The sequence below is a fragment of the Arthrobacter luteolus NBRC 107841 genome, assembly GCF_001552075.1.
GTDB lineage: Bacteria > Actinomycetota > Actinomycetes > Actinomycetales > Micrococcaceae > Arthrobacter_B > Arthrobacter_B luteolus.
In genome coordinates this window covers 516,773-875,221 of the sequence record NZ_BCQM01000001.1, presented here as the reverse complement: position 1 = coordinate 875,221, position 358,449 = coordinate 516,773, and the positions used below count along the sequence as shown (strand labels likewise).

Genomic DNA, 358,449 nt, shown 5'->3' with positions numbered 1-358,449 from the left:
CCGCGGAATCAAAGTAATTAGCTGAAAACTGAGAGAACACAGGAAAACCACATGAGCGCTACCGTTGTCACTTTTGAAGAACTCGCCGGACTTGTTGGCAAGGACCTGGGCTACACCGACTACATCGAAATCACCCAGGACCAGATCAATACCTTCGCGGATGCCACCGATGACCACCAGTGGATCCACACCGATCCGGAGAAGGCCAAGGACGGACCGTTCGGCGCGCCGATCGCCCACGGGTTCCTGACCCTCTCCCTGATCATTCCCCTCTGGAGCCAGCTCTTCGACGTCGAAGGCGTCAAGACCAAGGTCAACTACGGCCTGGACCGGGTGCGTTTCACCAACCCCGTCAAGGTTGGCGCCAAGGTCCGCCTGCACTCGGTGATTGCCGAGGTCACCGAGGTTAAAGGCGGGGTGCAGATCAAGACCTCCAACAAAATCGAGATCGAAGGCGAAGAACGGCCCGCCGTGATCGCCGAGTTCCTCGCCAGGTTCTACGCCTAGTCTCCGGCGTAACAAGGCTCCCGTCCCTGGCCCCCTCCGCGGACCGGGGACCGGGCAGCACAGCAGTACCAGCACCACACCTGCAGTATCCATTTCTCCCCTCAAGGAAGAGGAAAGTCATGAGGCACTTCATTACCAGCAAGGTCGCCAAGGCCTTCGCACTCGGCGCTGTGGCGTCACTGGCGCTGGCCGGCTGCGGCGGCGGCAGTCTGTCCGGCAGCGCTTCCAGCTCTCCGACTGCGTCGCCGTCGGAGTCTGCAGGCAGCGGCGAGCTCGAGAAGATCGTGGTCGGCGTCCTGGCGATCGCGCCCTCCGCAGCCATGCACTACGGCATTGAGGAAGGCATCTTCGAGAAGCACGGACTCGACGTCGAACTCCAGACCGGGCAGGGCGGCGCCGCCATGCTCCCGGCCGTTTCCACCGGAGACATGAACTTCGCCGTGGGCAACCCGCTGACCGTGATGGTGGCCAAGGACAAGGGCCTGGACATGAAGATTGTCACGGGTTATTCCAACTCCTACGCGGAGGGTGAGGACATCAACGGTGTGGTCGCCCGCGCGGACTCCGGCATCACCAGCTTCGCCGATCTGGCAGGAAAAACGGCGAGCGTCAACGCCATCAACACCCAGGGCGACCTGACCATCATGGAAGCAGCGTCCATCGCCGGAGCCGATCCCAGTGCGATCAGCTTCTCCGAGATGCCGTTCCCGGACATGGAAGCACAGCTGGAGCTGGGCAACACGGACGCCATCTGGATTCCGGAGCCCTTCCTCAGCAAGGCCCTCGCCAACCCGGACAACGTTCTGGTGGGCTACTCCAACCAGGAAGTCATCCCGGGCATGCCCACCATGGTCTCCTTCACCTCCGGCAACTACGCCGAGCAGAACCCGGAAACCGTCCAGAAGTTCAAGGACGCCATGGAAGAGCTGCTCGTGGAGGCCGAAGCAAACATCGACGACGTCAAGGCAACCCTGCCGGACTTCATGACGATGCCGGCAGAGGTCGCGGCGAAGCTCAAGATGGAGCAGTACGACGCCGAACTGCGCACCGAGCAGCTCACCAGCCTCGGCGAGCTGATGCTCAAGTACAAGTTCGTGGAGAAGGCACCCGACCTGGCTGCCATGACCGTCCAGTAGCAGCACCTCCCAGCAACACCCCCGGTGGCCTGCCCGCCCTGCCATATGCAGGCAGGCCACCGGCTCCGCAATGACTTTAGGTATGACAAAGAAGGATGTCTGAGGAAATGCAGAACCAGGGCCTGGGTTCATGGATCCACCGTCAGCGCGTCAAATCCGGTTCGAAGACCGCACTGATCTTCCGGGACGAACGGACCAGCTACGCCGAACTCGACGAGCGGATCAACCGGCTGGCGGCCGTGCTGCGCGCCAACGGGGTGGAGCACGGTACGCGGGTGGCCTTCCTCGGGGACAATCACCCCGCCTTCCTGGAGACCTTCTTTGCCGCCGGATCCCTCGGCGCAGTTTTTGTTCCGCTCAACACCCGGCTGGCTCCGCCGGAAATCCAGTTCGCCCTGCAGGATTCGGGCAGCCTCATCCTGGTGAACACCTTGGCCCTCGATGAACTGGCCGTCCGCGGTTCGCAGGGGACCGCCGTCGAACTCCGCCTGCTGGTTGACGACGGAACCGCAGCCCCTCTATCCGACGCCGGCGCGGTGCCGGTTCAGCCGTACGAGGCCTCCCTGGCCGCAGGTTCCGGCGGCTTTCCGGACGCAGCAGTCACCCTGGAGGACGGGGCGATCATCCTGTACACGTCCGGGACCACCGGGCAGCCCAAGGGTGCGCTGCTCACCCACGCCAACCTGGCCTGGAACTGCTTCAACGTGCTGGTGGACTACGACGTCGCGGGAGATGACGTCGCCCTGATGATTTCCCCGTTGTTCCACGTGGCCTCGCTGGATATGGGCGTGCTGCCCAACCTGCTCAAGGGAGCCGCCGTCATCCTGGAAACCCGTTTTGAACCGGGACGGACGCTGGAACTGATCGAAAAGTACCAGGCGACGTTCATCAGCGGAGTCCCCACCACCTACCAGCTGCTCTGCGAGCACCCCGACTGGGCTAAACGGGACATCAGTTCGCTGCGCAAGCTCACCTGCGGCGGCTCGGCCGTTCCGCTGCGGGTCATTGACGCGTACGAGGAACGCGGCCTCGGCTTCTCCAACGGCTACGGCATGACCGAAACCGCGCCCGGCGCCACTGCACTGCCGCCCAAGTGGTCCCGGGAGAAGGCCGGTTCGGCCGGACTTCCGCACTTCTTCACATCCGTCCGCGTGGCGAACCCGGACGGGTCACCCGCCGCTCCGGGAGAAGTGGGCGAGGTCCAGATCAGCGGACCCAACGTCATCACGTCCTACTGGAACCGGCCGGACGCCACCGAATCCTCCTTTACCGGCGGGACCTGGTTCCGGTCCGGGGACATGGGCTATTTCGACGGCGAGGGTTTCCTGTTCATTTCCGACCGGTTGAAGGACATGATCATTTCCGGCGGCGAGAACATCTACCCCGCCGAAGTGGAGCAGATTATCAGTGAACTCGACGCCGTCAGCGGTGTCGCCGTGATCGGGGTGCCCGACGAGAAATGGGGCGAGGTTCCTAAGGCGGTCATCACCCTGCGCGGGGGCTTCACCCTTGACCCGGCGGAGGTGCACGCCCACCTCGACGGGCGCCTGGCACGCTACAAGATTCCGAAGTCTGTAGTGGTGGTGGAGGATCTGCCCCGCACGGCCAGCGGCAAGATCCGCAAGAAGGACCTGCGCCGGGACTACACCGCCTGATCCGGCCGGGGCCCCCGCCGGGCCCCGGCCGGCGGCCTGGCCCGCTGCCCGCCCCGCAGATGCAAAGATGAGCGGATGGACTTGAACCTGCTGCGCACCTTCGTCTCCGTGTATGAGACGGGCAGCCTGACGACGACGGCGCGTGCCCTGTTCGTCACGCAGCCTTCGGTCAGCCATTCCCTGGCCCGGCTGCGCACCGAGTTCGCGGATGATTTATTCGTCAGGTCCGGCGGACGGATGCGGCCCACGGCGCTGGCCGATGAGATCTTTCCCGACTGCCGGGAGGCGCTGGAGCGCCTCGAGTCGCTTACCGAACGCTCCCGCAGCTTCGACCCGGCCACGTCCACCCGCCGGTTCCGGCTCTGCCTCTCCGACTTGGGGGAGCTGGGCTTCCTGCCCGCTGTGCTCCGGCACCTGGCGGAGGCGGCCCCGGGGGTGGACCTCGACGTCGTTCCCATGGACATTGCCGCGGTGGCCGAATGGCTGGAACGCGGCACAGTGGACGCCGCGATCGCGTCCTGGCCGCTGGCCGGCGGATTCGAGAGCCTGCTGCTGAAGCGCGAACGCTACGTTGGCCTGCTGCGCCGGGACTTTCCGCTGGCTGGTACGGGCACGCTGTCCATGGAGGAGTTCCTGGCTGCCGGCCATGTGGAGGTTGCCCGCAGCACCGGACACCAGGCCGCCGAGGAACGGATGGAAGAACTAGGCATCTCGCGGCGCACCCGGGTCCGGGTCCGGCACTTTTCCGTGCTGCCGCAGATCATCTCTGAATCCGGGCTGATGGCGATCGTGCCGGAAAGCATGGCTGCAGGCTGGATCGGCAGCTGGCCGCTGCAGCTGGTTGACCTTCCCTTCGACGTCGAACCCATCGAGGTGCGGCTGCACCTGCCGCAGCAGGGACGCCGCACGCCGGCCCTGGACTGGTTCGGGTCGATGCTCCGGAACGCCCTGATCACCGAGCCGCTCGGCAAGCTATAGACACCATTTATAGTATCTAGTCATAAAATTCAGTCGTTTTATGTTTAGGGTCCTCCTACACTCGCTAGTGAGACGCAGGACACAGAGCGAATGAAGGAAGACCCATGAAGGTAGCTGAAGCAGTAGGACGGACCCTGGCCGAGCTGGGCGTGCGGCAGGTATTCGGAGTGACCGGCAGCGGAAACTTCCACTTCACCAACGCCCTGGTCAACGGCGGCGCCAGCTTCACCGCCACCCGGCATGAGATGGGGGCGGCCTGCATGGCGGACGCCTACTCACGCGCCACCGGAGAGGTCTCCGTGGTCAGCGTGCACCAGGGCTGCGGCCTGACCAACGCCATGACCGGCATCGGTGAAGCTGCCAAGAGCCGCACCCCGGTGATCGTGCTCTCCGGCGACACCCCGCCCACCCAGAAGACCTCGAACTTCTGGATCGACCAGGACGCCGCGGCCGAGTCTGTCGGGGCAGTCGCCGAGCGTGTCCACTCAGCCGTAACCGCCGTCGCCGACGTCGTCCGAGCCTTCCGGTTGGCCCGCGACGAACGGCGCACCGTCCTGCTGAGTATTGCCCTCGACGTGCAGGAGGAGGAACTCGAGTTCTCCCTGGCGGACGTCCCGGCGGTTGCACCCACCCTGGTTCCCGGCCCCTCGCCCGAAAGCGTTCAGCAGCTGGCGGACCTGCTCGCCTCGGCAGAGCGTCCCGTGCTGGTGGCCGGCCGCGGAGCCATGGCCGCCCGCGCCGAAATCGAGGCACTGGCAGAGCAGACCGGCGCGCTGCTGACGACTTCCGCCGTCGGGCGCGGCATTTTCGCGGGCAACGCCTGGTACCTGGACGTGATGGGCGGCTTCTCCACACCGGTGACCGCCGAACTGATCCAGGGCGCCGACGTCGTGGTGGCCTTTGGTGCCAGCCTCAACCGCTGGACCTCGCGCAGCGGCTCGCTCCTGGCCGGCAGCCGGGTAGTGCAGGTGGACCTGAGCCCGGAGGCGATCGGCTTCCACCGTCCCGTCGAGTTCGGCGTCCTGGGCGACTCGGCGCTGGTAGCGCAGGCCGTAACCCGCGAGCTGGCTTCGCGGGGTGCGGCTTCGGCCGGATACCGCAGCGACGCGGTGCTGGAGCAGATCAAGTCCGGCAGCGAATGGGTCAACGTGGACTTCGACCCGATCGACTCCGCGGACACGATCGATCCGCGCACCCTGACCATCGCGCTGAATGACCTGGTGCCGATGGAACGCGTGGTGGTGACCGACGGCGGCAACTTCAACGGCTACCCGGCCATGTTCTTCCAGGTTCCGGACGCCCGCGCCTACTGCCTGCCGCTGGCCTTCCAGTCGATCGGGCTGGCGCTGTCCTCCGCGATTGGCGCCGGAATTGCCAATCCGGACCGGATTGCCATCGCAGGGGTGGGCGACGGCGGTTTTATGATGAGCCTGGCCGAGCTGGACACTGCAGTCCGGCTGAAGCTGCCGATGATCGTGGTGGTCTACAACGACAACGCGTACGGCGCCGAGGTGCACCATTTTGTGCACGAAACCGACCAGCTGGACATCGTGGAGTTCCCGGACACCGACATCGCAGCCATCGCCCGCGGTTTCGGCTGCACCGGAGTCACGGTCCGGAACGAGGCAGACCTGGCCGGTGTGCAGGGCTGGCTCGACGGGGACCGCAGCACTCCGCTGGTCATTGACGCGAAGATCAGCTCCTTCCCGTCCTGGGTGCTCGCGCATACTTTCGACGACGAATAGGGTTTCGGGATCGGCGTCTGCTGCGGTCCAGTCTGGAGAAGATGTACCTAGACTGGCAGCATCAGACGCCACACCCATCCATTCTGAGGATTGCCATGACCCAGCTTTCCCCGGGCGACACCGCCCCCGCCTTCTCCCTTCCCGATGCCAGCGGCAAGCAGGTGTCCCTCGCGGACTATGCCGGCCGCCGGGTAGTGGTCTACTTCTATCCGCAGGCCGGAACGCCCGGCTGCACCACCGAGGCCTGCGACTTCCGCGACAACCTGGCTGCGCTGCAGCAGGACGGATACGACGTCGTCGGCATCTCACCTGACGGTCCCGAGGCGATCCAGGAGTTCATCCGCGACCAGGCGCTGACCTTTCCGCTGCTCTCCGATCCGGACCTTGCCGTGGTCCAGGCCTACGGCGCCTACGGGGAGCGGAACTTCGGCGGCAACAAGTCCATGGGCATCCTCCGCTCCACCGTGACCGTGGACCGGGATGGGAAGGTTCTCACGGCCGAATACGGTGTGAGTCCCTCCGGCCACGTGGCCCGGCTGCGCGGGGAGTTGGCTGCACTGCAGGCCTGACCGCCGGTTTCCGGCGGCGGGTTTTCCGGGTGGCCGGATAATTCTTGGTGCTGCCGTGAAACACTGCACCCGCTTCCGGACAGGTACAGGGTATGACCCACTTTTCAGGCCCTCCCGGCCGGGACCAGACTCCCGACCGGGAGCAGACCTTCAGGGCGCTGTACGCGTCGGTGTATCCGGAGCTGATCCGGTTTGTGCAGCGCCGTACCTCTCCCGACCGGGCGGAAGACATTGCTGCCGACACCTTCCTTGTGGTGTGGCGGCGGCTGGATGATCTGCCCGCAGCTGCTGGAGACGCACGGGCATGGATCTTCGGCATCAGCCGCAACATCCTGCTGAACACCCGGCGCGGTGAGCAGCGCCGGGAAGCGCTCGGCCTGCGCCTCGTCGATGCTTTTGACGTGGCTGCCTCCAGTGTGGACATTGATCTGGCGACGAGCCGGATCGATCTGGCGCGGGCCTGGCGCCGCCTGTCCGAAGTGCACCAGGAGGTCCTGGGACTGGCCGTTTTCGAAGTCCTCACCGGCCCGCAGGCCGCAGCCGTTCTTGGGATTTCCCCGGTCGCCTACCGAATCCGGCTCACCCGCGCCCGCCGGGCGCTGAGGCTCCTGCTCGACCACCTCCCGGCGTCGTCAGGTGCGCCGCAGCCCGTTTCTGGAAGGACACGAACACCATGATCCGAGACGACCAGACCGACATGCTGCTGCGGACCCTTGATCCAGCTGACGCCGCTGCCTCCGGCGGCACCGCGCGGGCCCGCACCGACCTCGAGCGCATTCTTGCGGCTGATCCGGCTGGCCAGGCGTTCCCGGATGGCCCGGCTGCTGCTCCGGCACCCAGGGACGCGCAGAACCTCCGCCCACTGCCCCCGCGGAAGGTACACCGGAAAGTCCGCCGCGGTGTACTGATCGGTGCGGCCGCGGCAGTCACCGCAGGCCTGATCGCGCTTCCCGCTCTCAGCGGCGGCGACCCGGCCTACGCCACCTGGACCGCCGTTCCAACGACCCTCTCCCCGGCCGCCAGCGCGAAGGCCGGGGATGACTGCCGGTCCTGGGAGGGGCACGGAGAGACGTCCGGAGCCGCAAAGCCTGAAGTGGCCATTGCCGAGCGGCGCGGCGACTGGACCACAGTGATGCTGACCGGCGACGACGGATTCTCGGCCATGTGCGTCACCGACGGGTGGCTCTCTGGTGGCGCTTTCGGATATTCCGGAAGAGCATTAGGAGCTGCTGCGTTGGATCCACGCGGCCTGCTGGCAATGGGGATGGGAACGGGGACGACCCCTGCGGGCAGCCTCTCCATGGTGGCCGGTGCTGCAGGCTCCGACGTCGTCGGCGTTTCCTACCTGAGCCAGGCCGAGGGAGAAGTCATCGGGAGCGTCTCCAAGGGGCAGTTTGTGCTCTGGTTCCCCGGAGATGAGCTGCAGGACTACGACACCGACCATGATGGTGAAGGCGTCGAATTGATGGTGACCTACGCCGACGGATCGTCCGCTCCGGTCCGGGTGGGACTCTGAGGCGGGACGGATGAGCGAAAGCATGGTTGAGGCTGCATACTCACTGCGGGCAGCCGAGTATGCCGAGGCTTTCGGGTCCGTCGATGCCACCCATCCCGCCGACCGGAAATTCGTGGCAGGTTGGGCCGCCTCACTGGCAGGGCCCGTGATCGACGCTGGCTGCGGACCTGGGCACTGGACGAAATACCTCGCCGACCAGGGTCTCGATGTCGAAGGGATCGATCTGGTGCCTTCCTTTATCGGCCATGCGAGGGCGCACTTCCCGGAGATACCCTTCCGGGTCGCCTCGGCACGGGATATCGGGGTGGCTGACGAAGGCCTTGGGGGAATCCTCGCCTGGTATTCGCTGATCCATGTGGTGCCCGACGACGTTCCCGGGGTCTTGGCGGAAATGGCGCGCTGCATCCGCCCGGGTGGAAGTCTCCTGGCCGGCTTTTTCGAAAGCCCTGCAATCCAAGAGTTCCCGCACCAGGTCACCCCTGCCTATTCATGGCCCGTCCAAGAGTTCACGCGGCTGCTCGAAGCGGCCGGTTTTACCGCCGTCGCCGGTGAGACCCGCACTGGCCCCGGACACCGGCCGCATGCTGCTGTCATTGCCCGCCGCGGCGCTTAGCTGCCCGCCGCGGCACCTAGACCCCGAAGGCTGCCGGGTACTCGATCATTCCGGAGGGGAGCGGCCCGCCGGGGTTTAGCTGCAGGGCCATCAGGGCCTCGTCCGGGACCTCGAACGGTGCTTCGATGCCCAGCCGGGACGCCGGTGTAAACCCGAACCGCGGGTAATACCCGGCATGACCGAGGACCACCACCAGGTTCTCGCCCAGTTCCCGGGCGGCATCCAGCGCTCCCCGGATTGCGGCGCCTCCGGCCCCCTGCCGCTGGTAATCCGGGAGGACCGCACAGGGGGCCAGCGCAAGCGCGGGTTTGCCGCCGACCCGGCAGCGGGTGAGCAGCGCGTGGGCAACCACGGTCCCGTCGGGCGCAGCTGCCACGTAGGAGAGCCCGTCGATCCACGCACTGGGATCGGCGCGCAGGGCGTCGACCAGATCGGCTTCCGCCGGGGTGGGGAAAGCTGCTTCGTTGACGGTGCGGACGGCAGCGGTGTCGGCTGGGGTCTCGGGACGGGCCGTCCAGGTGGTGGTCATGAGGTTCTCCCTGTGCGGTGTGAATCGGCGTTGCTTCCTGAAATACCGTATCCCGCCGAGGCCTGCGGAGGCTTGGCGCACCACACGGGAGCTGCGGCACGGGCTAGCCTCGGGGAAGAGGGTGCAGAGGGACGCACCAGAATAAGAGGAACCGGATGAAGGGACCCCCGATGACGACGCGCCTGGTGCTGCTGGCTGATACCCACCTGCCGCTGCGGGCGAAGGCCCTGCCGCAGGACGTCTGGGACGCCGTCGAGGCCGCCGACCTGGTGGTCCACGCCGGCGACTGGGTCAGCGAAGAACTGCTCGACGAACTGCAGGCGCGCTCCGAAGCGCTGCTGGCCTGCTGGGGCAACAACGACGGACCGGCACTGCGGGCCAGGCTGCCGGAGATTGCGCGGGCCACGGTCGAGCAGGTGCGCCTCGCCGTCGTGCATGAAACCGGCACGGCCAAAGGCCGGGAAGCCCGGATGGAACAAGCCTTTCCGGAGACCGATCTGCTGGTCTTTGGCCACAGCCACATCCCCTGGGACAGTACTTCCCCCGGCGGCCTGCGGCTGCTGAATCCGGGCTCGCCCACCGACCGCCGCCGCCAGCCGTTCTGTACCTACATGACCGCGGAGATTTCGGGACAAAACGTCGACGTCGAGCTGCGGCGGCTTCCGCTGCGGACCCGGTCTCGATAGGCCGGGTTACCCGCGGCAGTTCGGTCTATGGCTCATACGGGGTGGGGCTGGTGTTCCCCACCCGACCCAGCCCCGCCCCGAACCTGTCACCCCCGCCGCAGCAGCCTGCCGGTCGGTTCAACCCCAGCCACTTCAGCACCCCGCAGGAAGGTCCGCCGGACGGAACCGGTCAGTTCCTTGCCGGCATACGGAGTGATGGGGTTCTTGTGATGCAGCTTGGCTGTTTCGACCACAAACGTGTCCTCGGGAGCGAACACGGAGAAGTCAGCGTCTGCACCCACCTCCAGCCGGCCCTTCTGCTCCAGCCCGGCCAGTTCGGCAGGCCGGCGGGACATCCAGTCCAGCACCGTTTCCAGGGGGATCCCCCGGCGGCGGGCCTCGGTCCAGATCAGGGACAGTCCCAGCTGCAGGGAGGAGACTCCGCCCCAGGCGACGCCGAAGTCGCCGTGTTCCAGATCTTTCAGGTCCAGGGTGCTGGGGGAGTGGTCCGAAACGATGAAGTCGATCGTCCCGTCCTGCAGTCCCTGCCAGAGAAGCTCGCGGTTGGAGGCTTCCCGGATCGGCGGGCAGCACTTGAACGCCGTCGCTCCGTCGGGGATTTCCTCCGCCAGCAGTGTCAGATAGTGCGGGCAGGTCTCCACCGTCAGCCGGATCCCTTCCCGTTTGGCAGCAGAAATCAGCGGCAGTGCATCGGCAGAGGAGAGGTGCAGGATGTGTGCCCGCCCCCGGGTCCGCCGGGCAGCATCAATCACCTGGGCAATGGCTTTGTTCTCCGCTGAACGCGGCCGCGATGCGAGGAATCCGGCGTATTCCGGACCCGTGGGCTCCGGCGCGTCAGCAATCACCTGCGAATCCTCGGCATGAACAATCAGCAGCGAATCAAAGGACGCCAGCTCGGCCAGGTCCTTTTCCATCTCCTCCGGCTCCAGCTGAGGAAACTCATCAACCCCGGAATGCAGCAGAAAGCACTTGAAGCCAAAAACTCCGGCTTCATGCAGCGGGCGAAGGTCTCCGGTGTTGCCGGGCACAGCTCCACCCCAGAACCCGACGTCCACAAACGCCTGGCCCGCAGCAGCTTGCTGCTTAACCTCGAGGGCCTCCACGGACACAGTCGGCGGGATCGAGTTCAGGGGCATATCGATAATCGTCGTGACGCCGCCGGCAGCCGCCGCACGGGTGGCTGAGGCAAAACCTTCCCACTCAGTGCGGCCGGGCTCGTTGACGTGGACGTGCGAGTCCACCAGACCCGGGATCAGCGCCTCGTCGTCGGCGAGTTCAATCACCCGGTCCCCGGTCAGGCCGGTGCCCAGGGGCACGACGGCGGCAACACTGCCGCCGCGGACCCCCACTTCCCAGGCTCCTGTTCCGGCGCCGGCGTAAACCCGATTCCCACGCAGAACCAGGTCAAAATCGGAATCAGTCATGCGATGTGCTCCTTTAAATCGGTCCAGTCGGAGGCAGGCAGCTGCAGCCAGGCAAAGGCCTCCGCACTGGGACTTTGGTATTCGAGTCCGATGTGGCCGGTATAGCCGGCCATCCGGGCGGCAAGGATCCAGCGGGCGATCGGCAGTCCGCCGGTTCCGGGCACGCCGCGTCCCGGGGCATCGGCAACCTGGATATGGCCGAAGGCGGTGGCATGTTCGGCGATCAGCGCCGGAACGTCCTCACCGTTGACCGCCAGATGATAGAAGTCGGCGAGGAGCGCGATGTTCGGCATACCACCCTCCCGCACCCGGTCGACGACGGCGAAGGCGTCCGCCGCTGTCCGCAGCGGATAGCCCGGAATCCCGCTGAGCGGTTCCACCAGCACCGTTCCGCCCAGGTGGGCAACGGCGTCGGCCGCTATCATCAGGTTTTCCACGGCCGTGGAATCCTGTTCAGCCTCGGAAATGCCGGTCTGGCGGATCCCGTAGAGCGCGTTGAATCCAGTGCAGCCGGTCAGACGCGCGATGCCCACGGCGGTATCCAGACTGGCCCGGAATTCCTTGGTGCGCGACGGCGAAGACAGCACCCCGCGCTCGCCCGCGGACATGTCTCCGGCATAGAAATTAAGCGCGGTCAGCTTCACCCCGGCATCTGAGATGGACCGCAGGAAGGCATCCACTGCCACATCATCCGGTACCGCCGAATCGAACGGCCACCAGAACTCCACCGCCCCAAAACCGGCTTCCGCCGCGGCGGCAGGCCGCTCCAGCAGAGGCAGATCAGTCAGCAGGATCGAGCAGTTCACGCTCCAGCCGTCTTCCGCTGGAACAGGGGAAGCCGCCGGAGCTGCAGGCTGGCTGGTCACAGCAGGATCTGGCGGTTGACGTCCTTGTACAGCAGGTATCTGAAGTTGGACGGACCTCCGGCATAACAGGCCTGCGGACAGAAGGCCCGCAGGGACATGTAGTCCCCCTCCTGGACCTCCACCCAGTCCTCGTTCAGGCGGTAGACGGCCTTCCCCTCCAGGACGTACAGGCCGTGTTCCATCACATGCGTTTCGGCGAAGGGAATGGAGGCTCCGGGCTCGAACGTGACCACATTGATGTGCATGTCATAGGCCAGATCGTCCACAGGCAGCATCCGGGTGGTCCGCCACTTGTTGTCCGTACCGGCCATGCCCGCCGGCTCAATGTCACTTTCATGGCCGACGACGACCTTCGGCAGGTGCCCGGCCAACGGTTCGTAGGCCTTCCGGATCCACTGGAAGCGGGCAGGCTCGGTGCCGTTGTTGGCGGCTTCCCAGACAATAGCCGGAGGCAGATAGGCGAAGCCCCCGGGAGCGAGCTCATGCCGTTCGCCGTCGATGGTCACGGCCAGGGAACCGCCGTCGAGCACAAACACGAAGGACTCCACCGTGGACTGCGGTTCCGGATTCCGGGAGCCGCCGCCGGGAGCCACCTCCATCAGGTACTGCGCGAATGTTGTGGCTCCTCCGGCGACCGGCCGGTTCAGGATCCAGGCGCGGGTGCCGCTCCAGTCCGGCAGGACGCTCGTGACGATGTCCCGCAGCACACCGCGGGGAATCACGGTGTACGCCTCGGTCACCACTGCGCGGTCTGAGAGCAGGGCGGTCTGGGGCGGCAGCCCCGCTTCGGGAGAGTAGTACCTGGGGTTCACTGATTGCTTCCGCTTCTGTTGGGGGCCTGGGGGTGGGCAAGCCGGGCCAGCTCCTCTGGGGTGACTCCGGCGGCATCCGTGACTTCGGCTTCGGTGAGGGCGCCACAGGCTAGCCCGCGGTGGATGAACCGGGCCAGGGCCCGGGCGGTCGCGGGCTCATCGAGGATGGTGCTCTCGAGCTTGTGCACGTAGTTCTTTAAGCGCAGGGCGGCCGCATCGAAGCCGCTTCGGTAGAAGCCGTAGGTGGCCAGGAACCGGGTGGGCAGCTGCGCAGCGTGCAGGTCCCAGCCCTGGTAGTAGCCGGCCGCCAAGGACCGGGCAACCAGCCTCGCGTGCAGCGCCCAGGCGCGGTGGATGTTTTCCGGGTCACCGATCGGAAGGACGTTCGTGGAACCATCGGAGAGGCGTACACCGGTGCCCGCAGCGGCCACCAGCATTACGGCCTTGGCATAGTCCGCCGCTGGGTGCTCCATGGACTGGTGCGCAGCGGCGATGCCGAGGGCCGCACTGTAGTCATACGTGCCATAGTGCAGGGCGCTGACGCGGCCGCCGCCGGCATGAAGCAGCTGGGCCACCGGAACCGTGCCGTCCGCGCCCAGGATCAGCTGCGGGGTTTCCATCTGGACCTCAAAGCGCAGGCGTCCGCCCGGCAGTCCGTGGGCTTCCTCCAACCGGCCGCAGGCATACGCCATGGCCTCGACCTGCGCCACGGTGCTGACCTTAGGCAGAGTGAGGATCAAGCCGTCCGGCAGGACCGGGCCCGGCAGGGCGGAAGCGTGCGGGCTGGAACCGGCAGCGGCGCCTTCCAACAGGGAGGAAAGAAAGAGGTCCAGGGTCCGCAGCCCGCGGTCCCGCGTGGCTGCTTCGAGGGATTTGAACCGGATCCCAATAAAAGGGGGAGTGGTTCCGGCTGCGGCAGCCTGGGCGATGTTCCTGCCGGCTGCGATGGCGTGAGCGTCCTCTTCGGCGTCCGGACGGGCGCCGTAACCGTCCTCGAAATCGAGGCGCAGGTCTTCGATCGGTTCTGCGGAAAGTTTGGCTGCCACCAGCGCGGCGAGGGTCGCCGGGTTATCCAGGCCAAGGCGTTCGGCCAGCTGCTCCAGCCCGCCCTGGGCCGCTGCCGCTGCCAGTGCCAGCCGGCCCCATTCGGCGCCCAGATCCGGCGTGAACGTGTCCGCGGGGACGTAGACCGTGTGTACCGGCTGGCGGGATCCGTCGTCCCCGGGGTAACCGGCAGCCAGCAGCTCATCCGTGGACCGCAGCGACTCGGCGATCCGGGTGTAGTCCTCAGCTTGGAAAGCTGACCGGGTTCCTGTTTTGGGCTGGCTCATGCTGCCGGTTCCTCCTGATTGGCGGTAGCCTCCAGGGCTGCGCCGATGTGCGTGGCGGAATCGGCAGCGGGGGAGATGCGGGTATGCTCAACCTTCATATCGTTCCCTTCCCGCCGCCAGATGATTTCCTGGCAGTATCACTTCCGGTATCACATCCGGCACCGCTTGTATTCCGTATTATGGATATTATTGTTTGCAATGTGGAATGGCAAGGGTTGAGCCCAATTCTCCGATTCAGTCCTAAAAGGCTGGCCATCCGATCCCGGGTGGCGCTACGGTGTGGATACCGGAAGCAGGCTTCCGCGATGCGATATTCCAGCGATATTCCACTGTTGAACTACTGCGGGAGGGCCAATTGATGGCCGAGCGAACTGCCGGAAGCGGCGTCCAATCCGTCGAGCGTGTTTTCGAGTTGTTGGAACTCATTACCGACGCCGGGGGATCGGCGACGCTCAGTGAACTGGCGGGAAGCGCCGAACTGCCGCTTCCCACCATCCACCGGCTGCTGCGCACGCTGGTGGGACTGGGGTATGCCCGGCAGCTGCCCAACCGCCGCTACGCCCTGGGACCACGCCTGATCAGGCTCGGCGAGGGAGCAAGCAAGCAGCTCGGTGCCCTGGCGACACCGGTCCTTAAACAGTTGGTGGATGAGCTCGGCGAGACCGCAAACATGGCGGTCCTGGATTCAGACCGGGTCCTCTACATTGCCCAGGCGCCGTCCAGGCATTCCATGCGCACTTTCACGGAAGTCGGACGCCGGGCGCACAGCCATGCCACCGGCGTCGGAAAGGCCATCCTGGCCCAGCTGCCGGACGATCAGGTCCGCGGAATCGCTGCCCGCTCGGGGCTTCCCCCGGCTACACCGGCGAGCCTGGGCACCATTGAGGAGCTCCTCGCGGACCTGGCCGCCATCCGCAGCCGCGGCTTCTCGATCGATGAAGAGGAGCAGGAACTGGGCGTCCGCTGCTTCGCCGTGGCCGTTCCCGGTGCGCCTACTCCGACGGCCGTCTCCGTCTCCGGACCCATCTCCCGCGTGGACGACGCCTTCGGGCGGCGGGCGGTGCCGCTGCTCAAAGCTGCAGCGCGGACCATTTCCGAGGACCTGGCTGCGGCCCGCTGAGATTTTCACAGCAGGGCACCTACGGCAGAAGGGCCGGACGCCTCGCGGTGTCCGGCCCTTCTCTCGTTTACAGGTAATGCTAGGCGTCGCCGCCGGTGTTGCCGCTGGTGCCTGCATTGACGTTCAGCAGATCGTACTTCTTCATGGCCAGGCGGGGAGCCTCGGCATCCACCTCGCCGCGGGCTGCGAGCAGCTGCAGGGTGCGGACCACCATGGAGTGGCTGTCGATCTTGAAGTACCGGCGGGCCGCGGCACGGGTGTCGGCAAAACCGAAGTCATCGGCACCCAGGGTCGCAAACTCGTTCGGCACGAACTGCCGGATCTGGTCCGGAACAGCCTTCATGTAATCGGTCGATGCCACGATCGGCCCTTCAGCGCCAGCGAGCTGCTGGGTCACGAACGGCACGCGCGGCTCGGCATCCGGGTTGAGGAAGGCTTCTTCCTCGGCGGCCAGGCCGTCCCGGCGCAGCTCGTTCCAGGAGGTCACGGACCAGACATCGGCGGAAACTCCCCAGTCCTCGGCGAGCAGCTTCTGGGCTTCCACGGCCCAGGGAACAGCCACACCGGAGGCCAGAAGCTGGGCCTTGGGGCCCTGCGCCTCGGAAGCTGAAACCCGGTAGATGCCCTTGATGACACCTTCCACGTCCAGGTTCTCCGGTGCCTTGGGCTGAAGGATCGGCTCGTTGTAGACCATGATGTTGTAAATCAGGTTCGGATCCTTGGAATCCGGTCCATACATCTCTTCGAGGCCGTGGCGCATGATGTGCCCGATCTCGTATCCGTAGGCCGGATCGTAGGTCTTCACCGCGGGGTTGGTGGAGGCCAGGATCGGAGAGTGGCCGTCGGCGTGCTGCAGGCCCTCACCGGTCAGGGTGGTGCGGCCTGCGGTCGCGGAGATCAGGAAGCCGCGGGCCATCTGGTCAGCTGCTGCCCAGATGGCGTCGCCGGTGCGCTGGAAACCGAACATCGAGTAGAACACGTAGACCGGAATAAGCGGTTCACCGTGGGTGGCGTACGCACTGCCGGCAGCGGTGAACGCCGCGATGGAACCGGCTTCGTTGATGCCCACGTGCACAATCTGGCCCTGCGGGGACTCCTTGTAGGCCAGGACGAGGTCCCGGTCCACGGAGAGGTAGTTCTGTCCCTTGGGGTTGTAGATCTTCGCGGTGGGGAAGAAGGAGTCCATGCCGAAGGTCCGGGCCTCATCGGGAATGATCGGCACAATGCGCTTGCCGAATTCCTTGTCCCGCATCAGGTCCTTGAGCAGCCGGACGAAGGCCATGGTGGTGGCCGCCATCTGCTTGCCGGAGCCGCGGTTGGCTACCTCGTAGGCGGAGGCATCCGGCAGCTTCACCGGGGCGTGCTGCTCACGGCGTTCGGGGACGTTGCCGCCGAGCTCGCGGCGGCGCTCGAGCAGGTACTTGATCTCGGGGGAATCAGCACCGGGGTGGAAGTACGGGGGCTGGTACGGATCGGCTTCGAGCTGCTCATCGCTGATCGGGATCCGCAGGTGGTCCCGGAAGGCCTTGAGGTCATCCAGGGTCAGCTTCTTCATCTGGTGCGTCGCGTTACGGCCCTCGAAATGCGTGCCCAGGCCGTAGCCCTTGACCGTGTGCGCCAGGATCACGGTGGGCTTGCCCTTGAACTCGGTGGCAGCCTTGTACGCGGCGTAGACCTTGCGGTAATCGTGCCCGCCGCGCTTGAGGTTCCAGATGTCCTGGTCCGAGAGGTCAGCGACCATGTCCTTGGTCTGCGGGGTCTTGCCGAAGAAGTGCTCCCGCACGAACCCGCCGGACTCGGCCTTGTACGTCTGGTAATCGCCGTCGAGGGTGGAGTTCATGATGTCCACCAGCGCGCCGTCGTTGTCCTTCTCCAGCAGGGAGTCCCACTCCCGGCCCCAGACAACCTTGATGACATTCCAGCCGGCACCGCGGAAGAACGCTTCGAGTTCCTGCATGATCTTGCCGTTGCCGCGCACCGGACCGTCCAGGCGCTGCAGGTTGCAGTTCACCACGAACGTGAGGTTATCGAGCTTGTCATTCGCCGCGAGCTGGAGCAGGCCGCGCGATTCCGGCTCGTCCATTTCGCCGTCGCCCAGGAACGCCCAGACATGCTGGTCGGAGGTGTCCTTGAGCCCGCGGTTCTGCAAGTAGCGGTTGGACTGCGCCTGGTAGATCGCGTTCATCGGGCCGATGCCCATGGACACGGTCGGGAATTCCCAGAAATCGGGCATGTTCCGCGGGTGCGGGTAGGAGGACAGGGCGTGTCCCTCGCGGGACTTCTCCTGCCGGAACCCGTCCATGTCCTCTTCGGACAGCCGGCCCTCGAGGAAGGCCCGGGCGTAGACGCCGGGGGAGGCATGGCCCTGGAAGTAGACCTGGTCGCCGCCGCCGGGGTGGTCCTTGCCGCGGAAGAAGTGGTTCATGCCCACTTCGTACAGGGTCGCGGCTCCTGCGTAGGTGGAGATGTGGCCGCCGACGCCGATGCCGGGGCGCTGGGCGCGGTGGACCATGATCGCAGCGTTCCAGCGCAGCCAGGCACGGTAGCGGCGTTCAACTTCCTCATCGCCGGGGAACTCGGGTTCCTGGTCCACCGGGATGGTGTTGACGTAGTCGGTGGTGGTCACCATGGGGACGCCGACGGAGCGGGAGCCTGCCCGCTGGAGCAGGGAACGCATGATGAACTGCGCCCGCTCGGTACCCTGCGAGCGGATCAGCTCATCCAGGGATTCAATCCATTCTGCGGTTTCTTCCGGGTCACGGTCCGGCAGCTGGCTTGTCAGCCCGCTGAGGATATCCGTTCGGTCTTCACTGACGCTCATTTATGCAGCCTCTCAGTTGAGGGCGGGGTCCCCTCAAGGTAATTCGGTGACTCACCGACCATTCCGTTATGCGGAATGCTCATTTCAATCTATACGACAGCGAGATTTCGTGCCGCTTCGGCTAACCATTATTGCGAACATCGTAAGGGTTCTCACAGCCGCTCAGGAGAGGTCGATGGTAACGATGGCGGGGCCCCGGCGCGGGTCTGCATCCCCGTGCTTCCCCGTCGGCGCTGTCACTGCGCGGGAGACGCAGCAGCACATCTTCTCCCGGGCCCGCTGCTGGCGTTCGCTGTAGAAAACGTCCCGGTGGTCCACTGCGCCGTCGAGACCCAGGATCCGGACCTCGCACAGCCCGCACTCGCCCTTCCGGCAGTCGAACATCATGTCCGCGCCGGCTTCCTCGAGCGCCTCCAGCATGGACCGGCCCTGCCCCACCCGGGTTTCCAGGCCCAGCCGGGGCACCCGGACAATGAATTCTTCCGGGTCGTACCAGCCCGAGTTGCCGAAGGTCTCATAGCGCAGGCTGGAGGCATCCAGTTCGCGTTCCCGCCAGCTGCGGCGCACCGCGTCCATCAGCCGGATGGGCCCGCACATGTAGAGTTCCGTGCCGTCCCCGATACCCCCAACCAGGTCCGGCACGGAGAGCGCTGTGCCTTCGGAATCGACATGGACCTGCAGCGCGTCGCCGTGCTCGGCCTGCAGCTCAGCGAGGTAGGCCATGGCACTGCGCTGGCGTCCGGCGTAGACCAGGCGGTAGTCCGCCTTCACGTTTTTCAGCGTCCGCGCCATGTTCAGGATCGCCGTGATCCCGACGCCGCCGGCCAGCAGGAGATAGCTTGGCGCCCCGACCCGCAGCGGAAAATTCTGCAGCGGCTGGGTGATTTCAAGTTCATCTCCCGGGACGAGCCCGTGCATAAACACGGAACCTCCCCGGGAGGTGGGGGTGCGGAAGACGGAGATGGCCAGGGACGCGCCGTCGTCGCCGGACTCCACCACCGAATAGGAGCGCCGCTGGCGCTCCTCGTCGATGGTGACCATCAGGTCAATATGGGAACCCGGCTCCGCCTGGCGGGGCAGGGACGGGGCAAGGACCACGCGGCGGATCCCGTCCGCTGCGTCACGGGTTTCGGTAACGACGGCGCGCTGCCAAACCTCGGTGTTCGTAGCTGCCATGGCCTTAGCGTTCCGCCGGAGCGGGGGTGTCCGCTGAAGGCAGGCGGCCCTCGGCAGCCAGGCGGCGTTCGATCAGCCGCCGGACCCACATACCGCCGGCATCGATGTTCAGGTTGTAGAACTCGTAGTCCGGGTTGGCGTCGATCGCGGCCTGCTGGGCGGAGAGCATCTCCTCATCCTCGCCGAAGACCCCGTGGACGCCGTCCCGCAGCTGGGTGGTGATGAGCTGGCTGTCCAGCCGGTAATTGCGCATAAAGGCCCAGAAATAGTGGCAGGTCTTGGCGGTTTCCGGAGAAATGGTGTTCATCACGAAGCCGTTCACTCCCTGGCTGCGGTCACCCTCCGGAGCGCCGGTGCCGGCTTTGGCGACACCGACGTCAATATTGATGGTCGACGGCGCGCGGAAGGTGATGATCTGCCAGCGGTCCACCTTGCCCTCGAAATCGGGGAACTTGTCCCGCATGTTCTTCAGCCAGAAGGGCGGTGGATCGATGTTCAGCATCCAGCGCGAGACCGTCACCGTGTCATCGTCATGTGAAACGACAAATTCGGATTCGCTGAGTTCCTCCTGGCCGATCGAGGAGGAATGGACGAACTCCTCATGGGTGAGGTCCATCAGGTTATCGAGCACCAGCTGGTAGTTGCACGGGGCGAAGATGGTCTGCCCGTCGCCGGCCCACTCGGGCGAGGACAGCTGGTGCATGTCCGGGACAAGGTCCGGATCGGCGAGCGTGGGGTCGCCGAGCCAGACCCACACATAGCGGTAGCGCTCAACGACAGGGAAGGACGGTACCGTGGCGCTGGGGTTGATTGTTTCCTGGGCGGGCATCGAAACGCAGCGTCCCGCGGAGTTGTAGACGATCCCGTGGTACGGGCACTGAATGCCGTCCCGGCCCATGGTTTTACCCATGGACAGCGGCGCCAGGCGGTGCCAGCAGGCATCCGCGAGGGCTACGGCCTTGCCGTCCTCCGTCCGGTAGAGCGCCAGCGGGCGGTCGGCGATGCGCCGGGCCATCGGCTTGCGGGTCACCTCGTGGTCCCAGGCTGCCACGTACCAGGCATTGAGCGGATAGCCCAGCACCTTATTGGTGGTGGAACTGGTGGTGGAGACGGCGGTCATGGCTTTCCTTCCTCGCGGCATCATCCTCGGTGCCGCTCCAAACTAACTATCTCCATAGATAGTTAGTGACGTAAGGCACATTACCTATGCCTATAGTGGTTAGGCAAGGGTCCGCTTCTCCAGAAAGGCCACAGTGAGCCTTCGTTACGCGCTGCTGGCACTGCTGAACGTCGAACCCATGACCGGGTACGACCTGTACAAGCAGTTCGAGTCCTCCGTGGGCTACGTCTGGCATGCCCCGGACTCCCAGATTTACCCGGAGCTGCGGCGGATGGAACGGGACGGCCTGCTCGAAGGTGAGGAAGTCCCGTGGGGAACCAAGGGACGCAAACGCCAGTACCACGTCACGGATTCCGGCCGCGAAGCCTTCCGCACCTGGGTCAACACCCAGCTGGACTATCCCCGCGAGCGGGATCCCATGCACCTGAAAGCGGCGTACCTTGAATGGGCCGACCCGGACGCCGCCCGGAGCCAGCTCCACGCCCACATTGAGCATTACGGTGCCCGGCTGCTGCAGTGGCAGCAAAAGATCGAGGAGATCGACGGCGGCACCTCGGACATGCTCAACCGGCGCCTGTCCACCGTCCCGTCCACGGACCATCAGCGCGTTGCCGCCTTCAAACGGTTCACCTATGAGGGCCTCACCGCCCGGGCGGAGCAGGAAATCGCCTGGGCCAAGCGCGGACTGGCGCTGGTTGATTCGCTCTATCCGTAGCCGCCCCAGGCGCCTGCCGGACGGGCAAACCTCCACGGTTGGCACAGCTTCGGTATAGAAAGCGGGCCTACCCTCGACTTGGCGAAACGCTGCCAAGCCAAGGAGGAAACATGCGTCACCGCGAAGCTGAACAGAGTCCGACTACCGAACAGACCCACCTTTATCAGGGCCGTGCGCTGCCCCGTCCGGACGAAGACCTTGAGGACCAGGGGCTGGGGTTCGACGTCGGGACCCTGCTGCAGCGCCGCGGTGTGCTGAAGGCGTTCGGAATCGGCGCCGTCACCCTGGGCCTGGCCGCCTGCGGTGCATCCGAGCCGGGAACCGGAACCAGCGATGGCGAGATCCCCGATGAAACAGCCGGACCGTATCCCGGCGACGGGTCCAACGGGCCGGACGTCCTGGAAGAAAGCGGAATCGTCCGCAGTGACATCCGGTCGAGTTTCGGTGAGTCCGAAGGCACGGCGGAGGGCATCCCCATGGACCTGGAGCTGACCATCACCGATCTGGCCAACGGCGGGGCGCCTTTCGCCGGCGTCGCAGTCTACGTCTGGCACTGCACCCGCGAGGGCCTCTACTCGATGTATTCCGAGGGGGTCGAGGACCAGAACTACCTGCGGGGCGTCCAGATCGCCGATACAGACGGCAAGGTCCGCTTCACCAGCATCTTCCCGGCCTGCTACAGCGGGCGCTGGCCGCACATCCACTTTGAGGTCTACCCTGACGAGGCCTCCATCACGGACTCCACAAACGCGGTTGCCACCTCCCAGGTCGCGCTGCCACAGGACGTGTGCGACACAGTGTATGCCACCGCCGGCTACGAGGCGTCAGTCCGGAACCTCGCTCAGATCACGCTGGACAGCGACAACGTCTTCGGTGACGACGGCGGCGCCAGCCAGCTTGCCTCCGTCACCGGCAGCGTGGCGAAGGGATACTCCGTGTCCCTGACCGCAGGCGTTGATACCCGGACCGAGCCGACCGGAGGCAGCGCTCCGGACGGCGGCTCCGGTGGGGGTCCGGGCGGCGGCGGGCCGGACGCGGGCGGCGAGCCTGGCGGAGAACCTCCGGCCGGTGAGCCTCCGGCAGGTGGAACAGGTGGAACAGGTGGAACAGGCGAACCGCCGGCGAAGCCGTAAAAAGCCAGTGAAGCCGTAGAAAGCCAGTGAAGCCGTAGAAGCCGGCGGAGCCGTAAGGGCCGGGCGCTGCCGTAGAGACCCGGCGACTTTTCGGCTGGACAGCCTTCATCGGCCGGGGGTGCCGGTCAGACCGTGATGGCGAGCTTGCCGCGGACCTTCCCGGCGGCCAGCCAGCGGAGGGCCTCCGCTGCCTGATCCAGCGGAAAGGTCCGTTCCAAAGGGGGCGTGATGCTGCCGGCTTCAAGGAGCCCGGTCAGGTCCTCGAGTTCCGCCGTGCGGACCGCACCGATGAACATCGTCAGCCGCTGCGGGATGAAGGGGGAGAGCGCCAGGGCCCCCAGCTGGCGGTTCATACCGCCTGTGAGGTTCCCGCCCGCTTCGCCTCCGGTGATCACGGCTGTTCCCTTGGGCGTGAGGGCACTGCGCAGACGGGCAATCGACGGGTTGCCGGCAATATCCAGGATGAGGTCCCAATGGGACCGGCCGTCCGCGTAGTCCTGCGCGGTGTAGTCGATGACCTCGTCCGCTCCCAGTGATCGGACGAAATCCATCTTGCCCGTGCTGCACACCCCCGTGACTTCGGCGCCGAAGGCTTTGGCCAGCTGGACGGCGTAACTCCCAACCCCGCCTGCGGCGCCGATGACCAGCACCCTCTGTCCCGGTTGAACGCGCCCGGTTTTGCCCAGTCCCTGCAGCGCTGTGACGGCTGAGACAGGTACCGCGGCGGCCTGGGCAAAACTCAGTCCTTCCGGTTTGGCCGCCAGCCGTGCCTCCGGGGCCACGGCATATTCGGCATAGGTGCTTCGGCCGCTGCCGTACACCTGGTCGCCCACGGCGAAACGCGTCACTGAGGAGCCCACCGCTGAGACCGTTCCGGCCAGATCCATACCGGGAACGGGGTTTCTCGGCTTCTGGAGACCGAAGGCCAGCCGGCCCAGGTAGGGCAGCCCGGTCATGATGTGCCAGACTCCCCGGTCCACGCCGGCCGCCCCGACCTGGACCAGAACTTCATTGTCCTTGGGTTCGGGGACGGGGACATTCCCCAGGTGCAGAACCTCAGCGGAACCGTAGCGTTCCTGGACGATTGCCCGCATTCTGTGCCCTCTCGTAACTTCTTCCGCGGACCCGACCGGCATCCGGACTTGGATGCTACAGAGGGCGGAGGGTCTTAGCCATCAGTAGTTCGGGAGCGAGCTCCAAGTTGACGGGGGAGCTCTGCTGCCGGTTTGGGACATCGCTCCGGTCCGCGGCGTCAGCGATATCCCAAACCGGCAGTCTTCCCTTCACCGTCGTCTGCAAAGACACATTTGCAGCTCCTCCGGCTCCCTAAATATGCTTCCCGTATGGACCCGATGAGCAACCTGGGCTGCAGTGCCCGCAGAGGACCGTCCGCGCGCCCCTGACGGGCACCGCGGATTCTCCCTTTCATTTCCTGAGCGGCTGCCTGTCGTCTGACGTCCCCGTCAACGACCGGTCCTTCGGTCTGCCCAGAAATGGTCCCTCATGTTCCAGAATCCCTCTCCCCGTCTGCGCGCCCTGCTGGGTGCAGTATTTGTCCTGATCGGCTCCATCAGCATCCAGATATCGTCCGTGCTGGCGAGCAGTGTCTTCCCCGTCGCCGGCTCGCTCGGCACCAGCGGCCTGCGGATGTTCCTTGCCGCCGTCGTGCTGCTTTGCATTGCCCGTCCCGGAATCCGGGAGCTGAGCTCACGGGCCTGGGTGGGCATTGTGTTCTACGGAGCGGCGATGGCCGCCATGAATGTGCTGCTGTACAGCGCCATTGAGCGGATTCCGCTTGGCCTGGCGGTCACGCTCGAATTCCTTGGCCCGCTGGCGGTCGCCGGCCTCGGAGCCAGGGGACGCATTGAACGGTTCCTGCCCGTCCTGACGCTGGTGGGGGTGGCTGCAGCCGCGGGGGTCGACTCCGGGTTCGACGTGGCTGGAGTCCTTTTCGGCCTGGGCGCCGCGGCCGCGTTCGGCACGTACACGCTGATGGCAGGGCGGGTGGGCGAGGACAGCCCGGGCATTCAGGGCCTGGCCCTCTCGGTCGCCGTTGCAGCCGTCCTGCTCTTGCCGTTTGCCGGCACGGCGGCGCCGCGGCTGGGCGCCTCAGACTGGACGACGGTGCTGGTCTCTGCCCTGCTGGGAGTCGCCCTCGCCTACACCTTGGACTTCCTGGCCACCAAACTCACCTCCCCGCGGATTGTTGGGACGCTGTTCGCCATTGATCCGGCGGCAGCAGCCGTCGTCGGCGCCCTGGCGCTGGGCCAGCCGCTGAGCCTGACCGCGGCCGCAGGCATCGGCCTGGTCATCGCGTCGGGTGCGGCCATTATCTGGCGGAGCGGGACCCCGGGCAGGGACTTCGCCGCAGCCCGGGCATAAATGCAGCCGGTGCCGGTTCGGAATTCGAACCGGCACCGGCTGTATTTTTTTGACCTGCCAGAAGGGGTTACTGCTCCAGCTTCATCGCCTTGCGAAGGGTCAGCGCGCCGCCGCTCTGCATCACGGCCCGGCGGTAGATCTTCTCACCGAAGCGCAGCAGGGCGTACGCGGCGGCCAGGGCGAGCGCCAGGGAAACGAACGTTTCCCACAGCGGGACCTCGCCGCCCAGCATCCGCACCGGCATCGCCACGGAGGAAACCACCGGGACGAAGGACGCGATCACCAGCAGCTGGCCCTTGGCGAACAGGCCGCCGAACAGGGCCACGATGATCACCGTCAGCACCGGACCGGAGCTGTTGTTCAGGTCCTCGGTGCGGGAAGCCATGGAGCCGAGCATGGCCCAGGCTGAAGCCAGGATCAGGAAACCGGCCAGGAAGAACACCAGGAACCAGCCCGACGCCGGAATCAGGGTTCCAACGCTGTCCGCGGTGCCGGTGAAGGTGAGTGCCAGCAGGGCGGCACTGGCGTAGAGGGCCAGCTGGACCATCGCCAGGATCGTGTTGCCGGCGACCTTTCCGTAGAGCAGCTGGCGGATCGGAATGGCGGTAGCCAGGATCTCCACCACCCGGTTCTGTTTCTCCTCGAGCACGGAGGTGGCGATCGCCATGCCGAACACAATTGCCGCCATGTAGAAGAGGAAGGCAAACACGAACCCGGCGAACTGGGCCATGAACTGGTTCTCGGCATTGCCATCCAGCAGCGCTGTGCCGAACTCACTGCCTTCCAGCAGCGCTTCCGGCGTGGTTCCCGCATCGGCGGCGTTGACCTCCAGGGCGTAGGCATGCAAGGCCTCTGCCAGGCCCTGCTGCAGGCCGCCGGACAGCTCTTCGTTGCCGGTCAGGGTCCATGTCCCGTCGGCGTCCTGGGTGAGGGCTGCGTCCGCATCATCCGAACGGACCAGTTCCAGGGCTTCGTCGGCGGACCCGGCGTTCACCGCCTCAAAGGTGGAGTTCCCGCCGTCGGCCTGCCCGGTGGCGTGGGCAATATCGACGACGGCGGTGCCTGCGGTGTCCGAAACGGCCACGGTGTATTCATCTGCCCGGGTGCTCATGTAGGCGTTGAAAACCACCACGCCGACAATCAGCACCAGGGTGACGAGGGTGGAGATGAGGTAGCTGCGGTCGCGGGCCTTGACCATGACTTCGCGCAGGGTAACGATGGCCCACGGCGGGGTGGGGCGGGCTGTGCTGGTGCTCATGCTGCGGTGACCTCACGGTAGATTTCGCTCAGGGACGGCCGGATCGGCGCGAACTCCTCCACGGAGCCGCGGGTGAGTGCCGTTGCCAGCAGCCGCTGGCTGGCGGCGGCGTCGTCGAACTGCAGGATCGCAGTGGGGCCGGCGACGTCGAGGACGCGCACCCCGGGTTCGTCCCGGACCCAGCCGGCGTCCGGGGACACCGTGATGCGGTGCCGGTTCACGGCCTTGGCCCGCAGGTCGTCACCGGTGCCGGAGGCAATGACGCGGCCCTGCTGCAGGACCACCATGTTGTCGCAGAGCCGGTCGACCAGGTCCAGCTGGTGGCTGGAGAAGAGCACCGGCACTCCGGCCGCGGTGCGTTCGCGCAGCAGTTCCACCATGGAATCCACGGCCACCGGATCCAGGCCGGAGAAGGGCTCGTCCAGGATCAGCACGCTGGGACGGTGCAGCAGTGCTGCCGCGATCTGGACCCGCTGCTGGTTGCCCAGGGAGAGGGATTCCAGCTTGTCTTTGGTGCGCCCGGCCAGGCCGAAGCGGTCCAGCAGGTCCAGGGCTCCCTTGCGGGCCGCGGACTGGCTCATCCGGTGCAGCTGGCCCAGGTAGACCAGCTGGTCCAGGATCGGCTGCTTGGGGTAGAGACCGCGTTCTTCGGGCATGTAGCCGAAGCTGGAGCGGGCATCGGCGGTGAGCGGGGCGCCGTCCAGCAGGACCTCACCGGAACTGGCCGTGAGCACCCCCATGATCATGCGCATGGTGGTGGTTTTGCCGGCGCCGTTGGCGCCGACAAACCCGGTCATCTGGCCGGATGGAACATCGAAGCTCACCGCATCGACGGCGGTTTTCTCACCGAACCGGCGGGTGAGGTTTTGGACCTGCAGCATGGGGGACTGCTCCTTCCCCGGGGATTCCGGGAGGTTGTGGACGTACTACTGCCTCAACCTTAGGAACAAGCCGGGATCAGCGGATCGGCCGTCCGGGTGAATCCCGCCGGTTAGGCTTCGCGGCCGCCCTCACCCGGAAGAATGAGTCCGGATTCGTAGGCGAACACCACGGCCTGGACCCTGTCCCGCACCTGGACCTTGGCCAGCAGGTTGGACACATGGGTTTTGACGGTCGCCTCGGCGACGAACATCCTTGCCGCGATTTCCGCGTTGCTCAGGCCGGTGGCCACGAGCTCCAGGACTTCGCGCTCGCGGGTGGTCAGGGAGTGCAGGAGCTTCTGCTGCGCCGGATCGGGCTGTGGCCCGGCCGGGGCCGGGGCACCCGCGGAGGCCTTCTCGGCGTCCAGCTGGCGGGCGAAGCGTTCGATCACCCGCACGGTCACTTCGGGTGCCAGCAGGGCGTGGCCGCCGGCGACGGCATGCACCGCACTGACCAGGTCGTCCGGATCGGCATTCTTCAGCAGGAAACCGCTGGCTCCGGCGCGGATGGCGTCGAACAGGTAGTCGTCGCGTTCGAAGGTGGTCAGAATGATGACTTTCGCCCAGCCGGCATCCACAATCTGTTCGGTGGCCCGGATCCCGTCCAGCACCGGCATCTGGACATCCATCAGGATCACGTCCACCGGGTTCGCGGCGGCGAAGTCCACGGCTTCCTGGCCGTTGGTCACCTGCCCCACCACCTCAATGTCCTCTTCGACGGAGAGCATCATGGCGAATCCTGCGCGTACCAGCGCCTGGTCATCGGCCAGCAGCAGGCGGATCGGTTGCATTTGAGTCCTTCAGTTTTTGGCAGCCCGGTGCCACCCCCGCCTTAAACCTAGCGGCAGGGAGCGCAGGGGAGGTAACCGGTCTAACGCAGTGGGATGCGGACCCGAACCCGCCATCCGCCGCCGTCGCGCGGGCCGATTTCCGTGGTGCCGCCGTGCAGGGCAGCCCGCTCGCGGACCCCCCGGAGCCCGTAGCCGGTGCCGGCGGTGCCGGGGCGGGGGTGGCCGCCGTCGACCGTTTCCACTTCCACCCAGCGCTGCCCGCCGGTCTCCCCGGAGCGCAGGGCGACGACGGCGGAACCGGCGGTTGAGTGCCGGCGGACGTTGGCCAGCGATTCCTGCACCGTCCGGTAGACGGACAGGGCCAGCGGGGCGGAGAGTTCGGCAAGTGCTCCCGGGCGGTCCTCCACCTGGTTGAAGGTCACGGCCAGCCCGTTGCTGCGGTATTCCTCGACGAGCGCGGGAAGGTCTTCGAGACCCGGTTCGGGACGGCGCTGGGCGTCAGCATCCGGCTCCGCGTTCTCGGAGTCCGTTGACCGCAGGACTCCCAGCAGGGAACGCATTTCGGCGACAGCGTCGCGTGAGGAAGCTTCAATGGTCTGGAGTGCCCCGGCAGCGGCGGCAGGCTTTTTCTCCATGACCCGGCGGGCAGCACCGGCCTGCACCCCGATCACGGCAATATGGTGTGCGACGACGTCGTGCAGTTCCCGGGCGATCCGCAGGCGTTCCTCCACCACGGCCTTGCGCGCCAGGTCCGCGCTCTGGGCTTCCAGCTGCTCCGCCTGCTCGGCGAGCTGCTCCCGCTGATGGGCGCTGCGCCAGGAATTCATACCGAACATGATGGCCCCGCCAAAGTATGCCGCGTTGAGCATAAACGTGTACAGCGCGTAGGAGGTCAGCGGCGGCAGCAGACCCTGAGCCTCGCCGTCCTCCACCCCTAGAGCCGCAATCAGCTCGTCGTAGCTGCTGGACACAGTCATGCTGAGGATGATCCAGAGGAACATTGCCGCCACGACCACGGTGACACCCAGCCAGAGCACCCGCCGGTTCCGTGCCCAGGCGACGGCACTGTACAGGGACGCGAAGTAGGCGGCCTGGAAGCCCAGCTGCCCGGAAATCGCGGTTCCCGTCAGACCCACCCCCAGGAAGGTCGCGGAGCTGAGGACCATCACGGCGACGGGAAAGCGCCGGCGCAGGATCAGCGGCAGGAACATCACCGCCTGCGCCAGATGCTGCAGCCACGGGTTCCCGCTGTCGCCGTCTCCGAAGGCCCAGCCCCGCATGAGTTCCAGCATCAGGCCACTGAGCGCAAACGCGACGGCGACCCCAATCATGTCGCGGCGTATTCCCTCCGGTCCGGGGCCTGGCCGCTCCCAGTCGGACTCCGCATGCCAGGGCAGGTTGCCGCGCAGGCTGCGGAGCCTCGCGGCCAGGCTCTGGCGTGCCCGGAGCACATCGGTGCCGGTATGCCCTTCGGCTGCTGGGCCGGCCACGGGGGAATCGATCATGGCCCCAAGTTTATGGCCGGCGTCCGCGCTGCGGATCCGCCGTCCGGCTGAGACTCTGCGGGGGAGACACCGGGGGTTGGAGGCAGCCCAACCCCTGGTTGCTTTGGTTACGGATTGGGTACACCGGGTCAGCTCCGCCGCGCCCGGTGCCCTTCGGAGCGCCGGGATGATTTACTTCGACCGGGGCATCATGTGCCGAATGCTGCTCGAATGACCGTGAGGATGGACATGTTTGCTTCCGAAGGACAGGCTTTGCTGCCGGAGCTGGTAGCGCTGCGCCGTGCGCTGCACCGCGAACCGGAAGTTGGGCTGCATCTGCCCAAAACCCAGGAACGCATCCTGGATGCCCTGGACGGGCTGGGCCTGGAAATCACCACAGGCAGCTCCCTCAGTTCGGTAACCGCCGTGCTGCGCGGGGGCGAGGACGGCCCGGCGGTGCTGCTGCGCGGAGACATGGATGCCCTGCCCGTTGAGGAACTCACGGACCTGAAATATGCCTCGACCAACGGTGCGATGCACGCGTGCGGCCATGACATGCACGTAGCGGGCCTGGTTGGCGCGGCCCGCCTCCTCGCAGCACAGCAGCGGGACCTCTCCGGCAGCGTGGTGTTTATGTTCCAGCCCGGGGAAGAGGGCGACGGCGGTGCCGGCCTGATGATCGACGAAGGCGTGCTGGAAGCGGCGGGGGAACGGCCGGTGGCTGCGTACGGCATCCATGTGCGCCCGGGTCCGCTCGGTGTCTTCCGCACCAAACCCGGAACGCTGATGGCCGGCGCCAACGAACTGCGCATCACCGTCCACGGCTCCGGCGGGCATGGTTCCCAGCCGCACAATGCGCTGGACCCGGTTCCGGCGCTGGTGGAGATCGCTGCAGCGCTGCAGGTGATGGCCACCCGGAAATTCTCGGTGTTTGATCCGATCGTCCTGACCGTCACGCAGCTTGAGGCGGGCCGTGCGATCAACGTCATTCCGGATTCCGCCCGGCTCGGGGCCAGCGTCCGCACCCTGTCAGCCGAATCAGTGGACCGGCTGATCGTGGAGACTAAGGCGCTCGCCGACGGAATCGCCGCGGCACACGGCTGCACCGCCGAGGTCAGCTTTGAGATCCTCTATCCGATGACGGAGAACGATCCGTCGCGGACCTTCGAAGCCATGCGGGAACTGCGCGAGCTCTTCGGCGAGGACCGCGTTATCCAGTCGCGGGACCCGCTGATGGGATCGGAGGACTTCTCCCTGGTGCTGCAGAAGATCCCCGGTGCGTTCCTGTTCCTGGGGGCCACCCCGCCGGATATGGATCCGGCCACTGCCGCGTGGAACCACTCTCCGCGGGTGCTCTTCGACGATTCGGTGCTGGCGGACCAAGCTGCGGCGCTGGCCCAGCTGGCGTTTAACCGGCTGACGTAGCCCGGCCGTTTCTCCTTAACTGCCGTCCGGGACTGCGTACAGCGGCTCCGGCTCGTAAGAGGCCACGTGCTGCTGCGCCAGTTCGACGAAACGCCGGGCCTTGCCGGAAAGGGTGCGTCCAGCCGGCCAGACCACGGAAACCCGTTCCAGGTGTGGCTGCGGGTCCAGGGCCCGGGCAAGGACCGGAAGCCCTTCGTAACTGGACGGGTTCCGCGGCCGCTGGATGAAGAGTGAGTAACCCAGTCCCTGGGCCACGAGGGAACGCGCCAGTTCAAAGTGCCGGGTGCGGTGCCGGACGGTGGGGGAAAGCCCCTGCGCCGTGAAGTAGGCCATGATGTCGTCCACGCTGGGCGGGGCATCGAGCAGGATCATCGGCTCGTTCTCAAGATCCCTGGCCCGTACTACACCGGATTCGGCCAGCGGATGTCCGGCGGCCAGAATCACGTGCATGGCTGTGTCATACAGCCGTGCTGTTTCCACCCTCCGGTCCAGATGCATGTTGTACATGATTGCCAGTTCCAGGTCCCCGGATTTCAGCTGCTGCAGGAGGGTGGCTTGATCGGCCGGGTGGATGCTCAGCTCCACATCCGGGTGCAGCCGGTCGAAGAGCTTGACCATTTGCGGCAGGATGGTCGGCGCCAGCGAGGGATAGCAGCCGATGGCGAGAGGACCGGACAGTTCGCGCAGACCGGCGGATGCCGCCAGGTTCTCAGCGGATCTCAGCAGGGACAATGCCTGGTCGAAAATGTGCTGGCCGCTGGCGGTGAGGACGATTCCGTGGGATTTGTGCCGGGTGCAGAGCTGGGATTTCAGCGATCGTTCCAGCTCATCCAGTGCTGCGGCGACAGCCGAACGGGAGACGTGTTCCTGGGCGGCAGCCGCGCTGATGCTTCCGGTCGAGGCGATCGCACAGAAGTAGCGCAGCTGCCGCAGGGTGAATTGGCTCATTAGTTCCGCCTCGGTGCAGGGGCCGGGCGGTATCGCCGAAGGGTGGGGGCTAGTCCAGGCGCCGGTTCCGGGTCTCGGGCATGGTCAGGATGACTGCAGTGCTGACCGCGCAGAGGACCATGATGTAGATAACAAATACCACATGCATCCCAATGCTGGAGAGCCACGTATTCAGGTACGGAGCCGTGCCTCCGAAGATGGCCGCGGACGTCGCATAGGCAATTCCGATCAGGGTTGCCCGCAGCCGGGTGGGCACCAGTTCGGCGAATACCGCTCCCAGCGGAGCGCAGTTCGCGGCCAGCAGGATGGAGGCCAGGGCAACGGTTACGAACAGGGACACCGGGCTGGAGCCCAGGCCGAATTCCAAGGGGATGGCGGCGATGATGAATCCGATGCTGAAGACCAGCAGTACCGGCCGGCGTCCCCAACGGTCCGAGGCCGCACCCATCAGCGGGATGGCAAGGAGGAAGACCGCCTGGCCGCAGAGTCCGGCCACGAGAGCCGCCGTCGGGTCCATTCCGTGCACCGAGACGGCGTAGCCGGGAGCGAAGATGAACCAGGTGTAGAACGCGACGACGCCGCTGATAGTCAGGCCCACGATCTGCAGGGTGCCGCGGCGGTTGGCCGCAAGCTGACGCAGCGTCCAGCGCAGCCCGGATTCCCGTGTCGTGTCAGTGTCAGCGGCCACGCTTGATTCGTAGACGGAGGATTCGGTCATGGTGCGCCGGATATAGATTGCGTAGAGACCCAGCAGTGCACCGATGGCAAAGGGAATCCGCCAGCCGTAGCTGGCCATGTCCTCGGCGGAGAGCACCGCTGTCAGGATTGCGCCCAAGCCGGTGGCCAGCATGGAGCCGATTCCAACACCGATCCACGGGCTGGAGGCCCAAAGCCCGCGCCGGCCTTCCGGAGCAACTTCGGCCAGGTAGGTGAACGCCGAGCCGGTCTCCCCACCGTGCGAAAGCCCCTGGATGAGGCGCGCCGCCAGCAGAAGAATGGAAGCGAAGACCCCGATCGAGTCAAAGTTCGGTGCCACCGCAATGATCAGGCTGCCCAGCGCGGCAAGGGCGATCGCCAAGGTCAGGCTGAAACGCCGGCCCTTCTCATCAGCTATTCGGCCGAACAACCAGCCGCCCACCGGACGCATCAGGAAGCCGACGGCGAAGATCGCCAGGGTGGAGAGCAGGGCGGACACGGGGTTGTCCGTCTTGAAGAACTGAGCGGCGAAGAACGGTGCGAAGATCGCGTAGATATTCCAGTCGAACCATTCCAGGGTGTTGCCGATATTGACGGCAACCAGGTCGCGTCGCCGCTTGGCGGTGCTGACACCGCTGGGCGTTCCGGTATTCGTGGCCGTGGTACTCATAGCTCCTCCATTGCAGCGCGGGCTCTGCCTGCCGGTGAGCAGGCAGGATGTTCCAACTATCGAAGCAATAGTTGAGAAGGTCAACGGAATTAATCCGGCCTCAGATGCCGGAAAAATTGCCATCGCGCGGAAGGTGATGCAACCGCTAGCGTCGTCTCTATGACCTTCTCCGCGCCTTCGCTGACGTTCCTGGCCACCATCTCCGTCCAGGTGGGCGAGCCGATCGAAATCGGCCGCACCTCCGCCGGTGTCCGCCGGATCATTCCGATCCTGGGCGGCAAGGTCGAAGGTCCCGGGCTGCGCGGAACTGTGCTGCCGGCAGGTGCCGACTTCCAGCTCCTGCGCACTGCCACCCTCACGGAGCTGGAGGCTAAATACGCGATCGAAACCGACGACGGCGAGCGGCTCTACGTGAACAACTTCGGCCTTCGCTCGGGCAGCGAGGCGGACATCGCTGCGCTGCTGCGCGGCGAGCCGGTGGATCCGGAGCGGATCTACTTCCGCTGCACGCCCCGCATCGAAGCGCCCGAGGACGGCGCCTGGGCCTGGCTGTCCAGCCGGATCCTCATCGGCACCGGCATCCGGCTTCCGGATGAGGTGCGGCTGGAGATCAGCGTCGTGGAGTAGGCCGGCAGGTCGGCCAGCAGGATTCCTGGAGCAGGCCCCCGCCGGACCCCTTGCCCAAATACCGTACGTGGCCTGACCACATGCCGGCCCAACTAGGCTGCGGCGGCCTGCGGCGTGTAGCGTAAACGGGCTATCTTCCCCGTGTGCGGATTCACAAGCCTGTGCGGGGCCCAAACACGTCCGTATCCGGGCAGCCCATTCGGGCAGATTAGACAGAAAGGGGGTGTCGGCGTGTCCGCAGTTCAGACAGAAACCGAACCCTCGCTCAAAAAGGTCCTCGGACGCATCGACGTCCTGGCCCTCGGTTTCGGCGCCATGATCGGCTTTGGCTGGGTTGTCCTCACCGGCGACTGGCTGTCCTCAGCCGGCACCATGGGCGCAGTTCTTGCCATCGTTACCGGCGGCGTCATCATGGCAATCGTCGGACTGACCTACGCCGAACTGTGTGCCGCCATGCCCAAGGCCGGCGGCGAGCACAACTACATCATGCGGGCCATGGGGCCGCGACCGTCCTTCATCGGCTCCTGGGCGATCATCGGCGGTTACGTGACCATCGTGGCGTTCGAAGCCGTTGCTTTGCCCAAAACCGTGCAGTACATCTTCCCCGACCTGAGCCACATCCCGCTCTGGACCGTTGCCGGCTTCGAGGTCCACCTCACGTGGGCCCTCGTCGGAGCCGTCGCCGCCGTCGTGATTACCGCGATTAACATCCGCGGCGTCAAGGAAGCCGGCGTCGTGCAGACCTTCGTGGTGATTTTCCTGCTGGCCATCGGACTGGTGATGATCGCCGGAGCGTTCACCGGCGGCAGCACCTCGAACATGGAGCCGTGGTTCCACGGCGGCATGAACGGCTTCTTCGCAGTGCTGGTTGTGGTGCCCTTCCTGTTCATCGGGTTTGACGTCATTCCGCAGTCCGCCGAGGAAGTCAACATCCCGGCGAAGCAGATCGGCAAGCTGGTTGTGGTTGCCGTGGTCATGGCAACCATTTGGTACATCATGGTGGTGCTGACCACCTCCTCGGCCATGCCGGCAGCAGCTCTCGTCGGCACCGACATCGCCACTGCGGACGCTGTCGGCGCCATGTTCAACTCGGACCTGATGGCCAAAATCCTCATCGCCGGCGGTATTGCGGGCATCCTGACCTCCTGGAACTCGCTGCTGATGGGGGCGTCGCGCCTGATGTACTCGCTGGCCCGTTCCGGCATGCTCCCCGCGTGGTTCGGCCGCCTGCACCCGAAGTACGGTACGCCGCACAACGCGCTCCTGTTCATCGGTGCGCTGAGCTTCCTGGCCCCGTTCGGCGGAGCGGAGATGCTCGGCTGGCTGGTCGACTCCGGCGCACCGAGCATCGTGCTCGCCTACACGCTGGTGGCCATTTCCTTCCTGATCCTGCGCCGCCGGGAACCGGAGATGGACCGTCCCCTGCGCGTCGGAGGCAAGGGCAAGGGCGGCATCGCCATCGGCATCGCGGCCACGATCTTCGGTGCCGCACTGTTCAGCCTCTACATGCCGGGTATGCCGGCGGCCCTGGGGATTCAGCCCTGGCTGCTGTTCGGTGCCTGGTGGGTCATTGGCCTGATCTTCTTCCTCCGGGTTCCCGGCGGAATCAAGGCAGGCCCCGACGCCGAGGAGCACCTTCTCGCCAAGCTGCGCGCCAAGGTGCGCGCTTAGCACCCGGCAGCGGGACAACGACGGCGGTTTCCTCACGGGGGAGCCGCCGTTACCGTTTTCGGAAGGATGGCCATCGGCTGCAGATCACCCGGGACGCTAAACCCGCCCTTAGGAAACCCGGTGCAGTGCATCTGCCCGGTGCACGGCGTGCAGCTGGGTCGCATCGCTGCGGACCTTGTACTGCGGCTCGGCCTCGGAGCACAGCCGGCGCCTGCCCATGAACTCGAAGTCGGCAGTATGGACTTCAGTGATTTCCCCTGTGGCCGCACCCGTCCGCGAGTTCCACCGCACCCGGTCCCCCACCCTCAACTGATCACTCATGGCGACCGTCCTAACACCGTTCGGCTCTCCGTGTAACGAGTAGTGGAAAGAACATTCGGCACCGATGCGGAAAATGCGGCGGTCTGCTTCCGGACAGATAAGTTACCCGCGGGTAATATGGGCGCCATGCACCTGATCTTCCGCACCCTGCTGCTGCTGCTGACTGCCCGCCGGCGCAGGCCGAAACTCAACATTTTCGATACCTCCTCCCTGCCGATGCGGGTCCTGCCGACCGACCTCGATATCGCCAACCATGTCAACAACGGCATGTACCTCTCGCTGATGGACCTGGGCCGGTTTGACCTGATGATCCGCAGCGGTTTCTGGGCGAAAATGCGGCACAACGGATGGAGCCCGGTGGTCAGCAACGAGACCATCAGCTTCCGGAAATCGCTCGCACCCTGGCAGCGGTACACCATTGAGACCCGGATCATCGGCTTCGATGAACGGGCCATCTACTTCGAGCAGCGGATGGTGGCCGACGGCGAGATTTACGCCGGCGCCTTCATTGCCACCCGGATGGTGTCAAAGCAGGGACCGGTCACCAACGAGGAGATCTTCGAGGCCGCAGGGCAGCGCCCGCCGGTGGACATGGTTCTTCCGGAATGGATTGCGCAGTGGCGCGGGAACGTCGCCCTGCCCGGAGCCCGGCGCCCGGCACCCCACGCCTGGGCAGCGTAGCTCCGCACCGTCCCCCGGGGGCGCCCGCTCTTGACGGGGTTCCGGCACTGAACCAGTCTGGATGAACGCCGCGGAACGCGGCACCAGACCGGCGAGACTGCGGAGGTCCGCTATGCGGCTGACCGTCAACACCTTCCTCAGCCTGGACGGCGTGATGCAGGGGCCCGGCGGTGCGGATGAGGACCCGTCCAACGGGTTCGCCCGCGGCGGCTGGCTGGTCCCGCTGGCGGACGACGGGATGGAAGAGGTCGTCGCCGGCTGGTTCAGGCAGGCCGATGCGTTTCTCCTGGGCCGTTCGACTTACCAGATGATGCAGCCGTACTGGGAGCCGGTGCCGGACAGCTCGGACGTTGTGGCCAGGTCGCTGAACCAGCTGCCCAAATACCTGGTCTCCAACACACTGACCAACCCCACCTGGCACAACACGTCAGTCATTTCGGGCGACGTACTGGCCGCCGTCGAGCAGCTCAAGGACCGGCCGCAGGGCGAACTCCAGGTGCATGGCAGCCACCAGCTGGCCCGGGCCCTGCACGATGCCGGCCTGGTGGACGAATACCGGCTCCTGATCTTCCCCATTGTTGTCGGGGAAGGGAAACGGCTGTTCGCCGAAGATGCGGCGCCGTCGTCGTTTTTGGTGACGGGCTCACACGTGACCAAGTCCGGAACCGTGTCCCTCTCCCTGCTGCCGCGGCCGTTCAGCGCCGACGAGATGTAGCGGCCCGCACAGTGCCGGGAGTTTAAACTCCGCGGCGGGCCCGCAGCACGTTGTCGTTGAGGACCACGCGCTGACCCTCCGGGCCTTCGACTGTCCGCGGCACCGCTGCGGCTGTCTCCACCATCCAGCCGAGTGCTTCGAGCTTCAGCTCCTCGGCAAGTTCGCCGGCGGTGGGCAGCGGGGGAACCGGCGCCGGGTGGCTGGACCAGGGCGGGAAATCCTGGTGCCCGACGACGAGCAGCCGCCCGCGCGGGGCAACAGCGGCCATGGCCCGGTGCAGGATGGCATCCCGGGGAAGATCGGTGGGGGAGTGCAGGAACTGTGCGCAGACCAGGTCATATCCCGGGTTGGTGCCGGGACCGGTGCGTGCCCATTCGGCAAGATCGGCCTGCACCCACGTCACCAGGCCCTCAACGCCGGCGTCCAGGGCATGGGCGGCTGCCCTCTCCAGGGCGACGGCGGAAATATCGATTCCCGTGACCTGCCATCCCTGCCGTGCCAGCCATACGGCGTCGGCACCTTCGCCGCAGCCAAGGTCAAGGGCTGTGCCGGGCGCCAGGCCGGTGACTTCGCGGACCAGCAGCGCATTGGGATTGCCGCTCCAGACCTGGCTGCGCTCGCGGTAGAAACCGTCCCAGAACTGGTCCGGTGGCTGAGATGCTGTGGGGTGGTCATGCATGACATGAACTTTACGTCCGGATGATTGCGGACGAAAGAAAGGCCGGATGCCGCTCCCAACAGGGGTAACTGGCATCCGGCCCTCCACCGTCGGTGGTGCGCTGATCCGCGCGCCGCTCCTAGTGCTGAGAGCGGCGGCTGCGGGCCGAGATCAGCAGGGCCAGCGGGATCAGCAGCAGAGCCACCGGAATCAGGACCGCCAGGATCGCCGGGGACGTCAGAAGCTGTCCCGGGGTCATGGCGGAGGTGCGTTCCATCATGGTGTCCGCACCAGCGGAGATTTCGCCGTTGCCTCCGGCCAGAGTGGCCGTGCCGTCAGCGAGCTTTCCGTTGCCCTCGGCCAGGTCGGAAGCGCCTGTCTTCAGCGTGGTGGTCCCGTCGCTGAGGGTCTGCGCACCGGCGTCGAGCTTGCCCATGCCTTCGTTCAGCGAATCCGAGCCGGAGAGCAGGCGGCCCGTGCCGTCGGCGAGCTTCGTATTGCCGTCGGCCAGTGTGTAAGCACCGGTTTCGAGCGTGCCCAGGCCTGCAGTCAGGGTTCCCGCACCATTGGCGAGTTTGGCGTTGCCGTCGGCCAGCGTGTACGCGCCGTCCTCGAGAGTGGTCAGCCCCTGGTTGAGAGTCTGCGCTCCGGCGGACAGCTGCCCGGCACCGGCGTAAAGCTGTTCGACGCCGTTGGCTGCTGCATGCGCTCCCTCTGCGAGGGCGGGAGCTTTGGTGTTCAGCTGGGCAAGACCGCCGGCTACGGCGTCTGCACCGTGGACCAGCCCGCCCTGGTTGACGACTGTGCCGAAGACGGTGGTGTGTGCAGGTGCTCCGGGGTTGCCCTTGAGTCCGAGGTCGATGCCGACAACCAGCTGTTCCAGACCCTGGAGCTTGGCTGCTGCCTCTCGGATTGACGGCGCTGACGCTTTGGCAATGGGGTCCAAACTCACAAATTCGAAGTAATCGGCCAAAGTGTTGAGGCGCTGAGCACCCGTCGACGTTCCCGTCGTGGAGTACGGGACCAGGTCAGCCTCAATCTTTTGGTACGGGGTCAGCCCCTCAGCATCCGGCTGGAGGTTGATGGCGGCGTAGACCCGCTCGACGCCGGCGCTGAGGCTCTCCGCGCCCGGGGCAAGCTGCCCGATCCCGGCAACCGCAGCATCTGCCCCTGCGGCCAGTTCCTTCGAGCCGCCAACCAGCGGTTCCATCTTGGTGTGCAGCTCGGATGCACCGGCGGACAGCGTGCCGGAACCTTCGCGGGCGGCGGTTGCGCCGGAGGCCAGCTTGTTGGCACCTTCCGAAGCGCTGAATGCTCCGTTGGCCAGGGTCGATGCCCCGGTGTAGGCGTTCGTCGCGCCGTTGGCGAGTTTGCTGGCGCCGGCGGATGCCGCTGCGGCGCCGTCGTTCAGCGTCGCGGCGCCTTCGTTGAGGGAGTCCGCTCCGGTTTTGGCGGTCCCGATGCCCTGGGCCAGGGTCTGGGCGCCGTCGTCGACCTTCGCACTGCCGGCCGCAACCTTATCCGCCCCCTCCTTTGCTTTCACGGCGCCGTCGTTCAGATCGGAGGCGCCGGTGGAGGCGCGTTTCGCGCCGTCGGAAAGCTGCGTTGCACCGCTGGCGACCTGGCTCGTAAAGAGCACAAAGAAGGCCAGCAGGAGGACCAGGAACAGGGCCAGGAGGCCGGTCAGAATGAGGTGCGGCCGGTTAGTGGGCCGGCCGGACGTGGAACTCGTCATTGAATATCCCTTTTCTGGTTCAAACAGCGGCCTGCTTCGACCGCACGGACTGCGGGTGTATCGCCTGTGAGCCCCGCATAAGGGTGGTGCACCGGCCGGGTTGCCCCGTGTCATGCGGTGTCATACACGGGGGTTACCGGCCGGTAGGAATGTGATGTCGGTTACATCTAACTTACTCATCGGTAACAAAGCAAGGGTTTCGGGAAATTTGTTACCGGCGGGTAGGTTGCGGACGGGTTTGGGGTGTGCGCAGGGGCCCCAGCGGCGTGTCGGGGCGCACGAAGAAACGAAATGGACCATGCTGGGGCGCATGCCGGCGCCGCCCTGGCGGCGCCGGCAACCAAAACCGCTGGAAGAACATTGGAGTTCGGATGAGCTGGCTGGACCGTGAACGCACCATTGCCCCGCCGGGATTCAACCGGTGGCTCATCCCTCCGGCGGCACTCGCCGTCCACCTCTGCATCGGCCAGGCCTACGCCACCAGCGTGTACAAGACCGCGCTGGTCGAGTATTTCGATGCGAGCCTGACCCAAATCGGTGTGATCTTCTCCGTGGCGATCGTGATGCTCGGTCTCTCAGCGGCGGTCATGGGCACCTGGGTGGACCGCAACGGTCCCCGCAAAGCGATGTTCGTCTCCGCCCTGTTCTGGTCAGGCGGCTTTATGGTGGGTGCGCTCGGCATCTTCACCGGCCAGCTCTGGCTGGTTTACCTTGGCTACGGATTCCTCGGCGGCATCGGCCTGGGGATCGGTTACATTTCCCCCGTCTCCACCCTCATCAAATGGTTTCCGGACCGCCCCGGACTCGCCACCGGCATGGCCATCATGGGCTTCGGAGGCGGTGCGCTGATCGCCAGCCCGCTTTCCTCCGCATTGCTGGCGTTCTACGATCCGGAGTCGGGAACCGAGGGCTGGGTTGCCAGCGGCGACGCTGTGGGCAAGCTGTTCATCACCTTCGGAGTCGTCTACCTGCTGTATATGCTCTACGGGGCATGGACCATCCGGGTGCCGGCTGAAGGATGGAAGCCGGACGGATTCGACCCCGCAAGCGTGGCTAAAAAACCGCTGGTCACCACGGCGAACGTCTCCGCCGCGAACGCGATCAAGAGCCGCCAGTTCTGGCTGGTGTGGATCGTCCTGTTCTGCAACGTCACCGCCGGTATCGGCATCCTGGAACAGGCAGCGCCCATGATCCAGGACTTCTTCCGCCAGCCCGACGGCGCTTCCCTGGTTACTGCCGCCGTCGCCGGAGGGTTCGTTGGCCTGCTTTCGATCGGCAACATGGGCGGGCGGTTCGTCTGGTCCGCCACCTCCGATGCGATCGGACGGAAGCGGATCTACATGGTCTATCTCGGAGTCGGGGCGGCCTGCTACGTGCTGCTGGCGATGTTCGGGTCCTCCTCGACCATCCTCTATGTGCTGCTGGCCTTCGTGATCCTCTCCTTCTACGGCGGCGGATTCGCCACCGTGCCCGCCTACCTGCGGGACCTCTTCGGAACGTTCCAGGTTGGCGCCATCCACGGCCGGCTGCTCACCGCCTGGTCCGCGGCCGGTATTGCCGGACCGCTGATCGTGAACTCGTTCCTGGACGCGCAGGGCACGCCCGGGGAACTCACTGCGCAGGCCTACCAGCCGGCCCTGCTGACCATGGTGGGGCTGCTGATCGTAGGGTTCATTGCCAACCTGCTGGTCCAGCCGGTGGCCGATAAGTTCCACGAACCCGCCAAGCCCCCGGCCCGGAGCGCAAACCCCCCGGCCGCCGACGACGGCACCAGGCTGGATCTCAACCTCGATGGAGGACACCGATGAGCAACATGAAACTCGTCATCAGCTGGCTGCTGGTGGGAATCCCGCTGGCCTACGGGGTTTTCCAGACGCTGACCAAAGCCGCCGCACTGTTTAGTTGATTCACTGTTCAGCTGATCGAGTATTCAGCTGAACGGCCGCCGGCGGATCCCGCCAGCCGCTTTCGAAGGGCTGGAGCGCCTGCCGGGGCTGTGCATTTGACTGATCGGTGCCACGCTTAAGGGGCAAATCCATCCACCCGTGCTGGCGGGATCTGCCGGTGCGGAGACAGGAGCATGCCATGAAGGCTCTTCAGTACCGCAGCCTGGGCGCCGCCCCCGAAGTCGTCGAGATCGAAACCCCCGAGCCTGGGCCAGGGCAGATCCGGCTGAAAATCACCGCCGCAGGTGTGTGCCATTCGGACGAATTCATCATGTCGCTGCCCAAGGACCAGTACAGCTACGGGCTGCCGCTGACCCTTGGCCATGAAGCAGCCGGGGTGGTGGACAAGATCGGCGCCGGAGTGAAGCACATCGACGAGGGACAGTCCATGGCCGTGTACGGTCCCTGGGGCTGCGGCCTCTGTTACGAGTGTTCGTCCGGGCGGGAGAACTACTGCCGCAATGCGGTCCAGTACGGCATCGCGCCTCCCGGTCTTGGTGCGCCGGGAGCCATGGCGGAATACCTCATTGTGGACAGCGCCCGTCACCTCGTGCCGCTCGGCGATCTGGACCCGGTGAAGAATGTCTCGCTGACCGACGCTGGGCTGACCCCGTACCATGCGATCAAGGGATCGCTGGAGAAACTGCACTCCGGTTCGACTGCCGTTGTAATCGGCGTCGGAGGGCTCGGCCACATAGCCATCCAGATCCTGCGTGCGCTGACCCCAGCCACCGTCGTCGCGCTGGATGTGGACAAGGCGAAGCTGGACCTCGCGGCCTCCGTCGGCGCCCAGTATTCCTTCCCCTCCGAGGCCGGAGCCGTGGACATGATCAAGGACCTCACCAATGGCCTGGGTGTCGACGCCGTCTTCGACTTCGTGACAGTCCAGTCCACCCTGGACCTGGGCCAGGCGATGGTCCGGTCCCAGGGCGACCAGGTGCTGGTGGGTGTCGGCTCCGGCACGCTCCCGGTGGGACTCGCCGCGACGTCGTCCTGGGAAACCACCATCCGCGCCCCCTACTGGGGATCGCGCACCGAGCTGTTCGAAGTGCTGGAGCTGGCCCGGGACGGAGCCATCAACGTGCACACCGAAACCTTTTCCCTGGAGAAGGCTCCGGAAGCCTACGAAAAGCTGAAGAACAACGAGCTGGTCGGCCGGGCCGTCGTCGTTCCCTAATTCAGGCGGCAGAATCCGGCTCCCGGGGGCCGGCGGAGTCCGGCGGGTTCAGCAGGGTTCGGCGGGTTCAGCCGGCAGCCGTCACTCCGCCGCCGGCACCCAGCCGGCGCCGCGGAGGAGGCTCCGGCCCTCCTCCACATAACGGTCCATTTCAGGAGCAGGAACCATTCCTCCTCCCGTCGACCACACGATGTGGTTCGCGGCGGCCAGCCGGGCCTCGTCCAAGCCGAACGCTGTGAGGTAGGCGTCGTCGGACAGGATCCGCCAGGGGTTGGTGAATCCCGCTGCAGCCGATGGCTCCACTGCGATGCCCTCGGCGTCCTGCAGCAGGCCGACGAGTGATTTCATCCGTTCATCGCTGACCGTCACGTACCCGTCCACGAGGTCCTGCATGCGCTGTCCCACCAGCCGTGACGGCCGGCCGACGGCGAGCCCGTCTGCCGCGGTGCGGCCGTCGAGCCCAATGTCCGCCACACAGATTTGGTCGTGCAGCCCGGACCGGACTCCCAACGACATTGCCGGCGACCGCGTGGGTTCGGCAAAGACGCAGTGGACGGCATCTCCGAAGGCCAGCTTGAGTCCGAAGGTTACCCCGCCCGGGCCACCTCCGACGCCGCACGGCAAATGCACGAACAGGGGGTTGTCCGCGTCAACGGGCACCTCCAGGGCGGCCAACTGGCCCGCGAGCCGGGCCCCGGCCACGGCATATCCTGCGAACAGCCCCAGGGAGTCCTCGTCGTCGATAAAGTGGGTGTCCGGTGTGCTAAGCGCGGTCCCGCGTGCTGCCCGCAGGGCGGCAGAGAAATCGGCGTTGTGCTCGATGACCTCCACTCCACGGCTCCGGAGGAGTTCTTTCTTCCATGCGCGGGCGTCCACGGACATATGCACTGTCGTGCGGAACCCCAGCTCCGAGGCGACAATCCCGATGGACAGTCCCAGATTGCCCGTGGAGGCAACGGTTATCCCGCGTGACCCCAGAATTTTCCGGGCACCCGGTGAGGCGAACACCTGGGCGTATCCGTATCGGTCCAAGTCAATGGTGTCGGCCAGGAGCTGTTCAGCGAGCTGAAGCACTTCATGGATGCCCCCACGGGCCTTGATTGAGCCGCTCACCGGAAGGACGTCGTCACGCTTGATCCAGAGCCGTCCCGGAAGTTCCCTCCCGAGTAATGCACCAAGGTCCCGCTGCATGGCGGGCGCCCCGAGCAAAGGCGACTCGATAATGCCATACGCAGGACGGGTATCCGGAAACCGGTCCGCAAACCAGGGTGCGAAGCGCCCGAAGCGTGCCCGGGCGTCGGCGACGATGGCCGGGGAGATCCCGGAACGCTCAATTCCCTCGGCGGCCGGTACCGGCCGGTCGCGGAACCAGGCGGTTTCTTCGCCCCGGGCCAGGGCAGCCACCAGGGGATCATTCAGGAGTTGTTCGAAGGCGGGCAGCCGGTTCACGGTGATTGTTTCTCCAGGATCTGTGGCTCGAGCGGCTTGATCGGGTTGACGGCAAGCTATCCCAAGCACATCACACAGACCTGGGTTCCGGCCCGCCGCCGGGGCCGGCAGCTGCCGGGGTGGTGAAGGCCGGACCCAGGGCGCCCAGGCGAATGCCCGGCCGCAGATTGCGCCACGGCAGCACGGCGGGGTCTGCCGGGAACGGGCCGGGGGCCAGCGCAACGATGATCCGGCCTGCCAATCCGGCGTAGTCGGCACGGAAGTGGACGGAACTCTTCACCACGAGGACCTGCTGCCCCTCCGGGACCACCCCGGCTGCACGGAACTGGTTGCGGTCCATGATCTGGGCCTTGTGGCTGTTGACGACAACCCGCACATTGCCGCACCGCAGAAGAACTGATGGCCCCACGGACAGCTCGTTGCCGTGCATCATGGGGCCGTCAAAGTGGACTTTTCCATCGGTGATCTCCTCGACCTGGAATGTCCCGCTGAACGGGCCGTCGCCGTCCGTTTCCGACCCGGCAAACGTGACGGTCACGGTTTCTCCCCGCCCGGCCGCGACCGCCGTTTGGACGATCTCCGGAGACCACATTGCCGCCAAGGCGCTGGAGGCTATGTTCCGCTGGACGAGTTCCCGCAGCAGCCCTGTGGTCGTCGCGTCTCCGCCGGCCCCGGGATTATCCTGCGTATCTGCGATAACAACAGGCACCTGCCCGTCGGCGATGGCCTGGACCGCCTCGTCCAGCGCCTGGTCAGCCGGGAGTGCCGTCAAACGGAACTCGGGTTCAAGGTCATGGATGGCCGCGGCAATGCCATCAACGGCGTGGGCGAGCTGTGCTTCGTCCACGCCGTACCCAAAAACGCAGGGCTGGCACTCTTCGACGTCGGCGGCAGGAAAAGCCATGGCAATGGACACGACGGCATCCTGGTCCGCGGAGTCCAGCAGCCCGTACGCCGCCCGCGCAGGTCCCTCAAGGGTGCTTCCCGAAATTGTTGGGATGAGGAAACCGATGCGCTGCGCGCTCACCGTCATCCGCTCACCGGAGAGGATGCGGTGCAGCAGCGCCGCCGCTGATCTGCCGGTATCAGCCATGTCGACGTGGGGGTAGGTCCGGTAGGCCACCATGGCATCGGCTGTTTCCAGCATCAGGTCACTCACATTGGCATGGAGGTCCAAGCTCACGACGATGGGCGTTTCGGCACCAACCACATTCCGCACCCTGCGAAGGATTTCGCCGTCGCCGTCCGGATAGTCCTCCGAGACCATTGCCCCGTGCAGGTCAAGGTAGACGGCATCGGGGGTTTCCTCGGTGCACGCGTCCTCGATCATGCGGATGATGCGTTCAAAGGCGGAGGACTCGACCGGGCCCGAGGGGGAAGCCGCACACCAGACCACCGGCAGCATTTCCCAGGCCGGATCCGCAGCCAGGACAAACCCGCCGAGCGGTATGTTGACGGAGGCGAGCGTCAGTACCTCATCGCCGAGGTGCATCCGGGGAAACCCCTCGCCGTTCTGGAAGTTCTCCCAGCGCGCCGGAGTTGGAGCAAAGGTGTTGGTCTCGTGCAGGAACCCTGCGATCAATACGCGCGTCACAGGCTGACCTCAAGCTTTCTGCGGCGGAGCGCTGCGGGCAAAAGCAGCAGGGTGAAGGCTGACAGGACCAGGAGGCCGACCATGGTCAGCAGGCCGCCCTGGGTGCTCCCGGTGGCTTCCCGCACAAACCCCATGAGGGTAGGGGCAACGAATCCGCCCAGAATTCCAATCGTGTTGATGAACGCGATGCCGCCTGCAGCGGCCGTACCTCCAAAGTGCTGGCTGGGGACGGCCCAGAAGACTGTGTACGCGGCCCAGACAGCGCAGACTGCGATGCACAGGGCAATGAAGGAGACCAGGAAGTTCGTGGCGGTAAAAGCGGCTACCGTCAGCCCGGCGGCCGCAATGAGGGCAGGAATAACCGCATGCCATTTGCGCTCCTGAAGGCGGTCTGAGCTCCGGGAGAGAAGGATCATGGTGGGTATGGTCAGCGCATACGGCACCGCTGTCAGCAGGCCGATGGAGAACGTACCCTGGACGCCGTTGTCCTTCAAGATAGTGGGCAGCCAGAAACTGACGGCATAGATCCCGCACATGATGCCGAAGTAGGCCACCGCCATGACATAGACGCTTGGCTCTTTCAGGGCGTCGATGAACCGGTGGGTGCCTTGTCCGGCTTTTGTCTGGCCGATGGCTTTCGCAACGACTGCTTTCTCTGCGTCGTTCAGCCATCCCGCCTGTTCGGGACGGTCCGCCACCGTCTTCCAGAAGAGGTATCCCAGCAGCACACAGGGCAGGCCCTGGATGAGGAACATCCACTGCCAGCCGGCCAATCCACCGATGTTGTCCATGGCAGCGATAATGGCGGCCGAGACACCGGAGCCGAGAATGGAGCCGATGGGCCCGGCCAGCATATAGATGCCCATAACAGCAGCCATCCGCCGGGCGGGGAACCAATAGGTCAGGTAGAGGATGATGCCGGGCGCGAAGCCGGCCTCGAAGATGCCCAGCAGAATCCGCAGGATGTAGAAGCTTGTCTCATCCCGGACGAACATCATGGACGCTGAGGTGATGCCCCACAGCACCATGATGCGCGTGATCGTCCGCCGCGCACCAACCTTGTGCATCAGCATGTTGCTGGGGATTTCCAGGCAGGCATAGGCCAGGAAGAACAAACCTGCACCGATACCGAAAACCACTTCGGTTAGCGCCGGAATGTCCTCCTGCATGTGGAGCTTCGCGAAACCAATGTTCACGCGGTCCAGGTACGCGAAGGTGTAACAGAGCAGGAGCAGCGGCAACAGGCGCCTGTTGATCTTGCGGTAAACGGATTCCTCTGTGATGGCGGGCTGGCTGCCGTTGAGGCGTCCCTGGTGTGTGACTGGCATATTGCCTCCTGTGTAAGGTGCTGCACAGTCTAGGATCCAGAAGTATCAGGCAGTCAAAATGAAGGAATCTTCCAAATACAGACTCAAACTGTTGGAATATGCTTCCAGAAAGAGAGTAGGTGAAGATGGCGGCGCTCGAAGTCCATGCAACGGATCTGGAGATTGTGGATGCCCTGCAGATCGCGCCCAGGGCCAGCTGGGCGATGGTGGCCCGCGCGTTGGACGTATCCGAAGTGACCGTTGCGCGCCGCTGGAAAAGCCTGGAGGACCGCGGGCTCGCCTGGACCAGTGTTGCCCTGCATCCCTCGACGTCTCAGGGAGCCTTCATCGAGGTGCGCTGCGACGCGAAGTACCTGGACCGGCTGCTGGCGTCCCTGGGCCGGCACCCTGACGTCATCACCGTCGGGCAGACCACCGGCGACTACAACCTGTTTTGCATCACGATCGCCACAGTCCTGGAGGAAGTCCTGCGCTGTGTCCATGGGGGACTTCCGGAACTGCTGGATGCCGTCCAGATGCGGATCAGCCTCTTCCGGCAGATGACCGGGGGAGTGGATTGGCGCCAGGGCATTTTGTCTGCCTCCAATGAGAAACAGCTGCAGGAAGAACACCATTCGAAGCGCCCGGAATCAATCTCCCCTCTTTCAATCAGCGATCGGCAGCTGTTTCTCCAACTGGGAAGGGACGGCAGGCGGTCGCCCGCGGAGCTGGGCCGGAACCTCGGGCGTTCCCCAGGCTCGGTGCGCCGGCGGCTGGCGGAGCTCGAAGCACAAAACCAGGTCGTTTTCCGGTGCGACGTCGCCCGGCCGGCCTTCGACCTGCCCCTGGGAATGCTGGTCCTGATGAAGGCGCCTCCGCTCGAGGCGGAAGGCACGGCACGCCTGCTGGGTCGACGGCGGGAGACCCGGTTTTGCGCGTCAGTCATCGGTACAGCCAACATCATCCTGGTTGTCGGGCTGCATGATCTTGCCGACGCTGAGCGCGTCCTCGGCGAACTGTCCCAGGACTATCCCTCCGCCGAGGTGCTTGATCGAAGGGTCATCACCAGGATGGCGAAAATCTACGGGCGCATCCTCGACCCGGCCGGCCGATCCGTTGGCGTAGTGCCGGTGGATCCCTGGATCCGCAGCATCCGGAACGGAGGTTCGGCAGAAGGCAGCACCGCACCGGCCGGGTTAGGCTGACCCGCCCGCGAGCAGGAGACCGCCGTCGAGCGTCAGGACCTGCCCGGTGATCCAGGCGGCGTCGTTGGAGGCCAGGAAAGCCGCGCCCGCCGCCACATCGCCGGGACTGCCGAGTCTGCCCAGCGGATAAGCGCCGGCCACCTTCTCTTCCCGGCCCTCGTACAGCGCGCGGGAGAAGGCCGTCCTGACCACGGCCGGAGCCAGTGCGTTCACCCGGAGATCCGGCGCCAGTTCGACGGCGAGGGAGCGGGTGAGCTGTTCCAGGGCGGCCTTGCTGATGCCGTAGAACGCGATGCCTTTGGCCGGGGTTTGCGCGCTGACGGAGGACATGTTGATCACCGACCCTCCGCCGCGTCTGAAGTCGGCTTTCGGATGCCGGCAGGCGGCCTGGACCCACGCCAGGGAACCCAGGACATTTACGTCCATGATCTTCCGGGCGGCATCCAGATCCAGGTCGAGCAGCGATCCGTAGACTGGGTTGGTGCCGGCGTTGTTGACCAGCACATCCAACGGGCCGAACTCCGCGGTTACGGCGTCCAGCGCCTCGCGGTGATGAGCGGGGTCGGTGGAATTCCCGGCAACCGCGATGGCTGTCCCGGGCGGAAAGCCGGCGGCTGCCTCTTTCAGCGGTCCCTTGTTCCGGGCCGTGATCAGCACCCGGGCTCCCTCAGCCACGAACCGGCGGGCAACCGCCAGGCCAATCCCGCGGCTGGCCCCGGTAACGAGTGCTGTTTTACCTTCCAGCCGCCGTACGCTGCCGGAATGCTGACCGGGTGCTGAGCTCATCTGGGGTCCTTTCGTCCGCGGGAATCTCCGTCGCTGGGGTGTGTCCGGACGGGCCGAGTCTGTGCGAGGGGACGGGTCCGCGTCAAGGCATGCTGCTGGGGCAGCTCGTTTTCTTTGGCGAAGGGTGTGCAATGTGATTGACGAGTACCGGAAAGCTCCATAAGCTGACGTCTTACCTAGGTAATGGCCCCCATACTTTCCTACCGGAACTGCTGCGGCCACAGAACCCACCGATGGATTTCTATTTGCAATGGAGCAAATATGGCCAGTGTTGGTTTGCTTTATGTTGGTGCTGTCCTGCTGATAAACGGACTCCTGCTCCTAGGGAAAATCCCGGGAAAATCGGCAGCAATGCTTAACTTTTTTGTGGGTGGAATGCAGGTTATTTTTCCCACTATCATCCTCATCCAGGCGGCCGGAGACCAGGCCGTGACCTTCGCAGCCGCCGGGCTGTATCTCTTCGGTTTTACCTACCTCTATGTTGGGCTGGTGCAGGTCACCGCTGTAGGCCCCGAGGGCCTGGGCTGGTTCTCCCTGTTCGTGGCCGTCTGCGCCGTCGTTATTGGAACACTGCAGTTCACCATGGTCCTGGACCCGGTGTTTGGGGTGATCTGGTATCTATGGGCGGTCCTCTGGTTGCTGTTCTTCCTGGTGCTGGGCCTGGCCCGGGACTCGCTGACCCGAACCACGGGGTGGTTCGCGGCGCTTGGGGGCCAGCTCACCGCCACCCTGCCGGCGTTCCTGCTGCTGACCGGCAGTTATGTCTCCAATGGCGCAACAGCTGCGGCCATGGCAGTGGCCGGCGCCGCCGTCCTGGCCGTGTCCTTCTACCTCGGCCGCGCGCGGATGGCTGACCCGGGGAAAGACCAGGCCCGCCGGGAGCCGGGATCCGGTGCCACTCCCGCCGTCACTTAGCAAAGGAAAACCATGCCGCTGTACGTCTACCGCTGCCCGGACTGCCGGGACTTCGAGGTCCAGTCCGCCATGGGCCAGATCCGTGAGTCGATGACCTGCCCGGAATGCGGCACCCAGGCGTTCCGCAAATTCACCGCCCCGCATCTTTCCCGTTCCTCCTCCAATGCGTACAAACTCATCGAAAGCACGGCCCGTTCCGCCTCCGAGCCGGCAGTCGTCTCATCTCCGGGCGGAGCGGCACGTGTTTCCCGGGGCGGCGGAATCACAATGAATCCTCTCCACCAAAAGCTCCCAAGACCCGACTAAGCGCCACAATTTCAAAGGAGAAGTTATGCCTCAAGTCGTCTTTCCCCTCGATTCCTCGAAGAAGTTCGAGGACCAGGAAAAAATTGGCCATAACCGGTGGCATCCGGAAATTCCTCCCGTAGCCGTCGTAAAACCGGGGGAGTCCTTCCGGGTGGACTGCCGGGAATGGTTCGACGGCGCGATCGTAAATGATGACTCAGCGGAGGACATCCTCAATGCTCCGCTGCTGACTGTGCACAAGCTCAGCGGACCGTTCGGCGTGGAGGGCGCAAAACCCGGCGACCTGCTGGTGGTGGACATCCTCGACGTCGGGCCGATCCCGCAGGAGGACTCCGGTCCGCTCGCAGGCCAGGGCTGGGGCTACACCGGCATCTTCGCCACGGAAAACGGCGGCGGGTTCCTGACCGAGCAGTTCCCCGACGCCTACAAGGCCATCTGGGATTTCAACGGCCAGACGGCGACCTCCCGCCACGTTCCCGGTGTCTCCTTCAACGGACTGATCCATCCCGGGCTGATGGGGACCGCGCCGTCGGCCGCCCTGCTCGCCAAGTGGAACAAGCGTGAAGGCGACCTGATCGCCACCGACCCGCACCGGGTCCCGCCGCTGGCGCTGCCGCCGGAAGGTGCGCATGCTGTCCTCGGCGGGCTGCCGCGGGAAGACTGGGAGCGGGTCGGCAATGAAGCTGCACGGACGGCGCCGCCCCGCGAAAACGGCGGCAACCAGGACATCAAGAACCTCTCCAAGGGCTCGCGGATCTTCTATCCGGTGTTTGTGGACGGGGCCAACCTCTCCGTGGGTGATCTGCACTTCTCCCAGGGCGACGGCGAAATCACCTTCTGCGGCGCCATTGAGATGGGTGGCTTCATCGACCTGCGGGTGGACATCATCAAGGGTGGAATGGACACCTACGGTGTTCATGAGAACGCGATCTTTATGCCGGGCAACGTCGATCCGCAGTTCAGCGAGTGGATTGCGTTCTCCGGCACGTCGGTGACACTCGGCGGCGAGCAGCGCTACCTCGACTCGCACCTGTCCTACCAGCGGGCCTGCCTGCATGCGATCGACTACCTGACAAAGTTCGGCTACAGCCCGGAGCAGGCCTATCTGCTGCTCGGTGCCGCCCCCATTGAGGGCCGGCTGTCCGGGGTTGTGGACATTCCGAACTCCTGTTCCACGGTGTACATCCCGACGTCGATCTTCGACTTCGACGTGCGGCCCTCCAGCTCCGGGCCGTTCCAGATCGATCCCGGAATCGGCGCTCCACGGGCCAGCAACCGCTGACCCACCGGCCCAGGCTGGTGCAAGCCAGCCTGGGCCGGGGGCTCAGGGTTCTTGGCTCTGCCCGCGCAGTTTCCCAGCGGGCGTTGCTGGCGTGGCTGTTGTCCCGCCAGTCGCAGGGGTAACGACGGCTGAAGCTGCGTTAGCTGTCGGCCTCCACCGACACGGGTTCCCACTGTAAGGAGCCTCCTGTGGCTGGTGTGGTCACTTCAGCCACAGGAGTTCACAAAGAGTGGGAACGCGTGTCGCGGAAGGTCATCTACACCCAGCTGCTTCACCAGCCGGGGCCCATTACGGCCCCGGCACCCGGTCAATCCTTCAGCCCCAGCGCGCCAGCCACGGCCCCCGCCCGCAACCAACCACTCCGGACTACCGGTACTTCCGATGCAGGTTCTCCTTCGGTGTGCCGTCGGTAGCCCAGGGGGAGATCCAAGGGCCGGTGCCCTCGGACTGGTCCAGGATCCCGTCTTCGAGCCAGGTGTAACGCCCGTCGAGCACCTTTTTGGAAAGCTTGCGGTCCTCCGGGTCGGAGTTGTTCCACAGCTCGGTGAACAGCGCGTCCACCCGGACCCGGGACTGGGCGCAGAAGGCATCCGCAAGTTCGTAGGCGGTGGCACCTTCCGCGGGGTCCTGAAGCCGGATCGTCTCCGCCTTCATGCAGACCGCGGACATCGCGAACAATTCCGCGCCGATATCCACGATCCGGCCGAGGAACGCCTGATGGTGTTCCAGCGCAGCCTGCCAGCGGGCCATGCCGTAGAAGGTGGAGCGTGCCAGCTTCCGGGAGGCGCGCTCCGCATAGCGCAGGTGCCGGGCCAGCGGTCCGAATTCGGCGTACGACGTCGGCACGTTGCCCCGTCCGACGGCGAGGGTGGGCAGCCACTTGCCGTAGAACCCGCTGGCCTTGGCCCCAGCCTTCACCTTGTTGCCCAGCGGGGCGTCCGCAACAGCAAGGTCGCCGGCCGCCCGCAGATGCGCGTCAACTGCCTCGCGGGCAATCAGCAGGTGCATGATCTCCGTGGAACCCTCGAAGACCCGGTTGATCCGCAGATCGCGGAGCTGCTGCTCCGCCGCCACCGCGCGCTCGCCGCGGGCAGCCAGGGAGGCGGCGGTTTCGAAGCCGCGCCCGCCGCGCACCTGCACCAGCTCATCGGCAATGTTGTAGGCCATCTCGCTGGCCCAGAGCTTGGCCAGAGCTGCCTCGATCCGGATGTCCTTGGTGCCGGCGTCGGCCATCTCCGCGGAAAGCTCAAAAACCGATTCCAGGGCGAACGTGGTGGCCGCAATAAAGGCGAGCTTCTTACCCACCGCTTCGTGGCGGCCGATCGGCCGGCCCCACTGCTCACGTGCCCCGGACCAGCCGCGGGCGATCTTCAGTGACCATTTCCCGCCCGCAGCGCACATTGCAGGAATGGACAGCCTGCCGGTGTTCAGCGTGGTCAGCGCGATCTTCAGGCCCTGGCCTTCGCGGCCCACCATGTTCCGGGCCGGAACCCGGACACCGCGGAGCCGGGTCACACCGTTCTCGATGCCGCGCAGACCCATAAAATTGTTGCGGTTCTCCACGGTGATGCCGGGCGCGTCCATCTCCACGATGAAGGCACTGATCCCGCCCTTCTGGCCGTCGTGCGGCGGGACTGCGGCCATCACGACGACGAGTTCGGCGATCACGCCGTTGGTGGTCCAGAGCTTCACGCCGTCGAGCACATATTCACTGCCGTCCTCCGACGGCACCGCGGTGGTGCGCATCCGGGCGGGGTCGGAACCGACATCCGGTTCGGTGAGCAGGAACGCGGTGATGGCACCCGCGGCACAGCGGGGCAGATACTCCTGGCGCTGTTCCTCGGTGCCGAACACCTTCACCGGCTCCGGCACACCGATGGACAAATCAGCGGACACCAGGGCTCCCAAGCTGGGATGAACGGTGCCCAGGATCATCAGGGCACGCCCGTAGTAAAGCAGGGACAGCCCCAGCCCACCGTATGTCCGGGGGATCTTGATGCCGAAGACACCCAGCTCCGCCAGCCCCCTGAGGTACTCATCCGGGATGACGCCGGTGCGTTCGATGAGCTGGCCGTCCAGGGTGGCGCAGAAGCTGGTGAGGTCGGCCAGGAACTTCTCAGAACGTTCGATCTCCACCTGAGGGAGGGACGGGTGCGGGCGGATCAGGGAGAGATCGAAGTCGCCCAGATAAATCCCCTTGGCGAAACTCGGCCGCTGTTCATCAGTGATCCGCGATGCTTCGGCGACGTCGCGGGCGTCCTTCTCGCTGACCTTGCGTTCCCGGAGCCTCCGGGCTGAATCGTCCCCGCCGGTGTTCCGGGCATCCTGCAGATTAGTGGAACTCATGTTTTCCCCTATGGCCTGATTGATCAGGGCCGCTCCCCATGCAGCCCCGGCTCGCTGTGCCGACCATGCTACGCGTTACTACTGGCCGGTAAAGGGGTAACGGGCAACCCGGCGGCAGCTCTGGGTGATCCCGCAGGGCTGGACCTCGGATTGGCCTTTTTGCGGCCGCAAAAGCGGAGTGAGCTTGACAGCGACCCCTGCCCTGAGGTTTGGATAGTAAGTACACTGAGGATTTGGAACACCAGTCACAGCTATTTCAGGGGGACCCAGGGAATGCAAAATGATGCTGATTGGGAGGCCATCCGGCTGCTGTCCACCGCTGCGCGGATGCTTCGCCGTGAAATGGACAACCGGCTCCGCGCGATGGGATTGACCCAGGAGCGGGTAACGGCCTTGAAGGTTCTGCGCGACGCCGGTCCGATGCGCCGGGCGGAACTCGCCCGCCGGCTGCGGGTTACCGCGCAGACGCTCGGGACCACGCTGGTCAGCATGCAGGCGCAGGGCCTGGTCAACGAACTCGGCGACGATGCCGGGGGCGCCCCCCGCCGTGCCGTAGGCATTTCTGACCATGGGCGGACAGCCCTGGATGATGCGATCCGCCTGGAAGGCCAGAATCTCACCGCGGAACTGCGCCCGGCCCTCCGCCGTGAATTGATCTCACTCATCACTGAGCTGGAAAGCACCCGCCAATACGGCACCGCCCGCTCGGCCGGTGCCTGAAGCCGGTCGAGGCAACCGGCAGCCCGCCCCTGCCGCGCGGTAACGTGGAAGCATGACTGAAGGTATCCGCGTAGCCGCAGCAGATGAGATCGACGAGGGTGAGGCTGTCACCGTAGATTCACAGACCGCTGGAACAGGAGACGATATTGCTGTTTTCCACAGCGATGACGGCAACTTTTACGCCCTGAATGACACCTGCACGCATGAAGAGGCTTCCCTGGCTGAGGGCTGGATCGAAGACGGTGAAGTTGAATGCCCCGTCCACTCCGCCCGCTTCTGCCTCAAGACCGGAGCCGCGATGTGCCTTCCCGCCACGGTCGACGCCGTCGCCCACCGCGTGGAGGTCATTGACGGTGACATCATCCTCTACCCGGGCGTTGCCCCCACCGCTTCCTAACCATGGCTGACACCGCACCCGGCCCGGATGCCGCACCCGGCCCGGATTCCGTCGCCATTATCGGTGCCGGTCCGGCCGGGTTCAGTGCCGCAGCCGAGCTGCGGCGGCGCGGATTTGCCGGCAGCATCCAGCTCGTGGATCCGAGCGGGCAACCACACGACCGGCCGCCGCTGAGCAAGGCCTATCTGGCAGGAACGCTGGAGGAGTCCGGTCTCGCGCTCGCCGCCCCGGGGTGGTTCAGCGAAAACGCCGTGGAACTCGTGGCCGATGCAGCTGTTTCCCTGGACCCTGACGCCGGAACGGCCACCCTCGCCGGCGGTGGGGAACTTCAGGCCGATATCCTGCTGCTCGCCACCGGGGGCGCGGCCCGCGCGCTCAGTTTTCCCGGAACCGCCTTCGTCCACACGCTCCGCAGCAAAGCGGACGCCGATGCCCTGCGTCCGGTGCTGGGTCCGGGCAAGCGGCTGGCCATCATTGGAGCCGGTTTGATTGGCGCCGAAGTGGCCTCGACCGCCGCAGCACTGGGAACCGCCGTCGTGCTCATAGATCCCGTACCCGTGCCGCTGGTTCCCGCGGTGGGGGTGGAGCTGGCCGCATACCTGCACTCGATGCACGCCGAAGCAGGTATCAAGACCATCACCGGACTGCCGGTGGATGTACTCCAGGGGCCGGGAGGGAACTCGGTCCTTCTGGACGACGGCTCACTGATTGACGCGGACGCCGTGCTGGCAGCGGTTGGTATGGTGCCCAACACCTTCCTGGCCCAGTCAGCCGGGATTGCAGTGGACGACGGCGTGCTGGTGGACGCTTCCGGACGCACCAGCCATCCGCGCGTCTTCGCGGCCGGCGACTCCGTGCGCCGGCAAACCGGCGGCGTCCTTGAACGCCGCCCTGAACACTGGGATTCGGCCGTGCGTTCGGGCCGGGCCGCCGCGGCGGGGATCCTCGGCGGGGAACCTGAGCCGGAGGCTGTGCCGTGGTTCTGGACGGACCGGCACGGCGTTCATGCTGAAGCCGTGGGAAACATGGCGGCTGACGGAAAGTCTGTGGAGCGCGGCGTGCCCGGGCCGGGCTACGTGGTGTTCCGGACCGCTCCGGACGGTACTCTGGCCGGCGCGGCCGGAGTAGACGCCGGCAACACCCTGCGCGCTGCCCGCCGGCTAATCGCGCTCAAAAAACCGATCCCGGCAGAGCAGCTCGCCGATCCCGGCGCCGACCTGCGCCGTCTTGCCCGGTCCCGTCCCTGACCGGCCACCAGGACGCCCATTAGGGCACATGCGCGTTGCGTATTTCGCCGATCGGTAGGTTAGCCTTACCTTGCCGGACAAAATCCGGCATCCCCGTCCACAAAGTAAAAATCTAGGAGCCCCCATGGCCCTGTCCCGCATGCGCAGTCTTGCGGCCGTCGCTGCCGTCGCCGTGCTGTCCCTGTCCGCCTGCTCCACCGGTTCGACGTCGTCGGACTCGGGCTCCGGCAGTACCGCCGCCTCCAGCGACCAGTTCCCGGTCACCATCGAACACGCCTTCGGTGAGACCACCATCGACGCCGTCCCCGAGCGTGTCGCGACGGTCTCCTGGGTCAACACGGACACCGCGCTGGCCCTGGGCGTTGTACCGGTGGGCATGCCCCTCTACGAGTGGGGCGGCAACGAAAACGGCACGACGCCGTGGATCGACGAGGCACTCGAAGAACTCGGTGCACCCATCGGCTCGGAGAACGCCCCGGTCCAGTACCCGGAAACCGACGGCATTAACTTCGACGAAATCGCAGCGACCGATCCGGACGTCATCCTGGCTGCGTACTCCGGCATCACGCAGGAGGACTACGACAAGCTCAGCTCGATCGCGCCCGTGGTTGCCTACCCCGACGTCCCGTACTACACGTCCTGGCAGGACTCCGCCACCATGATCGGTGAAGCCCTGGGCAAGAGCGGCGAAGCGGCCCAGCTGGTGGAAGACACCGAGAAGGCTATTGCCGACAAGGCTGCCGAGTACCCCGAACTGGCCGGAACCAGCTTCATCTACGGCAACCTCGACACAGCTGCCGGCGCCGACCAGATCTCGATCTACACCTCGGGAGACAACCGTCCCAAATTCCTGAAGGAACTGGGGATGGTCCAGGCGCCGATCGTCGACGAGAACGCACCGTCTGACGCGTTTTACCTGACCTGGTCGCCGGAACGTGCCAACGAGCTTGAGGCGGACCTGTTCGTCAGCTGGGTAGCCGACGACGCCGCCAAGGAAGCGATCGTTGCCGATCCGCTGCTGAGCCAGATCCCGGCCGTCAAGAACGGTGGACTCGTGGCCGATTCGGACAACACGCTGACACTGTCCATCTCTGCCGCGAATGTCCTGAGCATCCCGTACGCGCTGGACAACTTTGTCCCGCTGCTCGGTGAAGCCGCAGCACAGTTGAAGTAGTCCCGGCAAAACCCCTCAGAATGCCCCTTCAGCTTCGGCTGAAGGGGCATTCTCCGTGTCTGCCCCGCATAACGGACGCAAATCACATAATTGGACAGGCCCCCCGGTGGGTTTGCAATCATCAGCAGGATGCAGGAATTCCTCGATGCCATCGACCCGCTCAAACCCCTGATCGCTGTTGCGGCGGCCGTCGCGGCAGCCCTCATCGCAGCGCGGATTGTCCGCGGATCCGTCACACGCATCTTCCGGAAGGTGCCGCGGATCCGGGAGGTGACGGCGCTGGGCCGGAACCCGCTGCGCCTGGTCCTGGCCCTGATCGGAACCCGAATCGCGCTCGGTACCACTGCCCGCTCCGAGGCCTGGTTTGGGGCGGTTGACTACGTCCTGGTGATCGGCTTGATCGCAGCGATCGGCTGGCTCGCCGTCGTCGGCCTGCTGATCGTCGAGGCCGTGGTGCTGACGAAGTACGACACCGATACCAAGGACAACCGGCGGCTGCGCCGGCTCAAGACACAGATCATCCTGGGCCGCCGCGTCGCCGTGGCCCTGGTCGTCACCGTGGCCGTGGCGTGCGTGCTGCTGACCATCGACGAAGTCAGGGCCCTGGGCGCCGGTCTCCTTGCCTCGGCCGGCCTGCTTTCCATCGTCGCCGGCCTGGCCGTCCAGAGCACCTTGGGCAACGTTTTCGCAGGCCTGCAGCTGGCCTTCACCGATGCGATCCGTGTGGACGACGTAGTGGTGGTCGAAGGCCAATGGGGCAAAATCGAGGAAATCACCATGACCTACGTGGTGGTCCACATCTGGGATGACCGCCGGATGATCCTGCCCTCCACCTACTTCACGTCAACGCCGTTCGAGAACTGGACCCGGAAGCACTCCGACATCCTGGGCACCGTGGAACTCGACCTGGACTGGGAGGCACCGGTTGCTGAACTGCGGGTTGAACTAAAGCGGATCCTTGCCGATACGGATCTCTGGGACGGGCGGACCAGCGTCCTGCAGGTGACCGACGCCATCCAGGGCCTGATCCGGATCCGTGTCCTGGTCTCCGCTCCGGACAGCGGAACCCTTTTCGACCTGCGCTGCCTGGTGAGGGAATCGATGGTCTCCTTCCTGCAGGAGAACCACCCAACCGCCCTTCCGCGGCAGCGCATCGAACAGCTGCGCGCCCCCCTCGCTGAAACTCCGCGGCGCCGCACGGAAGCCCCGCACCTGCACGGCGGTGATCCGGAGGACACCCGTACGTCCCAGCTGTTCACCGGGAGCATCGACGCGGTGGAGCGCAACCGCAGTTTCGCCGGTCCCGGAGCGGATGTCTGGGAGGACCGGGACGAGCGGGTCGACCGCTAGGTGTTGACAAGCCGGGGGTGGGGAGGGCTGGAATGATACCCACGGCGCAGCATGCGGTGGACTGCGGAAAACAAACGGATAGGAAACCCGAGCCATGGTTGACCAGTACGTGATCCACGAATTGCAGGGCTGCACAGTCTGGGCCAAGGACGGTGAACGGCTGGGCCTGGTGGGCAACGTCCATCTGGACCGGGCCACCGGAGAACCCGCCTGGATCACGGTGGCGCTGGGCCTGTTCGAAGGCCGGCAGTACTTTGTTCCGCTGGCCGGCGCCCGCCGCGAGGATGACGACCTGTATGTGAACTACTCCCGGAAGGCGATCGAGGACTCCCCGGACATGGACCACGAGGGTGCCCTGACGCCGGACGAGGAAGCGGCGCTGGAGGACTATTACAAAGGCTGGTGAGCGCGGCGGGCCTGCTTGGACCTAAGTCTGCTTAGCAATACGATGGGTATCCCGGATTCAAACAGCCAGGAGGGCCCAATGGCTCAGCAGGACAGTGCCCAGAAGGATGGCGCTTCGCTCGGAACGGCCACGAAGCCGGATTCCCCGACGGAAGTCACCAAACCCAGCTGGATGTACATTTTCCGCAAGACCATCCGCGAGTTCTCCAAGGATCAGTGCACCGATCTGGCTGCCTCGCTGACGTACTACACCGTGCTGGCGCTGTTCCCGGCACTGCTGGCGCTGGTCTCGATCCTCGGCCTGGTGGGCCAGGCGGAGAGCACCACCGACGCGCTGATGGAATACGTCCGGTCCTTCGCACCTGCTGAAGCCGTCACGGTTCTCCAAGGCCCGATCGACCAGCTCACCTCCTCAACCGCTGCCGGTTGGGCACTCTTTGTGGGCCTCGCCGGTGCCCTGTGGTCAGCATCCGGTTACACCGGTGCCTTTGGCCGGGCCATGAACCGGATCTACGAAGTGGAGGAAGGCCGGCCCATCTGGAAGCTGCGTCCGCTCCAGCTGCTGGTCACCCTGATCATGATCCTGCTGGTCGCCTGCCTGCTGATCATGCTGGTGATCAGCGGACCGATTGCGGAGAGCATCGGCAACTGGATCGGCATGGGCGGTGAGGCCCTGATGGTCTGGAACATCGCCAAGTGGCCGGTCATGCTGATCTTCGCCGTCATCCTGATCGCCGTCCTGTACTACGCCACCCCCAACGTGAAGCAGCCCAAATTCCGTTGGATGAGCATGGGCGCCTTCCTGGCTCTGATTGTCATGGCCATCGCCACCGCCGGGTTCGCCTTCTACGTCGGCAACTTCGGCAGCTACAACGCCACCTACGGCGCCATCGGCGGCGTGATCGTGCTGCTGCTGTGGATCTGGCTGGTCAACATCTCGCTGCTGTTCGGTGCTGAGTTCGACGCCGAGGTGGAACGCGGCCGCGAACTGCAGGCCGGCATCCAGGCCGAGCACTCGATCCAGCTTCCGCCGCGGGACACCACACAGATGGACAAGCGGGCTGAGCAGGAAGCTAAGGATGTGGAGCAGGGGCGGGCCTTGCGCCAGCAGCACGCCGGTAAGGACTACGACGACGACTTGTAAGAGATCAGCCAGCGGCCCGGCCACGCAGATGCGTGGCCGGGCCGCTGGTTTTAAGCTTCGTCCGGCTGACCCGGCTGGACTAGGGGGCCGGGCTAAGGGGTGGGTGCGGCTGCCGTGCCTCGAGGCTGGCGGAACCACAGGAGCAGCACCACGCCGGCCCCTGCCAGACACGCGGCCAGGGGCCACATCCAGGCATCGTCTGGAGGGAGCAGGGAGCTGTTTTCCTGCCAGGGCCACAGAGCGCGGAGGGAGCCCAGGATCAACCCGGTCGCTGCCAGCAGGACGGCCCGCCGCCGGACGCGGAGGAGATATCCCAGCAAACGGACAATGGAAGCCAGGCCGATAATGGCTCCCGTGACGAAGAGTGCCAGATAGCCAACGTCCCGGTTACTGACCGCCGCGAGGGTGGGTTCATACATACCAAAGGTCAGCAGCAGGAAAGATCCTGAAAGGCCGGGCAATGCCAGCGCGCACACGGCCACGGCGCCGCTGAGGACCAGGACCCACCACGGCGGATCCTCAATCTGCAGGGCCGGAATCCCCAGCAGCGTAAAGGCTGCCGCGGCAATCAGCAGCACTGCCACCGGGCCGAGGAACCGGCCGGCCGGCGTCGTTGGACCCGCTTCCCGGGCCATGCTGAGGGGAACAAGCAGGCTCGCCGATACCATGCCGAAAAACAATGCACTGGCAATTGTGGCCTGGTTCTCGACAAAGGAATGCAGTGGTCCGGACAAAACGAGCAGGGCGAGGAACATGCCGGCGGCCAGCGGAAGCACCAGGTTCCACTCGACGGGTGCCAGTTTGCGGGCGGCAGCGGCCCGATCCCGTCGAACGGCAAGATGCGCAACACCGCTGATGAAGTGGTTCGCCGAGGCGATCAGTCGGTCGAAGACGCCGAGGACGAGTGCCACGGTGCCGCCGGAAACACCGGGTACGAGTTCCACCAGGCCGATGAGGGCTCCGCGGCCCGCATGGGCAACGCTGGAGCGGACAGTGGGCTGCGCCGGGGGCGGAGGGGACAATTGGGAGGGGGAGAGTGAGGCCATCAAGTCCACGCTACTAGCGGCCGGGCCCCAGCAGCGGCGACGACGGCAGGCCCGCCTGCTCGCTGAGCCCGTCGAGGACGTCCTGGAAGGCGCGGAGTGAAGACCGCTGCGGCTCCCAGCCCAGCACCTCCCGGGCACGCGAGGTGTCCATGAGCGGAGCGCCGGCGGCCATATCAATCCAGCCCGGATCCGTCGCCTGGAGCCGTGCCGCCCAGGTGAGCGCTACGACGGCCCGGATCAGGCCAACGGGAACGTTCAGGATTCTGCGGGCACCCAGCAATCCGGCCAGCAGTTCGGGGGTGATCACCGGATCAGCGGCAATGTTGTAGGCGCCCTCGGCCCGCTGGTCTATCACCCGCCAGTAGGCGTCGGCCATGTCATCGGCGTGGACCACCTGGAACGAAAACTCGGCGGGCAGCGGAATCAGCGGCAGGCTCAGTCGGTTCAGGATGAACCTGGGCACCAGCGGACCCAGGAAGTACCGCCCGATCTCGCTGCCGGCGTCGGACTGGAAAATCAGCCCCGGACGCAGCCTGGCCACGGGAATCTCCGGGTAACGCCGTTCGAAGTCGTCCAGCAATTCCTCCTGCTCGCCCTTGTGCCGGCTGTAGTGGGACGTGGCGATACCGCGCGCCGGCCAGGATTCGTCCGTCAGGGAATCCTTGGGCGCGGGGGAGTAGGCGCCCACCGAGGACGCGCACACCACCTGGCGCACACCGGCCTCGGCGGCAGCAGAGAGCATGTTTTCGGTTCCGTGCACGTTGATCCGGTGCAGTTCGGCCTCGTCGCGGTTTGGCTGGATAGCCCAGACCAGGTGGACCACCGCATCAACGCCGTCGAGCACCTCCGCCAGCTCGTCCCGGCCGGTCTTGGACGCGACGTCGATGCTGTGCCACTGGACACCCTCGTAGGGGCCGGTTGGCTGGGCCGGAATCCGGCGGGCGACGCCGATGATCTCCAGGCCGTCCGGGCGTTCGGCCCGGGCGGCCTGAAGCCGGCGAAGGACGGCGGTCCCCACATTTCCTGTGGCTCCGATGACGGCTACACGCATCACAATGTCCCTTCAGTAACGAGAAAAACCAGCACCTCGCAGGCGGCGCTGCTGGTCCACGACTCTACAGCGGGAGCAGCACCCCCGGGCAAGGGCGTTACCGTGGAAGGAGACGGAACAATTCGGCTGATGGATGGAGCGGATATGACAGGCACATCAAAGCAGGAAACGGACACCGGGGCAGCCAGCGGGGACTACAGCACCCGCGGCTCCTACGTATCCGGCGGGCAGGAATACACCCGGGACACCAACTACATCGAAACGCGCATCACCCGCGACGCACGTGACGGCTACCCGGTGGAGCCGGGCCGGTACCGGCTGATCGCCGCCCGCGCCTGCCCCTGGGCCAACCGCACCATCATCGTCCGGCGCCTGCTGGGTCTCGAGGATGCCATCTCCCTTGGAATGCCCGGCCCCACCCACGATTCGCGCAGCTGGACCTTTGACCTTGACCCGGACGGAAAGGACCCGGTGCTCGGCATCGAACGCCTGCAGGAAGCATTCTTCCGCCGCGTGCCCGGCTACACGCGCGGGATCACCGTCCCGGCGGTCGTGGATATCCCCTCCGGTGCCGTGGTGACGAACAACTTCCCGCAGATCACCGAGGATTTCTCCACTGAGTGGACCGAATTCCACCGCGAGGGCGCCCCCAACCTGCTCCCGGCTGAGCATCTGGAGGAGATGCGCGAGGTCAACAAACGCATCTTCACCGAAGTGAACAACGGCGTCTACCGCTGCGGCTTCGCCGGATCGCAGGAAGCCTACGACGCCGCGTACGAACGGCTCTGGACGGCCATGGACTGGCTGGAGGACCGGCTCTCCAAACAGCGCTACCTGATCGGTGACACCATCACCGAAGCCGACGTCCGGCTGTTCACCACCCTGGTCCGCTTCGACGCCGTCTACCACGGCCACTTCAAGTGCAACCGGAACAAGCTCACCGAGATGCCCGCCCTCTGGGGGTACGCCCGGGACCTCTTCCAGAAACCCGGTTTCGGGGACACCGTGGACTTTGTGCAGATCAAGCAGCACTACTACATCGTGCACGAGGACCTGAACCCCACACAGATCGTCCCCGACGGACCGGACACCTCCGGGTGGCTGACCCCGCACGGCCGGGAAGCCCTCGGCGGACGTCCCTTCGGCGACGGGACCCCTCCCGGCCCGGTCCGCCCGGGCGAGGAAGTCACCCCGGGGCACGGAGCCTAGGTCCCAGCCAGCCAGCCAGCCGGTCCGGCAGCACCAGCGCCGGACCGGCGGTCCCGTAACACCGATGGTGGACGGTCTGAAGGCGGGACAGTCTAATACGGCATGGAACTGTTTCTTAATTTGACTCGCCGTAGGTTAGCCTTACTTAAGTTCAATTCCGCTGGCTTCAGGAGGTGCTGCCGTGACCTCAACGGCCGTTAATCACACCCCTGTTTCCGGCGTCCACGCGCCTCACGGCAAGCGTTCGCGCAAACTGCCGCCCGTCTGGCTGTTGATCGCCGGAGTGCTGGCCCTGGCCTTGGCTGCCTTCGCCTCCGTAGCGCTCGGGGCCCGGCCGCTGTCCCTGGAAACCGTGCTGCAGGCACTCACCAGCCCGGACCCTGCCAACGGCGACCACGCGGTGGTACTGAGCCGGGTTCCGCGTACCGTCGCGGCCCTGCTTATCGGCGCAGCGCTCGGCCTGGCAGGAACCGCGCTGCAGGGTATGACCCGCAACCCGCTGGCAGACCCGGGGATCATGGGTCTCAACGCGGGAGCGGCCTTCGCCGTCGTCACCGCCATCTACGTCTTCGGAATCACCTCCTTCACCGGCTACGTCTGGTTTGCCCTGGCCGGCACCGCGGTGGCCGCACTGATTGTCTATTCCGTGGCGTCGCTGGGCAGGGAGGGTGCCACTCCGGTCAAGCTGGCGCTGGCCGGTGCCGGACTAACCGCCGGGCTGACCTCACTGCTCTCCGCCATCCTGGTCAGCAGCCGGCAGACGCTGGATACCTTCCGCTTCTGGCAGGTCGGCACCGTCTCCGGCCGCGGCTGGGACGTCCTCCTTCCCCTGATTCCCTTCCTCGCCGTGGGCGCAGCGATCCTCCTGGCATCGGGCCGGCTGCTGAACGGCCTGAGCCTGGGCGACGACGTCGCCCGCGGGCTGGGGCAGAACGTCAACCTCTCCCGCGGCATCATGGCGGTCGGCGTGGTGCTGCTCTGCGGTGCCGCGACGGCTGCCGCAGGGCCCATCGCGTTCCTCGGCCTGGTCATCCCGCACCTGGTGCGCGGACTGACCGGCCCCGACTACCGCTGGATCCTGGTGCTTTCCGCCGTGCTCGCACCCGTGCTGCTGCTGGTGTCCGACGTCGTCGGCCGGCTGATCCTGCCCCCGGGCGAGGTGCCGGTCGGCATCATGACCGCCGTAATCGGCGCGCCCGTCTTCATCGCCATCATCCGCCGGCGGAAGCTGGCAGAACTGTGAGCGCCGCTCCCGTGCTGCGCCAGGACCGTACCACCGGCTCAGCCGCCCTCATCCGTGATGTCAGGCGCCGCAGCGGCCGCCGCCGCAGGGCGGTGCTGGCCTCCCTGGCCGCCGCCGTCGTGGTCCTCTTTTTCGTCTACGTCCTGCTGGGGAACTACACCGTCACCATCCCCGACTTTTTCCGGATCCTGGGCGGGGAAAAGATCCCCGGCGCCAGCTTCATCGTGATGGAGAGCAAGCTGCCGCGCGCCGTGACGGCCGTCCTGATCGGTATCGCGTTCGGTGTCTCGGGGCATCTTTTCCAGACCATGCTGCGGAACCCGCTGGCCAGCCCGGACATCATCGGCATCAGCTATGGTGCGAGCGCCGCAGCCGTGGCCGCCATGGTTGTCTTCGGTGCCACCGGGGGAGCGGTCTCCGCCGCGGCGCTGCTGGGAGCCACCGCCGTCGCCGTCGCCCTCTTCCTGCTCAGCCGCAAGGGCGGTGCGGCCGGAGCCCGGCTGGTCCTGATCGGCGTCGGGTTCGCCGCTGTACTGCAGGCCGTGGTCAATTTCCTGCTCACCCGCACCGATGTGCGGACAGCCGCCGATTCGCTGGTCTGGCTCACCGGTTCCCTGAACTCCGCCTCCTGGGAACGCGCCGGGATTGTGGCCGCGGCGCTGGTGGTCCTGCTGCCCGCCGCGGTGCTGCTGGGCCGCCGGCTCCGGGTTCTCGAGCTGGGGGACGACTTCGCCGCCGGGCTCGGGCTGCCCGTGGAAGCTACCCGCGCCGGCCTGCTCTTCACCGGCGTCGGCCTCGCTGCGGTGGCTACCGCCGCTGCCGGACCGGTGGCCTTCGTAGCCTTCCTCGCCGGGCCGATTTCCCGCCGGCTGCTGGGCGGGCGGGCTTCGCTGCCGGCCGCCGGCCTGACCGGCGCTGTCATCCTGCTCGCGGCCGACTTCGTAGGCCACAACCTGGTGCCCGGCACCTCCCTGCCGGTGGGGGTCGTCACCGGTGCGCTGGGCGCACCCTTCCTGCTGTGGCTGCTGGTCAGCTCCAACCGTGTTGGCCGAGGAGGCTAAAGCATGCAGAACAAACTGGGAGCACAGGACCTGGTCCTGTCCTATGAAGACCGGAAGGTGGTCGACGGGCTCAGCGTCGAGCTGCCTCCCGGGCGGATCACCGTCATCGTCGGCGCCAACGCCTGCGGTAAATCCACCCTGCTCCGCGGCCTGGCCCGCCTGCTCAAGCCGGCCGCCGGCGTCGTGCAGCTGAACGGCCGGGACATCAACGCGCTGCCCAGCCGCGAGGTGGCCCGCACGCTCGGCCTGCTCCCGCAGACTCCCAACGCGCCGGACGGTATTACGGTCGCCGATCTGGTGGGCCGTGGACGCTACCCGCACCAGGGCTGGTTCCGGCAGTGGAACAGCCGCGATGATGAAGCCGTGGCAGCCGCTTTGGAAGCCACCGGCACGCTGGAGCTCGCGGGGCGTGACGTCGATGAGCTCTCCGGCGGGCAGCGCCAGCGGGTCTGGATCGCCATGGCGCTGGCCCAGGAAACGGACATCCTGCTGCTGGATGAACCCACTACCTTCCTGGACGTCACCCACCAGGTGGAGGTCCTTGACCTGCTGACTGACCTCAACCGGCGGTCCGGAACCACCGTGGTGATTGTGCTGCACGACCTGAACCTGGCAGCCCGCTACGCCGACCACCTGATCGCGATGAAAGCCGGCGCGATCGCCGCGCAGGGGGATCCCGCAACGATCGTCACCGCGGCACTGGTCCGCGACGTTTTTGGCCTGGATGCCTCGGTGATCCCGGATCCGGTCTCCGGGACACCCATGGTGGTTCCGGTTGGCCGGCACCACTCCCGCAGACACCGCGAACCGGTGCCGCCGGCCACCGGCTACCTGCCCAACCCGCACGACACACGCACGGACAACCGCAATCCTCTGGAGGCAGCTTCATGACCGGCACACGCACCCGCACCTCAGCAGCTGCAGTAAAACCCCGCCGCCAGGGTGCCAACGCCGCGGTGACCGCCTTCGATGTCGAAGTCCGTTCCGTCCGCCGGCTCAGCGCCAACTTCCAGCGGATCACGTTTGGCGGAGAGTGCCTGCGCAGCTTCGGTGTGCAGGGACCAGCTGATGACCTGCGGATCAAGGTCGTCATCCCGCCGACCGCCGAGGATGGCACCCGGCAGGCGCTCCCCGAACTTAACTGCGACGACGCCGGCTGGTACCAGAACTGGCTCGCCATGGATGCGCAGCAGCGCGGCTCCATGCGGACCTACACCGTCCGCGCCTCACGCTGCACGGCCCCACAGCCGGAAATCGACGTCGACTTTGTCCTTCACTTCGATGCGGACGGTGTGGGCGGACCTGCGTCCCAGTGGGCTGCCGAGGCGCAGCCGGGCGATAGGGTCACCGTCATCGGCCCCAATGCGGTGCACTGCGTCACGGCGGAATCCTACGGCGGCATCGAGTGGCGGCCCGGGCTGGCCCAGCACGTGCTGCTGGCAGGCGACGAAACCGCCGTGCCTGCGGTCGCGTCCATCCTGGAGAACCTGCCGGCAGGCATCACCGGCTCCGCGCTGCTGGAAATCCCGGACGAGGCCGACGCCCAGCCGATCAGCACCGCCTCCAGCGTCACCGTCACCTGGCTGCCGCGCGGAAGCCGTCCCCACGGAGAGCTCCTGGAGGCCGCTGTCCGGGAAGCCGTTGCTGTCCCGGGCTACGCGAGCCTCGGCACCGCCGACGGTGTTCCGCCGGCGACCGTAGCCCCCGGCCGCGGCCAGGAGCCCGAAGAAGTGGACATCGATTCGGCGATCCTGTGGGAAACCCCGGCCCGCCTGACCCCGGAGGTCGTGGAGAACTCACCGAGCCCGAACACCCCGGCCGGCGCCCTGCCGTTCTACGCGTGGATTGCCGGTGAGGCCGCAGTGGTCCGCGGGCTGCGGCGCTACCTGGTCCGTGACGCCGGGATTGACCGCAAGCAGGTCGCCTTCATGGGTTATTGGCGCCACGGCCGCGCAGAACTGTCCTGACGGCTATTTCCTTTCCAGCCCTTCCTGACGTGTGCCTGGGCAGGCCACCGTCCGGTTCCCTTTAGCCGCCCAGATGCCGCCGGCGAAGCTCTCCGATTTCCGACTCCAGGCCGCCGGCACCCGACGGGTGCACAAACTCCGGTGCATTCCGGGCTGTCGCGGGGTCCAGGAGAACCCCGAGCCGCGCCAACTCCACCATCAGCGGGATCGTCTGCAGGCCCAACTCGGTCAACGAGTACTGGCCCTGCTTCCCGGGTGAGGTATCGGCCTTAGTAAGGAAACCGGCCCTCGTCAGGTCGGCAAGCCGCCTCGATAATACCGGGGCGCTGATCCCTTCTTCATTCGCGGTGCACAGCTCACGGAAGCTTCGCCGATCGTAGGCCGCGATATCCCGCAGGATCACCAGGCTCCATTGGTCACCGATCATCTCAAGGGCACGGTTGACCGGGCAGTCGGACCGAGGCGACGTGATCATGTGGCCCCCTTCTAAGTGGTTGCATTTCGTTACTGGATTCTATACGGTCAAACCGGTAACACAATGCAACCACCAAGGTAGCCGCCGATCAGAGTCATCCAGGTCCGCGGAATGACAGGAGCAGGAATGAAGGCGTTTGTCCTCCAGAAATACGGAGCACCCATTACCCAGGTGAGCATGCCTGAACCGGTGCTGGGGGACCACGAGGTACTGGTGCGGATGCGCGCCGCGGGCATTAATCACGGTGATGAGCGGCTCCGCTCTGGTGAATTTAGACAGATCTTCCCGTTCAAGCTGCCCATGGTCCTAGGCAGCGAGTTTGCCGGGGAAGTTGTGGCTCTTGGCTCGAAAGCCTCCAAATTCACACCCGGCATGCAGGTATTCGCCTATCCGGATCAGGCCCGCATGGGAGCCTTTGCAGAATTCGTCGCCGTACAGGAGGACGATCTGGCCCTGATTCCGCAATCCACGGACGTGGTGGAAGCAGCAGCACTGCCGGTGGTCGCTCTGACGGCTTGGCAAGGCCTGGTAGAGATGGGCAAGCTGCAGTCTGGGCAGAACGTTCTTATCCACGGAGGCTCCGGCGGAGTCGGATCGGTGGCGATCCAGCTGGCAAAGCATCTGGGAGCTGTTGTTGCCACTACCGTCAACAGCGCCAACGCAGAGTTCGTGCGGGAACTTGGTGCAGACATCGTCATCGACTACCGCACCGAAGACTTCACTGAGAAGCTGTCGAACATTGACCTCGTGCTGGATACGCAGGGCGGCGAAACCTTGAAGCGGTCGCTCTGCGTCCTCCGCCCTGGAGGTACCGTCATCGGCATTACCGGGCCTCCGGATCCCGCCTTCGCAACCCAGGCCGGAGCCAACCCGCTGGTGAAGCTGGCAATCCGGGGTTTGAGTGCCGCCACCCGCCGGCGGGCCCGCCGGCTCGGCGTCACCTACCGTTTCCTGTTCATCCGGCCCAACGGTGAGAACCTGCGCAAGATCGCCGAGCTTGTCGACAGCGGCGTTATCCGGCCGGTCGTGGACCGGGTTCTGCCTTTCGAACAAACCCCGCAGGCTTTCGAATCGCTCCTGTCACACGGTGCACGTGGCAAGGTACTGGTCAGTGTGAACCCCAGCGATGTCACGGCGGGCAGAAACCATGATGCCTAATACCCGCAGCCAGCCAGTGGCCTCGACCTGGAGCGAAGCGCCGACCCTGCGCGTTGAGGCGGGAGGGGAGATGCTGGCTTACCGCGAATTGGGATCACCCGGTGGCCCGCCTGTGCTGATGCTGGCCCATTTGGGGGCAACCTTGGACGAATGGGATCCACGGGTCATCGATGCTCTGGCCCGGAAACACCATGTCGTTGCCGTGGATCTGCCCGGCGTTGGAGCCTCTACTGGAAGCGTCCGCGGGACGATCAAGGCTATGGCAGACGCCGCGGTCGGGTTCATGGAGGCGATGGGTTTCACGAGCGTGGATATCGCAGGATTTTCCATGGGCGGCTTCATCGCACAGCAGATTGCGTTGGATCGGCCAGACCTGGTGCGGCGTCTGGTGCTGGCCGGAACCGGCCCCGCTGGTGGCCACGGCATTAACAGGACCACAGGCCCGGCCTATGTGTACTGGGACATGGTCCGCGGTGCACTGGCCCGGACCGACGCCAAGGAGTTCCTGTTCTTCAACCGCGGCGCTGAAGGCAAGACCGCGGCCAAGGCCTACCTGGGACGTCTCCGCGAACGGATCATGGACCGCGATACTCCCATCACGGTCCGTGCCTTCCGAACACAACTGAAAGCCATCCAGGCATGGGGCCGGGCAGAGCCCCAAAACCTCTCGCTCATCACCGCACCCACGTTGATTGCGAACGGCGACAACGACCGGATGGTGCCCTCGGACCTGTCCGCCGGCCTTAACCGCCGCATCCCCAACAGCAGACTCACGATCTACCCGAATTCCGGTCACGGTGGAGTGTTCCAGCACCACGAACAATTCAGCAGCATCGTCCTGGAACATCTGGGGGCGTAGTAGGAGGCACTCCCCAGTACGCGGGCGGGGGGAGAGCGGTGTGTTCCCACCCACCCGACCCCTGTGTTCCCACCCACCCGACCCCTGTGTTCCCACCCACCCGACCCCTGTGTTCCCACCCACCCGACGCTCTGTGTTCCCACCCACCCAGCCCTGTTTCCTTCCACACAAACCACTCCACTGTCAACACGGCGTCGCCTAGCCTTGAAGTATCACTAGGAATTATCTGATTCCGCGCACCCTCCAGAGGCAAAGCAGTACCGACCGAACTTTTGTCTATTCAGTGGAGTGATGAATGACCGTAAACGTCAACGAGACCGTCAGGAACCTCGCTGACTCTGTCCGCCGGTACATGACTGACACCGCGGCCCGGTATCGGGCAGATGAGCAAACTGAGCAAACCAAGAACATCAAGAACAAGGCCGGAAACACGGCCGGACACCAGACTTTTGATGCACAGGACCGGACTCGGGGGAAGCATTCCGGTCCCCGATGGGACAGCCGCAGCACCGAATTCTCCCGGCGGCTGGAGGAACTCCGGAGCCGGGCCGCAACGCTGGGTACACCTGCCCGCAAAACAGCTGCGCTCGGTGCCGGGGCCTCCCTGGTGCTGTCCGGGATGGTCTTTGGCGTCGCGGAAGCGGCACCCCGGACCCTGGCCGACCGCCAGCTGCTGGATGCCCAGCCCTTCGCAGCGTCCCCGGGGCAGGAAGATCCAGTGGTGGAAACTGCGGCTGCCGAGCCCCCTGCCGCAGAAGCGCCCGCCGACCCGGCGGCCGTAGACGGCGTCGGTTCCACCGCGCCCGCCGTGGAGGCGGGGCCGGTGACCCCCGTGGACAACGTTTATGTGACCTCGCCGTTCGGCTGGCGGATCAACCCGATGACCGGCAGCGGCCAGGAATGGCACACCGGGACGGACTTCCGCGGTGCCACCGGCACCCATGTGAAGTCCACCCTGGGTGGCACTGTCACCGAGGCAGGCTGGCATACCAACGGCGGCGGCGGACTGCGCATCGTGGTTGACCACGGTAACGGCACCAAGTCCACCTACAACCACCTCAACGACATCTGGGTGGAGCCGGGCCAGTGGGTCGACGGCGGCCAGGTGATCGGCGCTGTGGGCAGCACCGGCAACTCGACCGGACCACACCTGCACTTTGAAGTGCTGATCAACGGCGAGTACGTGGACCCGATGGAATGGCTCTAGCCTTTCCCCGGCGAGCCACCGTCCGGACCACCCGCTGAACCCGCTGAACCACCCGCCGAACCCGGCTGGCCGGGTGCGCGGTACGCCGCGCACCCGGTGCTGGGGCTACGGCTCCGGGTTCGTCAGGATAGCGGGGTCCTTTTTGCCGTAAGGCATCCGGATCCGCAGCGCCTGCGGGTCCACGCGCATGGAGATGTGGGATGCGGTGCCCAAATGGTCGCCGTCCATCTCGAATTCCTGCGGCACGTCCGCCCAGATTTCGGCGCTCCGGCACTGGAAGTATTCCACTGCGGTGCCGCGGCCCTTGCCGCGGCGCAGCAGTCCTGCGGCGACCGACAGCCAGCCAAGGCCCCCTTTGGGGGCCATTGTCATGATGTCCAGCAGCCCATCGTCGATTTTCGCGCCCGGGAAGACTTCCAGCCCGCCGATGATCTTGCCGCAGTTTCCACCCATAACGCTGCGCAGGCGGCGCTGGAAGGGGGTGCCGCCGTCGATCGAAATCATGGTCTTGACGGGTTTCCCGGGGAGGTTCCGGATGCCTGCATCCACGTAGGCCAGCCACCCGACCCGGTCCTTGAGCGCGGTGTTGGTGTCGCCCATCATCACGGCGTCGTAGCCCAGCCCCGCCATGACCAGGAAGATATCGCTGTCCACGGCCTCGTCCACCTTGACGTGGACCACGTCTATCCGGCGCTCGGTGCCCGTGAGCGCGGTGCGGATCGCGCCGGCCGGGTCATCGACCGGGACGTCCAGGTTGCGCGCCAGCAGGTTGCCGGTGCCGAGGGGGAGCAGCCCCAGCGGGGTGTCCGTGCCGGCGAGTTCGGCGGCCACACACCGGACAGTGCCGTCACCTCCGGCGGCAATAACGACGTCGACCCCCTCCTTGAGTGCCTGCCGCGCCATTCCGTGGCCGGGATCTTCCTTTTCGGTTTCCAGCCACAGAGGTTCCGCCCAGCCCTCTTCGCGGCAGACACCTTCCACCAACGCACGGATATCCGTGTCTGTTTTCTTGGTGGGATTGATAACGACGGCGGCGCGGCGGGGAGCCGGAGCGGCGTCTGCTGGGAGGCCCTGAGCCTGTGGCTGGCTGGACATGGTGCCCTTCGCTGGATGGGAGTGTTCCGGCTCTGAGTCTAGACTGCCGCCGGCAGCCGGCGTCTTGGTTTGCTCAGGCAACTTGTAGGCTGTGGAGGTGACTGTGACGCAGCGATATGTAGCACTTGGCGATTCCTTTACCGAAGGCGTGGGGGACTGGGATCCGTCCCGGCCCAACGGTGTCCGGGGGTGGGCGGACCGGGTGGCGGAGCAGCTGAGCCTGGCGGACTCCTCCTGGGAGTACGCCAACCTGGCTATCCGGGGGAAGAAGCTGCGCCAGGTCATTGATGAGCAGATCGAGCCTGCCCTGGCCCTGGAACCTACGCTGGTGAGCATCTACGCCGGTGGAAATGACATCCTGCGGCCAAAAGTGGACATCGATGCGATTGTCCAGGCTTACGAGGGCGCTATTGCCCGGCTGCGGTCCGCAGGTGCTGCCGTGCTGGTGTTCACCGGATTCGACTCCGGGCAGTCTCCGATTTTCGGCAGGACCCGTGGCCGTACCGCCCTCTATAACGAGCTGGTGCGGGAGGCAGCGGATGAACAAGGCGCGGTGCTGGTCGACTATTGGCGGATGAAGGTCCTCCAGGATGAGCGGTACTGGGACGTCGACCGGCTGCACATGTCTCCCGCCGGCCACATCCTCACCGCCAAGAAAGTCCTGGAGGTGCTCCGTGCCACCGATGCGCTGGATGTTCCGGAACTCGACACCCTGCCCGCCCGGGACCGGATCCAGCGGTTGAAGCAGGATGCGCGGTGGGCGCGCGAGTACCTCGGCCCGTGGGTCGGGCGCCGGCTCAGAGGGGTCTCCTCGGGAGACAATCTCAGTGCCCGGTACCCGTCCCCGGTCCGGCTCCAACCGGAGGATTGAGCGGCTCCAGCACCCCCAAAAACCACGTTCCGGCGCCTGTGTGGCTTAATTCACAACTAAGTCACATTTCTCTTGATTTACAGCGAATGACAACACGACGCAATTCACATTAAGCGTCATAAGCACGCTTAGGATTCGGTATTTGAGCCGAAATTTTCTAAAATAGATGGTCTCCCCGGCCCGTTCCTGGGCGATGGATGCTTTGTCCTGAGCAGATGACCTCTAGAGAAAAGGCCAAAATGCAGCAAGAAGCACCTGATTACAGCGCAGCACCGCCCGGCGCACCGGCACCCCGGTCACCGCGCAAGCCCAAGCGCAATCCGTTGCGCAAGCGCCGCCTCGAGGTGGATGACGTCAACGTTGTTGACCATTCGATGATGAAGAAAGCCGTCGGTGGAACCGTCGTCGGCAACACCATGGAATGGTTCGATATCGGCGTCTACGGCTACCTGGCCGTCACCATGGGCGCAGTGTTCCTTTCGGACGCAGATCCTGCGTCGCAGCTGCTCTTCAGCCTGGGTGTCTTTGCAGTCACGTTCATCGCCCGCCCGCTCGGCGGAATGATTTTCGGGCGGATCGGCGACCGCATTGGACGCCAGAAGACCCTGGCCGCCACCCTGATTATGATGGCGGCTTCGACCTTCATCATCGGGCTCCTGCCCGGCTACGCGCAGATCGGCATGGCAGCCCCCGTGCTGCTCATCCTCATGAAGCTCATTCAGGGCTTCTCCACCGGCGGCGAGTACGCCGGTGCCACCACCTTCGTCTCCGAGTATGCGCCGGACAAGCGCCGCGGCTTCCTGGCCAGCATCCTGGACCTTGGCAGCTACATGGGATTTGCCCTCGGTGCCCTGACCGTCTCCATCCTGCAAATGACGCTCAGCGAAGAAACCATGCTGGACTGGGGCTGGCGCATTCCGTTCCTGATCGCGGGCCCGCTGGGTGCCATCGCCATTTACTTCCGGCTCAAGATCGAGGAATCCCCGGCCTTCCAGGCGACGCTCGACGCGCAGGAGGAGACCGCTGCCTCTGCTGCCGCTTCGGGCAGCACCGGTGCAGAAGACAAGGACGCCGTCGCGCAGGGCACCTTCGGGATCTTCCGCGTTTACTGGCGCCCGATTGTGCTGGCCGTGGTCCTGGTGGCTGCCGCCAACACCGTGGGCTATGCGCTGACCTCCTACATGCCGTCCTACCTCACCGACTCGAAGGGGTACGATCCGCTCCACGGCACACTGCTGACTATCCCGGTGCTCGTCATCATGGCGCTGTGCATCCCGCTGACCGGCCTGCTTTCGGACCGGATCGGACGCCGTCCGGTCCTGTGGATGGGTGCCGGCTCCACTGTCGTCCTGGCCATCCCGTCCTTCCTGCTCATCGGAATGGGGCCCATCTGGTCCACGCTGCTGGGCCTGGCACTGCTGGCCATCCCGGTCACCTTCTACGTGGCCAACCTGGCCTCGTCGCTGCCGGCGCTCTTCCCCACGGCCAGCCGCTACGGGGCGATGGGCATTGCCTATAACTTCGCCGTGGCTATCTTCGGCGGCACCGCTCCGCTGATCATGCAGGGCCTGATCACCCTCACCGGTGATGACATGATGCCCGCCTACTACCTGATGGCCACGTCCCTCATCGGTGCGGTCGCCATCGGAATCATGAAGGAATCAGCCAACCGCCCCATGCCCGGCTCCATGCCGAGCGTGGCCACCGAGGAAGAAGCCCGCGAGCTCGTCGCAACCCAGGACGAGAACCCGCTGCTCGACGTCGACTCCCTCCCCTTCGAGACAGCCGGAACCCCCGGAACTGCTCCGGAGGCCGCGCAGGGCGAGCCGGAAGCCGTCCGCTAGGGCAACCCGGACCGCAGCCGGTGCAGGCCCCGCCGCCGGGCCGGCGTGTCCTGCCCGGGACAACACAGCTGGCACCCTCCCCGCCAGGGGAAGGTGCCAGCCGTGTGTCGGGGGTATTCCGTTGAAGGCTCAAGTGCCGTGAGAGAATTGCGCCCATGACCGAACCGCAGTCCGCTCCCGCCCGCTGGCTCACTCCGGAGGAGCGGCAGGCATGGCTGGCACTCTATGCCGTGGCTACCCGGCTGCCCGGAACCTTGGACGCCGACCTGTTCAAGCGGGCCCGGATCACGCTCTTCGACTACCACGTGCTGGCCATGACCTCGGAATCCCCGGAGAAGCAGCTGGCGATGAGCGAGCTCGCCCTCCGGTCCAACGCCTCCCTGTCCCGTTTGTCCCATGTGGTGAAGAAGCTTGAGCAGCGGGGCTGGATGCGCCGGTTCCCGTCTCCGAAGGACGCCCGGGTGACGACGGCGGCGATCACCGAGGAGGGGATGGCCGCTCTCGTCGAACTGGCGCCGGGGCACGTGGAGTCCGTCCGCAACGCCGTCTTTGACGCCCTGGACGAGGATGATGTGGCAGACCTCGCGCGGATCGGCGGCAAGATCCTGACCCTGCTTGATCCGGCCGCGGCCCGCCCGTGCACCCCAACCGAAGGACCCTGAATGCGCCAGCCGAAGGTACTGACCATCATTCTCGCCGGAGGAGCCGGAGGCAGGCTGGGAAGCCTGACCGATACCCGGGCGAAACCGGCCATGCCCGTGGGCGGGTCCTACCGGCTGATCGATGTGCCGCTCTCCAATCTCCACAACTCCGGGCTCAGCGACGTCTGGATCGTCGAGCAGTATGAACCGAAGTCCCTGAATGACCATCTGGTCAGTGGGCGTCCGTGGGACCTGGACCGGACGAACGGAGGGCTGCGGGTGCTGCCGCCCTACCAGGACTCCGAAGGCGGGGGGTTCGCCCAAGGCAACGCCGATGCCCTGTACCGGCAGGCGGACTACATCCGCGAATACGATCCGGACCTGGTCCTCGTGCTCAGCGCAGACCACCTCTACCGGCTGGACTACCGCGATGTCATCGCCACCCATCTCGAGGCCGCAGCTGCCCTGACCGTGGTGACCTACCGGATCAGCAACAATCCTTCGGACCACGGCGTGGTCGAAACCAGCGGCGGCGTTGTCACGGGCTTTGAATACAAGCCGGAGAAACCCCGGACGGACCTCATCACGGCGGAGATTTTCCTTTACGACGCGGGAGCCCTGCTGACGAGCCTGGATGAGCTCGTGGAGCGCGACGGCCAGCTGGAGGATTACGGCGACCAGCTGCTGCCGTATTTTGTGGAGAGGGAAAAGGTCGTTGAGCATCGGCTCGAAGGCTACTGGCGGGACATGGGGACGCCGGAGAGCTACCACCAGGCGCACATGGACCTGCTGGACGGGCACGGAATGGTGTTCGATGACCCGGCCTGGCCCATTCTTTCGGCAACTCCCCGCCGGCTGCCGGCCTTCATCGGGGCAGCAGCCCGGGTGGAGACGAGCCTGCTGGCGCCCGGATCCAGGATCGACGGCGCCGTCTCCCGCAGCGTGGTGGGACCGGACTGCGACATCGAGCCCGGAGCGGAAGTGCACGGCTGCGTCCTGCTCGACGGCGTGCGGGTCAGCAGCGGCGCACGGCTGAGGAACATGGTGGTGGATTCCGGTGCCGTTATCGGCGGGGCAACGGACCTGGACGGAGCCGCTGAAGACCCTGAAACGGGAATAGCTGTGGTGACCGCCACAGGCGCGCTGGAGAAGCCGTCAGCCTAGCCGGCGCCGTCCGCCCCGGTTTGGCTCAAACGCGCCGGGCGTCTAGGATAGGAAGGCGTTAAGTCACGCCTATGATCTGGTTCGCTCCTCACCGGTGCGGAGCAGAACATTTGCGTGGCCGCCCGTGTAAACCTAGAATTGAAGGCTGTCACAGCAGTTTGCCGTGACTACCTGAACTTCACCGTCTTCCCCGCGGCGAGGCACTTCGGCTGGATCTCACCCCGCCAGGTCAACCTCCGGAAAGTCGCAGTAATAACGGTGTCAAAACTGGTGGCGGGACGCTCTTTATTGCAGGTGCCATGGCGGCATCGCCTTGGTGCTTGTTTTTTGAGGACCGTCATATTTACTACAACTGGAGGAGAGATCATGGCAGCTTACTGCCAGGTAACCGGAGCTATTCCCGGCTTTGGTCACAGCATTTCGCACTCGCACCGACGCAACAAGCGCCGGTTCGACCCGAATATTCAGAAGAAGCGCTACTGGGTTCCGTCCCTGCGCCGTAACGTGACGCTGCAGGTTTCTGCACGCGGCATCAAGACGATCGACGTCCGCGGCATTGACGCTGTCGTCACCGACCTCCTTGCGAAGGGTGTGAAGCTCTAGTGGCAAAGGACAAGGACGTACGTCCGATCATCAAGCTTAAGTCGACCGCCGGCACCGGGTACACGTACGTGACCCGCAAGAACCGTCGTAACGACCCGGACCGTATGGTCCTGAAGAAGTACGACCCGAAGATCCGCCAGCACGTCGAATTCCGTGAGGAGCGCTAAGAATGGCAAAGAAGTCCAAGATTGCCCGCAACGAGCAGCGCAAGGTTGTCGTTGAGCGCTACGCTGCGAAGCGCCTCGAACTGAAGAAGACCCTGGTTGACCCGAACGCAACCGACGAAGCACGGGAAGCTGCACGCCTCGGCCTGCAGAAGCTGCCCCGCAACGCTTCACCGGTGCGCCTGCGCAACCGTGACCAGATCGACGGCCGCCCCCGGGGTACCCTCCAGAAGTTCGGTATCTCCCGCGTGCGTTTCCGCGACATGGCACACGCCGGCGAACTGCCCGGCATCAAGAAGTCCAGCTGGTAAGCACCGCTTTCCACGCCTGAAAAGGGCGGCAACCTTTGAGGTTGCCGCCCTTTTTGCGTACCCTGCGGCCCTCGGTATGTTCAACCCACCCAAATTTGGGAAAAAACCCGAAAAAACCCCGAAAACCCGCGGTTTTCAGCGCGATTTTGGCCGCCAAGCTGGTAAGTTTTCGAACAGAGGCGGTTACGCATCCGTGAACCGCTCGCGCTAAACACCAGAGTCCAGGAGGACATAAATTGGCTATGAACCGCAGTGAACTTGTTGCCGCAGTCGCAGAAAAGTCCGGCAACAGCCAGACCGCCGTTAACGGCGTGCTCGATGCCGTCTTCGACATCTTCGCAACCTCCGTTGCCAACGGCGAAAAGATCACCATCCCGGGCTGGCTTGCTGTTGAGCGCACCGACCGCGCCGCTCGCCAGGGCCGCAACCCGCAGACCGGCGAAACCATCCAGATTCCGGCCGGCCACAGCGTCAAGCTGACCGCAGGCTCGAAGCTGAAGGCTGCTGTCTCCAAGAAGTAAGACCCCGCAGTCCTGGGACGGGGCCGGTGCCGGAAGGCTCCGGCCCCGTCCTGTTTTTTGCCGATGTCTACGGCCAGGCTGAACCGCCGCGGGCCGGTGTATGACCGGTGATTGGCCCAATTTTTACAAGGGGTAGAGAATAGATAGCGTGCCAAACACTGCCAAGACCCAGAACACGCTGCCGGGCCATCCCACCGGTTCCGCGTCCGTGCCCGGCAACCCCGCTCGAAACGGCTGGCTAGCCGCAGGGATAGGCGTAATGGTCCTGGCTCTGGTCACGGCACTCCTCTTCACCGGCGCTGCGGCCGCCGCCCAGCTTTCGGACCCCGGAGCGCTTACGCGCTGGGGACTTCCGGTAGCCAAGGCCATCCAGAACGGCGCAGTCGCGACTGTGATCGGCGCCCTGGTGTTCGCCGTCGTCATCCTGCCTAAACATGCCGGCCCGCGCCGGGGCAGGGGAGAGCGGGAAGCCCGGCCGGAACACCCGGCCTTCACCCAGACCATGGCCCTGGCCTCCGGTGCCGCCGCTGTCTGGACGATCTCCGCCATCGGTGTGCTGCTGTTCACCTATTCGGATGTCTCCGGGCTGCCGCTAAGCCCGGACCCGTCCTACACCGAAGGCCTCGCGTCCTTCCTCACCGACTTCTCCACCGGCCGCGCCTGGCTCGCCGTGAGCATCATTGCCGCCGTGGTCACGACCCTCACCTTCGGCGTCCGGTCCCTCACCGGGCTGGCGCTCACGGCTGTGCTGGCGGTTGGCGGCCTGCTTCCCATGGCCCTGGTGGGACACGCCGCGGGCGGAGACGATCACAGTGCCGCGGTCAACTCGATCGGGCTGCATCTGCTGGGCGTCTGCCTGTGGATCGGCGGGATCATCGTCCTGGCCGTGATTGCCAAGCAGCTGGGCGACATGACCGGCGCCGTTCTCCGCCGCTTCTCCGCCCTGGCGCTGTTTGGCTTTGTCCTGGTGTCAGTATCCGGAATCGTCAACGCATCCCTGCGCATCACCTCCCTGGAACAGCTCGACTCCCGCTGGGGCGGACTGGTGATTTTCAAAGTCGCTGCCACCGTAGTCCTCGGCATTATTGGTTTCCTGCACCGCCGGTGGATCATTCCGCGCCTTCCAGTCCAGGCGACGGGGGCCGGTGCGAACAAGGGCGTTCCCGCGGACACCGCCGGCAGCCTGAGCGCCCGTCGGGTGCTGTGGCAGTTCGTCGGGGTGGAACTGCTGATTATGGCAGCAATCTCCGGTGTGGCGGCGGCCCTGGCCCGCACGGCGCCGCCGCGGCCGGAAGAGCTTCCGCCCAACGCCACTCCTGCCCGCATCCTCACCGGCTACGATCTGCCCCCTGAACTGACGCCGGAACGCTACCTCACGGAATGGCGCCCCGACTGGCTTTGGATCGCCATCGCCGTCACCCTGGCCGTGGCGTACGTCCTCGGAGTGATCAAGCTCTACCGGCGCGGGGACAAGTGGCCGATTGCCCGGGTCCTCTCCTGGTTCGTTGGCCTCATTGCCCTGACCTATGTCACCTCCGGAGCTCCGACGGTCTACGGCATGGTGCTGTTCAGCACCCACATGCTCGGGCACATGTCCCTCTCCATGGTCATCCCGCTCTTCCTGGTGCTCGGCGGACCCGTTGCCCTGGCGCTGAAGGCACTGACTCCGCGGACGGACGGCAGCCGGGGCCTGCGCGAATGGATCCTGATCGGAGTGCACTCGCGCTGGTCCAAGATCATTACGCATCCGATTTTCGCCGCCGTGAACTTCGCTGGGTCCATCGTGATCTTCTACTACTCGGAGGCCTTCGGATTTGCGCTGCGCCAGCACGTGGGCCACGAGCTGATGGTGCTGCATTTCCTGCTGGCGGGATACATCTTTGTCCTGACGATGATCGGGATCGATCCGCTGCCTACCCGCGCGCCCTACCCGCTCCGGCTGCTGATCCTGCTGGCCACCATGGCGTTCCACGCTTTCTTCGGCGTAGCGGTCATGGGGCAGACTTCGCTGATCCAGGCGTCCTACTTCGGAAACATGGGCCGCGACTGGGGCCTGAGCGCCTTGGCCGACCAGCAGCTGGGCGGCGCCATCATGTGGGGCGTCGGGGAAATCCCGACCGTCCTGGTCGCGATCGGCGTCGCCATTGCGTGGTCACGTTCGGATGCACGTGAAACCAAACGCAAGGACCGGGCCGCGGAACGGAATAATGACGCGGACCTGACGGCTTACAACAATATGTTCGCCCAGCTGGCCGAACGCGATGCAAGGACAGACCAAGGAGAACATCGATGACTGAAACGGTGCGAGCCGGATACCGCGTCCGGGCTTCCGAGCTTGAGGGCCGCAACTGGCTCAACACAGGCGGGAAACAACTGGGGCTGGAAGACCTCCGCGGGAAGATCGTCATCCTGGATTTCTGGACGTTCTGCTGCATCAACTGCCTGCATGTGCTGGACGAGCTGCGGCCGCTGGAAGCGAAGTACTCCGACGTCCTGGTGACGGTGGGCGTCCACTCACCAAAATTCGAGCATGAAGCCGACCCGGTTGCCCTGGCTGCCGCCGTCGAACGCTACGAAATCCAGCACCCGGTGCTGGATGACCCGGAACTTGCCACCTGGCAGGCCTACACTGCCCGTGCCTGGCCGACTCTCGTGGTCATTGACCCGGAAGGCTACATCGTGGCCCATCTCTCCGGAGAAGGCCACGCAGCCGGCCTGGAGTCGCTGGTGGCGGAGCTCATTGCCGAACACGAGGCGAAAGGAACCCTGCACCGCGGCGACGGCCCGTACGTTCCGGCCGAAGCAACCTCCGGCGACCTGCGGTTCCCGGGCAAGGCAGCAGCCCTTCCGGAGGGCACCTTCCTCGTGACGGACACCGGGCACCACCGGCTGGTGGAACTCGAAGCAGACCTTAGAACCGTCCGCCGCGTCATCGGTGAAGGCACTAAGGGATGGCGGGACGGCGACGCCGGGACCGCACGGTTCAATGAACCGCAGGGGCTGGCCGTGCTGCCTGCCGCCGTCGCGGAAACCCTGGACTACGACGTGATCGTGGCGGACGCCGTGAACCACCGGCTCCGGGGCGTGAACCTGGCTACCGGTGCCGTGACCACGGTGGCGGGCAACGGGATTCAGCGTTTGCTGGACGCAGAGAACCAGGCCGCGGAACAGTCCACCGAACTGGGCACCGACCCGCTGGGCACCTCGCTGTCCTCGCCGTGGGACGTCCTCTGGTCCACGGCCCTGGGCAAAGCCGTCGTCGCGATGGCCGGCACCCACCAGATCTTCGGCTTCGACCCTGCCACCGGTGCCCTGAGCATCCTTGCCGGCACCGGTCTGGAAGGGCTCCTTGACGGGGACGGCGACGCCGCATGGTTCGCACAGTCTTCCGGCCTGGCCCAGGACGCCGACGGCGCCATCTGGGTGGCGGACTCGGAAACCTCGGCCCTGCGGAAACTCACGTTCGACGCCTCGGGGAACCGGGCTGCCGTGACCGTGGAAACAGCGATCGGTGCGGGGCTGTTCGACTTCGGCTTCCGCGACGGCGACGCCGCCGAGGCCCGGCTGCAGCACCCGCTGGGCGTTGCGGTACTGCCGGACGGCTCGGTGGCTGTCGCGGATACCTACAACGGTGCCGTCCGCCGCTACGATCCGGCCACCCGCACCGTCTCCACCCTGGCCCGTGGCCTGGCAGAGCCCTCCGGCGTCCTGCTGGACACCACGGCGGAGGAACCGCTCCTGGTGGTCGTGGAAGCCAACAAGCACCAGCTGGTACGGCTGCCGGTCCCGAAGGAAGCCCAGTCCGTGGACGAAGGCGCCCGGCAGACGCAGCGCCCCAAGACGGCTATCGAGGCGGGACCACTCGGCCTGACCGTCCGCTTCTCCGCTCCCAAGGGTCAGAAGCTGGATGACCGCTGGGGGGACCCGACGCAGCTGAAGATCTCCGCTTCGCCGGAGGAACTGCTGGTTTCGGGCGGCGGTACCGCCATCGGCCTGGTCCGTGAACTGGTGCTCTCCGACACCGTCAGCGAAGGCGTCCTGCACATCACGGCCCGCGCCGCGGCCTGTGACGGTGAACCCGGCGGTGAGATCCCGGACCACGCCGCTTGCCACCTCTACCAGCAGGACTGGGGAATCCCCGTGATCGTGCAGCCGGGCGGGGAAACAGAACTCACCCTGGACCTGCGCGGCCTGGACTAGACCCCGGCCGGGCCCGCCCCGGAACAGTAAAAAGCGCCGCCTCCACGATCCCTGGAATCCAGGTCCTGGAGGCGGCGCTTTCTGCGTTGGGGAAAAGCTATTCGATGACGGCCGTGAGGCTGATGTCCTGGCCGTTGACCGACAGCCGGGCTCCAAAGGAGAACTCCTTGTCCTCCACCAGCGGGCTCTGGGCGCCGGAGAACAGGTCCGTCTGGGTTGCGGTGACCCGTGCCGTGCCCTGCAGCGGAGCAAGCACCCAGTGGCCGTCGGCGGGAGAGATCTCCACGGTGGGGTACTTCGTGATTTCCCACGTGATGGGCGGCTCCACCCGGTTATTGGTCATGTGGTAAAATGGGCACCCGGCAGGGGCCAGCCGGTTCTGCTCGCCGGCACAGCTATCCAGGAACTCGTGCACCCGCGCGTCAACGGCATCGACCAGCTCCGGGGTTGCCTGGCTGCGGAGCGTCAGGTCCAGCGATCCTGACGGGGCAGCGAGCACCCCGGTCTGCTCCGGAGCTTCGAAATAGCCGCTGGTGAAGGACGCGGCGACCCGGGACGGGTAGAACGCTGCGAAGGTATTGCTGCCCTCGGGCAAGGCGACCCGGGCGCCGTTCAACTCAGCCTCGTTCTGGTTCGCCGCGCTGACCCGCACCCCGGGGAGCGTGGTTGGCCGGAAGGACCACTGGTCGAAGAACATCCAGCGGGTACCGGTCTTCTCCAGCTGGAACGTGGATTCTTCCTCGGTATCGTCCAGCCGGTAGCTGACCACCACATCCGTCCGGTCATCCACGGCTGTCTCGACTTCCGCGATATCCAGCACCTCAAGCCCTGCCGTCGAGTTCCGCAGCGCGTCGCCGTCCAGCAGGACGGCATTGGCGTCAGGAACGTCGGCGTTCAGCAGCCCAAGGGCCTGGGCACCGTTGCCGTCCTGCAGGGCCTGGAGATAGTTCTCCACCTGCTTGCCTGGGCCGTAAGCCTTGGCGTTAACGAGCCAGATCACGACGACGGCGGCCGCGATGGTGAGCATGAGGGCGGTGAGCCAGATGGCCACTGCCTTAATTACCGGTGATGTTCCCTGCACGCTCTTACGTTACCTGCACGGCGCGCAGAGGGCAGACCCGGCCTGCCGCGGAGACGCGGCTGGCCGGGCGCTGGTCTGTCTTTGCTGTTGTCTAGGACTCAGCCGGGGTGGCTGCAGCCTGCTGGAGCTCTTCCTTGGCCATCGCGATTTCCTCGGCCCGGCGGGCATTGGCCTCTTCGGTCAGCTCCGCCCCGGCTTCGGGGTCCCTGGTCAGGTTCTCCCCGCTCTCCGGGTCGAAGAGGTGGATCTTGCGGGTATCGAGCCACAGCTCGGCCTCACGCCCGCCGCGGACCCGGCTGGCGGCGTCGAGCGTCACCACAACCTGGGGCCGCAGCTCATCGGCATCCATGTCCCGCGCCAGGTTGTCCAGGAGCTCCCGTACCTCAGGGGTCGGATCGAAGTGGATGTAGCCGTACTGTTCGTTGCCGAGCCACTCCGTATGGGTGATGTGCGCCTTGAACGTCGAGCCGTGCGCCTTCTTATCGCCTTCCACCAGTGACGCATCTTCGAAGAACTCGGGGCGGATACCCACCAGGACAACCTGCTTCCCTGCGGCTTTGGCGGCCTTCTCCTCGGGGATCCGGATGTCTCCGACGGCCGTTTCAAGGATGTTTCCTTCCTTGAATGTCGCCGGAAGGAAGTTCATCGACGGGGAGCCGATGAAGCCGGCCACGAAGAGGTTGACGGGCTGTTCGTAGAGCTCGCGCGGCGAGGCGACCTGCTGGAGGATGCCCTTCTTCAGCACGGCAACGCGGTCGCCGAGCGTCATGGCCTCGGTCTGGTCGTGCGTGACGTAAACGCTGGTGACGCCGAGCCGGCGCTGCATCTGGGAGATTTCCGACCGCATCTGCCCGCGGAGCTTGGCATCCAGGTTGGACAGCGGCTCGTCGAACAGGAACGCGTCGGCCTGACGGACGATTGCCCGGCCCATCGCCACCCGCTGGCGCTGGCCGCCGGAGAGGTTGCCGGGCTTCCGGTCCAGGTGTTCCGTGAGTTCCAGCGTCTCCGCGGCCTCCCGGACGAGCTTGCGGACCTGGTCGTCCGAGTACTTGCCCTTGTTCAACCGCAGGGGGAAAGCGATGTTCTCGTACACGGTCAGGTGCGGGTACAGGGCATAGTTCTGGAACACCATGGCGAGGTTGCGGTCGCGGGGCGCCTTGTCGTTCACCCGTTCCCCGTTGATCAGCAGGTCCCCGGAGGTGATGTCCTCCAGGCCCACGATCATCCGCAGCAGGGTCGACTTGCCGCAGCCCGACGGCCCGACGAGGATGATGAACTCGCCGTCGGCAATGTCCAGGCTGACGTCATTGACGGCAGGGAAGCCGTCGCCGTACTTCTTGACGAGGTTCTTGAGGGTAATCGATGCCATGCTCATGGCTCCTTTTCTTATACCGTGCGTCCGGGGCTAGCCCTTGACGGCGCCCTGGGTTAGTCCGGAAACAATCTGCCGCTGGAACAGCAGCACCAGTACAACGACCGGGATGGTCACAATGATCGCCGCTGCGGAAATTGCTCCCGTGGGCTGCTCAAACTGTGAGGCGCCGGTGAAGAATGCCAGCGCTGCCGGAACCGGCCGTGCCGCGGAGGTTGAGGTGAGTGAAATGCCATACACGAAGTCGTTCCACGCGATGAAGAAGGCAATGATCGCCGTCGTGAAGACACCGGGAGCGGCGAGCGGGACGATCGCTTTCCGGAAGGCCTGCCACGTGGTGGCTCCGTCCACCTGGGCTGCCTGTTCCAGTTCCCACGGGATCTGCCGGAAAAATGCGGCGAGCGTCCAGATGGAGATCGGCAGTGTGAGGGACAGGTAGGGAATGATCAGGCCCAGCCAGGTGTCGTAGAGGCCGATGTTCCGCCAGAGGTTGAACAACGGGGTCACGATGGAGATCACCGGGAAGATGGAGACGCCCAGCGCCGTGGTGAGTACCAGCCGTTTGCCGGGGAAGTCCAGGCGGGCGATCGCGTAGGCGCAGAGCGTGGCCAGTACGACGGCGATCACGGTGGCGATCAGCGAGATGCCGATCGAGTTCCGCAGCGCCGAGAGGAAGAGTTCCTGGGCGTCGCCGACCAGGATCTCTTCGTAGTTGACCGTGGACCAGGTGGAGGGAAGGAAGGTTCCCGAGGTCAGGTCGCTGGGCAGCTTGAACGACGTCGCGAAGATCGAGGCAACGGGGAACAGTGCGTACACGATCACCAGGATGGAGATGATCGTCCAGGTAAGGCGTCTGCGGATCGGTGACGATTTCATTTAGTTGCCCCCTCGTGCGCCGGTCAGGTCCACCTTGAAGAGTTTGATCGCGATGAAACAGATGATGATCACGCACAGGAACAGCAGAACGGACACGGCGGACCCCATGCCTATCTCCAGCCGGGTAATCGAGGTGCGGTAGGCGAGCAGGGATAGTGTTTCCGTGCCGTACGCGCCCTTGGTCATGATGTACACGTTGTCGAAGATGCGGAACGCGTCCAGGGCCCGGAACAGGACCGCCACCATGATCGCGGCTTTCATGTTCGGCACAATCACCCGGGAGAAACGCTGCCACCAGGTGGCGCCGTCGACTTCGGCCGCTTCGGTCAGCTCACCGGGCACCTGTGCCAGTCCCGCGAGCAGCAGCAGCGAGATGAAGGGCGTGGTCTTCCAGATTTCCGACGCCATGATCACGGTGATCGCGGTGCCGAAATCGGCGAACCAGTTCAGGTCGGGACTAATGCCCGGTACCCAGTCAAACCAGTGGTTGACGTAGCCGGAGTTGATGTCGAAGGCATAGAACCAGGCGAACGCCGAGACCACCGTGATGATGCCGTAGGGCACCAGGATGGCGGTGCGGAGCCAGCCGCGGATGGACTTCAGCGCACTGTTCATAATCATGGCCAGGACGAAGCCAAGCACCAGCTCGATCACGACCGTGACCACGGTGATCAGGAGCGTAACGCCCAGGTCCCGCCACCACACGGAGTCGGTCAGGATGGTGATGTAGTTGCCGAAGAACACGAACGAGCGGTCATCCGGAGCGGTGAGCCGGTACTTGAACAGGGAATCGTAGAAGGCCAGGATGATCGGGTAGGCGGTAACGGCCAGCATGATCACAAAGGCGGGTCCCGCCAGCCAGAACCCGAGCCGCCGTTCGCTGCGGGCGCGGTCACTGAGTTTTTGCCTGGGCTGTTTCGGGCTGCCGCCCTCGGCAGCGGCACGTGTCTCGACGGACGTACTCATAGCAGCCTCTCTCCCTTCAGGACCGCGAGTATGAACTCCTGGCTAGTGGCGGGCGTGGTGTCAGGGTTGACGTCCGACGGTGGTGTCCAGGTCTGCTGGATACCGGTGGAGATTTCGTTGTAGTACGGCGTCTGGGGACGGGGCTTGGCCAGCTGGAGTGATTCCTGGATGGTGCCAGCCATCGGGAAGGTCTCCAGCGCCGTGGGATCGTTGTACGCCTCGGTGTTCGACGGCGGGTTCCCGTTGGTTTGGAAGTAGTAGGCCTGGTTCTCCGGACTGACAATGCACTCGATGGCCTCGTAGGCGAGGTCCGGGTGCTTGCTCTTGGACCCCACCGCGAGGTCGATCCCGCCCAGCGGGGGAGCAGTATCCTCGCCCTCGTTGACCTGCGGGTAGAGGGCCCAGCCGATGTCGTCCACCAGGGACTGCGGCAGGGTGCCCTCCGCGACGGCCGCGTTGGTGGCCGGCCAGACGAAGGGATAGTTCACCATGAACGCGCCCTTGTCCCCCTGGAACTGGATCATGGAGAAGTTTTCTGTCTGGGTGGGCAGGCCTGGTCCGCCCAGGCCGTCCTTGCCGATGGTGGAGACGATCTGCGCTGCTTTGGCCCCGGCCTCGGTGTCGATGCCGAGTTCGATTTCGTCGGCCGGAGCATCGGGGTTCTCCACGATCTGTCCGCCGGCTGATTCGATCAGGGCATTAACCCAGACCGTCATCGACTCGGCCCGGGCGCCCTGCACGCTGAGGAACTTGTCCTGTTCCCGGACGGCGTTGATGAGCTGGTCCCAGGTCACCGGCTGGGTCATGTCCAGTCCGGCTGCTTCAGCCACCGACTTCCGGTACCAGAGGATCTGAGTGTTGGCCCAGAACGGGACGGCGACAAGCTCGCCCTTCCAGGTGGCGCCCGTCAGGGCGCCTTCCACTACGTTCTGGGTGGTGCGTTCCTGAACGTCCTGCGGAATCGGCGCCAGATAGCCCGGCTCTGCGTACTCCGGAACGTTCGGCGGGTCCAGGCTCATGATGTCCATGGTCGTGTCGCCGGCGGCCAGGCGCCGGGCGAGCTGTTCGCGCTGTGATGCGGCGTCGTTCGGGAGCAGCGACGTTTCGATGGTGTAGGCGCCGCCGGACTGGTCCGTGCACCGCTTGGCGAGTTCGGCCTGGCCGCCGTCGTCGGGGTTGATGTACCAGGTCAGGGTAGGCGCGGAGCCCGCATCGGAACTGCAGCCGGCCAGCAGGGTGGCACCTACTGCGAGGGCGAACCCCGCGGCTGCAGACTTCCTCATCCAGGGTCTGCCGTGATGTGTAGCGTCTTTTGGCATTGGTGCATGCCTCCACCTCGTCGTAGGCACGGACTGAGTGATTTTCCGCGAAAGGCTGCAATCCTCAGCAACCTTTCGACCGACCCTATGCCTTTACGCTCTATTGCGCCACAGTTCACATGGGAAACACGTGTAACCACAGGTGGCAGCCGCAGTTGGCGGTTTATCCCCGGGGCAGAACCGGGGCATGCAAGGGGGTTCTCAGCCGGCAGGCGTGGCCAGCGGCGGGCGCTCAGTCCCAGGGGTGAGGGCTTCCGCGGGGTCCGTGCCCAGGGCGAGGATGCGGTTCTCCGCATCGACATGCACCACGGTGGGGATGAAGGCCCGTGCTTCTTCGGTGCTCATGTCGGCGTAGGTAATCAGGATGACGGTATCGCCGATGTTCACCAGGTGCGCAGCGGCACCGTTGATGCCGATCACGCCGCTCCCGCGCTCTCCCGCGATGGTGTAGGTCTCCAGCCGGGAACCGTTGTCCACGTCGACGATCGCGACCAGTTCCCCGGGAAGGATGTCGGCGGCATCGAGGAGGTCCAGGTCCACGGTCACGGAGCCCACGTAGTGGAGGTTGGAATGCGTGACGGTGGCACGGTGGATCTTGGACTTAAACATTTTGCGGTTCATGGCTGTACAAGTGTACGCCTGAACGAATACCTGCGGGGCGGCCGGAAAACGGTCCGGTGCCGGGGTTCACCGGCACCGCAGCTGCGCCGGGGGAGTCTGGCGAAGCCAGATAAAAAGGGGAAATTGGAGCGGGCGACGGGAATCGAACCCGCGTATCGAGCTTGGGAAGCTAGCGCTCTACCATTGAGCTACGCCCGCAAGGCCGGTGAAGCACCGGCACAGGAAACCACTTTACATGCCTTCAGCACCACCAGCACAACGCGGTGCCGCAGGCGGTTTCCCTACTCGGGTGCCCGGGCTTCCCCGTTTCCCTTGCGGGCGCGGTCCACCAGCTCCCGCCAGCGGCCCTGCAGGGATTCCTCGGGGATGGTGACGGCGGCTTTCCCCACGCTGATTTCGTAGGTAAACCGATCGGGCACGTTTTTCTGGGTGTCGGCGGACGGCGGGTCCTGAAGCAGGGGAAGCCAGCGTTCTTCGGCCTCCTGGGAACTCACTTCACTGCTCCACGTGCGCGTCATGCCTGCGATCCCGCCGCTGCGCACCACAACCAGTCTCATACCACGACGTTAACCTCTTTCCACGCCGCCTGCACAGCAGAACTTTCAGCGCCTCCGGCACCGTAGCGTTTTTCCGCCGCCGTGACTGTCGCCGCCGCGAAGAGACTGAAGGTGCAGTCTGCGGGAAAGTTCGGTTCAGTGATGGTGTCGTACCAGATCTGCCCGGCGCGTTCCCAGGCATAACCGCCGAGCCGGGAGGCAGCCAGGTAGAACGCCCGGTTGGGGATCCCGGAGTTGAGGTGCACACCGCCGTTGTCGGCGCTGGTTTCCACGTAGCCCGACATGTCCGCTGGCTGTGGATCCTTGCCCAGCACGTCGTCGTTATAGGCAGTGCCCGGAGCGGACATGGACCGGAGCCCCCGCCCACTGACCGCGGGCGTGAACAGGCCCTCGCCGATAAGCCAGGATGCTTCTCCGGCGGACTGGTTGAGGAATTTCTGTTCCACCAGCGCACCGAACACGTCGGAGACCGATTCGTTCAGTGCACCGGCCTGGCCCCGGTAGACCAGCCGGGCGGTGTACTGGATAACGCCGTGGGCCAGCTCATGGCCGATGACGGTCAGGGACTTGCTGAAGCGCTCAAAAACCTCGCCGTCTCCGTCGCCAAGCACCATCTGGTTGCCGTCCCAGAAAGCGTTGTCATAGTCGCGTCCGTAGTGGACGGTGGCGTGGAGCGGGCGGCCGGCGCCGTCGACCGAAGAGCGGCCGTAGGCGTCGCTGAACAGGTTGTAGGTTGCACCCAATCCGTCGTAGGCCTCGTCCACGGCTGGATCGGACGTGGGCGGGGCACCTTCCGTCCGCACCGGAAGGCCGGGCAGATCCTGCTTCTGTCCGGCATCGAAGACGGTGCGGCGCAGCTGTGGCGTGAGCGCGGTGCCCGATCCAGGGACCGGCGCGGTGCGGCGCTGCATCCGGGATTCAACTACGGCAGGTTGTCCCAGCAGCGTCCGCTTGGCCGCATCCGCCGCCGCAGCGAGGCGGTCCGGGTGTTCGGCTATCCGGGCCAGCAGATAGGGCGGGACTATGGAGCAGGACGTCGGGGATTTCGCTGAGCAGGTCACGGTACAGCCCTCCATCTGTAGTGAGGTTCCCCAGACTAGACGGCGGCACCCCCACGGCAAGGCAGGACCCGGCAAAACCGGGTCCTGTTATCCATAAGGCAACCAAAACACTGCTCTAACACTGCTGCCCGCCTGCGCGGGCGCTGCAGGGGAGGCTATTCGGCAGCGGTTTCGGGTCCGATGTTTCCAGCCGCACCGTCAAAAGCGGCGACGACGGCGGCCACGCCTTCCGGTCCCAGCTCCAGGCCCAGCGAATTGCCGGGGTTGATCGCCAATCCGTACCCGGGCGCGATGCTGCGCAGGGTTGCTTCCCCTGATGCCTTCACCATGATCGGGGCCGTGTCGCGGATGCGCTGCGGAATGCGCTGGGCGTCCGTGAACGTAGCCGCAACCGGGGCTGCGCCTTCGGGGGACTTCAGGACGAGTGCCTGGAAACTGGCCGGATCATCCTCCGCGGTCAGGCGGCCGACGCTGAGAAGATCCGCGTTCCAGATCGCCGCAATCACGTCCTGGTTGCTGATCTCACCGGCCTGGCCCGCTTGGATGGCTTCTTCCAGAGCGGTAGCCGGAGCGGGGGAGTTCGCCGGGCTTCCTTCGGTCTCGCCTGCTCCGGGGGTGCTGCCGGGCTCGTTCTCCATGGGGACTCCTTGCGAGGGTGGGGTGCGTTTACGCCAGTCTTCCACAGCCGCGCCGAGGCGCAGAAGCGCTCCAGCGGGGCTGCAGTTACCGTAGGGTCAGCGAAACCGGGGCACCGCGTCCCGGCACCCCACCAAGGAAAAGCTGACAAGGGCCGACAACGCAGACGGAGCAGCGATGAGCGTAGACAAGAATACCCGGCACCTGGAGCCGGGAATTGAGCGGGACTTCAGCCGGAAGATGAGTTACGGATCCTATCTGGGGCTCGACGAGCTCCTCTCCGCCCAGCACCCGGTCAGCAGCCCCGTCCATCACGACGAAATGTTGTTCATCATCCAGCACCAGACCTCCGAGCTGTGGCTGAAACTGGTGCTGCATGAGCTGCGCGGGGTCCGGGTGCGGCTGATGGCCGATGACCTGCGGGCAGCAATGAAAGGCATCGCCAGGATCAAGCACATCCAGCGCTCGCTGACGGAGCAGTGGTCCGTGCTGGCCACGCTGACGCCGTCGGAGTACGCGGAGTTCCGCGGTGATCTTGGGGCATCCTCCGGATTCCAGTCCTATCAATACCGCGCGGTTGAGTTCCTGCTGGGCAATAAGAACGCCGCCATGCTGGACGTCTTCGCCGCCGACCCGGTGGCGCAGGAGCTGCTGGCCGGACTGCTGGAGCAGAGCAGCATCTACGACGAGTTCATCCGGGCACTGCACCGCAGGGGCTACGCCGTCGGGCCGGAGCTGCTGGAGCGCGACGTGAGCCAGGCCCACGTCTACGACGAAACCCTGATGCACGTTTTCCGTGAGGTGTATGAACAGCCCGCAGCCAACTGGGATATCTACGAGGCCTGCGAGGAGCTGGTGGACCTGGAGGACAATTTCCAGCTCTGGCGCTTCCGGCACCTGCTCACCGTCCAGCGGACCATCGGCATGAAGCGCGGCACCGGGGGCTCCTCCGGTGCCGGCTTCCTGCGCAGCGCCCTTGACCTGACATTTTTTCCTGAGCTTTATGCAGTCCGCACGGAAATCGGCCAGGGATGAGGATGCGCTATTTTTAGAAGGTGCTGATATCTGACCGCGACATTCGAGCTGAAATTTCTGACGGGCGCATCGTCCTGGATCCCTACGACCCCGCGATGGTCCAGCCCTCCAGCGTCGACGTCCGGATCGACCGGTATTTCCGGCTCTTCGATAACCACAAGTACGCGCACATCGACCCCTCCCTCGACCAGCCGGACCTCACCCGCCTGGTGGAAGTGGCGCCGGATGAGCCGTTCATCCTGCACCCGGGGGAATTCGTGCTGGGGTCCACGTATGAAAGCGTCACGCTGCCCGACGACGTCGCTGCCCGGCTGGAGGGCAAGTCCTCCCTGGGCCGCCTTGGCCTGCTGACCCACTCCACTGCGGGGTTCATCGACCCCGGGTTCTCCGGGCACGTGACCCTGGAGCTCTCCAACATGGCGACCCTGCCGATCAAACTCTGGCCCGGTTCGAAGATCGGCCAGCTGTGCTTCTTCAAGCTCAGCTCACCCGCCGAATACGCCTACGGAACCGGCGTCTACGGCAACCGGTACCAGGGCCAGCGGGGCCCGACGGCGTCGCGCAGCCACCTGAACTTCCACCGCACCAGCATCTAGGGAAAGCGGCGGGACGGCCGCGGCCGGGCTGGTGGCCTTCCCACCCCGGCGGCAGCTGAAGCGGCGCGGGAGGACTTCGACGGCGCCGCGCGCCAGCCGGTTGCCCGGGCAGAGCAGCCCGGGACCTCCGCGCAGGAGCTAGACCTCGGGCACCACGGCCCGGGGCGTCCGGTCCGGAGCCCGGACCGGCAGCAGGGCGAGCAGGCCCAGGGCCAGGACCAGCAGAATGCCGATGATCCCGTAGCGCTGCGCGCCGAAGATCGTGATGAAGATGGCGAACAGCGACGGCGCCAGGAAGCTCACGGCCCGTCCGGTGGTGGCGTACAGGCCGAACAGCTCCCCTTCTTCACCCTCCGGGGAAAGGCGGGTCAGGAAAGCACGTGAGGCGGACTGCGCCGGCCCCACGAACAGGCACAGTGCCAGGCCGAAGATCCAGAAGGTCGTGTCACCGCTCCAGGTGAGGCCGAAGAGGTTCGCCTCCTCCGGGCCAAGCGCCGCGATGGCCGTACCGGCCACCAGCAGGCCGGTGAGGGATCCCACGATGACGGGTTTGGGGCCGATCCGGTCGTCCAGGAAACCGCCGGCGAAGGCGCCGGCAGCTGCCACGACGTTGCCGAAGATGGCGAACATGATGACCTGCGGGAGATCCCAGCCGAACGTTCCTGCGGCGATCACGCCGCCGAAGGTAAAGACGGCAGCAAGTCCGTCACGGAACACGGCGCTGGCCATGAGGAACCAGATGGTGTGCGGGCTGGTTTTGTAGATCGCTTTAATCCGCCGGAACAGCAGGCCGTAGGAAGCAAAAAAGCCCAGCTGGGCTGCCCTGGTCCGCGGGACCTCCGGCACAGTGAAGAAGATGGGCAGTGAGAAGACCAGGAACCAGACCGCGGAAAACACGGCAACCGCGCGGATGTTCTGGCCATTCTCCGAGGTGACGCCGAACCAGCCGACGTCCGGGTTGATAAAGCCGATGAGGACCACGGCCAGCGCGGCAATACCTCCCACATATCCCATCGCCCAGCCGAACCCGCTGACCTTGCCGACGGTGCCCGGTGTGGAGACCTGCTTGAGCATCGCGTAGTAGTTCACGTTGGCGAATTCGAAGAACACGTTGGCCAGGGCGATCAGCGCGACACCCAGCAGCAGGAAATCCGGACTGGGATAGACAAAAAAACACAGACCCGTTGCAGCGCAGACGGCAAGGGTGTTGACCGCAAGCCACAGTTTCCGCCGGCCGCCGGCATCCGAGCGCTGCCCCGTCACCGGGGCCAGCAAGGCCACGAGGACTCCGGCAATGGCCAAGGCGGTGCCCAGCACGGCCGAGGCCCGGGCCTCACCGCCAAACGGGGCGGACGTCAGATAGACAGTGAAGACGAAGGTGGTCATCACGGCGTTGAAAGCCGCCGACCCCCAATCCCACGAAGCCCACGCCCAGATCTCCCGCCGCCGGACGGCAGCCGGTGTTCCTGCAGGTCCGGGCGTTGTATGCGTCATTGATGCCATGATCCAGATGCTAGCCCGCAACGGCCTTATTAACGCGGAGAGGCGCGGGAATATTCCATGGCAGGGCGACACCCCGCGAATGCGCCCGGGCGTATGCCAAGGGTAGAATAAACACAGTCCCTTGCCCGCAACGTTGATAACTAAAGCTGTGTTCTGACCTGTAAACCCTTAGAGAACCCGGGAGATCTAACGTGCTAGTTGTGCTCACCGTCTTGTTCACGGTGGCATTAGCAGCGCCGTTATTCTTCCGCTGGTTTGGCCGGTCAGCCTTCTACATCCTGGCTGCAGTTCCGGCAGCGGCGTTTATCTGGCTCATGGCCACCTTCCCCGCGTATACCGGGGCGGACCAGTCACTTTCTTCCGGCGCTCCGAACGCGCCGCCGTCCGTAGTCATCCCCTGGATTCCGGACCTCCGGGTAGAGCTGGCCTTCCGCATGGACGCATTGTCCGCGGACCTGTCCATCCTGATCCTCGGCGTCGGCTCGCTGGTCCTGTTCTACTGCGCCCGCTATTTCCGCCCGGAAGATCCGAAGATGGGCGCGTTCGGTTCACAGCTGCTGGCCTTCGCCGCAGCGATGTTCGGCCTGGTTACGGCAGATGACCTGATCCTGCTGTTCATCTTCTGGGAACTGACCACCATCCTTTCCTACCTGCTGATCGGCTATGCGGCGCACCGGCTTTCAGCCCGCCGCGCAGCGCTCCAGGCACTGATCGTCACCACCTTCGGCGGACTGGCGATGCTGGTTGGCATGATCATGCTCGGCTCGGTCGCAGGCACCTACCGGATTTCCGAGATCATGGCGATGGCGCCGGAGCTCGTTGCCAGCGGAGTGATCGTTGACATCGCGATCGTGCTGATGCTGGTCGGCGCGGTCTCCAAATCCGCGCTGCTGCCGTTCCACTTCTGGCTGCCCGCCGCGATGGCCGCGCCCACTCCCGTCAGTGCCTACCTGCACGCGGCGGCGATGGTGAAAGCCGGTATTTACCTGGTGGCACGCCTGGCGCCGGGATTCTCCGAGACTGCCTACTGGAGCGCCGTCATCTCGGTGCTCGGCCTGGCCACTCTGCTGCTCGGAGGCTGGCGGGCGCTGCGCCAGCACGACCTCAAGCTGATGCTTGCTTATGGAACGGTGAGCCAGCTCGGCTTCCTCACCCTCGTGGTGGGGCTGGGCAACCGGGAGGCTGCAGTTGCCGGGATCGGGCTGCTGCTCGCGCACGGATTCTTCAAAGCCACCCTGTTCCTGGTCGTTGGCATCATTGACCACCAGGCCGGTACCCGTGACATCCGCAAGCTCTCCGGGGTGGGACGTTCCGCTCCGCTCCTGGCCATCGTGGCCGCGGTCGGTGCCGCCTCGATGGCGGGACTGCCGCCGCTGATCGGTTTCGTGGCGAAGGAATCGGTCTACGAAACCTACGTCCACTATGCCGAGCAGCAGAACAACCTCACGGGCTGGATCCTGCTCATTGGCGTCGTGGCCGGAGCCGTCCTGACCTTCGCGTACAGCTGCCGGTTCCTCTGGGGCGGGTTCGCCACCAAGAAGTCCTGCGAGCCCACCGCATTCAAGCAGGTCCCGTGGCCGTTCCTGGCTCCGCCGGCGATCCTCGCTGTGGTGACCATCTTCTTCGGCCTGTGGCCGCGGCCGCTGGACACGGTCATCACACCCTATGCGGATCTTTACCCGATCGACGGCGAAGCGACGCATCTGGCCCTGTGGCACGGATTTACCCTGGCCCTTGGGCTGACCGCCGTCACCATCGCCGCCGGACTGCTGCTGTTCTGGCAGCGCGAACGGGTGGAACGGCTCCAGGCGCTCACCGCCAGCCCGCTGGACGCAGAACGCTCCTACCGCGGGCTCATCGGCCTGCTTGATGACGCCGCCGTCTGGGTCACCGGCCGCACCCAGCGTGGTTCGCTGACCTTCTACCTCTTCGTGATCCTGAGCATGGCGATTATCAGCCCGCTCGCCGCCGTGATCTTCCGCGGCGCCCAGATGCCGGAGAATTTCCACTGGTTCGATTCCCCGGTGCAGGCCGTGATCGGCGCCGCAGTGGTGATTGGCGCCCTCGGGGCTGCACGGGCCAACAAGCGTTTCCTCGCCGTGCTTATGGTCAGCGTCAGCGGCTACGGCATTGCCTTGATCTTTGCCCTGCAGGGTGCACCGGACCTGGCCCTGACGCAGATGCTGGTGGAGACGATCGTCCTGGTCGCTTTTGTGCTGGCGCTGCGCTCCCTGCCGGCGCGGCTGTGGAAGCGCGAGCCCACCGGCCAGCGGCTGCTGCGGGCCCTGCTGGGCATCAGCTTCGGCGCAGCCATGGTGCTGTTCGCGATGTCAGCGATGGCCTCCCGGGTGGCCGAACCGATCTCCCTGGCCTACCCCGAACTGGCTTACGAGGGCGGCGGCGGGCTCAACATCGTCAACGTCACCCTGGTGGACATCCGCGCCTGGGACACCTTTGGCGAAATCTCCGTGCTGACCATGGCCGCCACCGGCGTTGCCTCCCTGATCTTCATCCGTGGCCGCGGCGACAAGCGGCGCCGTGCCGATGAGATTGCCACCGGTTCGGTGGACCGCGGGCGTGAACACTTCGGCTCCTCTGACCGGGAAGCCGCCACCCTGGCCCTGGCCCGCAAGTTCTCCACGGTGGGACGTGAAGCCTGGCTGGTCGCGGGGCGGACGCTGGCACCTGAACGGCGGTCGATCATTTTCGAAGTGATCACCCGCCTGCTCTTCCACTCGGTGATCATCTTCTCCATCTACCTCCTGATTGCCGGGCACAATGCGCCGGGCGGCGGATTTGCCGGCGGCCTGATGGCAGGCCTGGCGCTGACCATCCGCTACTTGGCCGGCGGCCGGTTCGAGCTGGCTGAAGCGACCCCGGTCAGTGCGGGAATGCTGCTGGGCGGCGGGCTGGGCCTCGCCGCGCTCTCGGCTGCAGCGCCGCTGTTCTTCGGCGGCCAGATCCTGCAGACCGCCATCCTCAGTTTCACCTGGCCGGTCTTCGGCGATATCAAGTTCGTCACCTCCACGATTTTCGATATCGGCGTTTACCTGGTTGTCGTTGGACTGGTCCTCGATGTGCTCCGCAGCCTCGGCTCGGAGATCGATGAACGCAGCGAAGGCGGCCCCTCTGATGACGAGGACCTGATCGAACCTGAACCGGAACTGCTGGATGCGGAAGGAGTGTCCCGATGAGCGTCAACATCACGCTGCTGCTGATTATGGGGGCACTGTTCGCCGCCGGAATCTACCTGCTGCTTGAACGCAGCCTGACCCGGGTGGTGCTCGGGCTGACCATGATGACCAACGCCACGAACATCCTGCTGCTCACCACCGGTGGGTACGCGGGACTGGCCCCGCTGTTCGGCGCGGACATTCCGCCGGAGGACTACAACGATCCGCTGCCGCAGGCGTTCATCCTCACCTCCATCGTCATTTCCTTCTCCGTGACCGCTTTTATGCTCGGAATCATCTACCGCTCCTGGGTCCTCGGACGCCAGGACGAGGTGCAGGACGACATCGAAGACCGCCGCGTGGCCAGCCAGAGCAGCTACGACGCCGAAGACGACGCCGATGTTCCCGAGGACACGACAGAGTTCACCCCGGCTGAGGAAGCCGAAGAAGCTCCCGGCTCGCAGCGCGGACCGGGCACCGAAACGACAGGAGAGGCAAAACGATGAACGCTTCCAGTTTTGCCCCGCTCGCCGTCGTCCTTCCCTTCTTTGGCGCGGCCCTGGCATTCGTCCTGATCCGGCATCAGCGGTCACAGCGGATCGTCAGCATCAGTGTGCTGGCCCTGACCCTGCTGCTCGAGTGCTATCTGCTGGCGGCCGTCTGGGAGACCGGCGCACAGGCCGTGAACATCGGCGGCTGGCTGCCGCCCTTCGGGATCACCATGGTGGTGGACCAGTTCTCCGCCCTGATGCTGGTGGTTTCCACGGCCATCAGCCTCTCGGTGCTGATCTACGCCGCCGGCCAGGGCATGGCCGACGGCGATGAAGACGGGCCCATCTCGATCTTCCACCCGACGTACCTGATCCTGGTGGCCGGTGTGTCCAACGCATTCCTGGCCGGGGACCTGTTCAATCTGTACGTCGGCTTCGAAATCCTGCTCACCGCCAGCTATGTGCTGATGACCCTGGGCGGCACGACCCCGCGCATCCGTGCCGGCGTGACCTACGTCGTCGTCAGTGTCATTTCCTCCCTGCTGTTCCTGATCGCGATCGCCATGATCTACGCAGCCACCGGCACGGTGAACATGGCGGACCTGGCCACGAAACTGGGGGAGCTGGACCCCGGCACGCAGATGATGCTGCACCTGATGCTGCTGGTGGCCTTTGGCATCAAGGCTGCCGTGTTCCCGCTGTCCTTCTGGCTGCCCGACTCCTATCCGACTGCGCCGGCACCGGTCACCGCGGTGTTCGCGGGCCTGCTGACCAAGGTCGGTGTGTACGCCATGGTGCGTACCGAGACGCTGCTGTTCCCGGGGGACCGGATCAATACGCTGCTGATGATCGTGGCCGGACTGACCATGCTGGTGGGCATCCTGGGTGCGCTGGCACAGACCGACATCAAACGAATGCTCTCCTTCACCCTGGTCAGCCACATCGGCTACATGGTGTTTGGCCTGGCCGTCGCCTCGGTGGTCGGAATCGGTGCCGCGGTCTTCTACGTGGTGCACCACATTACGGTCCAGACCAGCCTCTTCCTGGTGACCGGCCTGATCGAACGCCGGGGCGGCACCGCCAACATGGACCGGCTCGGCGGATTGGCGAAACTGTCCCCGCTCCTGGCGGTGCTCTACTTCATCCCGGCCATCAACCTTGCAGGGATCCCGCCCTTCTCCGGCTTCCTGGGCAAACTGGGGCTGATGCAGGCCGGCGTCGAGCTCGGAAGCCCGCTGGCCTATGTCCTGGTCGCGGCCAGCGTGCTCACCTCGCTCCTGACCCTGCTGGTGATGGCCCGCGTCTGGAACCGCGCTTTCTGGCGCACGCCGGAAGACGCAGTCCACCCGGACCCGATCCTGCTGGCCACCACCACCGACGGCAGCGCGGTCCGGGACTCCGGCAACGTCCGTGAACACCAGAGCGGGCGCTTTGCCGGCCGTTCCACGGTCAACCTGCTGCCGCGTTCCATGGTCTATCCGACGGTGGGGCTGGTGGCCCTGGGCGTGGCGCTGACGGTGCTCGCCGGGCCGCTCTTCTCGCTCAGCGACAGGGCCGCCCAGGACCTGCTGGACCGGACTCCGTACATCGAAGCCGTCTTCGGTGAAGGGAACGTCGAATGACCAAAAAACCCCGCATGCGCAAGCACCCGCGGATTCCGCTGCTGAAGGAACTGCCGCTGATCATCTGGCTGGTCCTGCTCTGGGGGGCCCTGTGGCAGGACTTCAGCCTGGGCAACCTGGTCTTCGGAGCGATCATCGCGTTCGTGGTCACCAATATCTTCTACCTGCCGCCGGTTGACCTCAGCGGACGGTTCAACATCATTTATGCACTCGGCTTTGGCGTCCGGTTCCTCTACAAGCTGGTGGTTGCCTCGTTCCAGGTGCTGTGGCTGGCCATAGCCCACGGGCCCAACATCAGGAACGCCGTGGTGGCCGTCAAGCTGCGCAGCCATTCGGACCTGCTGGTGACAGCCACGGGCCACTCGCTGTCCCTCATCCCCGGCTCCCTGGTGGTGGAGGTGGACCGGTCCACCTCCACGCTCTACCTTCACTGCCTGGGCGTGGACACGCAGGAGGCGGCAGAAAGGGTCCGCGACGACGTCCGGGCAACTGAGTCCTGGCTGATCCGGGCCATGGGAACCAAGGAGGACCTCGCGCTGGTGCGTGCCGAGCAAAAAGACCTCAAGGAACTGCGGAACGGGGAGGTCAGCCGATGACAATCGTGATCGTTATAGCGGCCATCATGCTCGCCACCGCTGCCGCCGGCGCCATTTTCCGGATTGTCCGCGGACCCTCCATTCTGGACCGCGTGCTGGCAGCGGATGTGCTGCTGGCAATCCTGGGCGGCGCCCTGGTGATTGAGATGGTCATTTACCGGAACCTGGACTATCTGGCCCTTCTGATTGCGATCTCCCTGATCGGCTTCATCGGCTCGGTAACCGTAGCCCGCTTCGTGACGGACAGGAGGTAGCCGTGAGTGAAACCGTGATCGACGTGATTGTCGCGATCCTGCTGCTCGGCGGAGCCCTGATGTCCCTGGCCGCCGCAATCGGCCTGATGCGCTTCCCGGACCTCATGAGCCGGATGCACGCGGCGTCCAAACCCCAGGTTCTGGGCCTGCTGCTGTTCCTGATGGCCATGGCCGTGGAGTTCCGCAGCTGGGTGCTCCTGCCGGTCCTGGCAGTCTGCTGGATCTTCCAGCTGCTTACCGCCCCGGTCTCGGCGCACATGGTGGGCCGTGCGGGTTACCGGACCAAGCACCTGCGCCCCGAGCTGCTCACCATCGATGAGCTTGATGATGTGGTGGAACGTGCCCAGCGGCTGATGTTTGAGGCCGCTGAGGAGGACGAGGGGGATTCCACCGATCCCAAGGTCGACGACGATCCCGGGCAGGAACCTGACGGCACCCACTACACGGGCGAGCTCGACGAGGAAGCGATGGAACGTTCCCGCGCCGAAACCGAGGGCCGTACCCGGCCGCCCGGCCGCAGCCGCGAGGGCTAGCACTGCCGCCAGGGTGTTTCACGGGAGCTGACCCAAGAGCCGTTTCCGGCAGCTCCGTTCCCGGCAGGCTGGTGCCGCCGGGAAAAGTGCCGCCGGGAAACGTGTCCCAGCTGCTTAGACGACCTCGGGCGTGCGGTTGTAGCGGGCAATTGCCCGCTGGGTGCCGCGGTTGGTCAGGACCCGGATCGCCTGGCTGACGGCTCCGGAAACCAGGGCGAAGATGACAGCGGAGCGCAGGCTCGCATCGAGTGCACCGTCCTTGTCCTTGGGTGGTTCGTTGCCCGTGGCCTTGGTCCAGATGAAGTCCAGGATCTTGGCGGAGGCCAGGCCTGCGCCGATGCTCACGCCGGTTCCCAGCAGTTTCAGGATCAGGTTCATATGCGCTCCTTGGCGTTGTTCGGTGCTATCGATTCCTACGCTACCCGCAGCCAACCAAAAACAACCCGAAACCCGGGCGGACTGCGTGTACAGTGGACCTCGCATACATACGACAGGGGAGCGCCGCTTTCCGCCGAACCGGGTAAAACCGGGCCGGGGAATTCGGGCGCTGAGAGTGCGGACCAAGCCGCAGACCCTCGAACCTGCTCCGGTTAGTACCGGCGAAGGGAGTCGAGATCTCAGGGGTGCACCGCCGCAGACAGCGGGGGTTTCCCTCCCCTCCTGAATACAGGAGGACACTTTTATGGAACACACTCTTCAACGGGCACCTGCGCGCGGACGCTATTCCTGGCGGGTGGTGGACATCGTGGTCGCTTCGGTACTCGCGGTGGCCGTCGGCGTCGTTTTCTGGGCCTGGTCGCTGGCCTATGGCGGCGTCGAAGCCCTGGTTCTGGCCTTCCCGCCGATCGGCGGTCTCTACACCGGCGGCTGGCTGATCGCGGGTGTCCTGGGCGGGCTGATCATCCGCAAGCCCGGCGCCGCCATCTACTGCGAAGTCCTGGCCGCCGCTGTCTCGGGCGTTCTGGGGACCCAGTTCGGCCTCTCCGTCCTGCTCTCCGGCGCCATCCAGGGCCTCGGCGCGGAACTGGTTTTCCTGCTCTTCCTCTACCGGAAGTTCACGCTGCCCGTAGCGCTTCTGGCGGGCCTTGGGTCCGGCCTCTTCCTGGGGGTCAGCGAATCGATCCTGTACAAGCCGGAATGGGCCTTCCAATGGCAGGCGCTCTACACCGGTTTCGCAGCGGTCTCCGGCCTGGTGCTGGCGGGCCTGCTGTCCTGGCTCGCGGTCCGGGCCCTGGCCCGCACCGGAGTGCTGTCCTCCTTCGCGGCAGGCCGCACGGCGGACGTATAGAACCATGCAGCAACGTACTTCTCCCGTGGCGGTCAGCGCCCGGAACTGGGGCTGGCGGCACGCCGGGCGCAAAAGGCCCGCTGTGGCCGGGGCAGATTTTGAGATCCGTCCCGGCGAGCGGGTCCTGCTCCTCGGCGCGTCGGGCGCCGGCAAGTCAACCCTGCTCCACGCCCTCGCCGGGGTCCTCGGCGAGGACACGGGCGGAACCGAAACGGGTTCACTGACGCTCGACGGCGTCCACCCGCAGGCAGCGCGTGGCCGCGCCGGACTGCTGCTCCAGGATCCGGACACCCAGATTGTGCTCTCGCGGGTCGGGGACGAGGTTGCGTTTGGGGCGGAGAACCTTGGCATTCCCCGCGGTGAGATCTGGGAGCGGGTGCATGCAGCGCTCGACGACGTGGGGCTGGCAGTTCCGCTGAACCACTCCACGGCGGCGCTCTCCGGAGGGCAGAAGCAGCGCCTCGCCCTGGCCTCCATCCTGGCCATGCAGCCCGGCCTGCTGCTGCTGGATGAACCGACCGCCAACCTGGATCCCGGCGGTGTGCTGGAAATCCGGGACGCCGTCGCCCGGGTCCTGGACCGCACCGGAGCCACGCTGATTGTGGTGGAGCACCGGGTCGCGGCGTGGGCAGAGCTGGTGGACCGGGTGATTGTGCTCGACGCCGGTGGCGGGGTCCTCGCCGACGGGGCGCCGCAGGAGGTGCTTTCCGGGGCTGCTACCCGCAGCCGGCTGGCCGAGGCGGGTGTCTGGCTGCCGGGGGCCGGCCCGGGCGGCGCAGGAACAGGTGCAGGAACGGGCACACCCGGGACACGTTTACCGTCGGTTCCCGCAGACCAACCGGCGGGAACTGACCTGCTTGTGGCACGGGGCCTGGATGTGGCCCGCACCGCCAAGGGTCAGCCGGTGCTGGCAGGCGTGGACCTCACGCTGCAGGCTGGAACCGCCCTGGGCATTACCGGCCCCAACGGGGCTGGCAAATCCACGCTGGCCCTCACCCTGGGTGGGCTCCTGCGGCCGCGCGGCGGCGAACTCACCGCAGCACCTCCGCTGGCCCGGGAAGCCGGCAATATCCCGTACAAGTGGAAGTCCGCCCAGCTGGTCACCCGGATGGGAACGGTGTTCCAGGAACCGGAGCACCAGTTCCTCACCGGATCGGTCCACGACGAGCTGGCCTTCGGGCCGCGGCGGGCCGGACGCAGCGAGGCCGAAGTGGATGCGGTTGTTGGGCGGCTGGCGGAGCGGCTCCGGCTGCAGTCCCTCCTCCCGGTGAATCCGTTCACCCTCTCCGGCGGGGAGAAACGCCGGCTGTCGGTCGCGACGATGCTCGCGACCGCCCCGGACATCCTGCTCCTGGACGAACCCACCTTCGGGCAGGACGCCAACACCTGGCGGGAACTGGTCTCACTGCTGGCCGAGCAGCGCGATGCGCACGGCTGCACCGTGGTTTCGGTGACCCACGACAGCGATTTCACCGCTGCCCTTGGCGGCCGGACGCTCCGGGTCGCCGGGGGCCGGGTGGAGGAACTGCTGCCGGTCCACGGCCGGGCGCAGGGAGGTGCGGCATGAGCGCCGTCGCCGTGCGGACCGGGACAGCCTTGGGCGGCACACGTCCCACGGCGCTGTCCGCTGCGAACCCGCTGTCCACCCTGGGCGCCGCGGTGGCGGTGACGGCAGCTGTGCTGCTCACCGTTGACTGGGTGAGCGCCTCCGTGGTCCTGGCCGGGGAACTGCTGCTGCTTCCGCTGCTGCGCATCCATCCCTGGACGCTGCTGAAACGGGTCTGGCCCCTGATCGCCGCCGCGGCCATTGGCGCCTACGGCACCGCGCTGCTGGCGGAAAAGACCGGCAGTGTGGTGCTCGACGCAGGGCCGCTGCTCTTCACCACCGATTCCGTCACCGCCGGCATTGCCATCGGCCTGCGCGGCCTCGCGATAGCCCTGCCCGGGATTTTCCTCCTGGTCTCCACCGATCCCACGGACCTTGCGGACGCCCTGGCCCAGCGCCTGCATCTTCCGGCCCGGTTTGTGCTCGGAGCGCTGGCCGCGATGCGGCTGGTGGGACTGCTGGTGGAGGAATGGCGGACGCTGGGACTGGCCCGCCATGCCCGCGGCGCGGACACTGCAGGCGGTCCGCTGGGCAGGTTCCGGAACCTGCTGGGCCAGGGGCTGGCACTGCTGGTCCAGGCGATCCGCCGGGCCACTCGGCTGGCCGTGGCGATGGAGGCCCGCGGATTCGACGGCGGCCCGCGGACCTGGGCCAGGACTTCCACCTTCAGCCGGATCGATGTGTGGGTGCTGTTGTACGGTGTGGGGCTGGCAGCCTCCGCTGTCGCCGCAGCCGTGGCCGCGGGAACGTACAACTTCATCCTGTCCTAGCTCCGGCGGAACCAGGCGGAACCAAACCGGAGCAGCCTCCGGTTAGAGGACGGTGTCCACCAGGGCTGCCAGCTCGTCCGTCAGCTCAGCGGACACCGGGATGGCTTCACCGTTGATCGATTTCACCGGGGCGAGGAGCCGGATGCTGGAAACCAGCCACACGCCGTCGGCCTGCGAAAGCCGGTCCGGTTCCAGCGGACCGTAGCCGAGCTGCCAGCCGGACTTTTCCGCGGCGTCGAACAGGGCGGCCTGGGTGGTTCCGGGCAGGATTCCGCTTTCCAGTTCCGGGGTCAGGAGGGTCCTTACCCCGTCCTTGACGACGGCCAGGACCACGGTGGAGGTGGGGCCTTCCAGGACCAGCCCGTCCGACGAGGTGAAAATCACATCATCGGCTCCGTGCTCCCGCGCGTAGCGGATCGCGGCCATGTTCACGGCGTAGGACAGCGTTTTGGAGCCGAGGAGCAGCCACGGTGCCCGCTCCGCCACGGTGCTGTCATACCCGCGTTCCAGCAGCAGCACATCGAGTCCGGACTTGCGCTGTTCAGCGGCCGACGCCGGGATGGGGGAGGCCTGGATCCAGGCTGTCGGGTGGTCCGCGCCTTCGGGTCCGCGGGTGAGGAGAAGCTTCACAACGGCCTGCTGATCCCCGTAAATCCGGGCGAATTCGGCCAGGGCGGTGCGGATTGCCGGTTCCCACTTTTCCGCCGGAGGGAACTCCAGTTCCAGGGCCGCAGCCGAACCCGCCATCCGGGACAGGTGGGAGGCGAGCTTCCGCGGGTGCCCGTCCACCGCCAGCATGGATTCGAAAACCCCGTCTCCGCGCGTCGCGCCGAGGTCGGTCGCCAGCAGCTGCGGAACGGAGGCATCGGCCACGCGGCCGGCGGGGAAATCAGAATCCAGGAAAACCAAAACACTCATGCGTCCAAGCGTAGTGTGCCCCGGGGCCGCAACCACGGTCCCAAGCCGACTAGGCTAGGGGGACGTTGGCCTGTTGGAGGGAAAAGAAGCGTGTGGTGGACGGTTACGGCTCCGTACTGGCTTGCGACGGTTTTGACGATCCTGGACTTCGCGATCCGGATCATCGCGCTGGGTGTGGTTCCCGGCAACCGCCGGCCCACGACGGCGATGGCCTGGCTGTTGTGCATCTTCTTCCTGCCGGTGCCCGGAATCATCCTGTTCCTCCTGTTCGGCAACCACCGGCTCTCAGAGCAGCGCGTTGAGCGGCAGACCCTGATCAACCGCAGGGTCCGCGACAACACCCGCGAACTTGAAGCGCAGTCCAGCTCCTATCTGGGGCCGGAATGGGTGATGTCCGCCGTCGAACTGAACCGGCGGCTGGGCTCGCTGCCCAGCCTGGACGGCAACAAGGTGGAGCTGCAGCGGGACTATGAGCAGTCCATCCGGGAGATGACCGAGGCAGTCCGGGCCGCAGAGAGTTACGTCCACGTCGAGTTCTACATCATGAGCTACGACGCCGTGACCAAGGATTTCTTCACTGCCCTCAAGGACGCTGCCGGGCGCGGTGTCACCGTCCGGCTGCTGTTCGACCACATTGGAACCCTGCGGGTGAAGGGGTACCGCCAGCTGCTGAAGGAACTGAAGTCCAGCGCCATCCAGTGGCATCCCATGCTGCCCATCCAGCCCCTGCGCGGGCACTGGCGCCGTCCCGACCTGCGCAACCACCGCAAGATCCTGGTAGTCGACGGCGTCCTGGGCTTTACCGGGTCGCAGAACCTGGTGGAACCGGGCTACCGCAAGCCCGGCAACCACCGGCTCGGCCGCAAATGGGTGGAACTGATGTGCCGGCTCGAGGGTCCGGTGGTGGACGAAATCAACGTTGTTTTCGCCACCGACTGGAACATGGAAACCGATGAGAACCTGGAGCGCGAACTCAGCCTCTACGAGTGGACCTACGAGCCCGGGGACATTACCTGCCAGGTGGTTCCCAGCGGGCCGGGTTTCACGACGGAAAACAACCTCCGGCTCTTCACCTCGCTGATCTACTCCGCCTCGGAGCGGATCTCCATCACCAGCCCGTACTTCGTTCCGGACGATTCGCTGCTGTACGCGATTACGACGGCGGCGCAGCGCGGTGTGCAGGTGGAGCTGTTCGTCTCAGAGCGCGGGGACCAGTTCCTCGTGGACCACGCCCAGCGCTCCTACTATGAGGCCCTGCTGGAATCCGGGATCCGGATCTGGCTGTATCCCGCGCCGCTGGTGCTGCACGCCAAGCACTTCACCGTGGACAACGAGGTAGCCGTCCTGGGGTCCTCCAACATGGACATGCGGTCCTTTTCGCTGAACCTTGAAGTGTCGATGATGATGTACGGCGGGAACATCGTGGAAAAGATGCGCCAGATCGAGGACACCTACCGGAACCTGTCCAAGGAACTGGTCCTGGAGGAGTGGCGGAACCGGCCGGTGTGGCAGCGGTACGTGGACAACGTCGCCCGGCTGACCGCCACCCTGCAGTAGCGGGTTCAGCCTGACGGCACCTCTGAGCCGAGCGCACCCAGGACGCCGCGGGCCTTGGTGCGCACTTCCTCCCATTCGGCTTCCGGGTCCGACCCGGCGGTGACCGCGCCGCCGACGCCCAGGCTGAGGTCCAGGCCGCCGTTCGGGGCGCTGCGGAGCACCAGCGTGCGGATCACCACGGAGAGGTCAGCGGCGCCCGTCAGCGAAAAATAGCCGACGGCGCCCGAATACGCTCCGCGCGGAGCGGCTTCCAGCTCATCCAGGATCGCCATGGTGCTGGTCTTCGGCGCTCCGGTCATGGAGCCGGCCGGAAACGCTGCGGCGACGGCCTCGGCGCGGCTGGCATCCGGAACGAGCTGCGCATCAACGGTGCTGACCAGCTGATGCACCGTGGCATAGGACTCCACGACGCACAGCCGCGGAACGGTCACGGAACCGGCAACAGCCAGCCGGGAGAGGTCATTGCGCATCAGGTCCACGATCATGATGTTCTCCGCACGGTCCTTTTCGCTCTCCAGCAGCTCCGTGCGCAGGGCCGCATCCGCTGCAGGGTCCTGCCCGCGCGGACGGGTGCCCTTGATCGGCTCGGCGCGCAGATGCCCGTCCGCGCCGATGCGGAGGAACCGCTCGGGTGAGGTACCCGCCAGCACAAGCGGGCCCAGGCGGAGCAGGGAAGCGAACGGTGCGGGGCTGCGCCGGCGAAGCGAGGCATACAGGTCCAGGAGGGCAGCCGGCGCCAGCGGCTCGGGCAGGACAGCATGCAGCGACGTTGTCAGGCAGACCTCATAGGTGTTGCCCTCGGCGATCTCCTGCTGCGACCGGCGCACCTTGGCCAGGTAATCCTCCCGGCTGTCCCGAAAGGTGAAGGATGGTGCGCTGACAGGCCGGAACCCGCCGGTCTGCGCGGGAAGGAAGCCGGTGCCGGCGGCCGGATCGGCGGACCGGGCAGCGGCGGCGAGGGCGGCGGACGCGCGGGCGGGCCAGTCACCGTCCAGGTCCGGCTGCCCGGCGCCCCTGTCCGTGTCCCCGGGGACGGGCCCGGGATCGCTGCCGGAAACATCTTCCTCGAAGAAGGGGTCCCGCAGGGTCAGCAGGTGGACCCTTCCGGCGGCATGATCCAGCACGAGCGCACGGCCCGCGAAAATCAGCGCGGCGTCCGGTCCCGGCCCGGCGGTGTCCGCTCCGCCGGTTTCACGCTTGAGCTCATAGCCGAGGCAGCCCAGCCAGCCCAGGGCGAACGGGCAGGCCAGGCCGTCGGGGGCAGGGACCTGCGCGGTGCCCCATTCCCGGTCCAGCCAGCGGAAGAACTCGCCCGGAACCACGGTGGTCACCGGTCCGTGCGTGATCCTGGTCAGCCCCGCTGTGTGCTCGGCGTACCGGCCGTGGAGACCGCCGCCGTCCGCCATGATGCTGAACCGGCTGCGCCCGGCGGGGCTGCCGCCGGAACCGGCGGAACCGGCGTCGGAACTGTCCAGCCAGACGGCGTTCGGCGAGCTGCCGAACAGTTCGGCGAACAGCGTCAACGGGTCCGGAGCGGCGTCGACCGTCTGCACCTGAACCTGGAGGTCCGGACGGGGCAGGCCCACCCCGGGGGAGGGCAGCTGCAGCGAAGCCAGCGCCCGCAGGACGAAACGGGGGAGCGGAACCTGCTGGAGCGCCGCCTGCTGCAGCGGCGCCGGGGAAGAGCCGGCACCGCCGTCGTCCGGGGTGGAATGAATTGCGGCCGGCTCGTTGCGGACCAGGATGTCGGCAGCGGCGGCCGCCGGGTCCACCGCTGCCCAGGCTGCTTCCTGCGCAGCCCAGCGGTTCCAGTGCGGAGCATAAGTCTCCCCATCCCGGGCCAGGGCGCGTTCCCGGCGGACGGATTCCGGGGATTCGATCCAGAGGACCGCGTCCAGGAGGTGCCGGGCAGCCTGATGCCCGGCACCGACTCCTTCGAAAATTACAATGTCAGCGGGCTCCGTGGCGTGCTGCGTGCCGTACCGGCCCGCCACCCAGTCCCAGGACTGCCAGTGCGCGCTGCGGCCCTGTGCCAGCGGCTCCAGGACGCGGCGGCGGTAGTAATCCATGCCGGTTTCCAGCCCGTCCCAGCCCGGATAGACGTCTTCCAGGTGGAACAGGGCCACCGAGCGGTGGGCCCGCAGCTCGGCTGCCAGTTCCAGCGCGAGGCTGGTTTTTCCTGCTCCGGAAAAACCGTCAACCGCGATCAGCAGCGGGCGTTTTGGTGCAGGGGACATCAGGACCGCTCCGCCAGGGCGCCGCGGACAAAGTCCACCACCCCGGGAACTGCGGCCTGGATCAGTGCGTAGGACGAATCAAAGTCGGACATGTCTCCGTACCAGGGATCGTCGATGCCCTGCTGGTCCAGGGGCAGCGCTGCGGCGGCCGGATCGAAGCTGCGCAGCATCCGGATTTTCCCGTGTTCGGACACCGGAGCTTCGGCCTGCAGATGGGTCAGATGCCCGTAGTCCAGAGCCAGGATCAGGTCCCGGCCGCGGTACCACCCGGTTTCAAAGGCCCGGGCCCGGAAGCTGTCCAGGGGCTGTTCGGGGAAACCGTGCTGGAGCAGTTCGGCGGCCGTGCGGGGGTCCATCGGACGGCCGGCTTCCCACCCGGTGACGCCGGCTGAGTCCACCTCCACCCGGTCCGCCAGCTGGGCGTCGCTGAAAGCGCGGGTGAGGCAGAACTGGGCCATGGGCGAACGGCAGATGTTTCCGGTGCAGACCGTAATGATGCGGTACATCGGTTAAGCGTACCCAGCGGCTGCGCTCAGGGACGGGCGATGAGTTCCCCGCTGGGCATCAGGAACCATCCGTCCGGTGCAGCGGACCAGCGCGTCCAGCCCCCGGCCATCCTTTCCAGCTTCTCCTGCGAGGCCAGGCCCCGCTCGAGGGCCTGCTCGGCGAAGGCAGAGTGGAGGATCCGCTGGGACCACGCGCCGGCGAGCCACTGCCGGCGGTCCTCGGTGGCATAAACCCAGCTGGTGGAGGAGGGAACAAGGCCGCTGAACCCGGCGTCCAGCGCCCAGCTGATGAGCCGGCGTCCGGCATCGGGCTCGGCGCGGTTGCCGCGGGCGATCTGCTGATAGGTGTCCATCCACTCCGCCAGCTCCGGAACCTCCGGGTACCAGCTCATACCGTGATAATCGGCGTCGCGCACGGCCACGATTCCGCCCGGGCGGGTGACCCGGCGCATTTCATGCAGTGCCGCCACCGGATCGGTGAGGTGCTGGAGCACCTGGTGGGCGTGGACGACGTCGAACGTGTCATCCGGAAAATCAAGGTCGTAGACGTTCCCGGAGATGAACTCCACGTTCCCTGCTCCGCGCTCGGCCGCGAGTCTCCGGGCCTGGACCAGGACGTCCTCGGAACGGTCGAGTCCGGTGACCCGTCCCGGTGCCACCAGATCAGCGAGGTCCACGGTGATGCTGCCGGGGCCGCAGCCGACGTCGAGAATGTGCAGGCCGGGACTCAGATGCGGCATGAGGTACGCGGCCGAATCCATCGCCGTCCGGGTGGCGTGCGAACTGACCACGCTGCTGTGGTGGCCGTGTGAGTACGTGTCCTGGGGCATAGCAGGACGATACGCGGGCGGAGGGAATGAAACCGGTTCTGAGCCGCGGTGTGTCACGGGGGGCTGCCCGGAGGATCGGGTGCCGCCATCCACAGGATTCCGCGGGGCCTTGTGCTGTGCCAGCCGCCGGTGCCTTCATAGAAGGAGTGCCTGCAGCTGACACGAAACACGCGGGGACCGAGCGTGAACAGAGTTGAGCCGAAGTCACTCAACTCTGGTTGACAAAAAAACCGCACCCGGTAAAGTTGAGTGCAGAACGCTCAATATGCGCTACGGGTGGCCGAGGCGGCAGGGTCTCCAAAGAGGGCAGCCGCAGCGGGCCATCGATTTCCAAGGAAAGAGGAAGCAAATATGTCACGTGCAGTAGGTATCGACCTCGGAACCACGAACTCCGTTGTCTCCGTCCTTGAAGGTGGTGAACCCACCGTCATCGCCAACGCTGAAGGCGGCCGGACCACCCCGTCCGTTGTTGCCTTCGCCAAGTCCGGCGAGGTCCTGGTCGGCGAAATTGCCAAGCGCCAGGCCGTCAACAACATCGACCGCACCATCGCCTCGGTCAAGCGCCACATGGGCACCGACTGGAGCGTGGACATTGACGGCAAGAAGTACACCGCCCAGGAAATCTCCGCCCGTATCCTGCAGAAGCTGAAGGCCGACGCCGAGTCCTACCTGGGTGAGAAGGTTACCGACGCTGTCGTGACCGTTCCGGCCTACTTCAACGACGCCGAGCGCCAGGCCACCAAGGAAGCCGGTGAGATTGCCGGCCTGAACGTCCTGCGCATCGTCAACGAGCCCACCGCGGCCGCACTGGCCTACGGCCTGGACAAGGGCAAGGAAGACGAACTCATCCTGGTCTTCGACCTCGGCGGCGGCACCTTCGACGTCTCGCTGCTGGAAGTCGGCAAGGACGAAGACGATTTCTCCACCATCCAGGTCCGCGCCACCGCTGGTGACAACCGGCTCGGCGGCGACGACTGGGACCAGCGGATCGTTGACTACCTGCTGGCCCAGGCGAAGGCCAAGGGTGCGGATCTCTCCAAGGACAAGATCGCGCTGCAGCGCCTGAAGGAAGCCGCGGAGCAGGCCAAGAAGGAACTCTCCTCGGCGACCTCCACCAACATCTCCCTGCAGTACCTCTCGGTGACCCCGGACGGCCCGGTCCACCTGGACGAGCACCTCTCCCGCGCCAAGTTCCAGGACCTGACCAAGGACCTGCTGGACCGCACCAAGAAGCCGTTCAAGGACGTCATTGCCGAAGCCGGCATCAAGGTCTCGGACATCGACCACATCATCCTGGTCGGCGGCTCGACCCGTATGCCTGCCGTCTCTGAGCTGGTCAAGGAACTGGCCGGCGGCCAGGAGCCGAACAAGGGCGTGAACCCGGACGAAGTTGTTGCCGTCGGCGCAGCGCTGCAGGCAGGCGTGCTCAAGGGCGAACGCAAGGACGTGCTGCTGATCGACGTCACCCCGCTTTCCCTGGGCATTGAAACCAAGGGCGGTGTGATGACCAAGCTGATCGAGCGCAACACGGCCATCCCCACCAAGCGCAGCGAAACCTTCACCACCGCGGATGACAACCAGCCGTCCGTGGCCATCCAGGTCTTCCAGGGCGAGCGTGAGTTCACCCGGGACAACAAGCCGCTGGGAACCTTCGAGCTGACCGGTATCGCACCGGCTCCGCGTGGTGTGCCGCAGGTCGAGGTCACTTTCGACATCGACGCCAACGGCATCGTCCACGTGTCCGCCAAGGACAAGGGCACCGGCGCCGAGCAGTCGATGACCATCACGGGCGGTTCCTCGCTGTCCAAGGAGGACATCGACCGCATGGTCCGTGAAGCCGAAGAGCACGCCGCGGAGGACAAGAAGCGCCGCGAGGCCGCCGACGTCCGCAACTCCGCAGAGCAGCTGGCCTACTCCGTGGACAAGCTCCTCACCGACAACGACGACAAGCTCCCCGAGGACGTCAAGTCCGAGGTCAAGGGCGACGTTGACGCGTTGAAGAAGGCGCTCGAGGGCACCGAAAACGACGACGAGGTGAAGACTGCGTTCGAGAAGCTGCAGGCTTCCCAGACGAAGCTTGGCGAGGCCATCTACTCGCAGGCCCAGGCAGCAGGTGACGCCGGTGCCGCCGGCTCGGCACCGGGCGAGGGCAGTGCACCGGGCTCCGGCGCGGACGATGAAGACATCGTGGATGCCGAAGTCGTCGATGATGAAGAAAAGAAGTAATCATGGCTGCTAATGGCAACGGAAACCAGAACCCCGCCGGACAGCCGGAGGAGAACGAGGATCCGCAGCCGGCGCAGGCAGGCTCCTCCGCAGCGGACGCACAGTCCGCTGCGGAGGGTGCCCCTCCGGCCGACGGCGACGCACTGTCCCAGGCCGAGGAGATCTTGAACAGCGCCGGCAGCGGTGCGAAGGACGACGCCGGCTCGGCCGAAGCGTTCGAACTCCGCAACGACCTGCTCCGGCTGCAGGCTGAGTACGTCAACTACCGCAAGCGGGTGGAACGGGACCGTGATGTCGCCCGGGAAATGGCAGTGGTTGGAATGCTGAATTCCCTGCTGCCCGTTCTGGACGACATTGAGGCTGCCCGCCAGCACGGGGACCTCGCAGAGGGTCCTTTCGCCTCGATCGCGGTGAAGCTGGAAAACACGCTTAAGGGTTACGGCATGAGCCGGATCGATGAGACCGGCGTGGCGTTCGACCCGAACGTCCACGAAGCGTTGATCCAGCAGCAGAGCCCGGACGTCCAGTCCGACACCGTCACGCAGATTCTGCGCACCGGGTACAAGGCGAATGACAGGGTGCTGCGTGCGGCACAGGTGATCGTCTCCGTTCCGGAGCAGTAGCAGTTGATGCCCGGGACCGCCGTGGGCGGTCCCGGGCATCTCCGGTGGAGAGCCGGGTCCAGCGTTGTAGGCAAGACATAGGGAAGGGGACACCAATTGGCTAGTCAGGATTGGGTCGACAAGGATTTCTACAAGATTCTGGGTGTTCCCAAGGACGCTTCCGAAGCCGACATCAAGAAGTCGTACCGGAAGCTGGCGCGCAAGTACCACCCGGACCAGAACCAGGATGATCCGTCCGCGGAGAAGATGTTCAAGGACGTTTCCGAGGCGTACTCGGTGCTTTCCGACGCCGAGGAGCGCCAGCAGTATGACGCCATCCGGGCGATGGGCAGCGGAGCCAGGTTCACGGCCGGCGGCGCCGGCCCCGCCGGTGGAGCAGGTGCAGGTTTCGAAGACATCTTCGGCGGCCTGTTTAATCAGTCCGCCGGACGCAGCCGGCGGGGGAGTTCCTTCAACGCCGGCGGCAGCAACATACCCCCGGAATTCGCCGACCTGTTTGGCGGCGGCGGTTTTGGCGGCGGCGGATTCACATCCGCGCCCCCGCAGAAGGGTGCGGACCGCACGGCCAGCACCACCATCTCCTTCGCCGGGTCGATCAACGGAACCGTGATCGGGCTGCGCGAACCGAGCGGGGAAGTCGTCGAGGTACGGGTACCCGCCGGTGTGAAGGACGGCCAGCGGATCCGGGTCCGCGGCAAGGGCATGCCCGGGGCCGCGGGCAACGGAGACCTGATGGTCACGGTGCACGTCACCCCGCACGACTTCTTTGTGCGGGACGGCAACAACATCCGCATCCATGTGCCGATCACCTTCCCCGAGGCAGCCCTCGGCGCGACGATCGAGGTCCCGACCCTGACAGCGGACCGGGTCAAGCTCAAGGTTCCTGCCGGAACTCCGTCCGGCCGCACCCTGCGGGTGAAGGGACGCGGTGTCCACACCTCAAAGGGCAACGGCGACCTGCTGGTGACAGTCGACGTCGCCGTTCCGTCCCATCTGAGCAAGGACGCGAAAGCCGCAGTCGAGGCCTTCGCCGATGCGACCAAGGGCGAAGACCCGCGCGCCGGGCTGGCCGCCAAGGCACGGCTGTAGCCTGGCCGGCAACGGAGCGGACCGGGCTAGTATGACAAACACGCAAGCCAGCAAGTAGCGAGGGAGAGTGAGGAACGTGGGCATCGACGTTAATGCACCCATCTTCGTGATCTCCGTTGCCGCTGAACTCGCGGACATGCATCCGCAGACCCTGCGGCAGTATGACCGCCTTGGCATCGTCAGCCCGAGCCGTGCTCCCGGGCGTTCGCGCCGGTACTCGCAGCGGGACATTGAGATGCTGCGGGAGGTGCAGCGCCTCTCCCAGGAGGGCGTTTCCCTGGAGGGCATCAAGCGGATCATGGAGCTGCAGAAGCAGGTCTCCGGGCTCCGGGCGCGGGTTAACGAACTCTCCGCTGAACTGGACCAGGTCCAGCAGCGCAGCGCCGACATGGGCCGGGTGTTCGCTGCCGGGCTCGCCGGCGACGTCGTCACCCTCTCCCGCGGGCAGCGTCCGCCGGCCTCGAGGTCCACCGGCCGGCCGCTCGGCCTGGCCGCGCTGGCCGCGCTCAACCGCCGGGTGATGGCATTGCCCGCGGGCAAGGGCAGCCCGGCGGAAACCGAGCTGGGCTACACAGCGGACCGCGGCGAGTTCTTCGGCTCCCGGTAGCTTCTCCCTGCAGTCCTAGCGGAAGCGGCGTCCCTGGTCCCGGCGGTTGGCCCAGATAGCCCCCGCAGCGAGCACCGCAGTCCACGCCAGGAAGCAGATGACCGCCGTGGCTTCAAATGGTTCACCGGAGAGCGCTGAAACGGAGAGGTCACGGGCCGCCCGTGAGGGCAGGAACCTGGAAAAGAGGTCCAGGCCGGGAGAGAAAATCTCCGGCGGCAGCATCATCCCGCCCGCGAAGGCCAGCGGAAAAAAGACCACCTGGGTTACCGCAATTGCCACCTTGGACGTGCACAGATATCCGATCAGCAGCCCGAGGCAGAGGAACGGGAGCCCGCACAGCAGCCAGACGGCCACCGCCAGCGGCACGCGCCACCACGGCAGACTCCCATCCAGGTACAGGTCCATGCCGGCAGTGGTCAGGGCGCCCACCACCAGGACCGGAACCAGCGCGAAGAAAGCGAACATCATGGCGGTCACGGCACGGGCCACGGTGGCCGGAACGGCTCCCGCGGGCAGCGTCCGCACATAGCTGCTCCACGGATTGGCCCGTTCTTCCGCGACGCCGATCCCGTAGTTGAACAGGAACGCGCTCATCACTCCGAATACCGCGAGCTGTGCGATTGCCGTCAGCGATGCCAGCGGATTGGACGTCACCGCGGTCTGCGGGAGCACGAAAAACACCAGCGCCAGGGTCGGAAAGATGGTGGAGGACAGGACGGCAACCGGAATCCGCAGCTGCTCCAGGACCTGGGCCCGGGTGTGGGGGCGGATCAGGTGCAACTGGGATTTGGCTTCCAGGGGGCGTGCCATAGCGGTGGTGGGGCTCATCGGACTGCTCTCCGTTCAGGGGCAGGAGCGGACTCTCCGGCGTGGGTGAGGGAAAGAAAGGCTTCCTCGAGGCTCGCGGCGTGCACTTCCAGGCTGCTGAACCCCACGTTGCCGCGGACGAGCAGCCGTACCGTTTCATCGGCGTCGTGCGTGAGGATGGTGGTGGCGCCGGAGGCAGAGACGGACACCGAAACGGTGCCGGCCATCGTCTCGAAGGACGACGCCGGCAGTTCGGTGTGGAAGGAAACCCTGGATACGCTGACCCGCCCGCGGATCTCGTCAACGTTGCCGTCCGCCACCACGGAGCCTTCGTTGATCACAACCACGCGGCTGGACAGGGTTTGGATCTCCTCCAGGTAATGGCTGGTGATGAGGAGCGTTCCGCCGCCGGCCCGGTAATCTGCCAGGCGTTCCCAGAGGTTCTCCCGCGCTTCGACGTCCAGGCCGGTGGTGGGTTCATCCAGGATCACCAGCCGGGGACGCCCGACTAGCGCCAGCGCCACGAGCAGGCGCCGCTGCTGCCCTCCGGAGAGTCCGCCGCACTGCTTGCCGGCGGCCGGCCCCAGCCCGAAGCCGTCCAGCAGCTCAGCCGTCGGGATCGGATCGGTGTAGTGGGCGGCCACGAAATCCACGGTTTCCCGCACCCGCAGCGTTGCTGGAACGGAGGTCGCCTGCGGCGTGGTTCCCAGCTCCCGCCGGGACAGCGGATTCCGGGGATTCTGGCCGAAGAGTTCGACCGTTCCCGTGTCGGGCTGGCGCAGTCCGCTCAACAGGTTCAGCAGCGTGGACTTGCCGGCTCCGTTGGGTCCGAGGAGCCCCACGGTTTCCCCTGCACCGACGGCAAAGCTGACTGTGTCCAGTGCTTTGGTGGGGCCGTAGCTTTTGCTTACGGAGTGGGCTGCAGCCAGGGTACCGGCCGCTGTCTTCGGGCCGCCGCGGGGGCTGGGGATGCTCATGTCTGAATTCTCCTTGCGCTGATGCCGGTGGCCGGCAGGTTAGGAAAGGCCGGAAAGCAGGTCCTGCAGGTTACGGCGGTAGCGTGCGTAGGCCGCTTTGCCTTCGGGGGTGATGCCGACGTAGGTGGCGGGCGTGCGGCCTTCAATGGTCTTGGTGACTTCCACGTAGCCGGCCGTCTCCAGCTTCCGGACGTGGGTGGAAAGGTTGCCCGCAGTCATTTCGAGCAGCTTCTGCAGCTTGGTGAAAGCGATCCGGTTGTTCTCACCGACCTCGTTGAGCGTAGTCAGGGTGCGCAGCCGGGATTCGGCATGGATGACGGGGTCGAGTTCAGGCATCGGCTGCTGCCGTCCGGCGCCGGCGGGTGCGCAGGTACTCCACCAGGGCTCCCAGCAGCAGGCCGGGGGAGCCCAGGAAGAGGAACACCGCGAGGAAGAGATCGGGGCCGGAGACCAGCCCGGCGATGGTTACGATCAGGAGCCAGACCCCCAGGTAGGACTGCTGCTTGTCGTTGAAAGTGGTGCCGCCCGTGATGTAGAGCAGGCCGACTATGAGCACTGCAATCGCGTTGACGAGCATGCCGCGCAGCCAGAAGTCTTCGATAATCCTGCCAAGGGTTCCGCTGAGGGCTCCCATCACGGTGAAGCCGAGCGCCCAGGCTGCTCCGTACATTCCGCCCTGAAAAGCTGATTGCCCGCGGATGCCCCGGGACCCCCGTGCGAAGATCACAACGGTGGATATTGTCGCTGCGGCCAGGGCAGCAGCGAGGATGATCAAAGCGGTTCCGGGCTCCAGGGGCAGCAATCCCGTTTGGCTGCCCCAGAGCGAGCCATAACCGATGACCCAGGTGAGACCCCACAGAAGATAGACAAGCGCGGTGTTTCCGGAGAGGGTCCGCCGGGCTGAGCGCTCCGCATCCTGCACCACTGCCAGTGCCTGGTGCAGGTTCAGTGCCCGGTCCTCCCCCGAGGAGGCTTCGTCTCCGGGGTACGCAGGGGTGCCGGATACCCGGTCCGGGCGGGTGCTGTGATTCATACAAAGTAGTTTGCGGTACAAAGTGCTTTGTGGGAAGAGGTTGAGGGAATGTTTCTTCTTGTGGCCGCGGGGGAGTGCGCGCCCGCACGGTCCACACGGAGGCGAACTCCTCACGGTCCGCACTCCACACGGTCTGCACTCCACATGCTCCGCACCGAGGCGCTCCGCAATCCCACGCGCCGCTACCCGGCGCGCAGCACCGCCCCCGAAATCAGCGCGGGGTGTCAGCCTCCGGGCGGAGGCGGATCAGCCGGTGCGGGCCGTCCTCCTTGAGCTCGACCAGATCGGCGTGCGAGGAAAGGAAGTCGGTGAAGGACCGGAAACCGAGCGGTTTCTCGTTGAACGAAGGGTCCATCCGGCGCATCTGGTTCTTGATCGTGCCCGTGTTCAGCCACTCATCGGCGTCGCCCTTCGCATGGCCGATCTGCAGGGCGCGCACCAGCAGCTCGGTGGCGAGGGTCAGTGGATCAATGTCCTCGGCGGGGTCCAGCTCGTCGAGCTGCGCGTCTTCGGTGTGGGAGAACATGGGGATGGTGGTGAGCTTGCGGGGCTTGTCCGACGCCTGGCCGGACGGGGCCTCGGCCGGCGCGGGGGATTTCCGGTCCGGGGAAGGCCGCTCAGCCGCCGCAGCTGCGGTAGACCGGTCGACGCCGGGCAGCGAGTCATAGTCCTCAAACTCGTCGCATGCCGCCGCGAGGGAGGTGCTGGTCGACCCGGCAACACCGATGCCCACCACGAACCGGCCCAGGCGCTTGGACTTCTGCGCCAGCGCGATGTAGTCCGAATCCCCGGCGACAATGATGACGTGCGTGAGGTCGGGGAGGCGGAAAAGGTCTTCGACGACGTCGACGGCCAGCCGGATGTCCGCGCCGTTCTTGGTTCCGCGGGTGGTGGTGGTGAACAACTGGGTGAGGTCCACCGCCCGGGACATCAGCTGCCGCTGGTAGCTGGCATTGACCGGCACCGACCAGTCCGCGTAGGCGCGGTTGACGACCAGCGTTCCGAAGGACGCGGCGAAATCGATGATGGCGTTGAAATCAACGGTCGCTGCCGTCAGTTTGGTGCTGATTTCCGGGTCGGCGTCACGGCTTGACCGGTCGAAGTCGCGGATCCCGTCCCGCTGGAAGGCATTCCGGCCGTGCAGCTGCTGGTAGCGGGAGATGACGATGTTATCGAAGTCGATGTAGAGGCCAACGCGTGCATCGTTTGGTTCAGTCATGGAAGCTCAGGCCTTGCGGTAGGTGAGGTCGAAGATCAGCCGGTTGGCCTGGTGCGCCTTGTTTTCGAAGCTGGTCAGGGTGCGGCCCTCGAACCGCGGTGCCCAGCCGCCGCGGGTATCGACGTCGTCAGTTGCGTCTTTCCCCTCCAGGCCGCGGGCGTACACCTGGCTCAGCGGGCCGTCCGCACCGGCACGCTCGCCTGGGTGCAGGTTCTCGAAGTGCGGGGAAGCGTCGAGGACCTCCCGCATCTGGACCGCGTAGTCGGACCAGTCGGTGGCGAGCCGCCACAGCCCGCCCGGGACCAGCGCACGGGCCGCGAGCTCCGCGAAGGAGTCCTTGACCATGCGCCGCTTGTGGTGGCGGGTCTTGTGCCAGGGATCCGGGAAGAAGACCCACAGCTCGTCCACCGACCCGGCGGGCAGCATGGTGGAGAGCACCTCCGGAGCGTTGGCCTGGACCACCCGCACGTTGGTCAGGTTCTTCTGGCCGATGCGCTGCAGGGTCTGTGCCAGGCCGGGCAGGTAGACCTCCACGGCCAGGAAGTTCTTCTCCGGGTTCTGCTCGGCGGCATGGGTAACAGCTTCACCGAGTCCGGAGCCGATTTCGACGACGAGGGGCGCCTTGCGCCCAAAGGCTGCCTCGGCGTCGAACACGTACTCCGGATCCACCGAGGTGTCGGCCTGCACGCGGGGAACGTCAATCACATAAACGTCGGAGAGCTCATCCCAGGCCTGCTGGCGGCGTCCCTGGAGCCGCGAGCCCCGGCGGACGAAGGAAACGGGGGCACGGAAGTGCATCGTTTCGGCGTCTTGAACGTCGTCGGCTGCGTCGGTAACAGGCAGGGCTGGTTCAGTAGTCATCACTGTTAATGCTAACGGTCCGGCGGTTCAGGCCGGTGCGGACCGGAGGCCGCCGATTAGGTAACAGCGCTCCATCCGGTAAACTGGGGGAAGTTGTTGCGACTGCCGCGCCTAAAAGCCGCGTGTGTAAGCAGCGCAACCTGCGTCGATGAACGCTTTCTTTTGTCCCGCCCGGTGCGATTCCGGGGCGGTGGACACTGTCTGACTTTTCTTCGGCGAACCCTCTGCGCTACACGGCATAGGGGGCCTCTTACCGAAAGTTGCCTGTCTTTTAATGACTACTTTTGCTGCCCTTGGCGTGCCCAAGGCACTTGCCTCAACCCTTTCCGCACAGGGAATCGACGAAGCGTTCCCCATCCAGGTGCAGACCCTGCCCGATACGCTCAAGGGCCGTGACGTCCTGGGCCGCGGCCGCACCGGCTCCGGCAAGACCCTCGCGTTCTCCCTGCCGCTGGTAGCCCGCCTGGCCGAGGCCGAGGCTGTTTACCGCCGCCGTCCCCACCGTCCGCTGGGCCTGGTTCTGGCGCCGACGCGTGAACTCGCCACGCAGATCAACAACGTTATTGAGCCGCTCGCTGCCGAGCTGGGCCTGAACACCACCGTCATCTACGGCGGTGTGTCCCAGCAGCGCCAGGAAAAGGCGCTGGGCGCCGGCGTCGACATTGTTATTGCCTGCCCCGGCCGCCTCGAGGACCTGATGAAGCAGAAGCTCATCAGCCTGGAGTCCGTGGAGATTACCGTGCTGGACGAGGCCGACCACATGGCGGACCTTGGCTTCCTCCCGGTGGTGCAGCGCCTGCTGGACCGCACCCCGGAAAAGGGCCAGCGCCTGCTGTTCTCCGCGACCCTGGACAACGGCGTGGACAAGCTGGTCCGCCGCTACCTCTCCAACCCGCTGACCCACTCGGTGGACGATCCGCAGGCCGCGGTGACCACCATGGAGCACCACGTGCTGCTGGTCCAGGACCAGACCGCCAAAAAGCTCCTGGTCAAGGAACTGGCCTCCGGCCAGGGCCGCCGCATTATGTTCATGCGCACCAAGCACCACGCCCGGAAGATGGCCAAGTTCCTCAGCGACAGCGGCATCCCCGCCGTTGACCTGCACGGCAACCTCTCGCAGAACGCCCGTGACCGGAACCTGGCAGAGTTCGCTTCCGGCGACGTCCGCGTCCTGGTTGCGACCGACGTCGCTGCCCGCGGCGTCCACGTGAACGACGTCGAGTTGGTTGTCCACATCGATCCGCCCACGGAGCACAAGGCGTACCTGCACCGTTCCGGCCGCACCGCCCGCGCCGGTTCCGACGGCACCGTCGTCACCGTGACCCTGCCCGAGCAGAAGGGCGAGGTGTCCAAGCTGATGAAGGCTGCCGGCGTCGACGTCTCGATCGAGAAGGTCTCCCACAATTCACCGTCGATCGCCAAGCTCATTGGGGAACGCGCCGCCGTCGTCGAGCCGCACGTCCGTGCAGCCCAGCTGGCAGCCAAGTCCCCGCAGCAGGGTGGCGGCCGGTCCACCGGCGCCAACGCCCAGCGCAAGCGTGCGGCCCGTTCCGGCACCGCAACCGGCACCCGTGCCGGCGGACGCGGAGGATCAGGCGGCCGCGGCCGTGTCTCCGCCGAGCGCGCTCCCGCAGGCGAGGCCCCCCGTGCCCAGCGCAGCCCCGAAGGACGCCGCGGCTCAGCAGCCGCAGCCACGTCCCAGGGCCGCAACCGCCGCCCCGCCACCGGCCAGCGTGCCGGCGATGTGGCAGCAACCGGAACGCACCGCTCCGGCGGCACCCGGTCAGCAGCTCCCGCCGCCGGCGGCAGCGGCCGCCCGGCACGTGCAGCCGGCCCCCGCCGTGCCACCGCACCCGCGTCGAACGAACGCCGCAGCCGCTAAGCGCTGGCAGCTCCATCGGCTGAAACAGCTGACATACAGAAGGCCCCGCAGATTAATGCGGGGCCTTCTGTATGTCTGGGCCTGCGGCATTAGCCGAGGCTGAGCCCGTGCTCACCCAGCGCGGCATCAATAATGTTCAGGGCTTTGGGTCCCATACCGTGCAGCTGCGCCAGGTCTTCCCGGGGAATACCCGCCAGCTGGCGCAGCGAGGTGATCCCCGCGCCGCCCAGGGCCCGCACCGCGGGCGCAGAAATCCGGGGGAGTTCATTCAGCGAAGTGCTCATGCGTCGATGGTAGGCAACGGTCATTCCGGAAAGAAGGGCCCGCGGCGGACACGGCGGCGGGAGAGCGGTCAGTCCAGTTCGTAGAAGGAGACGACGGCGGCGAAACCGCGCCCCAGGACCTGCGGCCGGTCCCCGCTCCCCGGCACCGTGTCCAGCGGATCCAGCTCCTGGCTGCCGGCCTCGAGCATGGCTTTGGCGGATCCCTGCAGCAGGACCAGGAACTGGCCGGGCCCGAGTGACGGAGCGTTCTTCTTCGACAGCTCCACCACCATCACGGCGGCACCGAAACGGGTGCGGTCCACGAAGGTATTAAGCACGGTCACTTCGCCGGTGGGCAGGGAAGCGGCTGCGGGCGCGTCTCCGGAGTAGCGGAGCGGCCGGAGGCGTTCCATGGCGTGCTCGGTTCCGTCCACGTTCAGGAGGAGCAGCTCGCCCTCCACCGGAAGCGTGATGCGGTCCATTCCCTCAAACCTGGTGAACGGAGCGGATTTTTCGATGGTCGCGGCGGCTAAGCGCCAGCCGGGAGTTCCGGACGGGCCGGCAGGGCCGGACGCGATGTCCTTCACCCGACCGGCGTTATTCCCCCAGGTGTGGGAGGGCAGGGCAGCGAAGCTCAGGATCGGAGTTTCCACGCCTATTCCGTGAAAGCCTGGCGGGGCCGGGCCGAGAGGACATGGCGGCGGGCGGTATCGGTGATCCGGAAACGCCTGCCGGTGGTCTCGGTGGGCTCAATGCGCACGAAGTGGTTCTTCTCCCCGCTCTGCCAGGGGAAGAGTTCCAGCGTCTCGGAATCCAGGACGTCCTCGATGGACGCGAGCTGGGAGGCCGTTCCCTTGAGCACGACGCTCCAGGCATAGCCCAGGCCGTCGTCGTAACCGTCGACCTCGAACGCGACCGGGGTGTCCGTGAGGGCTGCGGCCAGCTTGGTGCCCGCCGCGCTGCGGAAAACGACAGTGCCGTGGTCCACAGCGAAGTTGATGGGGAAGATGTCCGGCGCTCCCTCCACCAGCACGGCAAGCCGCCCGACCGAAGCCTGGCGGGCGTACTCCCAGCACTCGCTGGAAGTTAGCTCAACGGGTACTCCTGCATCATCTTTGGTTCGCGGCATGCCCTCAGTCTAGGCACAGGCAGTGGGATTAGGCACAGGCAGCAGGCCCAGGCCCAGGGCCGCGGATTTCGGTACAGGCAGCGGTCCAGGCCCAGGCGTCCAGGTGCTGCTCCCTCAGCCGGCCCCCTCAACCCCTGGGGGGACGGGGCCGCAGCGCAACTGATACCGGGGGTCCAGACAATCCAGGCAGCCCGGGACCTGAGGGCGAGGCGGCCCTCTGCGGGTGCCCGTACCGTAGAAGACCATGAGTCTGTTAGTTCCTTCCGCCCGAACCCTTCCGCGCCGCCCGGTGCCGGCCGGCCTCCTGACCACCGGGATCCTCCTGCTTCTAGCCGCTGCGGCCTACCCGGTCCGGGATGCCCTGTACCTCGCTGCCGCAGGGTCTGCGGCGGAATCCGCCGCTGCTCCAGCCGTCGGCCTCGTCGCCGAATCCGGGTTATGGCTCCTGGTCGCCGCGGCCGGTGGCATTGCAGCCTGGTCGCTGCTGCGCGACCGCCTGGTCTTCCTGCGTCTGGCCTCGGCGGGAGTGGGAGTGATCGGGGCGTATCTGCTCAGCGAGGGGATCAAGCTCATCGTGACGGAGCAGCGTCCCTGCCGGGCCCTGGTGGTTGAGACCGTTCTTGCCTGCCCTGTTGAAGGCGACTGGTCCTGGCCGTCGAACCACTCAGTGCTGGCGGCGGCCTTCGCCGCCGCATGCGTCCTCGCCCTTGGCCGCACCGCGTGGCTGGTTGTGCCGGCAGCCGTGCTGCTTGCCGGATCCCGGGTGGCGGGCGGCGTCCACTATGTGCACGACGTCCTGTCCGGGCTGGCCCTGGGAACCCTGGTGGTCACCGTCGTCGTTTATGCGCTGGACCCAGTGGTCCGCCGGTTAGCCGTCCGGTCCTCCCGGCCGGATCAGGCACCTGGAGCCTCCGGGCAGCTGCCGGACGGGCCACCACCGGCGGGCAAACCGTGACTCTGCACCGCATCTGGAGAACAATGGGCTCATGAAGGCAATCCTGAACGTTATCTGGCTCCTGTTCGGCGGTATTTGGCTAGCCCTGGGTTACGTCCTCGCCGGAATCGTCTGCTGCCTGCTGATCGTGACCATCCCGTTCGGCATCGCCTCCTTTAGGATCGCGTCTTATGCGCTGTGGCCCTTCGGCCGCACCGTTATCGACAGCGGCCGGGGTACCGGGGTGCTTCCCACCCTGGGCAATGTGATCTGGCTGGTGCTTGCCGGCGTATGGATCGCCATCGGGCATGTGCTGACGGCCATTCCCATGTTCGTCAGCATCATTGGCATCCCGCTGGGCATCGCGAACCTGAAAATGATCCCGATTTCCCTGGTCCCGCTGGGCAAGCGGATTGTGCCGACCTCCGGTCCCGGCCTGGTTCCCTACAATTCGCCGACTCCGTATGCGACCTATTCAGGGTCACCAGGCAAGGGCCGGTACGGCCGGTAACCTAAACCACCTGCGGGAACAGGTCCAGCCGATCAGCCGGCCAGACCGTCAAGGAAAGCGTGCATCACTGCCTCTGCGGGGGATCCCTGCTCCGCGTTCTCAATGAACAGTGCGACGGCGAGATCACCATGAATGGCGACCACCCAGGCATGGGTGCCCGGCGGGGTTTCGCTGACGGAATCGGCGGTGCCGTTTTTGGCCAGCACCGGCCCCCCGGGCACGTCCTGGAGCAGTTCGCCGGTGCCACCGGTGACGACGCCCCGCATCAGTTCCCGCAGCGTCCCGGCCTCATCGCTGGTCATCGGCTCCGGGCCAGCAGTGTTTTCCGCCCCGCCGTCCCCGGACGGAGAGACAAGCGCGGGCTGCACCCGTTCGCCCTTGGCCACGGAGGCGCCGGCAATGGCCAGCGCGAGCGGCGACATCAGGACCTCGCCCTGCCCGATCATCGAGGCAGCATGCAGCGACCCGTCAGCTGCCGCCGGGACTGAACCAAAGGAGGCGGGAGTGCCGATGGCGGCGTCCACGCCCACTCCCAGGCTGGCAGCGGCGGAGGCGAGCCCGGATGGGGGAACCGAGTCCCGGGCGTTGACGAATGCGGTGCTGCAGGATTGAGCGAAGGCTTCGGCGAAGGTGATTCCGCCCAGGTATCCGCTGGGATATGTACCGGGGTTGGTAAAGCTCCGGCCATCCACGTTCACGTCCGCCGGGCAGGAAACCGTGGTCTCCGGTGTGGATCCGGTCCGCAGCAGTGCCAGGGCGGTGACGAGCTGGAACGCGGCCCCCGGAGAGTACTGGCCAAGCAGTGCCGTCTGCGCACCGCCGCTTCCCGGGCCGTTGGCCACAGCCAGGAGATTGCCGGTGGAGGGCTGGACCGCCACCAGGGCCGCTGCGGACGGTTCATCCTTCAGGACTGACTCGGCCTGGGCCTGGATGCCGGCAGCCAGGGTCGTCTGGAGCGGCTTTCCGGGTTCGCCGTCGGTCTCAAACAGCGGCGCCGATGCCACGTTGTCGGTCCCGGCAATGTGGACCGTAACGGCGTCGGCGCCCCTGAGCTGGGAGTCGTATTCCAGCTGCAATCCGGACAGCCCGGCCTGGTCACCGGGTGCCAGCGCGCCGCCGGACTTTTCGATCAGTTCCGGTGTGGCTTCTCCAACGGATCCCAACAGTGCTCCGGTGAAGGAGCCCGGCTGCGTCAGCGACCGGACTTCCGACAGCGCTGCGGCGCCTGGAACGGTGGCGATCTCCGACTCGAAGTTCGCCGGAACACTGTCCTGCCGCACGGTAACCGCGTCCACGAAATCCTTGGGACCGGCCGCCTGGACCTGTGCCGTGAAAGCATCGATGTCCATGTTCAGGAACTGGGACAGGTAGAAGGCGGACGAGGTATACTCCTTCTCGGTCAGCACGGCCTTGTCGATCCCGACGCGCCAGACTGCCCGGTCCGCCATCAAGACGGCTCCGCCGGCACCAAGAATGTCCCCACGGTGCACGGGTGCGGTCGTGCGCACCAGCCGCTCCCCGGGGTCGAGCTCCGGGTGCACCGTGGTGGACGTAAACCGGACCTGCCAGGCATCCTCTTCGTCGCGGTCCAGGGTTACCGAAGTGTCGTAGCTGTAGTCTTCCGCAGCAGCATTGACATCCCAGACGTAGTTGAGCGTGGCAGTTGCCTGCGAACCGGAAGTCTCTTCTATGTCCGTGACGGTCACTGTCGGTTTCAGCGGGGCCATGCCGGAGACAAGATGCCCGAGCATACCGTTGACGGCTTCGACGGAGGAGTCGGAGAACGAGCTGCCCGTTACGTCCAGCGCGGAGAGCCCGGTGGCGAGGGTCTCCGCGGCGGTTTCGGGTCCCGGCCCCTCCTCCGGCGAACAGGCAGCCAGGGACAGTGCCACGACGGAAAGGGTTAGAGCGGATGCGAGCAGGCGGGGTTTCACCATCCGGTCAGGCTATCGGCGGGGACCGGGATCTGGACACGGCCGCCGCTCAAAGTGCGGCGGCCGTCCCTGCATTTCTTTGGTACAGGCTCAGCCGGCCAAGCCGTCCAGGAACGCCTTCATGACCGGGCCGCCGGACGTTGAGCCCAGTTCGCCCTCCTCAATGAACAGTGCGACGGCGAGATCACCCTGGACCGCGACAACCCAGGCGTGGGTGCGCGGCGGAGTTTCGTTGCCGAATTCAGCAGTGCCGGTCTTGGCCAGTACAGGTTCGCCGGGAACAGCCTGGAGCAGCTGGACACCGCCGTCGGTCACGACCGCCCGCATCATTTCCCGGAGGGTGGACGCTTCGGCCGTGGTCACGGAGGGGGAACCGGCGGAGCTGGAAGGGGAGGCCGACGCAGAGGCCGTCTCACCTGCGGCCGCGGCGTCAGGTGCTTTGACCAGCAGTGGGGAGACCCGTTCGCCCTTGGCCACGGAGGCTCCGGCGACGGCCAGTGCCAGCGGGGAGACCAGCACTTCGCCCTGCCCGATCATCGAGGCGGCGTGCAGGGTTCCTTCTGCCGTTTCCGGCACGGAACCGAAGTACGCGGGGGTGCCGATGACGGTGTCCACGCCCAGGCCCAGCGCCTGCGCTGCGGCGGCAAGGTCCGGCTGGGCCACCGTTCCGCGGGCGTTGATGAAGGCGGTGTTGCAGGACTGCGCGAACGCCTGGCGCAGCGGGATGTCCCCGAGGAACTGCGCAGGGTAGGTGCTGGCGTTGTTGAACATCCGGCCGTCCGCGTTGAGCTCCTCGGGACAGGAGACCACCGAATCGGGGGTGGCCCCGGAGCGGAGCATCGCCAGGGTTGTGGCCAGCTTGAAGGTGGAGCCAGGGGCATACTGCCCGAGCAGGGCCGTCTGGGCTCCTTCGCTGCCGGGACCGTTGGCCACGGCCAGGAGGTTGCCGGTGGAGGGCTGGATGGCCACCAGCGCCGAGGCGGAGGGCTCATCTGCCAGGACTGACTCGGCCAGGGTCTGCAGCCGGGTGTCCAGCGTGGTCTGCAGCGGATCGGCAACCACGCCCGCAGAGGTGAAGAGCGGTGCTGAGGCTACGTTCTCGGCAGTGACCGTCCGGATTTGGACGCCGTCAACGCCCCTGAGCTGGGAGTCGTACTGCTGCTGCAGGCCGGAGAGCCCGGTCTGGTCTCCCGCGGAGAGTTCGCCGTTGGATTTCTCGATCAGTTCCGCAGTTGCCTCGCCCACAGATCCGAGCAGTGCCCGGGCGAAGGTTCGGGTGGGTGCCAGCGCGAGAGTGCCCGGGATGGCCGCGGCGCCGGGGATCGCCGCTACCTCGCTCTGGAACTCCGGGGACGAACTGTCCTGCCGGAGCGTGATGGCTTCGACGAAGGCCTGGGGCCCGGAAGCCAGGACCTGCGCGGAATAGGCAGCCGGGTCCAGTTCCAGGAACCCGGCCAGGGCGGCAGCGGAGGACTCGAACTCAGCTTCGGTGATCCAGGACTTGTCGATTCCGACACGCCAGACCGCGCGCTGGGTCACCAGTACCTGCCCGTCCGCACCATGAATTTCACCCCGGGGAACCGGGGCTACCTCTCGGACCAGGTGGTCGCTGGAGGCCAGCTGGGGATGCACCGCGGTGGGGGCGAAACTGACCTGCCAAGCCCCCTCGTCGTCCCGCCGCAGGTCAACGGTGGTGTCATAGCTGAAGTCCTCATCGGAGGCGTTCACATCCCACACATAGCTGAGCGTGGCGGTGGCTTCGTCGTCGGAGATTTCCTCCACGGAGGCTACGCTGACGGTTGGTTTCAGCGGCGCCATGCCGGAAGTCCATTCCGCCAGCCGGAGGTTTGCTTCCTCCGCGGTGGAGTCCAGGAACTTCGCGCCGGAGACGTCCAGCTGCGAGAGTCCTTCAGCGAGTGATTTGGCTGCCTCTTCGGGCTGTGGGCCGTCGTCCGCGGAGCAGGCCGCCAGTGAGAGCCCCAGTATGGACATGGATAGGACAGATGCGAGCAAGCGATGTTTCCCCATCCGCACAGAGTACCGGGAGCTGAAATGAAAAACGGACACGGGCGCAGGTGCACCCGTGTCCGCTCCGGCGGCAGGAACTAAGCGGTGGCCACTGCTCCAACGGCTTCCACACCGGCTGCAGTCCGGGCTTCCCGCACCAGTTCGGCACAGCGCTCGCCGATCATCATGGTGGTGATGTTCGGATTAACGGTGGTCAGTTCCGGCATCACGGAAGCATCAGCCACCCGCAGGCCGGTGACCCCCTTGACCCGCAGCTGCGGATCCAACGGTGCCATCGCGTCGTCGTACGCGCCCATCCGGACCGAACCGGCCGGGTGGTAGACGGTGTTGTGCGTTTTGCGGATGTACTCGGTAATCTGCTCGTCCGTCTGCACGTCCGGTCCCGGGTACAGTTCCCGGCCGGCCCACTCGGCCATAGCCGGCTGGGAAACAATTTCGCGGGCCTTTTTGATGCCGTGGACCATCACGCGCATGTCGTGCGGGTCGGTGAAGTAGCGAGGGTCCACCATCGGCTTGTCGCGGAAATCCCGGCTGCGCAGCCGCACCGTGCCGCGGGACCGCGCGTGCGTTACGTTCGGGGTGAGGCAGAAACCGTTCTCCGTGGTGGGGTACCCCTGGCGCAGGGTGTGCATGTCGAACGGCACCGAACCGTAATGGAACATCAGGTCCGGGCGGTCCAGTCCGTCTTCGGTGGGGGTGAAGATGCCGATTTCCCACCACTGGGTGGAGGTTTCAGTCATGGGCTGCTTCGCCTCCCACTGGATAACGCCCTCGGGATGGTCCTGCAGGTTCGAACCCACGCCGGGAGAGTCCGCACGCACCTCGATGCCGTGTTCGGCCAGGTGCTCCCGTGGGCCGATGCCGGAGAGCATCAGCAGCTTGGGGGAGTCGATCGCACCGGCGGAGAGGATGACCTCGGTCCGGGCGCGCAGCGTGTGGGTACGGGCGAATTGCCCGTCCACCACGTCGACGCCGGTGCAGTGGTTGGCGTCGTCGAATGTCAGTTCCCGGGCGCGCAGCCCGGTCAGCAGCGTGAAGTTCTTCCGTTCCATAATCGGATGGATGTAGGAAACGGAGGACGAGGAGCGGGTGCCGTCCGGATGCCGGTTGATCTGGAAGAAGTTGGCGCCGTTGGTGACGGTCTGCCCGGTGTTGAACTTCGTCCGCGGGATCCCGGCCTGTTCACAGGCGTCCAGGAGGGCGACGCCGCACGGATCGCTGGGCGGCACATTCATCAGTTTCACCGGGCCGTCCGCACCGTGGTGGGGTGCATCCGGGCCGGCGTCCTCGTTGGATTCCAGCTGCTTGTACAGCCGGAAGGCCATCTCGGAGTTCCAGCCTTCAGCGCCGAACTTCGTCTCCCACTCGTCGATGTCCTCGCGGGGCGCCCAGAAGGCGATGCAGGAGTTATGGCTGGAGCAGCCGCCCATGACCTTGGCGCGGGAGTGGCGCATAAACGAGTTGCCGTTTTCCTGCGGTTCGATGGGGTAGTCCCAGTCGTAGCCGGATTCGAGCAGTTCCATCCAGCGGTCCAGCTGCAGGATTTCCTCCAGGCCGCGGTCATCGGACCCTGCTTCCACGAGGGCCACTTCGACGGCGGGATCCTCGCTGAGCCGTGCGGCGACGGCGGCTCCGGCCGAGCCGCCACCGATCACGATGTAGTCAAATTCCGTTTTCTGCAGATGAGTCATGGAGTTAGTTGGCCTTTCCGTGGTCGGCGAACCAGCCGGTCACCTGGGGGCTGATGTTCTGGTAAATGTGCTTCGCTTCCTGGTATTCGCCCAACCCGGTGGGGCCGAGTTCGCGGCCGACGCCGGAGGCTCCGAAGCCGCCCCATTCGGCCTGCGGCAGGTAGGGGTGGAAATCATTGATCCAGATGGTGCCGTGGCGCAGCCTGCGGGCCACCCGCTGGGTCTTCCCGGCGTCCTGTGACCAGACCGCTCCGGCCAGGCCGTAGTCGGTGTCGTTGCCCAGCTCCACGGCTTCGTCTTCGCCGTTGAACGTTTCGACGGTGACCACGGGGCCGAAGGCCTCGTCCACCAGGGCCGAGCTGCCCCGCTGAACGTTTTCCAGCACGGTCGGGGCGTAGTAGAAGCCCTTTTCCAGGTCGCCGGTGCCCCAGGTTCCGCCGCAGCGGACGCGGGCACCTTCGTCGACGGCCTTTTTGACGTAGGCGGTGACCTTGTCCCGGTGGGCCGCGGAAATGAGGGGACCGGTCTCGGCCGACTCATCGAACGGGCCGCCCATGCGGATCTGTTCAGCCCGGCGGACCAGTTCATTCACGAACCGTTCGGCAATTGGTTCTTCGACTATGAGCCGGGCTCCGGCGGAGCAGACCTGTCCGGAGTGGACGAAGGCGGCATTGAGCGCGTTGTCCACGGCGGCGTCGAAATCCGCGTCGGCAAAGACGATGTTGGGGTTCTTCCCGCCGAGTTCCAGGGCCACCTTCTTCACCGTGCCGGCTGCCGCAGCGGCAATGACCTTGCCGGTCGCCAGGCCGCCGGTAAAGGACACAAGGTCGACCTCGGGGGATTCCGCCAGCGGAGCTCCGGCCACGGCCCCGGCTCCAAGCACCAGGTTCGCCGTTCCGCGGGGCAGGCCAAGGTCTTCCAGGACCTGCATCATGAGGATGGACGTGGACGGGGTGAGTTCGGAGGGTTTCAGGATGAAGGTGCAGCCGGCGGCCAGGGCCGGCGCGATCTTCCAAGCGGACTGCAGCAGGGGGTAGTTCCACGGGGCGATCATCCCGCACACGCCCACGGGTTCGTACTCGATCCGGGACACCACACTGGGGTCCCCTGCATCGACGATCCTGCCGGCGTTCTGGCCGGCGGTCTTTCCAAAGTAGGTGAAGCAGGCAGCGATATCGTCCATGTCGAGTTGGCTCTCGACCAGCCGCTTGCCCGTGTCGAGGGTCTCCGCCCGGGCGAACTCATCCTTCCGGGCGCGCAGTTCGGCCGCCACACGGAGCAGGAAGTCGCCTCGTTCCGGGGCGGGGACGGCAGCCCAATCGCCGCGGTCAAAGGCAGCGCGGGCGGCGGCGATCGCTTTCTCGGTGTCAGCGCGGGTGGCCTCGGAAACCGTGGCTACGTGTTCGCCGTCGGCGGGGTTGTGGATGTCACGGGTGCCTCCGTCGGATGCGGGGACCCACTCACCATCGATGAAAAGGGTTGCAGTGGTGGTGCTCATACTTTTTCCTCCTCGCCGACAAAGTCGGCATCCCAGTTGTCTTTGACGACCGGGTCTTCGGTGATTGCGGTATTGCCGGGCACCTCGCGGTTGAGGTGCAGGAATTCAAGGTGCCGTTCGTAGTGGTCCAGGACGTCGGTGATCAGCTGCTCCTTCGTGTAGCCCATGACGTCGTAGCCGTGGCTGCCTTCCAGGGAGAAGACCTCCATGCGGAAGTACTTGGTGTCCGTGGACGCGCTGCGCAGTGCGTACGACGGCGTCTCGTATTGGACGGGGTAAACCTGGTATTTGAAGGGACGTTCATCGCCCAGTCCGACGGCGAGGTCCGCCGAACGGATATCGTTCGATCCGCAGTCGGCAAGGGAGAGGGAAACCTCCGCGCCCTTGGACTCGAGTTCATCGTGGACCTCCTGCAGAGCGGGGTACGCGACACTTTCCACGAACCGCGCTGCCTGCTTGGGTCCGGGGTAGGTCATGGCGCGGGTCAGCCGCTGGCGCCAGGAACGCCCGCCCCTGCTGTCCCCGCCGCGGCCGGCGATCATTCCGGGCAGCGACGCCCGGAAGCTGGCGGCCAGCGAGTTCTCCACCCGCAGCGCCTTGTAGACGCCGAGCATGATGAACAGCAGCAGGATGGACAGCGGCAGACCCATGATGATGGTGGCATTCTGCAGCGTGGAAACACCGCCCACCATCAGCATGGCCAGGGTGAGCAGGCCGGTGACAACGGCCCAGAAGACGCGCATCCACTTCGGGGCGTCGGAATCGGCGTCCTTCAGATGGGAGGTGAAGTTCGCCATCACCAGGGCTCCGGAGTCAGCCGAAGTGACGTAGAACAGCAGTCCGGTGAAGGTGGCGATGGCGGCTGTGACCGGGGCCCAGGGATATTGCTCCAGCAGGCCGTAGAACGCCCGTTCCGGCTGGTTCATGGCTACCTCGCCGAACGCTGCGTTTCCACCCATGACCAGGTCCAGCGCGCTGTTTCCGAAAATGGAGATCCACAGCAGGATGAAGGCGAAGGGGACAACCATGGTGCCCAGGACAAACTGGCGGATGGTCCGCCCGCGCGAAATGCGGGCAAGGAACAGGCCGACGAAGGGTGCCCAGGCGATCCACCAGGCCCAGAAGAACAGGGTCCAGCTGGAGAGCCACTCGTCCGGCCGGTCATAGGCCATCGTGTCCAGCGTCATGCCGGGGAAGCGGCTGAGGACGTCGCCGGTATTCTGCACGATTCCGTCGAACAGGAAGCTGGTTTTGCCGGCAATTAGGACGAACAGCATCAGGCCGACGGCCAGGATCACGTTGAGCTCGGAAAGACGGCGGATCCCCTTCTCCACCCCGGACACCACCGAGATGGTGGCCATGGCCACCGACAACCCGATCAGCGCGATCTGGACGCTGACGTTCTCCGGGACATCGAACATAAAGTTCAGTCCGTAGTTCAGCTGCACGACGCCGATGCCCAGGGAGGTGGCGATGCCGAAGATGGTGCCCAGCAGGGCTGCAATGTCCACGCCATGTCCCAGCGGACCATCGATCTTCCTGCCAAAGATCGGATACAGCGCCGAGCGGATGCTCAGTGGCAGGTTGTGCCGGTAGGCGAAGTACCCCAGGGCCAGTCCCATGAGGGCGTAGAGCGCCCAGCCCGTGATGCCGTAGTGGAAGAGAGTCCACACGAGGGCCTGCCGGGCTGCCTCGGCAGTGGAACCGTCGCCCTGCGGCGGTGCAAGGAACTGGGTAACGGGCTCGGAGACCGAGAAGAACATCAGGTCGATGCCAATCCCGGCGGCGAACAGCATCGCTGCCCAGGTGAACAGGCCGAACTGAGGCTTTGAATGGTCTGGGCCGAGTTTTGTTTTGCCGACGCCGGAAAGAGCGATAACCAGGACGAAAATCACCACCAGGGTCACAACCAGGAAGTAGTACCACCCCATGTTGGTGGACACCCAGCCCACGATCGCTCCGATGACAGCCTCCGCCGATTCGGTGGAGATCATGGCCCACAAAGCGATGGCGATGATGCCAATGGCGGAGCCGATAAAGACCGTCTTGTTGACGCGGGTTTTGGTGGCTGTTTCGGGCGGTGTTTCCGCATCCGGGCTGGTCATCGGGTCCTTTTCAGAGTCGGCAGAAAAAAGTAAGGTTCCTTACTCTCGGAGCTGTCAGGCTATCAAAGCGGCAATGACGGGAGCCAGATTAGGAGATCCAGCTCACATTTCCGGGGGTTCTCCGGGTCTGTCGGGGGCGGGCTCCGGTGGGACTGCAAAGCCTGTCCCGGGGCGCTTTTCTTTGCTAATCTCCAATGAGGGCGGGCGTGTCCCGCCTCACAGACCGGTTTTCGGGGTGCCCGGCCGGACGGCTGCATCAATCCGGATCGACTCCTCAGAACCGCAACGACGGCACGCTGAAGGAGCGGATGCATGTCCGACCTGGAGATACAACTTTCCGACACCGAGCGGTCCTTCGGGCTCCGCCAGATTCAGGCTGGGCATGCGCGCATGCTCGTGATCGGACGCTACCTTCCACAGCCCATCGGAGAGGTGTGGAACGCCCTGACCGACCCTGCCAGCATTGGAGCCTACTTCGTCGAGCCGCAGGGCGACTTTCGGCGCGGGGGCGACTATGAGGTGCCTGGCTTCTCCCAGGGGACCATCTTGCGGTGCGATCCGCCGCGGCTGCTGACACTTTCCTGGATCCCGCCGCATGGAAATGACGGTGAGCTGGAAATCCATCTGGCCGATGAGGACGGGGCCACGCGGGTGGAACTGCTCTACGCTTCCGTGCGCAAGAGATTTGCCGTTATGACCCCGGATGTCAACGAGTGGGCGGCAGGGCCGGGCTGGGAGTTCTTCCTCGATAACCTCACCGCGCACCTTGATAACCGGGAGGTGCGTCCGGCAGGCCGGGACTGGCGAACCATGGAGGGCGCAGACAAAGAGCTTTATCATGCCCGGAACGACGAATGGGTGCGGGTGAGGGAGGAATTCGAGCGGGAACACAGCCCGTTGCCCGGACCCGAGTAAACCTGGTCCAGGCGTACGAAACTGCCTGTGGATAACTTTACGTCCAACCTTGAGTGGACTACACTCAATCTTGTTGAGCATGGTCGGATGAAGCCAGATGGCAGGACCGTCAGGGTTCTCCAATTGGGCAGTCCACCGAGAGCTTGTTTGGTTGTTCTCCGAGCCTGAGAAGGAGCCCGCTGTGGATACGAAGTTCACAAATAAGAGCCAAGAGGCGCTTCAGTCCGCCGCCATGAATGCGACTACTGCCGGCAATCCCCAGATTGAGCCTGCCCATTTGCTGAAGGCGCTGATGGACCAGCGCCAGGGGGTGGCCGTGGCGCTGCTTAAGGCTGCGGGTGCCAATCCAGACGCTGTCAGCGTCGCGGCGAGCAACGCGATCCATGACCTGCCCTCCAGTTCCGGCTCATCCGTCCAGCAACCCCAGTTCTCGCGCCCCCTTCTGCAGGTCATCAACGCAGCGCAGCAGGAGGCTGCCCAACTCGGTGATGCCTACGTTTCCACCGAGCATCTGCTTCTGGCGCTGTCAGTCGACAGCGGGCCTGCAGGCAAAGCGCTGCGTGACAACAACGCCGGCCACGATGTGCTGGCCGCTGCCCTTCCCACCGTCCGAGGAGATCGAAAAGTGACGAATGCCGATCCGGAGAACACCTTCCAGGCACTGGAAAAGTACAGCACCGACCTCACTGAACTGGCGAGGTCAGGAAAACTGGACCCCGTCATCGGCCGCGATGCTGAAATCCGCCGGGTCATCCAGGTGCTGAGCCGCCGAACGAAGAATAACCCGGTGCTGATCGGTGAACCCGGGGTCGGTAAGACCGCCGTCGTCGAAGGCCTGGCGCAGCGGATCGTGGCGGGGGATGTGCCGGAGAGTCTCAGCGGCAAGACACTGCTCTCGCTGGACCTCGGATCCATGGTGGCGGGTGCTAAGTACCGCGGCGAATTCGAAGAACGGTTCAAGGCCGTGCTGGAGGAGATCGCCAGCGCCGAAGGGCAGATCGTCACCTTCATCGATGAGATGCACACCGTTGTGGGCGCAGGGGCGGCTGAAGGATCCATGGACGCCGGCAACATGCTCAAGCCGATGCTGGCCCGCGGCGAACTGCGCCTGATCGGCGCCACTACGCTGAACGAATACCGTGAAAATGTGGAGAAGGACGCTGCGCTGGAGCGCCGTTTCCAGCAGGTCTTCGTGGGGGAGCCCAGCGTTGCGGACACCATCGGCATCCTCCGCGGCCTGAAGGAACGCTACGAAGCGCACCACAAGGTAGCGATCGCAGACTCGGCGCTGGTTGCGGCGGCTAACCTCTCCAACCGGTACATCACCGGCCGCCAGCTTCCGGACAAGGCCATTGACCTCGTCGATGAGGCCGCGTCGCGGCTGCGGATGGAGATCGACTCTGCTCCGGAGGAAATCGATGAGCTGCGCCGCGCCGTGGACCGGCTCACCATGGAGGAACTGGCTATCTCCGGGGAAACGGATGAGGCCTCGCTGGAACGCCTCGAAGTGCTCCGTGCGGACTTGGCGAACAAGAAGGAACAGCTCGCCGCCCTCAATGCCCGCTGGGAGGCGGAGAAGGCCGGCCTCAACCGCGTTGGCGACATCAAGGCCCGCATCGACGAACTGCGTTCGCTGGCTGAAAAAGCCCAGCGCGACGGCGATCTGGCCGAGGCATCCAGGATCCTGTACGGCGAGATCCCGGCCATGCAGAAGGAACTCGACGCGGCGCAGGAAGCCGAGCAGGACCAGTTCGGTGAGGAGGCCAGGGAACTGATGGTCTCCGAGGAAGTCACTGCCGACGACATCGCCGAAGTGGTCTCCGCCTGGACCGGGATCCCTGCCGGCCGCATGCTCCAGGGCGAGTCCCAGAAGCTGCTGGAGATGGAATCAGTCATCGGGTCCCGGCTGATCGGCCAGAGCAGCGCCGTCTCCGCCGTGGCGGACGCCGTCCGCCGTTCCCGCGCCGGGGTCAGCGATCCGGACCGGCCTACCGGTTCCTTCCTGTTCCTGGGCCCCACCGGCGTCGGCAAGACCGAACTGGCCAAGGCCCTTGCGGAGTTCATTTTCGACGACGAACGCGCCATAGTCCGTATGGACATGAGCGAGTATGCCGAAAAGCACACCGTGTCCCGCCTGGTTGGGGCTCCTCCCGGATACGTCGGATATGAGGAAGGCGGCCAGCTCACCGAGGCAGTCCGCCGACGCCCCTACTCCGTCATCCTGCTGGACGAGGTGGAGAAGGCCCACCCTGACGTCTTCGACATCCTGCTGCAGGTTCTCGACGACGGCCGGCTGACGGACGGGCAGGGCCGTACCGTGGACTTCCGCAACGTGATCCTGATCCTGACCTCCAACCTCGGGTCCCAGTTCCTGGTGGACCCGGGGCTGAACGAGGACCAGAAACGTGAATCAGTGATGTCCATGGTCAACGCCAACTTCAAGCCGGAGTTCCTGAACCGGCTGGATGACATCATCCTCTTCGACCCGCTGAGCCTGGAAGAGCTGTCCCAGATCGTGGACATCCAGGTCCGCGGGCTCGCCGCCCGGCTGAAGGACCGCCGCCTGACCCTGAAGGTCACCGACGCAGCACGCGAGTGGCTGGCGCTGACCGGATATGATCCGGCCTACGGCGCCCGGCCACTGCGCCGGCTGGTGCAGCGCGAAATCGGCGACAAACTCGCCAAGGGCATCCTGGCGGGCCGGATTTCCGACGGCGACACCGTCTTGGTGGATCGTCCCGAAGGCATCGGAGATGAACTCGGGGCACAGGGCCTCAGCGTGGAAGCAGTGGCGCCCGTCGGGTAGCTCCTGCGCAGACGAAAACCGGAAGGCCGCCAGCTGCGGCCTTCCGGTTTTGTTTGTCGCGCCTTGATATTCGTCTGGCCTCGTTCGGGGCTTGGACGATGGTCCTAGGGCTGGACGATGAGGGATTCTGTCAGATCTTCGCCCGGAGCAACCACAAAGCAGTCCACCCGGCGGTCGCCTGCGTCCCAGGAACTCTGGGTGGGGATGGCCCGGTTCAATTCCAGGTCTGAGTACTGGGAGGCGGAATCCGTGTACATCGCGGAAGAACAGACCTGCTCGGCCTTGGCAGTCAGCGCATCCGTGCCAGGGAAGGAATCCGAGTTGAGGTAGGACTCGCTGGCGACCAGCTGGGCATTGTGCGGGGTCTCGCAGGTGACTACCGTGACCTCTGCGTTAACGCTCTGGAAATCCTGGATGCAGGCGCCTGCCTCCAGATCGATGGGAGCGACCGAATCCTCCAGGACGCCCTCCTCCCGGTTGCTGTCAGCCACGACCGTGGCCAGCCAGATGCCGAGCAGGACAATGATCAGGATCGATCCGATGAGGACCAGTATGCGGGTGGTCCTGCTGCTGCCGCCGGTCTTGGCGGCGGCTTCTTCGGCTTCCCTGGTGCGCCGCGCCCGCCGCGAATCGGCAGGTACGGCTGAGGAACCGGAAGGATGAACTACGTGGGTGACTCCGGTGTCTGCTGAATCCTCGGCCGGGACCTTTTTGGTCAGCGAGAGGGATGCAAAGGAATCGGTAACGGGCGCGGCAACATCGGTGCTGTCGCCGCTGACCACGGCTGTGGCGATAACGGGCTGCGCACCGGTGCGGCCGGTTGTGCCGGCGGTGCTGGCAGTCAGCGCCGTATCTTCCTCCTCCCCGGCATGCTGGGGGAGAGCGGTGTCCTTAGTGGCCCCGGCGTCCGCTGCGGCAGCGTCGTCCGAAGCATTAGCATCGTCCGCGTTGGCAGTGTTGTCCCCAGAAGGCAAAGTGTCCTCGGTGCCTTCACCGGTGCCTACACCGGTGTCCGTCGGATCTTCGTCCGCCTTGCCGGCAGGACTTTCCCCGGTCGAGTTCGGCTTATCCCCGGAATCCGTATCCTGCGCAGAATCCCTGTCCTTGGCTGAATCCGAAGTCTCCGCCGATTCTCCCGATCCCGCAGCCTTTGCAGCCCCAGCCGCCCCTTCAGCCTTTGCAGGTTCGGCTGTGCCTAAACCGGAGCCGGAATCAGAGTCGTCCTCAGCGGGATGGGCAGCCGGGTCCTCCGGCGGGGCGGGGGCGGCACCCTGGTCAGCCCTGTCAGCCTGGTCAGCCAGCTCGGCGGCATCGGGGGCAGCCTCAGCGGCTTCCTCCCCGGCGTCGCTGCCGTCAGCCTCAGGGGGAGCCCCTGCCTCTCCGGCAGCGGGTTCCAGCTCAGTGAGGCCCTCCCCGGCGTCAACGGCGATTTCGGTGCCTTCGGGGGCGGGCTCGGTAATGCCGGCCTGCTTGCCGGCTTCAGCTGCCTCTTCCGAAACCGCCCGCACCTCGGCTGCGGCCTCAGGAAGCGAAGCGGCCTCGGCTGCCTCAGCGCTGATGGAAGGGGTCTCCAGCGACGGTTCTGCGAGATGCACGTCTTCGACGGGAATGACAACGGGTTCCAGCGGAGCAGCCTGCTGGACCTCGGACTCAAACACTTGGGCCCATGCCTCGGCGTCACGGGTCCCGCCGCCGGAAAGCCAGGCCGGTGCTTCGGTGTGGGAGACCAAGTCGGTCAGGACGGCGTCTGGCTCCGAGGCGGGGGGTGCCGCCGGTTCCCCGGCGGGCCCGGATTCCAGGTCTGCGGTTTCCGGCTGTGGCTCGTGGTCCGCTGGCTCAGAACCTGTTGGCTCGGAATCTGTGGGCTCGGGGGCCGCTGGCTCCGGGCCTGTTGATTTGGGTGTCGTGGGTTCGTCTGCTGGCCCGGAGGCGTCCTTAGCGCCGGGACCGCTGCGCAGCGGTGGCCGTTTGGTCCCGCCCTTGGAGCCGAGCAGTCCCTTGGCAACGGTGCCCTTCTTCGCAGAGGCCGGCCGCTTGGCACCAGGGGTGCGTCTGCCTGTTTTCCCCGGTTTACCTGCTTTCCCGGGTGTGCCGGGCTGCTCGGCCTTGTCTACGGGGGAAGCACCCGGTCCGGGGCGCCCACTGGTTGCTGACTGCTGCGGCTTGATAACGGGAATGCTCCTTGTGGCGGGGTTGTTCCGGAGAGGCGGTGCTGCCTTCGCAGCGGGAGGAGTTGCCCCGGAACCCTTGGGGACGGCGCTGCCCTTCGCGGGCGGGGAAGGCCGCAGGGACTTCCCGGGCAGGGATGAACCTGCCCGTGGCGTCCGCTTCTGATCGCTCATGGTGAACGTCTGTCCTCCCTATTCGTGGCCACGCTGGTGTCCCGCAACGTCTGTTCCTCCCTGACTTTAGCGAATTTGCAGGTGGCAGCGCAGTACGCACCGGTCACGGACCAGGAGTAAACTTGGAAGTTGAGTGCGCGTGAGGTCATGCAGGGGCACAACGACGCGGGAAAACATGTAACCTGTAGATACGACAAATTGACCAAATTCCGGGGCCTCGCTCTCCTGCCCGAGCGACCACCTCCGGATCGACGCAAAAAGGGGGTCACGCCATGGGGCGCGGCCGTCAAAAGGCAAAAGCAACCAAGCAGGCACGCGAGATGAAGTACTTCACTCCTGCCACGGACTACTCGGCCCTGCAGCGAGAGCTGTCTGGTCCAACGAGCCGTCCATCGAGTCGATATCCCGAGGAACCGGCCGAGCCGGACTACTCGGCGTACGAGGATAAGTACGCAGATCAATTTGGCGATGAAGACGACGAGGACGAGGGTTCCCGCCGCATCGGCTAGATGCAGCACATCCCTCGTTTTCCGGCAAGCCAATTGCCCTCCTTCAGCGGATCACCGGTCGGTGGATCCGCTGAAGGGCGTTTAAACGGGTTTTAGCAGCGCACCACGGAGCTGGACACCCACAAGGTCACGCCGGCAATCGATCAAAAAGATCACCAGCAACAAGATCCCCAGCAACAAGATCATCGGCAAAAAAGAGGGTGGACACTCATGGAGTGTCCACCCTCTTTTGCGTTGAAGGCTGGTGACCGCTTAGGCGTAGCTGCCAACCAGGCGGACGGCGCCGCCGTCGACACCCTTGGCGCCCTGGACGTAGTCCGGGTTAGCGGTGTCGGGTTCCCCTGCTGTTCCCACAGTTCCCATGGTCCAGGCCGGAACACCGCGCTCGGCCAGGCGGGCTAGGGCAGCGTCGGCTCCGGCGGCGTCGACAATCGCCACCATGCCAACCCCCAGGTTCAGTGTCCGCTCCAGATCTGGAAGCGGAACGTTGCCCAGTTCGCCAATGAGCTTGAAGACCGGGGGAAGCTCCCAGGTGGAGCGGTCAATGGTGGCTTCCATGCCCTTGGGCAGCACCCGGGCCAGGTTCGCGGCCAGCCCGCCGCCGGTGACGTGGCTGAAGCCGTGGACACCTGCCGGAGCGAAGCGTGCCAGGTCCAGGCAATCCGCGGCATAGACACGGGTGGGCTCGAGCAGTTCTTCGCCGAGGGTGCGTCCCAGTTCCGGGATCTGGCGTTCGAGCTGCCAGCCGGCGTGGTTGATCACGCGGCGGACCAGGGAGTAACCGTTGGAATGGATACCGGAGGACGCCAGGCCAATAACCACGTCACCGTTGCGCACCCGCTCCGGGCCGAGCAGGTCCGCAGCTTCCACAACGCCGGTGGCGGCACCGGCGACGTCGTACTCGTCAACGCCCAGCAGTCCGGGATGCTCGGCAGTCTCTCCGCCCACCAGGGCAGTGCCGGCAACTTCGCAGGCTGCGGCGATGCCGCGGACGATGTCCGCGATGCGTTCCGGGACCACCTTGCCGCATGCAATGTAGTCGGTCATAAACAGCGGTTCGGCTCCAACCACCACGATGTCATCCACAACCATGCCAACCAGGTCGAAACCGATGGTGTGGTGGATATCGAGGGCCTGGGCGATGGCCACCTTGGTGCCGACGCCGTCTGTGGAGGTTGCCAGCAGCGGCTTCCTGTAGGTCAGGAGCCGGGAGACGTCGTAGAGTCCGGCGAATCCGCCGACCCCGCCGATGACGCTGTCATTGTGGGTGGCCTTGACGGCCGCCTTCATCAGTTCAACGGCTTTGTCGCCGGCTTCGACGTCCACACCTGCGGAGGCGTAGGTGATGGCGTTTTCGCTCGCGCTCATACTGGTTCTTTCTTGTCTGTCGGTGTCAGGAGGTTCTCGAATTCGCTGTCCGGGCCGGGATCGCAGCCATTGGAGCCGTCCGCGTCCGCGGAGTTCTCCAGCAGGTTCTTGCCCAGGCGGTCAGCGGAGGGAAGTTCGATGGGGTACTCGCCGGTGAAGCAGGCGGTGCAGAGTTTCTCCCGCGGCTGCTGGGTTGCCCCGATCATGCCGTCGTCAGAGATATAGGCCAGGGTGTCCGCCCCGATGGAGGTGCAGATTTCTTCGACCTCGGCGCCGTTGGCGATCAGCTCGGCGCGGGAGGCGAAGTCGATGCCGTAGAAGCAGGGCCACTGAACGGGCGGTGAGGAGATCTTGACGTGGACTTCCTTCGCGCCGACCTCGCGCAGCATCCGCACAATGGCGCGCTGCGTGTTGCCGCGGACGATCGAGTCGTCCACCACCACTACGCGCTTGCCGCGGATCACGGATTCCAGGGCGTTGAGCTTCAGCTTGATGCCCAGCTGACGCAGGGTCTGGCTGGGCTGGATGAAGGTGCGGCCCACGTAGGAGTTCTTGACGAAACCGTGCGCGAAGGGAATACCGGACTGCTCGGCGTAGCCCACGGCGGCCGGTGTGCCCGATTCCGGAACCGGAATCACGATGTCGGCGTCCACGGAGTTTTCGCGGGCCAGCTGGCGGCCCATTTCCACGCGGGATTCGTAGACCGAGCGCCCGTTGATGGTTGCATCCGGGCGGGCCAGGTAAACGTATTCGAATACGCAGCCGGCAGGGGTCGGTTCTCCGAACATCTGCGAACGGACTCCGTTTTCATCGATCGCGATGAACTCGCCGGGCTTGATTTCGCGGATGAAGGTAGCACCGACAGTGGCCAGGGCAGATCCTTCGGAAGCGACAACCCAGCCGCGGTTCAGCCGCCCAAGGACCAGAGGGCGGACGCCGTAGGTGTCACGCGCGGCGTACAGGGTGCCTTCGTCCATAAAGACGAAGGAGAACGCGCCGCGCAGTTTGGGCAGCAGCTCGAGCGCTGTTGCTTCCAGGGTGCGGCCGTCCGTGCCGTTGAGCAGCGCGGTGACCAGAGCCGTGTCAGAGGTGTTGCCCTGGGCGATTTCGCCCGCGCGGGGGCGGCCCTGGCGTTCCAGGATCAGGTCATAGAGTTCTGCGGAGTTGGTGAGATTGCCGTTGTGGGCCAGTGCTACTGTGCCGGAGGCTGTCGCACCGAGGGTCGGCTGCGCATTGGCCCAGTGGGAACCGCCGGTTGTGGAGTAGCGGCAGTGGCCGATGGCGATGTGCCCCAGCAGGGTGTTGAGGGTGGTCTCGTCGAAAACCTGGGAGACCAGGCCCATGTCCTTGTAAACGCTGATTCGTTTGCCGTCGCTGGTTGCGATTCCCGCGGACTCCTGTCCGCGGTGCTGCAGCGCATACAAACCGTAGTAGGTAAGCTTCGCTACCTCTTCGCCGGGGGCCCAGACACCGAAAACGCCGCAGGCATCCTGCGGTCCTTTCTCGCCGGGCATGAGATCGTGGGAAAGCTTTCCGTCACCGCGTGCCATAGGAATTATTCTCTCATGACCGCCGCGTGCAGCCGGTTCTGGGGCAGAGCGTTACGCGGCGGGGGATCCGCCGGTGTTACCGGGCTCGTCATCAGCTGCTTCGACGATGGCGTGCTTGGCACGGCGGACACTGATCCGGTCCAGGACGAGCGCAGCGATCGAGCCCAGTCCCACGCCGGGAAGCGCGAGGATCACGAAAAAGAAGCCCAGAACTGACTCACGGGTGTACTGCGGGTTCTCCGGCCCGGTGTAGGCCATCACCACGGCCACAACAAAGGCGGCAACCGCGCCCAGCACCATAAAGGGAACGAAGCGGGGAGCGCGGCGAATGGTGATCTCGCGCCGCTCAGGGCTGTGCTGCTCGGAAGTCATACGGGAATTCTACCGGCAGTAGAGGCTACTGTCCGACGCCGGTCCCAAGCTCCGGGAACAGCGGAAGGCACTCGGACAGGTCTGCGCGAAGCCCCGAGGCAGAGACTTTCCCGGCGGCGACGGCGCCGGTCCAGGACAGCGAACCGGTCACCAGGGCAAGCCAGGTGGCCGCGTCTGTCTCCACCACATTGGGCGGTGTACCGCGTGTATGCCGCGGCCCCGGGATGCATTGGGTAACGCCAAACGGCGGCACCCGCACTTCCACGCTGTTGCCCGGTACCCGCTCCGCCAGCTCCTCGAGCGCAAAGCGCACGGCTGTCGCCGTCGTCGTCCGGTCTGTTCCACTTGCAGCCGCAGCCGCAGCGGAAAGTGCTGCCCGGCCGTCGGCGGCGGAAATCCTGCGCCGTGCCATGCCTCAGTCCAGCAGTGCGGTGACGGGGGCGGCCAGCCGGAGACTCCCGACCGGGTTGCCGCCGCCGAGGACCGGCGGGACAACCTTGGCGAGGACCTTGAAAACGGCTTCCGGGTCGATCGCACCGCTGGCCGCAAGCAGGGTCAGGCCCACCAGGGTTGCAGCCCGTCCGTTGCCGTCGAGCATCTTCAGGGCAACGGCAACGCCGGTGCTGGTACCCAGGACCAGGACGCCTTCGGCACCGCTCTTGGCGATGACACCGAGGTCCTCCATCACAATGGTGTTTTCCTTGCCCGCACCGTGCACGGCCCAGGGGTAGTCGAGCATGGCGGTGGCCACGGTGGCGGCACGCGCGTCACCGTGCTTGCCGGACGGGGCCTGGGCCAGCCGGCCGATGCCCCGGGCCAGTCCGGTCAGGGAAACCGCTGCCAGCGGAGCTCCGCAGCCGTCCACGGCCCAGTGGGCAGGTGTTTCCCCGCAGTATTCTTCGACAACGCGGGCGACGCCCTGCTGCATTGGGTGCTGCGGATCCAGGTAGGTTGCGGTGTCCCAGCCGTTTTCGGTGCAGGCCCAGAGGAAGGCTGCATGCTTCCCGGAACAGTTGAACGCAATTTTCTGTTTCCCGGCGCCGGAGCGGATCAGCGCTGTCCGCGCTTCCTCGTTCTGCGGCCAGTCCGCCGGGCACTGCAGGTGCTCTTCGGTCAGGCCTGCGGCCTCCAGCATGCCGCGGACGACGTCGGTATGTTCTTTCGCGCCCGTATGGCTGGCCGCGGCGAGAGCCACCTGCGGTCCTCGCAGGGGAACGCCGGCCTGCATCGCGGCGACCGCCTGAAAGGGCTTGAGGGAGGAACGGGGGAAGACCGGCGTAGTGATGTCGCCGAGGGCAGTGACCACCGACCCGTCAGCCGAGAGGACGACGGCGGACCCCACATGCCGTGACTCGATGAAACCGTTGCGTTCCACAACGGCGAGTTCGACGGCATCAGCGGCAGTAAAAGTGGCAGGCATACTGCCAGTCTACGAAAGTCCGGCGCGCAGCCCGGGACGCGCGCTGGTATCCGCGGAAGGTTGTTGCCGGTGTAGGGGAGCGGGCCGACGCGGGGTCCGGAAAATGTGAGCCGACGCGCGCGGTGAGGCAGGGGCGCGATGACCGCCCCGGCACAGCCATCGAGCCCGCCTGCCGCATTGCCCGCACCGGCGAACCCAAAGAGCCCGCCGCTCTTTACTATCCGCTCCGCCCACGGCGCGGGCAACGCCTCCGGGTGAAACCGGTACCGTCGGCCGCCGTCATGCTGATGCCCCGGCTTTCAGGCCGCGCGTCCCTGCCAGTACGCTGAATGATTGTGAAGGTTCTCGTTGTTGGCCCCGGTGGCCGCGAACACGCCATTGTCCGGGCATTGCTGGCCGACCCCTACGTTTCGGAAGTCCATGCGGCTCCCGGAAACGCCGGAATCGCCCAGATTGTGCCAGTCCATCCCGTCAACGCCAGCGATCCCGCGGCCGTGACCGAACTGGCCCGCAGCCTCGGTTCAGACCTCGTGATTGTCGGGCCTGAGGCTCCGCTCGCCGCCGGCGTATCCGACGCGCTGGCCGAAGCCGGTATCCCGGTCTTCGGCCCGTCCCGCGAGGCGGCCCAGCTCGAAGCATCGAAAGCGTTCGCCAAGCAGATCATGGCCGCTGCCAATGTCCCCACCGCGATGGCCCGGGTGGCCGCCACGGCTGAGGAAGCCGCGGACGCGCTGGACACCTTCGGTGCGCCGTACGTGGTCAAGGACGACGGGCTTGCGGCTGGGAAGGGCGTCGTCGTTACGTCCGACCGGGATGAAGCCCTGGCCCACGCCGAAGCCTGCTTCGACGCCGGCGGCACCGTGGTGATCGAGGAATACCTCGACGGCCCCGAAGTCTCCCTCTTTGTCCTCTCCGACGGGCGGCATGTGGTGCCGCTCGCCCCCGCGCAGGACTTCAAGCGCATCTTCGACAACGATGAAGGCCCCAATACCGGCGGCATGGGTGCCTACTCGCCGCTCGAGTGGGCGCCGGCAAACCTGGTCGACGACGTTATTGCCCGCGTCGCCCAGCCAACCGTGGATGAAATGGCTGCCCGCGGCACACCGTTTGTCGGTGTGCTGTACTGCGGGCTGGCGCTCACCTCCCGCGGGATGCGCGTCATCGAATTCAACGCGCGCTTCGGCGATCCGGAAACCCAGGCCGTTCTGGCCCGGCTGAAGACTCCGCTCGGCGGGCTGCTGCTGGCTGCCGCCAAGGGCGAGCTGGATGCCATGGAGCAGCTGAAGTGGGACGCGCGCACCGCCGTCGCCGTCGTCGTCGCATCTGAAAACTACCCCGACACACCGCGCACCGGAGACCCGATCCTGGGTCTGGTGGAAGCGGAAGCGATCGAGGGTGTGCACGTGCTGCACGCCGGAACCCGGATCGATGACGCGGAGATCGTCAGCGCCGGAGGCCGGGTGCTCGCCGTCGTGGCCCTGGGCCAGGACCTGGTGCAGGCACGGGACCTCGCGTATGCCGGCGTCGCCGAGATCGGCCTGGAGGGCTCGCAGCACCGGACCGACATTGCGCTCAAGGCCTCCCGCGGCGAAATCGTGGTGCCGGCCGGCAGCGCGGGCGTCGACAACGAGAAGGAACTTTCATGAGCGAGGCACCGCAGCTGCAGGGCTGGCAGCACATCTACTCCGGGAAGGTCCGCGACCTGTACGTTCCGGCCGGCACGGACGCTCCGGATGACCGGGTGCTGGTGGTCGCCAGCGACCGGATCAGCGCCTACGACCACGTGCTTTCCAGCACCATCCCGGACAAGGGCCGGATCCTGACCCAGCTCAGCCTGTGGTGGTTCGACCAGCTGAAGAGCATTCCCAACCACGTGATTTCCGCGGACGAAGGTGTTCCGGCCGAAGTCGCCGGGCGCGCCATGATCTGCAGGAAGCTGGAGATGTACCCGGTGGAGGCCATCGCCCGCGGCTACCTCACCGGTTCCGGGCTTCTCGAGTACAAGAACTCGCAGACCGTTTGCGACGTGCCGCTGCCGGCCGGCCTGGTCGACGGCTCGCGGCTGGAGCCGGCGATTTTCACGCCGTCAGCCAAGGCTGAGGTGGGCGAGCATGACGAGAACATTAATTACGACGCCGTCGTCACCGCCGTGGGTGCCGAGACCGCCGCGAAGATCCGCGACCTGACGCTGGAGATCTACACCACCGCCGAGGCGATTGCCCGGGAGCGGGGGATCATCCTGGCGGACACCAAGGTGGAGTTCGGCCTGGATCCGGCCACCGGCCTGGTCACCCTGGGCGATGAGGTGCTGACCCCGGATTCCTCGCGGTTCTGGGATGCCTCCCTGTACGAGCCGGGCCAGGCGCAGCCGTCCTTCGACAAGCAGTACGTCCGGGACTGGCTCACGTCACCGGAATCCGGCTGGGACAAGGCCTCGGACACCCAGCCTCCCGCGCTGCCGGCCGACGTCGTCGAGCGCACCCGCGCCCGCTACATCGACGCGTACGAGCGATTGACCGGAAAGACGTTCGTCTAGCTTTCCTGCCCACGGCCCCGGGATTTCCCGGGGCCGTTTTGCGTCTCGGCCCTGCGTCTCACCCCCGGAACGTCAGGTGGATCGTCCCGCTCTCCGCTGTTTCCGCACTGACGTCGTAGGCGTCTTCGAGGCCGCGGAGACCTTCCCACAGGTTGATGCCGCGCCCCAGCAGGATAGGGGCGATGCCTACGTGCAGCTGGTCGACCAGCCCGGCTTCCAGGAACGACTTAACCACCGTCGGGCCACCGCCGACCCGGATGTCCTTGCCCCCGGCAGTTTCCGTGGCCAGTTCCAGGGCTTCCTCGGGGGAGGCGGTGAGGAACTCGAACCTGGTTCCGTTAGCCATTTCGACCGGCGGGCGCGGCGTATGGGTCAGAACGTAGACCGGGACCCGGAACGGCGGCTCGTCGCCCCACCAGCCCTGCCAATCCGGATCGTCAGGGAAGTTGTGCAGGCCAAACATGCCAGCTCCCATAATTTCCGACCCGATCTGATCAAAGTAGGCCTGGGCGTACTTGTCGTCCACACCTGTGGTCCCTTCACCGCCGGTCTCAAGCAGTACCCGCTCCCGGAAGGTCCGGGTCGCGGCATACGGGCCAACGAGCCGGCCCCAATCCTGCCCGAATGGATTCTCCGGGGTCTGGTCTGTGGTGGTGGCGTATCCGTCGAGGGAGATGTTGAGGTCAACACGAACAGCCATGGGGGGCTCCTGGGGGGCTAGGCAGAAAGTGAACCTGAGCTTACCGCCGGGACAGGATGATGCAAGGGCATCAGGATCAGTGGCCGGAACGGAGCCGTATTCCGCATTCTTTGCCGGTGGGTTTGCCCTCGAGGGTGACCTAGCAGAAGGCAACAAAAAAGGACCCGCTGAAAACAGCGGGTCCTTCATTGTTTTGGTCGGGGTGACAGGATTTGAACCTGCGACCTCGTCGTCCCGAACGACGCGCGCTACCAAGCTGCGCCACACCCCGTAACCACTGCCGGTGGAAGGTTTCCCTCCCGGCCAAGCAACTTTACAAGTGTACTCGACAACCTGCGGGAGCGCGAAATTCAGCTCCTGGGGGAGGCGAAACACACTAGACGAGCGAATCCTGCCAGGCAGCGTTCAATGCTGCGAACCGTCCGGTACCGCTGGTCAGATCCTTCGGGGTGCCGTCCTCAACGACCTCGCCGTCCGCCATCACCAGCACGCGGTCGGCGATCTCCACCGTGGAAAGCCGGTGCGCGATGATCAGCGCGGTCCGGTTGCCCAGGAGGGTTTTCAGGCCCTGCTGCACCAGCCGTTCGCTGGGGATGTCCAGCGACGAGGTTGCCTCATCCAGGATCAGCACCGCCGGGTCGGCCAGGAACGCGCGGGCAAAGCTGATCAGCTGGCGCTGCCCGGCGGAGACCCGGCCGCCGCGCTTGTTCACATCGGTCTGGTACCCCTCGGGAAGCAATCCGATGAACTCGTGGGCTCCGACCGCCCGGGCCGCCGCCTCAATCTCCTCCTGCGAGGCCCCGGGTTTGCCCAGGGCAATATTCTCTGCCACCGAGCCGCTGAACAGGAACGCCTCCTGGGTCACCATCACGACGGCGCGGCGCAGGTCCCGCTGGGTCAGGTCCCGTAGGTCCACCCCGTCCAGCAGCACGGCACCGGAGGACGGGTCATAGAAGCGGGCGATCAGCTTGGCCAGGGTCGACTTGCCGGCGCCGGTCTGGCCCACCAGGGCCACCGTCTGCCCGGCAGGAATGTGCAGGTCCATCCGCGGCAGGACCACCGGGCCGTCGCCGTAACGGAACTCCACGCCGTCGAACCTTATGTCTCCACTGGCCTCCGGGAGGGACACCGGGTGTTTCGGCGGCCGCACAGTGGGAATCTCTTCGAGCAGACCGGACACCTTCTCCAGTGCGGCGGAGGCCGACTGGAAGGAGTTGTAGAACATGGCCATCTGGTCCACCGGCTGGAAGAAGCGCTTGGTGTACAGCAGCAGTGCCAGCAGCGCGCCGACTTCCATGCCGCCGTCGAGCACCCGGTAACCGCCCACCAGCAGTACCAGAGCCACCGTGGCGTTGCCGATCAGGATCAGTCCAGGCTGGAAAACGCCGTTGAGGTTGATGGAGCGCAGCGTGGCCCGGCGGTAATCCTCGGCCAGCTCGTCATTTTTCTCTGCGTTGACCTTCTCGCGGCGGAAGGCCTTCACGGCCCGGATGCCGGTCATGGTTTCGATGAAGTGCACGATCAGCCGGGCAGAGGTGACCCGGGAAGCGCGGTAGGCGATCTGGGAGCGCTTCTGGTACCAGCGTGTGAGCAGGTACATCGGTACAAAGGCGACACAAAGCAGGACTCCGGTGCGCCAGTCCAGGGCGAAGATACTGATTGCCACGAAGAGCATGTACATCGCCCCGGACGCCAGTGAGCTGATTCCGGAATCAAGCAGTTCCCGCAGTGCCTCCAGGTCAGAGGTCTGCCGCGAAATGATCCGCCCGGAGGTGTACCTTTCGTGGAATTCCAGACTGAGCCGCTGGGTGTGCCGGAAGACCCGCAGGCGCAGATCCAGCAGCATCGCCTGGCTTAGCTGCGCCGTCGACCGGACGTAGCCCGCGGTCAGGGCGGCGGCCAGCACCGCCGCGAGCAGGTACGCGCCGCCGGAGAGCAGCAGCGGAACCGAGCTCCCGCTGCGCAGGGCCGGGAGGGCATGGTCGATGCCGTAGGCGATGATCGCCGGGCCGGCCACGCGGGCGGCCTGGGAAATGACCACCAGGACGATGGTGAGGATAAAGCGGCCGCGGTTGGGGAGCAGCAGGGAACGGAGCAGGGCCAGTGAACGACGGCGGACGGCTTGGTTCTCCGCCCGGTCCAGGTTGAGGTTGTCCTCGCCCGCGGTTCCGGTGGCTGCCGCCGGGCTGCCGTTCTCCCCGGGCAGGGGAGCGCCGCCGCGGCGGATGCTGAACCGGCTCACAGGACCACCTCGTCTTCGTCACCGGATTCCAGCTGGCTGTCCAGGTCCTGCGGGGTGGCGGGCAGGCTGGCGATGACATGCCGGTAATGCTCGTTTGCCGCCAGCAGTTCGGCGTGGCTTCCCACGGCCGTGATCCGTCCGCTTTCCAGCAGTGCCACCCGGTCGGCGAGGCTCACCGTTGAGGGCCGGTGCGCCACCACCAGCGTGGTGGTCTCGGCCAGGACTTCGCGCAGCCGGTGTTCCACCAGTTCCTCGGTGCGCACGTCCAGGGCGGAAAGTGGATCGTCCATGATCAGGACGCTGGGCCGCGCGGCGATGGCCCGGGCCAGGGCGATCCGCTGGCGCTGACCGCCGGAGAGGCTGAGGCCTTCCTCGCCGATCAGCGTGTCAGTACCGTCGGGAAGCGAATAGACGAACTGGGCCTGCGCCACGTCGAGGGCTTCGCGCAGCAGGAGCTCCGCCTCGGCGCCGGTACCGGGATCTGCACCGAGCAGGACGTTGTCCCGGACCGAGCTGGAAAACAGGGTGGTGTCCTCGAACGCGACGGCCACAATGGAGCGCAGCTCTTCCAAAGCGTAGTCGCGGAGGTCGATGCCGTCGATCCGGATATTCCCGCCGGTCACGTCGTACAGCCGGGGCACCAGCTGCAGCAGGGTGGACTTGCCGCTGCCGGTGATCCCAACCAGCGCCATGGTTTCGCCGGCGCGCAGGTCCAGGGTGACACCGTCGAGCACATCCGGCCGATCTCCGTCCGCATCCGGGTAGGCGAAATGGACATCCTCGAACGCCAGATGGCCGTGTACCTGCTGCGGCCGGCGGGGCTGCGCCGGATCAGCGATGGTGCGCCGGGCGTCCATGACCTCGAAGTGCCGGTCGATCGCGGTTTTCGCGGTAAGGGTCATGGAAAGCAGTGGCCCCATGGATTCGACCGGACCGGCGACGACGGCGGCGGTGGCGAAGAACGCGACCAGGGCGCCGATGCTTAGCTCCCCGGCGTTGACCAGCAGGATGCCCCAGACCAGGGACACGGCCAATGCGGCTTCCGGCAGCAGGGTGACCACCAGGGAAAACTTCGCCAGGGAGTTCGCCTTGAAGACCTCGGTCTGGCGCAGGCCCTGGGCCTGTTCCTCGAACGCGTCCAGCGCTTCCGTACTGCGGCCGAAGGCCTTGAGCACGCGGATGCCGTGGACCGATTCCTCCACGGTGGTAGCCAGGTCTCCGGCCTGGTCCTGGCTCTGCCGGGAGACCCGGCCGTAAAAGCGCCGGAACCGGAAGCCGTAGACGATGATCGGGACGGCAGCCAGCAGGAACACCAGCGCCAGCTGCCAGCTGGTGAAGAACATGATGGTGATGCCGATGACCACGGTCAGGGCGGTGACGATCAGCATCATCGCGCCGAAAGCCATCCAGCGGCGGATCAGGTTCAAGTCGCTCATCGCCCGGGAAAGCAGCTGGCCCGAGCCCCAGCGGTCGTGGAAAGCTACCGAGAGGTCCTGCAGATGCCGGTAGAACGAGGTGCGCAGCCCGGTCTCCACAGTGGTGGCCGGGGCGATGGCGAACTGCCGCCGCAGGGCCATAAACGCCGCTTCCAGGATGCCGAGCAGCAGGACGATGCCGGTGGCCCACCACAGTGCGGAAGACGGGGCCTCGGGCTGCAGATAGGAATTCACCAGGATCCGCAGCACCTGCGGGATGGCCAGAGCGACGATGCTGGCACCCACGGCACAGAGGAAACCAAGGAACAGGCGCGGAAGAATCGGTTTGATGTGCGGGTACAGACGCCCCAGGGACTGCCACAAAGTTGTCTGCGGGGGCATGGATCCTCTTCGTGCCGGGCTGGCCGCACGGTGGGTGCGGACCGCGTTACCGCTCAATCGTAGGCCACGGGACCCGCGGGGCAGAACGGCGTCAGCCAGAAACGGCCCGCGGATTCCGGGGCAGCACCTCGGCCGGCCGGGGCTGTTATCCGGCTGGGGGAGTGAGCGTGAGGAGCACGGCCTCGGGCCGGCATGCGAAACGAACCGGCGCGAACCGGGAGGTACCGATGCCCGCAGAAACGTTCAACGGAACGCTCCGCCCGTTGTGCTCCCAATCAGTGAGGCCCTTGGCCCGCCAGGTCGGCAGGTCGCAGTTGCTGACCAGCGCGCCGTAGCCCGGGATGCAGACCTGCCCGCCGTGGGTGTGCCCGGCGAGAATGAGTTTGGCGCCCCCGTCGGTGAAGTAATCCAGCACCCGCTGGTAGGGGGCATGGGCGACACCGATCCGCAGGTGCCGGGCATTGCCCGAGGACGCGCTCCCGGCCGGGAAGCCAGCGTAGCGGTCGCGCTTCAGATGGGGATCGTCGACGCCGGAGAAATCCAGCCGGAGTCCGCCCAGGACCATGGACTGGTTCCGGTTGGTCAGGTCTATCCATCCTGCGTTGCCGAAGGCGGAAAACATCTGCCCGTAGGGGAGTTTCCGGGGTTCTTTGCGCAGCTTGGACGGCGAGGTGAAGTACGTGAACGGGTTCTTCAGCACCGGGGCGTAGTAGTCGTTGGAGCCCGGAACAAACACGCCCGGAAACCGCATCAGCGGCTTCAGCGACTCCAGCAGCGGCGAAATCGCCTCCAGATGGCTGAGATTGTCCCCGGTGTTGACCACCAGATCCGGCTCAAGGTCCGCGAGCGAGCGCAGCCAGCGGGTCTTGCGGGCCTGCCCCGGCACGTAGTGGATGTCGGAAAGATGCAGGACCCGCAGGGGTTTGCTGCCCGGCGGAAGCACAGCGACAGTCTCGGTGCGGATGCCGAAGAGGTTCCGCTCAATGAGCGAACCGTAGGCGAAAGCCCCGGCGCCGGCAGCGGCCACGCTGCCGGCGGCCCAGGCCGCTGTCTTAAGCGCCGGGAAGGCGTTCCGGGTCGTCAAGGCTAGTCGTTGTCCTGGTCGTTGCCGTTGTTTCCCGAATTGTTGTTGTTGCCCGAGTTGCCGTTATTGCCGCCGTTGTTGTTGCCCGTGCCGGAATTGCTGGGCGCGGGGGTGGAGCGCGGCGGTGCCGGTGTCTGGCCGATGACGCTGGCCGGCGGGTTGGTGAACGGATTGGCTTCGTACTGTCCGGCCACGCGCTGGATGAAGTTCTTCCAGGAGGGACCGGCGATCAGTGAACCGTCGACCTCAGGATAGATCCGTCCGCCGATCAGCTTGTCCGACATGGTGGTGTTGTTGGCTTTCCAGTTGCCGATCCAGGTGGCGGTGGACAGCCCGGTGCTGTACCCCATGAACCAGGTCTGGGACCGGAAGTCGTTGGTGCCGGTCTTCCCTGCCGTCGGCACGCCGACCTGCAGGTTGATGCCGGAGCCGTTGGTCATCACGCGTTGGGTTGCCATGTTGACACCCTGCGCAACTTCCTTCTTCATCACCTGTTCGCAGTCCTGTTCCGGCACCGGAAGATCGGTTCCTTCCGGAGTCTTCACGGAGACCAGGGCCCGCGGCTCGCACTTCAGGCCCTCGGCCGCGAAAGTCGCGAAACCGGTGGCCATGGACAGCGGCGAAGCGTCGCCGCCGCCACCGAAGGTGGACGGCGGATCAACCGAGAGCATTTCCCGTTCGCCGGAGGCGCCCTTGCCGTTGTGCACCCCGGCGGCGAAGGCGATCTCCTGGAACTTGCAGAGATCCAGTTCCCGGGCCTCGGCCAGCGTGATCGTGTTGAAGGAGTTGGCCAGGCCGTCGATCACCGTGGTGTTTTTGTAGTTGGTGTCGCCGTAGTTGATCGGCGTCCAGGGCTCAGTGCTGACATAGGCACCGCCGTAGCAGCTGGCATTCCAGCGGGTCCCGGCGGGGTAGGTGCGCTTGCTGCCGTTGAGCGTGGTGTTCAGCGTCTTGCCGGCGTCGAGCCACGCGGCGACGGTGAACGGTTTGTAGGTTGAGCCGGGCTGGAACCCGCCCAGGCCGTTGAGGTACTTGTTTGGATCGCCGTCCTGGTACGCGTCCACGTTGAAGTTCTGCACGGAGTTTCCGTCGGCCAGCTCAGGCGTGAACCGGGTGTTCTGTGCCATCACCTTGATGGCGCCGGTGCCCGGCTCGACGCTGACCATGGAGTGGCCGATCTCCGCGTCGGTGGTGTCCGGGTTAGCGGTCTCGTTGATCGCGGTCTGTGCCGCGTTCTGCAGGACCGGGTCCAGCGTGGTGTTGATGCTCAGGCCGCCGCGGTACAGCAGCTTGTTCCGGTCGTCGTAGGTGGCGCCGTAGCGCTCGTCGTTGAGCACCAGCTGCTTGACGTAGTCACAGAAGTAGGGTGCCTGCTCGGCGCCGACACAGCCGTTGAGGACCGGGGTCAGGTTCAGTTCCAGGCCGGTGGCAACCGCGGCGTCGTGCTCCTCCTGCGTGATGCGGCCCTTATCCAGCATGGCGTTCAGCACCAGGTTCCGGCGCTCCAGCGAACGCTCCGGATTCAGCTCCGGACTGTAGTACGTGGGGCCATTGACGACGCCGGCCAGCAGCGCGGACTGGGCGATGCTCAGGTCCTTGGCATCCACGTTGAAGAAGTACTTCGACGCCGCCTGGACGCCGAACGTGGTTCCGCTGAACGGGACGATGTTGAAGTAGCCCTCAAGGATCTCGTCCTTGCTCAGTTCTTTTTCGACGGCGATGGCCAGCTTGATTTCGCGCAGCTTGTCGCCGACAGTCTTCTGCCCGCTGAAGACGACCTCGCCGCCCTCCTGCATGTTGGTATCGATGATCACGTTGTTCACGTACTGCTGGGTGATCGTCGAGGCACCGCGGGTCCGGTCGGAGGTGACGTTGGAGATGACGGCGCTGAAGATGCCCTGCAGGTCCACGCCGCCGTGCTCGTAGTACCGGTCATCTTCAATCGCGAGCATCGCGTCCACCATGTGGGGCGAGACCTCATCGAGGGTGACCGGCTGGCGGTTCTCCTCATAAAGCGTCGCGATCAGCGAACCGTCATTGGCATAGATCTTGGAGGGCTGTGCCAGGGCACCGCGCTGCAGCTCAGACGGCAGCTGGTCGAAGAACTGCAGCGAACCGGAGGCAGCCGTGCCGGCAGCAGCAGCTGCAGGAACCAGCAGTCCGGCGGCGAGAACGCCGCACAGCGTGCTCACACCAAAAAAAGCGACAATTTTGCCCAGCGTGGTAGCCGTGTCAAAAAAAGGAGATTTGCGAGCTGCCATGCCGATCAGTCTACAAGCACACGCTAGTCTTTGGATCATGAGCAAATGGGAATACTTCATCACACCGCTGCCCCTCCATACTCCGGGCGCGGTCCTGAACATGCACGGCGAAGAAGGCTGGGAGCTCGTGCAGATCACCCCGGCCCCCAACGGCACCGGTGCCGTGGCCTACATGAAGCGGGAGAAAGCCTGATGAGCGCCGGACCGGAGGCTGTTTCCGCCGTCGAGCGCCGCCTGGCCGAACTGGGCCTGACACTCCCCGGCGTGGCGGCACCTGTCGCTGCCTACGTTCCGGCTGTTGTGACTGGAAACCATGTCTACACCTCGGGCCAGCTGCCGTTCATTGACGGTGCGCTGCCCGCATCCGGCAAGGTCGGCGCGGAAGTCTCCGCCGAGGACGCGAAAGCGTATGCAGCCCGCTGCGCCGTGAACGCCCTTGCCGCGATCAAGGCACAAATCGGCGACCTTGACCGGGTGACCCGGATCGTCAAGGTTGTTGGTTTTGTGGCATCGGACCCGTCCTTTACCGGACAGCCCGGCGTCATTAACGGTGCCTCCGAACTGTTCGCCCAGGTCTTCGGCGAGGCTGGCAGCCATGCCCGTTCCGCCGTCGGCGTTGCCGTACTTCCGCTGGATGCACCGGTGGAAGTGGAAGTGATCGCTGAATTTGCCTAGTTTTCCCACCCGCTACTTCCAGCTGCCTCCGTGGCAGGAGGCAGCAGCTGAAAGCTGGTTCGAACGCGGCGAAACCGCCCCGCGCAAACCGCGGCCGGCGTCGTCGGTACTGCTGCTGCGCGACTCCCGCGAGGGCGCGGAAACGTTCCTGCGGTACCGCGGCGGCGAGTCACCGCTGGGGAAGATAGCGTTCCCCGGCGGCAGCCTGGAACCCGCCGACGACGATCCCGTGGCCTGGTACGGTCCGTCACCCTCGGACTGGGCCAAGGCCCTGGGCATGGATGATCCGCAGCAGGCCAGGCGGCATGTGGTGGCGGCGATCCGCGAGCTGTTCGAAGAGACCGGGGTGCTGCTGGCCGGACCGGATTCGTCCACGCTGCTGGAGAGCAACCGCGGGCCGGACTGGATGGCGGCACGCGTTGGTATTGCCGCCGGGGAGAAGTCCTTCCCGGAGCTCCTTTCCCGCCGCGGGCTGGGACTGCGCACCGACCTGCTGCGGGCGCTTTCCAACTGGCGGACGGCTGACTTTGCGCTTCGCCGCTTTGATACCCGCTACTTCGCCGCCGTCCAGCCCATCGGACAGGAGACCTCCCTGCTCGAGGGCAAGGGTGTGTGGGGCCAGTGGTGCGTTGCGGCCCGTGAAGCGGAGCGGCAGAACACCACCGGACTCGGCGACGAGGTCGGCCAGCCGGATACCGTCGGTTTGACGCTGGAACAGCTCACCGTTCCGGCGGTGCTGCTGATGATCGAGAAGCTGGCGAAGGCCCGCGGCTGCATCGCCTACCTGGCGCACCGCCGGCCCACCGCCGTGTACCAGCCGGAACTGGTCGAAGCAGACGGGAAGTACGTCCTGCAGGTTACCGGCACCGATACGGCCGAAGGCTCCGGCCAGCGCGGACGCTGAGCATCCGGACAGCAAAACGGCACCGTTTCCCTCCGGGGAAGCGGTGCCGTTCTGGTCTGCGGTACGGGGCTTAGCGCGAGCGCTGGCGCAGCCGCTGGACATCCAGGATGACGACGGCGCGGGCTTCGAGCCGCAGCCAGCCGCGCTGGACGAACTCCGCCAGAGCCTTGTTCACGGTCTCCCGTGAGGCGCCAACCAGCTGCGCCAGCTCTTCCTGGGTCAGTTCGTGGGCCACCAGGATGCCGTCGGTCGCCGGGCGGCCGAAGCGGTCGGCAAGGTCCAGCAGGGCCTTGGCAACGCGGCCCGGAACATCCGAGAAGACCAGGTCGGCCAAGGACTCGTTGGTGCGCCGCAGCCGGCGGGCCAGAGCCTGCAGCAGCTGGACGGACACCTCGGGGCGGGTCTCGATCAGGGCACGCAGGTTCTCGTGCCGCAGCCCGGCCAGCCGGGTCTCCGACACAGCGGTGGCCGTGGCGGTCCGGGGGCTGGGGTCAAACAGGGCCATTTCGCCAAACAGCTCGCCCGGGCCGAGAATAGCCAGCAGGTTCTCGCGGCCGTCCGGGGCTGAACGCCCCAGCTTGATCTTTCCGGACACGATGAAATACAGCTGGTCACCCTGATCGCCCTCGCGGAAGACAGAGGCTCCGCGCGAAAGATCGACCTCGGTGAGCTCGTCGGTCAGAGCGGCGAAGACGTCGTCTCCCAATGAGGCGAACAAAGGCGCACGGCGCAATACCTCGATATCCATGAAATCTCCTGTAAATAGTTGTCGCTTGTACTATCTTGCCGCACCGAACGTCCATGTGACACCCGTAATAGCGTTGTTCGCCCTCGGATGATAAAAAGCCCAACGGCGTTGTGGCCCGGGCAACACCGCCGTGGAATCGTCAGCGCTGCCCGCTAGACTCGTGGATCAAGGGGCTCAGCCTGGCAGCCGCACGCGTCATTACATCCTATTGGAGCTCTTTGTGCTCGGACTCACCGTTCTGGACATCATCCTGCTGCTTGCCCTGGTTTTCTACCTTGTCTCCGGCCTGCGCAACGGACTGGCCGTAACTCTTGGCGGCATCGTCGGCTTCGTCGCCGGTGCCGCGGCTGCCTTCTTTGCCATTCCGCTCGTCTCCGGCTGGGTACCGGACGAAGGCTGGCGGCTGGCAGCGGTGATAGCAACCGCCGTCGTGCTGGTCCTGGTGGGCCACGCGGCCGGCGCGGCACTGGGCGCAGGAGTCCGCCGCTGGTTTAACTTCGCACCGCTGCGCGCCCTGGACCGGATCCTGGGCGGGGCACTGAACGTGCTGGTGGCGGCGCTGGTGATGTCCATGCTGGCGTTCAGCATCGGCACGCTGGGCATGCCGTTCCTGTCGCAGCAGATCGCATCCTCCAGGGTCCTGACCGCGATTGAGTCGGTGACGCCAACCCCGGTCAAGACCTGGGCCGCGCAGATCCGTTCCTTTACGCTCGCGGAAGGCCTGCCCCGGATTTTCGACGGCGCTGCCCCGCAGGCAGCGGAGATCCCGGCCGAAGGCATCAGCTCCGAGGCGCTGACTGCCGCCTCCGGCTCGGTCCTGAAAATCACCGGCACGGCGTTCCAGTGCGGGCAGAACCAGACAGGCTCCGGCTTCGTCATCGCCGAGGACCGGGTGGTCACCAACGCGCATGTGGTCGCCGGGGTCAGCGAACCGGTGGTCCAGGTGCCCGGCGGCGGCGTCCGCCCGGGGAAGGTGGTGCACTTCGACCCGGCGCGGGACCTGGCAGTGATTGCGGTGGAGAACCTCGGCGCAGATCCGCTCCGGCTCGGAGAGGAACTTCCCACCGGAACCACGGCTGCCTTCGCGGGGTATCCGGCCGGCGGCCCGTTCCGGCTGCAGCCGGCCATGGTCCAGAACCTGGGCGACGTCTCGGTCCGCAGCATCTACGGCACCTCACCGGAGATCCTGGAGGTGTACACCCTGGCGGCAAACGTGCAGCAGGGCAACTCCGGGGGACCGCTGCTGGACATCGACGGACGGGTTGCCGGCGTGATCTTCGCCAAGACCACCAGCGACCAGCCGATCGGCTACGCGCTGTCCCTGGCCGAGTTGGGCCCGATCGCCGAAGCGGCGCCGGACTACGTGAGCCCGGTGTCGCCCGGCGAATGCATCAGCGAGTAGCTGCGGGCGGCTGCCGCAGGGATTGTTACTGCTCTGCCTTGGCGTCCAGCGACTCGGCGAGGTACTCCACGGCCATGCGGTAGCCGGCAATTCCAGCGCCGCAGATCACGACCTCCGCCACCGCGGAGACAAACGAGTGGTGGCGGAACTCTTCCCGCTGGTGGATGTTGCTCAAATGCACTTCCACGACGGGCAGCCCCACACCGGACAGTGCGTCCCGCAGCGCCACTGACGTATGGCTGTAGGCGGCGGGGTTGATGACGATGGCGTCCGCGAGTCCCGGCGCACCGTGGATCGCATCGAGCAGGTCGCCCTCGTGGTTGGACTGGATGCAGTCCACGGTCCAGCCGTGCGCCTGGGCGGCGGCGACGGCCGCGGCTTCGACGTCGTCCAGGGTGCCGGTGCCGTAGACGGCGGGCTCGCGGGTGCCCAGCAGGTTCAGGTTCGGGCCGTTCAGGACCAGGAGGTTGCGGGTGCGTTCGGTAGTCATGGGATCAACTATGCCGCAACCGGGGTTCCGGCATCGGCCAGCGCCCGGGCCCGGGTCATCCGGCCCGCTGCCAGTGCGCCGCCGATGGTGATCAGGGACATCAGCGCCAGCACCGCGCCGGGATGCCACCAGGCCGCCCCGGTGGCATTGGAGAAGAGCTGCGTGACCGCCGGGGTGAACCCGGCCGCGATTCCCGCGAAGCTGTACGCCAGGGACATGGCGGTGAAACCCGTGCGTGCCGGGAACAGATCCGCCATCAGCCCGCCCAGTGCTGCCCAGGCCGCCGTCGGGAAGATGCCGCCGATCAGGATGGTGAGGATGTACACCGGCTGGTTGGCGATGCTGATCAGGTAGTACAGCGGGAAGGAAATCAGCAGGGTGCAGGCTGCGCCTGCGGCCACCACCTTCGCCGAACCGATTTTGGTGGCCAGGTAGCCGAAGGCCGGAATAGTGGCCAGCTGCAGGATCGAGCCTACGAGCGCTGCGTTCAGGACGGTGGACTCGGACAGCCCCAGTTCGGACACACCGTAGGCCTGGGTGTAGGTGGTCATCAGGAAGTAGGATCCGATGCCCAGCAGTGCGGCGGCCATGGCGATGACGACGGCGGCGCGCTGGGTGCGGAGCACCTCGAGGACTGGGACCCGGGCCACCTGATGGTGCTCGGCGACGTCCTTGAAGACCGGAGTTTCATCGATGGCCAGCCGGAGGTAGAGCGCCACAGCCATAAACGGGAAGGCCAGCAGGAACGGGATGCGCCAGACGCCGGCTTCCATGGCTTCGGGGGAGACCTGGGTGAGGACCAGGAAGGTTGCGGTGACCATGATCGTGCCGACCGGGGAACCGATCTGGGGGATCGCGGCGAAGAGGGCGCGTTTCCTGGGCTCGGCGTGTTCGCTGGCGATCAGGACGGCGCCGCCCCATTCACCGCCCACGGCCAGGCCCTGGAGCAGGCGCAGGGTCACCAGCAGGACCGGTGCCCAGACGCCGATGGTGCTGTAGTCCGGCAGCAGGCCGATCACTCCGGTGGCCACGCCCATCAGGACGATGGTGTAGATCAGCGACTTCTTCCGTCCGATCCGGTCACCGATGTGTCCGAAGAGCACGGCCCCCAGCGGCCGGGCGATGAACCCCATGCCGAGGGACAGGAAGGCCAGGAGTGTTCCGGTCAGCGGGTCCACGGCCGGGAAGAACACCCGGTTCAGGATCAGCGCGGCGGCGGTGCCGAAGACGTAGAAGTCATAGGATTCCAACGCGGTTCCGACAAAGGAGGCACCGGCAACCCTGCGGGCCATCCGTGCACGCTGGGCGGGGTTCACTGCTGTGGAGGTAGTAGACACAACTGCTGATTGTGCTAGCTGCGGAGGGGTTTCGCCACTTGATGAGCCCAACGTCACGATTCTTCGCGCCGGCTTGATTTCGTCCCCGTTCCACACTCCGGCCTGCGGGGATGCCTTGGGAGCGGGCGTCTAGGCGGTGACGGGCTCCGGCATGTGCAGCCGCAGGACGGCCCGGCCGGCCTGCAGCATGGCAGCACCCACACCGCCCGGTTCCGAGACGTATCCGTGCACCATGGCGCCGTCGCGCAGCATAACCAGCTGGCTGGCGGCGGCTTCCGGATCCGCAGCGCCCAGGCGGGCCACCAGCCCTGCCACCAGGGTGTGGAACCAGGTGCGGTGCCGGTCGACGGCGGCACGCACGGGATGGCCCGGGTCCGGGTATTCAGCCGCAGCGTTGATAAAGGGACAGCCGCGGAAACCCGGACGGCAGGCCTCCTCGCCCATGGCGGCTGCGAGGCCGGTGAGGGCCTCGCAGGGGTCGTCCGGAAGCCGGCCGGCGGCCTCACGGATCCGCCTGGACTGCTCGTCCAGGTACGCGGCCACCAGATCGTCCTTCGTGGGGAAGTGCCGGTAGAAGGTCACCTTGGTGGTGCCCGCCGCCGCGATGATCTTGTCCGCGCTCACCGCGCGGATGCCCTCGCGGTAGAAGAGCGTGCCGGCGGTGTCCAGGAGGCGCTCCCGGACGGGCCGGCCCTTGGCGGGAAGGTCGGGTGCCATGGATGGGGCCTCCTGTGATCATTGGCTTTAAGTAGACGTACTAGTTAGTCTACTTGGTGAACGGCGGGTAGTCCCGCCCTCGCTGCAACCACTTCCTACCCCAAGGAGTTTCCATGAGTGCCCTTTACACAGCAGTTGCCACAGCCACCGGCGAAGGCCGGGACGGCGCGGCCCGCAGCAGCGACGGGCTGCTCGACGTGGAGCTGGCCGTGCCGAAGGAAATGGGCGGGGCCGGGGGCGCCACCAACCCGGAGCAGCTCTTCGCCGTTGGTTATGCTGCCTGCTTCCACTCCGCACTGAAGCTGGTCGCCCGCCGGGCCAAGGTGACGATCAGCGACAGCGCCGTCACCTCGGAGGTGAGCATCAATCCCACCGCGGAGGGCGGCTTCCAGCTCGCCGTTGCCCTGCATGCAGAGATGTCCGGTGTGGACCAGGCCATGGCGGACAAGCTCGTTGAAGAAGCCCACCAGGTGTGCCCGTACTCCAATGCGACCCGCGGCAACATTGAGGTGGAGGTGGACGCCGTCGTCGGCTGACCACGTCTTTCCACGCAATAAACGAGAGGTGCCCCTTCCCGGTTGGGAGGGGCACCTCTCATTTAGCGCACGGCCGGTTGGCCGGCGCCGGCTACTTCCGCAGTGACTCCGCGATCTGGGACATCACGGTGTTGTCCGCCAGCGTGCTCGAATCGCCGGGCTCGCGGCCCTCGGCCACGTCCTTGAGCAGGCGCCGCATGATCTTGCCGGAGCGGGTCTTCGGCAGTTCGGGGACCACCAGGATGTGCCGCGGCTTGGCGATCGGGCCGATCTCCTTGCCCACGTGGTTGCGCAGGGTGGCGACGATATCGTCGTCGTCCTTGGCACTGCCGCGCAGGATGACGAACGCGACCACGGCCTCACCGGTGGTTTCGTCGGTGGCTCCGACCACGGCAGCTTCCGCCACCGACGGATGGCTGACCAGGGCGGATTCGATCTCGGTGGTGGAGAGCCGGTGGCCGGACACATTCATCACGTCATCCACCCGGCCGAGCAGCCAGATATCGCCGTCCTCGTCCTTCTTGGCGCCGTCACCGGCGAAGTACATGTTGTCGAAACGGGACCAGTAGGTCTCCTTGAACCGCTCCGGGTCTCCCCAGATGCCGCGCAGCATGGCAGGCCACGGCTCACGGATCACCAGGAAACCGCCGGAGCCGTCCGGAACCGATTCGCCCATCTCATCCACCACGTCCACGGTGATCCCCGGGACCGGCACCTGCGCGGAGCCGGGCTTGGTGGCAGTGATGCCGGGCAGCGGGGTGATCATGTGGGCGCCCGTTTCGGTCTGCCACCAGGTGTCGACGATCGGAGCCGGGGTTTCCTTCTTCCCGCCGTTGCCGCCGATCACCGTGCGGTACCACATCCAGGCTTCCGGGTTGATGGGCTCGCCCACGCTGCCGAGCACGCGGATGGAATCCAGGTTGAACTTGCCCGGGATATCCCGTCCCCACTTCATGCACGTGCGGATCGCAGTCGGAGCCGTGTAGAGGATGCTGACCTTGTACTTCTCCACGAGTTCCCACCAGCGGCCCTGATGCGGGCTGTCCGGGGTGCCTTCGTACATGAGCTGGGTGGCACCGTTGATCAGCGGGGCGTACGTGACGTAGCTGTGGCCGGTGACCCAGCCGATGTCCGCGGTGCACCAGTAGACATCGGTCTCGGGCTTGAGGTCGAAGGTTGCCCGGTGGGTGAACGCGGTCTGCGTCAGGTAGCCGCCGGTGGTGTGCAGGATGCCCTTGGGTTTTCCGGTGGTGCCCGAGGTGTACAGGATGAACAGCGGGTGCTCGGAATCGTGCGGCACAGCGGTGTGCTCGGCGCTCGCGGAGGAGACGACGTCGTCCCACCACACATCGCGGCCCTCGGTCCATTCCACCGGCTGGCCGTTGCGCTTGACGACGACGACGTGGCCAACCGTGTGGCCGTCCTTCCGCAGCGACTCATCCACCGCAGGCTTGAGCTGGCTCGGCTTGCCGCGCCGGTAGGAGCCGTCAGCTGTGACAACCAGCTTGGCTTCGGCGTCGTCGATCCGGCTGCGCAGTGCATCGGCGGAGAAGCCGCCGAAGACCACCGAGTGGACGGCGCCAATCCGGGCACAGGCAAGCATGGTGATGACCGCTTCGGGGATCATCGGCAGGTACACGGCTACCCGGTCGCCCTTGCTCACGCCGAGGGATTCGAAGGCATTGGCGGCCTTCTTGACCTCTTCGGTGAGTTCCGCATAGGTGTAGGTGCGGGTGTCGCCGGGTTCACCTTCAAAGTAGATGGCGACGCGGTCGCCGCGGCCTTCCTCGACATGGCGGTCCAGGGCGTTGTAGGCAGCGTTGAGCTTGCCGCCCACAAACCACTTCGCGAACGGTGCTCCGGTCCAGTCCAGGGTCTGGGTGAAATCCTCGTCCCAGGTCAGCAGCTGCCGCGCCTGCTTGGCCCAGAACTCCGGACCTTCGGCAGCAGCCTCCTCGTACAGTTCAGGCTGTGCCACTGCGGCTGCGGAAAATTCTGCGCTCGGCGGAAAACTGCGGTGCTCATGGTACAGGTTCTCCAGTGCGTCACCATGCTGTTTGACCGGAAGCTGATCAGACATCGCGGACCCTTTCGGTTGGCTCGAACCCGGCCTGAAGCCGGGCTGGCGCCCGGCCGGCGGGGGTTATTCGGATGTTCTCCTAACCCTAACGCGACTGGAACAATGTTGTGGCACCGCTCACACCGGCCGCCGTGAAGCGCGGTAATTATGCGGTAAACGGTAGGGTCCGCAGGCTGCCGGAGACGTGATCCGGGTAGTCTGTCCTGCCGCCGTTGACTAGGCTGTCACTGAAAGCAATCCGCTTGTGGCCCTGCGCATGCGGTGTCCTGCACGGTCGGCGCACCCGCCTTCCGGTTGGCTGCTGTCGGAACGGAGACCAGAATGAACCATCCCCATGTCGAGAACGAGGCCAGCACAAACGTGAACGCGCCAGCGCCGCGGCAGGCCTCGGCGGAGGGAACCCGGCAGCAGGCTGTCGCCGGTCCGTTCGGGCTGCGTGACATCGTGGTGGGTTCCGCCGTCCTGGTGATGCTGGTGGGAAGCGTACTGCCCTTCACCATTGGCAGCGGACTGAACCTGTGGACCGCGTTCAGCCTCTTCTACGTTGGCATCGGCATCATCATGCCCCTGCTTGCCGCGGGCCTGTTTATCGCCCGGCGCCTGGCTCCGGACATGAAGCTGCGGGTCGGCTCACTGTCGGTGGACCAGTTCGCCTCCGTGATAGCCGTGCTGGCCGTTATCTTCTTCTTCCTGCAGCTGGTCTACGTCTTCAGCATTGGCTCACTGATCGGGCTGATCGGTTCCGTAGTGCTGGTGGCGGCAACAACCTTCGCTCCGCACATTCCTCCCTTCTCGGAAGACTTCCAGGGCCGCACGGAAATCCCGGCCCACCCGGTGGCCCGGGACGCCGCTCCGCTGCACCGCGCGCCCAAGCCTGTTCCGTCTCCCAAGCCGGAGGGCCCCGCCGCGGGAGCGCCCGCCGCCCCGGCTGCCGCCGGCACGTTTGGCCGCAACCCGGCCGGAGCTGCCCACACAGGTGCTGCCCAGACGGGTGCCGGCCCGGCAGGAACAGGCCAGGCAGGTTCCGGCCAGGCCGGTGCCGCGCCCGACGCGCGAGACCAGAGTCGTCCCGCCTTCAACGCCGGGCACGGAGAAAACCGTGCTGACACCGGGCGGCCCGCCCAGACCGGTGCTGACCAGCAGCAGACCGCGGGAACCGGAGCCGCAGGCCTGGCCGGTGCCGCCGCTGCTGCGGGCGCTGCCTCAGCGGCTGGCACCCCTGCCGGCGCCGGCGCCGGTGCTCAGGCCGCCGCAGCATCGCCGTCGGACGCGGCCCAGCACAGGCCCGCCGCCGAATCCCAGGCACCGGCCGGGGAGTCCCTGCCGGCCACCACGGTGAACCCTGCCGTCGCCTCCGGCGCGGCGTCCTCCAGCCAGCCGGCCACGCAGGCCCAGGAGTCGATCTCCGCCACCCGCGAAGAGAATGAAAACGTGGTGGAGGCCTTCTGGTTTGCCGTCGGCACCCCGCGCCAGATTGTTGATGAGCGCACCGGCCTGCCGCTGTTTATGTTCTACCCGGGCGACTGGGAGCTGGGTCTGGAAGACCGCGGCCACGAATTCCTGGTCCAGGACAAGCGCACCGGGCGCATCGGCGTGCTGCGGGATCTCACCAACATCGAGCGCGTCAGCGACGACAACTCCGGGCACTAAACCCTTGCCGATGCCCCGGTCCGCCCTCCGCTGAGAGGGCGCACCGGGGCATCGCTGACTGTGAAGGACACGAATCCCATGGCAACCGGCAACGATGCCTCCCTGCTGGCCCTGAAGCGCCGGGCCCGGAAGATCAACCGGCTGCTGGGGGAGCTCTACCCCTATGCGGTCGCCGAACTGGACTTCACGAACGCGTTCGAACTCCTCATCGCCACCGTGCTCTCGGCGCAGACCACCGACGTCAGGGTCAACGCCGTCACCCCGGTCCTCTTCGCCCGGTATCCCAACCCGCAGGCCCTGGCGGAAGCCGACGAGTCAGAACTGCAGGAACTGATCCGGCCCACGGGATTCTTCCGCGCCAAGTCCGCGGCCATCAAAAAGCTGGCAACCCAGATTGTTGATGATTACGACGGCGAGGTGCCGGACAGGCTCGAGGACCTGGTCAAGCTGGCCGGCGTGGGGCGCAAAACGGCGAACGTGGTGCTGGGCAACGCGTTCGGAGTTCCCGGCATCACCGTGGACACCCACTTCCTCCGGCTTTCCAGGCGGTTTGGCTGGACCACGTCCAAGGACCCGGTGAAGGTTGAGGAGGACGTTGCGCAGCTCTTTGAGCCCAAAGACTGGACGCCGCTGTCCAACCGGGTGGTTTTCCATGGCCGCCGGGTATGCCACGCCAAAAAACCGGCCTGCGGAGTCTGCGCCGTCGCCCAGCTGTGCCCGTCCTTCGGCGAAGGCGAAACCGATCCGGAGAAGGCACGCAAACTGCTCAAGTATGAGCTGGCTCCGGGGCGCGAGGAACTTCTGGCACGGATGCTGGCCTCGGAGACCCGGGCCGAGCTGCGTGCTGCCGGCTACGGCCTCGAAGCATGAGCGCCCAGGCCCAGCTGGAAGCCTTCGGCGCGCAGGTCACGGCGGGACGCGGCAGCCTCAGCGAGGACCTGCGTTTCCTAACCCGCGCCGTCGATCCTGCCCAGGCCCGGCCGGCTGCGGTCCTCATTCTGTTCGGCGTGCTGGACGAGGATCCCGCAGGGTTCCACGCTGACGCCGTGCCCGATGACCTCGACGTGCTGTTCGTGGAGCGGGCCGCTACGCTCAATGCGCATCCCGGTCAGGTCGCCTTCCCCGGCGGCGGTGTGGACGAAGCCGACGCCGATCCGGTTGCCGCTGCGCTGAGGGAAGCCAACGAGGAGACCGGCCTGGACCCTGCGGGCGTGCGGGTGCTGGGCACGCTGCCGCAGGTGGGCCTGCCGGTGAGCAATTTCCTGGTCACACCGGTCCTGGGCTGGTGGGACCGCCCCACCCCGGTGGACGTGGTGGACGAAGCCGAATCGGCCTCCGTTTTCCGGGTTCCGGTGGCGGACCTGCTGAACCCGGCAAACCGGCGCACCACGGTGGTGGCCCGCGGCGGGCAGGAGCACCGCGGGCCGGCGTTCCTGGTGAACGGCGTGGTGGTCTGGGGGTTTACCGCCCTGATCCTCGACAACCTGTTCAACCAGCTGGGCTGGACCCTGCCCTGGGACAGCTCGCAGGAAATGGTGCCCGACTTCTAGCTACTTCGCCTCGGCGTAGGAATCGACCACGGTGGCGACCACCGGGAATTCCAGCGGTATCTTGCCGAAGAGCAGCTCCGTGGCCTCCGCCGCAGCAGCTTCCACCATCACGGCCGCCTCTTCTGCGCGCTCCCCGGGAACGTGCAGCATCACTTCGTCGTGCAGGAAAAACACCAGCTGCCCCGCAGGCGACGTGCGCGACGCTGCCCGCAGCCGGCGTCGTATCCCCGCCAGCCAGCAGGTGGCCCATTCCGCCGCGGTTCCCTGAACCACAAAGTTCCGGGTGAACCGCCCCCGGGACCGGGCCAGGTTGTCGGCCCGGCGCTGCTCCTCCGCGGACGCGGATTGCTGGGAACGGAACCAGGCTTCGGACTCCGGCGGTGTGCTGCGCCCGAGGTGGGTGGAGACGGTCTTCCCCGCCTCGCCCGTGCGTGCTGCGCGTTCAACGACATCGATCGCCCGCGGATACGTCCTGGTCAGGACCGGCATCAACCGGCCGGCCTCTCCGCTGGTGGCACCGTACATCGCGCCGAGCATCGCGATCTTCGCGAGCGAACGGTCCCCGTTGAAACCCTGGTCAGCGATGCCCTGGTACAGGTCCTTGCCGCGGGCCGCGGCGGCCAGCGTGCTGTCCTGGCCCAGGGCGGCCAGCACCCGCGGCTCCAGCTGGGCTGCGTCGGCGACCAGGAGCTTGTACCCGGGATCCGCGCGGACCGCATCGCGGACGTTCTTGGGGATCTGCAGCGCGCCACCGCCTCGGGAGGACCATCGGCCGGACACCACGCCGCCCACCACATATTCGGTACGGAACCGTCCGCCGTCCACCCACTCATCCAGCCAGGACCACCCGTTGGCTGAGAGCAGCCGGGAGAGTTTTTTGTAGCGCAGCAGCGGTTCGATCGCGGGGTGGTGGTGCTCCTGCAGTTCCCAGGTCCGGGTGGTGCGGACCTCGATGCCTGCCCGGTGCAGGGCACGGAGCAGTTCCTGCGGTGAATCGGGATTGAAAGTGGGATTGCCGAGTTTTTTGCGCAGTTCAGCTGCCAGGGCATCCAGCTTTGCCGGGCGCTGGCCTTCCGGAGGGCGGGGTCCCAGCTCCGCCTGGAGCATGGCCTCATGCAGATCGCGGCGCCAGGGAATGCCGGCGTGCTCCATCTCGGCGGCGACCAGCCCGCCGGCCGACTCAGCGGCGAGCAGCAGGCTCAGGCGGCGGCGTTCCGGGGAACCGGCGACGGCGGCCAGCTGGTCCCGCAGCTCGGCCCCGAGATCCTCCACCGGGACGGCGCGCTTTGGGCGTGGGCCTGCATCGAATCCGTCGATGCCTTCGAACAGTGATCCCTGGTCCGGGGACGGCTGCAGCGGCAGGAGCTGCCGCGGAGCGGGATCGGCTTCCGGTGCGCTGGCCTCGGCCCGGAGCCGCTCAATATAGGGGGTGGCCGCAGCGAACTCCGAGTTGCGCAGGATTTCCCGCACCAGGCTGAGATCATGGCTGCGCTCAACGCTGATACCCGCCTGCAGCAGGGAGCCATAGGTTTCCCGGGTGCGGTGCCAGACCCAGCGGACCGGCTGCGCCTCCGCGGCGGCCACCGCCTGCGCCAGGCCGGAGCCCGGGACGACGGCGGCGGGTGCTGAAGGTGTGCCGCTGGCGTCCGCCGGCTGCATGACCCAGGAACCCGGGGCTGCTGCCGGCGCTGCCGGGGCCGCCGGGGCCGCCGGGGCGAGGAGGATGTACACCTCCTTATTCTCGCCCGTCCGGCGGGCGGCCTTGGACACGGCCGGGCCCGTGGCCGAAGACTGCGGACAGGAGTGGTCCGCATTAGGCGGTGGGCGGGCCCGGGTGGGGGAGAATCCGGGGCGGGGGAACGCGGGGCGCGGCACTGTTCCTCCACAAGGGCGCCTCGAACGGCTGAACGCGCGTCCGGCTGCACAGATCCTGCTCTCGCAGCTGGCGGATTGTCCCGGACCGGGCAGATTCAACCCATGACTGACACCATGCTTTGGCTCCCGGAACGGCAGCGGCGAGGCACTTCTCCCGGACAGGTGCCCCGGGGGCGGGACGAACCGGGGACAGCCGCCGTCGTACTGGTCAAGCCGGGTGAACAGCGGCTGCAGGATGAGGCCGCCCGGATAGCCGTCGCGGCGGGCGTGGAGCTGATTCTGGCGGAGGACCTTGCCGGTGCCCTGCGGCATTCGTGCGGGACCGTGCTTATCGCCGCGGATGGACTGGTCCGCGACGGGCATTCGCTGGCGCCGCTGCGGGGCATCGAAACCATCTGTATCGGATTCGAGTCCGACCGTCCCTGGATCCACGCGGCACGCTGCGCCGTGGACCGGGTCGTCGTCCTTCCGGATGGCGGAACCTGGCTGGCAGAGTACCTGGCCCGCAGGAACGGGCCCACCGGCTCTGTTATCGGTGTGGCGGGCACCTTCGGCGGATCGGGCGGATCGACTTTGGCCTGCCTGCTTGCACAGGAAGCGGCAGCCCGGGGGAGCAGTGTCCTGCTGGCGGACGCGGATCCATCCGGTGCCGGCTTGGAACACCGGCTGGGCGCGGGTGCGTCCACGGGTCTGCGCTGGAAGGATCTTGCCGAAGTCAGGGGCACGGTGAACCCCGCACAGCTGGTTTCCGCCCTGCCGGCAGCGGGCGGATTCTCCCTGCTGACACACCCGGCGGGGGAGCCTCCGCCGTCAGATCTTGACCGCGAGGTGCTCCCCTCTGTGCTGCAGGCCGCGCGGGCTGGATTTGATCTGACGTTCCTTGACCTCGGGTCCTGTCCAGCTGCCCGGTCGCCGGCGCTGGCCCAGTGCGATGTGGTGCTCGCTGTCCTGGCTGGCCGTGCGCAGCTGCTGCTGGCCGCCCGGTCCTGGTGGGCCTCGCTCCGTGCCGATCCCCCGGAAACGTTCGCCGTTGTCCGGGGTCCGCTGGGGGAGGGACTGGACGAAGTCCGCGTCTCGGAGGTTGTTGGCCTGCGGCTGGCCGGTTACGTGCCGTGGGTGCGTGCGCTCAGCCCGGCTTCTGACAACGGAAGGCTCCTGGAGCTGCGGCGGCGCAGGCTGCGTTCCGCATTGGTCCGGATCCTCCGGGAAATCGATCCCGTGCTGCCGGGGATGCCGTGAAAGAGCCCGGCAGCCGCAGACAGGCCCGGCACGGCACGGCCGGAACCTACAGTGCGGCCGGAACCTACAGCCCTGATCCCGAAGGACGGGACCTGATTGAGGAGATCCGGGCGGGAGTCCTGTCAGGTGGAGTTCCGGTCACCGGAGCCACGCTCGCGGATGCCGTTTTCTCCAGCGGCCGCCTGCTCGGCTCTGAAGGCGGCAGGCTGGCCGTGGACCGGGTTCGTGCCGACCTGCAGGGACTCGGCCCGTTGCAGCCCCTTCTGCAGCCCGGGGTAACCGACATCCTGGTCAACGGGCCCAACCAGGTATGGACCGACAGCGGGCAGGGCCTCGAACGGAGCAATGTCCGGTTCAGCACTGATTCGGAGGTGCAGGCTTTGGCGACCAGGCTGATCGCTGCCGGAGGGCGGCGGCTGGATGATTCCTGTCCCTGCGCAGATGTACAGCTGAACGGGTACCGCGTGCATGCGGTCCTTCCACCGGTTTCCACCGGGGCGACGCTGCTGTCCATCCGTCTGCGGTCCCCGCGCAGCTTTCGGCTCGAAGAGCTCGAAGCCGGCGGCATGCTGACGGAAGGCCTCGCAGAAGTGCTTCGGAAAATGGTCACCGGACGGCTGAACTTCCTCATCAGCGGAGCCACCGGCACGGGCAAGACGACTCTCCTTTCCGCCCTTCTCTCCTTGTGCGGTCCGGCCGAACGCCTGGTCCTGATTGAAGACGCCGCTGAACTGGATCCCGTGCACCCCCACGTTGTCGGCCTGCAGACCCGGCACAGCAACATCGAGCGGGCCGGATCTGTGGATCTGGCAGACCTGGTGCGCCAGGCCATGCGCATGCGGCCGGACCGGCTGGTGGTGGGGGAATGCCGGGGTGCGGAAGTGCGCGAACTGCTTGCTGCGATGAACACCGGGCATGACGGGGCAGGCGGAACCATCCACGCGAATTCCGCGTCCACCGTTCCCGCGCGGTTGGCAGCCCTGGGAGCCCTGGCGGGAATGAGCGGCCGGGCCTTGGCTCTGCAGGCGGCGGGAGCGCTTGACGCCGTCGTGCACCTGGAACGTTCCCCGGCCGGGCGCAGGGTGGCGGAGATAGCCGTCCTGTCCTCGAACGGCGGGGAACTGTCCGCAGTGACGGCGCTGACCCGCGGGCCGCGGGGAATGAGCCGGCACCCTGGCTGGGAACAGCTGCAGGAGCGGCTCGGAGCCGGGGGAGGAAGCATATGACGCACGGCAGGCCGGTCCGGCTTGCCCCGGGCTGCCGGCAGGACCCGGCGTGATGGCTGGGGGACTGGTAGCCCTGCTGCTCGCAGCCGCCTGGCTGGTACTTCTCGGCGGATGCCGGAACCAGCTAAGGATCCTGCAACCACTCCCTGGCCCCGGGGCGGGTTCCCAGTCTGGTCCGCCGGGGCCGGAGGCGTCATTTGGCGGTTCCCCACGGATGGGGCAGGTGCAGGCCGCACGGCTGAAGGCGGGGAGCCGGGAGGAGGAGCTGCACCGGCTCCCGCTGCTGGTGCATCAGCTGGCCGGTCTGCTGAAAGCCGGCCGGGCCCCGGGCGAGCTGTGGGCAGACGCAGCCCGGTTGAGCCGGGAAAGCGCGGGCCCGGTGGGCCGGGGGACTCTGGACGGGGGAAAGGAAGCAGCGGTCCTCGAGTCTGCCGCACGCGCGGCTGCGCTTGGTCTCAGTCCGGTGCCCATGCTGCGGGCAGCAGCCCGCTCGGCCCGGAGCATTGAATCCATGGTGTGGAACGACCTCGCCGCCTGCGTGCATTCCTCCGAACGCAGTGGTGCCCCGCTCGCCGGGATCCTGGAGCGGTACGCCCATGGTCTGGAATCCGTCTTGGATGCCCGGGCGGCGAGGGCAACGGCGCTGTCCGGGCCGAAAGCGACCATCCGGGTCCTAACCTGGCTGCCGGCCGCCGGTTTGGGAATGGGCTATGTGCTTGGCGCGGATCCCCTGACCGTGCTCGCCCAGACACCTGTCGGGTGGGGAGCGGCGGCGGCGGGCGCAGGCCTGGCCCTTGCCGCGCGGATCTGGACCAGGCTTCTGGTCCGCCGGGCGGCCGGACCGGAACCGGCGTGAGACCAGGAACATGACCGGGGCGGCGGTGGCTCTGCTGCTGGGTGCAGCCGTCTGGGCCCTGTACCGGCCACGCCTGGAACCGGCACTGCAGCCCAGCAGCCCCGACCGCGGCAAGGTGGAAGCCGCTGCCCCGGGCGGGGTCACCGGCGGTGAGGGCGGAGGGATCAGCGATCCCGCCCTGATGCTCGACCTGGTTGCGGCCATCCTGGTATCCGGACGGCCGCTGCCCACCGCCCTGCGTATCCTCAGTGAATCAACCGATCCGCGGTTGGCCCGGAGACTGGCCGGTGTGGTCATTGCCCTGGAGCTTGGCTCGGACTGGCAGGAGGCCTGGGTACTGGCTCTCGCCAGCAGTCCCGCCGCGCCGGGCGACGAGAAACCACAGCTGCATGCAGCTGCGGATGTGCTCCGCCGGGCCCTGGCTTTCGCGGCCTCAAGCGGTGCACCCTCAGCCGCCGTGCTGCATGCCCAAGCCGATCAGATCCGGCGCAGCCGGGCAAGGGAAGCTGAGCGCCGCGCAGCAGAACTGGGCATCCATCTGGTGCTGCCCCTTGGCCTATGCGCGCTTCCGGCATTTATCTGCCTGACGGTGGTTCCGCTGCTGCTCGCGTTGCTTCCCTCCTTCTGACGGGCCTGGGCCCTGCTGGGGACGCGGGACCATTCTGCTGCGGCCGCTGAACAGATAGGACCCGTTCACAACGTTTGAGGTAGTGGACTATTGCCAATGTCAACAATGCCTCCTACGTTGGGCAAGGATGGCATCGACCGGCGCAATGAGGCACCGGGCGGCTTGGCCCGGTGTGTCCGTGGCGGATGAAGCTGCTCATCGAAACCCAATGGAGGGATGGACATGATCACCAGGTTCAGCGGGGCTTCGCAGGCTCCCGACGGCGGCAGACACCCGCGCCGCCTTGTTTACGCTGCGGCGCTCGCCGCTCTGACGCTGACAACAGGGCTGGTATCCGCTTCTGCGGCGCAGCCCGAGACGTCAAAAAAGATCCCGCAGCTGTCAGCAGCGCAGCCGGGGACCTTGGAAGAATGCGCCGGCCTGGTGTCCTTTGACTACGGGACAACCACCATTGCACGGGCGGAAATAGTTCCCGCGGCCGAACTGACCAACGCCGGCACCCCTGTGGGTGAGCATTGTTTGGTCCAGGGGCAGATGAACGAACGCATCAGCCCTGTCGACGGGCAGAAATACGCGATCGGGTTCGAGATGCGCCTGCCGGCGGACTGGAGCGGCCGCTACCTCTACCAGGCCAATGGCGGAACCGACGGTCGTGTTGCCCCGGCGGTCGGTGCGATTACGGGCGGCCAGCTGGAGAACGGCCTGCAAATGGGGTTCGCGGTGCTGAGCTCGGACGCGGGCCACAGCGGAGCGCAGAACCCGTTGTTTGGACTCGACCCTCAGGCGCGTCTGGATTATGGCTACCAGGCGGTGGGAACACTGACCCCGATGGCGAAGGAACTGATTGCGGCAGCGTACGGCCGCGGACCCGACCGGTCTTACATCGCGGGCGGCTCGAACGGCGGACGCCACGCAATGGTTGCCTCCACCCGCTACGCGCAGGAGTACGACGGATTCCTGGCCGTCGCTCCCGGCTTCAATCTTCCGCAGGCAGCGGTGGCTCAGCTGTGGGGTGCACAGCAATGGGCAAGCGTGGCCGCTGCCCTGCCGGTGACCGGACCTGCCGACCTTGAAACCGCGTTCCCGGCCGCGGAGCGTCAGCTCGTCGCCAACGCAATTCTGGCCAGGTGCGACGGGCTGGACCGGCTCAAGGATGGGATGGTGCAGAACATCGACGCTTGCCAGGACGTTTTCTCCATCACCCGGGACGTGCCCACCTGCGCTCCGGTACGGGACGGAACATGCCTCACCACCGCGCAGAAGAAGGTCATCGCGGCGGTGTTCGCCGGCGCCCGCAACAGTGCCGGAGAGGAACTGTACAGTTCGTTTCCGCTGGACCCGGGAATCGTTTCGCCGGGTTGGGCCAGCTGGAAGTTCACGAGTTCGATAGACGCCAACCGGGACCCGGTCTCGGTGGGCTTTATTTTCTCGGCCCCGCCGGAGAATGCCAGCATGCTGGAGGACACCCTGGGCTACGCGCTGAATTACGACGTCGACACGCAGGCTCCGCAGATCTTCGCGGCAGACGAGGTGTATACCGAGAGCGCGATGTCCTTTATGACGCCGCCGAACCCAACGCAGCTTGATACGCTCCGCGGCCGCGGAGCCAAGATGATCGTGGTCCACGGCGCTGCGGACGGAGTCTTCTCCTCCGATGACACAGCGGCCTGGTACCGGTCCGTTGACAGCCGCTACAAGAAAAAGGCCGACGAATTCGTCCGCTACTTCGAGGTACCGGGAATGGGCCATGTCCGGGGCGGCCCAGCCACGGACCAGTTCGACGGACTCGGGGCGTTGGTCAACTGGGTTGAAGGCGGACACGCACCCGACCGTATGGATGCCACGGCCCGCGGCGCAGGCAACCCCGGCGGCGTCAACCCGGAGATCCCTGCCAGCTGGTCGGCGGACCGCTCCCGGCCGCTCTGCGTGTACCCGTTCACCGCACAGTACAAGAAGGGCGATCCGGAAAGCGCCGACAGCTTCAATTGCGGGAGCAGTAACGGCAACAGCAACGGCAACAGCAACGGCAACGGGAACGGCAACGGCAACGGGAACGGCCACGGGAACGGGAACGGCCACGGGAACGGGAACGGCCACGGGAACGGCAATGGCCGTCCCTAGCTGACACCGGGACTTCCGAGCCCTGCACCCGGTCTGTCTGAACCCCGGTTTGCTGCTGATCCAACGGGTCACTGCTCCGGCCCCGCGTCCGTGCGTGGGCCGGAGCATGCTGTTCGAGTCTGGTGGTGAGCTCCGCTGCGGCAGCGGACGCGCCCACCCGGGCTGCACTGTTTCCCGGCAACGCTGCGGATCGCCTGTCCTCCACAACCGACTGGGACCGGGCCGTTATCCAGAATGCCGTTTTTGCCTGAGCCGGTGGCAAGGGGAGGGACCAGAATCGATCCCACGCCGGAGATCTCCCAGACTCTTCCGGCACAGGACAAGAAACGAACAAAGGAGCCCTCCATGTTGTCCCTGCCGTTTGAATCCCCATCGCTGCACACAACACCCCCTGCGCCGGCCGTCACCGGCTTGGCGGAGGAACCCTGTTGCACCCAGTCCGGCTGCACCTGTTCGGAGGGACGGCAGGCAACCAGGGCGGGGACCGGAGCCCGGGCGGCGGCAAGCACCGGTCCCCGTGCCCGGACCAGCGACCCCGCCCACGCCCACGCCAAACACCCTGCACGTGAGAGCGCCAGGGACGGAACCGGTTCCACGGGCGACCTGGGCCCTGCCGACGGGTCTGCCCTCGCTCCGGTTATTCCACTGCGTCCCCGGCAGCCGGTAACCGCCGTCCCGCAGGACCGCGAGGCGGGTATGGCGACGGCCGAGTACGCGATCGCAACGCTGGCCGCCGTGGCCTTCGCCGCGCTGCTGGTTGCCGTATTGAGCAGCGGCGATGTGCGGGAGCTTCTTCTGGCACTTATCCGGGGAGCCCTGAGTTTCGGGTGACTCCGCGGTTCTGCAGCCGTGGAAGGTGGCCTCGGAAGAATTTGAAGTGGCCCATCCGTGGATGCAGCCTCAGCCGGCCTTCCGGAGAGCGGGGAGCCGTCACAGCCGAGGTGGCCGTGGCCTTGCCAGCTCTGGTGGTCCTGTTGGCTGGGCTATTGACCGGAGCAGCAGCGGGAGTCACCCAGCTCCGGCTTGAGGAAGCGGCCAGCGCAGCGGCCCGGCAGGTCATGCGAGGCGAAGCTTCCGCCGCCGGGGAGACTGTTGCCCGGCTTGCGGGATCACGCGCCGGATTCGAGCTGAGGACGGAGGGCGAATGGGTCACGGTCTCCGTAAAGTCCACCCTCAACGCCCCTTTGCTCGAACACCTTCCGATCACGCTCTCGGCACAGGCCGTTGCGCTCCCGGAACAGCTGCCCTGACCATCCTGAGGAAGCAGGCGGCTGCTGCCGAGTCACGGATGCTGTTCTTCGTGGGATTCCACGCACGCTGTGGGGAGCTGAACCGGCGCGCCCGGCGGGCACGGAGCTGCATCCGGAACCTCAAATCGAGGCCTCGGTCCGCGGGATTCACGGCACACAGAAAGGCAGGACACGGTGGAATTCCAAAGCGGTACGGGGGAAAGGCAGGGCCTCGCAGTAACCGGTACGTTCCAGCAGATCCGCAACCGGACGAACCCAGACCGGCAGCAGCGGGACGCCGGAGCCGGAACGGTTTTGAGCCTGGGTCTCTGCCTGGCGGTGATCACCCTGCTCCTGGCTGTGCTGGCTCTGGCCCAGGCCACGATCGGGGCAGCACGTGCTGGCGCAGCGGCCGACCTGGCGGCGCTCGCCGGTGCAGACACCATCCGGGCTCTTCGGGCCGGGGACCCTTGCACCGTCGCAGCAGAGGTCGCCGCCCGGAATGGAGCAGAACTTGGCTCCTGCGCCCCGGATGTGGGAGCCCTTTCCATCACGGTGGACGTCGCCTCATCTGCCGGAAGGCTGCTGCCTTGGGCACCATCGGCGCGCGCCAGGGCCGGCCCGCCCGGATCGCAGTGGCTGCCCGGATCGCAATGACCGCCCGGGCAGTCTGGAACCCCGGACCGCAACGGCCGCCCGGGAACTGCCGTGAACAGCAAATTGGCGGCTGCCGGAGTGATCCGGCAGCCGCCAACAGCTCTAGGGAGGATTCAGCGGTTACTGCTCCTGGCCGGGCAGACCTTCGTAGGCCACGTTGCCGGAGGCGAGGTTCTCGTCGATAAGAGCGGGCAGGCGGTCCAGGAACGCGTCACGTTCGGTCACCACGTTCTTCATGGCGTCCTCGACGTTCTCCGTGGTGATGGCCGGCATCATGTAGACGGGCTTGGCGTCAACGTCTTCGCCCTTGGCGAGCTTGATGGCCACGGCCAGGCCGGCTGCCATTTCAACCGTGCCGTGCTGCAGCGAGGTACCGATGAAGTCGCCGTTCTTGACCGCGTTCAGGCCGTCCTCGATGCCGTCAATACCGACGATCGGGACATCCGTGACCCCGGCTTCCTTCAACGCCTGAAGGGCGCCGAGACCCATGTCATCGTTCTGGGAAATAACGCCGTCAATGTCGGCGCCGAAGGCAGAGATCCAGTTGTTCATCTTGTTGACGGCCTCGTCACGCTTCCAGTTGGCCGTGTCCTTCGCCAGCACCTTCACGTCCGGGTACTGCGCCAGGACAGAGTCGATTCCTGCGCCGCGGTCGATCTCGCCGGAGCCGCCCAGCGGACCCTGCAGGATCACCACGTTGCCCTTGCCGCCCAGCTTGTCCATCATCATCTGGGCTTCCTGCGCGCCGGCTGCGACGTCGTCAGGCTGCACCGAGCCGTCAAGATCATCGTTCTTCAGCGACGCGTTGACGTCCACGAAGGGAATCCCCGCTGCCTTGGCCGCGGCGACCTGGGGCTGCAGCGAACCCGCCTGGACCGGGTTCACGAGGATCGCGTCAACGCCCTGGTTCACGAACTGGTCCACCTGGTTGGCCTGGGTGTTGACGTCCAGGTTGGCGGAGTTCCAGAGGATCTTTACGTTATTGGCAGCGGCGTATGCGTCGATGCCTTCCTTGCCCTGGGTGACGAAGGAGGACATGTCGTAAACGCTCACACCGATGGTGAGCTGCTCGCCGCCGGCATCGGTGGCACCGGACGCGGCGTTCGGGTCACCGGCGCCGCAGCCGGTAAGGACGAGCGAGAAAACTCCGACAGCAGCGATGCTGGTGGCGAGTTTTTGCAGAGGACGGATCATCGTTGACACTCCTGATAGTGGGTTGGGCTGATGAATAGGTGGGGGGATGAAAGAACAGGGGACCGCTATTTGCGGTGTTTGGACGCCCAGACATCAACGGCGACAGCCGCGACAATGAGGATGCCCTTCATAACGTCCTGCCAGTAGGCAGGAACAACCAGCAGGTCGAACCCGTTGTTGAGGGTCTGGATGAGCAGCAAGCCAAGTGCTGTACCCCAGATGCTTCCGCGGCCGCCCATCAGCGAGGCTCCGCCAATGACGACGGCGGCAATCGCGTCGAGTTCGTAACCGGAGCCCAGGTTCGGAGCGCCGGAGATCACCCGGGAAGCGATCATGATTCCCGAGAGCCCGGCGAGCACACCGCTGATGGCATAAACGCTGAGCAGGATCCGGGAGCTGTTGACGCCGGCAATTTCGGCAGCCAGGCGGTTGCCGCCCACGGCGTAGACGCGCATGCCGTAGGACGTACGCTTCATGATCACGCCAAGGCCGATGATGCTGACGATCATGAGGATCACCGGGATCTTGACGCCGAGGATCTCCGTGTTCGCAAAGCTGCCGAAGCTGTTGGGCAGGCCGTTAATGGGCGCTCCGTTGCCGATCACGTAGGCAATACCGGAGGCCAGCGTCATCATGCCCAGCGTGGCAATAAAGGGCGGGACCTTCATGTACGCGACCACCAGGCCATTGATCACGCCCGCCAGCAGGCCGACGGCGACGGCGACCAGGAGGGCCAGCCACACCTGGTCGGGGTTCGATTTGGCCGTAAGCGCCCCGGCCATGGCGCTGGCCGCGATAACGCTGCCGACGGAGAGGTCGATGCCGCCGGTCAGGATCACCAGGGTCTGCCCCAGCGCGATCAGCGCGAACGGCGCCGCAGCGATAAGGATGGTCGCGAGGTTCTCCGGAGTGCCGAAACGCGCGCTGCGGTACAGGAAGAAGCAGATCACCAGCACCATCACAACAACCATGGCGTGGTCGATGAGCAGCTGCTTGATCCAGGGCCCGCTGAAGCGCGCGGGTCCCAGGGATGCAGGCCGAGCCGTTTCTGCCTGCCCGCTGGGGGAAGCCTGTTTAGTCGTCGTCATTTGCTGTGGTCCTTCTCGGAGTGGGCTTCCTGCCCGGAGGCGAGTCTGAATATGCGGTCTTGGACCTCGGGATGGGAGAGTTCCTCCCGGGAGAGTTCGGCAGCGAAACCGCCGTCGCGCATCACCAGGGTCCGGTGGGTCAGGGAGAGGATTTCGGGCATGTCGGAGGAGGCCATCACCACGGCCATGCCGGACTGCGCGAGGTCGGTGATGATCCGGTAGATCTCGTTGCGGGCACCAACGTCCACGCCCCGGGTCGGCTCATCCAGCAGCAGCACATCAACGTTCCCGGTCAGCCAGCGCCCCAGGACCACCTTTTGCTGGTTGCCGCCGGAAAGTGTCTCCACCGGCTGGTGCAGGGTGCGGCGGCGCAGCCGCAGGGAGTCCATAACTTCGACGGCGGTCTGGTGCCGTGACTTCCGGTGCAGCCAGCCCGCGGTGGAAAAGGCCGAGATCCGCGGAAGGGTGGTGTTATCCAGGATGGACATTCCCATCACAGCGCCGGCGCCCTTGCGGTCCTCGGGGACCAGCGCCATGCCGGCAACGATGGAGGCGGCCGGATTACCTGCCCGGACCTTGGTTCCTGAGACGGTGACGGTTCCGGAGGTGCGGGCCCGCATACCGAAAATCGTTTCGAGCAGCTCGGTGCGTCCGGCACCGACCAGTCCCGCCAGTCCGAGGATCTCTCCGCGGCGCACCGAGAGGTTCACCGGGTCCCGGTCGCCTACCCGCAGGCCGGTGGCTTCGAGCAGGACCTCGGAGCCGTGGGGGTGGATCTCGGGAAACAGGTCTTCCAGGTCGCGGCCGATCATCGCACGCACAATGTCGTCATCGGTGACGTCCCCGATGGGGCTGTCCGCAACAAGGTTTCCGTCCCGGAGCACGATGACCCGGTCCGACATGGCCCGGATCTCTTCCATCTTGTGGGTGGTGAAGAGCAGCGCCACCCCGTCGGCGCGGAGCTGGCGGACCACTGCGGCCAGACGGGCCACTTCCTTCTCCGCGATGGCGCTGGTGGGCTCATCCAGGAGCAGGACCTTGGCCCCGCGGGTGGTTGCCTTGGCAATTTCGATGATCTGGCGGACGCCGACGGGCAGCGAGCCCATCTGGATCTCCGGGGAGATGTCCAGCCCGAACTTGGCCAGCATGGCCCGCGCTTCGGTCTTCATGGCCCGGCGGCGCAGGAAACCGGCACGGCGCAGTTCCCGTCCGATGAACAGGTTCTCGTACACGCTCATGTCCGGGATCGAGGCGAGCTCCTGGGGGACGATGGCGACCCCGAGCTGGTTGGCTGCCTGCGGGTTCCCGACGGGAAGGTGCTCCCCGGCAACGCTGACGCTTCCGCTGTCCGCCCGGTACTGGCCGGAGGCGATCTTCATCAGCGTGGATTTGCCCGCACCGTTTTCCCCGGCGAGGGCGGTCACCGTGCCGGGCTCGAGGGTGAGGGTGATGCCCTTCAGCACCGGAACGCCGGCGAATCCCTTCCTGACGTCAACGCATTCCAGGGCTCCTGCACCGGCAGTCATGAGGCGCTTCCCGGCCGGATCATGGTCTTCAAGCTGGTGGAAGCCGTCGAAACCCGAAGGGCTTCTTCGACGTCATCGAGGCCATAGGAACCGGTGACCAGGGAGTCCAGGTCCACCCGGCCGGTGCTGACCAGGTCGATGGCGGTGGGCCAGGTGTTGGCGTAGCGGAAGATTCCGGTGACCACGAGTTCGCGGTTCTGGATCAGCGGGACCGGGAAGGCAATCTGGTCCGCGCCCATGCCGACCAGCACTGCGGTGCCGGCCGGGGCGAGGGCCTCCAGGCCAGCGAGGACGGCCGGGGTGGCGCCGGAGCATTCGAGCAGGGCGTCCACGCCCAAGGTGCGGAGCTCGGCGTCGTCCGCAATGGCGTCCAGCACCCGGTCCGCACCGAACTTCAGGGCCTGGGCGCGGCGGTCGGGGTCCACATCGCTGACGATGACTTCGGTCGCGCCGAAGGCCCGGGCGACCTGCAGGGCGATGATGCCGATCGGCCCGGCGCCGGTGACCAGCACCCGGGTTCCGGCCGTGATGCCGGCTTTGCGGGCGGCGGCAATGCCCACGGACAGCGGTTCCATCAGGGCTGCGGCGTCATCGGAGACGCCGTCGGGGATCCGGAAGGCGAAGTGGGACTGGATGGTGACGTACTCGGCAAACGCACCGTCGATCGGCGGGGTGGCGTAGAACTCCATGTGCGGGCAGAGGTTGTAGGCGCCGGCAAGGGTCTGCCGGCTGGTCGGCGAGGGACGCTGGGGTTCGATCGATACCCGTTCACCGAGCCTGGATTCGGCAACGTCCGAGCCAACGGCCACGATGGTTCCGCCGGCCTCGTGCCCCAGGACCAGCGGGGATTCGACGACGAAATCGCCGATCCGGCCTTCCTTGAAGTAGTGCACATCGGAGCCGCAGATCCCCACCGCACCAACACGGACGAGGACCTCGTCGGCGGCGGGCGACGGGACGGGACGCGGCTCGACGACGATTTCGCCGGCGCGGCGCAGCACGCTGGCACGCATCTGCGTTGGAAGTGGTTCGCGCATGGGTTTCCTTCTCATGGGTTGCTTCAACGGGCTTCCCGCTGAGCAGAGACGCGCCGTGACGACAGCCACAAGTATGCACCACTTTTTCTCACTTGTGCAATTGGTGTGCTCATGTGAGCACAGGTAGGCTATGGTGGAAGCCCGCCCCCTGCAAGGAGACGTATTTGGCACCGATTGGCCCCGACGAGCTGGTTCGGCTGGCTCACATTGCCCGCGAACACTACATAGCCGGCAAAACCCGCGTCGAAATTGCAGAGGAACTTGGCCTGAGCCGGTTCAAGGTGGGCAGGCTGCTCGACGACGCCGTGAAGTCCGGGATCGTCACCTTCGATATTTCGGTCCCCGGCCCCGTGGACGTGGAGTGCTCCCTGGAACTGCAGCGGCGGTTCGGCCTCACGCGTGCCGTTGTGGTCCGTACCCCCACGGATGCGTCCGAAGCCGTCCAGGAGGAACTGGGCAGGGTCGGCGCGGAGCTGCTCGCCGAACTGGCCGCACCGGATGACGTCATCGGTATGACAGCCGGCCGTACCCTGGGCCGGCTCGCCGATTCCCTCGGCACGCTGCCCGGCTGTGAAGTAGTCCAGCTGGCCGGAGTGGCCGGGCCGATCCAGGCCACCGGGGTGGAGGTCATCCGGCGGGTGGCCGAAGCTTCCCGGTCACGCGGCTGGACCCTGTACGCGCCCATTGTCGCTTCCGACCCGGAGGCAGCGGCTGCCATCCGCCGGCAGCACGACGTTCAGCAGACCATGGAGCAGTATTCCAAAGTCACGCTGGCGCTGGTGGCGATCGGCAGCTGGGCACCCGCCGATTCACAGTTCTTCGACAACCCGGCGCTGACCGCCGAGGACCACGCAGCCCTCCTGGCCAGCGGCGTCCAGGCCGATATCGGGTCCATCCTGATCGACCGCGAGGGAAAAATCGTCGACGATATCCAGTCCCGCTGCGTGGCCATTAACGACGCCGAGCTGCGGCAGATCCCTGAGGTGATCGGCGTCGCCGGCGGAGCGCTGAAACACGACGCCGTCCGGGCCGCCCTCAAATCAGGGCTCATTGATTCGCTTGTCACCGATTCCACCCTTGCCAACCGACTGCTGGAGAAACCATGACCCGCACCGTCGTCGCCGGTATCGATTCATCAACCCAAAGCACCAAGGTGCTGCACGTGGATGCCGAGACAGGTGAGATCCTCAGCAAGACCTCGGCCCCGCACCCCGACGGGACGAGCATCGACCCGGAAGCCTGGTGGGAAGCCCTGCAGTCGCAGGACCGGCTGGAGGACGTAGCTGCGGTCTCGGTCAGTGCCCAGCAGCACGGCATGGTGGCCCTGGACGCCGCCGGTGTGCCCGTTCACGATGCCCTCCTGTGGAATGACACCCGGTCCTCGGCGCAGGCGAAAAAGCTCCGGGAAGCCCTGGGGGCGGAGGCGTGGGCACGCGAGATCGGCATTGTTCCGGTCCCCTCCTTCACCGTCACCAAACTCGCCTGGCTGGCCGAAAACCACCCTGACCTCGCCGACCGCGTGCACCAGGTCCTGCTTCCGCACGACTGGCTGACCTGGCGGCTCGCCGGCCGCCCGGAGGAGGCAACCACCGACCGCAGCGACGCTTCGGGCACCGGCTATTATTCGGTGCCCGAAGGCCGCTACCGCAAGGACATCCTGGAACTGGCCTTCGGACGCTCACCGCTGCTGCCCCGGGTACTGGCTCCGAGCGCGGCGGCGGGTAAAACCGCCTCGGGTGCGCTCCTGGCAGCCGGCTGCGGGGACAATGCCGGAGCAGCGCTGGGACTGGGCCTGACACCGGGCGAAGTGGTGGTCAGCATCGGGACCAGCGGCACTGTCTTCGCGCCGTCGGCCGCCCGCATCCAGGACCCCAGCGGAGCCGTGGCAGGATTCGCGGACGCTACCGGCAACAACCTGCCGCTGCTGGCCACGATCAACGCTGCCCGCACCCTGGCCGCCAGCGCCCGGCTGCTCAACGTTGACCTCGCTGCCTTCGATGACCTGGCCTCAGCCGGCGCGCCGGACGCCGGCGGGCTCACCCTCATTCCGTATCTGGACGGCGAACGCACCCCTGACCTCCCGCACGCCACCGGAACAATGACCGGACTGACCCGGGCGAACCTGACAGCCGAAAATCTGGCCCGGGCGTCCGTCCTGGGCCTGCTCTGCACTCTTTCGGATGCCCTGGACCGGCTGCGCGCCCAGGGAGTTGCCTGCGAACGGGTTGTGCTCATCGGAGGAGGATCGCTGTCCCGTTCCGTCCGCCGGGCGGCCGCGGAGATCTTCAACGCCGAGGTCGTCATTCCTGCCCCCGCGGAATATGTGGCCCTAGGTGCGGCCCGGCAGGCAGCCTGGGCCCTGAGCGGGGAAGCAGAGCCTCCCACCTGGTCCCGCTCCACGGAAGAAACACATACCCCCACCGGTGCCTCCTGGGCAGCCGAGGTCCGGGGACGCTTCACGGCGTCCCGCATCGCCGCTTATGGACTGTGACGGTCCGAAGGAATCCATGACTTTTGATGCTGCTGCACCTGCCCTGGACGATTCAGCGAAGATGTTCGACGTCGACGCCGTCCTCTTTGACCTCGACGGAACGCTTATTGACTCCACTGTCGCCACCGAACGTGCCTGGACCCTCTGGGGTGAACGGATGGGGATTGCCGGGTACCGGCATACGGCCCACGGCCTGACGGCCCAGTCCCTGGTCAATGAGCTGGTGGACGCACCCCGGCGGGCGGAAGCGCTCGCACTGATCGCCCGGCTGGAAATCGAAGACACCCGCGGAATCCGGCAGAAAGAGGGCACCGCGGAACTCCTGGCCGCCCTTCCGCCGCAGAACTGGACCATCGTGACCTCCTGCACCCGGGAGCTGGCCCGCGCCCGGATGGCAGCCGCCGGACTGGACTGGCCGCAGCACATCGTGACCGCGGACCAGGTCACCACGGGGAAACCCTCGCCCGAGGGATATCTGCTGGCCGCCGAACGGCTGGGAACGGACATCCGGCGGTGCCTGGTGGTCGAAGACGCTCCGGCCGGCCTGAGCGCCGGCCGGTCGGCAAACGCGCAGACCCTGGGTGTCACCGGAACCTACGGTGCGGAGGAACTCGACGCCGACGTCGTGGTGGCCTCCCTCAGCCAGCTCACGGTGTCCCGGCAGCCGGGGGAAGCACTCCTGATTGGCGTCCGGGCCCGGTAACAGGAGGAGCTAGCGTCCCGGCCCGGCAGGGACGGTCTCTTCGGCGGCAGCCGGATCCGGAGCATTGGCCAGCAGCACCTCGATCAGGGTGACCGCGCCCTTTTTATCCAGCGGGTTGTTCTTATTGCCGCACTTGGGCGACTGCACACAGGACGGGCAGCCGCCGTCGCACTCGCAGGCCCGGATGGCGTCCCGGGTGGCCGTCAGCCACACGGTCGCGGCCTCGTAGGCGCGTTCGGCGAACCCGGCACCGCCGGGATGGCCGTCATACACAAAAATGGTCGGCTTGCCGGTGTCAGCGTGCAGGGCCGTGGACACCCCGCCGATATCCCAGCGGTCCGAGGTCGCCACCAGCGGCAGCATCCCGATCGAGGCGTGCTCAGCGGCGTGCAGCGACCCCGGGAAATCCGCCGCCGCCAGCCCTGCCCCGAGGAGCAGCTCCTCGTCGATGATGAACCACACAGCCTTGGTGAAAAGCTCCTTGGCTTCCAGCTCCAGGGGTTCCTCGCCGAGGATCTCATTCGAGACCAGGGCCTTGCGCTGGAAGGACACCACCTGGGTGGTCACCTTCACCGTGCCGAAGCAAGCCGTCACCTCACCCCACTGCGACGTGCGTTCAGTTTCCATCACCTCAATCTGGGTGATGTCCCGGGCCTGGGTGTAGAACTCGGGGTTGCCGCGGGTCACCATGGCGCAGTGGTCGGCCTCGTTCAGCTCATCCACCACGAAGCTCTGGCCCTGATGGACGTACACCGCCCCGGTATGGGCCTGGTACTGGCTCTGCGCGGCATCCATGGTGCCCAGCAGGGTTCCGGTGGCCGATTCCACGATGTTGATCGGGCCGCCTCCGCTGGCCCGCAGGTTCACCATCGATGCAGCGCTCTCGGCATGGGTCCAGAACCAGCCGGCCGGGCGGCGCCGCAGGTACCCCTGCGCCACCAGCTGCTCCAGCAGCCCGGCGGCAGTGGGGCCGAACAGCTCCCGCTCGTCCGGGGTCAGCGGCAGCTCCGCAGCCGCTGCACACAGATGCGGACCCAGCACATACGGGTTCGACGGGTCGAACACCGTGGCTTCCACCGAAATGTCGAAGATCGCCTCCGGATGGTGCACCAGATAGGTATCCAGCGGATCGTCGCTGGCCACAAATGCAGCCAGGGCATCCTGCCCCGAGCGGCCGGCCCGGCCGATCTGCTGGAACAGGGAAGCACGGGTTCCGGGCCAGCCTGCCACGAGGACGGCGTCGAGCCCGGAAATATCGATCCCCAGCTCCAGGGCTGAGGTGCTGGCAATCCCCAGCAGCTGCCCGCTGCGCAGCTGGTTCTCCAGCTCCCGGCGCTCCTCCGGAAGGTACCCGGAACGGTAGGCCGCCACCCGGCCCGGCAGCGAGGGATGGACTTCCTCCAGCAGGCGCCGGCTGATGGTCGCAATCGCCTCCGCACCGCGCCGGGACTTAATGAAGGCGATCGTGCGGACCTGGGCTGCCACGAGGTTGGCCAGCAGGTCCGAGGTTTCGGCGATTACCGTGCGCCGCTCGCGGGCCCCGTTTTCGCCCTTCAGCTCGGTCAGCTGCGGCTCCCAGAGGGCAACCGTGGTGGCACCGTGCGGGGAATAGTCGCGGGTGAAGGCCTGGACCTCTCCGCCGATCAGCCGGCCGAAGGACTGCGCCGGGTCAGCTGACGTGGCCGATGCGCCGATGAAAACCGGATCGGCTCCGTAATAGGCGCAGATCCGCCGGAGCCGGCGCATCAGGTTGGCCACGTTAGAACCAAAAACGCCCCGGTAGCTGTGGGCCTCGTCGATGATGACGTACTTCAGCCGGCGGAAGAACCGGGCCCACCACGCATGGTTGGGGAGCACCCCGAAGTGCAGCATGTCCGGATTCGCCAGCACCAGGTTGGCGTGGTCACGGATCCAGCGGCGGGCACCTTGGTCGGTGTCGCCGTCGTACGTTTCCGCCCGCAGTGTTGGCAGCTGCAGTGATTTCAGGGCGGAGAGCTGGTCCGCGGCGAGCGCCTTGGTGGGGGAGAGATACAGGGCCACCGAGCCGGTGGGTTCCAGGCTGATCCGGTCGTCCAGGGCGGTGCGGTGGATCTCGTCCAGCACCGGCAGCTGGTAGGCCAGCGACTTGCCGGACGCCGTTCCGGTGGAAATGATCGTGTGCCGGCCTGCGCGGGCTGACTCGGCGGCTTCGGCCTGATGCCGCCATGGGGCGTGGACGCCCAGGCGCTCGTACGCGGCCAGCAGATCAGGGTGGACCCAGTCAGGCCACGGCACCGTCTCCGCCTGCCGGGCCGGAATGGAATGGATGTGGACCAGCTGCTCCGGGTCTGCGCCGCCGCCGAGCAGCGGGATCAGGGAATCATGTAAGGCCACGCCGCCATTGTCCCACCGGCGCCCCCGCGGACTGCACACAGAACCGGCTGGCTCCGCGGCTGGCGAAATCCGTCAGAGCCGCGGTTCGAAAATCATCACGCTGGCCAGCGATTCCCAGCCCAGGTAGCGGTACAGTTCCAGCCCGGATTCGGGCGAAATCAGCAGACCCGTCTCGGCGTCGTGCTCCAAGGCCACCGCCGTCAGCGCCCGCATGACGTAACTGCCCAGCCCGCGGCGGCGGAAGGACGGTTCGGTGGAGATCTTGTCGTACACCGCGTAACCGTCCACCACGGCCACATGCCCGCGGGCGGCCGGTTCGCCGTCCATCGTAACGAGCACCGATCCCACCGTCCCGGACCTGATCGTCTCGGAATCGAAGCCGTCCGGCGGGATGGGGTCCTCGATGTCCTGGCCCTCCATGTCCAGGACCATAAAGACCTCGTCCGTGGAGCGGACGGAGAGTCCGTACACGTTCGCCGCACCGTGCAGCTCACCAACCCGCGAAGTGACGATGGTGAACAGGCGGCTGGCACCCTGCCGGGCCGAGGTGGCCAGTGCGGCAAACTCGTCATGGGAGGGCTCGAGGGCGAAGTACTCCCAGTCATTGGTTTTATCGTGCAGGAAGGCCGCCGGGAACCGACCCTCGTGGCGCATCTGGTACCCGCGGGCGCGGGCCCAGCCGGTAACCCAGGTTTCGAGGAGATCGTCGGTTAGTGCGTTCATGAATGAACACTAGCCCGGGAGCCGGACCCGCGGCAGGGCTGATCCCTAAATCGGATTTCCCCCGCCGGTCTACCCTTAAAGGGTGGCTCTGAACCGAATTGCTCTTTATTACGCCTTTACCCCGCTTGCCGACCCGGACGCGATTCGCCTCTGGCAGCGCGCCCTGTGCGAAAAGCTCGGCCTGCGTGGACGCATCCTCATCTCCCCTGACGGCATCAACGGAACGGTCGGCGGTGAACTCAGCGCGGTGAAGGCCTACGTCAAGGCCACCCGGGAGTACCCCGCGTTCAAGAAGATGGACATCAAGTACTCGGAGGGTTCCGCCGAGGATTTCCCGCGCCTGAGCGTGAAGGTCCGCCCGGAAATCGTCAGCTTTGGCGCTCCCGGAGAGCTGAAGGTCGATGAGAACGGCGTGGTCGGCGGCGGCACGCACCTGCGCCCCGAAGAACTGCATGAACTCGTGGAGAAGAAGAAGTCCGAGGGCGAGGAGATCGTCTTTTTCGACGGACGCAACGCTTTCGAAGCGCAGATCGGCCGGTTCAAGGGTGCCGTGGTCCCGGACGTCTCCACCACCCACGACTTCATCGCTGAGCTGGAATCCGGGAAGTACGACGCCCTGAAGGACAAGCCGGTTGTCACCTACTGCACCGGCGGCGTCCGCTGCGAAGTGCTCTCCGCGCTGATGGTGGACCGTGGTTTCCAGGAGGTGTACCAGATGCAGGGCGGGATCGTCCGGTATGGCGAGACCTACGGCGATCAGGGCCTGTGGGAGGGCTCCCTCTACGTCTTCGACAAGCGGATGCACATGGAATTCACGGACGACGCCGCCGTGATCGGCAGGTGCGTCCGCTGCGAAGCCCCAACGAGCAAGTTCGAAAACTGCTCCAACCTGGCCTGCCGCGAACTCACCCTCTACTGCTCCGATTGCGCTGCCGATCCCTCGACGCTGCGCTGTCCGGAAGGATGCGCTGCCTAGCCCTGGGCTCCGGCCGCAGGGGAGACGATCTCACCGAGGTTGGTGACGGCTTTTTCGAACAGGGCTGCCGGATCGCATCCGTGAACGGAGTTCTCCTCCTGGGCGAAGCACTGCCAGGCCACCCGCCACGTGCAGGCGATGAGTTCCGCCACCAGCAGGGCCGGCATCTGGTCCAGGAGTTTCCGCTCGACCAGTGAATCGCTCAGGGCCGTGACCATCTGCAGTTCCTGCCGGGCCACTCCCTGCAGCAGCCCGGGCTCGCTCAGGATCAGGCGCGAGATCCGCAGGAACTCATACTGCTCAACCTCGTAGGCGAAGTGCCTCCGGCACACGTCAATCAGTTCGTGGAGGATCTGGGCGGACGTCAGGGCGGGGTGGAGCGGGTGTGTCACCAGCGCCTGGACCAATTCGCCCTGCCCTGGCATCGCCGCAGATTCCTTGGAGTCGAAGTAGCGGAAGAAGGTGCGCTCCGAGATACCTGCCTGCTCGGCGATCCGTGCCACTGTGGTGGCCTCGAATCCTGCGGTTTCCAGCAGATCCAGAGTCGCGCGCTGGATGTCGCGGCGGGTCTCCGCCTTGCGTTCTTCGCGTATTCCCACGCCGAGCCTTCCTCCCGCATTTCCCGCTGCCGGCCTTCCGGGCGGGCAACATATTTTCTGTCACAGTATGCCACGTTTGCACAAAAATACTGTCAGTGTGTGACACAATTTACGAGTTCCACCCAACCAGGAAGAGGAAGATTTGAGTCACGACAGCCCCATAACTGCAGCAGGGGAAAGGCCGGCAGCCGCCGCGCCGCCGGCATTGCCCACTAAACAACTGACGGGAATCATCGGTGCGCTGGCCCTGGCGGCCTTCCTGATGATCCTGAACGAAACTGTGCTGTCCGTCGCGCTGCCGTCGATCATGGTCGATCTGGGGGTTTCAGCGGCAGCCGGCCAGTGGCTGACCACCGGCTTCCTGCTGACCATGTCCATCGTCATTCCCACCACGGGCTTCCTGCTCCAGCGGTTCACCACGCGCAGCCTGTTCGTCTTTGCGCTGCTCAGCTTCCTGGCCGGCACCCTGCTGGCGATTTTCGCACCGAACTTTGTTTTCCTGCTGATCGCCCGGATTATCCAGGCCGTCGGCACCGCAATCGTCCTGCCCCTGCTGATGACCACCACACTGACACTGGTTCCTCTCCGCAAGCGCGGCGCGATCATGGGGCTGAACTCGATCGTGATCTCCGTGGGTCCGGCCATCGGGCCGACCGTATCCGGTGTGATCGTCAATACCTTCAGCTGGCACTACATCTTTGTGCTGATGATGCCGCTTGCCGTGCTCATCCTCATCTTCGGCATTATCTTCATTAAGATCCCGTCCAGCACCCGCAAAATCCCGGTGGACGTGCTCTCCGTGATTCTCTCCGCGGTTGCCTTCGGTTTCCTGGTGTACGCGATCTCCAGTGTTGAGCACGCCAGCGAGAACCCGGTGGTGACCATCGCCTCCTTCGTGGTTGGCCTGGCCGGTCTTGCCCTGTTCATTCGGCGGCAGATCCGCCTCACCCGTACCGGCCGTGAACTCCTGAACCTCACGCCGTTCAAGCACCGCACCTTTACCTTCAGCGTGATCATGATCATGATCGCCATGGGCACCCTGCTGGGCACCGTGGTCCTGCTGCCGATCATTCTTCAGACCGGCAACGGGCTGAGCACCCTGAGCATTGGACTGATGCTCCTGCCCGGCGGCCTGGTGCAGGCCGTCGTCGCTCCGATCTTCGGCCGCGTCTACGACCGCTTCGGCCCCCGGCCCGTCCTGATTCCCGGTGCTGCCATGCTGGCGCTTGGCCAGTGGCTTTTCGTCACCGTAAATACGGATACCGAACTGTGGATGTTCATGGTCAGCCATATTGTCTTCAGCATTGGTCTGGCCCTGCTGATGACCGGCCTGCTGGCTTCCGCCATGGCATCCCTCGAACCGCGCCTCTATGGCCACGGATCCGCCATCTTCAACACCGGCCAGCAGCTGGGCGGTGCCATCGGAACCACGATCTTCGTGACCGTTATGTCCCTGCTGTCGGCCGGAAAGCTGGAGGCCGGGTCGGACCTGGCGACGGCTCTGTTCTCCGGAGCGCATGTGTCCTTCCTGATCGGCGCCATCCTGGCCACCCTCGGCCTGGTGCTCGCACCGTTCATTAAGGTCTCGAAGCAGCACTGACCACCCTCCTGCCCGCAGGAAAGATACGGCCCGCATGGACATCCATGCGGGCCGTACCTGTTCGGGCAGCCCCCGGGGAGCCCTGGGTTCGTGCCGGGAGGACACGCGGCGGAACCTAGACTGGAGCGGTGACTGACTTTTCCCGGATCCCGGGTGCTCCGCAGAGCTCGAACCTTCCGCTGCTGTCCGGCCTTGCCGCTGACCTGCAGGACGCCGGTTACACGGTGGACGGAGTCGCCGCCTTCCTGGGAGAGGAAGCCAGCGCCGCGCTGGGCCGGGAGCAGGTGGTTCCGGCGCTGCTGGTCTGCCGCGCTGCCGCCGAAGCCGGGACCCCGGCACCCGTGGCTGCCGCAGTGCTGCTGTGGCTGGCCGGGGAATCCGTGGCCCCGGCCCGGCTGGATGCCGCGTTCCCCCGAACCGGCGCCGCCGGTCTGCTGGAGCTGGGGCTGGCCGAAGGTGATCCGGAGACTCCGGAACTGCTGCGGGCCGCCGTTGACCTGCGGCCCTACGCTTTTGACGGCGCGGTGAACGACGGCGCTGCCTCCACAACGGACGGCGGCGCCGAGGCGGGCGCTGATTCGGGGAACGGCGACGGCGGCCCCACGGCCGGCGTCCAGCTCTGGGTGGCCAGCGATCTCGGGGCGCACCAGCGGCCCGGGGTCCTGCCGCATGACCATGTCCTGGGGATCGGGCAGGCGTCCCTGTCCCTGGCCCAGCTGACCGTCCGCCGGCCGGTGGAGCGCGCCCTGGACCTGGGAACCGGCTGCGGTATCCAGGCCTTCCACCTGCTGGGCCATGCCGGGCACGTCACCGCAACTGATATTTCCGGGCGGGCGCTGGGAATCACCCGCTTTAATCTGCTCCTGAATGCCGGCGCGCTCGGAATCGATCCGGCCTTCCCGGAACGCCGCATCGACCTGCGGCTGGGCAGCATGCTGGAACCGGTGGCGGGGGAGCGGTTTAACCTGGTGGTCTCCAACCCGCCGTTCGTGATCACGCCGCGCCCGCTGGAAGAAACCGCCGAAGAACGCTTCACCTACCGGGACGGAGGACTGGCCGGCGACGGCATTGTCGAAGGACTGTTCCGGAACCTGGAGTCAGTCCTGGCGCCCGGCGGCACGGCCCAGATGCTCGGCAACTGGGAAATCCAGGAAACAGTGCCTGCCCAGGACCAGGGGCAGGATCAGGAAACGAACGAAACCCAGAGCGGATGGCATGCACGGCTGCGCTCCTGGCTTCCGGACACCATGGATGCGTGGGTTATCCAGCGGGAGACCCTCAGCCCGGCGGAATATGCCGAAATGTGGCTGCGGGATGCGGCGGAGAACCGCGACAAGAACGAATACGCCGCCTCCTACGCCGCCTACCTTGAGGACTTTGCCTCCCGGGGCACCACCGCCGTCGGCTTCGGCATGGTCTGGATGCGCCGCCGGACGGATCCGGCTGCCGCCCCGCTGCGCCGCTTCGAGGAAATCACCCACCAGCTCGAGTCGCCGATTGGCCCGCACCTGGGCGCCGCCGTCGACCTCTTTGACTGGGCGGCGGACCATCCTGACCTTGCCGGGGAACACCTGGTGGCTGCCGGGGACGTCACGGAGGAACGCCATCAACGTCCCGGCGCTGAGCATCCCGGCGTCATCCTGCTGCGGCAGGGAGCCGGCCTGCGGCGGACCAACCTGATGAGCACCGAGCTCACCGGATTCGTCTCTGCCTGCGACGGCGACCTGCCCGCCGGGGCGATCATTGCGGCCCTCGGTGCGCTGCTTGGACGGGAGGATCCGGAATTCGCCGCGGGACTCTCGGCGGAAGTGCGCAATCTCATCCTGGACGGATTCCTGCTGCCCGCACAGCCTTAACAGCACCGCACGGAATTGGGGGTGCGTCGGCGGGCCTGACCGGTTGAGGTTACCCTTGTGCTTGGGAAAACCCCATACTGTCTTAGGATGAGCAGGCCAGCGGTCCTTTCCGGGCCTCCCTCATTTTCATTTGATCTACCCCGTACGTAGGAGAACAGTGCCAGTTAAGGCAACGGACAAGTCGGCCGGCAAAAAGAAGAAGTTGGTAATTGTCGAGTCCCCGGCCAAGGGCAAGACCATCGCCGGGTACCTCGGCGAGGGGTTCGAAGTGACGGCCTCCATGGGGCATATCCGCGACCTTCCCCAGCCCTCGGACCTTCCTGCGGAGCTGAAGAAGAGCTCGCTGGGCAAGTTCGCCGTCGACGTCGAGAAGGACTTCGAGCCCTATTACGTCGTCTCCGCCGACAAAAAGAAGAAGGTCGCCGAGCTCAAGGCTGCGCTCAAAGACGCCGACGAACTTTACCTCGCAACTGACGGTGACCGCGAAGGCGAAGCCATCGCGTGGCACCTGCTCCAGGTCCTGAAACCGAAGGTTCCCGTCCACCGCCTGACCTTCCCCGAAATCACCAAGGAAGCCATCCAGCGCGCGCTGCTGGAAATGCGGGACATCGACATCTCCATGGTCGACGCGCAGGAAACCCGCCGCATCCTGGACCGCCTGTACGGCTATGAGATCTCCCCGGTGCTCTGGCGCAAGGTCGCCCGGGGGCTGTCCGCCGGCCGCGTCCAGTCCGTTGCCACCCGTCTGGTGGTGGAACGCGAACGCGAACGCATGGCCTTCCGCTCCGCGTCCTACTGGGACCTGCTGGGCACCTTCGCCACCGCGTCCTCGGAGACCTTCAAAGCCCGCCTGACCTCGGTCGACGGCGCCCGGATCGCCACCGGCAAGGACTTCACCGACCGCGGTGAGCTCAAGTCAAAGACCGTCACCCACCTGGACGAGGCAGCCGCCGTTTCGCTGGCCGCCGGCCTGGAATCGGCGTCGTTCTCTGTCCGTTCGCTGGAGACCAAGCCCTACACCCGCCGTCCGGCAGCGCCGTTCACCACCTCCACGCTGCAGCAGGAAGCCAGCCGCAAGCTGCGTTTCTCCTCCCGCGTGACCATGCAGGTGGCGCAGCGGCTGTATGAAAACGGCTACATCACCTATATGCGTACCGACTCCTCCTCGCTGTCGGACCAGGCCATCAACGCTGCACGCCGCCAGGCTTCGGAGCTTTACGGGCCCGAATACGTGCCCGAGTCCCGCCGCGTATACAAGGGCAAATCCAAGAACGCGCAGGAAGCCCACGAGGCCATCCGCCCCGCCGGTGACTCCTTCCGCACCCCGGCACAGGTGGCGTCCTCGCTGCGCGGCGACGAGTTCAAGCTCTACGAACTGATCTGGAAGCGCACCGTCGCCTCCCAGATGGCGGATGCCAAGGGCTCGACGGCGTCAGTCAAGCTGGGTGCCGTGTCCGCTGACGGGCGCGACGCCGAGTTCTCGGCCTCCGGAACGGTTATCACCTTCCGCGGTTTCATGGCTGCATATGAAGAAGGCCATGACGCTTCCCGGGAAGACGAGGAAGGCGCCGGAGACAGCCGCCTGCCGATCCTGAAGAAGGACGATCCGCTCAAGGCAGCGGAGCTCGCCGCCGCCGGCCACGAGACCTCGCCGCCGCCGCGCTTCACCGAAGCCTCGCTGGTCAAAATGCTCGAAGAGCTCGGCATCGGCCGGCCGTCCACCTATGCGGCGACCATCTCCACCATCATGGACCGCGGTTACGTGACCAGCCGCGGCCAGGCCCTGGTCCCGAGCTGGATCGCGTTCTCCGTGGTGCGCCTGCTGGAGGAGCATTTCACCGACTACGTGGACTACGACTTCACGGCCGAGCTTGAAGAAGACCTGGACCGGATCGCCCGCGGCGAAGCCAGCCGGGTGGAATGGCTGAACCGGTTCTACTACGGCGACCGCGTTGAGACCGGCCTCCACACCATCGTTAACGATCTCGGCGAGATCGACGCCCGCGCGGTGAACTCGATCGAGATCGCCGACGGCATTGTGCTGCGCGTGGGCAAGTTCGGCCCGTATCTGGAACGCCCGCTGCCCGCGGACGCTCCCGAAGGCACCGAGCCGGACCGCGCCAACGTGCCCGAGGACCTGGCACCGGATGAGCTGACCGCCGAAAAGGCGGTCGAACTCATGAACAGTGCCGGCCCCGAGGAACGTGTTCTCGGCGAGGACCCGGAAACCGGGCGCACCATCGTGGCCCGCAACGGCCGCTATGGTCCCTACGTCATCGAACTGATCCCCGAGCCCACGGCCGAGGAACTGGCCAACCAGCCGGTGGAGTACTACAAGAACGGGAAGCCCAAGCCCCCGAAGAAGCCGGTCAAGGTCAAGCCGCGCACCGGTTCGCTCTTCAAGTCCATGAGCGTGGAGACAGTCACCCTGGAGGAGGCCCTGAAGCTGATGCGCCTGCCGCGCGTGCTGGGCACCGACGCTGAGGGCAACGAGATCACCGTGCAGAACGGCCGGTTTGGCCCGTACCTGAAGAAGGGCACGGACTCCCGCTCGATCGGCTCGGAGGAGGAGATCTTCACGATCACCCTGGAGCAGGCGCTGGAGATCTACTCGCAGCCCAAGCAGCGCGGCGGACGCCAGGCTGCTGCTCCGCTGGCGGAGTTCGGCACCGACCCCGTGTCGGAGAAGCCCATTGTGGTGAAGGACGGCCGCTTCGGCCCGTACATCACCGACGGCATCACGAACATCACGGTTCCGCGCTCCACCGCGATCGAGGAACTCACGCGTGAACAGGCCGTGGAACTGCTGGCCGAGAAGCGCGAGAAGGGGCCGGCCAAAAAGCCTGTCCGTAAGCGCGCTACGGCGAAGAAGTAGGCCGATGCCGGCTGCCGGGCGTTTGCTCCGGGTCCCTGCACGGGGCCCGGAACAGGCGCGCGGGCGCGGCAGAGCCATAATGGAACTATGCGACTAGGCGTCCTGGACATTGGTTCCAATACCGTCCACCTGCTCCTGGTGGACGCCCATCCGGGTGCCCGGCCGGTGCCCTTCGCCTCCCACAAACGGCCGCTGCAGCTGGTTGCCCACCTGGACGGGAACGGCGCCATCACCGACCACGGCCGGGACCTGCTGGTCGAATTCGTGGAGGAGGCCCGGGACTTCGCCGAACGCCACCGGGCGCAGGACCTGCTGGCCTTCTGCACCTCGGCCATCCGGGAAGCCGCCAACGGGCCTTCCGTACTGGAACATGTGGAACTCCTCACCGGCGTTGCGCTCAAGGAACTGAGCGGACGGCAGGAAGCGTCCATGACCTACCTCGCCGCGCGGCGCTGGTACGGCTGGGGTGCGGGAACCCTCCTGGACCTGGACATCGGCGGCGGATCGTTCGAGATGGCACAGGGCCAGGATGAACTGCCCGACGTCGCCGTCTCGGTTCCGCTGGGCGCCGGACGCCTCACGCGGGACTGGCTGGAGGGGGATCCTCCGGCGGCGGAAAGCATTGACGCGCTGCGGGCCTATATCCGCAACACCGTGCATGACGCGGCGTTGGAGTTCCTGCCGTACGGAGCGCCGGACCTGGCCACCGGCACCTCCAAGACGTTCCGGTCCCTGGCCCGCCTGACCGGCGCGGCGCCGTCGGCAGCCGGTTCCTACGTCCGGCGCAGGCTGCGCCGGAAGGATCTTTCCGAGCTGACCCTGCGGTTGTCCGGTATGAGCGTGGCCGAGCGCTCCCGCCTGGACGGGGTTTCCGTCCTCCGGGCACCCCAGCTGCTGGCCGGCGCGCTGGTTGCTGAGGCGGCGATGGAAGCCTTCGACCTCAAGACACTGCAGATCTGCCCCTGGGCGCTGCGCGAGGGCCTGATCCTGCAGCGTTTGGATACGCTGCGCTTTGACACCCCGGGCCCCCTGCCGGCCGGGCCCGAACCTTACCTGCCAGAACACGCCGGGGCCCTGGTCCTGGCTGCTGCCGGTGAACCGAGCGGAAGTGCGATGCCATGACCTTAACCTCCCCCCAGCCGGTCCAGCCGGCCGCCAACCTGCCCTCCATCCCGGTGGCGCTGTCCAGCTCCTCGGTCTACCCGCTGTCCGTGCATGACACGTTTGCCGTGGCCCACGACCTGGGCTACGACGGCGTGGAGGTGATGGTGACCGGCAGTCAGATCAGCCGGAACCCGGATACCGTCAAGGGGCTGATCGACCGGTACCAGCTGCCGGTGCTGGCCATCCACGCACCCACCCTGCTGCTGACCCAGCAGGTCTGGGGCAAGGCCTGGACCAAGATTGAGCTGTCCGCTGCGATGGCCGCCGAAGTGGGGGCGCACATCGTTGTGGCGCATCCTCCGTTCCGCTGGCAGACCGGTTACGCGGAGAACTTCGCCGAAGGGGTCCGGCGGATCGCGGAGGACTACGGCGTCACCATCGCCGTGGAGAACATGTATCCGTGGCGCGTCCGTGGCCGCGAGGCGAAGGCCTACCTGCCGCACTGGAATCCGCTGCCGGAGCCGTACGACCACGTGACCTGGGACTTCTCCCATGCCGCGATCGCCGGGATGGACTCCTATGAGGAGATCCGCAAACTCGGCAGCCGGCTCAGCCATGTGCATCTGACGGACGGAACGCCGAACGGCAAGGATGAGCATCTGCTGCCGGGGGAGGGGACGCAGCGCTGTGCCGAGGCCCTGCAGTACCTCTCGGAGACCGGCTACAACGGGACAGTGGCCATTGAAGTCAGTACCCGCAGGGCCAAGGAACCGGGAGAGCGGGAGGAGATGCTGCGGCAGACCCTGGAGTTCGCCCGCGTCAACCTCAACCAGGTGCTCGACGAGTAAACCCGGGCAGGTTACCGGCTGCCGGCGCCCGTCTTTTTCCTGCCGGCCGTTCCCGGCAGCGGAGTAACGTTCGGCCCCTCCACCGGCCCGTGAAAGAATCGGGGCATGCAAAATCTCCCCCGACTTTCCTTCCTCGGCTGCGGTTCCATGAATGAAGCCATCCTCGGCGGTGTCCTCGCCGGTGGTTTCCCGGCGGACCGCATTACTGCCACCGTCCGCCGGGCAGACCGTGCCTCGGAGCTGCGGCAGCGGCACGGGATCACCGTCCTGGCCGGTTCCGAGGACGACGGCGCCAACCGCACCGCCGCGGCGGAAGCGGACATCGTGATCATCGGTGTGAAGCCCGTGGGGGTCCGCGCCATGCTCACTGAGGTGGCCGGTTCCCTGGCCCCGGGCGCCGTCGTGGTCAGCGTTGCCGCAGCCGTGCCGCTGGAACTCATGGAAGCAGCGCTGCCGGCCGGGACACAGGTGATCCGCACCATGCCCAATACCCCGGCCAAGGTGGGCCGCGGAGTCACCGCGCTGGCACCCGGGTCCGCGGCCACCCCGGAATCGGTGGGCGTGGTCCGTTCCCTGCTCGCCAGCACCGGCCGTGTCGTCGAGGTGCCCGAAAACCAGCTGGACGCCGTCGGTTCCGTCAGCGGCTCCGGTCCCGCCTACGCCTTCTACCTGGCGGAGGCGATGGCCAAGGCCGGAGCGGACCTGGGACTGGATCCGGAACTCGCCGCGGTCCTGGCGGCGGAGACCGTGGCGGGAGCCGGTGCCATGCTGGCCGAGCCCGGCGCGGAAGCTGCCGCCCTGCGCAAGGCTGTGACCAGCCCCAACGGCACCACGGAAGCGGCGATCCGCGTCTTTGGCGAGCAGGACCTGCCCGGAATCATTGCGGCGGGAATGGCTGCCGCCGCGGACCGTTCGGCGGAAATCACCGCGGAGCTCAGCGCAGCTTCCTAAGCGCGGATGAGGGGTTAGGGCCGGGCCGCGAAGCGCTCCAGCAGGTCAACATGGCCGGAGACAATCAGCACGTCCCGGCTGGAAACCTTGGTGTCGGCCTGCGCGTAGGTGAAGTCCTCACCCGGGGACTTCACGCCCACGATCGTCACGCCGTACTTGGACCGGACGTTGGACTCGCGCAGAGTGAACCCCTGGGTTTCCTTCGGCGGGTACATCTTCACAATGGCGAAATCGTCGTCGAACTCGATGAAGTCCAGCATCCGGCCACCGACCAGGTGCGCTGCGCGCTGCCCTGCGTCGGCCTCGGGATAAATCACGTGGTTGGCTCCGATCCGGGTGAGGATCTTGCCGTGGGCAGGCGTAATCGCCTTGACCCAGAGGTGCTCGATGCCCAGATCCACCAGGTTGACCGTGATCAGCACACTGGATTCGATCGAGGTGCCCACGCCCACGACGGCGGCGGAAAAGTCCTGCGCGCCCAGCTGCTTGAGTGCGTCAATGTTGGTGGCGTCGGCCTGCACCACGTGGGTGAGCTTGCCGGCGGCTTTCTGCACCAGGTCCGGGTCCCGTTCGATGGCGAGGACCTCCCGGCCCTGCTTCACGAGCTGCTCGGCGGTGGCGGAACCGAAACGGCCCAGTCCGATCACCAGGACGGGAGCGTTGTGCGGCGGTCTTTCAGCCAATGATGGGCCTTTCTTCGGGGTAGTGGTACAGCGGTTTGCGTTGCCGCAGGGCGAGCGCGGCCGCGAGCGTGATGGTTCCGACGCGGCCGGCGAACATGGTTGCGGCCAGCACGTACTTGCCTGCCGGCGGCAGCTCCGGGCTCAGCCCGATGCTTAGTCCCACCGTAGCGAATGCGGAGATCACCTCGAACAGTACCGGCTGCAGGGTCTCGTCCGTGATGACCAGCAGTGCCAGGGTGGAGACGGCGACCATGGTTGCGCCGAGCATCACCACCGAAATCGCGACCCGGAGGGCTCCGGCGGGGATGTTCCGGGCGAAGGCCCGCACATCCGTGTCACCGCGCGCCTCCGCGATGATGGCCAGGAAAATCACAGCGATGGTGGTGACCTTGATGCCGCCGGCCGTGGACGCCGAACCGCCGCCGGCGAACATCAGCATGTCCGTGATCACCAGGGTGCTGGCGTCCTGGTCCGCCATGTCAACCAGGCTGAACCCGCCCGAGCGCATCATCACGGACGCGAAAATGGAATGCAGGATCTTTTCACCAACGTCCATGCCGGCAATGGTCCGCACGTTGAACCACTCGAAGGCGGCCCAGAGCAGGCTGCCGGCGCCCAGCAGGATGAAGGAGACCACCAGCGTCAGCTTGGTGTGCAGGTTCCATCCCCGGGGACGCAGCCTCGTCTGGAGCAGGACCATGATGACCGGGAAGCCCAGGGAGCCGATGAACACGCCCAGCATGAGCGGGACCAGGATCCAGAGATCGTTTTCATACGGAACCAGCCCGTCCGAGTGCGGGGTGAAACCGGCGTTGTTGAACGAGGAAATGGAGTAGAACACCGCGTGCCAGATGGCCTGGACCGGGGACTCGCCAAGCATCATAAAGCGCGGGGCCAGCACCGCGGCGAGGACCAGCTCGATCAGCACGGTGGTGCTCACCACGATCCGCAGCAGCGAACCCACTTCACCGAGCCGGCCGGTGTTCATTCCTTCCTGGGCAATGAGTTTGCCGCGCACGCCGAGGCGCCGGTTTACCGCCAGCGCCAGGAGTGAGGCCATGGTGAGGATACCGAGGCCGCCGATCTGGATGGCCACCAGAATCAGGATCTGCCCGAACACGGACCAGTAGGCTGCGGTGGACACCACCGTCAGGCCGGTGACGCAGACGGCGGAAACGGCCGTGAACATCGCGTCATGCAGCGGGGTCACTTCGCCGGAAGCCGAAGCCGCGGGAAGCGACAGCAGCGCCGAGAACAGCAGAATCACGAGGCTGAACACGATCAGTGCCAGACGTGCGGGGGAGCTGTTGGCAACGGCGTCAATGAAGTCGCGGCCTGCTACGACGAAGCCAAGGGGACGGCGTTGGCGCGTCTGCAGCGGAGGCTGCTGTTGGGATGCCATGGGTCGAAAAATCCAGTTCTGTGCGCTGTGGTCCTGCTGAGTAGTAAACCACTTAACCTTGCCGGCAGCAGTGCGGGGCACGGAGGCCGGATCGCGTAGCCTGTGACCATGACGAGTACCGGGCTCAGCCTCCCCGCGATCCCCACCCATATCGTGTGGAACGAGTCACTGCTGGCATATAATTTTGGCGCCAGCCATCCCATGAGTCCGCTCCGGCTGGACCTCACCGCCAGGCTGGCGAAGGAACTGGGAATTTTCGACCTGCCGCAGGTGAGCGTGGGGGAGCCGTTCGTCGCTGAGGACTCCCAGCTCGCCACCGTGCATGAGCCCGGCTACATCGCCGCGGTGCGGGAAATCAGCCGCAATCCCGGCAAATCCAACGAGGCCCTGGGACTGGGGACGGAAGACGACCCGGCCTTCGAAGGAATGCACGAGGCCAGTGCCCGGCTGGTGGGCGGTTCGCTCGCCGCCGCAGAGGCCGTGCTGTCCGGCCGGGCCCTGCACGCCGTGAACTTCAGCGGCGGCATGCACCACGCCGCCGCCGGCAAAGCCTCAGGTTTCTGCATCTACAACGACGCCGCTGCCGCCGTCGCGCGGTTCCTGGAAGCGGGCTACTCCCGGGTCCTGTACATCGACGTCGACGCGCATCACGGAGACGGCACCCAGTCGATTTTCTGGAACGATCCACGGGTCATGACAATTTCGCTGCACGAAACAGGGCTGACGCTTTTCCCCGGAACCGGTTTTGCGAACGAATCCGGCGGACCGGATGCCGCGGGCACGGCCGTGAACGTCGCGCTGCCGCCGCGCACCTCCGACGCCGGCTGGCTGCGGGCCTTCCACGCCGTCGTCCCCCAGCTCACCGGGGCGTTCGCGCCACAGGTGATCATCAGCCAGCACGGCTGTGACGGACACCGGGATGATCCGCTCTCCAACCTCCGCCTGTCCGTGGACACGCAGCGGCAGGCTGCCCTCAGCATCTCCGGCCTGGCGGATCAGTTCTGCGAGGGCCGGTGGGTGGCTACCGGAGGCGGCGGGTATAACGTGGCCAGCGTCGTTCCGCGGTCCTGGAGCCTCCTGCTCGCGGTGGCGGCGAATACCCGCATGCCGGTCACGACGCCGGTGCCGCGCAGCTGGCGGGACTATGTCCGTGAGCGGCACGGCATCGACACCCCAGCGGTCATGGGCGACGGTGTGGACGTATGGTGGCGCTCCTGGGAGGTCGGCTACGACCCCAACGACGAGATTGACCGGACGGTCATGGCTACCCGTAAGGAAGTTTTCCCGCTGCACGGTCTGGACCCCTGGTTCGACTGACAGGCCCGGTGAGTAAACAGCCGAATATATGCAGCTAAGGTAATGGATATGGTCATTGATGATGTATTCGCTGTCATCGCGGAAGGCACCCGGCGCGAGATCCTGGGTGCACTGCGCAGCGGCGACAAATCCGTGGGTGAACTGGTGGAGAAACTGGAAGTCAGCCAGCCCACGGTATCCAAGCATTTGAAGGTCCTGCGCGAAGCCGGCCTGGTTTCCATGCGGGCGGAAGGACAGCGGCGGTACTACGCCCTGAAGACCGAGCCGCTCGGCGAGGTAGTACTATGGCTAAGCGCATTCGATCTGCCATCACTTACCGCCGTCCAGGCCACCACTCCGCGCCTGGCCGGCGTCGCCGCCGGCCTGGAGACAGCCGATTTCCGCGGCGGCCGATCCTTTTTCCCGGGACGCCCCGTGCCCGGAGCAGGACGGCAAAACGCTGCCGCTGCCGTGGCGGCACAGCTGCCGTCCGGCGCTGCCGAAACCCCTTCGGCCGCTGACGCCAGCGTCCAGCAGCAGCTCGGCCGCACTGTCGGCCGTGCCGCGGAACGCGCCGCTGACCTGCTGGGTTCACTACCCAAGTTCCGCCGCCGCCGCCCGTAAGCGGTGCTGCCTCCGGTCTTCAATCGCACCCCGGCACCAATCGGTTTAGCGTAGTAAGCAAGCGGGGAATTTATAAGGAGCAATATATGGACGCAACACTCACACGCGTGCGCGACGAAGTATTCCGCCGCAACCCCGGCGAAACGGAATTCCACCAAGCGGTGGTTGAAGTCTTCGACACCCTCGGACCGGTCCTCCGCAAGCATCCCGAATTCGGCGAAGCAGCCATCCTGCAGCGGGTCTGCGAACCCGAGCGCCAGATCATCTTCCGGGTGCCGTGGGTGGATGATGCCGGCCAGGTCCGCATCAACCGCGGATTCCGCGTCGAGTTCAACTCCGCACTGGGCCCGTACAAGGGCGGCCTGCGCTTCCATCCGTCCGTCTACCTGGGCATTGTGAAGTTCCTCGGGTTTGAACAGATCTTCAAGAACGCCCTGACCGGTATGCCGATCGGCGGCGGCAAGGGCGGCTCCGACTTTGATCCGCGGGGCAAGTCCGACGCCGAAGTGATGCGTTTCTGCCAGTCCTTCATGACCGAGCTCTACCGGCACATCGGTGAATACACCGACGTCCCTGCCGGTGACATCGGGGTGGGCGGCCGCGAAATCGGGTACCTCTTTGGCCAGTACAAGCGGATCACTAACCGCTACGAATCCGGGGTCCTGACCGGCAAGGGCGTCAGCTGGGGCGGCTCCCTGGTCCGCCCCGAAGCCACCGGCTACGGCGTGGTGATGTTCGTCGAGGAAATGCTGAAAACCAAGGGTATGAGCCTGGACGGACAGCGGGTGATCGTTTCCGGTTCCGGCAACGTGGCGATCAACGCGATCGCCAAAGCCCAGTACCTGGGTGGCAAAGTCATCGCGTGCTCGGACTCCTCGGGTTACGTCGTGGACGAGGCCGGAATCGACGTGCCGCTCCTGCGCCAGATCAAGGAACACGAGCGCGGCCGCATCTCCGATTACGCAACCCGCCGCGGCAACGGCGCCTCCTACGTCGCCGGTGGTTCCATCTGGGACGCCGGAGCCACCGTGGCGCTGCCCTGCGCCACGCAGAACGAACTCGGCGAGGCGGATGCCGCCTCACTGCTGAAGTCCGGCGTCGTCGCTGTCGCTGAGGGCGCCAACATGCCCTGTACACCGAAAGCGATTGAAATCTTCCAGGAAGCCGGCGTCCTGTTCGGCCCGGGCAAGGCCGCGAACGCCGGAGGTGTAGCAACCTCTGCCCTGGAGATGCAGCAGAACGCCAGCCGCGATGCCTGGAGCTTTGAGCACACCGAACGGCGGCTGAGCGAGATCATGGTGAACATCCATGACCGCTGCGCGGAAACCGCGGATGAATACGGTGCGCCCGGAAACTACGTGGTGGGCGCCAACATCGGCGGTTTCGTGAAAGTCGCCGACGCCATGCTGGCCCTGGGCGTTATCTAGCCCCGGACTTCACCGGCAGGGCCCGGCCCGGCAGCCCGTTCCAGGGCGCCGGTGCCGGGCCTTTTGCTTATCTGCGCTTAGCCCTCAGCGAGGCCGGCCCTAACGCAGGACCGGGCGCTGGGCCGCAGCGGCCACCGGGGAGTAGGCGGAGAGCAGCCGGACATGGTCCGGGGTCAGGTCCGCCACCCGGTCCACGCCCATCAGTGCCATGGTCCGCGCTGCCTGGGAGGCGAGGATCTGGATGCTCCGGTCCACGCCCGCCCGGCCGCCGGCCATCAGCCCGTACAGGTAGGCCCGGCCAATCAGCGTAAAGTCCGCTCCCAGTGCCAGAGCGGCCACAATATCCCCGCCGCTCATAATGCCTGTGTCCAGGATGATGCTGGTTTTTCCCTTGAGCTCGGCAGCTACCGCGGGAAGCAGATGGAGCGGGATCGGCGCCCGGTCCAGCTGCCGGCCGCCGTGGTTGGACAGGACGATTCCGTCTGCGCCGTGGTCCACTGCCCGGCGGGCGTCCTCGACGGTCTGGATGCCCTTCACCACCAGGTTCCCCTTCCAGACCCGGCGCAGCCAGTCGAGGTCATCGAAGGTCAGCGTGGGATCGAACATGGAATTGATCAGATCGGCCACGGTTCCGGAGTACCGGTTGAGCGTGGCGAAGGACAGCGGTTCGTGCGTGAGGAAGTTGAACCACCATGCGGGCCGGTAGGAGGCATCCAGTACTGTCCGGACCGTCAGTGCCGGGGGAATTGTCATGCCGTTGCGGACGTCCCGCAGCCGCTCGCCGGCAACGGCGGTGTCCACCGTGACCATCAGGGTGTCGAACCCGGCGGCGGCGGCACGGTTGATCAGTTCCAGGGACTTGTCCCGGTCCGTCCACAGATAGAGCTGGAACCAGTTCCGCCCGTTCGGCGCTGCGCCGGCCACGTCTTCGATGGAGGCGGTTCCCATGGTGGAGAGCGTGTAGGGGATCCCTGCGGCTTCCGCGGCCTGGGAACCGGCATATTCACCTTCGGACTGCATCATCCGCGTGAATCCCGTGGGCGCGATTCCGAAGGGCAGGGCAGACTCCCGCCCCAGCACGCTGGTGGAGAGATCCACGGACGCGACGTTGCGCAGGACCCCGGGGCGGAACTCCAGGTTCTCGAAGGCTTCCCGGGCCCTGCGGAGGGTGATTTCCGCCTCGGCAGCGCCGTCTGTGTAGTCGAAGGCTGCCTTCGGGGTGCGCCGCTTGGCCAGGTCCCGCAGGTCCCAGACCGTACTGGCCCGTTTCAGTTTCGCCGCCGGTCCCACCTGCGGTTTTTTGAACTGCATCAACGGTGCAAGGTCATGGACGCGGGGGAACCGGCGGGTCAGGGCCGGGGGTTTGGAAGTCAAGGGAATAACACTGCCTTTCGAAGCATGCTGCTCTGTGCTTCGAGCCTACGGACGCGCCCGGGCCTGTGACAAGGCAGGTTGCACCCTGGTGCAACGGGCCAGCGCCGTGCGTCGTTATGCGTCGCCGGCCAAGGCCCGGGGACGGCGTCCGCGGCGTCATAAAGGTCATGGAAAGCACCCAACTTGCCATGCGCCGGTCGTGGGCCTACGGTCTAAACATGACTAACCGTTGGTATGCGTATTTTTCGTTGGCTCTGGAGGAGCCCGCGCGATAATTCGCTGACGCCAACCTTCAGAGCCAACAGGGCAGGGGATCCATCCCTTGCCCTTCGCCATATCCGGCGGGGTTCTGAAGACTACTCCCGCCGGCTCACACACGGATAACGGGACCATGAACCTCACCACCACGCAGCACTCAAAAACCACTTCGGACCTGCGCGTCAGCGAATTCCGCCCACTGCCTGCACCTGCCGGCCTCATGGCGGAACTGCCGCTCTCAGAGGAACTTGCCTCCACCGTCAGCAGCAGCCGCGACGCGATCCGGGCGGTGCTCGACGGCGTCGACGACCGGCTGCTCGTTATTGTGGGGCCGTGCTCGATCCACGATCCGGAGGCCGGGCTGGACTACGCCCGGCGTCTCGCCGCGGCCGCACAGGAACACAACCAGGATCTGCTGGTGGTGCTGCGGGCCTACTTCGAAAAGCCCCGTACCACCGTGGGGTGGAAGGGCCTGATCAACGATCCGCACCTTGACGGCAGCCACGACATCGCCGGCGGCCTGTTCGCCGCACGGCGTTTCCTGATTGCGGCCGGAGAACTGGGTTTGCCGGTCGCCACAGAATTCCTGGAACCCATCAGCCCGCAGTACGTCGCTGACCTGGTGAGCTGGGGAGCCATCGGTGCCCGGACCACGGAAAGCCAGGTCCACCGTCAGCTGGTTTCCGGACTGTCCATGCCGGTGGGCTTCAAGAACGGTACGGACGGCTCGCTGCAGATCGCCCTCGACGCCTGCGCCGCCGCATCCGCGCCGCAGTCTTTCCTGGGTATCGACGGCGAGGGCCGGGCTTCAATGGTGGGAACCTCCGGAAATCCGGACACGCACCTGATTCTCCGCGGCGGCAGTTCAGGACCGAACTACGACGCCGGCCACGTCGCGGCCGCTTCCCAGTCGCTGGCGGCCAAGGGCTTGAACCCCCGCCTCATTGTGGACGCCAGCCACGCCAACAGCGGAAAGGACCACCGCCGTCAGGCCCAGGTGGCGCTGGAACTGGCTGCCCAGCTCGAATCGGGGACGGAGACCGCGCAGCTCATCTCCGGCGTGATGCTGGAGAGCTTCCTGGTGGGCGGAGCACAGTCCCACGACAGCACCAATCCCGGTCCGCTCACCTACGGGCAGAGCATCACGGATGCGTGCATGGACTGGGACACTTCGGCCGGAATACTGGCGGTTCTGGCCGCTGCTGCCCGCCGCCGCCGCGCCGCACGTGGTGACGCGGCCTGAGGCTCCGGCCGGGTCCGCACCAAACGGGGACGCAGTGGCTCATAAAGAGCCCAATAACCGGGAAAAACTTCCACTATGGTTACTTTAGCCACTAGAGTGGTGTGCTAGACGGTCACGAGATGGTCATCAAGGCGACACGCCGCGGGCTGTTGGACGAACGGATTTGAGGAACGCCGCATGCCGCGGAGTTCCGTGCCGTAGTTGTATCAGGCGCAGGTTGCGGAAGGAACAATAGATCAATGGCAGACGAGAGCAATTTCTCGGACGTGCGGTTTCTGACGGTGTCAGAGGTCGCGGATGTCATGCGTGTATCCAAGATGACCGTTTACCGGCTGGTGCATTCCGGAGAACTTCCGGCAGTCCGCTTCGGACGGTCTTACCGCGTTCCGGAATCTGCGGTGCAGCAGGTTCTGCGCAACGCCGTGATCGACCGTCAGTCCGGTACGGCCTGAGCCGGCCGGCCGTAACCGGCCGCGGGTACGCCCTGACGCTGTCCGGAAAGGCAGCGTGAAGGCGGTACCCTGTTAAGGAACGTTTCAATCATGGCTAGTATCTGCCGGAACCGAAGCTGCACGGGCCATTAGGCCTCAGGCCCCCGGGACCGGCATGGCTCCTATTTCAGTTTGTGAGGACTCTGTGGGTTCAGTTATTAAGAAGCGCCGCAAGCGTATGGCCAAGAAGAAGCACCGCAAGCTGCTTCGCAAGACCCGCCACCAGCGCCGTAATAAGAAGTAGATTCTTCTTAGTGCCGCAGAAGCCCGCCGTCCGATAAGGATTAGGCGGGCTTCAGCTTTTTAACGCCGCTGCTTCAGCGCAGGACGTTCAGCGCAGGACGTTCGGCGGAGTACCTTCAGCGCAGTGCCTAATGCCTGGTGCTCCGGGTGCTGCGCGCAGGGTGTCAGCGGGAGCGGACCCAGGAGAAGCCGCGCCACAGTCCGTAGGCAGCCCCGGCCACGGATGCGGTCTTGAGCCCGAACGTCGCGGCCCGGCGGCCCGACCGGAAATCGTAGACCGGCCAGTTGTGTTCCCGGGCGTGCCGGCGCAGGCGGGCATCGGGATTGATGGCTACCGGATGGCCAACAAGGGTCAGCAGCGGAACGTCGTTGAAGGAATCGCTGTAGGCCCAGCAGCGGGAGAGGTCCAGCCCCTCCTGCTTGGCCAGGACCCGGACGCCCTCGGCCTTGGCCGGACCGTGCAGGAACTCGCCAACCAGCCGCCCGGTGTAGAGGCCGTCGGTTACTTCGCTGACCGTGCCCAGGGCCCCGGTCAGGGACAGCCGGCTCGCGATCACCGACGCCACCTCCACGGGAGTTCCGGTCACCAGCCAGACCGGGCGCCCGGCCTTCATATGCTGCTCGGTCAGGGCCCTGGTTCCAGGCCAGATCTTGGAAACGATCATCTCGTCGTAGACTTCTTCGCCCAGCGTCCGCACGTCCTCGGCGGCGAGCCCAGTCGCGAAGGCCAGTGCGGCATCACGCACGCTGTGGACGTCTTTCAGGTTCTCGCCCTGGAGCATAAACCGCAGCTGCTTGGCGGCGAAGCCGGCCGCTTCACGGATGGTGAAGACCCTGCGCTGGTACATTTTCCGCGCCACATGGAACAGGCTGGCGCCGCGCATCAGGGTGTTGTCGACGTCGAAAAACGCTGCTTCTCCCGGGGTCCCTGCCGCGGCCGGTGAATCAGCGGCTCGGATGGCACGGGATCGGGGCATGCATTGAGTCTACTGAAAAACACAAGCCCCGCGCCGACGTGCCGCGCAGGGGACTATCTTTGATGTCATGAATGATCCCGGCTTCCGCCCCTCGGTTCCCGACCTCCTCCTGCTCACCCGCCCCGGCTGCCACCTCTGCGAAGATGCCAGGCAGGTCGTTGAACGGGTCTCGCAGGACCTCGGGATTCCTTGGCAGGAAAGGTCAATCGAGCAGGACCCGGATCTTTTGGACCGCTTTGCGGAGGAGATCCCGGTGCTGATGATTGACGGGGTCCAGCGTGATTTCTGGCAGATCGATGAGGCGCGGCTCCGGCGCCTGCTGGCCGCGTAATACGCAGCCGAATGGGGGACACGGATGGCAAAACCCACTTGGTCAGGCAGCGGCCGCGGTCCTAGAGTGGGAAATTACCGGGCCGGCGGTCCGCAGGGACCGACCCGGTGCTGAGGACATGACGGAGTTGCAGAAGTGAGTATCCCGGATGAACGAGACCTGGTCAGCCCGGCGGCATCTGGCCACGGGCGGCACATCCCACCTGCTTCCCTTGCCCGGCTGACGGTCTACCTCAGGGTGCTGGGCACCATGCTGACGGAGGGGATCGAACGGGTCTCCTCCGAGGAACTGGCCGAGGCCGCCGGGGTCAATTCCCCCAAACTGCGCAAAGACCTTTCGTATCTCGGCTCCTACGGCACCCGCGGCGTAGGCTACGACGTTCCCTACCTGAGCGGGCAGATTTCCGCGGCCCTGGGCCTGACGCTGGACTGGCGCGTGGCAATTGTGGGGGCCGGACATCTGGGCCGTGCACTTGCCGGATATCCCGGATTCGGTTCCCGCGGCTTTGAAGTGGTGGCGCTGTTCGACGCGGACCAGATGGCAGTCGGCCAGGAGGTCGGCTGGCTTCGGATCAGTCCGGTCGAGGCGATGGAAAGCATCCTGGAAAAAACCCGGGCCAACATGGCCGTGCTGGCTGTGCCTGCGGAAGCAGCTCAGGGGATGTGCGACCGGCTGGTGGATGCCGGAATCACGAGCATCCTGAGCTTCGCCCCCGTGGTCCTGCAGGCTCCCGCGGAAGTGCAGATCCGAAAAGTCGACATGGCAACGGAGCTGCAGATCCTGGCTTACCACGCACAGCGGGCCCAGGTTTCCGCCCTGGCTACGGACGCCCAGGCGAGACTGCTCCGCTGACCCCTGTACCGCTCAATCCTGGCGCCTGTACCGCCGCATCCTCACAGCAGGCAGCCGCGGCCTACCGCTGCGGGCCGGACCGGCGCTGAGCGAAATAACGAGCGGCGCGCGGCAGGAAGGTAAGCGCCAGCCCGGTGCCCGCAAGCAGGGCAGCACCGACCTGCTGTGACAGGTTGTCTCTGATCCCAAAGAAGAGGGATGCCGTGATCAGCAGGCAGCAGCACACCCTCGCCCAGTTCCTGCCCTCGCGGACCAGGGTGGCCAGGAAAATGTAGAGACCAAACGTCACGACCGCGACGGCGGCATCGGCGACCCGCACCACGGCAAGCACAGATTCAGGCGGGACCTTGAGCTGCTGGAGCTGCAGTGCTACCTCAGGGAAGGGCCTGCCGGGGTCCAGGGCGGCCCGCAGCCCCACAACCAGGAGCAGAGCACCGGCTGCGGCTATAAGGACGGCAGCAGCGTTGACAGCAAACGGGGCCCGGAGCCGCGGACGGCGGTCCGGGAGCCGCCGGGGAGGTTCGGGCGCGGGAGCGGGCGGATGCTCCGGACGGGGCGGCAGCTTAGCCGCTGGCTGGGCTTCCGCCCCCTGGCGCCGCGGCCGCCGGTCGCCAGTCAGGTCCAGGCCCGGTTCAGCAGCAGGTGCGCCGGACTCTGCGCCGGACCGGGTGGGCCCGGTGGACCCAGCGCCGGGCCCGGTGAAGTCAGCGCCGGATCCGGCGGCAGACTGAGCCGCCGGCCCGGAGACCTCGAGCTCCAGCTCACGGGACCGGTGGGCTGCCGTGGCGCGCCGCCTGGATGCGGATCTGCCGTGGATTGCCTGCCTGAGCGCGATGCTTGGCCAGGGCCGCCACTGGCGGCCCTGGGATGCATTGGGTACTGCGTGGTCCGGCGCGTCCAGTTCCGCTGATGCTTCGGCACCGTGCCGGCTTCGCCGGACCGCGCTGCGCGGGTGCGCGGAACCCGTTCCCTGGGTATTCGGGCCAGCTCCGGGGGAATCGGGTGCTGCAGGGGGAGTCGTCATAGTCGTCGCCGCCTTCAGGAGACCGGAAAGTGGTGCTCCACGAAGAACCCGCAGGCCCCCGTGGAGCGTTAAACGCTACGTCCCCGGCTCCCTGCTGTGACCACTTCGGCAGTGAACCCGCACTGCCTTCGGCGAGATTGTTACAACCTGTTTTAGTACGGGCGGTACGGGTTGTACTGGTGCCGCTGGAAATAGGCGTTGCTGGGCTTGAGGTAGAGCATCACGATGCCCGCGATTCCGACCAAAGTGGACAGCAGGGACAGGATCCCCAGTGCCGACATGAAGTAGGCCGGCAGAGAAACCAGCAGGCCGAAGATGGAGAAGGCAGCAAAGACAGTCCCGACGATGCGTGCCCAGTTGTGGCCCTTTCGGACGAACAGCGCGATGAGGACGTACAGCCCCAAACCAATCAGGGCGATGACGACCGAGAAGGTAATCAGGAATCCGCTGACATCCTGGACATCGATGTTTGTCTGCCGAAGATCCTGGATCTGGGAGGGGGTGAGCAGGTCCGGAAGGTTGAACGAGGTAATCAGGTTGTTGATGAAGGCCAGGACGCCGGCGGCCAGGATGAGCCAGAAACCCATCATCACCTCACGCGGGGCCGGCCCCTTAGGCCCGGCCTGGCTGGCCGGCCCGCCGGGGTAGGCATAACCCGAGGGCTGCGCCGCCTGGTATCCGTACGGCGTCTGGCCATACTGCCCCTGCCCGTACTGGCCCTGGCTGTAGGCACCGGGCTGCTGGCCTTGTCCGTACTGGTTCTGGCCGTACTGGCCTTGACCATAGGTGCCAGGCTGCTGGCCCTGACCATAGGCGCCGGGCTGCTGGCCCGCTGGGCCCTGACCGTAGCTGCCCTGCTGGTCCGGCTGTGCTGATGCCCCCGGCTGGTCAGGCTGGCCGGCATGCGGAGGGACATGAGGCTGTTCGGGCTGGCTGTACTGTCCGTAGCGCGGTTCGGGACGCTGCGGAGCCGGTCCGCTGCCCTGGCCTTGATCGCTGCCGTTGGCCCCCTCGGAACCAGGACCGCCGGCGGGCGTTCCATCAGCGCGTTGGGGGTCGTGGGGTTCGGGGGTGTTGGGAGTGCTCATGTCAGCCGCCTGCCGTGTGGATGGTCTGCCGGAGGATGGTGCCTGGTCAGTGCCGGTCAGTGGGCAGATCCCCCGTCTGCGAAGTCAGCTCCAGTCTAGCCCTCCACACCACGCGGGAGACCTGGAACACCGGCTCCCGGAGCCCGCACCGGTGAACCGGGCATGCGAAAGGCCCGGCACGCCGTATGGCGTTCCGGGCCTTTCGCGGGTGGGAAGCGGAATGCTTACGCAGCGACGAAGGCTACGTCCAGGTTGATGGTGACCTTGTCGCCGACCAGTACGCCGCCGGTTTCGAGGGCTGCGTTCCAGGTCAGGCCGAACTCCTTGCGGCTGATGGAGGTGGTCCCGGCGAAACCGGCGCGGGTGGCACCGAAGGGGTCAACAGCAACGCCGTTGAACTCAACGTCCAGGGTGACCTGGTGGGTGATGCCCTTGATGGTGAGATCGCCCGTGACCTTGTAGTTCTCGCCCGAACCTTCAACACCCGTGGCGGTGAAGGACAGTTCCGGGAACTGCTCGACGTCGAAGAAGTCAGCGCTCTTGATGTGGGCGTCGCGGTTGGCGTCGTTGGAGTTGAAGGACGCGGCGTCGATCACGGCGCTGAGCTTCGAATCGCTCAGGCTCTGGCCGACCTCCAGGACGGCGGTGACCTTGTCAAAGCTGCCGCGGACCTTGCTGATGCCGGCGTGGCGGACGGTGAAGCCGACCTCGCTGTGGGAAGAGTCGAGGTTCCAGGTGCCTGCGTTAAGACCGGTGGGGATCATGTTTTTACTCCTGTGATAGTCGGCAGTGCTGCGGTTGCAACGCTACCAGTAGATGCATTTGCATCAAGCTTGACACACATTGCTCAAAGGTTCAAGTGATTGTGAAGATTTAATCTTCACAGGTGTCTCTGCGAGACTTGAAGTCATGTCCCGAGCCTCGATCCACCTCGTCCGCCACGGCGAAGTCTTCAACCCGGACGGTGTTCTGTATGGCCGCCTGCCCGAATTCCACCTTTCACCCCTGGGCCAGGAGATGGCGCGCCGCGTAGCGTCCTATTTCCAGGAGCAGCGCAGCGGCGGCGCAAAGCTGGTGCACCTGGTGGCCTCGCCCCTGACCCGTGCCCAGGAAACGGCTGCGCCCATCGCGTCGGCACTCGGGCTGGAGATCTCCACCGATGAACGGATCCTGGAAGCTGAGAACCGCTTCGAAGGCCTCTCCGGCGTCAAGGGCCGGCTCCGGAATCCAAAATACTGGCCGCTCCTGCGGAATCCGATGAAGCCTTCGTGGGGCGAGCCGTATGCCGCGCAGGTGGAACGCGTGATGGCCGCCGTGGAGGACGCGCGGATCCGCGCCCTGGAGCTGGGCGGCGACGGCGCCGAAGCGGTGCTGGTCAGCCATCAGCTGCCGATCTGGGTCACCCGCCTGGCCGCCGAGGGACGCCGCCTCTGGCACGACCCCCGCAACCGGGAATGCACGCTGACCTCAGTCACCACCCTGGATTTCGACGGCGGAACGCTTACCGGCGTCCGGTATGCCGAGCCCTCCGCTGACCTGCTGCCCGGTGCCGCGAACATTCCTGGCGCATAATACAATTACTACGCGTTGTAGAAGTGGCCACCCCCTGCCGCGATGAAAGCTGGAAGTCCTTGAAGAAATCTGAGAGCGAAAACCAGGCTGGAGCCATGCACCGCAGGTCCTTCCTGCGGATTGGTGCCGGGCTGGCCCTCGGCGTGCCGCTGGCCGCTGCGTTGGCAGGATGCACGGTGGAGGATCCGCTGGCCGAGCAGGCGAAAGCCGGCGACAACAAAAACTACATTGCCGGCGACGGCTCGGTCACGGAATACGCCGCCTCGGAGCGGGGCGAGCCCGTGCAGCTGACCGGCACTCTCTTTGACGGGACGAAAGTCAGCGCCGCAGACTGGGCCGGCGACGTCGTCGTACTCAACTTCTGGTACGCCGCCTGCGCTCCGTGCCGCAAGGAAGCGCCGGACCTGGTGGAGCTCCACGAAACCTTCGCGGCGGACGGAGCCCGCTTCTACGGCGTGAACGTCCGGGACGAAGCCCGGACAGCTGAAGCATTCGAGCGGAACTTCGCCATCCCGTACCCCAGCTTTGAGGACCGGAACGGGGAGGTGCTGCTGGCCATGACCCGTTTCGTGCCGCCGCAGGCAGTTCCGACCACCCTTGTCCTGGACCGCGAGGGCCGGGTCGCGGCAAGAATCCTGGGCCTCGCCGAAAAGGGCACGCTCAAGGCCCTGATCAGCGACGCGTTGGCCGCGTAGCAGCCGTGCCGCCCGTCCTCCTGTCCGCAGCTCTGCCCGCTGCAGCCCTGCCTGCGGCCAATGTCTTCGCGGAAACGATCCTGAACGGATCGATGCTGCTGGCCATTCCCGTTGCTGCCCTGGCGGGATTGGTGTCCTTCCTCTCACCCTGCATCCTCCCGCTGGTGCCCGGCTACCTGGGATACGTCACGGGTCTGTCCGGGGTGGATCTGGAGAACCAGCGCCGTGGCCGGATGCTCACGGGAATCGGGTTGTTTGTCCTGGGCTTCTCGGTGGTTTTCGTCGCCATCGGCGCAGGGATCGGACAGCTGGGAGCGTGGCTCCGCGGGGCCGAGCAGGCCTGGATCCCGCAGCTGCTGGGGGTGCTCATCATTTTGATGGGCGTCATCTTCATGGGCGGGCTGTCCTGGTTCCAGCGGGACCGGAAAATCGAAGCCAGGCCGCCCGCCGGACTGTGGGGGGCGCCGCTGCTGGGCATCACCTTCGGACTTGGCTGGGCGCCCTGCATGGGCCCAACGCTTTCGGCAGTGCAGCTGCTCTCCTTCTCCGGAGACGATGCCTCAGCGGCCAAGGGAGCTCTGCTCACCTTTGTCTACTGCCTGGGGCTTGGCCTGCCTTTCCTGTTCATCGCACTGGGATTCCGCCGCGGCATGGGCGCCCTCTCCTTCTTCCGCCGGCACCGGGTGGCCATGCAGCGCTTCGGCGGCGGCATGCTGATCGTACTGGGCCTGCTGATGGCCACCGGCGTGTGGACGCTCTGGATCAACGAACTCCAAGGCTGGGTGGATAGTGTGACCCTGCCGATTTGATGAAGACAACAACGCTCCCAGCCCGCCGGATCCCCGGAACCCGTCCCCAGAGAACAATGAGAACCAGTTGAAACCTGAACCGGACAGCGAAACCACGCAGACCCCGCCCGCGGAAACGCCTGCCGCGGATACGCCTGCCGCCGCGGAGGCACAGACACCCGGCGGCAAGAAGAAACGTGGCGGAAAGCGGGACGACGTCGCGCTCCCTGCCCTCGGGCTTACCGGCACGCTGCGCTGGGCCTGGACCCAGCTCACCAGCATGCGCACCGCACTGTTCCTGCTCCTGCTGCTCGCGGTTGCCGCGGTCCCCGGCTCGCTGTTTCCGCAGCGGCCGGCCAACCCGGGCGCCGTCACGCAGTACCTTGAGGACAACCCCGGCAGCGGTCCGTGGCTGGACCGCTTCCAGCTGTTCGACGTGTACTCCTCCGCGTGGTTCTCCGCGATCTACCTGCTGCTGTTCATCTCCCTGATCGGCTGCGTTATTCCCCGGGCCAAGGTCCACTGGAAAGCACTGCGCTCCAAGCCGCCGCGCACCCCGAAGAAGCTCTCCCGGCTCCCGGAATACGGCACGCTGGCGGTGCCTGCCGGCACCGGCCTGACGGCAGCCGAAGCCGCCAGGGATGCGGCGCAGGTACTCCGGAAGCGCGGCTACCGGGTAGAGGCCCGCGATCTGGACACTGACCGCCCCTCCGTCGCCGCGGAGCGCGGCTTTGCGAAGGAAACCGGAAACCTGGTGTTCCACGTGTCCCTGATCGGTGTACTGGCCTCGATCGCCATCGGCGGGCTGTTCGGATACAACGGACAGCGCATTGTCGTTGAAGGTGACACCTTCGTGAACACCCTGGTTGGCTACGACACCTTCAGCCCCGGCACCAACTTCACTGAGTCGCAGCTGGCTCCCTACTCCGTCACCCTGGACGACTTTGACGTCACCTTTGACCGGCAGAGCAGCACCGGTAACGTGCAGCCGCTGGACTTCACCGCCTCCGTGACAGTCAAGGAGGATCCGAACGACGAACCGCGGACGGAGACCATCAAGGTCAACGAACCGCTGACCATCGGCGGAACCCGGGTGTTCCTGGTCGGCAACGGCTACGCTCCGGTGGTTACGGTGCGCGACGGCGACGGCAACGTCGCTTTCCAGGGACCGGTTGTTGGTGTCCCCACGGACGGCGTCTACACCTCGCTGATGGTGATCAAGGCTCCTGACGCGCAGCCGGACCAGCTTGGTTTTGTCGGATTCTTCCTGCCCACGGCGTTGGTCGACGGTAATGGTGTGTCCTTCTCCGGAGACCCCGATCCGGTGAACCCGCAGCTGAACCTGAACTCCTACTACGGCGATCTGGGCCTGGACGAGGGTGTCCCCGGCAACGTTTTTGTCCTGGACACAGATGAGCTGACGCCGCTGAACAACCGGGACCTGGACTCCGGCGGCATCGTGCTGGCTATGAACCAGGTCCAGGACCTCCCGGACGGAAAGGGGTCCATCAGCTTCGACGGGCTCCTGCGCTACGCGGCACTGGACGTCCACTACGATCCGGCCAAGTTCGCAGTGCTCATTTTCGCTGTGCTTAGCCTCACCGGGCTCAGCGCATCGCTGTTCCTGGCCCGCCGCCGGGTGTGGGTGCGTACGGGAACGAACGACGATGGCCGCATAATGGTCGAGTACGGTTTGCTGGCCCGCGGTGAGGATGCCCGCCTGGAAACCGAAGCCGAAGCTTTGCGCGGCTTGCTGGAAAAGAAGTGGATGGCGGGCGGGACCGCTCCGCAGGAGGACGGCCCGGACACCCTGGCCGACGCATCAGTGGCCGGCAGCGCCGGACGCACGGAAGAAACAGGTAAGGACGACTAATGCCATCCATCGACTACCAGCTCGCGGAATACAGCGACCTCTTTATGCTGCTGGCGGCGTTCACCTACACGGTGGCGTTCCTGGCCTTCACCTGGGACCTGGCCAAGAGCAGCAAAACGCTCCGGGCCATCGACCAGAAGGCCGGCACCGTGCAGGCCGCTGTTCCCGCCCAAAAGGCGATGGTTCCGGCGGGCGCTCCCACCGGGCCGGAAGGCTCCAACCGCCAGTGGGACGCCAGCAGTGCCGCCCTCACCGCCGATGACGCCATGGGCTACACAGGGGAACGGCGCAACGCCGCCCGCGTCGCCGTCGCCCTGACGGTACTGGGCGCGCTCATCCACATCGCCGCCGTCGTCTCCCGTGGCCTGGCCGCGCACCGTGTGCCCTGGGGCAACATGTACGAGTTCTGCACCACCGGCGCGATGGTCGTTTCCATCGTCTTCCTGCTCGTCCTGCTCCGCCGCGACCTGCGGTTCCTGGGAACGTTCGTCGTCGGCCTGGTCCTGATCATGATGATGGCAGCCACCATCGGCTTCCCCACACCGGTCGGCCACCTCATCCCCGCACTGCAGAGCTACTGGCTGATCATCCACGTGTCCGTCGCCGTGATTGCCTCCGCGCTGTTCACCCTGACCTTCGCCATGTCGGTGCTGCAGCTGCTGCAGGCCGACCGCGAGGCCAAGGCCCGGGCCGGCGGCCGGGAACGCCTGGGCTTCCTCAAGATCGTCCCCTCCGCCCAGTCGCTGGAGACCTTCTCCTACCGCATCAACGCCGTCGCCTTCGTGCTCTGGACGTTCACCCTGATGGCTGGTTCCGTCTGGGCCGAACAGGCCTGGGGACGCTACTGGGGCTGGGACACCAAGGAAGTCTGGACCTTCGTGATCTGGGTGGTCTACGCAGGCTACCTCCACGCCCGCGCCACCCGCGGCTGGACCGGCACCCGTGCTGCCTGGCTGTCGATCGTCGGTTACCTCTGCGTGGTCTTCAACTTCACGATCGTGAACGTCTACTTCTCCGGCCTGCACAGCTACTCCGGCGTCTAGCCCGATAGCCAGCTTGACCAAAGGCCCCGTTCCGGACTCGTTCCGGGGCGGGGCTTTGGTTTGTGGGTGCGGGCGCGTTGTTCGGCTCTGCCGTGGCCGGGGGCGCAGATATGGTGACCTGGCCGCGGACTAGGCCGCTTTATCTGCACACCGGGGGACGGCCACCGTGCTGACTCCCGCCATATCTGCGCACCGGAAGATCGGCCGCGGGACCCTCACCCCGCCATTCCATGCCAACAGCAAAGTGCCCCGGCCCGGACGGATCCGGGACGGGGCACTTTCGCTATGCTTCGAGGCGCTGGCTAGTTGCTGCTGGGCTTCTCGTCGTCGTTCTTCTGGCTGGCACGCTTCTCACGGTCCGCCAGCTCCTGTTCGCGGCGCTTGAGTTCCTCTTCCTTGGCCTTCTGCCGGCGGCGGATTTCCAGGTTCCGGAGGAACTCCGGGTCGTCATCGGGAGCGGTGGGGTGCCGCACTGCCCGCGGCTTCGGTTCCGGACCATGGGTCGGGCGCCCAAACAGGAACCACAGGATGGCACCAATGACCGGCAGAAGCACGATCGTGAAGAGCCAGGCGGTCTTTGAGATGCTGCGCACTTCGTGGGCTTTGGACATGATGCAGTCAATGAGCGAGTAGATGATCAAGGCTGCGACGACGATGACGCCGAGGAGTACGAGGCGGGGCATGCCCCCAATTGTAGTGGAGACAGCTGCGGCCGGGCCGGACGAATTCCGGGAACCTCAGAGAGCGGTGAATTACCTGGGAACAGGACCCGGGCAGTGCCCGTAGAATGGGGCCGTGGCTTTCTGGAAATTTACCGCTCTCCGCCTTGGTCTGGTGGTCGTCTTCTTCGTTGCCGGACTGTTCCTGCAGCTTGGAATAGTGCTCTCCGCCCTCGTTGCGGCAATCCTGGCCTGGTGCGTCACCTATCTGTTCTTCCGGGACATGCGCGACGCCGCTGCCCGGAGCGTGCAGAGCCGGTTCAGTGAAAAGACGCCGCCGACGCGCAACCGCACAGAGCTGGACGACGCCGAAGCTGAAGACTCCGCGCTCGACGCGAACCCCGACGTGGCGATCGACGCTGACCGTAAGCCCCGCGAAAGCCGCGAAAGCTAGACCCGGACGGCCGGGGCCCCGGAGTCTCCTGGACCCCGGGTGCCGGCCTCCTGACGCCGGCCTTCCCTCCGGCCTGAACCGGCCCTGCCGCGGCCTTCACAGGCCCGCCCGCGGCCTACCGCCGTCGCCCCGGCCTAGTCCAAGCCCCGGGCCCGGGCCTCCGGTAGGCTCGCACCCATGAGCGACATCCGCAGCCCGGCCAGCCGCACCGAAGAACGCACCGAAGAAACACCGCGCACACCAGAGGCCGAGCAGGCCTACAACCGGCGCTGGCTGACCGGACTGATCACCCTGCCCCTGGGCCTAGGCCTGCTTACCGCGGCTTGGATGTTCAGCATCGCCGGAGAACTCCCGGATCCGCTGGCCAGTCACTGGGGCCGGGACGGCGTGGACGGGTATATGTCCCTCGCGGGCCATGCCGCGATGGCTGTTTTTGTGGGCGGTGGAAGCGGTGCCCTGCTGGCCCCGATGGGGGTCCTCACCCGTGGCCATTCCCAGCTCATCGGCAGGCTCGGAGTTGGCTTCGGGCTCGGATTCGGTGTCCTGATGACGGGGCTCTTCATCGCGGTGGTGGCAGGACAGGTCGGTTTGGCCGATCCCTCCCAGGCCGCCGTCGCTGCTCCCGTGATGTGGGCCGCAGCAGCCCTGGCTGTGCTGACCGCTGGCGCCGGTTTTTGGCTGTACCGGCCAGGCGGTGTGGACCGGTCCCAAAGCCCCGCAACAGCCGCCCTGGCTGGCGCGGCCGCGGATCAAAGCTCAACCGTGTCCGCGGCTGCCCGCGGGCTGGCAGCCAACGGAGAGACCATCGAGATCACCGTCTCGATGGGCTGGTGGAAGTGGCTGGCCAGTCTGGGAACCGGGGCAGCCGTGGCGCTGAGCCTCGTTTTCCTCCACCCGGCGCTGGCTCTGCTCGGCGTCCCCAGCGCAGCGCTGCTGTGGGTGTTCTGCCAGGGCCGCGTTGTTATCGATCCGGAAGGTACCCGCGCCCTGGCCGGCGGTTTCTGGAAACTCATGCCGCTGACGCACAAGGAAGTACGCGCCGCATCCGTCCAGGACGTCAAAGCCATGGACTTCGGCGGCTGGGGCTACCGGCTTACTGCCGGAAGCGTCGGCTTTATTATGGGCAGCGGTCCGGCGCTGGTTCTGGAAGCCGGCTTCGGGCAGCGTTATGTCCTCTCAATGCCCGACGCCGAAACTGCGGCCCGTGCCTGCGCTCTGGTCACGGCCTACCGGGCGTTGGCCGCGGGGCAGGAAACCGGAGCGGTCAACACCCCGCGGAAACGGCCATAACCGTCGGGCCGCTGGCCGCCGGGATGAATTCTGCTGGCTGCTGGTTGGAGATTGCCGTCCATGGGCGGTTCCAGCGCGCTGAGTCCTCCAGCCGTGGCTAGTGTGACAGGCATGGAACCAGTCTTGAGTCTTGCCCGGCGTTGGGGCGCCCCGGCCGCGGCCGTGATTTTCTTCGTCCTGTGGTGCATCGCCGAGGCAGGCCGAATGGGAGCACCGATCGGTATCCTTCCAGTTTTCTGGCCCGGCGCGGCTCCGCTCCTGCTGATGACGGCGGCCATCGCCGTCGCGGCCCGCTGGCCGGTGCTGTCGCTGGCGCTGACCGGGCTGCTGCTGTTCGGCCAGCTGGTCCGTCTGGTCTCACCGATGCAGTCGACGCATTGGGCCATCTACCTGGGCTCGTTCATCGCACTGGGATTCATCGCCTGGACCGGGACGAAACGGATGCGCGTTGCCGCCATTTCCACGAACACTGTGTTCGCTGCTGTCATGGCTTTTCAGATGCTCTCTTGGCGTTATGGCGCCGGAGTTGGCTGGTTCCCGCCTCTCCATGGCGGGGATATATTGTCCCTCAGGGTCTACGGGTGGCAGCTTTTCTCCCTCCTAATGCTCATCGCGGCGGGTTGCTTCACCGTTGGGCTGCTCCTGTCCCTGTTCCAGGAACGCGGCAGCCTGTTCTATGCCCGGGACCTGGCGCGCAGCACCCTGCAGGACACCGAAATCGACCTGATCGTCGAGCAGGAGCGGACCAGGATATCCCGGGACCTACATGATGTCCTGGCCCACTCCCTGGCGGTGATCGCTGCGCAGGCCGACGGCGCCCGCTACCTGGTCAAGGACCAGCCGCAGCCGGTGCTGAAGGCGCTCGAGACGATCGCCGGTTCGGCGCGGAGCGCTCTCCTGGATGCGCAGCGGGTGATCGAGGGGGTCGGCGAGGACGGAATGACCGCTCCACAGCCGCAGATGAAGGACATCACGGACATGGTCGATGGGATGCGGAGCAACCTGCGGGTCCGTGACAGTTCCTCCGGCCAACCGGTGGAGCTCTCCAGCGGGCAGCAGCTGGCGGTTTTCCGCATTGTCCAGGAGTGCCTCACCAATGCCCTGAAACACGGCGGCCGGGATACCGAGGTCCGACTGCACCTTGACTGGAGCGGGCCGGGCCTGACGCTTCACGCTGCTTCCGAACTGGCCCACAAGCCAGAGCCGGCCGAAGCATCCGAGCGGCCCGGCCGTGGCCTGGCCGGGATGCGCGAACGGGCGCATCTCGCAGGAGGCTGGCTCACTGCAGGACCCGACGGCGAACACTTCCGCGTAACTGTCTTTATCCCGTACGGGTCCGGGGCCGGGGCGGAAGGCGGCTCCGGCGTCGAGCAGCCCGAAGCGGACCGGGAAAACCGGCCGCTGGCACTAGCGGCACCCACCCCTGCCGCAACGGAGACCGACAATGCCTGAGGCCGGCAACCGCATCTCCGTTGCACTGGTTGATGACCAGCCGCTGTTCCTGGCCGGGATCCGCATGCTGATCGACAGCCAGACGGACATGGAGTTCTACTGGGAGGCCGGTGACGGGCAGCAGGCCGTTGGCCTGGCCGCAGAGCAGCGGCCCGATGTGATGCTGATGGACCTGCGGATGCCTGTCCTCGACGGTGTTTCGGCCACCCGCCGGATCATCGGGGACGCGGATGCAGCCGGGACCGAGCACCCCAGGATCATCGCGCTGACCACCTTCAACCGGGACCAGGCGGTGGTGCAGGCGGTCCAGGCGGGGGCCAGCGGCTACCTGTTAAAGAGCGCGGAACCGGAGTTCCTCCTGGCCGCCATCCGGACGGTCCATTCGGGGTACTCCGTGATCGCCCCGGGCTCCATCCACTCGCTTTTCGACCATGCAGCACGCAATGCTCCGGCGGCGCCGCCTGACCTGTCTGTCCTTGAGGTGCTGTCCGCGCGGGAGCGGGACGTTTTCCTCCTGGCCGCGAAGGGGCTCAGCAACGGCGAAATGGCACAGAGCCTGTTCGTTTCCGAAGCCACGATCAAGACGCATCTGCGCAGCGTCCTGGACAAGCTGGAGCTGCGGACCCGGATTCAGCTGGTGTCCTTTGCCCACGAGCGTCACCTGTTGGGCGGCTGAACGGTGAGGCTGGCCAGAGAAGCCAGAGAAGCCAGAGAAGCCAGAGAAGCCAGAGAAGCCAGAGAAGCCAGACACGCTGGGCACCTGGGCATCGTGGCGGCCGGTGTCCATCTGCTGTCCTGGTGTGGTGTGGGGGTCCTGGCCAGGCTGGCGCCGGGTCATGCCCACGGCAGGTATGCAGGCTGGACGGACGCCGGCTGGCTGATCGCGCTGGTGTTCCTGCTGGCCTCCGCGGTCCTGTTCCTGGGCGTGGTCCTGGGTGTTATCCGGTCGCGGCCAGGCAGCGGCCGGGCAGAGGCAACGCGGCCGCCTCCTAGCCCACCAGCAGCTGCGTCAGCACCAGGCCCAGACCGTAGAGCACGCTGAACCCGAGGTTGATCAGGCCGGTCTGCTTCAGGACAGGGATCAGGCTGCGGCGCTTCTTGCCTTTGAGCATGAGCCAGCTCGGCATCAGGCAGGCCGGCAGCAGCAGCAGCACCAGCAGCACCCACGGATAGTCGCCCACCAGCAGCAGCGGAAGCAGCAGCGCCAGGGCGAGCATCATGACGTATGTGATCCGGGCGGCGTCGTCTCCCAGCCGGACTGCGAGGGTCCGTTTTCCGGATTCGCGGTCTGTTGGAATATCCCGGACGTTGTTGGCCATCAGCAGGGCCGTGGCGATCAGGCCGGTGGAGACAGCGCCGATCAGTGCTGCGGCGTTGATCTGGCCGGCCTGGGTATAGGTGGTGCCCAGCGTGGCGACCAGCCCAAAGAACACAAACACAAACACGTCGCCCAGGCCCATGTAGCCGTACGGGTTGCGCCCGCCGGTGTAACCCCAGGCCGCTGCGATGCAGCCGATGCCCACCAGCAGCAGGAACCAGGCCTGCGAGAGGAGAACCAGGGCCAGGCCCGCTGCCATGGCGGCGCCGAAACAGGCGAACGCCGCGTACTTCACGTGCTTGGCCGCGGCCGCCCCGGATCCGGTGAGCCGCAGCGGGCCGACCCGGTTGTCATCGGTGCCGCGCACGCCGTCGGAATAGTCATTGGCGTAGTTCACGCCGACCTGCAGCAGGATCGCCACGACGGCGGCCAGCAGGGCGTTCACCCAGCGGAAGGATCCCAGATCGAACGCCGCCGCCGTGCCGATGATGACGGGGGCCACCGCCATCGGCAGTGTCCGGGGGCGTGCTCCTTCGAACCATTGTGCCGCTGTGGCCACAGTATCTTCCTTCTTTGCTTGCTCAGGCAGGTTGTGCGGAATATCCGGCGGTGCAGTGCCGGGCAGCCCTATTCTCCCGCACCTCGGAGCGCAGGGCGAAAACAGGGGGGAGGCCGCCGCTCCTAGGAACGGGCGGCACTGAGCAGGCTGCGGACCGCCAGCCGGTCGGTTTTCCCGTTGGGCAGCAGCGGAATCCGTTCCAGCACCACCACGGTCTTAGGGACCGCAGGCGCGCCCAGCGCTGCGCGGATTGTCCCGCGCAGATGTTCCAGAGTGACGGGACCGACGACGGCGAGCCCCACCACGGAGCCCCATTCGGCGTCGGGCAGGCCCACGGCCACGGCCTGCTGCACCTCCGGCAGCTGCTCTGCAGCGGCAGCCACCGCGGCACCGGAAACCTTGACCCCGCCGGTAACAATCACGTCGTCGAGCCGCCCGGAAACCGACACTGTTCCGTCTGCGGCTACGGACCCGGTGTCATCGGTGCGGAACCAGCGTTTGCCGGAGTGGAAGGCGAACCGTTCAGCGGTCAGCTCCGGCGCGCCAAGGTAGCCGTCGGCCAGCATGTCCCCGGCGATCCAGAGCCGGCCCTGATATTCCTGGACCTCCGCGCCCGGCAGCGGAACGCCGTCGTAGACGCAGCCTCCGGCCGTCTCGCTCATGCCGTAAGTGGTCACCACGTTGAGTCCCAGGCTGCGGGCTTCGGCCAGCAGCGCCGGACCGGCGGCCGCGCCGCCGAGCAGGATCGCGTTGAACCGGCGCAGGGCGCGCAGGGTATCCGGCGCTGGTTCGGTGAGCAGCCGGTGCAGCTGGGTGGGCACCAGTGACGTCAGCCGCGTTTTGTCCGTCATGTCCAGGGCCGCCGTGGTGAAGGCCTCCGGATCGAACGGCTTCGCGGTGTCCAGCAGGACGGGCTCGGTTCCGGCAAAGAGGGACCGGATCAGCACCTGGACCCCGGCGATGTAATGCACCGGCAGGGCCAGCAGCCACTGCCCGTCCTGTTTAAGGGACAGTGCGGTGGCCATCGACGACGCAGCCAGGGCATCGATGCTGAGCATCGTCTGTTTGGGTGTGCCGGTGGAACCGGACGTGCTGATCACCAGGGCGATGTCGTCATTGGGCAGTTCCCCCTGGAAAACCTGGGCCGGGTCGGCATGCGGAGCCACGGCAGGACCTTCACCGGCTAGGGCAGCGGCCAGCGGAGCGAGCAGGTCCCCGGCGTTGTAGCCGGCGGGCGTGTGGACGGGGAGCAGTTCCATAACGTCCTAGAAGTAGTAGGGGAAGTTGGACCAGTCCGGATCCCGTTTCGCCAGGAACGCTTCCTTGCCCTCCACCGCTTCATCGGTCATGTAGGCGAGCCGGGTCGCTTCACCGGCAAAGACCTGCTGGCCGGCCAGGCCGTCGTCGGCCAGATTGAACGCGAACTTCAGCATCCGGATGGCCTGCGGAGACTGCCGGGCGATGTCCGCGGCGTATTCCAGGGCCACCTTCTCCAGGTCCTCGTGGTCAACGGCTTCGTTGACGGCGCCCATGGCGACCATGTCCTCGGCGGAGTACTCGCGGGCCAGGAAGAAGATCTCCCGGGCGCGCTTCTGTCCGATCTGCCGGGCCAGCAGCGCGGAGCCGTAACCGGCGTCGAAGCTGCCCACGGTCGCATCCGTCTGCTTGAACTTTCCGAACTGGCGGGAGGCGATGGTGAGGTCCGCGACCACGTGCAGGCTGTGCCCGCCGCCGGCGGCCCAGCCATTAACGACGGCGATGACCACCTTGGGCATGGTGCGCATCAGCCGCTGCACCTCCAGGATGTGCAGCCGGCCGGCGCGGGCCGGGTCGATGGTTTCCTGGGCCTCACCAGCTGCGTCCTGTATTACATACCGGTAGCCGTCACGGCCGCGGATCCGCTGGTCCCCGCCGGAGCAGAAGGAGTGCCCGCCGTCCTTGGGGGAGGGGCCGTTGCCGGTCAGCAGCACGGTGGCCACATCCGGGGTCATCCTCGCATGGTCCATGGCCCGGTAAAGCTCATCCACGGTGCCGGGCCGGAACGCGTTGCGCACCTCCGGCCGGTTGAAGGCGATCCGCACTGTGGGAAGGTCGCGCAGAACCGTCCCGTCGGCGTCGCGCTCCACCTGGCGGTGGTAGGTCATGTCAGAGAAATCGTCGAAGCCGCCAACCACCCTCCATTGCCGGGGATCGAAGATGTCAGAGACCTGCGCGGGAAGTTGTGTGCTCACGGTGTCGAGTTTATCGCGGCGGGGAAAGACCGCTTCCGGACCCTCCGAGGGGCAGACGTTGAATGGCTGGCCCGGCACCCGGATTCCGGAACGGGGCCTTGTTGGCTTTTCGAGCCCCGGCGTAGCTTGTAAGGATGGCTAGCAGCTCCGTTACGGGGACAGACGGCCCCGCATCCGATGCATTGCTCAAACTCGGCAGGTTTTTTACCCGCTGGGACGAAACGGCCGACGGCCGCGCGGTTTTCCGCGAGGGCGGACGCAAGGGGGACGCGTTCTACCGGAACCGGTGGAGCCACGACAAGGTGGTGCGGTCCACCCACGGGGTGAACTGCACCGGCTCCTGTTCCTGGAAGGTCTACGTCAAGGACGGGATCATCACCTGGGAGGCGCAGGAAACCGACTATCCCACGGTCGGCCCGGACCGCCCGGAGTATGAACCCCGCGGCTGTCCGCGCGGGGCGGCCTTTTCCTGGTACACGTATTCGCCCACCCGGGTCCGCTACCCCTATATCCGCGGGGTGCTGCTGGATCTCTACCGGGAAGCCAAACGCGGTGCGGGCGGCGATCCGGTGCTGGCGTGGGAAGCCCTGGTCGCGGATCCGGAGAAGCGGCGGACCTGGCAGCAGGCACGCGGCAAGGGCGGGCTGGTCCGGTCCAGCTGGCAGGAAGCCCTGGAGATGACGGCTGCTGCGCACGTGTCCACGATCAAGAACTACGGCCCGGACCACTGCACCGGCTTCTCTCCCATCCCGGCGATGTCGATGGTGTCCCACGCGGCAGGTGCCCGGTTCATCAACCTCGTCGGCGGGGTGATGAACAGTTTCTATGACTGGTATGCGGACCTGCCGGTGGCCAGCCCGCAGGTGTTCGGCGACCAGACGGACGTCCCGGAATCCGGGGACTGGTGGGACGCCACCTACCTGATGATGTGGGGATCGAACATCCCGGTGACCCGCACACCGGACGCGCACTGGATGGTGGAGGGCCGCTACCGGGGAACCAAGGTGGTCTCGGTCAGCCCCGACTACGCGGACAACACCAAGTTCGCCGATGAGTGGCTGCCTGCCCAGGCCGGTTCCGATGCCGCCCTGGCCATGGCCATGGGCCACGTGATCCTCAAGGAGAACTTCGTGGACCGGCGCGTCCCGTTCTTCGAGGACTATGTGGTGCAGTACACCGACCTGCCGTTCCTGGTGACCCTGGTGGACGGGCCGGGCGGCACGACGGTCCCGGGCAAGTTCCTCAACGCAGCGGACCTTGACCCGGCCACGGAGGCAGCGGACGCCGCGTTCAAGACGGTGCTGCTGAACCGGGACACCGGTGAGCCGGTGGTTCCCAACGGGTCGCTGGGCTTCCGCTACAACGACGACGACGCTGGCAAATGGAACCTTGACCTGCAGGGTGTGCGCCCGGCCCTGTCCCTGGCCGACGCCGCCTCCTGGACCCGGCAAACCGGAACCGTGGACCTTCCGGTCTTCGAGGATCCCTCCGGCACCGGCAGCGTGGTGCACCGCGGCGTGCCCGTCATGGAAGTGGCCGGGAAACGGGTCACCACGGTTTTCGACCTGATGCTGGCCCAGTACGGGGTGGGCCGGGAAGGGCTGCCGGGGGACTGGGCCGCCGGTTACGAGGACGCCGGCACCGCCTACACCCCCGCCTGGCAGGAGGAACTGACCTCGATCAAACCGTCGGCGGTGATCCGCACCGCCCGGGAATTCGCGGCCAATGCGGAAAAATCCAAGGGCCGTTCGATGATCATCCTCGGCGCCGGAATCTGCCAGTGGTACCACGGGGACGTGACCTACCGCTCGATCCTGGCCATGCTGATGCTCACCGGCTGCGAGGGGCGCAACGGCGGCGGCTGGGCGCACTATGTGGGCCAGGAAAAATGCCGGCCGATCACCGGCTGGGCCACCATGGCCTCCGCCGGGGACTGGAACCGGCCGCCGCGCTTTATGATCGGCACGGCGTTCTGGTACATGCACACAGACCAGTTCCGCTCCGACGGTTATTCCACCGATGCGATCCAATCGCCGCTGGCCGAGGGGCATCTGCGCGGGATGCATTCGGCGGATGTGGTCGCCAAGTCCACCCGGATGGGCTGGATGCCGTTCTTCCCGCAGTTCGACGCCAAAAACTCCCTTGACGTCGCCGATGAGGCCGCGGCCGGCGTCGCCCGCGGCGAGGCCCGGACCGAAGCGCGCTGGGTGGCGGACCGGCTCAAGGAAGGCAGCATGCGTTTCGCGGTGGAGGACGTGGACGCGCCGGAGAACTGGCCGCGGACGCTGGTCCTCTGGCGCTCCAACCTGCTGGGATCCTCCGCGAAGGGGGAGGAGTACTTCCAGAAGCACCTGCTCGGCACCTTGAACAACGTGATGGGCGAAGACCACAGCGAGTCCCGGCCCAAGGACGTGGTGTGGCGGGAAAACGCCCCGCAGGGGAAGCTGGACCTGCTGGTCTCCGTGGATTTCCGGATGACCAGCTCCACCCTGCTCTCCGACGTCGTGTTCCCGGCAGCCACCTGGTACGAGAAGTACGATCTTTCCTCCACCGACATGCACCCCTACGTGCATGCGTTCACTCCGGCGATCTCGCCGCCGTGGGAAGCGAAGTCGGACTTTGAGCTGTTCCGGCTGCTCGCTGAGGAGCTCTCCCGCCAGGCCGGAAAGCACCTGGGTGTCCGCACGGACGTGGTGGCCACCGCGCTGACCCATGACACTCCCGGCGAAATCGCCCAGCCCGGCGGGCACGCCCCGGATTGGAAGGGCACCGACATTCCGGCGATACCGGGGAAGAACATGCCGTCCTTCGCCTTCGTGGAACGGGACTACACCGCGATTGGCGAAAAGTTCGTCGCCCTGGGACCGCTGGCCGACAAGCTGGGACTGACCACCAAATACGTCAAGTTCGACGTGACGAAGCAGGTCCGGCAGCTCGCGGCCAAACACGGAGTTTTCGACTCCGGAGCAGCACGCGGCCGGCCGGCCATCGACACCGATGCCCGGATGGCCGAAGCGATCCTGCTGTTCTCCGGGACCACCAACGGCGAACTGGCCGTCCAGGGTTTCAAGACCCTGGAGAAACGCACCGGCACGCGGCTGGCGGACCTCGCCGAGGGCATGGAAGAGAAACTGATCACCTTCCGGGACACCCAGGACCGGCCGACGCCGGTGATCACCTCCCCGGAATGGTCCGGTTCCGAGTCCGGTGGCCGGCGCTACGCACCCTTCACCATCAACATCGAGCGGCTCAAGCCCTTCCACACCCTGACCGGGCGGATGCACTTCTTCCTGGATCATGACTGGATGCGGGACATGGGGGAGGCCCTGCCGATCTTCCGCCCGCCGCTGGACATGCACCGGCTGTTCGGGGAGCCCCAGCTCGGCACCCGGGGGGAGCTGTCCGTCGCGGTGCGGTACCTGACCCCGCACAACAAATGGTCCATCCACTCGGAATACCAGGACAACCTGTTTATGCTCTCGCTGTCCCGCGGCGGAACGGCAGTGTGGATGAGCCCGCAGGACGCGGCCCTGATCGAAGTGGCGGACAACGACTGGGTGGAATGCGTGAACACCAACGGGGTGCTGGTGGGCCGGGCGATCGTCAGCAGCCGGATGCCCGCCGGCGTCGTCTACGTCCACCACGCCCAGGAACGGATCATCGATACGCCTAAATCGGAGGCGACCGGCCGCCGCGGCGGCATCCATAACTCGGTCACCCGGATCCTGGTGAAACCCACGCACATGATCGGCGGATACGCCCAGCTGTCCTGGGCTTTCAACTACCTCGGCCCGACCGGGAACCAGCGGGACATCGTTTCGGTGGTCCGTAAGCGCTCGCAGGAGGTGAGCTACTGATGAGGATCATGGCCCAGGTGGCGATGGTGATGGCGCTGGACAAATGCATCGGCTGCCACACCTGCTCGGTGACCTGCAAGCAGGCGTGGACCAACCGTGCCGGAACCGAATACGTGTGGTTCAACAACGTGGAAACCCGTCCGGGCCAGGGATATCCCCGGCGTTACGAGGACCAGGAGAAATGGAAGGGCGGCTGGGAGCTGAACAGCCGCGGAAACCTGAAGCTGAAGTCCGGCGGCCGGATGGCGAAGCTGATGGGACTATTCGCCAGCCCGGTCCAGCCCGAACTCAGCGACTACTACGAACCCTGGACCTACGACTATGAGAACCTGATCCAGGCGCCGGCGGGCAGGGATTTTCCGGTGGCCCGGCCCAAGTCCCTGATCACCGGGGACAACATGAAGATCGAGTGGTCCGCGAACTGGGATGACAGTCTTGGCGGGGCACCGGAGCTCGCGCAGCGGGACCCTGTGGTGGAGAAGCTGCGCCGGGATGCCGAGGACAAGGTCAAGTTCGAATTCGACCAGACGTTCATGTTCTACCTGCCGCGGATCTGCGAGCACTGCCTGAACCCGTCCTGCATGGCCTCCTGCCCGTCCGGGGCTATCTACAAGCGCGAGGAAGACGGCATAGTCCTGGTGGACCAGGACAGGTGCCGCGGCTGGCGGCAGTGCGTCACCGGCTGCCCGTACAAGAAGATCTACTTCAATCACCGCTCCGGCAAGGCGGAGAAATGCACGTTCTGCTATCCCCGCATCGAGGTGGGCATCCCTACGGTGTGCGCGGAAACCTGCGTGGGCCGGCTGCGGTACATCGGCATCTTCCTGTACGACGCCGACAGGGTCACCGCCGCGGCGGCCACCCCCAATGAGCAGGACCTGTACGAGGCCCAGCTGGACCTGATGATGGATCCGAACGATCCGGAGGTCATCGCCGCGGCCCGGGCCGAAGGGATTCCGGAGGACTGGCTGGATGCCGCCCGCCGGTCCCCGGTCTACGCCCTGGCGAAGGAACTGCGGGTGGCGCTGCCGCTGCACCCGGAATACCGGACCATGCCCATGGTCTGGTATGTCCCGCCGCTCTCCCCGATCGTTGATGTCCTGAAGGAAACGGGGCACGACGGCGAGGACGCCGGCAACCTGTTCGGCGCGATCGATTCGCTGCGGATCCCGGTGGAATATCTTGCCGAGCTGTTCACCGCGGGGGACGCGGACCTTGTGACCTCGGTGCTGCGGAAGCTCGCAGCGATGCGCGCCTACATGCGCAACATCACCCTGGGTGACCCGCCGGACGAGACGATCGCCCAGAGCGCGGGGATGACGGGCGAGGCGATTGTGCGGATGTACCGGCTGATGGCCGTGGCGAAGTACGAGGAACGCTACGTGATTCCCAATGCGCATCTTGAGGATGCCCACAACCTGGAGGAAATCGGCTGTTCCCTGGATACAGAGGGCGGTCCGGGGATGGGCCAGACCGGAGTGTTCGGGGAAGCCTCCGGCCGTCCGATGCCGGTGGCGGTGGAGAACTTCAACGCCCTGGAAGCCCGCCAGCGCGGTGATGACCCGGCCGGGAACCGGGACATGACCGGACGGGTGAACCTGCTGAACTGGGACGGCAGGGGATCCACACAGGGGCTGTTCCCGCCGGGCCAGGGCGACGGAGGGGAGCGGACATGAGCCTGCTGGAGAAGCTGCTCGGCAAACCCGGCAAGGGCACCGTGGCTCCGGAGGCCTACGCTGACCGGTCCCCGCGGCGCAGCGCCGTGATCCGGCAGGCGGCCGCACTGCTGCTGGAGTACCCCGACGAGGACCTGGTCGCGGCGCTTCCGACCCTGCGGGAAAGCCTGGCCGAAGTCGGAGCCGCCGGTCCCGGCATGCAGGAGTTCCTCGATTGGTTCACGGCGAGGCCGCTGCCCCAGGTACAGGCGGAGTACGTCCAGGAGTTCGACCTGTCCAAACGGCACAGCCTGCACCTGACGTATTGGACGGACGGAGACACCCGCCGCCGGGGTGAAGCACTGGCCGCGTTCAAGGAGATCTACCGGGAGCACGGGATGCTGCCCGACGGAACGGAGCTCCCCGACTACCTGCCGCTGGTGCTGGAATTCGCCGCCAAGGTCTCCGCCAAGGACGGTTATGAACTGCTGCAGCGCTACCGGCCGTCGCTGGAACTGCTGCGCCTGGCACTGAAGGACGCGGACCTGCCCTATCAGCATGTGCTGGCACTGGTCTGCTCCACCCTGCCGGGCGTCTCACCCGAGGACGCCCAGGCCGTGATGCGCACGGCCGGCTACGGACCGCCCACCGAGACCGTGGGGCTGGAGCCCTACAGCTCGCGGCTGCTGCCCTTGACGGAGAGGAAAACACCATGAGCTCCGTACCCGCCGGGCTTCACTTTCCCCTGGAAAAACCTCCGCCGGAAAATGTGGACGTCACCCTGGGGGACGTGATGCTCTGGGGTGTCCTGCCGTACGTGGTGATCGCCATCCTGGTCCTCGGGTCCATCTGGCGGTACCGGTACGACCAGTTCGGCTGGACCACCCGCTCCTCCCAGCTGTACGAGGCCCGCATCCTGCGGATTGCCTCTCCGCTGTTCCACTTCGGGATCCTGGCGGTGATCGTCGGGCACGTCGTCGGGCTGCTTATCCCGCGGTCCTGGACCGAGGGGGTGGGGATCTCGGACAATGCCTACCATGCGATGGCCCTGAGCATCGGGATCGTCGCGGGCATCGGCACCCTGGTGGGCATTGTGCTGCTCATCTACCGCCGGCGGACCACCGGCCCGGTGTTTATGGCCACCACCAAGAACGACAAATTCATGTACGTGGTGCTGCTGGGTGCACTCCTGGCCGGCCTTGCCACCACCATGATTTCGGTCTTCGATCACAACGTCACCGCCTACCGGGAGACGGTGTCCCCGTGGTTCCGGTCCATCTTCATTTTCCAGCCCGATATCACTGCGATGACCGCGGCGAGCCTGTCCTTCAAGATCCACACGCTCTGGGGGCTGGCGCTGTTTGCCATCTGGCCCTTCACCCGGCTGGTGCACGCCTTCACCGCACCGCTGCAGTACCTCTTCCGCCCCTACATCGTGTACCGGTCCCGTGGAAAACGGCCGGTTCCCGGAGCCCAGCCGCCGCGCCCCGGATGGGCGCCGGTGGGCACCCCGGACCGGGACCGCAGGGGCATTCCCCGGCAATGAGGAACCACAGATAGGAAAGCCATGGCAGCCTCATCCGCTCCTTCCGCGGCACCGGATCTGAAGTCCGGGCAACTCCGGAACCTCATCACCGCCACGGTGGCCTCGACCATCGGATTCTGGGCCTGGACCATCATCGGTCCGCTCTCTGCCCGCTATACGCAGTCCATGGACCTGAGTCCCACCCAGGCATCCGTCCTGGTGGCGATGCCCATCCTCGTGGGGTCCATCGCCCGGATTCCGGTTGGCGCCTGGACGGACCGCTACGGCGGCCGGCGGATGTTCACCATCGTCCTGGGGACAACGGCTCCGCTGGTCCTGCTCACCGCCGTGGCCGGGGAGACAGGCAGCTACGCCCTCATCGTCGTCGTCGCTTTTTTCCTGGGCATCGCCGGTACGGTCTTCGCGATCGGCATTCCGTTCTGCTCGGCCTGGTACGACCGCACCCGCAAAGGCTTCGCCACCGGTGTCTTCGGTGCCGGGATGGTGGGCACCGCGGTTTCCGCGTTCTTCACTCCGCGGCTGGTCAGCGGTGTGGGGTACTTCAACACCCACCTCATCATCGCCTGCATCGTGGCAGCCATGGCCGTGGTGAGCTGGCTGGTGCTGCGCGAATCCCCGGCGTGGAGCCGGCCGACGGAACCGACGCTGCCGAAGATCCGGCACGCCTTCACCCTCAAGGTGACCTGGCAGCTCTGCTTCCTCTACGGCATCGTGTTCGGCGCGTTTGTGGCCTTCTCCAACTATTTGCCGACGTATCTGGGCAACGTCTATGACTATGATGCGACGGCGGCCGGCACCCGCACCGCCGGATTCGCCGTCGCCGCGGTGATCGCCCGGCCGATTGGCGGCACCATCGCCGACAAGGTGGGGCCGAAGATCGTTACGCTCACCTCCTTCGCAGGAACCGTGGTGCTGGCCATGGTGGTGGCCTTCCAGCCCAGCCAGGAACGGGTTTACGGGACGGCCTTCCTGCTGATGGCCCTGTTCCTCGGACTTGGAACCGGCGGGGTGTTCGCCTGGGTGGGACGCGCCGCTCCGGTCCGGGACGTGGGGACTGTGGGCGGCATCATCGCCGCCGCGGGTGGCCTGGGCGGTTACTTTCCGCCGCTGGTCATGGGGGCAACCTACGACGCCGAGAATTCCAGTTACTTCGTGGGCCTCACCTTGCTGGCCGTCTTCGCGGCCCTTGGCCTGCTGCTGACCTTCACGGTCCGCAACGGCGGAAAAACCGATGAGCGGGTCCGTGCCGGAACCTAGCCCTTGGCCCAGCCGGGGCCGGGAGTAGGGGCGGGCGAATGGGTGCAACAGAGCTGATCCTCCTCCGGCACGGTGAAAGCGCGGGCAACGTTGCTGCCACCCATGCGCAGCTCACTGGGGCGGAGGTCATCGACGTCGGCCTGCGGGACGCGGAGGTGCCGCTCAGTGAGGCGGGGACGCAGCAGGCCCGGGCGCTGGGGGTGTGGCTGGCCGGACTGCCTGAGCGGGAGCGGCCGGAATCCGTCTGGTGCTCGCCCTATCTTCGCGCCCGGCAGACCGCGGATCTGGCCGGGCTGGCGCCGTACCGGATCGATGAACGCCTGCGCGACCGGGAGCTCGGAATCCTTGACCTGCTCACATCCGCCGGTGTGGCCGCCCGTTATCCCGTCGAAGCGCAGCGGAAGCAGTGGCTGGGCAAATTTGCCTACCGGCCGCCCGGCGGAGAGTCCTGGGCGGACGTTGCGCTGCGGCTGCGCTCGCTGCTGCGGGACCTGGACGACGCCGAGGACGGGCGGCGGGTGGCAGTGATCTGCCACGATGCCGTGATCCTGCTGATGCGCTATGTCTGTGAGGGTCTGCTGGAAGCGGAGCTGCTGGACATCGCTGCCACAAGCAGCATCCGGAACGGATCCGTGACCCGGCTGGTCCGGCCAACCGGCACCGGAACCTGGGAAGCGGCGGTGTTCAACGTGGTCGACCACCTGGCCGGAGCGGGCGCACCGGTCACCGAACACGCAGGAGATGACGATATCCACCAGCGCTGAGCTGATCACCCCGGCGCTGCTGTGTGCGCCGTAGCGCTTCCGGACTGTGGCGCCGTCGGGCTCCCGGATCCGGCGGGGTGATGCCTGCCGGGACCCGGGCCGATACTGTGGATTGATGGCAACCCCTGACTTCCCGGCCCGGCCCGCAGATCGACGCCGGGCGGTCCTGCAGGAACCCCCGCTGAGCTACCGGTTCACCCGGGCCGACGGCGCAGCGCTGGGCTACTACGTAGTGGCGCTGCTGCTGTTGACAGTGACGCCTGCGGCCCTGGCAGTCACCGCCGTCATCCCGGATCCAGTCCTGGCTTCCTATGCGGTGAACTTTACGTTCTATCTGGTGGGGGCGGTCCTGGCCTTTGCTGCCGCCCGCAGCTACGTGGTACGTGAGACCCGGATCCTCGCAACCCGGCCGTGGCTGACGTTGGGCGTCATCCCGTTGAGTGTGGTCGCCATGCTGGTGGCGACCATGATCCTGGTGCTGCTGACCGGTCCGCCGCAGACCGCCGTCAACCAGGAAGCTGCCCAGAGCCTGCTGGTTTCCGTGTCCCCGTGGCTGGTTGTTCCGTTGTTTGTGGTGCTGGCACCGTTTGTGGAGGAGTACATCTTCCGGCACCTGCTGATTGGCAAGCTGTCCCGGCGGTGGAATCTCTGGGTGTGCTGCCTGCTCTCGCTCCTGCTGTTCTCCGGCATCCATGTGGTGGGGGAGGCCGAGTTTTCCCTGCCCGTCCTGGTGCCGTACCTGGCGATGGGAGCGGTGCTGGTGGGCGTCTACGTCTGGGCGGGGAACAACTTCATGCTCTCCTACGCCGTGCATGCCGCCAAGAACCTGCTCGCCGTGGTGATTACGTACGCTGTGCCGGTGGAACTGCTGCAGCAGTAGCGCGCCGCGCAGACTCTCAGCGCAGTTCGGACACGATGATCGCTGTTGTTCCGGGTTCCCTGGCGGCAAAGACATGCGGTGCATCGCCGCGGTACGCCAGGTAGTCCCCGGGCTGCAGCAGGACGGCGTCCGTTTCGGGGCCGACGTCGGCGGATCCGGTCATAAGGACCACGTGCTCGATGGTGCCTGGCTGGTGGGGGGCGGACCGCCGTGCCTCGCCGGGCTCGGCCTTCACCAGGTAGAGGTCCCGCCGTGCCCCGGGCGGGCAGGCGGAGAGAAGCGACGCGTTGTAGCTGGCCTCTGCAGCGGGAACCTCCTGGCCTGCCTGGGCCCTGACCAGGGTTGGCCCGGCGGTGCCGGGATCCACCAGCGCCGAGAACGGAAGCCCGAGTGCATCGCTGAGGGCCCAGAGCGTCTCAACCGTGGGGTTGCCCGCTCCCGATTCGAGCTGTGACAGGTTCCCCTTCGAGACACCCGCCCGCCGGGCCAGCTCGGCGGCGCTCCAGCCCAGGCGGAACCGTTCCCTGCGGACTGCTTCACCGATGCGCTGTCGAAGTTCGGGATCTGCCATTCGTTCACTATACGAAACTATGGGCAGGAGTTGACGAACCCAAAGCATGCGTTCAATATATCGAACATGAGTTCATTCAAGACAAGCCCTTCGGTACGGAACCGCCTGGAGATGGGGTCGATCGCGGCGGCGGTGCTGCTCGTCGGCGTCTCCTATGGGGCGCTCGCGGTCCAGGCGGGCTTTCCTCCCTGGCTGACCATTGCCCTTGCGGTCACCGTCCTGGCTGCCTCCGCCGAACTGCTGTTCGTGGGTGGCCTCCTCACCGAGGCCTCACCCCTGGTTGCTGCCTTGGGGGCACTGCTGGTCAACCTGCGCAACGGCGTGTACGGGCTGGCTGCCTCCCGGTACCTCGGGAAGGGATGGATGCGCCTGGCGGGTGCCCATCTGGTTAATGATGAGACGGTCGCCTACGCCTCGCGGGCGGACGGTCCGGCAGCACAGCGGAGGGCCTTCTGGGGGTTGGGTGGGGCGGTCCTGTGCGCCTGGCCGCTGGGGGCCGGGCTGGGCACGGTTCTTGGGCATGTGGTCGCAGACCCGGCCACGCTTGGACTGGATGCTGTTTTTCCCACCGTCCTGCTGGTCATGCTGCTGGGGAAGCTGCGGGACCGGCGGACGGCACTGACCGTGGCCGGCGGAGCGGTGATCGCCGTCGCGGCGGCCCCGCTGGTCCCCGGCGGAGTGGCGCCCATGCTGGGACTGGCAGCACTGGTCCTGATGCTTCCCGTCCGGGGGTGGCATGGTGGACGCTGAGCTGCTGGTGGCCTGCGCGGTGCTGGCCGGCGCGACCTACCTGGTGCGGTTGGCCGGGGTGACCCTGGGGCAGCAGGACAGCTTTCCGGAGCCTGCGGACCGGACGGTTGACGCAGCCATCGCCGTGGTGCTGGCCGCGGTGGCCGCCACCTCAACGCTGTACGACGGCCAGCAGCTGGCTGACTGGCCAAGGGCGGCAGGGGTGCTCGCCGGGGCGGCTGCCGCTGTGCTCCGGCTGCCGTTGATTGTGGTTCTCCTGGCAGCGGGAGGCACCGCGGGAGTGCTGCGGCTGCTCAGCTGAGGCAGAAACCGCCGACCTCCTGCCGGCGTCATTTGTTTGACCGCTCCGCCGGGTTCTGCGATTGTTTATAGAACGATTGGTCGGTAAATCCGGCGGACTGGTGGGCAGCGACGCCCGCCGGCGCAGACGCAAACACTTGGGAGTGACATGGCTGAGGCTTTTCTCGTAGGCGGAGTACGGACCCCTGTGGGCCGCTACGGAGGTGCGCTCTCCAGCGTCCGGCCCGACGACCTCGCTGCGCTGACACTGCGCGAACTCGTGGCGCGCGAAGGCCTGGACCCCGCCGTCGTCGACGAAGTCATCCTGGGCAACGCCAACGGCGCCGGTGAAGAAAACCGCAACGTCGCCCGCATGGCCGCGCTGCTGGCAGGGTTCCCGGAAACCGTCCCGGGCATCACCGTGAACCGGCTCTGCGCCTCGGGCCTTTCCGCGATCATCATGGCCTCACACATGATCAAGGCGGGCGCCGCGGACATCGTGATCGCCGGTGGCACCGAGTCGATGAGCCGCGCCCCCTGGGTCACCGAGAAGCCGACCAAGGCCTTCGCCAAGCCCGGCGACACCTTTGACACCTCGATCGGCTGGCGCTTCGCCAACGAACGCTTCGCCTCCGGAGACCTCTCCCGCGACGGCAAAATGACGTACTCCATGCCGGAAACCGCGGAGGAACTGGCGGCCACGGACAGCATCTCCCGCGAAGACGCGGATGCCTTTGCCGTCCGCTCGCACGAGAAAGCCCTGGCTGCCATCGCCGCCGGCCGGTTCAAGGACGAAATCGTTCCCGTCACCATCAAGGGACGCAAGGGCGACACCGTCGTGGACACCGATGAAGGCCCCCGCGAAGGCACCTCCATGGAGGTTCTTGGCAAGCTCCGCCCGGTGGTCAAGCCCGGCGGTATTGTCACCGCAGGCAACGCCAGCTCGCTGAACGATGGCGCCTCCGCGATTATCATCGCCTCCGAGCGCGCCATCAAGGAATACGGTCTCACCGCCCGTGCCCGGATTGTCGACGGCGCCTCCGCCGGAGTACCGCCGGAAATCATGGGCATCGGCCCGGTTCCGGCCACCCGGAAGGTCCTGGAACGCAGCGGCGTCCGCCTGGATGAGGTTGGCGCCGTCGAACTCAATGAAGCCTTCGCCACCCAGTCGCTGGCCTGCATCCGCCGCCTCGGCCTGGATGAGGGCATTGTGAACAACGACGGCGGCGCGATCGCCCTGGGCCACCCGCTCGGATCCTCCGGCTCCCGCATCGCGATCACCCTGCTGGGCCGGATGGAACGCGAAGGTGCGTCCCGCGGCATTGCCACCATGTGTGTCGGCGTTGGCCAGGGCACCGCGCTGCTGCTCGAGGCACTCTAGTGGCTGACTTCGCTGGTTTCACTACGCTGCAGGTCACTGTTGGCGAAGACCGGGTCTCCGCTGTCCTGAACCGGCCCGAGGTCCGCAACGCCATTGACCAGGCCATGGTGGATGAGCTGCACGAACTCTGCACCGCACTGGAACACGATCCGAAGATCCTGATCCTTTCCGGCACCAACGGTGTTTTCGCCTCCGGTGCGGACATCGCCCAGCTGCGTGAACGCCGCCGCGAAGATGCCCTGCGCGGTATCAACTCCAGTATCTTCGCCCGGATCGCCAAGCTGCCCATGCCCGTGATCGCGGCACTGGACGGCTATGCGCTGGGCGGGGGAGCAGAGCTGGCCTTCGCCGCCGACTTCCGCATCGCGACGCCGACCGTCAAAATCGGCAACCCGGAAACCTCCCTCGGCATTATGGCCGCAGCAGGCGCCACCTGGCGGCTGAAGGAACTGGTGGGGGAACCGCTGGCCAAGGAAATCCTGCTGGCAGGACGGGTCCTGAACGCCGAGGAAGCACTGGCAGCCCGCCTGGTCACCGAAGTCCACGACGCAGAGAACCTGCTGGACGCTGCCAACGCCCTGGCCGACCGGATCGCCAAACAGGACCCCCTGGCCGTGCGGATCACCAAGTCCGTCTTCCACGCACCGGCCGAGGCTCACCCGGTGATCGACACCCTCGCCCAGGGCATCCTCTTCGAATCCGAGGCGAAGTTCGACCGTATGCAGGCATTCCTGGAAAGGAAGAAAAAGAAATGACAGTTCCTCCCAAAGTCGGCGTCCTCGGCGGCGGCCGGATGGGTGCAGGCATTGCGCACGCGTTCTGCGCAGCCGGCGCCGCCGTCGTCGTGGTTGAACGCGACGACGCCGCCGCCCAGGCGGCCTATGAGCGCGTTGCCGGCAACCTGGCCAAGAGTGTCGAGCGCGGCACCACGTCCGAGCCGCTGGTGGCACTGACGGCGCGGCTGAGTGTGTCCACCGAGTATGCAGACTTCGCCGGCTCCGGCCTGGTGGTCGAAGCGGTGCCGGAAGACTTCAGCCTGAAGGCGACGGCGCTGGTGGCGGTCGAGGAACAGCTGGACCACGATGCGTGGCTGGCGTCCAACACATCCTCGCTCTCGGTCTCCGAGCTGGCGGAAAAGCTGCAGCGTCCCGAGAGGTTCTGCGGGCTGCACTTCTTCAATCCGGTTCCGGCGTCGACCCTGATCGAAGTGGTGCTCGGCAAGCGGACGTCCGGGGAGCTGGCCGCTGAAGCCCGCACCTGGGTTGCCGATCTCGGCAAAACCCCCGTCGTCGTCAACGATGCTCCCGGTTTCGCCAGCTCGCGGCTGGGCGTGGCGATTGCCCTCGAAGCCATGCGGATGGTCGAAGAAGGGGTGGCGTCCGCTGAGGATATCGACGCCGCCATGGTCCTGGGCTACAAACACCCGACCGGCCCGCTGAAGACCACGGACATTGTGGGACTGGACGTCCGGCTCGGCATCGCCGAGTATCTGGCCTCCACCCTCGGCCCGCGCTTCGAGCCGCCGCAGATCCTGCGGGACAAGGTGGCCCGCGGCGAGCTCGGACGCAAGACCGGCAAGGGCTTTTTCGACTGGAGCTGACTGCACATCGCAGCTTCCTCCCTCACCCTGCGGGAGGGAGCTGCGTCCCGGCGGGTGGGGGCCGCCCGGCTTCAAGGCCGGCGGCCCACCCCGGGGCCCTGCCACCGCCGGGAGGCCGGAGGGCCGCGGCGTCGAGCCCCGAGGTTTGCAGCAGCCAGGAGATGAGGGAGTTGGAGTTCCACATGTCGCCGCCGTGCACTTTGGCACCCCAGACCAGACGCGGCACCTCGGCCACCCGGGTGATGAGGTCCCCGGCGCAGGCTGATGTAACCCGAAAGTCCACGGGCGGTGCCGCGGCATAGGCGAGGTCGGGGATTTCCCCGCTCCGCCAGCAGCGGACCTCGTAACGGAACAGCCTGAGCGCGCCAAGACTTCGCAGCCCGACGGGGCCGGTTGCCACGACTCCGCGCGGCCCGGAACCTTGTCCCCACGCCGGTGTCATTTCGATGGCATAGCGGGACCCATCAGTGGTGACCTCCAGCGCTGAGTGGAAAAGCTGCTGAGGCGGGCGTTTTTCCCGCACCGCACGCCACCGCTCCCACCAACAGCTGGTACGCGTCACCACGTGGCCTCCCGCCCCCACCGGCAGCCACCACAACCGCACCAGTGCCTGGCTCATTTCCTGACACCTTTCAGCCGGGTCACCGCCCATCATTGCCTGGCTGCCTCAACCGCACCAGTTTCGGCGGCGAATCCGGCAGCGCCTACGCTGGAGCCATGGACGCTGCCAGCAACCGGACTGTGGCCTGGGAAGGCGCCGTCAACGCCCGGGACCTCGGGGGCATCCCCGTGGCCGGAGGCCGCAGTATCCTGCCGGGCAGGGTCTTCCGGATGGGGCGCTCCGAGTGGCTCACCGGGCGGGGCTGGCAACAGGCATACGACGCCGGTGTCCGCACCGTCGTGGACCTGCGCAACGACTCCGAAATCGGGCGTAGGGACACCGACCCGGTGCTGCCGCCGTCGGCCATCCAGGGAATCGCCGTCCTGAACCGGCCCACCCAGGAAAGCGCCGATCCGGAGTTCACCGCACTCACCGGGCCGTACATGAATTCCCCGCGCTTTTATCCTGCGAACCTTGCACGGTGGCCGGAGAAATTCGCAGCGGTCTCCCGGACCATCGCGGACGCCCCGCCCGGCGGGGTTGTCATTCACTGTTCCGCCGGGCGGGACCGCACGGGCCTGGTCGCCCTGCTCCTGCTGCAGCTCGCCGGCGCAGCACCGGAAGCCGCCGCGGCGGATTATGCGGCTGCAGCCGCCGGAATCAATGAATGGCACCGGCGCCAAACGCAGCCGCGGGAGCGCCCCCTGAACGAGAATGAACTCGCGCAACGGATCGCAGCCGCACAGCAGGAACTGCTGGCCGTGGCGGAGAACCTGGACGCCCGGAATTTCCTGCTCCGGGCCGGAGCGGACAGCCTGACGCTGGACCGGCTTCGGGCCCGGCTGCTGGAGTGAAGCCGCTACTGCGGAAGCGGGAGCCTGGCCTCAGTCGGGTTCTCCCGGCATTGGGCCAGCCGTTCCGTAGCGGCTAAGGGGAAAAAAGAGCTGCCCGCGGGACTGCTGAAGCCGCCGGGGACCAGCAGCGTTGAGTGCGCCGGGCACCACTGGGCGGTGTCGACGGCGGAAGCCAGGGCCAGTGCCACCCGTGCCGTGTCCTGGTGCCACATCAGCTGCTGGGTGCCGTCAATGACCAGCGCAATAACGTCAAGTCCGGGGTCGGCATGGACTTCCACATCGACCCAGTCGTCGTATTCGGCCAGAGCGGCGGCCGGCAGGGACGGAAGGACCCGGGACGGGCGAGAGGAAGCGATGCTGCGGATGGGGGAGTCACTGGAGTAGGTCACAGTGTTTGTCCTTCGGGGAGTTGTCCTTGTCCGCACCGGTTGGCGCAGACCGCTTCGTCATCCGAACCACCCGCCGAACAATGGGGTTGGTGTGAGGCCAGTCGGAGCTGTTCCTTGCCCGGCGGTGCCGAACGCGGAGGCCGCATCTCGTGAAGTACTGCAAACAGTAGCGCACCCGGCCCCTGTGGCGGAACCCCCGCTCCCGCCGGGCAAAGTAGATGTAAAGGCATATATGGTGGAGGAGGCGGGTAAACTCCGCCGCACCGATTCAAAGAAGAAGGCATTATGCGTGCAGTTGTATTTGAGAAGTGGCAGACCTTCCCGTCCCTGACGGAGGTCGAAAAGCCGAAGCCGGGCCCCGGCGAGGTCCTGCTGAAGGTGGCGGGCGCCGGTGCCTGCCATTCCGACGTCGCACTCTACAAGGACTTCGCGGAAGGCTCGCCGGGCTCGATCCCTCCCGCCTTCGTCCTGGGCCATGAGAACTCCGGCTGGATCGAAGAGCTCGGCGAAGGCGTCAGCGGTGTGGAGATCGGCGGCGCGTACCTGGTCTACGGGCCGGTAGGCTGCGGGCACTGCAAGGCCTGCTCCCGCGGACAGGACACCTACTGCGAGAATGCCGCCGAGATGCCCTACCTGGGCATGGGGCTGGGCCGCGACGGCGGTATGGCCGAATACCTGGTGGTTCCGGTCCGGAACCTGGTCCCGCTGGGCGACGCCGATCCCGTCGCCGCGGCGCCGCTTTCCGACGCGGCCCTGACGCCGTACCACGCCATCAAGAACTCCCTGCCGAACCTGGCCGGAGGCGGCAAATTCGCCCTGGTGATCGGCCTTGGCGGGCTGGGCCAGATGGCCGTGCAGATCCTGAAGGCGCTCACCGGCGCCACGGTGATTGCCACCGATATGAAGGAAGAGGCCATGCAGAAGGCCGAAGCTGCCGGCGCCATCGTGGTTCCCGGCGGCGAAGGCCAGGTGGAACGCATCCGGGAGATCACCGGCGGCCGCGGCGTAGATGCTGCGTTCGACTTCGTCGGGGTGGGGCCGACCATCAAGACAGCAGCCGCTTCGATGGCCCCGCAGTCCCGGTTTACCGTGGTTGGCATCGCCGGCGGAGCGTACGAGTGGAGCTTCTTCACCACCCCGTACGAATCCACCATGACCAACACCTACTGGGGCACCATCGAGGACCTGCACGAAGTGGTCGCCATGTACCGCGCCGGTCAGATCAAGCCGGAAGTTGAGCTCTACAGCATGGACAACGCGCTGGAAGCGTACCGGAAGCTGGAGGCAGGCGAGCTCAGCGGGCGGGCCGTGGTTGTTCCGCACATGAAGTAACTGGTCCGCACACAAAGCAGCGGCGGATCACCCAGGACGACGGCGGTGCCCGCGTATGGCGGGCACCGCCGTCGTGCTTGGGGCCAGGCAGGCTGGGGACCGGGCAATCTTCGGTCAGGACGTGGCTGCCGTCAGCTCCTGCCGCGGCAGCCGCCGTGTGAAGGCAGCTCCACATCCGCTGTGACCGCGGCCAGATAGCCGTCGCTGTAGCCGGTGGCGTTCGGATGCAGGTCAAACGGCCCGCCCTCGAAGATGATCCACGGTTCGGCCGAGCCCACTCCGTGACCGGAAAACTCGTCCACCACGTCCACGAACGTCGACCCCCGGCCCAGCTGCGCGGCCAGGACCGCGTTGAGCTTATCCGTTCCTTCATTGAAGAGGGCCTGGGCCGGCGGGCTGAGCGGCCCGGGCGTGCCTTCCTCGAACAGGTGCGGATAGCCGGTCAGGACGATCTCCGCCCGGGGTGCCAGCGAACGCAGCCGGCCCAATGATTCCCGCAGCTGAGCGGCAAGCGTGGTTTCGGCGTAGGCCTGGGCGGCCTCAAGCGCCGGGGCGCAGGTGGGCGGCAGCTCCGGACCGGCGCAGGCCGCGACCACCGCGCCGAACCGGACATCATTACCGCCAATCGTCACCGTGAGAAGGTCGGTTCCGCGTCCGATCAGCCCGCCGGCCGCCAGCGCCTCGATCTGTTCCGGCAGATCAACCGGGCCCGCAGGGGGCCCTGGGGGAGTGCTGAGCGCCGTCGCACCGGCACAGGTCTGGTTGGACACCAGGGTGACGCCGTCGAGCCCGTCCAGCAGTGCCGGATATCCCTCCGCCGTCCGGCCGCAGGCATCGAACACGGTGCCGCCGCCGTATCCCGCAGCATAGGAATCGCCCAGCGCTGCGTAGTCGAAACTGCGGTCCCGCCCGTGGTGCCAGCCCCGGTGCTGGTTCTCCCGGCCGTGCTGCCACCCCTGATGTGTTCTCTCGCCGTGCCCGGTGGTGTGAGCGGTGTTGTGCCTCTGGCCCTGGGCGGTGCCGGGTCCTGCCGCCGAAGCCGGGGCAGCGGTCCCTCCGGCAATCAGTCCGCTTCCCACGGCCAGCAGCAATGCCGCCCGGCTCCAGCCACTCATCCGGTTCCGGCGCATCTCAGGACTCCTTCGTCAGGGGAACAGGGGGTCCAAGCTAGCGTCCGGGCGGGGCACGCGGAACACGAAGCCGCAGAAACCCCACCCGGCAGGAGAAAACGGAGTTCGGGCAGGCCGCGGTGGTGTGCTCCAGCGCACTCTCATGTAGGCTGGATTGATTACCGACCGTCCGGTCAGTTATCCGCGCACTCCACCGGAACACCACGCGCTGATCCGCCCCCGGGCCGGACAACGAACGTCCAGAATCGAAAGGGTCCGTCAAAGATGACCTCAACCGCCATAGACGTGCAAGTCGTCCCCAGCTTCGTCCAGGACGAATGGTGGACCCCGGAACGCGGCAGCCTCGCCGCCGCCAACCCGGCCGAAGTCCGGGATGCCAGCACCGGCGAACTCCTGGCCCTGGTCAGCACCGACGGGCTGGACACCGCCGCCGCCGTCGAGCATGGGCGCACCGTAGGCCACCGCGGCCTGGCAGGCCTCACCTTCCACCAGCGGGCGCTGAAGCTGAAGGAACTGGCGCAGTACCTCAACGGCCGCCGGCCGGAACTGTACGAAATCTCCGCACGCTCCGGCGCCACCAAGATCGACTCGCTGGTGGACATCGACGGCGGTATCGGAGTGCTGTTCACCTTCGGGTCCAAGGGCCGCCGTGAACTGCCCAACGCCACCGTGGTCATTGACGGCACTGCCGAGGTCCTGTCCAAGGACGGCTCCTTCATCGGCGAGCACATCTACACGTCCATTCCCGGCGTCGCCGTGCAGATCAACGCCTTCAACTTCCCCGTCTGGGGCATGCTGGAGAAGTTCGCCCCGGCCTTCCTCGCCGGCGTCCCGACCATCGTCAAGCCCGCCACGCCCACCGGCTACCTCACCGAAGCCGCCGTGCGGATGATGATCGAATCCGGCATCCTGCCGGCCGGGTCGCTGCAGCTGATCTCCGGATCCGCCCGTGACCTGCTGGACCACCTGGACTACCGGGACATGGTCTCCTTCACCGGATCGGCGTCGACGGCCGCCAAACTGAAGAACCATCCCAACGTCATCGAGGGCGGCGTCCGCTTCACCAGTGAAACGGACTCCCTGAACGCCTCGATTCTGGGCCCCGACGCCGTTCCCGGCACCCCGGAATTCGATGCCTACGTGAAATCCCTCGTCACCGAAATGACGGTCAAGGCCGGCCAGAAGTGCACCAGCATCCGCCGCGCGATCGTCCCGAAGGCACTGGTGAACGACGTCGTTGCTGCCGCCGCCAAACGCATCGACGAGCGCGTTGTCCTGGGCGACCCGCGCGCCGAGGGCGTCACCATGGGTGCCCTGGCCTCCACCGAGCAGCGCGACGGCGTCCGGGAGTCGGTGCAGACCCTGCTCAACGCCGGTGCCGCCATCGCCTACGGCAGCCTCGACGCCCCGGAAACGGTGCACGCCGACGGCACCCGCGGCGTGGCCGAAAACGGTGCATTCATGGCCCCGGTCCTGCTGACCTGGGAAAACCCCGAGGCACAGGCCCTGCACTCCGTTGAGGCCTTCGGGCCCGTCGCCTCGGTGATCGGCTACGAGGACCCGCAGGACGCCGTCCGGCTGGCCGCTCGTGGCGGCGGCTCGCTGGTCGCCACGGTCTGCAGCAATGACCCGCAGACCGTCCGCGAACTGGTCACCGGCATCGCCGGCCACCACGGCCGCGTGCACGTGCTCAACCGCGAGGACGCCCGCAGCTCGACCGGCCACGGCTCACCCGTGCCGCACCTGGTCCACGGCGGCCCCGGGCGTGCCGGCGGCGGCGAGGAACTGGGCGGCATCCGTGCCGTCAAGCACCACATGCAGCGCACCGCCATCCAGGGTTCACCGAACATGCTGACCGCCGTCACCGGCGTCTGGCACACCGGAGCGGACCGGAACTTCGACGCGACCCACCCGTTCCGCAAGGACCTGGCCGCGCTGAAGATCGGCGACGCCATGGCCTCGGAACTGCGCGAGGTCACGCTCGAGGACATCACCGCCTTCGCGAACAGCACCGGTGACACCTTCTACGCCCACACCAACCAGGAAGCTGCCGAGGCGAACCCGTTTTTCCCGGGCATCGTGGCGCACGGCTACCTGCTGCTGTCCTGGGGTGCCGGGCTGTTCGTCGAACCCGCGCCGGGACCTGTGCTGGCCAACTACGGCTTGGAGAACCTGCGGTTCATCACTCCGGTGGCCGCGGGCGATTCCATCCGGGTCACCCTCACCGCCAAGCGCATCACCCCGCGGGAGACGGACGAGTACGGCGAGGTGGCGTGGGACGCCGTCCTGCACAACCAGAACGACGAGATCGTGGCGACCTACGACGTCCTGACCCTGGTGGAGAAGGAACGCGCCTAGTCCGCTGAGTGACACAGTAAAGCCCGCCTGGAAATCCAGGCGGGCTTTACTGTGTCACGGCACTCAACAGGTCCAGCGGGGAACGCGTCAGCAGACGGGAGAATTCAGGCCTTTTTGTGGAGGCCGTCGAACACCATGGAAATAACGTCATCGGCGAGTTTGTCCGCACCGATGGGCCCGCCGGGTTTGTACCACTCAACAATGGAGTTGATGGTGCCAAAGAGCAGCCGGGTGGTGGTGCGCGGGTCGATGTCCCCGCGCAGCGAACCCTCGGAACGGGCGGCGTCGACCAGCTGGGCCACCCGGTGGTCGAATTCGCGGCGCCGCGCCAGGGCATCCCGCTCAATCTCGGTATTGCCGCGCAGGCGCAGCAGCAGGGTCACGAACGGCAGGCGGTCGGTCAGGACCCGGATGGTTCCGCGCAGGACAAATTCCAGCCGGGCATCGGCGGGCCCGGTGGAGGCCCGGGGATCGTCCAGGACACCTTCCAGCCCGCCCAAGGCGTTCTCCAGGGCCAGGCGGAGCAGATCCCCCTTGGAAGGAACGTGGTGGTAGATGGCGGACTTCGTGATGCCCAGGTTCTCCGCCAGGATGCCCATGGATGTTGCCTCGTAGCCGTGGCGGTTAAAGACGTCGACGGCGATGTTCAGCACGGTCTGCTGGTCATAGCCCGGCCGGCCCCGGCGGGTGCCGTTGGCGGCAGCGGGCGGGGACGCAGGGGAGGTCGGAGTCTTAGGCATCTGGATATTTTCCCATGAACGTTCGGTTGGCCGGACCAGGCCGGCCAACCGAAAGCGGGGCTAGGCCTGGGTTTCCGTCTTTTTGCGGAGGTCGTAGATCCGGCGCAGCTTGCCGCTGGACCGGGCCAGGGAACCCGGCTCCACCACATTGATGGTGCAGGAGGACCCAACATGGATCTTGATCTGCGCCTTGAGTTCGGCTGCGGCGCGGACACAGTCCTCCGAACCGGACTCCGCCCGGCGCTCGATCTTGACCGTGAGCTCGTCCATACGGTCCGGGCGGGTGATTTCCAGCTGGAAATGCGGGCTCAGGGCGGGAATGCGCAGGGCGATTTCCTCGATCTGGCTGGGGAACAGGTTCACGCCGCGCAGGATGATCATGTCATCATTGCGGCCGGTGATCCGGCCCATCCGCCGCATGCCGGGACGGGCAGTGCCGGGCAGCAGGCGGGTGAGGTCGTGCGTGCGGTAGCGGATGATCGGCAGGGCTTCCTTGGTGAGCGAGGTGAAGACCAGCTCGCCGTGCTCCCCGTCCGCCAGGACCCGGGTGTCATCAAACGGATCGATGATCTCGGGGCGGAAGTGGTCCTCCCAGATGTGGGCGCCGTCCTTGGTCTCAACGCATTCACCGGCCACTCCCGGGCCCATAACCTCGGACAGGCCGTAGATGTCGCACGCGTCGATGTCCAGCAGGACCTCGAGTTCGTGGCGCATTTCCTCGGTCCAGGGTTCGGCACCCAGCACGGCGTTCTTCAGCGACGTTGAACGGGGGTCGATGCCGGCCTTCTTCATGGCATCGGCAATGGTCAGCAGGTAGGTCGGGGTGCAGAGGATGGTATCCGGCTCGAAGTCCTGGATCATCTGGATCTGCCGCTCGGTCTGGCCGCCGGACATGGGAATCACGGTGCAGCCCAGCTTCTCGGCACCGAAATGTGCGCCCAGTCCGCCGGTGAACAGTCCGTAGCCGTAAGCGTTGTGCACCTTGTAGCTGGACTTGACTCCGGAGGCGCGCAGGGAGCGGGCCACCAGCGTTCCCCAGCGGTCCAGGTCACCCTTGGTGTAGCCAACCACCGTCGGACGCCCGGTCGTGCCGGAGGACGCGTGGATCCGGGCCACCTGCTCCATGGGGACGGCGAACATACCGAAGGGGTAGCTCTGCCGCAGGTCTTCCTTGGTGGTGTACGGGAACTTGGCCAGGTCCGCGAGTTCCTTGAGATCGTCCGGGTGGACCCCGGCGTCGTCGAACTTCTTCGTGTACAGCGGAACCCGTTCATACGCATAGCGCACCGTTTCCTGCAGCCGGGTCAGCTGGAGGGCTTCGATTTCCGCCCGGCTCATCAGCTCCTCGGGATCGAGGGTGGCGGGGTCGGCTGCGGTGGCCTTGACAGTGGAAACGGTATTCATGCGCTGGAACCTTCGTGGGGAGGGGGTGGGGCTGATTCTGCAGGTTATGCGGCGGAAGGGGAAGTGTTCTGGTCTTTCGGCCTGCCGCGGCCGCGCCAGGCCGCCGGTCGGCAGCCCGGAGAGGGGCTAGGCCCGGCGGGCAGGATTCGGGATGGTGCGCGAGCGGCCGCGGAATTCCGCGATGACCCGGCTGCTGCCGTCCGGAGCCTCGGCCGTGACGGCGATGTCATAGACACCGCTGCGGCCGGCGCCTGCGCGGCGGGCGGCATCCGCCCGGAGCTTCTCGCCCGCCCGGGCCGACGAAATGAAGTTGATATCCGCGCCGGATGCCACCGTGATGGTGTCCATCTCAGCGGTGGATTGCGCGGTGGAAGGATTGCAGGCCAACGCGAAGGCCGTGTCTGCAAAGGCGAAGACCATACCGCCGTGGGCGATGGCGAAGCCGTTGAGCATCTCCGGCCTCAGCTCCATGGTGATGACGGCCTCGCCGTCGGCCAGCCGGACGACGTTGATGCCCAGCCACTCGGACGTGGCATCGTTTTCGAGGATGGGGTGGGCCGGACGCAGTTCGCGTGCCGGGGCGGTGACACCGTAGTCAGCCATGGGGCCCTCACTTTTCTTTACCGAATGTTCATTAGGTAATCCTGTGAGCGCTGTCACTGTCAAATTTGGCGCAGTGTGAGCGGGCTGTGTGACCCGGGAAATCCGGCGGTCTGCGGTGCTCCCAGACGGCTTGATGGGGCATGGCTTACCCTGTGAAAGTGATGTTTGCCAACGCGGCGCCGGGTGCGCTGCAGCCAGCCATGTCCTCGCTGCTGCCGGAATGGCTGGATCCGCAGGTCTTCCTCGCAGACCCGGCCATCGGACCCTGGGTGGTCCTGCTGGTCTGCGGGATCGTGTTTGTGGAAACGGGACTGCTGGTCGGGTTCTTCCTCCCGGGCGATTCCCTGCTTTTCACTGCCGGGCTCCTGGTGGCGACCGGCGCGATCCAGATAAACATCTGGCTGCTGATCCTGTTGATCGCCCTCTGCGCCTTTGCCGGTGACCAGCTTGGCTATTTCATCGGACGCAAGGCCGGGCCGGTGGTCTTCAACCGGCCGGACTCGCGCCTGTTCCGGCAGGAAAACGTCGCCCGCGCGGAATCATTCTTCGCCCGGCACGGCGGCAAGGCGGTGGTCCTGGCCCGGTTCATTCCGATCATCCGGACCTTCACTCCCGTGGTGGCCGGAGTCGGGCGGATGCACTACGCGACGTTCATCGCCTACAACGCCATCGGCGCCGGCGTCTGGGCACTGAGCGTTACCCTGCTCGGCTTCCTGCTCGGGGACCGGGTGCCCTTTGTCCGGGACAATCTCGACCTGATCTTCGTCGGCGTGGTGATCCTGACAGTGATTCCCATTGCCGTAGGCCTGCTGCGGCAGGGACGGCGGTCGGGCCGGTCCCGCCGGAGTCCGAAGCCGGGTCCCACACCGCCGGGGCAGCCCCGCCCGCAGCCGCGGCCGCCCGCACCGGAGGGGGGCAGCGCGGACTGAGAGTTCCGGTCCCCGCTGCCGCCGTCCGGAGGCGGACTAATTTCCGGCCGGAACCGGTGAACCGGCACTCGGCAGGAGCGCCCGCGCGCCCAGCGCATCCAGGACAAAGGCGTAGTCCCAGGCCCGGTCCTTCCACGCCTCGTAGCGTCCGGACGCTCCGCCGTGGCCGCCCTCCATTTCGATCTTCAGCACGATCGGCTCGGAGCCGGTGGTGACTTCGCGGAGTTTCGCGACCCATTTGGCCGGTTCGACGTACAGCACCCGGGTGTCGTTGAAACTGGTGACCGCCGCGATGCGCGGGTAGTCCACGGCCCGGATGTTCTCATACGGGGTGTATTCGCTCATGTAGCGGTACACCTCCGGATCGGTGATCGGGTTGCCCCATTCCTCCCATTCCAGTGCCGAAAGCGGCAGCTCCGGATCGAGGATTGAGGTCAGGGCGTCCACGAAGGGGACCTGCGCCACGATCGCCTTGTACTTCTCCGGGGCCAGGTTAGCGATGGCGCCCATCAGCAGGCCGCCGGCGGAACCGCCCATGGCCGCGATCCGGGCCGGGTCAACCCAGCCGGAGTCCGCAACATGTTCCGTGGCCGCAACGAAGTCGGTGAAGCTGTTCTTTTTGTGCAGTTTCTTGCCCTGGTCGTACCAGGCCCGCCCCATTTCACCGCCGCCGCGGATATGCGCGACGACGAAGATGACTCCGCGGTCCAGCAGCGACAGGCGGGCAATGTTAAAGGCCGGATCCATGGAGATTTCGTAGCTGCCGTAGGCATAAACCAGTGCCGGGTTGGAGCCGTCCCGGGCGGTCTCCGCGCGGCGCAGCACGGAGAGCGGAACCCTGGTGCCGTCCGGCGCCGTCGCCCAGTCCCGTTCCGCCACGTAGTCCGCCCGGTCATATCCGCCGCGGACCGGCGTTTCCTTGCGCAGCTCCAGTTCGCCGCTGGCCAGGACATAGTCGTAGACCCGGGGCGGGGTGAGGTAGGAGGTGTAGCTCAGCCGGATGATCGGGGAGTCGAATTCCGCGTTGGTCAGGCCCGCGGTGTACAGCTCTTCGTCAAAGGCCGGCTCGGTGGGGCTGGCCTGGGCGGGGGTGCCAAGACCTTCCATCGGCAGGATCTGCACCCGCTCGGTGGTGTCCTTGCGGACCGAAACGAGGACGTGCGTGCGGGTCACCGATGCCCCGTTGACCCGGACGGCGTCGTCGTGCGCCACCACCGTGTGCCAGTCCTGCTCGGCAAGCGGCTTGGCGAACTCGGTGCCGGCAACCAGGGAGACCATCGAGTTCAGCGCGTCCCGGTTGTGCGTGATGAGGTACTGGCGCACTCCGTCCCGGGTGAACGGCTCTGCCTCGTAGAGGATGCCTTCGCTGCGCGGGATGAGGGTATGGACGGTGCCGGTGGGATCGTCGAAGTCCAGCACCCGGTACTCGCTGTACTCAGAGGTGCTGATGCCGATCAGCAGCTGCTTCCGGTCGGCGGAGAGGTCGAATCCGGTCCACATGGCGACGTCGTCTTCCTGGTAAATCACGGCGTCGTCCTCCACCGGGGTGCCCAGGGTGTGGGCCTTGACCTGGTACGGGCGCCACGAGTCATCCACCACGGTGTAGAAAACCCGGGTGCCGTCGGGGGAGAAAGCCAGGGAGTAGAAAACGTTGCTGACCACGTCGGGCAGCAGTTCGCCGGTCCGCAGGTCCTTGATGCGGAGCGTGAACCGCTCGTCGCCGGCGTTGTCTTCGGAGTAGGCGAGGAGGTTACCGTCTTCCGTCACCGCCAGGCCACCGAGGGAGAAGAAGGGTTTGCCTTCGGCCTCGGCGTTGCCGTCGATCAGGACCTGTTCGCCGGGCACCGGGACTCCGGGCTCGACGACGGGCGGCGTCCAGTCAGCGTGCAGGTCCCCGGTGTCCTGTGCTGCGGTCCGGCAGTGGATCGCGTACTGCTGGCCCTCTTCGGTGCGGGTGTAGTACCACCAGCCGCGCTTGCGGGCAGGGACGGACAGATCGGTTTCCACGGTCCGCGCCTTGATTTCCTCGAAGATCTGCTGGCGCAGTTCTTCCTGGTCCTTGGTGACTGCCGCGGTATACGCGTTTTCGGCGTTGAGGTGCTCGACTACCTCGGGGTTTTCCTTCTCCCGCAGCCATTCGTAGTCGTCGATGAACGTATGGCCGTGGTGGATCCGCTCCGTGGGTACCTTCTTGGCGACGGGAGGCTGCGTTGTAGTCATCCTCCGAATATATCCAGCCCTGCCCGCAGCGGAAGGCGGACCGGGGCGGTTATGCCGCAGGCGAAGGCTTAGCGGCCGAGCAGGAACCAGCCGCTGAACATTCCCGCTGCAGCGAAGAACACCCAGTTCACGGCAACCATCACCAGAGTGTGCGTGAAGGGCCTGGAGTCGGATTCCGGTGCCGGTCCAATGACGGGTTCCGGAGCGGGACCATGGCGGAACTGGGACCACAGCGAGGTTGCCAGCAGCAGGCCGCCTCCGGCCAGCGCCACCGGCACCGCCTGGACCGTCAGCAGGACTGACCGGCCGACGGTCGCGAACAGCAGCAGGTGGAAAACAGTAACGGCGGCCAGGACGCCCAAGGGCTTCTGCCACTGTCCTGCCAGAAGGACCGGAACATAGTAGGGCGCAGCTCCCGCGGCCAGCAGCAGGGTGGCAACGACGGCGGATCCTGTGACGGTAATGCCCAGGACCCCGTTGGTGGAAGCCACCGCGGCGGCAACAGCGCAGAATCCCAGCAGCCCCAGCAGGGCAGGAACCAGCAGATGGGCCGTCAGGGCAGGAGCGGCACGCTCCTTGAGGCGGGCCTTGAGCCTGGTGCGCTCCGACTGTCCGCTGTACGCCATGGTGCTCCTCGCGCCTCTATTGGTGACCTTCCTAAGGTAGCGGTTGCCGGGGGCATCCATGGACGCGGCTGCCGCTGGCGCCTTTCCGGCTGCGGGTTCCGGCAGGGCGGGTGTGCCGTCTTGACGTGCCGCCGCTCACACGCATATCCTGAACGAACGGTCGGTAATTATTGGCCGGGGTACTTCCGCGGTCCGGACCGCGGCCACGTGGAAAACAATGAGGTGACTTATATGGCTACGCAGACCGACGCACAGCGCGACCTGCACGCCGTCCCGGCCTACAGTGCCGAGGATCAGGCCGGGCAGGCTGCGTTCGACGCGATCATCGCTGAGGATTCACGGATTGAACCGCGGGACTGGATGCCGGAGGGCTACCGGAAAACCCTGGTCCGCCAGATCTCCCAGCACGCGCACTCCGAGATTGTCGGAATGCAGCCCGAAGCCAACTGGATTACCCGGGCCCCCTCGCTCAAGCGCAAGGCCATCCTCATGGCCAAGGTGCAGGACGAAGCCGGACACGGACTCTACCTGTATTCCGCTGCAGAGACCCTGGGCACCCCGCGCGAGAAGATGACCGAAGACCTGATTGCGGGCAAGGCGCGCTACTCCAGCATCTTCAATTACCCGACCCGCAGCTGGGCTGACATGGGTGCCATCGGCTGGCTGGTTGACGGCGCTGCCATCTGCAACCAGGTGCCGCTGTGCCGTGCCTCCTACGGGCCCTACGGCCGGGCCATGGTGCGGGTCTGCAAGGAAGAGTCCTTCCACCAGCGGCAGGGTTTCGAAATCCTGCTCGAACTGGCCAACGGCACCGAGGCGCAGAAGCAGATGGCCCAGGATGCCATCAACCGCTGGTACGCGCCGTCGCTGATGATGTTCGGCCCGCCGGATGACAACTCGCCGAACTCGCAGCAGTCCATGAACTGGAACATCAAGCGCTTCTCCAATGATGAGCTGCGCCAGCGCTTTGTCGGCATGATCGTTGAGCAGGTCAAGGTCCTGGGCCTGACCCTCCCCGATGACCAGATCCGGTTCAACGATGAAACCGGCAAATGGGAATACGGGCCCCTGGACTGGCACGAATTCAAAGAGGTCCTCGCGGGCCGCGGACCGTGCAACGCCCAGCGCCTGGCACGGCGCCGCGAAGCACACGAGAACGGCGCCTGGGTGCGCGAAGCAGCGGCGGCCTACGCCGCAAAACAGGCACGAAAGACTGAGGTGGCATAAGCATGGTTTCCGGTTCCACAACGGGTGACGACGGCGCCAAGCCGGTAGGCACGGATTCTTCCGCACAGCCCGGAACAGGCGTTAACGCGGCCTGGCCGCTCTGGGAAGTTTTTGTCCGCTCCTCCCGCGGACTTTCCCATGTCCACGCCGGTTCGCTGCACGCACCGGACGCCGACATGGCCGTCCGCAACGCCCGTGACCTCTACACCCGGCGCAACGAAGGCGTTTCGCTCTGGGTTGTCCCCGCTGAAGCGATCATCTCCAGCGATCCGGATGCCAAGGGCCAGTTCTTTGAATCCCCCCAGGGCAAGGACTACCGGCACGCCACGTACTACCGTAAATCGGAAGGGGTGAAGCACCTGTGAGCACGGACAGCGCCACCCGCATCACCCCGGGAAACGCCCTCCGCCCGGAGGACATCGCCGCATCGGAGGCCAAGGCACCCGTTGACACTGCCGAATACGCGCTCCGCCTGGGCGATGACTCCCTGGTCCTGGCCCAGCGCCTGGGCTGGTGGATTTCCCGCGCCCCCGAGCTGGAAGAGGACATTGCCCTCTCCAACATCGCTCTGGACCTGATCGGCCATGCCCGGTCCTTCCTGACCTACGCGGGCACCGCATGGGGCAAGTCCGAAGATGATCTGGCCTATTGGCGCGGTGAGGGGGAGTACCGTTCGGCCCACCTCGTGGAGCAGGAAAACGGCGACTTCGCCAGGACCATCGCGCGGCAGCTGGTGGTTTCGTTCTACCAGTTCGAGCTTTACACGGCGCTGCTCGCCTCCAAGGATGAGACGCTCGCCGCCATCGCTGCCAAGGCAGTCAAGGAAGTGGACTACCACCGGGATCACAGCGCCCAGTGGATCCTCCGCCTGGGCCTGGGCACCGAAGAGTCCCGGACCCGCATGATCCGCGCCCTGGAACTGGTCTGGCCGTACGTCGGCGAACTGTTTGAAGACGATGACCTGGTCCGCTCCCTGGACGGAACCGCCGTCCTGCCCTCCAGCCTGCGGGACGCCTTCGATGCGAAGATCGGCGCAGTGCTGGCCGAGGCAGAGCTCCAGGTCCCCGAGGTCCAGCCCGCTCCCGGCGGCGGGCGCCAGGGACTGCACAGCGAATACCTCGGCCCCCTTCTGGCAGAAATGCAGGTCCTGGCCCGCGAACATCCCGGCGCTTCCTGGTAGCAGCCATGAACGAGACAGACACGGCCAGGAACGCGGCAGGGGCACCTGCCGGACACGCAGCGGGCCGCGCCAAGGATTCCGGCATGGACCCGGATTCCAGCACGGCGCTCCGCCCGGCGGATCCGGCAGCCGCTGCCGCCTGGGATATCGCTGCCACGGTCTGCGACCCGGAAATCCCCGTCCTCACCATCGAGGATCTAGGGGTGCTGCGGGCCGTGGAACTGATGAATGGCAACCAGGTCCGGGTGGTCATTACGCCCACCTATTCCGGCTGCCCGGCCATGGACGCCATCCGGGAAGACGTCACGGCCGCGCTCACGGCTGAGGGCTACGCCGGCGTCCAGGTGGACCTGGTGCTCGCCCCGGCATGGACCACCGACTGGATGAGCGAGTCCGGCAAGACCAAGCTCAATGCCTACGGCATCGCCCCGCCCACCGGGCGCGCGGCCGCGGGGCCGGTCCGGCTGGGACTCAGCGTCAAATGCCCGCAGTGCTCCTCCCTCAATACCCGTGAAATGACCCGCTTTGGCTCCACCTCCTGCAAGGCGCTGTACGTCTGCAGCGACTGCCGGGAACCCTTCGACTACTTCAAGGTGCTCTAACTATGACAACCTCCACCACCGAGGCCGCCGGGGCGGCCCCGGCCTCCCGCCGCACGGCCTTCCACCCGCTGACGGTCAGCGAAGTCCGCCGGCTCACGGAAGACGCCATCGAAGTGACGTTCGCCGTCCCCGCGGACCTGGCCGGGTCCTTCGATTACCTGCCCGGCCAGTACGTCGCCCTGCGCACCACCCTGGAGGGGCAGGACATCCGCCGCAGCTACTCCATCTGCGCCGAGCCGACGCCGGGCGAGATCCGGGTGGCCATCAAACGCGATCTGGGCGGCCGGTTCTCCACCTGGGCCAATGAGTCGCTCAAGGCAGGCGATGTCCTGGACGTCATGAGCCCCACCGGCGGGTTCATTTCCAAGCACCCGATGAACGCCCTGAACCACCCCGAAGACATCGACGTCACCGAAGAGAACGTGTTCGTCGCCGTCGCCGCGGGCTCCGGCATCACCCCGGTCATCTCCATCGCCCGCACCGTGCTCGCGGCGTCGGAGAATGTCCGCTTCGACCTGGTGTACGCGAACAAGGCCGCCATGGACGTGATGTTCCTGGAGGAACTCGCTGATCTGAAGGACAAATACCCCGCACGCTTCGCCCTGCACCACGTGCTCTCCCGTGAGCAGCGCATTTCCCCCCTGCTCTCCGGCCGGATCGACGCCGAGAAACTCAGCGCCCTGATCGAGTCGGTCCTCCCGACCCGCGACGTGGACGAGTGGTTCCTGTGCGGTCCCTTTGAACTCGTGCAGATGTGCCGGGACACCCTGGCCGACCGCGGCGTGGAAGCCGAAAAGGTGCGCTTTGAACTCTTCACCACCGGCCAGCCCGGCCGGCCCGAAGGCCAGATCGGCCGCCCGGTGAAGGTGGACCCCTCCGCAGACAACTTCGAAATCAGCTTCCGGCTGGACGGCCTGCAGGGCAAGGTCGCCAGCCCCACGCATGCCCGCGAGTCCATCCTCAACGCCGCTCTCCGGGTACGCCCGGACGTCCCCTTCGCCTGCGCCGGCGGCGTCTGCGGCACCTGCCGCGCCAAGGTCGTGTCCGGCACCGTGGAGATGGAAGAGAACTACGCGCTGGAACCGGACGAGATTGAAAAGGGCTACATCCTCACCTGCCAGAGCCGTCCCACCAGTCCCGAAGTCACCGTCGACTACGACGCCTAGGAGCCCAGGAACATGAGCGAGCAGACCCCCGCACCCACCAGCTCCATGGTGGACCTGAGCATCAGCGACGGCATCGCTGAAGTAGTGCTGAACGCCCCCAGGAAGCTCAATTCCCTGGACGAACAGGCACTGGCTGATCTCTCCAAGGCCTACGACGACGCCGCGGCCGCAGGGGTGCGGGCGCTGCTGCTGCGCGGTGAAGGCCGGGCGTTCTGCGCCGGACGCGACATCTCCGCCGTCGACCCGTCCAACGACGACGCCTACGGCTATCTGGGGGACCTCGTCACTCCGCTGCTGAAGAAAATGGCTGCCTTCCCGGCACCCACCTTCGCGGCAGCCCAGGGCGCCTGCCTCGGCGTCGGACTGGGCCTGCTGGTAGCCACCGACGTGGTCTATGTGGCGGACAACGCGAAAATCGGGTCGCCGTTTGCCAACCTCGGCGCGACCCTGGATTCGGGCGGACACTGGCTCTTCACGGAGCGCCTCGGCGCCCACCGCACCCTGGACCTGATCTACACCGCTGACCTTATGAGCGGTGCCGAGGCTGTGGCCGCCGGACTGTTCAGCCGCGTGTTCCCCGCTGATGACCTGCTGGAAGCCACCCGTGCCACGGTGGCCCGCGTCGCCACCGGCGCCACCGAAGCATTCCGCGCGTCGAAGGAGCTGGTCGCCCAGATCCGCGACCAGCGGCTGGGACTGTGGGAATCCGTGGAGGACGAGAACAAGGCCCAAGGCGTGCTCTGCGGCACCGAGGACTATGCGGAAGGCTTCGCCGCCTTCGTGGAAAAGCGGAAGCCGCACTTCAAAGGCTGACCCAAGCCGGGCCGGTCGAAAGGAGCGGCAAGCCGCCCGGAATGGTCCGGCCGCCATCCGGTGCCGTTCCATTCGACAGCACCGCCGATCTCCGGGAGAATGACAGGGCCGGAGGACCACCCTGCCCGGCAACCGGTGCCCGAGGAGGACCAATGACAGTGCGTGCCGCACGTTTGGTGCGTGGCTGGGCCGCAGCGTTTGCGGCCACGGCTGTCGCAGCGGCGTCGCATGTGCTGGGCGGCGGGGCAGCCCCGGAACCCGCTATTGTCCTGTTCTCCCTGGCGATGTCCGGAATGGCCGGCTGCCTGCTTGCGGGACGCTCACTGTCACTGCTCCGCCTCTCCGCGGCCGTGGTCTTCAGCCAGGGACTGTTCCACCTGCTCTTTAGCCTTGGATCCGCGCCTGCAACGGTTGGAACGCAGGCCGGCCACGCCGGCCATGCCGGCTTCCTCGGAGCGGTGGCCGAACGTTCCCTGGCAGCTGAGCCGGTCCAGGCTGCCGCCGCTGCGGGATTCATCATGTGGTCCAGCCACGCCCTGGCGGCAGCTGCCACCGTTTGGCTGCTGGCGTGCGGTGAGAAAACCGCCCGGAGACTGATCGAAGCCCTGGGGCTGCGGCCCGGAGCCCTGCTTCCGCTGTTCCAGCCGGAGCACCTTGCCCGCCCGGTTGCCCAGGTGCTTGCCTACCGTCCCCGGAACCTGCGCAATCTGGGCATACCCCTGCTGACTTTCCGCCACCGTGGTCCCCCGGCTGCTTTCGTGTCCGCCTAAGCGCTGAGAGCGCATCCACACGAAACCCCAGTTCCCGCACCGCGGAACGGAAAGCAGTAATGACTACCTCTCTCTTCCAGCACGCCCGCGCGCGTGCCGTCCTTCTTGCCGCCGCCCTGCTCGGCGCCCTTGCCCTGTTCCTGGTGGCCGCCCCGCCGGCCCTGGCCCACGATGAACTCGTCTCCTCCACCCCGGTGGACGGCGCTGTGCTGGCTGAAGCGCCCACCGAAATTGAGCTGGTATTCAGCGCCGAACTGATGGACCTGGGCAACCAGGTGGTCCTCGCTGATGCCTCCGGCACCAACCTGATCGAGTCCGAACCGGTCCTGAACCGGGAAACCCTGGTCCAGCCTCTCCCGGCTCTGGAGGACGGCGAGTACCAGGTCACCTGGCGCGCGGTCTCCAGTGACGGCCACCCGATCACCGGTGCCTTCAGCTTCACCGTGGGCGCGCCCGTCTCCAGCGCAGCCGCGACAGACCCGGCAGCAGCCGGGACAGCCACTCCCACGGCCACGGAATCCGCTCCGCAGGAATCTGCCACAGCTCTCGCCCCCGGTGAGACCTCCAGCTCCGTGACCTTCGGCCCGCTGGGCTGGGTCCTGACCGCCCTGGGCGGTGCGCTCGTTGGGGTCATCATCTACGTCATTGTCGTGGCCGTGAACAAGCGCCGCCGCGGCGGAAACGCCTAGCCCACCCGTGAGGCGCCGGGCCTGACGGCCCAGCGCCTGCACCTCTTTGCGGCACCGGCGCGGTGCCGTCCTTTCGCGAACCCTTTGCCCGGCACCATGAGCGTGCCCGGGGCACCCCTATCTTTGGAGTACCTTTCCCATGAAAAAAATCACCCTCGCCGCAGCCGTCCTGGCCCTGTCTGCCGCCGGCCTCGCAGGCTGTGCCACGGACAGCCCCGCCCCCGGCGCATCCTCCTCCTCAGCGGCGGAGCAGGCACAACAGCTGACCCTGTCCGGAGCCTGGGCCAAAGCCGGTGACGCCGGCGGAATGACCGGTGTCTTCGGCACCCTGAAGAACGACGGCGCCGAGGATCTCACCGTTGTGGCCGCCAGCTCGCCGGCAGCCGCGGCCGTCGAACTGCACGAAACAGCCATGGGAGCTGACGGCGCCATGACCATGCAGCAAATCGAAGGCGGGTTCACCGTTCCGGCCGGCGGCGAATACCTGCTGGAACCCGGTGGCAGCCACCTGATGCTGATGGGACTGGAACATGGACTCCTCGCCGGAGATACCCTGCCGATCACCCTGGAACTGGCAGACGGCAGCACCCTTGAACTGGAGGCCGTCGCCAAGGACTTCGCCGGAGCGAATGAAAACTACGGGTCGGAGGACTCCGCAGGTGAAGGCCACGGGGACCACACCCACGGCGATGGTGAGTCCCACGGCACCGCGGAGCACTGATGAGCCCGGAAACAGCATCACCGCGTAAGCCGGGTGTTGGCCGCCGGCACCTGCTGTTCGGCGGAGCAGCGGCCGGTTTGGGGGCGGTCGCCGCCGCCGGGGCGCAGCTCGCGGCCGGTCGGGGCGGATCGGCAGGCCCGGAGCTGGTCCGGACCGGGCTGGACGAGGCTGGAGCGAATGGCGGGCAGGCCGTCCCGTTCTTCGGTGAGCATCAGGCAGGCATCGAAACCCCGCCGCAGGCCCACGCGTCCTTCGTGGCGCTGGACCTGCGCGGGGGCGTGGGCAGGGACCGGATCCGGTCCCTGCTCCGGCTGCTGAGCGACGACGCCGCCGCCCTCACCCAGGGGCAGGCCGCCCTGGCGGACACGGAAGCTGAACTGGCTCTGCTGCCGGCTCGGCTCACTGTGACGTTCGGATTCGGGCCCCGCCTCGTGGCCGCCGTGGCCCCGCACCTGGCGCCGGCCTGGCTGGCACCGCTGCCGGCGTTCGGTATCGACGCACTGCAGGAGCGCTGGACCGGGGGGGACCTGCTGCTGCAGCTCTGCGCCGATGATCCGCTGACCCTGGCCCATGCCCAGCGCATGCTGCTCAAGGACAGCCGGAGCTTCGCCGTTGTGCGCTGGATCCAGTCCGGCTTCCGCCGCGCCTATGGCAGCGAACAGGCCGGCACCACGGCCCGGAACCTGTTTGGACAGGTGGACGGATCGGCGAATCCCGTACCTGGCACCGCAGAGTTCGACCGCGTGGTCTGGGGCGACAGCGACCTTCCGGCCTGGCTGGAAGGCGGTACGTCCGCCGTCGTGCGCCGGATCGCGATGAACCTGGACACCTGGGATGAACTCGACCGGCGTGGACGGGAGGAATCGGTGGGCCGCACGCTGGCCAACGGCGCGCCGCTGACCGGTTCCGCCGAACACGATGAACCGGACTTCGAAGCCGTCACCGCCCTGGGGTTCACCGTGATTCCGGACTACGCACACATGCGCCGTGCCCGCCCGGATAACCCGCGTCAGCGGATTCTGCGGCGTTCGTACAATTACGACGCCGCGCCGGAACCCGGGGGAGCCGTTTCGGATGCCGGCCAGGTCTTTGTCTCCTACCAGGCTGACGTCACGGCCCAGTTCCTGCCCATCCAGGAGCGCCTGGACAAGCTGGATCTGCTCAACGAGTGGACGACGCCGATTGGTTCGGCGGTGTTCGCTGTCCCGCCGGGTGCGCGGGAGGGCGGTTTCGTGGGGGAGAGCCTCTTCGAATAGGAGATTGCTCCCGCAGCGTGGCCCCGCTAGGTTGGATTTATCAGCATGCTGATCGATTTCCGTCCCCTGGCGGGGCCCGGCGAAAGGCGACGATGACACAGAGCTACGATCCGAACAACGATCCGGCGAATCCGGACAAGCCCAAGGACGCGGAGGCAGCTGCGGCGCAGAAGGGTCCGGGGACCAAGGAGGGCACCGGCAACCACGCCGGCAGCAGCGAGAAGGGCAGCCGGGCCAACCCTGATCCGGCCGAAGGAAACGTCACCGGGCTGGAACCCGGCGGCGGCGTGCCTCCGGGGGAGACTCCGCCCGCTGAAAACCAGATGAGCATGGACCAGGGGCACGACGAAGACTAGTTTCCCAGCACCGCGGCCCCCGGTTCAGCGGATATCGAGGTCTTCGAAGACCAGGAACGTCTGGGTGTCCAGGACTCCGGGCATGGACTGCAGGTGGTCGAAAATGACCTGCCGCAGGTGCAGGTTATCCTCCGCCCGGACCAGCAGGATCACGTCGAAGGAGCCGCCCACCAGGGCAACGTGGTGCACCTCGGGAATCTTGCGCAGTGCCTCTTTCAACTCACGCCAGGAATGCTGCCGGACCTTGAGCGTGACGTAGGCGCTGGACCGCAGCCCGGCCTTCACCGGATCCACCACTGCCGTGAAACGGGTCAGAACGCCGGAACTGGTCAGCTTGGAAATCCGCGAATAGGCATGGGCGCGCGAGATGTGGACGGCTTCGGCCACAGCACTGACGGAGGCGCGCCCGTCGCGGGTCAGCTCGTCCAGGATGGACTTGTCGATCTCATCCAAAGCCGCGGCCTGGGTCTCCGCCATTGTGTCTACATCCTTCAAAGTAATCCAGCTCACTTTTGCAACTTGTCCACCACAGTACGGTTTTCTGGGCGATAAATCTAGGATTTCCGGCATGGCTGGATGCGAATCGCGAGCTTATCCATACTGGGCTTACAGAAATTCCATCCGTGTGGCTGGGCTTGAGTGAGCAAATTGCCGCTATCAAATTGCTGATATGCAGTGAGCCGCTGGGAGGCCTGTCCGCATCCGCCGTAAGCCGACGGAGGCTTCCATGACTATTCCCACCGGCCACACACACCCCGGATCCGCTCAGAATCAGCGTCCGGAGAGCAACGAGGACCGCACCGACACCATGCTGCCCTCCGCCTCTCCGGTCCAGCTGATCGATGCCGCCGGCAGCCACCGGCACAACGACAAGTACCCGCTTCCCGACGGCGAGAGCCTCCGCGCCGCCTACCAGGGCCTGGTTGCCGGCCGGAGGATCAACGACCAGGCCAACGCCCTGGTCCGCCAGGGCCGCCTGGCGGTCTACCCGTCCTCGCACGGCCAGGAAGCCTGCCAGATCGCAGCTGCAGCCGTCCTGGGAGATGGCGACTGGATGTTCCCCACCTACCGCGACACAGTCGCCGTCGTTCACCGCGGCGTTGATCCGCTGCAGGTGCTGACCCTGCTCAAGGGCGACTGGCACTCCGGCTACGACCCGTATGAGCATCACGTCGCGCCGCAGGCCACCCCGCTGGCCACCCAGCTGCTGCACGCCGTCGGCGTGGCCCACGCCGCGAAGCTGCGCGGGGAGAACACCGTGGTCCTGGCCATGTGCGGCGACGGCGCCACCAGCGAAGGCGACTTCCACGAGGCCCTGAACTTCGCGGCAGTGTTCCACGTTCCCGTGGTGTTCTTCGTCCAGAACAACGAGTACGCGATCTCCGTCCCGCTGAAAAACCAGAGCGTGGCCCCGTCCCTGGCGCATAAGGCCATCGGCTACGGGATGCCCGGCGAGCGGGTGGACGGCAACGACGCCGCCGCCCTCCTGGCCGTCCTGGGTGCCGCCGTCGAGCGGGCCCGCGAAGGCGGGGGCCCGGCCCTGGTGGAAGCGCATACCTACCGTATGCAGGCACACACCAACGCCGACGACGCCACCCGGTACCGCTCCGAAGCCGACGTCAACGAGTGGGTGCCGAAGGACCCGTTGAAGCGGCTGCGCACCTACCTGCGCGATCTGGGGCTGCTCGACGACGCCGCCGAGGAAGCCATGGCCGCGGACGCCGAGGTGGTTGCTTCCCGCATCCGCGACGGCCTGAACACCGACACGGTTCCCGAGCCGATGGACCTGTTCACCTACGTATATGAGCGCCGGACCCCGCAGCTGGCCGAGCAGGCCGCCCTGCTGCAGGACGAACTCTCCCGGACCCAGGCCTAAGAGGAACACGAACCACCATGACAGTCACAGACCACGCACCGGCACCCGTATCCACGAAGGTGTCCCTGACTTTCGCCAAGGCCCTGAACACTGCCCTGGCCGATGAACTCGAAGCAGACCCGAACGTCGTTATCTTCGGCGAAGACGTTGGACCGCTCGGCGGCGTTTTCCGGATCACCGACGGCCTGACGGCCCGCTTTGGCGAGGACCGCTGCTTCGACACTCCGCTGGCTGAGTCCGGCATCATGGGCATGGCCGTCGGCATGGCGATGAACGGGATGCGCCCGGTCGTTGAGATGCAGTTCGACGCGTTCGCCTACCCCGCCTTCGAGCAGGTGGTCAGCCATGTGGCAAAGATGTCCAACCGCACCCGCGGCAAGGTCAAGCTGCCGCTGGTCATCCGCATCCCGTACGCCGGCGGCATCGGCGGAGTGGAGCACCACTGCGATTCCTCGGAGTCCTACTACGCGCACACCCCCGGCCTGACCGTACTGGCCCCGGCCACCGTCGCCGACGCCTACACCCTGCTGCGCGAAGCCATCCGCTACCCGGATCCCGTGGTCTTCCTGGAACCCAAGAAGCTGTACTGGACCAAGGAGGAAGTGGACCTGGCCGAGCTGCGGGCCGCCGTTGACGCGTCCCGCGATGCAGCCAGCGACACCCAGTCCGGAACCGGGATCGGTTCAGCCGCCGTCGCCCGGCAGGGAACGGACGCCACGCTGATCGCCTACGGGCCGTCAGTCTCCACCGCTCTGGCCGCTGCGGAGGCCGCCGCCGCGGAAGGCCGCAGCCTGGAAGTGATCGATCTGCGCAGCATCGTGCCGTTCGATGACGCAACGGTCTGCGCCTCCGTGCGCAGGACCGGCCGCGCCGTGGTCATTTCCGAAGCACCCGGTTTCGCGTCCGTGGCCTCCGAAGTGGTGGCCCGGGTTCAGGAACGCTGCTTCCACTCGCTCGCTGCTCCCGTGCTGCGGGTCACCGGATTCGATATTCCCTATCCGGCACCGAAACTGGAGCACTTCTTCCTGCCCGGAGTGGACCGGATCCTGGACACCGTTGACGAACTGCAGTGGGAGGACAAGTGAGCGTGCGTACCTTCCTGCTCCCTGACCTGGGCGAAGGCCTGACCGATGCCGAGCTGGTGAACTGGCTGGTCGCCGAGGGGGACACGATCGCCGTGGACCAGCCGGTGGCCGAGGTGGAAACCGCGAAATCCCTGGTGGAGGTTCCCTCGCCGTTTGCCGGCGTGGTGGAGACGCTGCACGGCGCTGCCGGTGAGAGCATCGACGTCGGCAAGCCGTTGATTTCCGTGCGTACGACGGCGGCTGACGGGCTCCCGGAGCCGGAGGCGCCCGCCGCCCCGGCAGCAGCCGGCGAACCCGACGTTGCCGGTGAAGCCTACCGGCAGGAGGAACGGGCCGGATCAGGCAACGTGCTGATCGGTTACGGAACCCCGGGCAACCATGGAGCCAACCGCCGCACCCGCCCGCCGCGCTCCGGCCGTGCCGGCGGATCAGCGCTTCCGCAGCCTGCGGCGCAGGCCGTTATTCCGGCGGCTGAAATTTCAGCTGCAGCTCCTGCTGCCACGGCAACACTTGAGGCTCCGCGCTGCATTTCGCCGCTGGTGCGGCGCCTGGCCCGTGAAGCGGGACTGCCGTTGACCACCCTAGCGGGCAGCGGTGCGGACGGACTGATCCTGCGCCGCGACGTCGAGCAGGCCATTGCCGGCACCCAGCCGCGCACACCCGCGCCGGCTGACGCACCGGTCCCGGTCCCGGCACCTGCTCTGACCCCGGCACCCGCTGCCGGCGGCGCCGCCTCCGGCCTGGACACGCGTTCGGGGCTGGGCATCATCAGCCGCACCCCGGTCAAGGGCCTGCGGCGCACTGTTGCCGCCAACCTCAGCGCCAGCCGCACCGAGATCCCGGAAGCGACCGTCTGGGTGGACGTGGATGCCACTGCGCTGCTGGAACTGCGCGCTGGCCTGAAGCGCCGGGACCCGGACAATACCCCGGGACTGATGGCGTTCCTGGCCCGGTTCGTCCTGGCCGGCCTGCGCCGGTTCCCGGAGCTGAATACCCGCTATGTCCGCAGCGGCAGTGCAGACGCGGAGCTGCTCGCGTTCGACGGCGTGAACCTCGGATTCGCTGCGCAGACCGAGCGGGGACTGATGGTTCCCTCGATCCGCCATGCGGAGGCACTGAGTGCCCGGGAGCTTGACGCGGAGATCCGCCGGCTCACCGCCGCGGCCAGGTCCGGGGCAGCCACCCCGGCCGAGCTCACCTCCGGAACGTTCACCCTGAACAACTACGGGGTCTTCGGCGTGGACGGCAGCGCGGCCATCATCAACTACCCGGAATCAGCGATCCTGGGCATTGGCCGCATCATCGACAAGCCCTGGGTCGTCGACGGGGAACTGGCCGTCCGCAAGCTGACCGAACTGACCCTGGTTTTCGACCACCGGGTCTGCGACGGCGGAACCGCGGGAGGTTTCCTGCGTTACGTCGCCGACGCAATAGAGAACCCGGGGAGCGTGCTGGCCGACCTGTGATGTCCGATACGCGGTAGGTTTGTTTCCGGACAGACCCGAAGGACGGACACCATGACGCAGGCAGGCCAGCAGATTCCGAACGACTGGCTGGAGGTTGCGCCGCGCATTTACGTGCGGACCAACCCCGGCTGGGGAATGAACACCGGGCTGGTCATCGGTGACGAACGTGCCCTGCTGATCGACACCGGCGCCGGCCCGGTCCAGGCCAAAACCCTCCTCGATGGTGTCCGGCAGCTCACCGATCTGCCGGTCAGCGCCGTCAACACCCACGCCCATTTCGACCACTATTTCGGCAACGCCTACCTGCTGGCCCACGGAGTGGAGGACATCTGGGCGACCAGCGACTGCGCCGCTGTCATCGCCGAAGAGGGCGAACAGCAGCGTGCCGCGGTAGCCGCCGTCGAACCGGCCATGGCCGCAGGCAGCGGCAGGCACACCGGCATTGCCGTGCCGAACCGGCTGGTCCACGGCACGCCCGCGGACCTGGACCTCGGCGGAATCTCCGTCACCCTGTTCCACCTGGGCCGCGGCCACACCAACCACGACCTTTTGGTGGGTGCCGGCGATGTTCTTTTCGCCGGCGACCTGGTGGAAGAGGGGGCCGATCCGAACTTCGGCGACTCCTTCCCGAAAGACTGGATCCGGACCCTGGGCAAAATCACCGCCCTGGAAGACCTCTACGCCACCGTGGTTCCCGGCCACGGCAAGCCGGTGACCATGGACTTCGTCAGCACGCAGATGAACAAGATGCGCACCGCCGTCGCGGTGACCCGCAGCGCCATGGACCAGGCTTCGACCGATGTGACCAAGGCCGTGCCGATCCTGCCCTACGGGCCGGAACAGTCACGGGCGCTGCTCACCCGGCTGCGGACCCTCGCCCGGTGGAAATGGCTGAAGCAATAGATACGTTCAGCCTGCGCGGCATTGCCGTCCCGGCCTTCGGGCCAACCGTTTTGTACGGGACCGCCATTGGGGCGATCCTGCCCGTCGTGGCCCTCACCGCCAGCGACCTGGGTGCCACCGTGGCCGTGGCTGCGCTCGTCGTCACCCTGACCGGCATCGGGTCGCTGGCGGCAAATGTTCCCGCCACGCTGATCACCACCCGGTTTGGGGAGAAGTGGGCGCTGGTCGGGGCCGCCGCCTGGTGCGCGGCCGCCATGGTCCTGGCCGCGGTGATCCCGGTGCTGTGGGTTTTCGCCGCCGCCGTTTTTATGGTCGGTATGGCCGGTGCCGTCTTCGGGCTGGCCCGGCAGAGCTATGTGACCGAAGCGGTGCCGCTGCATTACCGGGCCCGGGCGCTCTCCACGCTGGGCGGGTCCAACCGGATCGGCGTGTTCCTTGGCCCGTTCGCAGCCGCGGCGGCCATGCACTTTGCCGGCACGCCGGGGGCATACTGGGTGGGTGCAGCCGCGGCACTGGCCGCGGGACTGCTCAGCCTGACCGTGCCGGAACCCACTGCCGCCGGAGCTTCGCGGCCGGGCCGGCGGCGGCGGAACGAACACCGCGCGCAAGCCGTGGAGGCAGTTGCTCCGCCCACCATCAGGTCCGTCCTGAAGAGCCATGCGCGGATTTTCCGCACGGTCGGAATCGGTGTGCTGCTGATTGCCGCCGTCCGGGCCACCCGGCAGGCCGTGATCCCGCTCTGGGCGCAGCACCTGGGGATCGATCCCACCCAGACAGCGCTCATCTATGGCATCTCCGCGGGCATCGACATGCTGATTTTCTATCCGGCCGGGCGGGTCATGGACCTGCGCGGCAGGCGCGCCGTCGCGGTGCCCTGCATGCTTCTGATGGCTTTGGGGCTGGCGCTGCTGCCGTTGACCTCCAGCCCGCTTGGCCTGCTGGCTGCGGCCCTGCTCATCGGCTTCGGCAACGGCATCGGCTCCGGAATCGTGATGACGCTCGGCGCGGATTTTTCCCCGCAGCCCGGACGCCCGCAGTTCCTTGGGATCTGGCGGCTGCTCTCCGACATCGGCACCCTCGGCGGCCCCGGCCTGCTCGCCGGGGTCACCGCCGTGCTGTCGCTCTCAGCGGGGATTGGTGCCACGGCGGTGCTGGGACTCGCGGGGGCACTGGTGCTGTGGCGCTGGGTGCCCAAGGGCCGGCCTCCGCTGGGCGCGGCGCCTACCGGTCGCCCGCCTGCTGGCTGAACAGCAGCGAGCCCAGCGCGGCCAGGCTGTAGCCGACTCCCACAATCAGGGCGAGGCCGGACCAGAAGTAGAGCGGACTGCCATCCACTGCCGAAATGCCGGCTCCCCAGCGCGCGTAGGCATAAACGGCTGCGGCGGCGGTCAGGGCCAGGGCACCGACGACGATGCACAGCCCGGTCCAGAACCGTCCGGAGACCGCCCGGCCGCCGGCAGGCCAGGTGTTCCAGTCCGGGTTGGTCCGCAGCATCACCAGACCGCCGAGGAGCGTGAAGGTGGCGACCACAAAGAACGCAGCGACGACGTCGGCCGGGCGGTGCCACAGATTGAAGAAGGTCGCGGATCCAGCGAGCACTGCGTACGTGCCGCCCAGGGCAGCGGCAGCGGGCCGCCAGCGCGGGGAGGAGACCAGGAAGTTGGCGGCCATGGCGGAGGCCGCCAGGGTGGTGTGCCCGGAAGGCAGCGAGTTGAAATCCAGGGTAATGACGCCGCGGTCCGGACGGTCCAGCAGCAGGTTCTTCAGCAGCTGGGTCGCCAGGTTGGCAACGACCATGGCAGCCACGGCGATGATGGCGGGGGAGAGGCGTTTCCGGGCGATCGTGACGGCCACAATGACGGCCAGGGCGATGAACACCGAGAGCAGCGGCAGGTTGTCCAGGACCGTGAGCGCGGGGACATGGGTGGCCGGCGCCACAACTTCTGCTTCGCGCCACGCCGATTCATCCGCCAGCTGTCCGGTGGTGGTGCGCACAAACCCGAAATAGGTCAGGGCAGCGCCTGCCGCAGCCAGCAGCGCGGCGAAGAGGAACAGGGCAGGGTTATGCCCGGCCCGGCGGCGGGCCGGCGTCCGTTTGCTCAGGAGATTGCGCGTATCCATTCCCTCCAGCGTGCCACAGGTCCATGACGGTTTCCTGTGCGCCGGGCTCCGCACCGCACAGGTGCTCCTCAAAAAGTCCGGCAGCCGCCGGCGAAGCTGCGGAAAGCACTCTTTCCGGATGCCGTGGGGCCTCGCAGCCGTCCAGCGGAATCTCCGCGGGTAGGCTGGCTGGGTGGATTCGAATACCCTTCCCAGCCTTCGTACCCTCCGCGGCCAGGCCCACGTCGTCTCACTCCCCATGCGGGTGAAGTTCCGCGGGATCCTGCACCGCGAGGCACTGCTGCTGCGCGGTCCGGCGGGCTGGGGGGAGTTCGCGCCGTTTCCCGAGTACGACGACGCCGAGGCTGCCCCCTGGCTGGCTGCGGCCGTGGAAGCGGCCTGGCACGGCTACCCTGCCCCGCTCCGGCACTCGGTGCCCGTCAACGGGACCGTGCCCGCCGTTCCGGTGGAGCAGGTGGAAGGTGTCCTGGCCCGGTTCGGCGCGGTGAGCGCCGTGAAGGTGAAAGTGGCCGAACGCGGCCAGTCCGTGGCGGAAGACCTGGCCCGGGTCGCCGAGGTCCGCCGGCTGCTGCCGGATGCCGGGATCCGGGTGGACGCCAATGGCGGCTGGGACGTGCCCACCGCCGTCGGGGCCCTGGAATCCCTGGCCGAAGCCGGGCTGGAGTACGCCGAGCAGCCGGTGCCGGAGATCGCCGGACTGCGCGAAGTGCGGCTGGAACTGCAGCGCCGCGGAATTCCGGTGCTGATCGCCGCCGATGAAAGTGTGCGCAAGGAAACCGATCCGCTGCGGGTGGCACGCGAAGACGCCGCAGACCTGATTGTGGTCAAGGTGGCGCCGCTGGGCGGGGTCCGCCGGGCCCTGGAGATCGTGGCGGCTGCCGGGCTTCCCGCCGTCGTCAGTTCCGCCCTGGACACCTCGGTGGGGATCCGCGCCGGAGTGGCGCTGGCAGCCTCCCTGCCCCGGCTGCCTTATGCCTGCGGGCTGGGAACACTGTCGCTGATGGCGGGGGATGTCACGGAGGATCCGCTGCTGCCCGACGGCGGCGGGCTGGCGGTGCGGGACGTGCCGGTGTCCGAAGAGCTGCTGGAGCGGTTTGCTGCCTCCCCGGAACGCCGGCAGTGGTGGCTGGACAGGCTGGACCGGGTCCATGGCCGGCTGGAGCCCGCCGGCCAGCCGGATTAACAGCCCGGCGGTTGCGGATTGGCACTCGGGCAGAGCCGGCGGCAGCCGCGGAAGGCACCGTCCCGGAACCGAACCCTAGGATGGAGGGGTGACCGGATCTTCGAAGTCTCCCCGCCAGTTTTCCTCCGCCAGCGCACCCGAAGCGAAAGCGGCGGGCAGCCTTAGCTCGCTGCAGGCCGCGCGTTCGGCTGTATCAGCCCTCGCCGCGGCCGGCGTCCGGGACGTGGTGCTGGCCCCCGGATCACGCAGCGCCCCGCTGGCTTACGCCCTCGCGGAGGCGCAGGTGCAGGGACTGGTCCAGGTTCATGTCCGTATCGACGAGCGGGTCGCCGGTTTCACTGCGCTCGGTCTTTCCCGCGGCGGGCAGCGGCCCGCCGCGGTGGTCACAACCTCCGGCACCGCCGTGGGGGAGCTGCTTCCGGCCGTCATGGAAGCCCATCACGCCGGTATCCCGCTGGTTGTCCTTTCCGCGGACCGGCCCTCCGAGCTCCACGGCAGCGGCGCCAACCAGACCACCATGCAGCACGGCATCTTCGGCAGGTTCCCGGCCGCCCACGCCTCGGTGGAGGCCGGGGAGGATCCCGCGGGGGCCATCTCCGAGGCCTTCGGCCGGGCCGGCGGGACGTCGCCCGCAGGACCTGTCCACATCAACCTGCACTTCCGCGACCCGCTGGTCCCCACCGCAGCTGACGCCCTGGCTCCGGCCGCGGCCGCCGGCAGCCGGATGCTGTTTCCCGAACCGGCCGAACGGGAACCCGGAACCCTGGCGGAGCTGGCCGGAGCGCACCACACCGTGGTGGTTGCCGGCGACGGCGCCGGGGAAGTGGCTGCCATGTTCGCCCAGCGCGCCGGCCTGCCGCTGTTCGCGGAACCCTCCTCGAATGCCCGGTTCGGCCCCAACGCCATTCCCGCCTACCGGCTGCTGCTCGGGGAGCTTGGCGGGCAGATTGAACGCGTGGTGGTCTTTGGCCGTCCCACCCTGTCCCGGCCGGTAGCTGCCCTCCTGGCCCGGCCTGAGGTCAGGAAAGCGCTCTATGTGCCCCGGCCGGTGAACTGGTTTGAGCCGGGCAAACGGCCGGAAACCGTCATCTCGGATCTGGGTGCGCTGCTCGCCTTCGCCGGCAGTGGAGCGCCGGGCTGGCTGGACTCCTGGCAGCGGGCGTCCGAGGTGGCCGAAGCCGCCATCGCGTCACTGCTTGCGTCCGAGGCCGGGCTCAGCGGGCTGCACGTGGCCGGCCTGGTTTGGGCTGCCTCCGACGGCAACCTGGTGCTGGGGCCCTCCAACACGATCCGCGACGTGGACCTGGTGGCCTCCACCCACTGGCACCCGCTGGACGTGTACGCGAACCGCGGCCTGGCCGGGATCGACGGCACCATCTCCACGGCAGCCGGTATTGCGCTCGCCCAGGGGATCCCCACCCGCCTGCTGCTGGGCGACCTGACTTTCCTGCACGACGCCGGCGGGCTGCTGCTGGGCGACGGCGAGACGGAACCGGACCTGCAGTTGGTGGTGCTCAACGACTCCGGCGGCGGAATCTTCAGCCTGCTCGAGCACGGGGAACTGGGCGAACGCGAGGAGTACCGCGGCGTCGTCGAACGTTTCTTCGGCACACCGCACCGGGCGGATATCGCCGGACTGGCTGCCGGCTACGGGGTGCCCCACCAATTCACCCGGACAGCAGAGGAGCTTTCGGCTGCGCTCGACGCGCCGATCCGCGGCCGCTCGGTGATCGAAGTGCCGGTTCAGCGCACCGGACTGCGCGCCCTGCACCGGCGTGTGCAGGCGGCCGTGAAGGAGTCCTTGGCGGGGGAGGTTTAGCGCGAAGGCGTGGTTTTGGGATTCTGCTGCCGGTTTGGGACTTCGCTCCGCCGCGGAACGGCAGCGGTTTCCCAAACCGGCAGCAGCAGGGTCCTTAAAGGACCTTGGAGAGGAAGGAGCGGGTGCGCTCGTGCTGGGGGTTGCCCAGGACCTCCACGGGATCGCCCTGCTCCACCACCACGCCGCCGTCCATAAAGACCACCCGGTCGCCGACCTCGCGGGCAAAACCCATCTCATGGGTAACAACCATCATGGTCATGCCCTCTTCCGCCAGCTGGCGCATTACTTCGAGGACGTCGCCCACCAGCTCGGGGTCGAGGGCGCTGGTGGGTTCGTCGAAGAGCATCATGTCCGGATCCATGGACAGGGCGCGGGCGATCGCCACCCGCTGCTGCTGGCCGCCGGAGAGCTGCGCGGGGAACGCCTTCGCGCGGTCCGCCAGGCCCACCTTGGCCAGGTTCTTCATGGCGGTCTCTTCGGCCTCGGCCTTGCCGCGTTTCTTGGCCCGGCGCTGGGCCAGGGTCAGGTTCTGCAGCACGTTCAAGTGCGGGAAGAGGTTGAACTGCTGGAAGACCATGCCGATGCGGGTACGGACGGCGTCCAGGTCTGTCTCCGGGTCGGTGATGTCCACACCTTCGACCCGGATGAGGCCGCTGGTTGGTTCCTCCAGCCGGTTCACGCAGCGCAGCAGAGTGGACTTTCCGCTGCCGGACGGGCCGATGACGCAGACAACTTCGCCTTGGTTTACGTGGAAATCGATGCCCTTGAGGACCTCGTTGTCGCCGAAGGACTTGTGCAGCTTCCGGACTTCAATGGCCGGCTGGCCTGCGGCTGGGGTAGGTACTGCAGTGCTCACGCTGGATTACCGGCCTCTCTGGTTGTGGCGTTCGAGTTTGGCGACCAGCTGTGTCAGCGGCAGGGTAATGATCAGGTACATCACCGCAGCCAGGACCAGCGGCGTGGAGTTGGCGGACTGTGACACGGAGTCCCGGGCAAAGGTGGTGAGCTCCCGGTCCTGCATGGCCATACCGGCAATGAACAGCAGCGAGGTGTCCTTGATCAGGATGACCAGTTCGTTGGTCAGCGGGGGTGTGATGATGCGGAATGCCTGGGGCAGGGTCACCGAGACCATGGTCCAGGCAGGGCCCATGCCAAGGGAGCGGGCCGCTTCGGTCTGGCCGGGCGGAACAGCCTGGATACCGGCGCGGATGGTCTCGGCGATGTAGGCGCCGGACACCATGATGAGCGCGATCAGGCCAGCGCCGGCGTTACCGCCCGGCGGCCGCCAGCTGAAGGCGATCGGCACGGCAAAGGCCATCGCGAAGATGACCAGCAGCGCCGGCAGGCCACGGAAGATTTCGATGTAGACGGTGGCAGCCCAGCGGTACGGGCCCACGGGGGAGAGCTTCATCAGGGCCAGGATCAGGCCCAGGATCATTCCGCCGATGAAGGCGATCACCGTATAGATGATGGTGTTCTTGACGGCGACCGTGATGATGGTCGGGAAGGCCGCACGGGCCACCTCGGGGTCGAAGAAATTGACTCCGATCGCCTGCCAGTCCGCGAGCAGGACTACGGCAACAACAGCCAGGACAAAGACGGCGTACAGAATGCCCCGGGTGAGGCGTCTGCGGGTGGACGGTTTCAAGTATGGGCCTTCCGCGGAAGTGATGGCGCCGTCCCGGGCGGGGTGTGCCCGGGACGGCAGGGTCAGTCGTTGTTATTCGGTGAAGTACTTGTCATAGATTTCCTGGTACTTGCCGTTTTCCCTCAGCGCATCGAGCTGTTCGTTGATGGCGGTAACGAGTGCCTCGCTGCCCTGCTTCTTCATGGCGAAACCATAGGACTCGTCCGTTTCGAACTTCGCGGCGATGGTGAATGCACCCTCCTGGGTGTGGCCCAGGTTCACGGGAAGATCCTGGAGCACCGCATCGACCCGGCCGGACTGCAGGGCCGGGAACAGCTCGGCGTCACTGGGGTAGGAAATGATCTCGGCATCCGGCGCGTTCTCACGGGCATAAGCTTCGCCCGTGGTGCCCTGCTGGACGCCGACGTTCTTCCCGGCCAGGTCCTCGATGGACGAAATGTCCGAGCCCTCGGGCACCAGGATGGACTGCAGCGAGTCATAGTAAGGATCGGAGAAAGCCAGGTTCTTCTGCCGTTCCTCGGTGATGGTCATGGCGCTGGCACCGACGTCGCACTGGCCGGCCGCGAGAACGGTGCCGCCCTGCAGCCCATCGAAACCGACATCCTGGATGGACGTTTCCAGGCCCATGCCGGAGGCGATTTCCTTGATGAGGTCCATATCGAAGCCCACGTACTCGCCGTTCTCCTCGTACTCGAAGGGCGGGTACGGGATATCGGAGCATATGGTGAGCGTTCCCTCGGACACGAGGTTCAGCCCGGAATCCGATGCGGAATCATCGCTGCCTCCGCCGCAGGCGGAGAGCACCAGCGCGGACAACGCCGCAGCGGCCAGGACGGAGGATCGAGCTTTGTACAGCATTGGTGACTACCTTCTCTTGGACGGAGCCGGGCGGGGACCCGGAAGTCCCTGACCGCATTGGCAAGCAGTCTAGATTGTACGCATGCTGTTTTTGCCCGAATGCCGTGCGCCACATGCTCCGGCGCGCCGCTGACGCCGCGGCTCCGGCTGGTCCGGACCCGCGGCGTCAGCGGCGCGGTAGTTCCTACTCGCTGAAGTAGCGGTCGTAGATTTCCTGGTACTTGCCATTCGCGCGGAGCTCGGCCAGTTCGGCGTTGACAGCCGCAACCAGCTCCTCGCTGCCCTGCTTCTTCATGGCGAAACCGTAGGCCTCGTCGGTCTCATAAGTGGCAACTATGTCGAACTTGCCGCCGTCGGTGTGGTCCAGGTTGACGGGCAGGTCCTGCAGCACGGCGTCGATGTTTCCGGCCTGCAGGGCCGGGAACAGCTCGGCGTCGGACTGGAAGGAGACGACTTCGGCGCCCTGGGCGTTATCCCGGGCGTAAATCTCGCCGGTGGTGCCCTGCTGGACACCGACTTTCTTGCCGTCGAGGTCTTCCAGAGCCGCCACGGAGGAACCCGAGGGAACCAGCAGCGATTGCAGGGAGTCGTAGTACGGGTCGGAGAAGGCGAGCTTGTCTTCGCGCTCCGGGGTAATGGTCACTGCGGCGGCGATGAGGTCGCACTGGCCGGCGGCCAGGACGGTACCGCTCTGCAGGCCGTCAAAGCCCACGTTCTGGAGCGCCCAGTCCAGGCCCATCCCGGTAGCGATCTCACGGGAGAGATCCATATCGAAGCCGGCGTATTCGCCGTTGTCATCGATGTACTCGAAGGGCTGGAAAGGAAGGTTTGAGCAAACCGTCAGGGTGCCTGCGTCAACCAGGCCAAGTCCGGAATCGTCGGCCGAATCCGAACCTGAGCTGCAGGCCGAGAGGCTGAGGGCGCCGATGGCCAGGATGGCGGCAACGGCCTTGCGTGATTTGTGGTGCATGGAGTTAGAACCTTAAATCGTTGCGGAGCTGTGGCTCCGGTGGGGGAAGGGCGGGGCGCCCGCGGCGGCGCTCCGACTACCTAGATTGTACCGTCGCGTTGCAGTGCCCCGCAGTTTCAGGAAGCCTGGCCCGAGAGCACGCGGGTCCGGTCCAGTCCGAGCGCCTCAAGCATCGGCCGGAACTTGCTCCACGTTTCTTCGAGCTCAGCAGCGGGGTTTGACCCCGAAACGATGCCGCACCCGGCATAGAGACGCACCGCTGTGGGCTCTTCAATGACGGCTCCGCGCAGCGCAATGCCCCACTCGCCGTTGCCGGCGGCGTCGAGCCATCCCACCGGTCCCGCATAGGGGCCGCGGTCCATGTGCTCCAGTTCGCTGATTAGTTCCCCGGCAACACTGGTGGGGAAACCGCAGACGGCGGCTGTGGGGTGTACTGCCTCGACCAGGTCCAGGGGAGTGGGCAGGGCGCCGTCCTCCGTGCGCAGGTCAGCCGTGACATCAGAGGCCAGGTGCCAGACGTTCGGGAGTTCCAGGACGAACGGTTCGCTGTGGCTGGTCATGGAGGAGGTGAACGGCTCCAGCTGGCGGGTCAGGGAATCAATGGCGATCGCGTGTTCGTGCTGCTGCTTTTGTGAGCCGGCCAGGACCCGCTTGGCATAGCCTGGATCATCCAGCGGTGCGGTGGCGCGGTCCAGGGTCCCGGCAAGGACCCGGGCACGGGCCTTGCCGTCTTCCACCTTGATCAGCATTTCCGGAGTGGAGCCAATCAGGCCGTCCACTGCGTAGGTCCAGCAGCTGTCATAACGCAGCGCCAGTTCCCGCAGTACCTGCGCCGTGGCAATGGGGGAGGAGAGGGAGGCGACGATGTCCCGGGCCAGCACAATCTTGCTCAGGTCCCCGGCGGCAATGTGGGCTACGGACCGGGCGACGGCGTTCTTCCACTCGGACTCGGAGAGGACTCCGGGCCGGATCCGGTCCCCTGCTTCGGGCAGCTGCTCACCTGAGATGTCGTCCAGGAAACCTGCCAGCGCCGTGTAGACACTTTCGCCGTCCAGGACGAGGTTCGGGTCGGCAGTGGTCTGGGTGACCCAGGCGGTCCCGCCGCGGGAGCCCACCACAATCTCCGGCACCACCAGACGGGACTGGAAGGGAGAGCGCTTGGAGAAAGCGAAGGAGCCGAAGGCGGTCAGCCCGGAGCCTGGTACGGCGACCTGGTCCTCAATCACGGCCTGTGCGGTTACATCTGCCCACCAGTTCCGGGCGGCAGCAAACCGGCCGGGGCCGGTGGAGGTGTAGCGAAGGGTTTCGCCAAAACCCACCAGGCCTTCGCCGCGGCGGATCCAGCAGAGCTGGTCGTCGCGGACCAGGTACTCCAGTAATCCGATGGCGGCTGACGGCACGCCCAAGGGAACGGTAAGGGAACGCAGGGTGGTCATAGTGCCTCCAACCCTACTCCGACTGCGGGTGCGGCCTGCATTCCGGGCACCAAGATGGCGCCCGGTCTCACACGGGTGTGTGATGAACGGTAAACGGGTAGTCCGCCGGTTCGGCGGCCTCACTATTGTTTGAGACAATGGGCGGGTGAAGCGCGCAACTTTGGAAAAACGCCCTGATGAAGTCGCTGCCATGTTTGATGAGGTGGCCCCCAAATACGACATCGTCAATGACGTGCTGTCCATGGGGCAGACGCGCCGCTGGCGCCGCCTGGTGGTGGATGCGGTGGGTGCCCGTCCCGGACAGCGTGTCCTGGACCTGGCCGCGGGAACCGGCACCTCCAGCGAGCCGTACGCGGACGCGGGTGTCTCGGTCGTCGCCTGCGACTTCTCCCTGGGCATGCTGAAGGTCGGCAAGCGCCGCCGCCCGGACATCGATTTTGTTGCCGGTGACGCCACCAACCTGCCCTTCGCTGACGAGTCCTTCGACGCCGCGACCATCTCTTTCGGCCTGCGCAACGTTAACGAGCCGCAGAAAGCGCTCGAAGAGATGTACCGCGTCACCAAACCGGGAGGCACCCTGGTCATTGCCGAGTTCTCCTCGCCCGTGGTGCCGGTGTGGCGGACCATGTACACCGAATACCTCATGCGCGCCCTCCCGGCGATCGCCAGCAAGGTTGCCTCCAACCCCACGGCCTACGTGTACCTGGCTGAGTCCATCCGTGCCTGGCCGGACCAGGACGGGCTGGCTGCCTGGATCTCCGGTGCCGGATGGCAGAACGTCGCCTACCGGAACCTCTCCGGCGGGATCGTTGCCATCCACCGTGGGGTCAAACCGGCAGATACCGCTGGTTTTGCGGGATAAGTGAACGTCCTGATTGTCGGGGCCGGCCCCGCCGGTTCCACCGCCGCTTACTACCTGGCTTCGGCCGGGATCGACGTGACCGTGCTGGAAAAGACGTCCTTCCCGCGGGAAAAGGTCTGCGGGGACGGCCTGACCCCCCGCGCCGTCAGGGAAATCCAGCTGCTCGGCCTGCCGCATGAGGAAGCCGATGGCTGGCGCCGCAACAAGGGCCTGCGCCTGATCGCTTCCGGACGGACGATCGAAATCCCCTGGCCGGACCTGTCCGATTTCCCTGCCTACGGCCTGATCCGCACCCGGCTGGGCTTTGACGAGGAACTGGCCCGGCATGCTCAGGCTGCCGGTGCCCGCATCCTGGAACGGCACAGCGTCACCGCGGCGCTGCGGGACGATTCCGGGCGGGTCCGCGGCGTCACCGTGAACATCCTGGACGACAACGGGCGGCGCACGGGGCAAACACAAGAATTCACTGCGGACGTTGTCCTCGCGGCGGACGGCAACTCCAGCCGCACCGCCCTGAGCCTGGGACTGGAGAAACGCGATGACCGCCCGCTCGGCGTGGCCGTCCGCACCTACTTCACGTCACCGCGCACCAACGACGACTGGATGGAAGGCTGGCTGGAGCTCCCCGATGCCTCCGGCAATCCGCTGCCCGGCTACGGCTGGGTCTTCGGAGTGGGCGACGGGACCTCCAACGTCGGCCTGGGCATCCTGAACTCCTCCAAGGAGTTTGGCCGGCTGGACTACCGCAAGGTCCTGCGGGACTGGACCGCCGGCATGCCCGAAGAGTGGGGTTTCACGCCTCAGAACCAGGTGGGGGAGATCCGCGGTGCGGCCCTTCCGATGGGCTTCAACCGGACCCCGCACTATTCACCCGGCCTGCTGCTGCTTGGCGACGCCGGAGGAATGGTCAGCCCGTTCAACGGTGAAGGCATTTCCTACGCCATGGAATCTGCCCGGTTCGCAGCGGATTACATTGTTTCCGCCACGCAGGCGGCCGGCACGCCCGGCCAGCTTGCGGCTCAGGCGGCGTACGACGGCGTTCTGGCCGGTTACGCGGACCGCGTCCGCTCCGAGTGGGGCAGCCACTTCACCATCGGCCGGATTTTCGCCGGCATGATCGGCAAACCCGCGGTGATGAAACTTGCGCTGCGCACCGGAATGCCGATTCCGGTCCTCATGAAGTTTGTTGTCCGCATGCTGGCCAACCTTGTGGACGCGTCCCCCAGGGGGATCGAGGATAGAGTGATTGCATTGATGGAGATGCTCGTTCCGGCCGCTTCCAACCAGGACACCGTTCCGCAGCCCGCCAGGGCCAAGGGTGCCCCCGGAGGTGCCAGCAATGCCTAACCCTGCCAACCTGTCCCGACGAGAAGTTAGCCTTGAACAGTGACTGAATCCACCAATGCCAGCCCGGCCACAGCCGGGAACGCCGAGATGGTGCTTCCTCCCGGATTCGCCCCCCTCGCCCAGGACCCCGTCCTGGGGCCGGCCATCGTTGCCGGTTTGGACAAAGTGGAAACGCAGCTGCGCGAGGCCATCGCGAATGCCGATCCCTTCGCTGATGCCACGTCCCGGCACCTGCTCGAAGCCGGCGGCAAGCGCGTCCGTCCGCTGCTGGTCCTCCTGGCATCCCAGCTCGGCACCGACCCGGGCAATGAGGACGTCCGCACGGCCGCCGTCGTCGTTGAGCTCACCCACCTGGCCACTCTCTATCACGATGACGTCATGGACTCGGCCCCGGTCCGCCGCGGAGCGCCCACCGCCCATGAGGTGTGGGGGAACTCCGTTGCCGTGCTGACCGGTGACCTGATCTTTGCCCGCGCCTCGTCGCTGGTCTCCGTGCTGGGCGGTGAAGCGCTGGGCATCCAGGCCCGGACCTTCGAGCGTCTGGTCCTGGGCCAGCTGCATGAAACGGTGGGACCGGCCGACGGCGAGGATCCCATTGAGCACTACCTGTCCGTTATCGCCGGAAAAACCGGCTCGCTGATCGCAGCCTCCGGCCAGCTTGGCGCCCTGTTCGGCGGCGCGGATGCGCAGACCGTCGAGATCATGGTGGAGTACGGCGAGAAGGTGGGCATAGCCTTCCAGCTCGCGGACGACGTCATTGACGTCGCCGGGCTGAAGGACAAGTCAGGCAAGACTCCGGGAACCGATCTGCGTGAGGGAGTCCCGACCCTGCCGGTCCTGCTGCTGCGCCGCAACGCCGCTGAGGGAGATGCCGACGCCGCTGCCGTCCTGAAACTGGTCGACGGCGACCTCACCTCCGACGAGGCGCTGGCCGCCGCGGTGGAAGCTCTCCGCGGGAACCGGGCAACAGCCCAGGCGTGGGAAGTGGCGCGCCAGTGGGCTGCCGACGCCGTCGCTTCGCTGGATCCAATGCCCGATTCCGTGGTCAAGGCATCCCTGGCCGCGTTCGCCGAAGCCGTGGTGGAGCGCGAGGCTTAGACGCTTCCGGTGATCCGCGGGTGCCGAAGAGCACCCGCGGAAAACCAGGCTGGGCCTTGAGGTACTAGTCTTCGTCTTCCTCGAAAACCCACTCGAACATGTCGAAGGTGTATTCGCTGAAGGTGCCTTCTTCGCTCTGCCAGTCGCCGCGGGCATTGTTGCGGCGCCAGACGATCGGATCGGGAACATCCAGCTGGTCGGCGCGGAAGCCCCAGGTGAATTTCTCATCCTCGTCCTCCAGGAACAGCAGGTAGCCGTCCTCGACCTCCAGCTCGTCGGGGTCCCAGAAGAAGTGGAATGCCTCCATGAGGTCTTCGCAGCCGCCGAGCGCCAGATAGAACTCCCGCAGCACCAGCGGAATCGAAAAGTCGTGTTCCTCAAGCAGTTCGTCCAGTTCCGCGGCGGGAATGCCGTCCTCCGGGCGCCATTGGTCCTCCAGGTACTTCGGGACCAGGGCGCGGAACTTTTCCAGGAACATTTCACTCATTGCGGGGGTTCTCCAAAGTTGCAGGCGGGCGTACTTCAATCCTAGCCGCGAGTGGGAGTGCCCCGTTCCAGACCTAGCTGGTCCGCCGGGCGAGGCCAGGGTAGTCCAGGACCGCGCCGTCGGCGTCGACGGTAAGTTCCGCGGTGAAACCGCGGGTGGCGGAGGAGTAGAGGACGATCGCGCTGCCGCGTTCTCCGCGGTAGGGGGAGACCTGTGAATAAACCTGCTCACTGGCCAGCACCCGCAGGCTTGGCATCTCAACCCACGCCATGGTCAGCCGGGTTTCGTCCGGCGGAGCGGCATTGTTGAGCAGGTCCAGCCGGAGGATGGGCATGGTGTTGGTCAGCGGGCACAGGCCGAGGTCGCAGTCCTGGGCGTTATCCAGAGCCAGCGGATCTTCGATGCCGGGTTCGGGCAGGTCAACGTCGCCGCTGGTCTCCACATGGGAATTCCAGCGTCCGTCCACTGACCGCGTCAGGTCCAGGGACCTGCTCCAGCCCTCGCCCGTGACGTGGACCTGCAGGCGGCGGGTCACCCAGCCAGGCGAGGTGTTCAGGGTCCAGGCTGCGGTGTACTCACCGCAGGTGGAAGTGCCGCTGGCAGCCAGTTCCCCCGCGCGGAAGGACACGACGGCGGAGTCCCGGCGGGCGGGGTCGTCTACGCCTGCCCAGTGAAGGGTCCTGGCGGGCTGCGCGGGCTTGTCCATTCCTACAGAGTAAAGTCCGGCCCAAACGGGCACAAAACTGCGGACCCCGCTGCCGGCAGGCATGGTGCAGCGGTTCACTTAGCCAGCCAGCCGGCGGACGCTCAGGGCCAGGTACAGATGCACCCGGTCAGCTGTGAGTGAGGGGTCGTACCCGGAGAGGTCGGCGATCTGTGAAAGCCGGTACCGCACTGTGTTGCGGTGCAGGCCGAGGGTGTGTGCCACCTTGGCGACCGATCCGTTGAGCGACAGGTACGTTTCGAGAGTCGCCACCAGATCGGCGTCGTGCGCCGTGTCGAAGGCGAGCAGCGGATCCAGGGCTTCCGCCGCGAGATCGGCCAGCGGCACGTCGCGGCTGGCCATCAGCAGCGATGCCAGGCTGAGCCGGTCCGGCTGATTCACCGCTGCTCCGCGGAGCAGCCCTTCCTTGGCCTCGTAGTAGCCCCAGCGCAGGCCTGCCGGATCGGCGTAGGCCCCGCCGACGCCAACCTTGGCGGCCAGCCCGGCGTCCCGGAGGTAGCTGCTGAGCACTCCGGCGAGCTCTGCCGGTTTTCCGTCCGGGAACAGGATCACGAGCCGGTCTTCGAGGATCGCGGTCACCGCGGAGTCGAAGCCCGCCGGCAGCGGCAGTGATGGAAGGGACCTGGCCTGTGAGGCCGCTGCTTCCACAAGGAGGGTCAGCTGACGCCGGTCGGTGCTCACCCCGGAGGAGCGCAGCCGGTGCACTGCGTCCGGACCGCTGAGCTTGCCGGCAACAATATCCGCCAGCAGCTGGCCGTTGACTGCCCGGTCCCGCACCCGGCGCCTGGCCTGGTTGTTCAGTTCCACGCTGATCAGGCTCTGTGCGTAGGCAATGAGGTCCGGAGCCCGGAACGGTTCGGCCACGGCGAGGGTGCAGCGGTCGCGCAGCCCGGTGGCGATCGGCGTGGTGTGCCAGGTTGCGTCCTGGGCGGCTCCCTTACCGGCGGAATAGATGAGCGCGCCGTACTGATGCAGGGCCACCTCGGTGCCGAGGATCTGCGCCAGTTCCCGGAGCAGCCCCTCCAGCCCCTGCCCGGAAAGCAGCGCCTTGGCCAGGATCTGGTGGCCGGAGAGCAAGTCGTGGAGCTGGCCTACATGGTCGGCCGAGAGCGCGTCGGCCACGAGCTTACCCACGGCCATGAAGGGGGTGTTGTAGGGGACTTCGAAGACGGGGAGTCCCAGCCGGTTGGCCTCTTCCACCAGGGGCCCCGGCACCCGGTCCAGGCTGAGCCCGGTGCCGAAGCCGATGGCCAGGGCGCCGGCACGGTGCACGCTTTCCACGAACCGGCGCTGCGCTGCGCCCGTCCGCTGCCGCATGCCGGTGGTGAGGACCACCTCTCCGCCGCCCAGGAAAGGAGAGGGATCTTCGAGTTCCGTGACGGCAACCCACTGCACCGGCTCGGGACTGACTGCGGCGGTACCGCGCACCGCCAGGTCCAGGCCCTCGGCAGCGAGGAGATCGGAAAGTGAGATAGGCACCAAACAACTATATGCTGGCGGGATTGGGCGTTTGCACGTCAAGACAGAGCAGCCATTGTGCGGGTGGCCGTCCCGAGGAGTTGGTCCGACGCGTAAGTTGGGGATCACTGCGGACTGACGCCGCCCCACACTTGTTCCCGAAAGGCAGAACCATGAGCACATCAGCCATCGAACCGACTTACCGGCTGGAGCAGAAGCGGAATATCACCGGGGCTTTCCCCGGCCCGAAGTCCGCTGCGCTGAGCGAACGCCGTGCGGCGGTCGTGGCCAAGGGTGTCGCTTCCAGTGTTCCGGTCTACGTCCAGGACGCCGACGGCGGCATCATCCAGGACGTTGACGGCAACTCCTTCATTGACCTGGGGTCGGGCATCGCTGTCACCAGCGTGGGTGCCTCCGATCCGGCCGTGGTTGCCGCTGCCCAGGAGCAGGTGGCCCGGTTCACGCACACCTGCTTTATGGTCACCCCGTACGAAGGCTACGTTGAGGTTGCCGAGAAGCTTGCCGAACTGACCCCGGGCGACCACGAGAAGCGCACAGTGCTCTTCAACTCCGGTGCCGAAGCTGTGGAGAACGCCGTCAAGATCGCCCGCTCGGCCACCGGCCGCCAGGCCGTCGTCGCCTTCGACCACGCCTACCATGGCCGCACCAACCTCACCATGGGCCTGACTGCCAAGGCCATGCCGTACAAGACCGGCTTCGGCCCGTTCGCTTCCGAGATCTACCGGATGCCGATGAGCTACCCGTTCCGCGAAGAAAACCCGGAGATCACCGGCGTCGAAGCGGCTAACCGTGCCATCCTCGCCATCGAAAAGCAGATCGGCGCAGACCAGCTGGCTGCTCTGCTCATCGAACCGATCCAGGGCGAAGGCGGCTTCATCGTTCCGGCTGAGGGCTTCCTGCCCCGCCTGGCCGAGTGGGCCAAGGAAAACGGCATCGTTTTCATTGCCGACGAAGTCCAGTCCGGTTTCTGCCGCACAGGCGAGTGGTTCGCCGTCGACCATGAAGGTGTTGTCCCGGACATCCTGACCATGGCCAAGGGCATTGCCGGCGGTATGCCGCTTTCCGCAGTCACCGGCCGCGCCGAGCTGCTCGACGCCGTCCACCCCGGCGGTCTGGGCGGCACGTACGGCGGCAACCCGGTGGCCTGCGCCTCCGCACTCGCTGCCATCGAAACCATGAAGTCCCAGGATCTGGCCGGCCGCGCCCGCCACATCGAGGAGATCACGGTTCCGCGCATGAGCAAGGTTGCCGAGGAAACCGGTGTGATCGGCGAGGTCCGCGGCCGCGGTGCCATGCTGGCCCTGGAACTGGTGAAGCCGGGTACCAAGACGCCGAACGCCGAAGCAGCCAAGGCCATTGCCGCAGCCTGCCTCCAGGAAGGTGTCATCATCCTGACCTGCGGCACCTACGGCAACGTCATCCGTCTGCTGCCCCCGCTGGTGATCAGCGACGAGCTGCTCTCCGACGGCCTCGACGTGCTGGAAGCGGCTATCCGCGCCCAGGCCTAAGCCCGAGGGCGCGTCAGCGCCGTCGACCATCAAGACAACCGAAAAAGGGGCGGTGTCCGGTTCATCCGGACGCCGCCCCTTTTTCGTGACCCCAGCTGCAGCCGGGTTAGCTGTGGTGTTCTTCCTGCCGGGGCACCTGCCCCTGCCGCGGCATCGAGAACCCGTGGACCAGGGCTTCCAAGCCGGCCTCGAAAGCCTCATCCGCTCCCTGGCCGCCAACTCTCGGGGCCGCAGCGGCCACGGCGGAGCTGAACCGGGGACTTTCATCGGTCAACGGGCCGGTTTCGAAGATATCCTCCGGTGCAACGGCGTCGAACGCTGATCCGAAAATAAAGGATTCCAACGCGATAATCGCCGGGATGATGCGCGCTTCCTCCCACCCGGCCCGCAGGAATCCGGCCGTTACCGCCTCATACATGGCCAGGGTGCGGGGCGCACCGCTGACCTGGAGCACTGCGATCACTGGAATCAGCGGGGTGTGCCGGACAAAAACGTCGCGGTAGGAACGGGCCCAGGTCCGCACGGCCGCATCCCAGGGACCGGCGGTAAACCCGGTGACGTCCACTTTGGCCATGAGATCGTCCTGGATCCAGCGCAGGACCTCCTGCTTCGAGGACGCGTGGTTGTACAGGGCAGAGGGGGCAACCTGGAGCTTGCCGGCCAGCGAGGACATGGTGAAGCCGCCGTAGCCGCTGGTGCCGATCACTGCCAGGGCCGCCCCGGTGATGTTCTCCCTGGTCAGGACGCGCTGGTGCGGACGCCCTGCCGTCCGCTTGGTGCGTGCTGCCGGCATCCATTTCCTCCGATGGTCTGGCGGGCACTTCGGCACCCGAAAATTAATATTCGCACAAAGTCTCCCCACGGCACCGGGGGTCGGCTAGAGTGTCGATACAAAATGAACGCTATTCATTTAGCTGGATGGTGAAGGGTGTTCATTTGCGCGGCCGGCGGTCGGCCGCAGGAGAGAGGAAATACAGTGCAAAACCTGGAACGCGACGTAGTCATCATTGGTGCAGGCCCCTCCGGCCTGACAACCGCCCGGAAGCTGAAGGCCGCCGGCCTGAGCGTAACCGTGCTGGAAGCCCGGGACCGGGTGGGCGGCCGCACCTGGTCGGACACCATCGACGGTGCCTTCCTTGAAATCGGCGGACAGTGGATCTCCCCGGACCAGGAAGTCCTGAGCGAACTGGTGGAGGAACTGGGCCTGGAGACCTTCCAGCGCTACCGCGACGGCGAGTCCGTCTACATCGGCGCGGACCACCGTGCCGTCCGCTACACGGGGGAGATGTTCCCGGTCGCCGAAGAGACGGCCAAGGAAATGGAACGCCTCATCAACCTGCTCGATGAGCTGACGGCCAAGACCGACCCGGCCGCACCGTGGACGCACCCGGAAGCCCGCGAACTGGACACCATCTCCTTCCACCACTGGCTGCGCAGCCAGTCGGACGACGAAGAAGCCTGCAACAACATCGGCCTGTTCGTGGCCGGCGGCATGCTGACCAAGCCGGCGCACTCCTTCTCGACCCTGCAGGCGCTGCTGATGTCGACTTCAGCCGGCTCCTTCTCCAACCTCGTGGACGAAGACTTCATCCTCGACCGCCGCGTTGCCGGCGGTATGCAGCAGGTTTCCGAACGCATGGCAGCCGAGCTCGGTGACGACGTCGTCCTGAATGCACCGGTCCGTACCCTGCGCTGGTCCGAGGGTGCAGAAGGCACCTCCGTCACGGCCATTGCCGACGGCGTCAGCGTCACCGCACGCTACGCAGTCATGGCCGTGCCGCCGAACCTGTACTCCCGCGTCTCCTTCGAGCCGCCCCTGCCGCGCCGCCAGCACCAGATGCACCAGCACCAGTCCCTGGGCCTGGTCATCAAGGTCCACGCCGTGTACTCCACCCCGTTCTGGCGCAAGGCCGGACTGTCCGGCACCTGCTTCGGCGCGCACGAGCTGGTCCAGGAGGTCTACGACAACACCAACCACGAAGACCCCCGCGGCACCCTGGTCGGCTTCGTCTCTGACGAAAAGGCCGACGCCATGTTCGAGCTCAGCGCTGAAGAGCGCAAGCAGGCCATCCTCAAGTCCATCGCCGGCTACCTGGGCGACGAGGCGCTGACCCCCGAGGTCTACTACGAGTCCGACTGGGGCTCGGAGGAATGGACCCGCGGCGCCTACGCCGCCAGCTTCGACCTGGGCGGCCTGCACCGCTACGGCCCGGACCAGCTGGTTCCGGTCGGACCCATCTACTGGTCCAGCTCCGACCTGGCAGCCGAGGGCTACCAGCACGTCGACGGCGCTGTCCGGATGGGCGCGCAGACCGCAGCCCGGATCATCGCCCGGGCTCAAGGCTAAGATCCAGTGCGCTACGTAGTCGGCTACGCCGCAACGGAGCGGGGCCGGGATGCCCTGAACCTGGCCTGTGCGCTTGCGCGCAGCCAGGGGGCGTCCCTGGACCTGGTGATGATCGATCCCGAGCAGTCGCCCTATACGGCGGTTTATCCCCCGGAACGGTCCTACGCCACGCTGCTGGCTGAGCAGCTCGGGACCTGGCTGGACGAGGCCCTGGCCATGGTGCCGGAAGACATCGAGGCGCGGGGCCACATCCGGGCAGCCGACTCCGACGCGCGCGGACTTATCGACGCAGCAGCCGAGTTCGGTGCCGGGCTCATTGTGGTCGGCGCCGGAAGCAACGGCCTGTTCAAGCGCTACACGGTGGGCAGCGTGGCCAACGCTCTGCTCCACGCGGCCCACGTTCCCGTGGCCCTGGCGCCGTACGGCTACAGCCGGACCGATCCGATTACCCGGGTCACCTGTGCTGTCGGTGAACGGCGCGGGGCCGAGGACGTCCTGGAAGTCGGCGCCGCGTCTGCCGCCCAGCGCGGCCTGCCGCTGCGCCTGCTTTCGCTCGTGGCGCTGGCTTCATCTCAGAGCGCTGCCCTGGACGAAGCCCGGCAGCATGTGGCCGACCGCGTCGCCAAGGCTGAAACCCTCACCCGCGGCCGGTGCCAGGTCACCGGCGAGGTCGCGCAGGGACGCACCATCGAAAACGCAGTCGACAACCTGGACTTCGAGGACGGGGAGATCTTCATCATCGGCTCCAGCCGCCTCGCCCTGCACAACCAGCTGTTCCTGGGGACCACTGCCTCGAAGGTACTGCGCAGCCTTCCGGTCCCGATGGTCGTGGTTCCCCGCGGCTACATGGGCACCTCGGGTGCGGCTGCACCCGCACCGCAGACAGGAGAACCGCAATGAGCGCCAAGTCAAAAACAGTGCGCCCGGGCGCAGAAGGAAGCGGGCTCTCCAGCAAGGGACTGAAGGGCGGGCAGGTCGGCCTGATTGGCGCCGTCGTCATCGGCATCTCCTGCATCGCCCCGGCGTACACCCTCACCTCGGGGCTGGGCCCCACCGTTTCCGAGGTGGGGGTGCAGCTGCCGGCGATCTTCCTGGTCGGCTTCATCCCGATGATCCTGGTGGCGATCGGGTACCGCGAACTGAACACCGCGATGCCGGACTCCGGTACGTCGTTCACCTGGGCGACCCGGGCTTTTGGGCCCTGGGTCGGCTGGATGGGAGGCTGGGGGCTGATTGCCGCCACCATCATCGTGCTCTCGAACCTCGCCGCCGTCGCGGTGGACTTCTTCTACCTCATGCTCGCGCAGGTGACGGGCAATGACGCCCTGGCCGACCTGACCCTGAACCTTCCCCTGAACATAGCAACGACGCTCGTGTTCATTGCCGTGGCCTGCTGGATTTCCTACCGCGGCGTCGAAACCACCAAAACGGTGCAGTACGTCCTCGTAGCCTTCCAGCTGGTGGTGCTCACCTGGTTCTCCGTTGCTGCGTTCGTCCATGTAGCCAACGGGACGGCCTTTGACCCCACCCAGATCAGCGCCGAATGGTTCAACCCGTTCGCCGTCGAATCCTTCTCGGCGTTCGCCGCCGGTGTATCCCTCTCCATCTTTGTGTACTGGGGCTGGGACGTCACCCTCACCATGAATGAGGAGACCAAGGACCCGGAGAAGACGCCGGGCCGCGCGGCTACGGCCACGGTGTTCGTGATTGTGCTGATCTACATGATGATTGCCCTCGCCGTGATCTCCTACGCCGGCGTCGGCGACGGAGAGCTGGGCGCCGGCAACCCGGACAACCAGGAGAGCATCTTCGCGGTGCTGGCCGGTCCCGTGATGGGGCCGTTCGCCATCCTGATGTCCCTGTCCATCCTCAGCAGTTCAGCTGCGTCACTGCAGTCCACCTTCGTCTCACCGGCGCGCACGCTGCTGGCGATGGGACACTACCGTGCCCTGCCGCGCAGCTTCAGCAGGATCAGCCCGGCGCACAAGTCTCCGGGTTATGCCACCGTGGCGGCAGCCGTGGCTGCCGCGGGGTTCTACGTCATCACCAGGCTGCTCTCGGAGAACGCCCTGTGGGACACCATTACCGCACTGGGCCTGATGATCTGCTTCTACTACGGGCTGACCGCCCTGGCCTGCGTCTGGTACTTCCGCCGCGAAGCCTTCAGCAGCATGCGCAATTTCCTGGTGAAGTTCCTGGCCCCGGCCCTTGGCGGCATCATCCTGTGGGTGATGTTCCTGAAGACGGCACTGGACTCCATGGATCCGGCCTACGGTTCCGGTTCCTCGGTGGGCGGCGTGGGCCTGGTCTTCGTGCTGGGCATGGGCGTCATCGCCCTTGGTGCGGTGCTGATGCTCCTGATGTACCGGCGCAACCCCGGGTTCTTCCGGGGTGAGACGCTGCGGGTCGGGCACTCCGGCAGCGCGCCGGACGAAGCTCCCGGCAAGGAGGACGTGCCGTCGGTCTAACCGGTTAGCCCGGCACGGCAAACCTGCGCCTGCAGGGAAGCCCGCGGACACCCCCGCTGATGGGGGAGTGCCGCGGGCTTCCCGTTTCCCGCGGGCGGATGCAGCTCTCAGGAGGGCGGCAGCAGGCCCTCCGGAACGGTGGAGGCGGTGTGCGGTGGCCCCACGGTGGTCAGGCGGGGAATCCGGGCCTGCATCCAGACCCCGAGGGCAGCTGCGAGGCCGCCAAGTTCCGCAGCAGCATAGTGGTCCGGTTCCCAGCCGGCGTAGAGGCCGACGCTGAGGCGCCTGCCCCGGTGGACCAGGAAGGCGCTCTCCAAGCCGAAGCCTGCCGGTTCAATGGTGACCGCCTTTCCGTGGCCCGCAGCCGCCATGGCCTGGGCCATGGTGCCGTTGCTCGTGGTGCGGGCCAGGGCCAGATCGATTCCCCCGGCCAGGGCCGTGTCCCGGACGGTTCGCTCGATCGCACTGCCATGGCCGGGCAGCAGCATGGCCTCACGGGCAACATCGGCGAGCTCCGCTTCGCCGCGGGAAGCGGCCAGCCGGCCACCGGAGCGGAAGTGCACGAACACCGGTGCCGACGCCAGGTGGTGTCCGCGCAGGTGCGGCGGGGGCTCGGAGGTGTTGACCGCCATGTCCACTCCGGTGGACAGCCGGGCATACACCTCACCGGGATGGGCCGGCTGGATGTCCGCGATCGGGGCGCCCTCGGCAATGAACGGCGCGATGAAGAAGTTCCCTGTTGTCTCAGGGCAGGCCACAGTAAAGGACTGATGTCCCCGGCGCATGGCCCGCAGCACCCCGTCCGCCCGGTCCTGCCGGTTCTGCAGGTCCTGGGCCAGCTCCCGCACGCGTTCCCCGGCCGGGGTGAGCTTCATTCCCGAGGCTGTCCGCCGGAAGAGCCGCACCCCCAGTTTCCGCTCCAGTCCGGCAATCCGGCGGGAGACAGCGGGCTGGGAAACGTAGATCGCCGCAGCGGCCGCGCTCACGGTGCCGTGGCCGGTCACGGCCAGAAAATACTGCAGGTCACGCTGATCCATCATGTCCATAGGTTATGGCACTGTGCCAAAAAGTCATTAGACAGTTATCTTGCCGCTGCCGCAAAGTGGGTTCTGCATCACATTCCGCCCGGATCCGAATCCAGGCCAGACACCTCAAGGACTCCACGTTGACAGCTTCCTCCACGCAAGACGCCGGTGCCCGGCAGAAGCGTTCCACCACGGGTGCCTTCGTTGGCACGGCCATCGAGTGGTACGACTTCTACATTTTCGGCACCGCCGCCGCTCTGGTGTTCGGGCATGTTTTCTACCCCGGAGCATCGCCCGCAGCAGCCCTGATGGCGTCCTTCGCAACCTTCTGGGTGGGCTTCCTGGCCCGACCCATCGGCGGCATGATCTTCGGCCACTTCGGGGACAAGCTCGGACGCAAAAATGTCCTGGTGATCACCCTGATCATGATGGGCAGCGCCACGACCCTGATCGGCCTGCTGCCGGGCTACGCCCAGATCGGCGTGATGGCTCCGGTCCTGCTGATCATCCTGCGCGCGCTGCAGGGGATCGCCGTCGGCGGCGAATGGGGCGGGGCTGTCCTGCTGGCCACGGAGAACGCCAGCGAGAAAAAGAAGGGCATGGCTGGGGCCTGGGTCCAACAGGGATCACCTGCCGGATCAATCCTGGCCACCGTCGCCTTCATGCTGGTGGGTATGCTGCCCGACGAGGCCTTCCTGTCCTGGGGCTGGCGCATTCCGTTCCTGGTCTCCGCACTGCTGGTGGTCATTGGCCTCCTCATCCGCCTCAAGGTCGAAGAATCAGCGGACTTCGAGGCCGCTAAGGCCAGCAACACCGTCGTCAAGGCTCCCATCGCCGAGGTCTTCCGCAGTGCACCCACCATCGTTTTCCTGGGCATCGCTGCCTCCATCATGGGTATCTCCCTGGCTTACTTCACCAACACATTCCTGCTGTCCTGGACTACGGGAACCCTGGGCATCGAGCGTCAGACCATGCTGAACGTCCTGCTCGGAATGGCAATCCTCCAGTTCATCTGGCAGCCGATTGCCGCCTGGATCGCGGAGAAGATCGGGGCCGTGAAGGTTATGGTCTGGGGGCTGGTACTGGCGGTCGTTATGGTGGTCCCGTTCTTCCAGGCGATCAGCTCGGCCAACCCCGGGGCCATCGCCATCACCCTGTACATCACCTGCCTGGGCGGCACCGCCTACTACGCGCTGCTGGCCAACTCGCTGGCCTCAGCCTTCCCCGCCAACATCCGGTACACCGGAGTCTCCCTGGCCTACCAGCTGTGCTCGTCGCTGATCGGCGGCGCCACTCCGCTGGTGGCGCAGTGGATCCTGAACAGCTCAAACGGCAGTCCCTGGGGTGTGGCGGCGTTCTACACCGCCATGCTGCTGGCCACCATTCTCGGCGTCCTCGGGCTTTCCCGTGCTGCCAACCGGCGGCACGCAGCCCAAAACGATCCGGTAAACGCAACGGCCTGACCGGCACCCACCGCACATCTCCCGGCGCTGGAACCGTTCCCCACCTGTTCCGGCGCCGGGCCAAAGCTAGGAAAACCCATGCGCATTGATGCCATCTTTACCAACGGACAGTTCCACACCCTGGACCCGGACTATCCCCTTGCCAGCCGCGTCGGCGTTATCGGCGGACGGATTGCCGGGTTCGACGCCGACCTGGATGGCGTCAGTGCGGCGCAGGTGATCGACCTGCGCGGAGCAGCGGTGTTTCCGGGCTTCCACGACGCACACTTCCATCTGTCCCTGACCGGCGCCCGGCTCGCTGCGCTGGATCTGCGGCCCGGCAAGGTGCGGACCCTGGCGGAGCTCTACGCGGCCGTAGCGGAACACGCGCGGACCCTGCCGGCCGAGGGCTGGGTCCGTGGATCCGGCTACGACCAGAACTTCCTCGGGTCCCATCCCGACGCCGAAGCCCTGCACCAGGCATCCGGCGGGCGGCCGGTGTTCCTGGAACACGTCTCCGGCCACATGGGTGCGGCCAGTACCCGCGCCTTTGAGCTGGCCGGCTACCCGGGCCGCCTGGGCGTTCCGGACTTTGCCGGCGGTCACGTGGAACGCGACGCCGAAGGCCGCGCCACCGGGCTGCTCCAGGAACGGGCCATGGTGCTGATTTACGATATGGTCCGGCCCATGGACCTGGGTGAGGTGCAGCGGAACCTCGGCCTGGCCGGCCGCCAGGCGCTGCGGTACGGCCTCACTTCGGTGACGGAACCCGGCGTCGGGGACCACCGCATGGTCGGCAACACCCCGCTGGACTTCCACTCCTACCAGCAGGCGGTGGAGGAGGGGACCCTGCGCACCCGGGTGACCCTGATGCCATACTGCACTACTTTGCACGCGGTGGAAGGTATGAAGGGCCAGGACCTGTTCGGGCTCGATCTGGGGATCCGCACCGGGCTGGGGGATGACCGGCTGCGCGTCGGCCCGGTCAAGATCGTCTCCGACGGCTCCTTCATCGGGCGGTCCGCGGCGATGCACCACTGCTACCACGGCGAACCGCACAACCACGGGGTGATGCAGTACAACGCCGAGGAACTTCGAAGCATGATCATCGGAGCGCACACCGCCGGCTGGACGGTGGCCACGCATGCCATCGGCGACGCGGCCATCGACCATGTGATGGATGCGGTCGAAGAAGCGCAGCGCATCCTGCCGCGGCCCGGCGTGCGGCACCGGATCGAGCATTTCGCACTGGCGTCGGACGCACAGGTGGCCCGGGCGGCAGCCCTGGAACTCACGGCAGTTCCGCAGGGAAGCTTCATCTCCGACTTCGGCGACGGCATGATGGACGCCGTCGAACCGGCGCTGGCGCCGTTGATCTACCGCATGAAATCACTGCTGAATGCGGGGATGGTCCTGCCCGGATCCACCGATTCACCCGTTTCTGACGGAAATCCGCTGGTTTCCATCCATGACATGGTCAACCGGCGCACGGCTTCCGGGCGGGTCCTGGGCGCGGAAGAGCGGCTCACCGTCGGCGAAGCCGTCCGCGCGTACACCTTCGGTTCCGCCTACGCGGTGGGCCAGGAACGGGACAAGGGCACCCTGCGGCGCGGGATGCTCGCCGATTTCACGGTGCTCTCTGAAGACCTGTTCGGCATTGATCCGTCCCGCATCCGCGAAACGGAGGTAGTGGGCACCGTCGTCGGAGGAGAAATGCTGTACGACGCCGCGGGCTTCCTGGGGTAGGTGCGCTGCCTGGGGGAATCGGTACCGGATGTTCTTCGGCCAGGAAGTCACAACTGGTGCTCCTGTGACTTGTGGTAATCATGGGATTGTTGTGAATCTGTGAGGTCTGCGTTAGATTGCTTGTCAAGCACCGCGCGCATGCGGTGTGTCGCGTCCGGTGGGGATGGACGCGCAGCATAGGCCTCCACGGTGGACTGCCGCGGGTCTCGAGGCATAAGGATTTACATAATGCGACTGAGGAAACTCGCTGGGGCTTTCGCTGCCCTGATGCTGGCTCTGGGGGCGACAGCCGTGGCGCTGCCCGCGGCGTCGGCCACTTCATTGGATGGTGTGGCGGCCGGCAGGCTGCACTCCCTGATCAACGAATACCGTGCACAGCATGCACTCAAGCCGCTGGCCTGGAACAGCGGCATCGCCGCCGTCGCCCAGGACTGGACCCTGCGGTCTGCGCAGACCGCCAGCGTCCACGGCGCCGGCACTTTCCTGCACAACCCGGATTTTGCTGCCCAGTACCCGGCGGGCGCGCTGGGGTACTCCGAGAACATCGCCTGGAACATGAGCGTCGACCAGGCCTTCCAATGGTGGGTTAACTCTGCCCCGCACCGGGGGAACATGCTTGGTGCTGCGGATACGGACATCGGAATCGGTGTGGTCCAGCTGACGGAGGGGCCGAACAAGGGCGTGTACCTGGCCACCGTCAACTTCGGTCAGTACGCCGGCACGGCCGTACCTGCCCCGCCTGCTGAAACGCCGGCTCCTGCGCCGGAGCCCACGGTGCCCGCGGAGCCTGCACCGCCGGTAGAGCCGGCACCGCCAGTTGAGCCGGCACCGGCCGATCCGCCGGCGGAAACGGCGCCGGATCCGGAGCCTTCGGCTGAACCGTCGGCTCCCGCACCGGCTCCCGCGCCGGAACCCGCTCCGAGCAACCCGCCCGCTGAAACCGTGCCGGAACCGGCACCGGCGCCGACCGAAGCACCGGCCGAGCCGACTCTGCCGGCTGCACCCAGCGAAACCCCGCAGGCACCGGTGACGGATCCCCCTGCCCCGGTGGAATCCACAGAGCCTTCCCCGGAAGCGCCGTCGCAGACGCCTGATCCGGTGGAAACACCGGTCCTGGAAACCCCCGAACCTGAGGGAACCGGCGTCGAGCCGGCAGCAGGCAACCCGGCAGCTGGCAACCCAGCAGCTGGCAACCCGGCAGCTGCCACCGGGGTTGGAGAACGCGTTGAGCTGCAGACCAGCGACCCTGCGGCGCTGACCCCCGATGCGCGCGGCAGCTTCGAAACCAGGACCAGCGGCAGCAGCCTCACCCTTTCCGGGCTCACGCCGGGACACGAATATCAGGTCTTCCTGCATTCCACGCCCGTAAAGGCCGGCAGCTTCACCGTTGATGCGAACGGCTTGCTGCGGATCGACATCCCCGCCGGGCTGGAAGCCGGCGGCCACCGGGTAGCCCTGTACGAACGGGACGGCGCCCTGGCCGGCTGGCAGGCCTTCACGGTGCAGGCTGAGGTCAACGTGCTCGGCGTAGCCACTGCTGCAGGGCCTGGTGCACCCGCTGAGCTGGCCTCGACCGGGTTCTCAGCCGGCCAGGCGCTGCTCGCTGGAACGGGTGCGGCCATGATCATCGCCGGGGCAGCAGCCCTGGTGTACCTGCGGGGCCGCCGGTCCGAGACGGCCTAGCGGCCAGCAGGCAAACAGGAAAGCGCAGGACCAGCCGGTCCTGCGCTTTCCTCGTTTCCGGCCCCGTGGTCCCTGCCGGCAGCACCCGCTATGCCGTGCTGGCAGCCGCCCGGCGGATCCGGGCCCGGCGCGGGGAACCCATCATGTCGATGCTGAGCATGGCCAGCGCAAGCCATACGAGCCCAAACCCTGCCCAGCGCTCGGGAGGCATGGCCTCCTGGAAGACGACCAGGGCCATGATGAACTGCAGGACCGGCGCCAGGTACTGGAGCATCCCCACCATGGTCAGCGGCAGCCGGCTGGCCGCCGCGCCGAAGAAGATCAGGGGCACGGCCGTGGCAATGCCCGACGCGGCCAGCAGCCAGAAATGGGCCGGCCCGAAGCTGAGCAGCGTGCCGGTGCCGTTGGCAGCCATCACCACCAGGACGACGCCGGCCAGCGGAGCCAGCACGGCGGTCTCGATGGACAGGCTGGAGACGGCATCAACCTTCCCGCCGACGCCCTTCTTGACCAGGCCGTAAAAACCGAAGCTGAACGCCAGGGTCAGCGCGACCCAGGGAACATTGCCGTACGCGAATGCCAAAACCAGGACCGCGATGAAGCCCACCGAGATGGCTGCCCACTGCAGGGGCCGCAGCCGCTCCTTCAGCAGGAAAACACCCAGCAGGACCGAAACCAGCGGGTTGATGAAGTAGCCCAGGGCGGCCTCGACGGCATGGCCGTTAAGCACGGCCCAGGAAAAGACCAGCCAGTTCACGGCAATCAGCACTGCAGCCAGGGACAGGGTGCCCAGCATCCGCAGATCCCGCACCGAGGTCAATGCCCGGCGCCAGGACCGCATCACCGTCAGCAGGAAGGCGCAGAACACCAGGGAGAAGACAACCCGCGCGGCGACAATCTCCACTGGTCCCGCCGGTTCCAGGAGCAGGAAGTACAGCGGCAGGAATCCCCAAATGCCGTAGGCGCCAATGCCAAAGAGCAGACCGGACCCGCTGATTTTGCCCTCCCGCTCGGGCCCGTTCACCGTTCCGGGCGGACCCGCATCCGATGCCGGGGCGGCGGTGCCCTGCGCTGGCGGTCCCTGCGCATTCCGGGCGGCGGTATTTGAGGCGGCGTAGGCAGGGGAACTGCCGGGAGGTTGCTCATTGGGCATGTGCGGTGCAACGCACTACGCCCTGCGCATATTCCGTGTCCGTTTTCGCGGGTTGGCGCCGGTGCCGTTTAGACGCCGTGGTACGCGGCAATTAGAATAAACAAATGTGCGCCATTTGCGTTCAGTGACGTTCAGTGACTTGCTCCCTGACTTTCAGAGATCTCCCGAGAAGAAGGACTTTACGTGTCTAACACAGCCCCGGACAGCTCGCAGCGTCCCATGCGAGTAGCAATTATCGGTGCTGGTCCGGCCGGCGTTTACGCGGCAGACATCCTGACCAAAGCCGACCGCGACTTCGACGTCAGCATCGACCTCTTCGACCAGTACCCCACCCCCTACGGGCTGATCCGCTATGGCGTTGCTCCCGACCATCCCCGCATCAAAGGCATCGTCAAGGCGCTGGAGAAGGTCCTGGACCGCGGCGATATCCGCTTCCTGGGCAACGTGAACTACGGCCGCGACCTGACGCTCAAGGACTTCCGGCACTTCTATGACGCGGTCATCTTCGCCACCGGCGCGCTCAAGGATGCGCCGCTGGACATTCCCGGGATTGAGCTGGACGGTTCCTACGGCGGCGCCGATTTTGTCTCCTGGTATGACGGCAATCCGGATGTTCCGCGGGACTGGCCCCTGGACGCCAAGGAAATCGCCGTCATCGGCAACGGCAACGTGGCCCTCGACGTCGCACGGATCCTCTCCAAGCACGCTGATGACCTGCTGACCACCGAGATTCCGGCGAACGTCTACGAGGGACTGAAGAAGTCACCCGTCACGGATGTCCATATCTTTGGCCGCCGCGGACCGGCCCAGGTGAAGTTCACTCCGCTGGAACTGCGGGAACTCTCGCACTCCCGCGACGTGGACATTGTGCTGTACCCGGAGGACTTCGAGTTCGATGAGGCCTCGGATGAGCAGATCCGCACCAACAACCAGACCAAGACCATGGTCAACACGCTGACTAACTGGCTCGTTGAGGAGCAGGACACCGGTGCCTCCCGCCGCCTGCACCTGCATTTCCTGCACTCCCCGGTGGAGATCCACGACGATCCCGCCACTCCGGGCAAGGTTGCCGGAATCAAGATGGAACGCACCGAACTCGACGGCACCGGCAACGCCCGCGGCACCGGCGAGTTCGTGGATTACCCCGTCCAGGCCGTCTACCGGGCGGTGGGCTACTTCGGCTCCGAACTGCCCGAGGTGGGCTACGACTCCCGCCGCGGCGTGATTCCGAATGAGGGCGGCCGCGTGGTGGACACCGACGGCCAGCCCATTCCCGGCATCTACGCGACCGGCTGGATCAAGCGTGGCCCGGTTGGCCTCATTGGCCATACCAAGGGTGATGCCCTGGAGACCATCGGCTTCCTGCTGGAAGACCGCCGGACGCTGCCTGCTGCCGAAGAGCCGGAACCGGACGCCATCATCAGCCTTCTCGAAGAGCGCGGCGTTGAGTACACCACCTGGCAGGGCTGGAAGCAGCTCGACGCCCACGAGATGTCGCTGGGCGCCAGCTACGTCCACGGCGATCCCGGTGTTGGCGACCTGGTCCGCGAACGCGTCAAGGTAGTGGACCGCGAGGAGATGATCCGGACCAGCCGGCAGGGCGTGCAGTAGCACCCGGCAACACCCTCAGCTTCAGAAGCCGGGGCCGCATCCGCGGCCCCGGCTTCTGCCGTTTCCGCAGGCCGAAAAGCTGCCCGCGGATCACACGCTGCTGCCGGCGCAGTCCGCTGAGTATCCGGATGCGCAACTCCCGCGGCCTTCCACGCTCCCGGGCCGCCAGGCCTGCCACTCACCGGACAGGTCACCGAACAGATCACCGAACAGGTCACCGAACCGAACCCCGAACGGAACCCCAGGGATTTGCTCTGGAACCTGAGGGTTTCACGTGTCACCATGGACGGGCAGCCTCAGGCTGCCCGGAACACCGGAAGCGTGCCCGCGGGTGTGTGAGGGGTTTCCGGCGCAAGCGGTCTCCTTATCAGCGCGGATAGGTTGGACGGTGCAGCACAGTCGAAGTGGTGTGCGGGAGCGTGGGCCCCGGACGGCGGAGTTCCTCCAGCAGGAGGCGTGGCGGGCGCATGAGAGCATGCGGACGCAGGGTGAAGTCCTGGATACCCTTCGTCCCGGCGTCAAAGAGTCGTGGCAGCGTTCCCTGCAGCATCATCCCAATCCCGACGACGCCCAGCCCGCCCTGGTATTTGGCGACGACGACCTCCAGGCCTACCGTGCCTCCCACCCCCTGGCCTCGATCATGCCCGTCATCCAGCGCCTGCTGGTGGAGCCCGGAAGGGAAAGCGGTCTCCTGGTGGCCGTCGGGGATCAGCTGGGGCGGCTGCTTTGGGTCGACGGGGATCCGGAGCTGCGCCGCCGGGCAGAGGGCATGATGTTCCTGCCGGGGGCGGACTGGTCAGAGAACTCCATCGGCACCAGCGCCCCGGGCACGGCCCTGGTGACCGGGCGGAGCGTGCAGATTGCCGGCGCGGAGCATTTCAGTGTCCAGGTGCATCCCTGGTCCTGCACCGCCGTACCCGTCCATGACCCGGATTCAGGCGCCGTCCTGGGCGTTGTGGACATCACGGGTAAGGAAGAGGCCGTTGCCGTGCACACGCTGGCGCTGGTACAGGCAACGGTCGCGGCGGCCCAGGCCCAGCTGCACGTTGAACGCCTCCAGTTCCGGGCTCCCCGCCGGACGCGGAGCCCGGTATCCAAGCCTCGTCCCAGCCTCTACCAGGACAGCCTGCAGATCCTGGGCGCGGATTCCGCCGTCCTGTGCGTAGGTGGTACCCGCCTGCACCTGAGCCCGCGGCACTCTGAACTGATGGCGCTGCTGGCGCTGCACCCGCGTGGACTGACGGCTGAGGAACTGGCAGTCCTGGCCTATCCGGAACAGTCCTCCGTGGGCACAGTCCGCGCCGAGATGCTGCGGCTGCGCAAGCTGCTGGCCCGGGAAACTCCGGCCGGCACCGATATGGTGCCGGCTTCCCGCCCGTACCGGCTGCCCCGGGAACTGGTGGTCGACGCCGGCCAGGTCCGCTCCTGCCTGGAACGGGGAGCCCACCGGCTCGCCCTGAACATTTACCGCGGGGAAGTCCTGCCCCACTCCCAGGCACCCGGGATCACGGAGCTGCGGCGCAGCCTCAGTTCGGTGCTGCGGGAAGCGGTGCTCGCAGATGCGGGCATCGACCCGCTGCTCCAGTACCTTCGCCTGCCGGAAGCAGCGGACGACGCCGAGGCGTGGCGCCTGGCCCTGCAGCTGCTGCCGGCCCGCTCACCCCGCCGGGCGGGCGTCGTGGCGGGACTGCAGCGGATTGAGCAGGACCTGGCTTAGGCCTTCGGTGCCGGGGTCCGGGTGTCCGCGGGCTCGTCGGCCTGCGGTCCGACGGACGGTTTAATGCGCAGGCTGGTCAGGAAACCGATCAGCAGGGCAGCGGCCGCAATCCATCCAGCCAGGGCAGCCCCGCTGGTCATTGCTTCCCGGGCAGCGTCAGCGATGAACGCGGTCTGCGGATCGGCAGCCAGGGCCGGGATGCTGCCGCCGGAGGTGGCATTGACCGATTCCAGCGCGCCGCTCAGCTGCGGTGCTCCGGCGAGGGAATCGGCCACCCCGTTTTCGGTTCCGGTGCGAAGCGTGGTGAAGAAGGCGGTCCCCAGGACCGCGATGCCCAGTGCGGATCCGGTCTGGCGGGCAGTGCTCTGGGTGGCTGAGCCCTGGCCGCTCTTCGCGAGGGGAACATCTGCCAGGACCACAGAGGTGAGCTGGGCAGTGGCCAGTCCCACGCCCATGCCGTACACCAGCAGGATCGGGGAAGTCAGCCAGGCCGTGCTGTCCGGCCGGATCAGCAGGGCCAGGGCCGCGATACTGATGATTTCCAGCCCGAGCCCCATCCGAACCACAAAGATAGGGCTGAACTTCCTGGCCAGGGCGGCAACTCCGCCGCTGGCGAAGAAAGATCCGGCCGCCAGCGGCAGCAGCGCCAGCCCGGCTTCAAACGCGCTGAAGCCCAGCACATTCTGGAACCACAGCGGCAGGGAGAGGATTAATCCGAATTCACCGAAGCTGACAATCAGGGCCGTGACGTTGCCGTTGGCGAAGGACGGAATGCGGAACAGGGACAGGTCCAGGATCACGCCCTTGCCGGCGGCTGTCCGTGAGCGCTGCAACAGCACAAAGGACACCAGGGCCACAGCGGAGACCAGGAACGCCAGCGGGACCGGGGAAAGGCTGCCCACCTGGAAGGGGGCCTCAGCCGAGGCGTTCCACCAGCCGTAGGTGCGCCCTTCGATCAGACCGAAGACCAGCGCGCCGAAACCAAGAATGGACAGGGCGGCACCGCCGAGGTCCAGGCGCTGCGCGGCACCGGTCACGGTCTCCGAGGACTCCGCGACGAAGAGCAGCAGGCCCGCCACGATCAGCAGCCCCACCGGGACGTTGATGCCGAACGCCCAGCGCCAGCTGGCGTTTTCGGTGAGCCACCCGCCCAGCAGCGGGCCAACAGCCGCCATGCCGCCGATGGTCGATCCCCAGACCGCGAAGGCAATTCCGCGCTCGCGGCCGTGGAAGTTCGCATTCAGCAGGGCCAGTGTTGTCGGCAGGATCATGGACCCGCCCAGGCCCTGGACGGCCCGGCCAAAGATCAGCATGCCGCCGGATTCGGCCAGGGCACACAGCACGCTGGCGGCCACGAACAGTACGACGCCGATCAGCATCACCCGCCGCCGTCCCACCCGGTCCGCGATCCGACCCCAGGTCAGGAGCAGGGCGGCGAAGAGCAGGGTGTAGATCTCCTGCACCCACTGAATCTGGGTGCTGGAGATACCGAGGTCGGCGACGATCGAAGGCACCGCTACCGAGACGATGGTGGAGTCCATGATGATCATGGCCACGCCGAGGCTGATGGCCAGCAGGCCCCACCAGCGGTAGCGGAGATAGCGGCTGGGGAGCTGAGCGTCCTGGCCGGCGCGGTAATCGGAAGCCATATGCCGTCCTTGTGGGGTGGGTCCGGAGAGCAGATCCGGACGGTTCGGAGATGTTGCCTTTGGCAACAATAATCCTGCCGGCTCCGTCATGCCACACCGCTGCGGCAGGGTGTGAGGGCTGCTACGTAGATGCAACGTGGGCAGGCGTACGGTTCACTGCACCGACCGAAACGACACCGGCGTCGTCGAAGATAAGGAGCGAGTTAGTCATGACCGTATACGCGCAGCCCGGGCAGAGCGATGCCCTCGTCTCATTCAAGCCCCGCTACGAAAACTGGATCGGCGGAGAATGGGTGGCCCCGGTTAAGGGCGGCTACTTCGAAAACGTTTCACCCGTGACCGGCAAGATCTTCTGCGAGGTGGCACGCGGCACCTCGGAGGATATCGATCTGGCCCTCGACGCCGCCCACAAGGCAGCCCCGTCGTGGGGCAAAACCTCCGTGGCAGAGCGGGCGAATATCCTGAACCGCATCGCAGACCGCATCGAGGACAACCTGGAAATGCTGGCCGTGGCCGAAACCTGGGACAACGGCAAGCCGGTGCGGGAAACCCTGGCCGCGGATATGCCCCTGGCAGTTGACCACTTCCGCTACTTCGCCGGAGCCATCCGGGCGCAGGAAGGCAGCATCTCCCAGCTCGACGACAACACCACCGCCTACCACTACCACGAGCCCCTCGGCGTGGTGGGCCAGATCATCCCCTGGAACTTCCCGATCCTCATGGCGACCTGGAAGCTGGCACCGGCGCTCGCTGCCGGCAACGCCGTCGTGCTCAAGCCGGCCGAACAGACACCGGCCTCAATCCTGGTGCTGATGGAACTGATTGCCGATCTGCTTCCCGCCGGTGTGCTGAACGTCGTCAACGGGTTCGGTGTGGAGGCCGGCAAACCGCTGGCCTCGTCGAAGCGGATCCGCAAGATCGCGTTCACCGGCGAGACCACCACCGGCCGGCTGATCATGCAGTACGCCAGCCAGAACCTCATCCCGGTCACGCTGGAACTTGGCGGCAAAAGCCCGAATATCTTCTTCGCCGACGTCGCCGCGCGTGATGACGCGTTCTACGACAAGGCGCTTGAAGGCTTCAACATGTTCGCGCTGAACCAGGGCGAAGTCTGCACCTGTCCGTCCCGCGCCCTGGTGCAGGAATCGATCTACGACAGCTTTATGTCCGATGCCCTGGCCCGCACCGGGCAGATGATCCAGGGCAATCCGCTGGACACCAACACCATGGTTGGTGCCCAGGCCTCCAATGATCAGCTGGAGAAAATCCTCTCCTACATGGACATCGCGGGGCAGGAAGGGGCGAAGGTCCTGGCCGGCGGGCAGCGCAACATCCTGGGCGGCGACCTGGCCGGCGGCTACTACGTTGAGCCGACTGTCTTCGAAGGTACGAACAACATGCGCATCTTCCAGGAAGAGATCTTCGGCCCGGTGGTGTCCGTGACACGGTTCTCCGACTACGGCGAGGCCCTCACGATAGCTAACGACACCCTCTACGGCCTGGGGGCCGGCGTCTGGTCCCGGGACGGCAACACCGCCTACCGTGCCGGACGGGATATCCAGGCGGGCCGGGTGTGGGTGAACAACTACCACGCCTACCCGGCACACTCGGCGTTCGGCGGCTACAAGTCCTCCGGCATCGGGCGGGAGAACCACTCCATGATGCTGGACCACTATCAGCAGACCAAGAACCTCCTGGTCAGCTACGCAGAATCCAAGCAGGGCTTCTTCTAAGCCTTCACACGTCCACACCGTTAGCCCGTCAAGAGAGAGAACGAGATGGAATCCATGCAGGCAGCAGTAGTCACCGGCCTCGGTGATCCCCTTGAGGTCCAGGACATTGAAATCCCCAGCCCCGGCCCCGGACAGGTCCTGGCCAAGCTGGTCACCTCCGGTGTGTGCCACACCGACCTCCACGCCGCCCACGGCGATTGGCCGGTCAAACCGTCACCGCCGTTCATTCCCGGCCATGAGGGGGTGGGCGAAGTGGTCTCCGTGGGGGAGGGTGTCACCGACATCAAGGTGGGCGACATGGTGGGCAACGCCTGGCTCTGGTCCGCCTGCGGCGTCTGTGAATACTGCCGCACCGGATGGGAGACCCTGTGCGAGCAGCAGCAGAACGGCGGCTACACCGTCAACGGGTCCTTCGGCCAGTACATGCTGGTGGACGCAAAGTTCGCAGCACGTATTCCCGAGGGGGCCGATCCCGTGGAAATTGCCCCCGTGCTCTGTGCCGGGGTCACCGTCTACAAGGGGCTGAAGGTGAGTGAGGCCCGGCCGGGCCAGTGGGTGGTGATTTCCGGGGTCGGCGGACTGGGCCATGTGGCGGTGCAGTATGCCAAAGCCATGGGCCTGCGCGTAGCGGCAGTGGACATTGCGGAAGACAAACTGCAGCTTGCCCGGGAACTCGGTGCGGAGGTGGTGGTCAATGCCTCCAACGAGGACCCGGTCCAGGCTATCCAGGAACAGGTCGGCGGCGCGCACGCTGTCCTGGTGACGGCCGTTCACCCGTCCGCTTTCGGCCAGGCCATCGGGATGGCCCGCCGCGGCGGAACCATCGTGTTCAACGGACTGCCGCCGGGTGATTTCCCGGCACCGATCTTCGACATTGTGCTCAAGGGCCTGACCATCCGCGGTTCAATCGTCGGAACCCGGCAGGACCTGGCCGAAGCGATCGATTTCTATGATCGGGGCCTGATCCATCCGAAGGTGAGCACCCGGGAACTGAGCGAGATCAATACCGTGCTGGACGAACTTGCTGCCGGGAAGGTCGACGGACGGGTGGTGCTGCAGTACTGATGGACGGCTCCCAGGAAACCGCTTCGGTCCTGGACGCCGCGCCGGCCCTGCCCGGGGAGACCTCCTCCCGGGTAGGGCTGACGGCGGCGGCCCGGGAGCTGCTGCGGACGCTGAGACTGCAGCACGGGGCGCTGATGTTCCACCAGTCCGGCGGCTGCTGCGACGGCTCTTCGCCCATGTGCTATCCGGAGGGGGACTTCATCACCTCCGAGGCGGACGTACTGCTGGGCACCTTCGAGCTGGACGGCGAAGGGATCGGGTTCTGGATGTCCGCGGAGCAGTTTGCGTACTGGAAGCACACGCACCTGACTGTCGACGTCGTCACCGGCCGGGGGAGCGGGTTCTCCCTCGAAGCGCCGGAGGGTAAACGCTTCCTGATCCGCTCCCGCCTGCTGGTTGTACCCGGATAGCCATCAAGTAGTAAGGTTGCTGTTTAATTCCCCCGTGGCTGTATGGCCGCCGGGACGACGGTACATCATGATGCCTCGGACGGGGCGGGAATGAGGAACACCATGGTTAAGAAGATGGCTTTTCTGGCCGGCGTCGGCGTTGGATACCTGGTTGGTTCCAAGGCAGGCCGGGAAAAGATCAAGTCCCTGTGGAATGACCCCAAGGTGCAGGACACCGTAAACCAGGGAACTGAGTGGGCCAAGCAGAAGGCGCCCGGCATTCAGGACAAGGTCACGGAAGCCGCCAAGGACGCCGCGGCATCTGCCAAAGACGCCGCCTCGCAGGCGAAAGACAGCATGTCATCCGGTGGCAGCAAGGACAGCAGCGGCGGTGCCTCCTCGGTTGCCGGAACCGCCAACCCTGCTGACCACTCGCACACCTCCGGCGGCGGAACCACCATGGATCCTGCGCGGCCGCAGCCTGACGGCCGCCCGTAAGCGGAACTCTCGGGGCCGGAGGCTCCTGAACTGAACTTGCAGCTGCCCGCCGGAACCGTCCGGCGGGCAGCTGGATGCCCGGAGCTATTTTGCCCAATATTGCGCACATGTTGCGTCTTCCGGTCAGTGCTTGCGGGCAGAGCGGTTACCATCGGGGAGCTGGATCGAACCGCCGATCAACATTGGAGAGTGAGCCTGTAGATGGCTACGGATTATGACGCGCCGCGAAAAGCGGAAGAGGACACCGGAACTGCTTCCATCGAGGAGCTCCAGGCCCGGCGTACTGACAAACAGTCAGCGATTGTGGACGTAGACGAATCTGAAGCGGCCGAAGCATTCGAATTGCCGGGTGCGGACCTCTCCGGGGAAGAACTGCTGGTGCGGGTGGTCCCGGCCCAGGAAGACGAATTCACCTGTGGTTCCTGCTTCCTGGTGCGCCACCGGTCCCAGTTCGCCGTGGAAAAAAACGGCACCAAGTACTGCAAGGACTGCGAGGGCTGAGTCCTCTGCCCGGCCCCCGGCTGCCGCCGGCAACCACCGCCGCACCGGATGCTCCGGGTGCGGCGGTTGTGGTTAACGCACCGGTGTGATTTTGTCACTTGCATGGTAAATGCCGTCCTCCTGGCAGCGGGAGCCGGGGCCAGGCTGGGCCTTGGCCCCAAAGCGCTGCTGCCCTACAAGGGCCGTCCCCTGATTGAACACCTCGCCGCCGCCCTGCGGGAGGGCGGCTGTTCGCGCGTCATCGTTGTCCTGGGGGCCGAATCCCGCCGGGTGAAGTCTGCTGCGGACCTCTCCGGCACCCTCCCGCTCACCAATCCTGAGTGGGAAACCGGGATGGGTTCCTCTTTCCGGGCCGGCGTGGCGGAAGCGCTGCGCCTGGCACCGCAGGAACCCGTGCTGGTGGCGCTGGCCGATCAGCCCGGCCTCACCTCGACGACTGTTGCCCGGATGCTCGCACATGCGGCACCGGCCCGCGTTTCCTGTGCCGGCTACCGGCTGCCCGGCGGCGGACTGCGCCGCGGGCACCCGGTGCTGTTCGCTCCGCAACTCGCCCGTGCTGCCGCAGCCACCGCCCTGGGCGACGCCGGTGCGCGTGCCTTCCTGGCGGCGCACCCCGGTCTTGTGGACTTGGTGGACTGCGGCTCGGAGCTGGATGGACGTGACATCGACACCCCGGCGGACCTGGCGCTGCTGGAGCCGGGCAGCGGAAACGAATCCGGAGCCTAAGCCGTGCAGGGCCCGGGTGCGCTGGTGGATCGGGTAGAGTGGTGCGTTCGTAGGGGAGTATCCTTCCACGCTGTAGTTCGTCAACACGTAGGGCACCGATGCCCAGCCGGGGACAGCGGGTGGCCAGAGGCCGCCGGAGAGACTTACGCCCATTTGGCATACCCTACGAAAGCAGAGATTCCATGACGGTTTCCCCTTTGGTCTGGGGCGTGACGATCATCGTCATCCTCGGCCTCCTGGCCTTCGATTATTTCTTCCACATCCGCAAGGCGCACATCCCCACCCTCAAAGAGGCTGCCATCTGGTCTGCCATCTACGTGGGCCTGGCAATCATCTTCGGCATCCTGGTCCTGGTCTTCGGCGGTCCCGTTGCCGGCACCGAGTACTTCGCGGGCTACATCACGGAAAAAGCCCTCTCGGTGGACAACCTCTTTGTCTTCCTGATCATCATGGCGAGCTTCCGGGTGCCGCGTGAGGACCAGCAGAAGGTACTGCTCTTCGGCATTGTCTTCGCCCTGATCGCGCGGACCGGCTTCATCTTCCTGGGCGCTGCCCTGATCAACTCCTTCTCCTGGATCTTCTACATCTTCGGCCTGATCCTGCTGATCACCGCCGGGAACCTGCTGAAGCCCGAGGGGGAGAAGGACGAGGCCAACAACTTCATCATCCGGATCGCCAAGCGTGTGCTGCCCACCACGGACCACTACGACGGCGACAAGCTGTTCACCATTGAGAACGGCAAGAAGGTCCTGACCCCGATGCTGCTGGTGATGATAGCCATCGGCGGCACCGACATCCTCTTCGCGCTGGATTCGATTCCGGCAATCTTCGGCCTGACGCAGAGCACCTTCATCGTCTTCACGGCCACGGCCTTCTCCCTGATGGGGCTGCGCCAGCTCTACTTCCTGATCGACGGGCTGCTGGACCGCCTGATCTACCTGTCCATCGGCCTGGCCGCGATCCTCGCGTTCATCGGCGTGAAGCTGGTCCTCCATGCCCTGCATGAGAACACCCTGTGGTTCATCAACGACGGCGAGCACGTCCAGGTTGTGGAAATCAGCACCGGACTTTCCCTCAGCGTGATCGTCGGCATCCTGGTGGTCACCATCATCGCGTCCCTGGTGAGCCCGGCAGGCAAGGCCCAGACCGCGGTCAACAATGCCCGCCGCCACGCCAACGCCTACCTGGATCTCTCTTACACCTCGGACGACGCAGAGCGGGAGCGGATCTACACGGCTCTCTGCGAGGAGGAACGGGAGATCGAACAGATGGACAAGAAATACCGGGACAAGGTCAAGGACATCGAGGACATCCGTTCAGAGGTTGCCCGGGCCCACGAGGAACACGCCCGCTACACCAGCAAGTAGCCACTCACCTAGGAAGGGCCAGCCGCAGCTTTCCAGCTGCGGCTGGCCCTTTTCCGTGCGCCGCCGCGGAGCGCTCGCTGCAACCCTGACCGTGTCCAGCCTGCTGCTGGTTACGGCCTGCAGCGGATCAGAAGCCGACGCCGCTGCTTCCGCGCGTGAACGCCTCGTCTCAGCACTGGAAGCGGCGCTGAAGCGGCGCACCGGCACCTGACGCAGGGGCTGCCCCCTCCGGGGACCGGCGGAGTGTCCGCTCCAGCAGGTACCCGGAGAGCAGCGCCCCCAGGCCGCCGGCGGCAAGATCGCCCATGGTGTCCTGATAGCCGACGTTGATGGTCTGGTCCACAAAGGTATGCCCCCACCATTCAGCGAACTCCCAGAGCACGCTGAGGGCCAGACCCAGGGCGGTGACGACGGCGGTGACTATGAAGGAGCGCAGATGTCGGCCGTTGGACCGGGCAGTGACTGCACCAAAGGCCGCCAGCAGGTACCAGGCCATCACGGCGAGGGCACCGGCCGCCGCGAAGTGCACGGCAAGGTCCCACCAGCTGATCCGTGCGTAGAGGTCCAATACGCTGCTCCAGGCTGCCGCCAGCAGGGTCAGCCCATACAGCGAGGAGAACAGCGGCGCCGCTGGCAGCGCGCGGGAGACCAGCAGTCCCAGGGCCACGAGGGCAAACAGCGCAGCTTCCACCGGCCCGTACCAGAGCAGGGCAGCCAGCAGGCTGGCCGCGCCCAGGGCGCGGACCGCGTCCGACACCAGCTCCGCACTGCCGGCTGGACGCCGGAGGAGGGAATCGATCATGCATTTACGGTATCCGAGCCCGTCCCGGCAGGCACAGCATCCGTTAGCCGCAGCGGCCGCCCGTTGCGCTGCTGCCAGCGGTTGCCCCGTAAAATCTGGTGCATGCCTTCCTCACTGCAGTCCGGCGTCAGCGTTGTTATTCCCTGCCTGAACGACGCCGCGGCATTGGAAGGGTGCCTCGCTTCCCTCGCGGCGCAGTCGCGGCAGCCGGCAGAAATTGTGGTGGTGGACAACAACAGCACCGACAACAGCGCCGATGTGGCAGCACGTTTCGGTGCCCGCGTGGTCCGCGAACTGCGCCCGGGCATCCCGGCGGCGGCGGCAGCGGGCTACGACGCGGCGAAGGCGGAGATTATTGCGCGCTGTGACGCCGACTGCATCCTGCCGCCCGATTGGGTGGAACGCATCTCGGAACGGTTTGCGGACGAACCGGAGCTTTCCGTGCTCAGCGGCCCGGGCAGGTTCTACGGGTTTCCGGGCTGGCTCGGCCCGGTGATCACCTGGCTGTACCTGGGCTCCTACTACCAGGCGATGCGTCTGGCGCTGGCCCACCGTCCGCTCTTCGGATCGAACCTGGCCCTGCGGGCCGCCGTCTGGAAGTCCGTCCGTGCCAGCGTCCATACCGATGATGCGGAACAGCACGACGACGTCTGCCTCAGCGCCCATGTGGGCCTGGACTACCGGTGCGGGTGGGACCGGTCCCTGGTGGTGGGCATGGCTCCCCGGGCCGTGAGCGGCGGGGCGAACCTGCGCCGGCGTTTTAGCCGGGCGTTCCATACCCTGGCCGTGCACTGGCGCGAGGAATCTCCTTGGGAGCGCTGGGTCAGGCGTCTGCGGGGTACAGCAGGGGAAGCTGCAGCACCAGCCAGGGGCTGAACGCCCACGGCGTCAGGCGCACCGCCTGCACCAGTTCCGCCGGATCAGTCCAGGTCCAGTCCATAACCTCATCGGCTGCCGGCACCGGATCCGCTTCGGCCACGGCGGTGAAGACGGGGCAGATCTCGTTCTCGACGATGCCGGAGGCGTCCACCGCGCGGTAGCGGAAATCCGGAACAGCGACGGCGATGTCCCGCAGCTGAAGGCCCAGCTCACGCTGCGCGCGGCGCACCACGGCGTCCTGGTTGCTTTCGCCGGGGCCCGGGTGGCCGCAGAAGGAATTGGTCCAGACTCCCGGCCAGGTCAGTTTCCCCAGCGCCCGGCGCGTCACGAGGATGCGCCCGTCCGGGGAGTAGACATGCGTGGAAAAGGCCAGGTGGAGCGGTGTCTCCGTTGTATGCACCAAATATTTGTCTGCGGTACCTACCTTTTGGCCCTCGTTATCGACGAGAATGACCTCTTCCCGGCGTTGCGGCATTTCTTCCCCTAACGATCAGAGTGTTTACTTTATGCATGGACACAGAACACTTGCTTGACGAGGTAACTGCGCATCAGCAGGTGGAACATGTCCTGGATGGGTTCTTTGCCGCGGCCAAGGAGCGCGCCGGGCGTATCAGTCCCAGCTACCTTAGCCTTTGGGAGACGCTCGAAAAATCCACTGCCGGCGGCAAGCGGCTGCGCCCCCGGATCGTGATGACCGCCTACACCCACCTTGGCGGACGGGACCTGGCGTCCGCGGCGCGGGTTGGCGCGGCCTTCGAGTTGCTGCACACGGCGCTGATCGTGCACGACGACGTGATTGACCTCGACTTCGTCCGCCGCGGACAGGACAACGTTCCCGGGGTGTACCGCCGGCGTGCCGAAGCCTCGGGGGACGCGCCGGATGCGGCCCGGCACCGGGGTCTCTCCGTAGGAATCATTGCCGGAGACCTGGCTCTCAGCGGAGCGTTCCGCATGCTGGACTCCGTCACCACGGATCCCTTCACCCGGGACACACTGGCCGGCATCCTGGACGAGGCGGTCTTCGCCTCGGCAGCCGGTGAGCTGATCGACGTCGATTTCTCCTTCCAGCCCGGTGCTCCGCCGGTTGGCGACATCCTTGACATGGAACGGCTGAAGACGGCTGTGTACTCCTTCGAGGCACCATTGCGGGCCGGAGCCGTACTGGCCGGAGCCGGGCCCGACGCCGTCGCGGCCCTGGGCCGGTTCGGCCGTGACACCGGCATCGCCTACCAGGTGGTGGATGACCTGCTGGGCGTCTTCGGTAATGAAAGCGCCACCGGAAAGTCCAGTATGGGGGACCTGCGGGAAGGCAAGCGTACGGTGCTGATCGCCTATGCCGCCCAGTCACCCCGCTGGGCAGAGCTGTCCGGCATCATTGGACGGCCGGACATGGGAGCGGCCGACGCCGAGCGGGCCAGGGAAATCCTGGTGGACTGCGGAGCCCGGGATTACGCCCGGAACCTCGCGGCGGACTACGCCGCCAGCGCCCGCAGCCACCTGGACTGCGCGGAACTTCCGGCCGGGCTCGCAGCGATGCTCGACGCCGTCGTCTCCTCCTCCGTGAACCGGGGCCGGTGAGCATGGCGCACGAAACCGGGCTCCGCCTCTACAACCGGGCCGCCATGGAAACTGCCGCAGTGATGATCAAGGCCTACTCGACGTCGTTCGGGCTGGCGTCGCGGCTGCTCCTGCCCCGGACCCGCCGGCAGATCGAAACGATCTATGCCCTGGTCCGCCTTGCCGACGAGATTGTCGACGGCGTCGCATCTGCCGCTGACATCCCTCCCGCCCAGATCCGGGGCCTGCTCGACGGTCTGGAAGCGGAGACCGCAGCGGCCATGCGCACCGGTTACAGCGTGAACCTGGTGGTTCATGCGTTTGCCCTGACCGCCCGCCGGACGGGTATCGGCACGGACCTGACCGAACCGTTCTTCCGCTCGATGCGCGCGGACCTGGACCGGGTGGAGCACAGCCAGGCGTCCTTCGACGATTATGTGTACGGGTCCGCGGAAGTGGTGGGGCTGATGTGCCTGCAGTGTTTCCTGGACGGCCGGGAGGTGCCGGCAGACGAGGAGAAGCGTCTCCGGGAAGGCGCCCAGCGGCTGGGCGCGGCGTTCCAGAAGGTGAACTTCCTGCGGGATCTGGCGGAGGACTTCGAGGCCCTGGGCCGCAGCTATTTCCCGGGCGTCACCGTAGACGCGTTCACGGAGGCGGACAAGCACCGGCTCCTGGACGACATTGAGGCGGACCTGCTGGTCTCCGGAGCGGCAATTGCCGGGCTTCCCCGGGAATCCCGCGCAGCCGTCCACCTGGCCCAGGAACTTTTCGCCGAGCTGGCCCGCCGGCTGCGCCGTACTCCGGCCGCAGCGCTGCGCACCACCAGGATCCGGGTGCCGAACCCGGTTAAGGTCCGGCTCGCAGCCGAAGCAGTGCTCACCCACGGCGTGCGCCGCAGCGCACGGTTCCTGTCCGCACCCGACGCCGAGAGGGCGCCATGATCCGCACCAGCACCTCCCGCCGGAAAACTTCCGGGCACGGGACAAAACGCAGCAGCGCACCGCAGCCGCGCACCGCCGTTGTGATCGGCGCCGGCATTACCGGTATCGCCACCGCCGCCCTGCTCTCCCGCGAAGGCCTGGACGTAACCGTCCTCGAAAAGAACGGGAGCATCGGCGGGCGGACGGGGAGCTGGGAGGCGGACGGCTTCCGGTTCGATACCGGCCCATCCTGGTACCTGATGCCCGAGGTGTTTGACCACTTCTTCCGGCTGATGGGCACCAGCGCCGCGGAGCAGCTGGACCTGGTGCAGCTGGATCCGGGGTACCGGGTCTACTTCGAAGGGGACCGCCATCCGGTGGACATCCAGGCCACCCGGGAGAAGAACATAGCCCTGTTCGAATCCCTGGAACCCGGTGCCGGCGCCAGGCTGGCTGCCTACCTCGAATCGGCGGAGGAGGTGTACGGCATGGCGAAGAAACGATTCCTCTACAGCACCTTCGCCTCCTTCACCCCGCTGCTCCGCCGCGACGTGCTGGCCCGCGGACCGCGGCTGGCGCGGCTGCTGCTGCAGCCGTTGAGCAGCTTCGTGGCGAAACGCTTCACGGACCCGCGGCTGCGGCAGATCCTCGGTTACCCGGCGGTGTTCCTCGGCTCTTCCCCGTTCATCACGCCCAGCATGTACCACCTCATGAGCCACCTGGATCTCGCCGACGGAGTGCTTTACCCGCAGGGCGGCTTCTCCCGGATCATCACGGCGATGGCTGACCTGGCGGAAGCCGAAGGCGTGAAGGTGCTGCTTAACGCCAACGCCACTTCGATCCGCACCACTTCCGGCACCGGGAAACCCCGGGCCACGGGAGTCCAGTACACCGATGCCGCCGGTTCCAGTGTGCTGCTGGAGGCGGACCTGGTTGTTTCCGCCGCAGACCTGCATCACACCGAGACGGTGATGCTGCCGGCAGAACTGCAGACCTATCCGGAGAAGTACTGGGAGCGCCGGGTACCGGGACCGGGAGGCATCCTGCTGCACCTGGGAGTGAAGGGGGAACTGCCGCAGCTGCTGCACCACACGCTGCTCTTCACCCGGGACTGGAAAGCGAACTTCGACAAGATTTTCGGAACGGACACCCAGGTGCCGGACCCGGCCTCGCTGTATGTCTGCAAACCCAGCGCCACTGACCCGGGTGCCGCCCCCGCCGGGCACGAGAACCTGTTTGTCCTGGTGCCCGTTCCCTCCGACCCAGCGCTTGGCTCCGGTGGAATCGACGGCACCGGGGACCCGGGCCTTGAGTCGCTGGCAGACTCCGTGATTGAACAGATCGCCGCCTGGGCGGACATCCCTGACCTCGCTGAACGCATCACCCTGCGCCGCACGGTCGGTCCGGGTGATTTCAGCGCTGACTTCAACTCGTGGCGGGGGACCCTGCTGGGCCCCGCGCACGTGCTGAAGCAGAGCGCCTTCTTCCGCGGGTCCAATGCCAGCCGGAAGGTGGACGGACTGCTCTACGCGGGCGGGTCCACCCTCCCCGGCATCGGCCTGCCCATGTGCCTGATCAGCGCCGAACTGGTGCTGAAACGGCTGCGCGGCGAGACCGGCACCGAAGCCCTGCCCGAGCCGGTTCCCGGGGCCCGTACCGCCGGTGCCCGCACCGCGGACGGCGCAGCCTGATGGGTGCGCTCTACCTGCTGTGCCTGCTGGCCTCGATCGGCTGCATGGTGCTGCTCGACCACCGCTTCCGGCTGTTCTTCTTCGCCGCTCCCTGGCGGGCCGCCGTCGTGCTCGGGACGGGCCTGGTGTTTTTCCTGGTCTGGGACCTCTATGGAATCGGCCTGGACATCTTCTACCGGGGGGAGACCCGGTTCATGCTCGGCGTGGAACTGGCACCGCACCTCCCGCTCGAGGAAGCATTTTTCCTCGCCTTCCTCTGCTACCTGACCATGGTGCTCTACGGCCTGATCCGGGTCCTGGGCCCGCGTCTGGCCTCCCGGTCCCGCAGCGGGAAGCTGCGCAGCCCAGGAGGGGTGCAGCGTTGACGTACTGGCTCCTGAACCTGTGCTTTCTGGTGCCCGCCGCTCTGGTGCTCACCGCCGCTCTGATCCGCCGGCGCAGGAGAAGCCGCAGCAACCGGGCTTTCCTCGCCACGCTGGGCGCCGCCGCCGCCGTCCTGCTCCTCCTGACCGCCGTCTTCGATAACCTGATGATCACCGCCGGACTCTTTGGCTACAATCCGGATCGGATCTCCGGGGCCTTCCTCGGGCTCGCGCCGCTGGAGGACTTCGCCTATCCGCTGGCCGCCGTCCTGCTGCTGCCGGCCCTGTGGGAACTGCTCGGTTCCGGCAAACCCCTTCGGGAGGAAAACCCATGAGCGCGCCCGCCATCAGAACCCCCGGATCCACTCTGCGGATGCTGCTGGTCGCTTCCCGGCCGCTGTCCTGGGTGAACACCGCCTATCCTTTCGCCGCGGCCTACCTGCTGACCGCAGGGCAGATCGACCTGACCTGGATCATCGGTACCCTGTATTTCCTGGTGCCGTACAACCTGGCGATGTACGGCATCAACGATGTTTTCGACTACGAGTCGGACCTTCGGAACCCGCGCAAGGGCGGGGTGGAAGGCGCCCTGCTGGACCGCAGCTTCCACCGGGTCACGCTGCTGGCCGCCATAGGGTCCAACGTGCCGTTCCTGGTGCTGCTGGTGCTGCTGGGCTCCCCGCTCTCCTGGCTGGTGCTGGCGGTGAGCGTGTTCGCCGTCGTTGCCTACAGTGCTCCCGGGCTCCGGTTCAAGGAACGGCCGTTCCTGGACTCCATCACCTCCAGCACGCACTTCGTCTCCCCGGCCCTCTATGCGCTGGTGCTGGCCGGTGCGGACTTCACCTCCGGGCTGTGGGCTGTGCTGGGTGCATTTTTCCTGTGGGGGATGGCCAGCCAGGCCTTTGGCGCAGTCCAGGATGTGCTGCCGGACCGGGAAGGCGGGATCTCCTCGATTGCCACCGTCCTGGGAGCCCGGGCCGTGGTCTGGTTCGCCGCCGCAGCCTACCTGGCCGCCGGGCTGCTGATGCTCCTGGCACCGTGGCCGGCCCTGCTCGGCTCGCTGCTGGCAGTGCCGTACCTGCTGAACCTGCTCCCGTTCCTCTCGATCACCGATGAAGGCTCGGAGCAGGCCAACGCCGGCTGGAAGCGGTTCCTGAAACTGAACTTCCTCACCGGGTTCCTGGTGACCATGCTGCTCATTTGGTACTGGCCCTCGCGCTAGCGGACAGCCCCGCGGTTAACGACAAAGCGGCCGGACCCCAGGACGGGGTCCGGCCGCTTTGCGCGCCAGGCGGGCAGATTACTCCGCGACGCCCACGTACTCGGCCTGCTCGTTGGCCGTGGTCTCACCGGCGGCGAGGCTGGCACGCAGCTTCGCGCCGAGGTCCGGATCAACATTCGTCCAGTACTGGATGGCAGCTTCGCGGATGTGCGGGCGCTGCACACCGGAAACGGCACCGGTGATGGTCTCCAGGAAACGCTCCTTGGCGGCGTCATCGAAGACCTCGCGGTAGAGCGTTCCGGCCTGGCCGAAGTCGCTGTCCTCGGAGTGCAGGGTGGCGGCGGAACGCACCAGCGCGCCGTCGTCTTCCCAGCTGCCTTCGCCGGCGAGGCCCTGATCGGCAACCGGGCCGCCCAGGGTGTTCGGGGCGTAGACCGGGGTCTCCGGGGAGTTGAAGAAGTGGCGCTGGGAGCCATCCTGCGAGTAGTTGTGAACCGGTGCCTTCGGTGCGTTGACCGGCAGCTGGTTGTAGTTGGTGCCAACGCGGTAGCGCTGGGCATCCGGGTAGGAGAAGATGCGGGCCATCAGCATCTTGTCCGGGCTGGCGCCGATGCCGGGAACCAGGTTCGCGGGGGACAGGGCAACCTGCTCGATCTGCGCGAAGAAGTTCTCCGGGTTGCGGTTCAGCGTGTGCGTACCGACCTTGATCAGCGGGTAATCCGCGTGCGGCCAGACCTTGGTCAGGTCGAACGGGTTGAACCGGTAGGTCTTGGCGTCTTCGTACGGCATGACCTGAACGTGCAGGTCCCAGGACGGGAAGTTGCCGGCAGCAATGTTCTCGTACAGGTCGCGGCGGTAGTAATCAGCGTCTGCGCCGGCGATCTTCTCAGCCTCGGCACCCGTGATCTCATGGTTGCCCTGGTTGGAGGTGAAGTGGTACTTCACCCAGAAGCGCTCACCGGCAGCGTTGATCCACTGGTAGGTGTGCGAGCCGAAGCCGGGCATTTCACGCCAGGAACGCGGCAGGCCGCGGTCGCCCATCAGGTAGGTCACCTGGTGTGCGGACTCGGGGGAGTTGGTCCAGAAGTCCCACTGCATGTCGGCGTCGCGCAGGCCGGAACCCGGAAGGCGCTTCTGCGAGTGGATGAAGTCGGGGAACTTGATGCCGTCGCGGATGAAGAACACCGGGGTGTTGTTGCCGACGATGTCGTAGTTGCCCTCGGAGGTGTAGAAACGCATGGCGAAGCCACGCACGTCGCGCCAGGTGTCGGGCGAGCCCATCTCGCCGGCAACCGAGGAGAACCGCTGCACGGTCTCGGTGGTGGTGCCGGGCTGGAAAACAGCCGCACGGGTGTACTTGGACACGTCTTCGGTGACGGTGAATTCGCCGAACGCGCCGCCGCCCTTGGCGTGCACGATGCGCTCCGGGATCCGCTCCCGGTTGAACTGGGCCAGCTTCTCGACCAGGTAGCGGTCGTGGAGGACAACCGCGCCGTCAGCACCGGTGCTCAGCGAGTGTGCGTCACTGGCAACCGGAGTGCCGGTCTGGGTAGTGGTGAAGTTCGACATTCTCTCTCTTTCTTGTGGATGAACTGGTAAGTCGATGGGTCAGGAAGTCTTTGCTGCGCTGTCCGGGCCGGCATCAGCTGCCTTGGCTGCACAGTCTGCGCAGAGGCCCTGGTACAGGACATCGGCGATCTGGATGCTCATGCCGTGGGTGTCGCTCGGCGTCAGGCAGGGTGCGTGCCCGACGGCGCAGTCCACGTCCTCGATCCGCCCGCAGCCGGTGCAGATCGCGTGGTGGTGGTTGTCATCCACTCGGGTTTCGTAGCGCGCCGGCGAATGCGGCGGCTCGATCCGGCGGAGGAGTCCGGTCTCGGTCAGGTCGGCCAGGACTACGTACACGGACTGCAGGCTAATGTCCGGAAGGGTGGCCCGGACTGCGGCCGCGACGTCATCCGCTCCGGCGTGCGGAGCGGAGTCGACGGCCTCCAGCACTGCCAGGCGCTGCTTGGTCACCCGGCGTCCGTGTGCACGCAACTCGGCCGACCACTTGTTAGTGGCCGCCGCTGAGGCTGCTGTGGAAGTCATGACCTAGAGCATACTCCCTTATTCTGACTAGTTCATAATAAGGACAGCCTAAGCTGGCGTTAGGGTGGTGGTACCGGCAGCATGGGCTGCCGTCCGGAAGGAGCCAGAATGCCCGGAACGGGGCCACAAACACACACGCAGACCCAGGTTCAGCGCCTGCAGATTGGGGAGTACGACGTCGGACTGCGCACCTCCGGCACTGCCGGCCCGGATGTAGTCCTGATCCACGGCATTGGCGCTTCGGCACGCTACTTCGAGCGGCTGGCCGGGGAACTGTCCGCAGACAACAGAGTGCACTGCGTTGAGCTGCCTGGGCACGGTGGCCTGCCGCGCCCGCCGCGGGTGCTGTCCATGGCAGGCTATGGCGGTGTCGTCGTCCAGGCGCTGCAGGCCGCCGGAATCAGCCGGGCCCAGCTGGTGGGGCATTCCATGGGCTGCCAGGTCACGGTGGAGGCCGCACTCCAGGCTCCTGACCTGGTGTCGTCGGTGCTGCTGTTGGCGCCTACCGTCAACCGGGCAGAGCACGCCACCGTGCTGCAGGCCCTCCGGCTGGCCCAGGACACGCTGCACGAGAGCCTCGACGTCAACCGGATCGTGTTCACCGACTATCTTCGCGCCGGGCCGCGGTGGTACCTCGAGACGCTCCGGCAGATGATGGAGCACCGCCTGGAGGAACGCCTGGCCCTGGTCGCCCCGCCCGTCGGGGTGGTCCGCGGTGCCAAGGACCCGATTGTGCCGGCTTCCTGGCTCGCCCGGCTGGAGCAGGCCCGGCCTGGAACCCTGCTGGGTGAAATTCCGGAGTCGCCGCACGTGTTGATGTGGAACCGTCCGGTTGAAACCGCTGCATGGGTGCGCAGGATGGGGGAGGCAGGGGCGTGAGCCCCGAAGCTGCCGGAAGGGTCCGACGCCCGTCCGCCGCACCTCCGGTGCTCCGCCGGCTGCGCCGTCGAATGGGGTTCGCCGCTGCCTGGGCCGCCGACTACGCCTACGTTGTCCGCTGGCAGGTCCAGGGGTTCCTGGCTCCTGTGGACCCCGGGGTTTACCGGCATCCGGCGTCGGAGACCGGGCGGCGCGAACCGGTTCTCCTGATCCCCGGGGTGTACGAGAACTGGCAGTTCCTGCGGCCACTCGCTCAGCACCTGGCGGACCGCGGACATCCCGTCCACGCCGTACGGACTCTCGGATACAACCGTGGCACGGTCGAGGAAATGGCCCGGCGGGTGGAGGCCTATCTGCGGCTGCAGGGAATTGAACACGCTGCCATCGTGGCGCACAGCAAGGGCGGCCTCATTGGGAAGAAGCTCATGCTGGGGCCTGAAGGGCACCGGGTCAGCCGCATGGTTGCGGTCAATACCCCATTCTCCGGCTCGCCGTATGCCCGCCTTTTCCTGGCTCCCTCCATCCGCGCCTTCTCGCCGCGGGACCGGCACCTGCGAGGGCTGCAGGCGAAGCTCGACGTCAACTCCCGCATCACCTCGGTCTATGCTTCCTTCGATCCGCACATACCCGGCGGCAGCCGGCTCGAAGGCGCGCGCAACATCGTCCTGGACGCCATGGGCCACTTCCGGCCCATCGGCGACCCGGCGCTGCACCGGATAGTCTCCGAGGAAGTGGCCCGGGGCGCCGCCGGGGAACTGGACGGGGGAGTCCCTTCTCCAGAGGACTGACTGCTCCGGCGTGAGCGCGATCCACGGGGTAGCATCGGGAGAACATTTGGGTACGGCAACCGGGGGACAACACGTGATGGCCATGTCATGGATAGGTGCGCTCTTTTTCATTCTGTACGTAGTGGTGGTGGCCGCGTTGGCTGTCCTGGTGGTGTGGGCACTGGTGCTGCTGATCATCTTCCTTCGGCTGCGGATTGCCGAGCTGCGGCGCCTGCAGGCCGGTGCGGACCCCGCCGGCAGCACGGACCCCGCCGGTACCGCCGGCCCGTAGCCGAGGCCCTCCCTCGCCCGGCCCTTTGGGACGGCGCCCCTGCCCCCGCACTTTGGGACGGCGCCCCTGACCCCGCATCTGGGACGGGGGCCCGGCCGGACGTAACCAGGCGGGGTCCGTGCGGCAACTCACCTAGACTGCACTGGTGCCAAGACTGCTAGCTGACCTGACCCCCCTGCGTGAAAGTCCGGAATACCGCCGGCTGTGGACGGGGACGGCGCTCTCGGCGGTCGGCACCCAGCTCACCCTGGTTGCGGTGAGCCTGGAAGTCTATGACCTGACCCAGTCCAGCCTCTACGTCGGTATGCTCGGCGTGGTCGGGCTGGCGCCGCTGGTCCTGGCAGGCCTCTATGGCGGATCCGTGGTGGATGCTTATGACCGCCGCAAGGTCGCGCTCTTTTCCGCAGTGATCCTGTGGGTCACCACCATCGGCATCGCCGCACAGGCCTGGTTCGGTGTGGGCAACGTCTGGCTGCTGTTTGCGCTCATTGCGGTCAACTCCGGTGCTGCCGGACTGAACCACCCCGCCCGCAGCGCCATCATTCCGCGGTTGGTCCGGCCAGAGCTGCTGCCGGCGGCAAACGCCCTGAGCATGATCACCTTTGGCCTCGCCATGACGGCTGGGCCGCTCCTTGCCGGTGTGCTGGTGGGCCAGGTGGGCTACGGCTGGACCTACACGATCGACGTCGTCACCTTCACCTTCGCCATGTGGGCGCTGTACCGGCTGCCGCCCATGCCTCCGGAAGGGGAGGTCCAGAAAGCCGGCCTGAAATCGGTCCTGGCCGGTTTCGCCTTCCTGGGCACCCGCCCCAACATCCGCATGACGTTCATCGTTGACCTGGCCGCAATGGTGCTGGCCCAGCCGCGGGCACTGCTCCCGGCCATCGGGGCGCTGATGCTTGGCGGCGGAGCGGAAACCGTCGGCATCCTGCTTGCCGCAGTGGCGGCCGGGTCCCTCCTGGCCGGCCTCTTCTCCGGTCCGCTGGGCCTGGTGCGGCGGCAGGGGCTGGCAGTGATGTGGTCGGTGGTTGCCTGGGGACTTTCCGTGGCAGCGTTTGGGGCCGTGGTGGTCATGGCAGGAGAGCACGACGGCGGCGGCGTCTCGCCCTGGCTGCTCCCGGCAGCGCTCGCCATGGGGGTGGCCGGTGTGGCGGACTCGATCAGCGGTATCTTCCGGTCAACGATTCTGCAGTCCGCTACTCCGGATGCCATGCGGGGGCGGCTGCAGGGAGTTTTCGTGGTGGTCGTCGCCGGCGGTCCGCGGCTGGGGGACCTGGTGTCCGGTCTGGATGCTTCCTTCCTGGGTGAAGGCTGGGCAGCTGTGGCCGGAGGACTGGCCTGCGTGGCCGCCGTCGCCGTCCTGGCCAAAGTGCAGCCGGGGTTCGCCCGTTATGACGCCCGCAACCCGGTGCCGTAGGCACGGTATCCCTGCAGTGGCGCGGAACAGTGTGGCACGCTTGAGCGTTAAAGCCTTACAGAAACGTACTGAAACGTAACGCGGAAGGTCTTGGACCGGCTGGCCTGAGGGGCGGCGGGGCCTTCCGCCCAGGAAGGATCGTGTACACGTGCACCAACATTTCAACGGTTTGAAGACTGCGGCCCTTTTCGGGGTGCTCTTCGCCGTGCTGCTGGCCATCGGCGGCCTGCTTTCCAGCGGCACGGGCAACTCGTCGTTCATCTGGATTTTCCTGCTGATCGGCCTCGCAACCACGGCCTACAGCTACTGGAACAGTGACAAGCTGGCCATCCGGGCCATGCATGCCGTTCCGGTCACCGAGGCGCAGGCACCGGAAATGTACCGGATTGTCCGCGAGCTGTCAGCGAAGGCCAACCAGCCGATGCCGCGGCTCTACATTTCACCCACGATGGCCCCGAATGCCTTCGCCACCGGACGCAACCCGAAAAACGCTGCGGTCTGCTGCACCCAGGGCATTCTGCAGCTGCTCAATGAACGTGAACTGCGCGGCGTGCTGGGCCATGAGCTGATGCACGTCTACAACCGGGACATCCTGACCTCCTCGGTTGCCGGCGCGATTGCCGGTGTGATCACCTCCCTGGGCCAGTTCCTGCTCTTCTTTGGCGGCGGCGACCGCCGCAACGCCAACCCGCTGGCCATGATCGCGATGGCGATCCTCGCACCGCTGGCCGCCAGCCTGGTCCAGATGGCCATTGGCCGCACCCGGGAGTACGACGCCGACGAAGACGGCGCAAAGCTCACTGACGATCCGCTGGCGCTCGCCTCCGCGCTGCGCAAGCTGGAGTCCGGAACCCAGCAGGCTCCGCTGCCCAACAGCGACCAGAAGCTGGTCAACGCCTCCCACCTGATGATCGCCAACCCCTTCCGCAACGGCGTCAAGGGCCTGCTGGCCACCCACCCGCCGATGGCGGACCGCATCCGCCGGCTGGAGAACATGGCCGGCCGCCCGCTCGGTTCCTAACCAGGCACCCCACTAGCACCGCTGCCGGACCAGGCAGCGCCCAGCAGGAAAGGAAGGCGGATCGGTGCGCTTGATCCTCGTGCGGCACGGCCAGACGCCGTCCAACATTGAACGGCTTCTGGACACGGAGGCACCCGGGCCCGGGCTCACCGAACTGGGACTGGCCCAGGCGGCGTCTCTGCCGCAGGCACTGGGACACGAGCAGGTGAGCGCGGTTTTCGCGTCCAACCTCATCCGTACGCAGCTCACGGCCGAGCCGCTGGCAAACGCGCTGGCCCAGCCGGTTGAGGTGCGGGACGGGCTGCGGGAGATCTCTGCCGGAGACCTGGAGATGCGCGGGGACCCGGAGTCCATCCGCTCCTACCTGCAGACCGTGTATGCGTGGGTGAACGGCGACCTCTCCGTGTCCATGCCCGGCGGGCCGGACGGCGCGGAAACACTGGGCCGGTTCGACGAGGTGGTTGCGGAACTGCACCGCGCCGGCCACCAGGTGCCGGTGATTTTCAGCCACGGGGCGATCATCCGGGCCTGGGCCACCTCCCGGGCCCACAACGTTGGGCCGGACTTCATCATCCACAACGCCCTAAGCAACACCGGCATCGTGGTGCTGGAATCCAGGAGGCGCCCTGAAGCGCACGGCCATTCCTGGGAATTGCTGACCTGGATGGGTGAAGCGGTCGGCGGCGCGGCCCTGCAGGATTCCGGCACCGACGGACCAGCAGCGGACGACGTCGAGCTGGCGCCGTAGCCCAGCCCCGCAGACGACGACGGCGGCGCCCGTCCCGGTGGTTTCACCATCGGGGGAGGCGCCGCCGTCGTTCATCAGCCGTTATTCCGGCGTGAAGCCGCCCTGGCCGGCGGAAGGCTAGCGGAAGTTGATGAACTGAAGGTCGACGTCGAGGTCCGCGCCCTTGAGCAGCGCCATCGTGGCCTGCAGATCATCACGGGACTTGGAGCTGACCCGCAGCTCGTCGCCCTGGATCTGGGACTTGACGCCCTTGGGCCCCTCGTCACGGATCAGCTTGTTGATCTTCTTGGCCTGATCCTGGGCGATCCCTTCCTTCATGGTGCCCTCAATCCGGTATTCCTTGCCGGAAGGGTAAGGCTCGCCGTCGTCGAAGGACTTCAGCGAGATGCCCCGCTTCACCAGCTTGGACTGGAACACGTCCAGTACGGCCTTGACCCGGTCTTCGGAGTTGGCCTTCATCAGGATCTTCTCGCCGTTGAAATCGATCTCCGCGCCAACACCCTTGAAGTCGTAGCGCTGGGCGATTTCCTTCTGTGCCTGGTTCAGGGCGTTGGCGACTTCCTGCTTGTCGATCTTGCTAACGACGTCGAATGTCGACTCACTGGCCATGGTGGCTCCTTGGTAGTTCGGTTGTTCCTGCCCACCAGCCTAATAGGTGGGCTGCGCCCGCGGGCAGTCCAGCGTTCACAGCGCGCGTCCAGCCGGCATGCACCGCTCTCACATTCGGCCGGGAAAAGGTGAAGGCATGAACAAGGAGAACACCGATCCCACCCAGCCTGTGCCAGCTCCTGCAACTTCATCCTGGTTCAATGGAGTCCGCTTCCGCACCGCCGCGGCATCCTCTGTCCTCGCCGCGGTTTCCGTCACGGGAATTGGCGCCTCAGCCGCCCAGGCCCGTGAACCGGAGACCGGCAGCTTCTCATTCCCCGCGGGCAGCCAGACCGGGGCAGCGGCTGCCATGGACACGGCTGCAGCCATCAGCACCGTGCGGGTTCCCAGCAGCGAGGAGCGTCTGGCCGGAGTGCGGCGGGACCTCGCCAACGCCGTTTCCTGGGGGAGCGTCACGGCGGATCAGGCGGAGCGTTTCTACGCCCAGATCAGTGCCCGGATCGCCCGCGGACTGTGACTCAGGAGCCCGATTCGTATCTGGGGAGAATTTTCTGTAAAGTTGTCTTGCCCGCGGTTACCGCGGACAAAGTCTTCGCAAGAAGGCCTTCGGCAGATTACCCGAGCGGCCAAAGGGGGCTGACTGTAAATCAGCTGGCAATGCCTACGGGGGTTCGAATCCCTCATCTGCCACCGAAGAAGACCCGTTCCAGCCACTGGCTGGGACGGGTTTTTCGCTGTCCGGAAACTTTGAGCGGGCTGAATCCGCCCAGGCCAAAAAGTTGGCCGGAAAACTCACCCGTCCGGGCACGTCCCGGCGCCTCAATTGGCTAGGCGGTCTAGTCTTCTTAAGCATGAACGAGGACACGGCACTGGATCCCCTGGCCGAAGAATTCCGGGAAGCTCTGCGTGAAGCAGTATTCCTTGTGCGCCACATGGACACCGAGTTCGGCCTCACCAGCAACCAGCTTGGCACCCTGCGGATGGTGTCCGGAGACGGTATGCGGGTCAGCGACATTGCCCGCAACCTCGGCGTCAAGGTTCCCAGCGCCACCGAACAGATCATCCGGCTGGAACACGCCGGACTGGTCCGGCGCACGCAGGATCCGGACGATTCGAGGGGAGTCCGGGTGACGCTGACCCCCGACGGCGAGCACAAACTCGTGGTGGAAACCGCCCGGCGCGCTGCCCTGATGGCCAGCCTGCTGGCGCAGCTGGCGGAAACGGAACGCGAGAAGCTGCGCCAGGCCCTGCCGGTCATCGCGAAAGTGACCCGGATGGGTTTTTCGTCCGTCGGTTAGCCTGGCGCTTCACCGCTGAGCGAACAATTGCAGACATCGCCGCGGGGGACCGATAGCGTTGAAGCTATGGCAACTATTGACATCACCGAGGCAACGTTCCCTGAGACCATTGAGGACAACGACATTGTGTTCGTTGACTTCTGGGCTGATTGGTGCGGCCCGTGCAAGCAGTTCGCACCGGTTTACGACGCCGTCTCGCAGCAGCATGAGGACATCACCTTTGCGAAGGTGGACACCGAAGCCGAGCAGGGGCTCGCCGCTGCCGCAGGAATTACCTCGATCCCCACACTGATGGCCTTCCGCGAAAAGGTCCTGGTCTTCTCCCAGCCCGGCGCCCTCAACGCCAACCAGTTCAGCGAACTGGTTGAAGCGGTCAAGGGCCTGGACATGAAGGCCGTCCACGAGCAGATTGCCGCCCAGGAAAAGGGCCAGGCTGCTGCCGGCCAGGACGGCCAGGTCAACTAGCGCGCTCGTTCCGCCGGGCTTTTAGCGACGGGGAGTTCCTCCACACCGGAGGGACTCCCCGTTGTTGGTTAAGCCGCGGGTCGGCGGTGGGTGGCGGTGGGCTGGCGCGCTGGATGGCGGTCCCCGCCAGAACATGAAAGCCCGTGCCGGGCCGGACCCCGGACAGCGGTAGAGCACCCTGCGCCGTGCAGGCTGCTCATCTATCGTGGCTCCTGGCTGCTGCCCGACCCGCCGCCATGAAACGCGCAGGAACCCGTGCCCCCTCACCCGGTTGGCTGAGATGCCCGAATTTCACTCCTAGCCGTGCTGGAGCTTCCGTTGTAGGCTCTGAGCTCCCGGGGGGAGTAGGCAGCCTTGGGCTGCCTGCCGGGAGTACCAGTCAATGAAGACCCAGGTAACAAGGCGAGGAATATACATGAGCGGCAATCGAGCAATTGCATATATCGAACCCGGTGTTGTGGAAGTCCAGGACATCGACTATCCCACTTTTGAACTCAAGGACGGTCCGGGCGTTAACCCGGCCAACGTGGGCCGGAAACTGCCCCACGCGGCCATCCTGAAGGTAGTAACCACGAATATCTGCGGTTCGGACCAGCACATGGTCCGTGGCCGCACCACTGCACCGCCAAACCTGATTCTGGGCCATGAGATCACCGGCGAGGTCGTGGAAACCGGCCCCGGCGTCGAGTTCATCAAGGTTGGCGACCTGGTGTCGGTACCCTTCAACATTTCGTGCGGCCGCTGTAAAAACTGCAAGGAACGCAAAACCGGAGTCTGCCTGAATGTGAATCCGGACCGGCCCGGCAGTGCCTATGGGTACGTGGACATGGGCGGTTGGGTCGGCGGGCAGGCCGAGTACGCACTGGTGCCATACGCGGACTGGAACCTGCTGAAGTTCCCGGACAAGGACCAGGCGATGGAGAAGATCATGGACCTGACCATGCTCTCCGACATTTTCCCTACGGGATATCACGGTGCCATCACCTCCGGCGTGCGGACCGGTTCCACGGTCTACATTGCCGGCGCGGGGCCCGTGGGCCTCGCCGCCGCCGCGAGCGCGCAGCTGCTCGGCGCCGCCGTCGTCATAGTGGGAGACCTCAATGAAGACCGGCTGGCCCAAGCCCGCAGCTTCGGCTGCGAGACGGTGGACATTTCCAAGGGCGATCCGAGGGACCAGATTGAGCAGCTGCTCGGTGTTCCCGAGGTGGACTGCGGTGTGGACGCCGTGGGCTTCGAGGCCCGCGGCCACGGGCACGGCTCAGGTACGGAAGCTCCGGCGACCGTGCTCAACTCGCTTATGGACGTCACCGCGGCCGGCGGCGCCCTGGGCATCCCGGGCCTCTACGTTACGGGAGATCCGGGTGGAGTCGACGAAGCCGCCAAGGTGGGGTCCCTGTCCCTGAGCCTGGGCACCGGCTGGGCGAAGTCCCTGTCCTTCACCACCGGCCAGTGCCCGGTGATGAAGTACAACCGGGACCTGATGATGGCCATCCTTAATGACAAGGTGCAGATCGCCAAGGCCGTCAACGCTACTGCCATCAACCTGGACGGAGCACCGGAGGCCTACCGCGAGTTCGACTCGGGCGCTGCCCGCAAGTACGTGATTGACCCGCACGGGGTGACCGGGGCGAACGCGAACTAGCGCCCGGCACCCTCAGCACCAGTCCGGACGGCCAGTCCGGACGGCTAACCCGGCGGACATACGCCGCTGATCCAACCGGGGCACCGGGGCCGGCACTCAACAGTGTCGGCCCCGGTGCCCCGGTTGCGTCCTTTTGCCTTCTAATGTCCGGTGCCGCGCACGTAAACTCGTCTCGCCGGGGACATCCCGCCACATCTCATGGCACCCCGGCGGCCCACCACTCATGCGGTACGAGAGTTGGAAGCGGGGACCAGATGCGCGCACCCCTGGCATTCGGCAGTGACTTTCCAAGGAACGTGGCACAGACAGGTGCGGCGGCGGGCCCGGGGCGTGGCTCCGGTTCGGGGGCTGCGCCCGCTGCAGTGCAGCCCGCTGCACCGCTCCCGGCAGCATTGAGGAGACCGGGCACTCCAGGCGCGGGAGGCCCGCGGTGAACGGGGCGGATACCGCCTGGGTTCTGGTCTGCGCCGGTCTGGTGCTGTTTATGACACCCGGGCTGGCGCTTTTCTACGGCGGTATGGTCCCGGTGCGCAATGTGCTGACGATGATGATGCAGAACATCATTCCGCTCGGCATCATCACGATCACCTGGATCCTGGTTGGATACACGCTGGCCTTCAGCAACAAGGGCTCATCAGTGTTCGGCGAGTTTGACGCCTGGGCGCTGATCAACGTGGACACCCCCCAGTTCCACACCGTGGCCGCGGGAGTCACCATCCCGGCGCTCGCGTTCGTTGCCTACCAGATGATGTTCGCGATTATCACGCCGGCGCTGCTGACGGGTGCGACGGCGGGCCGGCTGCGGTTCGCCGGCTGGACGGTCTTCCTGGCAGCGTTCTCGATCCTCGTCTACCCGCAGGTTGCCCGGTGGCTCTGGCACCCGAAGGGCTGGCTCGCGCAGCTCGGAGCCCAGGACTGGGCCGGCGGAATAGTGGTCCATGCTTCCGCTGGAGCGGCTGCCATCGCGGTCCTGCTGGTGGTGGGCCGGCGCCGCGGCTGGCCGCAGGTGAAGACCTCGCCGAACAACCTGCCGCTGATGCTTGTCGGCGCGGGAATCCTGTGGTTTGGCTGGTTCGGGTTCAACGCCGGTGACGGGCTGCAGGCAAACGCGATAGCCGCCCAGGCCCTGGTGAACACACATGTTGCCGGCGGAGCGGCGATGCTGACCTGGCTGCTTGTGGAACGCCTAACCAGCGGCCATTCAACCCTGGTAGGCGGGGTCTCCGGTGCGGTCGCCGGGCTGGCGACCATCACTCCCTGCGCCGGGTTCGTCAACACCGGATCGGCGCTCATCATCGGGCTGATCGCCGGTGTTGTCTGCTGCTTCGCGGTGCGGCTCAAGCATGTCCTCCATTACGACGACGCACTGGACGTGATTGCCGTGCACTTCATCGGCGGGGTGACCGGCTCGTTGCTGCTGGGGTTCTTCGCCGACAGCGAGATAAATCCGGTGAGCGGCGACGGTGTGTTTGCCGGTGGGGGAGGGCTTCTTCTGTGGCACCAGGTGGTGGCCATCATCTGCGTGGTGCTGTTTTCCTTCGTGCTCAGCTGGGTTATCGCAGCGGTTATCAGCAGGACCATCGGACTGCGCGAACCTGGTCCGGAACAGGATTCCCTGGACCGGGTGCAGCAGGGCCAGGCGGCTTACTCGCTGGGCGGGATCGCTTCCCGGCCCACGGCCAGCGGACGGGGCATGAGAGCGGTGCCGGAGCAGACCGGGCAGCCCCGGGCACCGCGGCACCTGATCAGTGCAATCGTCAACACTGACCGGATCGACGGGCTGCGGGACGCCCTGCTGGTTGCCGGCGCCCTGTCAATCGAACTGATGGAGACGACGGTGTACACCGGCCGGGACCGCACCGAGGTATTCCGCTCCGACGTCCGAAAGCTGGACTTCGAAGACCGGCTGCGGGTGTACACGGCGGTGGACAACGAGCACGAGGAAGCTGTTGCCGCGGTGCTGCGCCGTTTTGGGGCAGAACCGGAGTCCATTCACCGGCTGGACCTTACCTCGTAGCGGTTCCTCCCCGGAAGCGGGTGCCTTGCCTTCCGGGGAGGGCAAGGTTAGCCGCGGTGGAGAGCGACCGGCTCTGCGAGCAGGGCGCTGAGGGATTCATCGAGATCCTGCTTGGCAGCGCCCTTGGCATGGCGGGCAAGATCGTCCTCCGACGCCCACTGCTCGGTCAGGACAATCCGTTCCTCCGACTCTTCGGTGATTTCATAGCGCAGGCAGCCGGGCTCGGAGAGGACCTGCTCAATCGCGATTTCCAAGGCCAGCTTTACGCGGAAGAACTCTCCGGGGTTGGGAGTGAAAACAGCGGTCAGGTCAACGGGTGCAGTCATAAAGACAACTCTAGATGCCCAAGCCCGCCAGCTCGTTCCGCAGCGCGGCGACGTGTCCTGCAGCGTCCACCTGGTACTGGGCCAGTGCCACCCGGCCATCGGAATCCACAACGACGGTGGAACGCAGCACGCCCTCCACGGTTTGCCCGTTGAGGACCTTAGGCCCCCAGGCGCCGTAGGCGCGGGCAACGGCGTGGTCCTCATCGGAAAGAAGCGGGAAGGTGAGGCCCAGATCCTCCGTGAACTCAGCCAGGGCCTGGAGCGGGTCGGGGGAGATACCCAGAACGTCGTAGCCCGCGCCCTGCAGCGAGGCGAGGCTGTCGCGGAAATCGCAGGCTTCGGTGGTGCAGCCCGGCGTCGCCGCCTTGGGATAGAAGTAGACAATGACGTTTCTGCCCCGATAATCGGCAAGTGAGACCTGCCGGCCAACGGCATCAGGCAGGGTGAAACCGGGGGCTTCGCCGCCGGGCTGGAGACGGAGCGGGGACTGGAACTGTTTCGTTGTCATGAGAATCCTTCGGTAGGGGTGGGTGATTCAAGTCTGCGGCCGGGTGGTCAGCGGGTTTCCACCGGCTCGGGCAGCGGTCCGCGGGCAAGCTGTCCGGCGATCTCCGCGCCCACCTGTTCCAGGAGCGGTCCAGCACCGGCCATGGATTTGTCCGTGTCGGCTTCCAGTGCCGTCAGGGCATAGGTGCGCTGGAAGCCCGCCGCGCGGAGCTGGTCATCATGCAGGGTCGTGCGCCCGCAGACGGCGATTGCAGGCACACCCGCCGCGGCAGCTGCCCGGGCAACACCCAACGGGGTTTTACCGAGCAGGCTTTGCTCATCGAGGCTGCCTTCACCGGTGATAACGAGGTCCGCACCGGCCAGCCGGTCCGCAAGCCCGGTGAATTCCAGGACGACGTCGATGCCTGGCCGGCGGTCCGCCGCAAGGACCGCGAGCGCCGCGAACCCGACGCCGCCGGCTGCTCCTGCCCCCGGAGCCTTAGCGGCTGCCGCTGCGCGCGGTCCGAAATGCTGCCCGAGGACTTCCACGAAGCGTGCCAGAGCTGCATCGAGCAGCTGGAGGTCGCCGGCAGAGGCACCCTTCTGCGGTCCGAAGACCGCTGCGGCACCGTCCGGTCCGAGCAGCGGATTGTCCACGTCGCTGGCCAGCACAAACCGTGCTTCCCGCAGCCGCGGGTCGAGGGCAGAAGAATCGATGCCGGCGAGCCGGAGCAGCGCTGCGCCGCCGCCCTCAAGGTCGTTGCCGTCCGCGTCCAGCAGGCGCACACCGAGTCCCTGCAGGATGCCGGCGCCGCCGTCAGTCCCGGCGCTGCCCCCGACGCCCAGGATGATGCGGGTACAGCCGGCGTCCAATGCTGCGGTAATCAGCTCGCCGGTTCCCCGGGAGCTGGACCCCAGTGCGTCCTTCACACCGCCGGGCAGCACTGCGAGGCCGGAGGCGGTGGCCATCTCGATGACTGCCTCGCCGCCGCGGACAGCGAAGGCAGCGGTCAGCGGTTCCCCGGTGGGACCGCTGACCACGGCGCTGCGGCGCGTGAAACCCGTGGCGACGGCGGCCTCCAGGGTGCCTTCACCGCCGTCGGCCACCGGAATACCGTCCACTTCCAGGGTTTGTCCGGCTGGCAGGGATACCGCGCGGAGGCCGGCGGTGAGGTGAGCAACAACGTCCGGGGCCGTCAGCGAGCCCTTGAACTTGTCCGGTGCTATGACCACACGCATGCCGGTACTTCCTTTCGATCAGTCAGATGTCCCGGGGCGGCCGCGAAGGACCGCCCCGGGACCGAGGCACTAGTCCAGCAACGCCAGGATTGCGGTCGGGGCATCCTGTGAACGTTCGGCCAGATCCTCAAACTCAGTGACGTTGTTGATCTCTGTTCCCATGGAGATGTTGGTGATCTTCTCCAGGATTACTTCGACGACCACCGGCACGCGGAACTCGTCCATCAGCGCCTTGGCCTTCTCGAACGCGGCGGGCAGATCGTCCGGGTTCTTTACCCTGACGGCCTTGCAGCCGAGCCCTTCGGCGACCTTGAGGTGGTCCACTCCGTAGCCGTCCGTCTCCGGTGAGTTGATGTTCTCAAAGGCCAGGGACACGTTCTGCTCCATCTTGAATCCGCGCTGGGCCTGCCGGATCAGTCCGAGATAGGAGTTGTTCACCACCACGTGGATGTAGGGGAGGTTGAACTGGGCACCGACCGCGAGTTCCTCGATCATGAACTGGAAGTCGTAGTCACCGGAGAGTGCAACCACCGTCTCATCGGGCTTGCCGCGGACGACGCCGAGCGCAGCGGGTCCGGTCCAGCCCAGCGGTCCGGCCTGGCCGGCATTGATCCAGCGCCGGGGGCCGAACACATGCAGCATCTGGGCGCCGGCGATCTGGGAGAGGCCGATGGTGGTCACGTAGGTGGTGTCCCGGCCGAAGGACCGGTTCATTTCCTGGTAGACACGCTGGGGCTTAATGGGGGTGTTCTCGAAATGCGTCTTGCGCTGCAGCGAGCTCTTCCGCTGGGCGCACTCCGCCACCCAGGCGGCGTAGTCCGGCAGCTGTCCGTCCCTCTGCCGCTCCCGGGCCAGCTCCAGGAGCCCGTCCAGCGCGGCCCCGGCATCTGAGGTGATGCCCAGATCGGGGGAGAAAACCCGGCCGATCTGGGTTGGCTCGATATCCACGTGCACAAAGGTGCGTCCGGCGGTGTAGGTGTCCAGGCCGCCGGTGTGGCGGTTCGCCCAGCGGTTGCCGATGCCAATCACAAAGTCCGAGGCCAGCAGGGTCTCGTTGCCGTACCGGTGGGATGTCTGCAGTCCCACCATGCCGGCCATCAGCGGATGGTCATCGGGAATGGAGCCCCAGCCCATCAGCGTCGGGATCACCGGGATGTTGAGCAGTTCGGCCAGCTCCACCAGCTGTTCCGAGGCGCGGGAATTGATCACGCCGCCCCCGGCCACGATCAGCGGCCGCGCGGACGCGGTCAGCAGGTTCAGGGCTTTCTCCAGCTGCGTGCGCGAAGCCCTCGGCTTCTCGGCGGCCAGCGGCTCATAAGCATCAATGTCGAACTCGATCTCCGCCATCTGCACGTCGAACGGCAGATCCAGCAGCACCGGTCCGGGACGCCCGGAGCGCATCAGCGCGAAGGCCTTCTGGAAGGCGCCCGGAACCTGGCCGGGTTCCAGGATGGTCATGGCCATCTTGGTGACGGGCTTCGCGATGGACTCGATGTCCACGGCCTGGAAGTCTTCCTTGTGCAGCTTGGCCACGGGCGCCTGGCCCGTGATGCAAAGCATCGGGATGGAGTCTGCCCAGGCAGCGTACAGGCCGGTGATCATATCGGTGCCCGCCGGGCCGGAGGTGCCGATGCAGATGCCGATATTGCCGTCCTGGGCACGGGAGTAGCCGTCCGCCATGTGGGATGCCCCTTCAACGTGGCGGGCCAGGGTGTGGCGGATGCCGCCGTGTTCCCGCATGGCTGCGTAGAAGGGGTTGATAGCTGCCCCTGGCAGGCCGAACGCCTCGGTGGCACCCTCCTTGGCCAGGATGGCGACAGCCGCGTCTACGGTGCGCATCTTAGTCATGATGTTCTCCTTGAAAGTCTGCTTCGGTGCTGGGGTGCGGGCGGGGATGCCCGGGGCAGCTGCGTTTGGGGGCCGGTTGGCCCAGGGCTTACTCGCGGCCGCTGAGCCGGAGGGTCTGCTTGAACAGTCCGGAATGGTCCAGTCCGCCGTCGCCCTGATTCACCGTGGCGGCGACGAGCTGGGCTGCGATTGCGCCGAGCGGAAGGGCGACGTTTGCCTCGCGGGCGGCTGAGGTCACGATGCCCAGGTCCTTGTGGTGCAGGGCAAGCCGGAAACCGGGCTCGAAGTTGCGGTCCAGCATCTTCTGCCCCTTCTGGTCCAGGACCTTGGAGCCGGCAAGACCGCCGCCGAGCACCTTGAGCGCCGCGTCGGTGTCCACTCCGTAGGCCTCGAGGAAGGCAACGGCCTCTCCGAGGACCTGGATGTTGACGGCCACGATCAGCTGGTTGGCAGCTTTTACGGTCTGGCCGGAACCGGCCGGCCCAACGTGGACAATGGTCTTCCCGACGGCGTTCAGCACGTCCTGGGCGGCCTCGAAGTCCGCAGCGTCTCCGCCGACCATGATGGACAGGGCAGCATTGATTGCTCCCTGTTCTCCGCCGGAGACCGGTGCGTCGAGGGCACGGATTCCAGCGGCCTTGGCGTTGTCGGCGAGCTGCTTGGCAACGTCCGGGCGGATGCTGCTGGCGTCGATCCACAGGGTGCCCGGCCGGGCGTTGGCGAAAACGCCGTCGGGGCCGGAGACTACGCCTTCGACGTCGGGGGAGTCCGGCACCATCGTGATGACGACGTCGGCATCCTTGACGGCCTCGGCAATGCTGCCGGCGCCGTTGCCGCCTTCGGCGACGAGTTTGTCGATCTTGTCCTGGCTGCGGTTGAACCCGGTGACCGAGTGGCCGGCTTTGACCAGATTGATGGCCATGGGCAGGCCCATGATTCCGAGTCCGATGACTGCAACGTTGCTCATGAGGATTCCTTTGCTGAGATATGTGGGTGCCGGGAGGGCACGGGTTAGTTGGAGACCGGCTGGCGGATGGTCCAGGCAAAGGCGGTCTGCGCAGGTTCCTTGTACTCCAGGCCGATCGTGCCGGTGTAGCCGAGTTCGCGGCTGCGGGCGATCCATTCGCCGAGGGGCAGCTCGCCGGTTCCGGGGGCGCCGCGGCCCGGGCTGTCGGCAATCTGGATGTGGCCGAAGTCCTTGGCGTGGTTTTCGATGACGGCGGCTACATCGTCGCCGTTGACGGCGAGGTGGTAGAAGTCGGCGAGGAGTTTGATGTTGTCCGCGCCGGTTTCCTCCTTGACCCGGGCGATGACCCCCAGGGCATCCTGCGCGGTCAGGAGGGGATAGCGGGCAGCGCCGCTGACCGGTTCCAGCAGGACGGTGCCGCCAATGCGGGCAACGCCCTGAGCGGCCGCGGCCAGGTTCTTGACGGCCAGGGTGTCCTGTTCCTCCGGAGTGAATTCGTCCTGGCGGTTGCCGTAGAGAGCGTTGAAGGACCGGCAGCCCAGCCGCTCCCCAATGCCGGCGACAACGTCGATGTTGTCCTTGAACTCGGAGCAGCGGCCCTTCCAGGACACCAGGCCGCGGTCCCCGGCGGGCATGTCTCCGGCGTTGAAATTCAGGCCCGTGAGCTGGACGCCGGCCCCGGTGATGGCGTTCTCGAACTCCGTGACCTGGGAATCGGAGGGCACCGAGGTATCGAAGGGCCACCAGAACTCGACGGCGTCGAAACCAGCGGCCTTGGCTGCGGCGGGACGCTCGAGCAGTGGCAGCTCGGTCAGGAGGATTGAGCAGTTCACGGAATACGTCATTGGGTTCCTTCAGGACGGAGGGGGAAAACCCCAATCATCTGTTTCATAGTCTTTTTCATATTGTGGAAACAATATCTTGCTATGTGAAAAGCCTAGGATGGAGTGCCGATGGAGTCAACCCCTGCCGCTGGACTTAAAACAGCTGCGCCCCGGCCCATGGAAGGGCGGGGCGCAGCTGTTTGGGGCAGGGCGGCAGAAACAGGTCAGGTGAGCCGGATCTGCCGGTTGACGTCCTTGTACAGCAGGTAGCGGAAGTTGCCCGGTCCGCCCGCGTAACAGGCCTGCGGGCAGAAGGCGCGCAGCCACATGAAGTCGCCGGCCTCCACCTCAACCCAGTCATCGTTGAGGCGGTAGACCGCCTTCCCCTCCAGGACGAAGAGCCCGTGCTCCATCACGTGGGTTTCGGCGAACGGTATGGAGGCACCCGGCCGGAAGGTAACGATGTTGACGTGCATGTCATGCGCCAGATCATTGGGGTCCGCGAAGCGGGTAGTGGCCCAGGCTCCGTCCGTGCCTGGCATGGGGGTGGGTTCCACCTCCTGGTCACTGGTCACGAAGGACTTCGCCGCGAAACCCTCCAACGGCTCATACGCCTTGCGGATCCACTGGAAGCTGGCGATCCCCTCCGAGGAGTTACGCAGGCTCCAGTCCGCTCCGGCCGCAAGGTAGGCGTAGCCGCCGGCCTCGAGCTGGTGTGTCTCGCCGTCGAGTCCGAGCGTCAGGCTGCCCTGGGTGAGGAAAATGACCCCCTCCACACCGGCCTCGGGCTCCGGTTTGGCTGAGCCTCCGCCGGGGCCCACCTCGACGATGAGCTGGCTGAAAGTGGTGGCAAAGCCGGCGATGGGCCGGGCAAGGATCCAGGACCGGGTATTCTCCCAGCCCGGGAGGTTGGAGGTGACGATGTCGCGGAGCACGCCCTTTGGAATGACGGTGTAGGCCTCCTTGACCACGGCGCGGTCGGTAAGGAGCTGGGTCTGGGGCGGAAGACCGCCCTGCGGATAGAAGTAACTGCTCATCAAGGTGCTCCTCTTAGTTGGCGGCCGGGCTGGCAAGCCGCGGGTTGGCGGCCAGCTGCGGGTGGGCAAGGGCGGTGAGCCGGCTTAGCCCGACGCCGGCCTGGGACAGGACTTCCTCGGGGCCTACGGCCCCGCACTGGACACCGCGGAGAATGAACCCGGCCAGGGCGCGTGCCGTGGCTGGTTCATCCATCACGCCGCTGCCGGTCTGCTCAACGTAGTTGCGCAGCCGGAGTGCGGCCGCGGGCAGGCCTTCGCGGTAGAAAGCATAGGTAGCGGTAAACCGGCTGGGCAGCTGGGCTGCGTGCAGGTCCCAGCCCTGGTAGTAACCCCGTTCCAGGGACCTGCGCACCAGCCTGCCGTGCAGTTTCCAGGCGTTCTCCGTATTGTCACCGACGGGAATGACGTTGGTGGAGCCGTCGGAGAGGCGGATGCCCGTACCGGCCACGGCCAGCTGCATGATCTCCTTGGCCAGGTCCGCCACGGGGTGTTCCATTGACTGGTACTCCGCAGCGACCTGCAGCGACGCGGAGTAGTCATAGGTGCCGTAGTGCAGCGAGCTGATCCGGCCGGGGACAGCGTGCGGCAGCTGCGCAACCGGCGAGGCGCCGTCCGCACCGAGGATCAGCTGGGGTGTTTCCACCTGGACCTCGAACTTCAGCCGCCCCGCCGGCAGGCAGTGGATCTCCTCCAGCCGGGTCACGGCGTCGTCCATGGCCTTGACCTGGTCAACGGTGGAGACCTTGGGCAGCGTGAGGACCAGCCCCGTGGGGAGCTCACCGGACCGGGCCAGCGTGGAAACGAACAGATCAAGCGTCCGCAGCCCGCGGGCCCGGGTAGGCGCCTCGAAGCACTTGAAGCGGATGCCGATGAAGGGCGGTGCTGTGCCGGCTTCCACGGCAGCAGCCACGGCAGTGGCGGCCGCGACGGCGTCGTCGTCCTCGGCGTCATCGCCCCGGTCGCCGTAGCCGTCCTCGAAGTCCAGCCGGAGGTCCTCGATGGGTTCCTCGGCCAGCTTCCGGGCCACCCGGGTGGCGACGGCGGTTCCAAGCTCCGGTTCCAGGCCCAGCAGTTCGCCGAGCCGCTCCAGGCCGCCGCGGCCGTCCACCGCAGCGGTTGCCTGGGCTCCCCAATCAGCGGCGAGCGCCGGAGTGAACCGGTCTGCGGGTACATAAACAGTGTGGATCGGCTGGCGGGTGCCGTCATCGCCCGGGTAGTTCCGCTCCAGGAACCGGTCCGTCCCCTGGAGGGAGGCATCGATCCGGTCCAGGTCCTGCGGAGTCAGGGAAGCGAGGTGCTTTGCCATGCCTCAGCCGACCAGTTCAGCAGCGGCGGTACGGGCGGACTGTGCGGCACCCGCGACGGCGGCGGCGACGTCCCCGGCGACCTGCGGGTCAAAAACGCTCGGAATGATGTAGCTGGCATTGAGCTCGTCGTCGGCCACCCGGCCGGCGATTGCCTGGGCAGCGGCCACCAGCATTTCCGGGGTGATATCGGAGACCCCGGCGTCGAGGAGGCCGCGGAAGAAGCCGGGGAAGGCCAGGACGTTGTTGATCTGGTTCGGGAAGTCGCTGCGTCCGGTGGCGACGACGGCGGCATGCCGGGCGGCGATGGCGGGATCGATTTCCGGGGTCGGGTTGGCCATGGCAAAGACAATGGCGTTATCGGCCATCGCGGCGACCTGTTCCTCACCGATGACGTGAGGCGCGCTCACTCCAATGAAGACGTCAGCGCCGGCCAGGGCTTCGTGAAGCGTGCCGGAGAAGCCCTCCACGTTGGTGTTTTCGGCAATCCAGGCCCGGTGTTCGTCGTCGTAGCTGGCGCCGGAATGAATGGCACCTGAACGGCCTGCGGCGATGATGTGCTCCGCCCCCTGTGCCTTGAGCAGCGCAATGATGGCCGAGCCTGCCGCGCCGACACCGGAGACCACAATCCGGACCTCGGAGAGCTGTTTGCCCACTACGCGCAGCGCGTTGACCAGCGCGGCCAGGGTGACGATGGCGGTTCCATGCTGGTCATCGTGGAAGACCGGAATGTCCAGTTCCTCGCGGAGCCGGTTTTCGATTTCGAAGCAGCGCGGCGCGGCGATGTCCTCCAGATTCACGCCGCCGTAGACGGGTGCCAGGGCCTTGACGATGCTGATGATCTCCTCGGTGTCCTGAGTATCCAGGCACACCGGCCAGGCATCCACGTTGGCGAACTGCTTAAACAGGGCGGCCTTGCCTTCCATGACCGGCAGCGCCGCGGCCGGCCCGATGTTGCCCAGGCCCAGCACAGCGGAGCCATCGGTGACGACGGCGATGGTGTTGCGCTTGATGGTCAGGTTGCGGGCGGCCTCGGGGTTTTCCGCAATGGCCAGGCATACCCGGGCAACGCCGGGCGTGTAGGCGCGGGAAAGATCGTCGCGGTTGTTGAGCGTGACCTTCGGCGTCACCTGGAGCTTGCCGCCGAGGTGCATCAGGAAGGTCCGGTCCGAAACATTGCGGACGGTAACGCCGTCGAGCTGGTTCAGGGCGGCCTCCACCTGGCGGGCATGCTCGTCGCCGGTGGTATCGCAGGTGACGTCGACCACGATGGTTTCGTGGCGGGACTCGGTGACGTCCAGGGCGGTGACGGCAGCACCGGCGGCAGCGGCGGCGGCCGCCAGTTCGCTGGTGGCGGTGAAACCGGAGGGTGCCTCCACCCGCAGGGTGATCGAGTTGCCGGGGCCGGGATTTGCCATTGGGATTCCTCCATGTGTGGGCCCTCGAAGAGGGCTTGGTCTGCTCGGGATCTCTGAGTTATTTCGTATTATGGACATTATTATCTACTCTGTGGAAATACAACCCACATGGGAAGCAAATTCACGGGAAACCTGCGTTAGGCAGGGAAGGTCGATAGAGTAATTTCACGATGTGGATAAGCTTCGGAACACTTAACTGGTAGGAGTCCTGCGTTATGGGCGAAAAAGCCCCGGGCGGCGTGCAGTCTGTTGAACGCGTATTTGAGCTGCTGGAGCTCATCACCGATGCCGGGGGCGACGTAACCCTCAGCGAACTTTCGGCCTCCACGGATTTACCCCTCCCCACAATCCACCGGCTGCTGCGCACCCTGGTGACACTTGGCTACATCCGGCAGCTGCCGAACCGCCGCTATGCCCTGGGTCCGCGCCTGATCCGGCTGGGCGAAGGAGCGAACAAGCAGCTCGGCGCCCTGGCCCGCCCCCAGCTGAAGTCCCTGGTGGACCAGCTGGGTGAGACCGCCAACATGGCGGTCCTGGATTCCGACATGGTCCTCTATGTGGCCCAGGTTCCCTCGCTGCACTCCATGCGGATGTTCACCGAGGTGGGCCGGCGCGGGTACATGCACGCAACCGGAATGGGCAAGGCCATCCTGGCGGAGCTCGACGACGACACTGTGCGCGGGATCGCTGGGCGCAAGGGCCTGCCCACGCCGACCCCGAAGAGCATCGGTGATATCGAGTCGCTGCTGGCGGATCTGAATCTGATCCGGGAACGTGGTTACTCCGTGGATGAGGAGGAGCAGGAGATCGGCGTCCGGTGTTTCGCGATGGCTATCCCCGGCGCCCCGACTCCAGCCGCGATTTCCGTTTCCGGGCCGGTCTCCCGCGTTGATGACGCCTTCGCCAAGCGGGCCGTTCCGCTGCTGCGGGAAGCCGCCCTCGCCATTTCCGAGGAACTGAACCAGCACTGAGCGTCCGCTGCTGAGCGCCGGCGGTGCGCCGGAGTTGAGGCCCTGATCGATACGGTCAGGGCCTCAACTGGTTCCCTGGGCAGCTCCGCTGAACGTGGACCTACGTGCCGGCGGTCCCGGCCGGCTTGGGTGCCTCCGGATCGACGGGGACAACATTGCCGTCGCAGTCGATCAGCTGGCCGTTCTCATAACGGTCCCCTTCTGCCAGGCACTGCAGGTCCTCCTCGCGGATGACCCGGCCGGTGCCGGCGGCGAAGACCGACGAGTTTTCCGAGTTCCCGGCTTTGAGGTGGTTGAAGAGCAGGTTCAGTGCGATCGCCATGAGCGCAGACGAGCTGATGCCGGAGTGGAAGATCGTGCCGAACCAGGCAGGGAAAGCGTCGTAGAAGGTCGGAGCCGCGATCGGGAGCATGCCGAACCCGATGGAGGTGGCCACGATGATGAGGTTCATGTTGTTCTTGTATTCGACCTTGGCCAGGGTGCGGATGCCGCTGGCGGCCACCGTTCCGAACAGGACGATTCCGGCGCCGCCGAGCACTGCGGTGGGGACCGCTGCGATCAGGCGCCCCATGATGGGCAGCAGTCCCAGCAGGACCAGGATGACGCCGCCGGCGGCCACCACATAGCGGCTCTTGATCTTGGTGACGGCAACCAGTCCCACGTTCTGGGCGAAGGCGCTCTGGGTAAAGGAGCCAAAGACCGGGGCAACCAGGCTGGAGGCCATGTCTGCCCGCAGTCCGGCCGCGATCCGCTTGGAGTCCGTGCGGGTGCCGACGATCTCGCCGACAGCCAGGATGTCCGCCATGGTTTCAGTGAGGATCACCAGGACCACGATCAGCATGGAGATAATGGCGGCAATTTCAAATGTCGGCGCTCCGAGGTGGAACGGCGTCGGGAAAGCGACAATGGGGCCCTCGCCGACCTTTGAGAAGTCGGCGACGCCGGCCGCGACGGCGACGAGGGTGCCAATGACCATCGCCAGCAGGATGGACAGCCGGGAGATCGTGGCGCTGCCGACCTTGCTGAGCAGGAGGACCAGGACGAGGGTGACGCCGGCCAGCCCGATGTTCGCCATGCTTCCGTAGTCTTCGGCCGTCCGGTTACCGCCCATGGCCCAGTTCGCGGCGACGGGCATCAGGGTCAGGCCGATGGTGGTGATAACAGTCCCGGTAACCACCGGTGGGAAGAACCGGACGATCCGGGAGAACACCGGCGCGATGAGGAGGCCGATCGCAGCGGAGACGATGACGGCGCCGAAAACTGCCGGAAGGCCGCCTCCACCGGAAACAATGGCGACCATGGTGGCGACGCTGGCGAAGGACACCCCCTGTACCAGCGGCAGCTGCGAGCCGAAGAAGGGAAGGCCGAGTGTCTGCAGCAGGGTGGCCAGTCCGCCCATAAACAGTGCGGCGGCGATCAGGATGCCGATGTCGGCGGAGGAGAGGCCAGCCGCCTGGCCGATGATGAGGGGAACGGCAATGATTCCGCCGTACATGGTCAGGACGTGCTGGAAGCCGTAGGCGAAGGTGCTTCCGAGCGGGAGCCGTTCGTCTTCCGGGCGGCTGGAGTGCTGATGGCTGCGGCGCTGCAGGGTTTCGCCATTCCGGCGGTTTTTCATGGTCATAGCAGACTTCCTTGGTTCATGGCAGACGTCTTCGTCTTTTCTGAAGTGGTCTGGCTAACAAAATGAGGCTGCAGGGTGCACCGCCGGTGCCGGCGGTGCACCCTTCCGGATGTGGATGCGGAGTGAGTGTGCCTTGAAGGCATGGTTACTGCTTGTACTGCTTGTACTGCTTCTGGTGCGTTGTGCGCTCTGGTGCGGAACAGCGCTGCTAGCAGAATCCGGCGATGCCGGACCAGGCGGTTTCCGCGCCAGCCGCGTCTTCGCGTTTGACGGTGGCTTCGATGAGCCCGTAAGGCCGGTCCGCCGCGAAGAAGACTTCGTTGGGGTTGTCGAGGCCGAACGGGGAGAGGTCCACCAGGAAATGGTGCTTATTGGGCATGGAGAACTTGATTTCGTCGATCTCGCTGTGTGCCTCGAGAACCTTGGTTCCCATGTCGAACAGGGTCTGCTGCAGGGCGTGGGAGTACTTCTCCGTGAAACCCTCCAGCAGCAGCGCCCGGACGTCGTTGTAGCTCTTGTTGAAGTCGACCTTGCTGAAATCCGTGCCCGTCTTGAACCGCCAGCGGGCTGCGATGTCCGTGGCCAGGATGCGGTCTGTGGTCTCCTGCAGGGTGGTGTACCGGTCCTTGGGATATCCGATGAAACCTGACTCGGTCGACTTCAGGACGGTGAGGTCCCGCAGCCCTGCGATGAGGTGGCTGGTCCCGCCCTCACGGACCAGGACCGCGGTGCGGATTTCCTGGCCGCTGCGCACGAAGGAGTGGTCGTGTCCGGTGCCGTGGGCCTGGATCCGGTCCCAGCTGTACGCTTCCGCTTCCCACCGGCCGCCGGTGACCCAGTCAAAGCTGGAGGTGAAGTGGTCGCCCAGGCGCAGGAGAAGGGACTCGGGGGCCCCGATGCCCTCCCGGGCGAAGGCATAGATGGTGTTTTTCTGTGTGTCAGTCGGAACGACGTGTGCGTTGTCGCCCTCCAGATGGGCTGCGGAAAAATCGCCCCGCAGCTGGGAGGTCACATTGAGGTCTTCGATTTCGTGCCGGGAGGTGTCCCTCGAGATTTTTACGACTCGGACTTCGGCCTTGCCGAACTGGTTGTCTCCCAAGATGATTTTGCTGCTCATGGCCTTCTCCAAACTTCCGTTATATGGAAATAAGTTTTCATATTGAAATTGGGTGTGAAGCGGTCATCTGCACACTCGTTGTGGATCGGCTCATAAAAAATGAGCCGACATCGGTTGATGTCAGCTCATTACAACCCTGCCTGCTGCTCCCAGGTTACGTGACCTGGGTCACGAAGTAGCCTTCACAGTACCCGAGGCAATCAGCAACGTAAATGCCTTCTGGCAGATTTTCTGATCGGCCCTCCGGAATCCCCTTGAGGGCGGCGGAACCCTTGACCGGCGAAAGTGCCGACGGTTACTGTTTTTCACATAACAAGAATCTTTTTCCACTTTATGGAAGGAAGTGAGTCAAGGTGTCCCCTGAAGCAGAGAAGACAGTGAAGCCGCCGGTACTGAAGTCCGTGGCGGCACAGGAGTTCTATTTTCCGGCAGGCGGGGGCGCAGATCCGGACTTTTTCCTGCCGGCCAGGCGGAAGAGCTCCAAGGACCGCTTCCGCTGGCTGAAGTGGCGTCCCTTCGGCCGCAGGCGCTCAGCCAGGGAATCCCCGGCGGTCAGGTAAACGCTCCTCCGGCGAGCATTCCGGCGAGCATTCCGGCGTCCTGTTCCTGCGCAGCGCACTGGCCCGCTGCGCCGGAACAGGAATGCCGCCCCAGGGATTCCCGGTCCGGGAATCCCTGGGGCCAAGTCCCTGCAATCCAAGCCCTGTAATCCAAGCCCCTGCAATCCAAGCCCTGGACCCAGAGTCCTCGAGCCAGAGTCCTGGAGCCAGCGCTCCGGCGGACCTACGCGTCGCCGCCGGCCCCGCCGGTGGTTCCGGCATTAACGTCCAGGAGTTTGTAGCGGTCCATGGCGTAGGCAGGGATGTCGGCGCCCACCGAGCCGCGCGCTGCGAGCAGCTGCAGGGTGCGGACCACCACGGAGTGGGTGTCGTTCTTGAAGTACCGGCGGGCCGCGGCACGGGTATCCGAGAAGCCGAAGCCGTCCGCCCCCAGCGAGGCGAATTCGTTCGGCAGGAACTGCCGGATCTGGTCCGGAACGGCCTTCATGTAGTCGGTGACAGCCACAACCGGGCCTTCGGCGCCGGCGAGCTGCTGGGTCACGAACGGCACTCGCGGCTCGGCATCCGGGTTGAGGAAGGCTTCCTCCTCGGCAGCCAGGCCGTCACGGCGCAGCTCGGTCCAGGAGGTCACCGACCAGACATCGGCCGAAACTCCCCAGTCCTCCGCGAGCAGTTTCTGGGCTTCCAGTGCCCAGGGAACGGAGACACCGGATGCTAGAAGCTGGCACTTTGGCCCCTCTGCCGGCGATTCGGACACCCGGTAAATCCCCCGGAGCAGTCCGTCCACGTCCAGGTTCTCCGGCTCGGCCGGCTGGATAATTGGTTCGTTGTAGACCGTCAGGTAGTACATCAGGTTCCGGTCTTCGGATCCTTCGCCATACATCTCTTCGAGGCCGTGGCGCATGATGTGCCCGATCTCGTAGCCGTAGGCCGGATCGTAGGTCTTCACCGCGGGGTTGGTGGAGGCCAGGATCGGGGAATGCCCGTCAGCGTGCTGCAGGCCCTCACCGGTCAGGGTGGTGCGCCCCGCAGTGGCCCCAATGACAAAACCCCGGGTCAGCTGGTCGGCAGCCGCCCAGAAGGAGTCGCCCGTGCGCTGGAAGCCGAACATCGAGTAGAACACGTAGACCGGAACCAGCGGTTCGCCGTGGGTGGCGTAGGCAGTGCCGGCAGCGGTGAAGGCTGCCACTGCACCAGCCTCGTTGATTCCGGGATGGATCAGCTTTCCTGCGGGAGATTCCTTGTAGGCCAGCATCAGGTCGCGGTCCACGGAAAGATAGTTCTGGCCGTCAGGGTTGTAGATCTTGGCGCTCGGGAAGAAGGCATCCATCCCGAAGGTGCGCGATTCGTCCGGGACGATGGGGACCAGCCGGTCACCGAAGTCCTTGTCCCGCATCAGGTCCTTGAGCAGCCGGACGAAGGCCATGGTGGTGGCAGCGAACTGCTTGCCGGAGCCCTTCTTGGCGACGGCGTAGGAGTCTGCCGAGGGCAGTTTTACCGGGGCGTGCTTCTCGCGGCGCTCCGGAACGTTGCCGCCGAGCTCGCGGCGGCGTTCGAGCAGGTACTTGATCTCCGGAGAATCAGCTCCCGGGTGGAAGTACGGGGGCTGGTACGGATCAGCTTCGAGCTGCTCATCGCTGATCGGGATCCGCAGGTGGTCGCGGAAGGCCTTGAGGTCATCCAGGGTCAGCTTCTTCATCTGGTGGGTCGCGTTGCGGCCCTCGAAGTGCGTGCCCAGGCCGTAGCCCTTGACCGTGTGCGCCAGGATGACCGTGGGCTTGCCCTTGAACTCGGTGGCAGCCTTGTACGCGGCGTAAACCTTGCGGTAATCGTGCCCGCCGCGCTTGAGGTTCCAGATGTCCTGGTCCGAGAGGTCAGCGACCATGTCCTTGGTCTGCGGGGTCTTGCCGAAGAAGTGCTCCCGCACGAACCCGCCGGACTCGGCCTTGTACGTCTGGTAATCGCCGTCGAGGGTGGAGTTCATGATGTCCACCAGCGCGCCGTCGTTGTCCTTCTCCAGCAGCGAATCCCACTCCCGGCCCCAGACAACCTTGATCACATTCCAGCCGGCACCGCGGAAGAACGCTTCGAGTTCCTGCATGATCTTGCCGTTGCCGCGCACCGGGCCGTCCAGGCGCTGCAGGTTGCAGTTCACCACGAAGGTCAGGTTGTCGAGCTTGTCATTCGCCGCGAGCTGGAGCAGGCCGCGCGATTCGGGTTCGTCCATTTCGCCGTCGCCCAGGAACGCCCAGACGTGCTGGTCGGAGGTGTCCTTCAGTCCGCGGTTATGCAGGTAGCGGTTGGACTGCGCCTGGTAGATCGCGTTCATCGGGCCGATGCCCATGGACACGGTGGGGAATTCCCAGAAGTCCGGCATGTTCCGCGGGTGCGGGTAGGAGGACAGGGCGTGTCCCTCGCGGGACTTCTCCTGCCGGAACCCGTCGAGGTCCTCCTCGGACAGGCGGCCTTCGAGGAAGGCCCGGGCGTACATGCCGGGGGAGGCGTGGCCCTGGAAGAAGACCTGGTCGCCGCCGCCGGGGTGGTCCTTGCCGCGGAAGAAGTGGTTCATGCCCACTTCGTACAGGGTCGCGGCTCCGGCGTAGGTGGAGATGTGGCCGCCGACGCCGATGCCGGGGCGCTGGGCGCGGTGCACCATGACCGCGGCGTTCCAGCGCAGCCAGGCACGGTAGCGGCGTTCAACTTCCTCATCGCCGGGGAACTCCGGTTCCTGATCCGCGGGGATGGTGTTGACGTAGTCGGTAGTGGTGACCATCGGAACGCCCACGGAGCGGGAGCCTGCCCGCTGGAGCAGGGAACGCATGATGAACTGCGCCCGCTCGGTACCCTGCGAGCGGATCAGCTCGTCGAGGGATTCAATCCATTCCGCGGTTTCTTCCGGGTCACGATCCGGCAGCTGGCTGGTCAGCCCGCTGAGGATGGGGGACGTGTCTTCGCCTGCAGCCATTGCAGCCTCGTTTCATCGTTGAAGAGAGTAGAAGGAGTCGAAGGCTGTGGCAGCGCTGCCACAGCGGGTACGGGTGCAGTGCGGCAGCGCGATGCCGGCCGCTGCCACACGGCCGGGTCAGCTGCCGCGGTAGCTGGAGAAGGAGTACGGGCTCAGCAGCAGCGGGACGTGGTAGTGGGCTTCGCCCCCGTCGACATCGAAAGTGAGCAGGACTTCGGGGAAGAACGCCGGCGTCTTCTGCCGGGCAAAGTACTCTGCGGTGGTGAACTCCAGACGGTAGGTCCCGGAGGGCAGCGCCGCGGGGCCAAGTGTCTTGACGCGTCCATCGGCATCCGTTTCGGACGTTGCCAGCTGGGTCCAGGTGCCGTCTTCGAGGGAGCTCAGACGGACGGGTATCCCTGCCGCGGGCTTTCCTGCGGCGGTGTCCAGGACGTGCGTGGTGATGTGTGAGGTTGTCACTGGGAGATCATTCCTTCCAACCGGTGAACTGCGATTTGGCGCAGCTGCTGCTGCACAATGTGTTCCTCTTCGGCGGCGGGGAGGGTGATCCGCTCCCGGAGTGCCTCAAGGACCTCTTCTTTGGTGCGCCCGGCAGCGCGGATCAGGAAGACCCGGCCAAATTTCTCTTCGTACCGGCGGTTGCCCTCGGCCAGGGCAGCTATGACCGTCTCCGGTGCAGTGCCCAGCCCTGCTTGTTCCTGCCGGGACCATTGAGCTTCGGCGTTCTCGCCCGCAGCGCGCTCACCAATCCGGGGGTGCTGGGCCAGGGCAGACTCGACCTCGCGGGAGGAGAGGGGAGCAGCGGCGTCCCCGGCAAAACGCAGCAGGTCGCCGGCGGAGTCGAAAGGACGGGCGTCAGCGATCTGGGCGGCCCAGCGCGGAACGTCAAGGCAGGGGAGGAGCGCGGCGGTAACCTCCGCGCGGCTGGCCTCATTGAAGTCGTGGAGCAGCATTGACGTCCTTTGGGGGTTGGTCCGGGGGTACGCGGGAAACCCCTTGCCGCGGGGCTTCCTCAATAAATTTCATAAAGCGGAATTAATATTCCATTGTGTGTAATAGTGAAACCCATGCCCTTGGACGTGTCAATTCTGTGGATCCACTTGAGCTGCGGCCCGGCAAAACCGTGTCCGGCCCGGCTGAGGCTATTCGGGCACAGAACAACCCAGTACGGGGCGCGCCTGCCCCGGGGGCGCTACTGCGCGGCAGTGGATCAGTGCCGCCGGTGGTCCTGAGGGGCCAGCCGCGGACCGTAGGCCTGTTTGCGGAATCCCGTCAGCCCGATCAGCCGCACCACGCGCTGCCGGTGCCCGCGCCACGGTTCGAGCAGTGCCAGCATCCCGGCGTCGTCGGTCCGCTGGCCGGTTAGGGCGGCACCAACATAGGCGGCCAGGTGGAAGTCCCCGACCGAGACGTCGTCCGGGGAGCCGTGTGTGCGCTGCAGAATCTCGGCCGCGGTCCAGGGCCCGATCCCGGGCAGGGACTGCAGCTTCGCCGAAACCTCCGGCCCCAGCGCCTGCTGTGCCAGGCGTTCCAGGCCCGACGCCGCGGAACAGGCACGCAGCACGGTGCGCGAACGCTGGGTGTCGACGCCGGCGCGGTGCCAGTCCCAGCTCGGAACCTTCCGCCAGCCCGCGGCGTCCGGCGCAACCATTAATCCGGCGGGTGCAGGTCCCGGCGCAGGGTCCCCAAAGCGCTGAACCAAATAACGCCAGGCATGGGTGGCCTCCATGACGGTCACCTTCTGCTCCAGCACCACGGGAACCAGGGAGTCGATGATCCGCCCGGTACTGGGCAGCCGGATACCGGGATGCCGGCGCCGCGCTTCCTGCAGGCCGTGCGGGAGGGTGGCCAGGAAATCAGGCTCGTCGAAGGTACGCCAGTCATCGAATTCGCCCAGCAGCGCGGGTACTGAATCCAGGGCCTCGGCGGCGCCGGGTCCCCAGGCCTGCGCCGCCACGCGGCCGCCGGACAGGACAGGACCTGCCTGCTGCACCAGCCGCAGTGTGAGGGGACCGGACGGCATGCGGAAGGCAAGCCAGGCCTCGGACCCGGAGATCCGGACAGTCGGGTCCCCGCGTCCATGGGCTAAAACTCGCAGGGTTCCGGCGAGGTCCAGGGGCCGGGAGAACTCGAACCCGGCAACCGCGGCGCTGGACACCCCGGACCGGCAGCGGGCGGTGCCCCAACGGTCGGAGGAGGAAACAGCGGTGCCGGAGGACATGCCACCATGCTCGCACGGACCGAGACCACTTCTGTCCCAAAACCGGCCGCCGCCAAGGAGAAGCCAGCTGATGTCACGGAAGCCGCAGCCCAGGGCGCCGGGCCGGTTTGCTACGCCGTGTTCAGCGCCACCTGATCCGGAAAGGCTTAGCCAGTAACGTGGTGCCCATGAAGTATGCCAACACTGTCCTGGACCTGATCGGCAACACTCCGCTGGTAAAACTGCACCACGTCACCGAAGGCATTGAAGCCACGGTGCTGGTGAAGCTGGAGTACCTCAACCCCGGGGGGTCGATTAAGGACCGGATCGCGGTCCGGATGATCGAAACCGCGGAAGCCGAGGGGAAACTCAAGCCCGGCGGAACCGTGATCGAACCGACCAGCGGCAACACCGGCGTCGGCCTGGCCCTGGTGGCCCAGCAAAAGGGCTACAAGTGCATTTTCGTGACCCCGGACAAGGTGGGTGTGGAGAAGCGCGACGTGCTGCGCGCCTACGGTGCCGAAGTGGTGGTCACGCCTACTTCCGTCGCCCCGGACAGCCCCGACTCCTACTACGGCGTCTCTGACCGCCTGGTCCGCGAAATTGAGGGCGCCTACAAGCCGGACCAGTTCTCCAACCCCGCTGCCCCGGCCAGCCACTTCGAATCCACCGGCCCGGAAATCTGGAAGGACACGGACGGGCAGGTCACCCACTTCGTGGCAGGCGCGGGCACCGGCGGCACCATCACCGGCACCGGCCGCTACCTGAAGGAAATTTCGGCAGACCGCCCCTCCGGCCCGGTGCGGGTTATCGCCGCGGATCCCGAAGGTTCGGTGTACTCCGGAGGCACCGGCCGCCCCTACTTCGTCGAAGGCGTGGGGGAGGACATGTGGCCGGGCAACTACGACCCGTCCGTTCCGGACGAGGTGATTGCCGTCAACGACGCCGATTCCTTCGCCATGACCCGCCGGCTCGCCCGCGAGGAAGGCCTCCTGGTGGGCGGATCCTCCGGCATGGCGGTGGTCGCTGCGCTCCAGGCCGCCAAGGGTCTGGGGCCGGAAGACGTCGTCGTTGTCCTGCTGCCGGACAGCGGACGCGGTTACATGGGCAAAATCTTCAACGACGGCTGGATGAAGTCCTATGGCTTCCTCGCCGGCGACGAAGAGGAAGCCTCCGTCCGCGATGTGCTGGCCACCAAGTCCGGGGCACTTCCGGATCTGGTCCACACCCACCCGGGCGAGACAGTGCTGGACGCCATCGGCATCCTCAACGAGTACGGAGTCTCCTATCTCCCGGTGCTGTCCCAGGAGCCACCGGTGGTCCTGGGTGAAGTTGCGGGTTCCGTGGACGAGCGTTCCCTGACCGAGAAGCTGTTCCGCGGCGAAGCCAAGCCCACCGACCCGGTCAGCGCACACCTGGGAGAGAAGCTGCCGCTGATCGGCGCCGGCGAATCCGTTGCCGCTGCCCGGGAACGGCTGCAGGAAAACGACGCGCTGATGGTGACCCAGGACGGGGCTCCCGTCGGAATCCTCACCCGCCACGACCTGCTGTCCTATCTCAGCGCCTAACCGCGCCACCCGCCGACCCATCCCGCCGCTACCGGCACCAGGAGGAAACCATGAGCACAGGCTTCAACACGCGAGCGATCCACGCCGGGCAGTCCCCGGACCCCACCACCGGGGCGGTGATTCCGGCGCTTTACCAGAGCACCACCTACGCCCAGGACGGGATCGGCGGGCTGCGCAACGGCTATGAGTACGGCCGCGGCACCAACCCGACCCGGGACGCGCTGCAGGAACAGCTGGCGGCGCTGGAAGGCGGACGCCACGCGTTTTCCTTCAGCTCCGGGCTGGCCGCCGAGGATTCCCTGATCCGAGCCCTGCTGGCTCCCGGGGACCACATTGTCCTCGGCAACGATGCCTACGGCGGCACTTACCGGCTGATCAACCGGGTCCTTTCGCCCTGGGGGATTACCAACGCCGCCGTGGATATGTCCGACGCCGCCGCGCTTCAGGCAGCGATCGCTGCCGGGAACACCAAAATGGTCTGGCTTGAAACACCGTCCAACCCGATGATGAAGATCTCCGACATCGCGGCGACCGCGCAGGCCGCGCACGACGCCGGTGCCCTGCTAGTGGTCGACAACACCTTTGCCTCGCCCTACCTGCAGCAGCCGCTGGCCCTGGGGGCGGACATCGTGGTGCATTCCACCACCAAATACATCGGCGGACACTCCGACGCGGTGGGCGGCGCGGTGATCCTGAACGACGACGGCGCGGCGGAGAAGATCGGCTTCATCCAGTTCGCTGTGGGTGCCGTTTCGGCGCCGATGGAAGCCTGGCTGACCACCCGCGGGCTGAAAACCCTTGGCGTGCGCATGGACCGCCACTCTTCCAACGCCATGGCTGTGGCCACCTGGCTGCTGGATCAGCCCGCTGTTGAATCGGTGCTTTACCCGGGGCTGGAAGGCCATCCCGGACACGAACTGGCGAAGGCCCAGATGAAGGACTTCGGCGGTATGGTCTCCGTGTCCTTCAAGGGCGGTGAAGCCGCCGCCCGCAAGGTCGCTGAATCCACGAAGGTCTTCACCCTGGCCGAATCCCTGGGCGGCGTGGAATCGCTGATGAACTATCCGTCGGAAATGACCCATGCCTCGGTGAAGGGAACCGAGCTGGCCGTTCCGGAGAACCTGCTGCGGCTTTCGGTGGGGATCGAGGACCTTGAGGACCTCATCGCAGACCTGGACCAGGCGCTGAAGCAGCTCTAGGACTCAGCGCCGGGACGCACGCAGAAGCCCGCCGGTTCGAACGCGGACCGGCGGGCTTTTTGTGTGTCTGGCTGGGTTTATGACGGCGTGTCAGCGGCGGCCGGAAAGCCTGCGCCTGCGGACCTTCGGATCACGGGCGGCAAAGTAGCGGCTGCTCGGCGGCAGCCAGAGGAGTGCAGCGCAGGCCAGCAGCAGCGCGCCCAGGGCCATCAGGGAAGGGCCGCGGAACAGCAGCGGAACGCCGGCGATCAGCCCCAGGGTGGTCAGGGTTTCCCGGCTGCTGCGTTTCCCATGCCGGAGCCGGACGGCGTAGAACGCGGTGAGCAATCCCAGTGCGGCGCCGAGGACGCCCAGCGTGAGCAAGCCCTGGCTGTCCTGCCGCTGGGTCTGGGCCGTAAAGAGAAACGAGCCGCCGGCCAGGAGGAGGACGACGGCGGCTACCAGCCATGCCAGGAAGGCCAGCCGCATGGTGCCGGGCATAGGCAGATTGGAACTGCTCAAGTAGGTCTCCTTAGATAGCGTCGGCTCCGCTGTGCGGCACAGGGTTCCGCCCGCTCATTCCTGTGCAGTTCTAACCGTATCTCCACGCCGCACCAGGCCGGGACGGCGGAGACTGGCCGGCCGTCAGGTGAATCCCGGGAACTACCTGGTTAATTTCGCCCGGATCAGCGCCGCAGCGGTGTCCGCGCCGGTAGAGTGACCCTCGCTCGCCCGCCCGACGGCGGCGGTGCAGGAGGGACGGCTAAATGGCCAGGGTACTGCGTTCGCGGGTGGCTGCCGCTGCCCTTGTGCTCGGCGCGGGCGCGGCTGCCGCAGGCCTTCTCTTCCTGGCGATGGATCTGGCTCCCCGGGACGGACTGGACTTCACGGTCTACGTGACCGGAGGACAGAGCATCATTGATGCCAGCGGAGAGCTGTACTCGGTGAGCGTCCCCAACGGTGACAACCCGGCCCTGATGTTCACCTATCCGCCGGCCGCGGCCCTGCTGTTTGTGCTCTTTGCGCCCTTTGGCCCCAAGACCGGCGGAGACATCTTCTTCGGGATCTCCCTTGTCCTGACCGCGCTGACCGCGTTATGGCTGGTGAGCCACTTCAGCGGCAAACACAGTGCCAAGGCGATCCTGCGGGATTTCTGGCTGCGTCCGGCAGCGGTGCTGACCTTCGGGCTGGTGGCAGCACTGGGCCCGTGGCGGGAAACCCTGGCGTTCGGGCAGATCAACATACTCCTGTTTGCCCTGGTCATGCTGGACTTCCTGGAGCGCCGGCCGGGCTGGCCACGCGGCCTGCTCACCGGCGTGGCCGCCGGAATCAAGCTGACGCCGCTGGCATTCGCCTTCTACTACCTGGTCCGCGGGGACTGGCGCGGACTGCGGAACATGGCCTTTGGCTTTCTCGCCGCCTTCGGCCTCGGCTTCCTCATCCTGCCCAGGGAATCCAAAATCTACTGGGGCGAACTTCTCCCGGACACCTCGCGGGTCGGCGGCGGAGCCTACGTGGACAACCTCTCCATCCGCGGGGCACTGCTGCACTTCACCGGGCCGCAGGCCGAGGTGACGCCTTACTGGCTGCTGCTGAGCCTGGCAGCGGCCGCTGCCGCCGCCGTCGTCATCCGACTGGCGGTCCTTGCCGGATCGGACCTGCTGGCGCTTGCCGCGGCGGCGCTGCTGATGCTGCTGATTTCGCCGGTCTCCTGGTCCCACCACTGGGTCTGGGTGGCGGTGTTCCTCCCGCTCATCGGCGCCGGACTGTTCAGCCTTCCCGCCGGCCGGCGGGGTCTGCGGATCACCGGATGGGTGCTGCTCTGCACCTCGGTCACCGTGTTTTACTTTTCCCCCAAAACCCTGGCCCAGGTCCTGGGCGCACAGGACCTGAACGCCCAGGAACCCGTCCTGTGGCTGATGGCTGCCAGCGCCGGAGTGTTCTGCGGGGCCGCGATGCTGGCCTGGTGGTTCGCCCTGCTCTGGCCAGGCCGGCCCAAGGGATGGTGGCGCACCGGGCAAGCCTCCGCCGTCGACCTGGTGCAGCGGTCCTAGACTGGTGCCCATGAGCACCGGAACCCTGCTGGCCGCCTGCCGGCTCCACACCCTGCTGCCCACCTCTGACGCGACCGGTGTGACCGCGATCGACAAGCGCGCCGCTGAGGGGCCGGTGCAGGTCTACGCGCTGGGACTGACCGGTGATCTGCAGGCTGACCGCAAGCACCACGGCGGGGAATCCAAAGCCATTTACGCCTATTCGCAGGAAGACGCCGCCTACTGGGAAGCGGAGCTGGGGGAAGCCGTTCCGCCGGGCCGCTTCGGCGAGAACCTGCGGGTCGCAGGAATCGACGCATCCCGTGCAGTGGTGGGGGAGCGCTGGCAGATCGGCGGCACCGTGGTCCTGGAGGTCACCTGCCCGCGGACACCGTGCCGGAATTTCGCCCAGTACATGGGCCAGCCCCGGTGGGTGGCCCGGTTCGCGGCGGCTGGAAGGCTGGGAACCTACCTGCGGGTCATCAAGCGCGGAACCATTCAGGCAGGGGACAGGATAGAGGTCATCCACCGTCCGGAACATGGGGTGAGTGTCGCCGACATCTTCACCGGCCCCACATCAGGGCAGCGGGACCTGCTGCTGGCAGCCGGAGAGGCCGGGACCTATCTGTCACCGGAAATCCGGAAGGTCCTGGCACGGAAACCGGCCGTCCCCGCCGCGGGATAGCAGCCGCACGAAACACCGGAGCCTGGCCCGCAGCCCGGCCGGTGCCCGGCCGGAGCCGCGATTCCAAGCCCTGTGCCGGACCTCACGGTGCCTGCGGCTGGTCCGGCGGCCGGGATGCCGTACACTTGAAGAGTCCCCCACTCCGGTATTCCCTGATTTTCCTGCGGGCAAAGTTCCTGCAGGTATACGTTGTGTTGGGGCCCGCATTCAAAATGCGGGCAGATTCATCTCCTGGGAGCGCCGGCAAAGAAATCGTCATACCGAGCTGAAGTCGCAATCCAGTGACACCGGCCCACAGCTGTGACGGAGAGTCCTGCCTGGGATTGCAACAGTGCCCGGACTTATGTACTCGCAGCCGCAAAGACCGGCTGCCCGGCCCCACTGATGAGGATATATTTCCCGTGCCTGAGAATGCCCAAGACACTGTAGAAGCGCCCGTTGAAGCTGAAGAAGCCAACGAGGTACTGTTCACCGATTTCAACCTGGACGCCCGCGTCCTGGCTGCCCTGACCGACGTCGGCTACAAGACGCCGTCGCCCATCCAGGCAGCCACCATTCCGGTTCTGCTCGAAGGCCGCGACGTCGTCGGCCTGGCCCAGACCGGTACCGGCAAGACCGCAGCATTCGCTGTTCCCGCCCTCTCCCGCATGGCTGAGCTGGCCGAGATCAACGGACCCACCAAGGACACTCAGATCCTGGTCCTGGCCCCGACCCGCGAACTGGCCCTGCAGGTAGCCGAGGCTTTCACCTCCTACGCCGCGCACATGGATGACTTCACCGTCCTTCCCGTCTACGGCGGATCCCCCTACGGCCCCCAGCTCAACGGCCTGCGCCGTGGCGCCCAGGTTGTTGTTGGTACCCCGGGCCGCGTGATCGACCACATCTCCAAGGGCTCCCTGGACCTGTCCAACCTGCAGTACCTGGTCCTGGACGAAGCAGACGAAATGCTGCGTATGGGCTTCGCCGAAGACGTGGAGCAGATCCTCTCCAGCACCCCGGATGAGAAGCAGGTTGCCCTCTTCTCCGCCACGATGCCGGGCGCGATCCGCAAGATCGCCAAGAAGTACCTGAACAACCCGGCTGAAATCACGGTCAAGTCCAAGACCACCACCGGCGTCAACACCCGCCAGCGCTACGTGCAGGTCATGGGCCCGCACAAGCTCGATGCCATGTCCCGCATCCTCGAGACCGAGGACTTCGACGGCGTCATCGCCTTCGTCCGCACCAAGATGGCCACCGAGGACCTCGCCGACAAGCTGAAGGCCCGCGGCTACAAGGCTGCCGCCATCAACGGCGACATCCCGCAGCAGCAGCGTGAGCGCACCGTTGAGGCCCTGCGCGACGGCAAGATCGACATCCTGGTCGCCACCGACGTCGCCGCCCGCGGCCTGGACGTCGAGCGCATCAGCCACGTCTTCAACTACGACATCCCGCACGACACCGAGTCCTACGTGCACCGCATCGGCCGCACCGGCCGTGCAGGCCGCAGCGGTGACGCGATCCTCTTCATGACCCCGCGCGAGAAGTACCTGCTGCGCGCCATCGAGAAGGCCACCCGCCAGCCCGTTGAGCACATGCAGCTGCCCGGCATTGACGTTGTCAACGCCAAGCGCCTGGCCAAGTTCTCCGACCGCATCACGGAGACCATGAAGTCCGAAGACCTCTCGGTCTTCCGCGAACTGGTCACCAAGTACATTGCCGAGCACGACGTTCCCGCCGAGGAAGTCGCCGCAGCCCTGGTTGTTATGGCCCAGGCCGGCCGCCCGCTGCTGATGGAAGAAATTCCGCAGGCTCCGGCCCGCCAGCGCGAGCGTTCCGAAGGCCGCAATGACGGCTTCGGCTCCCGCGGCCCGACGCGCCCGCTGACCGAAGGCAACGCAACGTACCGCATCGCCGTCGGCCGCCGCCAGCGCGTAATGCCCGGCTCCATTGTCGGCGCCATCGCCAACGAGGGCGGCCTGTCCTCCGCACAGATCGGCGGCATCGACATCCGTGCCGACCACACCCTGGTGGAGCTGCCCGCAGACCTGTCCAAGGACCAGCTGCGCGCCCTGTCCCGCACCCGGATCGGCGGCGAGCTGATCCACCTGGAACTGGACAACGGACGCCGTCCGGCCCGCGAAGGCGGCTCGAGCGACCGCGCTGAGCGCGGCGGTTTCAAGAAGGACTTCAAGAAGCGCGACGGCGAGCGGTCCTTCGGTGACCGTGGCTCCGACCGCCCGTACAAGAAGAAGTTCGACGGCGACCGCAGCTTCAGCAAGCCCGCAGGTGCCGGTGCCGGTGCCCGCAAGCCGCGTTTCCGCGACTAAGCAGTACCCGTAGCCTAAAGCTCAATCAAAGGGCGTCCCGGAAGGGGCGCCCTTTGGCGTTAAGACCCGGCTGTCAGTCCTGGGGGAACCCGTTCTCCGGAGCAGGAACCAGGCCAGCGGGCCTGGAAGGGGCCTTCTGCCACGCGTAGCTCCTAGGGATGATCGATGGCCTGCGCTGGACCGGTTCTGCGTCAGTCTGCCATAACCGGTGCTCCGCCGAGGCGATCTCCGGTGTGTCTGGCGGCCGCTGCCTCCCCGCGCAGCTGCAGCACATCCGCGGCCAGGGCAGCGAGGTCCTGCAGGGTGGCTTCCTGTTCGCTGGTCAGGCTTCGGGCCTTCCGGTCCATGACGCACAACGTCCCCACGGCCAGCCCCTCGGCATTGTGCAGCGGCACACCGGCGTAGAAGCCGAAGCCCGGTGAAGCGGCTACCAGGGGGTCGTCAGCGGTGCGCGGGTCATTCTGCACGTCATCAACGAGGAACGGCCTGTCCTGGGCTACGGTCACGGGGCAGAGGGAATCAGTAAGCCCGGCCGAGCCGCGCTCCGTGCCGCTGCCCGAAACCGTCCAGACCCGGTCCGCGCCCACAATAGAGACCGCAGCCACCGGCACCCCAAGCAACCGCGCGGTCAGGCGGGTAATGCGGTCCAGCACCGGATCCTGTTCCATGGTGCCGAGGTGCTCCACAGCCCGGTTCCGGCGCGCATTGTCCGCGGTGCGGATGCTGCGCCGCCCCCGTCCCGCAACGGTCAGGTCCGGCATCGCTTCGGCTACTTCGTGGGCCGTGGGTCTATCAGCTGGGTCCAGGGCCGTCATGGCCCGGAGGATTCCGCTCCAGTGAGGCTCGAGGTATTCCGGGATTTCGGGTCCCCGGAACAGGCGGGCTACCGCGCTTTCCACCGCGATGCCGGGGAAGGCACGTTCTCCGGTGAGGCACTGCAACAGCACCAGTCCCAGCGAGTAGACGTCACTGTGCGGCCCCGCTGGCTCGGAACGCACCTGTTCCGGGCTCATAAAGCCGGCAGTGCCGGTGAATTCATCCCGCTGCGGGTTGGGGTCGCCCGCCATCTGGGCAACACCGAAATCAGTGAGCTTGGCCCTTAGCCGGGATTCGTCTTCCCGATAGTCGACGAGCAGGATGTTGGCAGGCTTAACATCTCGGTGCACGATGCTGCCGCGATGCATGTAGTCGAGGCCGATGGCAAGGTCATACGCGAGATACGCCACCTGCCGTGCGGGCAGCTTTCCCTTCCTCAGCCGCCGGCTGAGGTCGCCTCCCTGGACCAGT

At 66.2% G+C, this 358,449-nt stretch carries 330 protein-coding genes, 3 tRNA genes, 1 pseudogene and 2 riboswitches (1 of these 336 running past the window's edge); of the genes and pseudogenes, 196 read left to right on the top strand and 138 right to left on the bottom strand.

Annotation, left to right across the window (positions count from 1 at the left end):
* Positions 1 to 51: 51 nt before the first annotated feature.
* From AL3_RS04030 to AL3_RS03990, 9 genes are all read left to right on the top strand, one after another.
* Complete coding sequence (locus tag AL3_RS04030) at positions 52 to 507, top strand: MaoC family dehydratase (RefSeq protein ID WP_066296869.1); 456 nt, start codon at positions 52 to 54, stop codon at positions 505 to 507.
* A 119-nt stretch (positions 508 to 626) separates the two neighbouring features.
* On the top strand, positions 627 to 1,643 hold the full coding sequence (locus AL3_RS04025; protein ID WP_066296866.1) for an ABC transporter substrate-binding protein: 1,017 nt from the start codon (positions 627 to 629) through the stop codon (positions 1,641 to 1,643).
* A 107-nt stretch (positions 1,644 to 1,750) separates the two neighbouring features.
* On the top strand, positions 1,751 to 3,298 hold the full coding sequence (locus AL3_RS04020; RefSeq protein ID WP_066296864.1) for an acyl-CoA synthetase: 1,548 nt from the start codon (positions 1,751 to 1,753) through the stop codon (positions 3,296 to 3,298).
* Positions 3,299 to 3,373: 75 nt separating this feature from the next.
* The gene (locus AL3_RS04015) at positions 3,374 to 4,276 is read left to right on the top strand and encodes a LysR family transcriptional regulator (RefSeq protein WP_066296859.1); all 903 of its coding nucleotides are present in this window, start codon (positions 3,374 to 3,376) and stop codon (positions 4,274 to 4,276) included.
* 104 nt (positions 4,277 to 4,380) lie between these two features.
* Complete coding sequence (locus AL3_RS04010; protein WP_066296856.1) at positions 4,381 to 6,021, top strand: thiamine pyrophosphate-binding protein; 1,641 nt, start codon at positions 4,381 to 4,383, stop codon at positions 6,019 to 6,021.
* A gap of 95 nt (positions 6,022 to 6,116) precedes the next feature.
* Positions 6,117 to 6,590 (top strand): thioredoxin-dependent thiol peroxidase, encoded by a 474-nt coding sequence (bcp, locus tag AL3_RS04005; RefSeq protein WP_066296853.1) that lies wholly within the window; start codon positions 6,117 to 6,119, stop codon positions 6,588 to 6,590.
* A gap of 92 nt (positions 6,591 to 6,682) precedes the next feature.
* A complete protein-coding gene (locus tag AL3_RS04000) occupies positions 6,683 to 7,267 on the top strand; it encodes an RNA polymerase sigma factor (protein ID WP_066296843.1) in 585 nt (194 codons plus the stop codon).
* Positions 7,264 to 8,106 (top strand): hypothetical protein, encoded by an 843-nt coding sequence (locus AL3_RS03995; protein WP_066296840.1) that lies wholly within the window; start codon positions 7,264 to 7,266, stop codon positions 8,104 to 8,106. Before AL3_RS04000 ends, AL3_RS03995 begins: the two co-directional genes overlap by 4 nt.
* Positions 8,107 to 8,116: 10 nt before the next feature.
* A complete protein-coding gene (locus AL3_RS03990) occupies positions 8,117 to 8,719 on the top strand; it encodes a class I SAM-dependent methyltransferase (RefSeq protein ID WP_066296837.1) in 603 nt (200 codons plus the stop codon).
* Positions 8,720 to 8,735: 16 nt separating this feature from the next.
* Here AL3_RS03990 and AL3_RS03985 read toward each other — a convergent pair whose 3' ends face one another.
* On the bottom strand, positions 8,736 to 9,248 hold the full coding sequence (locus tag AL3_RS03985; RefSeq protein ID WP_066296834.1) for a GNAT family N-acetyltransferase: 513 nt from the start codon (positions 9,246 to 9,248) through the stop codon (positions 8,736 to 8,738).
* A gap of 170 nt (positions 9,249 to 9,418) precedes the next feature.
* On the opposite strand from AL3_RS03985, the gene AL3_RS03980 reads away from it, so the two are divergent.
* Positions 9,419 to 9,934, top strand: a complete 516-nt coding sequence (locus AL3_RS03980) for a metallophosphoesterase family protein (protein WP_066297134.1) — start codon at positions 9,419 to 9,421, stop codon at positions 9,932 to 9,934.
* An 86-nt stretch (positions 9,935 to 10,020) separates the two neighbouring features.
* On the opposite strand, the gene allB is transcribed toward AL3_RS03980, so the two are convergent.
* The 4 genes from allB to AL3_RS03960 are packed head-to-tail and all read right to left on the bottom strand — an operon-like array spanning position 10,021 to position 14,367.
* Entirely contained in the window at positions 10,021 to 11,358 is a 1,338-nt protein-coding gene (allB, locus tag AL3_RS03975; protein ID WP_066296828.1) for an allantoinase AllB, read from the bottom strand.
* Positions 11,355 to 12,224, bottom strand: a complete 870-nt coding sequence (locus tag AL3_RS03970; RefSeq protein ID WP_066296826.1) for a hydroxypyruvate isomerase family protein — start codon at positions 12,222 to 12,224, stop codon at positions 11,355 to 11,357. Before AL3_RS03970 ends, allB begins: the two co-directional genes overlap by 4 nt.
* Positions 12,221 to 13,036: a bifunctional allantoicase/(S)-ureidoglycine aminohydrolase gene (locus AL3_RS03965; RefSeq protein WP_066296824.1), complete on the bottom strand. Its 816-nt coding sequence runs from the start codon at positions 13,034 to 13,036 to the stop codon at positions 12,221 to 12,223. Before AL3_RS03965 ends, AL3_RS03970 begins: the two co-directional genes overlap by 4 nt.
* Positions 13,033 to 14,367 (bottom strand): DUF6986 family protein, encoded by a 1,335-nt coding sequence (locus AL3_RS03960; protein ID WP_151723875.1) that lies wholly within the window; start codon positions 14,365 to 14,367, stop codon positions 13,033 to 13,035. The genes AL3_RS03965 and AL3_RS03960 overlap by 4 nt, the downstream gene beginning before the upstream one ends.
* Positions 14,368 to 14,725: 358 nt before the next feature.
* Between AL3_RS03960 and AL3_RS03955 the strand changes: the two genes are divergently transcribed.
* Complete coding sequence (locus AL3_RS03955) at positions 14,726 to 15,487, top strand: IclR family transcriptional regulator (RefSeq protein WP_066296818.1); 762 nt, start codon at positions 14,726 to 14,728, stop codon at positions 15,485 to 15,487.
* 79 nt (positions 15,488 to 15,566) lie between these two features.
* Here the strand turns inward: AL3_RS03955 and aceE (AL3_RS03950) are convergent, their stop codons facing one another.
* The 3 genes from aceE (AL3_RS03950) to AL3_RS03940 form a co-directional block, all read right to left on the bottom strand.
* Positions 15,567 to 18,308: a pyruvate dehydrogenase (acetyl-transferring), homodimeric type gene (gene aceE / locus AL3_RS03950; RefSeq protein ID WP_066296816.1), complete on the bottom strand. Its 2,742-nt coding sequence runs from the start codon at positions 18,306 to 18,308 to the stop codon at positions 15,567 to 15,569.
* A 162-nt stretch (positions 18,309 to 18,470) separates the two neighbouring features.
* Complete coding sequence (locus AL3_RS03945) at positions 18,471 to 19,484, bottom strand: PDR/VanB family oxidoreductase (protein WP_066296814.1); 1,014 nt, start codon at positions 19,482 to 19,484, stop codon at positions 18,471 to 18,473.
* Positions 19,485 to 19,488: 4 nt separating this feature from the next.
* Positions 19,489 to 20,604 carry an aromatic ring-hydroxylating oxygenase subunit alpha gene (locus AL3_RS03940; protein ID WP_066296812.1) on the bottom strand — a complete coding sequence of 372 codons (1,116 nt, stop codon included), beginning with the start codon at positions 20,602 to 20,604 and terminating at the stop codon, positions 19,489 to 19,491.
* A gap of 133 nt (positions 20,605 to 20,737) precedes the next feature.
* Between AL3_RS03940 and AL3_RS03935 the strand changes: the two genes are divergently transcribed.
* Together AL3_RS03935 and AL3_RS03930 are read left to right on the top strand one after the other, a co-directional pair.
* Positions 20,738 to 21,319, top strand: a complete 582-nt coding sequence (locus AL3_RS03935) for a PadR family transcriptional regulator (protein ID WP_066296810.1) — start codon at positions 20,738 to 20,740, stop codon at positions 21,317 to 21,319.
* Between the two features lie 110 nt (positions 21,320 to 21,429).
* A complete protein-coding gene (locus tag AL3_RS03930) occupies positions 21,430 to 22,452 on the top strand; it encodes an intradiol ring-cleavage dioxygenase (protein WP_066296806.1) in 1,023 nt (340 codons plus the stop codon).
* A 125-nt stretch (positions 22,453 to 22,577) separates the two neighbouring features.
* On the opposite strand, the gene AL3_RS03925 is transcribed toward AL3_RS03930, so the two are convergent.
* On the bottom strand, positions 22,578 to 23,546 hold the full coding sequence (locus AL3_RS03925; RefSeq protein ID WP_066296805.1) for an NAD(P)-dependent alcohol dehydrogenase: 969 nt from the start codon (positions 23,544 to 23,546) through the stop codon (positions 22,578 to 22,580).
* Positions 23,547 to 23,955: 409 nt separating this feature from the next.
* Here AL3_RS03925 and AL3_RS03920 point away from each other — a divergent pair, with 409 nt between their 5' ends.
* Complete coding sequence (locus AL3_RS03920; protein ID WP_066296804.1) at positions 23,956 to 24,834, top strand: EamA family transporter; 879 nt, start codon at positions 23,956 to 23,958, stop codon at positions 24,832 to 24,834.
* Positions 24,835 to 24,901: 67 nt separating this feature from the next.
* On the opposite strand, the gene AL3_RS03915 is transcribed toward AL3_RS03920, so the two are convergent.
* The 4 genes from AL3_RS03915 to AL3_RS03900 form a co-directional block, all read right to left on the bottom strand.
* Entirely contained in the window at positions 24,902 to 26,092 is a 1,191-nt protein-coding gene (locus tag AL3_RS03915; protein WP_066296803.1) for an ABC transporter permease, read from the bottom strand.
* Positions 26,089 to 26,973: an ABC transporter ATP-binding protein gene (locus tag AL3_RS03910; protein WP_066296802.1), complete on the bottom strand. Its 885-nt coding sequence runs from the start codon at positions 26,971 to 26,973 to the stop codon at positions 26,089 to 26,091. The genes AL3_RS03915 and AL3_RS03910 overlap by 4 nt, the downstream gene beginning before the upstream one ends.
* A gap of 110 nt (positions 26,974 to 27,083) precedes the next feature.
* Positions 27,084 to 27,803, bottom strand: coding sequence for a response regulator (locus AL3_RS03905; protein WP_066296800.1), 720 nt, complete (start codon positions 27,801 to 27,803; stop codon positions 27,084 to 27,086).
* Between the two features lie 80 nt (positions 27,804 to 27,883).
* Complete coding sequence (locus AL3_RS03900) at positions 27,884 to 29,308, bottom strand: sensor histidine kinase (RefSeq protein ID WP_066296798.1); 1,425 nt, start codon at positions 29,306 to 29,308, stop codon at positions 27,884 to 27,886.
* Between the two features lie 222 nt (positions 29,309 to 29,530).
* Between AL3_RS03900 and AL3_RS03895 the strand changes: the two genes are divergently transcribed.
* A complete protein-coding gene (locus AL3_RS03895) occupies positions 29,531 to 30,712 on the top strand; it encodes a M20 metallopeptidase family protein (RefSeq protein ID WP_066297126.1) in 1,182 nt (393 codons plus the stop codon).
* A 15-nt stretch (positions 30,713 to 30,727) separates the two neighbouring features.
* Here AL3_RS03895 and AL3_RS03890 read toward each other — a convergent pair whose 3' ends face one another.
* Both AL3_RS03890 and AL3_RS03885 read right to left on the bottom strand, forming a co-directional pair.
* Positions 30,728 to 31,660: a LysR substrate-binding domain-containing protein gene (locus AL3_RS03890; protein WP_066296797.1), complete on the bottom strand. Its 933-nt coding sequence runs from the start codon at positions 31,658 to 31,660 to the stop codon at positions 30,728 to 30,730.
* A 49-nt stretch (positions 31,661 to 31,709) separates the two neighbouring features.
* Entirely contained in the window at positions 31,710 to 33,026 is a 1,317-nt protein-coding gene (locus AL3_RS03885; protein ID WP_066296796.1) for an MFS transporter, read from the bottom strand.
* Between the two features lie 159 nt (positions 33,027 to 33,185).
* Here AL3_RS03885 and AL3_RS03880 point away from each other — a divergent pair, with 159 nt between their 5' ends.
* Positions 33,186 to 33,653 (top strand): DUF3237 domain-containing protein, encoded by a 468-nt coding sequence (locus AL3_RS03880; protein ID WP_066296794.1) that lies wholly within the window; start codon positions 33,186 to 33,188, stop codon positions 33,651 to 33,653.
* Positions 33,654 to 33,884: 231 nt separating this feature from the next.
* Entirely contained in the window at positions 33,885 to 35,324 is a 1,440-nt protein-coding gene (locus AL3_RS03875; protein ID WP_255220883.1) for an APC family permease, read from the top strand.
* Between the two features lie 108 nt (positions 35,325 to 35,432).
* Here AL3_RS03875 and AL3_RS03870 read toward each other — a convergent pair whose 3' ends face one another.
* Positions 35,433 to 35,645 (bottom strand): hypervirulence associated TUDOR domain-containing protein, encoded by a 213-nt coding sequence (locus AL3_RS03870; protein ID WP_066296793.1) that lies wholly within the window; start codon positions 35,643 to 35,645, stop codon positions 35,433 to 35,435.
* A gap of 126 nt (positions 35,646 to 35,771) precedes the next feature.
* Here AL3_RS03870 and AL3_RS03865 point away from each other — a divergent pair, with 126 nt between their 5' ends.
* Positions 35,772 to 36,326 (top strand): acyl-CoA thioesterase, encoded by a 555-nt coding sequence (locus tag AL3_RS03865; protein WP_066297120.1) that lies wholly within the window; start codon positions 35,772 to 35,774, stop codon positions 36,324 to 36,326.
* Positions 36,327 to 36,438: 112 nt separating this feature from the next.
* Positions 36,439 to 37,041: a dihydrofolate reductase family protein gene (locus tag AL3_RS03860; protein ID WP_066296792.1), complete on the top strand. Its 603-nt coding sequence runs from the start codon at positions 36,439 to 36,441 to the stop codon at positions 37,039 to 37,041.
* Positions 37,042 to 37,063: 22 nt separating this feature from the next.
* Here AL3_RS03860 and AL3_RS03855 read toward each other — a convergent pair whose 3' ends face one another.
* Entirely contained in the window at positions 37,064 to 37,720 is a 657-nt protein-coding gene (locus tag AL3_RS03855; protein WP_066296790.1) for a class I SAM-dependent methyltransferase, read from the bottom strand.
* Positions 37,721 to 37,838: 118 nt separating this feature from the next.
* Entirely contained in the window at positions 37,839 to 39,434 is a 1,596-nt protein-coding gene (locus AL3_RS03850; RefSeq protein ID WP_066296788.1) for a hypothetical protein, read from the bottom strand.
* Positions 39,435 to 39,805: 371 nt separating this feature from the next.
* Between AL3_RS03850 and AL3_RS03845 the strand changes: the two genes are divergently transcribed.
* The 3 genes from AL3_RS03845 (at position 39,806) to AL3_RS03840 (ending at position 42,557) form a co-directional block, all read left to right on the top strand.
* Positions 39,806 to 41,242: an OFA family MFS transporter gene (locus AL3_RS03845; RefSeq protein ID WP_066296786.1), complete on the top strand. Its 1,437-nt coding sequence runs from the start codon at positions 39,806 to 39,808 to the stop codon at positions 41,240 to 41,242.
* A complete protein-coding gene (locus AL3_RS19160; protein ID WP_425481673.1) occupies positions 41,239 to 41,340 on the top strand; it encodes an MFS transporter small subunit in 102 nt (33 codons plus the stop codon). Before AL3_RS03845 ends, AL3_RS19160 begins: the two co-directional genes overlap by 4 nt.
* Positions 41,341 to 41,519: 179 nt before the next feature.
* A complete protein-coding gene (locus AL3_RS03840; protein ID WP_066296784.1) occupies positions 41,520 to 42,557 on the top strand; it encodes an NAD(P)-dependent alcohol dehydrogenase in 1,038 nt (345 codons plus the stop codon).
* Between the two features lie 81 nt (positions 42,558 to 42,638).
* Here the strand turns inward: AL3_RS03840 and dsdA are convergent, their stop codons facing one another.
* The 3 genes from dsdA to AL3_RS03825 form a co-directional block, all read right to left on the bottom strand.
* Positions 42,639 to 44,006, bottom strand: coding sequence for a D-serine ammonia-lyase (gene dsdA / locus AL3_RS03835; RefSeq protein WP_066296783.1), 1,368 nt, complete (start codon positions 44,004 to 44,006; stop codon positions 42,639 to 42,641).
* Positions 44,007 to 44,076: 70 nt separating this feature from the next.
* Positions 44,077 to 45,600: a M81 family metallopeptidase gene (locus AL3_RS03830; RefSeq protein ID WP_066296779.1), complete on the bottom strand. Its 1,524-nt coding sequence runs from the start codon at positions 45,598 to 45,600 to the stop codon at positions 44,077 to 44,079.
* On the bottom strand, positions 45,597 to 46,928 hold the full coding sequence (locus AL3_RS03825; protein WP_066296777.1) for an MFS transporter: 1,332 nt from the start codon (positions 46,926 to 46,928) through the stop codon (positions 45,597 to 45,599). Before AL3_RS03825 ends, AL3_RS03830 begins: the two co-directional genes overlap by 4 nt.
* Positions 46,929 to 47,053: 125 nt before the next feature.
* On the opposite strand from AL3_RS03825, the gene AL3_RS03820 reads away from it, so the two are divergent.
* Positions 47,054 to 48,112 carry an Lrp/AsnC family transcriptional regulator gene (locus AL3_RS03820; protein WP_151723876.1) on the top strand — a complete coding sequence of 353 codons (1,059 nt, stop codon included), beginning with the start codon at positions 47,054 to 47,056 and terminating at the stop codon, positions 48,110 to 48,112.
* Here AL3_RS03820 and AL3_RS03815 read toward each other — a convergent pair.
* Positions 48,104 to 48,898 (bottom strand): SDR family oxidoreductase, encoded by a 795-nt coding sequence (locus tag AL3_RS03815; protein ID WP_066296773.1) that lies wholly within the window; start codon positions 48,896 to 48,898, stop codon positions 48,104 to 48,106. The genes AL3_RS03820 and AL3_RS03815 overlap by 9 nt on opposite strands.
* Positions 48,899 to 49,159: 261 nt before the next feature.
* On the opposite strand from AL3_RS03815, the gene AL3_RS03810 reads away from it, so the two are divergent.
* The 3 genes from AL3_RS03810 to fmdA are packed head-to-tail and all read left to right on the top strand — an operon-like array spanning position 49,160 to position 51,401.
* Positions 49,160 to 49,813 carry an AmiS/UreI family transporter gene (locus AL3_RS03810; protein WP_083521403.1) on the top strand — a complete coding sequence of 218 codons (654 nt, stop codon included), beginning with the start codon at positions 49,160 to 49,162 and terminating at the stop codon, positions 49,811 to 49,813.
* Between the two features lie 12 nt (positions 49,814 to 49,825).
* Complete coding sequence (locus tag AL3_RS03805) at positions 49,826 to 50,119, top strand: FmdB family zinc ribbon protein (RefSeq protein WP_066296771.1); 294 nt, start codon at positions 49,826 to 49,828, stop codon at positions 50,117 to 50,119.
* A gap of 25 nt (positions 50,120 to 50,144) precedes the next feature.
* Positions 50,145 to 51,401: a formamidase gene (gene fmdA, locus AL3_RS03800; protein WP_066296768.1), complete on the top strand. Its 1,257-nt coding sequence runs from the start codon at positions 50,145 to 50,147 to the stop codon at positions 51,399 to 51,401.
* Between the two features lie 366 nt (positions 51,402 to 51,767).
* On the opposite strand, the gene AL3_RS03795 is transcribed toward fmdA, so the two are convergent.
* Positions 51,768 to 53,747: an acyl-CoA dehydrogenase family protein gene (locus AL3_RS03795; RefSeq protein ID WP_083521402.1), complete on the bottom strand. Its 1,980-nt coding sequence runs from the start codon at positions 53,745 to 53,747 to the stop codon at positions 51,768 to 51,770.
* 273 nt (positions 53,748 to 54,020) lie between these two features.
* Between AL3_RS03795 and AL3_RS03790 the strand changes: the two genes are divergently transcribed.
* The 7 genes from AL3_RS03790 to AL3_RS03760 all read left to right on the top strand — a co-directional run bounded on the left by AL3_RS03790 (position 54,021) and on the right by AL3_RS03760 (position 60,184).
* Entirely contained in the window at positions 54,021 to 54,467 is a 447-nt protein-coding gene (locus AL3_RS03790) for a MarR family transcriptional regulator (protein WP_066296765.1), read from the top strand.
* Between the two features lie 52 nt (positions 54,468 to 54,519).
* Positions 54,520 to 54,864 (top strand): bifunctional 3-phenylpropionate/cinnamic acid dioxygenase ferredoxin subunit, encoded by a 345-nt coding sequence (locus AL3_RS03785; RefSeq protein WP_066296760.1) that lies wholly within the window; start codon positions 54,520 to 54,522, stop codon positions 54,862 to 54,864.
* A gap of 2 nt (positions 54,865 to 54,866) precedes the next feature.
* Positions 54,867 to 56,111: an NAD(P)/FAD-dependent oxidoreductase gene (locus AL3_RS03780; RefSeq protein WP_066296758.1), complete on the top strand. Its 1,245-nt coding sequence runs from the start codon at positions 54,867 to 54,869 to the stop codon at positions 56,109 to 56,111.
* Between the two features lie 124 nt (positions 56,112 to 56,235).
* Positions 56,236 to 57,285, top strand: coding sequence for an iron-siderophore ABC transporter substrate-binding protein (locus AL3_RS03775; protein ID WP_066296756.1), 1,050 nt, complete (start codon positions 56,236 to 56,238; stop codon positions 57,283 to 57,285).
* Between the two features lie 129 nt (positions 57,286 to 57,414).
* On the top strand, positions 57,415 to 58,635 hold the full coding sequence (locus tag AL3_RS03770) for a mechanosensitive ion channel family protein (protein ID WP_066296754.1): 1,221 nt from the start codon (positions 57,415 to 57,417) through the stop codon (positions 58,633 to 58,635).
* Positions 58,636 to 58,729: 94 nt separating this feature from the next.
* Positions 58,730 to 59,041 carry a PRC-barrel domain-containing protein gene (locus tag AL3_RS03765; RefSeq protein WP_066296753.1) on the top strand — a complete coding sequence of 104 codons (312 nt, stop codon included), beginning with the start codon at positions 58,730 to 58,732 and terminating at the stop codon, positions 59,039 to 59,041.
* 78 nt (positions 59,042 to 59,119) lie between these two features.
* The gene (locus AL3_RS03760) at positions 59,120 to 60,184 is read left to right on the top strand and encodes a YihY/virulence factor BrkB family protein (protein WP_066296752.1); all 1,065 of its coding nucleotides are present in this window, start codon (positions 59,120 to 59,122) and stop codon (positions 60,182 to 60,184) included.
* Positions 60,185 to 60,276: 92 nt separating this feature from the next.
* Here the strand turns inward: AL3_RS03760 and AL3_RS03755 are convergent, their stop codons facing one another.
* Positions 60,277 to 61,230: a DUF368 domain-containing protein gene (locus tag AL3_RS03755; RefSeq protein WP_083521401.1), complete on the bottom strand. Its 954-nt coding sequence runs from the start codon at positions 61,228 to 61,230 to the stop codon at positions 60,277 to 60,279.
* A gap of 13 nt (positions 61,231 to 61,243) precedes the next feature.
* Entirely contained in the window at positions 61,244 to 62,281 is a 1,038-nt protein-coding gene (locus AL3_RS03750) for an NAD-dependent epimerase/dehydratase family protein (protein WP_066296744.1), read from the bottom strand.
* A gap of 144 nt (positions 62,282 to 62,425) precedes the next feature.
* Between AL3_RS03750 and AL3_RS03745 the strand changes: the two genes are divergently transcribed.
* The 5 genes from AL3_RS03745 (at position 62,426) to AL3_RS03725 (ending at position 67,761) form a co-directional block, all read left to right on the top strand.
* Positions 62,426 to 63,490, top strand: coding sequence for a glutathione S-transferase family protein (locus tag AL3_RS03745; protein ID WP_066297116.1), 1,065 nt, complete (start codon positions 62,426 to 62,428; stop codon positions 63,488 to 63,490).
* A 253-nt stretch (positions 63,491 to 63,743) separates the two neighbouring features.
* Positions 63,744 to 64,733 carry a FecCD family ABC transporter permease gene (locus tag AL3_RS03740; protein ID WP_246168464.1) on the top strand — a complete coding sequence of 330 codons (990 nt, stop codon included), beginning with the start codon at positions 63,744 to 63,746 and terminating at the stop codon, positions 64,731 to 64,733.
* A gap of 50 nt (positions 64,734 to 64,783) precedes the next feature.
* A complete protein-coding gene (locus tag AL3_RS03735) occupies positions 64,784 to 65,794 on the top strand; it encodes a FecCD family ABC transporter permease (protein WP_370664983.1) in 1,011 nt (336 codons plus the stop codon).
* A 3-nt stretch (positions 65,795 to 65,797) separates the two neighbouring features.
* Positions 65,798 to 66,685 carry an ABC transporter ATP-binding protein gene (locus tag AL3_RS03730; RefSeq protein WP_066296741.1) on the top strand — a complete coding sequence of 296 codons (888 nt, stop codon included), beginning with the start codon at positions 65,798 to 65,800 and terminating at the stop codon, positions 66,683 to 66,685.
* A complete protein-coding gene (locus AL3_RS03725) occupies positions 66,682 to 67,761 on the top strand; it encodes a siderophore-interacting protein (RefSeq protein ID WP_066296740.1) in 1,080 nt (359 codons plus the stop codon). Before AL3_RS03730 ends, AL3_RS03725 begins: the two co-directional genes overlap by 4 nt.
* A gap of 61 nt (positions 67,762 to 67,822) precedes the next feature.
* Here the strand turns inward: AL3_RS03725 and AL3_RS03720 are convergent, their stop codons facing one another.
* Positions 67,823 to 68,236 carry a winged helix-turn-helix transcriptional regulator gene (locus AL3_RS03720; RefSeq protein ID WP_083521399.1) on the bottom strand — a complete coding sequence of 138 codons (414 nt, stop codon included), beginning with the start codon at positions 68,234 to 68,236 and terminating at the stop codon, positions 67,823 to 67,825.
* Positions 68,237 to 68,362: 126 nt separating this feature from the next.
* Here AL3_RS03720 and AL3_RS03715 point away from each other — a divergent pair, with 126 nt between their 5' ends.
* From AL3_RS03715 to AL3_RS17955, 3 genes are all read left to right on the top strand, one after another.
* Complete coding sequence (locus AL3_RS03715; protein ID WP_066296738.1) at positions 68,363 to 69,394, top strand: NADP-dependent oxidoreductase; 1,032 nt, start codon at positions 68,363 to 68,365, stop codon at positions 69,392 to 69,394.
* A complete protein-coding gene (locus AL3_RS03710; RefSeq protein WP_306303021.1) occupies positions 69,384 to 70,253 on the top strand; it encodes an alpha/beta fold hydrolase in 870 nt (289 codons plus the stop codon). Before AL3_RS03715 ends, AL3_RS03710 begins: the two co-directional genes overlap by 11 nt.
* A 295-nt stretch (positions 70,254 to 70,548) precedes the next feature.
* A complete protein-coding gene (locus AL3_RS17955; RefSeq protein ID WP_083521398.1) occupies positions 70,549 to 71,460 on the top strand; it encodes a M23 family metallopeptidase in 912 nt (303 codons plus the stop codon).
* 105 nt (positions 71,461 to 71,565) lie between these two features.
* Here AL3_RS17955 and AL3_RS03700 read toward each other — a convergent pair whose 3' ends face one another.
* Complete coding sequence (locus tag AL3_RS03700; protein ID WP_066296732.1) at positions 71,566 to 72,555, bottom strand: diacylglycerol/lipid kinase family protein; 990 nt, start codon at positions 72,553 to 72,555, stop codon at positions 71,566 to 71,568.
* 97 nt (positions 72,556 to 72,652) lie between these two features.
* Here AL3_RS03700 and AL3_RS03695 point away from each other — a divergent pair, with 97 nt between their 5' ends.
* The 10 genes from AL3_RS03695 (at position 72,653) to AL3_RS03650 (ending at position 82,874) form a co-directional block, all read left to right on the top strand.
* On the top strand, positions 72,653 to 73,426 hold the full coding sequence (locus AL3_RS03695) for an SGNH/GDSL hydrolase family protein (protein WP_066297106.1): 774 nt from the start codon (positions 72,653 to 72,655) through the stop codon (positions 73,424 to 73,426).
* A 239-nt stretch (positions 73,427 to 73,665) separates the two neighbouring features.
* Complete coding sequence (locus tag AL3_RS03690; protein ID WP_066296729.1) at positions 73,666 to 75,270, top strand: MFS transporter; 1,605 nt, start codon at positions 73,666 to 73,668, stop codon at positions 75,268 to 75,270.
* 155 nt (positions 75,271 to 75,425) lie between these two features.
* The gene (locus AL3_RS03685) at positions 75,426 to 75,932 is read left to right on the top strand and encodes a MarR family winged helix-turn-helix transcriptional regulator (RefSeq protein ID WP_066296727.1); all 507 of its coding nucleotides are present in this window, start codon (positions 75,426 to 75,428) and stop codon (positions 75,930 to 75,932) included.
* Positions 75,933 to 77,075 (top strand): glucose-1-phosphate adenylyltransferase family protein, encoded by a 1,143-nt coding sequence (locus AL3_RS03680; RefSeq protein WP_066296725.1) that lies wholly within the window; start codon positions 75,933 to 75,935, stop codon positions 77,073 to 77,075.
* A 366-nt stretch (positions 77,076 to 77,441) separates the two neighbouring features.
* Complete coding sequence (rpmB, locus tag AL3_RS03675; RefSeq protein WP_066296721.1) at positions 77,442 to 77,678, top strand: 50S ribosomal protein L28; 237 nt, start codon at positions 77,442 to 77,444, stop codon at positions 77,676 to 77,678.
* Complete coding sequence (gene rpmG / locus AL3_RS03670; protein ID WP_013602737.1) at positions 77,678 to 77,845, top strand: 50S ribosomal protein L33; 168 nt, start codon at positions 77,678 to 77,680, stop codon at positions 77,843 to 77,845. Before rpmB ends, rpmG begins: the two co-directional genes overlap by 1 nt.
* A gap of 2 nt (positions 77,846 to 77,847) precedes the next feature.
* Complete coding sequence (gene rpsN / locus AL3_RS03665) at positions 77,848 to 78,153, top strand: 30S ribosomal protein S14 (protein ID WP_055239038.1); 306 nt, start codon at positions 77,848 to 77,850, stop codon at positions 78,151 to 78,153.
* A gap of 236 nt (positions 78,154 to 78,389) precedes the next feature.
* On the top strand, positions 78,390 to 78,674 hold the full coding sequence (locus AL3_RS03660; RefSeq protein ID WP_066296719.1) for an HU family DNA-binding protein: 285 nt from the start codon (positions 78,390 to 78,392) through the stop codon (positions 78,672 to 78,674).
* 148 nt (positions 78,675 to 78,822) lie between these two features.
* Complete coding sequence (locus AL3_RS03655; RefSeq protein ID WP_370664973.1) at positions 78,823 to 80,967, top strand: bifunctional copper resistance protein CopD/cytochrome c oxidase assembly protein; 2,145 nt, start codon at positions 78,823 to 78,825, stop codon at positions 80,965 to 80,967.
* Positions 80,964 to 82,874, top strand: coding sequence for an NHL domain-containing thioredoxin family protein (locus AL3_RS03650; RefSeq protein ID WP_066296716.1), 1,911 nt, complete (start codon positions 80,964 to 80,966; stop codon positions 82,872 to 82,874). Before AL3_RS03655 ends, AL3_RS03650 begins: the two co-directional genes overlap by 4 nt.
* 97 nt (positions 82,875 to 82,971) lie before the next feature.
* Here AL3_RS03650 and AL3_RS03645 read toward each other — a convergent pair whose 3' ends face one another.
* From AL3_RS03645 to AL3_RS03600, 10 genes are all read right to left on the bottom strand, one after another.
* A complete protein-coding gene (locus AL3_RS03645; protein ID WP_151723879.1) occupies positions 82,972 to 83,955 on the bottom strand; it encodes a nuclear transport factor 2 family protein in 984 nt (327 codons plus the stop codon).
* A 91-nt stretch (positions 83,956 to 84,046) separates the two neighbouring features.
* The gene (locus tag AL3_RS03640; protein ID WP_066297098.1) at positions 84,047 to 85,324 is read right to left on the bottom strand and encodes an ABC transporter ATP-binding protein; all 1,278 of its coding nucleotides are present in this window, start codon (positions 85,322 to 85,324) and stop codon (positions 84,047 to 84,049) included.
* 36 nt (positions 85,325 to 85,360) lie between these two features.
* Complete coding sequence (locus AL3_RS03635; RefSeq protein ID WP_066296707.1) at positions 85,361 to 86,203, bottom strand: carbohydrate ABC transporter permease; 843 nt, start codon at positions 86,201 to 86,203, stop codon at positions 85,361 to 85,363.
* Positions 86,204 to 87,169 (bottom strand): carbohydrate ABC transporter permease, encoded by a 966-nt coding sequence (locus AL3_RS03630; protein ID WP_066296705.1) that lies wholly within the window; start codon positions 87,167 to 87,169, stop codon positions 86,204 to 86,206.
* A complete protein-coding gene (locus tag AL3_RS03625; protein WP_066296704.1) occupies positions 87,166 to 88,452 on the bottom strand; it encodes a sugar ABC transporter substrate-binding protein in 1,287 nt (428 codons plus the stop codon). Before AL3_RS03625 ends, AL3_RS03630 begins: the two co-directional genes overlap by 4 nt.
* 237 nt (positions 88,453 to 88,689) lie before the next feature.
* Entirely contained in the window at positions 88,690 to 89,109 is a 420-nt protein-coding gene (gene panD / locus AL3_RS03620; protein ID WP_066296702.1) for an aspartate 1-decarboxylase, read from the bottom strand.
* Between the two features lie 124 nt (positions 89,110 to 89,233).
* A tRNA-Gly gene (locus tag AL3_RS03615) sits at positions 89,234 to 89,307 on the bottom strand.
* An 83-nt stretch (positions 89,308 to 89,390) separates the two neighbouring features.
* Complete coding sequence (locus tag AL3_RS03610) at positions 89,391 to 89,666, bottom strand: protealysin inhibitor emfourin (RefSeq protein WP_066296700.1); 276 nt, start codon at positions 89,664 to 89,666, stop codon at positions 89,391 to 89,393.
* Positions 89,663 to 90,727: a M4 family metallopeptidase gene (locus tag AL3_RS03605; protein WP_246168395.1), complete on the bottom strand. Its 1,065-nt coding sequence runs from the start codon at positions 90,725 to 90,727 to the stop codon at positions 89,663 to 89,665. The genes AL3_RS03610 and AL3_RS03605 overlap by 4 nt, the downstream gene beginning before the upstream one ends.
* Before the next feature lie 155 nt (positions 90,728 to 90,882).
* Positions 90,883 to 91,365: an SseB family protein gene (locus AL3_RS03600; protein ID WP_066296698.1), complete on the bottom strand. Its 483-nt coding sequence runs from the start codon at positions 91,363 to 91,365 to the stop codon at positions 90,883 to 90,885.
* Positions 91,366 to 91,540: 175 nt separating this feature from the next.
* Here AL3_RS03600 and AL3_RS03595 point away from each other — a divergent pair, with 175 nt between their 5' ends.
* Complete coding sequence (locus tag AL3_RS03595; RefSeq protein WP_066296692.1) at positions 91,541 to 92,398, top strand: tryptophan 2,3-dioxygenase; 858 nt, start codon at positions 91,541 to 91,543, stop codon at positions 92,396 to 92,398.
* 20 nt (positions 92,399 to 92,418) lie between these two features.
* Positions 92,419 to 92,994 (top strand): dCTP deaminase, encoded by a 576-nt coding sequence (gene dcd, locus AL3_RS03590; protein WP_066296690.1) that lies wholly within the window; start codon positions 92,419 to 92,421, stop codon positions 92,992 to 92,994.
* Between the two features lie 138 nt (positions 92,995 to 93,132).
* Here dcd and AL3_RS03585 read toward each other — a convergent pair whose 3' ends face one another.
* On the bottom strand, positions 93,133 to 94,488 hold the full coding sequence (locus tag AL3_RS03585) for an MFS transporter (protein WP_066296688.1): 1,356 nt from the start codon (positions 94,486 to 94,488) through the stop codon (positions 93,133 to 93,135).
* 200 nt (positions 94,489 to 94,688) lie between these two features.
* On the opposite strand from AL3_RS03585, the gene AL3_RS03580 reads away from it, so the two are divergent.
* From AL3_RS03580 to mnhG, 6 genes and pseudogenes are all read left to right on the top strand, one after another.
* Entirely contained in the window at positions 94,689 to 97,691 is a 3,003-nt protein-coding gene (locus tag AL3_RS03580; protein ID WP_066296684.1) for a Na+/H+ antiporter subunit A, read from the top strand.
* Positions 97,688 to 98,176 (top strand): Na(+)/H(+) antiporter subunit C, encoded by a 489-nt coding sequence (locus AL3_RS03575; RefSeq protein WP_066296682.1) that lies wholly within the window; start codon positions 97,688 to 97,690, stop codon positions 98,174 to 98,176. The genes AL3_RS03580 and AL3_RS03575 overlap by 4 nt, the downstream gene beginning before the upstream one ends.
* Positions 98,173 to 99,783 carry a Na+/H+ antiporter subunit D gene (locus AL3_RS03570; protein WP_066296680.1) on the top strand — a complete coding sequence of 537 codons (1,611 nt, stop codon included), beginning with the start codon at positions 98,173 to 98,175 and terminating at the stop codon, positions 99,781 to 99,783. The genes AL3_RS03575 and AL3_RS03570 overlap by 4 nt, the downstream gene beginning before the upstream one ends.
* Complete coding sequence (locus AL3_RS03565) at positions 99,780 to 100,379, top strand: Na+/H+ antiporter subunit E (RefSeq protein ID WP_066296676.1); 600 nt, start codon at positions 99,780 to 99,782, stop codon at positions 100,377 to 100,379. Before AL3_RS03570 ends, AL3_RS03565 begins: the two co-directional genes overlap by 4 nt.
* Complete coding sequence (locus AL3_RS03560) at positions 100,376 to 100,633, top strand: MrpF/PhaF family protein (RefSeq protein WP_066296673.1); 258 nt, start codon at positions 100,376 to 100,378, stop codon at positions 100,631 to 100,633. Before AL3_RS03565 ends, AL3_RS03560 begins: the two co-directional genes overlap by 4 nt.
* 2 nt (positions 100,634 to 100,635) lie before the next feature.
* Positions 100,636 to 101,013 (top strand): annotated as a pseudogene (gene mnhG, locus AL3_RS18860) (monovalent cation/H(+) antiporter subunit G); the annotation flags it as partial.
* Positions 101,014 to 101,280: 267 nt separating this feature from the next.
* On the opposite strand, the gene AL3_RS03550 reads toward mnhG, so the two are convergent.
* Positions 101,281 to 101,544: a DUF4235 domain-containing protein gene (locus AL3_RS03550; RefSeq protein ID WP_066296667.1), complete on the bottom strand. Its 264-nt coding sequence runs from the start codon at positions 101,542 to 101,544 to the stop codon at positions 101,281 to 101,283.
* Between the two features lie 104 nt (positions 101,545 to 101,648).
* Positions 101,649 to 101,791, top strand: a riboswitch (TPP riboswitch).
* 57 nt (positions 101,792 to 101,848) lie between these two features.
* On the opposite strand from AL3_RS03550, the gene AL3_RS03545 reads away from it, so the two are divergent.
* Genes AL3_RS03545 through AL3_RS03535 form a run of 3 tightly spaced genes read left to right on the top strand, consistent with a single transcriptional unit; the run spans position 101,849 to position 104,830 of the window.
* On the top strand, positions 101,849 to 102,454 hold the full coding sequence (locus AL3_RS03545; RefSeq protein WP_066296664.1) for an ECF transporter S component: 606 nt from the start codon (positions 101,849 to 101,851) through the stop codon (positions 102,452 to 102,454).
* A gap of 4 nt (positions 102,455 to 102,458) precedes the next feature.
* Positions 102,459 to 104,021, top strand: coding sequence for an ABC transporter ATP-binding protein (locus tag AL3_RS03540; protein ID WP_066296661.1), 1,563 nt, complete (start codon positions 102,459 to 102,461; stop codon positions 104,019 to 104,021).
* Positions 104,018 to 104,830 carry an energy-coupling factor transporter transmembrane component T family protein gene (locus AL3_RS03535; protein WP_066296658.1) on the top strand — a complete coding sequence of 271 codons (813 nt, stop codon included), beginning with the start codon at positions 104,018 to 104,020 and terminating at the stop codon, positions 104,828 to 104,830. The genes AL3_RS03540 and AL3_RS03535 overlap by 4 nt, the downstream gene beginning before the upstream one ends.
* A 42-nt stretch (positions 104,831 to 104,872) precedes the next feature.
* Here AL3_RS03535 and AL3_RS03530 read toward each other — a convergent pair whose 3' ends face one another.
* Positions 104,873 to 105,748: an aminodeoxychorismate lyase gene (locus AL3_RS03530; protein WP_066296655.1), complete on the bottom strand. Its 876-nt coding sequence runs from the start codon at positions 105,746 to 105,748 to the stop codon at positions 104,873 to 104,875.
* Positions 105,749 to 105,880: 132 nt separating this feature from the next.
* Between AL3_RS03530 and cls the strand changes: the two genes are divergently transcribed.
* A complete protein-coding gene (cls, locus tag AL3_RS03525) occupies positions 105,881 to 107,305 on the top strand; it encodes a cardiolipin synthase (protein WP_083521427.1) in 1,425 nt (474 codons plus the stop codon).
* A 5-nt stretch (positions 107,306 to 107,310) separates the two neighbouring features.
* On the opposite strand, the gene AL3_RS03520 is transcribed toward cls, so the two are convergent.
* Genes AL3_RS03520 through AL3_RS03510 form a run of 3 tightly spaced genes read right to left on the bottom strand, consistent with a single transcriptional unit; the run spans position 107,311 to position 110,878 of the window.
* Positions 107,311 to 109,542, bottom strand: a complete 2,232-nt coding sequence (locus AL3_RS03520; RefSeq protein WP_066296652.1) for a chorismate-binding protein — start codon at positions 109,540 to 109,542, stop codon at positions 107,311 to 107,313.
* A complete protein-coding gene (locus tag AL3_RS03515) occupies positions 109,542 to 110,048 on the bottom strand; it encodes a low molecular weight protein-tyrosine-phosphatase (RefSeq protein WP_066296649.1) in 507 nt (168 codons plus the stop codon). Before AL3_RS03515 ends, AL3_RS03520 begins: the two co-directional genes overlap by 1 nt.
* Positions 110,049 to 110,074: 26 nt before the next feature.
* Positions 110,075 to 110,878, bottom strand: coding sequence for a class I SAM-dependent methyltransferase (locus AL3_RS03510; protein WP_066296646.1), 804 nt, complete (start codon positions 110,876 to 110,878; stop codon positions 110,075 to 110,077).
* Between the two features lie 351 nt (positions 110,879 to 111,229).
* Here AL3_RS03510 and dnaK point away from each other — a divergent pair, with 351 nt between their 5' ends.
* The 4 genes from dnaK (at position 111,230) to AL3_RS03490 (ending at position 115,423) form a co-directional block, all read left to right on the top strand.
* Positions 111,230 to 113,104, top strand: a complete 1,875-nt coding sequence (gene dnaK / locus AL3_RS03505) for a molecular chaperone DnaK (RefSeq protein ID WP_066296643.1) — start codon at positions 111,230 to 111,232, stop codon at positions 113,102 to 113,104.
* A 2-nt stretch (positions 113,105 to 113,106) separates the two neighbouring features.
* Positions 113,107 to 113,727 carry a nucleotide exchange factor GrpE gene (locus AL3_RS03500; RefSeq protein WP_083521394.1) on the top strand — a complete coding sequence of 207 codons (621 nt, stop codon included), beginning with the start codon at positions 113,107 to 113,109 and terminating at the stop codon, positions 113,725 to 113,727.
* A 96-nt stretch (positions 113,728 to 113,823) separates the two neighbouring features.
* On the top strand, positions 113,824 to 114,816 hold the full coding sequence (locus AL3_RS03495) for a DnaJ C-terminal domain-containing protein (protein WP_066296641.1): 993 nt from the start codon (positions 113,824 to 113,826) through the stop codon (positions 114,814 to 114,816).
* Between the two features lie 82 nt (positions 114,817 to 114,898).
* Positions 114,899 to 115,423 (top strand): heat shock protein transcriptional repressor HspR, encoded by a 525-nt coding sequence (locus AL3_RS03490; protein WP_083521426.1) that lies wholly within the window; start codon positions 114,899 to 114,901, stop codon positions 115,421 to 115,423.
* Positions 115,424 to 115,438: 15 nt separating this feature from the next.
* Here the strand turns inward: AL3_RS03490 and AL3_RS03485 are convergent, their stop codons facing one another.
* From AL3_RS03485 to trmB, 6 genes are all read right to left on the bottom strand, one after another.
* Positions 115,439 to 116,251, bottom strand: coding sequence for an ABC transporter permease (locus AL3_RS03485; RefSeq protein WP_246168396.1), 813 nt, complete (start codon positions 116,249 to 116,251; stop codon positions 115,439 to 115,441).
* The gene (locus tag AL3_RS03480) at positions 116,248 to 117,207 is read right to left on the bottom strand and encodes an ABC transporter ATP-binding protein (RefSeq protein WP_066296639.1); all 960 of its coding nucleotides are present in this window, start codon (positions 117,205 to 117,207) and stop codon (positions 116,248 to 116,250) included. Before AL3_RS03480 ends, AL3_RS03485 begins: the two co-directional genes overlap by 4 nt.
* A gap of 39 nt (positions 117,208 to 117,246) precedes the next feature.
* Positions 117,247 to 117,543 (bottom strand): transcriptional regulator, encoded by a 297-nt coding sequence (locus AL3_RS03475; protein ID WP_066296636.1) that lies wholly within the window; start codon positions 117,541 to 117,543, stop codon positions 117,247 to 117,249.
* On the bottom strand, positions 117,536 to 118,240 hold the full coding sequence (locus AL3_RS03470; RefSeq protein WP_066296630.1) for a hypothetical protein: 705 nt from the start codon (positions 118,238 to 118,240) through the stop codon (positions 117,536 to 117,538). Before AL3_RS03470 ends, AL3_RS03475 begins: the two co-directional genes overlap by 8 nt.
* A 211-nt stretch (positions 118,241 to 118,451) precedes the next feature.
* Positions 118,452 to 119,459, bottom strand: coding sequence for an NYN domain-containing protein (locus AL3_RS03465; protein ID WP_066296628.1), 1,008 nt, complete (start codon positions 119,457 to 119,459; stop codon positions 118,452 to 118,454).
* Positions 119,460 to 119,465: 6 nt separating this feature from the next.
* Entirely contained in the window at positions 119,466 to 120,257 is a 792-nt protein-coding gene (gene trmB, locus AL3_RS03460) for a tRNA (guanosine(46)-N7)-methyltransferase TrmB (RefSeq protein WP_246168466.1), read from the bottom strand.
* A gap of 337 nt (positions 120,258 to 120,594) precedes the next feature.
* On the opposite strand from trmB, the gene AL3_RS03455 reads away from it, so the two are divergent.
* Complete coding sequence (locus AL3_RS03455) at positions 120,595 to 122,202, top strand: DEAD/DEAH box helicase (RefSeq protein ID WP_066296622.1); 1,608 nt, start codon at positions 120,595 to 120,597, stop codon at positions 122,200 to 122,202.
* A gap of 89 nt (positions 122,203 to 122,291) precedes the next feature.
* Here AL3_RS03455 and AL3_RS03450 read toward each other — a convergent pair whose 3' ends face one another.
* The 3 genes from AL3_RS03450 to AL3_RS03440 all read right to left on the bottom strand — a co-directional run bounded on the left by AL3_RS03450 (position 122,292) and on the right by AL3_RS03440 (position 123,594).
* Positions 122,292 to 122,486: a helix-hairpin-helix domain-containing protein gene (locus tag AL3_RS03450; protein WP_066296619.1), complete on the bottom strand. Its 195-nt coding sequence runs from the start codon at positions 122,484 to 122,486 to the stop codon at positions 122,292 to 122,294.
* A 68-nt stretch (positions 122,487 to 122,554) separates the two neighbouring features.
* Complete coding sequence (locus AL3_RS03445; RefSeq protein WP_066296613.1) at positions 122,555 to 123,118, bottom strand: HutD/Ves family protein; 564 nt, start codon at positions 123,116 to 123,118, stop codon at positions 122,555 to 122,557.
* A 2-nt stretch (positions 123,119 to 123,120) separates the two neighbouring features.
* Entirely contained in the window at positions 123,121 to 123,594 is a 474-nt protein-coding gene (locus AL3_RS03440) for a pyridoxamine 5'-phosphate oxidase family protein (RefSeq protein WP_066296612.1), read from the bottom strand.
* 244 nt (positions 123,595 to 123,838) lie between these two features.
* Here AL3_RS03440 and AL3_RS03435 point away from each other — a divergent pair, with 244 nt between their 5' ends.
* Together AL3_RS03435 and AL3_RS03430 are read left to right on the top strand one after the other, a co-directional pair.
* Entirely contained in the window at positions 123,839 to 124,549 is a 711-nt protein-coding gene (locus AL3_RS03435; RefSeq protein WP_083521392.1) for a phosphatase PAP2 family protein, read from the top strand.
* 31 nt (positions 124,550 to 124,580) lie between these two features.
* A complete protein-coding gene (locus AL3_RS03430) occupies positions 124,581 to 125,039 on the top strand; it encodes a YccF domain-containing protein (RefSeq protein ID WP_083521391.1) in 459 nt (152 codons plus the stop codon).
* 32 nt (positions 125,040 to 125,071) lie between these two features.
* Here AL3_RS03430 and AL3_RS03425 read toward each other — a convergent pair whose 3' ends face one another.
* The 5 genes from AL3_RS03425 to betT all read right to left on the bottom strand — a co-directional run bounded on the left by AL3_RS03425 (position 125,072) and on the right by betT (position 134,295).
* Positions 125,072 to 126,976 (bottom strand): penicillin-binding transpeptidase domain-containing protein, encoded by a 1,905-nt coding sequence (locus AL3_RS03425; RefSeq protein ID WP_066296611.1) that lies wholly within the window; start codon positions 126,974 to 126,976, stop codon positions 125,072 to 125,074.
* Positions 126,977 to 127,063: 87 nt separating this feature from the next.
* Positions 127,064 to 128,986: a penicillin-binding transpeptidase domain-containing protein gene (locus AL3_RS03420; RefSeq protein ID WP_306303020.1), complete on the bottom strand. Its 1,923-nt coding sequence runs from the start codon at positions 128,984 to 128,986 to the stop codon at positions 127,064 to 127,066.
* A gap of 92 nt (positions 128,987 to 129,078) precedes the next feature.
* Positions 129,079 to 130,692, bottom strand: a complete 1,614-nt coding sequence (locus AL3_RS03415) for a GMC family oxidoreductase (RefSeq protein WP_066296609.1) — start codon at positions 130,690 to 130,692, stop codon at positions 129,079 to 129,081.
* A gap of 4 nt (positions 130,693 to 130,696) precedes the next feature.
* Positions 130,697 to 132,190 carry an aldehyde dehydrogenase family protein gene (locus AL3_RS03410; RefSeq protein WP_066296607.1) on the bottom strand — a complete coding sequence of 498 codons (1,494 nt, stop codon included), beginning with the start codon at positions 132,188 to 132,190 and terminating at the stop codon, positions 130,697 to 130,699.
* The gene (gene betT, locus AL3_RS03405) at positions 132,187 to 134,295 is read right to left on the bottom strand and encodes a choline BCCT transporter BetT (RefSeq protein ID WP_066296606.1); all 2,109 of its coding nucleotides are present in this window, start codon (positions 134,293 to 134,295) and stop codon (positions 132,187 to 132,189) included. The genes AL3_RS03410 and betT overlap by 4 nt, the downstream gene beginning before the upstream one ends.
* A 312-nt stretch (positions 134,296 to 134,607) precedes the next feature.
* On the opposite strand from betT, the gene AL3_RS03400 reads away from it, so the two are divergent.
* Together AL3_RS03400 and clpB are read left to right on the top strand one after the other, a co-directional pair.
* Positions 134,608 to 135,210: an SRPBCC domain-containing protein gene (locus AL3_RS03400; RefSeq protein ID WP_066296605.1), complete on the top strand. Its 603-nt coding sequence runs from the start codon at positions 134,608 to 134,610 to the stop codon at positions 135,208 to 135,210.
* Between the two features lie 181 nt (positions 135,211 to 135,391).
* The gene (gene clpB / locus AL3_RS03395) at positions 135,392 to 138,016 is read left to right on the top strand and encodes an ATP-dependent chaperone ClpB (protein WP_066296601.1); all 2,625 of its coding nucleotides are present in this window, start codon (positions 135,392 to 135,394) and stop codon (positions 138,014 to 138,016) included.
* Positions 138,017 to 138,120: 104 nt separating this feature from the next.
* Here the strand turns inward: clpB and AL3_RS03390 are convergent, their stop codons facing one another.
* Complete coding sequence (locus AL3_RS03390) at positions 138,121 to 140,358, bottom strand: septum formation family protein (RefSeq protein ID WP_083521390.1); 2,238 nt, start codon at positions 140,356 to 140,358, stop codon at positions 138,121 to 138,123.
* 272 nt (positions 140,359 to 140,630) lie between these two features.
* Here AL3_RS03390 and AL3_RS03385 point away from each other — a divergent pair, with 272 nt between their 5' ends.
* A complete protein-coding gene (locus AL3_RS03385; RefSeq protein WP_066296597.1) occupies positions 140,631 to 140,867 on the top strand; it encodes a DUF3073 domain-containing protein in 237 nt (78 codons plus the stop codon).
* Positions 140,868 to 141,119: 252 nt separating this feature from the next.
* Here the strand turns inward: AL3_RS03385 and purM are convergent, their stop codons facing one another.
* Genes purM through AL3_RS03360 form a run of 5 tightly spaced genes read right to left on the bottom strand, consistent with a single transcriptional unit; the run spans position 141,120 to position 145,577 of the window.
* Positions 141,120 to 142,235 (bottom strand): phosphoribosylformylglycinamidine cyclo-ligase, encoded by a 1,116-nt coding sequence (purM, locus tag AL3_RS03380; protein ID WP_066296596.1) that lies wholly within the window; start codon positions 142,233 to 142,235, stop codon positions 141,120 to 141,122.
* The gene (purF, locus tag AL3_RS03375) at positions 142,232 to 143,785 is read right to left on the bottom strand and encodes an amidophosphoribosyltransferase (protein ID WP_066296594.1); all 1,554 of its coding nucleotides are present in this window, start codon (positions 143,783 to 143,785) and stop codon (positions 142,232 to 142,234) included. The genes purM and purF overlap by 4 nt, the downstream gene beginning before the upstream one ends.
* 51 nt (positions 143,786 to 143,836) lie before the next feature.
* Positions 143,837 to 144,157, bottom strand: coding sequence for a hypothetical protein (locus AL3_RS03370; RefSeq protein WP_066296591.1), 321 nt, complete (start codon positions 144,155 to 144,157; stop codon positions 143,837 to 143,839).
* Between the two features lie 25 nt (positions 144,158 to 144,182).
* Positions 144,183 to 144,569 (bottom strand): sterol carrier family protein, encoded by a 387-nt coding sequence (locus tag AL3_RS03365; RefSeq protein WP_066296589.1) that lies wholly within the window; start codon positions 144,567 to 144,569, stop codon positions 144,183 to 144,185.
* 3 nt (positions 144,570 to 144,572) lie between these two features.
* On the bottom strand, positions 144,573 to 145,577 hold the full coding sequence (locus AL3_RS03360; protein ID WP_066296583.1) for an asparaginase: 1,005 nt from the start codon (positions 145,575 to 145,577) through the stop codon (positions 144,573 to 144,575).
* Between the two features lie 335 nt (positions 145,578 to 145,912).
* On the opposite strand from AL3_RS03360, the gene purD reads away from it, so the two are divergent.
* Both purD and AL3_RS03350 read left to right on the top strand, forming a co-directional pair.
* Positions 145,913 to 147,223, top strand: coding sequence for a phosphoribosylamine--glycine ligase (gene purD / locus AL3_RS03355; RefSeq protein ID WP_066297084.1), 1,311 nt, complete (start codon positions 145,913 to 145,915; stop codon positions 147,221 to 147,223).
* Positions 147,220 to 148,113, top strand: a complete 894-nt coding sequence (locus AL3_RS03350) for a phosphoribosylaminoimidazolesuccinocarboxamide synthase (RefSeq protein WP_066296580.1) — start codon at positions 147,220 to 147,222, stop codon at positions 148,111 to 148,113. Before purD ends, AL3_RS03350 begins: the two co-directional genes overlap by 4 nt.
* A 58-nt stretch (positions 148,114 to 148,171) precedes the next feature.
* Here AL3_RS03350 and AL3_RS03345 read toward each other — a convergent pair whose 3' ends face one another.
* From AL3_RS03345 to AL3_RS03320, 6 genes are all read right to left on the bottom strand, one after another.
* Positions 148,172 to 148,813, bottom strand: coding sequence for a dihydrofolate reductase family protein (locus AL3_RS03345; RefSeq protein WP_066296577.1), 642 nt, complete (start codon positions 148,811 to 148,813; stop codon positions 148,172 to 148,174).
* Between the two features lie 194 nt (positions 148,814 to 149,007).
* A tRNA-Pro gene (locus tag AL3_RS03340) sits at positions 149,008 to 149,084 on the bottom strand.
* Positions 149,085 to 149,189: 105 nt separating this feature from the next.
* Positions 149,190 to 151,019 (bottom strand): ABC transporter ATP-binding protein, encoded by a 1,830-nt coding sequence (locus AL3_RS03335; RefSeq protein ID WP_066297083.1) that lies wholly within the window; start codon positions 151,017 to 151,019, stop codon positions 149,190 to 149,192.
* Between the two features lie 32 nt (positions 151,020 to 151,051).
* Positions 151,052 to 152,872 carry an ABC transporter ATP-binding protein gene (locus AL3_RS03330; RefSeq protein ID WP_066296573.1) on the bottom strand — a complete coding sequence of 607 codons (1,821 nt, stop codon included), beginning with the start codon at positions 152,870 to 152,872 and terminating at the stop codon, positions 151,052 to 151,054.
* Positions 152,873 to 153,017: 145 nt separating this feature from the next.
* Positions 153,018 to 153,956, bottom strand: a complete 939-nt coding sequence (locus tag AL3_RS03325) for a metallophosphoesterase (RefSeq protein WP_066296571.1) — start codon at positions 153,954 to 153,956, stop codon at positions 153,018 to 153,020.
* A gap of 2 nt (positions 153,957 to 153,958) precedes the next feature.
* Complete coding sequence (locus tag AL3_RS03320; protein ID WP_066296569.1) at positions 153,959 to 156,217, bottom strand: transglycosylase domain-containing protein; 2,259 nt, start codon at positions 156,215 to 156,217, stop codon at positions 153,959 to 153,961.
* 37 nt (positions 156,218 to 156,254) lie between these two features.
* On the opposite strand from AL3_RS03320, the gene sp36 reads away from it, so the two are divergent.
* The 3 genes from sp36 to AL3_RS03310 are packed head-to-tail and all read left to right on the top strand — an operon-like array spanning position 156,255 to position 157,796.
* Positions 156,255 to 156,410, top strand: coding sequence for a Sp36 family protein (gene sp36, locus AL3_RS18300; protein ID WP_151723881.1), 156 nt, complete (start codon positions 156,255 to 156,257; stop codon positions 156,408 to 156,410).
* A complete protein-coding gene (locus AL3_RS03315) occupies positions 156,410 to 156,892 on the top strand; it encodes a RidA family protein (protein ID WP_066296567.1) in 483 nt (160 codons plus the stop codon). Before sp36 ends, AL3_RS03315 begins: the two co-directional genes overlap by 1 nt.
* Positions 156,885 to 157,796 (top strand): NUDIX hydrolase, encoded by a 912-nt coding sequence (locus AL3_RS03310; protein ID WP_066296565.1) that lies wholly within the window; start codon positions 156,885 to 156,887, stop codon positions 157,794 to 157,796. Before AL3_RS03315 ends, AL3_RS03310 begins: the two co-directional genes overlap by 8 nt.
* 70 nt (positions 157,797 to 157,866) lie before the next feature.
* Here AL3_RS03310 and AL3_RS03305 read toward each other — a convergent pair whose 3' ends face one another.
* Positions 157,867 to 158,544, bottom strand: coding sequence for a Crp/Fnr family transcriptional regulator (locus AL3_RS03305; RefSeq protein ID WP_055239104.1), 678 nt, complete (start codon positions 158,542 to 158,544; stop codon positions 157,867 to 157,869).
* A 220-nt stretch (positions 158,545 to 158,764) separates the two neighbouring features.
* Between AL3_RS03305 and AL3_RS03300 the strand changes: the two genes are divergently transcribed.
* The gene (locus tag AL3_RS03300; protein WP_066296563.1) at positions 158,765 to 159,946 is read left to right on the top strand and encodes a MarP family serine protease; all 1,182 of its coding nucleotides are present in this window, start codon (positions 158,765 to 158,767) and stop codon (positions 159,944 to 159,946) included.
* A 25-nt stretch (positions 159,947 to 159,971) separates the two neighbouring features.
* Here AL3_RS03300 and aroQ read toward each other — a convergent pair whose 3' ends face one another.
* The 3 genes from aroQ to AL3_RS03285 all read right to left on the bottom strand — a co-directional run bounded on the left by aroQ (position 159,972) and on the right by AL3_RS03285 (position 162,490).
* Positions 159,972 to 160,436, bottom strand: coding sequence for a type II 3-dehydroquinate dehydratase (aroQ, locus tag AL3_RS03295; protein ID WP_066296561.1), 465 nt, complete (start codon positions 160,434 to 160,436; stop codon positions 159,972 to 159,974).
* A gap of 8 nt (positions 160,437 to 160,444) precedes the next feature.
* Positions 160,445 to 161,773 carry an MFS transporter gene (locus AL3_RS03290; RefSeq protein ID WP_246168397.1) on the bottom strand — a complete coding sequence of 443 codons (1,329 nt, stop codon included), beginning with the start codon at positions 161,771 to 161,773 and terminating at the stop codon, positions 160,445 to 160,447.
* A gap of 129 nt (positions 161,774 to 161,902) precedes the next feature.
* Positions 161,903 to 162,490, bottom strand: coding sequence for a TetR/AcrR family transcriptional regulator (locus AL3_RS03285; protein WP_066296557.1), 588 nt, complete (start codon positions 162,488 to 162,490; stop codon positions 161,903 to 161,905).
* 113 nt (positions 162,491 to 162,603) lie between these two features.
* On the opposite strand from AL3_RS03285, the gene AL3_RS03280 reads away from it, so the two are divergent.
* Positions 162,604 to 163,026: an organic hydroperoxide resistance protein gene (locus tag AL3_RS03280; protein ID WP_066296554.1), complete on the top strand. Its 423-nt coding sequence runs from the start codon at positions 162,604 to 162,606 to the stop codon at positions 163,024 to 163,026.
* 91 nt (positions 163,027 to 163,117) lie between these two features.
* Here the strand turns inward: AL3_RS03280 and acs are convergent, their stop codons facing one another.
* On the bottom strand, positions 163,118 to 165,106 hold the full coding sequence (gene acs / locus AL3_RS03275) for an acetate--CoA ligase (RefSeq protein WP_066296551.1): 1,989 nt from the start codon (positions 165,104 to 165,106) through the stop codon (positions 163,118 to 163,120).
* Between the two features lie 321 nt (positions 165,107 to 165,427).
* On the opposite strand from acs, the gene AL3_RS03270 reads away from it, so the two are divergent.
* From AL3_RS03270 to AL3_RS03260, 3 genes are all read left to right on the top strand, one after another.
* Positions 165,428 to 166,756 carry an MFS transporter gene (locus AL3_RS03270; RefSeq protein WP_066296548.1) on the top strand — a complete coding sequence of 443 codons (1,329 nt, stop codon included), beginning with the start codon at positions 165,428 to 165,430 and terminating at the stop codon, positions 166,754 to 166,756.
* Between the two features lie 78 nt (positions 166,757 to 166,834).
* Positions 166,835 to 167,626 (top strand): endonuclease III, encoded by a 792-nt coding sequence (gene nth / locus AL3_RS03265; protein WP_066296545.1) that lies wholly within the window; start codon positions 166,835 to 166,837, stop codon positions 167,624 to 167,626.
* A complete protein-coding gene (locus AL3_RS03260; RefSeq protein WP_066296542.1) occupies positions 167,623 to 168,306 on the top strand; it encodes an NUDIX hydrolase in 684 nt (227 codons plus the stop codon). Before nth ends, AL3_RS03260 begins: the two co-directional genes overlap by 4 nt.
* Here AL3_RS03260 and AL3_RS03255 read toward each other — a convergent pair whose 3' ends face one another.
* The gene (locus AL3_RS03255; protein ID WP_066296537.1) at positions 168,307 to 170,037 is read right to left on the bottom strand and encodes a bifunctional 3'-5' exonuclease/DNA polymerase; all 1,731 of its coding nucleotides are present in this window, start codon (positions 170,035 to 170,037) and stop codon (positions 168,307 to 168,309) included.
* A 246-nt stretch (positions 170,038 to 170,283) separates the two neighbouring features.
* On the opposite strand from AL3_RS03255, the gene ssd reads away from it, so the two are divergent.
* The 8 genes from ssd to AL3_RS03215 all read left to right on the top strand — a co-directional run bounded on the left by ssd (position 170,284) and on the right by AL3_RS03215 (position 178,137).
* A complete protein-coding gene (ssd, locus tag AL3_RS18855; protein WP_083521389.1) occupies positions 170,284 to 171,420 on the top strand; it encodes a septum site-determining protein Ssd in 1,137 nt (378 codons plus the stop codon).
* Positions 171,417 to 172,646 (top strand): TadA family conjugal transfer-associated ATPase, encoded by a 1,230-nt coding sequence (locus AL3_RS03245; protein WP_370664962.1) that lies wholly within the window; start codon positions 171,417 to 171,419, stop codon positions 172,644 to 172,646. The genes ssd and AL3_RS03245 overlap by 4 nt, the downstream gene beginning before the upstream one ends.
* Before the next feature lie 214 nt (positions 172,647 to 172,860).
* Positions 172,861 to 173,502 carry a type II secretion system F family protein gene (locus AL3_RS03240; protein WP_066296533.1) on the top strand — a complete coding sequence of 214 codons (642 nt, stop codon included), beginning with the start codon at positions 172,861 to 172,863 and terminating at the stop codon, positions 173,500 to 173,502.
* 10 nt (positions 173,503 to 173,512) lie between these two features.
* Positions 173,513 to 174,130 carry a type II secretion system F family protein gene (locus AL3_RS03235; RefSeq protein ID WP_066296526.1) on the top strand — a complete coding sequence of 206 codons (618 nt, stop codon included), beginning with the start codon at positions 173,513 to 173,515 and terminating at the stop codon, positions 174,128 to 174,130.
* A gap of 222 nt (positions 174,131 to 174,352) precedes the next feature.
* Positions 174,353 to 176,251 (top strand): tannase/feruloyl esterase family alpha/beta hydrolase, encoded by a 1,899-nt coding sequence (locus AL3_RS03230; RefSeq protein ID WP_083521425.1) that lies wholly within the window; start codon positions 174,353 to 174,355, stop codon positions 176,249 to 176,251.
* Between the two features lie 345 nt (positions 176,252 to 176,596).
* Positions 176,597 to 177,082, top strand: coding sequence for a DUF4244 domain-containing protein (locus tag AL3_RS18850; protein ID WP_246168398.1), 486 nt, complete (start codon positions 176,597 to 176,599; stop codon positions 177,080 to 177,082).
* The gene (locus AL3_RS03220; protein ID WP_306303019.1) at positions 177,079 to 177,501 is read left to right on the top strand and encodes a TadE family type IV pilus minor pilin; all 423 of its coding nucleotides are present in this window, start codon (positions 177,079 to 177,081) and stop codon (positions 177,499 to 177,501) included. Before AL3_RS18850 ends, AL3_RS03220 begins: the two co-directional genes overlap by 4 nt.
* A gap of 174 nt (positions 177,502 to 177,675) precedes the next feature.
* On the top strand, positions 177,676 to 178,137 hold the full coding sequence (locus tag AL3_RS03215; protein ID WP_246168400.1) for an Rv3654c family TadE-like protein: 462 nt from the start codon (positions 177,676 to 177,678) through the stop codon (positions 178,135 to 178,137).
* Positions 178,138 to 178,257: 120 nt separating this feature from the next.
* Here the strand turns inward: AL3_RS03215 and AL3_RS03210 are convergent, their stop codons facing one another.
* From AL3_RS03210 to AL3_RS03195, 4 genes are all read right to left on the bottom strand, one after another.
* Entirely contained in the window at positions 178,258 to 179,331 is a 1,074-nt protein-coding gene (locus AL3_RS03210; protein ID WP_083521388.1) for a substrate-binding domain-containing protein, read from the bottom strand.
* A gap of 65 nt (positions 179,332 to 179,396) precedes the next feature.
* Entirely contained in the window at positions 179,397 to 180,419 is a 1,023-nt protein-coding gene (locus AL3_RS03205; protein WP_066296514.1) for an ABC transporter permease, read from the bottom strand.
* The gene (locus AL3_RS03200) at positions 180,416 to 181,945 is read right to left on the bottom strand and encodes a sugar ABC transporter ATP-binding protein (RefSeq protein WP_066296512.1); all 1,530 of its coding nucleotides are present in this window, start codon (positions 181,943 to 181,945) and stop codon (positions 180,416 to 180,418) included. The genes AL3_RS03205 and AL3_RS03200 overlap by 4 nt, the downstream gene beginning before the upstream one ends.
* The gene (locus tag AL3_RS03195; protein WP_205054074.1) at positions 181,942 to 182,982 is read right to left on the bottom strand and encodes an NAD(P)-dependent alcohol dehydrogenase; all 1,041 of its coding nucleotides are present in this window, start codon (positions 182,980 to 182,982) and stop codon (positions 181,942 to 181,944) included. The genes AL3_RS03200 and AL3_RS03195 overlap by 4 nt, the downstream gene beginning before the upstream one ends.
* 164 nt (positions 182,983 to 183,146) lie before the next feature.
* On the opposite strand from AL3_RS03195, the gene AL3_RS03190 reads away from it, so the two are divergent.
* From AL3_RS03190 to AL3_RS03180, 3 genes are read left to right on the top strand one after another with little or no spacing between them, the layout of a single operon-like run.
* A complete protein-coding gene (locus AL3_RS03190) occupies positions 183,147 to 184,088 on the top strand; it encodes a sugar-binding transcriptional regulator (protein WP_066296497.1) in 942 nt (313 codons plus the stop codon).
* The gene (gene xylB / locus AL3_RS03185; RefSeq protein ID WP_066296495.1) at positions 184,085 to 185,473 is read left to right on the top strand and encodes a xylulokinase; all 1,389 of its coding nucleotides are present in this window, start codon (positions 184,085 to 184,087) and stop codon (positions 185,471 to 185,473) included. Before AL3_RS03190 ends, xylB begins: the two co-directional genes overlap by 4 nt.
* A 16-nt stretch (positions 185,474 to 185,489) precedes the next feature.
* Positions 185,490 to 186,176, top strand: a complete 687-nt coding sequence (locus AL3_RS03180; protein ID WP_066296493.1) for an HAD-IA family hydrolase — start codon at positions 185,490 to 185,492, stop codon at positions 186,174 to 186,176.
* A gap of 9 nt (positions 186,177 to 186,185) precedes the next feature.
* Here AL3_RS03180 and AL3_RS03175 read toward each other — a convergent pair whose 3' ends face one another.
* Both AL3_RS03175 and AL3_RS03170 read right to left on the bottom strand, forming a co-directional pair.
* Positions 186,186 to 188,549 carry a DEAD/DEAH box helicase gene (locus AL3_RS03175; protein WP_066296486.1) on the bottom strand — a complete coding sequence of 788 codons (2,364 nt, stop codon included), beginning with the start codon at positions 188,547 to 188,549 and terminating at the stop codon, positions 186,186 to 186,188.
* A gap of 72 nt (positions 188,550 to 188,621) precedes the next feature.
* Positions 188,622 to 189,272 carry a GNAT family N-acetyltransferase gene (locus AL3_RS03170; protein WP_066296477.1) on the bottom strand — a complete coding sequence of 217 codons (651 nt, stop codon included), beginning with the start codon at positions 189,270 to 189,272 and terminating at the stop codon, positions 188,622 to 188,624.
* 82 nt (positions 189,273 to 189,354) lie between these two features.
* Here AL3_RS03170 and trhO point away from each other — a divergent pair, with 82 nt between their 5' ends.
* The gene (trhO, locus tag AL3_RS03165) at positions 189,355 to 190,248 is read left to right on the top strand and encodes an oxygen-dependent tRNA uridine(34) hydroxylase TrhO (RefSeq protein WP_066296474.1); all 894 of its coding nucleotides are present in this window, start codon (positions 189,355 to 189,357) and stop codon (positions 190,246 to 190,248) included.
* Here trhO and AL3_RS03160 read toward each other — a convergent pair.
* Positions 190,245 to 190,847 (bottom strand): TetR/AcrR family transcriptional regulator, encoded by a 603-nt coding sequence (locus tag AL3_RS03160; protein WP_066296471.1) that lies wholly within the window; start codon positions 190,845 to 190,847, stop codon positions 190,245 to 190,247. The genes trhO and AL3_RS03160 overlap by 4 nt on opposite strands.
* A 205-nt stretch (positions 190,848 to 191,052) precedes the next feature.
* Here AL3_RS03160 and AL3_RS03155 point away from each other — a divergent pair, with 205 nt between their 5' ends.
* The 6 genes from AL3_RS03155 (at position 191,053) to proC (ending at position 200,081) form a co-directional block, all read left to right on the top strand.
* Positions 191,053 to 192,447 carry an MDR family MFS transporter gene (locus tag AL3_RS03155; RefSeq protein WP_246168401.1) on the top strand — a complete coding sequence of 465 codons (1,395 nt, stop codon included), beginning with the start codon at positions 191,053 to 191,055 and terminating at the stop codon, positions 192,445 to 192,447.
* A 128-nt stretch (positions 192,448 to 192,575) separates the two neighbouring features.
* Positions 192,576 to 194,303, top strand: coding sequence for a DUF7059 domain-containing protein (locus AL3_RS03150; RefSeq protein WP_066296467.1), 1,728 nt, complete (start codon positions 192,576 to 192,578; stop codon positions 194,301 to 194,303).
* A gap of 157 nt (positions 194,304 to 194,460) precedes the next feature.
* Complete coding sequence (topA, locus tag AL3_RS03145; RefSeq protein WP_066296464.1) at positions 194,461 to 197,178, top strand: type I DNA topoisomerase; 2,718 nt, start codon at positions 194,461 to 194,463, stop codon at positions 197,176 to 197,178.
* Positions 197,179 to 197,265: 87 nt separating this feature from the next.
* Positions 197,266 to 198,300 (top strand): Ppx/GppA family phosphatase, encoded by a 1,035-nt coding sequence (locus tag AL3_RS03140; protein ID WP_066296461.1) that lies wholly within the window; start codon positions 197,266 to 197,268, stop codon positions 198,298 to 198,300.
* Positions 198,297 to 199,130, top strand: a complete 834-nt coding sequence (locus AL3_RS03135) for a sugar phosphate isomerase/epimerase family protein (protein ID WP_066296450.1) — start codon at positions 198,297 to 198,299, stop codon at positions 199,128 to 199,130. The genes AL3_RS03140 and AL3_RS03135 overlap by 4 nt, the downstream gene beginning before the upstream one ends.
* A 105-nt stretch (positions 199,131 to 199,235) precedes the next feature.
* Positions 199,236 to 200,081 carry a pyrroline-5-carboxylate reductase gene (gene proC / locus AL3_RS03130; protein WP_066296446.1) on the top strand — a complete coding sequence of 282 codons (846 nt, stop codon included), beginning with the start codon at positions 199,236 to 199,238 and terminating at the stop codon, positions 200,079 to 200,081.
* Positions 200,082 to 200,095: 14 nt separating this feature from the next.
* On the opposite strand, the gene AL3_RS03125 is transcribed toward proC, so the two are convergent.
* The gene (locus tag AL3_RS03125) at positions 200,096 to 200,764 is read right to left on the bottom strand and encodes a potassium channel family protein (RefSeq protein ID WP_066296444.1); all 669 of its coding nucleotides are present in this window, start codon (positions 200,762 to 200,764) and stop codon (positions 200,096 to 200,098) included.
* On the bottom strand, positions 200,757 to 202,166 hold the full coding sequence (locus tag AL3_RS03120; protein WP_066296442.1) for a TrkH family potassium uptake protein: 1,410 nt from the start codon (positions 202,164 to 202,166) through the stop codon (positions 200,757 to 200,759). The genes AL3_RS03125 and AL3_RS03120 overlap by 8 nt, the downstream gene beginning before the upstream one ends.
* Positions 202,167 to 202,274: 108 nt before the next feature.
* Here AL3_RS03120 and AL3_RS03115 point away from each other — a divergent pair, with 108 nt between their 5' ends.
* From AL3_RS03115 to gdhA, 3 genes are all read left to right on the top strand, one after another.
* Positions 202,275 to 203,483 (top strand): acetoin utilization protein AcuC, encoded by a 1,209-nt coding sequence (locus tag AL3_RS03115; protein ID WP_066296437.1) that lies wholly within the window; start codon positions 202,275 to 202,277, stop codon positions 203,481 to 203,483.
* A gap of 48 nt (positions 203,484 to 203,531) precedes the next feature.
* Entirely contained in the window at positions 203,532 to 204,086 is a 555-nt protein-coding gene (locus AL3_RS03110; protein WP_066296434.1) for an ArsR/SmtB family transcription factor, read from the top strand.
* An 86-nt stretch (positions 204,087 to 204,172) separates the two neighbouring features.
* Positions 204,173 to 205,513, top strand: coding sequence for an NADP-specific glutamate dehydrogenase (gene gdhA, locus AL3_RS03105; protein ID WP_066296431.1), 1,341 nt, complete (start codon positions 204,173 to 204,175; stop codon positions 205,511 to 205,513).
* A 99-nt stretch (positions 205,514 to 205,612) separates the two neighbouring features.
* Here gdhA and AL3_RS03100 read toward each other — a convergent pair whose 3' ends face one another.
* Complete coding sequence (locus AL3_RS03100) at positions 205,613 to 206,824, bottom strand: alpha-hydroxy acid oxidase (protein ID WP_083521422.1); 1,212 nt, start codon at positions 206,822 to 206,824, stop codon at positions 205,613 to 205,615.
* A gap of 454 nt (positions 206,825 to 207,278) precedes the next feature.
* Here AL3_RS03100 and AL3_RS03095 point away from each other — a divergent pair, with 454 nt between their 5' ends.
* The 3 genes from AL3_RS03095 to AL3_RS17945 all read left to right on the top strand — a co-directional run bounded on the left by AL3_RS03095 (position 207,279) and on the right by AL3_RS17945 (position 209,123).
* Entirely contained in the window at positions 207,279 to 208,388 is a 1,110-nt protein-coding gene (locus tag AL3_RS03095; RefSeq protein WP_066296425.1) for a 3-deoxy-7-phosphoheptulonate synthase, read from the top strand.
* Positions 208,389 to 208,627: 239 nt separating this feature from the next.
* Positions 208,628 to 208,840 carry a helix-turn-helix domain-containing protein gene (locus AL3_RS03090; protein WP_055239164.1) on the top strand — a complete coding sequence of 71 codons (213 nt, stop codon included), beginning with the start codon at positions 208,628 to 208,630 and terminating at the stop codon, positions 208,838 to 208,840.
* Positions 208,841 to 209,024: 184 nt separating this feature from the next.
* Entirely contained in the window at positions 209,025 to 209,123 is a 99-nt protein-coding gene (locus tag AL3_RS17945) for a 30S ribosomal protein bS22 (protein WP_003792170.1), read from the top strand.
* A 163-nt stretch (positions 209,124 to 209,286) separates the two neighbouring features.
* Here the strand turns inward: AL3_RS17945 and AL3_RS03085 are convergent, their stop codons facing one another.
* Positions 209,287 to 210,099, bottom strand: a complete 813-nt coding sequence (locus AL3_RS03085; protein ID WP_066296423.1) for an HAD family hydrolase — start codon at positions 210,097 to 210,099, stop codon at positions 209,287 to 209,289.
* 67 nt (positions 210,100 to 210,166) lie between these two features.
* Between AL3_RS03085 and AL3_RS03080 the strand changes: the two genes are divergently transcribed.
* Positions 210,167 to 210,430, top strand: coding sequence for a glutaredoxin family protein (locus AL3_RS03080; protein WP_066296421.1), 264 nt, complete (start codon positions 210,167 to 210,169; stop codon positions 210,428 to 210,430).
* A 135-nt stretch (positions 210,431 to 210,565) separates the two neighbouring features.
* Positions 210,566 to 211,282, top strand: coding sequence for a redox-sensing transcriptional repressor Rex (locus AL3_RS03075; protein WP_066296419.1), 717 nt, complete (start codon positions 210,566 to 210,568; stop codon positions 211,280 to 211,282).
* 61 nt (positions 211,283 to 211,343) lie between these two features.
* Here the strand turns inward: AL3_RS03075 and AL3_RS03070 are convergent, their stop codons facing one another.
* The 3 genes from AL3_RS03070 to AL3_RS03060 all read right to left on the bottom strand — a co-directional run bounded on the left by AL3_RS03070 (position 211,344) and on the right by AL3_RS03060 (position 214,158).
* The gene (locus tag AL3_RS03070; protein ID WP_066296416.1) at positions 211,344 to 212,306 is read right to left on the bottom strand and encodes a hypothetical protein; all 963 of its coding nucleotides are present in this window, start codon (positions 212,304 to 212,306) and stop codon (positions 211,344 to 211,346) included.
* 152 nt (positions 212,307 to 212,458) lie between these two features.
* The gene (locus AL3_RS18295; RefSeq protein WP_151723884.1) at positions 212,459 to 213,394 is read right to left on the bottom strand and encodes a hypothetical protein; all 936 of its coding nucleotides are present in this window, start codon (positions 213,392 to 213,394) and stop codon (positions 212,459 to 212,461) included.
* Between the two features lie 224 nt (positions 213,395 to 213,618).
* Positions 213,619 to 214,158 (bottom strand): YceI family protein, encoded by a 540-nt coding sequence (locus AL3_RS03060; protein WP_066296410.1) that lies wholly within the window; start codon positions 214,156 to 214,158, stop codon positions 213,619 to 213,621.
* A 145-nt stretch (positions 214,159 to 214,303) separates the two neighbouring features.
* On the opposite strand from AL3_RS03060, the gene AL3_RS03055 reads away from it, so the two are divergent.
* From AL3_RS03055 to ccsB, 5 genes are all read left to right on the top strand, one after another.
* The gene (locus tag AL3_RS03055) at positions 214,304 to 214,966 is read left to right on the top strand and encodes a histidine phosphatase family protein (protein ID WP_066296408.1); all 663 of its coding nucleotides are present in this window, start codon (positions 214,304 to 214,306) and stop codon (positions 214,964 to 214,966) included.
* Positions 214,967 to 215,061: 95 nt separating this feature from the next.
* Positions 215,062 to 215,661: a TlpA family protein disulfide reductase gene (locus AL3_RS03050; protein WP_066297067.1), complete on the top strand. Its 600-nt coding sequence runs from the start codon at positions 215,062 to 215,064 to the stop codon at positions 215,659 to 215,661.
* 92 nt (positions 215,662 to 215,753) lie between these two features.
* Positions 215,754 to 216,470, top strand: coding sequence for a cytochrome c biogenesis CcdA family protein (locus AL3_RS03045; RefSeq protein ID WP_066297060.1), 717 nt, complete (start codon positions 215,754 to 215,756; stop codon positions 216,468 to 216,470).
* A gap of 67 nt (positions 216,471 to 216,537) precedes the next feature.
* Entirely contained in the window at positions 216,538 to 218,322 is a 1,785-nt protein-coding gene (gene resB, locus AL3_RS03040) for a cytochrome c biogenesis protein ResB (RefSeq protein ID WP_083521385.1), read from the top strand.
* On the top strand, positions 218,322 to 219,365 hold the full coding sequence (gene ccsB, locus AL3_RS03035; protein WP_066296406.1) for a c-type cytochrome biogenesis protein CcsB: 1,044 nt from the start codon (positions 218,322 to 218,324) through the stop codon (positions 219,363 to 219,365). The genes resB and ccsB overlap by 1 nt, the downstream gene beginning before the upstream one ends.
* Before the next feature lie 302 nt (positions 219,366 to 219,667).
* Here ccsB and AL3_RS03030 read toward each other — a convergent pair whose 3' ends face one another.
* Positions 219,668 to 220,048, bottom strand: a complete 381-nt coding sequence (locus AL3_RS03030; protein WP_066296403.1) for a PLD nuclease N-terminal domain-containing protein — start codon at positions 220,046 to 220,048, stop codon at positions 219,668 to 219,670.
* Positions 220,049 to 220,160: 112 nt separating this feature from the next.
* Here AL3_RS03030 and AL3_RS03025 point away from each other — a divergent pair, with 112 nt between their 5' ends.
* The 4 genes from AL3_RS03025 to AL3_RS03010 all read left to right on the top strand — a co-directional run bounded on the left by AL3_RS03025 (position 220,161) and on the right by AL3_RS03010 (position 223,896).
* Positions 220,161 to 220,478 (top strand): DUF4229 domain-containing protein, encoded by a 318-nt coding sequence (locus AL3_RS03025; RefSeq protein ID WP_066296401.1) that lies wholly within the window; start codon positions 220,161 to 220,163, stop codon positions 220,476 to 220,478.
* Positions 220,479 to 220,655: 177 nt separating this feature from the next.
* Positions 220,656 to 221,768: a hypothetical protein gene (locus AL3_RS03020; RefSeq protein ID WP_066296399.1), complete on the top strand. Its 1,113-nt coding sequence runs from the start codon at positions 220,656 to 220,658 to the stop codon at positions 221,766 to 221,768.
* A gap of 123 nt (positions 221,769 to 221,891) precedes the next feature.
* Positions 221,892 to 223,220, top strand: a complete 1,329-nt coding sequence (locus AL3_RS03015; RefSeq protein ID WP_246168402.1) for a sensor histidine kinase — start codon at positions 221,892 to 221,894, stop codon at positions 223,218 to 223,220.
* Positions 223,213 to 223,896, top strand: coding sequence for a response regulator (locus AL3_RS03010; RefSeq protein ID WP_066296395.1), 684 nt, complete (start codon positions 223,213 to 223,215; stop codon positions 223,894 to 223,896). Before AL3_RS03015 ends, AL3_RS03010 begins: the two co-directional genes overlap by 8 nt.
* A gap of 313 nt (positions 223,897 to 224,209) precedes the next feature.
* Here the strand turns inward: AL3_RS03010 and AL3_RS03005 are convergent, their stop codons facing one another.
* The 3 genes from AL3_RS03005 to AL3_RS02995 form a co-directional block, all read right to left on the bottom strand.
* On the bottom strand, positions 224,210 to 225,097 hold the full coding sequence (locus tag AL3_RS03005; RefSeq protein WP_066296392.1) for a 1,4-dihydroxy-2-naphthoate polyprenyltransferase: 888 nt from the start codon (positions 225,095 to 225,097) through the stop codon (positions 224,210 to 224,212).
* A gap of 122 nt (positions 225,098 to 225,219) precedes the next feature.
* Complete coding sequence (locus AL3_RS03000) at positions 225,220 to 226,356, bottom strand: AMP-binding protein (protein WP_066296389.1); 1,137 nt, start codon at positions 226,354 to 226,356, stop codon at positions 225,220 to 225,222.
* A gap of 6 nt (positions 226,357 to 226,362) precedes the next feature.
* Positions 226,363 to 227,328, bottom strand: a complete 966-nt coding sequence (locus tag AL3_RS02995; RefSeq protein ID WP_066297058.1) for a 1,4-dihydroxy-2-naphthoyl-CoA synthase — start codon at positions 227,326 to 227,328, stop codon at positions 226,363 to 226,365.
* A 134-nt stretch (positions 227,329 to 227,462) separates the two neighbouring features.
* Between AL3_RS02995 and AL3_RS02990 the strand changes: the two genes are divergently transcribed.
* From AL3_RS02990 to AL3_RS02960, 7 genes are all read left to right on the top strand, one after another.
* On the top strand, positions 227,463 to 231,185 hold the full coding sequence (locus AL3_RS02990; RefSeq protein ID WP_066296387.1) for a nitrate reductase subunit alpha: 3,723 nt from the start codon (positions 227,463 to 227,465) through the stop codon (positions 231,183 to 231,185).
* Complete coding sequence (gene narH / locus AL3_RS02985; RefSeq protein ID WP_066296386.1) at positions 231,185 to 232,861, top strand: nitrate reductase subunit beta; 1,677 nt, start codon at positions 231,185 to 231,187, stop codon at positions 232,859 to 232,861. The genes AL3_RS02990 and narH overlap by 1 nt, the downstream gene beginning before the upstream one ends.
* Positions 232,858 to 233,556, top strand: coding sequence for a nitrate reductase molybdenum cofactor assembly chaperone (gene narJ / locus AL3_RS02980; protein ID WP_066296383.1), 699 nt, complete (start codon positions 232,858 to 232,860; stop codon positions 233,554 to 233,556). The genes narH and narJ overlap by 4 nt, the downstream gene beginning before the upstream one ends.
* Entirely contained in the window at positions 233,553 to 234,386 is an 834-nt protein-coding gene (gene narI, locus AL3_RS02975) for a respiratory nitrate reductase subunit gamma (protein ID WP_083521383.1), read from the top strand. The genes narJ and narI overlap by 4 nt, the downstream gene beginning before the upstream one ends.
* Before the next feature lie 21 nt (positions 234,387 to 234,407).
* Positions 234,408 to 235,643 (top strand): nitrate/nitrite transporter, encoded by a 1,236-nt coding sequence (locus AL3_RS02970; RefSeq protein ID WP_066296378.1) that lies wholly within the window; start codon positions 234,408 to 234,410, stop codon positions 235,641 to 235,643.
* A gap of 38 nt (positions 235,644 to 235,681) precedes the next feature.
* Positions 235,682 to 236,407 carry a histidine phosphatase family protein gene (locus AL3_RS02965; protein WP_066296376.1) on the top strand — a complete coding sequence of 242 codons (726 nt, stop codon included), beginning with the start codon at positions 235,682 to 235,684 and terminating at the stop codon, positions 236,405 to 236,407.
* A 115-nt stretch (positions 236,408 to 236,522) separates the two neighbouring features.
* Positions 236,523 to 237,287 carry a CPBP family intramembrane glutamic endopeptidase gene (locus AL3_RS02960; protein ID WP_083521382.1) on the top strand — a complete coding sequence of 255 codons (765 nt, stop codon included), beginning with the start codon at positions 236,523 to 236,525 and terminating at the stop codon, positions 237,285 to 237,287.
* Between the two features lie 16 nt (positions 237,288 to 237,303).
* On the opposite strand, the gene AL3_RS02955 is transcribed toward AL3_RS02960, so the two are convergent.
* Complete coding sequence (locus tag AL3_RS02955) at positions 237,304 to 237,858, bottom strand: helix-turn-helix domain-containing protein (protein WP_066296375.1); 555 nt, start codon at positions 237,856 to 237,858, stop codon at positions 237,304 to 237,306.
* Positions 237,859 to 237,924: 66 nt separating this feature from the next.
* Here AL3_RS02955 and AL3_RS02950 point away from each other — a divergent pair, with 66 nt between their 5' ends.
* The 5 genes from AL3_RS02950 (at position 237,925) to AL3_RS02930 (ending at position 241,868) form a co-directional block, all read left to right on the top strand.
* Positions 237,925 to 238,608 carry an AzlC family ABC transporter permease gene (locus AL3_RS02950; RefSeq protein ID WP_151723885.1) on the top strand — a complete coding sequence of 228 codons (684 nt, stop codon included), beginning with the start codon at positions 237,925 to 237,927 and terminating at the stop codon, positions 238,606 to 238,608.
* Positions 238,595 to 238,909 carry an AzlD domain-containing protein gene (locus AL3_RS02945; RefSeq protein WP_066296373.1) on the top strand — a complete coding sequence of 105 codons (315 nt, stop codon included), beginning with the start codon at positions 238,595 to 238,597 and terminating at the stop codon, positions 238,907 to 238,909. Before AL3_RS02950 ends, AL3_RS02945 begins: the two co-directional genes overlap by 14 nt.
* A 147-nt stretch (positions 238,910 to 239,056) precedes the next feature.
* Positions 239,057 to 240,268 (top strand): thiolase family protein, encoded by a 1,212-nt coding sequence (locus AL3_RS02940; protein ID WP_066296372.1) that lies wholly within the window; start codon positions 239,057 to 239,059, stop codon positions 240,266 to 240,268.
* Positions 240,268 to 241,023, top strand: a complete 756-nt coding sequence (locus AL3_RS02935; protein WP_066296369.1) for an enoyl-CoA hydratase/isomerase family protein — start codon at positions 240,268 to 240,270, stop codon at positions 241,021 to 241,023. The genes AL3_RS02940 and AL3_RS02935 overlap by 1 nt, the downstream gene beginning before the upstream one ends.
* A complete protein-coding gene (locus AL3_RS02930) occupies positions 241,020 to 241,868 on the top strand; it encodes a 3-hydroxyacyl-CoA dehydrogenase family protein (RefSeq protein ID WP_066296367.1) in 849 nt (282 codons plus the stop codon). Before AL3_RS02935 ends, AL3_RS02930 begins: the two co-directional genes overlap by 4 nt.
* Before the next feature lie 22 nt (positions 241,869 to 241,890).
* Here AL3_RS02930 and AL3_RS02925 read toward each other — a convergent pair whose 3' ends face one another.
* Entirely contained in the window at positions 241,891 to 242,487 is a 597-nt protein-coding gene (locus AL3_RS02925; RefSeq protein ID WP_066297048.1) for a hypothetical protein, read from the bottom strand.
* Positions 242,488 to 242,585: 98 nt separating this feature from the next.
* Between AL3_RS02925 and AL3_RS02920 the strand changes: the two genes are divergently transcribed.
* Positions 242,586 to 243,323 carry a tyrosine-protein phosphatase gene (locus AL3_RS02920; protein ID WP_151723886.1) on the top strand — a complete coding sequence of 246 codons (738 nt, stop codon included), beginning with the start codon at positions 242,586 to 242,588 and terminating at the stop codon, positions 243,321 to 243,323.
* 5 nt (positions 243,324 to 243,328) lie between these two features.
* Here the strand turns inward: AL3_RS02920 and AL3_RS02915 are convergent, their stop codons facing one another.
* Positions 243,329 to 243,712: a hypothetical protein gene (locus tag AL3_RS02915; protein WP_066296362.1), complete on the bottom strand. Its 384-nt coding sequence runs from the start codon at positions 243,710 to 243,712 to the stop codon at positions 243,329 to 243,331.
* Between the two features lie 17 nt (positions 243,713 to 243,729).
* Positions 243,730 to 243,867: riboswitch (SAM riboswitch) on the bottom strand.
* A 130-nt stretch (positions 243,868 to 243,997) separates the two neighbouring features.
* Here AL3_RS02915 and AL3_RS02910 point away from each other — a divergent pair.
* On the top strand, positions 243,998 to 245,044 hold the full coding sequence (locus AL3_RS02910) for an NAD(P)-dependent alcohol dehydrogenase (protein WP_066296360.1): 1,047 nt from the start codon (positions 243,998 to 244,000) through the stop codon (positions 245,042 to 245,044).
* Positions 245,045 to 245,175: 131 nt separating this feature from the next.
* Here AL3_RS02910 and AL3_RS02905 read toward each other — a convergent pair whose 3' ends face one another.
* A complete protein-coding gene (locus tag AL3_RS02905) occupies positions 245,176 to 246,174 on the bottom strand; it encodes an SGNH/GDSL hydrolase family protein (protein WP_066296357.1) in 999 nt (332 codons plus the stop codon).
* 264 nt (positions 246,175 to 246,438) lie between these two features.
* Here AL3_RS02905 and paaZ point away from each other — a divergent pair, with 264 nt between their 5' ends.
* A complete protein-coding gene (paaZ, locus tag AL3_RS02900; protein ID WP_066296356.1) occupies positions 246,439 to 248,532 on the top strand; it encodes a phenylacetic acid degradation bifunctional protein PaaZ in 2,094 nt (697 codons plus the stop codon).
* A gap of 104 nt (positions 248,533 to 248,636) precedes the next feature.
* Here the strand turns inward: paaZ and AL3_RS02895 are convergent, their stop codons facing one another.
* The 3 genes from AL3_RS02895 to AL3_RS02885 all read right to left on the bottom strand — a co-directional run bounded on the left by AL3_RS02895 (position 248,637) and on the right by AL3_RS02885 (position 251,279).
* Entirely contained in the window at positions 248,637 to 249,272 is a 636-nt protein-coding gene (locus AL3_RS02895) for a TetR/AcrR family transcriptional regulator (protein ID WP_066297046.1), read from the bottom strand.
* Positions 249,273 to 249,332: 60 nt separating this feature from the next.
* Positions 249,333 to 250,676 carry a phenylacetate--CoA ligase PaaK gene (gene paaK / locus AL3_RS02890; protein ID WP_066296348.1) on the bottom strand — a complete coding sequence of 448 codons (1,344 nt, stop codon included), beginning with the start codon at positions 250,674 to 250,676 and terminating at the stop codon, positions 249,333 to 249,335.
* Positions 250,677 to 250,802: 126 nt separating this feature from the next.
* Entirely contained in the window at positions 250,803 to 251,279 is a 477-nt protein-coding gene (locus AL3_RS02885; protein WP_066296346.1) for a hotdog fold thioesterase, read from the bottom strand.
* A 140-nt stretch (positions 251,280 to 251,419) separates the two neighbouring features.
* Here AL3_RS02885 and AL3_RS02880 point away from each other — a divergent pair, with 140 nt between their 5' ends.
* The gene (locus AL3_RS02880) at positions 251,420 to 252,208 is read left to right on the top strand and encodes a VTT domain-containing protein (RefSeq protein WP_246168403.1); all 789 of its coding nucleotides are present in this window, start codon (positions 251,420 to 251,422) and stop codon (positions 252,206 to 252,208) included.
* Between the two features lie 36 nt (positions 252,209 to 252,244).
* Here the strand turns inward: AL3_RS02880 and AL3_RS02875 are convergent, their stop codons facing one another.
* Positions 252,245 to 254,428, bottom strand: coding sequence for a S9 family peptidase (locus AL3_RS02875; RefSeq protein WP_066296343.1), 2,184 nt, complete (start codon positions 254,426 to 254,428; stop codon positions 252,245 to 252,247).
* 68 nt (positions 254,429 to 254,496) lie between these two features.
* Positions 254,497 to 255,054 carry a hypothetical protein gene (locus AL3_RS02870; RefSeq protein WP_066296340.1) on the bottom strand — a complete coding sequence of 186 codons (558 nt, stop codon included), beginning with the start codon at positions 255,052 to 255,054 and terminating at the stop codon, positions 254,497 to 254,499.
* A gap of 231 nt (positions 255,055 to 255,285) precedes the next feature.
* Between AL3_RS02870 and paaA the strand changes: the two genes are divergently transcribed.
* From paaA to AL3_RS02815, 11 genes are all read left to right on the top strand, one after another.
* Positions 255,286 to 256,281 (top strand): 1,2-phenylacetyl-CoA epoxidase subunit PaaA, encoded by a 996-nt coding sequence (gene paaA / locus AL3_RS02865; protein WP_066296339.1) that lies wholly within the window; start codon positions 255,286 to 255,288, stop codon positions 256,279 to 256,281.
* Between the two features lie 2 nt (positions 256,282 to 256,283).
* Positions 256,284 to 256,646: a 1,2-phenylacetyl-CoA epoxidase subunit PaaB gene (gene paaB / locus AL3_RS02860; RefSeq protein ID WP_066296336.1), complete on the top strand. Its 363-nt coding sequence runs from the start codon at positions 256,284 to 256,286 to the stop codon at positions 256,644 to 256,646.
* Positions 256,622 to 257,461 carry a 1,2-phenylacetyl-CoA epoxidase subunit PaaC gene (paaC, locus tag AL3_RS02855; protein WP_066296333.1) on the top strand — a complete coding sequence of 280 codons (840 nt, stop codon included), beginning with the start codon at positions 256,622 to 256,624 and terminating at the stop codon, positions 257,459 to 257,461. Before paaB ends, paaC begins: the two co-directional genes overlap by 25 nt.
* Positions 257,462 to 257,544: 83 nt before the next feature.
* Positions 257,545 to 258,063: a 1,2-phenylacetyl-CoA epoxidase subunit PaaD gene (gene paaD, locus AL3_RS02850; protein ID WP_066297044.1), complete on the top strand. Its 519-nt coding sequence runs from the start codon at positions 257,545 to 257,547 to the stop codon at positions 258,061 to 258,063.
* Between the two features lie 2 nt (positions 258,064 to 258,065).
* Positions 258,066 to 259,229, top strand: a complete 1,164-nt coding sequence (paaE, locus tag AL3_RS02845; RefSeq protein WP_066296330.1) for a 1,2-phenylacetyl-CoA epoxidase subunit PaaE — start codon at positions 258,066 to 258,068, stop codon at positions 259,227 to 259,229.
* A 45-nt stretch (positions 259,230 to 259,274) separates the two neighbouring features.
* Entirely contained in the window at positions 259,275 to 260,042 is a 768-nt protein-coding gene (locus tag AL3_RS02840; protein ID WP_066297040.1) for an enoyl-CoA hydratase/isomerase family protein, read from the top strand.
* Between the two features lie 152 nt (positions 260,043 to 260,194).
* Positions 260,195 to 260,812 (top strand): hypothetical protein, encoded by a 618-nt coding sequence (locus AL3_RS02835; RefSeq protein WP_066296324.1) that lies wholly within the window; start codon positions 260,195 to 260,197, stop codon positions 260,810 to 260,812.
* A gap of 59 nt (positions 260,813 to 260,871) precedes the next feature.
* A complete protein-coding gene (locus AL3_RS02830) occupies positions 260,872 to 261,501 on the top strand; it encodes a copper resistance CopC family protein (protein ID WP_066296322.1) in 630 nt (209 codons plus the stop codon).
* Between the two features lie 139 nt (positions 261,502 to 261,640).
* Positions 261,641 to 262,222, top strand: a complete 582-nt coding sequence (locus AL3_RS02825) for a copper chaperone PCu(A)C (protein ID WP_066296320.1) — start codon at positions 261,641 to 261,643, stop codon at positions 262,220 to 262,222.
* On the top strand, positions 262,222 to 263,478 hold the full coding sequence (locus AL3_RS02820) for a Dyp-type peroxidase (protein ID WP_066296318.1): 1,257 nt from the start codon (positions 262,222 to 262,224) through the stop codon (positions 263,476 to 263,478). Before AL3_RS02825 ends, AL3_RS02820 begins: the two co-directional genes overlap by 1 nt.
* Positions 263,479 to 263,570: 92 nt before the next feature.
* Positions 263,571 to 263,834 (top strand): DUF6480 family protein, encoded by a 264-nt coding sequence (locus tag AL3_RS02815; protein WP_066296316.1) that lies wholly within the window; start codon positions 263,571 to 263,573, stop codon positions 263,832 to 263,834.
* A gap of 24 nt (positions 263,835 to 263,858) precedes the next feature.
* Here the strand turns inward: AL3_RS02815 and AL3_RS02810 are convergent, their stop codons facing one another.
* Positions 263,859 to 264,311 carry an Lrp/AsnC family transcriptional regulator gene (locus AL3_RS02810; RefSeq protein WP_066296314.1) on the bottom strand — a complete coding sequence of 151 codons (453 nt, stop codon included), beginning with the start codon at positions 264,309 to 264,311 and terminating at the stop codon, positions 263,859 to 263,861.
* A gap of 250 nt (positions 264,312 to 264,561) precedes the next feature.
* Here AL3_RS02810 and pdhA point away from each other — a divergent pair, with 250 nt between their 5' ends.
* Genes pdhA through AL3_RS02785 form a run of 5 tightly spaced genes read left to right on the top strand, consistent with a single transcriptional unit; the run spans position 264,562 to position 270,411 of the window.
* Positions 264,562 to 265,710: a pyruvate dehydrogenase (acetyl-transferring) E1 component subunit alpha gene (gene pdhA / locus AL3_RS02805; protein WP_083521380.1), complete on the top strand. Its 1,149-nt coding sequence runs from the start codon at positions 264,562 to 264,564 to the stop codon at positions 265,708 to 265,710.
* Between the two features lie 17 nt (positions 265,711 to 265,727).
* Positions 265,728 to 266,795 (top strand): alpha-ketoacid dehydrogenase subunit beta, encoded by a 1,068-nt coding sequence (locus AL3_RS02800; protein WP_066296311.1) that lies wholly within the window; start codon positions 265,728 to 265,730, stop codon positions 266,793 to 266,795.
* Entirely contained in the window at positions 266,792 to 268,261 is a 1,470-nt protein-coding gene (locus AL3_RS02795) for a dihydrolipoamide acetyltransferase family protein (RefSeq protein ID WP_066296307.1), read from the top strand. Before AL3_RS02800 ends, AL3_RS02795 begins: the two co-directional genes overlap by 4 nt.
* A 51-nt stretch (positions 268,262 to 268,312) precedes the next feature.
* Positions 268,313 to 269,164 (top strand): MBL fold metallo-hydrolase, encoded by an 852-nt coding sequence (locus AL3_RS02790; RefSeq protein WP_066296305.1) that lies wholly within the window; start codon positions 268,313 to 268,315, stop codon positions 269,162 to 269,164.
* Positions 269,149 to 270,411 (top strand): MFS transporter, encoded by a 1,263-nt coding sequence (locus AL3_RS02785; protein ID WP_066297035.1) that lies wholly within the window; start codon positions 269,149 to 269,151, stop codon positions 270,409 to 270,411. Before AL3_RS02790 ends, AL3_RS02785 begins: the two co-directional genes overlap by 16 nt.
* Here the strand turns inward: AL3_RS02785 and AL3_RS02780 are convergent.
* A complete protein-coding gene (locus AL3_RS02780; RefSeq protein WP_066296300.1) occupies positions 270,386 to 271,285 on the bottom strand; it encodes a phosphatase PAP2 family protein in 900 nt (299 codons plus the stop codon). The two genes, AL3_RS02785 and AL3_RS02780, sit on opposite strands and share 26 nt — an antisense overlap.
* Before the next feature lie 172 nt (positions 271,286 to 271,457).
* On the opposite strand from AL3_RS02780, the gene AL3_RS02775 reads away from it, so the two are divergent.
* Together AL3_RS02775 and menD are read left to right on the top strand one after the other, a co-directional pair.
* Positions 271,458 to 272,468 (top strand): o-succinylbenzoate synthase, encoded by a 1,011-nt coding sequence (locus AL3_RS02775; protein ID WP_066296294.1) that lies wholly within the window; start codon positions 271,458 to 271,460, stop codon positions 272,466 to 272,468.
* 88 nt (positions 272,469 to 272,556) lie between these two features.
* The gene (menD, locus tag AL3_RS02770; RefSeq protein ID WP_083521379.1) at positions 272,557 to 274,287 is read left to right on the top strand and encodes a 2-succinyl-5-enolpyruvyl-6-hydroxy-3-cyclohexene-1-carboxylic-acid synthase; all 1,731 of its coding nucleotides are present in this window, start codon (positions 272,557 to 272,559) and stop codon (positions 274,285 to 274,287) included.
* 94 nt (positions 274,288 to 274,381) lie between these two features.
* On the opposite strand, the gene AL3_RS02765 is transcribed toward menD, so the two are convergent.
* The 5 genes from AL3_RS02765 to AL3_RS02745 form a co-directional block, all read right to left on the bottom strand.
* On the bottom strand, positions 274,382 to 275,143 hold the full coding sequence (locus AL3_RS02765; RefSeq protein ID WP_066296292.1) for an amino acid ABC transporter ATP-binding protein: 762 nt from the start codon (positions 275,141 to 275,143) through the stop codon (positions 274,382 to 274,384).
* Positions 275,144 to 275,149: 6 nt separating this feature from the next.
* A complete protein-coding gene (locus AL3_RS02760) occupies positions 275,150 to 275,935 on the bottom strand; it encodes an amino acid ABC transporter permease (protein WP_151723887.1) in 786 nt (261 codons plus the stop codon).
* Positions 275,936 to 276,007: 72 nt separating this feature from the next.
* Positions 276,008 to 276,793, bottom strand: a complete 786-nt coding sequence (locus AL3_RS02755) for a basic amino acid ABC transporter substrate-binding protein (protein ID WP_066296288.1) — start codon at positions 276,791 to 276,793, stop codon at positions 276,008 to 276,010.
* 184 nt (positions 276,794 to 276,977) lie between these two features.
* On the bottom strand, positions 276,978 to 277,763 hold the full coding sequence (locus AL3_RS02750; protein WP_066296285.1) for a basic amino acid ABC transporter substrate-binding protein: 786 nt from the start codon (positions 277,761 to 277,763) through the stop codon (positions 276,978 to 276,980).
* A 116-nt stretch (positions 277,764 to 277,879) separates the two neighbouring features.
* Positions 277,880 to 279,199, bottom strand: coding sequence for an isochorismate synthase (locus AL3_RS02745; RefSeq protein WP_066296282.1), 1,320 nt, complete (start codon positions 279,197 to 279,199; stop codon positions 277,880 to 277,882).
* Positions 279,200 to 279,344: 145 nt separating this feature from the next.
* On the opposite strand from AL3_RS02745, the gene AL3_RS02740 reads away from it, so the two are divergent.
* The 3 genes from AL3_RS02740 (at position 279,345) to AL3_RS02730 (ending at position 282,506) form a co-directional block, all read left to right on the top strand.
* The gene (locus tag AL3_RS02740; RefSeq protein WP_083521378.1) at positions 279,345 to 280,061 is read left to right on the top strand and encodes a demethylmenaquinone methyltransferase; all 717 of its coding nucleotides are present in this window, start codon (positions 279,345 to 279,347) and stop codon (positions 280,059 to 280,061) included.
* The gene (locus tag AL3_RS02735) at positions 280,062 to 281,408 is read left to right on the top strand and encodes a geranylgeranyl reductase family protein (protein ID WP_066296277.1); all 1,347 of its coding nucleotides are present in this window, start codon (positions 280,062 to 280,064) and stop codon (positions 281,406 to 281,408) included.
* An 87-nt stretch (positions 281,409 to 281,495) separates the two neighbouring features.
* Positions 281,496 to 282,506, top strand: coding sequence for a polyprenyl synthetase family protein (locus AL3_RS02730; RefSeq protein ID WP_151723910.1), 1,011 nt, complete (start codon positions 281,496 to 281,498; stop codon positions 282,504 to 282,506).
* A gap of 64 nt (positions 282,507 to 282,570) precedes the next feature.
* Here the strand turns inward: AL3_RS02730 and AL3_RS02725 are convergent, their stop codons facing one another.
* The 3 genes from AL3_RS02725 to AL3_RS02715 all read right to left on the bottom strand — a co-directional run bounded on the left by AL3_RS02725 (position 282,571) and on the right by AL3_RS02715 (position 285,196).
* A complete protein-coding gene (locus AL3_RS02725; RefSeq protein WP_066296272.1) occupies positions 282,571 to 282,993 on the bottom strand; it encodes a hypothetical protein in 423 nt (140 codons plus the stop codon).
* A gap of 73 nt (positions 282,994 to 283,066) precedes the next feature.
* Positions 283,067 to 283,699, bottom strand: coding sequence for a putative glycolipid-binding domain-containing protein (locus AL3_RS02720; RefSeq protein WP_066297030.1), 633 nt, complete (start codon positions 283,697 to 283,699; stop codon positions 283,067 to 283,069).
* A gap of 78 nt (positions 283,700 to 283,777) precedes the next feature.
* Entirely contained in the window at positions 283,778 to 285,196 is a 1,419-nt protein-coding gene (locus tag AL3_RS02715) for a PucR family transcriptional regulator (RefSeq protein ID WP_066297028.1), read from the bottom strand.
* Between the two features lie 152 nt (positions 285,197 to 285,348).
* Between AL3_RS02715 and gabT the strand changes: the two genes are divergently transcribed.
* Positions 285,349 to 286,704 (top strand): 4-aminobutyrate--2-oxoglutarate transaminase, encoded by a 1,356-nt coding sequence (gene gabT, locus AL3_RS02710; RefSeq protein ID WP_066296268.1) that lies wholly within the window; start codon positions 285,349 to 285,351, stop codon positions 286,702 to 286,704.
* A gap of 106 nt (positions 286,705 to 286,810) precedes the next feature.
* Here the strand turns inward: gabT and AL3_RS02705 are convergent, their stop codons facing one another.
* A complete protein-coding gene (locus tag AL3_RS02705) occupies positions 286,811 to 287,497 on the bottom strand; it encodes a TetR/AcrR family transcriptional regulator (protein WP_066296265.1) in 687 nt (228 codons plus the stop codon).
* 183 nt (positions 287,498 to 287,680) lie between these two features.
* Between AL3_RS02705 and AL3_RS02700 the strand changes: the two genes are divergently transcribed.
* Genes AL3_RS02700 through AL3_RS02690 form a run of 3 tightly spaced genes read left to right on the top strand, consistent with a single transcriptional unit; the run spans position 287,681 to position 291,519 of the window.
* Positions 287,681 to 289,051 carry a flavin monoamine oxidase family protein gene (locus tag AL3_RS02700; RefSeq protein WP_066296264.1) on the top strand — a complete coding sequence of 457 codons (1,371 nt, stop codon included), beginning with the start codon at positions 287,681 to 287,683 and terminating at the stop codon, positions 289,049 to 289,051.
* Between the two features lie 6 nt (positions 289,052 to 289,057).
* On the top strand, positions 289,058 to 289,951 hold the full coding sequence (locus tag AL3_RS02695; protein ID WP_066296259.1) for a universal stress protein: 894 nt from the start codon (positions 289,058 to 289,060) through the stop codon (positions 289,949 to 289,951).
* Positions 289,948 to 291,519: an APC family permease gene (locus AL3_RS02690; protein ID WP_066296257.1), complete on the top strand. Its 1,572-nt coding sequence runs from the start codon at positions 289,948 to 289,950 to the stop codon at positions 291,517 to 291,519. The genes AL3_RS02695 and AL3_RS02690 overlap by 4 nt, the downstream gene beginning before the upstream one ends.
* Before the next feature lie 107 nt (positions 291,520 to 291,626).
* Here the strand turns inward: AL3_RS02690 and AL3_RS02685 are convergent, their stop codons facing one another.
* Positions 291,627 to 292,565 carry a LysR family transcriptional regulator gene (locus AL3_RS02685; protein ID WP_066296251.1) on the bottom strand — a complete coding sequence of 313 codons (939 nt, stop codon included), beginning with the start codon at positions 292,563 to 292,565 and terminating at the stop codon, positions 291,627 to 291,629.
* A 119-nt stretch (positions 292,566 to 292,684) separates the two neighbouring features.
* On the opposite strand from AL3_RS02685, the gene AL3_RS02680 reads away from it, so the two are divergent.
* The 3 genes from AL3_RS02680 (at position 292,685) to AL3_RS02670 (ending at position 297,415) form a co-directional block, all read left to right on the top strand.
* Positions 292,685 to 294,007, top strand: coding sequence for an MFS transporter (locus tag AL3_RS02680; RefSeq protein WP_066296249.1), 1,323 nt, complete (start codon positions 292,685 to 292,687; stop codon positions 294,005 to 294,007).
* Between the two features lie 78 nt (positions 294,008 to 294,085).
* Positions 294,086 to 295,732 (top strand): amidohydrolase, encoded by a 1,647-nt coding sequence (locus AL3_RS02675; protein WP_066296246.1) that lies wholly within the window; start codon positions 294,086 to 294,088, stop codon positions 295,730 to 295,732.
* Between the two features lie 228 nt (positions 295,733 to 295,960).
* Complete coding sequence (locus AL3_RS02670; protein ID WP_083521376.1) at positions 295,961 to 297,415, top strand: CAP domain-containing protein; 1,455 nt, start codon at positions 295,961 to 295,963, stop codon at positions 297,413 to 297,415.
* Between the two features lie 88 nt (positions 297,416 to 297,503).
* Here the strand turns inward: AL3_RS02670 and rarD are convergent, their stop codons facing one another.
* Positions 297,504 to 298,568 carry an EamA family transporter RarD gene (rarD, locus tag AL3_RS02665; RefSeq protein ID WP_083521375.1) on the bottom strand — a complete coding sequence of 355 codons (1,065 nt, stop codon included), beginning with the start codon at positions 298,566 to 298,568 and terminating at the stop codon, positions 297,504 to 297,506.
* A gap of 219 nt (positions 298,569 to 298,787) precedes the next feature.
* Between rarD and AL3_RS02660 the strand changes: the two genes are divergently transcribed.
* The gene (locus AL3_RS02660) at positions 298,788 to 300,179 is read left to right on the top strand and encodes an FAD-dependent oxidoreductase (protein ID WP_370664938.1); all 1,392 of its coding nucleotides are present in this window, start codon (positions 298,788 to 298,790) and stop codon (positions 300,177 to 300,179) included.
* A 409-nt stretch (positions 300,180 to 300,588) separates the two neighbouring features.
* Positions 300,589 to 301,896, top strand: coding sequence for a GAF domain-containing protein (locus AL3_RS02655; RefSeq protein ID WP_066296239.1), 1,308 nt, complete (start codon positions 300,589 to 300,591; stop codon positions 301,894 to 301,896).
* Here AL3_RS02655 and AL3_RS02650 read toward each other — a convergent pair.
* Positions 301,893 to 303,545, bottom strand: coding sequence for a DHA2 family efflux MFS transporter permease subunit (locus tag AL3_RS02650; protein ID WP_066296238.1), 1,653 nt, complete (start codon positions 303,543 to 303,545; stop codon positions 301,893 to 301,895). The two genes, AL3_RS02655 and AL3_RS02650, sit on opposite strands and share 4 nt — an antisense overlap.
* 209 nt (positions 303,546 to 303,754) lie before the next feature.
* Here AL3_RS02650 and exaC point away from each other — a divergent pair, with 209 nt between their 5' ends.
* The 7 genes from exaC (at position 303,755) to AL3_RS02615 (ending at position 309,824) form a co-directional block, all read left to right on the top strand.
* Entirely contained in the window at positions 303,755 to 305,278 is a 1,524-nt protein-coding gene (gene exaC, locus AL3_RS02645; protein ID WP_066296237.1) for an acetaldehyde dehydrogenase ExaC, read from the top strand.
* A 45-nt stretch (positions 305,279 to 305,323) separates the two neighbouring features.
* Positions 305,324 to 306,343 carry an alcohol dehydrogenase AdhP gene (adhP, locus tag AL3_RS02640; protein ID WP_246168405.1) on the top strand — a complete coding sequence of 340 codons (1,020 nt, stop codon included), beginning with the start codon at positions 305,324 to 305,326 and terminating at the stop codon, positions 306,341 to 306,343.
* Positions 306,343 to 306,753 carry a DUF779 domain-containing protein gene (locus tag AL3_RS02635; RefSeq protein WP_066296233.1) on the top strand — a complete coding sequence of 137 codons (411 nt, stop codon included), beginning with the start codon at positions 306,343 to 306,345 and terminating at the stop codon, positions 306,751 to 306,753. The genes adhP and AL3_RS02635 overlap by 1 nt, the downstream gene beginning before the upstream one ends.
* A gap of 102 nt (positions 306,754 to 306,855) precedes the next feature.
* Positions 306,856 to 307,230, top strand: coding sequence for a hypothetical protein (locus AL3_RS02630; RefSeq protein ID WP_066296232.1), 375 nt, complete (start codon positions 306,856 to 306,858; stop codon positions 307,228 to 307,230).
* Between the two features lie 201 nt (positions 307,231 to 307,431).
* Positions 307,432 to 307,731, top strand: coding sequence for a DUF4193 domain-containing protein (locus AL3_RS02625; RefSeq protein ID WP_066296231.1), 300 nt, complete (start codon positions 307,432 to 307,434; stop codon positions 307,729 to 307,731).
* Positions 307,732 to 307,833: 102 nt separating this feature from the next.
* Complete coding sequence (locus AL3_RS02620; protein ID WP_066296230.1) at positions 307,834 to 308,457, top strand: nucleotidyltransferase family protein; 624 nt, start codon at positions 307,834 to 307,836, stop codon at positions 308,455 to 308,457.
* Between the two features lie 182 nt (positions 308,458 to 308,639).
* Positions 308,640 to 309,824 (top strand): TerC family protein, encoded by a 1,185-nt coding sequence (locus AL3_RS02615; protein WP_066296227.1) that lies wholly within the window; start codon positions 308,640 to 308,642, stop codon positions 309,822 to 309,824.
* Positions 309,825 to 309,993: 169 nt separating this feature from the next.
* On the opposite strand, the gene AL3_RS02610 is transcribed toward AL3_RS02615, so the two are convergent.
* Positions 309,994 to 310,626: a DUF2238 domain-containing protein gene (locus tag AL3_RS02610; RefSeq protein ID WP_066296224.1), complete on the bottom strand. Its 633-nt coding sequence runs from the start codon at positions 310,624 to 310,626 to the stop codon at positions 309,994 to 309,996.
* 102 nt (positions 310,627 to 310,728) lie between these two features.
* Here AL3_RS02610 and AL3_RS02605 point away from each other — a divergent pair, with 102 nt between their 5' ends.
* Entirely contained in the window at positions 310,729 to 311,502 is a 774-nt protein-coding gene (locus AL3_RS02605; protein ID WP_066296220.1) for a glycosyltransferase family A protein, read from the top strand.
* Here the strand turns inward: AL3_RS02605 and idi are convergent.
* A complete protein-coding gene (gene idi / locus AL3_RS02600) occupies positions 311,450 to 311,980 on the bottom strand; it encodes an isopentenyl-diphosphate Delta-isomerase (RefSeq protein ID WP_066296218.1) in 531 nt (176 codons plus the stop codon). The genes AL3_RS02605 and idi overlap by 53 nt on opposite strands.
* A 35-nt stretch (positions 311,981 to 312,015) precedes the next feature.
* On the opposite strand from idi, the gene AL3_RS02595 reads away from it, so the two are divergent.
* Genes AL3_RS02595 through AL3_RS02570 form a run of 6 tightly spaced genes read left to right on the top strand, consistent with a single transcriptional unit; the run spans position 312,016 to position 317,257 of the window.
* Positions 312,016 to 313,083 (top strand): polyprenyl synthetase family protein, encoded by a 1,068-nt coding sequence (locus AL3_RS02595; RefSeq protein ID WP_066296216.1) that lies wholly within the window; start codon positions 312,016 to 312,018, stop codon positions 313,081 to 313,083.
* A gap of 2 nt (positions 313,084 to 313,085) precedes the next feature.
* Positions 313,086 to 314,003, top strand: a complete 918-nt coding sequence (locus tag AL3_RS02590; RefSeq protein WP_066296211.1) for a phytoene/squalene synthase family protein — start codon at positions 313,086 to 313,088, stop codon at positions 314,001 to 314,003.
* On the top strand, positions 314,000 to 315,673 hold the full coding sequence (crtI, locus tag AL3_RS02585) for a phytoene desaturase family protein (protein ID WP_083521373.1): 1,674 nt from the start codon (positions 314,000 to 314,002) through the stop codon (positions 315,671 to 315,673). Before AL3_RS02590 ends, crtI begins: the two co-directional genes overlap by 4 nt.
* A complete protein-coding gene (locus AL3_RS02580) occupies positions 315,673 to 316,038 on the top strand; it encodes a lycopene cyclase domain-containing protein (protein ID WP_066296208.1) in 366 nt (121 codons plus the stop codon). The genes crtI and AL3_RS02580 overlap by 1 nt, the downstream gene beginning before the upstream one ends.
* The gene (locus tag AL3_RS02575; protein WP_066296204.1) at positions 316,035 to 316,370 is read left to right on the top strand and encodes a lycopene cyclase domain-containing protein; all 336 of its coding nucleotides are present in this window, start codon (positions 316,035 to 316,037) and stop codon (positions 316,368 to 316,370) included. The genes AL3_RS02580 and AL3_RS02575 overlap by 4 nt, the downstream gene beginning before the upstream one ends.
* Entirely contained in the window at positions 316,367 to 317,257 is an 891-nt protein-coding gene (locus AL3_RS02570) for a prenyltransferase (RefSeq protein WP_066296201.1), read from the top strand. Before AL3_RS02575 ends, AL3_RS02570 begins: the two co-directional genes overlap by 4 nt.
* Before the next feature lie 78 nt (positions 317,258 to 317,335).
* On the opposite strand, the gene AL3_RS02565 is transcribed toward AL3_RS02570, so the two are convergent.
* Positions 317,336 to 318,826: a catalase gene (locus tag AL3_RS02565; protein ID WP_066296197.1), complete on the bottom strand. Its 1,491-nt coding sequence runs from the start codon at positions 318,824 to 318,826 to the stop codon at positions 317,336 to 317,338.
* A gap of 39 nt (positions 318,827 to 318,865) precedes the next feature.
* Positions 318,866 to 319,348, bottom strand: coding sequence for a Fur family transcriptional regulator (locus tag AL3_RS02560; RefSeq protein WP_066296195.1), 483 nt, complete (start codon positions 319,346 to 319,348; stop codon positions 318,866 to 318,868).
* A gap of 108 nt (positions 319,349 to 319,456) precedes the next feature.
* On the opposite strand from AL3_RS02560, the gene AL3_RS02555 reads away from it, so the two are divergent.
* The 6 genes from AL3_RS02555 (at position 319,457) to AL3_RS02530 (ending at position 324,472) form a co-directional block, all read left to right on the top strand.
* Positions 319,457 to 320,227, top strand: a complete 771-nt coding sequence (locus AL3_RS02555) for an alpha/beta fold hydrolase (protein WP_066296193.1) — start codon at positions 319,457 to 319,459, stop codon at positions 320,225 to 320,227.
* Positions 320,224 to 321,015: an esterase/lipase family protein gene (locus AL3_RS02550; RefSeq protein WP_246168406.1), complete on the top strand. Its 792-nt coding sequence runs from the start codon at positions 320,224 to 320,226 to the stop codon at positions 321,013 to 321,015. Before AL3_RS02555 ends, AL3_RS02550 begins: the two co-directional genes overlap by 4 nt.
* A gap of 82 nt (positions 321,016 to 321,097) precedes the next feature.
* Entirely contained in the window at positions 321,098 to 321,286 is a 189-nt protein-coding gene (locus tag AL3_RS02545; RefSeq protein ID WP_246168407.1) for a hypothetical protein, read from the top strand.
* A gap of 145 nt (positions 321,287 to 321,431) precedes the next feature.
* Complete coding sequence (locus tag AL3_RS02540) at positions 321,432 to 322,703, top strand: MFS transporter (RefSeq protein ID WP_066296187.1); 1,272 nt, start codon at positions 321,432 to 321,434, stop codon at positions 322,701 to 322,703.
* A gap of 148 nt (positions 322,704 to 322,851) precedes the next feature.
* Positions 322,852 to 323,724, top strand: coding sequence for a zinc metalloprotease HtpX (gene htpX / locus AL3_RS02535; protein WP_066296181.1), 873 nt, complete (start codon positions 322,852 to 322,854; stop codon positions 323,722 to 323,724).
* Positions 323,725 to 323,788: 64 nt separating this feature from the next.
* Complete coding sequence (locus AL3_RS02530) at positions 323,789 to 324,472, top strand: histidine phosphatase family protein (RefSeq protein ID WP_066296179.1); 684 nt, start codon at positions 323,789 to 323,791, stop codon at positions 324,470 to 324,472.
* A 117-nt stretch (positions 324,473 to 324,589) separates the two neighbouring features.
* On the opposite strand, the gene AL3_RS02525 is transcribed toward AL3_RS02530, so the two are convergent.
* A complete protein-coding gene (locus AL3_RS02525; RefSeq protein ID WP_066296178.1) occupies positions 324,590 to 325,081 on the bottom strand; it encodes a YajQ family cyclic di-GMP-binding protein in 492 nt (163 codons plus the stop codon).
* Positions 325,082 to 325,217: 136 nt separating this feature from the next.
* Here AL3_RS02525 and AL3_RS02520 point away from each other — a divergent pair, with 136 nt between their 5' ends.
* The 6 genes from AL3_RS02520 to AL3_RS02495 all read left to right on the top strand — a co-directional run bounded on the left by AL3_RS02520 (position 325,218) and on the right by AL3_RS02495 (position 330,503).
* Entirely contained in the window at positions 325,218 to 325,598 is a 381-nt protein-coding gene (locus tag AL3_RS02520; protein ID WP_066296177.1) for a hypothetical protein, read from the top strand.
* Positions 325,599 to 325,689: 91 nt separating this feature from the next.
* Positions 325,690 to 325,771, top strand: a tRNA-Tyr gene (locus AL3_RS02515).
* Positions 325,772 to 325,932: 161 nt separating this feature from the next.
* Complete coding sequence (locus tag AL3_RS02510) at positions 325,933 to 326,379, top strand: MarR family winged helix-turn-helix transcriptional regulator (protein WP_066297022.1); 447 nt, start codon at positions 325,933 to 325,935, stop codon at positions 326,377 to 326,379.
* 66 nt (positions 326,380 to 326,445) lie between these two features.
* On the top strand, positions 326,446 to 326,844 hold the full coding sequence (gene trxA / locus AL3_RS02505) for a thioredoxin (protein ID WP_066296175.1): 399 nt from the start codon (positions 326,446 to 326,448) through the stop codon (positions 326,842 to 326,844).
* A 415-nt stretch (positions 326,845 to 327,259) separates the two neighbouring features.
* The gene (fdhA, locus tag AL3_RS02500; protein ID WP_066296174.1) at positions 327,260 to 328,486 is read left to right on the top strand and encodes a formaldehyde dehydrogenase, glutathione-independent; all 1,227 of its coding nucleotides are present in this window, start codon (positions 327,260 to 327,262) and stop codon (positions 328,484 to 328,486) included.
* Positions 328,487 to 328,916: 430 nt separating this feature from the next.
* Complete coding sequence (locus AL3_RS02495; protein WP_066296172.1) at positions 328,917 to 330,503, top strand: ammonium transporter; 1,587 nt, start codon at positions 328,917 to 328,919, stop codon at positions 330,501 to 330,503.
* A 47-nt stretch (positions 330,504 to 330,550) separates the two neighbouring features.
* Here the strand turns inward: AL3_RS02495 and AL3_RS02490 are convergent, their stop codons facing one another.
* The 9 genes from AL3_RS02490 to AL3_RS02450 form a co-directional block, all read right to left on the bottom strand.
* On the bottom strand, positions 330,551 to 330,829 hold the full coding sequence (locus AL3_RS02490) for a putative quinol monooxygenase (RefSeq protein WP_066296169.1): 279 nt from the start codon (positions 330,827 to 330,829) through the stop codon (positions 330,551 to 330,553).
* A 10-nt stretch (positions 330,830 to 330,839) separates the two neighbouring features.
* Positions 330,840 to 331,337 (bottom strand): thioredoxin-dependent thiol peroxidase, encoded by a 498-nt coding sequence (bcp, locus tag AL3_RS02485; protein WP_066296167.1) that lies wholly within the window; start codon positions 331,335 to 331,337, stop codon positions 330,840 to 330,842.
* Between the two features lie 47 nt (positions 331,338 to 331,384).
* Positions 331,385 to 332,554 carry a glycerate kinase gene (locus AL3_RS02480; RefSeq protein WP_066296165.1) on the bottom strand — a complete coding sequence of 390 codons (1,170 nt, stop codon included), beginning with the start codon at positions 332,552 to 332,554 and terminating at the stop codon, positions 331,385 to 331,387.
* A 69-nt stretch (positions 332,555 to 332,623) separates the two neighbouring features.
* Positions 332,624 to 334,402: a glyoxylate carboligase gene (gene gcl / locus AL3_RS02475; RefSeq protein ID WP_066296162.1), complete on the bottom strand. Its 1,779-nt coding sequence runs from the start codon at positions 334,400 to 334,402 to the stop codon at positions 332,624 to 332,626.
* A gap of 88 nt (positions 334,403 to 334,490) precedes the next feature.
* Positions 334,491 to 335,369, bottom strand: coding sequence for a 2-hydroxy-3-oxopropionate reductase (locus tag AL3_RS02470; RefSeq protein ID WP_066296159.1), 879 nt, complete (start codon positions 335,367 to 335,369; stop codon positions 334,491 to 334,493).
* A gap of 44 nt (positions 335,370 to 335,413) precedes the next feature.
* Positions 335,414 to 336,214 carry a hydroxypyruvate isomerase family protein gene (locus AL3_RS02465; RefSeq protein WP_066296156.1) on the bottom strand — a complete coding sequence of 267 codons (801 nt, stop codon included), beginning with the start codon at positions 336,212 to 336,214 and terminating at the stop codon, positions 335,414 to 335,416.
* 203 nt (positions 336,215 to 336,417) lie between these two features.
* Positions 336,418 to 337,230, bottom strand: coding sequence for a bifunctional allantoicase/(S)-ureidoglycine aminohydrolase (locus tag AL3_RS02460; RefSeq protein ID WP_066296155.1), 813 nt, complete (start codon positions 337,228 to 337,230; stop codon positions 336,418 to 336,420).
* Between the two features lie 13 nt (positions 337,231 to 337,243).
* Positions 337,244 to 338,536 carry a DUF6986 family protein gene (locus tag AL3_RS02455; RefSeq protein ID WP_066296153.1) on the bottom strand — a complete coding sequence of 431 codons (1,293 nt, stop codon included), beginning with the start codon at positions 338,534 to 338,536 and terminating at the stop codon, positions 337,244 to 337,246.
* 3 nt (positions 338,537 to 338,539) lie between these two features.
* Positions 338,540 to 339,952: an NAD-dependent malic enzyme gene (locus tag AL3_RS02450; protein ID WP_066296148.1), complete on the bottom strand. Its 1,413-nt coding sequence runs from the start codon at positions 339,950 to 339,952 to the stop codon at positions 338,540 to 338,542.
* Positions 339,953 to 340,167: 215 nt separating this feature from the next.
* Between AL3_RS02450 and AL3_RS02445 the strand changes: the two genes are divergently transcribed.
* On the top strand, positions 340,168 to 340,923 hold the full coding sequence (locus tag AL3_RS02445) for an IclR family transcriptional regulator (RefSeq protein ID WP_066296142.1): 756 nt from the start codon (positions 340,168 to 340,170) through the stop codon (positions 340,921 to 340,923).
* A gap of 100 nt (positions 340,924 to 341,023) precedes the next feature.
* On the opposite strand, the gene AL3_RS02440 is transcribed toward AL3_RS02445, so the two are convergent.
* The 6 genes from AL3_RS02440 to AL3_RS02410 all read right to left on the bottom strand — a co-directional run bounded on the left by AL3_RS02440 (position 341,024) and on the right by AL3_RS02410 (position 349,410).
* Entirely contained in the window at positions 341,024 to 342,541 is a 1,518-nt protein-coding gene (locus tag AL3_RS02440; protein ID WP_066297021.1) for a nucleobase:cation symporter-2 family protein, read from the bottom strand.
* Between the two features lie 214 nt (positions 342,542 to 342,755).
* Positions 342,756 to 343,664, bottom strand: coding sequence for a factor-independent urate hydroxylase (gene pucL, locus AL3_RS02435; protein ID WP_066296140.1), 909 nt, complete (start codon positions 343,662 to 343,664; stop codon positions 342,756 to 342,758).
* Between the two features lie 783 nt (positions 343,665 to 344,447).
* Positions 344,448 to 347,189, bottom strand: coding sequence for a pyruvate dehydrogenase (acetyl-transferring), homodimeric type (gene aceE / locus AL3_RS02425; protein ID WP_066296134.1), 2,742 nt, complete (start codon positions 347,187 to 347,189; stop codon positions 344,448 to 344,450).
* A 117-nt stretch (positions 347,190 to 347,306) separates the two neighbouring features.
* Entirely contained in the window at positions 347,307 to 347,648 is a 342-nt protein-coding gene (uraH, locus tag AL3_RS02420) for a hydroxyisourate hydrolase (RefSeq protein ID WP_066296133.1), read from the bottom strand.
* Entirely contained in the window at positions 347,645 to 348,142 is a 498-nt protein-coding gene (gene uraD, locus AL3_RS02415; protein WP_066296131.1) for a 2-oxo-4-hydroxy-4-carboxy-5-ureidoimidazoline decarboxylase, read from the bottom strand. Before uraD ends, uraH begins: the two co-directional genes overlap by 4 nt.
* Before the next feature lie 257 nt (positions 348,143 to 348,399).
* Positions 348,400 to 349,410, bottom strand: coding sequence for a DNA-3-methyladenine glycosylase family protein (locus AL3_RS02410; protein WP_066296128.1), 1,011 nt, complete (start codon positions 349,408 to 349,410; stop codon positions 348,400 to 348,402).
* A 167-nt stretch (positions 349,411 to 349,577) separates the two neighbouring features.
* On the opposite strand from AL3_RS02410, the gene AL3_RS02405 reads away from it, so the two are divergent.
* Complete coding sequence (locus AL3_RS02405; RefSeq protein ID WP_066296126.1) at positions 349,578 to 350,957, top strand: cystathionine beta-synthase; 1,380 nt, start codon at positions 349,578 to 349,580, stop codon at positions 350,955 to 350,957.
* The gene (locus AL3_RS02400) at positions 350,840 to 352,156 is read left to right on the top strand and encodes a cystathionine gamma-synthase (RefSeq protein ID WP_370664982.1); all 1,317 of its coding nucleotides are present in this window, start codon (positions 350,840 to 350,842) and stop codon (positions 352,154 to 352,156) included. Before AL3_RS02405 ends, AL3_RS02400 begins: the two co-directional genes overlap by 118 nt.
* Positions 352,157 to 352,246: 90 nt before the next feature.
* Here AL3_RS02400 and AL3_RS02395 read toward each other — a convergent pair whose 3' ends face one another.
* Positions 352,247 to 352,657 (bottom strand): hypothetical protein, encoded by a 411-nt coding sequence (locus AL3_RS02395; protein ID WP_151723889.1) that lies wholly within the window; start codon positions 352,655 to 352,657, stop codon positions 352,247 to 352,249.
* A 245-nt stretch (positions 352,658 to 352,902) separates the two neighbouring features.
* On the opposite strand from AL3_RS02395, the gene AL3_RS02390 reads away from it, so the two are divergent.
* From AL3_RS02390 to AL3_RS02380, 3 genes are all read left to right on the top strand, one after another.
* On the top strand, positions 352,903 to 354,189 hold the full coding sequence (locus AL3_RS02390) for a glycosyltransferase 87 family protein (RefSeq protein ID WP_066296117.1): 1,287 nt from the start codon (positions 352,903 to 352,905) through the stop codon (positions 354,187 to 354,189).
* A 10-nt stretch (positions 354,190 to 354,199) separates the two neighbouring features.
* On the top strand, positions 354,200 to 354,853 hold the full coding sequence (locus AL3_RS02385) for an MOSC domain-containing protein (protein WP_066296116.1): 654 nt from the start codon (positions 354,200 to 354,202) through the stop codon (positions 354,851 to 354,853).
* Positions 354,854 to 355,254: 401 nt separating this feature from the next.
* Positions 355,255 to 357,162: a DEAD/DEAH box helicase gene (locus AL3_RS02380; RefSeq protein ID WP_246168408.1), complete on the top strand. Its 1,908-nt coding sequence runs from the start codon at positions 355,255 to 355,257 to the stop codon at positions 357,160 to 357,162.
* Between the two features lie 191 nt (positions 357,163 to 357,353).
* Here AL3_RS02380 and AL3_RS02375 read toward each other — a convergent pair whose 3' ends face one another.
* Positions 357,354 to 358,449 carry the 3' portion of a protein kinase domain-containing protein gene (locus tag AL3_RS02375; protein ID WP_066296115.1) on the bottom strand. The gene runs 290 nt beyond the window's last position, so 1,096 of the gene's 1,386 nt are visible here — the last part of the coding sequence; its start codon lies beyond the right edge, outside the window; it ends in the stop codon at positions 357,354 to 357,356.

Bases quoted from the DNA above. Each gene is read 5' to 3' on its own strand.
- AL3_RS03730 (WP_066296741.1), top strand. From the start codon at position 65,798: ATGCAGAACAAACTGGGAGCACAGGACCTGGTCCTGTCCTATGAAGAC.
- AL3_RS03985 (WP_066296834.1), bottom strand. From the start codon at position 9,248: ATGACCACCACCTGGACGGCCCGTCCCGAGACCCCAGCCGACACCGCT.
- AL3_RS03435 (WP_083521392.1), top strand. From the start codon at position 123,839: ATGAGTCTGTTAGTTCCTTCCGCCCGAACCCTTCCGCGCCGCCCGGTG.
- AL3_RS03765 (WP_066296753.1), top strand. From the start codon at position 58,730: ATGGTTGACCAGTACGTGATCCACGAATTGCAGGGCTGCACAGTCTGG.
- AL3_RS17955 (WP_083521398.1), top strand. From the start codon at position 70,549: ATGACCGTAAACGTCAACGAGACCGTCAGGAACCTCGCTGACTCTGTC.
- AL3_RS02465 (WP_066296156.1), bottom strand. From the start codon at position 336,214: ATGACGTATTCCGTGAACTGCTCAATCCTCCTGACCGAGCTGCCACTG.
- AL3_RS03855 (WP_066296790.1), bottom strand. From the start codon at position 37,720: ATGCATGACCACCCCACAGCATCTCAGCCACCGGACCAGTTCTGGGAC.
- AL3_RS18295 (WP_151723884.1), bottom strand. From the start codon at position 213,394: ATGAGCACTCCCAACACCCCCGAACCCCACGACCCCCAACGCGCTGAT.
- AL3_RS02385 (WP_066296116.1), top strand. From the start codon at position 354,200: ATGAGCACCGGAACCCTGCTGGCCGCCTGCCGGCTCCACACCCTGCTG.
- adhP (WP_246168405.1), top strand. From the start codon at position 305,324: ATGGAATCCATGCAGGCAGCAGTAGTCACCGGCCTCGGTGATCCCCTT.
- AL3_RS02470 (WP_066296159.1), bottom strand. From the start codon at position 335,369: ATGAGCAACGTTGCAGTCATCGGACTCGGAATCATGGGCCTGCCCATG.
- acs (WP_066296551.1), bottom strand. From the start codon at position 165,106: ATGTCTGATCAGCTTCCGGTCAAACAGCATGGTGACGCACTGGAGAAC.
- AL3_RS03195 (WP_205054074.1), bottom strand. From the start codon at position 182,982: ATGCGCGAACCACTTCCAACGCAGATGCGTGCCAGCGTGCTGCGCCGC.
- AL3_RS02730 (WP_151723910.1), top strand. From the start codon at position 281,496: ATGGTGCTTCCTCCCGGATTCGCCCCCCTCGCCCAGGACCCCGTCCTG.
- uraD (WP_066296131.1), bottom strand. From the start codon at position 348,142: ATGCTGCTCCACGACTTCAATGAGGCCAGCCGCGCGGAGGTTACCGCC.
- AL3_RS03560 (WP_066296673.1), top strand. From the start codon at position 100,376: ATGACAATCGTGATCGTTATAGCGGCCATCATGCTCGCCACCGCTGCC.
- exaC (WP_066296237.1), top strand. From the start codon at position 303,755: ATGACCGTATACGCGCAGCCCGGGCAGAGCGATGCCCTCGTCTCATTC.
- panD (WP_066296702.1), bottom strand. From the start codon at position 89,109: ATGAACCGCAAAATGTTTAAGTCCAAGATCCACCGTGCCACCGTCACG.
- AL3_RS03890 (WP_066296797.1), bottom strand. From the start codon at position 31,660: ATGAGCCAATTCACCCTGCGGCAGCTGCGCTACTTCTGTGCGATCGCC.
- gdhA (WP_066296431.1), top strand. From the start codon at position 204,173: ATGGACGCAACACTCACACGCGTGCGCGACGAAGTATTCCGCCGCAAC.
- AL3_RS03285 (WP_066296557.1), bottom strand. From the start codon at position 162,490: ATGGCACCCGACCTTCCCGCCAAGGGCCGGCCCGTCCGGGAGCGCCTC.
- AL3_RS02955 (WP_066296375.1), bottom strand. From the start codon at position 237,858: ATGGCAGATCCCGAACTTCGACAGCGCATCGGTGAAGCAGTCCGCAGG.
- AL3_RS04010 (WP_066296856.1), top strand. From the start codon at position 4,381: ATGAAGGTAGCTGAAGCAGTAGGACGGACCCTGGCCGAGCTGGGCGTG.
- AL3_RS03990 (WP_066296837.1), top strand. From the start codon at position 8,117: ATGAGCGAAAGCATGGTTGAGGCTGCATACTCACTGCGGGCAGCCGAG.
- AL3_RS03570 (WP_066296680.1), top strand. From the start codon at position 98,173: ATGAACGCTTCCAGTTTTGCCCCGCTCGCCGTCGTCCTTCCCTTCTTT.
- AL3_RS03870 (WP_066296793.1), bottom strand. From the start codon at position 35,645: ATGAGTGATCAGTTGAGGGTGGGGGACCGGGTGCGGTGGAACTCGCGG.
- trmB (WP_246168466.1), bottom strand. From the start codon at position 120,257: ATGCACTTCCGTGCCCCCGTTTCCTTCGTCCGCCGGGGCTCGCGGCTC.
- AL3_RS03020 (WP_066296399.1), top strand. From the start codon at position 220,656: ATGAGCGACATCCGCAGCCCGGCCAGCCGCACCGAAGAACGCACCGAA.
- AL3_RS03280 (WP_066296554.1), top strand. From the start codon at position 162,604: ATGAGTGCCCTTTACACAGCAGTTGCCACAGCCACCGGCGAAGGCCGG.
- AL3_RS02965 (WP_066296376.1), top strand. From the start codon at position 235,682: ATGGGTGCAACAGAGCTGATCCTCCTCCGGCACGGTGAAAGCGCGGGC.
- AL3_RS03910 (WP_066296802.1), bottom strand. From the start codon at position 26,973: ATGCTGCAGGTCCAAAACCTCACCCGCCGGTTCGGTGAGAAAACCGCC.
- AL3_RS02560 (WP_066296195.1), bottom strand. From the start codon at position 319,348: ATGACTTCCACAGCAGCCTCAGCGGCGGCCACTAACAAGTGGTCGGCC.
- AL3_RS02910 (WP_066296360.1), top strand. From the start codon at position 243,998: ATGCGTGCAGTTGTATTTGAGAAGTGGCAGACCTTCCCGTCCCTGACG.
- AL3_RS02625 (WP_066296231.1), top strand. From the start codon at position 307,432: ATGGCTACGGATTATGACGCGCCGCGAAAAGCGGAAGAGGACACCGGA.
- AL3_RS03060 (WP_066296410.1), bottom strand. From the start codon at position 214,158: ATGATCCCCACCGGTCTTAACGCAGGCACCTGGAACCTCGACTCTTCC.
- AL3_RS03100 (WP_083521422.1), bottom strand. From the start codon at position 206,824: ATGCAGTTCAAAAAACCGCAGGTGGGACCGGCGGCGAAACTGAAACGG.
- xylB (WP_066296495.1), top strand. From the start codon at position 184,085: ATGACCCGCACCGTCGTCGCCGGTATCGATTCATCAACCCAAAGCACC.
- paaK (WP_066296348.1), bottom strand. From the start codon at position 250,676: ATGAATACCGTTTCCACTGTCAAGGCCACCGCAGCCGACCCCGCCACC.
- AL3_RS03780 (WP_066296758.1), top strand. From the start codon at position 54,867: ATGGCTGACACCGCACCCGGCCCGGATGCCGCACCCGGCCCGGATTCC.
- AL3_RS02555 (WP_066296193.1), top strand. From the start codon at position 319,457: ATGCCCGGAACGGGGCCACAAACACACACGCAGACCCAGGTTCAGCGC.
- AL3_RS02390 (WP_066296117.1), top strand. From the start codon at position 352,903: ATGGCCAGGGTACTGCGTTCGCGGGTGGCTGCCGCTGCCCTTGTGCTC.
- AL3_RS02990 (WP_066296387.1), top strand. From the start codon at position 227,463: ATGGCTAGCAGCTCCGTTACGGGGACAGACGGCCCCGCATCCGATGCA.
- AL3_RS03685 (WP_066296727.1), top strand. From the start codon at position 75,426: ATGACCGAACCGCAGTCCGCTCCCGCCCGCTGGCTCACTCCGGAGGAG.
- AL3_RS02745 (WP_066296282.1), bottom strand. From the start codon at position 279,199: ATGACCACCCTGCGTTCCCTTACCGTTCCCTTGGGCGTGCCGTCAGCC.
- AL3_RS03180 (WP_066296493.1), top strand. From the start codon at position 185,490: ATGACTTTTGATGCTGCTGCACCTGCCCTGGACGATTCAGCGAAGATG.
- AL3_RS02820 (WP_066296318.1), top strand. From the start codon at position 262,222: ATGAGCCCGGAAACAGCATCACCGCGTAAGCCGGGTGTTGGCCGCCGG.
- AL3_RS03260 (WP_066296542.1), top strand. From the start codon at position 167,623: ATGAGCGCCCAGGCCCAGCTGGAAGCCTTCGGCGCGCAGGTCACGGCG.
- AL3_RS03635 (WP_066296707.1), bottom strand. From the start codon at position 86,203: ATGAAATCGTCACCGATCCGCAGACGCCTTACCTGGACGATCATCTCC.
- AL3_RS02750 (WP_066296285.1), bottom strand. From the start codon at position 277,763: ATGCACCACAAATCACGCAAGGCCGTTGCCGCCATCCTGGCCATCGGC.
- AL3_RS03415 (WP_066296609.1), bottom strand. From the start codon at position 130,692: ATGACTCATCTGCAGAAAACGGAATTTGACTACATCGTGATCGGTGGC.
- AL3_RS02800 (WP_066296311.1), top strand. From the start codon at position 265,728: ATGACAGTCACAGACCACGCACCGGCACCCGTATCCACGAAGGTGTCC.
- rpmB (WP_066296721.1), top strand. From the start codon at position 77,442: ATGGCAGCTTACTGCCAGGTAACCGGAGCTATTCCCGGCTTTGGTCAC.
- AL3_RS03070 (WP_066296416.1), bottom strand. From the start codon at position 212,306: ATGACGACTCCCCCTGCAGCACCCGATTCCCCCGGAGCTGGCCCGAAT.
- idi (WP_066296218.1), bottom strand. From the start codon at position 311,980: ATGCCGCAACGCCGGGAAGAGGTCATTCTCGTCGATAACGAGGGCCAA.
- AL3_RS03520 (WP_066296652.1), bottom strand. From the start codon at position 109,542: ATGTCCCCTGCACCAAAACGCCCGCTGCTGATCGCGGTTGACGGTTTT.
- AL3_RS02525 (WP_066296178.1), bottom strand. From the start codon at position 325,081: ATGGCCAGTGAGTCGACATTCGACGTCGTTAGCAAGATCGACAAGCAG.
- AL3_RS03895 (WP_066297126.1), top strand. From the start codon at position 29,531: ATGGACATGTTTGCTTCCGAAGGACAGGCTTTGCTGCCGGAGCTGGTA.
- AL3_RS03110 (WP_066296434.1), top strand. From the start codon at position 203,532: ATGGTCATTGATGATGTATTCGCTGTCATCGCGGAAGGCACCCGGCGC.
- AL3_RS02835 (WP_066296324.1), top strand. From the start codon at position 260,195: ATGACAGTGCGTGCCGCACGTTTGGTGCGTGGCTGGGCCGCAGCGTTT.
- AL3_RS03510 (WP_066296646.1), bottom strand. From the start codon at position 110,878: ATGCCCCAGGACACGTACTCACACGGCCACCACAGCAGCGTGGTCAGT.
- fmdA (WP_066296768.1), top strand. From the start codon at position 50,145: ATGCCTCAAGTCGTCTTTCCCCTCGATTCCTCGAAGAAGTTCGAGGAC.
- nth (WP_066296545.1), top strand. From the start codon at position 166,835: ATGGCAACCGGCAACGATGCCTCCCTGCTGGCCCTGAAGCGCCGGGCC.
- AL3_RS02705 (WP_066296265.1), bottom strand. From the start codon at position 287,497: ATGCCGGCAGCACGCACCAAGCGGACGGCAGGGCGTCCGCACCAGCGC.
- AL3_RS03450 (WP_066296619.1), bottom strand. From the start codon at position 122,486: ATGAGCACTTCGCTGAATGAACTCCCCCGGATTTCTGCGCCCGCGGTG.
- AL3_RS03535 (WP_066296658.1), top strand. From the start codon at position 104,018: ATGAGCGCCGTCGCCGTGCGGACCGGGACAGCCTTGGGCGGCACACGT.
- AL3_RS02880 (WP_246168403.1), top strand. From the start codon at position 251,420: ATGGCTTACCCTGTGAAAGTGATGTTTGCCAACGCGGCGCCGGGTGCG.
- AL3_RS03595 (WP_066296692.1), top strand. From the start codon at position 91,541: ATGAGCGTAGACAAGAATACCCGGCACCTGGAGCCGGGAATTGAGCGG.
- AL3_RS03080 (WP_066296421.1), top strand. From the start codon at position 210,167: ATGAATGATCCCGGCTTCCGCCCCTCGGTTCCCGACCTCCTCCTGCTC.
- AL3_RS03370 (WP_066296591.1), bottom strand. From the start codon at position 144,157: ATGACTTCCGAGCAGCACAGCCCTGAGCGGCGCGAGATCACCATTCGC.
- AL3_RS02545 (WP_246168407.1), top strand. From the start codon at position 321,098: ATGTCATGGATAGGTGCGCTCTTTTTCATTCTGTACGTAGTGGTGGTG.
- pdhA (WP_083521380.1), top strand. From the start codon at position 264,562: ATGACTATTCCCACCGGCCACACACACCCCGGATCCGCTCAGAATCAG.
- crtI (WP_083521373.1), top strand. From the start codon at position 314,000: ATGATCCGCACCAGCACCTCCCGCCGGAAAACTTCCGGGCACGGGACA.
- rarD (WP_083521375.1), bottom strand. From the start codon at position 298,568: ATGCCCAATGAGCAACCTCCCGGCAGTTCCCCTGCCTACGCCGCCTCA.
- AL3_RS02875 (WP_066296343.1), bottom strand. From the start codon at position 254,428: ATGACTACAACGCAGCCTCCCGTCGCCAAGAAGGTACCCACGGAGCGG.
- rpsN (WP_055239038.1), top strand. From the start codon at position 77,848: ATGGCAAAGAAGTCCAAGATTGCCCGCAACGAGCAGCGCAAGGTTGTC.
- AL3_RS02520 (WP_066296177.1), top strand. From the start codon at position 325,218: ATGAACAAGGAGAACACCGATCCCACCCAGCCTGTGCCAGCTCCTGCA.
- AL3_RS19160 (WP_425481673.1), top strand. From the start codon at position 41,239: ATGAGCAACATGAAACTCGTCATCAGCTGGCTGCTGGTGGGAATCCCG.
- AL3_RS03235 (WP_066296526.1), top strand. From the start codon at position 173,513: ATGACCGGGGCGGCGGTGGCTCTGCTGCTGGGTGCAGCCGTCTGGGCC.
- AL3_RS02690 (WP_066296257.1), top strand. From the start codon at position 289,948: ATGAGCGCCAAGTCAAAAACAGTGCGCCCGGGCGCAGAAGGAAGCGGG.
- AL3_RS03440 (WP_066296612.1), bottom strand. From the start codon at position 123,594: ATGCCGCGAACCAAAGATGATGCAGGAGTACCCGTTGAGCTAACTTCC.
- AL3_RS18850 (WP_246168398.1), top strand. From the start codon at position 176,597: ATGTTGTCCCTGCCGTTTGAATCCCCATCGCTGCACACAACACCCCCT.
- AL3_RS03140 (WP_066296461.1), top strand. From the start codon at position 197,266: ATGCGACTAGGCGTCCTGGACATTGGTTCCAATACCGTCCACCTGCTC.
- AL3_RS03090 (WP_055239164.1), top strand. From the start codon at position 208,628: ATGGCAGACGAGAGCAATTTCTCGGACGTGCGGTTTCTGACGGTGTCA.
- AL3_RS03030 (WP_066296403.1), bottom strand. From the start codon at position 220,048: ATGCCCCGCCTCGTACTCCTCGGCGTCATCGTCGTCGCAGCCTTGATC.
- betT (WP_066296606.1), bottom strand. From the start codon at position 134,295: ATGACCAGCCCGGATGCGGAAACACCGCCCGAAACAGCCACCAAAACC.
- AL3_RS03745 (WP_066297116.1), top strand. From the start codon at position 62,426: ATGACAGGCACATCAAAGCAGGAAACGGACACCGGGGCAGCCAGCGGG.
- AL3_RS03400 (WP_066296605.1), top strand. From the start codon at position 134,608: ATGTCCGACCTGGAGATACAACTTTCCGACACCGAGCGGTCCTTCGGG.
- AL3_RS03600 (WP_066296698.1), bottom strand. From the start codon at position 91,365: ATGGAGAACGAGCCCGGCAGCACCCCCGGAGCAGGCGAGACCGAAGGA.
- AL3_RS03865 (WP_066297120.1), top strand. From the start codon at position 35,772: ATGCACCTGATCTTCCGCACCCTGCTGCTGCTGCTGACTGCCCGCCGG.
- AL3_RS03640 (WP_066297098.1), bottom strand. From the start codon at position 85,324: ATGGCATCGATTACCCTCAAGAACCTCGTCAAGAAGTACGGCGACGGC.
- AL3_RS03210 (WP_083521388.1), bottom strand. From the start codon at position 179,331: ATGATCCGTCCTCTGCAAAAACTCGCCACCAGCATCGCTGCTGTCGGA.
- AL3_RS03900 (WP_066296798.1), bottom strand. From the start codon at position 29,308: ATGATCGATTCCCCCGTGGCCGGCCCAGCAGCCGAAGGGCATACCGGC.
- narI (WP_083521383.1), top strand. From the start codon at position 233,553: ATGAGCTCCGTACCCGCCGGGCTTCACTTTCCCCTGGAAAAACCTCCG.
- AL3_RS03170 (WP_066296477.1), bottom strand. From the start codon at position 189,272: ATGAACGCACTAACCGACGATCTCCTCGAAACCTGGGTTACCGGCTGG.
- AL3_RS02685 (WP_066296251.1), bottom strand. From the start codon at position 292,565: ATGGACATGATGGATCAGCGTGACCTGCAGTATTTTCTGGCCGTGACC.
- AL3_RS03630 (WP_066296705.1), bottom strand. From the start codon at position 87,169: ATGAGTACGTCCGTCGAGACACGTGCCGCTGCCGAGGGCGGCAGCCCG.
- AL3_RS03995 (WP_066296840.1), top strand. From the start codon at position 7,264: ATGATCCGAGACGACCAGACCGACATGCTGCTGCGGACCCTTGATCCA.
- AL3_RS03345 (WP_066296577.1), bottom strand. From the start codon at position 148,813: ATGGCTGTTCGTGTTGACCTCAACATCTCCCTCGACGGATACGCCACC.
- AL3_RS03980 (WP_066297134.1), top strand. From the start codon at position 9,419: ATGACGACGCGCCTGGTGCTGCTGGCTGATACCCACCTGCCGCTGCGG.
- AL3_RS03410 (WP_066296607.1), bottom strand. From the start codon at position 132,190: ATGAGCACCACCACTGCAACCCTTTTCATCGATGGTGAGTGGGTCCCC.
- trxA (WP_066296175.1), top strand. From the start codon at position 326,446: ATGGCAACTATTGACATCACCGAGGCAACGTTCCCTGAGACCATTGAG.
- AL3_RS02635 (WP_066296233.1), top strand. From the start codon at position 306,343: ATGGACGGCTCCCAGGAAACCGCTTCGGTCCTGGACGCCGCGCCGGCC.
- AL3_RS03720 (WP_083521399.1), bottom strand. From the start codon at position 68,236: ATGATCACGTCGCCTCGGTCCGACTGCCCGGTCAACCGTGCCCTTGAG.
- AL3_RS03085 (WP_066296423.1), bottom strand. From the start codon at position 210,099: ATGCCCCGATCCCGTGCCATCCGAGCCGCTGATTCACCGGCCGCGGCA.
- AL3_RS02790 (WP_066296305.1), top strand. From the start codon at position 268,313: ATGACGCAGGCAGGCCAGCAGATTCCGAACGACTGGCTGGAGGTTGCG.
- AL3_RS03270 (WP_066296548.1), top strand. From the start codon at position 165,428: ATGAACCATCCCCATGTCGAGAACGAGGCCAGCACAAACGTGAACGCG.
- AL3_RS03845 (WP_066296786.1), top strand. From the start codon at position 39,806: ATGAGCTGGCTGGACCGTGAACGCACCATTGCCCCGCCGGGATTCAAC.
- AL3_RS03470 (WP_066296630.1), bottom strand. From the start codon at position 118,240: ATGAATCACAGCACCCGCCCGGACCGGGTATCCGGCACCCCTGCGTAC.
- AL3_RS03810 (WP_083521403.1), top strand. From the start codon at position 49,160: ATGGCCAGTGTTGGTTTGCTTTATGTTGGTGCTGTCCTGCTGATAAAC.
- AL3_RS02830 (WP_066296322.1), top strand. From the start codon at position 260,872: ATGACTACCTCTCTCTTCCAGCACGCCCGCGCGCGTGCCGTCCTTCTT.
- AL3_RS02920 (WP_151723886.1), top strand. From the start codon at position 242,586: ATGGACGCTGCCAGCAACCGGACTGTGGCCTGGGAAGGCGCCGTCAAC.
- AL3_RS03880 (WP_066296794.1), top strand. From the start codon at position 33,186: ATGACCTTCTCCGCGCCTTCGCTGACGTTCCTGGCCACCATCTCCGTC.
- AL3_RS03585 (WP_066296688.1), bottom strand. From the start codon at position 94,488: ATGACGCATACAACGCCCGGACCTGCAGGAACACCGGCTGCCGTCCGG.
- AL3_RS02670 (WP_083521376.1), top strand. From the start codon at position 295,961: ATGCGACTGAGGAAACTCGCTGGGGCTTTCGCTGCCCTGATGCTGGCT.
- AL3_RS03825 (WP_066296777.1), bottom strand. From the start codon at position 46,928: ATGCCAGTCACACACCAGGGACGCCTCAACGGCAGCCAGCCCGCCATC.
- AL3_RS03690 (WP_066296729.1), top strand. From the start codon at position 73,666: ATGCAGCAAGAAGCACCTGATTACAGCGCAGCACCGCCCGGCGCACCG.
- AL3_RS03905 (WP_066296800.1), bottom strand. From the start codon at position 27,803: ATGCAACCGATCCGCCTGCTGCTGGCCGATGACCAGGCGCTGGTACGC.
- AL3_RS03240 (WP_066296533.1), top strand. From the start codon at position 172,861: ATGGGGCAGGTGCAGGCCGCACGGCTGAAGGCGGGGAGCCGGGAGGAG.
- AL3_RS02905 (WP_066296357.1), bottom strand. From the start codon at position 246,174: ATGCGCCGGAACCGGATGAGTGGCTGGAGCCGGGCGGCATTGCTGCTG.
- AL3_RS02930 (WP_066296367.1), top strand. From the start codon at position 241,020: ATGACAGTTCCTCCCAAAGTCGGCGTCCTCGGCGGCGGCCGGATGGGT.
- paaA (WP_066296339.1), top strand. From the start codon at position 255,286: ATGGCTACGCAGACCGACGCACAGCGCGACCTGCACGCCGTCCCGGCC.
- pucL (WP_066296140.1), bottom strand. From the start codon at position 343,664: ATGAGCAGCAAAATCATCTTGGGAGACAACCAGTTCGGCAAGGCCGAA.
- AL3_RS02605 (WP_066296220.1), top strand. From the start codon at position 310,729: ATGCCTTCCTCACTGCAGTCCGGCGTCAGCGTTGTTATTCCCTGCCTG.
- AL3_RS02480 (WP_066296165.1), bottom strand. From the start codon at position 332,554: ATGCGTGTGGTCATAGCACCGGACAAGTTCAAGGGCTCGCTGACGGCC.
- AL3_RS02780 (WP_066296300.1), bottom strand. From the start codon at position 271,285: ATGGATACGCGCAATCTCCTGAGCAAACGGACGCCGGCCCGCCGCCGG.
- AL3_RS03940 (WP_066296812.1), bottom strand. From the start codon at position 20,604: ATGACCGCCGTCTCCACCACCAGTTCCACCACCAATAAGGTGCTGGGC.
- AL3_RS03815 (WP_066296773.1), bottom strand. From the start codon at position 48,898: ATGAGCTCAGCACCCGGTCAGCATTCCGGCAGCGTACGGCGGCTGGAA.
- gabT (WP_066296268.1), top strand. From the start codon at position 285,349: ATGAGCACATCAGCCATCGAACCGACTTACCGGCTGGAGCAGAAGCGG.
- AL3_RS03385 (WP_066296597.1), top strand. From the start codon at position 140,631: ATGGGGCGCGGCCGTCAAAAGGCAAAAGCAACCAAGCAGGCACGCGAG.
- AL3_RS03425 (WP_066296611.1), bottom strand. From the start codon at position 126,976: ATGGTGAAACCCCGCCTGCTCGCATCCGCTCTAACCCTTTCCGTCGTG.
- AL3_RS03315 (WP_066296567.1), top strand. From the start codon at position 156,410: ATGAGCGCCGGACCGGAGGCTGTTTCCGCCGTCGAGCGCCGCCTGGCC.
- AL3_RS03545 (WP_066296664.1), top strand. From the start codon at position 101,849: ATGGAACACACTCTTCAACGGGCACCTGCGCGCGGACGCTATTCCTGG.
- AL3_RS03350 (WP_066296580.1), top strand. From the start codon at position 147,220: ATGAGCGAGGCACCGCAGCTGCAGGGCTGGCAGCACATCTACTCCGGG.
- fdhA (WP_066296174.1), top strand. From the start codon at position 327,260: ATGAGCGGCAATCGAGCAATTGCATATATCGAACCCGGTGTTGTGGAA.
- AL3_RS03200 (WP_066296512.1), bottom strand. From the start codon at position 181,945: ATGACTGCCGGTGCAGGAGCCCTGGAATGCGTTGACGTCAGGAAGGGA.
- AL3_RS02945 (WP_066296373.1), top strand. From the start codon at position 238,595: ATGGTGGACGCTGAGCTGCTGGTGGCCTGCGCGGTGCTGGCCGGCGCG.
- AL3_RS03700 (WP_066296732.1), bottom strand. From the start codon at position 72,555: ATGTCCAGCCAGCCACAGGCTCAGGGCCTCCCAGCAGACGCCGCTCCG.
- AL3_RS02675 (WP_066296246.1), top strand. From the start codon at position 294,086: ATGCGCATTGATGCCATCTTTACCAACGGACAGTTCCACACCCTGGAC.
- AL3_RS03715 (WP_066296738.1), top strand. From the start codon at position 68,363: ATGAAGGCGTTTGTCCTCCAGAAATACGGAGCACCCATTACCCAGGTG.
- AL3_RS02570 (WP_066296201.1), top strand. From the start codon at position 316,367: ATGAGCGCGCCCGCCATCAGAACCCCCGGATCCACTCTGCGGATGCTG.
- paaD (WP_066297044.1), top strand. From the start codon at position 257,545: ATGGACCCGGATTCCAGCACGGCGCTCCGCCCGGCGGATCCGGCAGCC.
- AL3_RS03010 (WP_066296395.1), top strand. From the start codon at position 223,213: ATGCCTGAGGCCGGCAACCGCATCTCCGTTGCACTGGTTGATGACCAG.
- AL3_RS03885 (WP_066296796.1), bottom strand. From the start codon at position 33,026: ATGAGTACCACGGCCACGAATACCGGAACGCCCAGCGGTGTCAGCACC.
- AL3_RS02445 (WP_066296142.1), top strand. From the start codon at position 340,168: ATGGGCGAAAAAGCCCCGGGCGGCGTGCAGTCTGTTGAACGCGTATTT.
- AL3_RS02565 (WP_066296197.1), bottom strand. From the start codon at position 318,826: ATGTCGAACTTCACCACTACCCAGACCGGCACTCCGGTTGCCAGTGAC.
- bcp (WP_066296167.1), bottom strand. From the start codon at position 331,337: ATGACAACGAAACAGTTCCAGTCCCCGCTCCGTCTCCAGCCCGGCGGC.
- AL3_RS03960 (WP_151723875.1), bottom strand. From the start codon at position 14,367: ATGAGCCAGCCCAAAACAGGAACCCGGTCAGCTTTCCAAGCTGAGGAC.
- AL3_RS03575 (WP_066296682.1), top strand. From the start codon at position 97,688: ATGAGCGTCAACATCACGCTGCTGCTGATTATGGGGGCACTGTTCGCC.
- AL3_RS03610 (WP_066296700.1), bottom strand. From the start codon at position 89,666: ATGAGACTGGTTGTGGTGCGCAGCGGCGGGATCGCAGGCATGACGCGC.
- narH (WP_066296386.1), top strand. From the start codon at position 231,185: ATGAGGATCATGGCCCAGGTGGCGATGGTGATGGCGCTGGACAAATGC.
- AL3_RS03925 (WP_066296805.1), bottom strand. From the start codon at position 23,546: ATGCGGGCAATCGTCCAGGAACGCTACGGTTCCGCTGAGGTTCTGCAC.
- AL3_RS03680 (WP_066296725.1), top strand. From the start codon at position 75,933: ATGCGCCAGCCGAAGGTACTGACCATCATTCTCGCCGGAGGAGCCGGA.
- AL3_RS02925 (WP_066297048.1), bottom strand. From the start codon at position 242,487: ATGAGCCAGGCACTGGTGCGGTTGTGGTGGCTGCCGGTGGGGGCGGGA.
- AL3_RS03540 (WP_066296661.1), top strand. From the start codon at position 102,459: ATGCAGCAACGTACTTCTCCCGTGGCGGTCAGCGCCCGGAACTGGGGC.
- AL3_RS04030 (WP_066296869.1), top strand. From the start codon at position 52: ATGAGCGCTACCGTTGTCACTTTTGAAGAACTCGCCGGACTTGTTGGC.
- AL3_RS03915 (WP_066296803.1), bottom strand. From the start codon at position 26,092: ATGAGCACCAGCACAGCCCGCCCCACCCCGCCGTGGGCCATCGTTACC.
- narJ (WP_066296383.1), top strand. From the start codon at position 232,858: ATGAGCCTGCTGGAGAAGCTGCTCGGCAAACCCGGCAAGGGCACCGTG.
- AL3_RS03500 (WP_083521394.1), top strand. From the start codon at position 113,107: ATGGCTGCTAATGGCAACGGAAACCAGAACCCCGCCGGACAGCCGGAG.
- AL3_RS03360 (WP_066296583.1), bottom strand. From the start codon at position 145,577: ATGCCTGCCACTTTTACTGCCGCTGATGCCGTCGAACTCGCCGTTGTG.
- AL3_RS04020 (WP_066296864.1), top strand. From the start codon at position 1,751: ATGCAGAACCAGGGCCTGGGTTCATGGATCCACCGTCAGCGCGTCAAA.
- AL3_RS02455 (WP_066296153.1), bottom strand. From the start codon at position 338,536: ATGGCAAAGCACCTCGCTTCCCTGACTCCGCAGGACCTGGACCGGATC.
- AL3_RS02610 (WP_066296224.1), bottom strand. From the start codon at position 310,626: ATGATCGATTCCCTCCTCCGGCGTCCAGCCGGCAGTGCGGAGCTGGTG.
- AL3_RS03430 (WP_083521391.1), top strand. From the start codon at position 124,581: ATGAAGGCAATCCTGAACGTTATCTGGCTCCTGTTCGGCGGTATTTGG.
- AL3_RS03945 (WP_066296814.1), bottom strand. From the start codon at position 19,484: ATGGCAGCTACGAACACCGAGGTTTGGCAGCGCGCCGTCGTTACCGAA.
- ccsB (WP_066296406.1), top strand. From the start codon at position 218,322: ATGCCATCCATCGACTACCAGCTCGCGGAATACAGCGACCTCTTTATG.
- AL3_RS03650 (WP_066296716.1), top strand. From the start codon at position 80,964: ATGACTGAAACGGTGCGAGCCGGATACCGCGTCCGGGCTTCCGAGCTT.
- AL3_RS03205 (WP_066296514.1), bottom strand. From the start codon at position 180,419: ATGACGACGACTAAACAGGCTTCCCCCAGCGGGCAGGCAGAAACGGCT.
- AL3_RS02840 (WP_066297040.1), top strand. From the start codon at position 259,275: ATGGTGGACCTGAGCATCAGCGACGGCATCGCTGAAGTAGTGCTGAAC.
- AL3_RS03795 (WP_083521402.1), bottom strand. From the start codon at position 53,747: ATGAGTTCCACTAATCTGCAGGATGCCCGGAACACCGGCGGGGACGAT.
- purF (WP_066296594.1), bottom strand. From the start codon at position 143,785: ATGGCACGCGGTGACGGAAAGCTTTCCCACGATCTCATGCCCGGCGAG.
- AL3_RS03095 (WP_066296425.1), top strand. From the start codon at position 207,279: ATGAACCTCACCACCACGCAGCACTCAAAAACCACTTCGGACCTGCGC.
- AL3_RS02490 (WP_066296169.1), bottom strand. From the start codon at position 330,829: ATGACTGCACCCGTTGACCTGACCGCTGTTTTCACTCCCAACCCCGGA.
- AL3_RS03320 (WP_066296569.1), bottom strand. From the start codon at position 156,217: ATGGCAGCTCGCAAATCTCCTTTTTTTGACACGGCTACCACGCTGGGC.
- AL3_RS03770 (WP_066296754.1), top strand. From the start codon at position 57,415: ATGCAGGAATTCCTCGATGCCATCGACCCGCTCAAACCCCTGATCGCT.
- AL3_RS02815 (WP_066296316.1), top strand. From the start codon at position 263,571: ATGACACAGAGCTACGATCCGAACAACGATCCGGCGAATCCGGACAAG.
- AL3_RS03850 (WP_066296788.1), bottom strand. From the start codon at position 39,434: ATGACGAGTTCCACGTCCGGCCGGCCCACTAACCGGCCGCACCTCATT.
- AL3_RS02590 (WP_066296211.1), top strand. From the start codon at position 313,086: ATGGCGCACGAAACCGGGCTCCGCCTCTACAACCGGGCCGCCATGGAA.
- AL3_RS03390 (WP_083521390.1), bottom strand. From the start codon at position 140,358: ATGAGCGATCAGAAGCGGACGCCACGGGCAGGTTCATCCCTGCCCGGG.
- AL3_RS02595 (WP_066296216.1), top strand. From the start codon at position 312,016: ATGGACACAGAACACTTGCTTGACGAGGTAACTGCGCATCAGCAGGTG.
- AL3_RS02450 (WP_066296148.1), bottom strand. From the start codon at position 339,952: ATGGCAAATCCCGGCCCCGGCAACTCGATCACCCTGCGGGTGGAGGCA.
- AL3_RS02410 (WP_066296128.1), bottom strand. From the start codon at position 349,410: ATGTCCTCCGGCACCGCTGTTTCCTCCTCCGACCGTTGGGGCACCGCC.
- AL3_RS03050 (WP_066297067.1), top strand. From the start codon at position 215,062: ATGCACCGCAGGTCCTTCCTGCGGATTGGTGCCGGGCTGGCCCTCGGC.
- aceE (WP_066296816.1), bottom strand. From the start codon at position 18,308: ATGAGCGTCAGTGAAGACCGAACGGATATCCTCAGCGGGCTGACAAGC.
- AL3_RS02580 (WP_066296208.1), top strand. From the start codon at position 315,673: ATGGGTGCGCTCTACCTGCTGTGCCTGCTGGCCTCGATCGGCTGCATG.
- ssd (WP_083521389.1), top strand. From the start codon at position 170,284: ATGACTGACACCATGCTTTGGCTCCCGGAACGGCAGCGGCGAGGCACT.
- AL3_RS02950 (WP_151723885.1), top strand. From the start codon at position 237,925: ATGAGTTCATTCAAGACAAGCCCTTCGGTACGGAACCGCCTGGAGATG.
- AL3_RS03805 (WP_066296771.1), top strand. From the start codon at position 49,826: ATGCCGCTGTACGTCTACCGCTGCCCGGACTGCCGGGACTTCGAGGTC.
- AL3_RS02870 (WP_066296340.1), bottom strand. From the start codon at position 255,054: ATGGCGTACAGCGGACAGTCGGAGCGCACCAGGCTCAAGGCCCGCCTC.
- AL3_RS03115 (WP_066296437.1), top strand. From the start codon at position 202,275: ATGACGAGTACCGGGCTCAGCCTCCCCGCGATCCCCACCCATATCGTG.
- AL3_RS02825 (WP_066296320.1), top strand. From the start codon at position 261,641: ATGAAAAAAATCACCCTCGCCGCAGCCGTCCTGGCCCTGTCTGCCGCC.
- AL3_RS03760 (WP_066296752.1), top strand. From the start codon at position 59,120: ATGGCTCAGCAGGACAGTGCCCAGAAGGATGGCGCTTCGCTCGGAACG.
- AL3_RS03135 (WP_066296450.1), top strand. From the start codon at position 198,297: ATGACCTTAACCTCCCCCCAGCCGGTCCAGCCGGCCGCCAACCTGCCC.
- AL3_RS03625 (WP_066296704.1), bottom strand. From the start codon at position 88,452: ATGAGGAAGTCTGCAGCCGCGGGGTTCGCCCTCGCAGTAGGTGCCACC.
- proC (WP_066296446.1), top strand. From the start codon at position 199,236: ATGCAAAATCTCCCCCGACTTTCCTTCCTCGGCTGCGGTTCCATGAAT.
- AL3_RS03055 (WP_066296408.1), top strand. From the start codon at position 214,304: ATGTCCCGAGCCTCGATCCACCTCGTCCGCCACGGCGAAGTCTTCAAC.
- purM (WP_066296596.1), bottom strand. From the start codon at position 142,235: ATGAGCGCGAGCGAAAACGCCATCACCTACGCCTCCGCAGGTGTGGAC.
- AL3_RS02940 (WP_066296372.1), top strand. From the start codon at position 239,057: ATGGCTGAGGCTTTTCTCGTAGGCGGAGTACGGACCCCTGTGGGCCGC.
- AL3_RS03330 (WP_066296573.1), bottom strand. From the start codon at position 152,872: ATGCCCCCGCAGACAACTTTGTGGCAGTCCCTGGGGCGTCTGTACCCG.
- AL3_RS03710 (WP_306303021.1), top strand. From the start codon at position 69,384: ATGATGCCTAATACCCGCAGCCAGCCAGTGGCCTCGACCTGGAGCGAA.
- AL3_RS02650 (WP_066296238.1), bottom strand. From the start codon at position 303,545: ATGGCTTCCGATTACCGCGCCGGCCAGGACGCTCAGCTCCCCAGCCGC.
- AL3_RS03790 (WP_066296765.1), top strand. From the start codon at position 54,021: ATGCAAAATGATGCTGATTGGGAGGCCATCCGGCTGCTGTCCACCGCT.
- AL3_RS03755 (WP_083521401.1), bottom strand. From the start codon at position 61,230: ATGGCCTCACTCTCCCCCTCCCAATTGTCCCCTCCGCCCCCGGCGCAG.
- AL3_RS03230 (WP_083521425.1), top strand. From the start codon at position 174,353: ATGATCACCAGGTTCAGCGGGGCTTCGCAGGCTCCCGACGGCGGCAGA.
- bcp (WP_066296853.1), top strand. From the start codon at position 6,117: ATGACCCAGCTTTCCCCGGGCGACACCGCCCCCGCCTTCTCCCTTCCC.
- AL3_RS02785 (WP_066297035.1), top strand. From the start codon at position 269,149: ATGGCTGAAGCAATAGATACGTTCAGCCTGCGCGGCATTGCCGTCCCG.
- gcl (WP_066296162.1), bottom strand. From the start codon at position 334,402: ATGACTAAGATGCGCACCGTAGACGCGGCTGTCGCCATCCTGGCCAAG.
- aroQ (WP_066296561.1), bottom strand. From the start codon at position 160,436: ATGACTACCGAACGCACCCGCAACCTCCTGGTCCTGAACGGCCCGAAC.
- AL3_RS02615 (WP_066296227.1), top strand. From the start codon at position 308,640: ATGACGGTTTCCCCTTTGGTCTGGGGCGTGACGATCATCGTCATCCTC.
- AL3_RS03485 (WP_246168396.1), bottom strand. From the start codon at position 116,251: ATGAGCCCCACCACCGCTATGGCACGCCCCCTGGAAGCCAAATCCCAG.
- allB (WP_066296828.1), bottom strand. From the start codon at position 11,358: ATGACTGATTCCGATTTTGACCTGGTTCTGCGTGGGAATCGGGTTTAC.
- AL3_RS03860 (WP_066296792.1), top strand. From the start codon at position 36,439: ATGCGGCTGACCGTCAACACCTTCCTCAGCCTGGACGGCGTGATGCAG.
- AL3_RS03955 (WP_066296818.1), top strand. From the start codon at position 14,726: ATGGCCGAGCGAACTGCCGGAAGCGGCGTCCAATCCGTCGAGCGTGTT.
- AL3_RS03455 (WP_066296622.1), top strand. From the start codon at position 120,595: ATGACTACTTTTGCTGCCCTTGGCGTGCCCAAGGCACTTGCCTCAACC.
- sp36 (WP_151723881.1), top strand. From the start codon at position 156,255: ATGAGCAAATGGGAATACTTCATCACACCGCTGCCCCTCCATACTCCG.
- AL3_RS03530 (WP_066296655.1), bottom strand. From the start codon at position 105,748: ATGAGTGTTTTGGTTTTCCTGGATTCTGATTTCCCCGCCGGCCGCGTG.
- AL3_RS02970 (WP_066296378.1), top strand. From the start codon at position 234,408: ATGGCAGCCTCATCCGCTCCTTCCGCGGCACCGGATCTGAAGTCCGGG.
- AL3_RS03920 (WP_066296804.1), top strand. From the start codon at position 23,956: ATGTTCCAGAATCCCTCTCCCCGTCTGCGCGCCCTGCTGGGTGCAGTA.
- AL3_RS03550 (WP_066296667.1), bottom strand. From the start codon at position 101,544: ATGAACCTGATCCTGAAACTGCTGGGAACCGGCGTGAGCATCGGCGCA.
- paaB (WP_066296336.1), top strand. From the start codon at position 256,284: ATGGTTTCCGGTTCCACAACGGGTGACGACGGCGCCAAGCCGGTAGGC.
- AL3_RS03930 (WP_066296806.1), top strand. From the start codon at position 21,430: ATGCGTCACCGCGAAGCTGAACAGAGTCCGACTACCGAACAGACCCAC.
- AL3_RS03480 (WP_066296639.1), bottom strand. From the start codon at position 117,207: ATGAGCATCCCCAGCCCCCGCGGCGGCCCGAAGACAGCGGCCGGTACC.
- AL3_RS02440 (WP_066297021.1), bottom strand. From the start codon at position 342,541: ATGAAAAACCGCCGGAATGGCGAAACCCTGCAGCGCCGCAGCCATCAG.
- AL3_RS03840 (WP_066296784.1), top strand. From the start codon at position 41,520: ATGAAGGCTCTTCAGTACCGCAGCCTGGGCGCCGCCCCCGAAGTCGTC.
- AL3_RS02725 (WP_066296272.1), bottom strand. From the start codon at position 282,993: ATGAGTGAAATGTTCCTGGAAAAGTTCCGCGCCCTGGTCCCGAAGTAC.
- AL3_RS02510 (WP_066297022.1), top strand. From the start codon at position 325,933: ATGAACGAGGACACGGCACTGGATCCCCTGGCCGAAGAATTCCGGGAA.
- paaZ (WP_066296356.1), top strand. From the start codon at position 246,439: ATGACCTCAACCGCCATAGACGTGCAAGTCGTCCCCAGCTTCGTCCAG.
- AL3_RS03775 (WP_066296756.1), top strand. From the start codon at position 56,236: ATGGCCCTGTCCCGCATGCGCAGTCTTGCGGCCGTCGCTGCCGTCGCC.
- AL3_RS03365 (WP_066296589.1), bottom strand. From the start codon at position 144,569: ATGGCACGGCGCAGGATTTCCGCCGCCGACGGCCGGGCAGCACTTTCC.
- AL3_RS03305 (WP_055239104.1), bottom strand. From the start codon at position 158,544: ATGGATATCGAGGTATTGCGCCGTGCGCCTTTGTTCGCCTCATTGGGA.
- AL3_RS03045 (WP_066297060.1), top strand. From the start codon at position 215,754: ATGCTGCTGGCCATTCCCGTTGCTGCCCTGGCGGGATTGGTGTCCTTC.
- AL3_RS02620 (WP_066296230.1), top strand. From the start codon at position 307,834: ATGGTAAATGCCGTCCTCCTGGCAGCGGGAGCCGGGGCCAGGCTGGGC.
- AL3_RS02660 (WP_370664938.1), top strand. From the start codon at position 298,788: ATGCGAGTAGCAATTATCGGTGCTGGTCCGGCCGGCGTTTACGCGGCA.
- AL3_RS03785 (WP_066296760.1), top strand. From the start codon at position 54,520: ATGACTGAAGGTATCCGCGTAGCCGCAGCAGATGAGATCGACGAGGGT.
- dnaK (WP_066296643.1), top strand. From the start codon at position 111,230: ATGTCACGTGCAGTAGGTATCGACCTCGGAACCACGAACTCCGTTGTC.
- AL3_RS04000 (WP_066296843.1), top strand. From the start codon at position 6,683: ATGACCCACTTTTCAGGCCCTCCCGGCCGGGACCAGACTCCCGACCGG.
- AL3_RS04015 (WP_066296859.1), top strand. From the start codon at position 3,374: ATGGACTTGAACCTGCTGCGCACCTTCGTCTCCGTGTATGAGACGGGC.
- AL3_RS02960 (WP_083521382.1), top strand. From the start codon at position 236,523: ATGGCAACCCCTGACTTCCCGGCCCGGCCCGCAGATCGACGCCGGGCG.
- AL3_RS03120 (WP_066296442.1), bottom strand. From the start codon at position 202,166: ATGGCATCCCAACAGCAGCCTCCGCTGCAGACGCGCCAACGCCGTCCC.
- paaE (WP_066296330.1), top strand. From the start codon at position 258,066: ATGACAACCTCCACCACCGAGGCCGCCGGGGCGGCCCCGGCCTCCCGC.
- AL3_RS03565 (WP_066296676.1), top strand. From the start codon at position 99,780: ATGACCAAAAAACCCCGCATGCGCAAGCACCCGCGGATTCCGCTGCTG.
- AL3_RS03725 (WP_066296740.1), top strand. From the start codon at position 66,682: ATGACCGGCACACGCACCCGCACCTCAGCAGCTGCAGTAAAACCCCGC.
- AL3_RS04025 (WP_066296866.1), top strand. From the start codon at position 627: ATGAGGCACTTCATTACCAGCAAGGTCGCCAAGGCCTTCGCACTCGGC.
- AL3_RS02460 (WP_066296155.1), bottom strand. From the start codon at position 337,230: ATGAGCAGTTACTTCTATCCGCAGGGCGGTCTTCCGCCCCAGACCCAG.
- AL3_RS02720 (WP_066297030.1), bottom strand. From the start codon at position 283,699: ATGGACAAGCCCGCGCAGCCCGCCAGGACCCTTCACTGGGCAGGCGTA.
- aceE (WP_066296134.1), bottom strand. From the start codon at position 347,189: ATGGCTGCAGGCGAAGACACGTCCCCCATCCTCAGCGGGCTGACCAGC.
- AL3_RS02405 (WP_066296126.1), top strand. From the start codon at position 349,578: ATGAAGTATGCCAACACTGTCCTGGACCTGATCGGCAACACTCCGCTG.
- AL3_RS02630 (WP_066296232.1), top strand. From the start codon at position 306,856: ATGGTTAAGAAGATGGCTTTTCTGGCCGGCGTCGGCGTTGGATACCTG.
- AL3_RS03515 (WP_066296649.1), bottom strand. From the start codon at position 110,048: ATGTACCGCATCATTACGGTCTGCACCGGAAACATCTGCCGTTCGCCC.
- AL3_RS03820 (WP_151723876.1), top strand. From the start codon at position 47,054: ATGGCGGCGCTCGAAGTCCATGCAACGGATCTGGAGATTGTGGATGCC.
- AL3_RS02810 (WP_066296314.1), bottom strand. From the start codon at position 264,311: ATGGCGGAGACCCAGGCCGCGGCTTTGGATGAGATCGACAAGTCCATC.
- AL3_RS03465 (WP_066296628.1), bottom strand. From the start codon at position 119,459: ATGACTGAACCAAACGATGCACGCGTTGGCCTCTACATCGACTTCGAT.
- AL3_RS02885 (WP_066296346.1), bottom strand. From the start codon at position 251,279: ATGGCTGACTACGGTGTCACCGCCCCGGCACGCGAACTGCGTCCGGCC.
- AL3_RS02755 (WP_066296288.1), bottom strand. From the start codon at position 276,793: ATGCTGTACAAAGCTCGATCCTCCGTCCTGGCCGCTGCGGCGTTGTCC.
- AL3_RS03475 (WP_066296636.1), bottom strand. From the start codon at position 117,543: ATGCCTGAACTCGACCCCGTCATCCATGCCGAATCCCGGCTGCGCACC.
- AL3_RS02895 (WP_066297046.1), bottom strand. From the start codon at position 249,272: ATGCCTAAGACTCCGACCTCCCCTGCGTCCCCGCCCGCTGCCGCCAAC.
- AL3_RS03000 (WP_066296389.1), bottom strand. From the start codon at position 226,356: ATGGAACTGCTCCCCGTCCACACGCCCGCCGGCTACAACGCCGGGGAC.
- AL3_RS03750 (WP_066296744.1), bottom strand. From the start codon at position 62,281: ATGCGTGTAGCCGTCATCGGAGCCACAGGAAATGTGGGGACCGCCGTC.